This is a genomic window from Psychroserpens mesophilus (assembly GCF_000826645.1).
In the GTDB taxonomy this organism is placed as follows: Bacteria; Bacteroidota; Bacteroidia; order Flavobacteriales; family Flavobacteriaceae; genus Psychroserpens; species Psychroserpens mesophilus.
Map to the genome: position 1 here is coordinate 115,343 of NZ_JXJP01000001.1, position 419,761 is coordinate 535,103.

Annotated in this window: 371 protein-coding genes and 5 tRNA genes (1 of these 376 only partly in view); 237 read left to right on the forward strand and 139 right to left on the reverse strand. The window is 33.5% G+C overall.

Translation table 11 applies throughout. The features are described 5' to 3' along the window. A protein-coding gene (ahcY, locus tag TD18_RS00440) for an adenosylhomocysteinase (protein WP_040247044.1) crosses the window boundary here: on the reverse strand, nucleotides 1–468 show its start. It extends 849 nt beyond the left edge of the window; the window shows 468 of its 1,317 coding nt (coding positions 1–468); its start codon is at nucleotides 466–468; the stop codon falls past the left edge of the window. 128 nt (nucleotides 469–596) lie between these two features. Between ahcY and TD18_RS00445 the strand changes: the two genes are divergently transcribed. The 8 genes from TD18_RS00445 to TD18_RS00480 all read left to right on the forward strand — a co-directional run bounded on the left by TD18_RS00445 (nucleotide 597) and on the right by TD18_RS00480 (nucleotide 7,780). Continuing rightward, nucleotides 597–1,223 (forward strand): 4'-phosphopantetheinyl transferase family protein, encoded by a 627-nt coding sequence (locus TD18_RS00445; RefSeq protein ID WP_040247045.1) that lies wholly within the window; start codon nucleotides 597–599, stop codon nucleotides 1,221–1,223. Next, a complete protein-coding gene (locus TD18_RS00450; RefSeq protein WP_040247047.1) occupies nucleotides 1,224–1,949 on the forward strand; it encodes a geranylgeranylglyceryl/heptaprenylglyceryl phosphate synthase in 726 nt (241 codons plus the stop codon). A 2-nt stretch (nucleotides 1,950–1,951) separates the two neighbouring features. Continuing rightward, nucleotides 1,952–2,212: a thiamine-binding protein gene (locus TD18_RS00455; protein WP_040247050.1), complete on the forward strand. Its 261-nt coding sequence runs from the start codon at nucleotides 1,952–1,954 to the stop codon at nucleotides 2,210–2,212. Continuing rightward, entirely contained in the window at nucleotides 2,196–2,837 is a 642-nt protein-coding gene (gene pnuC, locus TD18_RS00460; protein WP_084205802.1) for a nicotinamide riboside transporter PnuC, read from the forward strand. Before TD18_RS00455 ends, pnuC begins: the two co-directional genes overlap by 17 nt. Continuing rightward, entirely contained in the window at nucleotides 2,789–3,364 is a 576-nt protein-coding gene (locus tag TD18_RS00465) for an AAA family ATPase (RefSeq protein ID WP_040247052.1), read from the forward strand. The genes pnuC and TD18_RS00465 overlap by 49 nt, the downstream gene beginning before the upstream one ends. Continuing rightward, nucleotides 3,361–4,917 carry a DUF4301 family protein gene (locus tag TD18_RS00470; protein ID WP_040247053.1) on the forward strand — a complete coding sequence of 519 codons (1,557 nt, stop codon included), beginning with the start codon at nucleotides 3,361–3,363 and terminating at the stop codon, nucleotides 4,915–4,917. Before TD18_RS00465 ends, TD18_RS00470 begins: the two co-directional genes overlap by 4 nt. A gap of 1 nt (nucleotide 4,918) precedes the next feature. Further along, on the forward strand, nucleotides 4,919–5,326 hold the full coding sequence (arfB, locus tag TD18_RS00475; RefSeq protein ID WP_040247055.1) for an alternative ribosome rescue aminoacyl-tRNA hydrolase ArfB: 408 nt from the start codon (nucleotides 4,919–4,921) through the stop codon (nucleotides 5,324–5,326). A 264-nt stretch (nucleotides 5,327–5,590) separates the two neighbouring features. After that, the gene (locus tag TD18_RS00480; RefSeq protein WP_040247058.1) at nucleotides 5,591–7,780 is read left to right on the forward strand and encodes a TonB-dependent receptor; all 2,190 of its coding nucleotides are present in this window, start codon (nucleotides 5,591–5,593) and stop codon (nucleotides 7,778–7,780) included. 69 nt (nucleotides 7,781–7,849) lie between these two features. On the opposite strand, the gene TD18_RS00485 is transcribed toward TD18_RS00480, so the two are convergent. Continuing rightward, a complete protein-coding gene (locus TD18_RS00485; RefSeq protein WP_040247061.1) occupies nucleotides 7,850–8,278 on the reverse strand; it encodes a Rieske (2Fe-2S) protein in 429 nt (142 codons plus the stop codon). Between the two features lie 170 nt (nucleotides 8,279–8,448). On the opposite strand from TD18_RS00485, the gene greA reads away from it, so the two are divergent. Together greA and TD18_RS00495 are read left to right on the forward strand one after the other, a co-directional pair. After that, the gene (gene greA / locus TD18_RS00490) at nucleotides 8,449–8,925 is read left to right on the forward strand and encodes a transcription elongation factor GreA (RefSeq protein WP_040247062.1); all 477 of its coding nucleotides are present in this window, start codon (nucleotides 8,449–8,451) and stop codon (nucleotides 8,923–8,925) included. 97 nt (nucleotides 8,926–9,022) lie between these two features. Beyond that, the gene (locus TD18_RS00495; RefSeq protein WP_040247063.1) at nucleotides 9,023–9,412 is read left to right on the forward strand and encodes an HIT family protein; all 390 of its coding nucleotides are present in this window, start codon (nucleotides 9,023–9,025) and stop codon (nucleotides 9,410–9,412) included. Nucleotides 9,413–9,473: 61 nt separating this feature from the next. On the opposite strand, the gene TD18_RS00500 is transcribed toward TD18_RS00495, so the two are convergent. Beyond that, the gene (locus TD18_RS00500) at nucleotides 9,474–9,830 is read right to left on the reverse strand and encodes a hypothetical protein (RefSeq protein ID WP_040247065.1); all 357 of its coding nucleotides are present in this window, start codon (nucleotides 9,828–9,830) and stop codon (nucleotides 9,474–9,476) included. Between the two features lie 9 nt (nucleotides 9,831–9,839). Then, the gene (locus TD18_RS00505) at nucleotides 9,840–10,991 is read right to left on the reverse strand and encodes a sensor histidine kinase (RefSeq protein WP_241480620.1); all 1,152 of its coding nucleotides are present in this window, start codon (nucleotides 10,989–10,991) and stop codon (nucleotides 9,840–9,842) included. Between the two features lie 145 nt (nucleotides 10,992–11,136). On the opposite strand from TD18_RS00505, the gene TD18_RS00510 reads away from it, so the two are divergent. The 3 genes from TD18_RS00510 (at nucleotide 11,137) to aat (ending at nucleotide 13,254) form a co-directional block, all read left to right on the forward strand. Beyond that, complete coding sequence (locus TD18_RS00510; protein ID WP_040247070.1) at nucleotides 11,137–12,006, forward strand: flavin reductase family protein; 870 nt, start codon at nucleotides 11,137–11,139, stop codon at nucleotides 12,004–12,006. 37 nt (nucleotides 12,007–12,043) lie between these two features. Then, entirely contained in the window at nucleotides 12,044–12,415 is a 372-nt protein-coding gene (locus TD18_RS00515) for a DUF3127 domain-containing protein (protein WP_040247073.1), read from the forward strand. Between the two features lie 209 nt (nucleotides 12,416–12,624). Then, on the forward strand, nucleotides 12,625–13,254 hold the full coding sequence (gene aat, locus TD18_RS00520) for a leucyl/phenylalanyl-tRNA--protein transferase (protein WP_040247075.1): 630 nt from the start codon (nucleotides 12,625–12,627) through the stop codon (nucleotides 13,252–13,254). Between the two features lie 3 nt (nucleotides 13,255–13,257). Here aat and TD18_RS00525 read toward each other — a convergent pair whose 3' ends face one another. Beyond that, nucleotides 13,258–13,821 carry a DNA-3-methyladenine glycosylase I gene (locus tag TD18_RS00525; protein ID WP_040247077.1) on the reverse strand — a complete coding sequence of 188 codons (564 nt, stop codon included), beginning with the start codon at nucleotides 13,819–13,821 and terminating at the stop codon, nucleotides 13,258–13,260. Nucleotides 13,822–13,961: 140 nt separating this feature from the next. On the opposite strand from TD18_RS00525, the gene TD18_RS00530 reads away from it, so the two are divergent. Next, entirely contained in the window at nucleotides 13,962–14,582 is a 621-nt protein-coding gene (locus TD18_RS00530; protein WP_040247081.1) for a thioredoxin family protein, read from the forward strand. A gap of 73 nt (nucleotides 14,583–14,655) precedes the next feature. On the opposite strand, the gene TD18_RS00535 is transcribed toward TD18_RS00530, so the two are convergent. The 5 genes from TD18_RS00535 to TD18_RS00555 form a co-directional block, all read right to left on the reverse strand. After that, on the reverse strand, nucleotides 14,656–15,411 hold the full coding sequence (locus tag TD18_RS00535; RefSeq protein WP_152611276.1) for a hypothetical protein: 756 nt from the start codon (nucleotides 15,409–15,411) through the stop codon (nucleotides 14,656–14,658). Nucleotides 15,412–15,507: 96 nt separating this feature from the next. Then, a complete protein-coding gene (gene truB, locus TD18_RS00540) occupies nucleotides 15,508–16,197 on the reverse strand; it encodes a tRNA pseudouridine(55) synthase TruB (protein ID WP_040247894.1) in 690 nt (229 codons plus the stop codon). A gap of 4 nt (nucleotides 16,198–16,201) precedes the next feature. Then, nucleotides 16,202–16,993 (reverse strand): undecaprenyl-diphosphate phosphatase, encoded by a 792-nt coding sequence (locus tag TD18_RS00545; protein ID WP_040247084.1) that lies wholly within the window; start codon nucleotides 16,991–16,993, stop codon nucleotides 16,202–16,204. 56 nt (nucleotides 16,994–17,049) lie between these two features. Then, nucleotides 17,050–17,313, reverse strand: a complete 264-nt coding sequence (locus tag TD18_RS00550; RefSeq protein ID WP_040247087.1) for a DUF3098 domain-containing protein — start codon at nucleotides 17,311–17,313, stop codon at nucleotides 17,050–17,052. Between the two features lie 56 nt (nucleotides 17,314–17,369). Then, nucleotides 17,370–18,248, reverse strand: coding sequence for a cell division protein FtsX (locus TD18_RS00555; RefSeq protein ID WP_040247089.1), 879 nt, complete (start codon nucleotides 18,246–18,248; stop codon nucleotides 17,370–17,372). 123 nt (nucleotides 18,249–18,371) lie between these two features. Here TD18_RS00555 and leuS point away from each other — a divergent pair, with 123 nt between their 5' ends. The 8 genes from leuS (at nucleotide 18,372) to TD18_RS00595 (ending at nucleotide 26,708) form a co-directional block, all read left to right on the forward strand. Next, nucleotides 18,372–21,275 (forward strand): leucine--tRNA ligase, encoded by a 2,904-nt coding sequence (gene leuS / locus TD18_RS00560; RefSeq protein ID WP_040247091.1) that lies wholly within the window; start codon nucleotides 18,372–18,374, stop codon nucleotides 21,273–21,275. Nucleotides 21,276–21,278: 3 nt separating this feature from the next. Beyond that, the gene (locus TD18_RS00565) at nucleotides 21,279–21,641 is read left to right on the forward strand and encodes a hypothetical protein (protein WP_040247093.1); all 363 of its coding nucleotides are present in this window, start codon (nucleotides 21,279–21,281) and stop codon (nucleotides 21,639–21,641) included. A gap of 97 nt (nucleotides 21,642–21,738) precedes the next feature. Continuing rightward, complete coding sequence (locus TD18_RS00570; protein ID WP_040247095.1) at nucleotides 21,739–22,302, forward strand: TetR/AcrR family transcriptional regulator; 564 nt, start codon at nucleotides 21,739–21,741, stop codon at nucleotides 22,300–22,302. A gap of 67 nt (nucleotides 22,303–22,369) precedes the next feature. Continuing rightward, the gene (locus tag TD18_RS00575) at nucleotides 22,370–22,927 is read left to right on the forward strand and encodes a carboxymuconolactone decarboxylase family protein (protein WP_040247097.1); all 558 of its coding nucleotides are present in this window, start codon (nucleotides 22,370–22,372) and stop codon (nucleotides 22,925–22,927) included. Nucleotides 22,928–22,931: 4 nt separating this feature from the next. Beyond that, on the forward strand, nucleotides 22,932–23,744 hold the full coding sequence (locus TD18_RS00580) for a DUF6503 family protein (protein ID WP_040247100.1): 813 nt from the start codon (nucleotides 22,932–22,934) through the stop codon (nucleotides 23,742–23,744). Nucleotides 23,745–24,013: 269 nt separating this feature from the next. Further along, nucleotides 24,014–25,114, forward strand: a complete 1,101-nt coding sequence (gene ald / locus TD18_RS00585) for an alanine dehydrogenase (RefSeq protein ID WP_040247102.1) — start codon at nucleotides 24,014–24,016, stop codon at nucleotides 25,112–25,114. 106 nt (nucleotides 25,115–25,220) lie between these two features. Next, on the forward strand, nucleotides 25,221–25,916 hold the full coding sequence (locus TD18_RS00590; RefSeq protein WP_040247897.1) for a zinc metallopeptidase: 696 nt from the start codon (nucleotides 25,221–25,223) through the stop codon (nucleotides 25,914–25,916). Nucleotides 25,917–26,003: 87 nt separating this feature from the next. After that, nucleotides 26,004–26,708 carry a Bax inhibitor-1/YccA family protein gene (locus tag TD18_RS00595; protein WP_040247104.1) on the forward strand — a complete coding sequence of 235 codons (705 nt, stop codon included), beginning with the start codon at nucleotides 26,004–26,006 and terminating at the stop codon, nucleotides 26,706–26,708. Between the two features lie 45 nt (nucleotides 26,709–26,753). On the opposite strand, the gene TD18_RS00600 is transcribed toward TD18_RS00595, so the two are convergent. Genes TD18_RS00600 through TD18_RS16525 form a run of 3 tightly spaced genes read right to left on the reverse strand, consistent with a single transcriptional unit; the run spans nucleotide 26,754 to nucleotide 28,832 of the window. Then, nucleotides 26,754–27,431, reverse strand: a complete 678-nt coding sequence (locus TD18_RS00600; protein WP_040247107.1) for a response regulator transcription factor — start codon at nucleotides 27,429–27,431, stop codon at nucleotides 26,754–26,756. Beyond that, entirely contained in the window at nucleotides 27,421–28,227 is an 807-nt protein-coding gene (locus TD18_RS00605) for a sensor histidine kinase (protein ID WP_040247109.1), read from the reverse strand. Before TD18_RS00605 ends, TD18_RS00600 begins: the two co-directional genes overlap by 11 nt. Then, nucleotides 28,191–28,832, reverse strand: coding sequence for a hypothetical protein (locus TD18_RS16525; protein WP_052460980.1), 642 nt, complete (start codon nucleotides 28,830–28,832; stop codon nucleotides 28,191–28,193). The genes TD18_RS00605 and TD18_RS16525 overlap by 37 nt, the downstream gene beginning before the upstream one ends. 144 nt (nucleotides 28,833–28,976) lie before the next feature. Here TD18_RS16525 and TD18_RS00615 point away from each other — a divergent pair, with 144 nt between their 5' ends. Beyond that, nucleotides 28,977–30,011 (forward strand): T9SS type A sorting domain-containing protein, encoded by a 1,035-nt coding sequence (locus TD18_RS00615; RefSeq protein WP_040247111.1) that lies wholly within the window; start codon nucleotides 28,977–28,979, stop codon nucleotides 30,009–30,011. Between the two features lie 57 nt (nucleotides 30,012–30,068). On the opposite strand, the gene TD18_RS00620 is transcribed toward TD18_RS00615, so the two are convergent. Next, nucleotides 30,069–30,539 carry an Lrp/AsnC ligand binding domain-containing protein gene (locus TD18_RS00620; RefSeq protein ID WP_040247114.1) on the reverse strand — a complete coding sequence of 157 codons (471 nt, stop codon included), beginning with the start codon at nucleotides 30,537–30,539 and terminating at the stop codon, nucleotides 30,069–30,071. A gap of 30 nt (nucleotides 30,540–30,569) precedes the next feature. Further along, nucleotides 30,570–31,934, reverse strand: coding sequence for a saccharopine dehydrogenase family protein (locus TD18_RS00625; protein ID WP_040247116.1), 1,365 nt, complete (start codon nucleotides 31,932–31,934; stop codon nucleotides 30,570–30,572). A gap of 77 nt (nucleotides 31,935–32,011) precedes the next feature. On the opposite strand from TD18_RS00625, the gene TD18_RS00630 reads away from it, so the two are divergent. Further along, nucleotides 32,012–32,407: a DUF423 domain-containing protein gene (locus TD18_RS00630; RefSeq protein ID WP_040247119.1), complete on the forward strand. Its 396-nt coding sequence runs from the start codon at nucleotides 32,012–32,014 to the stop codon at nucleotides 32,405–32,407. Between the two features lie 60 nt (nucleotides 32,408–32,467). Further along, nucleotides 32,468–34,084, forward strand: a complete 1,617-nt coding sequence (gene pckA, locus TD18_RS00635) for a phosphoenolpyruvate carboxykinase (ATP) (protein ID WP_040247123.1) — start codon at nucleotides 32,468–32,470, stop codon at nucleotides 34,082–34,084. A 77-nt stretch (nucleotides 34,085–34,161) separates the two neighbouring features. Here pckA and TD18_RS00640 read toward each other — a convergent pair whose 3' ends face one another. Next, nucleotides 34,162–34,914, reverse strand: coding sequence for a uroporphyrinogen-III synthase (locus tag TD18_RS00640; RefSeq protein WP_040247900.1), 753 nt, complete (start codon nucleotides 34,912–34,914; stop codon nucleotides 34,162–34,164). Between the two features lie 15 nt (nucleotides 34,915–34,929). Beyond that, entirely contained in the window at nucleotides 34,930–35,583 is a 654-nt protein-coding gene (locus TD18_RS00645; RefSeq protein WP_040247126.1) for a DUF4271 domain-containing protein, read from the reverse strand. 163 nt (nucleotides 35,584–35,746) lie between these two features. Here TD18_RS00645 and TD18_RS00650 point away from each other — a divergent pair, with 163 nt between their 5' ends. The 3 genes from TD18_RS00650 to TD18_RS00660 are packed head-to-tail and all read left to right on the forward strand — an operon-like array spanning nucleotide 35,747 to nucleotide 38,293. After that, nucleotides 35,747–36,472, forward strand: coding sequence for a polyprenol monophosphomannose synthase (locus TD18_RS00650; protein ID WP_040247128.1), 726 nt, complete (start codon nucleotides 35,747–35,749; stop codon nucleotides 36,470–36,472). Nucleotides 36,473–36,503: 31 nt separating this feature from the next. Next, nucleotides 36,504–37,850, forward strand: coding sequence for a dihydroorotase (locus TD18_RS00655; protein ID WP_040247131.1), 1,347 nt, complete (start codon nucleotides 36,504–36,506; stop codon nucleotides 37,848–37,850). After that, a complete protein-coding gene (locus TD18_RS00660; protein ID WP_052460981.1) occupies nucleotides 37,847–38,293 on the forward strand; it encodes a DUF4296 domain-containing protein in 447 nt (148 codons plus the stop codon). Before TD18_RS00655 ends, TD18_RS00660 begins: the two co-directional genes overlap by 4 nt. Here TD18_RS00660 and TD18_RS00665 read toward each other — a convergent pair. Further along, nucleotides 38,290–39,312 (reverse strand): NAD-dependent epimerase/dehydratase family protein, encoded by a 1,023-nt coding sequence (locus TD18_RS00665; protein ID WP_040247133.1) that lies wholly within the window; start codon nucleotides 39,310–39,312, stop codon nucleotides 38,290–38,292. The genes TD18_RS00660 and TD18_RS00665 overlap by 4 nt on opposite strands. Before the next feature lie 70 nt (nucleotides 39,313–39,382). Here TD18_RS00665 and tyrS point away from each other — a divergent pair, with 70 nt between their 5' ends. Beyond that, a complete protein-coding gene (tyrS, locus tag TD18_RS00670) occupies nucleotides 39,383–40,675 on the forward strand; it encodes a tyrosine--tRNA ligase (protein WP_040247135.1) in 1,293 nt (430 codons plus the stop codon). A 306-nt stretch (nucleotides 40,676–40,981) separates the two neighbouring features. Here tyrS and TD18_RS00675 read toward each other — a convergent pair whose 3' ends face one another. From TD18_RS00675 to TD18_RS16915, 3 genes are all read right to left on the reverse strand, one after another. After that, nucleotides 40,982–41,962: a LuxE/PaaK family acyltransferase gene (locus tag TD18_RS00675; protein ID WP_040247138.1), complete on the reverse strand. Its 981-nt coding sequence runs from the start codon at nucleotides 41,960–41,962 to the stop codon at nucleotides 40,982–40,984. A gap of 75 nt (nucleotides 41,963–42,037) precedes the next feature. Next, nucleotides 42,038–44,131 carry a T9SS type A sorting domain-containing protein gene (locus tag TD18_RS00680; RefSeq protein ID WP_040247140.1) on the reverse strand — a complete coding sequence of 698 codons (2,094 nt, stop codon included), beginning with the start codon at nucleotides 44,129–44,131 and terminating at the stop codon, nucleotides 42,038–42,040. A gap of 120 nt (nucleotides 44,132–44,251) precedes the next feature. Then, complete coding sequence (locus tag TD18_RS16915; RefSeq protein WP_241480621.1) at nucleotides 44,252–44,587, reverse strand: T9SS type A sorting domain-containing protein; 336 nt, start codon at nucleotides 44,585–44,587, stop codon at nucleotides 44,252–44,254. A gap of 227 nt (nucleotides 44,588–44,814) precedes the next feature. Between TD18_RS16915 and TD18_RS00690 the strand changes: the two genes are divergently transcribed. Then, nucleotides 44,815–45,498 (forward strand): response regulator transcription factor, encoded by a 684-nt coding sequence (locus tag TD18_RS00690; protein ID WP_040247145.1) that lies wholly within the window; start codon nucleotides 44,815–44,817, stop codon nucleotides 45,496–45,498. Continuing rightward, nucleotides 45,498–46,541: a sensor histidine kinase gene (locus tag TD18_RS00695; RefSeq protein ID WP_040247147.1), complete on the forward strand. Its 1,044-nt coding sequence runs from the start codon at nucleotides 45,498–45,500 to the stop codon at nucleotides 46,539–46,541. Before TD18_RS00690 ends, TD18_RS00695 begins: the two co-directional genes overlap by 1 nt. Here TD18_RS00695 and TD18_RS00700 read toward each other — a convergent pair. Beyond that, a complete protein-coding gene (locus TD18_RS00700) occupies nucleotides 46,515–47,582 on the reverse strand; it encodes a glycosyltransferase (protein WP_040247149.1) in 1,068 nt (355 codons plus the stop codon). The genes TD18_RS00695 and TD18_RS00700 overlap by 27 nt on opposite strands. Before the next feature lie 110 nt (nucleotides 47,583–47,692). On the opposite strand from TD18_RS00700, the gene trmB reads away from it, so the two are divergent. Genes trmB through TD18_RS00715 form a run of 3 tightly spaced genes read left to right on the forward strand, consistent with a single transcriptional unit; the run spans nucleotide 47,693 to nucleotide 49,334 of the window. Next, the gene (gene trmB / locus TD18_RS00705; protein WP_040247152.1) at nucleotides 47,693–48,367 is read left to right on the forward strand and encodes a tRNA (guanosine(46)-N7)-methyltransferase TrmB; all 675 of its coding nucleotides are present in this window, start codon (nucleotides 47,693–47,695) and stop codon (nucleotides 48,365–48,367) included. Between the two features lie 3 nt (nucleotides 48,368–48,370). Further along, nucleotides 48,371–49,000, forward strand: a complete 630-nt coding sequence (locus TD18_RS00710; RefSeq protein ID WP_040247154.1) for a LysE family transporter — start codon at nucleotides 48,371–48,373, stop codon at nucleotides 48,998–49,000. Nucleotide 49,001: 1 nt separating this feature from the next. Then, nucleotides 49,002–49,334 carry an MGMT family protein gene (locus TD18_RS00715; protein WP_040247157.1) on the forward strand — a complete coding sequence of 111 codons (333 nt, stop codon included), beginning with the start codon at nucleotides 49,002–49,004 and terminating at the stop codon, nucleotides 49,332–49,334. Between the two features lie 47 nt (nucleotides 49,335–49,381). Here TD18_RS00715 and TD18_RS00720 read toward each other — a convergent pair whose 3' ends face one another. Further along, nucleotides 49,382–51,577, reverse strand: coding sequence for a T9SS type A sorting domain-containing protein (locus TD18_RS00720; protein WP_040247160.1), 2,196 nt, complete (start codon nucleotides 51,575–51,577; stop codon nucleotides 49,382–49,384). 174 nt (nucleotides 51,578–51,751) lie between these two features. Here TD18_RS00720 and TD18_RS00725 point away from each other — a divergent pair, with 174 nt between their 5' ends. The 4 genes from TD18_RS00725 (at nucleotide 51,752) to TD18_RS00740 (ending at nucleotide 54,657) form a co-directional block, all read left to right on the forward strand. Continuing rightward, nucleotides 51,752–52,888, forward strand: coding sequence for an Mrp/NBP35 family ATP-binding protein (locus TD18_RS00725; RefSeq protein ID WP_040247162.1), 1,137 nt, complete (start codon nucleotides 51,752–51,754; stop codon nucleotides 52,886–52,888). A 3-nt stretch (nucleotides 52,889–52,891) separates the two neighbouring features. Beyond that, nucleotides 52,892–53,134: a NifU family protein gene (locus TD18_RS00730; RefSeq protein ID WP_040247164.1), complete on the forward strand. Its 243-nt coding sequence runs from the start codon at nucleotides 52,892–52,894 to the stop codon at nucleotides 53,132–53,134. A gap of 65 nt (nucleotides 53,135–53,199) precedes the next feature. Continuing rightward, nucleotides 53,200–54,252, forward strand: a complete 1,053-nt coding sequence (locus TD18_RS00735; RefSeq protein WP_040247166.1) for an NAD(P)/FAD-dependent oxidoreductase — start codon at nucleotides 53,200–53,202, stop codon at nucleotides 54,250–54,252. A gap of 72 nt (nucleotides 54,253–54,324) precedes the next feature. Continuing rightward, a complete protein-coding gene (locus TD18_RS00740) occupies nucleotides 54,325–54,657 on the forward strand; it encodes a 2Fe-2S iron-sulfur cluster-binding family protein (protein WP_040247169.1) in 333 nt (110 codons plus the stop codon). A gap of 1 nt (nucleotide 54,658) precedes the next feature. On the opposite strand, the gene TD18_RS00745 is transcribed toward TD18_RS00740, so the two are convergent. The 6 genes from TD18_RS00745 to TD18_RS00770 all read right to left on the reverse strand — a co-directional run bounded on the left by TD18_RS00745 (nucleotide 54,659) and on the right by TD18_RS00770 (nucleotide 59,691). Then, complete coding sequence (locus tag TD18_RS00745; protein WP_040247172.1) at nucleotides 54,659–55,555, reverse strand: metallophosphoesterase family protein; 897 nt, start codon at nucleotides 55,553–55,555, stop codon at nucleotides 54,659–54,661. Between the two features lie 49 nt (nucleotides 55,556–55,604). After that, nucleotides 55,605–56,318, reverse strand: a complete 714-nt coding sequence (locus tag TD18_RS00750) for an SGNH/GDSL hydrolase family protein (protein ID WP_040247173.1) — start codon at nucleotides 56,316–56,318, stop codon at nucleotides 55,605–55,607. A 123-nt stretch (nucleotides 56,319–56,441) separates the two neighbouring features. Next, a complete protein-coding gene (locus TD18_RS00755) occupies nucleotides 56,442–57,620 on the reverse strand; it encodes an acyl-CoA dehydrogenase family protein (RefSeq protein ID WP_040247176.1) in 1,179 nt (392 codons plus the stop codon). Nucleotides 57,621–57,729: 109 nt separating this feature from the next. Continuing rightward, nucleotides 57,730–58,443, reverse strand: a complete 714-nt coding sequence (locus TD18_RS00760) for a tRNA1(Val) (adenine(37)-N6)-methyltransferase (RefSeq protein ID WP_040247179.1) — start codon at nucleotides 58,441–58,443, stop codon at nucleotides 57,730–57,732. Nucleotides 58,444–58,496: 53 nt separating this feature from the next. Beyond that, entirely contained in the window at nucleotides 58,497–59,027 is a 531-nt protein-coding gene (gene rimM / locus TD18_RS00765) for a ribosome maturation factor RimM (protein ID WP_040247181.1), read from the reverse strand. 142 nt (nucleotides 59,028–59,169) lie between these two features. Beyond that, nucleotides 59,170–59,691, reverse strand: a complete 522-nt coding sequence (locus TD18_RS00770) for a 30S ribosomal protein S16 (protein WP_040247183.1) — start codon at nucleotides 59,689–59,691, stop codon at nucleotides 59,170–59,172. Between the two features lie 193 nt (nucleotides 59,692–59,884). Here TD18_RS00770 and TD18_RS16530 point away from each other — a divergent pair, with 193 nt between their 5' ends. The 4 genes from TD18_RS16530 to TD18_RS17155 all read left to right on the forward strand — a co-directional run bounded on the left by TD18_RS16530 (nucleotide 59,885) and on the right by TD18_RS17155 (nucleotide 66,776). After that, nucleotides 59,885–61,306: a DUF6252 family protein gene (locus TD18_RS16530; RefSeq protein WP_152611277.1), complete on the forward strand. Its 1,422-nt coding sequence runs from the start codon at nucleotides 59,885–59,887 to the stop codon at nucleotides 61,304–61,306. Nucleotides 61,307–61,496: 190 nt separating this feature from the next. Further along, the gene (locus TD18_RS00780; RefSeq protein ID WP_040247186.1) at nucleotides 61,497–61,946 is read left to right on the forward strand and encodes a ferritin-like domain-containing protein; all 450 of its coding nucleotides are present in this window, start codon (nucleotides 61,497–61,499) and stop codon (nucleotides 61,944–61,946) included. A 217-nt stretch (nucleotides 61,947–62,163) separates the two neighbouring features. Beyond that, nucleotides 62,164–66,549, forward strand: coding sequence for a DNA polymerase III subunit alpha (gene dnaE, locus TD18_RS00785; RefSeq protein ID WP_040247188.1), 4,386 nt, complete (start codon nucleotides 62,164–62,166; stop codon nucleotides 66,547–66,549). Nucleotides 66,550–66,602: 53 nt separating this feature from the next. Further along, nucleotides 66,603–66,776 carry a hypothetical protein gene (locus TD18_RS17155; RefSeq protein ID WP_160289442.1) on the forward strand — a complete coding sequence of 58 codons (174 nt, stop codon included), beginning with the start codon at nucleotides 66,603–66,605 and terminating at the stop codon, nucleotides 66,774–66,776. Here TD18_RS17155 and TD18_RS00790 read toward each other — a convergent pair. Together TD18_RS00790 and TD18_RS00795 are read right to left on the reverse strand one after the other, a co-directional pair. Then, a complete protein-coding gene (locus tag TD18_RS00790; protein ID WP_040247190.1) occupies nucleotides 66,773–67,099 on the reverse strand; it encodes an ArsR/SmtB family transcription factor in 327 nt (108 codons plus the stop codon). The genes TD18_RS17155 and TD18_RS00790 overlap by 4 nt on opposite strands. Next, the gene (locus TD18_RS00795) at nucleotides 67,089–67,520 is read right to left on the reverse strand and encodes an SRPBCC family protein (RefSeq protein WP_040247193.1); all 432 of its coding nucleotides are present in this window, start codon (nucleotides 67,518–67,520) and stop codon (nucleotides 67,089–67,091) included. Before TD18_RS00795 ends, TD18_RS00790 begins: the two co-directional genes overlap by 11 nt. Before the next feature lie 295 nt (nucleotides 67,521–67,815). Here TD18_RS00795 and trxA point away from each other — a divergent pair, with 295 nt between their 5' ends. The 8 genes from trxA (at nucleotide 67,816) to TD18_RS00835 (ending at nucleotide 74,212) form a co-directional block, all read left to right on the forward strand. After that, nucleotides 67,816–68,136, forward strand: coding sequence for a thioredoxin (gene trxA, locus TD18_RS00800; protein ID WP_394330397.1), 321 nt, complete (start codon nucleotides 67,816–67,818; stop codon nucleotides 68,134–68,136). 91 nt (nucleotides 68,137–68,227) lie between these two features. After that, complete coding sequence (locus tag TD18_RS00805) at nucleotides 68,228–68,773, forward strand: ClpP family protease (protein WP_040247198.1); 546 nt, start codon at nucleotides 68,228–68,230, stop codon at nucleotides 68,771–68,773. Nucleotides 68,774–68,777: 4 nt separating this feature from the next. Next, complete coding sequence (locus tag TD18_RS00810; RefSeq protein ID WP_040247201.1) at nucleotides 68,778–69,707, forward strand: DUF58 domain-containing protein; 930 nt, start codon at nucleotides 68,778–68,780, stop codon at nucleotides 69,705–69,707. A gap of 77 nt (nucleotides 69,708–69,784) precedes the next feature. Further along, nucleotides 69,785–69,858 (forward strand) — tRNA-Asp (locus TD18_RS00815). A 233-nt stretch (nucleotides 69,859–70,091) separates the two neighbouring features. Then, a complete protein-coding gene (locus TD18_RS00820; protein ID WP_152611278.1) occupies nucleotides 70,092–70,856 on the forward strand; it encodes a hypothetical protein in 765 nt (254 codons plus the stop codon). A gap of 336 nt (nucleotides 70,857–71,192) precedes the next feature. Next, complete coding sequence (locus TD18_RS00825) at nucleotides 71,193–71,375, forward strand: hypothetical protein (protein WP_040247205.1); 183 nt, start codon at nucleotides 71,193–71,195, stop codon at nucleotides 71,373–71,375. 135 nt (nucleotides 71,376–71,510) lie between these two features. Further along, on the forward strand, nucleotides 71,511–73,544 hold the full coding sequence (locus TD18_RS00830; RefSeq protein WP_052460983.1) for a tetratricopeptide repeat-containing sensor histidine kinase: 2,034 nt from the start codon (nucleotides 71,511–71,513) through the stop codon (nucleotides 73,542–73,544). Beyond that, a complete protein-coding gene (locus TD18_RS00835; protein ID WP_040247208.1) occupies nucleotides 73,544–74,212 on the forward strand; it encodes a response regulator in 669 nt (222 codons plus the stop codon). The genes TD18_RS00830 and TD18_RS00835 overlap by 1 nt, the downstream gene beginning before the upstream one ends. A 247-nt stretch (nucleotides 74,213–74,459) precedes the next feature. Here TD18_RS00835 and TD18_RS00840 read toward each other — a convergent pair whose 3' ends face one another. Next, nucleotides 74,460–74,957: a DUF456 domain-containing protein gene (locus TD18_RS00840; RefSeq protein WP_040247212.1), complete on the reverse strand. Its 498-nt coding sequence runs from the start codon at nucleotides 74,955–74,957 to the stop codon at nucleotides 74,460–74,462. Nucleotides 74,958–75,219: 262 nt separating this feature from the next. Here TD18_RS00840 and TD18_RS00845 point away from each other — a divergent pair, with 262 nt between their 5' ends. Next, nucleotides 75,220–75,696 (forward strand): hypothetical protein, encoded by a 477-nt coding sequence (locus TD18_RS00845; protein ID WP_040247215.1) that lies wholly within the window; start codon nucleotides 75,220–75,222, stop codon nucleotides 75,694–75,696. A gap of 113 nt (nucleotides 75,697–75,809) precedes the next feature. Here TD18_RS00845 and TD18_RS00850 read toward each other — a convergent pair whose 3' ends face one another. The 4 genes from TD18_RS00850 to TD18_RS00865 are packed head-to-tail and all read right to left on the reverse strand — an operon-like array spanning nucleotide 75,810 to nucleotide 79,571. Then, entirely contained in the window at nucleotides 75,810–76,547 is a 738-nt protein-coding gene (locus TD18_RS00850; protein ID WP_040247217.1) for a Bax inhibitor-1/YccA family protein, read from the reverse strand. Further along, a complete protein-coding gene (locus TD18_RS00855; protein WP_040247220.1) occupies nucleotides 76,547–77,419 on the reverse strand; it encodes an outer membrane beta-barrel protein in 873 nt (290 codons plus the stop codon). The genes TD18_RS00850 and TD18_RS00855 overlap by 1 nt, the downstream gene beginning before the upstream one ends. Before the next feature lie 53 nt (nucleotides 77,420–77,472). Then, nucleotides 77,473–78,597 carry a glycosyltransferase family 2 protein gene (locus tag TD18_RS00860; RefSeq protein ID WP_040247223.1) on the reverse strand — a complete coding sequence of 375 codons (1,125 nt, stop codon included), beginning with the start codon at nucleotides 78,595–78,597 and terminating at the stop codon, nucleotides 77,473–77,475. Continuing rightward, a complete protein-coding gene (locus tag TD18_RS00865; RefSeq protein ID WP_040247225.1) occupies nucleotides 78,591–79,571 on the reverse strand; it encodes a lysylphosphatidylglycerol synthase domain-containing protein in 981 nt (326 codons plus the stop codon). The genes TD18_RS00860 and TD18_RS00865 overlap by 7 nt, the downstream gene beginning before the upstream one ends. A gap of 53 nt (nucleotides 79,572–79,624) precedes the next feature. On the opposite strand from TD18_RS00865, the gene TD18_RS00870 reads away from it, so the two are divergent. The 16 genes from TD18_RS00870 (at nucleotide 79,625) to TD18_RS00945 (ending at nucleotide 94,491) form a co-directional block, all read left to right on the forward strand. After that, entirely contained in the window at nucleotides 79,625–80,257 is a 633-nt protein-coding gene (locus TD18_RS00870) for an outer membrane beta-barrel protein (RefSeq protein ID WP_040247228.1), read from the forward strand. A gap of 3 nt (nucleotides 80,258–80,260) precedes the next feature. Then, a complete protein-coding gene (gene ruvC, locus TD18_RS00875) occupies nucleotides 80,261–80,815 on the forward strand; it encodes a crossover junction endodeoxyribonuclease RuvC (RefSeq protein WP_040247231.1) in 555 nt (184 codons plus the stop codon). A gap of 170 nt (nucleotides 80,816–80,985) precedes the next feature. Then, entirely contained in the window at nucleotides 80,986–81,867 is an 882-nt protein-coding gene (locus TD18_RS00880) for a hypothetical protein (RefSeq protein WP_040247233.1), read from the forward strand. A gap of 66 nt (nucleotides 81,868–81,933) precedes the next feature. Further along, nucleotides 81,934–83,118: a radical SAM family heme chaperone HemW gene (gene hemW / locus TD18_RS00885; protein ID WP_040247236.1), complete on the forward strand. Its 1,185-nt coding sequence runs from the start codon at nucleotides 81,934–81,936 to the stop codon at nucleotides 83,116–83,118. Further along, nucleotides 83,118–83,867, forward strand: coding sequence for a cyclase family protein (locus TD18_RS00890; RefSeq protein WP_052460984.1), 750 nt, complete (start codon nucleotides 83,118–83,120; stop codon nucleotides 83,865–83,867). The genes hemW and TD18_RS00890 overlap by 1 nt, the downstream gene beginning before the upstream one ends. 64 nt (nucleotides 83,868–83,931) lie before the next feature. Then, entirely contained in the window at nucleotides 83,932–84,540 is a 609-nt protein-coding gene (locus TD18_RS00895; protein WP_040247909.1) for a DUF4230 domain-containing protein, read from the forward strand. Then, nucleotides 84,537–84,899, forward strand: coding sequence for an MmcQ/YjbR family DNA-binding protein (locus TD18_RS00900; protein WP_040247241.1), 363 nt, complete (start codon nucleotides 84,537–84,539; stop codon nucleotides 84,897–84,899). The genes TD18_RS00895 and TD18_RS00900 overlap by 4 nt, the downstream gene beginning before the upstream one ends. Before the next feature lie 120 nt (nucleotides 84,900–85,019). Then, nucleotides 85,020–85,301, forward strand: a complete 282-nt coding sequence (locus tag TD18_RS00905) for a hypothetical protein (RefSeq protein WP_040247244.1) — start codon at nucleotides 85,020–85,022, stop codon at nucleotides 85,299–85,301. Nucleotides 85,302–85,430: 129 nt separating this feature from the next. Next, nucleotides 85,431–85,844: a response regulator gene (locus TD18_RS00910; RefSeq protein ID WP_040247246.1), complete on the forward strand. Its 414-nt coding sequence runs from the start codon at nucleotides 85,431–85,433 to the stop codon at nucleotides 85,842–85,844. Between the two features lie 7 nt (nucleotides 85,845–85,851). Continuing rightward, nucleotides 85,852–86,391 carry a heme NO-binding domain-containing protein gene (locus tag TD18_RS00915; protein WP_040247248.1) on the forward strand — a complete coding sequence of 180 codons (540 nt, stop codon included), beginning with the start codon at nucleotides 85,852–85,854 and terminating at the stop codon, nucleotides 86,389–86,391. Beyond that, nucleotides 86,391–88,349, forward strand: coding sequence for a PAS domain-containing sensor histidine kinase (locus tag TD18_RS00920; protein ID WP_040247251.1), 1,959 nt, complete (start codon nucleotides 86,391–86,393; stop codon nucleotides 88,347–88,349). Before TD18_RS00915 ends, TD18_RS00920 begins: the two co-directional genes overlap by 1 nt. Before the next feature lie 2 nt (nucleotides 88,350–88,351). After that, nucleotides 88,352–89,491: an FIST signal transduction protein gene (locus TD18_RS00925; protein ID WP_040247253.1), complete on the forward strand. Its 1,140-nt coding sequence runs from the start codon at nucleotides 88,352–88,354 to the stop codon at nucleotides 89,489–89,491. Further along, nucleotides 89,491–90,537 (forward strand): sensor histidine kinase, encoded by a 1,047-nt coding sequence (locus TD18_RS00930; protein ID WP_040247256.1) that lies wholly within the window; start codon nucleotides 89,491–89,493, stop codon nucleotides 90,535–90,537. Before TD18_RS00925 ends, TD18_RS00930 begins: the two co-directional genes overlap by 1 nt. Nucleotides 90,538–90,539: 2 nt before the next feature. Continuing rightward, nucleotides 90,540–90,857, forward strand: a complete 318-nt coding sequence (locus TD18_RS00935) for a hypothetical protein (RefSeq protein WP_040247258.1) — start codon at nucleotides 90,540–90,542, stop codon at nucleotides 90,855–90,857. Between the two features lie 15 nt (nucleotides 90,858–90,872). After that, nucleotides 90,873–91,580 (forward strand): LytR/AlgR family response regulator transcription factor, encoded by a 708-nt coding sequence (locus TD18_RS00940; protein WP_040247261.1) that lies wholly within the window; start codon nucleotides 90,873–90,875, stop codon nucleotides 91,578–91,580. A 307-nt stretch (nucleotides 91,581–91,887) separates the two neighbouring features. Continuing rightward, entirely contained in the window at nucleotides 91,888–94,491 is a 2,604-nt protein-coding gene (locus TD18_RS00945; RefSeq protein WP_040247264.1) for a DUF6923 family protein, read from the forward strand. Between the two features lie 145 nt (nucleotides 94,492–94,636). Here the strand turns inward: TD18_RS00945 and TD18_RS00950 are convergent, their stop codons facing one another. Together TD18_RS00950 and TD18_RS00955 are read right to left on the reverse strand one after the other, a co-directional pair. Next, nucleotides 94,637–95,704, reverse strand: a complete 1,068-nt coding sequence (locus TD18_RS00950; protein WP_040247265.1) for a methyltransferase — start codon at nucleotides 95,702–95,704, stop codon at nucleotides 94,637–94,639. A 101-nt stretch (nucleotides 95,705–95,805) separates the two neighbouring features. Beyond that, complete coding sequence (locus tag TD18_RS00955) at nucleotides 95,806–97,869, reverse strand: tetratricopeptide repeat protein (protein ID WP_040247268.1); 2,064 nt, start codon at nucleotides 97,867–97,869, stop codon at nucleotides 95,806–95,808. A 153-nt stretch (nucleotides 97,870–98,022) separates the two neighbouring features. Between TD18_RS00955 and TD18_RS00960 the strand changes: the two genes are divergently transcribed. The 3 genes from TD18_RS00960 (at nucleotide 98,023) to TD18_RS00970 (ending at nucleotide 100,911) form a co-directional block, all read left to right on the forward strand. Then, nucleotides 98,023–98,301 carry a hypothetical protein gene (locus tag TD18_RS00960; protein ID WP_052460985.1) on the forward strand — a complete coding sequence of 93 codons (279 nt, stop codon included), beginning with the start codon at nucleotides 98,023–98,025 and terminating at the stop codon, nucleotides 98,299–98,301. A 28-nt stretch (nucleotides 98,302–98,329) separates the two neighbouring features. After that, entirely contained in the window at nucleotides 98,330–99,577 is a 1,248-nt protein-coding gene (locus TD18_RS00965; RefSeq protein WP_040247270.1) for an oligosaccharide flippase family protein, read from the forward strand. Nucleotides 99,578–99,705: 128 nt separating this feature from the next. Beyond that, complete coding sequence (locus TD18_RS00970) at nucleotides 99,706–100,911, forward strand: glycosyltransferase (protein ID WP_040247272.1); 1,206 nt, start codon at nucleotides 99,706–99,708, stop codon at nucleotides 100,909–100,911. On the opposite strand, the gene TD18_RS00975 is transcribed toward TD18_RS00970, so the two are convergent. The 3 genes from TD18_RS00975 to TD18_RS00985 are packed head-to-tail and all read right to left on the reverse strand — an operon-like array spanning nucleotide 100,901 to nucleotide 106,718. After that, the gene (locus TD18_RS00975) at nucleotides 100,901–102,418 is read right to left on the reverse strand and encodes a glycoside hydrolase family 2 TIM barrel-domain containing protein (protein WP_040247275.1); all 1,518 of its coding nucleotides are present in this window, start codon (nucleotides 102,416–102,418) and stop codon (nucleotides 100,901–100,903) included. The two genes, TD18_RS00970 and TD18_RS00975, sit on opposite strands and share 11 nt — an antisense overlap. Then, on the reverse strand, nucleotides 102,412–103,629 hold the full coding sequence (locus TD18_RS00980; RefSeq protein WP_040247277.1) for a hypothetical protein: 1,218 nt from the start codon (nucleotides 103,627–103,629) through the stop codon (nucleotides 102,412–102,414). Before TD18_RS00980 ends, TD18_RS00975 begins: the two co-directional genes overlap by 7 nt. Continuing rightward, complete coding sequence (locus tag TD18_RS00985) at nucleotides 103,629–106,718, reverse strand: membrane protein (protein WP_040247280.1); 3,090 nt, start codon at nucleotides 106,716–106,718, stop codon at nucleotides 103,629–103,631. Before TD18_RS00985 ends, TD18_RS00980 begins: the two co-directional genes overlap by 1 nt. A 177-nt stretch (nucleotides 106,719–106,895) precedes the next feature. Between TD18_RS00985 and TD18_RS00990 the strand changes: the two genes are divergently transcribed. The 4 genes from TD18_RS00990 to TD18_RS01005 all read left to right on the forward strand — a co-directional run bounded on the left by TD18_RS00990 (nucleotide 106,896) and on the right by TD18_RS01005 (nucleotide 110,254). Continuing rightward, the gene (locus TD18_RS00990) at nucleotides 106,896–108,080 is read left to right on the forward strand and encodes a response regulator (protein ID WP_040247282.1); all 1,185 of its coding nucleotides are present in this window, start codon (nucleotides 106,896–106,898) and stop codon (nucleotides 108,078–108,080) included. Nucleotides 108,081–108,090: 10 nt separating this feature from the next. Next, on the forward strand, nucleotides 108,091–108,615 hold the full coding sequence (locus tag TD18_RS00995) for a hypothetical protein (RefSeq protein WP_040247283.1): 525 nt from the start codon (nucleotides 108,091–108,093) through the stop codon (nucleotides 108,613–108,615). Further along, nucleotides 108,612–109,583 (forward strand): type I phosphomannose isomerase catalytic subunit, encoded by a 972-nt coding sequence (locus tag TD18_RS01000; RefSeq protein ID WP_040247287.1) that lies wholly within the window; start codon nucleotides 108,612–108,614, stop codon nucleotides 109,581–109,583. Before TD18_RS00995 ends, TD18_RS01000 begins: the two co-directional genes overlap by 4 nt. Nucleotides 109,584–109,675: 92 nt before the next feature. After that, nucleotides 109,676–110,254 (forward strand): PhnA domain-containing protein, encoded by a 579-nt coding sequence (locus tag TD18_RS01005; RefSeq protein WP_040247289.1) that lies wholly within the window; start codon nucleotides 109,676–109,678, stop codon nucleotides 110,252–110,254. Here TD18_RS01005 and TD18_RS17340 read toward each other — a convergent pair. After that, complete coding sequence (locus TD18_RS17340) at nucleotides 110,251–110,388, reverse strand: hypothetical protein (RefSeq protein WP_040247291.1); 138 nt, start codon at nucleotides 110,386–110,388, stop codon at nucleotides 110,251–110,253. The genes TD18_RS01005 and TD18_RS17340 overlap by 4 nt on opposite strands. A gap of 16 nt (nucleotides 110,389–110,404) precedes the next feature. Here TD18_RS17340 and TD18_RS01015 point away from each other — a divergent pair, with 16 nt between their 5' ends. The 3 genes from TD18_RS01015 to TD18_RS01025 all read left to right on the forward strand — a co-directional run bounded on the left by TD18_RS01015 (nucleotide 110,405) and on the right by TD18_RS01025 (nucleotide 112,889). Continuing rightward, entirely contained in the window at nucleotides 110,405–110,671 is a 267-nt protein-coding gene (locus TD18_RS01015) for a DUF1272 domain-containing protein (RefSeq protein WP_040247294.1), read from the forward strand. Between the two features lie 4 nt (nucleotides 110,672–110,675). Beyond that, nucleotides 110,676–112,409, forward strand: coding sequence for a DUF885 domain-containing protein (locus tag TD18_RS01020; protein ID WP_040247297.1), 1,734 nt, complete (start codon nucleotides 110,676–110,678; stop codon nucleotides 112,407–112,409). Between the two features lie 186 nt (nucleotides 112,410–112,595). After that, nucleotides 112,596–112,889, forward strand: a complete 294-nt coding sequence (locus tag TD18_RS01025; RefSeq protein ID WP_040247299.1) for an STAS domain-containing protein — start codon at nucleotides 112,596–112,598, stop codon at nucleotides 112,887–112,889. Nucleotides 112,890–112,897: 8 nt separating this feature from the next. Here the strand turns inward: TD18_RS01025 and TD18_RS01030 are convergent, their stop codons facing one another. Then, nucleotides 112,898–113,998 (reverse strand): DUF4407 domain-containing protein, encoded by a 1,101-nt coding sequence (locus TD18_RS01030; RefSeq protein WP_040247301.1) that lies wholly within the window; start codon nucleotides 113,996–113,998, stop codon nucleotides 112,898–112,900. Nucleotides 113,999–114,155: 157 nt separating this feature from the next. On the opposite strand from TD18_RS01030, the gene TD18_RS01035 reads away from it, so the two are divergent. Continuing rightward, a complete protein-coding gene (locus tag TD18_RS01035) occupies nucleotides 114,156–115,550 on the forward strand; it encodes a M28 family peptidase (RefSeq protein WP_040247304.1) in 1,395 nt (464 codons plus the stop codon). Nucleotides 115,551–115,556: 6 nt separating this feature from the next. Here the strand turns inward: TD18_RS01035 and TD18_RS01040 are convergent, their stop codons facing one another. Then, a complete protein-coding gene (locus TD18_RS01040; protein ID WP_040247306.1) occupies nucleotides 115,557–116,945 on the reverse strand; it encodes a dipeptidase in 1,389 nt (462 codons plus the stop codon). 119 nt (nucleotides 116,946–117,064) lie between these two features. On the opposite strand from TD18_RS01040, the gene TD18_RS01045 reads away from it, so the two are divergent. Then, nucleotides 117,065–117,146, forward strand: a tRNA-Leu gene (locus tag TD18_RS01045). 119 nt (nucleotides 117,147–117,265) lie between these two features. Here the strand turns inward: TD18_RS01045 and TD18_RS01050 are convergent. The 4 genes from TD18_RS01050 to TD18_RS01065 all read right to left on the reverse strand — a co-directional run bounded on the left by TD18_RS01050 (nucleotide 117,266) and on the right by TD18_RS01065 (nucleotide 126,158). Next, nucleotides 117,266–120,148, reverse strand: coding sequence for an alpha-amylase family glycosyl hydrolase (locus tag TD18_RS01050; protein WP_040247308.1), 2,883 nt, complete (start codon nucleotides 120,146–120,148; stop codon nucleotides 117,266–117,268). Between the two features lie 75 nt (nucleotides 120,149–120,223). After that, nucleotides 120,224–121,435 carry a SusE domain-containing protein gene (locus TD18_RS16535; RefSeq protein ID WP_084205804.1) on the reverse strand — a complete coding sequence of 404 codons (1,212 nt, stop codon included), beginning with the start codon at nucleotides 121,433–121,435 and terminating at the stop codon, nucleotides 120,224–120,226. Between the two features lie 11 nt (nucleotides 121,436–121,446). Continuing rightward, entirely contained in the window at nucleotides 121,447–123,045 is a 1,599-nt protein-coding gene (locus TD18_RS01060; RefSeq protein ID WP_040247914.1) for a RagB/SusD family nutrient uptake outer membrane protein, read from the reverse strand. A gap of 11 nt (nucleotides 123,046–123,056) precedes the next feature. After that, on the reverse strand, nucleotides 123,057–126,158 hold the full coding sequence (locus TD18_RS01065) for a SusC/RagA family TonB-linked outer membrane protein (protein ID WP_040247310.1): 3,102 nt from the start codon (nucleotides 126,156–126,158) through the stop codon (nucleotides 123,057–123,059). Between the two features lie 341 nt (nucleotides 126,159–126,499). Between TD18_RS01065 and TD18_RS01070 the strand changes: the two genes are divergently transcribed. The 11 genes from TD18_RS01070 (at nucleotide 126,500) to TD18_RS01120 (ending at nucleotide 146,175) form a co-directional block, all read left to right on the forward strand. Next, on the forward strand, nucleotides 126,500–127,552 hold the full coding sequence (locus TD18_RS01070; RefSeq protein WP_040247314.1) for a LacI family DNA-binding transcriptional regulator: 1,053 nt from the start codon (nucleotides 126,500–126,502) through the stop codon (nucleotides 127,550–127,552). A 129-nt stretch (nucleotides 127,553–127,681) separates the two neighbouring features. Then, complete coding sequence (locus tag TD18_RS01075) at nucleotides 127,682–129,043, forward strand: MFS transporter (protein ID WP_040247316.1); 1,362 nt, start codon at nucleotides 127,682–127,684, stop codon at nucleotides 129,041–129,043. Then, nucleotides 129,036–129,734, forward strand: coding sequence for a beta-phosphoglucomutase (gene pgmB, locus TD18_RS01080; protein ID WP_052461011.1), 699 nt, complete (start codon nucleotides 129,036–129,038; stop codon nucleotides 129,732–129,734). The genes TD18_RS01075 and pgmB overlap by 8 nt, the downstream gene beginning before the upstream one ends. 13 nt (nucleotides 129,735–129,747) lie before the next feature. Further along, nucleotides 129,748–132,054, forward strand: coding sequence for a glycoside hydrolase family 65 protein (locus tag TD18_RS01085; protein WP_040247318.1), 2,307 nt, complete (start codon nucleotides 129,748–129,750; stop codon nucleotides 132,052–132,054). Between the two features lie 87 nt (nucleotides 132,055–132,141). Then, nucleotides 132,142–134,109, forward strand: coding sequence for a glycoside hydrolase family 13 protein (locus tag TD18_RS01090; protein WP_040247320.1), 1,968 nt, complete (start codon nucleotides 132,142–132,144; stop codon nucleotides 134,107–134,109). Between the two features lie 7 nt (nucleotides 134,110–134,116). Then, nucleotides 134,117–137,599 carry a TIM-barrel domain-containing protein gene (locus tag TD18_RS01095; RefSeq protein ID WP_084205805.1) on the forward strand — a complete coding sequence of 1,161 codons (3,483 nt, stop codon included), beginning with the start codon at nucleotides 134,117–134,119 and terminating at the stop codon, nucleotides 137,597–137,599. Between the two features lie 8 nt (nucleotides 137,600–137,607). Then, nucleotides 137,608–139,488: an alpha-amylase family protein gene (locus TD18_RS01100; RefSeq protein ID WP_040247322.1), complete on the forward strand. Its 1,881-nt coding sequence runs from the start codon at nucleotides 137,608–137,610 to the stop codon at nucleotides 139,486–139,488. A 1-nt stretch (nucleotide 139,489) separates the two neighbouring features. Next, complete coding sequence (locus TD18_RS01105; RefSeq protein WP_040247329.1) at nucleotides 139,490–141,163, forward strand: alpha-amylase family glycosyl hydrolase; 1,674 nt, start codon at nucleotides 139,490–139,492, stop codon at nucleotides 141,161–141,163. A gap of 9 nt (nucleotides 141,164–141,172) precedes the next feature. Next, entirely contained in the window at nucleotides 141,173–143,233 is a 2,061-nt protein-coding gene (locus tag TD18_RS01110; protein WP_040247331.1) for a glycoside hydrolase family 97 protein, read from the forward strand. Nucleotides 143,234–143,235: 2 nt separating this feature from the next. Further along, entirely contained in the window at nucleotides 143,236–143,706 is a 471-nt protein-coding gene (locus tag TD18_RS01115; RefSeq protein WP_152611279.1) for a hypothetical protein, read from the forward strand. A gap of 93 nt (nucleotides 143,707–143,799) precedes the next feature. Further along, entirely contained in the window at nucleotides 143,800–146,175 is a 2,376-nt protein-coding gene (locus TD18_RS01120; RefSeq protein WP_040247334.1) for a GAF domain-containing protein, read from the forward strand. On the opposite strand, the gene TD18_RS01125 is transcribed toward TD18_RS01120, so the two are convergent. After that, complete coding sequence (locus tag TD18_RS01125; protein WP_040247336.1) at nucleotides 146,172–147,440, reverse strand: Pycsar system effector family protein; 1,269 nt, start codon at nucleotides 147,438–147,440, stop codon at nucleotides 146,172–146,174. The two genes, TD18_RS01120 and TD18_RS01125, sit on opposite strands and share 4 nt — an antisense overlap. 190 nt (nucleotides 147,441–147,630) lie before the next feature. Between TD18_RS01125 and msrB the strand changes: the two genes are divergently transcribed. The 8 genes from msrB to TD18_RS01165 all read left to right on the forward strand — a co-directional run bounded on the left by msrB (nucleotide 147,631) and on the right by TD18_RS01165 (nucleotide 157,104). Further along, nucleotides 147,631–148,092 (forward strand): peptide-methionine (R)-S-oxide reductase MsrB, encoded by a 462-nt coding sequence (gene msrB, locus TD18_RS01130; RefSeq protein ID WP_040247339.1) that lies wholly within the window; start codon nucleotides 147,631–147,633, stop codon nucleotides 148,090–148,092. Then, entirely contained in the window at nucleotides 148,082–148,621 is a 540-nt protein-coding gene (gene msrA / locus TD18_RS01135; protein WP_040247341.1) for a peptide-methionine (S)-S-oxide reductase MsrA, read from the forward strand. Before msrB ends, msrA begins: the two co-directional genes overlap by 11 nt. Before the next feature lie 13 nt (nucleotides 148,622–148,634). Continuing rightward, on the forward strand, nucleotides 148,635–148,883 hold the full coding sequence (locus TD18_RS01140; RefSeq protein WP_040247343.1) for a glutaredoxin family protein: 249 nt from the start codon (nucleotides 148,635–148,637) through the stop codon (nucleotides 148,881–148,883). Next, entirely contained in the window at nucleotides 148,880–150,442 is a 1,563-nt protein-coding gene (locus TD18_RS01145; protein WP_040247346.1) for a protein adenylyltransferase SelO, read from the forward strand. The genes TD18_RS01140 and TD18_RS01145 overlap by 4 nt, the downstream gene beginning before the upstream one ends. Before the next feature lie 48 nt (nucleotides 150,443–150,490). Next, nucleotides 150,491–150,772: a DUF427 domain-containing protein gene (locus tag TD18_RS01150; RefSeq protein ID WP_040247348.1), complete on the forward strand. Its 282-nt coding sequence runs from the start codon at nucleotides 150,491–150,493 to the stop codon at nucleotides 150,770–150,772. 30 nt (nucleotides 150,773–150,802) lie between these two features. Further along, nucleotides 150,803–152,026 (forward strand): bifunctional alpha/beta hydrolase/OsmC family protein, encoded by a 1,224-nt coding sequence (locus tag TD18_RS01155; RefSeq protein ID WP_040247350.1) that lies wholly within the window; start codon nucleotides 150,803–150,805, stop codon nucleotides 152,024–152,026. Between the two features lie 80 nt (nucleotides 152,027–152,106). Continuing rightward, nucleotides 152,107–155,814 (forward strand): metallophosphoesterase, encoded by a 3,708-nt coding sequence (locus TD18_RS01160; RefSeq protein WP_040247352.1) that lies wholly within the window; start codon nucleotides 152,107–152,109, stop codon nucleotides 155,812–155,814. 6 nt (nucleotides 155,815–155,820) lie between these two features. Continuing rightward, complete coding sequence (locus TD18_RS01165; RefSeq protein WP_040247355.1) at nucleotides 155,821–157,104, forward strand: DUF2254 domain-containing protein; 1,284 nt, start codon at nucleotides 155,821–155,823, stop codon at nucleotides 157,102–157,104. Here the strand turns inward: TD18_RS01165 and TD18_RS01170 are convergent. After that, on the reverse strand, nucleotides 157,097–157,831 hold the full coding sequence (locus TD18_RS01170; RefSeq protein WP_241480622.1) for a hypothetical protein: 735 nt from the start codon (nucleotides 157,829–157,831) through the stop codon (nucleotides 157,097–157,099). The two genes, TD18_RS01165 and TD18_RS01170, sit on opposite strands and share 8 nt — an antisense overlap. A gap of 197 nt (nucleotides 157,832–158,028) precedes the next feature. On the opposite strand from TD18_RS01170, the gene TD18_RS01175 reads away from it, so the two are divergent. The 9 genes from TD18_RS01175 (at nucleotide 158,029) to TD18_RS01215 (ending at nucleotide 167,595) form a co-directional block, all read left to right on the forward strand. Next, on the forward strand, nucleotides 158,029–158,889 hold the full coding sequence (locus tag TD18_RS01175; protein ID WP_040247362.1) for an acyl-CoA thioesterase: 861 nt from the start codon (nucleotides 158,029–158,031) through the stop codon (nucleotides 158,887–158,889). Then, nucleotides 158,889–159,578, forward strand: coding sequence for a glycerophosphodiester phosphodiesterase (locus TD18_RS01180; protein WP_040247365.1), 690 nt, complete (start codon nucleotides 158,889–158,891; stop codon nucleotides 159,576–159,578). Before TD18_RS01175 ends, TD18_RS01180 begins: the two co-directional genes overlap by 1 nt. Next, nucleotides 159,575–160,855 (forward strand): BaiN/RdsA family NAD(P)/FAD-dependent oxidoreductase, encoded by a 1,281-nt coding sequence (locus tag TD18_RS01185; RefSeq protein ID WP_040247368.1) that lies wholly within the window; start codon nucleotides 159,575–159,577, stop codon nucleotides 160,853–160,855. Before TD18_RS01180 ends, TD18_RS01185 begins: the two co-directional genes overlap by 4 nt. Before the next feature lies 1 nt (nucleotide 160,856). Further along, nucleotides 160,857–161,387: a DUF1697 domain-containing protein gene (locus tag TD18_RS01190; RefSeq protein ID WP_040247370.1), complete on the forward strand. Its 531-nt coding sequence runs from the start codon at nucleotides 160,857–160,859 to the stop codon at nucleotides 161,385–161,387. A 78-nt stretch (nucleotides 161,388–161,465) separates the two neighbouring features. Next, the gene (locus TD18_RS01195; RefSeq protein WP_152611280.1) at nucleotides 161,466–163,058 is read left to right on the forward strand and encodes a hypothetical protein; all 1,593 of its coding nucleotides are present in this window, start codon (nucleotides 161,466–161,468) and stop codon (nucleotides 163,056–163,058) included. A gap of 497 nt (nucleotides 163,059–163,555) precedes the next feature. Then, the gene (locus TD18_RS01200) at nucleotides 163,556–164,653 is read left to right on the forward strand and encodes a diphosphomevalonate/mevalonate 3,5-bisphosphate decarboxylase family protein (RefSeq protein WP_040247374.1); all 1,098 of its coding nucleotides are present in this window, start codon (nucleotides 163,556–163,558) and stop codon (nucleotides 164,651–164,653) included. Nucleotides 164,654–164,734: 81 nt separating this feature from the next. Beyond that, nucleotides 164,735–165,664, forward strand: coding sequence for a mevalonate kinase family protein (locus tag TD18_RS01205; RefSeq protein WP_040247377.1), 930 nt, complete (start codon nucleotides 164,735–164,737; stop codon nucleotides 165,662–165,664). Nucleotides 165,665–165,714: 50 nt separating this feature from the next. Further along, nucleotides 165,715–166,617 (forward strand): geranylgeranylglycerol-phosphate geranylgeranyltransferase, encoded by a 903-nt coding sequence (locus tag TD18_RS01210; RefSeq protein ID WP_040247380.1) that lies wholly within the window; start codon nucleotides 165,715–165,717, stop codon nucleotides 166,615–166,617. 84 nt (nucleotides 166,618–166,701) lie between these two features. Beyond that, the gene (locus TD18_RS01215; protein WP_040247383.1) at nucleotides 166,702–167,595 is read left to right on the forward strand and encodes a pseudouridine synthase; all 894 of its coding nucleotides are present in this window, start codon (nucleotides 166,702–166,704) and stop codon (nucleotides 167,593–167,595) included. 4 nt (nucleotides 167,596–167,599) lie between these two features. On the opposite strand, the gene TD18_RS01220 is transcribed toward TD18_RS01215, so the two are convergent. Together TD18_RS01220 and TD18_RS01225 are read right to left on the reverse strand one after the other, a co-directional pair. Next, nucleotides 167,600–168,613: a transglutaminase domain-containing protein gene (locus TD18_RS01220; RefSeq protein ID WP_040247385.1), complete on the reverse strand. Its 1,014-nt coding sequence runs from the start codon at nucleotides 168,611–168,613 to the stop codon at nucleotides 167,600–167,602. 20 nt (nucleotides 168,614–168,633) lie between these two features. Beyond that, nucleotides 168,634–169,065, reverse strand: a complete 432-nt coding sequence (locus TD18_RS01225) for a carboxypeptidase-like regulatory domain-containing protein (RefSeq protein ID WP_040247388.1) — start codon at nucleotides 169,063–169,065, stop codon at nucleotides 168,634–168,636. 512 nt (nucleotides 169,066–169,577) lie between these two features. Between TD18_RS01225 and TD18_RS01230 the strand changes: the two genes are divergently transcribed. From TD18_RS01230 to TD18_RS01260, 7 genes are all read left to right on the forward strand, one after another. Continuing rightward, nucleotides 169,578–170,978: an arginine decarboxylase gene (locus tag TD18_RS01230; protein ID WP_040247390.1), complete on the forward strand. Its 1,401-nt coding sequence runs from the start codon at nucleotides 169,578–169,580 to the stop codon at nucleotides 170,976–170,978. After that, nucleotides 170,968–171,909: an agmatinase gene (gene speB / locus TD18_RS01235; protein WP_040247393.1), complete on the forward strand. Its 942-nt coding sequence runs from the start codon at nucleotides 170,968–170,970 to the stop codon at nucleotides 171,907–171,909. Before TD18_RS01230 ends, speB begins: the two co-directional genes overlap by 11 nt. After that, the gene (locus TD18_RS01240; RefSeq protein ID WP_040247395.1) at nucleotides 171,899–172,873 is read left to right on the forward strand and encodes a deoxyhypusine synthase family protein; all 975 of its coding nucleotides are present in this window, start codon (nucleotides 171,899–171,901) and stop codon (nucleotides 172,871–172,873) included. The genes speB and TD18_RS01240 overlap by 11 nt, the downstream gene beginning before the upstream one ends. Beyond that, nucleotides 172,873–174,402, forward strand: coding sequence for a bifunctional GNAT family N-acetyltransferase/carbon-nitrogen hydrolase family protein (locus TD18_RS01245; RefSeq protein WP_040247398.1), 1,530 nt, complete (start codon nucleotides 172,873–172,875; stop codon nucleotides 174,400–174,402). Before TD18_RS01240 ends, TD18_RS01245 begins: the two co-directional genes overlap by 1 nt. 45 nt (nucleotides 174,403–174,447) lie before the next feature. After that, nucleotides 174,448–174,774, forward strand: coding sequence for a hypothetical protein (locus TD18_RS01250; RefSeq protein ID WP_040247400.1), 327 nt, complete (start codon nucleotides 174,448–174,450; stop codon nucleotides 174,772–174,774). A gap of 73 nt (nucleotides 174,775–174,847) precedes the next feature. Then, nucleotides 174,848–175,261 (forward strand): VOC family protein, encoded by a 414-nt coding sequence (locus tag TD18_RS01255; RefSeq protein WP_040247402.1) that lies wholly within the window; start codon nucleotides 174,848–174,850, stop codon nucleotides 175,259–175,261. A 178-nt stretch (nucleotides 175,262–175,439) separates the two neighbouring features. Further along, the gene (locus TD18_RS01260) at nucleotides 175,440–175,784 is read left to right on the forward strand and encodes a hypothetical protein (protein ID WP_040247405.1); all 345 of its coding nucleotides are present in this window, start codon (nucleotides 175,440–175,442) and stop codon (nucleotides 175,782–175,784) included. A gap of 47 nt (nucleotides 175,785–175,831) precedes the next feature. On the opposite strand, the gene TD18_RS01265 is transcribed toward TD18_RS01260, so the two are convergent. Genes TD18_RS01265 through TD18_RS01285 form a run of 5 tightly spaced genes read right to left on the reverse strand, consistent with a single transcriptional unit; the run spans nucleotide 175,832 to nucleotide 182,442 of the window. Further along, nucleotides 175,832–177,328: a hypothetical protein gene (locus TD18_RS01265; protein ID WP_040247407.1), complete on the reverse strand. Its 1,497-nt coding sequence runs from the start codon at nucleotides 177,326–177,328 to the stop codon at nucleotides 175,832–175,834. A 4-nt stretch (nucleotides 177,329–177,332) separates the two neighbouring features. Beyond that, a complete protein-coding gene (locus tag TD18_RS01270) occupies nucleotides 177,333–178,823 on the reverse strand; it encodes a cellulose synthase family protein (RefSeq protein WP_040247409.1) in 1,491 nt (496 codons plus the stop codon). Next, on the reverse strand, nucleotides 178,820–179,512 hold the full coding sequence (locus TD18_RS01275; RefSeq protein ID WP_040247411.1) for a glycosyltransferase family 2 protein: 693 nt from the start codon (nucleotides 179,510–179,512) through the stop codon (nucleotides 178,820–178,822). The genes TD18_RS01270 and TD18_RS01275 overlap by 4 nt, the downstream gene beginning before the upstream one ends. 33 nt (nucleotides 179,513–179,545) lie before the next feature. Continuing rightward, nucleotides 179,546–181,135, reverse strand: a complete 1,590-nt coding sequence (locus TD18_RS01280) for a 4Fe-4S binding protein (protein ID WP_040247414.1) — start codon at nucleotides 181,133–181,135, stop codon at nucleotides 179,546–179,548. Then, nucleotides 181,132–182,442 (reverse strand): NAD(P)/FAD-dependent oxidoreductase, encoded by a 1,311-nt coding sequence (locus tag TD18_RS01285; protein WP_040247416.1) that lies wholly within the window; start codon nucleotides 182,440–182,442, stop codon nucleotides 181,132–181,134. The genes TD18_RS01280 and TD18_RS01285 overlap by 4 nt, the downstream gene beginning before the upstream one ends. Nucleotides 182,443–182,535: 93 nt before the next feature. Between TD18_RS01285 and TD18_RS01290 the strand changes: the two genes are divergently transcribed. After that, a complete protein-coding gene (locus TD18_RS01290) occupies nucleotides 182,536–183,537 on the forward strand; it encodes a glycoside hydrolase family 113 (RefSeq protein WP_040247417.1) in 1,002 nt (333 codons plus the stop codon). Between the two features lie 8 nt (nucleotides 183,538–183,545). Beyond that, nucleotides 183,546–184,277 carry a metallophosphoesterase family protein gene (locus TD18_RS01295; protein WP_040247420.1) on the forward strand — a complete coding sequence of 244 codons (732 nt, stop codon included), beginning with the start codon at nucleotides 183,546–183,548 and terminating at the stop codon, nucleotides 184,275–184,277. On the opposite strand, the gene TD18_RS01300 is transcribed toward TD18_RS01295, so the two are convergent. From TD18_RS01300 to TD18_RS01340, 9 genes are all read right to left on the reverse strand, one after another. Then, nucleotides 184,274–185,008 carry a TIGR04283 family arsenosugar biosynthesis glycosyltransferase gene (locus TD18_RS01300; protein ID WP_040247422.1) on the reverse strand — a complete coding sequence of 245 codons (735 nt, stop codon included), beginning with the start codon at nucleotides 185,006–185,008 and terminating at the stop codon, nucleotides 184,274–184,276. The two genes, TD18_RS01295 and TD18_RS01300, sit on opposite strands and share 4 nt — an antisense overlap. A 27-nt stretch (nucleotides 185,009–185,035) precedes the next feature. Beyond that, the gene (locus TD18_RS01305; RefSeq protein WP_040247424.1) at nucleotides 185,036–185,812 is read right to left on the reverse strand and encodes a DUF547 domain-containing protein; all 777 of its coding nucleotides are present in this window, start codon (nucleotides 185,810–185,812) and stop codon (nucleotides 185,036–185,038) included. Nucleotides 185,813–185,851: 39 nt separating this feature from the next. Further along, entirely contained in the window at nucleotides 185,852–186,739 is an 888-nt protein-coding gene (locus tag TD18_RS01310; protein ID WP_040247426.1) for a sterol desaturase family protein, read from the reverse strand. A gap of 110 nt (nucleotides 186,740–186,849) precedes the next feature. After that, nucleotides 186,850–187,818: an arsenosugar biosynthesis arsenite methyltransferase ArsM gene (gene arsM / locus TD18_RS01315; RefSeq protein ID WP_040247429.1), complete on the reverse strand. Its 969-nt coding sequence runs from the start codon at nucleotides 187,816–187,818 to the stop codon at nucleotides 186,850–186,852. A gap of 3 nt (nucleotides 187,819–187,821) precedes the next feature. Then, entirely contained in the window at nucleotides 187,822–188,634 is an 813-nt protein-coding gene (locus TD18_RS01320) for a purine-nucleoside phosphorylase (RefSeq protein WP_040247431.1), read from the reverse strand. Continuing rightward, entirely contained in the window at nucleotides 188,627–189,256 is a 630-nt protein-coding gene (locus TD18_RS01325; RefSeq protein ID WP_040247434.1) for a TIGR04282 family arsenosugar biosynthesis glycosyltransferase, read from the reverse strand. The genes TD18_RS01320 and TD18_RS01325 overlap by 8 nt, the downstream gene beginning before the upstream one ends. Next, nucleotides 189,249–189,743, reverse strand: coding sequence for a rhodanese-like domain-containing protein (locus TD18_RS01330; RefSeq protein WP_040247436.1), 495 nt, complete (start codon nucleotides 189,741–189,743; stop codon nucleotides 189,249–189,251). Before TD18_RS01330 ends, TD18_RS01325 begins: the two co-directional genes overlap by 8 nt. A 1-nt stretch (nucleotide 189,744) precedes the next feature. Then, nucleotides 189,745–190,800 (reverse strand): arsenosugar biosynthesis radical SAM (seleno)protein ArsS, encoded by a 1,056-nt coding sequence (gene arsS, locus TD18_RS01335; protein WP_040247438.1) that lies wholly within the window; start codon nucleotides 190,798–190,800, stop codon nucleotides 189,745–189,747. Nucleotides 190,801–190,858: 58 nt separating this feature from the next. Further along, on the reverse strand, nucleotides 190,859–191,194 hold the full coding sequence (locus tag TD18_RS01340; protein ID WP_040247441.1) for an arsenosugar biosynthesis-associated peroxidase-like protein: 336 nt from the start codon (nucleotides 191,192–191,194) through the stop codon (nucleotides 190,859–190,861). 176 nt (nucleotides 191,195–191,370) lie between these two features. On the opposite strand from TD18_RS01340, the gene xdhC reads away from it, so the two are divergent. Both xdhC and TD18_RS01350 read left to right on the forward strand, forming a co-directional pair. Next, nucleotides 191,371–192,147, forward strand: coding sequence for a xanthine dehydrogenase accessory protein XdhC (gene xdhC, locus TD18_RS01345; RefSeq protein WP_052460989.1), 777 nt, complete (start codon nucleotides 191,371–191,373; stop codon nucleotides 192,145–192,147). Continuing rightward, entirely contained in the window at nucleotides 192,137–193,144 is a 1,008-nt protein-coding gene (locus TD18_RS01350) for a hypothetical protein (protein WP_040247444.1), read from the forward strand. Before xdhC ends, TD18_RS01350 begins: the two co-directional genes overlap by 11 nt. Nucleotides 193,145–193,168: 24 nt before the next feature. Here TD18_RS01350 and TD18_RS01355 read toward each other — a convergent pair whose 3' ends face one another. The 4 genes from TD18_RS01355 to TD18_RS01370 all read right to left on the reverse strand — a co-directional run bounded on the left by TD18_RS01355 (nucleotide 193,169) and on the right by TD18_RS01370 (nucleotide 197,867). After that, nucleotides 193,169–193,561: a hypothetical protein gene (locus tag TD18_RS01355; RefSeq protein WP_206540208.1), complete on the reverse strand. Its 393-nt coding sequence runs from the start codon at nucleotides 193,559–193,561 to the stop codon at nucleotides 193,169–193,171. A gap of 102 nt (nucleotides 193,562–193,663) precedes the next feature. Then, nucleotides 193,664–195,961 (reverse strand): xanthine dehydrogenase molybdopterin binding subunit, encoded by a 2,298-nt coding sequence (locus TD18_RS01360; protein WP_241480623.1) that lies wholly within the window; start codon nucleotides 195,959–195,961, stop codon nucleotides 193,664–193,666. 19 nt (nucleotides 195,962–195,980) lie between these two features. Beyond that, nucleotides 195,981–197,393, reverse strand: coding sequence for an FAD binding domain-containing protein (locus TD18_RS01365; RefSeq protein ID WP_040247448.1), 1,413 nt, complete (start codon nucleotides 197,391–197,393; stop codon nucleotides 195,981–195,983). Nucleotides 197,394–197,396: 3 nt separating this feature from the next. After that, nucleotides 197,397–197,867 carry a nucleoside deaminase gene (locus tag TD18_RS01370; RefSeq protein ID WP_040247451.1) on the reverse strand — a complete coding sequence of 157 codons (471 nt, stop codon included), beginning with the start codon at nucleotides 197,865–197,867 and terminating at the stop codon, nucleotides 197,397–197,399. Nucleotides 197,868–197,978: 111 nt separating this feature from the next. Between TD18_RS01370 and TD18_RS01375 the strand changes: the two genes are divergently transcribed. From TD18_RS01375 to TD18_RS01490, 24 genes are all read left to right on the forward strand, one after another. Next, a complete protein-coding gene (locus TD18_RS01375) occupies nucleotides 197,979–198,749 on the forward strand; it encodes a M90 family metallopeptidase (protein WP_040247454.1) in 771 nt (256 codons plus the stop codon). A gap of 216 nt (nucleotides 198,750–198,965) precedes the next feature. Continuing rightward, nucleotides 198,966–200,258: a tyrosine-type recombinase/integrase gene (locus TD18_RS01380; protein WP_052460990.1), complete on the forward strand. Its 1,293-nt coding sequence runs from the start codon at nucleotides 198,966–198,968 to the stop codon at nucleotides 200,256–200,258. A 24-nt stretch (nucleotides 200,259–200,282) separates the two neighbouring features. Beyond that, on the forward strand, nucleotides 200,283–201,065 hold the full coding sequence (locus tag TD18_RS01385; RefSeq protein WP_040247459.1) for a hypothetical protein: 783 nt from the start codon (nucleotides 200,283–200,285) through the stop codon (nucleotides 201,063–201,065). A gap of 78 nt (nucleotides 201,066–201,143) precedes the next feature. Further along, nucleotides 201,144–201,431, forward strand: coding sequence for a helix-turn-helix domain-containing protein (locus tag TD18_RS01390; RefSeq protein ID WP_040247465.1), 288 nt, complete (start codon nucleotides 201,144–201,146; stop codon nucleotides 201,429–201,431). 97 nt (nucleotides 201,432–201,528) lie between these two features. Continuing rightward, nucleotides 201,529–202,095, forward strand: a complete 567-nt coding sequence (locus TD18_RS01395; protein ID WP_152611281.1) for a hypothetical protein — start codon at nucleotides 201,529–201,531, stop codon at nucleotides 202,093–202,095. A 9-nt stretch (nucleotides 202,096–202,104) separates the two neighbouring features. Next, complete coding sequence (locus tag TD18_RS01400; RefSeq protein ID WP_040247471.1) at nucleotides 202,105–202,833, forward strand: P-loop NTPase family protein; 729 nt, start codon at nucleotides 202,105–202,107, stop codon at nucleotides 202,831–202,833. Between the two features lie 59 nt (nucleotides 202,834–202,892). Further along, on the forward strand, nucleotides 202,893–203,330 hold the full coding sequence (locus tag TD18_RS01405) for a hypothetical protein (protein ID WP_040247472.1): 438 nt from the start codon (nucleotides 202,893–202,895) through the stop codon (nucleotides 203,328–203,330). Nucleotides 203,331–203,440: 110 nt separating this feature from the next. Continuing rightward, entirely contained in the window at nucleotides 203,441–205,021 is a 1,581-nt protein-coding gene (locus tag TD18_RS01410) for a hypothetical protein (RefSeq protein ID WP_152611282.1), read from the forward strand. Continuing rightward, nucleotides 205,018–206,703, forward strand: a complete 1,686-nt coding sequence (locus TD18_RS01415; RefSeq protein WP_040247477.1) for a hypothetical protein — start codon at nucleotides 205,018–205,020, stop codon at nucleotides 206,701–206,703. Before TD18_RS01410 ends, TD18_RS01415 begins: the two co-directional genes overlap by 4 nt. A 4-nt stretch (nucleotides 206,704–206,707) precedes the next feature. Then, nucleotides 206,708–207,811 carry a DUF4238 domain-containing protein gene (locus tag TD18_RS01420; protein ID WP_040247478.1) on the forward strand — a complete coding sequence of 368 codons (1,104 nt, stop codon included), beginning with the start codon at nucleotides 206,708–206,710 and terminating at the stop codon, nucleotides 207,809–207,811. A gap of 68 nt (nucleotides 207,812–207,879) precedes the next feature. Then, nucleotides 207,880–208,275 (forward strand): hypothetical protein, encoded by a 396-nt coding sequence (locus TD18_RS01425; RefSeq protein WP_241480624.1) that lies wholly within the window; start codon nucleotides 207,880–207,882, stop codon nucleotides 208,273–208,275. A 122-nt stretch (nucleotides 208,276–208,397) separates the two neighbouring features. Further along, on the forward strand, nucleotides 208,398–212,732 hold the full coding sequence (locus TD18_RS01430) for a CusA/CzcA family heavy metal efflux RND transporter (protein ID WP_040247482.1): 4,335 nt from the start codon (nucleotides 208,398–208,400) through the stop codon (nucleotides 212,730–212,732). Between the two features lie 4 nt (nucleotides 212,733–212,736). After that, nucleotides 212,737–213,942 (forward strand): efflux RND transporter periplasmic adaptor subunit, encoded by a 1,206-nt coding sequence (locus tag TD18_RS01435; protein ID WP_040247484.1) that lies wholly within the window; start codon nucleotides 212,737–212,739, stop codon nucleotides 213,940–213,942. Between the two features lie 2 nt (nucleotides 213,943–213,944). Further along, nucleotides 213,945–214,361, forward strand: a complete 417-nt coding sequence (locus TD18_RS01440; RefSeq protein ID WP_040247487.1) for a Fur family transcriptional regulator — start codon at nucleotides 213,945–213,947, stop codon at nucleotides 214,359–214,361. A 55-nt stretch (nucleotides 214,362–214,416) separates the two neighbouring features. Then, nucleotides 214,417–214,779 carry a DUF3703 domain-containing protein gene (locus tag TD18_RS01445; protein ID WP_040247490.1) on the forward strand — a complete coding sequence of 121 codons (363 nt, stop codon included), beginning with the start codon at nucleotides 214,417–214,419 and terminating at the stop codon, nucleotides 214,777–214,779. Next, nucleotides 214,776–216,731, forward strand: a complete 1,956-nt coding sequence (locus tag TD18_RS01450; protein ID WP_040247492.1) for a heavy metal translocating P-type ATPase — start codon at nucleotides 214,776–214,778, stop codon at nucleotides 216,729–216,731. The genes TD18_RS01445 and TD18_RS01450 overlap by 4 nt, the downstream gene beginning before the upstream one ends. A 244-nt stretch (nucleotides 216,732–216,975) precedes the next feature. Continuing rightward, nucleotides 216,976–217,389 carry an HYC_CC_PP family protein gene (locus TD18_RS01455; protein WP_241480625.1) on the forward strand — a complete coding sequence of 138 codons (414 nt, stop codon included), beginning with the start codon at nucleotides 216,976–216,978 and terminating at the stop codon, nucleotides 217,387–217,389. 111 nt (nucleotides 217,390–217,500) lie between these two features. Further along, nucleotides 217,501–221,241, forward strand: coding sequence for an efflux RND transporter permease subunit (locus TD18_RS01460; protein ID WP_040247494.1), 3,741 nt, complete (start codon nucleotides 217,501–217,503; stop codon nucleotides 221,239–221,241). Further along, complete coding sequence (locus TD18_RS01465; RefSeq protein ID WP_040247497.1) at nucleotides 221,238–222,461, forward strand: TolC family protein; 1,224 nt, start codon at nucleotides 221,238–221,240, stop codon at nucleotides 222,459–222,461. The genes TD18_RS01460 and TD18_RS01465 overlap by 4 nt, the downstream gene beginning before the upstream one ends. Nucleotides 222,462–222,464: 3 nt before the next feature. Continuing rightward, the gene (locus TD18_RS01470; protein WP_040247500.1) at nucleotides 222,465–223,187 is read left to right on the forward strand and encodes an acetolactate decarboxylase; all 723 of its coding nucleotides are present in this window, start codon (nucleotides 222,465–222,467) and stop codon (nucleotides 223,185–223,187) included. Beyond that, entirely contained in the window at nucleotides 223,187–223,918 is a 732-nt protein-coding gene (locus tag TD18_RS01475; RefSeq protein ID WP_040247502.1) for a heavy-metal-associated domain-containing protein, read from the forward strand. Before TD18_RS01470 ends, TD18_RS01475 begins: the two co-directional genes overlap by 1 nt. Before the next feature lie 26 nt (nucleotides 223,919–223,944). After that, complete coding sequence (locus tag TD18_RS01480) at nucleotides 223,945–224,436, forward strand: DUF305 domain-containing protein (RefSeq protein WP_040247505.1); 492 nt, start codon at nucleotides 223,945–223,947, stop codon at nucleotides 224,434–224,436. Then, entirely contained in the window at nucleotides 224,426–226,204 is a 1,779-nt protein-coding gene (locus tag TD18_RS01485; protein WP_040247507.1) for an efflux RND transporter periplasmic adaptor subunit, read from the forward strand. The genes TD18_RS01480 and TD18_RS01485 overlap by 11 nt, the downstream gene beginning before the upstream one ends. A 32-nt stretch (nucleotides 226,205–226,236) precedes the next feature. Then, nucleotides 226,237–226,677 (forward strand): heavy-metal-associated domain-containing protein, encoded by a 441-nt coding sequence (locus TD18_RS01490; protein ID WP_040247510.1) that lies wholly within the window; start codon nucleotides 226,237–226,239, stop codon nucleotides 226,675–226,677. 169 nt (nucleotides 226,678–226,846) lie between these two features. On the opposite strand, the gene TD18_RS01495 is transcribed toward TD18_RS01490, so the two are convergent. Next, nucleotides 226,847–226,922 (reverse strand) — tRNA-Phe (locus tag TD18_RS01495). Between the two features lie 192 nt (nucleotides 226,923–227,114). On the opposite strand from TD18_RS01495, the gene TD18_RS01500 reads away from it, so the two are divergent. From TD18_RS01500 to TD18_RS01530, 6 genes are all read left to right on the forward strand, one after another. Continuing rightward, on the forward strand, nucleotides 227,115–227,843 hold the full coding sequence (locus TD18_RS01500) for a type III pantothenate kinase (protein ID WP_040247512.1): 729 nt from the start codon (nucleotides 227,115–227,117) through the stop codon (nucleotides 227,841–227,843). Beyond that, a complete protein-coding gene (locus TD18_RS01505; protein WP_040247513.1) occupies nucleotides 227,843–229,153 on the forward strand; it encodes an OmpP1/FadL family transporter in 1,311 nt (436 codons plus the stop codon). The genes TD18_RS01500 and TD18_RS01505 overlap by 1 nt, the downstream gene beginning before the upstream one ends. A 15-nt stretch (nucleotides 229,154–229,168) precedes the next feature. Further along, the gene (locus tag TD18_RS01510; protein ID WP_040247516.1) at nucleotides 229,169–230,551 is read left to right on the forward strand and encodes a tetratricopeptide repeat protein; all 1,383 of its coding nucleotides are present in this window, start codon (nucleotides 229,169–229,171) and stop codon (nucleotides 230,549–230,551) included. Next, a complete protein-coding gene (lptC, locus tag TD18_RS01515) occupies nucleotides 230,552–231,121 on the forward strand; it encodes an LPS export ABC transporter periplasmic protein LptC (RefSeq protein ID WP_052460991.1) in 570 nt (189 codons plus the stop codon). It begins immediately after the preceding gene. A gap of 251 nt (nucleotides 231,122–231,372) precedes the next feature. Beyond that, nucleotides 231,373–232,662, forward strand: a complete 1,290-nt coding sequence (locus tag TD18_RS01525) for a hemolysin family protein (RefSeq protein WP_040247522.1) — start codon at nucleotides 231,373–231,375, stop codon at nucleotides 232,660–232,662. A 205-nt stretch (nucleotides 232,663–232,867) separates the two neighbouring features. Further along, entirely contained in the window at nucleotides 232,868–235,021 is a 2,154-nt protein-coding gene (locus TD18_RS01530; RefSeq protein WP_040247525.1) for a SurA N-terminal domain-containing protein, read from the forward strand. Between the two features lie 48 nt (nucleotides 235,022–235,069). Here the strand turns inward: TD18_RS01530 and TD18_RS01535 are convergent, their stop codons facing one another. Beyond that, nucleotides 235,070–236,017 (reverse strand): GYDIA family GHMP kinase, encoded by a 948-nt coding sequence (locus tag TD18_RS01535; protein ID WP_040247527.1) that lies wholly within the window; start codon nucleotides 236,015–236,017, stop codon nucleotides 235,070–235,072. Then, nucleotides 236,017–237,321, reverse strand: a complete 1,305-nt coding sequence (locus TD18_RS01540; RefSeq protein ID WP_040247530.1) for a hydroxymethylglutaryl-CoA reductase, degradative — start codon at nucleotides 237,319–237,321, stop codon at nucleotides 236,017–236,019. Before TD18_RS01540 ends, TD18_RS01535 begins: the two co-directional genes overlap by 1 nt. 198 nt (nucleotides 237,322–237,519) lie before the next feature. Here TD18_RS01540 and TD18_RS01545 point away from each other — a divergent pair, with 198 nt between their 5' ends. The 3 genes from TD18_RS01545 to TD18_RS01555 all read left to right on the forward strand — a co-directional run bounded on the left by TD18_RS01545 (nucleotide 237,520) and on the right by TD18_RS01555 (nucleotide 241,590). Next, nucleotides 237,520–239,088, forward strand: coding sequence for a peptide MFS transporter (locus tag TD18_RS01545; RefSeq protein WP_040247532.1), 1,569 nt, complete (start codon nucleotides 237,520–237,522; stop codon nucleotides 239,086–239,088). 76 nt (nucleotides 239,089–239,164) lie between these two features. Further along, nucleotides 239,165–240,949, forward strand: a complete 1,785-nt coding sequence (locus tag TD18_RS01550) for a peptide MFS transporter (protein WP_040247535.1) — start codon at nucleotides 239,165–239,167, stop codon at nucleotides 240,947–240,949. An 86-nt stretch (nucleotides 240,950–241,035) separates the two neighbouring features. Next, nucleotides 241,036–241,590, forward strand: a complete 555-nt coding sequence (locus TD18_RS01555; RefSeq protein WP_040247537.1) for a thioredoxin family protein — start codon at nucleotides 241,036–241,038, stop codon at nucleotides 241,588–241,590. Between the two features lie 6 nt (nucleotides 241,591–241,596). Here the strand turns inward: TD18_RS01555 and TD18_RS01560 are convergent, their stop codons facing one another. From TD18_RS01560 to surE, 5 genes are all read right to left on the reverse strand, one after another. Further along, nucleotides 241,597–243,630 carry a ComEC/Rec2 family competence protein gene (locus TD18_RS01560; RefSeq protein ID WP_040247540.1) on the reverse strand — a complete coding sequence of 678 codons (2,034 nt, stop codon included), beginning with the start codon at nucleotides 243,628–243,630 and terminating at the stop codon, nucleotides 241,597–241,599. A 41-nt stretch (nucleotides 243,631–243,671) separates the two neighbouring features. After that, nucleotides 243,672–244,193, reverse strand: a complete 522-nt coding sequence (locus tag TD18_RS01565) for a C40 family peptidase (RefSeq protein ID WP_040247543.1) — start codon at nucleotides 244,191–244,193, stop codon at nucleotides 243,672–243,674. Between the two features lie 75 nt (nucleotides 244,194–244,268). Further along, complete coding sequence (lpxB, locus tag TD18_RS01570) at nucleotides 244,269–245,378, reverse strand: lipid-A-disaccharide synthase (protein ID WP_040247545.1); 1,110 nt, start codon at nucleotides 245,376–245,378, stop codon at nucleotides 244,269–244,271. Beyond that, nucleotides 245,379–245,663: a hypothetical protein gene (locus TD18_RS01575; protein ID WP_052460992.1), complete on the reverse strand. Its 285-nt coding sequence runs from the start codon at nucleotides 245,661–245,663 to the stop codon at nucleotides 245,379–245,381. It abuts the gene before it with no gap. After that, entirely contained in the window at nucleotides 245,653–246,429 is a 777-nt protein-coding gene (surE, locus tag TD18_RS01580) for a 5'/3'-nucleotidase SurE (RefSeq protein ID WP_040247549.1), read from the reverse strand. The genes TD18_RS01575 and surE overlap by 11 nt, the downstream gene beginning before the upstream one ends. A gap of 214 nt (nucleotides 246,430–246,643) precedes the next feature. On the opposite strand from surE, the gene TD18_RS01585 reads away from it, so the two are divergent. Both TD18_RS01585 and TD18_RS01590 read left to right on the forward strand, forming a co-directional pair. Continuing rightward, nucleotides 246,644–248,809 carry a carboxy terminal-processing peptidase gene (locus tag TD18_RS01585; protein WP_040247936.1) on the forward strand — a complete coding sequence of 722 codons (2,166 nt, stop codon included), beginning with the start codon at nucleotides 246,644–246,646 and terminating at the stop codon, nucleotides 248,807–248,809. A gap of 1 nt (nucleotide 248,810) precedes the next feature. Then, nucleotides 248,811–249,905, forward strand: coding sequence for an ABC transporter permease (locus TD18_RS01590; RefSeq protein ID WP_040247552.1), 1,095 nt, complete (start codon nucleotides 248,811–248,813; stop codon nucleotides 249,903–249,905). On the opposite strand, the gene TD18_RS01595 is transcribed toward TD18_RS01590, so the two are convergent. From TD18_RS01595 to TD18_RS01605, 3 genes are read right to left on the reverse strand one after another with little or no spacing between them, the layout of a single operon-like run. Then, nucleotides 249,902–250,708: a sulfotransferase family protein gene (locus TD18_RS01595; protein ID WP_040247555.1), complete on the reverse strand. Its 807-nt coding sequence runs from the start codon at nucleotides 250,706–250,708 to the stop codon at nucleotides 249,902–249,904. The genes TD18_RS01590 and TD18_RS01595 overlap by 4 nt on opposite strands. 11 nt (nucleotides 250,709–250,719) lie before the next feature. Then, nucleotides 250,720–251,328 (reverse strand): ribosome biogenesis GTP-binding protein YihA/YsxC, encoded by a 609-nt coding sequence (gene yihA, locus TD18_RS01600; RefSeq protein ID WP_040247557.1) that lies wholly within the window; start codon nucleotides 251,326–251,328, stop codon nucleotides 250,720–250,722. A gap of 30 nt (nucleotides 251,329–251,358) precedes the next feature. Next, the gene (locus tag TD18_RS01605; RefSeq protein WP_040247560.1) at nucleotides 251,359–252,123 is read right to left on the reverse strand and encodes an alpha/beta fold hydrolase; all 765 of its coding nucleotides are present in this window, start codon (nucleotides 252,121–252,123) and stop codon (nucleotides 251,359–251,361) included. A 295-nt stretch (nucleotides 252,124–252,418) separates the two neighbouring features. Between TD18_RS01605 and mraZ the strand changes: the two genes are divergently transcribed. The 15 genes from mraZ to TD18_RS01680 all read left to right on the forward strand — a co-directional run bounded on the left by mraZ (nucleotide 252,419) and on the right by TD18_RS01680 (nucleotide 268,800). Further along, nucleotides 252,419–252,886 carry a division/cell wall cluster transcriptional repressor MraZ gene (mraZ, locus tag TD18_RS01610; protein WP_040247562.1) on the forward strand — a complete coding sequence of 156 codons (468 nt, stop codon included), beginning with the start codon at nucleotides 252,419–252,421 and terminating at the stop codon, nucleotides 252,884–252,886. Continuing rightward, nucleotides 252,873–253,769: a 16S rRNA (cytosine(1402)-N(4))-methyltransferase RsmH gene (gene rsmH / locus TD18_RS01615; protein WP_040247938.1), complete on the forward strand. Its 897-nt coding sequence runs from the start codon at nucleotides 252,873–252,875 to the stop codon at nucleotides 253,767–253,769. The genes mraZ and rsmH overlap by 14 nt, the downstream gene beginning before the upstream one ends. 79 nt (nucleotides 253,770–253,848) lie before the next feature. Beyond that, nucleotides 253,849–254,166, forward strand: a complete 318-nt coding sequence (locus TD18_RS01620; RefSeq protein WP_040247564.1) for an FtsL-like putative cell division protein — start codon at nucleotides 253,849–253,851, stop codon at nucleotides 254,164–254,166. A 58-nt stretch (nucleotides 254,167–254,224) separates the two neighbouring features. Next, the gene (locus TD18_RS01625) at nucleotides 254,225–256,171 is read left to right on the forward strand and encodes a penicillin-binding protein (protein WP_052460993.1); all 1,947 of its coding nucleotides are present in this window, start codon (nucleotides 254,225–254,227) and stop codon (nucleotides 256,169–256,171) included. Beyond that, the gene (locus TD18_RS01630) at nucleotides 256,171–257,634 is read left to right on the forward strand and encodes a UDP-N-acetylmuramoyl-L-alanyl-D-glutamate--2,6-diaminopimelate ligase (protein WP_040247569.1); all 1,464 of its coding nucleotides are present in this window, start codon (nucleotides 256,171–256,173) and stop codon (nucleotides 257,632–257,634) included. The genes TD18_RS01625 and TD18_RS01630 overlap by 1 nt, the downstream gene beginning before the upstream one ends. Before the next feature lie 8 nt (nucleotides 257,635–257,642). Continuing rightward, nucleotides 257,643–258,878 (forward strand): phospho-N-acetylmuramoyl-pentapeptide-transferase, encoded by a 1,236-nt coding sequence (gene mraY, locus TD18_RS01635; RefSeq protein WP_040247570.1) that lies wholly within the window; start codon nucleotides 257,643–257,645, stop codon nucleotides 258,876–258,878. 79 nt (nucleotides 258,879–258,957) lie between these two features. Then, nucleotides 258,958–260,295 carry a UDP-N-acetylmuramoyl-L-alanine--D-glutamate ligase gene (gene murD, locus TD18_RS01640; protein WP_040247573.1) on the forward strand — a complete coding sequence of 446 codons (1,338 nt, stop codon included), beginning with the start codon at nucleotides 258,958–258,960 and terminating at the stop codon, nucleotides 260,293–260,295. 100 nt (nucleotides 260,296–260,395) lie between these two features. Next, nucleotides 260,396–261,589: an FtsW/RodA/SpoVE family cell cycle protein gene (locus TD18_RS01645; protein ID WP_040247577.1), complete on the forward strand. Its 1,194-nt coding sequence runs from the start codon at nucleotides 260,396–260,398 to the stop codon at nucleotides 261,587–261,589. Then, nucleotides 261,589–262,683, forward strand: a complete 1,095-nt coding sequence (gene murG, locus TD18_RS01650; RefSeq protein ID WP_040247579.1) for an undecaprenyldiphospho-muramoylpentapeptide beta-N-acetylglucosaminyltransferase — start codon at nucleotides 261,589–261,591, stop codon at nucleotides 262,681–262,683. The genes TD18_RS01645 and murG overlap by 1 nt, the downstream gene beginning before the upstream one ends. Beyond that, nucleotides 262,684–264,036 (forward strand): UDP-N-acetylmuramate--L-alanine ligase, encoded by a 1,353-nt coding sequence (gene murC, locus TD18_RS01655; protein WP_040247582.1) that lies wholly within the window; start codon nucleotides 262,684–262,686, stop codon nucleotides 264,034–264,036. 244 nt (nucleotides 264,037–264,280) lie between these two features. Further along, nucleotides 264,281–264,745 carry a cell division protein FtsQ/DivIB gene (locus tag TD18_RS17475; protein WP_241480626.1) on the forward strand — a complete coding sequence of 155 codons (465 nt, stop codon included), beginning with the start codon at nucleotides 264,281–264,283 and terminating at the stop codon, nucleotides 264,743–264,745. A gap of 3 nt (nucleotides 264,746–264,748) precedes the next feature. Continuing rightward, nucleotides 264,749–266,083 carry a cell division protein FtsA gene (gene ftsA, locus TD18_RS01665; RefSeq protein ID WP_040247586.1) on the forward strand — a complete coding sequence of 445 codons (1,335 nt, stop codon included), beginning with the start codon at nucleotides 264,749–264,751 and terminating at the stop codon, nucleotides 266,081–266,083. A gap of 67 nt (nucleotides 266,084–266,150) precedes the next feature. Continuing rightward, nucleotides 266,151–268,070 carry a cell division protein FtsZ gene (gene ftsZ, locus TD18_RS01670; protein WP_040247588.1) on the forward strand — a complete coding sequence of 640 codons (1,920 nt, stop codon included), beginning with the start codon at nucleotides 266,151–266,153 and terminating at the stop codon, nucleotides 268,068–268,070. Nucleotides 268,071–268,216: 146 nt separating this feature from the next. Next, nucleotides 268,217–268,663, forward strand: a complete 447-nt coding sequence (locus TD18_RS01675; RefSeq protein ID WP_040247590.1) for a GatB/YqeY domain-containing protein — start codon at nucleotides 268,217–268,219, stop codon at nucleotides 268,661–268,663. A 63-nt stretch (nucleotides 268,664–268,726) separates the two neighbouring features. Further along, a tRNA-Arg gene (locus TD18_RS01680) sits at nucleotides 268,727–268,800 on the forward strand. A gap of 197 nt (nucleotides 268,801–268,997) precedes the next feature. Here TD18_RS01680 and TD18_RS01685 read toward each other — a convergent pair. Continuing rightward, the gene (locus tag TD18_RS01685) at nucleotides 268,998–269,924 is read right to left on the reverse strand and encodes a LysR family transcriptional regulator (RefSeq protein WP_040247593.1); all 927 of its coding nucleotides are present in this window, start codon (nucleotides 269,922–269,924) and stop codon (nucleotides 268,998–269,000) included. Nucleotides 269,925–270,007: 83 nt separating this feature from the next. Here TD18_RS01685 and TD18_RS01690 point away from each other — a divergent pair, with 83 nt between their 5' ends. The 4 genes from TD18_RS01690 to TD18_RS01705 all read left to right on the forward strand — a co-directional run bounded on the left by TD18_RS01690 (nucleotide 270,008) and on the right by TD18_RS01705 (nucleotide 272,585). Beyond that, entirely contained in the window at nucleotides 270,008–270,262 is a 255-nt protein-coding gene (locus TD18_RS01690; protein WP_040247595.1) for a hypothetical protein, read from the forward strand. A 7-nt stretch (nucleotides 270,263–270,269) separates the two neighbouring features. Further along, nucleotides 270,270–271,238, forward strand: a complete 969-nt coding sequence (locus TD18_RS01695; RefSeq protein WP_040247597.1) for a sodium-dependent bicarbonate transport family permease — start codon at nucleotides 270,270–270,272, stop codon at nucleotides 271,236–271,238. 48 nt (nucleotides 271,239–271,286) lie between these two features. Next, on the forward strand, nucleotides 271,287–271,586 hold the full coding sequence (locus TD18_RS01700; protein WP_040247599.1) for a hypothetical protein: 300 nt from the start codon (nucleotides 271,287–271,289) through the stop codon (nucleotides 271,584–271,586). A 108-nt stretch (nucleotides 271,587–271,694) separates the two neighbouring features. Further along, entirely contained in the window at nucleotides 271,695–272,585 is an 891-nt protein-coding gene (locus TD18_RS01705; RefSeq protein ID WP_052460994.1) for a zinc-dependent peptidase, read from the forward strand. A 3-nt stretch (nucleotides 272,586–272,588) separates the two neighbouring features. On the opposite strand, the gene TD18_RS01710 is transcribed toward TD18_RS01705, so the two are convergent. The 10 genes from TD18_RS01710 to TD18_RS01750 form a co-directional block, all read right to left on the reverse strand. Then, the gene (locus tag TD18_RS01710; RefSeq protein WP_040247602.1) at nucleotides 272,589–273,191 is read right to left on the reverse strand and encodes a hypothetical protein; all 603 of its coding nucleotides are present in this window, start codon (nucleotides 273,189–273,191) and stop codon (nucleotides 272,589–272,591) included. A 96-nt stretch (nucleotides 273,192–273,287) separates the two neighbouring features. Next, nucleotides 273,288–274,349 carry a nucleotidyltransferase family protein gene (locus TD18_RS01715; protein ID WP_152611283.1) on the reverse strand — a complete coding sequence of 354 codons (1,062 nt, stop codon included), beginning with the start codon at nucleotides 274,347–274,349 and terminating at the stop codon, nucleotides 273,288–273,290. 36 nt (nucleotides 274,350–274,385) lie between these two features. After that, nucleotides 274,386–275,540 (reverse strand): phosphoenolpyruvate carboxykinase (ATP), encoded by a 1,155-nt coding sequence (locus TD18_RS01720; RefSeq protein ID WP_152611284.1) that lies wholly within the window; start codon nucleotides 275,538–275,540, stop codon nucleotides 274,386–274,388. Between the two features lie 13 nt (nucleotides 275,541–275,553). Further along, nucleotides 275,554–275,715, reverse strand: a complete 162-nt coding sequence (locus TD18_RS17345) for a hypothetical protein (protein ID WP_162835782.1) — start codon at nucleotides 275,713–275,715, stop codon at nucleotides 275,554–275,556. A gap of 76 nt (nucleotides 275,716–275,791) precedes the next feature. Then, a complete protein-coding gene (locus TD18_RS01725; RefSeq protein WP_040247608.1) occupies nucleotides 275,792–282,046 on the reverse strand; it encodes a fibronectin type III domain-containing protein in 6,255 nt (2,084 codons plus the stop codon). A 303-nt stretch (nucleotides 282,047–282,349) separates the two neighbouring features. Further along, entirely contained in the window at nucleotides 282,350–287,491 is a 5,142-nt protein-coding gene (locus tag TD18_RS01730; RefSeq protein WP_040247610.1) for a T9SS type A sorting domain-containing protein, read from the reverse strand. 285 nt (nucleotides 287,492–287,776) lie between these two features. Further along, nucleotides 287,777–290,008 carry a T9SS type A sorting domain-containing protein gene (locus TD18_RS01735; protein WP_040247613.1) on the reverse strand — a complete coding sequence of 744 codons (2,232 nt, stop codon included), beginning with the start codon at nucleotides 290,006–290,008 and terminating at the stop codon, nucleotides 287,777–287,779. A gap of 193 nt (nucleotides 290,009–290,201) precedes the next feature. Beyond that, entirely contained in the window at nucleotides 290,202–290,363 is a 162-nt protein-coding gene (locus TD18_RS17350; protein WP_162835783.1) for a hypothetical protein, read from the reverse strand. Nucleotides 290,364–290,373: 10 nt separating this feature from the next. Continuing rightward, on the reverse strand, nucleotides 290,374–295,167 hold the full coding sequence (locus TD18_RS16540; RefSeq protein ID WP_084205808.1) for a lamin tail domain-containing protein: 4,794 nt from the start codon (nucleotides 295,165–295,167) through the stop codon (nucleotides 290,374–290,376). 302 nt (nucleotides 295,168–295,469) lie between these two features. Then, entirely contained in the window at nucleotides 295,470–297,644 is a 2,175-nt protein-coding gene (locus TD18_RS01750) for a T9SS type A sorting domain-containing protein (RefSeq protein ID WP_084205809.1), read from the reverse strand. Nucleotides 297,645–298,331: 687 nt separating this feature from the next. Between TD18_RS01750 and TD18_RS01760 the strand changes: the two genes are divergently transcribed. From TD18_RS01760 to TD18_RS01880, 25 genes are all read left to right on the forward strand, one after another. After that, the gene (locus TD18_RS01760) at nucleotides 298,332–299,705 is read left to right on the forward strand and encodes a lipopolysaccharide biosynthesis protein (RefSeq protein WP_052460996.1); all 1,374 of its coding nucleotides are present in this window, start codon (nucleotides 298,332–298,334) and stop codon (nucleotides 299,703–299,705) included. Beyond that, entirely contained in the window at nucleotides 299,693–300,430 is a 738-nt protein-coding gene (locus tag TD18_RS01765; RefSeq protein ID WP_040247947.1) for a sulfotransferase family 2 domain-containing protein, read from the forward strand. Before TD18_RS01760 ends, TD18_RS01765 begins: the two co-directional genes overlap by 13 nt. 24 nt (nucleotides 300,431–300,454) lie before the next feature. Continuing rightward, complete coding sequence (locus TD18_RS01770) at nucleotides 300,455–301,705, forward strand: glycosyltransferase family 4 protein (RefSeq protein WP_040247622.1); 1,251 nt, start codon at nucleotides 300,455–300,457, stop codon at nucleotides 301,703–301,705. A gap of 78 nt (nucleotides 301,706–301,783) precedes the next feature. Continuing rightward, entirely contained in the window at nucleotides 301,784–302,302 is a 519-nt protein-coding gene (locus tag TD18_RS01775; RefSeq protein WP_160289443.1) for an acyltransferase, read from the forward strand. Between the two features lie 4 nt (nucleotides 302,303–302,306). After that, the gene (locus tag TD18_RS01780; protein WP_052460997.1) at nucleotides 302,307–303,053 is read left to right on the forward strand and encodes a glycosyltransferase family 2 protein; all 747 of its coding nucleotides are present in this window, start codon (nucleotides 302,307–302,309) and stop codon (nucleotides 303,051–303,053) included. 88 nt (nucleotides 303,054–303,141) lie between these two features. Further along, on the forward strand, nucleotides 303,142–304,695 hold the full coding sequence (locus TD18_RS01785) for an AMP-binding protein (protein ID WP_040247628.1): 1,554 nt from the start codon (nucleotides 303,142–303,144) through the stop codon (nucleotides 304,693–304,695). 304 nt (nucleotides 304,696–304,999) lie between these two features. Beyond that, nucleotides 305,000–305,251 (forward strand): acyl carrier protein, encoded by a 252-nt coding sequence (locus TD18_RS01790; protein ID WP_152611285.1) that lies wholly within the window; start codon nucleotides 305,000–305,002, stop codon nucleotides 305,249–305,251. A gap of 5 nt (nucleotides 305,252–305,256) precedes the next feature. Continuing rightward, nucleotides 305,257–305,742 (forward strand): GNAT family N-acetyltransferase, encoded by a 486-nt coding sequence (locus TD18_RS01795; RefSeq protein ID WP_040247633.1) that lies wholly within the window; start codon nucleotides 305,257–305,259, stop codon nucleotides 305,740–305,742. An 11-nt stretch (nucleotides 305,743–305,753) separates the two neighbouring features. Further along, nucleotides 305,754–306,308, forward strand: a complete 555-nt coding sequence (locus TD18_RS16545) for an acyltransferase (RefSeq protein ID WP_052460998.1) — start codon at nucleotides 305,754–305,756, stop codon at nucleotides 306,306–306,308. Between the two features lie 280 nt (nucleotides 306,309–306,588). Further along, entirely contained in the window at nucleotides 306,589–307,671 is a 1,083-nt protein-coding gene (locus TD18_RS01805; RefSeq protein WP_040247636.1) for a glycosyltransferase family 4 protein, read from the forward strand. A gap of 90 nt (nucleotides 307,672–307,761) precedes the next feature. After that, complete coding sequence (gene asnB / locus TD18_RS01810) at nucleotides 307,762–309,663, forward strand: asparagine synthase (glutamine-hydrolyzing) (protein ID WP_040247955.1); 1,902 nt, start codon at nucleotides 307,762–307,764, stop codon at nucleotides 309,661–309,663. After that, on the forward strand, nucleotides 309,660–310,754 hold the full coding sequence (locus TD18_RS01815; protein WP_040247639.1) for a glycosyltransferase family 4 protein: 1,095 nt from the start codon (nucleotides 309,660–309,662) through the stop codon (nucleotides 310,752–310,754). Before asnB ends, TD18_RS01815 begins: the two co-directional genes overlap by 4 nt. A 14-nt stretch (nucleotides 310,755–310,768) precedes the next feature. Beyond that, complete coding sequence (locus TD18_RS01820; protein ID WP_040247641.1) at nucleotides 310,769–311,653, forward strand: alpha-1,2-fucosyltransferase; 885 nt, start codon at nucleotides 310,769–310,771, stop codon at nucleotides 311,651–311,653. Between the two features lie 32 nt (nucleotides 311,654–311,685). Next, entirely contained in the window at nucleotides 311,686–312,852 is a 1,167-nt protein-coding gene (locus tag TD18_RS01825) for a glycosyltransferase family 4 protein (RefSeq protein ID WP_160289444.1), read from the forward strand. Nucleotides 312,853–312,936: 84 nt separating this feature from the next. Next, nucleotides 312,937–313,395 (forward strand): acyltransferase, encoded by a 459-nt coding sequence (locus TD18_RS01830; RefSeq protein ID WP_084205812.1) that lies wholly within the window; start codon nucleotides 312,937–312,939, stop codon nucleotides 313,393–313,395. Next, entirely contained in the window at nucleotides 313,392–314,627 is a 1,236-nt protein-coding gene (locus TD18_RS01835) for an O-antigen ligase family protein (RefSeq protein ID WP_040247646.1), read from the forward strand. Before TD18_RS01830 ends, TD18_RS01835 begins: the two co-directional genes overlap by 4 nt. Next, nucleotides 314,628–316,766 carry a bi-domain-containing oxidoreductase gene (locus TD18_RS01840; protein WP_040247650.1) on the forward strand — a complete coding sequence of 713 codons (2,139 nt, stop codon included), beginning with the start codon at nucleotides 314,628–314,630 and terminating at the stop codon, nucleotides 316,764–316,766. It abuts the gene before it with no gap. Then, on the forward strand, nucleotides 316,756–317,961 hold the full coding sequence (locus tag TD18_RS01845; RefSeq protein WP_040247652.1) for a hypothetical protein: 1,206 nt from the start codon (nucleotides 316,756–316,758) through the stop codon (nucleotides 317,959–317,961). Before TD18_RS01840 ends, TD18_RS01845 begins: the two co-directional genes overlap by 11 nt. Further along, nucleotides 317,951–318,649, forward strand: a complete 699-nt coding sequence (locus TD18_RS01850) for a WecB/TagA/CpsF family glycosyltransferase (RefSeq protein ID WP_040247655.1) — start codon at nucleotides 317,951–317,953, stop codon at nucleotides 318,647–318,649. The genes TD18_RS01845 and TD18_RS01850 overlap by 11 nt, the downstream gene beginning before the upstream one ends. A gap of 22 nt (nucleotides 318,650–318,671) precedes the next feature. Further along, nucleotides 318,672–320,117 (forward strand): MBOAT family O-acyltransferase, encoded by a 1,446-nt coding sequence (locus TD18_RS01855; protein ID WP_040247657.1) that lies wholly within the window; start codon nucleotides 318,672–318,674, stop codon nucleotides 320,115–320,117. A gap of 93 nt (nucleotides 320,118–320,210) precedes the next feature. After that, a complete protein-coding gene (locus TD18_RS01860) occupies nucleotides 320,211–320,981 on the forward strand; it encodes a hypothetical protein (protein ID WP_152611287.1) in 771 nt (256 codons plus the stop codon). A 110-nt stretch (nucleotides 320,982–321,091) separates the two neighbouring features. Continuing rightward, complete coding sequence (gene wecB, locus TD18_RS01865; RefSeq protein ID WP_040247661.1) at nucleotides 321,092–322,186, forward strand: non-hydrolyzing UDP-N-acetylglucosamine 2-epimerase; 1,095 nt, start codon at nucleotides 321,092–321,094, stop codon at nucleotides 322,184–322,186. A 131-nt stretch (nucleotides 322,187–322,317) separates the two neighbouring features. Continuing rightward, nucleotides 322,318–323,430, forward strand: a complete 1,113-nt coding sequence (locus tag TD18_RS01870; RefSeq protein ID WP_052461001.1) for an MraY family glycosyltransferase — start codon at nucleotides 322,318–322,320, stop codon at nucleotides 323,428–323,430. 74 nt (nucleotides 323,431–323,504) lie between these two features. Then, a complete protein-coding gene (locus TD18_RS01875; protein WP_040247663.1) occupies nucleotides 323,505–324,260 on the forward strand; it encodes a polysaccharide biosynthesis/export family protein in 756 nt (251 codons plus the stop codon). Between the two features lie 2 nt (nucleotides 324,261–324,262). Further along, a complete protein-coding gene (locus TD18_RS01880) occupies nucleotides 324,263–326,599 on the forward strand; it encodes a GumC family protein (protein ID WP_052461002.1) in 2,337 nt (778 codons plus the stop codon). On the opposite strand, the gene rpe is transcribed toward TD18_RS01880, so the two are convergent. The 18 genes from rpe to tamL form a co-directional block, all read right to left on the reverse strand. Then, nucleotides 326,596–327,258, reverse strand: coding sequence for a ribulose-phosphate 3-epimerase (rpe, locus tag TD18_RS01885; RefSeq protein ID WP_040247665.1), 663 nt, complete (start codon nucleotides 327,256–327,258; stop codon nucleotides 326,596–326,598). The genes TD18_RS01880 and rpe overlap by 4 nt on opposite strands. A gap of 134 nt (nucleotides 327,259–327,392) precedes the next feature. Continuing rightward, complete coding sequence (locus tag TD18_RS01890; RefSeq protein ID WP_040247666.1) at nucleotides 327,393–328,256, reverse strand: sigma-70 family RNA polymerase sigma factor; 864 nt, start codon at nucleotides 328,254–328,256, stop codon at nucleotides 327,393–327,395. A gap of 92 nt (nucleotides 328,257–328,348) precedes the next feature. After that, nucleotides 328,349–328,723 carry a hypothetical protein gene (locus TD18_RS01895; protein WP_040247669.1) on the reverse strand — a complete coding sequence of 125 codons (375 nt, stop codon included), beginning with the start codon at nucleotides 328,721–328,723 and terminating at the stop codon, nucleotides 328,349–328,351. 102 nt (nucleotides 328,724–328,825) lie between these two features. After that, nucleotides 328,826–330,265, reverse strand: coding sequence for a glycosyltransferase (locus tag TD18_RS01900; protein ID WP_040247671.1), 1,440 nt, complete (start codon nucleotides 330,263–330,265; stop codon nucleotides 328,826–328,828). 133 nt (nucleotides 330,266–330,398) lie between these two features. Continuing rightward, a complete protein-coding gene (locus tag TD18_RS01905; protein WP_040247673.1) occupies nucleotides 330,399–331,637 on the reverse strand; it encodes a porin family protein in 1,239 nt (412 codons plus the stop codon). Next, nucleotides 331,627–332,187 (reverse strand): RNA polymerase sigma factor, encoded by a 561-nt coding sequence (locus tag TD18_RS01910; protein ID WP_040247675.1) that lies wholly within the window; start codon nucleotides 332,185–332,187, stop codon nucleotides 331,627–331,629. Before TD18_RS01910 ends, TD18_RS01905 begins: the two co-directional genes overlap by 11 nt. A 312-nt stretch (nucleotides 332,188–332,499) precedes the next feature. Further along, nucleotides 332,500–332,934 (reverse strand): hypothetical protein, encoded by a 435-nt coding sequence (locus tag TD18_RS01915; protein ID WP_040247677.1) that lies wholly within the window; start codon nucleotides 332,932–332,934, stop codon nucleotides 332,500–332,502. A 136-nt stretch (nucleotides 332,935–333,070) separates the two neighbouring features. Further along, entirely contained in the window at nucleotides 333,071–335,326 is a 2,256-nt protein-coding gene (locus tag TD18_RS01920; RefSeq protein WP_040247679.1) for a polyribonucleotide nucleotidyltransferase, read from the reverse strand. Between the two features lie 219 nt (nucleotides 335,327–335,545). Beyond that, entirely contained in the window at nucleotides 335,546–335,815 is a 270-nt protein-coding gene (rpsO, locus tag TD18_RS01925) for a 30S ribosomal protein S15 (RefSeq protein ID WP_040247682.1), read from the reverse strand. 111 nt (nucleotides 335,816–335,926) lie between these two features. Next, nucleotides 335,927–339,151 (reverse strand): T9SS type A sorting domain-containing protein, encoded by a 3,225-nt coding sequence (locus tag TD18_RS01930; protein WP_084205813.1) that lies wholly within the window; start codon nucleotides 339,149–339,151, stop codon nucleotides 335,927–335,929. A gap of 82 nt (nucleotides 339,152–339,233) precedes the next feature. After that, nucleotides 339,234–339,839 carry a hypothetical protein gene (locus tag TD18_RS01935; RefSeq protein ID WP_040247687.1) on the reverse strand — a complete coding sequence of 202 codons (606 nt, stop codon included), beginning with the start codon at nucleotides 339,837–339,839 and terminating at the stop codon, nucleotides 339,234–339,236. A gap of 22 nt (nucleotides 339,840–339,861) precedes the next feature. Beyond that, complete coding sequence (locus tag TD18_RS01940) at nucleotides 339,862–340,470, reverse strand: hypothetical protein (RefSeq protein WP_152611288.1); 609 nt, start codon at nucleotides 340,468–340,470, stop codon at nucleotides 339,862–339,864. Nucleotides 340,471–340,494: 24 nt separating this feature from the next. Then, complete coding sequence (locus tag TD18_RS01945; protein WP_040247692.1) at nucleotides 340,495–341,103, reverse strand: hypothetical protein; 609 nt, start codon at nucleotides 341,101–341,103, stop codon at nucleotides 340,495–340,497. A 5-nt stretch (nucleotides 341,104–341,108) separates the two neighbouring features. Then, nucleotides 341,109–341,645 carry a hypothetical protein gene (locus TD18_RS01950; protein WP_040247695.1) on the reverse strand — a complete coding sequence of 179 codons (537 nt, stop codon included), beginning with the start codon at nucleotides 341,643–341,645 and terminating at the stop codon, nucleotides 341,109–341,111. Nucleotides 341,646–341,834: 189 nt separating this feature from the next. Beyond that, nucleotides 341,835–342,869: a T9SS type A sorting domain-containing protein gene (locus TD18_RS01955; RefSeq protein WP_040247698.1), complete on the reverse strand. Its 1,035-nt coding sequence runs from the start codon at nucleotides 342,867–342,869 to the stop codon at nucleotides 341,835–341,837. Nucleotides 342,870–342,956: 87 nt separating this feature from the next. Beyond that, nucleotides 342,957–343,814: an acetyl-CoA carboxylase, carboxyltransferase subunit beta gene (gene accD / locus TD18_RS01960; protein ID WP_040247703.1), complete on the reverse strand. Its 858-nt coding sequence runs from the start codon at nucleotides 343,812–343,814 to the stop codon at nucleotides 342,957–342,959. Between the two features lie 188 nt (nucleotides 343,815–344,002). Then, nucleotides 344,003–345,070 carry a class II fructose-bisphosphate aldolase gene (gene fbaA, locus TD18_RS01965; protein WP_040247706.1) on the reverse strand — a complete coding sequence of 356 codons (1,068 nt, stop codon included), beginning with the start codon at nucleotides 345,068–345,070 and terminating at the stop codon, nucleotides 344,003–344,005. A gap of 120 nt (nucleotides 345,071–345,190) precedes the next feature. Next, complete coding sequence (gene tamL / locus TD18_RS01970; protein WP_084205814.1) at nucleotides 345,191–347,686, reverse strand: translocation and assembly module lipoprotein TamL; 2,496 nt, start codon at nucleotides 347,684–347,686, stop codon at nucleotides 345,191–345,193. A 162-nt stretch (nucleotides 347,687–347,848) separates the two neighbouring features. On the opposite strand from tamL, the gene TD18_RS01975 reads away from it, so the two are divergent. Both TD18_RS01975 and TD18_RS01980 read left to right on the forward strand, forming a co-directional pair. After that, nucleotides 347,849–348,565 carry a TrmH family RNA methyltransferase gene (locus tag TD18_RS01975; protein ID WP_241480628.1) on the forward strand — a complete coding sequence of 239 codons (717 nt, stop codon included), beginning with the start codon at nucleotides 347,849–347,851 and terminating at the stop codon, nucleotides 348,563–348,565. 88 nt (nucleotides 348,566–348,653) lie between these two features. Then, nucleotides 348,654–349,904 carry a type IX secretion system plug protein gene (locus TD18_RS01980; RefSeq protein WP_040247711.1) on the forward strand — a complete coding sequence of 417 codons (1,251 nt, stop codon included), beginning with the start codon at nucleotides 348,654–348,656 and terminating at the stop codon, nucleotides 349,902–349,904. Here the strand turns inward: TD18_RS01980 and TD18_RS01985 are convergent. After that, nucleotides 349,901–350,443: a cysteine dioxygenase gene (locus tag TD18_RS01985; RefSeq protein ID WP_052461003.1), complete on the reverse strand. Its 543-nt coding sequence runs from the start codon at nucleotides 350,441–350,443 to the stop codon at nucleotides 349,901–349,903. The genes TD18_RS01980 and TD18_RS01985 overlap by 4 nt on opposite strands. Before the next feature lie 95 nt (nucleotides 350,444–350,538). Between TD18_RS01985 and TD18_RS01990 the strand changes: the two genes are divergently transcribed. Continuing rightward, entirely contained in the window at nucleotides 350,539–351,900 is a 1,362-nt protein-coding gene (locus tag TD18_RS01990; protein WP_040247714.1) for a pyridoxal phosphate-dependent decarboxylase family protein, read from the forward strand. A gap of 111 nt (nucleotides 351,901–352,011) precedes the next feature. Further along, nucleotides 352,012–352,398 (forward strand): Co2+/Mg2+ efflux protein ApaG, encoded by a 387-nt coding sequence (gene apaG / locus TD18_RS01995; RefSeq protein WP_040247716.1) that lies wholly within the window; start codon nucleotides 352,012–352,014, stop codon nucleotides 352,396–352,398. On the opposite strand, the gene TD18_RS02000 is transcribed toward apaG, so the two are convergent. Next, nucleotides 352,391–353,395: a DUF6695 family protein gene (locus TD18_RS02000; protein WP_040247719.1), complete on the reverse strand. Its 1,005-nt coding sequence runs from the start codon at nucleotides 353,393–353,395 to the stop codon at nucleotides 352,391–352,393. The genes apaG and TD18_RS02000 overlap by 8 nt on opposite strands. 140 nt (nucleotides 353,396–353,535) lie before the next feature. On the opposite strand from TD18_RS02000, the gene pruA reads away from it, so the two are divergent. Together pruA and TD18_RS02010 are read left to right on the forward strand one after the other, a co-directional pair. Then, the gene (gene pruA / locus TD18_RS02005) at nucleotides 353,536–355,164 is read left to right on the forward strand and encodes an L-glutamate gamma-semialdehyde dehydrogenase (protein ID WP_040247722.1); all 1,629 of its coding nucleotides are present in this window, start codon (nucleotides 353,536–353,538) and stop codon (nucleotides 355,162–355,164) included. A gap of 99 nt (nucleotides 355,165–355,263) precedes the next feature. Then, on the forward strand, nucleotides 355,264–357,627 hold the full coding sequence (locus tag TD18_RS02010; RefSeq protein WP_160289445.1) for a T9SS type A sorting domain-containing protein: 2,364 nt from the start codon (nucleotides 355,264–355,266) through the stop codon (nucleotides 357,625–357,627). A gap of 181 nt (nucleotides 357,628–357,808) precedes the next feature. Here TD18_RS02010 and TD18_RS02015 read toward each other — a convergent pair whose 3' ends face one another. Beyond that, nucleotides 357,809–359,101: an Omp28-related outer membrane protein gene (locus tag TD18_RS02015; protein WP_040247728.1), complete on the reverse strand. Its 1,293-nt coding sequence runs from the start codon at nucleotides 359,099–359,101 to the stop codon at nucleotides 357,809–357,811. Between the two features lie 140 nt (nucleotides 359,102–359,241). Between TD18_RS02015 and TD18_RS02020 the strand changes: the two genes are divergently transcribed. Beyond that, complete coding sequence (locus TD18_RS02020) at nucleotides 359,242–359,721, forward strand: TlpA family protein disulfide reductase (protein WP_040247730.1); 480 nt, start codon at nucleotides 359,242–359,244, stop codon at nucleotides 359,719–359,721. Nucleotides 359,722–359,751: 30 nt separating this feature from the next. Then, nucleotides 359,752–361,560: a DUF6029 family protein gene (locus tag TD18_RS02025; protein WP_040247732.1), complete on the forward strand. Its 1,809-nt coding sequence runs from the start codon at nucleotides 359,752–359,754 to the stop codon at nucleotides 361,558–361,560. A gap of 52 nt (nucleotides 361,561–361,612) precedes the next feature. Here the strand turns inward: TD18_RS02025 and rsmG are convergent, their stop codons facing one another. Further along, nucleotides 361,613–362,242 carry a 16S rRNA (guanine(527)-N(7))-methyltransferase RsmG gene (gene rsmG, locus TD18_RS02030; RefSeq protein WP_040247735.1) on the reverse strand — a complete coding sequence of 210 codons (630 nt, stop codon included), beginning with the start codon at nucleotides 362,240–362,242 and terminating at the stop codon, nucleotides 361,613–361,615. Between the two features lie 144 nt (nucleotides 362,243–362,386). On the opposite strand from rsmG, the gene TD18_RS02035 reads away from it, so the two are divergent. Next, nucleotides 362,387–363,481, forward strand: a complete 1,095-nt coding sequence (locus TD18_RS02035) for a fatty acid desaturase family protein (protein WP_040247738.1) — start codon at nucleotides 362,387–362,389, stop codon at nucleotides 363,479–363,481. Nucleotides 363,482–363,514: 33 nt separating this feature from the next. Further along, a complete protein-coding gene (locus TD18_RS02040) occupies nucleotides 363,515–364,699 on the forward strand; it encodes a pyridoxal phosphate-dependent aminotransferase (protein WP_040247740.1) in 1,185 nt (394 codons plus the stop codon). Here TD18_RS02040 and TD18_RS02045 read toward each other — a convergent pair. From TD18_RS02045 to trkA, 5 genes are all read right to left on the reverse strand, one after another. Next, nucleotides 364,696–365,436: an NAD(P)-dependent oxidoreductase gene (locus TD18_RS02045; protein ID WP_040247742.1), complete on the reverse strand. Its 741-nt coding sequence runs from the start codon at nucleotides 365,434–365,436 to the stop codon at nucleotides 364,696–364,698. The genes TD18_RS02040 and TD18_RS02045 overlap by 4 nt on opposite strands. An 8-nt stretch (nucleotides 365,437–365,444) precedes the next feature. Next, nucleotides 365,445–365,714 carry a hypothetical protein gene (locus tag TD18_RS02050; protein WP_040247744.1) on the reverse strand — a complete coding sequence of 90 codons (270 nt, stop codon included), beginning with the start codon at nucleotides 365,712–365,714 and terminating at the stop codon, nucleotides 365,445–365,447. A gap of 172 nt (nucleotides 365,715–365,886) precedes the next feature. Then, on the reverse strand, nucleotides 365,887–366,138 hold the full coding sequence (locus TD18_RS02055) for a hypothetical protein (protein ID WP_040247746.1): 252 nt from the start codon (nucleotides 366,136–366,138) through the stop codon (nucleotides 365,887–365,889). Nucleotides 366,139–366,300: 162 nt separating this feature from the next. Then, a complete protein-coding gene (locus tag TD18_RS02060; protein WP_040247747.1) occupies nucleotides 366,301–367,794 on the reverse strand; it encodes a TrkH family potassium uptake protein in 1,494 nt (497 codons plus the stop codon). Between the two features lie 29 nt (nucleotides 367,795–367,823). Beyond that, a complete protein-coding gene (gene trkA / locus TD18_RS02065) occupies nucleotides 367,824–369,176 on the reverse strand; it encodes a Trk system potassium transporter TrkA (protein ID WP_040247754.1) in 1,353 nt (450 codons plus the stop codon). A 138-nt stretch (nucleotides 369,177–369,314) separates the two neighbouring features. Here trkA and ubiE point away from each other — a divergent pair, with 138 nt between their 5' ends. The 8 genes from ubiE to nqrF all read left to right on the forward strand — a co-directional run bounded on the left by ubiE (nucleotide 369,315) and on the right by nqrF (nucleotide 377,033). Continuing rightward, nucleotides 369,315–370,043 (forward strand): bifunctional demethylmenaquinone methyltransferase/2-methoxy-6-polyprenyl-1,4-benzoquinol methylase UbiE, encoded by a 729-nt coding sequence (gene ubiE / locus TD18_RS02070; protein ID WP_040247970.1) that lies wholly within the window; start codon nucleotides 369,315–369,317, stop codon nucleotides 370,041–370,043. Nucleotides 370,044–370,052: 9 nt separating this feature from the next. Continuing rightward, on the forward strand, nucleotides 370,053–370,766 hold the full coding sequence (gene porT, locus TD18_RS02075) for a type IX secretion/gliding motility protein PorT/SprT (protein ID WP_040247757.1): 714 nt from the start codon (nucleotides 370,053–370,055) through the stop codon (nucleotides 370,764–370,766). 169 nt (nucleotides 370,767–370,935) lie between these two features. Next, complete coding sequence (locus TD18_RS02080; protein WP_040247759.1) at nucleotides 370,936–372,285, forward strand: Na(+)-translocating NADH-quinone reductase subunit A; 1,350 nt, start codon at nucleotides 370,936–370,938, stop codon at nucleotides 372,283–372,285. Beyond that, nucleotides 372,285–373,508, forward strand: a complete 1,224-nt coding sequence (locus TD18_RS02085) for an NADH:ubiquinone reductase (Na(+)-transporting) subunit B (protein WP_040247761.1) — start codon at nucleotides 372,285–372,287, stop codon at nucleotides 373,506–373,508. The genes TD18_RS02080 and TD18_RS02085 overlap by 1 nt, the downstream gene beginning before the upstream one ends. A 2-nt stretch (nucleotides 373,509–373,510) precedes the next feature. Then, nucleotides 373,511–374,311: a Na(+)-translocating NADH-quinone reductase subunit C gene (locus tag TD18_RS02090; protein WP_040247762.1), complete on the forward strand. Its 801-nt coding sequence runs from the start codon at nucleotides 373,511–373,513 to the stop codon at nucleotides 374,309–374,311. 1 nt (nucleotide 374,312) lies between these two features. Then, a complete protein-coding gene (locus TD18_RS02095; protein ID WP_040247764.1) occupies nucleotides 374,313–374,957 on the forward strand; it encodes an NADH:ubiquinone reductase (Na(+)-transporting) subunit D in 645 nt (214 codons plus the stop codon). A gap of 50 nt (nucleotides 374,958–375,007) precedes the next feature. Then, complete coding sequence (gene nqrE, locus TD18_RS02100; RefSeq protein ID WP_040247971.1) at nucleotides 375,008–375,721, forward strand: NADH:ubiquinone reductase (Na(+)-transporting) subunit E; 714 nt, start codon at nucleotides 375,008–375,010, stop codon at nucleotides 375,719–375,721. A gap of 1 nt (nucleotide 375,722) precedes the next feature. Next, complete coding sequence (nqrF, locus tag TD18_RS02105) at nucleotides 375,723–377,033, forward strand: NADH:ubiquinone reductase (Na(+)-transporting) subunit F (RefSeq protein WP_040247766.1); 1,311 nt, start codon at nucleotides 375,723–375,725, stop codon at nucleotides 377,031–377,033. 95 nt (nucleotides 377,034–377,128) lie between these two features. On the opposite strand, the gene TD18_RS02110 is transcribed toward nqrF, so the two are convergent. Beyond that, the gene (locus tag TD18_RS02110; RefSeq protein WP_040247769.1) at nucleotides 377,129–377,506 is read right to left on the reverse strand and encodes a hypothetical protein; all 378 of its coding nucleotides are present in this window, start codon (nucleotides 377,504–377,506) and stop codon (nucleotides 377,129–377,131) included. A gap of 206 nt (nucleotides 377,507–377,712) precedes the next feature. Between TD18_RS02110 and TD18_RS02115 the strand changes: the two genes are divergently transcribed. Next, on the forward strand, nucleotides 377,713–378,582 hold the full coding sequence (locus TD18_RS02115; protein WP_040247771.1) for a DUF4846 domain-containing protein: 870 nt from the start codon (nucleotides 377,713–377,715) through the stop codon (nucleotides 378,580–378,582). A 7-nt stretch (nucleotides 378,583–378,589) separates the two neighbouring features. Here the strand turns inward: TD18_RS02115 and TD18_RS02120 are convergent, their stop codons facing one another. After that, a complete protein-coding gene (locus tag TD18_RS02120; RefSeq protein ID WP_040247774.1) occupies nucleotides 378,590–379,228 on the reverse strand; it encodes a hypothetical protein in 639 nt (212 codons plus the stop codon). A gap of 117 nt (nucleotides 379,229–379,345) precedes the next feature. Between TD18_RS02120 and TD18_RS02125 the strand changes: the two genes are divergently transcribed. From TD18_RS02125 to TD18_RS02135, 3 genes are read left to right on the forward strand one after another with little or no spacing between them, the layout of a single operon-like run. After that, nucleotides 379,346–379,723: a hypothetical protein gene (locus TD18_RS02125; RefSeq protein ID WP_040247776.1), complete on the forward strand. Its 378-nt coding sequence runs from the start codon at nucleotides 379,346–379,348 to the stop codon at nucleotides 379,721–379,723. Continuing rightward, nucleotides 379,724–380,719: an FAD:protein FMN transferase gene (locus TD18_RS02130; RefSeq protein ID WP_040247780.1), complete on the forward strand. Its 996-nt coding sequence runs from the start codon at nucleotides 379,724–379,726 to the stop codon at nucleotides 380,717–380,719. It abuts the gene before it with no gap. A gap of 38 nt (nucleotides 380,720–380,757) precedes the next feature. After that, complete coding sequence (locus TD18_RS02135) at nucleotides 380,758–382,272, forward strand: T9SS type A sorting domain-containing protein (protein ID WP_040247783.1); 1,515 nt, start codon at nucleotides 380,758–380,760, stop codon at nucleotides 382,270–382,272. A 3-nt stretch (nucleotides 382,273–382,275) separates the two neighbouring features. Here TD18_RS02135 and TD18_RS02140 read toward each other — a convergent pair whose 3' ends face one another. Further along, a complete protein-coding gene (locus TD18_RS02140; RefSeq protein WP_040247786.1) occupies nucleotides 382,276–383,040 on the reverse strand; it encodes a class I SAM-dependent methyltransferase in 765 nt (254 codons plus the stop codon). A 1-nt stretch (nucleotide 383,041) separates the two neighbouring features. Next, nucleotides 383,042–383,860, reverse strand: coding sequence for a type I methionyl aminopeptidase (map, locus tag TD18_RS02145; RefSeq protein WP_040247788.1), 819 nt, complete (start codon nucleotides 383,858–383,860; stop codon nucleotides 383,042–383,044). A 124-nt stretch (nucleotides 383,861–383,984) separates the two neighbouring features. On the opposite strand from map, the gene TD18_RS02150 reads away from it, so the two are divergent. Then, a complete protein-coding gene (locus tag TD18_RS02150) occupies nucleotides 383,985–385,250 on the forward strand; it encodes an acetyl-CoA hydrolase/transferase family protein (RefSeq protein WP_040247791.1) in 1,266 nt (421 codons plus the stop codon). 3 nt (nucleotides 385,251–385,253) lie between these two features. On the opposite strand, the gene TD18_RS02155 is transcribed toward TD18_RS02150, so the two are convergent. Both TD18_RS02155 and gpmI read right to left on the reverse strand, forming a co-directional pair. After that, nucleotides 385,254–385,664: a BT0820 family HAD-type phosphatase gene (locus TD18_RS02155; RefSeq protein WP_040247796.1), complete on the reverse strand. Its 411-nt coding sequence runs from the start codon at nucleotides 385,662–385,664 to the stop codon at nucleotides 385,254–385,256. Nucleotides 385,665–385,714: 50 nt separating this feature from the next. Continuing rightward, nucleotides 385,715–387,238, reverse strand: coding sequence for a 2,3-bisphosphoglycerate-independent phosphoglycerate mutase (gene gpmI / locus TD18_RS02160; RefSeq protein WP_040247799.1), 1,524 nt, complete (start codon nucleotides 387,236–387,238; stop codon nucleotides 385,715–385,717). Nucleotides 387,239–387,499: 261 nt separating this feature from the next. Here gpmI and TD18_RS02165 point away from each other — a divergent pair, with 261 nt between their 5' ends. Continuing rightward, entirely contained in the window at nucleotides 387,500–387,886 is a 387-nt protein-coding gene (locus tag TD18_RS02165; RefSeq protein ID WP_040247974.1) for an ankyrin repeat domain-containing protein, read from the forward strand. A gap of 85 nt (nucleotides 387,887–387,971) precedes the next feature. Here TD18_RS02165 and TD18_RS02170 read toward each other — a convergent pair whose 3' ends face one another. After that, complete coding sequence (locus TD18_RS02170; protein WP_040247801.1) at nucleotides 387,972–388,742, reverse strand: M48 family metalloprotease; 771 nt, start codon at nucleotides 388,740–388,742, stop codon at nucleotides 387,972–387,974. Between the two features lie 25 nt (nucleotides 388,743–388,767). Next, nucleotides 388,768–389,502, reverse strand: a complete 735-nt coding sequence (locus TD18_RS02175; RefSeq protein ID WP_040247804.1) for a M15 family metallopeptidase — start codon at nucleotides 389,500–389,502, stop codon at nucleotides 388,768–388,770. A gap of 82 nt (nucleotides 389,503–389,584) precedes the next feature. Here TD18_RS02175 and TD18_RS02180 point away from each other — a divergent pair, with 82 nt between their 5' ends. Together TD18_RS02180 and TD18_RS02185 are read left to right on the forward strand one after the other, a co-directional pair. Then, a complete protein-coding gene (locus TD18_RS02180; RefSeq protein WP_040247805.1) occupies nucleotides 389,585–390,010 on the forward strand; it encodes a GNAT family N-acetyltransferase in 426 nt (141 codons plus the stop codon). Between the two features lie 49 nt (nucleotides 390,011–390,059). Continuing rightward, nucleotides 390,060–390,132, forward strand: a tRNA-Gly gene (locus tag TD18_RS02185). A 33-nt stretch (nucleotides 390,133–390,165) separates the two neighbouring features. Here the strand turns inward: TD18_RS02185 and pepE are convergent. Further along, the gene (gene pepE / locus TD18_RS02190) at nucleotides 390,166–390,873 is read right to left on the reverse strand and encodes a dipeptidase PepE (RefSeq protein WP_040247808.1); all 708 of its coding nucleotides are present in this window, start codon (nucleotides 390,871–390,873) and stop codon (nucleotides 390,166–390,168) included. Between the two features lie 147 nt (nucleotides 390,874–391,020). Between pepE and TD18_RS02195 the strand changes: the two genes are divergently transcribed. The 4 genes from TD18_RS02195 (at nucleotide 391,021) to TD18_RS02210 (ending at nucleotide 393,740) form a co-directional block, all read left to right on the forward strand. Next, entirely contained in the window at nucleotides 391,021–391,833 is an 813-nt protein-coding gene (locus TD18_RS02195; RefSeq protein ID WP_040247812.1) for a carboxypeptidase-like regulatory domain-containing protein, read from the forward strand. Next, a complete protein-coding gene (locus tag TD18_RS02200) occupies nucleotides 391,820–392,590 on the forward strand; it encodes a carboxypeptidase-like regulatory domain-containing protein (protein WP_040247814.1) in 771 nt (256 codons plus the stop codon). Before TD18_RS02195 ends, TD18_RS02200 begins: the two co-directional genes overlap by 14 nt. Next, on the forward strand, nucleotides 392,577–393,377 hold the full coding sequence (locus TD18_RS02205; protein WP_040247816.1) for a carboxypeptidase-like regulatory domain-containing protein: 801 nt from the start codon (nucleotides 392,577–392,579) through the stop codon (nucleotides 393,375–393,377). The genes TD18_RS02200 and TD18_RS02205 overlap by 14 nt, the downstream gene beginning before the upstream one ends. A 72-nt stretch (nucleotides 393,378–393,449) precedes the next feature. Then, nucleotides 393,450–393,740, forward strand: coding sequence for a Sec-independent protein translocase subunit TatA/TatB (locus tag TD18_RS02210; RefSeq protein ID WP_394330396.1), 291 nt, complete (start codon nucleotides 393,450–393,452; stop codon nucleotides 393,738–393,740). 6 nt (nucleotides 393,741–393,746) lie between these two features. Here the strand turns inward: TD18_RS02210 and TD18_RS02215 are convergent, their stop codons facing one another. Then, complete coding sequence (locus TD18_RS02215) at nucleotides 393,747–394,388, reverse strand: O-methyltransferase (RefSeq protein ID WP_040247819.1); 642 nt, start codon at nucleotides 394,386–394,388, stop codon at nucleotides 393,747–393,749. Between the two features lie 116 nt (nucleotides 394,389–394,504). On the opposite strand from TD18_RS02215, the gene TD18_RS02220 reads away from it, so the two are divergent. Together TD18_RS02220 and TD18_RS02225 are read left to right on the forward strand one after the other, a co-directional pair. Then, a complete protein-coding gene (locus TD18_RS02220; RefSeq protein WP_040247821.1) occupies nucleotides 394,505–395,383 on the forward strand; it encodes an alpha/beta hydrolase in 879 nt (292 codons plus the stop codon). Nucleotides 395,384–395,417: 34 nt separating this feature from the next. After that, the gene (locus TD18_RS02225; protein WP_241480629.1) at nucleotides 395,418–396,167 is read left to right on the forward strand and encodes an alpha/beta hydrolase; all 750 of its coding nucleotides are present in this window, start codon (nucleotides 395,418–395,420) and stop codon (nucleotides 396,165–396,167) included. Nucleotides 396,168–396,251: 84 nt separating this feature from the next. Here TD18_RS02225 and TD18_RS02230 read toward each other — a convergent pair whose 3' ends face one another. From TD18_RS02230 to TD18_RS02255, 6 genes are all read right to left on the reverse strand, one after another. Continuing rightward, nucleotides 396,252–398,744, reverse strand: coding sequence for a zinc-dependent metalloprotease (locus TD18_RS02230; RefSeq protein ID WP_040247826.1), 2,493 nt, complete (start codon nucleotides 398,742–398,744; stop codon nucleotides 396,252–396,254). Between the two features lie 146 nt (nucleotides 398,745–398,890). After that, nucleotides 398,891–400,141 (reverse strand): fibronectin type III domain-containing protein, encoded by a 1,251-nt coding sequence (locus tag TD18_RS02235; protein ID WP_084205817.1) that lies wholly within the window; start codon nucleotides 400,139–400,141, stop codon nucleotides 398,891–398,893. A 168-nt stretch (nucleotides 400,142–400,309) separates the two neighbouring features. Continuing rightward, the gene (lysS, locus tag TD18_RS02240; RefSeq protein WP_040247829.1) at nucleotides 400,310–402,001 is read right to left on the reverse strand and encodes a lysine--tRNA ligase; all 1,692 of its coding nucleotides are present in this window, start codon (nucleotides 401,999–402,001) and stop codon (nucleotides 400,310–400,312) included. Between the two features lie 90 nt (nucleotides 402,002–402,091). Continuing rightward, nucleotides 402,092–402,991: a thioredoxin family protein gene (locus TD18_RS02245; RefSeq protein ID WP_040247831.1), complete on the reverse strand. Its 900-nt coding sequence runs from the start codon at nucleotides 402,989–402,991 to the stop codon at nucleotides 402,092–402,094. Between the two features lie 6 nt (nucleotides 402,992–402,997). Beyond that, entirely contained in the window at nucleotides 402,998–403,453 is a 456-nt protein-coding gene (locus TD18_RS02250) for a DUF1573 domain-containing protein (protein ID WP_052461005.1), read from the reverse strand. Between the two features lie 109 nt (nucleotides 403,454–403,562). Continuing rightward, the gene (locus tag TD18_RS02255; protein ID WP_052461006.1) at nucleotides 403,563–404,624 is read right to left on the reverse strand and encodes a helix-turn-helix domain-containing protein; all 1,062 of its coding nucleotides are present in this window, start codon (nucleotides 404,622–404,624) and stop codon (nucleotides 403,563–403,565) included. A gap of 119 nt (nucleotides 404,625–404,743) precedes the next feature. Here TD18_RS02255 and TD18_RS16920 point away from each other — a divergent pair, with 119 nt between their 5' ends. The 3 genes from TD18_RS16920 to lipB are packed head-to-tail and all read left to right on the forward strand — an operon-like array spanning nucleotide 404,744 to nucleotide 406,438. Continuing rightward, a complete protein-coding gene (locus tag TD18_RS16920; protein WP_084205818.1) occupies nucleotides 404,744–404,902 on the forward strand; it encodes a YqaE/Pmp3 family membrane protein in 159 nt (52 codons plus the stop codon). A gap of 44 nt (nucleotides 404,903–404,946) precedes the next feature. Continuing rightward, nucleotides 404,947–405,735 carry a hypothetical protein gene (locus TD18_RS02265; protein WP_040247836.1) on the forward strand — a complete coding sequence of 263 codons (789 nt, stop codon included), beginning with the start codon at nucleotides 404,947–404,949 and terminating at the stop codon, nucleotides 405,733–405,735. A 4-nt stretch (nucleotides 405,736–405,739) separates the two neighbouring features. Beyond that, nucleotides 405,740–406,438 (forward strand): lipoyl(octanoyl) transferase LipB, encoded by a 699-nt coding sequence (gene lipB, locus TD18_RS02270; protein WP_040247839.1) that lies wholly within the window; start codon nucleotides 405,740–405,742, stop codon nucleotides 406,436–406,438. A gap of 1 nt (nucleotide 406,439) precedes the next feature. Here lipB and TD18_RS02275 read toward each other — a convergent pair whose 3' ends face one another. The 4 genes from TD18_RS02275 to TD18_RS02290 all read right to left on the reverse strand — a co-directional run bounded on the left by TD18_RS02275 (nucleotide 406,440) and on the right by TD18_RS02290 (nucleotide 411,114). Continuing rightward, complete coding sequence (locus TD18_RS02275; RefSeq protein WP_040247841.1) at nucleotides 406,440–406,946, reverse strand: lipocalin family protein; 507 nt, start codon at nucleotides 406,944–406,946, stop codon at nucleotides 406,440–406,442. A gap of 9 nt (nucleotides 406,947–406,955) precedes the next feature. After that, nucleotides 406,956–408,005, reverse strand: coding sequence for a nucleoid-associated protein (locus TD18_RS02280; protein WP_040247843.1), 1,050 nt, complete (start codon nucleotides 408,003–408,005; stop codon nucleotides 406,956–406,958). Between the two features lie 97 nt (nucleotides 408,006–408,102). After that, a complete protein-coding gene (locus TD18_RS02285) occupies nucleotides 408,103–410,484 on the reverse strand; it encodes a hypothetical protein (RefSeq protein WP_052461007.1) in 2,382 nt (793 codons plus the stop codon). Nucleotides 410,485–410,511: 27 nt separating this feature from the next. Beyond that, a complete protein-coding gene (locus TD18_RS02290; RefSeq protein ID WP_040247846.1) occupies nucleotides 410,512–411,114 on the reverse strand; it encodes a ribonuclease HII in 603 nt (200 codons plus the stop codon). A gap of 203 nt (nucleotides 411,115–411,317) precedes the next feature. Between TD18_RS02290 and TD18_RS02295 the strand changes: the two genes are divergently transcribed. From TD18_RS02295 to TD18_RS02315, 5 genes are all read left to right on the forward strand, one after another. Beyond that, on the forward strand, nucleotides 411,318–414,380 hold the full coding sequence (locus TD18_RS02295) for a SusC/RagA family TonB-linked outer membrane protein (RefSeq protein ID WP_040247849.1): 3,063 nt from the start codon (nucleotides 411,318–411,320) through the stop codon (nucleotides 414,378–414,380). 14 nt (nucleotides 414,381–414,394) lie between these two features. After that, the gene (locus TD18_RS02300; protein ID WP_040247987.1) at nucleotides 414,395–415,819 is read left to right on the forward strand and encodes a RagB/SusD family nutrient uptake outer membrane protein; all 1,425 of its coding nucleotides are present in this window, start codon (nucleotides 414,395–414,397) and stop codon (nucleotides 415,817–415,819) included. A gap of 16 nt (nucleotides 415,820–415,835) precedes the next feature. Continuing rightward, nucleotides 415,836–416,645: a hypothetical protein gene (locus TD18_RS02305; RefSeq protein ID WP_040247851.1), complete on the forward strand. Its 810-nt coding sequence runs from the start codon at nucleotides 415,836–415,838 to the stop codon at nucleotides 416,643–416,645. A gap of 23 nt (nucleotides 416,646–416,668) precedes the next feature. Then, entirely contained in the window at nucleotides 416,669–417,538 is an 870-nt protein-coding gene (locus TD18_RS02310) for a hypothetical protein (protein WP_040247854.1), read from the forward strand. Nucleotides 417,539–417,753: 215 nt separating this feature from the next. Further along, nucleotides 417,754–419,604 (forward strand): putative porin, encoded by a 1,851-nt coding sequence (locus tag TD18_RS02315; RefSeq protein WP_241480630.1) that lies wholly within the window; start codon nucleotides 417,754–417,756, stop codon nucleotides 419,602–419,604. Nucleotides 419,605–419,761: the final 157 nt, after the last annotated feature.

The following is a 419,761-nucleotide window of genomic DNA, read 5'->3' on the forward strand; positions in this document are numbered from 1 at the left end:
GATGCCTTCCATTAATTCAGGATAACGATCAAAAACCATATTCGTTAAATCGCCACCATCATCTAAAATCATGTTTAAAGGCTTACGATCTTCACCGAAGAATAAGGTTTGTTCGATACACCAGTCAAATTCTTCTTCGTTCATACCTTTCCAAGCATATACAGGAATTCCAGCAGCAGCAATAGCAGCAGCAGCCTGATCTTGAGTAGAGAAAATATTACATGAACTCCAGGTTACTTCTGCACCAAGAGCTAATAACGTTTCAATTAAAACAGCCGTTTGAATCGTCATATGCAAACATCCTGCAATACGAGCGCCTTTTAAAGGTTGAGAATCTTTATACTCTTCACGAAGACTCATTAAACCTGGCATCTCTGCTTCAGCTAATTCAATTTCTTTTCTTCCCCAAGCCGCAAGAGACATATCTTTTACTTTGTAAGGTACGTAAGTTGGTGTTTTTGTATTCATATTTTTTTCTTGTTTTAAAATTGCTCCAGCCTTTGGGTTTATGGCTTAAATAACTAAATTCGCTACATAATAATTACCAAATCCGCCTTAGGCGATGCAAAGATAACTATTAAGTTTTAGATAATTAAATGCCACTTTATAAAACTATACATCCTAATTCACAAACTACTGTTAAAATCTGGAAGATAACAGAGTCTTATGACGATTTGATAAGACCATTAGATTTGAAGACAACTAGTTTGGAGCGTGTTTTAGGAATGAAAAGCGAGTTGCATCAACGAGGATTTCTAAGTGTGAGACATTTACTCAGAGATTTTGGATACACAGATCAGGATTTATACTATGACGATAAAGGTAAACCACACTTAAAAGATGGAAAACATATTTCAATAACACATTCATTTACCTTTTCGGGAGTTATTATTAGCGATCACGAAGTTGGAATTGATATAGAAAAGCAACGAGATAAGATTGCTGTCATAGCTAAGAAGTTTGTGGATTATGAATTTAAATATGTGTCTGAAGCAGATGATGACTACATTAAAAAGCTAACCGTTATTTGGGGGATTAAAGAATCTCTGTATAAATTGTTTGCAACGCCTGGCATGTTATTTAGAGAGCATTTTTTAGTGATTCCGTTCATGTTGGAAGACAATGAAACGGTTGCATGGATTGATTATCAACATAAAAAATACAGATACAATACACATTTTTTAGAATTTGAAGGATTCACCTGTGCTTATGTAACCACCTAAATGAAAGTGATTTACAACAATATCGTACACTCAAATTCTAAAGGAGAGCATCTTCTAGCTGTTTTAATCGATCCAGACAAGATGAAGTGTGAAGATTTATCCGGTTTTATGCAAAAATTAAATCAGTCTATCGCCACGCATGTTTTTGTCGGTGGAAGTACTGTAGATGATGAAGCTACCGAAGCATTAGTCATTGAAATAAAAAAAATGACTCATTTACCCGTGATTTTATTTCCAGGTGATGTATCGCAAATTACAAATAAAGCTGATGCCTTATTGTTTTTATCTCTAATTTCCGGAACCAATCCAGAGTATCTCATTAGCAAACACATAGCGGCTGTTTCAAAATTGAAAAACTCTGATTTAGAAATCATTCCAACAGGATATATATTAATTGAAAATGGTAAACAAACGTCTGTTGAGAAGGTTACTAAAACGAAGCCTTTATCTAGAGACAACATAAACCAAATTGTCGATACTGCAAAAGCAGGCGAACTTCTTGGAATGAAGTTTATATATCTCGAAGCAGGAAGTGGTGCAATGCATCCAATTCCTTTAGAAATTATTCGTTCTGTTAAATACGAGTTGAATATTCCGTTAATTGTTGGAGGTGGTATCAGAACTTTAAAGCAGCTGGAAAACGCTTATAATTCTGGAGCAGATCTCGTTGTTATAGGAACTGCCTTTGAAGACGATGAATCTTTTTTTGAAAAATTAAAAAAATAAGTATGAATATATCAGTAGAATTAACATTGACCCCTTTGCATGACGATTATGAGCCTGCAATTATTCATTTTATTAAACAATTGCGTGCTTCAAATTTGAAAGTCCTAGAAAATCCTTTAAGTACTCAGGTTTATGGCGATTACGATGAGGTCATGGCGTTATTAACTGTTGAAATTAAGGATGTTTTTCAACTTATTGAAAGAGGATTACTTTACATGAAAATTGTAAAATCTGACAGATACGACTATGAACCACATTTTTGAGTTTTTTTTTGAAACCTATCAAAATAGAGCGACTCATTTAATTGTTCTTGAAGCTATAGCTTTCTTTTTTGGAATTGCTAGTGTAATCTATGCTAAGCGAGAGAATATTTTAGTTTATCCAGTCGGACTTGTAGCCACTGTCATTACAGTTTATATTTTTTTACATGATGAACTTATGGGCGACATGATGATGAATTTTTATTATTCTGTGATGAGTCTTTATGGATGGTGGAACTGGTCACGGAAAAAGAATGATAAACCTATTGTGCCAATTTCTAGAACAACCACTAAGGAAAAATGGATAGGTTTCACTATGTTTTTAATAACAATGCTCGTGACTTACATCATTTATAAAAGCTACGGAACCGTAATAGATACGTCTAATTATATTGACATTTTTACATCAGGTCTGTTTTTTACTGCCATGTGGTTTATGGCCAACAAAAAATTAGAAAATTGGACACTATGGATTGTTGCCGATCTCATTACAATTCCACTATACGCTTATAGAGGTTGGGGAATGTTATCTTTGCAATATTTAATATTTACCATTTTAGCAATACAAGGCTATTTAGCATGGAAGAAAAGCTTAGACAAATCTCAGTTGAAAACTCAAACTGTATAAAAGTCGTTTTATATGGTCCTGAATCTACAGGAAAGTCATCTCTTGCTAGAGCATTGGCTTCCTATTATGATACGGTTTATGTTGAAGAGTATTCACGTATCTATGCTAAATCTAAAGCTAAACTTAACCAAAAACTCACTAAAAATGATGTGTTGCCGATTGCTATTGGGCAAATGCATTTGGAAAATGAACAACTTAAAATAGCAAATAAACTTCTAATTTGTGATACAGATTTGCTTGAAACTAAAGTGTATTCTGAGTTTTACTATGATGGATTTTGTCCTGATATCCTAAAAAAATATGCGCTTGAAAACGCGTATGATTTATATTTTTTGACTTATATTGACACACCATGGGAAGCCGATGGAATACGTGATCAACCCAATACTAGATTGCAAATGTTTACTGCTTTTGAGCAAGCATTGATAGATTCAAAAAAAAGATATAGTATTGTAAAAGGTAGTTTTGAACAACGGCTCAACTTATGTATTACCCAAATAAATGAACTTTTAAATATAGTAAATTGATTTTTTCTGAAAAAGATATACAACAGATAGAAAGTAAAGGACTCACGTTAAAAAAAGTAGAACGACAAATAAAACTTTTTGAAAGTGGAATTCCTTTTGCTAATCTTGTTGCTGAAGCTACAATAGACAGTGGAATATTAAGATTATCTAATAATGACATACAAGAGTATATGTCTTATTTTGAATCGAAAAAAGATAATATTTCCATATTGAAATTTGTTCCTGCATCTGGCGCTGCTACCAGAATGTTTAAATTTTTATACAGCTTTCTGGAAGACTATAATCTGGAAAAAGAAAGTATAAACTCTTATATCAATAGGTTTAAAAATAACGATTTATCCCTTTTTTTTATTGGCTTAGACAAATTTCCGTTTTATCATACAGTTATAGCTCACCTTCAAAAGGAATACCCTGAGTTTGATACTCTATCTTTAAATGAGCAACGTTTTAAATTTGTTCAAATGATGCTAGATGGAGATCAGCTTGATTACGGAAATTCCCCAAAAGGGTTAATGCCATTTCATAAATATAAAAATCAAGTTATATCAACAGCCTTCGAAGAGCATTTGTATGAATCAGCATTATATTCTTCAGATAACGAGGCTACAAAACTTCACTTTACAATTTCTGAAAAGCACAATCATAAGTTTGATGAGGAGTTTTCAAGAATCGAGCAAAAAGTAGAAGAAATAACAGGTTCTAAATTTGATATTTCGTTTTCTTATCAAAAGGAATCTACCGATACCATAGCTGTAACACCAAAAAACAAACCTTTCAGAGAAGATGATGGTTCTTTACATTTTAGACCTTCTGGTCATGGTGCATTGATAGAAAATTTGAACGATTTAACTGCAGACATCATTTTTATTAAAAATATAGATAACGTCGTTACCTATAAGTATAAAAATGAGGTAGCAAAATACAAAAAAGTATTAGCCGGAATTTTACTTAAGATTCAGCAACGTGTATTTAATTATCTCAGATTACTAGATAATTCTGATGTTTCACATGAACAAATTATAGAAATTGGTGAGTTTTTAGTAAATACAATGAATGTTAGAATCAGTACTGAATTTGAAAAATATTCACTAAAATATCAAATAGAGTATCTGGCTGAAAAATTAAATCGTCCGATTCGTATTTGTGGCATGGTAAAAAATGAAGGGGAACCTGGAGGTGGACCGTTTTGGATCAAAGATGAAAGTGGAAATATATCACTCCAAATTGTAGAGTCTGCTCAAATTAATAAGAAGAATAAGTATCAAAAGCAGATTTTAAAGAATGCCACCCACTTTAATCCTGTTGATTTGGTTTGTGGCACTAAAAACTACAAAGGCGAAAAGTTTGATTTAAAAAAGTTTGTCGATAAAAAAGCGGCTTTTATCTCGATGAAAACCAAAACAGGAAAAGACCTTAAAGCGCTTGAGCTTCCTGGACTTTGGAATGGAAGCATGGCGAATTGGAATACGATTTTTGTTGAAGTGCCTTTGATTACTTTTAATCCTGTTAAAACGGTTAATGACTTGCTAAAAGCACCACATCAAATCAAATAAGATGTTTGATGAACAAGCCATATTAAGTGAATTAACATTTAAAGCAATTCGAAGTTCTGGTGCAGGCGGACAGCATGTGAATAAAACAGCTTCAAAAGTAGAACTTACCTTTGATTTAGAAGCTTCCGAAGTCTTATCTGAAACTCAAAAAGAATTACTCAAAACCAATTTAGAATCCAGACTAACCAAAGCCTTTGTCTTGATGATGCAATGTGGTGAAAGTAGAAGTCAGCATAAAAACAAATCAATTATCATTAGTCGCTTTTTAGAACTCATCAAAACCAATTTAATTGAAGAGAAAGATCGTATTCCAACAAAAATTCCAAAAGCTGTTGTGAAAAAACGACTGACTAACAAACGAAAAATTTCTGAAAAGAAGTCCAATCGAAAACCTCCTCAAATAGATTAATTAAAAATTTATAGATTATTAATGTGCAATCCATAAATCTATTTTATCTTTGCAGCGTTCTCAAAAAAGGGGTGCCTATTATCGGCTGAGATCATACCCATTGAACCTGAGCAGGTAATGCTGCTAAGGAATTTAGAATTACTGAAGTTAGTTAATGTCATACACAATCATAGTGATGATTCTAATAACTTCAAGGGATTCAATTTATAAATTATTAACCTAGAATAATGACCTCTTTTTATTCGATTATTTTATTTAATCGTAATGAAATCTACTATTCTTAAAAGCACATGTTTTGCTTTATTATTGACAACTTTTTCGGGTATTGCACAAGAAAAAGAACAAGATTCAACCAAAGTTGAACAACTTGATGAGGTTTTGGTAAAAGCCGTTCGCGTAGATGCTAAATCACCTATTACACATTCCAACGTTACCAAAAAAGAAATTGCAAAGCGCAATCTCGGACAAGACATTCCTGTGTTGCTAAACTTCTTGCCTTCAGTCGTTACTACATCTGATGCTGGAGCTGGAATTGGTTACACTGGTATACGTGTTCGTGGTATCAGCTCCCAATCTACTAACATTACAATTAATGGAATTCCTTATAATGATGCCGAATCTCTAGGAACATTCTGGGTAAATTTAGGAGACTTTGCGTCTTCTGTTGAAAGTTTACAGCTACAACGTGGTGTAGGAACTTCAACCAATGGATCAGGAGCCTTTGGAGCAAGTATTAATGTTTTAACTGACGCTGTTTCAAAAGAAGCTAATGGAGAAATTTCTAATTCCTTCGGTAGTTTTAATACAAGAAAACACACCGTAAAGTTTAGTACAGGTTTGTTAAATGATCACGTTGAAATTGCTGGTCGTTTATCAAATATTGCTTCAGATGGTTATATTGATAGAGCTTCAACCGATTTAAAATCGTACTTCCTGCAAGCGTCTTTTATTGACGATAATACACTCATCAAAGCCATTACTTTTGGTGGTAGTGAAGTCACGTATCAGTCTTGGTTTGGTATTGATGGCCAAACCCTCAAGGATAACAGAACATTTAATCCTGCAGGAATTTATACAGATGACAATGGTAATACACAATTTTATGATCGCGAAGTTGACGATTATAAGCAAGACCATTATCAGTTGCATTGGAATCAACGTTATGACAACCAGTGGTCAACTAACATCGGATTGAATTATACCTATGGTCGTGGGTTTTTTGAACAGTTTCGTGAAGATGACGATTTTGAGACTTACGGATTTCAGCCCTTAACGGTTAACGGACAGCCTCAAACCACTACAGATTTGGTAAGGCGTCGGTGGTTAGATAATGATTTTTATGTGTTTAATGCCAGTGCAAATTATAAGAATAACAACTTAGATATGATTTTCGGAACGTCATTCAGTCATTATGATGGAGACCATTTCGGAGAAGTTATTTGGGCAGAATTTGCCAGCCAAAGTGATATTAGAGATCGTTATTATGAAGGGAATGGAAAGAAGAATGATTTTTCAGTATTCACCAAAGCTAGTTTCAGGCTTAATGATAAGATTCAGCTTTATGGCGATTTACAATTGAGAAATGTGAACTATGCAACGTCTGGTATTAATTCTAATCTTACACAATTCCTCGTAGATGAAAATTATACATTTTTCAATCCGAAAGCTGGAATCACTTATGAATTAAACACTAATAACGATTTATACTTTTCGTATGCAAGAGCCAATAGAGAACCAAGTCGTGATGATTTTGAAAATAATGCAGAAATTGAGCCAGAGCAACTTAATGATTTTGAGATAGGTTGGCGACATAAGAAAAACAATTTTAGTTTTAATGCGAATGCTTATTTAATGCTTTATAATGAGCAACTGGTACTTACGGGTAATATTGATGGTGTTGGAAATCCTATTCGTACCAACAGTGGGGAAAGTTATCGTTTAGGTCTCGAGTTAGAAGCTTTGATTCCAGTGTCTTCCAAACTAACTCTGCAACCAAACCTAACGTTGAGCTCAAATAAAAATAAAGAAACAATCATCTCTTTTGATGGCGAATTAGTAAATCTTGGGAAAACTGATATTGCATTTTCTCCTGAACTCATTGCTGCTAACGCCATTGTATATCAGCCTATTAAAAATTTGCAAATATCTTTATTAAGCAAATTTGTTGGCGAGCAATACATGAGCAATACTGAAGCTGACCTATCAAAATTGGATAGTTTTTTTGTCAACGATTTTAATATCGCCTATACCATTGAGACAAAATCTATTTTTGATGCGATCACTTTTACGGGACTAGTAAACAATATATTAAATGAAAAGTATGTGTCTAATGGATACTACTTTACATTTGATGATGATTTTACAAATCCAGGAACAATAGCAACAGTTGAAGGTGCAGGGTTTTATCCGCAAGCGACTACAAACTTTTTATTAGGTGCAACAGTAAAGTTTTAGATTTTTGACTAGTTCATAAAAAAGCTCCTAAATTTTTTAGGAGCTTTTTTATATTTTAAGTGTTGACGGTTAATTGGTAATTGTTAGTTCAGAGCCATTGGCTGTAACACGATATTCCTGTAAAGTACATGGCAATTGTCCGCCTTCAGAAAGACCAGTTAATAAATTATATTGATTTTCATCTTGACAACCACAAGTTACTATAGTGCCATTTGCTGTTAAAAAGGAACAGGTATCTGGTGTGTGATTAGGATCTGCTGCGTCAAAAGCTCTAAAATTTCCACCAACGTTAACCACGTAAATCCCAGCATTCCCCTCATTCGCAATATACACTGAATTTGAGGTAAACTGCAATTGGCTGTATTGAGGTAAATTTAGACTGATGGTTCTGTTAATTCCAACATTGAACAAAAAGTTACAATTATTAATGTTCCCATCATCATCTTTTTTGCAAGTGGTTAAAAGTAAGAGTGATAAAACGAAAAGAAGTTTTTTCATTAGCTTGATTTTTTTTAGTGGCAATTTACAATAATTTAAAGGTTGATATAAATATTTTGTATCTTTGTATAACAAATCTCGTGGAAACGGGATTTTTTTATTCCGAACACTTGTACTAAGCGTAGGCAAAGTATACTTCGGAATCTTTTTTATTAATAAACGAATGAATTATGAGTAAAGTATCTTATTATACTGCGGAAGGATTAAAAAAATTGAGAGATGAGCTCAAACAATTAAAAGATATTGAGCGACCAAAAGCGTCTCAAGCCATTGCTGAAGCAAGAGATAAAGGGGATTTAAGTGAAAATGCGGAATATGACGCAGCAAAGGAGGCTCAAGGGATGCTGGAAATGAAAATTTCTAAACTTGAAGAAACATTAGCAGGTGCACGTGTTATTGATGAGTCTCAAATGGACACTTCAAAAGCTTTAGTCTTATCTAAAGTGAAAATTAAAAACCAGACCAATGGCATGGAAATGACCTACACTTTGGTTGCTGATGGCGAAGCAGATCTAGCTTCTGGTAAAATCTCTGTTAATTCACCTATCGGAAAAGGCTTATTAGGAAAATCTGTAGGTGAAGTTGCAGAAGTTCAGGTCCCAAATGGTGTTATGAAATTTGATGTTTTAGAGATTTCAAGATCATAAATTCCTGCATAGGCAAGAATAGCATTAATATATTATAAAAAGATTCCTTCAAAAGAGGAATCTTTTTATATTTACATACACTCTAAACAAATCGATAATGGCATCTATCTTCACAAAAATTATTTCTGGCGAAATCCCATGTTATAAAGTAGCTGAAACTGAAGATTATTTAGCGTTTTTAGATATCAATCCGAATGCTAAAGGTCATACGCTTTGTATTCCAAAAAAAGAAGTTGATAAACTATTTGATTTAGATGAAGTGTCTTATCACGGACTTTTAGAATTTTCCAGACAGGTTGCCATAGCGATTGAAAAAGCAATTCCTTGTAAACGTGTTGGATTAACAGTTATTGGATTAGAAGTTCCTCATGCTCACGTGCATTTAATTCCTTTAAATTCTATGGAAGATGCTCGGTTTATCAGTAAAATTAAATTAGATAAAGACGCGTTGGAAGATATCGCTTCTAGAATTGCTTCTTTTTTATAAAATGATTAGGGTTATTAATCTAGTCTTTCCAACAGAGAGGAAGGACAAAAATTCAATCTAACTAAAAAGTTAATACTCCTGTAACAAAAAGCAAAACCAGAACAAAAAGGATCAAATCAACAATTACAAAAATCCAGCCTCCTTTTTTTAGTTTTAAAGACTTAGGTTTTGGTCTTAAAGCTCGGTTTTGATACGCAACAACCTGTTCTATATCATCCGTCCAACGCACAGGAAAAATATCTGTCTCACAAGTATTGCAATGCATTTCATAAACCGTGTCTTGAGTAATAGCTTTGTAAAAAAGATTTTCGACAAATCGCTGCTTAAATGTCAATTCTAATCCGTCGTTAGAATAGCATTCCGGACAATTATTATTAAGTTGGACTTCCTTTAATGTAAAGTAATGCTGCGTTTTCATATCTTAAAGTTAAGACAATAATTTTAATGAAATTTGCATCGTTGTACCTTTGCCAATTTCAGAATTTAGCACTTTTAATTTCCCATTGTGATAATCTTCAATAATACGTTTAGCTAGAGACAAACCTAATCCCCAACCACGTTTTTTGCTGGTATAACCAGGTTGAAAAATGGTATTAAAGTTTTGTTTAGAGATTCCTTTACCTGTATCAATCACTTTAATCGTTACATGTTTTCCTTCATTCGTAATCACTAGTTTTAATTGGCCTTTACCTTTCATGGCATCAATGGCATTTTTAACTAAGTTTTCGATGGTCCAGCTGTAGAGTTGTTTATTAAGATCAACCATAATAACATCATCTGGAGCAGAAATTTCAAAATCGATTAATTTAGATGAACGTGCTTTAAGATATTCATAAGAATCGATTGTTTCTTTTACAATATCTGATTTTTCCAGCTTCGGAATAGAACCAATTTTACTGAAACGATCTGTAATAGTTTGCAATCGGGTAATGTCTTTTTCAATTTCAACCAAATAATCAGGATTTACATGTTCTGAGCGTAAAATTTCGGTCCATCCAACGAGCGAGGACAAAGGTGTTCCAATTTGATGCGCTGTTTCCTTAGCCATTCCTGTCCATAACTTATTTTGATCGGCTGTTTTTGAACTTTTATAAAAGAAGTAGGCCACAGCCCCAAAAAGGAAAATTATTAACAAAAGCGCCAGAGGATAATATTTAAGCTTATTGAGCAATGGAGAGTTTCCATAGTAAATTGTACTTACATAAGTTTCTCCGTTTATGATATATGGAACTGGTATAGGAGCATTTTCGTTTTCAAAAGTAACTTTAAGTTTTTTTAAATAATCCTTTGATGTTGCTGCCTTTAGAGTGTCAATATTTCGGTAGCTAATAATCTGGTCATTAGGATCTATCAAAATCATTGGAGTTGTGGTATTGCTCTCAATAATTCTGGAAGTCATTTCTATCTCAGCATCTCCAATTGATTCTATAAAAGTTTTCTGAGCAAAAGACCAGTTTTCCATTTTGGTGCGTTCTTCAGCTTTAAAATGTTGGAAAAACACATAAGTATTCCAGAGAATAAGTGAGATTACAATAAAGGAGGCCACAATGGCAATCCATCGTGTAATGTTTCTATTCATGGTTTGAGCCATCAAGTCTAATTTTGAATTTTAAATATAATGTAAATCTGTTAATAATATTGTCTTAACAAGCAAGCAAATCATTTTCATACCTTTAGCATTATAGTTACATTTGCATTCTTATTAAACAAAACTAAAGATTCAAATGGCATCTTTTGATCCAAAAGGTATATCAACTGCAAAATTACATGGTTATTTATTAAGTGCAGTCGCACCAAGACCAATAGCTTTTGCCAGTACGATGGATGCTGATGGCAAGCCTAATTTGTCGCCATTTAGTTTTTTTAATGTGTTTAGTGCTAATCCTCCAATTTTAATATTTTCTCCAGCACGACGTGTTAGAGATAATACTACAAAACATACTTTAGAAAATGCTAAAGAGACCAAAGAAGTTGTTATCAATGTTGTGAATTATGATATTGTTCAGCAAATGTCTTTAAGTAGTACAGAGTATGAAAAAGGGGTAAATGAATTTGAGAAATCAGGTTTAACCATGTTAGAATCGGAGCTTGTGAAACCTTTTCGAGTTGCTGAATCTCCTATACAGTTTGAATGTAAAGTGAACGAAATTATAGCGCTAGGAACTGAAGGAGGTGCCGGAAATCTCATCATATGTGAAGTCGTGAAATTTCATATTGATGATTCTGTTATGGATGATAACAATGTTATTATTCAAGAGAAACTGGATTTAGTGGCAAGAGCTGGAGGAAGTTATTACAATAGAGCCAAAAAGGGCTTTTTTGAAATTCCAAAGCCATTATCAACATTAGGTATAGGCGTAGATGCTATGCCAAGTGAGGTAAAGAACAGTATGATTTTAACTGGAAATGACCTTGGAATGTTAGGCAATATAGAGGTATTACCATCAAAAAAGGAGGTTGAAGCGTTTATTGATAATGTGAGCGAGCGTTATCCGAATATTCGAGAAATGTCTCATAGACAAAAACATAAAATAGCCAGAAATTATCTAAGCTATGGCGATGTTAATAGTGCATGGAAACTATTATTATCTTAAAAAACAATAAATTAAATTAATTATAAGTATTACAAGAATGGAAGTACAAGGAAAAATCAAGATGATTGGCGAAACACAAACCTTTGGAAGCAACGGTTTTAGAAAGAGAGAATTGGTAGTGACAACAGAGGAACAATATCCACAACATATTTTGATTGAATTTGTTCAAGACAAAACAGATTTGTTAAACAATTATCAGGTTGGTCAAGCTGTAAAAGTAAATATCAACTTAAGAGGTAGAGAATGGGTGAATCCACAAGGAGAAACTAAGTATTTTAACTCTGTACAAGGTTGGAGAATTGAAAATGCAGCTGCAACAGGAGAAAATATGCCTCCTGTAGCGCCTGCTGAAGCCTTTGAGCCAGCTACAAACTTAAATGAAGAAGATCATGATGATCTTCCTTTCTAAAAAGTAATTCCTGCTCAAACAGGAATCTCACTAATCAAACCTCAATGTTTTATGGCATTGAGGTTTTTTATGCTCAAAATTCATATAAGTTCACTTTTCTTTAGAAAGCTTTTTTTATCTTCCCTAAGAAAGTAAGAACCACTTGTATCAGTTCTGGAATTGAAACTAAATATCAGTATAAGTTAAATAACTTATCTAAACTTTTAAGCATGTACTTTTTAAATAAAGACCTAATATTTCCAGATGTGTCAAAAGCCAGTAGCGAAGGCCTCCTGGCTTATGGAGGTGATTTGTCTGTCGATCGTTTAACCTTAGCGTATAAGCTCGGTATATTTCCTTGGTATGATGACGATCATGGACCAATTTTATGGTGGTCTCCAGACCCTCGTTTTGTGCTATTTCCAGACCACTTAAAAATTTCAAAAAGCATGAGGCAGGTCATGCGAAATTCTGATTTTATAATTACAGTTAATAAAGATTTTGAAGGCGTGATTACTAATTGTTCTAACATAAAACGTGACGGACAAAAAGGAACCTGGATTACTAAAGACTTAAAAGAGGCTTACATAAAATTACATCATCTAGGTATAGCAAAATCTGTTGAGGTTTGGCTAAACGAAGAACTTGTTGGAGGTTTGTATGGTATCGATTTAGAGAATGGTGTATTTTGTGGTGAAAGTATGTTTAGCAAAGTTAGTAATGCCAGTAAAGTTGCATTTATATCGTTTATTCAAAACACCAATTATAAGCTTATAGATTGTCAGGTATATACAAATCACCTTGAAAGTTTAGGAGCTGAAGAGATCTCCAGAGAAGAATTTCTGAAGTATTTAGGCTAAACCTTAAACTTCATTATACCTAAAACAGTTCACTTCGTGGTCGTTTACCATTCCAGTGGCTTGCATGTGTGCATAAATCACTGTTGAGCCTACAAATTTAAAACCTCTTTTTTTCAAATCTTTACTTATAGCATCACTTAAAGGTGTGTTTGCAGGCGCTTCTTTATAATTTTTTAAAGTATTTTTTATCGGTTTGCCTTCAACAAAACCCCAAATGTATTTTGAGAATGACCCAAACTCTTTTTGAATGTTAATAAACGCCTGAGCATTTGTTATGGTAGCTTTTACTTTAAGCTTGTTTCTGATGATGCCTTCGTTCTGTAATAAGCTATCAATTTTTTTCTGATTGTAAACGGCAATCTTTCTATAATCAAAATCATCTAACGCCTTTCTGAAGTTTTCTCGTTTTTTTAAAACCGTAATCCAGCTTAATCCAGCTTGAAAAGTTTCCAGAATTAAAAACTCAAACAAGGTGTCATCATCACGAACAGGAACTCCCCATTCTTTATCATGATACGCTTCATATAAATCATCACCAAGACACCAGCCACATTTATGTTTTTCCATAACATTACATTTAAGTTTAAAAATAGTAAGTTTTTAGATAATAGTTCGTCTTATTCATTAATGATAGATATGATTTTATTTTTATGATTTAAGTCATCTTTCATTAATAGGGTTTAAGTTAAATTGCAGAATAAAATACCATGAGAATATTGGAACAGATTTCAGTAAAAGACATGATAAGCGAAAGTTTACAAAAAGGAATTTCTTATGAAAGCTATCGCGATTTGGTGCGTGATTTAGCTGAAAAAGGCTCAACAACTGGTCACGAAAAAACCGAAGCTTTAGCTAATTATACGATGCTTAATGACCGACGAATGAAGCGTTGGGATAAAACGGTTAAAATCTCTGATGAGGTTAAAGACAAAATTTCTGGTTTTAAAGGAAATGTCACTTGGCTTGTGATTACAGAAAGCTGGTGTGGTGATGCAGCTCATGTGATTCCTGTGCTAAACAAAATAGCTGAACTTTCAGATGGAATTGATTTGAAACTCGTGTTGAGAGATGAAAACGAAGCATTAATGGATCAGTTTTTAACAAATGGCGGACGCGCAATTGCCAAGTTAATTATGATCGAAAATACCACTGGTGAAGTATTGAATACATTCGGACCAAGACCTAGTAAAGCAACACAACTGGTTAACGATTATAAGGCAAAGCATGGTGTGTTAACACCTGAGTTTAAAGAAGACTTACAGGTTTGGTATAATAAAGATAAAGGACAAAATATCATTAGTGATATCGTGAAGTTGTTAGGTGTTTAATTTGTTTTGTATAGGTTTCGACTGCGCTCAACCTGACTTTAGAATACACTAATTTGTATAACTCTAATGTTATTTAATTCTTTCCTTTAAAATAATACGTAATAGAGCCTATCTGACTTTTAGTATTCGCATCAGATGAAAAAATGGCATTTTCGGCATACTCTAAAGCATGATCAATTAAGCATTGGTTATCAGAAGACGAAGAGGAATTGATATAGGTGTCAGTTACTAAACCATTGGAATCTACAGTAATATTAACCACAATTTTTCCGGTAACTTCACAGAGATAAACAGGTGGAGGTAGTTTCACTTTACTTCTGTTTTTGAGTGAAAAGGAAACACTACTACTTCGGTTTGATTTTGTATCCTTATCTGTTTTTTTTGAAGAATGCATGGCTAAAATATCTTTAGCTTTATTAAAGGATTGTCGTTCGTTTTCCTTGACAGCATAAGCTTTTGAACTATTATAATTTGAAGTTGAAGTCTGCACATCATCTGGAGTTTCTGAGGATTCTTCTGAAACGTCCTCTTCTGTTTCCGTGGCTTTTTCAAAATCGTTGGTTGCTATCGACTTGAAATTCTTCATCATTTCCTTAAACGCTTCGTCTTCATTAAAGGCTTCATTAGTTGAAGATTTAGCAGCTTCCTCCGCTTTAAGTTGTTCTTCTAAAGCTTGTAATTCTTCTATGGTTTGAGGTTCTATCTCATAATAGCTTTCAGAAATAAATTCATCGGCTAGTTTAATATGAAGACTAAACATAGCCAGTATTACAGTTCCAGAAATTAAAACTGTAATCAATAAGGCTTTATGTTTATCTAAGAAATTCAAATAGGTTAATTTTTAGTTTAGGCTGTATTAGATATACGTTAATGTAAGCAATTTAGATTAAAAGCAGATAAAATTCAACGCTTCTAAGTTATAAGTTTAAGAAAGTTTTGCAATAAAATCTTCAGGAGACATGGCGTCATCAACATGAAAATCGCCAATTTTTGTGCGTCTTAATACTGAAAGATGAGCACCAGAATTAAGTGCTTTTCCAAAATCGTGAGCCAAAGATCTAATATAAGTGCCTTTGCTACAAACCACTCTAAAATTTATGTTTTTACCATCAATGTTTGTGATATCAAATTCTGAAATACTCACCGTTCTGGATTTGATGTCTACCTCTTCACCAGCTCTCGCAAATTCATAGAGACGTTTTCCATCTTTTTTAATGGCTGAAAATACAGGTGGAAATTGCTCAATTGTACCAATAAATTGTTTTGTCGTCGTATGAATTAAGTCTTCTGTGATATGTTCTGTTGGAAATGTTTGATCTATGTCTGTTTCTAAATCGTAGGAAGGCGTTGTGCTTCCTAATACAAAAGTTCCGGTATATTCTTTGTCCTGACCTTGAAATGTATTGATTTGTTTGGTCATTTTACCAGTACAGATAATCAGTAATCCAGTAGCCAGAGGATCGAGCGTTCCAGCATGACCAACTTTAATTTTTTTAATCTTGAAGGCCTGTCTTATTTCCCAGCGAAGCTTATTAACTGCCTGAAACGAGGTCCATGTCAATGGCTTGTCAATAAGTAAAACTTGTCCGTTTTGATAGTCTTCAGCTGTAAGCATATCGTTATGTTGAGGAAATGTAAATTGCAATTATACCAACAATCAAACAGTAAATAGCAAAGTAAATAAGTTTACTTTTTTTTACCAGACTTATCATCCAGGTACAGGCAAATAATCCTGAAACAAATGCGGCAATAAATCCGATGCTGAGCGATGTGAAATTCCCACTATCATAAGTCAATTCTCCTCCAATAATATCTTTAGCTATTTTTCCGAAAATTAACGGAACCACCATTAAAAAGGAAAAACGAGCCGCTTTGGTTTTATCATTTCCGAGTAAAACAGAAGTTGAAATGGTTGCTCCAGAACGTGAAATTCCAGGAAGCATCGCAATGGCTTGAGCAAAACCAATAACAATTGCATTTTTAAATGAAATGCTTTTTGAAGTGTCTTTGGCTTTATCAGCTAAATATAAAAGTAAAGCGGTTAGGATCAACATAAAACCGACTAGTTTAATGTTTCCGCCAAATAATTCTGACAACTCACTTTCATATGTATAACCAATAATGGCTGCAGGTAACATTGATACTGCAATTTTTGATGCAAATTGAAGGTCTTCGTTCCATTGAAATTTCAAAACTCCTTTTACAATACTCCAGATATCTTTTCTAAAGACAACAATGGTACTTAAAGCAGTTGCAAAATGTAAAACAACAGTGAATAATAAACTTTCTTTTGGAATCGAATCATCACCAAGAATGGCTTTACCCAATTCTAAATGACCACTGGATGAGACAGGTAAAAACTCTGTTAATCCTTGAATAATTCCTAATATAATTGAATCGATGATATCCATGAAGCAAAAATATCAAAATAGAGATATGAAATGCTAAAAAGAAAGGAAATTTATAGTTATGATTTAGAATCTTTATTCGGATTCAACAAAATAGCATACACCTGAATTCCGAAGCCAATTAACACCATGGCAGGAGCAAGTCGAATTCGTCTCCAGCTAAATATTGAAGGATCATATATATTAGGATCGTCGCTTCCGCCTCCAGACATTAACATAAAGCCTAAGACAATAAAGCCTAAGCCAATAAGCATAAACTTATAGTTTTTCTTTCCGAATATAAATTCGGTATTAGAGGTCTCTTTACGTTTTTGTTCTCCCATGATTAAAGTATGGTGTAAATATAAAAGAAATTTTAGAGCAAATTCTTAATTAAATATTAATAGTACAACTGATCCGTTTTCAGGTTTAAGAAACGTTGTGTCGCTATAAACGTGCTAATCCATGTAATGAGTACACCTAATAAAAAGATGCCGACAAATAGACTTCCGACTAAAACTGGTTTTTGAAGTAATTCTAATTCTGGGAAAAATTGATCCATATAGTACAGGACAATTCCCATGCCTATCAAAGCGACAATCGCTCCAATCACACCTAATTGCACACTTTTAAATACAAAAGGACGTCTGATAAATGTTTTAGTTGCTCCAACCATTTGCATGGTTTTGATGATAAATCGTTTTGAATATACGGCCAATCGGATTGAGCTGTTAATTAACAGCACAGCTATTATTGTAAATATGGCGCTGAGTAGGAGAACCCAAAATGTGATTTTCTTAACGTTGTTATTCATCAATTCAACAAGGTCATTATCGTAGGTAATATCTTCAATGAATTTTTTATTCGCTAATTCTTCTGTAATACCATCTAAAGTTTCATTGGTTACATAGTCCGCTTTGAGATAAATATCAATAGAGTTTTGTAACGGATTATAACCTACAAAATCCATAAAATCCTCGCCAGTTTCTGCTTTCATAAGTTCAGCAGCTTGCTCTTTTGAGACGTATTCTGTTGATTTGGTGTATTCAGCCATAGCTAAACTTTTTTCCAATTGGTCCACTTCAACCTGTTTCGCTGAATCATTTAAGTAAATGGTTACCACAACTTGTTCTCTAAAATGATCGGCTACCTTTTTAGCATTTAGCACCAATAAGCCTAAACATCCTAGTAAAAACAGGACTAATGCTATACTTATTACAACTGAAAAGTAAGAGGTAATTAATTTTCGTTTTTGATATCTGTCAAAAGATGAACTCATAAGATTAAAGCGTTGATGGTGTAAAAATATAAAAGAAAATGCTTTGTATAATGTTTAGAACGCTTAAACTTTTAATTGTGTTGTAATACCTTTAAATTTGCGGTCTAAATTTGCAGAAAAACCATGAGTTATCATTTTAACGAGATAGAAGCCAGATGGCAAAAATATTGGGCAGACAACCAAACGTTTAAAGCTGAAAATAACAGCGAAAAGCCTAAATATTATGTATTAGATATGTTCCCTTATCCAAGTGGAGCAGGCTTACACGTTGGTCATCCGTTAGGTTATATTGCAAGTGATATTTACGCGCGTTACAAACGTCATAAAGGTTTTAATGTGTTGCATCCTCAAGGCTATGATAGCTTTGGTTTGCCTGCTGAACAATATGCCATTCAAACAGGTCAGCATCCAGCAATTACCACCGAAACCAATATTAAAACCTATCGTCGTCAATTGGATCAAATCGGATTTTCATTTGATTGGAGTAGAGAAGTACGTACCAGTAATCCGGAATATTATAAATGGACACAATGGATTTTTATTCAACTCTTTGAGTCTTGGTATAACAATGATAGTAATAAAGCAGAACATATTGACAGTCTAATTTCAAAGTTTTCTTCGGAAGGCAATTCAACTGTAAATGCAGCATGTGATGACGATGTGGAAACGTTTACTGCTCATGACTGGAATAATTATTCTTCAGAAGCACAACAAGATATTCTTTTAAAATATAGATTAACCTATTTAGCTGAAACTGAAGTGAACTGGTGTCCGGCTTTAGGAACTGTTTTAGCAAATGACGAAATCGTCAATGGAGTTTCAGAACGTGGTGGACATCCAGTAATTCGTAAGAAAATGACGCAATGGAGTATGCGTATTTCTGCCTATGCTGAGCGTTTGCTACAAGGTTTAGATACGATTGATTGGACAGATTCACTTAAAGAAAGTCAGCGCAACTGGATTGGTAAATCGGTTGGTGCGAGTGTGACATTTAATGTAAAAGCGACGCGTGAGATGCTGAACCACGTTCAGCATGACGAAAATCATGATGCTGTCTCGTCGAGCGCAGTCGAGACGTCTCATCCGTACAAGATTGAAGTCTTCACAACAAGACCAGATACCATTTTCGGAGTGTCATTTATGACCTTAGCTCCAGAACACGAACTGGTTTCAAAAATTACTACTGAAGCACAAAAAGCAGACGTTGAAGCTTATATTCAAGCCACTGCAAAACGTAGCGAACGTGAGCGAATGGCAGATGTAAAAACCATTTCAGGAGTGTTTACAGGCGCTTATGCTGAGCATCCATTTACCAAAGAGCCTATTCCAATCTGGATTGGTGATTACGTATTGGCTGGCTACGGAACAGGAGCAGTCATGTCTGTACCTTGTGGTGATCAGCGTGATTACGATTTTGCAAAACATTTTAATATTCCTATTCCTAATATTTTTGAAGGTGTAGATATTTCAGAAGAAGCTTTTTCAGATAAGGAAAACACTGTAATTGCAAACAGTGATTTCCTTAACGGAATGAACTACAAAAAAGCTACAAAACGAGCGATTTACGAATTAGAACAACTCGGTCAAGGCGAAGGAAAAACAAACTACAGACTACGTGATGCTGTATTTTCTAGACAACGCTATTGGGGCGAACCATTTCCTGTGTACTATGTGAATGGAAAACCGCAAATGATTGGACAACAACATTTGCCAATAGTCTTGCCAGAAGTTGAAAAATACTTACCAACTGAAGAAGGCGAACCACCTTTAGGTCGTGCTGATATTTGGGCTTGGGACGCCTTAAAAGGCGAGTTGGCAAAGAATGAGGACATTGATAATGTCAATGTTTTTCCTCTAGAACTCAACACCATGCCAGGTTGGGCAGGAAGCTCTTGGTATTTCTTCAGATATATGGAAGAAGCAGCCAATAGAGGTGACGCTTTTGCAAGTGAAGACGCATTGAATTACTGGGAAAATGTTGATTTATATATTGGCGGAAGCGAACACGCTACAGGTCACTTGTTATATTCACGTTTTTGGGTGAAGTTTATGAAAGACAGAGGTTTTGTCAACGTGGAAGAGCCTTTTAAAAAGCTGATTAACCAAGGGATGATTTTGGGGACGAGTGCTTTTGTTTACAGAGAAGATGGCACAAATAAATATTTATCTAAAGGATTAATTTCTGATAATAGTGTTCAACCAATTCATGTAAAAGTGCAATATGTAAATGCATCAGATGAATTAGATATTGAAGGATTAAAACAAGACGGAGAATTTGGTGAAGATTTTAAAGATGCCGAATTCATATTAGAAGATGGCGTTTACAAAGTAGGTCGCGAAGTCGAAAAAATGTCTAAGTCCAAATACAATGTCGTCAATCCTGATGCGATTTGTGAGCAGTATGGTGCAGACAGCTTACGTTTGTATGAAATGTTTCTTGGACCTTTAGAACAAGCAAAACCATGGAATACTGCTGGTATCACAGGTGTGCATGGCTTCCTCAAAAAACTTTGGAAACTTTATATTGGTGGCAATGGTTTAAATGTCAACGATGCTGAACCTTCAAAAGACAATCTAAAGACGCTTCATAAAACCATTAAGAAAGTCGAAGAGGATATCGAGAGCTTCTCATTTAATACGTCGGTTTCAACCTTTATGATTGCAGTAAATGAGTTAACCGCTCAAAAATGCACGAGTAAAGCTATTCTTGAACCATTACTGGTGTTAATTTCGCCTTATGCACCACATATTGCTGAAGAGTTATGGAGCAGACTTGGGAATGATACGTCAATTTCAACAGCGCCATTTCCGAAGTTTGAAGAAAAACACCTGATTGAGAGTAGCAAAAATTATCCAATATCATTTAACGGAAAAATGCGTTTTACCCTAGAATTGCCATTAGACATGACTAAAGATGAAATTGAAAAAGTTGTCATGGCTCACGAAAAAACTATTGCGCAATTAGAAGGTCGTACACCTAAAAAGGTAATTATTGTTCCTGGTAAAATTGTAAACATTGTAGGATAAGAGATGAATATATTTAAGCTGAATAGAAACGATAAGATTGGCTTATTTTTATTTGCAGCTTTTGTCATTACCACCTCCTTAATTTACCTGTTTGAAGAACGTTTCGATGAAAGAAAATGGAGAAGCGATCCAGCAAGACGTTATCAAATGGTCGATGATGTGATTGAATCTCAAATGCTCATGGATAAATCTCAAGCGGAAGTTATTCAACTCTTAGGCGAACCTAATTCAAGTGCATCAGCCGAAAAAGAAGTGTTCTTATATCGATTAGGAAATCCGCCAACCTTTTTTGAATCAAAGCGAGAACAACTGCTGATTGTTTTTGAAAATGGTAAGGTGTATAAGGTCGCAACAACCCTTGAATGACTCCAAAATTCTAATTTAATGGCTTTTAAGTAATAAAGATCTGTTAAAAAATAGCTCATAACTAAATGATTGTTTAGTTTTGACCTGTTTAATACTTATGGCAAGAAAAAAACAATACAACGAAGCAGAAGTCATTGACAAAGCCATGCATGTATTCTGGCAAAATGGATACAAAGGCACTTCTATGCAAATGCTTGAAGACGAAATGGGCATCAATAAGTTTTCAATTTATTCAAGCTTTGGGAGTAAGAAGGGATTGTTTCTTGAAAGTATAAATTCTTATAAGAAGAAAACGAACCAATTGTTTGAAAAGCTAATTCGTGGTACAAAAGGTTTAGAAGACATCAAGGAGTTTTTCTATGATTCTGTCAATATTTGTTATGAAAAAGGAAATCAGAAAGGCTGTTTAGTAACCAACACCTATTATGAGTTTTCAGATTCTGAAGATGCAACGATTCAAGATAACATGGAAGGGTTTATGACTAACCTTAAGTCCATTTTTATTGAAAAATTAAGAATGGATTCTTCTAAAGATGACGCTACAATCATGAAGCAGGCTAATTTCTTATTACTAGCAAAGCATGGATTGGCTGCTTCGACAAAAGTTAATACTAAAAAGGAAATTGAAGATTATATTGAAATGACATTCAGTAAGCTTTAGATTTTTTTTACATAATAACTAAATAATCGTTTAGAAATAATTAATAACAATAGAGACCATTAAAATTATGACAACTTTAAAAATAAACACCCTTGAAACTGCTCCTGAAGGAAGCAAACAATTAATTGAAACATCAATAAAAAACTTTGGCAGATTGCCAGGATTGCATGGTGTATTAGCTTCTTCACCTCAAACCTTCGAAGCTTACCAAAAACTCCATGAATTATTTAGTAACTCCTCCTTTAATGCTGAAGAACTTACAGTTGTTTGGCAAACAATTAATGTAGAAAATGAATGTCATTATTGTGTTCCGGCTCACACAGGAATTGCTCATATGATGAAAGTAGATTCAGAAATTACCGAAGCACTAAGAAATCAAGAAGCTTTGCCAAATGAAAAACTTCAAGCTTTGCATGACATGACTTTAAAAATTGTTCGAAATCGTGGACACGTTTCTCAAGAGGATTTAAATACATTTTATGAAGCAGGTTATGGTGAACAACAAGTTTTAGAAATCATTTTAGGATTAGCACAAAAAACAATTAGCAACTATACAAATCATATAGCAAATACACCAGTAGATGCAGCATTTGAAAAATTTGTATGGGAACCAGTAAAATTATAACACTATGAACATTAAATCAGTATTAATTTTAGCACTAGGAACTCTGGTTCTGTCGTGTAATGACAAGCCAGAAAAAACTACAATGGAAGTTGTTAAAGACGATATTCACAATAAAGCACATGAGCTTGTAGTTGAAATGACTAAAAAAGTAGGAGATTATCAAACACTATTAAATAAAAAAGATGTTGTTTATACCTATACTTATCAAACTCCTGACGGGAAAGCAGATATATCTACCGAAAAATATATGTTTAATGGCGAACTTTCCTATGGCATGTATCACCAGCACGAACGAACGTTTCCTGAGCTTGAAGGTCCAATTGAACAAGGCTATAACGGAAAGGAATTTTGGCTAAAACATAATGGCAATAAGATACAGGATACTGTTCGCTTAAAAAGAGTGGCATTTAACAGACCAACCAATTTTTATTGGTTTGCGATGTTTCAAAAGCTGATGGATCCAGGTTTATCTTACGAGTATGTTGGTGAACAAGATATTAATGATATTCCTTATGATATTGTAAAAATCACCTTCAATAGCAACAATAATAAGCCTACAGATATTTATCAGCTTTACATCAATAAAAAAACGTCATTAGTTGATCAGTTTTTGTTTACAGTGGCCGATTTTGGAGTTATGGATGAGCCGTATTTAATGACATTGAAGTATGAGCAATTAGAGGACATGCTTATTCCAACACAACGACTATATAAGAAGTCAAATTGGAAAGCAGATGTAAGTGACGAACCATGGATTAAGGTGAATTGGACAAACATTACATTCGATAATGGTCTAACCATAAATGATTTCAATTAGAAACTTGTAATAATTACAATACGAAGTCCCTTTAAATAGCAGACACTCTATTTATGATCTGAGAAGATTTTATATGGAGTGTTTTTGTTTTGTATAACTGAATATTGTGCTTCAAAACTTTGAAAAATTATGCATAAAAATTACAAACTTTGCATTTACAAGGCTTCAATTTGAGAATGTCATAAAAATTTTTAAGAACTTAAATTTCAATCAGTACTGTTAAAATATTCATTGTATTTTTCTTTCGGTAACCACTAAATGACACAACGATGATTATAGGAATTCCTAAGGAAATTAAAAACAATGAAAACAGAGTAGGTATGACACCTGCAGGTGTTTTCGAATTAACGAGAAATAATCATACCGTATTTATTCAGAAGGATGCTGGTTTTGGAAGTGGTTTTTTTGATGAAGATTATCAGGAAGTAGGTGCGATTGTCTTAGATACCATTGAAGACGTTTACGCTAAAAGTGAAATGATTGTCAAAGTGAAAGAACCTATTGAAGAAGAATACCCTTTAATAACGTCTAAGCATGTCATTTTCACATATTTTCATTTTGCTTCAAGTGAAGTTCTCACCAAGGAAATGATAAAAAGTAAGTCCGTTTGTATTGCTTATGAAACGGTTGAAGATGATGACGGTTCCTTACCATTATTAACTCCGATGTCTGAAGTTGCTGGACGAATGGCAATTCAGCAAGGTGCTAAATATTTAGAAAAACCAATTAAAGGAAGAGGTGTTTTACTTGGAGGTGTTCCTGGCGTGCCTCCTGGAAGAGTTTTGGTTTTAGGTGCAGGAATTGTTGGAATTCAAGCTGCTAAAATGGCTGCTGGTTTAGGAGCTCATGTGACTATAATGGATATCAATATGAAGCAATTGCGATATGTGAATGATGTCATGCCAAACCATGTTGTAACCGAATTTTCCAGCGAATACAATATTAGAAAGCGTATTAAAGATCACGATTTAATTATTGGAGGTGTTTTGATAAAAGGCGCCAAAGCACCAAAGCTAATCACTCGTGATATGTTAAAAGAGATGCGACCAGGAACCGTTGTTGTTGATGTTGCTGTAGATCAAGGTGGTTGCATTGAAACAACTAAAGCCACAACTCATGAAGATCCGACTTATATTATTGATGACGTTGTGCATTATTGTGTGGCAAATATGCCAGGAGCTGTTCCTTACACATCAACTTTAGCTCTAACCAATGTGACCTTGCCCTATGTATTGCGACTGGCAAATCTTGGTTGGGAAAAGGCATGCGAACAGGATACATCTTTAGCAAAAGGTTTGAATATTGTTAAAGGTAAAATTGTTTATGAGGAGATTGCCGAAGCCTTTAACTGGAGTATTGATGCCATGTAATATTAATAGTCTCATAAAAAGATACTGACAAAATTTCCTACACTAAAATTGGCTCACTTTTTGTTATATTTAAACTATAAATTTTAATATAAAAATTATGAGTGGAATGATGGGATACTATATACTAATTGGAGCAATAGCTTTAGTTAGCTGGCTAGTAAGTAATCAATTAAAACAAAAATTTGCTAAATATTCCAAAGTACAGTTGCGTAATGGCATGAGCGGACAAGAAATTGCAGAAAAAATGCTAGCAGATAATGGTATTAGCGATGTGGAAGTGATTTCTGTGTCAGGTCAGTTAACTGATCATTACAACCCAAAAAATAAAACAGTAAACTTGAGTGAAGCTGTGTACAATCAAAGAAATGCTGCTGCTGCTGCAGTAGCAGCTCATGAAGTTGGTCATGCAGTTCAACATGCACAAGCCTATAGCGCTTTAGGTATGCGTTCGGCTCTTGTGCCAATAGTTAGTGTAACCTCAGGAATGTCACAATGGTTAGTGATAGGTGGTTTAATTCTCGGAGCTGCTGCTGGTGTTGGTTTAGGCTATTGGGTTGCTGTTGCTGGACTGGTGTTTATGGGTTTTGCAACCTTATTCAGTTTTATAACCTTACCAGTAGAATACGACGCAAGTAACAGAGCTCTAGCATGGTTAAAAGCTAAAAATGTGGTGACTCCTGAAGAATACAAAGGTTCTGAAGACGCTTTAAAATGGGCAGCTAGAACGTATTTGGTAGCTGCAATAGGAGCATTAGCATCTTTATTATATTGGGCACTTCAAGTATTTGGAAGTAGAGATTAATATTAATTATTAAACAAAATAATGAAGTCGGATAATTAAATTATCCGACTTTTTTCTTACATTCCATACTCTAAACAAAACTTACTCATGGAAAATCAAATTCAAGAACGTGTCTTACTCAATGAGGTTTCTGATATAGATCGCGTTGCTTTTTATAAAAAAACCTATGGTCACGTGGCAGGAGGTGTACTCCTTTTTATTGTCTTTGAATATTTATTATTGCAAAGCGAAACAATAGTCGATTTTGCACTATCAATGACTGAAGGTTATCGTTGGTTAATCATGTTAGGAGGCTTTATGCTGGCAACCAATTATGCTGAACGAATGGCAATGAAATCGCCAAATAAACAAACGCAGTATTTGGCTTACGGACTTTACATTCTAGCAGAGGCCTTTATTTTTGTACCACTTATTTATATTGCTGCATTTTATATGGAATCTGGTCCTGAAATTTTAAATCAGGCAGCCATAGTCACTTTGGCCTTATTTACAGGATTATCTGCAGTCGTGTTTTTGACTAAGAAAGATTTTTCGTTCTTAAAAACAGGATTAACGATTGGCTTTTTTATTGCTATCGGATTAATTATCGCTGGAACACTTTTCGGATTTAATCTTGGCTTATGGTTTTCTGTAGCCATGTGTTTATTAGCAGGAGGCTCTATATTATACCAAACCTCTAACCTTGTCAATAAATATACAACAGAAGATTATATACCAGCAGCTCTTGGATTATTTGCATCTTTGATGTTACTATTCTGGTATGTACTAAGTATTTTTATGTCAAGAGATTAAAAAACGAATGATATTATAAATAAGCATCCAAGTCGGGTGCTTTTTTTATAGTTGTTCTTCAAGAATAACTAATTTGTTTTGAATGGCATATACTACTAAGCCAGCGATATTTTTTGATCCTGTTTTAGTAAGAATATTATTGCGATGACCTTCAACAGTTCTTGGGCTGATAAAAAGTTTCTCAGCAATTTCATTTGTATTGAATTGATTGCAAATAAGATTGAGAATTTCTTTTTCTCGCTTTGTAAAATAGGAATTATCAAAATAAGATTTCTTTTGTTCTTCGGATGGATTAAGTAGCCCTTCATGAATAAATTTCATCACTTGCTCGTCGTAATAAAATCCTTTTTTATGAACTTCTCGTATCGTTTTAAGCATGAATTTAGGCGTACTGTTTTTGGCTAAATAGGCTACTGCTCCAATAGAAATCATATTAATAATAAATGGTTTGCTAAAGTAACTTGTAAGTGCTATAACCTTGATATCCTGAAATTCTTTCCTAATCAATTTAGTAACTTCAACTCCATTTATTCCTGGCATTTTTAAATCTGTAATGATGATTTCAGGAATTACTTTTGTATCACGAAGTTGATTCATCAGATCATTGCCATCTTCAGCATCAAAAAGAATTTCGATATCACTTTCTTTACTTAGAATAGATAGTAATCCTTTTCTAAAAAGTAATTCATCGTCTACTAAGGCTAACTGGATTTTAGATTGCATTCATTGATCTGTTAATGGTAAATGTACTGCCCGATTTTTCAGAACTCTCAATATAAAGATTTGCTTTTAAAATAGCGACTCTACTTTCAATATTTTGTAAGCCTATTCCTGATTTCTTGTCTGTGCCATTTACATCGAAACCGATTCCGTTATCTTTGAAAACATAGGAGAAACCTTCATTCTCTTTTTTTACAGTAATATCTAATTGATTTGCCTCTCCATGAGTAAGTGCGTTGTTTATTAATTCTTGTGTAATTCGAAACACATGGAGTTGGTTTTCAGAGTCAAGTTGACTAAGGTCTTCAATAAGATGTTTAATCTGGATGTTTGAGTTGGACGTATATTCTTCAAACAATTCTTCTAAAGTGACTTTAAGTCCGAAATTACTTAAGGTTGGAGGAATTAACTCATGTGCAATTTTTCTTGAACTTTCTAAGGTTTTGGTTGTAATGTCAAGTATATGATGCAAAGCATTTTTATGATTATTAGCGATGGTTTCATCATCAATTAATACATTAGTTGTTAAACTTACAACGTTTAATTTTGAACTAATAGCATCATGCAAATCTTGAGCAATTCGTTTGCGTTCTTCTTCTTGAACATTGATTGTGTTTTGTAGAATTTGCTTCTGATAATCAAGTTTTATATTTATTTTTTCCAGTTCTTTTTGTACAATTTTCCGACGAGAAAAATAGAAGAACAGAATTAGACCCAGAACACAAAGCACCAGAAATAGCAAGCCATAAACAAGAGCGTTGATTACTTGTTCTTGATTGTTTTGAAGTTCTTCCACCATTCTATAAAAATTAAAATTAAATAAGATGCGTACATCACTTTATTGATAAACCAAATATTTTTTCCTGCTTCATACGATACTTCACTTAAATAATCTCCTAATATAAAAATCAATGTGCTTATTGTGAGATATACTAATACACCGATGTTAATGTACATATACTTTGAGGGTTTACTTAAAGAATTGTATAAATGTATCACAGAATATACAATAATTGGTGAGCTTGTTATAAAAACTTCTGTAGTGTTGAATTTAAAATATAATTCAGGTAAAATGGCAAATTGAAAACCCAGAATTGTAATTATAAGCACCAGTAGTATATCAACCAATCGCTTTTGAGGTTTGGTAAATAATGATCTGTAAAACAATGATAAAATGACAAACTGTAAAATAAAATAATAATGCGACAAAAAGAGATTGCGTTCTTTGAATGCTGCCAGTGTAAATACACAGATGTTGATAATTAATGCACAGAAAAGATATAAGCAAAAGAGTTTATAAGTCTTTTTATTTTTGTTCTCTTTTAATCTCAAAATATACACAAATGTATTGATAACGATGAGTGCTATTACCGAATATTCAAAAAAAGAATTAATGATGTTCATAGATTAGAATTTCTTAATAGAAATGGGAAAAAAATTTAAGACAACAAATCAGGTATATGTACGTGATTTTAACTTGACGTAAATATACCTTAAAATAAGAACGTACAGTTTCTGAACTTTGATAGAACTCTTAAATCACGTATTATGAAACAACTTTACATTATTTTATTCTTAATCTCATCATTAGGTTTCGCGCAAACTTCATTAAATGCTGGTGATATATCCATATTTTGGAATCAAACAGATATTCCTGATGATTTTGCATTTGTAACCTATGTGGATCTGGAATCTGGAACAATAATTTATTTTACAGATTGTGGCACTTCAGCTTCAGCTTCAGCTCCTTTTAATAATCCATGTACTGAAGGGGCTTATGCCTACACAGTGCCTGTTGGAGGCCATAGTGCAGGTGATATAATAAAATTTGAGGGTGTTCCTGGAGAACCAGTGACAAACCCTACAAATCTCAATTTTTCGACTTATAACGATACAATTATTACTGGTAATTTGGGTACTTCAACAGGAGGAGATCAAATCATTGTGTTTCAAGATGCCTCAAACCCAGGAGGTTCAGCAATGGCTGCTTCAAATCCTAAATTTTTATTTGTGTCTAATACAGCGTCAACTTTATTTACTGGAACACCAACTGATTCAAATGAAACGAATTTACCACCAGGATTGAGTGATGTAGGTTTGCCAAGAACTGCGTTAGGAGTTGGTGCTGGTCCTGCAGCAGATGAAGAAGTTGATAATTCTGTTTATAATGGAACTTATACTTTTGATAGTTTTTTAGATGCTAAAATAGCATTAACGAATCCTGCTAATTACTATGCCACTAATACTAATCTGCCTGGAGATGCAGTGTATAATGCACTAGTCTCTGCTATTCCTCCAGCGTTGACCATCACTACCTTGTCAGTCAATCCTGTTGGATTCGACAAATCGTTGCGTATTTTTCCAAACCCATCAAATGGTCATATTACTATTAAAAATTCTGGAGTAGCACTAAATGAACTTTTAATAACAGACCTCAATGGTCGTGTGATATTTAATAAAAATTTAAATGGAAACGTTACAGATCAACAGTTAGACTTAAGATCTGTATTACATTCGGGATTGTATTTTATGACCCTGACTTCAGGAAGTGAAATCACCGTTAAGAAGTTATTTATTAAGTAATAATAATGTTATAGTAATTTGAATTAAAAAGCTCCAGAATTACTGGAGCTTTTATTTTTATATTTTTATTTGTCGGTCAATCTGTTGATTCAATGAAATGAAAGTTTCAGTTCGAGAAACACCAGTAATCGATTGGATGTCTCTATTAAGAACCTGCATTAAGTGCTCATTGTCCTTACATAAAATTTTGATAAAAATACTCCAGTTTCCTGTCGTATAATGACATTCAAGAACTTCTGGGATTTTTTGTAATTGTTTTACTGCTTCAGGATTACTTATCGCTTTATCTAAATAAATGCCAATAAATGCCATTGTCGTGTATCCTAAAACTTTAGGATTGATTATAAATTTTGATCCTGAAATTAACTTCGATTTTTCCAGCTTTCGTAAACGCTGGTGAATTGCAGCTCCCGAAATTCCTACCTGACGAGCAATTTCTAAAATAGGAGTCCTAGCATCAGACATTAATGCTCTGAGTATCTTTTTATCAATACCATCAATTTGGATACTTTGGTTTACTGTTTTCATCCCAGCGTGTTGATTTTCAAGAATAAAATATTATAGATTGAGAGGGTTGTAACCTAAATAAGGCACTTCTTTTTCAGAAAATTTAATTCCGAAGCCCTCCAGTTCAGTCAAAATAGGTTCGTATATTTCTTTGAGAATTGGAATTTGAACTCCAGGTGTGGTGATTTTTTCATTCAAAATAGCTAAAGTTGCTATCGCTACAGGTAAACCGACAGTTTTAGACATTGCTGTATAGGTTCTATCCTCACCTTTAACAACCATTGTAGAATCTATTTGATGCATTTTTCCATTGAGTTCATACCCAAATTTATGATACATCACAATCATATCTTTATCATCATCTTGCAGTGTCCAGCTATCCATTAAGATCTTTTGAAGTATTTGTGCAGGTGTCGCTTCTTTAAGGTCAACCATCTTAGTTTTACTAAAAATATCTAACTCTTCAAGCTTATCCCAAACAATATCATCCTGATCAATTTTTAAAGCGTGTCTAAATTTAAGTTCAACAGAATCTGTATGACTATAAGGCAAAAACGCATTTATAAAGTCACGATAACTCATGTTTTCACTATCTTCAATAGTGTAATCATCTGCTGTCATTCCTAATTGGACAAAAATATTCCATGCACGACTAAATCCAACGCGACGCATGGTGCCACGATATAATGTTTTGATATTTTCTAAGCCATACGCATCTTGATATTTTAAAGAATCTCTGTTGGCATACGCTTCAAAGCGTCCATAACCATCTATTTCTAAAAATTCCGTTCGTCTAAATAAACGGTTGTAAGGAATATATTTATAAGTACCTTCTTGTAAGAATTTTGCAGCACTACCTTGACCAGCCAAAACCACATTTCTGGGATTCCAGGTGAATTTATAATTCCATAAATTAGTATCACTTTCAGGCGCTACGAGTCCTCCAGTAAAGGACTCAAATAAAATCATTTTTCCACCTTTTGATCGAATGTCATCAATAACTTTCATGGCACTCATATGGTCAATTCCAGGATCAACGCCTATTTCATTCATAAAGACAAGTCCTTTATTTTTTGCTGCTTTATCTAAGTCTTCCATTTCTTTACTTACGTAAGACGCAGTAACCATGTGTTTTCCGTAGGTAATACAATCTCTAGCTACTTCAATATGGTAACGAGCTGGAAGCATTGAAATTACGATATCGGCATTTTCAATAGCATCATGTCTGGAATGGCTACTAAAGACATCGAGATTGATTGCTTGTCCATTTTCATGATTATTAATAAGTTTTCTGGCATTTTGTATGTTGATATCTCCGACGATAATATGTAAATTTTCTTCAGTAGATTTGTCTAATAAATATTTTATAAGGTACGATGCAGACTTTCCTGCACCTATAACTAAAATCTTTCGCATAATGGTTTTTGTTGAGTAATTTTGTAATGACGAATTTACTAAATACTAAGGGTTATTAAAACCAAAATCACATTTATATGAACAGGACTATTTTTATAACAGCCGCTATTTTGGGTGTGTTGGCAATTATATTAGGAGCATTTGCAGCTCATGGCTTAAAATCACTAGTATCTATAGAGTCTATAAACACCTTTGAAACAGGTGTGCGATATCAAATGTATCATGCTTTTTTTCTATTTATAATTGCTAATTTGAATAATTTAAGTGAACGGGTAAAACGCTTAATTTACTATTTTGTAATTATTGGATTAATTTTCTTTTCAGGGTCTATATATGGTCTTTCTACAAATGCCTTAACGAGTTTTGATTTTAAAAGTATCGGATTTATCACGCCTATTGGAGGCTTATTTTTAATAATAGCTTGGGTGATATTGTTAATAAACTTTTTAAAAATGGGTACTGATAAATCATAAATTAAAGGTGCTACTTTAAAATATTGTTTAATTTTGCAGTCTAAACAACATAAACAAATTATGGTAAACCATACACAAACTACGAAAACGATTGAGTTAGATAATTATGGCATTAAAAATGCTAAAATTAAGTATCAATTATCACCAGATGAACTTCATGATATTACAATTGAAAAAGGGCAAGGTGTTGAAGTTTCAACAGGAGCTCTTGCTGTTAATACGGGAGAATTTACAGGGAGATCTCCGCAAGATAGATTTATAGTAAAAGACGATATTACTAAAGATAAGGTTTGGTGGGGAAATATTAATATTCCTTTTGAGCCAAATGCTTTTGATAAGCTCTATGATAAAGTGGTTACTTATCTTTCTGGACAGGAAGTTTTTGTTAGAGATTGCTACGCTTGCGCTGATCCTAATTACAAATTAAATATTCGCGTTATAAATGAATATCCTTGGAGTAACATGTTTGCATATAATATGTTTTTACGTCCAACGGAAGATGAATTAAAGAATTTTTCACCTGAGTGGACGGTTATTAATGCTCCAGGATTTATGGCTGATGCCAAAATTGATGGTACAAGACAACATAACTTTGCGATTTTAAATTTTACTAAGAAGATTGCATTAGTCGGAGGGACAGGATATACAGGAGAAATTAAGAAAGGAATTTTTTCAGCATTGAATTTTATTTTGCCTGTATTTAAAAATACTTTGCCGATGCATTGTAGTGCTAATGTTGGAAAAGATGGAGATACTGCTATATTTTTTGGTTTATCTGGAACAGGAAAAACAACCTTGTCCACAGATCCAGACAGAAGTTTAATTGGTGATGATGAGCATGGCTGGACTAATGAAAATACTGTGTTTAATTTTGAAGGTGGATGTTATGCAAAAGTGATCAATTTATCACAAGAACAGGAACCAGAAATTTATGACGCCATCAAAAAAGGAGCAATACTTGAGAATGTAATCATTGATGCTAAAGGTGAGGTTGATTTTGCAGATACCACAATAACTCAAAATACACGTGTTAGCTATCCTATTTATCATATTGAAAATATACGAGTACCTTCAATTGGGAAAAACCCAAAAAATATTTTCTTTTTAACAGCTGATGCTTTTGGAGTATTGCCTCCAATTTCAAAGCTAACACCAAGTCAGGCAGCTTATCATTTTATTTCTGGATATACAGCAAAGGTGGCAGGTACAGAAGCTGGTGTTGTAGAACCTGTGCCTAGTTTTTCAGCATGTTTTGGAGCACCTTTTATGCCATTACATCCAACAGAATATGCCGATATGTTAAGTGCAAAAATGAAAGAAGCTGGTGTAAATGTTTGGTTAGTTAATACAGGTTGGACAGGTGGTCCTTATGGCGTTGGAACACGGATGAAATTAAAATATACGCGAGCAATGATTAGCGCTGTTCTTAATGGAGATTTAGGACTTTATAATTATGATGATTATCACATCCATTCTGTTTTTGGAGTTGCTCAACCGAGATCATGTCCTGGAGTACCTAAAGAAGTTTTAAGTCCGAGAACAACATGGAATAATGATGAAGCCTACTACAAAACTGCGTTTAAGTTAGCAAATGCTTTTCGTGAGAACTTTAAAAAGTTTGAAGAGAATGCTAGTGAAGAGATAAGAAGAGGTGGTCCTCAACGCTATTCTTTTTAAGTAGTTATATGTGTTAAATAAAAAAGCGATTTCAAATTGAAATCGCTTTTTTTGTTTTGTAAATGTGATTAGAGATTTTACTTCCCTTTATTCATCTTTTCAATATATTTTTCCAGTGCCATAGTCATAGATGGTGTTTCTGGTGTTGGAGCCGCAATATCCACTCGTAATCCATGAGATTCCACTGCTTTTATAGTCGTGTTACCAAAAACTGCGATACGTGTTTCGTTTTGTTTAAACTCTGGGAAGTTATGAAATAACGATTCAATACCAGACGGACTAAAAAACACTAAAATATCGTAGTAAACATTTGCTAAATCTGATAAGTCGCTAATTACAGTTTTGTAAAATGTTGCTTGTTTCCACTTAACCGCTAATCCATCTAAGATTTCAGGAACCTCAGGCTTTAATTTGTCTGTAGTTGGTAATAAAAAACTTTCGTCTTTATACTTTTTAATTAGAGGTGATAAATCCGCAAAAGTACGTTTGCCAACGTAGATTTTACGCTTTCTGTAAACAACATATTTTTGTAGATAATAGGCCACAGCTTCAGATTGACAAAAATATTTCATGGTATCTGGAACTTTAAATCGCATTTCTTCGGCTACTCTGAAGAAATGATCTACAGAATTTCTACTGGTAAGTATAATGGCAGTATAATTTGAAAGATCGATTTTTTGTTGTCTGATATCTTTAGCTTCTACGCCTTCAACGTGAATAAATGGCCTAAAATCTATTTTAACTTTTTGTTTTTCCTGTAGGTCAAAATAAGGCGAGTTTTCTATTTTAGGCTCTGGTTGAGATACTAAAATCGTTTTCACTTTCGTCATATCCATTAAAGTGTTTTAAGCGTTAAAATCTTTAATTATCTTATATAAAATCAGATAGGGTCCAATTTCAAGAGCGCAAAGATACAAAATAAAATAGAATAAATTATTTAATAATAACTTTTGATGATTTTTAAATGAGCTTATAAATCCGAGAAAATTTACGAGTACTATAAGGCCAATACAAACATAAATTACAGAAGTTGTTGGCGTTAAAGTATATATCAACACACAATTGATTGGCAGTAATAAAAAACCAGTATAATTTTTATACGTTGTTTTTTGAAATAAGTAAGAATCTATAAGTGAATCTATGTCGAAAACGCTTCCTATCAAGCGTTCTAAAAGAACTTTTATCAAAAAAAGTACACCAATGCCAAAGATGAGTTTAAAAAACTGAGTGAGATTAAATTCTGATGGATGAACAAGAGACGCGTAAACAATATACGAGAATATAGATACCGAAATAATTAGATTCAGAAACAGTAACGCATCAAAACCATCAATAAATTTTTGGTCTCTCGCATATATTTTTAAGTATTTAGAATTACTAATAACGGTCACAAAATCCTTAAATCTTGAAGTAAATAAATATTTACACAAGGTAATAAAGGTCAAACCTAAAATTAGAAAAACAGTAAACCAATCGTTAGATATAACTTCTCTAAGCATTTGGTAAAATTATAAAGAAATTTTGATGTTGTATCATTTTATATTTCAATACTTTTTACAGAATTATTAAGATTAACATTGTTTATGATTTTTACTGTATAATTATTCGTTTAAAAACTTACTTTTGTCATAGTTGATAAAAAAACAGGACGAGCATATAGTAATGAGAGATGCAATAGTCATTATACCAACCTATAATGAAATAGAAAACATAGAAGCTATTATCAGAGCGGTATTTTCTAATGAAAAACTGTTTGATATTTTGATTGTTGATGATAACTCTCCAGATTTAACAGGTTTAAAAGTAAAACAATTACAAGGCGAGTTTGAAGACCAACTTTTTTTATTATCACGACAAGAAAAGACAGGGTTAGGTTCGGCATACATTGCAGGATTTAAATGGTGTTTGGAAAAACAATATGATTACATTTTTGAAATGGATGCTGATTTTTCACACAATCCTAACGATCTTGAAAAACTTTACAACGCTTGTGCTATTAACGGAGCAGACATGTCGATAGGATCACGATACATCAACAACAACATCAATGTCGTAAATTGGGATATGAAACGTTTGTTGTTATCTTATTTTGCATCCAAATATGTCAGGTTTATCACGAGAATGAAAATTCACGATACTACGGCCGGATTTGTATGTTACAAACGACGTGTTTTAGAAACTATTGATTTAGATAATATAAAGTTTGTTGGTTATGCGTTTCAAATTGAAATGAAATTTAAAGCTTACCTGAAAAAGTTTAAAATAGTAGAAGTTCCAGTTATTTTTACAGATAGAACAAAAGGAAAATCAAAAATGAGTGGGAGTATAATTTCAGAAGCTATTTTTGGTGTCATTAATATGAAACTAAAAAGCGTATTTAACACATAGTGCGATTATTAAAGGTTGATAATTTACATACATGAAAACGAAAACAACACTTATTAAAAATGCCAGAATTGTAAATGAAGGCAAAATTGTAGAGGGTGACATATTAATTGAAGGTGATATTATTAAGGAAGTTTCTGACTCTATAAGTGCAAAATCTGCGGATGTTGTCATTATTGATGTAGAAGGTAACTATGTATTTCCTGGAGCAATAGATGATCAAGTTCATTTTAGAGAGCCTGGTCTTACACACAAAGCAAACATTGAAACAGAATCTAAAGCAGCTATTGCTGGTGGAATTACATCTTTTATTGAGATGCCTAATACGAACCCGCAAACAACTACAGTTGAAGCTTTAGAACATAAATTTGATATTGCTTCTAAAACATCGTATGCCAATTATTCCTTCATGTTTGGAGGTACAAACGATAATCTAGATGAAATTAAAAAAGTCGATCCTAAAACGGTTGCTGGGTTAAAATTGTTTTTAGGGTCTTCAACAGGTAATATGTTAGTTGACGACCCAAACGTGTTAGAAAAAATCTTCAAAAGCACCAATATGGTGATATCAGTACATTGTGAAGATGAAGCTACCATTCGGAAAAATCTTCAAGAGCATATAGATCAATATGGTGACGATATTCCTATAGGCAAGCACCCAATAATCAGAAGTGAAGACGCTTGTTATATATCGTCTTCAAAAGCCATAGAGCTCGCCAAAAAAACGGGAGCGAGATTACATGTGTTTCATTTGTCAACAGGAAAAGAAACCAGTTTATTTTCAAATAAAATTCCGTTAAAAGATAAAAAAATTACGGCCGAAGTCTGTATTCATCATTTGTGGTTTAGTGATGAAGACTACGATAAAAAAGGAACTTTAATCAAATGGAATCCAGCAGTTAAAACAGTAAAAGACAGAGATCAACTTTGGAAAGCGCTTCTAGACGGAAGAATTGACGTCATTGCAACAGATCATGCACCACATACCTTAGAAGAAAAGAAAAATAAATATACCAAAGCCCCTTCTGGCGGACCTTTAGTTCAGCACGCTTTTGTTGCTATGATTGAAATGTTTCATAGAGGAAAAATTTCTTTAGAAAAGATTGCTGAAAAAATGTGTCACAATCCTTCCATTTTATTTGAAGTAGAAAAGCGAGGGTACATAAAACCTGGTTATTTTGCCGATTTAGTGGTTATTGACATTAATAATCCATGGTCTGTAAATAAAGAGAATATTTTATATAAATGTGGCTGGTCGCCTTTTGAAGGTACTACGTTTAAGTCTAGAATAACACATACGTTTGTAAATGGTGTTTTAGCATACAATAATTTTAAAGTTATTGATGTTAAAGCTGGTAAACGATTAACTTTTAACAGATGATAAAACGGGTAGGTATTCTTCTTTTTATATTTGGGCTTTGCTTCGCTTGCAACAAGATAGAGAAACCTGAAAAGCCAGATGATTTAATTGATAAGAATAAGATGGTCGATATACTTTTTGATGTGTTTGTTTTTAATGCAGCAAAAGGAACAGATAAAAGCATACTGGAAGATAACAATGTAACTCCTAATATTTACATTTATAAAAAATATCAAATAGACAGTCTTCAATTTGTAAAGAGCAACGAATTTTACGCTTATGATATAAAAACTTACGAGGAGATGATTAGTAAGGTAGAAGCTAAAATCACGGCAAAGAAAGAACAATTTCAGAAAACAGTTGATTTAGAAGAAGAACGCAGAAAAAAAAGATTGGATTCTATTAAAAAATTAGGAGATTCTATTAGCCCTTTAAATACTCCGAGAATTTTTAAGAAAGATTAAGATCTTGCCATGTCTTTGAGATAGAATTCACAAACTTTAGTGATAGAGTTATCAATAGCTCTAAACTCGATATCAAGGCTGCTTTTAATTTTTGTATTATCATAAAATGTTTTAGTTCTAACCGATTTGGCAAGTTGTTTTGAAAGTTTTCTTCGCTTACCAAACAATATACTCGTTAGCCAATCTAAACGCCAACCGATTTCTAGAATGAGAGGACTAGCTTCTTTTCTTGCTGGTTTAACGTGTAACTGTTGAGCAACTTTTTTCTGAAATTCATTAAATGTTAGGTTTTCAGAAACTAAGATATAACGTTCATTACTAATATCACTATTCATTAGGCTAAACATACTGTCACAAACATCCCAAACATCAACATACCCAGACGAGCCTGATCCATAGTATTTCATTCCTCTATGCACCATTTTAAACAAATTCCCGCTACTACCTCCTTTCCAAAAACCTGGACCTAAAATTATTCCAGGATTGACTATAACAGCTGGAACGCCTTCTTGTGTGCCTCTCCAGACTTCCATTTCAGCACCATACTTTGTAATGGCATACACACTATTATCTTCTTCTGGATTCCATTCGGTTTGTTCTGTGACCAATTGATCAGGATTTGCTTCTTGACCAATAGCTGCTATAGAACTCACATAACACAATTTTTTAATATTATTTGAAATAGAAAGATTCACTATGTTTGCCGTTCCCTCAATATTTATGGTTCTGAGTTGGTGGTATTTATTAGGTTCAAAACTCACGAACGCTGCACAGTGATAAACGTAATCAATGTCTTTAAAAGCCATTTCTAATGCAGGTACGTCATTTAAATTGGCTTCAATCCATTCAATTTTAGCGTAAAGTGCTTTATGATTTTCACTGTAATAGGAGAATACATGTTTCACGCGTTCTAATGTGTGTGGTCTTCTAAAAATTGCTCTAACCTGCTTATTTTCACTAACAAGTTTGTGCAATAAATGAGAACCTACTAATCCTGTGCCTCCTGTTACTAAAATCATTTTGTAAAATTAGTCTTTTTTCTTTTGAGCTATACATCTATCTTTGCGCAATATTAGTAAAACACTTGTTATGTTAAAGAATTTTGTTGAGGAGTTACAATGGAGAGGTATGATTCATGATACGATGCCTGGTGCTGAAGCGCATTTAATGGAAGCAATGCGTTCTGCATATGTCGGATTTGATCCTACTGCAGACTCTTTGCATATTGGGAATCTGGTTCCAATTATGTTATTAGCCCATTATCAGCGTTGTGGACATAAACCTTTTGCTTTGGTTGGAGGTGCAACAGGAATGATAGGTGATCCTTCAGGAAAATCGAGCGAGCGTAATTTGCTGGATGAAAAAACGTTGCGTCATAATCAGGAAGCTATAAAAAAACAATTGGCTCATTTTTTAGATTTTGAAAGTGATGTGCCAAACTCGGCTGTTTTGGTAAATAACTACGATTGGATGAAAGAATTTTCATTTTTAGAATTTATTCGTGATGTCGGGAAACATATTACGGTCAATTATATGATGGCTAAAGATTCGGTGAAAAATAGAATTTCATCTGAATCTACCGATGGTATGTCCTTTACAGAATTCACCTACCAATTGGTTCAAGGCTATGATTTTTTGCATTTATATAAAACCAGTGATTGTACCATTCAAATGGGAGGAAGTGATCAATGGGGAAATATTACAACAGGAACTGAATTGATTCGTCGAATTGCTCAAGGCAAAGGCTTTGCGATTACATGTCCGTTAATTACGAAAAGCGATGGTTCAAAATTTGGAAAATCTGAAGGTGGAAATGTTTGGCTGGATGCAAACAGAACATCACCCTATAAGTTTTACCAGTACTGGTTGAATTCAAGTGATGAAGATGCTGAAAAATATATTAAAATCTTCACCTTTTTAACTGAAAATGAAATCAAACAAATTATTACAGACCATCAAGAAGCGCCTCATCAACGTGGACTTCAAAAGCGTTTAGCTGAAGAGATCACAACCATGGTACATTCTAAATCTGATTTTGAGAATGCAGAAAAAGCATCCAATATTTTGTTTAGTAAAAGTTTCAAAGCTGATATTAAAACCTTAGATGAAAATACCTTTTTAGATGTGTTTGAAGGCGTGCCTCAAGCTGAAATTTCTAAAGCTGAGTTATCAGAATTAGATATGATTGGAGCATTGGCTGCTCAAACAAATTTCTTGGCATCTAATAGCGAAGCTCGTCGCGCCTTAAAAGAAAATGCTGTCGCTGTAAATAAAGAAAAGGTTGCTGAAGATTACCAGTTATCTGAAGACGATCTGATTAATGATAAGTATATTATTCTCAATAAAGGAAAGAAAAACACTTACATTATTAAAGTATCTTAGTTTAATAGTCGTTGTGGTCGAAATATAAATGTATCGTCATTCTAAACTTGTTTCAGAATCATATTACGCAATTAGAAACCCTCATGATGGGACCCTGAAATAAATTCAGGGTGACGTAATCGCAAACTTAGTTTATTATAGAAAAACGCCTCATCATTTGATGAGGCGTTTCACATTAACCAACCAACTATTTTGAAGCTAATCTTCCTTTTTCATAGAACTCTTTAACTATTCCAAAAATCATAGCTTCAATAATTAAGTCGTGTTTAATATGAGAACCTTTCGTTGATGATTTATAAAAGAATGTTAAAGTACCATTAAATTACAACCTCTGATATCACTGGAGTCAAAACGACCAATAATTTCAAAAGAACCATCTAAAGCTATACGACCCAAATCTTGAGTCGCAATAAACGAACATGAATTAATATTGGCTAGGTCTATTACATTAATACCTCCAGTTTTTTCATGAGATTGAAGCGTGAGTGCATCTTCAGGATCACGAGTGAGAACTCGCATCCAGTTTGAGCATTCAAAATTACCATGACCTTTAGAATAGGCTTGACTCAGCAATTCGGTCATGCCATATTCGCTATGAATGTGTAAAACACCAAAACCTTGTTTTAAGATGGCATGTAATTCGGCTCTAACGAGTTCTTTTCTTCGACCTTTCATGCCACCAGTTTCCATAATAATGGTATTATTAAGCTGAAATTGATACTGTTCTACCAAATCTAATAATGCAAATGAAACACCAATGAGCAGTACTTTTTTGCCTTGTGAATCTAAACTTATAAGCTGTTCTTTTAATTCTGAAACGTTATCTAAATAAAAGCCGCTTTCAGGATGTTTAGATTGTTGAATCATATCATTTACCATATAAATCAAAGATGAGCCTTGACGCTCTAAGTAGCTTGGTAATAAGGCTAGAATAACATAATCTTCAATATTTCCGTAGAATTGCTGAAATCCTTTTCTGAAACTTTCTTTATAAACGTTTAAATCGGTTACATAATGTTTACTGGTAATACTTCCTGTAGTGCCACTACTTGAAAAGATCGCTTCAATAGGATCGTTAGAACTCAGTACCTGATGACTTTTAAAAAACTGAATGGGTAAAAACGGAATATCTTCTATTCGCTTAATATCACTTGGATGTTTGTATAATAAATCACAAAAAGAGCGGTACACAGAATTAGTCTCAAATTGAAATTTAAAAATTTCCAATGCCATTGCATTGAAGTCGTCTTCTGAAGAAATTGAAAAAATATCCTGAGTGTTTATCATCACAACAAAAGTAGGTAAAAAGAAAAAGCGTTGCCAACAGACAACGCTTTTAAATAGCTTATAAAGATTAAGTGATTACTTAATGATTAATTTTTTAGTAACTGAAGCATTATTTTGAGTCACCTTCATGATGTAAACTCCTGAATTAAGAGTTGATACATTTAAACGGTTGTTATTTAATGTTTCATTAAGTATTTGTTTTCCTAATACATCGAAAACAGTTACTGAAATCGCTGCGCTGTTAGCACTTGCAATATTTACATAACCTAATGATGTTGGGTTAGGATATACTTTAAAAGAATCAGCTGTAAACTCATTTACAGATAAAGTCGTTGGTGTTACTTCAGCCCATGAAGTACCAATACGCAATTCATCAAATAATACAAATGGCGTTTCTCCAGTTGAATCTTGTCTAATCGCAAATTGATTTAAACTAGTTTGTGGAGATCCATCTGTATCAGTAGCATTAGCAGCAGGAGCACTTCCACCAAATGTAGCATCACTTGGATTAACCCAAGCGTTCATAACTCCAGAAGTGGTATCATAACTCATGACAACTAAAACAGTAGATCCAGTTGTAAGTATTGTTGGATCAAGAGATCCACCAGAAGGAATTGTATTTCCATTAGAGATCCCAATTTGATATTGACCAGCACCACCTTGCGCAGATGGAGGAAGTACAGGAACATACCATAATCTTGCATCAAAACTTCCTAATAAAGCAAAATAACCTGCAGATGTAGCCAAGCTGTTATCTGTTACATTAATTAAAAAAGAAGCATATAAAGTACCACTAGTAACTGCTGTAAATTCAATTGCTGGATCACTTCCACCTCCATCAAAAGTAATATGGTTTCCAGTTTGGTTTGAACCAGCTAGGTTTGTATAAGTTAATCCACCAGGACCACCAATTAATACTTCATCTGTACTATCTGATATATTTGACCAGTTTGAAGCATCGATAAGTTGAGTACCTGCTGTGTAGTTAAATCCTTCATATAAAGGAAGAGCTAAAGAAGGGTCGCAATCAGGACTGTTTATGTTTCTTGTGAAACTACAGCTACTATTAACTGGGTTTCCATCAAATGATACAGTGAAGTCTGTTCCTTCAGTAATACCTGTAATGGTAATTGTTCCATCTGCAACAGTTGTAGGATTATCACCTCCAACTGTTCCAACACCACCTGTGTCGATTGTATAGTTAGTAGTTGCACCACCAGTATATTCTAAAGTTACATTATAAGTGTCAGTTCCAGGAGTAATTGCATCACATGTAGCAGTAATGGTTCCTACTTGCAAGTCACAAGGAAAAGAGATACTAAAGTCAACCATATCTGTATCTAAAACACCTCCATTTACCAATTCAACTGATACCGAAAACGTATCACCATCAGCAGTAGGAGAAATTGTAAACGGACTTGTAACTCCGTTAGTTGTTACAGGTGCACCACCATTAGTCGTAACTGAGATATTTACAGTTGCTCCAGGCGCATTTGCTACTGTCCACTCTACATCAACAGATGCAGTTCCTGAATCAAGTGCTTGTCCGTTGTTAGGAGAAGTGATATTAATTGTTGGATCTGTATTCATTGTTGGTGAGTATGTTCCTATTGGAAAAACAGAACCACAAGAGGCGTTAGTAGTACAGCCATCGGTTGCATCAGCACCACTGAATGTCCAGCTAGCCAGTTGAAAAGTCATTCCATCAGGTCCAGTTCCATCCACTCTGTAAGCCCATCCATCAAGATATTCCCATGGTGTACCATTACCATCTACGTTGATATCACCAAATGTATCAATGACGTTACCGTTTTGAAATAATTCAACAGCATCATCACCATTAATAGCCATTGATCCGTCAGTGTAGTTAGGAGCAAAACCAAAAAAAGCAGTGAAATTAGGCTCCTCTGTTGATATATAAATAAAATCACCAGCTGTAGCTGACTCAGCAGGTAGCGTGAATTCTTCTCCATCTGTTCCTTGACCATTATTAGCACTACCAATTCCATAAACACTTAAATCTGGTATGTTATTTACAACATAAAGCTCAACACCTTTAGGAGTTCCTCCAGTCAGAGGCCCATCGTATGTGCCTGTAATTATCAGGTCTTGTCCAAAAGACAAACTAGTAACCAATATGGCTACCATTAAAAAGTAAAGTTTTTTCATAATTTATATAATTAGATTGATAATAAAAATTGCGGAACAAATATAACAAGAATTAAGGATTTTCACTAATTAATAAAGTGATAAAGTGCTATTTTACAATATGATAATATAGCTTTCTAATTACCTCACTACCAATTTTCTAGTTGCAGATAATTCATTCTCTTTAATTTTTAGAATGTATAGACCTGGAGCTAATTTAGAGATATTAATGGATTTACCTAATACTGAAGTAGAAATTACCTTGTTGCCTAAAACATCGTATATCTCAATGGTTTTAGGTAAATTATGTTTGGAAGTAATAAAGAGTTTATCTGATGTTGTCGGATTTGGAAATATGGATAATTCTTCAATTTCACCAGACAATGTTTTGTTAGAATCCATCAATTGTGCATTGCCCAAAAGTGGTAAACTTATCAAACAAAATACTAAACAAAGAAAGAAGTAGTTTTTCATCATAAACAAAATTATAGTACTGAAATTATTTATAAATTACCAAATTCTATACCAAAAAAATGTTAAACTGAAGAAATCTTTAAATATGTTTACAAAGTTTCATGTTAAGGTTAACTTAATGTTATTAATGAAATGTAGTCTATAAGGTTTTGTTATTAATCCTATCTTTACATTAGATTTTTAAAATCTAATTAACAATAAACCTTTGACATTAAAGGACTCGTTTAATTATGAAAAAAAGAGATATTAAAATTTTATTGGTTGATGATGAACCAGATATTTTAGAGATTGTTGGTTATAATTTATCTGCCGAAGGCTATCAAGTTATTACTGCTGAAAATGGAGTTGAAGCTGTTACCGTTGCTAAAAAGGAAAAACCCCATTTAATTATTTTAGACGTCATGATGCCAGAAATGGACGGGATTGAAGCTTGTGAACAGATTAGGAAAAATCCAGATTTGAGCGATACCATTATTACATTTTTAACCGCTAGAGGTGAAGATTATTCTCAAATGGCTGGCTTTGATGCTGGTGCAGATGATTACATCACAAAGCCAATAAAGCCGAAAGTTTTAGTTAGCAAAGTTAAAGCTTTACTAAGACGACTTAAAGATGAAGATGTCTCAGATAGCATTCTCAAAGTTGGAAATTTAGTCATTAACAGGGAAGAATATAAAATATCTTTAAAAGGCAACGAAATCATTTTACCACGAAAAGAATTCGAATTGTTATCTTTGTTAGCAACAAAGCCTGGAAAGGTATTTAAGCGTGAAGAAATCCTGGATAAGGTTTGGGGAAATGAAGTTGTTGTTGGCGGACGAACAATTGATGTTCATATTAGAAAACTTCGAGAGAAAATAGGAGATAAAAGCTTTAAAACCGTTAAAGGTGTTGGTTATAAGTTTGTAGATTGATGCAAAACAAAATTAAAAAAACGTATAAGTTTGCTTTTAAAACATCCTTGTACATTACTATTTTTTTAACGCTCTTATCGAGTGTTTTTTTGTATGTTTTACATTCTGTTGATGTCATTTATTTATTAGCATTTGCAACATTTACCTATCTTATTTCCTTCATTGTAATTCAGTATAGAGTTGAACGATTTATCTATAGACGTGTTAAGAAAATTTATGATGATTTGACGCTTTTAGAATCTACTACATTACGAAAGCAGCCTATCACAACAGACATGGCAACACTTACCCAGGAAATTGACAAATTTGCTCGCGATAAAAAACTAGAAATTGAAACGTTAAAAGTCAGAGAAGAATACCGTAAGGAGTTTTTAGGAAATGTTTCCCATGAACTTAAAACACCATTATTTACGGTTCAAGGTTATTTGTTAACCTTACTTGATGGTGCTATTGACGATAAAAGAGTGAGTGAAAAATATTTAAACAGAGCCAGTAAAGGTCTTGAGCGACTCATTTATATTGTTAAAGATTTAGACATGATTACCAAGTTAGAGGTTGGTGATCTGAGACTAAATATTAAGACATTTGATATTGTTGAATTGGTAGAAAGTGTTTTTGATTTATTAGAAATGAAAGCTGCCAAAAAGAAAATCACTTTAACTTTTGATATTGATTATAACGCGCCAATAATGGTTTCTGCAGATAAAGAACGTATCCAGCAAGTCCTTACTAATCTCATTGTAAACTCTATAAAATATGGAAGAGAAAAAGGAACCACAGAGGTGAGTATTGAAAATCTTATTAAAAATAAAGTAATTGTTCGGGTTACTGATAACGGTGAAGGTATTTCAAAAGAAAATTTAACCCGACTTTTTGAACGATTTTTTCGAGTAGATAAAAGTGGATCACGTAAAGAAGGAGGTTCAGGTTTGGGATTGTCTATTGTAAAGCATATTATAGAAGCACACGACGAAAGAATTTATGTTGAAAGCGAATTAGGTGTCGGAAGTGAGTTCTCATTTACTCTTGAAAAGGCTGAATAATTTTTTGTAATTATTCACATAGTCTGTTGGTTTTAAGCCACTAAAATGCTCCACATCATCGAGCATTCCTACTTTAAAGTCAGCTTGTTTACAACTTGGTACTTGTCCAAGCTTTGTGAGTCGGTTCGCAATATATTCCTGTTCAAATTGACCAGGCGTTGGAATGAAAAAGGCTTTCTTTTCAAGTTTTGCTAAATCCATTACCGTTGTATATCCAGATCTACATAAAACAATACGACTTTCATTTACAGCTTTTTCAAGCGTATCTGTAGTCATGAAATTATAACTTGTCATTGTTCCAATTACAGATGCTTTTGATTCACTATCAACAATACCTTTAACAAATAAAAGTTGTCCTTTAAAGCGCTTTAGTTCTTTTAAAAGTAAATCCTCTAAGTATGTTCGTTGAGGTTCTGGTCCAGAGAGTAAAACCAATAGGTCGTATTTTAAAGGACAATTTATTTTTTTGAATCGACTCAACGGTCCAATATATTTAACAGGAATTCCAACAACAGATGTATGGCCAAGTGCACCACTTAAATTATCTTCGCCAATATTATCTGGTACCCAACATTCATCAAAGCGTTTTATTATTTTTTGATGCATTTTAGTGCTCAACCAAGTAGTGTTTCCACTCAAAACTTTGAGTTGATGTGTTACAAAAACAGATGGAATATGTTTGCTGTATACACCCAATCTATTATCTGAAATAATACCGTCAATATCATGCTTCTCAACAATTTCTTTGGTTGCTTTTTTTTCAGCTTTTATCGCTCTGACTAGCTTTGGTGAATTCTGAAGCATTTTTAATTTGAAAAATTGTCCCTTTTTGGCGTACGTTATGTTGTAGGAAGGTAATTCAACGGTTTTGAAATCTGGAAATTCCTTTTGTAAGAGTTTTAAAGCTGCTCCATCACTTGCTAATACAGGTTCGAAATTATGAGTAACCAAGACATGAATTAAAGGTATGCATCTGGTTGCATGACCTAAGCCCCAATTTAAGGGTGCGACTAATATTCGTTTTTTTGGTTGGTTTTGCATGTGCTGAAATAATTTCAGGATTCAGTGCTATTCTATTTTTTAATATGGCTCATAAAAACAAAGATAATACTAATATGTTTCCTTAATTTTGCCAAAATATTAAATTAATTGTGGGAAGTAAGAATAAATTAAGACGTTTTAAAGAAAATGAAACCTTTTCGAATGTTATTCAGCCATCACGTGATGAATTGGTTACAGATAACTTTAAATATAAAGGTCATTGGAAATCTAGCTTTTTCAAAAACACAAATCCTTTGGTATTAGAACTAGGATGTGGTAAAGGCGAGTATTCAGTAGCATTAGCAAAAAAATACCCTGAAAAGAATTTCATTGGTATCGATATTAAAGGTGCCCGATTTTGGAGAGGTGCAAAAACAGCAATTGAAAAAGGTATTCCTAATGTTGGATTTTTAAGAACGCAAATAGAATTGGTTGATTTTGCCTTTGCTAAAAATGAAGTTGATGAAATTTGGATTACATTTCCAGATCCTCAAATAAAATATAAGCGAACCAAACACAGAATGACCAATTCGCAATTTTTAAAACGTTATAAAACCATCTTAAAACCTGAAGGTATTGTAAACTTAAAAACGGATAGTGAATTCATGCATGGTTATACTTTAGGTCTTTTACATGGCGAAGGTCATGAAGTGCTTTATGCCAACCACGATGTGTATAAACAAGAGGGCAGTCCAGAAGAAGTGACAAGCATTCAAACCTTTTACGAATCGCAATATTTACAACATAACAAACCAATTACGTATATTAGGTTTAAAATAAAATAGATTTTGAGCATTACAGTCATTTTTTTTCTGGGTTTAATCATAGCTCTCATTGGAGTTATTCCTCCTGGACTATTAAATATGACTGCAGCAAAGATTAGCTTAAAAGAAGGGTATAGCAGAGGTATTATATTTTCAATTGGTGTCTGTTTTATCGTTTTTTTACAAACCTACATTGCAGCAATGTTTGCGCGTTACCTCAGTAATCATCCTCATACTGTTGAAATCTTGAGACAAGTTGCCTTAGTGATCTTTGTGCTTATAGCCATTTATTTTTTATTCATTGCAAAGTCATCACCTAAGCCAGAAATTGAAACACATGCTAAAAGCAAACAAAGCCGTTTTTTTCAAGGTATATTTTTGTCAGCTATTAATGTATTTCCAATTCCTTATCAAGCTTATATGACCATATCAATTGCAGGATTTGGTTGGTTTGCCTTTGATCCTATGAGTATTTTGACCTATTGTTCAGGTGCAGCAACAGGAACCTTTGTAATGCTCTATGTGTACATTTTCTTTTTTGATAAAATTAAAAGTAAAAAGCTCACTTCTCAAAAAAACATGAATAAAAGTATTGGCTTCATTACAGCTATAGTTGCAGTAGTGACATTTATCAACATTGTAATGGATTTATAAAATGAAGCCTGAAACACTAAACTTCTTTGACAAGGTGTATGATGTTGTTAGGCAAATTCCCTTCGGAAAAGTTACGAGTTATGGAGCCATTGCAAATTATCTTGGTGCCAAGCGAAGTGCCAGAATGGTTGGTTATGCCATGAATGGTTCTCACGGAAAAGATATTCCTGCGCATCGTGTGGTCAATAGAAAAGGTCTGCTAACTGGGAAACATCATTTTGAAGGTACGAATCTCATGCAGCAATTGTTAGAAAATGAAGGTGTCGTCGTTATTGAAAACCAAATTCAGGATTTTGCTTCTGTGTTTTGGGATCCTTCAATAGAGCTACAATAAGTGTTGTCCTTCTGAACTTGTTGCAGAATCTCATCATTATAAAGGATTTAATCCTTGATAATTTTTCTGACAGTTTCACTTTGTGTTGTTTTTATATTCACAAAATAAGTTCCTGCTGAAAAGTCTTCAGTAGAAATCATCATCTCATTTTTATTACCAATGACAGCAATGTCTTGAATATTACGACCAGAAATATCATAAATAGAAATTTGCTCAATGGCTTGTTCAGACTTTAAATAAATAATCCCATTATTTGGGTTAGGATATAGTAGGATGCTAGAATTAGCCAATTCAAAGTCTTCAGTGCTTAAAGTAGCTACAGTAGTTTGCTCAAGATTAGTGATGATTGGAAAGTTGAAATCGAAATATATTTCAGCTTCATTTTCAAACGTATCACTTAAGACCAAAGTGTCAAGTGTTCTAATTTTGAAAACAACATAACCATCATTATTGGCATCATCAAAAGGCAAGTTGATGTTTTCAAAAATGAATTCTACAAAATAATCTGATGCATCATCTTTAATTCTTGCCACAAAATCGTGGCTTGCATTTAGAGCAACTAATGAAGATAAATCATACTTTGTTCTGTCAATATGATCTTTCACAACAATATTTATGGCATTGGCAGTTCCTGTATTTTCAAAGCGAATCATATAATGTACAAAATCACCAACCATTTCAGGTGTGATAAAGGCACCTTCAAGACAAGTTTTGTCATTCGGATCAAAGGAATTCACAACGGTTTGATGTAATTCAAAGCTATTGTCATCTGGAGTTTCATCGGTTTCAGAAGCATTAATACTTGTAATAAATGACAATACATCATCTCCATTCAAAGGGTTAACATCTGTGGGCGCATTCAAGTTCATTGTCAAATTAATTTCTCGACTTTCAAAAGGAGTTAAATCTGCAAAACTATAAGTTAATAAATCAGTGAGCCCAGATTCGTTTGCAGGTGTAGAAGATATAAATTCCATAACCTCGTCTTGAAATCCAAAATTGACACCTCCAGATAACGTGGTTGTCCCTTTATTTTTATAAACAATTTTGTAATCGGTATCAAAACCAGGACGCGCAGCTTCTAAAGGAATTATTGTGATTTCTAAATCATTGAAAGTGCCATTTGGACTGATGCAAAAATCTTGAATAAACGGACTCGCATCCGACGGGAAATCTACTGAAATGCTAGATGGTGAAACTGTAAAATAATCCGGGTTTTCAAGTTGAGGTATTACGGTATGTGAACCATAAACAGATGAAACAGGTATAATATAATATCCTGATGCATTAGAAATAATATTTCCAGAGTTCGGGCCACCAGTAATTGTAAGATTTAAATGAGGAAACATAGGATCGTTGACATCACAGCTATTATTATCTAGGTCTAGAATCGTATTGCCTTCAATTGTATAATATTCATCTCCTGGAGTGAACGAACAGTAAGAGTTAACAACAACATTTGTATAGCCACAATTGTTCACAAGATCTTGAATGCCTTCAACATTAACCTCTTCCATAGCTTCATTAATGTAGGTATAACCATGTATTTCAGATTCATCTGCACAAACATAAATTAGACTGGGATTATTACATATGTTATAGCTTCCAGAATCATAATCGAAACCACTTAACTGAGTCACACCATTTTTGAATGAAATAATTTCAAGAACTGGGTTATCGGCAACAGTATATGAGTGAAAATTATAATAATCTAAATATCCTAACTGTACATATGTTAGATTGGCATTATTCCTAATATTGATATAATGCGCAGAAACTCCATTTAAATCGATTTCAGTGAGACCAGTATAATTAATAGACAGGGAATCGAAGCCTTGACCTAATGCTATTGAAGTTAAATTAGGATTATTGCTGCAATCGAACTCAGAAATATAAGTTGAAGTGCTTACATCTAGGGATGTCAATTGATTGTCATTACAATAAAGCACATCTATTGAAGGATTATTTACCAGATTCAATTCAGTTAATAAGTTGTTTTCACAGATTAGATATTCCAAATTCACAAAGTATTCAATTCCTTCTAATGATGCAATTGATAACCCATTAACAGCCATATATGTGGTTGCTTCTGCTTCAGCAATTGAAATTTCCCCATCCGAATTAGTATCAACGCCAATTGAAATTAAAGCATTCTTAAAATTGGCATCAGGAATATCAATAATTTGAGCATTCGAAGTAAATGAAACTGTTAAGACAAGAAGTAAAGCGTAAAGTAATTTCATAAAGGTTGATTTTCAAGTTATTAAAGTTACGTTTTTTTTTAAAACCAGTATAATGTAATTCACTATTACTATTACTCATTTCAATTAAAAGGGTTTCAAAATCTAAACAATTCACTGTATCTTTGCATTTAGAATAAGTCTGAATAAGATACATTCTAAACAACGAAAAACGCTATGAAATTAAATAAGCAAGATATACTTAAAGCGCTCGAAACGATTTCTGCGCCTGGTGAAGGACAAAATATGGTAGAGAGTGGAGCAGTAACAAATGTCGTCACCTTTGCCGATGAGGTTATTGTCGATATTACCATTACAAACCCAAGTTTACAAGCCAAAAAGAAAACTGAAGTTGACATCATGAAAACCATTCATGATATCGTATATGAAAAGGCTAAAATAACAGTCAATGTAAAAGTGAATGCACCTACCAAGTCGGCTCCTAATGTGATTAAAGGAAAACATATTCCAGGCATTCAAAATATCATTGCAGTCGCCTCAGGAAAAGGTGGTGTCGGTAAATCAACAGTTACGGCAAATCTGGCAGTGACTTTAGCAAAAATGGGTTTTAAAGTTGGTGTTTTAGATGCCGATATTTACGGACCATCAATGCCAATCATGTTTGATGTAGAATTAGAACGACCAATTGCAGTTAATGTTGATGGAAAATCTAAAATGCGACCAGTCGAAAACTATGGTATAAAATTATTATCTATTGGCTTTTTTACAAAACCAGATCAAGCGGTTGTTTGGAGAGGTCCGATGGCAGCAAAAGCATTAAATCAAATGATTTTTGATGCGGCTTGGGGTGAACTCGATTTTTTGTTAATTGATTTACCTCCAGGAACAGGTGATATCCATTTAAGTATTATGCAGTCACTTCCAATTACTGGTGCTGTTGTGGTAAGTACACCTCAAAATGTAGCCTTGGCAGATGCTAAAAAAGGAGTTGCTATGTTTCAGCAAGATAGTATCAACGTTCCTGTTTTAGGAATTATCGAAAATATGGCTTACTTTACACCAGATGAGCTTCCTGAAAATAAATATTATATCTTCGGAAAAGAAGGTGCAAAAAATCTCGCTGAAGACTTAAAAGTTCCATTTTTAGGAGAACTGCCATTGGTTCAAAGTATAAGAGAAGCAGGAGATGTTGGTCGCCCAGCAGCTTTACAAACAGCAACAACTTTAGAGAAAGCATTCGAAAAGTTAACACAAAATGTTGTTGAAGAAGTGGTGCGTCGAAACGATGATTTGCCTCCAACGGAAGCAATTAAAATAACAACTATGGCTGGATGTTCAGCAGTAAAGAAATAATACATGAGTACAGAAGAATTAAGACTGAACGTCGAAAAAGCATTAGATGAAATTCGTCCTTTTTTACAAAGTGATGGAGGTGATATTTCCTTGTTGTCTATAGAAAATGATAAGCTTGTAAAAGTGCAATTACAAGGTGCTTGTGTGGGTTGCAGTGTCAACCAAATGACACTCAAATCTGGTGTGGAAATGACGATTAAAAAATATGCACCTCAAATAGAACACGTAATTAACATTGAAGCCTAAATGTGACTTTTGTCACATAATATGTCTTGGTTTTCAATTAATTTTACTTTCCGAAATTTAGATTCATGATTAAAACAGATATTCTTATTATTGGAGCTGGACCAACGGGCTTGTTTACCGTTTTTGAAGCAGGTTTACTAAAATTGAAATGTCATTTAATTGACGCGCTTCCACAACCAGGAGGCCAATGTTCAGAAATTTACCCTAAGAAGCCCATTTATGATATTCCAGCCTATCCTGAAATTCTAGCTGGTGATCTAACTGATAAATTATTAGAGCAATGCAAGCAATTTGAACCTGGTTTTACCCTTGGTGAACGTGCTGAAACTATTGATAAGCAAGACGATGGGTCGTTTATTGTGACCACAAATAAAGGTACAAAACATCAAGCGCCTGTCGTGGCAATAGCTGGTGGATTAGGTAGTTTTGAACCTCGCAAACCAATTATAGATAACATTGCAGATTACGAAGATAAAGGCATTGAATATATTATTAAAGATCCTGAATTTTATAGGGGAAAGAAAGTAATTATTGCTGGAGGAGGCGATTCTGCTTTAGATTGGAGTATTTTTTTAAGTGATGTTGCAAGTGAGGTGACTTTAATTCACAGACGAAATGAGTTTAGAGGCCATTTAGACTCCGTAGAAAAAGTACAAGAATTAAAGAACGCAGGTAAAATTGAATTGATTACTCCTGCTGAAGTTGTTGGTGTCGATGGACAAGGTAAAATAGAATCCATTGTTGTTAAACATGGTGCAAATACTTTCAAAAAAGCTTGTGATCATTTTGTACCACTTTTTGGATTATCACCAAAATTAGGACCTATTGCAGATTGGGGATTAGAAATTGAAAAGAATGCGATAAAAGTAAATAATGCTTTAGATTACCAAACAAATATTCCTGGTATTTTTGCCATTGGAGATGTGAATACTTACCCTGGAAAATTGAAACTTATTCTCTGTGGTTTTCATGAGGCCACACTAATGTGTCAAGCGGCTTATCAAATTATTAATCCTGGAAAACGTTATGTGTTAAAATATACAACGGTTGCAGGTGTTGATGGATTCGATGGCACTCGAAAAGAAGCGCCTAAACAAGTTGTAAAAGCGATAGATTAACTTAATAGTAGTTATGTTACTTCGAGCACAGTCGAGAAGTCTCATAGTGTATATTAGCTATAGGAATTGAGTATGGAACAAGACATAAACATAAAAATCACAGATAGAGATGGTGTCACTCACGAAGTTCTTGCACCTACAGATATGGCTATGAACCTTATGGAAGTAGTGCGTTCCTACGAATTAGCTCCTGAAGGTACTATAGGAATTTGTGGAGGAATGGCTATGTGTGCATCTTGTCAATGCTATGTCTTAAGTGACACTATATTACCAGAAATGCAAGATGACGAAGAGGCTATGCTCAGCGAAGCATTTTATGTCAAAGATAATTCTCGTTTGGGTTGCCAAATTCAAATTACTCCAGAGATGGAAGGTTTAGAAGTAGAATTAGCTCCTGAAAGTTAATTTAGTCCGTTTTATAAGCTGCTAATTTTCGGGGACCTTCAAGTAAAACTCTAACAATTTTTAAAGTCCCGTCATCTGTCGTGGCGATTTGCCATTTTATGAGAGAAATCTCACCATTTTCAATTTCAATACCAGTAATGCTTCTGGGATGTACACAACTTCCATCGTTAAAAAACGCAATATCTCCAGGTTCTGGAAAACGAGGTCGATGCGTATGACCAACTATAGTAATTAAGTTGTTGTTTTCAATAATCCATTTTTTGGTTCTACGTTCAACTTTTATCAATTCTTTATAATTTTTTGCCGGACTTGTAGGATCTGCAATACCCATAACATTTAATGGTTTCCATAGTACACGAACCATAAACCGACTCCATTTCCAAAACAAATAATTCCACCAGTCAGCCTGATGACCATGAGTTAAAAAGAGTTCTTGATCAGTTTCAGAATGCTTTAAAATAACACCTTCATGATACTGAATGCCACAAAACAAGTCTTCATCATTTCCAGTTTTTGGATCAAAATAAGTAGATAAATGTTTGTCTACATATTTAGGATCACGATACACCATATCATGATTTCCCCAAATCATATGTAATCGATCTTGCTCATGAAATAGTTTCATAAGCATATATACATTTTTATGCGCGTTTAGTATAGATTCAAAAGAAAGATTTTCCCAGAGTTCATCACCATCACCAAGTTCGCAGTAACTAAAACCTTCAGCGTAATAATGCTTTAAAGCATGAAAGTAGATATTTCGATTATTGGCAAAATCATCAGCAAAACTATTATCACCACGATGACAATCACTAAATAACACAAATTTACTGGAATTGTTAAAGTAGACAACCTTAGCATTTTTGTAAGCACGATCTAATCTGTTTTTTGAAGACATGAATAAACTTTCAACTAAAATAAGGAGAAATTAGTCAATGCGATACCAGTTATTCAATTTTTTCAATAGCAATAGGGAGTATGCGTTCGACAAATTTTGTGTAAGCTAATTCAGAAGGATGCAAGTTATCTGATGCTATTAAATCAGTATCCATTAAACCTTGACGAGTAATGTCTGTAATGTATACATAGGTAATATCATTTTCATTGCAATAATTTTCTGCAAAGGTGTTGTAGCTATCAATTTCTGAAGTCGTTATTTCTGGATTGCCATTATTTTGACCAAAAGGCGTAAAGGCATAATCTGGAATAGATACAACGATCAACTTGTTTTTGTCACCATTAGAAGCAGTAATGGCTTCTTCAACCAATTCTGGAAATTCAGTTTCGTACAGCGAAAAAGGCTTACTTTGGTATTGGTTATTTACACCAATTAATAAGGTGACCAGATCGTAGTCATTTTGTAAATTTTCATTAGCAATAGCTGTTTTCAAATTTGTAGTGGTCCAACCCGTTTGTGCTATGATTTTTAATTTGATGGTGTCTTGAACTTTAAATCGTAATTCCAGACTATCTTTCAATTGCTCGGGAAAACGACAGGTGTTGCAAACACTTTGGCCAATCGTATAACTATCTCCTAAACTTAAAACCTTAAAGGTTTTTGGTATATTGACTATAGCATCATTAATATTGTTTTCGTCAGTAGAAGAACAACTAATAAATGCTAATAGGCCTAAAAAGAAACTGAATTTTAGTGTTCGCATAGTTATAAAGGTACAATTTACAAATCATAAAAAATGCTTCCCAAACTTGAAAAGCATTTTCGATAGTATTTATTGTTATTCAGATCGATTGCATCTGAGTGCCATAATAAAATGTCGCTTAGACTATTTGAAAGCGTTTAGACCAGTAACATCTAAACCTGTAATTAATAAATGAATATCGTGTGTACCTTCATAAGTCACGACACTTTCAAGATTCATCATATGTCTCATGATGGAATATTCGCCAGAAATCCCCATACCACCTAGCATTTGTCTGGCATCACGAGCGATTTTTAAAGCCATATCCACATTGTTGCGTTTCGCCATGGATATTTGTGCAGACGTTGCAGTCCCATTTTCACGCATTACACCCAATCTCCAAGCTAATAATTGCGCTTTGGTGATTTCAGTAATCATCTCAGCTAATTTCTTTTGTTGTAATTGAAACTGACCAATAGGTTTTCCAAATTGCATACGTTCTTTACTATAACGTAAAGCAGTATCGTAGCAATCCATAGCAGCTCCAATTGCTCCCCAAGCAATACCAAAACGAGCAGAATCTAAGCACCCAAGTGGAGCACCAAGACCAGATTTGTTTGGTAATAAGTTTTCTTTAGGCACTTTTACATTATCAAAAATAAGTTCGCCGGTAGCGCTGGCACGAAGTGACCATTTGTTGTGTGTTTCTGGAGTTGAGAATCCTTCCATACCACGTTCTACAATCAATCCATGAATGCGTCCATCTTCATTTTTAGCCCAAACCACAGCAATCTGACAAAAAGGTGAATTCGAAATCCACATTTTAGCGCCATTTAAAAGATAATGATCTCCCATGTCTTTAAAGTTGGTAACCATACCTCCAGGATTACTACCATGATCTGGTTCTGTTAAACCGAAAGAACCAATCCATTCACCAGAAGCGAGTTTTGGTAAATACTTTTGACGTTGTGCTTCGTTACCATATTTCCAAATAGGGTACATAACCAATGACGATTGTACAGAAGCTGTACTTCTAACGCCTGAGTCACCACGCTCAATTTCCTGCATGATTAATCCATAAGAAATCTGGTCTAATCCAGCACCTCCATATTCCACTGGAATATATGGACCAAAAGCGCCTATTTCAGCCAATCCTCCAATAATAGATTTAGGGAATTCAGCTTTTTGAGCAGCTTCTTCGATAATAGGTGAAACATCACGTTTCACCCAATCTCTAGCGGCATCACGTACTAATTTATGTTCTTCTGTAAGTAATTCGTCAAGATTGTAATAATCGGGTGCTTCGAATAAATCTGGTTTCATTTGATATTATTTTTTTCTTATAAAGGTCAAAATACTGTTGCCAAAGCTCGAGTCATTTTGCGACTAATTTTATTTGGATAACAAAAATAACGAAATCGTTGTCTTAAAACTACATTTTCAAATAAAAATCCTTAGTCAGTTTAATGTAGTCATCTGTGTAATTGTGTCGATCAGTTTCAATAATTAATTCTGAAATTTCAGTTTCGTTTTCTAACAATGAAAATTCTAAAAGACTGCGTTTGATTTCTGAAGAAGGTGAGCCTTTAACTCTGGTAATTCGTTTTGGAAAAAGACCAACTTTAGAAGCTAATGATATAAATATAGTTTCCTCTGTAAAAGGAATGACGACTGAAAATGTGCCATTAGCAGATAGTAAAGTACCCACACTTTTTAATAGATGTTCAAAAGGCATCGCATCTTGAAAACGAGCTAAATCACGTTGTGAATTTTCAGTTTTATAATTTTCAGCATAAAAAGGCGGATTACAAATAATCAAGTCGTAAGTATCATCAATTTCTTCAGTAAATTCTTCTAAAGAAGCGTGATAGCAGAACAATCGATCGTTCCAAGAAGAGTGTTCAAAATTATCGACACATTGCTCGTATGCCAAGTCGTCAATTTCGATGGCTTCAATAACTTGTGCATGACTTCGTTGTGCTAACATTAAGGATAAAATTCCGGTTCCTGCACCAATGTCTAAAATTGAAAATGGACTAGTTTCAATAGATGTCCAAGCACCTAATAAAACACCATCTGTGCCAATTTTCATAGCACATTGATCTTGATGAACTGTAAATTGTTTGAATTGAAAGGGTTTATCCATATTGTCATCCTGAACTTATTTCAGGATCTCATTATTTATTGGAAATGTATTAACTAATTTTCAAGGTAAAGATCAATCAAACCTTCAGGAGTGTTAACAAAAATAGTTTTGTTTTCCTTATCAACTTTAGAAATAAACTCATCATTCATTGGGATTAAGATTTCAATGCCATCTCTATCGATTTCGAATAACGATTGCGCAGTAGAATCATTTACTGATTTGACTATGCCAACATGACCGAAATTCCTGTCCTCCACTTTAAAGCCAATAATTTCATGGAAATAAAATTTGTCGTCATCTAATTTTGGTAAAAACGCTAGAGGTAAGTATAAATTACTTTTTATAAGTGCATCAGCATCTTCCTCAGTATCGACGTCTTCAAATTTAATACGTAATAATTCAGATTTATGCAATTGAGACGACTCGATAAAAAAAGGGACAAGATTATTACGTACTTCTACAAAAACAGAATCCATGTTTTCATAAAGTTCGGGTTCGTCTGTATCCAATTTGACTAATAACTCACCTTTAAAGCTGTATTTTTTGACAATCTTACCGAGAAAGAAGCATTCTTGTTTATTCATAATAGTTGCTGTTATCACTTGGATCGCAGTTCAAATGTCATCAGAAAGTTAAAATGCTCCTGCTGCGATTTTTATGACATAATGTTACATAAAAAAACTCCGACACATTGTATCGGAGTTTAAAAGTATAAAAAATAAATTTCTATTCTTCTTCGTTTGAAGCAGTAGCATCTTCACCTTCGGCTTGCGCTTCTTCAGTTGCTTCTTCTTCAACTACAGGAGCTGCAGCTGCTATTCTTGCTTCATTAACTGCTTTCTCAGCGGCTAAGGCGTCAGCTTTTGCTTTTGCTTCAGCTTGAGATAAACCAGCTTCTTTGGCTTCTACTTTAGCTGCTTTTTCGTCTAACCAAGCATTGAATTTTGCTTCAGCTTGTTCTTCGGTTAAAGCACCTTTAGCAATACCACCTGCAAGATGATTTTTAAGCAAAGCACCCTTGTAAGATAAAATTGCTCTGGCTGTATCGGTTGGTTGTGCACCATTTTGTAACCATTGTACAGCACCATCAACATTTAATTCTACTGTTGCTGGATTTGTGTTTGGATTGTAAGCACCTAATTTTTCTAAGTATTTACCATCTCTCTTTGATCTCGCATCTGCTGCTACGATCCAGTAATAAGGTTTTCCTTTTTTACCGTGTCTTTGTAATCTAATTTTAACTGACATATGTAATTAATTAGTGAGGTTCGCGACCTCTATTATTAATGAGAGCGCAAAGATAATACAATTATTTAATTTAGAACATTTTATTTGAAATTAAGTAATATTGAAATTTTATTATACTTTTGGAAGTTCTAAAACGTTATATTTACCCAAAAATGCGCCTCATTTTTATTTAGAGGAAGAAAAATTAAAACCAATGAAAAGACTAGCTATACTTCTCATAACAGTATTAACCTTTGCAAGTTGTGGTGATGAAGTTGAATTCAATTCTCCTTCAATACAAGGGAATAAAGACTATGTACTCTGGAAAGCAGAATTTTTTAATGCTGATATAGATACCAATGGATTCTTAACCATTACTGGAGGGAATAATGTTGAAACACTAATCCTAAAGATTCCTTCAGTTGCAGTTGGAAGTTATACATTGGGAGATGTCGATTCAATGGAAGCTCGTTTTATTGGAGCTGACGGAACCGTATATTCCACTAATAATAGACCAGATCAAAGCCTTACGATTTATCCTGAATACGGAGAAATAAATCTAGATGAGATAATGAATAATACGTTTACCGGAACATTTCGCTTTAATGCTTATGATGAAGACGGATTACGTGTGGTTAATTTTAGTGGTACTACAGAAAATGATCCTATTAATGGAGGGATATTTTATAGAGTACCTCTAACGTCAGGTAGTATTCCTTCTGTTGTGATTACTTGTGATGATGCAGAAGAACAAGCTGATTTAGCTCAAGCAGCTTTCGATGCAACAACATCAGTAGATTTAACTTACATAAGTAGTGCTGATTACATGGCTGCTTGTCAGATACTTTCACAAGCTTTAGAAACACAAAGAACGTATTGTGGTGATATTGATGGTGTATTGCAATCTAAAATAGACAGTTTAAACGATTGTGTTTTTCCATGTGACATTGCAGAAGCAAACAAAGCTACGGCTGAGGCTGCTGAAGAAAATGCTACTATCGGAAATTATGTTCAAGCTTGTTTAGATTATCAACTGTATTTACAGGAACAAATAGATTTTTGTGGTGATCCTGACGGAAGCTTACAATTAGAGTTAGATGAATTGAATTGTGCTGATGATGATGGCGATGGTGTACCAAATGCTTTTGAAGATTTTGATGGTGATGGTATGTTTGATGATGATGATACCGATATGGATGGAATACCTAACTACTTAGACGATGATGATGATGGCGATGGTGTTTTAACAATTAATGAGGCTAAGGATGTCGATGGAAACCCAATTGATACTGATGGCGATGGTGATGTTGATTATTTAGATACAGATGACGATGGTGATGGTGTTTTAACTCAAAATGAATCAGGAGATACTGATGGTGATGGCATACCAAATTATATCGATGCAGATGATGATGGCGATTCTATTTTAACTGCTTTTGAGGATCTTAATTCTGATGGTAATCCTAATAATGATGATACTGATATGGATGGAACGCCTAATTATTTAGACGATGATGATGATGGTGATGGTCTGTTAACGATTAATGAAAATCCAGATCCTAACATGGATGGTAATCCATCTGATGCAGTAGATACAGATATGGATACTATTCCAGACTATTTAGATAATATATAAGTATTAATACTCTTTCATATAACCGAAAAGCAGCCTTATGGCTGCTTTTTTGTTAAATACTCATAAGTCTTTGTTAAACATGTTAAATTGTTTGATTTTTCCTACAGTATAAGTTATACTATATGTAGTTGGATGTTAAACAATGCGCATCCTTAAAGAAAGTATTGAAATTTAAAAATGTAATCGACAAATGAAGTATTCAGAAGAAATTTCAAACAAATTAAACGAATTATTAGTAAAAAATTATGATGCCGAGAAAGGGTATTTAAATGCGATTGATAATGTGGAAAGTGATCGATTAAAAATGTTCTTTAAAAGACGAGCATCCGAGCGAAGTGAATTTGCAAAAGAGTTGAGAACCGAAATATTACAGTATGGAGAAATTCCAGAAGATTCAGGAAGTTTTAAAGGAACTATGCATCGAAACTGGATGTCACTGAAATCTACGTTCAGTTCTAACAACGAAGAAGCTATTCTTGAAGAAGCTATTCGAGGTGAGGAAGCAAGCTTAGAAGAATACAATGAACTCATGAAGGAACGTAATTTACCGCCAAGTATAGATAGTTTGCTGGTAAAACATAAAAATTCTATCCAAGCCGCAATAAATACCGAGAAAGTTCATGAAGAATTAGTATCGTAATTTAAGCCAGTTCAATAGTATAAAGTCAGTTCATATGAACTGACTTTTTTTGTTTAAAACTGTTCATAACTTCACTTTAAAAAAGCTAACTTTCTTTGTAATTTTATGGACTTACTTTTGAGTCATATTAACTTAATCTTTTGTCAGTTTGAGCACAGCCGAAACCTAATAATGTTCGTAGCTAAGCTCTACCAGGCAGCATATAATTTTACATTACATGTATTTAATCTTCGATACCGAAACCACAGGATTGCCAAAGCGTTGGGATGCACCAATAACAGATGTGGATAACTGGCCTAGATGCATCCAGATAGCCTGGCAACTCCATGATGATATGGGAAATTGTATCGATCATCAAGATTATCTTGTGCAGCCTGACGGATTTAATATTCCCTATGATGCAGAGAAAATTCATGGTATTTCAACAGAATTAGCGCAGGAACAAGGTTTTCCTCTTAATGAGGTTCTGGAAAAATTCAAAGATGCATTAGGTCAAACTAAATTTGTTGTTGGTCAGAATGTAACCTTCGATCTCAATATTATGGGAGCCGAATTTGTAAGAGCAGACATCGCCAATCAACTTCAGGAGCTTCCGGTTTTAGATACTTGTACAGAGCATACTGCGGAATTATGTCAGATTCCTGGCGGTCGTTATGGAAAATTCAAACTTCCAACCTTAACCGAATTACACCAGTTTTTATTTAATAAACCTTTTGCTGAAGCCCATAATGCAACAGCAGATGTTGAAGCAACAACGCGTTGCTTTTTAGAATTGATTCGTTTAGGTGAGTACACTAAAGAACAATTAGATGTTCAGCCGGATTATTTTAAGAATTTTAATGAGCAGAATCCACAACAAATTCAACTCATTGGATTAAAGCATATCAACCTTAAAAAGGAAAGTGCAAAAATAAATGAACGACTTCAGAAACTTCAAACAAATGACATTTCTGAAGCTGAGATAAGAGAGAATATTTCAGATTTGGCAGATGTAGATTTTGTACATCTTCATAACCATTCTCAATTTTCGGTATTACAATCGACCATTAGTATTACAGATTTAGTAGCTGTTGCGGCAGAACATCAAATGCCTGCTGTAGCTCTTACAGATCATGCTAATATGATGGGTGCATTTCACTTTGTAAAGGCAATCAATAATCATAACAAGTCTGTTAAAGCTAAAAATGAAGAAGCCGAAGAAAGGGGAGAGCCTTCAGATCTAAAAGAAATTAAACCAATTATTGGATGTGAGTTTTTTGTGTGTGAAGACCATACAGATAAAACCAGAAAAGATAATGGTTATCAAATCGTTTTAATTGCTAAGAACAAAAATGGATATCATAACTTGGCTAAGTTATCGTCGCATGCATTTGTGGACGGTTTTTATTACTTACCAAGAATTGATAAAAAACTCATTCAGCAGTACAAAGAAGATTTAATTTGCTTAACTGGAAATCTGTATGGAGAAGTTCCAAGTAAGATTTTAAATGTTGGGGAAAATCAAGCCGAAGAAGCCTTAATCTGGTGGAAACAAGAGTTTGGCGACGATTTGTATGTGGAACTAATGCGACACAATCAGGAAGATGAAAATCGTGTAAATCCTGTCCTTATTAGTCTTGCACAGAAACATGAGGTCAAGATTGTAGCCACTAATAACACCTATTACTGTAAACAGGAAGATGCTAACGCTCATGATATTTTATTATGTGTAAAAGATGGTGAAAAGCAAGCTACTCCTATTGGTCGTGGAAGAGGTTATAGGTATGGTTTGCCTAATCAGGATTATTATTTCAAATCTTCTGAAGAGATGAAAGCGCTCTTTAGAGATATTCCTGAAGCAATTATTAATATTCAAGAAGTCGTTGACAAGGTGGAAGCCTTTCAACTGGCACGTGATGTCTTGTTGCCTGCTTTTGATATTCCTGATGAATTCAAAGACGAAGCTGATCTTGCTGATAGTGGGAAACGAGGCGAAAATGCCTACTTAAGACATTTAACTTACGAAGGTGCCAAAAAGCGCTATGAAACACTAACAGACGAGATTAAAGAGCGACTTGACTTTGAGTTGAGCGTTATTGAAAATACTGGATATCCAGGCTATTTTTTGATTGTAGAAGATTTTATTAGGGAAGCGAGAAATATGGATGTGTCGGTTGGGCCAGGACGTGGATCGGCTGCCGGATCTGTGGTTGCGTATTGTCTTTGGATTACAAATATTGATCCTTTAAAATACGACTTACTTTTTGAGCGTTTTTTAAATCCAGATCGTATTAGTATGCCAGATATTGATATTGATTTTGATGACGAAGGTCGTAGTCGAGTGATGGACTATGTGATTAAAAAATACGGCTCCAACCAGGTCGCTCAGATTATTACCTACGGAACCATGGCTGCCAAGTCTTCTATTAGAGATACAGCCAGAGTATTAGATTTGCCTTTATTTGATGCCGATCGTATTGCAAAGTTGATTCCAACCATGTCTAAGTTGAATAAAATTTTTGGACTTGATGAAAAGGAATTAAGTAAAAAGTTTAGAGCTGAAGATTTAGAAAAAGTCAATCAACTTCTTAACATCGCTGATGGAGATGATTTAGAATCTGAAACGGTGAATTTAGCCAGAATTTTAGAAGGTTCTGTTAGAAATACAGGTATTCATGCCTGTGGTGTGATTATTACACCTGATGATATTACGAAGTTTGTGCCTGTAGCCACTGCTAAGGATTCCGATTTGTACGTCACACAGTTTGATAACTCAGTAGTTGAAGATGCAGGTTTACTGAAAATGGATTTCCTTGGATTAAAAACCTTAACCTTAATTAAGGACACCGTTAAAATCGTTAAAGCGAAGCACAACATCTTACTAGATCCGGATAGTTTTCCATTAGATGATGAAAAAACCTATGAGCTGTTCCAGCGTGGAGAAACAGTTGGCGTATTTCAATATGAATCTCCTGGAATGCAAAAGCATCTAAAAGATTTAAAACCTACAGTATTTGAAGATCTTATTGCAATGAACGCTTTGTATCGACCTGGTCCAATGGAATATATTCCGAGTTTCGTTCGTCGTAAACATGGTGATGAAGACATTGAGTACGATTTGCCAGCAATGGAAGAATACCTCAAAGAAACCTACGGAATTACAGTCTATCAAGAGCAGGTAATGTTACTGTCTCAAAAGTTGGCCAACTTTACCAAAGGTGAAGCTGATGTACTACGTAAAGCCATGGGTAAAAAGCAAATTGCTGTCCTTGATAAAATGAAGCCTAAATTTATTGAGCAGGCTAGTGCTAACGGTCATGATGCTAAAATTCTTGAAAAAGTCTGGAAAGACTGGGAAGCTTTTGCAAGTTATGCCTTTAACAAATCGCACTCAACTTGTTATGCCTGGATTGCATATCAAACCGCGTATTTAAAAGCCCATTATCCAGCAGAATATATGGCAGCTGTGTTGTCTAATAATATGAACGACATCAAACAGGTGACCTTCTTTATGGAAGAGTGTAAGCGTATGCGACTAGATGTACTGGGTCCAGATGTCAACGAATCCTATTATAAGTTTTCAGTAAATCAAGATAACGCCGTTCGCTTCGGAATGGGAGCCATAAAAGGTGTTGGTCATGGCGCAGTGATGACTATTGTGGAAAACAGAAAGAAAGATGGTCATTACAAATCAATTTTCGATCTGGCAAAACGTATCGACCTTCGTGCAGCCAATAAAAAAGCATTTGAAAACTTAGCCTTGGCTGGAGGATTTGACGGATTCGGAGATACACATCGTGCACAATATTTTCATGATGATGGTGACGGAATTACATTTTTAGAGAAAGCTATTAAGTATGGAGCTAAACATCAGGAAAATGAAAATTCGGCACAAGTCAGTTTGTTTGGCGCTACAAGTGATGTACAAATTGCAGAACCTGAAGTGCCGCCATGCGAAGAATGGGGAACTATGGAAAAGCTGGCGCAAGAAAAAGAAGTCGTAGGTGTTTATATTTCAGGACATCCTTTAGATGATTTTAAAGTGGAAATGAGAACATTTTGTAATGGAAATCTGGCACTTTTTAATGAGTTGGAAAACTATGTGAATCGCGAAATCACCTTTGGAGGTGTGGTTACAGATGTTCAGCATCGTGTAAGTAAACAAGGAAAAGGATGGGCTCTATTTATGGTTGAAGACTATACAGATAGTTATGAGTTTAGGATTTTTGGAGAAGAATACCTTAAGTATCGTCACTTTTTAGTGAAAAATAGTTTTGTTTACGTAAAGTGCTTTGTTAGAGAAGGTTGGGTAAATCGTGAGACAGGAAAAAAGAGTGATCCAAGATTGCAATTTAATAGTTTTCAATTGCTTCATGATGTTATGGATACTTATGCTAAAAAGCTATCGGTACAGTTAGAAATTAGTGATTTAAATGAACAACGAATAGAAAAGCTTCAGGATTTATTTAGAATTCATAATGGCAATCATGCCCTTAATTTTGTCATCTATGATAACAAAGAAGAAATTAAACTGAACTTGCCAAGCAGAAAGCAAAAGGTTAAAATATCACAAGAACTACTTCAGGAATTAGAAAATAATGATGTGTACTACAAATTGAATTAATGTAACATTTTAATATTTTGTGCTACATATCTATATCTTAAAACTGTAGCGATATGAAACGTACTAAATTCATTTTATTGTTTATTGGCATAGCAGGTTTAGTCGCTGCTACTTACGGATTGGTTAAAGGTGAGGCTTTTACTGACCACATAATGACTTTGGTCTGTGGAGCAAGTTTGGTTTATGGTTATTTTGAAATGAAAAATCAAGAAACTAAATCTTCTTAAGACGGTTTGTTATCTAAATAACTTCCTAAATTATCTAGCGAATCATTCCAGAATTGCTCATAGAATTTCATCCAGGTGTTAAGTTCTTTTAATGGTTTTGCATTGGCATAACAAAAGCGTTCTCTTCCTTTATTATCTAAACGTATTAAGCCTGCATCTTCTAATGTTTTAATATGTTTGGTAATACCTTGTCTGCTTATGTCAAATTGATTTGAAATTTGAGAAATAGATAAAGCAGAACCAGTAATCACTAGAGCATGGAAAATCTCCCGTCTCGTTGGGTCTGCAATAGCTTTAAATAATTGTGTAATCTTATCCTGCATTTACTATTTTTTTTAGATAGTTTGTTAATTGATTAATACAACCTTCCCAACCACTATTGAAACTCTCAAACATTTCAATTGCTGTATCGCCAGTGTAATTTGAAATTCCTGAATGTTCTAAGTGTAATTTTGTGCCTTCTGGAACAGATTCTAGCTTCCATGTAACTAGAGTTTCTACTTCTGTGTTTGCTACTATCCAAGTGTAAACTAATACGTAAGGATTTGCTTCTTTGATTGTTCCACTAATGGTTGTGCATCCTTTTTCATTTGATTCTGATGAAAATGTATATGGATATCCTTTTTCGGCTTTAAAATTGGCTTTTAGAAACCAAGTTGAAATTTCTTCAGCTATTGAAATGGCATTCCAGACTTTATCTATAGGATGATTAAAAACTTTTTCTTTGGTAATGGCGTCTTTCATGATATCTTTTTTTGATGAGCATACAGTTTTACAATTGCTAAATTACCTATAAATATTTTAATATGCAACTTTAAGGTTGCATATTAAAATGTCTCTTTGCGCAAAGGATGGAACGGTATGTTTGAGCTCCTCGTAGAGAGCGAGTAGTGAGAGCCTGGTTTATGCGCCCAAAACAATGATTATATAAGCATTCAATAACTACATAATTAAAACAAATACTGCCATTGTAAGGTTTGGCAAAATTTTTGACTAATTTTGTGTATTAAAACGAAGTTAAACACAATTAGAACATATAATTATGGCATTAGAAATAACAGATGCAACGTTTGAAGAAACAGTATTAAACAGCGATAAACCAGTAATGGTTGATTTTTGGGCAGCTTGGTGTGGACCATGTAGAATGGTTGGACCAATCATTGATGAAATAAGTACAGAATACGATGGTAAAGCTGTTGTAGGGAAAGTAGATGTTGATGCGAATCAGGAATTTGCTGCTAAGTATGGCGTTCGTAATATCCCAACCGTTTTGGTATTTAAAAACGGAGAGGTTGTTGGTCGTCAAGTAGGAGTTGCTCCTAAAAATGCTTACACAGACGCTATCGATTCTTTATTGTAAGATATAATCTAAAAGAAATGATAAAAGGTTTGCCCATATGGTGAACCTTTTTTTATTTTTAGCTAATATTTAGATTTAAGATAAAACACTTATGAGCAAACCAACAAAAGCACAAGATATAATAGATAGCAAATTATTAGAAGAACGTAAAGTATTTCTTTGGGGAATGGTAGATGACAAGTCGGCCAAACATGTTATCGACCGTTTGATGTATTTAGATGCATTAGAGACTAAAGATATTCATTTGTATATTAACAGCCCTGGAGGTTATGTGACCTCTGGATTTGCAATGTATGATTGTATTAAATCGTTAAACAGTGATGTGTCGACCATTTGTACAGGATTGGCTGCATCTATGGGTTCAATATTGTTATCTGTTGGAACTAAAGGTAAGCGATTTATTCAACCACATGCTCGTGTTATGATTCACCAACCAAGTGGTGGTGCTCGAGGACAAGCGAGTGATATTGAAATTACGGCTCAAGAAATTTTAAAAACCAAAGAATTAAGTGCTAAGATTTTAGCAGATAATTGCGGACAGGATTTTGATAAGGTAATGAAAGATTTTAACCGTGACCATTGGATGGGAGCAGAGGAATCTAAAGCTTATGGAATTGTTGATGGCATCCTAGAATAAGTAAATGAATTTACAAGCAGAACTCAATAAAGCTGGAGGATTTAAAAATTTGGAGCTTCTTGCTAAGCAGGTTGTAGAAGGGTTTATTGCAGGAATGCATAAGAGTCCGTTTCATGGGTTTTCTGCGGAATTTGCCGAACATAAAATCTATAACCAAGGCGAAAGTACTCGTCATATTGATTGGAAATTATATGCCAAAACGGATAAGCTTTATACTAAAAGGTACGATGATGAAACGAATTTACGTTGTCATCTAATTATAGATAATAGTAGTTCGATGCATTATCCTGAAGTCAAAGATTTCAATATCTCTAATCTGAACAAAATTGCGTTTTCAGCCCTAGCATCTGCATCGTTGATGCACATCTTAAAAAAGCAACGTGATGCTGTAGGATTAAGTATTTATAGTGATGCTTATGATTATTATGCACCTGAAAAAGGAAGTGAGCGTCACCATCAGATGCTGTTGAGTCAGTTAAGTCATATGGTCGTTTCAAAACCCATTAACAAACAAACAGAAACATATACCTATTTGCATCAAATAGCTGAAAACATCCATAGACGCTCTTTAATTTTCTTTTTTACTGACATGTTTCAAACCGCTACTGATGATGTAAAACTATTTGAAGCATTACGACATTTAAAGTATAATAAACATGAAGTTGTGTTATTTCATGTCATTGATAAAGCGAAAGAACTCAAGTTTGATTTTGATAATGCACCAAAACGTTTTATAGATGTTGAAACCAATGAGTTCATCAATCTCTATCCCGATACGATTAAAGAAGGCTACGAAACTGCTGTAAAAGACTATTTTAAAGCGATTAAGCTAAAGTGTGGTCAGTATCAAATAAAATATGTTGAAGCCGATATCAATCAGCCTTTTGATAAGATCCTAACGACTTATATGGTAGAGCGACAAAAATTTATTTAAAAAATTGGCAAAAAATCTTATTAAAAGATTTGTGATATTAAAAATGCAATGTATATTTGCCCTCGCAATAAAGCAACGGTCTGGTAGTTCAGCTGGTTAGAATGTCGCCCTGTCACGGCGAAGGTCGCGGGTTCGAGTCCCGTCCAGACCGCTAAAAAATTGCAACACTAAAGCTCTAAGAAATTGGAGCTTTTTTTAAGCGATAAAAGTAGTTGTGTTGTTCTCAGAGAAATCTGAGAGTTGTGAGATACTCAATGTTGTTGAGTTCTTACCGATGAGAAGCTTTCCTTTTTTCTTAATTGAAAATCGGGATGCTTTTTTGTTTGATGACATTTCTTGATGACATATTTTAATAATTTCGATGTGATACTAAACTATGACATCATGAAAGCTTTTAAATACATTCTGTTTTTAGCATTAATTTCAATACTCTTAGCTTGTAGTAAAGAGGATGCTAATGATAATCAGCAAGGACTTCAACAATTTACTTCGAATATTTGTCCGGAAATATCTGGACCTAAAGCAGTGTATTGGGATGGCGCTCATAATTTGGCAACACCTTTGGCTCAAATTCCGACACTTGCTAATCCAGGACAACAATTTATACATCCTCAGTATCCTGCTTTAGGTTTTACAATGCCTCAAGGCTATACAGCTCAAGAAATTACAGATCCTCAAACTGGTGCCATAGGCGTAAATGTATTTAGAAATGACAACAATGTCGTTTGGCGATATATTCCATCTGTTTCTTTTGCAGGACAAGTTCCAATTAATGACATCGTTGCTTTTGAGGTGACCCAAATAAAATCTTTCTATCAGGTTGCAACAACAGAAGTAAAAGTATGTGAAGAGCAAGCCACCTCTTTTGAGTTTGGTTTTGAAACTAATTTCGCATCTCGGTTACTGGCATTTGGTAATGTTAATGCGCAGTTGATTATTCAAACACATTATATGCAGGATTTAAACAGAACGTTTGTGTCGGTTACTTTAGCTTCAGGACCTGCTGCTGAATTTGATGCATTGGTTATGGATACGTTTTTGCCCATACATTGGCAACTTATGGTCATTTCAGATGATGTTAGAGATTCCGATTTAGATGGTACTCCAGATAATCAAGACGCTGCTCCTTTTAATCCGAACATTCAATAGTGTTACTTATGAACAAGTAATGAACAATATTATTAAGAAATTAAGCATTTCGTCGATAAAAATATACATTTCATCTGATTTATTTTTGTTTGAACATAAAATAGTAGTATGTTTACAGTCCTTCATAAGCCCCTAAATCACTTATCAAGGTAATTTTATTAATCCATTTTATTATTTAGATGCACTCGTGCGTTTAAAATTCCCTCAGAAGTTTTAAATTTTTGACAGGTATTCCTGTATTTAAGTTAATAATCCATTCTTCCCTCGACTGGCATTTTTTGATGCTGTTTTATTATTGACAAAATAGAATTTTAACAAACCCTAAATATTAAAATTATGAAGACCCTAAAAATTACATTCCTACTGTTAGCTGTAGTATTATTAACTGTTTCTGGAAAGAGCAGTGATACTGTAGTTGACACAAATGAACCTACATTAAACGAGTATCAAAACTATGATTTAATGGCACATAATAAAGCAAAAATAAAGTTGCCTTCGTCTGGTTTTGACAAAAGCTAAATCATTTTTAAATAATATATTTAAGCTCTTACTTATATAGGTAAGAGCTTTTTTGTTTGTTTTATTGCGAAACTATAATAAAGTATAAAATAAAATATTCTAAATTTGGTAGCAACATTGATAAATCAATCTATTTTGCGACATTTTGTTCTTCTTTTAATTTTATGCACTAGTCTTTCGACAATCTATTCTCAGAATATTACAAAAGATAAGGAATTAGACAGTATTATCAAGTTAAGACAACTTTCTTCAGATCAAACACTTCCATTAGAAAAACGATTATCTTATGCTCAAAGAGCAAGTAACTTATCTCAAAAAATTAATATAGATTCTACGATTTTAATCAGTAATAAAAATCTATCGTTTTTTCATCTCATAATGAATAATCTTGATCTTTATAGAAACATCAATATTGATAATCTTAAACTCGCAAAAAAAGTAAATGATTCTTTAGCAATAGCTAATGTCTATCACAATTTAGGTTATTATCACCATGCAAATCAACAAAATGACAGTGCTTATTATTATTATTCAAACGCATTAGAATTATATGATAAATTAAATCAAGAACGAAACGTATCATCCGTTTTAATAAATGTTGCTAGCATTCAACAAGTAGAAAATGATTTTATTGGTGCAGAAGATAATGCCATTAAAGCAATAGAAGTTTTACAAAAATTGCCTAAATCGGAAAGTGTTTCAGATGATTTGTGGATTCTTTATAATTTATTAGGTATAAATTCATTAAATCTTAAGCTCTATAATAAATCACTCGAATATCATAATGAAGCTTTAAGGATTAGTCGTGATATGAATTCAGGTAAATTCAATGAATTGTATTCTAGTAATAATTTAGCCTACGTTTACAGAGAATTAGGAGATTTAGATAAGGCCATTAGTTTGTATTCTAATCTGATGGAAACGGAAAACCTATTCGTAGATGATCCTTCATTTTATGCATTAATACTTGAAAATATAGCATATACAAGATTTTTAAATGGTGATAAAAACTTGGAAGATATTGAATCCCTATTTAACAGAGCTTATCAAATTAGTGACAGTATTGATGATCCCATTACTAAGGTTGGTGTAACAGTTAGTATGTCTAAGTTTTACAGAGATCTTGGAAGAAGAACAGATGCTCTAAAATATGCTAACGAGACGTATTTGACTTCAAAACATATAGAATCAAATGACATCTTACTGGAGTCTCTAATGATTTTATCTGAATTAAAAGAAGGTGATGAAGGTAAAGCTTATCTTAATGAACACATAAAACTAAGTGATAGTTTACTCAATGTTGAGCGTAATGTTCGTAATAAATTTGCTAGGATAGAATTTGAAACCGATAAAATTGAGGAAGAAAACGAACGTATCTCTCAACAAAGAATGTGGTTAATGATTGTGTCTGCTGTATTACTAGTGACACTTTTTTTATTATATATTATTATTACGCAACGTGCCAGAAACAAAGAGCTTCAGTTTGAAAAAGACCAACAGAAGGCTAATGAAGAAATCTATAACCTCATGTTATCACAACAAGATAAGGTAGATGAAGCCAGAGCAAATGAGAAAAAACGAATTTCTCAAGAAATGCATGATGGCATACTCGGACGTTTATTTGGAACTCGTCTTAGTCTCGATAGTTTAAATTTTTCAGAAGGTAAAGAAGCCATTCAAAATAGGTCTAATTATATCAACGAATTAAAGACTATTGAAGATGACATTCGTAAAATTTCTCATGATCTGAATACCGATTTCGTTGCAGGATCTGGATTTATGGATATTGTTTCAGAATTGATTGAAAAACAAACCAAAGCCTATCAGCTCAAATTTAAATTTGATTATACAGATGATGTGATTTGGGAAAGTGTTTCTAATAAAAATAAAATTAATATTTATCGAATTATTCAAGAGTCACTCCAAAACATTTACAAGCATGCCAATGCTGAAACGGTTAAAATTAGTTTCCATCTAAAAAATGATGTAATTTTATTATCAATCACTGACGATGGAAAAGGGTTTGATGTTAATAAGAGTAAAAAAGGAATAGGAATTAAAAATATCAATGCCAGAGTTAGTGACTTAGAAGGCACTGTAGAATTTGTTTCAGAAATACATAAAGGCACAACGATTAACCTAAAAATACCTTATAAAACCAACTCATAATGCAGCATATTCATATTTTAATGGTTGATGATCATCCGATTATAATTGAAGGGTATCAAAATACTTTAATGGCTACTAAAAAAGACAATCAAACTTTGGTGATTGATACCGCAAATACTTGTGATGCGGCCAATTTATTAATGGAACGAGCTGCTGACGAACGACCTTATGACGTTTGTTTCTTTGACATTAGTCTGCCGCCTTCTTCTGATGGTAAAATTACTTCGGGTGAAGATTTAGCAAAAATTGCAAAAACTATATTGCCTAATGCTAAAATTATTATTCTTACGATGTTTAACGAATCTTATCGCATTCATAGTATCGTAAAAGAAATTAATCCAGATGGTTTTCTAATTAAAAGTGATTTGACTTCAAGTGAATTGGCAGAAGCCTTTCATCATATATTGATTGATCCACCATATTATAGTAGCACAGTAACCAACTTTTTAAATAAATCGGTGATTAATGAAATTTATGTCGATGAAGTCAACCGAAAAATTCTACATCTTTTAGCTCAAGGCATGAAAACCAGAAGTCTTCCGGAGCATATTAATTTGTCTATGAGTGCCATAGAAAAACGAAAAAAGCAACTCAAATTATTATTTTCTATAGAAGACGGAAAAGATGAATCTTTGATTCAAGAGGCTCGAAAAAAAGGATTTCTATAATAAAACTAGATTATTTTACTGTTTTAACATTAAAATAGACGACTTCAAAGCCTTGTCAATACTAGAAACTACGGTTTTTCCACATCAAGTTTACGGTTTTTCCGTAACTAAAAGTGATTATCTAAACTTATATTTGAAATGTCAACAGAATTAATTAATCCCTCTAAGTAATTTGTTGAATTAATAGCAAAGAAAAAAACCTAACAGCTTCATAAGTTGTTAGGTTTTATCTTTTATACGTTTTTAGTTAAAATAAAACCTCCTGATATTCAACAACTTTTACAATAAATAGACCTAAAAACACAAGTGCCACCATAAATTTTATAAAGGTAGATGCTAGAAAACCCAAAAAGGAACCAAAAGCAGCTTTAAGTGCTTTATCAAATTCACTCTTATTTAAAAGCTCACCTATTAAAGCACCAACGAATGGTCCAATTATGATACCTCCTGGAATTGGTGCCAGTAATCCTACAATCAAACCAATTGAGGTTCCAATCATGCCAGCTCTACTGCCTCCAAAGCGTTTTGTTCCAATTGCAGGAATGATATAATCGAGAATCCATATGGTAATGGCTACAAAAAGTGTTAGGCCTAAAAAAGTCCAGTTCATTGGGACAACATCAGTAAGATGAAAAATGAGCAAACCAACCCAACTGGTTAAAGGACCTGGTAAAACGGGTAAAAAACTTCCAATGAGTCCTAAAATCATTAAAAGGGCTGATAGAATGATTAGAAAAATATCCACTTTATTGTATTAAAATTCAATTTATTAGACGATAATAGCGTTGATTTGTTACAAATTTTAAATGATGGTTTAAAGCTTTAAAACAAAACATGACGGTCATCAAGGTCAGTCAAGAATTTATAATTAACAAGTTCTTATGACCTCTCAAAGGATTTCTAAACCTGAGCTTTAATTATTAGAATAAAAAAAAATTATTAGGGAACATGTGTAAACCACCATAATATCTAAAAAAATTGTACTTTTCGCTTTCAGTTCAACCAACATGAAGCGCATTTTTATCTTCTTAGTGTTCATCAACGTGATGTCTTGTGATTACTTCAACAAGAAAAAGGTATATTCTGAAGACTTATTAGAAAATGAATTGGAAATGTTCACATGGAATGAAGTGGATGAGTATCCAACATTTTCATCTTGTGACTCAACGACAGGAAAAGAAAATAAAAAACAGTGTTTTGAAAACACCTTAAGAGATATTTTGAACACTAATTTATCTCAATATCACATCATCGTTTCTGAAGCTATTGAAGATACCGTTCAATTAAAAATTACGATTGATAAAGAAGGTAATTTTTCTATTAATTCGATTGAAAGCGATCCATTGACCAAACAGGAAATTCCTCAGTTAGATAGTTTGTTGCGTCGAAGTTTAGATTCTTTACCCAAAATATTTCCAGCAATAAAAAGGAGTCAGCAAGTCACGACTCAGTTTAGCTTACCTGTGATTATTAAAATTGAATAAAAATTTGTTTTAATATGTTTGTCATTTCAACAGAGCGAAGTATGAGCGACGAGAAATCTCTATTTAAATTATAAAATATTCTTCATTTCACTCTGAATGGCACACAAAGTAAACTAAAATCGAATAGCCAATTTTTGCATCAACCTTAAAATTTCTACATAGAGCCAGATAAGTGTAGCTAGAAGTCCCCATGTGGCTAACCATTCTTTAAATTTTGGCGCTTTATTTTTATAACGCTCAATATAGTCAAAGTCTAAAAGAAGCGCAAAGGAAGCCACCAATGCGGCAATGCAATTAAACACGATTGCAAACCATGATGTTCCCCAAATGTAACTTTTAATCCCAAAGAAATTTAAAATCATTGATATTAGATAAACAATCATAATACTTACCGTTGCCGTAATAATTACACTTCTTAATTTCTTAGTAACAACAATAATTCTAGTTTGATATAAAACAAGCATCACAAAAAATGTAACGATAGTCACACCAATGGCCTGATAAGGCATATCAGGAAAATGTTTATGAGCATATGCTGAAAATCCACCAAGAAAAATACCCTTAGCAATGGTGTAAAGTGGAACTAAAAAAGGCGCCCAATGTTGTCGCACTGAAATCACGACACTTATGATAACTGCTGCTAACATGCCTCCAAGAGTAAACCATTTTACAGGCATGCCATTTTCATTGAGTTTCCATATATAGGCTGTAATAGCTGCAATAACCAGAATACATAACAATGATTTTATAAAAATTCCAGAAACCGTCATTTTTTTGTTGGACTGGTTCTGATTTTCCCAGAAGTATTCTGAAAAGACAGGATTATTGGTTTTGTAGTTAGTTAAGCGCATTACAATTTAAACTTGTAGCCAATAGCGAAGTCGGTTGAAAAATTACCTTGATTATCTAAAAACAATGCAAAGAGTTCATTATATGCTAAAGTGATAAAGCTGTTTTTGCTTAAATTAATATCGGCACCTAAACCAAAAATAAATGGCACATCAAAGGCTGTATCGCTAAATTCCTGAGTGGTAATCATACCATTAGTATTGGTAACAAGAGTGGCTTTTGAAAAGTTAAGGGTTGCAAATTTCATATTGGCATAAAGGCTAAATGTTTCTTTGTTAATCACTCTAAAACGATAACCTAAAGCTACTTCAGTAGTTGAATAGTTGATATTTTCTTGCTCAAGTACATGTTTCAATTGCATAAAAACAGCGTGTCTGGAAATGCGTTCGGCTTCTAAAACTTCTAATTCTGCTCCAAATAAAGGCGTTTTTTCATTATTAGGATTGGTTATAAACGGACTGTTTGTTATTCCACCAAAAAGACCAAGTCTAAATTGAAACTTACTTCGGCTCACATTTGTTTGGTAGTTACTGTCTGCTGAAATATTATAAGTGTCAATAAATTCTTTCAAACTGAATAATGTCAAGTTCAGACGTTTTGTTGATAGCGAATTATTGGTCAATTGGTTAAGTAAGGTTTTGTATTCCTCCTGAAATTTTCGATCTACTTTAGTGTTTTTGAGCTCTGTAATTGTATTATCTTCAGTCCTCACAAAATAACGGTATTCGCCATCGATAATATTCCAAAGTAAATCCAGTTGACCTTCGACTTCAGTTTTTAATTCGATTGTTTCTCCATTTACAGTATAGCTTTCTTGAGCTTGTATAAACGAAACACATAGAACAAAGCATAAAACACAGATTATTTTTTTCATCAGGACATCAGATTATTATTAATGTAAATCTAACAAAAATAAATGAGAAAGTACTATTTCCTGTATGTGCGATCTTTCCATTTATAACCTTTAAATACTGAAATAAATACGACATAAACAGAAAAAATAGGATACAAAAAACTGGAAAAAAAGAATGATGCCAGATACGATTCCTGATTAAAAAATCGGACTGTTTTGAACAGTAATAAAAAATCGATACAAAACTTTATTATGAAGGTATATAACAATGTTTTAATTGAAATGAAATTTGCAAGATATAACAGAGGAGAACATACTAAAAAGCCATTCATTACAAACACCACAATTCCTGTGAGTTTTCCAAAAAGGCTATTGTAGCTTGATGTTTTGCCTGCCCAGCGTACACGTTGTGATACTAAATTTTTAAAGTCATGCTGAGGTATAGTTTTTACAATAGCGCTTTCAGACTTTAAATATTGAATCTTATTTGGGTATTTCTGAATAGCCTTTTGTAATAAGAAAATATCATCACCACTTGAAATATTGGAGTTGCCATCAAAGCCTTCTAATTCAAAAAACAATGTTTTTGTATACGCTAAATTTGCACCATTACATAATATGGGCTTATTAATTCCAAAAGCGCCAATGCTTACACCTTGAAGACTTAAAAAATCGAGTAATTGAAAGCGTTTCAAAAATGAAGTTGTTGTGTGGTAAGTAACAGGAGCAACGATGAATTTTATGTCGTTTTTTTGAATAAAATCATCAAAACTGTCTAACCAATATTTCGGTAATTTACAGTCGGCATCTGTGGTGACCATCCAGTCATATTTAGACTGAGAAATCGCTTTTGTTATGGCATCTTTTTTTGGTGAATTTGAATGGTGTTCATTGTGTAATATGCTGAAATCAATTTTAGATTTGCTTAATTTACTTCTTATAAGTTTAACTGAATCATCTTCAGAATCGTCATCAATAAAAAGAATTTCAAATTTGTGTTTCGGATAATTCAACTCTAAGATAGATGCTAATAAATCTGGTAAGGCTTCAGCTTCATTTCTAAACGGAATGATCATGCTAAAATCAATTTTAGCTTTAACATCTTCAAGAGGAGTTGTTTTTACCTTATCAAAACCATAGGCAAAGCTGCCAATTAAGAGCAGATATAATAATAGGATGACAATAGTGATGATTAGCATTGCAAGGTGTCGTCTTTAGGAAAATTAAAATTAAGTACGTAATAGCTTCCAAATAAACTTGGCAGCACAAAATTAAGAAGCCACATTAAAGTAACAATGCTGAGTGTTGTAAAATCATTGACACCAACAATTGAAAATAAATAGACAGCAACACTGCTTTTGATGATGACGTCAAAAATAAAAACAGAAGGAATTATAGATGCCAAAAGATACATCGATGTGATAACAATCATGGCATTGTAATAGCTAACACTTACGCCAAAAATTGTTAGAAGAACATAAAACTGAAACGAGAACACAAAATATCGCAATACAGATAGAAGCATTCCTAAAACCTTCGATTTAATCGAAATATTTTTGAAAAATTGTAGTAAGCGCTTTACTGAAAATCCTTTGATTTTGAATGACTTCTGTTTGTAAGCAAAAGCAGTAAAAATTAAAATGACGATAATGATCACTACTAAGCGAGAGACTTTAAAATAATCTATGTTTAAGTCGTATTTTGAATTCAAAAGTAATAAGCCAATACCACCAAATACGATGGTTGTGCCCATTTGCATCATGTTACTGAGTAAGTTGAGCAGTACTATTTTTTTGCGTTTGCCAGTCGTATAATAAATGGCTTTGGCACCATATTCACCAATTCGATTAGGTGTAAATAAGGATGCGGTTAATGATCCTAAGCTTTGTTCCAACGCATTTTTGAAGCTAATCTGTTCTACTGTAGCAACTAATGTCTTCCATTTTAAAATTTCTAAAAACCAGTTAAAAAAGGTTAAAAACAATAAAAAAAGCATCATTTTTATTGAAAAAGCTTCATTTTCTCTTAAAAATTGAATAAAAACATGAAAATCAAGCTCTTCATTTTCGGTTAATTTTTTATAAATAAAATAAAAAGCACCAACAACAATACTTAATTTAATAAGTAAAAGAAAGAATTGTTTAGTTTTGTAAGTAAGGCTTCCAAAATGCATAGGAACTTATCTGAACTATTTGTTTCACCTGCAAAATAAACCATTATAATAACATGATGTCGATTTTTAAAACTCTAAAGCACAAATTACTGATAGTCATTGTATTCTTCACAACACTTTCATTTGCTCAAAAAGATACCAATAAGTGGAAAGCGCAAATCGCCCTCGGTGTTAATAGTCCGTCGCAATCTGGTTTTGTGGAAGGATTTGAATCCAAGTCGGTAAATTTTCCAACGGTCAATGCAGGAATTCAGTACATGTTTAAGCGACAGTTAGGTGCAAAATTCGATTTCGGATTTAACCGATTTTCAAATGGTGATAACTCACCTGAATTTAAAATAAATTACTCAAGAATCAATGCGCAGATTGTCTATGATCCTACAGAAGTAATTGGGTTTTTACCACAACGAATAGGCTTAGTAACTCATGCTGGTCCTGGTTATACTTTTGTGAAACCACTTGGGAATTATTCAAATAATAAAGCGTCATTTTTAAATGTAATGGCAGGACTTGAAGTGCATTATGCCTTAAGTGAATACATGTCGCTATATACAGATGTATCATATATACTCGGATTAGGAAAAGATTTTGATCCCATAATAAATGGTTTTGGTTCTTTTAATGGTAATTTGCTAACCATTACTTTCGGAATTACATTCTCCTTAAGCGGATGTCACTATTGTTAATACATGGCTAAAGAAAAAATTATTTTAGGAATTGATCCAGGAACAACAATTATGGGTTTCGGACTCATAAAAGTTGTAGGAAAGACAATGACCTTTCTTCAACTCAATGAATTGGATCTAAAAAAATACAGTGATCATTATCTTAAATTGAAACTCATTTTTGAACGCACCATTGAATTGATCGATACGCATCATCCTGATGAAATTGCCATTGAAGCACCTTTTTTTGGAAAGAATGTGCAAAGTATGCTCAAACTAGGAAGAGCGCAAGGGGTTGCCATGGCAGCAGGTTTGTCTCGTGAAGTTCCTATTACAGAATATTCGCCTAAAAAAATTAAAATGGCCATTACCGGAAGTGGAAATGCCAGTAAGGAACAAGTGGCTAAAATGTTGCAGAGCTTATTAGGATTAAAAACATTACCTAAAAATTTAGATTCTATGGATGGATTGGCTGCTGCTGTTTGTCATTTTTATAACGAAGGTCGAATTGAAATTGGTAAAAGCTATTCAGGTTGGGCAAGTTTTGTGAAACAAAACGAGGATCGTGTGAAAAAGTAGTATGTGGTAAACCGTTAAGTCTTAAAGTTGTGGAGTCGCTGATTTTTAATTTTCTTTTGATGTAGAATCTATTTGGCTCGTTATTTAGAAAAATAACTCTATTAATTCATTTAAAACTAGGAATTAGCTATCATTTTTTTAATCTTCGTCAAAACTCTAAATAAATCAAAATGAAAAAAATTATTAATCTATTATTTATTTCAGCACTTATTTCCTTGTCTGGATGTTCTTCGTCAGACGATGGTAATGAACAACAACAACTATCTACAGAAAATTCTTTTACTGTTACAATTGACGGTACGCTCTATACATTCGATACGTTTTTTGCTACAAAAACCTTCGATAACTATGAAGTACTTGGTTTTAATGGTAATAACGAAAACTTCTTTATACGATTCAATAAAAATGGTGTTTTAGATCGTGCTAATTTTTACATTTTAGATGGAACATTAGACAATAATTTTAATTCGGCATTTTACAATCCAGATTTCAGTCTTTCAAATTTAACGATCGATTTATCTCAAAATGTGGTGAGCGCTAATTTTAGTGGTAATGTATATGAAGATGATTTAGATGTTATAAATAGTGAGGTTAGAGCTGTACAAAGTGGAAGTTTTAATTTAGTATTTGTAGAAAATCAATTAGATCCGTTGTTAAATGAATTTACTGATGCCACAATTAATGGCACTTTATTCGAATCTGTAAAGCATGGTACATCTGGCGGATTTGGAGGAAACACAGTATATGAGCTTTTCGGAATTTCCGATGACACGCTTACGCTTTCTGTTGTTGTTGATGCTAACGCGCTTCAAGAAGGGACTTATAACTTTACAACAGATGCTTCTGTGAACAGAATAAATGTTGAGTACGTTAATCCGTTTGATGAAGTTAATGATTACGAAGATTTAAGCGTTTCTGGAACTTTAGTCATTGATGCCGTAATTGAAGGTTCTACCTTTGATATTATACAAGGTAGTTTTACAGCTACAGCAACTAGTGATGGAGGAGAAGTTTATACCATTGAAAACGGAACATTTAATCTCAGTATCTAGAAATTATTAAAATAAAATTAATATCATTGAAAGACTTCTTATTTTAAGGAGTCTTTTTAGTTCACTATGTCAGGTATTTACATCCACATCCCATTTTGCAAACAAGCTTGTCACTATTGCGATTTTCACTTTTCTACCAGTTTAAAGAAAAGAGATGACATGGTTTATGCCTTGGCTCAAGAATTACAACTTCGTAAAGATGAATTTAAAAATACAACTGTCGAAACCATTTATTTTGGAGGAGGCACACCGAGTTTATTAACCATTAAAGAGCTACAGTTTTTAATAGCAACGATTTACACGAATTATCAAGTAGCTTCAAATCCGGAAATTACACTGGAGGCCAATCCTGATGATTTATTAAAAGCAGGAATCCATAACGATAATGTCCCACTGAGCGCAGTCGAAGTGTCTAATAGGTCAATTTTCAAAGCGTATAAAGCTATTGGCATCAATCGATTATCAATTGGAATCCAATCGTTTTTCGAAAATGACCTCAAACTCATGAATCGTGCACATAATGCTGAAGAAGCAAAAGAATGTTTGTCTGAAGCCATTAAGTATTTCGATAATATTTCAGTGGATTTAATATATGGCATTCCAGGTTTAACACATGAGCGATGGAAGCAAAATATTGAAACAGCCCTGTCATTTAAAATTCCGCACATTTCAAGTTATGCATTAACTGTTGAGCCAAAAACAGCGTTATACAGCTTCATAAAAAAAGGGCTTATCGATAATGTTGATGACGAGCAGGCACATGAACAATTTCACATATTAAAAGACACTTTAGAAGCTTCAGATTTTATCCATTATGAATTATCTAACTTCGGAAAAGAAAACTATTTCAGCAAGAATAATTCAGCCTATTGGCAAAGAAAATCGTATATCGGCATTGGTCCTTCGGCACATTCATTTAATGGGACAGAACGAGGATGGAATATACGTAACAATTCAAAATACATCAATGCCATTCAAAGTAATATACTTCCGATAGAAACAGAAATGCTAACCAAAACCGATCAGTATAATGAATATGTCATGACTGGTTTACGAACCATTTGGGGCGTTTCGTTTGATAAAGTTGAACATGACTTCGGAACAGTTTTTAAAGACTACTTAATTGAACAATCCAAAATTTTTATAAATCAACATTTATTGTATATTGATGATGAGCATTTACGAGTCACTAAAAAAGGACAATTTTTAAGTGATGGTATTGCTTCTCAACTTTTTAAAATTAATTTATAGTGCTTACAACCATTCAATATAATTCTAGAAAACTACAAATAGATTTATCAAAACCTTTGGATATCTCAATTCCGATGCGAGCGTCAAAAAAAAACGTGAATGCATGGTATATTGATGAGCCAAAAATAGAGGCAGTTAAACTAGACGATTGGGTTGGTCGTGTTGCTGAAGGCGCAGATGTAAATTTCAACAACATTCAATTTAATCCGCATGCACATGGAACGCATACCGAATGTGTTGGTCATATCACTGAAGAATTTCATTCGGTTAACAAAAACCTAAAACAGTTTTTTTTCTTAGCCGAAGTGGTGTCGGTTGCTCCAGAGCCAGAAGGTGATGATACTGTCATATCAAAAACACAGTTGCAATTTGCTTTAGGAAATAAAAAACGTGATGCTATTGTGATTCGAACCTTACCCAATATGAAAGATAAATTGACTAAGCACTATTCAAAAACCAATTGGACCTATTTAAAGGAAGATGCTGTTGCTTATTTGGTAAGTAAAGGCATTAAACATTTGTTGATTGATTTGCCAAGTGTTGATAAAGAAGACGATGGAGGCGAATTAAAAGCACATAAAGCATTTTGGAATTTTGATGGGAAACTTCGGAAGGATTGTACGATAACAGAGTTTATCTATGTTCCAAATAAAGTTGATGATGGTGAATATCTGCTGAATTTGCAAATTGCACCTTTTGAAAATGATGCTACGCCAAGTAAACCTGTTTTGTTTAAAGTATTAGAATAAATTAAAAAGAATCTGTCATTTCGAGCTTGTCGAGAAATCTATTATGACAGATATAAATTACAATATGGAAACATTTTTTATCATCATCATAAGTATTTTAGTCACTTTAGCGATTGTGACTTTGGTAAAACAATTTAGAATAAAAAAACGCACCAATTCGCAGTCTGTAATCTTATTAGATAAGATTAAAAAAGTATGTAAGTTTATTACTGTTGAAGGTGATTTTGCTGAGATTTATCATTATGAAGATGTCAAAGAACGCTATCTTAAACTCATCACAAGTCGAAAAAAAGCACTGGTAGTTATTAACGCCAAAGCACATGTTGGATTTGACTTGTCTAAAATTAAGTTAGATTCTGATGTGAAAACCAAAACTGTTACCCTATTTCATTTTCCACAACCAGAAGTGTTATCGATTGAAACTGACCTAAATTATTACGATAAAAAGGATGGTATGTTCAATAAATTTGAAGCATCCGATTTAACCGAATTACATAATGAGGCTAAAAATCATATCATGAACAAAGTCCCAGAAAGCGGTTTATATGAAATAGCAAAAAAAGAAGCCTTAGAATCGGTATTACTTATTGAAAATATAGTTGAAACCATTGGTTGGAAGCTGGATTATTCAGCATTAAAAATTGAAGATAAAAGTAATAAGCTTTTAAAATGAACATCGAAGACTATAGAAATTACTGCATGAATAAAAAAGCAGTAACCGAACATTTCCCTTTTGATAATGATACCTTAGTTTTTAAAGTTTTAGGTAAAATGTTCGCCTTAGTCTCCTTAAAAAAATGGGAAGCAGGCGAGGCTTTTATCAATTTAAAATGCGATCCAGAATACGCACAAGAACTTAGAGCTGAATACGACAGTATCAAACCTGGTTACCACATGCATAAACAACAATGGAACAGCGTTTATGTGCATACAGGAGAACTTCAAACAACACTTATTCTAAAACTTATCGACCATTCATATGATATGGTTGTTAAAGGTATGTCAAAAAAAATGCGCCAGGAATTGGAGTGATTTTCCATTCGTCTACACTTTTATGCATTACAACTACCATAATTTTAATCCTATAGAATATTTAAATTTTCATGAATAGATAGCCATAGTTTTGTCTCAGGATTAATTAAGAGCGTAATCATGAAATCATTAAACCAATTTAAAAACTTATTGACATCATCATTTGAAAAGAAAACACACCTTGCCGAAATTAATACAAAAGAGAAGGATATGGATTCTGAAAACAGTTTTCAAAAACAACTGCTAGATACAAGTTTAAGAAGACTGGAATTTATTAATTATTTTGAAACTGCAATTGATAAAAATAATCAAGATAAATTTTCATTGGGATTTCTGTTAGAGCTAGAGAATATGAAATATACACTTCAATTAAAAGCACTAGATTTAATACATTCTGCATAAACACCAATTACCATTCGTCTACACATAAACGTCATTCGTCTACAGTTAATTCAGGTTAAACGAAATTTAATGTCCATCCTTCATATTTAGCTTATTTTTCTATAATAAATTAGGAAAACATACCCTCTCATGAGTAACCTTTTAAAAATTCTATTAATAGAAGATGATGCCATTGAAGTCATGAAACTCAATAGAGCTATCACATCATTGGAATTAAAACACCAGATTATTGAAGCAAATAATGGTGAAGAGGCTTTAGAAATTTTAAAGAAAAAAGAGATACTTCCAGACATTATTTTGTTAGATTTAAACATGCCTAAAATAAATGGAATTGAATTTTTAGGGATATTAAAAGAAGATGACACTTTAAAATATATACCAACGATTATTTTGACAACATCTAATAATCAAAAAGATTTATTATCATGTTATAAAATTGGTGTTGCTGGTTATGTTTTAAAGCCTTTAAAATACGAAGAATACGTTTCAAAAATCGAAAGCCTATTATCGTATTGGAGTATCAACGAATTAATTAAAGTATAGCACAAGAATGAAAGGAATTGTTTTTACAGAATTTTTAGAGCTCGTAGAAGATAAGTTTGGGTTAGAAATGGTAGATCATATTATTTCAAGTTCAGAATTAGAGTCTGAAGGTATTTACACTTCAGTTGGAACTTACAGTTTTTCAGAAATGTTGCAGTTATTACAACATTTAAGCGCCAGAACAGAGATATCCATTGATAATTTATTACTAGTCTATGCAGAACATTTTTTCAGTGTTATCGAAGATAGTTATCCTGGTCTTTTAGCAACTTATAAGGACCCAATCGAAATGATTTCTTCTATTGAAAATCATATCCATGTTGAAGTGAGAAAAATATATCCTGACGCAGAGTTACCAGCTTTTGAAGTTGTCGAAAAAACCGACAATTCGCTTGTGATGATTTATAAATCTAGTCGAGCAATGCATCATTTTGGTCTAGGACTGATGAATAAAACATTTGAACATTTCAACTCTACCGCAACCATAGATTTAGAAAAGATAAAAGAAGACGGTACAGAAGTTAGGTTTATCATACATAAGAATTAATGAGTCAAGATCAGCTTGACATACTGCAACGTGCTTTGGAGCGCGAAAAAAAGGCGAGGAAGGCTGCCGAAAGAATTCTTGAAGAGAAATCTCGGGAACTGTTTCAAACGTCGCAACAAATCGAACAACTTTTACAAGAAAAATCTTCTCAATTACAAGGAATATTCGAAAACATTGTGGATGCTTATGTCGTGATGGATCTAGATGGAAATATACTTAAATTTAATGAAGCGGCAACTACATTGTTTGGTTATGATTTAGACATAGAATCTGTAAATGTTATGAATCTTATACATAAAGACGATTATCAATACGCAATGTCTTCTTTTCTGGATTTGCAAACAAATGGCCTTTTTAAAAACTATGAAACTAGAGTATGCACAAAATCTGGAGAAGTCAAATGGGTGCATGTTAACGGAAGTCTTGTTTTAGATAATACCAATACACCTATTGCTGCTCAAGGTATTGTTCGTGATATTACAGATCAAAAAACCTCAAAAGAAAAGCTTATTGAATCTGAAAACAGATTAGCAGCACTTGTTTTAAATCTCGATAGTGGTATTGTATTAGAAGATGAAAATCGAAAAATAGTCTTGACCAATAAAAAATTCTGTGAACTTTTTAATCTTAGCGCGCAACCTGAAGATTTAATAGGTATGGATTGCATTGCAGCATCAGAACAAAACAAACTATTATTTAAAAATCCAAAAGCTTTCTTAGAACGAATGAAAGAAATAAATCTGGATAAAAAACCTGTAGTAGGTGATGAGTTAGAAATGCTTGATGGTAAAATATTAGAGCGCGATTATATGCCAATTACTATTGGAGAAAAATCTAAGGGTTTCCTTTGGACTTTTACAGACGTCACCTTAAAAAGGACTTATAGAAAAAGTTTAGAAGCACAAAAACAAAAATATTACAGCATTATTGCTAACATGCACTTAGGTTTGGTTGAAGTTAATAATGAGGATGAAATCCTGATGATTAATCAAAGCTTCTCTGAGATGTCTGGTTATACGCAGGATGAGGTCATTGGTAAAAAAGGAAGTGAATTATTTCCTGTTGAAGGTGGTTCTGAAATTATCTCCCAAGAAAATGAAAATAGGAAACAAGGAAAATCGAATTCTTATGAGATTAAAGTTAAAACCAAACAAGGTGAGATTCGATATTGGTTAATAAGTGGAGCACCAAACTATAACCTGAAAGGAGAAGTTGTTGGGTCTATAGGTATTCATTTAGACATAACAGATTTAAAAACCTTAGAGTTTCAAAAAGAATCATTGCTTTTAGAACTTGAAAAAAGTAACAACGAACTTCAAGAATATGCACACATCGTTTCTCATGATTTAAAATCTCCTTTACGAAGTATAGATGCACTTGTAACCTGGATAAAAGAAGATAATAAGGGCAAACTGGATGATGTTAGTTTGCAAAACTTCACTCATATTGAAGGAACTTTAGAAAAAATGGAATTACTAATTTCAGATATTTTAAATTATTCAAGTATTGGTGCTTTTCAGATTGAAAAAGTTGAAGTTAATACAGACCTATTAGTAAAAGAGATAATCAAAATTATATATGTACCTGAACATATTTCTATTGCTATAAATAAAACATTGCCAACTTTGAAAGGCGACAAAGTTAAACTTCAACAATTGTTTCAAAACCTTATAAGCAACGCAATTAAATTCATAAATAAACCTGAAGGTGAAATTGTTATAGACGTGACATCTAAAGACGGTTTTTATGAATTCTCAATTTCAGATAATGGCATAGGTATTGAAAAACAATTTCATGATAAAATTTTTAAAATTTTTCATGCACTAAATAAAAGTAAAGACTCAACAGGTATTGGTTTATCAATTGTGAAAAAAATTATTGACCAGCACGAAGGAAAAATTTGGTTAGAAAGCGAATTAAATAAGGGGACAACGTTCTTTTTTACATTAAAAAAATAACAATGAAAACAGTACAGTTAGTTAAACAAAAACATAAGAATAACCAGTGGACATACGTTGGTCAAAATCAAAAATTAAAAGAACCGTTAGTTCTCGTATTTGGAAACAGGTATATGTTAGAAGAGGATTCTGTATATGAAGAAATAAGAAAATTGTTTCCAGATGGTCATATCATATTTGGTTCTGCCTGTGCGGAAATTTCATTAAATACAGTAAACGAAGAGAGTATTACGATAACAGCAATAGAATTTGAAAAAAGTAATTTTTTAATTAAAACGAGTAATGTTTTAAATTCAGATTTAGATAGTTTTAAAACGGGAAATGAACTTATTCAACAATTTCCAGAAGAAGGTTTGAAGTATGTATTCGTGGTGTCTGAAGGGAGTTTTATTAATGGAAGTCAGCTTACCAAAGGCATGAATACTTCTACCCAAAATAATTTATTAATTACGGGAGGATTGTGTGGAGATGATGCACGTTTTGAAAAAACTCTAGCTTCGTACAATGAAAACCCAAAGGAGGGAGAAATTGTAGCTATTGGATTTTATGGTGAAACTTTAGAGGTGTCGTTTTCAATTCATGGTGGCTGGACACCTTTTGGCCCAGAACGAATCGTTACAAAATCAAAAGATAATACATTGTATGAGTTAGATGGTCAACCTGCTTTAGATTTATATAAAACCTATTTAGGCGATAAAGCGAGAGATTTACCTGGTACAGCTTTGCTATATCCATTAAATGTGACTTCAACTGAAGAAAAACAATCTATAGTGCGGTCGATTTTGAATATTAATGAAGAAGATAATGCTGTAATACTAGCTGGAGATATTCCTGTTAACTCAAAAGTGCAATTAATGATGACTAATGTCGATAATATTGCTAATGCTTCAGAACAAGCAGCAAGACAAGCATTAGAATTCAGAAAAAACAAACCTGAAATCGCCTTTTTAGTCAGTTGCATTGGTAGAAAATTAGTTTTAGATCAAAGAGTAGAAGAAGAAATAGAAGAAGTGATAGAGGTTTTAGGTAATAATACAGTTACATGCGGTTTTTATTCATACGGAGAAATAGCTCCTTTCCATGGTGAAGTAGCCTGTCAATTACACAACCAGACGATGACCATAACATTAATGAGTGAATAATGAATTCTTTGCTAAAACGACAAATTCGTAAATATTTAAGTGATGAATTAAAGCACAATGAGTCTTTGAAAGATTTTATTAATGCTGTTGATAGTTCATACGACAATTTTGACGAGCAGTCGGCAATGATTCAAAGAGCAATGTCTATTAGTTCAGACGAATTATTTACTGCTAATAGACAATTACAAAAAGAAGCTAGCGAGCAAAAGCAATTAATTGATAAGCTAAAAAACGTTATTAATACACTTAAGTTTTATGACCTTAAGGAAGGCAATGCAATAGAAAATCTGGATTTAAGTGGTTCGAAACTGGTTGATTTTATTGATAATCAAACCAAAGAAATTGTTGAAATAAATAAGCAAAAGGAATCTCTTTTAAATGAATTAGCGCATCAAAACCAAGAACTTAGTGATTATGCGCATATGGTATCACACGATTTAAAATCTCCATTACGAAGCATAGACACTTTGACAGCCTGGTTAAAGGAGGATTATCATGATAAATTAGATGAAAATGGTAAAAACAGTATCAAACTTATAAGAAACAATGTTGAAAAAATGGATACCCTAATTAATGGTATTCTAGAGTACTCTACCATTGGGAAAAATCAGATTGAAATTTATGATGTCCATATTAATACGCTTATAGATAATATTCTTAAGATTATTCAGGTTCCAGAACATATCAAAATTATTAAACAGAACTTACCTATTATAAAAGGCGATAAATACAGACTGCAACAATTGTTTCAGAATTTAATTGATAATGCCATCTCCTACAATGATAAAGAGAAGGGGCTTATTGAAATTGGTGTCCAAGATTCTGGAGATTTTTGGCAGTTTTATGTTAAAGATAATGGCAAAGGAATTCCAGAGGTTTATTTTGAAAAGATTTTTAAAACCTTTGAAAAATTAGAAAGTGGAGATCAATCAACAGGTATTGGATTATCAATAGTAAGAAAAATAGTTGAGCTTTATGGTGGTCAAATTTGGGTAACATCTAAAGTCAATGATGGTACTACCTTTCATTTTACACTCAAAAAATAATTATGGAACAACCTAATTTGTCTTATATACATAGCATGTCCGGTGGTGATAAAGCTTTTGAACAAAAGTTAATCAATATTATTAAAGTAGAATTTCCAGAAGAAAAACAAATCTATTTTGATAACATAACTGCTGAAAACTATAAACTTACTGCTGAGAATGTTCATAAACTTAAACATAAAATTAGTATTTTAGGCCTTGAGAAAAGTTATGAGATTGCAGTAGCGTTCGAAAATAATTTGCTTGAGGGTGAAACAACACTGCGAGACGAATTTGAATCTATTTTAACCATCATGACTAATTATTTACAACAGTTATAATTAGGTATAAAATTTATGAATTGTATTATTATTGATGATGAGGCTACAGCTAGAGCAATCATTGGCCAATTGTGTTCTAATGTAGAAAGTTTAAATGTCTTAGAAGAATTTCCAAATGCAATTCAGGCTATTAAGTATTTAAATCAAAATGAAATTGATTTGATTTTCTTGGATATTCACATGCCAGATTTTACCGGGTTTGATTTCATTGAAACCTTAAAAAATCCACCAAAAATAATACTGACAACCTCTGATGCCAACTTTGCCATTCAAGCTTTTGAGTATGATTGTATTGTAGATTATCTCGTAAAGCCTATAACTCCTGAGCGTTTTCAAAAGGCCATTCAAAAAGCAGAATCTAAGACAAGTGTTTCCGCGTCATCCAATTCAGAAAAAGTTGAAACGACGTCTGGGAATGACTTATATGTAAACATTGACCGTAGACTTATTAAAATTGATATTCCAAGTATTTATTTAGTCGAAGCTAAAGGCGATTATATCCACGTTAAAACTGAGAATCAAAATTATACAGTGCATTCAACCTTGAAAAAGATTGAAGACAAATTACCTAATGATTTATTCTTAAAAGTCCACCGATCATTTATCATTAATGTTGATAAAATCATTGATATTGAAGATAATAGTGTCCTTATCAAAAAAGACGTTATCCCTGTTAGTCGCTCTAATCGACCAGAATTAATGAAACGTCTTAATTTACTTTAAAACCATTCGTCGATACTTAACTGTCAACCAACGAAGTAAATGTTCATCCAAGCGAAAAGAAGCGTTCAGTAAACTCATCGGTATTATATTTGTTTTCAGTAATCATAACAATTTTGTGATTAATAGCAAAAGTTTAGGCAAAGGAGACATCTTTTGCCTTTTCTGTTTTATACAAGGTTGTAAAAAGTTAGAAAAACCATTCATCTACACTTATTTGTCAGCCAACGTTCTAAGCTTTGTGTCAATCGAAAATCAATTAATACACTGCCCTAACAAGATATATTTGCCTCAGAATCTAAAAGATAAGATGATGAGTAAATTTTACACGATAAAAAATCTATTAATTGTATTGGGATATTTTTTGATAAGTTTAATCACAAATGCTCAAGATATTCCATTCAATTGTGATTACAACGCTTACTTATTTCAATTTAATGATGTGTACGCTATAGATTTAGCTTCAGGGAATTCATATCAAGTTGCGGCAGATGTAACAACAGGAAACATTAATGCAGCAGCTTATAATCCTGCTGACGGCTTTATTTGGGGATCTTTAACGTCTCCGGAAAAATCTATTGTTCGTATTGGTAAAAACTTTACAACAACAACGTTTTATATAGAAGAATTACCAACAAGTAACAGATATGTTGGTGACGTTAGTAGTGAAGGGATCTATTATCTTAAAGGCGGTGGGACAACGTATTACAAAATTGATCTTAATCCAGATTCTGAAAACTATATTCAACATCAGGCTACAGAAACTTTATCTCAAAACATAAATGTTCATGATTGGGCATTCAATGCTGTAGACGGCATGATGTATACAGTTGAGAAGAATTCTAACATATTATATCGTATCGATCCTTCAAATGGAAACGTTCAAGCTATCGGCGAAGTGCCAATCTTATCAGGATTAAGCTACACATATGGTGCAGTTTATTTTGATGCAGACGGTCGCTTTTATGTTTCAGCAAATCAAACAGGAACTATATATGTCATTCAAAGTGTTCAGAATTTAACTGTAAACGGAGGAATGAATTCTAATTTGTTCGCTTTCGGACCTTCAAGTTCAAGTAATGATGGAGCTCGTTGTCCAACAGCTCCTGTACTTCAGGAAATTTGCGATAATGGAATTGATGATGATGGTGACGGGCTTATTGATTGTGAAGATCCGTCATGTTCTGGTTTTGGCGATTGTGCAGTGATTGTTCCACCAACTTCAGGAGGAAACGCTGGAGGACTTGAAAGTAATAATAGACTTTCAGAACAAATTAATAAGCGAAACTTTAATCGCGCTAAAACAAGTTTTAAATTTGATATGAGTTCAGCAAGACGAATAGAGAAATCTAATAGTTATGCACAACGCAATGCGAACTCTTCATTTACTCTTGAAGATTTTATTCCTATCGAAACTATTAATGAAGATGAGGTTATTGAGTCAACACCTTCAGATTTATTGAGCATAACGAATGCTACAGATATATACGCCGTAGATTATCTCAAAAACGGCAGTCCGATAGCTTCAATATTGGCTTTAAAAACCGAGAATGGCGTTTACGAGCACACCAAATATATATGTGATAGATTATTAGGAGCAGAATTAATTTCGGTGTCAACTATAGATATTAATGAGCAGTCATTTATTAAATCAATTATAAAAAATGTAGATGGAACTTTTGAATTTGTTTTAAGCTTATCAGCAAAAGTGATTAATAACGATGAAAACTTTGCCATCGAGAGTCACTGGAATTTAGATCAGTACGAACAAGACGTGACATTTTATAACTTTCAGATTTGGTCAAACTCTATGGATGATTTATATCGTTTAGGAGAAGAAGTTCTTAACTTGATTAACATTGAAAAACCAATTTCAGATTATAACAACTCATCAGCACCAACCGTATTTGTTAGAAAAGGAAGATATACAAATGGTGCATTAGATTTACAAATTATTAATACAAATGCAACAGATAATGTAACCTTTGATGCTGGTTTCAGAATAACAGAAACGAGTGAATTTGATAACATGAGTTCTACAATTGATTTGAATTCCAACTACATTACAAACCTTCAAGTAGAAACTGGTAACCTTTTTGATGTCGGATTCAGAATTGGCGATGGCATAGCAACACCAGATGATTTATTTATGTCTGATGGTCCATGGGGAATTGATGATTCGCAAGCGGGTACAACAGTATCGACATATGACGTACTACCAAATGTTTTTAATTTTGAAACCGATGAATTTCCTGTTGAACGTAACGTGCAATTACATGCAAGTACAAATACCTATGTTGCTGCATACAGAGCGTTAACACCTAGGTTTAAGGCCGTAGATTTAACCTTTTTCAATAGTTTGAAATTTCAAGCTGAAGGCACAGGGACTTTAGAAATTACCTTAGTAAAACAAAGTATTTCTAGTTGGGAAAATCAATTTAAAACAACTATTGATTTATCATCTAACTTATTAGATTATGCATTGCCAATATCGAGTTTTACATCTGCAATTGGAGGTGAACTAGTATTAAACGATGTAGTTACAATCGTGTTTACCATGGTGTCTGAATCTGGAATGACAGAAACAAAAATGTTAACGTTAAATGATTTACGTTTTTCAAAGGAAGATGCGTTATCTGTTGTTAGTTCTAAATTGGAACAAAACCAAATGATAGCCTACCCAAATCCAATGACCTCTAAGACAACTATTCAGTTTACTACGAATAAAACGGAAACTGTTCAATTTGTAATATATGATCAATTAGGAAAAGTTGTGTTTCAAACCAATTATAGAACAACACCTGGGACCAATAAAATTCAATTAAACAAACAACTGTTTCGTTCAGGTCTATACATCGCCAAATTAATAAGTCAGCATAACCTTTATAATCCCCTAAAATTGATAGCTAGATAATCCCTATAGCTGATTACTTATTGCATCTTAGACAGGAGATTTGTAACTAAGGTGTTTTAAGGTAAAGGCAAAAGCTTACGCTTTTGCCTTTTTTTGATTTTAATTCATTTCCGAATTAATTATTCTAACATGTTCATATGAAAACTCAAATATGTGTTAGAATCCATAATTCAACTTCTTCTGAAGAGCGCCAATATTGGTTTCGTTTAGTTTTACTTGAAGCTGCTTTTACTGATTTTTTCAAACATTTTTCCAATTGAAATCTATTGCCTTCTGCTAATTCTATTTCAATTGGGTGTTTACTCGTGACATTAGTGATTTGTGCTAAATTTGAGAAGATCAATACTAATTTTCCTTCAGGTAAGAGCCTTTTTTTTGCAGCAATAAAGAAATCTAAGAATAAGGTCTTATTGTAATATATAGCCCTATCAATACTTTCTAAATCATGAGATTTAGGCATCCAAGGTGGATTAAATACAATTAATTCAGTTTGCTTTTCCCATTTACCAAATAGATGAGCAACATCCAGCTCAATTTTTCGAGAGAGCTTTGAAGTTCCCATAAATTCTTTTAATCCAAAAATGGCATTAGGATTAATATCAGTTGCATATACTTTTTGAAAGTTGTGTTGTACCATTTGTAAGGATAATACTCCACAACCAATACCAACTTCTATGGCAGACTTTTTCAGGCCTGTATAGCGTTTGAGCCAATTATCAAATAGTACTAAATGTTCAAAACGGGTAGGAAAATATGTGCCGTAATAAGGATGCATTTTATTGCGTAATACCGGAATCGAAACACCATTTTTATACCATTGCCAAGCACTATTTAATCCTTGAATTTGAGGAAAGGTTAGAAAGAAATGATTGTTTTCAGGATAAAACATTTTCAACCAGCCAATGCTCGGAGACTTCTTAGCACATAGTTTTTGATCAACAATTTCTAATAAAATTAAATTTGAGAGTTTATGATATTCAGCTCGATACGCATTCTGCTCAAGGTAAGATGTGTTTGGTAAGATTCGTTTTAGATACTGGTGTAAATCTTTTAGAAGTCTTATTCCGTCACTATAAAATTCTTTGATGTGTATGGGTTTTCCTTCTGTTAAACCTTTAATTGTAGAGCTCGTTTCAATTCCATGTTTTAAATAATTTAGTTTTTTAAATACGAGAATAGGCTCTGGTTTGTTGACTTGAATTTCAGTAATCATAGATTGGTTTCCTTTTTTGATAAGGTAGGCAATCCCATCTGTTTATTACTGTGATTTACAGATATCTATATATGATTGATAAAGTACGTGTCGTATCGACCTTATTTTCTAAATACTGGTCCGTCAAATAAACGCCATTTAAACCGTAAGCCAAGTTCAGTAAAGGTAAAACCAGAAGCTGTAGCTGAAGCGATATTACTATGTGTTCCATAGAGATTTAACATGCTGCGTTCTGAAAACTTATAACCTAACTTTCCCTGAAATCTGTATGTGGATTGCCTTTCATCATCTTCAATAAATTGTACACCAGTAGCAGCTGTTAATTCATAAAACCATTGTTTTGCTTTAGCTGTGTTTTCATCTTTAATGAGATTTAAAAATATTTCTCCTGCATTAAAACGTTCGGGACTAAAATAAATCGTTGGTACTTGATCCTTAAACGTGATGTATTGATAATTGAATCCAACTTTTAAAGATGGTTTTCGAAGTACGTTGTAATACAGCGATGTGAATAGTAAATTTCTATTGTTGCCATCATTTTGTGAGGTGTACATATATTGTGTAAACCAACCTAAGTTAAAGTTTGTACTCAAATTATAATTTGCATAATAGTTGTTTTGAATGATCTCACGATCTAACAAATCGGCATTAAAACTTTGCACTTCGCTTTTGTAACCAATATCTAAAGTTTGTAATTTAAATGGTTTGATATTAAATGACACATCGGTTAGTAATTGGGTGTAATCATTGTTTTCTGCTTTTGCTGAGGTTAATCCTGTTGTACCATTAAATGTTACATTATTTAGTAATTGATAAGATAGGCCTATTGAGAAATCATTAGAACTCGCACTATTCTTAGTGAATGTATTTGTAGTATTTCTATAATTATAATTACCTAATATTTTCAGTTTAGTCGATAATGGAAATGCGACCATAGTATTAAAATAATAAGCGTTGTTGTCGCCATTATCAAATGTATATGCAGCTCGTGAATCTAAAGTTGGAGAAAAATTAATGTTCAATTGGTTGATGAAATTAACAGCATCTTTTTGATTATCGTAAATGTTTAATGTTTGCTCTGCTGCTGAATACGCATCATCATAAAACCCTAAAGCTTTTAAAACATTGGCTTTTCCAAGGTTTCCATCAAAAGATGTACTATCGTTTACTAAGATTCTATTATAATCTTCAAGGCTCTTTTTAAAATTACTTTTGTAAACATTTAATGTTGCTCTTAAAGCTAATATCCAATTTTCATTTGACTCTTTTTCGATTAACATATTGATTACTTTTTCAGCTTGCTTATACTTTCTATTCCAAATTAAAGCTTGAACATGACGTTCTGTAGTTTGTTGAATTTGCTTCGCTTCGGTTTCAGATGTTAAACTATCATAAGCTTGTTGGCTAATTTGTAATGCCTTGATATCTTTTTCATTTAAATGCGACACCAAAGATAAACCGTTTAATGATTCTAATTGATTGTCATTATTTTCTCCTAATCTTTCATAAGTGGCCTTTGCATCATCTAACTTATTCCAAATCAAATACAGATTAGCAAGGTTTAATAAAGTTTCTTTGTCTTCTCCAAACAACTCTAAGTTTTTGGTTAATAATAATTCGGCTTTATCATAATTTTGTGTTTGCTGATTTTGATAAGCATAACCTAAATAGATATACTTTTTAGAAACCAGTGCATTTGGGTTTTCAGGTAAAACATCTAATGCTTTATTGACATAAGTTAAGGCAGTATCATATTCCTTTAAATTAGATAAGGTATTTGCATAACCTAATAGTGCAGGAAAGCTTTGAGGAGATTCAGTAACTAAATCTGAATAGTAGAATTTGGCAGCTTTAAACTTTGAGTTCCATAATAAGGATTCACCATAATTTAACTTCACTTCAAAATCGTTTGGGTAATCATTTAAAAGATTTGTAAATATTACATTAGCTGCTTCAGCATTACCATTTAACCCAATAGCTCTTCCGTAACATAACCGAGCTGTTTTATGTTCTGGATAGTCAGTTAATATCGTTTCAAAAAAAGTTTCCGCTTGCGCATATTGTCCAGTTTCTAAATAGGTAAATCCTTCTTGCATTTCTTGTGCATTACTCATAAAAAAGAGTAGTAAAAGCATACTTATAATTACTGATTTTAAAGTCTTCATATCTGTTAGATTTGTATAACTGCAAGTTACGGACGAATACCACTTCATTCATCTACAGCAAACTACCATCCGTCGAAATCAAAAGGGTATACAAGGAATATGTTAAGATATTAGCGTCAGATTTAAACACATAATCACTTAAAAATTACCATTATGGCTTTACAAATTTTAGAAGAAAACGGAACATTTCAATTACATGGAAGTTTAACTACAACAAACACCAAATCGTTTATTATACACTTTGAACATATTATCAAATCCATGAAAGATGTGACTGTAAATATTGATAAAGTTGATGTTATTGACCACAACGGAGTAGAAGCGCTTAAAGCTTTGATGCGTTTGGCTTTACATTCTAACCATATCTTTTCGGTTATTGGAAATGGATGTAAAGAGATTTATGATGATTATAAAAGTTCATTTGCTGCTTAAGAAGATAACATTTTAAAACACAATTGCTATGCAAGTTATTTCAATTATTAAAAACAAACAGTTGTCTCCAGAACAGTTATTTATGTTAAGTGTATTGGCTGTAAATGGAGGAAATTATTTGTACAATCTCATTTTAGGACGTGTTTTAGGTCCTGAACAATTTGCAGATGCAGCAGTGTTAATTACCTTTTTATTGGTTTTGTCATTTGTTGCCATGACGTTTCAATTGGTGACGGCAAAATTCTCTGTCGTTTTTGAAAAAAATATTTTCAATACTTTCATTTCCAGAATATATAAAAACGCTACAATTGTTGGTGTTGGTTTAGGTGTTTTAATCATAGTATTTTCAAATCAATTGCAGCAGGTTTTTCATACTTCAAGTACGACCATGTTTGTCATTTTTGGTATTGGTGTTCCACTATATTTTCTAATGAGTGTGAATCGGGGCATTTATCAAGGTCAAAAATCCTTTAAAAAGTTATCGGTTACTTATCAGGCTGAAATGTTAAGCAGATTAGGCATTACATTAGTATTACTGTTTTTGTTTACTGTTCAATCTTCAGTGGTTATAGCTATTGGAATATTAATCTCTTTCGGATTTGGATTAGTGCCATTTGAACTTAAAAATTTACGCTTCAAAACTTCGGTATCACTTGAAAGAGAACAATCAAAGCAAGTTCGAAATTTTTTCATCATTACAGCATTTTATGAACTGACACAAATCATTATAAACAATAGTGATATTCTATTAGTAAAACATTATTTTGAATCGTATGAAGCAGGCTTGTATGCATCTTTAGCTTTAATTGGTCGTATTGTTTATTTTATTGCCTGGATGTTTGTTATGTTATTATTACCAACAGTAGTTCAACTTAAAAAGGAAGGGAAGGCAACAGCTCCAGTCTTATTTAAATATGTTGGGTATATTGTTGTCATTGCATTGACTATTATTTTGGCCTGTGCTTTGTTCCCTGAAACAGCAATCACACTATTATTTGGGGAGCAATATTTAGCAATGGCACCATTACTATGGAAATATGCTTTGGCAACCGGAGTTTTTGCCATCTCAAACATTTTTGCGTATTACTATTTGTCTTTAGATCGGTATGTACCAGTAATTTTATCAGGTCTCTTCGGACTGCTTCAAATGGGATTGGTTATCTTCTTTCATGAGAGTTTAGAACAAGTCGTTCATATGCAAATTGTAGCCATGTTTATGCTATTACTATTTCAAATGATCTATTTCAGTTTTGATTCTAAATCGAAATCTTCATAAAGCTAAATCGCAAGCTTCTTTCCATTCATCTATAGTAAAAAGCATCCTGTCTACACTCGTCAATTTTACTCAGATTTATAGTGCAAATTTGTAGTATCAATTATAAAACACACATAAAAAATACGACCATGAAGTTAGCAATCGTTACAGCATATCCACCAAGTAAAGTCACTTTAAATGAATATGCTTTCCATTTAGTAAAACAGTTTAGACAAAAAGATACCGTTTCTGAAATTATACTCCTAACAGATAAAACTGAAGGCGCGAAAGATTTGGCGTTTACTGAAGATGGATGTAAAATAACAGTGAAAGAGTGTTGGTCATTTAACAGCTACACTAACCTTATCAAGGTCACAAAAGCAATTCATACTTCAAAACCAGATGCAGTGCTGTTTAACTTACAATTCATGAAATTTGGTGATAAAAAAATCGCTGCAGCTTTAGGTTTGATGTTACCGTTAGTTTGTAAATTGAAACGTGTTCCAAACATTGTATTATTACATAATATTTTAGAAGAAGTCGATTTAGGATCTGCTGGATTCACCACTAATAAATTTATGCAAAAAGTTTATGGATTTATAGGAACAAGCTTAACGAAATTAATTCTTCAAGCAGATACCGTTGCAGTAACCATGCATAAATATGTTAGCATTTTAGAAGAAAAATATAAGGCGAAGAATGTCCAGTTAATTCCACATGGAACGTTTGAAATTACTGAAGAACATCCCGATTATACCATACCTGAAGGACCATTACAAGTGATGACTTTTGGAAAGTTTGGAACTTACAAAAAAGTAGAAGCTATGATTGAAGCAGTAGAACTGGTTCGCGCGTCTTCAGGATTAGATTTAGAAGTTGTAATCGCAGGAACAGACAATCCAAATGTGCCAGGATATTTAGCTAAGGCTCAGGAAGATTATAAACATGTGCCTCAAGTTCGATTTACAGGTTATGTTGAAGAAGATGAGGTGCCAACATTGTTTAATGAAAGTGCGGTTGTTGTGTTTCCATATACATCTACAACAGGAAGCTCTGGCGTTTTGCATCAAGCAGGAAGTTACGGAAAAGCCGTTGTGATGCCAGATTTGGGAGATTTAGCGTTGTTGGTTAAAGATGAAGGTTATCAAGGTGAGTTTTTTGAGCCAACTTCAGTGGAAAGTTTAGCAACAGCAATCGAAGCTATTGTAACCAATGAAACTTATAGAATATCTTTAGGAAAAGCAAATTATAAAGCCGCTACTGCATTTCCTATGTCTAAAATTACAGATATGTATTTGAATGCATTTCAAACTATAATAACTAGTAAGGCAAAATTAGAATCGTCTATTGCTTAGTGATATATGTAAAGGATTCTTTTTCATTTCCTTTTTTATCAATAAACCCATAATGCTTTTGAGCATTTTTACGCCAAGGAAGTCTACCAACGACTTCCTTTGGTATTTCAGTAAAGTCGTATAATGTCCAAGACATATATTGCATATTTGTTTTTGCAATGATTTCTTGGGCTTTTTTGTAATAGTTGGCTTGGTCTTCTTCTGAACTCCCAAAAGGTTTCCAAAAGCCACTATAAGATGATATTCCAAATTCTCCCATCACTATAGGTTTGTTTGGGATTTCTCTTTTTAATGCATGGATTGAAGTTTCTAATTGGTTTACATCTTCATAATAATGAAAGCTTATAAAATCAACCTTGTCTTTAAGAATCGTAGCACTTTCTGTATTAGACCAACCTATGGTTACAGGATGAATGTTGTCAATAGATTTAACATGGTTAATCATGTTCTCAAGCCATGAGGTCACATTGTGTTGCCCTCTAGATTCAAAATCTAAATTAGGTTCATTTTTAATATCCCAAGCAAGAAGTGCACTGTGATGTTTTAAAGTAGACACTATGGTTTCAGCATGGCGCATATTAAGTGTCCAGTCCATAACTGAATAATCACCATAAAAATCAAAAAGAGTAATCATGACCTTCAATCCCGAAGCTTCAGCTAAATCTAAGGTGCGTTTTAGTTTTTCTAATTTCTTTGGATTAACATTTGCTTTGCCGAAATCTTCATATTGAACAAAAATCCGAACCATATTTAATCCAGCATTTTTAATGATGTTGAAATCTTTAGAAATAATTGCTTCAGAAAACGAATCGCCAAACATATCCCAAGGAGAATCTTGCGGATAATAATTAATGCCTTGAATGTCAAGATGTTTTGTGTTCAAGGCTAAAGCTACGTTTTCAGTTTCCTGAGTTGTTTCTTTCACCTGATGCCTGATGCGCCAAAATCCATCTTCTAACAAAAGTACAACTTTATAGGTTGAGGTTTCAGTGGTTTCTAACACAAGGGATTCATCTTTAAATACGCGTTTGTACTCCACAACATCATGGTCTGTGATGATAGCTAATTGTCCATCTTCACTAAAAAACTCTAGAGTTGGATGATGCTCTAAGGTTGTAGATTCAATGCTAATGTTTTCAGCAGTATTAGACGCAATAAATTCATACAGATTTTTACGTGCATTATCGGTATAAAAGTCTTTGATGCCTTCAGTTGTGTTGGTTTTATAGGCAATATGTTTTACGTACCATGCATCTAAATAATTGTTTTCAATTGCTTTTAGGTTTTCATTATCCATAAAACGACCTTCATTGGTCAGTGGTGACCAAACAACAGATGGTGAATATTGATCTATTTTCTTCAACTCTGTGTGAAGTATTGTACTTCTATCAGCTCCTGTATTTAGGTAACCCAACAAAGCACTAATTCCTGAAATTACTAAAGCAACAATCATGATATAGGAGGCTATTATTATAACGCGTAGTATATTCTTATTGAGGTTTACCATAGCGTTGTATTTTTAAATGTTTTTTCTAATCCAGCAGTTTGAATAACGATTGTATAATCATCGTTTTTTACAAGATCTGGTTTTAACTTAAATTGAGCATAACCATTTGCAGAGGTTGTTTTTATTGACTCAATAGTCGTGTTGTTTTTATAAATCTGAAGTTTTACAGATAAGCCATCTGGTATCATTTGATCCATAAAACTTTTCAAAGGACCAATAGTGATTACTCTATTATTTTCTGAAAATTGTACTTCAAAATCAGAAATTGCTTGTTTATAGTTTAGGCTTAAAATATTGCTTTGTGCCATTCCAATGACATAAGCTTGAATTTGCCAATGTGAACCATAATCTGGATGAATCATTTTGGCTGTAGCAATACCATTAATCGTGCTCCCGTAAGTTTTTAAGATGTTATTTTTTTCGTTAGATATACTAAAAGTTACAAAAGTGCCATCACTAACAATATTGTTGTCTTTATCTTTTAAAATTGACGTTTCAAATGTTGTAATTTGATTCCCATCGGCATACCCATGAGGCCGTTTTGCAGAAATTGAAAATCCTACCGGAATTGCGGGCATTACATTAATGGTAAATTCTTTTGAATTGATATTTAAACATTCGGAAGACACTAGCATTCGTCCGCTTTCTTTTTTAGAATAAATGTTTTTATAGGCGACTAAATGCTTGGTTTTTATCGTATCACTAATTTCAGTACTTAAAAACTGATGCTTGGTTTTAACGGTTGTGTCTTCTGGTAAAGGGTTGTCTAAAGCGTCGGTTGGTATAACCACCATCATGGTATAATCTGTTCCTCCAGCTTGTATACTTGGCGGACCAATATACGTTTCCATAGAGGCAACTTCTGGTTTGGCTTTAATGGTAAATTGTCCTGAAAGAGAGATGTTACCATGAATCAATTTCCAACTAACTATTCCTTTTTTTTGAGTTATATGTTTCGGAATAGAATAATTTAAAATACCTCCTTCTATATACGGTCGAATTAAAGTTGAACCATAACTATTTGTACAATACAACAAGGGTTCTACGCCTTCAGAATTTGAAAAACGTAATGTGATTTTATGCCCTGCAATAAATTCAGTTTGTACAGTTTGAAGCTCTATTTCTGAAGCCTTATCAGCTTGTTTGATAGCCGCAAAAGATGATAAGGATATCAATACAAGTAAAAATAAATATGCAGGTAGAACTCTCATTAGTTAGGATTGCCAATATAAGAATTAGTTTCTATTTTAATAAAGCTATAATTTGGATGTGAGACTGGTTGCAACTCTGAATTAGCGTGGTTATCTATTCGTTTAGAGATAATCTTCCTCGAAATTTGGTCGTTTGGAAGACCGTTGACATAAATATTATCCATAATATCATTAATGACATTAACCTTGCTTTCATTAAGAATGGCATATTCAAAATCTTGCTTTCGTTGTTGTCTAATGCCTTCTTTTACAAACAGGTGATCTACCCACAGTATGGTTTTATGTTCATCATAATATGTGATTAATAATTGCGGAATTGTAATTTCTTGTAATCCACTATTAAATAATTGTCCGTTAATTTCCTTTTCAGAAATCTCAATATTACTTAGTGTTAAGTTTTTAAATAAATCAGAACCTGAAACATTACCTGCGGCTTGTAAATTGAATTTTGTTGGTTGTTCTTCAAATTCTACAGGAGTAAATTCATCAGGATTAAATGTGTCTGGAATCGAGTCTTTCGTTCTAGACCAAGCAATACCTTCAAAATTAATTTTAAATGCAGTAGTTTCTTTTGGCATTAACTTATGCTTCATATGATACTTAGCATTATAACTAGCGAGTTCTTTATTGACGTCATTATAGAGTGTTCCTTTTAGCACGACATCTGCAGGAACATTATCTATATTTTGTATTTCTCCAACTATGGCATAGTGGTTTTCGTATTTAACTAATTTAGCGGAAAGCACTTCTAAAACAGGCTGTTTTAAAACATCTTCATGATGTGTTTGTTCTGTAGTGATACGTCTACGACCTTGATTATGATAACTGGTTGAATTAGCTGAATATAATTGGTCAGGTGGTAAATCTGTATTGAGTTGATCAGGTTCTAAATACCATTTGCCATTGAGTTTAGACAATATTTTGTAGTCTACTTTATTAATCTTTTCTAACGGTGTAATCCATTTTGTAATTACTTTTACAGTCGCCATGTTATTGGTTTGTGTAGTCACCATAGTTTCAATAGCATCAAGCTTTGCATAACTACTTAGTAAACCATCGGTAACAGAGACTTCAAGCATGTATTGGGAAATGGTCATGTTGCTATTTGGGTTTATCAAATTAAAAGCCGTCTCAAATTCTTTAAAATCTAATGCATCATAGTAGGCTATAATTGCATTTTCAGGATTGTGTTGCGAATCATTCTTGATGTAAAATTGATACATGGCCAAACAGACTAATAATGCAAGGACAAGAGACCAAATATGAGTAACTTTTAAAACTGTAGGCGAGAATTTTGAATAGTCATGTTTAAAGTTTAAAAACGCAGGTGATGCTTTAAATTTCGTTTTTAAAGCATTGATCCATAACATGTGTATGTTAAGAAGGAAGGCCAATAATACTGTTAATAATGGTATCGTACCCCAAAGTATCTTTTGCCATTTTGCAACATCATCTTTGGGTAAAATCGAAGAGACAGGCGGAATGTTTAAGCGTTCCCAAACCATGATTCCATTTTCTAATTGTCTTAAACGTTGCCAGCCGCAGAAATAAAGGATCGGGTCGTAAAATTTGTCATTAGAAAAAATATATTTAAGATTATATTTTTCAGGCCTTGTTAAAAATTGTTGCAAAGATCCAATTCCTGCAACGCCTTTAAATTTTGAATTCTCTAAACGTTCTATAGGTCTAGTTGTTAATTCTGGAAGTCGTCTTGCCGAATGATAATTTCCATCAACTGTCATTGCATTCGTTTGCGCACTTAACCAAGCCATTTGATCTCCAAAGCCTAAAGTTAGAAATCGCCATTGATCATGGTTATCTTGATTTAAGAAATTCACGATTGGGAGCATTTTAATTGTATCAGGTTGTGATGGCCTGAAATAACTAAGGCTCATTGTGAAAATGGTCATAAAAATAAATAAACCAGCAAGTATTCCGCCAATTATTCTATGATACACGGCACCAAATTTAGACTGAATTAAAGTTTTTAAATCACCTTGAACAAAACGATAAGCGAATTCACCCATAATAGGTAAAGCCATAATGGAAGCCCAAAGCGTAAAGCGATCGAGTGTTAAAATATTAAAAGCAGTTTCTCCAAGTATCGTTTTGGGGATGGCAGTTGTTCCTCCAGTTCCTAATATCGTCAATAAGGTGAATGATAATCCGAAAAACAAATAGCGTTTGCTATAATATCTGTAAAATAAATATGGTAATAGGATTAGTAAAATGCCCCAAGGAATGATAAAAAACACTAGTCCAGAAGACGTAATTTCTAAAAAGTTATCACGTGAACCATGCGGAATAGGAACCTGAGTAATAGGATTGTTTTTTGAATTAATCCAATACGGTAGTATACAGCCTATTATGATGATAAGAGATAATAGTCCAAAGCTTATAATACGTTTTAAAAGTTTGAGAAAACTTTGTATAAACACTCTAATGGTAACGGCTTTTATGGTGTCCACACTTTCACGAGATACATCCATAATTACCATGCCTATTAAAGGGAAAATAAAGAAAATCATTCCAAAAATTGGAGTCACATGATGTGATGTAACGGTTACAGCTATGAGGGATAAGGAGGTGGCTAAATACCAGTACTTACCTGTCTTTAGCCACAAATAAATTTCGGGTAAGGCATGCATTAAAACTGAAATACCTACAATACTAGGTAATTGACCAAAAAGATGAAGTGTTTCAACAAATGAAGAAGAAAATACAGCTAACAAGGCTGCGTAACCTGCAGTTGTTCTGTTTCCCGTGATTAATAAAGAGAAGCGATAAACACCTGTAATAAATAAAAGGATACTAATTATTGCAACAGTAAAAAGTCCAAACTTTAAACCACCAATCATAGACAGTAACGCAATAGATTGATGTACTAGTGGAGGATAACTCATCACTGTAAATCCAGTATACCATTTGTAGTTCCAAGGTTCAAACCAACTATTGGCATAATGGTCAGCGAAGAATAAATGAATTAGCGCATCATAAGTTGTTTCCAAAGTGAAAAAGATGGAACTTCCATGAAATGCTAAACCTAAAAGTAGAGCTACAATTAAATATTTATTCGTTGTTTCTTTCATTAGAAATAGTTGTCAATTTTGATAATGTAAAGATATATAATAAAGATAGCCAGTCAGTTATTAGTCATCTACAGAAATCTACCATTCGTCTACATTAACTGTTGTACCAACTAAATAAACAATTTTAAGGCGTCAATCAGAGTACATTTGACCCAACAAACACATCAAAATAGTATTATGAGAGTATTAGCAATAGACGATCAACAATTAGTTTTATTACCATTAGAAAAACGATTAACAGCCCTAGGATACGACGTAAAAATTGAGACTGATGCGCTGAAGAGTTTTGAACTTTTCAACGAATTCAAACCAGACTTGGTAATCGTCGACATTAATATGCCTGGTATCTCTGGCTTAGAAATTGTAAAATATATCAGGCATACAAAAGATTCTGATACACCTATCATGGTTTTATCAGGTAATACTCAAGATCTTATTATTACAAATGGGTTCGATTTGGGTATTGATGACTATATGAAAAAGCCCTTGAGTTTAAATGAAATTTGCGCTCGGGTTAAGCGCCTTATTGGTACTCCAGAATTGCAAGGGAAAACAGAGCGCTGTGATGTGATGATTCAACAAAGATGCGTTGGTGTGGTCATTCCTTGTTATAATGAAGAGGAGCGATTATTAAGTAAAGAATTTACTAATTACATTGATAAAAATTCAGGATATCATTTGTGTTTCGTGAATGATGGTAGCAAAGATCAAACCTTAAAAGTGTTAAAAGATTTACAAAAAGGAAGAGAAGATTTTATTACTGTTTATGATTGTGAGCAAAATGGAGGTAAAGCTGAAGCTGTAAGATTAGGAATGTTGCACATGGCTAAAAAAGAAGATTTAGATTATATCGGGTTTTTAGATGCCGATTTATCAACAGACTTAGCCGATTTCGATGACCTAGTGAAAACAATAGAGCATTCAGAATTCAAAATTGTTAGTGGATCCAGAATCTCTAGAATGGGAGCTAATATAACTAAAGAATCTGCTAGAAAGATTATTAGCTTAAGTATCAATTTTATTATCAGAAAGATTTTATCAATGGACTTTAAAGACACTCAGTGTGGCGCTAAGATTTTCCATAAAGATGTTATCAAAATTGCGTTCAGTGAAAAATTCGTGACACAATGGATTTTTGACGTTGAAATTTTCAAAAGAATGACCATTCATTTTGGTTTGAAAGAAGCAAAATCAATGTTGTGTGAACAACCTTTAAAACGTTGGATTCATGCAGATGGGTCTAAACTTTCAATGAAAGATTCTTTTAAAATTATAGGTCAATTAGGACAAATTGCATGGGTTTATAGAAGAAAAAAAAGCAAAAATAAGATTGCTGTTTCTTCAACAATGAAAGTGGCTTAATAAAATCTACATGTATTTACCAGTAAAAACAGGAATTATACTCGTATTCCATAATTATGAAAAGGAGATGGATATCAATCTGTTTCTAAACTGCTGTAATAATGCGAAAAGCATTCAATTTTGTTTAGTCAATAATGATAGCAAAGATAACACCTATTCTATGCTCAAGGCAGTTAAAGAATCTTGTGAAAATGTTTCAATCGTAAACATTAAAAAATTTAAGTCTGATATCTCTGCAGTGAAAGCTGGCGCAAGATATATGTATAATAATTTCAACTTAAATCATATAGGATTTGTAAATCTTAATTTAATAAATAGACGTTATCAAAGTTTAGATAAAGTAATCTATAAAATTGTTGAACATCAAGATTCTATAATTAAATATGACCAAGCAATTTTAAAAAGTCATCGTATGAAAAGAACATTGTTTCAAAAGCTGTTTTCAGTAATCGATTATTTAAAAAGAATAGAGATTGAAAGAGAAATGCATCAGATTCAATATCAAAATGAAATATTTAAAAAGCTATTAAAATGAAAGTATATCCCATAAAATTTAATCCAATCCTTAAAGAAAAAATTTGGGGAGGAAATAAACTCAGTACAATTTTTGCAAAACAAACCAATAAGCAAGATGTAGGTGAAAGTTGGGAGGTTTCTGATGTGAATGGGAATATTTCTGTAGTAAGCAATGGCATTTATAAAGGCAAAAACCTCAAATCTTTATTAATAGAGCATGAAGCTCTTTTTTTGGGAGCATCCAATTTTGAAAACTTTGGCCATCAATTCCCACTCCTAATAAAATTTTTAGATGCCAATACAGATTTGTCTGTTCAAGTACATCCCGATAATGATATGGCTAAAAAATACCATAACTCTTTTGGTAAAACCGAAATGTGGTATATCATGGACAGTGATGATGATGCCAATATTGTGATGGGATTAAAGAACGAAAATGCCAATCCACAAATCTTAAATCACATCACTTCAGAAAATATTGAAAGTGTATTCAATAGAGAATGTGTAAAAAAAGGTGATAGCTTTTTTATTCCAGCTGGTAAAATTCATGCCATTGGCGCAGGAGTTTTAGCAGCAGAGATTCAACAAACCTCAGATATAACCTATCGTGTTTACGATTGGGATCGCACAGATGATAAAGGTGAAAAAAGGGAGTTACATACAAAGTTAGCAGAAAAAGCAACAAAGCAATTTCACTCTAACGGAAAGTCAAACTATCAACTTCAATCTAATAGAAGTTCGAATATTGTTGACTGTGAGTATTTCACAACAAATATTATTAATGTTGAAAGTGAGTGCGTTAAAGATTATTCAAATTTAGATTCCTTTCTCATTTTTATGTGTGTAGAAGGCCAAGTTAACATCACTGCAGATGGAGAATTCGAAACTTTACAAATGGGAGAGACCATTTTGTTACCAGCAATTACCAATCGGGTGATGTTTAGTTCTGAAAATGCTAAATTGTTAGAAGTTTATGTAAATGCATAGGATTGCAATAGCTTACTAAGTGTATCATATTTTATTTTATAAGCATTACCAATTGACAATTCATATATTTGTATACCTAATTAATAATCAAAATGAGCGTACTACAAACCCTTCAAGAACGAAGTAATAACAACTGCGAATTGTGCAGTGCAAGTAATAATTTATCTCAATATACCATTCCACCTTCTTTAAATGAAAATGTAGCCAACGATGTTCTTATCTGTAATACGTGCAAGGATCAAATAGAAGGCAATACAGACATGGATCCTAACCATTGGAGGTGTTTAAACGATAGCATGTGGAGTGAACATGTTGCTGTTCAAATTATGGCTTGGCGCATGTTGCAACGACTTAGAAGTGAAGGCTGGCCAAAAGACTTATTAGACATGATGTACTTAGATGACGAAGCTTTAGCTTTAGCAAGAGCCACAGGAGAACATGAAGATGACGCTAATAAAATCATTCATAGAGATGTGAATGGTGTAATTTTAGAGTCTGGAGATTCGGTTGTTTTGATAAAAGATTTGAAAGTTAAAGGTTCAAGTATGGTAGCCAAACAAGGCACAGCAGTTAGAAATATTCGATTAGATCATGAAAATTCAGAATATATCGAAGGTAAAGTTGGAGCACAACAAATCGTAATCATTACCAAATACGTAAAGAAACTTTAGTCGTTTTTCTTTTTAAAAAAGCTGAACCCTAAAGGAAGCATAAAGATTAAAAACAAAAATTTTCCAGAAACAATTCCGTAAATTGTGATGCTAGCCAAAATGACATAAAGAATAACTTGGTAAGATGGTTTCATAATACAAAATTAAATAATGTTAGAAATAAGACCAACTTGTGAGCATTGTAATAAGGCCTTGCATTTCAATTCTACAGAGGCCATGATTTGTACTTTTGAATGTACCTTTTGTAAAGATTGCGTCGACGGAGTTTTGCAAGAGGTTTGTCCTAATTGCGGAGGTGGTTTTGAAAAACGACCAATTCGTCCAGAACATTTACTAGAAGAATATCCGGTTTCAACTACTGTTGTTCATAAGCCTGTTGATCTTAAAAAACATCAGGAGCGTTTAACTAAAAATTAAATCCATGTCGTATTCAAAATATATCATTACAATTCTTATTTTCAGTTTGTTTACATGCCAAGAGGAAGAGAAGTCAGTTAGTGCTTCGGAAGCCTTAGAAATAATTATAAATGATTACCAGGATCATGAAACTTATGATAAAAATGAATATCCTTTAGGCGATTTTTCAGAAGAATATTATAAATCTGAAGCTGAGTTTGCTCAGGAAAAGTTAGAAGCACTTTCTGAAATAAAACCAGAAACTTTAAGCGAAACTGAACAAATTTCATTAACACTTTTAAAGTTTGTATTACAAGACCAAATTGATTTTTATGAATTTGAAGAGTTTTTAAATCCGTTACTGTCTGATACAGGATTCCATACCAATTTAACGTATGAAGTTAGACCTTTAACCAATTACTGGCAGGTTAGGGAATATCTTAAGAAGTTAAATGCCATTCCTAAATTTGTAAGTCAAAATTTAGAGCACTTGCGTAAAGGTTTAGAAAAAGGGGTTTCTCAACCAAGGGTTATTTTCAATGGTTACGAATCGACTTATGATACGCATATCGTTGGTAATTTTGAAGAGAGTTATTATTTTTCACCATTTAAAAACCTTCCGAATGATTTAAGTGAAACTCAAAGGGATTCCGTTTTAACTGCTGCAAAAACAGCTATTGAAACTCAGGTGATTCCTCAGTTCAAACGAATTAAAACCTTCTTTGAAACCGAATACTTTCCGAAGACAAGAACGACCTTAGGCGTTTCTGAAACTCCAAATGGAAAAGCCTATTACCAGAATAGAATAAATTATTATACAACGAGTACGCAATACAGTGCTGATGATATTCATCAAATCGGACTCAAAGAAGTGGCACGTATCAAAGCTGAAATGGAAACCATTATCAGTGATTTAAATTTTAAAGGAAGCTTTGAAGATTTCTTTCATTTTTTAAGAACAGATAAGCAATTCTATGCCGAAACTCCAGAGCAACTTTTAATGATAGCTCGTGATATGGCAAAACGAGCAGATGCACAGTTACCACGATTTTTTAAAACATTGCCACGCAAACCTTATGGAGTGGCTCCAGTGCCAGATGCCATTGCACCAAAATATACAACAGGTCGCTATATTGGTACAACCAAAGAAAGCACAGATCCAGGTTACTATTGGTTAAATACCTATGATTTGCCTAGTAGAACCTTATATACCATGCCGTCTTTAACAGTTCATGAAGCAGTTCCTGGCCATCATTTACAAGGAAGTTTAAATAATGAACTAGGTGATAGTATTCCAAGCTTTCGAAAAAACATGTATTTGTCTGCTTATGGTGAAGGTTGGGGATTATATTGTGAGTTTTTAGCTGAAGAAATGGGAATGTACACCACACCTTATGAGCAATTTGGAAAACTAACGTATGAAATGTGGAGAGCCTGCAGATTGGTTGTAGATACTGGAATTCATGCAAAAGGCTGGACACGTGAGCAAGTTGTAAATTATATGGCTTCAAATACGGCTTTATCACTGCATGAAATTAATACTGAAACTGATCGCTATATTTCCTGGCCTGGTCAAGCTTTGTCATATAAAATTGGCGAACTAAAAATAAGAGAGCTTCGTAAAAAAGCTGAAACTACATTAGGTGCGAAGTTTGATATCAGAGAATTTCATGATGTGATTTTAAATCAAGGTACTGTGACACTTGCAATTTTAGAAGATAGAATTAATAACTACATAGCAAAAACGAACAAAGAGTAACGATTTAAGTTGCTGTTGTCGTGTATTTTATCGGATAAAAAATGCTATTTATGAACGAAATCTTACCAATGATACATTTAGTCGAAAAAATAGCATAAGCTATGTTTAATTTTGGATATTTAATTCAGAAATCATTGATTTTAGCGCCAAAATTTACAACAACATTAACCTCAAAATGCTATTATTATGGACTTAGAAATTACAAACTCAAACAACTTCTTTAAAGTAAAAGGGTCTTTAGACAGACATAATATTCACTTGTTTAAAAGTAAATTCAGAAATATTTTTGAAAAAGCGAATGCCATTACAATTAGTATTGAAGATTTAAAAAGTATTGATCGTCACGGTGTTACTGCTATTGCACAATTACACAATGAATCGATAATAAAACAAAAACGTTTATCAATTATTGGTTTGGGTTGTCAAGAAGTGTTTAATCACTTTAAAACGAAAGAACGAGAAACAGTAACTGCAGCTTAAATAAAATACTACAAGGCATTTTTTTGATGTTTAAAAAAAGCATCAGCTTGCAATTGCATTAATTCTCTTGCCTTTTTGCGTTTATAGGCATAAAGCTCATCTTCTTCGGCAATGTCATTATAAATTCTGTTATTTATGGTTTGATCTGTTTTAAGAAGAATTTTACGCTCGTTAACTTTCTGTTCTACCCATGTTTTAACGGCTGTTTCTGCATCTTCTAATTTATAGTCATATTCACCTTTTGGAGATAGTAATTTGGCGAATATTGGAGATGTTTCTATAGCTAGAAATAATAATAAAATGAAGAGTGAAGGTAGCCAAGGCAACTCAGCCAAGGCACTTACACGAGCCATCAAACCATCGAAACCATCAATGATAGGTTGAGAGCTTGTGATCTGAGTCTCATAATTTGTTTTTAATTGTGTAATCTGATTTTCAATGGAAGCAATTTTTGCTTTGTTTTCTGTTTTTAGTTGTTGTAATTCAGCTAAGGCTGCATCGTGTTTTTCTCTTTTTTCTTTATACACAGGACCTTTTCCTAACAGCTGCGTTCCAGCTGTGCCTTCAGCTTCAGAAATATAAGTGTCATACAGCGCGTTAACTTCTGCCTCTTTAGTGCTTATTTGACCCTGTAACGCTTTGACGTCATTTTCTAAAGCTTCAACATTAGGGGTAAATTGTAGCGCAATTTGTTCTTTATTAGCTAACGTTAAATCGTTTTTTTGTTCTAAAAGCACCTGATTAATTTCCTTTTCAAAAATCTTCAACTCTAAGGGCTTTGAAATCACTATGGCAATAATTACAGCTAAAAGTAATCGAGGTGAAGCCTGTATAATTTCATCAATACTATTATTTCGTTTTTTAATTGTTGACACGATAAAACGATCTAAATTAAAAATCAACAGTCCCCAAATAAATCCAAAAGCAATGGCTGCATAAAGCTGATCAAAAACGGTATATAAGGCATAACTACAAGCAATAAATGCCATGACAGCCGTGAAAAATACAGTGGCTCCAATGCCAGCAAATTTGTTTTGTTCTCCTATAGAACAATTGGCTAAGATGTCTGTATCAGAACCAGAACAGATAATGAAGAATTTCTTAAGCATGATTGATTAGATTTTGATTGATTGTCTATTAGAACGCAAAAATGCTTCAGATGTTACACTTTTTTAAAATAAAAGACTTGATCTGGCGAGCTTAGCAGGCGCTTATATTGTTAAAATCCACTATATTTGATAAAAATTAAAAGAAAAATTGCCCACAATGAATACTTTTAGAACTACTATTATATGTCTTTTTTTAAGTGTATTTAATTCTTATGCACAATCCATACAAGATATAATCGATAAGGTTGATTTAGATACATTATCACTTACACTTCAAGAATTTTCAGGTGAAATTTCTACAGTTGTTGATGGCAATACCGTTACTATATTGAACAGGCAACAAGCAAATAATGAGTTGGCAGGTGATTATTTAGTACAAAAATTTGAAGCATTAGATAATATCGTTATCAACGACCAACAATTTGATTCAAACGGAAGAAATATAATTGCAACTCAACTAGGGAAAACCAATCCTAATGATATTTATATCATTTGTGCGCATTATGATACTTTAGCCGATTATTGTGCTGACGATAATGCAACAGGTACAGCAGCAGTCTTGGAAGCGGCTAGAATTTTGTCAACCCAATGTTTAGAAAATACCATTGTATATGCCTTATGGGATGAAGAGGAAATCGGATTAAATGGATCGTCGTTTTATGCTGATCAAGCATTTAGCAATGGAGATAATATATTAGGTGTATTGAATCTGGATATGATGGGTTATGATGGTGATGCTCCAGGAGCACCAGGTGATAATGAGTTTGATATAGACTATAGAAATCTTGCTGATTCGGAAGGGATGAAAGACGATATCATTAATGTATTAAATACATATTCATTTAATTTATCTGTCATTGAGGTTAATCCAGGCACTATTAACAGTGATCATGCTAGTTTTTGGGCAGTTGGTAATTTTCCTGAAGACGCATACTCTGCTGTATTGCTAGGTGAGTCGTGGGAAACGAATGATCAAACACCTTTTTATCATACGTCTGGTGATCGTTTTAGTACTTTAGATTTACCTTATTTTCATGAACTTACTAAACTAACCACGGCTTATATGGCAACTGTAGGAGGTTTAGTTGATGTTGATAATGGTATAAGTCAAACGGTTACCATGTTAACAGCAGATCAAGCTTCAGCAGCTTATCAGTGGATTAATTGTGATACGAATACTCCAATTTCTGGAGCTACCTCGCAATCTTATATGCCAACAGTAACTGGAAATTATGCTGTTGAAATTACTTCTGGTACTTGCATTGAGCGCAGTGAATGTATCCAATTTGACACTTTAGGACAAGATCAATTTTTAACTTCTGAAGTTAGACTATTTCCAAATCCGGTTTCTACAAATCTTACGATTGAAATCGTTAATAATTCAGGAACCATTGCATTAAATTTGTTTGATGTATCAGGGAAGTTGATATTACAAAAAAACGTTTCTAATAATGCGACAGCATTAAATATGAAAAATTTGCCTCAAGGTATTTACTTCCTCAAAGTTTCTTCTTCTGAGAAAACCGGAACATATAAAATTGTGAAAGAGTAGTTGATACTATTTGCTTAATTCAGTAAAATACTTATAAAATAAAGGAATTGTTTCAATACCTTTAAAATAGTTCCACACGCCAAAATGTTCGTTAGGAGAGTGGATGGCATCACTATTTAATCCGAAGCCCATTAAAATAGTTTTACTCTTCAATTCTTGTTCAAAAAGCGATACAATAGGAATACTTCCACCACTACGCTGAGGTATTGGTGTTCTTCCAAACGTATCCTGATATGCTTTTGAAGCTGCTTGATAACCTATACTGTCTATAGGAGTGACATAACCTTGTCCACCATGATGAGGTTTCACTTTAACTCTTACACCTTCAGGAGCAATGCTTTCAAAATGAGTTTTAAAAAGCTCAGTAATCTCTTCCCATTCTTGATGAGGTACCAATCTCATGGAAATTTTAGCATAGGCTTTACTTGCAATTACAGTTTTTGCACCTTCACCTGTGTAGCCTCCCCAAATTCCGTTGACATCAAGAGTTGGTCTTATAGAGTTTCTTTCGTTGGTTGTGTATCCTTTTTCACCATATACAGCATCAATATCTATTGATTTTTTATAAGCTTCTAAAGAGAAAGGCGCTTTTGCCATTTCAGCACGTTCCTCGTCTGAAAGCTCTTCGACTTTATCATAAAAGCCTGGAATTGTAATGTGATTGTTTTCATCATGAAGTGACGCTATCATTTTTGTCAAAATGTTGATAGGGTTTGCAACAGCGCCTCCATATAGACCAGAGTGCAAATCTCTATTTGGACCAGTCACTTCAACTTCAACATAACTTAAACCTCTTAAACCCGTTGTAATCGATGGTACATCTTGAGCAATCATTCCAGTATCGGAAATTAAGATGACGTCATTCTTTAGTTTTTCCTGATTGTTTTTTACAAACTTGGAAAGGTTAACACTTCCAACTTCTTCTTCACCTTCAATCATAAATTTTACATTGCAAGGCAATTGATTTGTTTCGGTCATGAATTCCATAGCCTTTACATGCATGTACATCTGACCTTTATCATCACAAGCACCTCGTGCAAAAATGGCTCCTTCGGGATGTATTTCAGTTTTTTTAATCACAGGTTCGTAAGGTGGTGAATCCCATAAATCTAATGGATCGGCTGGTTGCACATCATAATGCCCATAGACTAAAACTGTCGGAAGATTTTTATCAATCATTTTTTCACCATACACAATAGGAAAACCATCGGTTTGACAAATTTCTGCGTTATCACAACCGGCTTTTAGTAGGCTTTCTTTAATAACATCAGCTGTTTTAAACACATGGTCCTTAAACGATGGATCTGCACTTACTGAAGGGATTTTTAGCAGTTCTATTAATTCATTTAGAAAACGATCTTTATGGTTTTTTATGTACGATTGAATGTGTTGCATTTACTTTTGTTTTAGGATTCATTCAAAAATACAAAATGAAGACGATTTTTTCGTTATTAAAGTTATTTGAATATTGAAACTATTGTTTATATTTGCATCCCAATATTTATTGGAAAGTTGCAGGCGTGGTGGAATTGGTAGACACGCTAGACTTAGGATCTAGTGCCGCGAGGTGTGAGAGTTCGAGTCTCTCCGCCTGTACAATATATAAGCTAACTTTAACGAGTTAGCTTTTTTTATGGACTTATTTTAAATAAAAAAAGCTTTCCATAATAGTTGGAAAGCTTTTTCAGGCTAATTCAAATTGCTATAAAATCAATTTAAAGTTTTAAAATTTTTGAAGTCAGTGTTTGACCATTCTTATTTTCTATTTTAACTAAATAAAGACTTGGCTTCAAATCTGAAATGTCATACGAGTCATTTTTAGTAAACGCACCATGAAATGATTTCACTAATTTGCCTGTGATATCAAAAATTTGTAAGCTTTCTAAAGCTTTATTCGTTTTAAACGTATCGTTTACAGGATTAGGATAAATGCTAAACGCTTCATTAGAAGCAAATGATTCGCTACTTAAAGTAGAAGGCTGATTACCAAATATTCTAAATTGTCCAGCAGGAATACTTATAGTTGAGGCACTGTAAGTTGTATTTCCAGTTTCGTCCATTAAATCATACCAGGTTCCACCAGTTGGAAAACTTGTATTAATAGTTCTTGAAACTACATCAAAATTAGCTAATATAATAACATTTTGTATTTGTCCACTAGGAAGTGAAGTATCAAAAATATCAATTCTAGGAGTTAAACTTCCAGAAGTAATTGCATAATCACCTTCAAATACAGGCTCATTAATTTTTAGATCAATTAGTCTCGCCCAATCATCATAAATTTGTCTTCTGTTGGCATCTCCTAACCAATTCTCTACCCATTGAGGTTGAGGTTTGGTATCTAATTTGCAGTTTCCATCAGTACCACTTTCATCGTTTACAGTACCATTTGGGCATGTGTAAATAGAATTATCCATACCTAAAGGAGCAAAATGCCATAACATTTTTGGACCAGGCACACAAATAGATACAGCGCCTAATGCAGACATTCTGGATAAAGCAGTGTTTAAATCTCTCACATTATGAGAACCGTTTGATTGGTTTCCAAACGTTACATTTTTATACATTAAACGCTCTTCATCATGGCTTTCTGGATAACCCATCACTCTTGGTCCTAGAAACTGAGAACGCGATTTGTGCCCAATACCATTTATGTTATTGTTAGAATTGAATCCCATAGTAAGTTGGTTGTAAGGATCTGTCATTTTTCCCCACATCATGACGCCTTTACCTTCGTTATAACGATAATTTGCCCATTCTTTTTCTTCGTTTTCTGAACCTAAATGCTCAAAAATCACATAATGTGTATCGTCAAGAGACCAAGAATAATCAGCGTATGCTTTTAACACATCTACGCGATCTTGTTGATAGCTGTTAGTACACCCTTCGTTATTTTCACAATTTTGAGTAAATCCTTTTGTTAAGTCCCAACGGAATCCATCAATTTTAAAATCTTCAATCCAATGTTTTACAACACGTCTAGTGTATTCTTGTGTTAAAGCACTTTGATGATTAAAGTCTGAACCTACATTATAACTATGTTTAGGCACTTCATTAAAATAAGGGTTATCACTACTCGGTCCGCCCCAACCATCACCTTCAGGATCATTCATCCACATACGTTGCATAGGATTTCTTCCGAAAGCATGATTTAAAGCCACATCGAGAATAACTGCTATTCCGTTTTGATGACATAAATCAATAAACTCTTTAAACTTATTTTCTGTACCATAATATTTGTCTAATGCCATGTGGAAAGAAGTATTGTAGCCCCAACTTTCATTACCTTCATATTCCATGACTGGCATTAATTGTATAGCATTTACATTCAGATTTTTAAAATAATCTATACGATCAATTAAATCCTGATAATTACGGTCTGCATCAAAATCTCTTACTAACACTTCGTAAACAACTAAATCTTCCTTTTTTGGTTTCTGAAAATTTGTTACCTGCCAGTTGTACGGTGTTTGTCCAGTTTGAAGAACAGTTACTTCTCGTTCTTGACCCGCTGGATATACTGGTAAATTAGGATAACTATTACTTGGAATGAAAGGATCATCAAAAGGTGATAATACTAGAGTTGAAAAGGGATCTGCAGTTTTTACTAATCCAGGAGAATTCGTGATTGGGTTAGTATCAAAAACCCAGTATTGATATGTTTCAATTTGTCCAGGAGTTAAACCTGTTATTTCTAACCAGTACTTTCCAGTACTAGGATCACGTTTCATAACGTCTGAATTGGTAGGCATGTAGTTGTTAAAGCTACCAGCTACTTGAATAAATTCTTTACCTGGTGCTGAAAGCACTAAAGTTGCTTTGGTGGGATCAGCTCCATAATTAATACCGTCAATTACCCCTGAAGGAAGTGCTTGTTCAGTAACAGAGGTCACAACATACACCTCAAAACTCGCTTCTCCAGTATCTGAAGTTCCAGGAGGAGAACCAACAATACGAACCGTACCACTTTCAGTAATATTTGAAATCGTACTGCTACAAGTTGGGAAACCACATGTTCCATTTGCGACAGAAACATTATTGTAGAATACTTCAAAACTTCCCTGTACCGTAGTTGAACCTTGGAAAGCTATTATAGCACTTACAGTTAGATTAGATCCAGAATTCACAACCACTTGCGAACTTGAAGGTTGAGTAATTGTAACATTTACAGTTCCTACTGGAAATATATAATCGCTGCAGCCACTATCTTTTAATTCTTGAGAGCCATCTTCATTTCTAAATACCATTCCAATTTGGGTGGCAGCGCCTGCTTGAGGCTGAGTTAAACCATAATAATCCTGAGGTGTTATGGTAATTGTAAAAATACCACCTCCTTGGTTTATCATTTGGCCAACACCATCATCTTGTCCCCAATTTCCGATAACGTTAAAACCAAAAGCATCTGAATTATCACCAATTCCTGAGTGCATATAAACCTTATTGGGATTAACAAATCCGTTACAGTTTGTTCCAGTAGTATTATTTATATCAACAGTAATGGTAACTGGTTGATCAACTTCAATAGCACCAACACTTAGTGATACTTGTGCGTTTGAATAGAAAGATAGTAATAGTAATAATAGTAAAACTTTTTTCATAGCAAGTATTTTAAAAAAAAGGCTATGTTGTATAAATACCATAGCCTTTTATATTATTATTAAAGATAATATGGTTTAATCTAACGTAATTGTAAGGTTATTGGTGTCAATAGTTATGGTGTATGTTCCAGTTGTACCAACAAAAGCAAAATTAAAATCACCATCTTCAGCATTTACTAACTCACTATCAATAGTGTAACCTGCATCTACATAGTAAGGATAATTTCTACCTGAAGCCCATTCATCAAGGATTGTAAAGAATCTAAAGTTGTTATCTGCTCCACCGTTATTTTGTAAAGCTACGCTTCCAGACCAAACACCATCAGAAGTACATACAAACTGTGCAGGATTTGCCCAGTCCCAGCCAGTGTCAACTAAGCCAGTTCCAACACCATAAAGAACATCAAATTCACAAGTCCCTTCAGCATTAGGTGTTCCTAGTGTTATCTCTAAGTTATTGGTATCAATTGTTAACAAGTAAGTGCCATTAGTTCCAACGAAAGCAAAATTATTATCGCCATCCATAGCATCAACAAGGTTACTATCAATCGTATATCCTTCAGCTACATACCATGGATAATTTCTTCCAGAAGCCCATTCACCACTTTCAGTAAAGAATCTGAAATTATTGTTATCTACTGTATTTTGGAATTCTACATTTCCAGACCAAACACCATCTTGTGTACACATTAATTCAACTGGAGTTCCCCAGTCCCATCCTGCAGCAGGTAATCCAGCACCAACACCATAAAGGATGTCAACTTCACATTCGCCAGTTTCTACAACTATGGATTGTTCTTGAAGTTCAACATTTAATGCTTGAATTTCAGACATGGTTGGTAAACCGTCATCACCTACAACAGCCATCAATCTAAAATATAGTACTCCAATATTAGAAGCCTCTGTTGCAGGATCATTATCTAGGCCTGCTACTTCAGCTAAATCAATCATTTCTCCAACTGTTACAGGAATTTCATTACCTGAAGTATTTCCTATATTATATAAATCATCACCTGCAATGTAGTCACTAAAATCTTCTAATGTAGCAGCTTGTAAGCTATACGTAACATTGGTAGCTACGCCAAAATTGGCATCATCCCATGTAAAGCGCTCAGCTAGGTTTTCACTCACTGTTGAGTTTAAAACATAGTTGGATAAAAAAGTTGTTGTAAATGCTAAGTCTGTTGCTTCTGTAGCTACAAACTCTAAATCGTCATCTTGCTGACAAGCTGTAAAAGATAATACAGCGATACACGTTAATAATATAAATTTTAAATTTTTCATCATGTTATTATTTATTAATATCCTGGGTTTTGTGTTAAATTAGGGTTTGCTTGTATGGCATTTGTTGGAATTGGAAACAATCGGTAATTCGTTGAAATTGAGGTGCCACTAGCTGTTCCACCTTTCCATGGCCATATATAAGAACCACCAGTAAATTTGTTAAATCTGATTAAGTCTGTTCTCCTATGCCCTTCAAGGTTTAATTCTCTTGCTCTTTCATCTAATATAAATTGTTCATCAATATCTGAAGCAGTAATGGTTGAAGCATTTGATCTTTCTCTTACTAAATTCACATATTGAGAAGCAGTATTAAGATCTGTTCCAGCAGCTCCTCTCCAAGCTAATTCTGCATACATAAGATACGCATCTGCTAAACGAAATAAAGGAAAATCTGTACTAGAGAAATCTGTTGGAGACGTATTGGCATTTAAATTAGAATTTCTAAATTTAATTGATGGATATCCATCTTCCCAAGATCTATAATCTGCCATTTCAAAATTATGTAAGTCAACAGGTAAATTTGTAATCGGATCTATACCTTCCCCAATCCAAAATAATTGAGATCTTACATCATTACAATTTCTTAATTCATCAGAATTATTAATACCACCACAGAATAAGCCGTACCATGCTTTGGATGATCTGTGGCCTGTCCAACCTTGTGTTGCTCCAAAATCATTTGGATTCATAGTTTCTGTACTAAGGCTACCATTTACAATATAAGTTGTGTTTCCAAAACTCTGACTTATAGAGGCATCAGCTATTAAAGGAAAAATAATCTCAGGAGAATCATCATTATCAGAAGAGAAATTTAATCTAAAATCATCTGCTAACGAAAATTCACCACCATTAATTATTCTATTAACATAAGTAGCGGCATCATCATATCTAGGTGAATTGGTATAAACTTCAGCGTTAAGATAAAGTTTGCTCAAAAGCATTTGAGCCGCTGCTTTATTAGCTCGACCGTAACTGTTGCTACTTGGTAAAAGAGGTTCAATAGCTAACAATTCAGATTCTACATAATTAAATAATTCTTGTCTTGAAGCTTCAGGAAGAGGAGTTGTTACTCCAAAATCAGCTTCAGTTACTAATGCTCCTTTACCGAAAGAATCAATAAGATAATAGTAAGCTAAAGCTCTAATAAATCTTATTTCAGACGATACAACTTCTTCATTTTCTACATCTACTGCAGATAAAACATTTATTAAGTTATTTGCTTGTGGGATAGTATAATAGATTCTATTATACAAGTATCTAAAAAACTTATTGTCTGAGGTCCAATCAGATGTAGTAGTAAGCTGGTCTAAACCATTATCACCCCAACGATTCTTCATAGCATCAGCAGTAAAGTCTTGAAGATTTATAATTCCCCTAAGAAAAGGAGACTCTCCAGGATCATCGGGTATATCTGAACTACCTGGTCCATCTGGTCCAGAAAGCGCAAAAGAACCATAAAGTCGCGATAAAACACCTTCAATTGCACGAGGATCTTGTTCAAGTAATTCTTCTAAAGATAACTCGACAATTGGTTTTGTGTTTAAGTCATCAGTGCAACCCAACGTCGTTAAGAGCGCCAATGTAATTAAAACATAATTTAAATAATTTTTCATAGTCATTTATTTTAGAAATCTAAGTTAATACCTAAAGTATAAACAGTAGGTCTTGGATAAAAGTTATTATCAAGCCCGTTAAAATTTTCAGGGTCTTGACCTGAGTAATTAGTGATCAAAAATGGGTTTGTCACTGCTCCATATATTTTAAGTCGTGTATCTTTTAAGATTTCATTAAAAGTATGACCTAAAGCTATGTTTTCACAACGTAGAAACGCTGCATCTTCTAAGAAATAATCAGATAATGCTTGCTGATTAATGATATCACTGAACACAGGATTTGCTGCACCTGAATTAAAATCTAAAACGTTATTTAAAGCTTCGTTTTGAGTTTCGATAGCACGATCTGTATATCCAGCAATTAATCTTGCTGAGTTATAAATTTTCCCATCAAACTGACCTCTGAAAGAAGCACTTAAATCCCAGTTTTTATAATTTGCAGAGAAACCAAAACCAAATGTCCAATTAGGTCTTATAGGTTGATAATATCTATCTTCAGAAGTAATTGCATTGTCACCATTTAAATCTACGAAAGCCCCTGGTATTGGGTTTCCATTTGCGTCATAAACTTGTTTGTAAACAAAAGCTGAATATGCTTGCTCACCTAAAGCATGTTGGAAAAGAAATGTTCCAGTACCATCTGGTATAGTCGGTGTTTGATTAATAGCTTCAGCACCATCTAAATTTGTAACTTCAGTTAAATTATACGCAATATTTCCGTTGAATGAAAGATCAAAATTATCTGAATCAATAGCATCAATATTTAAATTTAATTCAAATCCTTTGCTTTCTGTTTCTCCAACGTTTTGAATAACAGCCGTACTTAAACCTTGTCCTGGAGGAACATCAGTTAATGCTAATAGATCAGATGTATATCTTTTATAGATATCAAAACTTCCTGATAATCTACTGCTTTCAAAAAATGCAAAATCAAGACCTAAGTTATAAGTAGTTGTTTTTTCCCAAGTTAAGTCAGGGTTGAATTCTTTTGCAGAGTAAAGATTTACACCAGTTAGATATTGACTATTAGGAGAACCGATTTCAAATAATGGAACAGAAGGGAAAAATCCAATTCCGTTTCCAGTAATATCTTGTTGACCAGTTTCACCCCAACCTAATCTAACCTTTAAAGAGTTGATAAATTTAGAGTTTTCTAAAAACTTTTCTTCATCAATTTGCCAAGCTAATGCAGCAGCTGGGAAATATCCCCAACGATTGTCTTCTGTAAATAATGAAGAGCCATCCGCTCTAAAAGATACCGTTAAAAGATATTTTTCATTGAAATTAACATTTGCACGCCCAAAAAAAGATTGTAAATTTAACGGATTAAAGTATCTGTTATTAGGGTTATTAGGATCAAAGTTTAAAATACGAGTACCTAAGTCTCCTTGGTCTTCATTAGCGTAGATATATTCTTCTTTATTACCATCATTTTTAAAATCTTGATAAGCATAACCACCTTGAACCTCAACGCTTTTTACAAATCCTTCGAAGCTTTTATTGTACACTAAGTAAGCATCCATTGTTGTATTTGTAATGTGCTGTTCTTCTCTGTAATTAACACCTGGATTAAAAATATAACTATTAGTAGCTGCTTCAGATAATCTATAAGTGGCTATTGAATTATCTGAAAAACGTTCTTCAATGTTTGTTCTTGAAGCTTCAATACCTAAATTTAAAACTGCACGTAAATCAGGAAAGAAATGAAGTTTGTAATCAAACTGAATGTTAGCCAATAATCGTTTAACCTCTTCTGGTCTTGTACGTTGCTCTAATAATGCAAGTGGATTAGATGCACCAATTAATGCATTAGGAGTTGTAGATGAAGCGCTACCAATTTGATTGTAAAAACCTCCAAATGGACTATTTGAATCATAAACGGGTTTAGTTGGATCCATATTCAAAGCTCCTCCAAGTGCCCCATTGCCATCTATAGCATTCTTTTCTATATATAGCCCTTTAGCATTTAAGTCTATTTTTAAATGATCATCAAATAACTTAGGTGTTAATTTTAACGAGGCCGTGTATCTTTCGTAATCATCAGTATCCACAACACCTTCAGAATTGTTATATCCAATAGAAGCACGAAATGGTATTTTTTCAAACAAATTAGCTCTTGCACTAAAGTTGTAATCTGAAGATATAGCTGTTCTAAGTATAGCGTCTTGCCAATTTGTATTATATACTTCTCTTAATCCAGATGTAGTATTAATTATCTGAGAAGGTGTTTCAGAAGTAATCACTGATCCAACAGGAACACCTAATTTTTCTGATTCATTTGGATAAAACTGTTGAATAAAACTAGTGTATTGATTACCGTCCATTACGTCAATTCTATTTGATTCAGAAATACTGCTAACCGAAGTATTTGCGGAGAAGTTGAATTTAACATCACCTGAAGTACCTTTTTTAGTAGTAATAATAATTACACCATTTGATGCTCTAGAACCGTAAATTGCTGTTGCAGAAGCGTCTTTGAGTATAGAAAAACTTTCAATGTCATTGGGATTAATTAAGTTCAGAGGGTTGCTAATACCAGCAGTTCCTCCGTTGTCAAGAGGAATACCATCAATAACAATTAGAGGGCTATTGTTTCCTGATAAGGAAGCACCACCTCTGATTCTAATATTTGGAGCCGCGTCAGGAGAACCTCCTGCTGTAGTAATCCTTACGCCAGCAGCCTTACCTTGTAAAAGTTGATCTGCAGAAATTATGGCTCCTTGGTTAAAGTCTTTTTCAGAAACAACGTCAACAGAACCAGTGGCGTCTTCCTTTTTTACAGATCCATATCCAATAATTACAATTTCATCTAATTGCGCAGTATCTTCAACTAACATAATATCTAAGGTTGATTGTCCCGAATATGTGATTTCCTGAGTTACATATCCTAAATATGAGAATACTAAGATATCTCCTTGATTAACCTTGATGCTATAAATACCATCAAAATCAGTTGAAGCTCCAGTGGTTGTCCCCTTTACGAGAATATTAACACCTGGTAAAGGAGATGCATCAGCTTGATCTGTCACTGTTCCTGTTACCATTGTTTGAGCAATTAAGGTTGCAGGTAACAATAGAGCGAGTAATAGCAAGCTATTTAAAAATGTTTTCATACACTATTTTTAAGTTAATTTCAGTTAATTGTTGTTTATATTTTCACTTCTTGGGTTAAAATTATGTAAATTTTAAGTAAATACTCTATAATCAGATTCTATTTACAAAGCGAAAACGTTTTCGTGTTAAAAACTTTTTTTAAATTAACAGAAATCAATAATAAATGACCTATAATTATGGATTTTACAATAAAATAATATCTTTATTGCCATATTAAGAACTATAGGAGCAACCTTTTTTCTTTAAAGTTAAGTAAAAAATCATAAAAAGACAATTCTAAAATTTATACTAAAGTTTGATGTTTTTAACTAACATTGAATTTTGGTTTTATACTCAATAAATGAAAAGAAAAGTAACGCTAAAACAAATTGCCAAAGAATTAGATGTTTCAATATCTACAGTCTCCAAAGCCCTCAGAAACAGTATTGAAATTAGCGAAGATACTAGACAAAAAGTTCAGGCGTTTGCTAAGTTGTATAATTACAGACCTAATAATATCGCCCTAAGTCTCAAAAACAGAAAAACAAAAACTATTGGTATTATCATACCTGAAATTGTGCATCATTTCTTTTCAAAAGTGATTACTGGTATCGAGCTGGTAGCCAATAAAAGAGGCTATAATGTTATTGTCGGACTTTCAAACGAATCCTTTGATAAAGAGGTGATTAATATGCAAATGCTGGCAAACGGGAGTATAGATGGTTTTATTTTATCTATTGCTAAAGAAACCTTACAACAACAAGATTATCATCATTTCACTGAAACTATAAATCAAGGGATGCCTATTGTGATGTTTGATCGTGTAGTAAATGAAATTCCTTGTGATAAAGTTATTGTAGATGATGTCAAAGGGGCCAAAAAAGCAGTAGAAAAGCTTATAGCTAACGATTGTAAAAATATAGCAATCATTACAACTAAAGATTACGTGAGTGTTGGTAAATTAAGAACTCAAGGTTATTTGGAAGCTCTTGAAGATCATAAAATAAATCCTAAGGCGTCATTAATATTAAAAATTGAAGATAAGCTGTTGTCTGACGACCACTTAGATAATTTGGAAAATGAAATTGAGCAATTATTTAAAGCGAACAAATCAATTGATGGTATATTTGCTGTAAATGAACTGTATGCTGTAACAGCCATTAAATTAGCAAGAAAGCTGGGATTAGAAATTCCGAAATCGCTTCAGGTAGTTAGTTTTTCTGATGGTGTGCTCTCAAAGCATTCAACGCCTAGTCTAACAACAATAAGTCAACACGGACAACAGATAGGTGAAAAAGCTGCTGATTTATTGATTAACAGATTGGAACTGGATGAAACAGATGACGAAGAAGAAGAAGTTTACGAAACCGTTGTTATTGAAACCGATTTAATTGAAAGAGAATCGACCAAATAGCACATTTATGTGTAATAATTAAAAACTTTAGTATATTTACACCCTAATCAAAACTTATATTTTCACTTCTACATTTAAGTTTTGATAAGTTTTATCGCTTGTCAATAGTATTAATTTAAACATACTATTATGAAAAAGCGCACGCTAGGTTTCTGGGAAATTTGGAACATGAGTTTCGGTTTCTTGGGAATTCAAATGGGTTTTGCCCTACAAAATGCCAACGCAAGCAGAATTTTACAAATTTTTGGAGCTGATGTTCATGAGTTATCATGGTTTTGGCTTATTGCGCCATTTATGGGACTCATTGTTCAGCCCATAATTGGCCATTACAGCGATAATACTTGGACAAGATTTGGTCGTAGAAAACCGTTCTTTTTATTAGGAGCTGTTTTAGCTTCAATAGGAATGATTTTAATTCCTCAAGCCGATTTTATGATTGCTATCCTTCCAGCTCTTTGGGTTGGAGCTGGAATGCTCATGATAATGGATGCGTCATTTAATATTGCAATGGAACCATTTCGTGCTCTTGTGGCTGATAACCTCTCTGACGAGCAAACTACAAAAGGGTTTAGTATTCAAACAGCTTTAATAGGAATTGGTGCAGTTATTGGATCATGGTTACCTTGGATGTTGGCCAATTGGTTTGGTGTCACTCAGGTATCTGAAGAAGGTACTGTACCTGCTAATTTATTATGGTCGTTTATCATTGGAGCTATTGTTTTAGTAGGTTCAATTTTAGTAACCATTTTTACAACTAAAGAATATTCGCCAGAGGAATTAGCTCAATTTGAAGCAGAAACAAATCCAGATTTACTTAATGAAACTGGTGAAAAGCGAAAAGCCAAACTCACTGATATTTTTGACGATTTTAGAACGATGCCTGAAACAATGAGGCAGTTGAGTTGGGTGCAATTCTTTTCTTGGTTTGCATTATTTGGAATGTGGGTTTTTGCAGTGCCAGCAATCGCACAACATATTTACGGACTACCACCTGAAGATTCCAGTAGTGAAACGTATCAACAAGCGGGTAATTGGGTTGGTATTCTCTTCGGAATCTATAATGGGATTTCTGCAATATTTGCATTTCTATTACCTATTCTAGCTAAAAAAATTAGCAGAAAAAAAACACATGCTTATGCTTTATTTGTTGGTGGTATTGGTTTAATACTAATTTATTTTATGCCTAATGAGAATTGGTTAATTCTTCCAATGGTATGTATTGGTATTGCTTGGGCAAGTATTTTGTCTATGCCTTATGCAATGTTAGCTGGATCTATTTCGGCAAAAAAGATGGGAGTATATATGGGAATTTTTAATTTCTTCATTGTAATTCCCCAAATTATTAACGGAATAATAGGAGGGCCTCTTGTAAAATACGCATACGACAATCACGCAATTTATGCTCTAATTGTGAGTGGAGCTAGTTTTATTATCGCTGGAATATTGTCCTTCAAAATAAATGATAAAAAAGATACAGTTTACAATGCATAAAAAAGGATTCATATTTGACCTCGATGGTGTCATCGTTGATACGGCTAAGTATCACTTTTTAGCTTGGAAAAAATTAGCCAATAGTATAGGTGTTGATTTTTCCGAAACACAAAATGAACAGCTTAAAGGTGTAAGCCGAGTACGTTCATTAGAGAAAATATTACAATGGGGAAATAAAACCCTTTCAGAAGAAGAATTTATAGCGTTAATGGCTCAAAAAAATGAGGATTACTTAAGTTATATCAATAAGATGGATGCTTCAGAAATTCTACCAGATGTATCCAGAGTTTTAGATTTTCTTATTGAAAAACAACAGGCAATAGCTTTAGGGTCTGCGAGTAAAAATGCGACTCCAATTTTAAAAAAAGTTCACCTTTTAGAAAAATTTGAAGCTATTGTTGATGGCAATGATGTGTCAAAAGCAAAACCAAATCCAGAAGTGTTTTTAATAGGCGCTAAACTTTTAGGAATAGCACCAGAGGACTGTATTGTTTTTGAGGATTCAGTTGCTGGAGTTCAAGCAGCTAATACGGCCAATATCATATCTATAGGTATTGGCGAAAAATCAGTGTTACATGAAGCTGATTATATTTTTAAAGATTTTACTGAAATGTCTCAAGAGTTTATAGAGCAAATTATTTCAGGAGAAATACAGAAACAATCAAATAGTGATTTATCAATCAATAACTGATTTATAAAGAATAATGAATAATAATTATATACAACCAGATAGCTGGTCAATTATCGAAGAAGGATTTGACGCAAAACACGTTAAGTCTACAGAAAGCTTAATGAGTCTTGGAAATGGAGCCATGGGACAGCGTGCTAATTTTGAAGAGCACTATTCAGGCGAAACGTTTCAAGGCAGTTATGTCGCAGGTGTTTACTATCCTGATAAAACCAGAGTAGGTTGGTGGAAAAATGGATATCCTGAATATTTTGCTAAGGTATTAAATGCACCAAATTGGATTGGAATTAACGTTACAATTAATGGCGAGGCTTTAGATCTGGCTAAATGTATTAAGGTAGAAAACTTTAGAAGAGAACTCAACATGAAAGAAGGCTGGTTGTCCAGAAGTTTTATGGCAACACTTCATAATTTCATCGAAGTTAAAGTTGAAACGAAGCGTTTTTTAAGTTTAGATATCGACGAAGTTGGAGCAATTGTATACCATGTGACACCTTTAAATAATGATGCTCAAATTGACTTTTCACCTTATTTAGATAACGGAATTACAAATGAAGATTCAAATTGGGACGATAAGTTTTGGGACGTTCTTAGTGTTAATCATGAAGATGAACAGGCATTCATAGTATCTAAAACTATGAAAACACATTTTTATGTCTGCACATCGATGCAAACACAGGTGTCTTTAAACGGAACAATTCTAAAACAAGATAAAATAGTCAATGATGCCATTGATAAAATCGCCTTTACATATCAAAATCAAGTGTCTAAAGGTGATACGATTACACTTACCAAATTTGGAGGCTATACGTCAGACAGAAACCACGATAAAAACGCATTGGTTTCCGAAGCTAAGAAAACATTAAACCAGGTTTCAGAATTAGGTTTTGATACTTTGCTAGAAAAACAAAGGCAAGCTTGGGCGAAAATCTGGGATATGGCAGATATTACTATTGAAGGTGATGTTGCTGCACAGCAAGGAATTCGATTTAATATTTTTCATTTAAACCAAACCTATTTAGGAAAAGATGCCAGATTAAATATTGGTCCGAAAGGATTTACAGGTGAAAAATATGGTGGAAGTACCTATTGGGATACGGAAGCCTATTGCATTCCGTTTTACATGGCTACAAAAGATCAAAATGTCGCCAAAAGTCTATTGGAATATCGATACCATCACCTCGAAAAAGCAATTGAAAATGCTGAAAAATTAGGATTTACAAATGGTGCAGCTTTATTTCCAATGGTAACCATGAATGGAGAAGAATGTCATAATGAATGGGAAATTACATTTGAAGAAATTCATCGTAATGGAGCCATTGCATTCGCTATTTTTAATTACCATCGTTTTACAGGAGATTACAGTTACATACCTCAAAAAGGCTTGGAGGTTTTAATTGGAATTGCAAGATTCTGGCAACAACGTGCCAATTTTTCTGAAGCAAAACAACAGTATGTTATTCTTGGTGTAACTGGTCCTAATGAATATGAGAACAATGTTAATAACAACTGGTACACAAATTATATTGCAAAATGGTGTATTGATTATGCTTTAGAAACTATTGAAAGAGTAGAACGTGAGTATAGTTCTGATTTCACGAGAATTATGCACAAAGCCAAATTGTCTAAATCTGAATTGTCTGAGTGGAAAGCTGTAGCAGACAATATGTATTTTCCATTTGATGAAGAACGAAATGTCTATTTGCAACAAGATGGGTTCTTAGATAAAGAATTAATAACCGTTTCAGATTTACCAAAGCGCGAACGACCAATCAATCAAAAATGGTCTTGGGATCGCATCTTACGTTCACCTTACATTAAGCAAGCCGATATTTTGCAAGGGTTCTACTTCTTTGAAGACCATTTTTCTACTGAAGAATTAGAACGCCATTTTAATTTCTACGAACCTTTTACTGTTCATGAAAGCTCTTTGTCACCTTGTGTTCATAGTATTCAGGCAGCTAAATTAAATCGTATGGATCAGGCTTATGCCTTTTATTTACGAACGTCTCGTTTAGATTTAGATGATTATAATCATGAAGTTGAAGAAGGACTCCACATAACATCCATGGCAGGAACGTGGATGAGCATTGTTGAAGGTTTTGGCGGCATGCGAATTGTAAATGATACCTTATCCTTTGAGCCTAAAATTCCAGAACAATGGGAAGGGTTTTCATTTAAAATCAACTTTAGAAATCAAATCATAAAAGTTAAAGCGCATAAAGGTCAAACTCATTTCGAACTTGAAGGCAATCAAGATTTAGAAATTTTAGTTCACGGAAATAAAGTAATGATAAGTCCGAATAACTTGGTGACCGTATAAATAATTAACACACTTAAAATATTAACCTGCAAGGTTTCACAAACCTTGTAGGTTTTATTACAGTTAAAGTCTAAAACAACAAAAATTATGAAACACATTTTTAAATATCTTTCTGTTTTTGCAATTGTTTTAAGTGTGTCTTGTAAAGAAAATACTTCAGATAGAGAAGCATCGCAGAAACTTCAAACTGAATTTATAAATCAAAGTCAGATTGAACGTATTGAACCTCCAAACTGGTGGATTGGTTTTCAAAATGATGAACTTCAGCTTTTAATTAAGCACGATAATATTGCTAATTATACACCTCATATTTCTTATTCTGGTGTGTCTATAGAAAAAGTTTCCAAAGGAAATAATAGTAACAACTACTTATTTATCGATTTAAAAATTTCTGAACATGCTTCTGCAGAAAAATTCAATATTACATTTAAAAATGACTCAGGAGATGAGTTGATAGAGGTTTACGAATTAAAATCACGTCAAAAACCTTCAGAAGATTATATCGGATTTAATAGTTCAGACGCTATATATCTTATTACTCCAGATCGTTTTGCTAATGCCAATACAAATAACGATTCGCCTTTAGCAATGGAAGGTCAGCCAGAATTATTGGAACGTACCATAGACAGAACCAATGATTATGCTAGACATGGAGGCGATATTCAAGGCATCACACAACATCTGGATTACATTCACGACTTGGGTTTTACAGCTGTATGGCCTCAGCCTTTGCTTACTAATAATATGAAACGAGGTTCGTATCATGGCTATGCTATTACAGATTTATATCAGATTGATCCTCGCTTTGGAACTTTAAAGGAATATCAGAACCTGTCTCTTAAGTTAAAAGATAAAGGCATGAAACTGATCATGGATCAGGTGGCTAATCACTGTGGATTAGAACATTGGTGGATGAAAGATTTGCCGTTTAAAGATTGGGTAAATCTTCAGGAAAACTATGAGAAGAACATCGATAAGTGGAATAATGATGTGACGATTAATTCGAATCACAGACGAACAACAAATCAGGATACCTATGCGTCAAAATATGATAGCGATGGTAATTCTCAAGGTTGGTTTGTAGCTACGATGCCAGATTTAAATCAGCGAAATCCATTTATGGCTAAGTATATTATTCAAAATAGTATTTGGTGGATTGAAACGGCTCAACTCGATGGCATTCGTCAAGACACCTATCCATATCCAGATAAAGATTTTATGAGTGATTGGGCTGGTGCAATAATGATCGAATATCCTAACTTCAGTATTGTTGGAGAAGAATGGAGTTATAATCCTTTACTTATTGGCTATTGGCAGGAAGGTGCTAATAATCGTGATGGTTATAATTCTAACTTGAAGTCATCTATGGATTTTGCCATGCAGAGAAACGTTGTTGAAGCAATGAATGAAGAAGAATCCTGGGATAAAGGTTTGGTGAAAATCTATGAAGGTCTGGCTAACGATTTCCATTATGCGAGTCCGAAAGACATCATGGTATTTCCAGATAATCATGATATGAGTCGCATTTTCACACAATTGAATGGCGATATAACCAATACCAAAATGGCTTTGGCAACCTATGCAACAATGCCTAGAATTTTACAAATGTATTATGGTGCCGAAATCTTAATGAATGATTTTGAAAAGCCTGGTGATCATGGTTTAATTCGTACCGATTTTCCTGGAGGTTGGGAAGGTGATACTAAAAATGCATTTACTGGAAAAGGTTTGTCTGATGATGAAAAAGACATGCAATCGTTTGTAAAAAAAATATTGAATTACCGAAAAAAGAGCAAAGCTATTCACGATGGAAAAACCATTCATTTTGCACCTTTTAATGGTATTTATGTTTTGACCCGCTCTTCAGAAGATGAAACTGTCGTACTCATTTTAAATAAGAATGAAAATCCGATAACTCTTGATCTAGAACGCTATGCTGAAATAGGTCTTGATGGAAAAACCTTAAGAAATGTCATTTCAGATGAAACGATAATTTGGAAAGATACTATCACTTTAAACGCTAAAGGTGTAACACTGTTAACCACAAAGAATTAATTTCTAAATGAAAAAAATCGCATACATTTTAGCCTTACTTATCGGATTTACTGTTTCTGCGCAAGTAACAATTATAGTAGAAAGTCTTCCGACAGAAACACCTGATAATGCTTCAATTTTTATTTCAGGAAGTTTTGAAGGCTGGTCTGGTGGAAAAAAGGAATACCGGCTAGAACATAAGAATGATGCGTATTCAATTACATTACCACAAATGTCTGAAAACATTCAATTTAAATTTACACAAGGCTCTTGGGAGTCGGTTGAATGTAGCAAAAAAGGACAAGCTGTAGATAATCGCACGTATGCTTTCAATCAGCCAAACGATACAATAAATGTAAAAATTGCTGGTTGGACCAACCTTTTTGATTTAGAAAAGGTATCGACAGCAGTTAAAAATGTTTCTGTTTTATCTGAAGATTATCACATGCCTCAACTCAATAGAAAGCGACGTGTCTGGATCTATTTGCCACCAAATTATAAGACATCAAATGAATCCTATCCAGTTGTGTATATGCATGATGGACAGAATCTATTCGATAATAGCACCTCGTTCTCAGGAGAATGGCGTGTAGATGAAACCCTAAATAGATTATATAGCGAAAAAGACTTAAAAGTAATTGTTGTTGGTATTGATAATGGAGGTGATAAACGATTGGATGAATATTCACCTTGGAAGAACGACAAATATGGTGGAGGAGAAGGTGAAGCATACACCAAATTTATTGTAGAGACCTTAAAACCATATATCGATAACAACTATAAAACCCTAAAAGATAAACGAAATACAGCAATTGTAGGGAGCTCAATGGGTGGATTAAGTTCACATTATGCAGGCTTGAAATATTCTGATACGTTCGGTAAAGTTGGTGTTTTTTCACCTGCATTTTGGTTTGCACCAGAAGTGAATGAGTTTACTAAAGCCTATGGAAACATTAAAGACTCTAAATTTTATTTTTTAGCAGGCGGAAGAGAAGGTGGTAATGTGAGTTTTGAAGAAATAAGTCAGACCGTTACTAATATGAATAGCGTGATGACTATTTTAAAGGATCAAGGGTTTACTGCCGAAAATATGACGTCTAAAGTTGTTCCTGAAGGGAAACACAATGAAGAACTTTGGAGAACTAATTTTGAAGAAGCTATATTATGGTTGTTTTCAGAAAACATTAAAGAACGCACTTTTGTTGATGCCACATGGACTAACAATCAGTTAGAGGTTAATGTTTCTGATGGTACCTATAAAATGCAATGGTTTACTCCTGAAATTGTAGAAACGACTTTTATGCCAACGGGAGAAACTTTACGCGGTAAGTCGCATGCCGTTGTGCTTCAATCTCAAAACCCAAAAATCAATTTTTCAGAAGATACAAATCTCATTAGTTTAAAGTCTACTGGTATTGAAGTTATCATTACAAAATCACCTTTTCAAATTTCCTATAGTTATAAAGACAATCCTATCATTTCAGAAAAAGCAGGTTATGTTAAAAACGATAGTTTAGAAACCATACAATTTAATCTTACTAAAGATGAAGTCTTATATGGTGGAGGCGCAAGAGCCTTGGGAATGAATCGTCGTGGCAACCGTTTGCAGCTTTACAATAAAGCACATTATGGTTATGAAACAGAATCTAAATTGATGAACTTCACCTTGCCAATTGTGTTATCCTCTAAGAAGTATATGCTTCATTTTGATAATGCTCCAATCGGATTTCTGGATTTAGATAGTAGAAGCGACAATACTTTAACTTATGAAACCATTTCTGGACGTAAAACTTATCAGGTCATTGCTGGCGATTCCTGGTATGATATTGTAGATAATTATACCGATTTAACCGGAAAACAACCTATGCTGCCTCGTTGGGCTTTGGGTAATTTTTCAAGTCGATTTGGCTACCATTCACAAAAGGAAACTATTGAAACTATTAATGCATTTAGAGAGGAAGACATTCCTGTTGATGCCATTATTTTAGATTTATATTGGTTTGGAAAAGAATTAAAAGGCACCATGGGAAATCTGGTATTTGATAGAGATTCATTTCCTAATCCGAAACAAATGGTGAAGGATTTACATTCAAAAAATGTTGAAACCATTTTAATTACAGAACCATTTATATTAACCACTTCCAACCGATGGCAAGAAGCCGTAGATAATGATATTCTTGCTAAAGATTCTATCGGAAATCCATTCAAATACGATTTCTATTTTGGAAACACAGGTTTGATTGATATTTATAATCCGAAAGGCAAACACTGGTTCAAAAATATTTATAAAGATTTGTCTGAATTAGGTGTCAACGGATTTTGGGGAGATTTAGGAGAGCCAGAAGTGCATCCTTCAGAACTTATTCATGCCACAGGAACAGCTGATGAGGTTCATAATATTTATGGCCATGATTGGGCAAAATTAGTGTATGAAGCAAGTTTAGAAGCGAATCCAAACCAACGACCATTCATTTTGATGAGAGCTGGTTATTCAGGTTCACAACGTTACGGACTCGTACCTTGGTCTGGAGATGTCAATAGAACTTGGGGAGGATTACAATCACAACCCGAAATTGCACTTCAAATGGGTATGCAAGGCGTAAGTTATATGCATAGTGATTTAGGCGGATTTGCAGGTGCAAATTTAGATGATGAACTTTATGTGCGATGGTTACAATATGGTGTGTTTCAGCCCATTTACAGACCACATGCGCAAGAAGATGTGCCAAGCGAACCTGTGTTTAGAAGTGAAAAAGCAAAGGCTTTGGCAAAAGAAGCTATCGAATTACGTTACCGATTATTACCTTATAACTACAATCTCATGTTTGTTAATAATCAAACAGGAGCACCTTTAATGCGACCATTATTTTTTGAAGAAGCAGATAATACTAAATGGTTTGAGTATTCAAAATCTTATTTATGGGGAAAGGATATCTTGGTGTCTCCAGTTTTAAATGCCGAACAAACAGAACAAGACGTGTATTTTCCCGGAGGAAGCAATTGGTTCGATTTTTATTCAACGAACTCTTATCGAGGTGGAAGTGACGCAACTTATAAATTAGAAGAAAACACCATTCCGACTTTTGTGCGTGGAGGTGCATTTATTCCAATGTCAAAAACAGTGCAATCCACTAAGGATTATGATCCTAATAATTTGATTTTACACTACTTTTTTGATACTTCTGTTGAAGAAAGCGAACGTACGTTCTATAATGATGATGGAATGACAGTAAATGCATTTGAAAAAGGACTGTATGAGATTTTAGAATTTGAAGCTGAACAGGAAGGACGATGGTTAGAGTTTGAATTTGAAGCAGAACTTGGAAAACAATTTGAAGCTAAAGACAAAACAGTTTCTTTAGTGCTTCATAATATGGAAGACATGCCAAAACGTATTACAATAGGAAAAGATAGAGTCAATGGCACTTACAATTCCAGAAAGAAAACACTTTCATTGTCTTTTATCTGGAATACTTCCGAAGAAAAAGAAATCAGAATAAAACTTAAATAAAATCCATAATGAAACACTACAATATTATTATATCAACAATCATTATCATGAGTTTCTTTGGATGTAAAAACGAAGAAAAAACTATTCAAGAACCTACTAAGTCTAAAATTGAAATGAAGAAAAAAGAAGTCGTTTATCAAGTTTTTACTCGATTATTTGGAAACACAAATACAACCAATAAACCTTGGGGAACGCTTGAAGAAAATGGTGTTGGGAAATTCAATGATTTTACGGATAAAGCACTAGCTGAAATCAAAGATTTAGGTGTGACTCATATTTGGTACACAGGTGTGCCTCATCACGATGTGATTACAGATTATACTGAATATGGAATTTCAAATGACGATCCAGACATTGTAAAAGGTCGAGCAGGTTCGCCTTATGCTGTTAAAGATTATTACAATGTAAATCCAGATTTAGCTGAAAATGTAGAGAACAGATTACAAGAATTCGAAGCCTTAATTGAGCGTTCTCACAAAGCTGGTTTAAAAGTGATTATTGATATTGTACCAAATCACGTTGCAAGAAATTATCAAAGTTTAACCAATCCTGAAGGTGCTTCAGATTTTGGTGCTGAAGATGATACATCTGTAGTTTATGATGTAAATAATAATTTTTATTACAATCCAGGCGAAGCGTTTAAAGTTCCAGAATGGAAAAATGGCTACCAGCCTTTAGGAGGAGAAAAACATCCGATGGCAGATGGGAAATTCAATGAGAATCCCGCAAAATGGACTGGCAATGGCTCTAGAGCTTCACAACCTGATATGAACGACTGGTACGAAACGGTAAAAGTAAATTATGGTGTAAGTCCTGATGGTAAAAAGGACTTTGAAGAATTACCTGATGGTTTTGAAAATGAGGATTATAAAGCGCATTTCGAATTCTGGAAAGGTAAAACCATTCCAAGTTCTTGGAAAAAATTTAAGGATATCACCTTGTACTGGACAGAAAAAGGAGTTGATGGCTTCCGTTACGATATGGCAGAAATGGTACCTGTGGAGTTTTGGAGTTATATGAATTCGCATATCAAAATGAAAAATCCTGATGCTTTTTTACTGGCTGAGGTATACAATCCTAGTATGTATAGAGATTACATTCAAAAAGGAAAAATGGATTATCTCTATGATAAAGTTCAATTGTATGACACGCTAAAACATGTGATGCAAGGTCACGGAAAAACGGATAACATTCCACCAATACAAGACGATTTAAAAGATATTGAGCATCACATGCTCCACTTCTTAGAAAATCATGACGAACAACGTATTGCGAGTCCGGATTTTGCTGGTAGTGCTGAAAAAGGGAAGCCTGCAATGGTAGTTTCAACAACAGTAAGTAGTTCTCCAACCATGGTCTATTTCGGACAAGAATTTGGTGAGTCAGGAGCTGAAGATTTAGGTTTTGGTGATCCAACGCGAACGTCTATTTTTGATTATGGCTCAGTGCCAAGTTTAGTGCGATGGGTTAATGATAAAAAGTTTGATGGAGGACAATCGACCAAAAAAGAATTAGCACTTAGAGATTTTTATAAACGTCTTCTAAATTTCACAATTAATAGTTCTGCCTTAGCAGGTAACTATCAAGATCTACACGCTTACAATAGAGAACATACAGAATGGTATAACGATAAAGTATTGTCTTTTGTACGTTGGAGTAATGATGAAAAATTAATTATAGTTTCCAATTTCAATACCGAAAACACCTACGGTTTTGAGTTGCAATTACCAGAAGATTTGGTAAAAAAATTGAATCTTGAGAATGGCAATCATGAGGTTAAAGATCAGCTATATCAGAAATATACTTCAACTCTGATGGTTGAAAATGGAAAAGCTAAGGTTCGTATTGATATCAATCCTTTAGAATCGTTTATTTTAAAAATAAAGTAATATGAACAAACTAATAGTATTTGCTATAATCTTATTGACATTGAGTTGTAAAGAACATAAAAAAGAAGCGGAAGTAAAGCTTGTTGAGCCTTCAACAGAACATACACCTTTTATTTGGGAAGCTGCTAATTTATATTTCTTGCTTACAGACCGATTTAATAATGGAGACACCTCTAACGACATAAATTTTGATCGAACAAGAGAAACTGGAATATTAAGAGGTTTTAAAGGAGGCGATATCAAAGGAATTACCCAAAAAGTAAAGGAAGGTTATTTTTCAGATTTAGGAATCAATGCCATTTGGATGACACCAATCGTCGAACAAATCCATGGTGGAACAGACGAAGGTACAGGTGTGTCTTATGGTTTCCATGGCTATTGGGCAAAAGATTGGACGAAAATCGATCCTAATTTTGGAACCAAAGACGATTTACATGAATTGGTTAAAGAAGCGCATGCAAGAGGGATACGTATCGTTTTAGATGCAGTTATTAATCATACAGGACCAGTTACTGAAAAAGATCATGTTTGGCCAGATGAATGGGTACGAACTGATAAACAATGTACCTATGATAATTACGAAAACACAGTGAGTTGTACTTTGGTTGCTAATCTTCCAGATATTAGAACTGAAAGTAATGACAATGTCGATTTGCCTCCTCAACTCGTTGAAAAATGGAAGTCTGAAGGTCGTTATGAACAAGAATTAGAAGAATTAGATGCGTTTTTTGAACGTACAGGTCACCCAAGAGCACCTCGTTTTTATATCATGAAATGGCTTACAGATTACATCAAAGAATTTGGTGTAGATGGTTACAGAGCTGATACGGTTAAACACACTGAAGAGTATGTCTGGCAAGAGTTTAAAACAGAATGTGATTATGCCTTTTCGGAATACAAGAAAAATAATCCAGATAAAATTATAGATAACAATGATTTTTATCTCGTTGGTGAAGTCTATAATTATGGAATAAGTAGTGGTCAGTTTTTCGATTTCGGTGATAACAAAGTAAATTATTTTGATCCTGCTAGTTTTCATAGTTTAATCAATTTTGAATTTAAATGGAATTCAAAAGAACTAGACTATGAGCCTTTGTTTAAAAAATATACTGAGGTTTTACATGGCGATTTAGAAGATTTTGGAACGCTTAATTATTTGAGTTCTCACGATGATGGGAGTCCGTTTGATGCTAATCGAGTTAAACCTTATGAAACGGCTAATAAACTCTTGTTATCTCCTGGAACCTCACAAGTATATTATGGCGATGAATCTGCCAGACAACTCGTTGTAAAAGGAGCCAATGGTGATGCTAATTTACGTTCTTTAATGAACTGGGATTCGATAGCTAAAAATGGAAGAACGAAGGAGGTTTTAAATCATTGGCAGACGCTAGGAAAATTTAGAGAAAGGCATCCTTCTATTGGTGCAGGAATGCATCAAATGATTACGCAACAACCTTATGTGTTTTACAGAAGTTTTTCAAAAGACAATTATAAGGATTTGGTTGTGGTTGGTATGAATCTGGAAAAAGGTAAAAAAACACTCTCTGTTTCAAGAGTTTTTGAAGATGGAGTCTTATTACATGATGCGTATTCTAATCAAGATGTAATGGTTGAAAATGGAAAAGTCAAAATCACATCTCCATACGATATCGTTCTGTTAGAAAAAAAATAACGTGATAGAATGAAAAAATTATTAATAATCATAGCTGCAATTTTAGTCGTGTCTTGCAAAGCTTCCGAAGATAAAAAATCTTTGGAGTTAAGCTCGCCAGATGAAACTATCAATGTTAGTTTTAACCTTTCAGACACTGGAAAACCTTATTATATGGTTAGAAGGCAAGGACAGGTGATTATTGATACGTCTTACTTAGGATTTGAGTTTAAAAACGCTCCTGCATTTGTAGAACATTTTATAATTAAAGATTCTAAAACCAGTACGTTTAATGAAACCTGGCAAATGCCTTGGGGCGAACAATTAGATGTGATTAATGATTATAAAGAGTTACGGATAGAACTTCAGGAAAAAATATCGCCTGAACGTTATTTAACTATAGTTTTCAGAATCTATAATGATGGTATCGGTTTTAGATATGAATTTCCTGAACAAGTAAGATTGAAAGACGTTGAAATTACTGAAGAGCATACGCAATTTAATTTAACCCAAGACTATAAAACCTTTTGGATTCCAGGGGATTGGGAAATTTACGAGCATACTTATAAAACCACAAAGCTTTCAGAAATTGATGCCACAAAATACAGAAATCATCCTAACTTAGCACAAACGTATATTCCAGAAAATGCGGTTAATACACCTGTGACAATGGTTGGAGACGATGGAATTCATTTGAGCTTCCATGAAGCAGCTTTAGTTGATTATTCTGGAATGACTTTAAAAGTAGATACTGAAAAATTAAACTTTGAAAGTCATCTTGTAGGTTCTGAAAATACAGATTATAAGGTTAAAAGAAGTTTACCATTTAACACGCCTTGGCGAACCATACAAATTACAAATAATGCACCAGATTTAATAGAATCTAACTTAATTGTTAATTTGAATGAACCCAATAAATTAGGTAATGTTTCTTGGTTTAAGCCAATGAAATATACTGGTGTTTGGTGGGAAATGCATCTGGGAAAGACCACTTGGGATATGGCTTCAGGAAGGCATGGAGCAACGACAGAAAATGTAAAACGGTATATTGATTTTTCTGCTAAAAATAATATTAAAGGAGTTTTGGTTGAAGGCTGGAATACGGGTTGGGCAGCCGAAGAAGGAGGTTTTGATTTTGTAACGCCTTATCCAGATTATGATTTAGAACATGTTGTCAATTATGCTAATGAAAACGGCGTTGATATTATAATGCACCACGAAACTTATGGAGGAGTTGATCGATATATTAAGCAACAAGATACTGCATATGCTTTAATGCAAAGTCTCGGAATTCATTCTGTTAAATCGGGTTATGTTTTTAAATTATCTCCAGAAGGAGAATATCATCATGGGCAGTTTATGGTTAATCATCATCATAATTCAATTGTCAAAGCGGCAAAATATGAGATAGCTGTTAATCCGCATGAACCAATTAAAGCAACAGGTTTAAGGCGAACTTATCCTAATACGATTTCCAGAGAAGGATTAAGAGGACAAGAGTTTAATGCTTGGGCAGAAGATGGAGGAAATCCACCAGAACATTTACCTATAATTGCGTTTACCAGAATGTTGGCTGGACCCATAGATTATACACCTGGTATTTTCAATATTAAATTTGATGAGTACAAGAAAAATAATCAGGTTAATACAACTTTAGCGCAACAGTTAGCATTGTATGTCGTGATTTACAGTCCGATTCAAATGGCGGCAGATTTGATTGAACACTATGAAGCAAACCCAGAACCTTTGCAATTTATAAAAGATGTTGGTGTTGATTGGGAAACAACAAAAGTGTTACATGGAGAAGTAGGAGACTATGTAACGATTGTTAGAAAAGAAAGAAAAACTGGAAATTGGTTTTTAGGAAGTATTACAGATGAAAATGCGAGAACATTGGATATAAACTTTAACTTTCTTGAGGATGATCAGGATTATCTGGCAACTATTTATAAAGATGGTAAAGATGCACATTGGGATGAAAACCCATTAGATATAAAAATTGAAACACAAACTGTGAATAGTCGCTCCAAATTGACTTTAGAACTTGCCGAAGGTGGTGGTGCCGCAATAAGTATAATTAAAAAGAGATGATTATGAGACGCGTATTGATGATTGCTATTTTAATGAGTTGTATCTGTTCTTTTGCTCAAGTTGGTATTGGTACAACAACACCTCTTAGTACTTTAGATCTTAATGGGAATTTATCTGTTAAGCACGTGCTACTTCCTGTTAATCCTACAGATTTCACAGCACAAGTTATTGATGATGGCGTCTATATTTCTATAAGTCCTGTAGTAAATAATCAGGATTTTCAATTGCCAAGTGCTATAGATTATCCAGGCAGAGTTTATATTATAAGAAATGTACAGGCAACGATAAATGCAGATATCGTTTTATCTCCAGCCGATTTAGCTGCTGGTGTACTTTTTTTTGCTGGTGATAGTAGTACAGGATATGCTGGGCCTGTAGATATGGATTCGGCTATTGGAGGAGGAAATAGAACAAAAACACTTATATTTATTAGTGATGGGTCAAATTGGACCTATGGTATCTTAGGGTTTTAATAGATTTTATTTGTAACATTTTTAGCGTAAGAAAGTCTAGATAATAACGACCAAACTTTTAATTTGTAACTTTGTATGTTCCAAAACGTTATTATGAAAGATCTCAATGACAACCTAGAGTCTCCCTTTAAACTCTTGGTAAGTTTTAATAAACTTCTGCATCAATATGAGGCATTATCTGAAAGCGATGATGAGTTCATTGCAGCTAAAGCCAGACGTGTTTTAAAAACAGCTGACGGGTATCCAGAACTACGTGAAGGTTTTAGCGATATTTCAGTTCTTAAAGAACGTGAAAAGGAAATAGGACTTATTCTTCAAGACTCTTTTAATCCTGTTTTGACTCAAAATGAAATTAAAACAGCCTCTGTCCCTTTTCATAATTTGATTTTTAATTCCTCAGAGCGTTTTAAGAGTATTATTGAAGATGCTGGAAAAGATTTTGAATTGAAAATCAAGAATATGCCTGAAGATGATCGGTATATTTTCGCCTGTACTATAATTTTAGCGTTTTGTTATGAATTCAACATGAATTTTAAACGCCCTTTTTATTACGAAATTCCAAATGCTAACGGCATAATGCAATTTTATAAAATAATGTATAATGCAGATTTTATAGAGATTATTCCAACTGAAAATGCACCCGAAATCACCCAAAATGATGTTGATGAACTTTTAGATAATTTTGATAAGATTGAATTATGGAAGGAAAAGTTTCCTAAAGATAGCTATGTATTTAAGGGGTTTGTAATTTCCAATATATTCAATGTTACAGATATTCAATCTATTTCTAATATCAAATCAGCATTAATTGGTGAAGGGAAAAGACAAAATGAAGGCTTCATGAATGAATTTCATGACATCTTCCGTTCGCTTCTCGGCTTAAAAAATATTAAGGTAGGATTTTCAATTTATAATGAAGAAGAGGATCAATTTGAAAGGGTGTACGGTTCCGGTATGAACAGTTTTCTATTAAATGATCTAGAATTTAATTCTTGTTCAGGTGTGTTGTGCAGTCAATCCTATCAAACCTTGCTTAAAGATAAAAAGTTCTATTCCATTTCAGATGTAGAAAAGTATTATGAATTATCTAAAGGCAAAGCACCACAATATAAAACACTTAAAGATCAAAATATTAAGAGCGCTATTTTGGCGCCAATTGCCAATGATGAAGGTTTAATGGGAATTCTTGAAATTGTTTCAGAAGAGCCAAAAGTACTAAACAGCATTAATGCAAATAAGTTAAACGATGTCATGCCATTTATTGTCACTGCAGTTGAACGTTCTAAAAATGAAGAAAAGAACCTGGTTGAAGCCATTATTCAGAGAGAATGTACTTCAATACATCCAAGTGTGCAATGGCGTTTTGAAAATGAAGCAAGAGCTTTTATTAAAAATCAATTAAATGGCAATGAACCAAGCTTTAATAAAATAGCTTTTGAAAATATTTATCCATTATATGGTCAAATTGATATTAAAGGGTCTTCAGAAGCCAGAAATGCGGCTACTAGCAAAGATTTATCAATCCAGTTAAATACTATAAAATCGATTATAGAAAAAGCAACACAAATTGAAAACCTTCCAATTTATGAGCAATTTTTATTCCAAATAAACACGTTTTTAGAAAATTTAAAACACAATTTTCAGGTCGATAGCGAACAGCAAATTACAGATTTTATAAAACAAGATATAGATCCAGTACTAAATCACTTAATTGCTATCAAGCTTCTAAAAGATGAGGTGCAAAAATATTTTGACAGTATAGATGCCAAAGCTGAAGTTTTGTATCATCACAGAAAAGACTATGATGATACGATTGCCTTAGTAAATAAGGAAATGGCTTCTCTATTAGACAAAAAGCAAATTGAAGCTCAAGCGATGTATCCACATTATTTTGAACGTTTTAAAACTGATGGCGTTGAGCACAACATGTATATAGGAGAGTCTATTACCAAAGAAGAAAGTTTTAATCCTATTTACCTTTATAATTTGAGATTGTGGCAATTACAAGTCATGATTGAAATGGAAAACGCATTTTATTTAATGCAGTCCGAATTTCCTATAGCACTAGATGTGGCTTCAATGATTTTAGTATTTAATCAGCCTTTATCAATTAGTTTTAGAATGGATGAAAAACAATTTGATGTAGATGGTACTTATAATGCCAGATATGAAATTGTAAAAAAGCGTGTGGATAAAGCTTACATTAAAGGCACAAAAGAACGTATCACTCAGAAAGGAAAAATTAGTATCGTTTATTCTCAAAAGCATGATGAAATAGAATATTTGAGATACATTAAATTCCTACAATCTAAAAATTATTTAGATGACGATATTGAAATTGTCGAACTTGAAGATCTTCAAGCCGTAACAGGATTAAAAGCAATTCGAGTTAGCGTTTTATACCACAAAGACAATAACGATAAAGATTTTTATACCTACGATGATTTAATGAAAGCGATTAAATCTTAAACGGAGTACAACTTGTTATAGTCGGTATTCTCTAGGATTAAATGTGCTTCAGATTCTGGATCTAGTACTTCTTGAATATCAATTCCTGGATTATTTTTAACTGCAATCGCAAATGAAATAAGCGACACAATAATGCCTACCATAAACACTGTGTATGTTATCCTTAGTATTCTATATTTTCGCTCAAGTACTTTTCCTAGAAAATATAAATCTTTAGTTAACGCTTTATAAATATACTCTTTATCGTTAACCAATTCTTGAATAGCCCATTCGTATTCCTCAAGTTCCATTTTATGAAAGTTTCCAAAGAAGCTTAAATTTACCTTTTGATTTTTTACATCCTCTTTGGTGAATTGTCCACTTGTCACATTAGGACGAGTGGCAATAATTGACATTACCATAGAAATCACACTAAATAAGGTGAATATAACTGTTGGCCAAGTTAAATAAGGGTTCGTATCTAATTTAGAAATTAAATTCGCCAGTACAACCGAAATAATTATGGCATTTACAGATAATAAAATGTTAGCTTTAGTATCTGCAATGTCACTTAGTTTGATGTGATTTCGTAACGCAACTCTGTAAAATGTTTGAACACCACGTTCAGGACTTTCATTTTTATATTGCACTTTGTATTTGGCTTTCATCTCCTCTTTTTTAAGCTTCTTTTTCTGCTTTTTCTTCGCTTTGAAAAGTTTTGAGAGATTTTTATCCTTTACCGATTGCCAGTTCTTAAGTGCATAATCTGTGTAAAACTGATGTTTTTTAGCTAAAACCTTGATGTTTTCATTTCGCCATTCAGAAGGGGAAAATGTCTTGTCATGTCTTAGCTCAAGCTCTTTTCTTAAAAATTCACTGGCTTCACTAAAGTATTTTTTACCAAAATGTGACGCATCAGCATCACGTATAATTTTTCCAAGTTTGGTTGTTGGTTCTTCTTTAAACTTGGTTTCCATTATGCATTTACATACAGATTCAATAAAATCCTGTTCTACATTTTGTTCTTTTAGAAATTTAGAAGCAATTTCTACACTTCTTTCTTCATGATGTTCTGAACCTTCAATATATCCTGTGTCGTGAAATAAAGCTGCTATTTCAAGTATTTGCGCTTCTTCTTTTGATAAATCAGTATGTTCAATGATTTCACGTGTGCTTTTTAGAACACGCTCTGTATGCTTATAATTATGATATAAAAAGGTTTGATCTAATTCGTTTTTCAATAAATCAAAAACAAATTGTTCAGCATCATTTATCAGGTTAGCCATAAGAAGGTGATTTTTTAGTAAAAATACTAAACTTTAGTTAATGTATAATACGCATTCGTATTTGTCGTAATTTTATAAAATGCTTTCATTGCTATTCAAACTGATGTTACTGTAAGTAAATGAATTCTGTTTCGACAAAATTTTTGTTGAAAGCATACTAGAATTAATAACAAAAGAAAGGACTTATTTTATGCTGACTTGGAAAGACGTTATCAAATTTTCCGTAAACGGAAATCCTACTCCAGATAAACGGGTAGAAAAAACAGAAGCCGAATGGCAAAATCTGTTAACTCCTGAACAATTTAGAATTACAAGACAAAAAGGAACTGAACGACCTCATAGCGGAGCCTTGTGTAGTATTTACGATGAAGGACAATACAACTGTATATGCTGTAATACACCGTTATTCGATTCTACAATCAAATTTAGCTCAGGATCAGGTTGGCCAAGTTTTACACAACCCATCAAAGAAAACGCTATCAAATATGAAAAAGACACTGCTTTTGGAATGGTGCGTGTCGAAGTCATGTGTAATACTTGTGATGCACATTTAGGACACGTATTTCCTGATGGTCCTGAGCCAAGTGGATTGCGATACTGCATTAATTCAGAATCTATGACGCTTGAAAAGGAGGTTAATCATGACCACTAAAAATTTACAAATAGCCACACTTGGAGGTGGTTGTTTCTGGTGTACAGAAGCTGTATTTCAGGAAGTGAAAGGCGTTGATAAAGTAGTATCTGGTTATTCAGGTGGAACAGTTCCTGGTCATCCAACATATCGTGAGATTTGTTCTGGATTAACAGGGCACGCCGAAGTGATTCAAATCACTTTTGATGCTAATGTGATTTCATTTGAAGATATCGTTGTTATTTTTATGACCACTCATGATCCTACAACATTAAATCGTCAAGGAGCAGATCGTGGTACACAATATCGCTCAGTGATTTTTTATCATGATGATAGTCAAAAGGAAATTTCAGAATTGGTTCTTAAAAAAATACAAGCGTATTATGACAATCGGATTGTAACAGAAATTTCACCCTTAGATGTGTTTTATGAAGCCGAAAAAGAACATCAGGATTACTATAGAAACAATCAAGATTCAGGCTATTGTAGTTTTGTAATTAATCCAAAATTATCAAAGCTTAGACAGCTTCATGCCGACAAGCTCAAATAATTAGAGATTTAAAATGAAAGAGGAAATTAAACTTTATGGCACCGAAAGGTGCCATAAAACTCAGTATTATAAAACGTTTTTTGAAGATCGAAATCTAGATTACAGATTTCTCGATGTTGAAGAAAGTTTAGTATTTGCTGAAGAATTACGTAACTTATACACCAGTAAGAAGCTCAATTTCCCTACAATAACAATCGATAGCAAAACCCTAAGAAATCCATCTGAAAACGACCTCTTAACGTGGTTAGAAAAAGACAAATGAAATTAAATCTAAAGCATACGTTTACTAAAGAATTACCTGCAGATTCTGTTCTGGAAAATTACAGACGACAAGTAAAAGAGGCTTGTTATTCTTATGTCACTCCAAAACAAACAAAAGCGCCTGAATTGATACACGTTTCAAACGAAATGGCTCAGACTTTGGGAATCAAAGAAGCAGATTTATCTACTAAATTGTTTACAAATGTAGTTACCGGAAACGAACTTTTGCCAGGTACTAAACCCTATGCCATGTGTTATGGTGGTCATCAGTTTGGTCATTGGGCTGGTCAGCTAGGTGATGGAAGAGCGATTAATGTATTTGAAGTTGAACACGATAATAAACAATGGACAGTTCAACTAAAAGGTGCAGGAGAAACACCTTATTCTAGAAATGCCGATGGTCTGGCTGTGTTGCGATCTTCAATACGCGAATATTTGTGTAGTGAAGCCATGTTCCATCTAGGAATACCTACAACCAGAGCGTTGTCCTTAGCTTTGTCTGGCGATGAGGTATTAAGAGATATGCTTTACGATGGCAATCAGGCTTATGAAAAAGGTGCTATTGTTTCAAGGGTTTCGCCTTCATTTTTAAGATTTGGTAGTTATGAGATTTTTGCAGCAAGACAAGACCATAAAACCTTAAAAACTTTAGTTGATTATACCATTAAACATCATTTTTCATATTTAGGCTTACCTTCAAAGGAAACCTATATTCAATTTTTTGCTGAAGTGTCTCAACGTTCGCTGGAAATGATTTTACATTGGCAACGTGTAGGTTTTGTCCATGGTGTTATGAATACAGATAACATGTCTATTCTGGGTTTAACCATTGATTACGGACCTTATGGCTGGTTGGAAGGCTTTGATTTTAATTGGACGCCAAATACAACAGATAGTCAGCATAAAAGATACAGGTATGGTAATCAGCCTAATATCGGACTTTGGAATTTATACCAACTTGCGAATGCTCTATATCCATTAATTGAAGAAACTCAACCTTTAGAAGACATCTTAGAAACTTATAAAACAGATTTTGAATCAAAATCTTTACAGATGATGAAGTGCAAAATAGGTTTAGAAGCAGTTGACGATAAAGACCATTTGCTGATTCAGGCTTTAGAAGATAATTTGCTGCTAACTGAAACAGATATGACCATTTTCTTTAGAAACTTAAGTAACTTTAAAAAAGGTGATTCGAAAAAAGGATTAGAAATTATAAAAGATGCGTTTTATACACCAAATGAAGTTTCTGATATGATTGCCCAGCAATGGCGAGATTGGTTTGAACGTTACGATTTGAGATTAGAAAAAGAATCGTTATCTGATGAAGAACGACAATTAAAAATGAATGCTGTAAATCCAAAATATGTACTCCGAAATTATATGGCGCAATTAGCCATAGATGATGCAAATAAAGGAGATTACAAATTAATTGATGAGTTGTTTCATGTGCTAAAGAAACCATATGAAGAACAACCAAAATACAACAAATGGTTCGCTAAACGTCCGGATTGGGCTAGGCATAAAGTCGGCTGTTCTATGTTGTCTTGTAGTTCGTAAATAATTTTAAAATCAAACCTTCTGTTAACTTTTAATAAATAGATTACTATGAAAGCCATTTGGAACAATCGAGTTATAGCTGAAAGCGAGAACACAGTAATTATAGAAAACAATCATTATTTTCCACCAGAAAGTATCAATAAAGATTTTTTTAAATCTAGTGATACGCATACGGCATGTGCATGGAAAGGTGAAGCTTCTTACTACTCGACACAAGTTGACGGGAAAGAAAATAAAGACGCAGCATGGTATTATCCTGAAGTCTCTGAGCTAGCAAAATCTATAAAAGGATATGTCGCTTTTTGGAGAGGTGTAGAAGTCGTAAAATGATAAGTAATTCTATTTCTAAACAGTTACATTATGATAAACCATAAACTTCAAATAGTTAATAATAAGGGGATTAAACTTCAAGCATATTTAGAATTACCTGCAAATCAAAAGCCAAACTATTTTGCTGTTTTTGCACATTGTTTTACATGTAGTAGCACCTTAAATGCCGTTAAAAATATTAGTCGATCACTAACAAATCATGGTTTTGGAGTATTGCGATTTGATTTTACTGGTTTAGGAAGAAGTGAAGGAGAATTTGCTGATAGTCATTTTTCAGCAAATGTCGATGATCTTCTAGCTGTCAATAAATTTTTGAATGATCATTATAAAGCACCATCGCTCTTAATTGGGCACTCATTGGGAGGAGCAGCTGTACTCGTGGCAGCTTCTAAATTAGACACTATCAAAGCTGTAGCCACAATTGGTGCTCCTGCAACTATTGATCACGTGAAACATTTATTTTCTCATGATATAGATCGTATTAAAGACAAAGGTAAGGTTCAGGTGAATATAGGAGGTCGACCTTTTCAGATTGATGAAGAATTTGTGTCAGATTTTGATAAAACAGATTTGCCATCTATAGTGAAACATCTTAGAAAACCACTTCTTATTTTGCATTCACCAATTGATACCATTGTAGGAATTAATAACGCAGAGCAACTGTATCATAATGCACATCATCCAAAAAGTTTTGTGTCATTAGATAATGCAGATCACCTATTATCGAAAACTCAGGATAGTCAATATGTTGGTAACGTTATTGCAGCTTGGGCTGATCGTTATTTCGAACCTGTTCAGAACATCATGTTAGATACTGATGGTGAACAATTGGTTGCACATCTTAATTTAAAAGAAAATAATTTTACAACGAACATTCAAACAGCTAAGCACAGTTTTATAGCCGATGAACCAGCATCCATTGGTGGCGACGACTTTGGTCCTTCACCTTACGATTTTCTCAGCGCAGGATTAGCAGCTTGCACAGTTATGACCTTAAAATTATATGCCGAACGGAAACAATGGGATTTGCAGGAAGTTTTTGTGTATATCACCTATTCAAAAAAGCATAGTGATGACCTCATGTTGGATGTAGAAAAACCTTCACGTATTGATTTTTTACTGAAGAAATTAGTATTTGTTGGTGATTTAGATGATGCTCAAAAGCAAAGACTCAAAACGATTGCATCAAAATGCCCTGTTCATAAAACACTACAAACACAAACAATTATCGAAACAGAAATCATAGATATTTAGTTTTAGAATTAAAATCTTTAGCTTTAGAACTAACAATAAATGTTTAGTTTTCGGTTATTGCAATACTTATAAATAAAAATATGAAGAAACCTTACAGGATAATTTTACTACTAATTGCAATTGTATGCTTAAATGCTTGTGCATCTTATAAGTCGCAATACAGAAATGATGATGATAAAATTGCAACACTCCCTAGTAAAGAGGTCGATAAAACATTTTATCTAATTGGTGATGCAGGAAAATCGCCTAAAGATGGTATGTCTAAAGCATTGACTGCATTTAATAATCATATAAAGAACAAAAAAACGAAAGGTGATTATACCCTTTTTTTAGGAGATAATATTTATCCCAACGGACTCCCAAAAGAAGGAGAAAAAGGTAGGGCAGCGGCAGAGAATGCTTTGAACGGACAAATTATGTCTGTAAAAGGATTTGACGGAGAAGTGGTCTTTATTCCTGGGAATCACGATTGGTATGCTAACGGACTTAAGGGTCTTAAACGACAAGAGAAATACATTGAGGATGCCTTAGGGAAGAATACATTTCAACCTGAAAACGGTTGCCCAATTGAAGATATTGATGTTGGTGATTCTATCAAACTTATTATTATAGATACACAGTGGTATCTGGAAAACTGGAACGATAATCCAACCATTAATGATGAATGTGAAATTAAGACCAGAGACCGTTTCTTTGAAGAATTAGAAGGCGAGCTAAAAAAGGCTCAAAATAAAACGATCGTGCTTGCAATGCACCATCCAATGTACACTAATGGTGTGCATGGAGGTTATTATGCTGCTGAAAAACATTTGTATCCTACTCAAAGTAAAATCCCAGTTCCTGTTTTTGCATCTCTCATATCTCAAATTAGAACACAAGGTGGTGTGTCTATTCAAGACAGATATAATGAACGTTATAATGATTTAATGAAACGGCTAGAAACCTTAACATACGATGTTCAAAACCTTATATTTGTTTCTGGTCATGAGCATACACTTCAATATATAGAAAGCGAAAAAGTTAAGCAAATTGTGTCCGGCTCTGGAGCAAAAGAATCTGCAGCTCAATTGAGTAATAACGGACTGTTTTCTTACGGAAAACAAGGTTTTGCTGAATTAACAATTTATAAAGACGGCAGTAGTTGGGTAACAATTTATGGTGAGGAAAACGGACAGGCTAAACGCCTTTTTGTCAAACAAATCTATGAACCCACAAAGGACTATGATGTTTCAAATTTACCGGATAGTTTTCCGCAAGAAATTCAAGCATCTGTTTATACAAAAGAAGAAACCGATAAAACTGGATTTTTCGAATCTGTTTGGGGAGACCACTATCGCGATGTTTATAGCACAAAAATAACAGCCAAAGTTGCAACCTTAGATACGCTTTATGGTGGTCTGGAGGTCGTAAGAGCAGGAGGAGGTCACCAAACAAGATCACTAAGATTGAAAACTAAAGATGGTCGTGAGCTCAATATGAGAGCCCTTAGAAAAAGTGCAACACAATACTTACAAACAGTTTTATTTAAAGACACCTATATTCAAGATGAGTTTGAAAAAACAGCAATTGAAGGCTTGATTCAGGATTTTTATACTGCAGCACATCCCTATGCATTTACCGTTGTTCCAGATTTGTCTGATGCAGCAGAAATATATCATACCAATCCTAAAATATTCTTTATTCCAAAGCATAAGCACCTAGGAAAATATAACAATGACTATGGTGGTGAATTGTACATGATAGAAGAACGACCAGAAGAGAACTATGTTGATGAACGTAATTTTGGTTTTGCAGACGATATAGAAAGCACTCATGACATTATTGAAAAGATTCGTGAAGATGAGAAGTATAAAATTGATGAGAATGCCTACGTAAGAGCACGATTATTTGATATGCTTATTGGAGATTGGGACAGACACCAAGATCAATGGCGATGGGCTCAGTTTGATCAGGAAAATGGTGATAAATGGTTTCGACCAATTCCGAGAGATCGAGATCAGGTATTTTCAAATTTTGATGGCGCTTTGTTGGATGTTATGCGAATCATTTCAGGATCTACAAAACAATTGCAGGTCTATGATGAAGAGCTAAAGGATATCGAGTGGATGAACGCCGCAGGAGTAAAATTAGATCGTGTAATGGTGCAGCAATCTACCAAGGAAAAATGGTTAGAACACGCCCAGTTTCTGCAAGAAAATATCACTGATGAGGTTATAGAAAAAGCCTTTTCGAAAGTCCCAAAAGAAGCTCAGGACGACACCTTAAACGAGATAAAAGAAAAACTCAAAGGACGACGAGGGAACTTGGTAGATATAGCAACTAGATATTATGAATTTTTGAACGAATTAGTGATTTTAACAGGTACCGATAAAGACGATTATATCGAAGTTATAAGACTTGGAGATAACGAAACTCGAGTTAAGATATCAAGAATTATAGATGGTGAAAAAGGTGAGGTCATTGTTGATAAAATATTCAACAAATCGGTCACTAAAGAACTTTGGATTTATGGTTTAGATGATAAAGATGTTTTTGAAGTTACTGGTAAAGCTAATAATCTCATTTTTACTAGATTGATTGGAGGCCAAGAAAATGATACTTACATAATCAAATCTGGAAGACGCGTAAAGGTTTATGATCATGAGAGTAAGCCTAATACTATAAAAGAAAATAAAGGCGGAACGATTAGATTGACTGATGTTTATAAACTCAATTTATTCGATTTTCAAAAACATATTGTTAACACCAGCGTGATTACTCCTGCAATTGCATTTAATCCAGATGATGGCATTTCTCTAGGCCTGCAATTTGTAAAAACTAAAAATGGTTTCCAGAGAAACCCATATTCTCAACAACATCGCTTTAGAGGTGGTTATTTCTTTGCTACAAGTGGCTTTTCACTTATTTATGACGGCGAGTTTGCTAATATCATGAACGATTGGAATTTGCATGTCGGAGGACAATTTACCTCTGAAAATTTCACTAATAACTTTTTTGGCTACGGAAATGAAACAGTAAATAATGATGATGAGTTAGATTTGGATTACAATCGTGTTAAAACCAGTATTTACATGGCAAAAGCTGGTATTTTGAAAAAAGGAAACTTTGGTAGTGATTATGGATTCAGAGCAATTTTTGAAGCTATTGAAATTGACAATACTCCAAACCGATTCATTACTGAACTAGTACCTTCGTCTTTTAATGAATTTTATGAAAGACGTCTTTTTGGAGCTCTTGAAGCTGAATATAAATATGAAAGTTTTGACAATAAATTAAATCCTACACGCGGAATGACATTCCTCATAAATGTTGGTGGTAAAACTGAATTTAAAGACACAAAAAACACTTATGGATATCTCAATTCTGATTTAGGATTTTATAATGCCTTAACCCGAAACCGGAAGCTTGTCTTAAAGACAGATGCCAGAGCTCAAGTGAGAGTTGGAGACGATTTAATTTTTTATCAAGCCGCAAATATTGGTGGTCGAAATGGATTGAGAGGATTTAGAACCGAACGTTTTACAGGGAAAAATTCAGTAGTTGGTAGTGCAGATTTAAGATATAGTTTCAACTCTTTTAAGACGAGGACATTACCATTGCAAATTGGCGTATTTGGCGGATTTGATGTGGGTAGAGTTTGGCTTAAAGGTGATTTTTCTGATAAATGGCATAACGATTACGGAGGAGGACTCTGGATTACAGCTGCTGAAAGTTTATCCGGAACATTCAACCTTTTTAATAGTGTAGAAGGCTTACGTTTTTCATTCGGTTTTGGTCTGAACTTTTAGAATATCATGAAACAATATGTCAGTAATACCATTAAGTACATTCTAAAACTAGAGAGCAAAATTGCATTTTACCCATCTCTGTTAAGTCTTAGCGGACTGCTTTTTGCGCTATTAATGTATTATTTTGAAAGTAAAGGTGTATCGACTTATCTATTAGAACACGCTCCTGTTCTAGTGGTTAATGATACTGAAACCGCAAGGAGTTTATTAACTACTTTCATTGCTGGTTTGATATCAATCATGGTGTTTAGTTTTTCGCTTGTTATGATTTTGCTCAATCAGGCGTCTAGCAATTTCTCTCCGAGAGTGCTTCCAGGATTGATTTCTAATAGAAGACATCAAATTATTCTTGGAATTTACAATTCAACATTATTATACTGTATTTTCACTTTGGTATCTATTGAGCCCAATGGCAATGAATATCAGTTGCCAGGGTTTTCAGTTTTACTCGCAATCGTATTAATGACATTGTGTTTGGGTGCTTTTATTTATTTTATTCATTCAATATCTCAGGAAATCCAGGTCAATAATATCATGGATCGTATATTCAACACTGCCAAGTTGCGGTTAAATAAGCTTATCGATTCTGAAAACACTAATATTAACGAGTTTCCAGATACGTCCAATTGGAAAACCATTCGCTCAAATAATTCTGGGTATTTTCAGGATATCAGTATCAAAGCACTAACCATTATTACGGAAAGAGAGCAGATGAAATTAGAAATATTACCCCTTAAAGGCTCTTATGTGTTAAAAGAATTGCCCATTTTAAAAGTGAATCAGGATTTGGATGATAACGTTTTAAATGAAATTCTGTCATCATTATTGTTTTCAAAAAGCGAATTAATTGAAGACAATTATGTACTAGCTTTTAAACAGATAACTGAAATCGCTGTGAAGGCGATGTCACCTGGAATTAATGATCCAGGAACTGCCTTAAATGCTATTGATTATCTCACTGAATTGTTTGCACTAAGACTACAAAAGAGTAATACAAGTATCATTTGTGACGAGAATTCTTCTCCAATCTTAAAAGTTAGTACAGTCGATTTTAAAGATTTGTTATTTCAGGTGATGGCAGCATTGAGGACCTATTGTAAACATGATATTGTCATTGTACAAAAGCTATTTTTTATGCTGAATTACCTTTATAAAAGTGAGACTATGGCATTGGAGATATATAAGGATGCTATCAAACAAGAACTTGAAAATTTGTATGAGGATGCCTTAGAGAACATTAAAACTGATGCCGATGTAAAAGCAATTAAATTTTTGCATCCAACTATTTAATGTTAAAACGATAAATATATCCTCCGTCATATTTATTTCGTTCATCGGTTATTAAAACCTCATTGTTGCTGATGAGATAAATTCCTTCTTTTTGAGTATCATGTTCAAAAGTGAAATCTTCTAAAGTTCCACTAAAAAAGTCGTCAGCAGAATATTTGGTTAATTTCCAAAGTTTATCATGATTAAGTAACACGACCGTAGTTCCATCATCACTAATATCTGCGGAAGTTACTTTAACATGTTTACCCTTCAGTTTTACTTTCGAAATATAACTCGCGACGTGATGTCCTGGTTTGTTAGGTATTCTAATTAGCTCACAAGTTTTATGATCTTTACTAAAAAGATAAAACATACCATTATGTAAAAAAAACGATTCAAAATCTTCTGAATCCATTTTTTTAGGAAGCGTGAAGTTAATTTGTTCTGCTTCAACAGAGGAGGATGCCTTGTCAGGTTGAAGTACCTTGTAAATAGTAAATTGAGTTCGTTTTTTACTGTTGTTTCCAAAATCGCCAATATAAATGTTACCATCAGCATCAGACGTTAAATCCTCCCAGTCTGTATTTTCTGCATTATTTACGATTATATCTTTTACGATTTGCCCTTTCAGATTTAATCCGTATAAATGATTGTTATTTCCAGCATCTTGAATAACCCATAACACATCTGAATGGCTTGTTTTTTCTATGGCTGAAATTTCATTTAAGCTCGATGATATGTCTGCCAAAGCATCAAGTTTGCCCGTTTTACAAGAAATAAAAAAAAGTCCAAAACAAAGAAATTTTAAATACGCTTTCATAAATCGAAATATAGGAATGCTACCGTAAAACTAAAAGTTAAAAATCTTAAACTAATTATAAAGTTTAAATTAGCAGTCTATTAGAATGTACATTTTTTTAGCTTTGAAAAAATAAGTTTTTCTTTATGAACTCAGCCAGTGATTTATTACAATTAATTCAGTTAACTCAAATTGAAGACACAAAATTCCAAGGATTCAGTATAACAGTAGGCAGTCCGAATGTCTTTGGCGGACAAGTACTAGCTCAGGCTATAAATGCTGCAACCCGAACAATTACAAATGGAAGAATTTTACACTCTTTACATTCATATTTCTTAGAACCCGGTCACTTAGAAATTCCTATAATATATGACGTGAGCATTATTAGAGATGGTGGGAGTTTTTCAGTACGTCGTGTTACAGCCCAACAAAATGAAAAAATTATATTCATTTTATCTGCATCCTTTCACAAGCAGGAAGATGGTTATGAGCATCAGATTGAGATGAAGTCTAATATCAAATTACCTGACGAATTGATGAGTTGGACAGACTTATTAGAAACATATCGCGATGTGCTTCCGAGTAGAATAAAAGGTTTTTTTGAAATTGAGCGTCCAATCGAATTCAAACCTACTCAAATAGCAAATCCTTTAAATAAAAAAGATTTGCCACCTTTTACTGATGTTTGGGTTAAATTAAAAGGCGATGTGTCCAGCTTAAGTAGAAGTGATAAACAACAAATATTAACCTATATTTCAGATTATAATATATTAACTTCAGCAATGAATAGGCATGCGAGTAAAGCCAACTGGAATAATACGCAGACAGCGAGTTTAGATCATTCCATGTGGTTTTTTAGAGATTTTGATTATAACGATTGGTTATTATATTCTATCGAATCTCCAAACACGTCCAATGCCAGAGGTTTTGCAAAAGGAAATTTATTTACCAGAGAAGGTGTTTTAATCGCTTCTGTTGCTCAGGAAGGCTTAATGCGTCCTAAATAATGTCAAAAAAAGTTTTAAAAATAGGCCACAGAGGTGCAAAAACGTATGTCGCCGAAAACACCATTGCTTCCATACAGAAAGCTTTAGAATTAGGAGTAGATGCCATTGAAATAGATGTTCATAAATGCGCTTCGGGAGAGTTGGTGGTCTTTCATGATTTTACTTTGGATCGAATGACTAATGGTTCAGGAGAGGTGGCTAAACACACCTTAAAACAATTAAAACTACTTAAAATCAATGACCAATATGAGATTCCAACTTTAGACGAAGTTCTCGGTGTCGTTGATAAAAATTGCATTCTCAACATTGAACTTAAAGGAAGGAATACAGCTACAGGAACCTGTCAAACAATTGAGACGTATATCAAAGCTAGAGATTGGAACATAAATCAATTTATAATTTCAAGCTTTCAGCACCAAGAATTAGCAACAGTATATAAACTCAACAATCAATTGCATTTAGGTGTGCTTACAAAGGCAAGTGTTGTAGATGCCATCGATTTTGCTGAAACTATAAATGCGTTTGCGATTCATCCTAATGTAGCATTAGTAACAAAAGATAATGTAAGTTTAGCTCAAGAAAAAGGCTTTAAAGTATTAACTTGGACAGTCAATGACCAGCCCACTATTGAACGTATGAAAGCGTATGGTGTTGATGGTATTATTTCTGATAATCCCGATGTAATATGAATACATACGATGTCATTATTGTTGGAGGAGGAGCTGCAGGTTTTTTTGCAGCTATTAATATTGCAGAACAAAACTCTGCTATAAAAGTTGCGATTCTCGAACGTGGTAAAGAAGGACTTCAGAAAGTGAAAATTTCTGGTGGAGGACGTTGCAATGTGACGCATGCTGAATTTATTCCTTCAGAATTAGTATTGAATTATCCAAGAGGTGAAAAAGAATTGTTAGGACCTTTTCATCAGTTTATGACAGGTGATACAATTGATTGGTTTGAAAAGAGAGGCGTCGAATTGAAAATTGAAGAGGACGGGAGAATGTTTCCTGTTTCAAATACGTCTCAGACCATAGTAGATTGTTTTCTAAAAGAAGCTGAAAAGCATAATGTACAAGTGTTGTATAATCATTCTGTTAAATCTATTCGTTTAAGTGAAGATGTCATGTTGAGTGAAGTCGAAGCATCTCACACACAAGAAACATTTCTCTTAGAAACAAATCAAGGTGATTTTTCTTGTAAAAAACTACTCATCGCAACAGGAAGCAATCCTAAAATCTGGAATGTATTAGAAGAATTAGGTCATACGATTTCTCAACCCGTTCCATCATTGTTTACCTTTGATATTAACGATGAACGTATCAAAGATATTCCTGGTGTTGTGGCACAACATGTTGAAGTTGCTGTTGTTGATTCTAACTTGTATAGCGAAGGTCCATTGTTAATTACTCATGTAGGAATGAGCGCACCTGCCATACTGAAGTTATCTGCTTTTGGAGCTATTGAATTAGCCAAACGCGATTATAAATTCGACATAGAAATCAATTTTATTAGACAATCTTTTGAAGATTGTTTAGACCAGCTTAAAGCATTAAAACAAGAAATGGCCAAAAAAACGGTGTATAAATCAACTCAGTTTGATTTACCAAAGCGCTTATGGCATAATTTGGTGTTAGCCTCAAGTATGACTAACGAAACGCGTTGGGCAGATTTAAATAAATCACAATTAGAACAGTTGGCCGCTCAGCTTACAAAAGCTGTATTTAAAGTCACTGGTAAAAGTACGTTTAAAGAAGAATTTGTCACAGCTGGAGGTGTTAATCTTAAAGAAGTTAACTTCAAAACTTTTGAAAGTAAACTTTACAGTAATCTTTTTTTTGCAGGTGAAATTTTGAATATTGATGCCATAACTGGCGGATTTAATTTTCAAAATGCCTGGTCTGGAGCTTATATTGCTGCTAAAGCTATCTCGCAAGAGTTTGCTCTCTTATTAGGAGGTAAGTCTTGACATGAATACATACATCACATTATTAAGAGGAATCAACGTTGGTGGACATAAAAAAGTACCAATGGCTGAACTGCGAGAATTACTTTTGAAATCAGGTTTTGAAAATGTGCGGACTTACATTCAAAGTGGCAATATAATTTTACAATCGTCGATTTCACATACAAAAGAAATTGAGATTAGAATTCAAAAATTAATTTGTGCTCATTTCGGATTTGAAGTTCCAGTGATAGCTAAAACAAGACAAGAATTAGAAGCTCTGTTCAATGCTTGTCCGTTTTCAAAAGAAAAAAAGGAAACAAGTTATTTTATCATGTTGAGTACTATTCCTAAACAAGATCTGGTTGAAGAGGTTTCAGAAAAAACCTTTCAAAATGAAGAATTTGTCATCATCAACGATTGTCTTTACTTTCATTCTTCAATAGGATATGGGAATTCTAAATTTAACATGAATTTTTTTGAGAAGAAACTCAATCTTACAGCTACCTCTAGAAATTATAAAACACTGATGAAACTCTTAGAAATGAGTTTATAGATGAAATTTAGAGTTGAACGAATTATTTGTTTGATTTTCAGTTAGTTGTTTATCTTTATATAAATAAAAATGAAAATCATGAAGACAAATTGTAAATCAGTATTCAAAAAAATAAATATTTTAGTAGTATTTCTATTATTTGGCTGGTCTATTACTGCACAGGTAGGTATAGGAACAACAACTCCAGACGCTCAGGTTGATATAGTTGCACCTGCAGCCACTGGAAATGCTCTTCAAGTTAATCATGACAATACTTCAAATGGTAGTTCTTCCATCTGGTTAAGAAATTTTGGTTTGGGTAGAAGCCTAAATCTGCAATCGCTAAATACCGCTAATAATATTCCAGCACTTCAGATATCACAAATTGGTACAGGTGCCAATGCACGAGGGTTAGATATTCTAATGGACCCAACTAGTTCAGCAATAGGTTTGGCTGTTTTTCAAAATGGTGCTAATGATGGAATTTATGTTAACCCTACTGGAACAGGATATGGTTTATTTAATCAAATTACAGGTTCTGGAGGCGCTATTTATAATCTACTGGAAGGGACATCGACATTAGGAATTTTTCAAGATCTTTCTCAAAATGGAGGTGTAGCTGAGTATATAAACTTAGAAGTTCAAGATGGCACAGGAGTTTATGTTAATGCGACAAATAATCCGGCAGTTCCCACGAGTGGAGGCGATAGTTTTTCTTTGTTATCTGATGTTTATACTAATACACCAACTGGTGCAGGATTAGTGTATGGTGGCATCTTAGCAGGAACTCAATATGGTAATGGAGTAGGCGTCATAGTTAATCACCAAGGATTACAAGGGAGAAATGCAGAATTCAATGTTAATAATCCAGGAAATAACGATCCTGTAATTTTTGCAACATCCCAAGGTGGTGGCTCTGTTATTATAGGTGAAAATCAGAATAATACAATTGTGGGAACAGCTTATGTTGCAGATTTTGCTTACACAGGGACTGATGTTGCTGATCATGTTGGAGTTTTTGGTTTTTCTGTTCCTGCGGCAGGTTGGGGAATTGGTTCTATAGGACAAGGAGGTTGGTACGGAATGTTTTCTGTTGGAGATAGTGGTGCGACAGGAGTAAAAACTTTTACTATTGATCATCCAGAAGATCCAGAGCGTAAAATATTGAAACATTTTTCAATAGAATCTAATGAAGTTTTAAACATGTATAGAGGTACTGAGATTTTTGATGCTAATGGAAAGGCTGTAGTAAATCTTCCTGATTATTACGATAGTATAAATAAAAATCCTTCATATCAATTAACACCAATTGGGGCAGCAATGCCTAATCTTTATATTGAATCAGAAATTAGCAATGGCAAATTTATAATTGCTGGTGGTGAGCCTAATAAAAAAGTGTCTTGGCAAATTACGTCTGAAAGAAATGATCCATATTTAAAACAAAACCCAGAACAAAGAGAAGTCGTTGTAATTAAGGAAGGAGAACGCAACGGGAAATACCTTAATCCAGAACTTTATGGGCAGCCAAAAGAGAAAGGAATGTTCTTCAATGCGAATAATGAAAATCAAAAAGTTAATAAAATTCATAATCCTGTTTTGGATACATTAGATCAGTTAAAAGTAAAACGTGATAAAATGACCAAGCTAGAGCCTTCAGAAGAAGAGGTAGCTGCTAATACTAACGGAAATTAATATAACAACTTTGCAAACGTTCTAATTCGATTAGACCAATGTCGGACTCGAACCATGTTTAATGTTTTAGTCGTATGGAGTCAGATCAATATAATTCAGTTTCAAATAACAAAATTTTATCTCATGTCAAGTTAAAGTAAGGATTCCTATTATAAGCTATTTTGAAATTTTCAAGAGCTTGTAAAGAATTTGCTTTTATTAATAGAACATCACCTTAGCTGTCATAAGTATTTGCTGACTTTGGATTCGTTATTATTAATCTTTAAAATACGTAAAGCTTCCTCAACTCTTTTTGCCCACAACTGACAAAAGAAATGAGTAGTAAATTAATTAATAACATTTTAAGAATTGTTTTCATTCCTAGGATTTCTTAAAAGATAAATAACACTCAATTTTGTTAGCGTTTAATAGCAAGAATTTAGAATCAAAGTTATTCTTCAAATGTTTTACAACACTACATATCAATCTAAACACTTATCTTTGAAAAAAAAATATCATTGGATTTTAAATTAAAGTCAGTTACTAAGCAAATAGAGCGTGGCACCATCTCGTGGTCATCACCAAGTAATATTGCATTAGTAAAATACTGGGGAAAAAAGGACAATCAAATTCCTGAAAACCCATCTATAAGTTTTACCCTAGACCACTGTAAAACTATTACAACGCTTAGTTTTTCAAAAAAAGAAACTCTTGATGATTTTTCCTTCGATGTGTTTTTAGAGGGTGAATTAAAAGAGAGCTTCAAACCGAAAATTGCAACCTTTTTTAAACGCATTGAAGTGTATATGCCGTTTTTAAAAGACTATCATTTCAAAATTGAAACCTCTAATACCTTTCCTCATAGCTCTGGAATTGCATCTTCAGCGTCTGGAATGAGTGCTTTGGCATTATGTCTCGTTAGTATTGAAATGGAATTGTCTGATGTCACTTTAAGCGCAGTCGAAAGATCCTATTACAACAAAAAAGCCTCCTTCTTAGCGCGATTAGGTTCTGGAAGTGCTTGCAGAAGTATTGAAGGTGATCTGATAGTTTGGGGAACACACAAAGATATTGAAGGTAGTTCAGACTTATTCGGAGTAAAGTACCCTTATGAAGTGCATCAGAATTTTAAAAACTATCAAGACACTATTTTATTAGTTGATAAAGGTGAAAAGCAAGTCAGTAGTACTGTTGGACATAATTTAATGCATGATCATCCTTATGCTGAACGTCGCTTTAAACAAGCACACGAAAATTTATCTACGCTAATCGGTATCTTTAAAACTGGCGATGTTGATGCCTTCATTAAAATCGTAGAAAGTGAAGCTTTAACGCTCCATGCCATGATGATGACCAGCATGCCATATTTCATTTTGATGAAACCCAATACATTGGAAATTATCAATAAAATTTGGGCATATCGAAATAAAACCAACTCCAAAGTTTGTTTTACTTTAGACGCAGGAGCAAATGTTCATGTCTTGTATCCTGAAAATGAAAAGGATATTGTGCTCGAATTTATTAAAACTGAATTAGTTGCCTATTGTCAAAACGGACATTATATTTGTGATCAAATCGGTTTTGGTGCGCAACAATTGGTAATTGAAGATCAATAATTTATCATATAGTTAACGGTTGATTGTAAACTAAGTAGCATAATAATCCGTATATTTGTTAAAGCAAATGGCTCGAAATTCATGAAAGGACCACTTTTTTATTCAAAAATTTTACTCTTCGGTGAGTATGGAATCATAAAAGATTCCAAAGGTTTATCTATTCCTTACAATTTCTATAATGGTGCATTGAAGACTGATGAAAATCCGTCTCAGGAAGCGATAAAATCTAATCAAAGTTTAGAACGATTTGTATCTTATCTTAAAGATATTGATGCTGAACTGGTGACTTTTGATATTGAAACCTTAACCAACGATGTTGAGGCAGGCATGTATTTCGATTCTTCTATTCCTCAAGGTTATGGTGTAGGAAGCAGTGGCGCTCTGGTAGCTGCCATTTACGATAAATATGCAAATGATAAAATCACAGTTCTAGAAAACTTAACTCGAGATAAGTTATTAAAACTAAAGGCAATTTTTTCTGAAATGGAATCGTTTTTCCACGGAAAGTCTTCAGGATTAGATCCTTTAAACAGCTATTTAAGTATTCCGATTTTAATCAATTCAAAAGATAATATTGAAGCTACAGGAATTCCAGCGCAACAAACCGAAGGTAAAGGTGCAGTCTTTTTATTAGACTCAGGAATTATCGGTGAAACTGCTCCAATGGTTCGTATTTTCATGGAAAACATGAAACAAGAAGGATTCAGGAGCATGCTTAAAGATCAATTTATTAAACATACAGATGCTTGTGTAGATGATTTCTTGAAAGGAGACGTGAAATCGCTTTTCAAAAACACGAAACAGCTGTCTAAGGTGGTTTTAAACCATTTTAAACCAATGATTCCTCAACAATTTCACGAACTTTGGAAAAAAGGAATTGAAACCAATGAGTATTACTTAAAATTATGTGGCTCTGGTGGTGGTGGTTATATCTTAGGATTTACTGAAGATATTGATACGGCTAGACAATCACTCAAAGACTACAAACTTGAAGTAGTCTACAATTTTTAAATCTTCATTTTGTCACTCTGAGCGCTGTCGAAGAGTCTAAAAAAAGACTTATGTTATCTCGTAAACAGAAACACATTCTACTCAAATTCTTTAGTATGTTTTCTGTAGTTCGCGGTTATAATATTCTCGTAATTGTCCTAGCTCAATATTTGGCATCCATTTACATCCTAGCTCATGATAAGCCTTTAAAAGTGGTTCTATTAGATTTAAACTTGTTAATGCTGGTGTTGGCTTCGGCAGCAACTATTGCTGGAGGTTATATTATTAATAATTTTTACGATTCAGAAAAGGATTTAATCAATCGTCCTAACAAATCTAAATTAGATCGGTTGGTTAGTCAAAATACAAAACTGTCTTTTTACTTTGTGCTCAATTTTTCGGCTGTCATCATGGCAAGTTATGTGTCGTTTAATGCTGTAGTGTTTTTCTCAGTTTATATCTTCGGAATCTGGTTCTACTCACATAAATTAAAAAAACTTCCGTTTATTGGAAACCTGACATCAGCTATTTTAACGATCACGCCATTTTTTGCTATTTTTCTATATTATAAAAACTTTGAATCGGTCATCTTTGTTCATGCCATATTCTTATTCCTAATGATTTCGATGCGAGAACTGACTAAAGATTTAGAAAACATGAAAGGCGATTTATTGTTGGGTTATCAAACAATTCCAGTAGTTTATGGTGAAAAAGCTTCAAAGTTAATGCTGACAATTTTGATCGTATTAACAAGTATTCCAGTGTATTTGCTCTTAAATCAATTTGACGTCGGACATATGTATATCTTCTTTTACTTATCTGTGGTTTTACTCCTTATTTTTTTACTATTACTTTGGAGGTCAAATACTAAAATACATTATCTAATATTACATAATATTTTAAAATTCATCATTTTAGCTGGTGTATTTTCAATTGTTTTAATTAATGTGAATGTGGTTTTAAATCGCATTTAATTCCTAAATAACCATTTTTAAACTACTTCAGAATATTTCGATTCGTAAAGACTAATATACTACCTTTGCGAAAAATTAGTCATTATGAGCAGACATCAAGGAGCAAGCGGGAAAGGGAAACCTTCAGGAAGAGGAACAAGTAAACCTACCAATAAAAAATCAGGTAGAGGACGTGATAATGCTAAAAGCAATAGTCTAGCCAGAGGAAATGCACCTATAAAAAAGAAGCCTTTTGCGGCTAAGCCTTCAAAACCCTCGAAACCATCCAATCCTGATGAAATACGTCTAAATAAATACATTTCAAATTCTGGAATTTGTTCAAGACGTGATGCTGATATGCATATTTCAGTTGGAAGCGTAACTGTAAACGGTAAGGTCGTTACCGAAATGGGTTATAAGGTAAAATTAGATGACGAAGTAAGATTTGATGGCGCTCGAATCAATCCAGAAAAGAAAACCTACGTATTGTTGAATAAGCCTAAAGGTTTTGCAACCACGACAAGTGAAAGCAAAGGAAAAACAGTAATGGATTTGGTAGCGAATGCAACAACTGCACGAATAAAACCAATAGGACGTCTAGGTCGAAACTCTACAGGCTTGTTGTTGTTTACAAACGATGATGACATTGTAAAAAAGTTCACAAATTCTAAAAATGGTGTGGAGCGCTTATTCGAAATTGAACTCGATAAAAATTTAAAGTTTGAAGACTTAAAGAAAATTCAGGAAGGGATTAAAGTTGAAGGAAAATTGGTTCCAGTCGAAGAAATCAGTTATATCGAAGATGCTCCTAAATCTAAAATCGGACTTAAAATTAAGAATACAGGAAATACCATTCTTCATACCATTTTTGATCATTTAAAGTATGATATAGTTCGTGTAGATTGTGTAGCGATTGCTCACCTTACCAAAAAAGATTTACCACGTGGTCACTGGAAACATCTTACAGAACAAGAGCTTAATACGTTGAAGATGTTGTAGAATTTTAATTCTCAACCTTAAACGTATAGCTAACAATCAAATCGTCTCCGATGACAAAATGCGTATCAAAATAACCTGTTTGATCAAACTTATATTCTAATGTTAAAGACAAATTATCCATAACAATAGAAGAAGGTTTGACAGTTGTGGTATTAAAGCCATTATCGCTTATAAATGAAATCTCATTTTTATCAATGGGCTCTAACAATTCATATTTAAAAACTATAGTTTCATTTTTCTTAATCGTATTGTTCAGTTTTGTTGGTGTATGATGAGCAGTTAAATGCTTATACGCTTTGCCATACATAATTGGATTTTCTAAAAAAGATTGAAACGAAGGGATCTCTGTATCTAAAAGCATCCATTTAGATTCTATAGGATAATGCGTCATTGCGAAAAATTCCGGATTCGTAAGAAAGAGTCCGTTGTTGTAATTAAACTTAAATCCGTAATTAAACGGATGCACAATTCCGCTGGCCCAAGTGGGATCACTTAAATACCATTTGCCATTAAGATTAACAGCGTTCCATGAGTGATTAGGTGCATTAAAATTATCAATTGTAGTTGTGCTGGTTCTTCCAAAACCATTTACCATTTTACAATTAATATTGGATAATCTTGAGAGTTCACTTACCAGATAAGCATAACCAGAACAAATGGTTTTTTTCCGTTTTCTAAGTTTGCTGAATAACTTCTTTTTGAAATCCTCATTCCAGGCATCTAACTTAAGACTGTCGTTTTCAAACTTTTCTCTTTTCTTTTTGTTTTTTAAATACAACCTATAATCATTCGCGACATTAGCACACACCCACATATAGATGGCTCTAAATTTTTCAACTTCTGTATCTAGGTTTATGGTTAAATTACGTGCTAACTCAGGTAAGTTTTTAAGGTTTGCCTTTTTGTGAGCCAATGCAATACTGTCTGCTTTTTTGAAATCAATATGTTCAAAATCTGAAAGTTGTGCATGAACCTGAATGGTCATTAAAATGCCTATAAAAAGTCCGAATGTTTTCATAGAAACTAGACTTTAAGGATTTAAAATGAACGTTTCGACTTGTAGGGTTTATCAACTGCAACAGCTCCAACAATGTCTATGGCTTCAGAAACCATTTTAAGATTTAAAAATCTGGTATCCTCTTTAATTTTAATTCTTCGAGTTTCATAACCTAAGTAACTAAAGACCAAAACATCACCAGGTTGTAATGCTTTAGGAAAAATAAAAGTGCCATCTGTGTCAGTAATAGCACCAACGTTACTTCCTTCGAGTGCAATATTTACACCAGTTAATGGTCCGATTTCGTCACTAACCATGCCTTTTACATTGATTTCAGCTTTTGTTGTAGTTTGAGCATACGTCGAATTGAATGCTACAGAAGCAATCATTAAGAGTCCAATCAGTAAATATTGAACCATTCTATTCGATATTAAATCTGCTTTGTGCTGTAGTGGTAATACTTGTGTTTTCATAATATAATAATTTTGTTTCTATCAAATCTAGGTAATGTATGGTTTGATATCAACATACGTCTAGTCATCTAATTGTTCCACTTAGTGAAACCCACTTTTCAATGAGTCTAAGATACACTGAAATTGTAAAAAAATAAGATTTTTAACTTTTTTTCAAAAAAAACATAAAAACGTATGGTGTATTAAAAAATAAATTACTTTTGCTATGCATTTAGCTGAACAAATTGAAACGTGTTTTTATGTTCGGGCTTTTGAAAATTAGGAAGTCATATTCAAAAGCAGCTTATAGATTAAGTCACCGAATTTTAGAGCTAACTTCCGCTTACTACATTTTAATGAGCCAACATTTGTTTGGCTTTATTCCTACGACTCATCCTCAGATTCAAGTTTGATAAGATTTATCAGTTAAAGATTTTGTTACCTTAACAATTATCTCATTTTTTTTTATTAAGTTATCTCAGATTTAACACCAAACAGATCTAGATAATATACTTTTAATTTTAAAACTCATAATGAACACTAAATATATAGATTTAATTAATCAAACTTTTGATTTTCCACAACCTGAATTCAAATTAGAAAATAGAACTCTAGAATTTCATGACATCAATCTTATGGAATTGGTTGAAGAGTATGGAGTCCCATTAAAATTCACCTATTTGCCTCAAATTTCCAATAATATCAATCGTGCAAAACAATGGTTTGCTGATGCGATTGAAAATAACAACTATAAAGGCAAATACAACTATTGCTATTGCACAAAAAGTTCGCATTTTAAACACGTATTAGATGAGGCATTGAAAAATGATATTCACATCGAAACCTCTTCAGCATTTGATATTGATATTGTTGAACGCTTAAAAGCCGAAGGAAAAATTACAGATAAAACCTTTGTAATTAGCAACGGATTTAAACGTGCTCAATATGTGACCAACATTGCTCGACTGATTAATAATGGTCATAAAAATGCCATCCCAATTATTGATAACTATGAAGAAATTGAATTGTTATCTGCTGAAATTAAAGGTAAATATAAAGTTGGAATTAGAATCGCTTCTGAAGAAGAACCGAAATTTGAATTTTACACGTCCAGATTAGGTATTGGATATAAAAACATCGTTCCGTTTTATAAGAATCAAATTCAAAACAATAAAAAGGTTGAGCTGAAAATGCTTCATTTTTTTATCAATACAGGAATTCGTGATAATGCTTATTACTGGAATGAATTATCAAAGTGTTTAAAGGTGTATACAAGCTTAAAGAAGGTTTGTCCTTCACTGGATAGCTTGAATATTGGAGGTGGTTTTCCAATTAAAAACTCATTGGCTTTCGATTTCGATTATGCCTACATGGTTGACGAAATCGTAAATCAAATTAAGTTGGTTTGTGAAGAAGAAGATGTTGAAGTACCAAACATATTTACTGAATTTGGAAGTTTCACAGTTGGAGAAAGTGGTGGAGCCATCTATGAAGTATTATATCAAAAACAGCAAAATGATCGTGAAAAGTGGAACATGATTAATTCCTCTTTCATTACGACTTTACCAGATACCTGGGCAATTAATAAACGTTTTATTATGTTGCCAATTAACCGCTGGAACGACAGCTATGAGCGTGTGCTTTTAGGTGGATTAACCTGTGATAGCGACGATTATTACAACAGTGAACAACACATGAACGCTATTTATCTTCCGAAATACAATAAAGACAAACCCTTATATATTGGTTTCTTTAATACTGGAGCTTATCAGGAAACTATTGGTGGATTTGGAGGTTTACAACATTGCTTAATTCCATCACCAAAACATATTTTAATAAACAAGGATGATCATGGAAACATCACCACAAAATTATTTAGTGAACAACAAAAAAGTGAAGACTTACTTAAAATTTTAGGTTATAATGGACAATAAAACTTACGCAGGAATAGAAGACCAATATTCTAAATTAGACAGTTCTAAAATTGTATTAATTCCAGTGCCATATGATGGTACAAGTACTTGGCAAAAAGGAGCAGATAAAGGACCTGAAGCGTTTTTAAATGCTTCAGAAAATATGGAGCTTTACGACATTGAAACGCAAACAGAAGTTTATAAACAAGGTGTGTTTTTAGCTGAACCTGTTACAGAAAATACATCTCCTGAGCAAATGGTTGATGCGGTTCATCAAGTCGTAAAAACCTATATTAAGAAAAACAAATTTGTAACGACTTTTGGTGGTGAACATTCTATTTCTATTGGAACTATTAGAGCCTTTAATGAGTGTTTTGATAACTTAACCGTATTGCAATTAGATGCTCATGCCGATTTGCGTAAATCTTATCATGGTAGTAAATGTAATCATGCGTGTGCTTTGTATGAAGCAAGTCAATCTACAAATCTAATTCAAGTGGGTATTCGTAGTATGGATATTATCGAAACTACTGTCATGGATGAAGAAAAAACGTATTTTGCTCATGAAATGGCAGAGGACGATAACTGGGTAGATTCTGCAATCGATCAAATGACAGATAATGTATATATTACTATTGATTTAGATGCTTTTGATCCTTCAATTATGCCATCTACAGGAACACCTGAACCAGGAGGTTTATTATGGTATGAAACACTCGACTTTTTACGTCAGGTGTTTGAAGAAAAAAATGTTGTCGGATTTGATATTGTTGAATTATGCCCAAATCCTAAAGAAAAATCATCAGATTTTCTGGCGGCAAAACTGTATTACAAAATGCTAACTTATAAATTTTTAAATGAAGATATCGAAGAAGATTACGATAGTAACTTTAATGATACATCTTCAGGAGTAAACAAATTTTCAAAATATAACGACGACGATGACAACTAAAGGAAGTATATCACAATTTATTGAAAAATATTACCTACACTTTAATGCAGCAGCTTTGGTTGATGCAGCAAAGGGTTATGAAGATCAGTTGAATTCTGGTGCAAAAATGTTAGTGTCCTTAGCTGGAGCTATGAGTACAGCAGAATTGGGTAAGATTTTTGCTGAGATGATTCGTCAAGACAAAGTACAAATAGTCTCATGCACTGGAGCGAATCTTGAAGAGGATATCATGAATTTAGTGGCACATTCTCACTATAAACGTGTACCTAATTACAGAGATTTAACGCCTCAGGATGAATGGGAACTATTAGAAAAAGGCTTAAACAGAGTTACAGATACCTGTATTCCTGAAGAAGAAGCCTTCCGAAGAATTCAAGAGCATATTGTTAAAATATGGAAAGATGCTGAAGCTAAAGGCGAGCGTTATCTGCCTCATGAATATATGTATAAGTTATTACTTTCAGGAGTTTTAGAAGAGCATTATGAAATTGATTTAAAAGATTCATGGATGTATGCAGCTGCTGAAAAAAACCTGCCAATTGTTTGTCCTGGTTGGGAAGATAGCACCATGGGAAATATTTTTGCCAGCTACGTACTTAAAGGCGAATTGAAAGCAAGTACTATGAAATCTGGTATTGAATACATGACATTCTTAGCCGATTGGTACACTGATAATTCTGAAAAAGGTATTGGTTTCTTCCAGATTGGAGGAGGAATTGCAGGTGATTTTCCTATTTGTGTGGTGCCAATGTTATATCAGGATATGGAACGAACTGATACACCTTTCTGGAGTTATTTCTGCCAGATAAGTGATTCTACAACAAGTTACGGCTCTTATTCTGGAGCTGTTCCCAACGAAAAGATCACTTGGGGAAAATTAGATATCAATACTCCAAAATATATTATAGAAAGTGATGCGACCATCGTAGCACCTTTAATCTTTGCTTATCTCCTGGATATGTAATGGAAGAACATAAGATTGAAAATATTGAACTGAAATATTTAACGGTTGATGATTACGAAGAGTTAAAATCAGCAACTCTTGAATCCTATGGCGGTGTTTTAGATTCCTACTGGAAAAAACATCATATAGAACAGTTAACGTCTATTTTTCCTGAAGGTCAGGTTGTTATCAAGATTGATGGCAATATTGCAGGATGCGCTTTGTCTCTGATTGTTGATTACGATAGTATTGATGACAATCACACCTATGCAGATATAATTAAAGGTGATTCGTTTAAAATGCATGATCCTAAAGGAGATGTGCTTTACGGAATAGATGTTTTTATTAAGCCAGAATACAGAGGCTTGCGTTTAGGAAGACGTTTGTATGATTACCGAAAAGAAATCTGTGAGAACTTAAATCTGAAAGGAATTGTGTTTGGAGGAAGAATGCCAAACTACCACAAGCATAAACAATTTACACCTAAAGAATATATTGAAAAAGTAAAGCGTAAGGAGATTCATGATCCTGTTTTAAATTTTCAAATTTCTAACGATTTTCATCCTGTACGAGTTTTAAAAGGTTACCTGGAAGGTGACACCGCTTCAAATGAATATGCCGTTTTAATGGAATGGGATAACATTTATTACACGAAGAAAAGCCGAAAAGCAAGTACAGTGAAAACAATTGTGAGGTTAGGTTTGATCCAATGGCAAATGCGTACGTATAATAGCTTGGATGAATTAATGCAACAGGTTGAATATTTTGTAGATAGTGTGGCTGCTTATCGCTCAGATTTTGCATTGTTCCCAGAGTTTTTCAATGCACCATTAATGGCGAAATACAATCATATGCATGAGCCAGATGCCATTAGAGAATTAGCAAAGTATACCAAGGTTATTGTTGAAAAAATGCAGCAATTGTCTATCTCGTATAACATCAATATTATTACTGGTAGTATGCCAGAACTTATTGGTGATAAATTGTATAATGTTGGCTATTTGTGTCGCAGAGATGGAAGCTCAGAACGTTATGAAAAAATCCATGTCACTCCAGACGAAGCTAAAGTTTGGGGAATGCAACCTGGATACAAATTGAATACGTTCGAAACTGATGCTGGAAAAATAGGAATCTTAATCTGTTATGATTCTGAATTTCCTGAGTTATCCCGACTATTATCAGATGAAGGTATGGACATCCTATTTGTGCCGTTTTTAACCGATACTCAAAACGGATATTCACGAGTAAGACTGTGTGCTCAAGCCAGAGCTATTGAAAATGAATGTTACGTTGCCATCGCGGGAAGTGTAGGAAATTTGCCTAATGTAAACAACATGGATATCCAATATGCTCAATCGGCTGTATTTACACCTTGTGACTTTTCGTTTCCTAGTAATGGTATAAAAGCAGAAGCAACGACTAATACAGAAATGATATTAGTGGCAGATGTAGATTTAAGCCTTTTAAGAGAATTACACTCATTTGGTGCTGTAAAAAATCTCAAGGATAGAAGAAAAGATTTTTATAATGTGATTCGTGTACTAGAATAAATAGTATATTTAGGATGAATTTAAGCTCCATAAGATTATTAAAAAATGAAACAAAAAGACGCAAACCTTAAACGAGTAATTGTTGATTTTAAAAAATTAACTCCAGAAATCCTGGCATTATTAGTAGAAAAATATCCTGATGGATATGATGATGATAACATTATTACGTTCAGAAATGCTAATAACGAAATTGTTGAAGCCGTTGAAGTAACTACAGAAGACACAAAATACTTAGTCAAAGTTAGTACCAAGCTAGAAGTTACTATGGAAAATTACGATGAAGACGATTACGAAGACTTTGATAATGACGATCCTGAAGCGGTTCAAGATCCTGAATTATCTTCAGAAGATGAGGATGACGATTTAGATTAATTTTTGAAATTTGCAACATTTAATTTTGTAAATTACTTTATAGAAATCGACGACTTGTCTTAATCTGATAATTATGGAAACTGTTTTTCACATGTCTCTGCCTTGCTTGAGTGTAAAAGAAACTAAAAACTTTTATACTGATATTGTTGGAGCTACAATTGGTAGGTCTTCTCAAACCTGGATAGATGTTAATTTATTCGGACATCAACTTACATTTATTAAAGCCCAGAAATTTAATTTCAATAGTCCAAACTATGTCTTCGAGGGAAAGATTTTACCGTCATTTCACTTTGGAGTCATCGTTGATGAAACGACCTGGAATTCAACTTACAAAAAGCTAAAGGAAAAGAAATTACAACTTGTAGATCACAGCTTGTTTTTGAAAGACAAAGCTGGAGAACATCAATCGTATTTTATTAAAGATCCTAACGACTATATGTTAGAGTTTAAATGTTTTAAAGACCAAAAGAATATTTTTAGAGCGTAACAAGCTAGCCTTAGATGTGACAATCTCTTAACGTCATAGTCTATTCACCGTTCAGAAACGTATATATACTATTCCACATGTAAATCATCATGATGATTTTACTAAAAGCACTATCGGACTTGAGGTGGCAAAACTCCGAAGAAAACAATGCTTATTTACAACGTTAAATGTTATTAAAATGAAAACAAAAACTGCATTAATTGCTGGCTTTTTAATGGTATGCTTTGTCTCTTTTTCGTCATTCGCTACATTAAATTCAACCGAAGTATTTGAAGGAATTTACGATGGTCAAGAAGATTATGGTTACAATTTTATTGGTATTGATGAGGACGACGAAGAATACACAATGACGTTTCAGGAAGTTGATAAATCCCTTTTAAAGTCGTTCGATTTACAATCAGAAAAACTTGTAGGAACGAAGTTTATGGTGACTTATACCATAACAACTGAAACTTTAAAAGATGATGATGGTTATGAAGACGAAATTGAAACCTATACGATAGTAGCTTTAAAAAAGCTATAGTTTCTCAAAAAATTATAATCAAGCCAACTTTTTAAAGTTGGCTTTTTTTATGAATTGATGAGTGGCTTTTTTCTAAATAATTCCCAAAAAAACACTGTAAAAACCACCACATATTCTATCGTAATAATCCAGAGGTTTTCAGATTTATCTGCACTATTGAGATTAATATAAGCCAAATAACTTAAGATGATTATAAAACTCCAAACTATGGGAAATTTATAGTTTGTAAACACACTTAAAATTAAAAGTGTTGCTATATACCATGGATGTACTGTAGTACTTAAAAATAGATACACAGCAAATGCTAAAAGCATATGTGTAATTAGGGTTTTGATAGTATGTTGTTGTTTTAAGAGAGACAATCCCACTACAAATAAAAACACTACTAAGGCCAAGATTTTTCCAATTATGGCGATTTCATTATATCCTGTAAACCAATACCCTATTTCACGAGCAAGATAATAGACGCTTGCATTAAACTCAAAATTACTAAACCAGAGTCCGACAGTTTCTGCATAGTTTGTTACAAATTCCGAAGAATAAAAAGGTGCAAATAAGATAAGCGTTGTCATGCCAACGATACCATAGAATGCTATTAACTTTTTAATGTCAATTTGGGTTTTTTTGTTGTCATCGAGAGCGGATTCTAGAAGTTCCTTAGATTCGTCGATTGCGTTCGAAATATCATTTTTGTTTTTTATAGTATGTTTTACCTTGGGACTATCGTCATGCTGTACTTGTTTCAGAATCTCACTACTTTTATTCGCTTTGAACCACCAAAATAGCAATGGCAAAAACAACAACGGAATCAATTTTACCGAAATCGACAAAGCAAATACTACAGCAGCTAATTTCCATTTGCCTGAATGCAAGAGACATAAACTCCAAACCAGGAAGAAAATCATAACGCCTTCAAAATGTAAATTTCCGGTGAGTTCAATAATAATAAACGGATTTAGGATGTACCAAAAGATGTTTTTTATAGGAAGGTTAAGTCGTTCAAGAAGGCGCTTTCCGAAGTATAGTGTCCCAAAATCTGCTGCGATGATTAGAAGTCGTAATACAAAAGCTGAACCTAGAATGCTATGTCCAGAACACAGTCCTGCTATTACAAAACACAATTGCTTCATTGGAGGATAATTGGTAAAATGGCTTCCGTTAAGTTGTCCCATTCCAGAGTATAATTCTTCAGCTTGAGCAACCGGAAATTCTTGGTTTTGAACAAAGGATTCAGGCGTAAACAAATACGGATTAAGACCTTCAAGAATCATACGTCCATCCCAAATGAAACGATAAAAATCTTGAGACAAATTCGGAATGGCAAGAATAAAAATTGCCCGAAACAGAAATGCAATACCAGTTAAAAACTTAATGTTATTTTTTGAATATTTCAGAAGCAATCCAAATACAATCCATAACAAACTATACAAGAGGATCAGCTTCGTATATTCAGTTCGAATTAAATCATAAGCAAAAAGCCAATAGAGAAACAAGCCGACAAACGTGAGCAATAAAGGAACCTTATTAAGTTTCCATAATTGCATAATCTTAGACTTTAGAAGATATCGATTTAAAGAAGACGTAACCAAAACCTAAAAACAACATCAAATGGAATGGAAATAACCCAAAGTCGCCACCTTGATCGCCTACAACAAAAGCACTGTACAAGCCAAACGCAAAATAGAGCATTAGCGCACCTTCTAAAATAACGTGAGGTGATAGTTTTTTTCTGAGATATTTGTTGCCTTTCCAAGAATCTTTAATAGTACTGATATTAAATTTGGGCGTACGAACAAACTCACTACGTTTACCAACATGACCTTCTAAAACAGCAATTGAGTTGTGTAAAGAAAAACCCATTGCTATAGAAAAGAACGTAAAAAACATGGCTATGTAGCTGAAGAAGTTTTTAAAACCACTACCATAAATTTGTTTGTACATAAACCAGTAGCAAATAAAAAAGATGACTGTACTCATGACGAAAAAACTCATAAAATAGAAGTAAAAGCGTAAATGAGCATATTCATTTTTAATGTATAACATGGGTATACTCAATACGGCAACGATAAAAACATTTAAAAACATGGTACTATTTAATAAGTGAAGTAAGCCATGAATTTTCGTCTTAAAAGAAATGTTTTTTGATTGAATGACGCGTTTAAGCATTTTTCTAAAATTCTCAGCACCTCCTTTATTCCATCGAAATTGTTGCGAACGCGCAGCACTTATGACTACAGGTAATTCGGCAGGTGTTTCAACGTCTTCAAGATATTTAAACTTCCAGTTTTTAAGTTGTGCTCTATAACTTAAATCTAAATCTTCAGTTAGTGTATCACCTTCCCAATTTCCAGCATCAATGATACATTCTTTTCTCCAGATTCCAGCTGTACCATTAAAATTGATGAAATGACCTTTGCTATTTCGCCCAACTTGTTCTAGTGTAAAATGCGCATCTAAGGCAAAGGCTTGAATTTTAGTCAGTAATGAATAGTTACGGTTAATGTGACTCCAACGGGTTTGAACAACACCAATTTGTTCATCCTTAAAATACGGAATGGTACGTTTAAGCCAGTTAGGTTTTGGTAGAAAATCGGCATCAAAAATGGCAATAAATTCACCTTTAGCAATTTTTAAACCTTCTTTTAAGGCACCAGCTTTAAAACCACTTCGATCTGTTCTGGTAATATGTTTTATATCGAGACCTAGTGCTTTAATTTTTTCTACGTGTTCCCTTGTGGTCTCAATAGTTTCATCTGTGGAGTCATCAAGTACTTGAATTTCCAGTTTATTTTTTGGATAGTCAATAAGGGCAATGTTATCTAACAACCGATCCATAACATACATTTCATTATATACAGGAAGTTGTATGGTTACAAAAGGCACTTCTTCAGATTTAGATAAATCAAAAGTCTCACAATCATCGTTTGCTTTTTTTGAAGACAGGTAATTAAACAGCAGGTTGAGCTGAGCCAGAGCATACAAGAAAATCAGTACAATAGCTATTGTATAAATGACAATAATTGTCGTTTGAAGAATCATTTTTTTAAACTGTATTTAAAAATCCAACCTAAGATTTTTACGCCTGCAAATATAGCACCTTTTATGGTTCCTGAAACTTTTGAGACACCTATTCTATTTCTGTAATTTACAGGAATTTCAATGTAACTTAATTTTTGCTTTAACACTTTTAGCTGCATTTCAACAGTCCATCCATAAGTTTTGTCTTCCATTTGTAAATTCAAAAGTGCATTGTATTTGATAGCTCTAAAAGGACCTAAATCTGTAAATTTTGCTCTGAAAAATAAAGTCATTAGGCTTGTTGCTAGCCAGTTCCCAAAGATTTGAGGAATAGTCATCGATCCATTTTCTCTTAGGTCTTTCACTCTTGCACCAATAACAAAATCGATATCATCGTATAGGATAGGAGCTATTATTTTTGTGAGTTCTTCTGGGTAATCACTGTAATCACCATCTAAAAACACGATAATATCTGGTTTTTCAGTTTGATTTGAAATATAATCCATGCCTTTTAAGCAGGCATAACCATAACCTTTGTTCGATTCTGTCAATACTGTTGCTCCTGCATTTTTTGCATTGATTTCTGTGTCGTCATTTGAATTATTACTCACCACAATAATTTCATTAACAAGGTCTGGAATATCTTTAATGACGAGCGCTATTGAATCTGCTTCATTGTAAGCAGGAATGATGACTTTTATATTTGGCATTTAGTTAGTTTGAAGGTGCAAAAATACAACATCTTATTTCTGATTTACTAAATCCATTAAATCAACATCATTTCCTAATAAGATTTCGTTTGGATTAATACGACCTTTCATGCTGTCGTTCTCTAATTTTAGTACACCTCTAGGGCAAACTGCAGAACAAATTCCGCAGCCAACACAACTGGAACGAACAATATTTTCACCTTTTTGAGCATAAGCGCGAACATCTATTCCCATTTCGCAATAGGTTGAACAATTACCGCACGAAATACATTGTCCGCCATTCGTTGTAATTCTAAACTTGGAAAACAGCCGTTGCTGGAATCCTAAAATGGCTGCCATCGGACAACCAAAGCGACACCAAACTCTGTTTCCGAAGATTGGGTAAAAACCCGTACCAATTACTCCAGAAAATATAGCTCCAATAAGAAAGCCATAGCTTGATCGTAAGGTTTCGGCTTTGAAAAGAAATAATTTAGTTTCCGAACTCAACAAATGAAAACCAACAAGTGCCATAATAATTACGAAATACCCTATCGCTCCATATTTCGCATCTTTACCTAATTCATGACGCTTAAAAATCATAGTTAAGGCAAAGACTAAAGTTAAAATGCCTACAACAGAGAATAAAAACACATCTCGTGTAAGCCAATATTTATTGGCATCATAACCCAAATATGTATAAATCACTGCAGTGGTCATTAAAACGACAAACACTAAAACACTATGAATAACCCAGCGTTCAATTTTCCAGGCACTCTGACGTTTATCACTAAGATGTCTGAACGAATCTCCAGCAGTTTCTGCTAATCCGCCACAACCACAAACCCAAGAGCAATACCAGCGTTTCCCGTACTTAAAAGTTAATATTGGTGTTATCACAAAAATGGATACAATGCCGAAAATAAGCATCGCCATACCTATGGTTCCAGAATTAATAAAGGAATCAATACGATACTGTTCAAAGTTATAATAGTTTAATGGCCAAACATTTTTAAGATCATAGTAAGGCAAATCAGAATTCATTACATACATGAATTCAGGAATTAAAAAGGCGAAAGCCAATTGAAAAAACATGACCGAAATCGTTCTGATTTGCTCATAACGATTATGTCGATACTTTAAAATAAACTTATATCCAAATGCTAAAATAGCAATAGTATAAAGTGTTCCGTAAACAAACCATTGACTTGCAGGTCTTCCGCTTAACAATTGACTTAATGGATCAAATAAGGCAATTAATCCAGTGTTTTCTCCACCATCTGTTGCTGCTCCTAAAAGGCCTTCATAAAAATAAAGGACGATGTAAAATGAGGTCAAGACAATTCCGGTAATCCAACCTAAAGTGCCTCTGGAAGATATAGATTTAAACCAGACACCATCATTTTTAATCCCTTTTGATTTTGAAAGATAAGCATCATTAGCAAATAGAATAGTACCAACTGTAATAAATGATAAAGCTAAAGTAAGAAAGGTTACTGAATTTGGTAATTTAATATTAAATAAAGCCAACACTAAAATGAATAAACCAATTACTCCAAGTCCAACTGATAGTTTTTGCTTTTTTGATAAATCTTGAGCATCTGGTTTAGCTAAAGACATGCTGTAGTTTAATTTGTTGCTCATGATGATACAGTTTGTAGTTGGTTATTGTATGCTCTTAAAATGTCTTTTTCAAAACGTTTATAAAATTCGGGATCAAAATTAGCTTCAGAAAGATGATTCATTACATAATCAACATCTCGTTTTTCTGTGAGCCATCTATCAAACGTCTCATGACGCATACGTATTCCGAAGGTATTAATGCCTAAAAACTCATTGGTGTCTTGGTGAAAAGCAACTGTTATGCATTTGGTGTCATCGTCATGCTTCCAGTGGAAATGTGCTTCATAATCTGGTTTGCCTTTGCTTCCAAAGACCCATCCGTAGGTTTGGTATTCGATATCAAAAAACTTTGCCGAATTAAACCAATGTCCAGGATTATAGGGTATTCGGTTGCCACAAATGGTCTGAGCTAAGGTTTCTCCCATCATTCGTCCTGTGTACCAAACGGCTTCAATTGGTCTTCGGTTTCCAATGGCTTCGTGCTGTTCGGCGCAATCTCCAATAGCATACACATCTGGAATATTTGTTTCCAGATAACGGTTGACTTTAATACCTTTTCCTGTTTCAATTTTTGAAGATTTAACAAAATCTATATTTGGTGAAACACCAGCAGTTAGTCCTACAACATTACAAGGGATTTCTTCACCTGTTTCTTCAATGATAACCGATTTTACATAACCATGTTCATCTGATTTTATTTCTCTTAAATTAGTTGATAAGCGTAAATCGATGTGATGATTTTTTATGTGTCTGTTAATCATTTCACTTTCACCTTCAGGTAAAACGCCATTCCAGAAACTCGATTCACGCACTAAAAATGTAACAGGAATGTTTCTGGAGTTGAGCATTTCTGCAAGTTCAATACCTATAAGTCCACCACCAACAATAACAGCACGATTACAAACGTCTTTGTTTGGCGCATGTACTTCCAAGTGTTCTAAATCTTGTTTGTGGTACATTCCCATAACGCCTTTTAAATCTTGACCTGGCCAACCAAATTTGTTCGGCTTGCTTCCTGTGGCAATTACTAGTTTGTTATAATTTAGATCATCTCCATTTGCCAGTTTTAAGCATTTATTATCAGTATCAATGGCATCAACGTAGGCATTAAGGAGTTCGATTCTATTCTTTTCCCAAAACCAGTTTTCATAAGGTTGGGTATGCTCAAACTTCATGTGTCCCATATAAACATACATGAGCGCTGTTCGAGAAAAGAAATAATCGGTTTCAGCCGAAATGATGGTGATTTTTTTATCTGAAAGTTTTCTGATATGTCTTGCTAAAGTGACACCAGAAATTCCGTTTCCAATGATGATGATGTGATCCATAGGCTTTAGTTAGTTAAATCTTTTGTCGAAGGTTTTGTTAAAACCTTAAACGCTATTGGCAATTTGTTTAAATTTAAAGATTAAATTCTAGGTATGAGAATAATTTTGACTTTCTATGTTTTGTTTTTCACACTAACGTCTTGTGCTGTACAAAAGGAAAAAATTAACGGACTCAGTTTTGTGGCTTCACCTAATGCGATTGATGATAATCATATAAATCCTGTTACAAAAGTTGGCGCTAATTATACAGCTATTATGCCTTTTGGTTTTATGCGAAATTTGGACCATCCTGAAATTATTCATAATACAGATAGGCAATGGTTTGGTGAAACTAAAGCTGGAGCGAAGCAATATATTGATGAATTAAGGAAAAAAAACATTAAAATTATGATTAAGCCTCAAATTTGGGTTTGGCATGGCGAATTTACGGGAGATATTAAAATGTCTTCCGAAGACAACTGGAAAGCACTTGAAAATACCTACACTAAATTTATTTTGGAATATGCAGAATTAGCTCAGGAAACTGAAGCAGAAATTTTTTGTATTGGAACAGAGTTAGAAAACTTCGTTAAGGAACGCCCAGAATATTGGCTTGATTTAATTCAAGAAATAAAAACTGTTTATGGTGGTAAACTCACATATGCAGCCAATTGGGACGAATTTAAACGTACGCCTTTCTGGAGCGATGTTGATTATATTGGAGTGGATGCCTATTTTCCAGTAAGTGATCAAAAAACACCAACACTAGAAGAGTGTAAAGCTGGATGGCAGAGTCATAAAGAAGTTATTAAATCACTTTCTGAAAGACATAATAAACCCGTTTTATTTACAGAATATGGCTATCGTAGTATGGACTATACAGGAAAAGAGCCTTGGGAAAGTGATCATACCATTGAATCTCTAAATTTTGAAGGTCAAGCCAATGCCACTCAAGCACTTTTTGAAGAATTTTGGCATGAAGACTGGTTTGCTGGAGGCTTTGTTTGGAAGTGGTTTCATAATCATGATACATCTGGAGGAGAAAAGGACAATCAGTTTACACCACAAAATAAACCTGTGGAAGCTGTCATTAAATCATTTTATAAATCTGAATAATTTACAATATGAGAACGCTTGCTATTGGTGATATTCATGGTGGATTAAAAGCATTGCAACAGGTGTTGGAAGTTGCTGGAGTTACTCATGAAGATACATTGATTTTTGTAGGAGACTACGTTGACGGTTGGAGCGAATCTGCTCAGGTAATTCAATTTTTATTAGAACTAGCTAAGACTAACAATTGCATTTTTATTAAAGGAAATCATGATGTGTGGTGTGAAGATTGGTTACGAACTGGTCAAGGTGATTCGGTTTGGTTGGCTCATGGTGGAAAGGAAACAGTTGAAAGTTATTCTGAATTTTCCGAAGATGAAAAGAAACAGCATTTGTACTTTTTTGATGATATGAGTTTGTATCATATTGATGATAAAAACCGATTGTTTATTCATGCTGGGTTTACGTCGATGCATGGTGTAGAGAAAGAATATAACTTTCGTAATTTTTATTTTGATCGCACACTTTGGGAAATGGCAATCACTATGGATAAAAGAATTAGAAAAGATTCTGAATTATATCCAAATCGCTTGAAGCATTATTCTGAAATTTATATTGGTCATACACCTACAATCAACTTCTATAAAGATAAACCGATGCATGCCGTCAATGTTTGGAATATAGATACAGGAGCAGCCTTTACTGGGAAACTATCTGCGATTGATATTGATACAAAGGAAATCTTCCAAAGTGATACACTGAAAGATTTATATCCAGATGAACAAGGGAGAAATAAACGTTAACTGATGTGCTTTTTGTAATACAAGTATAAATCATCGGCTGAAGCACCAAACCATTTTTTAACGTAGATACTCCAGAAATGGTATTGTAATTTCCAAACACCATGTTTTTCATATAATCTTGATGACGTTTGAATTTTTTTATTGATGACAATAAATTGTTTGCGTTTATACAATTCATTAATCAGCATATTGTCTTCGTATATGATGTAATCTTCATCGTAACCTCCAATGTCTTTAAAAAGTGCATTGGTAATAAATAAACTTTGATCACCACCTCTGCATGCTCGCCATGAAAATTGGGTGAGCCAGCTTGCTAATCGTAACCACCAATGATTGCTGTCAAATTGCAATCGGAAACAACCTGCTTGATTTCCTTTATTGACTTCATTTATTATAAGTTGATCGTAGTTTTTCGGTGGAAAAGAATCCGCATGCAAGAAATATAGAATATGACCAATAGCTTTTTTTGCACCAAGATTCATTTGTTTAGCTCGTCCTTTTTCGGAAGGTATTAAAGAAACAGTTACATTATCTGAAAGGTCTTTATTTGATCTTGACTGCAATCGACCTGATATAAATTCTGAAACAATATCTTGAGATCCATCAGAGCTTCCTCCATCAACTATTATGATTTCAAAACGGTGTTGTTGAGTTGCCTGTTCTATTAAATGAAAAAGTAAATTTCCAATAGATTTGGCTTCGTTTAATATAGGAATTATGATGCTTATCATATACATCTATACGAGAAAAACGGCACTTTAGTTTTTATCATTTAAATCCCAGTTATACTCTATGTAATCAATTTTTGCTTCTGTTGAAATAGGAGTTTCGGCATATTGATTAATATAATCTATTAATGAACCATTTTCAGTAAAATCGCTTTTATACCATTTGAAAATTTCAGATAGCTTAGGATTATTGACCGATAATTTATTTTTTTCAGAATTATTGATGAATTCTTTAGTGGCTTTTTCCATCAATTCTTGAACATTTTCTGATGTATAGGCTGTGTTTAGAAGTTTCGGACAAGAATATGAGGCGCAATTGATAGCGAAATGAATTTTAGGTTCATTCATTTTTCTCAAAATGCCGTTTTCAATATCTGCTAAAGAATAGTCTTTATTGCCAATTTTAATTCTGTTTTTCATCCATGGATTAGAGATGTCTTTGATGCTTTTTAAAGGATAATTTTCAACAATCAATTTAATCGTATTGGCATTATATACATTGATGAAGTACGCTAATTGTTCATTGATATTCCAATCTTCAGAAGGCACTTTAGACGCTAGATAATCAACATAGTCATTTAGCTTTTTAGATTCAGTTTTAAAACCTTTGTAATCAACGTTACCATGGTCTGCTACATACTTCTGCAATAAGGTGTTCCAGGCAGAATGATCAAGTGTTGTAGTTTCAGTTTGTGTTTTAGAAGTCGTATTTTCTTTTACTTCTTTTATTGGAAGCCCTTTTGCTGAAAAACAGCTATAGGTAGTTAATACAATGAATAAAGTTAATGCATATTTTGAGTAGTTCATATTTCGGTTTTTTGTTTGTATAAATACCTACGAGACTACTCAACTTTTGGTTTTAAGAGGATAGAGCTCCTGAGCAAAAAAATCTTTTGGAAATTTCTCATCTTCTTCAAAACCAAGCTCAATATCTCGACCGTCGTGTGGTACATAATCGGTTTTAAATATATAATCCCAAATACTTAACGTTAGTCCGTAATTAACGCCAAACCTAACATGACTTGGAAGTTTTTTAGCGTGATGCCAGATGTGCATCTTCGGATTATTGAAAATGTATTTTAAAAGGCCATAGTCCCAACCCAAATTGGCATGATTCAAATGACCAATAGCAATTGTGAAAAAGTAAACGATAGCAACATCTTGAGCATCAAAACCGCCAATAATGGCAATTGGAATATAGAGTAACGATTTATAAACCACAGGCTCCATCCAGTGGTAGCGTAAGTGTGCTGCAAATCCCATTTCTTTAACACTATGATGTACTTTGTGGAAATTCCATAACATAGGAATACGATGTAGTAAGCGATGTGTGTTCCATTGTACAAAATCACTAATTATAAAAAAGATGAAAAGTCCGAGCCATCTCGGTAAATCATCAACATCAAATATCTGAAAACTTGAAACGGATAATCCCACTAAACCTAAAACATCATTAAAAAGCGCTGCTACTGTATTAGATAAAGCAATAAAAACAATAAGATTTAACAGGAAGAAATTAAAAAACATATAGAAGGTATCCAACCAAAAATCTTTACGAAATAAAGCTTGATTTTTTCGCCATGGGAATGCAATTTCTAATAACCAGACAACTATAGAAATGATAATTAAACCATAGAAATAGTTATCCCAATTAGTTTGAAGTAAAATTTCATTCTTCAAATAATTCCAATATCCAGAATAGGAATTTTTTATGATGTCGAGATATTTTTCCATAATTTTTTTGTCTTATCAGGTGGGACTACATTGAGGCCTTCCGACTTGCTTCACAAGATGCTTTCATTAAATATATTTTATATCAACCAATGCTCAAGGTGACAAGTTTTCTAACAGCAACCACCACCATCATAATGATACGTAGATTCACTTATAAAGATATCATCTCTTCCTAAGCTAGCCAAAACTCCAGCCGTCTTATCACAAATCGCTAACGGTTGATTTTTGAGTAATACATGACCAGCTTTATCATCAAAATAATCATCTTCACCATAGTAAATTGCAGCTTTTCCTGTAAAAACACAAGGTCCATCACTAGGCATCGGATCTTTAATTGCAGCCACTTCAATAGATTCTATATAAATGAGTTCATTTGTTGGATAGTGCTTAGGATCTAGGATACGATACGGTTTTCTCGCTCTGATTTCTATGGTTCCAAAACCAGCGTCAGTTAATGCTTTAACGTATTCTGTAATAGGTAAACTTCCACTTAAACATAACGCGCGTAAACGATCATCATTTCGCAATTTATCATTCATAGGTTGCTCGCAAGTAGGATCGCTCATGACTAATCTTCCGTGAGGTTTTAGAACGCGATACATTTCAGCAATGGCTTTCTTTAAATCATCAGCTTTGAAAATATTGAATAAGCAGTTTTGTGCTGCTACATCAATGCTGTTGTCTTCAACTGGTAAATGCATAGCATCTCCTTTTTTGAGCTCTACAAATTCAGATTTAAACCAATCGTTTTGAGCTTCAGCTTCGATAAAATTTTTACGAGATGCTTCTAACATTTCATCAACCACATCAACGCCAATCACACCACCTTTTTGCCGATTGAAATAAGAGAATTGCAATAATTCCATGCCACCACCAACACCAACATAAAGCATTTTAGGGTTATTTGTTAAATCTCGAGCATGAACAGTGCTTCCGCAACCGTAATTCATCTCTTGCATGATTCTTGGGATTTTTAAACCAGGTAATTCCCAAATAGGATTTGTAGTACAGCATAAGCCAACATCAGGTGTTAATGCTGCTTCTTTATATAAATCGTTAGTAGCGTTTAAGTAACTCATAGCTTATAATTCTTTTATTAATGCTTTAAAAAGGGTAATCATATTAGGTTCGGCTATTCCTGCTGTTGCAATTATTTCTGCAATATCGACAGGTTTTAAATTATCTGGATCGCACTCGTCTGTTAAAACCGAAATGGCTGCTGCTCTCATATTTAAATGATTCGCAACAATAATTTCTGGTACTGTACTCATACCAACAGCATCAGCACCAATAATTTTCAACATTCTGTATTCAGCTCTGGTTTCTAATTGAGGTCCGACGACACTAGCATAAACACCTTCATGTAATGTGATGTGATGTGCTTTAGCAATGCTTTTAAACGTTTTGTTAATGTCTAAATTGTAAGGCGCACTCATATCTGTAAAACGTTCACCTAAGGTTTCAACACCTTTAAATGCCAAGGGAGAACTGCCTTGTAAATTGATATGGTCATCTATTAGCATTAATTCTCCTTTTTTAAAGTTGCGATTAATGGCACCAGCAGCATTTGAAACTAATAGGGTTTTAATTCCAAGTTTTTCCATGATACGAACTGGAAACGTTACATCTTGTAACGAATAACCTTCATACACATGAAAACGACCTTGCATGACCATTACTTTTTTTCCAGCTAAATCTCCATAAATTAGTTTTCCTTTGTGAAATTCGACCGTGGCTGTTGGGAAATTTGGAATATGGTTATAGCTTACTTCGCTAATGATTTCAATATCATCAGTTAATTTGCCTAAACCAGTCCCTAAAATGATGCCTATTTCTGGATTTTCAAACCCTTTTGCAGCCAAATAATCTGCAGTTTCTGTTATGAATTTAAGCATTGATTTGTTTAATTTTTTGTTGTAATAGTTTGTTATTTTTGTAAAAGTTTGATGCTTCTAAATCTTCAAAAGTATCAATGTCATTTAAAAGTTCTAAGGTACTGACTGAAACTTGATTGGTTTGTAACTCTTGTAACGTTTCTTCTAATAAATTGGATTGACTCCATGGTTTATTATCAAAAATGCTCTCATACATTTTGGACATTCCAACCAGATAGTATCCTCCATCTTCAGCAGGTCCAAAAACCACTTCAGTTTGCTTTAAAGCCTCTAATCCGTTTTGAATATGGGTTGTACTAATATCTGGTAAATCTGATCCAATTAACACAATTCGATCATAACCATCCTCGAAACCTTGCAGAAATGCATTTTTCATGCGTTCACCCAAATCATGTCCTCTTTGAACTGCCTTGTAAGCCTCCTTCCATTTGGTGTCAACTACAGCATCAGAAAAATAAACACGTAATGGTGTTTCGAGTGCTTTAGTGGCATTTTCCGTAACTTTTACAAGCGCTTTGTAAACTTCAAAAGCTGCCTGATTACCAATAGTTTTAGCAAGTCTGGTTTTTACCTTACCCAGTGTTATATTTTTTACGAAAACAATGACAAGCTCTTTATTCATATACTCTTATACCATTTTTTAACCATTTGCTCCAGTCTTTTGAAAACGCATGTATACTATCTGTTTCTTTTTCCTGAGCATTGTAAATTGAGAAATTTTTATTTTTCCATTCAAAAATCCCGCCATACAGATTTTTTACATTTGTGTAGCCTGCTTTTTTCAATTTATTGGCAATCACTTCTGAACGAATTCCTAATGAGCAGTACACAACTATATCTTGATTTTTGTTTGGTAGTTGCTTTACTAATGAATCTAATTCAAAACCTGTATAGCCGACAAAAATAGCATCTTTAAGATGACTAACCTTATATTCGTGAAATTCTCTAGCATCAAGAATTACTGGGTTTATTTTAGGCATTGCCAGTTGTTCTACAGAAATATAAGGCACTTGCTTTGTATTATGCTTTTTAAGCAATTCAGATAAATTTTCTTGTGAAAAGCTAGTCGTAGAAAATAGGCATACTATATATAAAAAAAGTAATCTCATATTAAGTAACTGAACCTTGGCAACTGCTTCCTGCGCCAGCTGTGCATCCGTAGCAATGTTGTGAAATGACTATGTTTCTTCCTTCTAATAATTCTTCATTAAATTCTGAAATGTGTTTTACTTTACTATTCACAGGGAGTTCAAGCATTTGATTAAAATCACAATCAAATAAATAGCCATCCCAGCTTACAGATAAGGTATTTGTACACATTACATTTTTAACGGCTGAAGGATTATAGGCTTCAACCAGTTGATACATATAATCTTCATAATTTTCTGAAGCGATTAAATAATCTAGAAATCGTGATATTGGTAAATTGGTAATCGCAAAAAGGTTGTGAAACTGAATTCTAAAGTCTTCAAGTAAGGCCTTTTTAAAATCTTTTTCCATAGACAGTTGATCTCCTGGTAAAAAAGCGCCAGACGGATTATAAACCAAATCTAATCTTAAAGCGCTACCTGGCATTCCGTAGCCAACAGCATTTAACTCTTGCAAGGCTTTTATTGATTTGTCAAAAACACCATCACCACGTTGTTTATCTGTTTTTCCTCGTGTCCAGTGAGGCATTGAACTCACCACATGAACATTATGTTTTTTGAAAAACTCAGGTAAATCGTAATATTTTTTGTTAGCTCTTATGATAGTTAAGTTAGATCTCACGATAAAATCTTTAATACCTACTTTAGCAGCTTCTTCAACAAACCATCTAAAATCTGGATTCATTTCTGGAGCGCCTCCTGTTAAGTCTAAGGTATGTGCACCAGAATTCTTAATGACTTCCAAACACTGTTTCATAGTATCTCTGGTCATGATTTCCTTGCGATCTGGTCCAGCATCAACATGACAATGATCACAAACCTGGTTGCACATGTATCCAACATTGATTTGTAAGATTTCTAATTTTTTTGACTTTAAAGGAAATTGACTAGTTTCAGAAATTTTACTTTTAAAAGTTGGTAATTCTCCATTTCGAAAAATACCATTTGATAAAATTTCCATCTGTCTATTACTGTTTGCTAAATCGCTATGTCTTTTCTGTAGGGATTTTGTTGCCATTAATGAGTTGTCTTTAAACTATTTACGGAAATGCTTAAATGCAGGTTTTTTATATGTATTATCCGTCAAGTTTATTAATTTTATTCATCATTTGAACACCATGAACCAGTGTTGCCCCACCTTTAATAGCAGCACCAACGTGAATAGCCTCCATCATTTCTTCTTTAGTAATTCCACGCTGTAAACCGTCTTGCGAATAGGCATCAATGCAATAAGGGCATTGTTCGGTGTGTGCCACGGCTAAAGCTATAAGCGATTTTTCACGAGCACTTAAGGCACCTTCTTCAAATACTTTTCCGTAATATTCAAAAAACTTGGTTCCTAAATCTTCACTCCATTCTGTGATTTTTCCAAACTTTTTAAGATCAGCTGGGTCATAATATGTTTTAGACATATAAATAAATTTATGAGTTAACACATCTACGAAAATAATAGATATTAAGTTTTAAGTCGGTATTAATTACAAAACTTAACAGAAAATTTAGCTTTCTGTTTATTTTATTTTATCAGAAGAAGGACGTATGGTTTACATTAAAAAAGTCTTATTTTTAAATTCTGTTTTTATTAATCATGAAGAACTGGATAGCAAAGTTATCAGAATTTAGAAAAAAGCAACAGCCTGTCGCTCTGGTTACTGTTACAAAATGCTTGGGATCAACACCTTGTGTTGTGGGTTCGCGAATGCTAATAACCCAAGACAAACAACTTTTTGGAACCATAGGAGGAGGGAAATTAGAATTTCTTGCCACACAAGAAGCTATGAAAGCGCTTCAAGAAAACAGAATTATCGAATCTAGTTACACTTTAGGTCCTGAGTTTGAGCAATGTTGTGGCGGAAAAGTTGAATTTATGATAGAACCAATGAACCAATCACCAGAATTATTTTTATTTGGAGCAGGACATATTGGATGTGAAATCGCCAAACTATTAGTCGATACACCTTTTAAAGTTAACCTCATTGATTCCCGAAAGGATTGGTTTAATGACTTTGCTTTAGATGAAAGTATAACGTGTTGTGAGGTTAATATTGATGATTTTAAAACGTTTAGAGATGTTGTGAAATGGGGAAAAAACTGTTATGTTTTGGTTTTAACTCATGATCATTCTATCGATTTTGAAATTGTTGCAATGGCGCTTCAAAATGACACTAAGTATTTAGGATTAATTGGAAGTAAAACCAAAAAGGTGCGTTTTAATAATATGCTTATCAAAGACATGAACATTCCTGAAGGTATGAGCAATGTGGTTTGCCCTATCGGATTGCAAATTGGAGGTGATACACCAAAAGAGATTGCAATTAGCGTTGTTGCACAATTATTAGAAGTGCATTACAGAAATGAAGAATAATAAGGCTGTCATCGATAAATTAACCGCACTTTGGGCTTTAAATGAATCTGGTCTGGGTGGTTTTTTACATGTATTTAGCACACCTTTTACAGGAATTATTGTGGGTGGAATTTCTATTTTACTCATTAGTTTAATTGCATATTATGCTGAAAACAAATCGAAAGCCATTTTAAAAGCGCTTCTTGTCGTGTTGATCATTAAAATGGCTGTTAGTCCGTATTCGCCATTTGGTGCTTATGTTGCTGTTAGTTTTCAAGCATTTTTTGGAACATTACTCTTTGCGAATTTTTCCTGGAAAGGAATAACACTTATGGTTTTAGGAATGGTGACATTTTTAGAATCTGCACTTCAGAAATTATTAATACTTACCATTGTTTACGGAACAGGATTTTGGGAAGCTGTAAATATTTATGGCGCTTCAGTACAAAAGAAATTAGATTTTGTTTCTGAAACCTCTACAACCTCAGTTTTGGTCACAACCTATCTTTTGGTTTACGGTATTTGCGGCATTCTAGCCGGATTTTTCATTAAAAGCATGATTAGGATTATATCTCACAAAAAACAAGACGATTTTTATTTAGAACCTGTTGATTTAAGTTCAGAGAAAAGCACTACAAAAAAATCATTTAAAAGTAAGGTCATCTGGATTTGGTTGTTAACTGTAACTTCTATTGTTATAGCCTTTTCTTTTTTTGGAGGTGATTTATTTGGGTGGAAGGAAGGTGTGTATATCATGCTTCGCAGTTTTATGATTTTATTGTTTTGGTATCTCATCATTGGTCCTTTTTTATTAAAATTGGTCAAGAAATATCTTAGTAAAAAGGAGTCGCAATACAAGGAAGACATTTCTAATGCGCTGGATTTATTCCCGTATTTCAGGCAGATTATTTCGTTTACTTGGAAGGAAACACAACACCTCAAAGGTTATACACGTTTTAAACATTTTATGGCAAATAGTATTTCTAATTGTATTTGTTTTAAAGTATCTTCGGAATGATTTACATTCAAATTCAAAGTAGATTTAACTAAAAATAGTTTCGCTTAAAGCATAATAAATAGCCATTATTGCTGAAAAAATTGCGCTTCCAAGAAAACGCCATTTGAGTTTAAATCGATTCTGAATGATATAATTCGCTATAAACGAAATCGGAATATTGACCACAAACGACCACAAGGCGATCTGCATCAAGTTCCAGCCAATAGCTTCCATCTCACCAGAAAATAATTTGATAAATAATAAATGTCTGGCAATCCACAAGGGATTAAAATACATTATGGCTAAACCTGTTTTGGTTAATGTTGCTTTTAAACCTTTTAGATGTTCAGTTTTTTTGACAATCCAGTCAAAGTAATTCGGTATTTCAAAGGCATAAAAAGTTGCACCAACAAACATCATTCCTAGGAAGCGATACACTGAAAATTCATCTAATAAAAGAGATGCTATAGAATCGCCAGCACTATAAATGAGTGCGCCTTTAAAGATGTTTTGTGTTTTGTAGTGTAGTGCGATAAGGCGTTATTTTTCGTAGAGACTCATTAAAACTTTTTCTGGAGTCATAGGTGCATGAAATTTCAAATTATAATTTGGATTAAACGCCTTAATGGCATTCTGAATCGCAAAATAAGCACCAATGCCATACATTAAAGGAGGTTCTCCAACGGCTTTAGATTTTAAGATGGCTAAGTCATGACCTGAAGTTTCTAAAGGAATCACTTCAACCTCTTTTGGTACTGAAAAGATATCAGGAATTTTATAGGTCGATAAAGCATTTGACAGTAATTTACCATCATCGTTATATGCAATTTCTTCCATTGTCATCCAGCCAATTCCTTGTGCTAAGGCACCTTCAACTTGTCCTAAGTCGATGCCTTCACTCATGCTTTTTCCGTAGTCGTGAACAATTTTAACCGAATCAAATTCATAAGTGCCACGCGTACAATCTACAGTGGTTGTGATGATAGCAGTTCCGTAAACATGGTAGGCAAATGGATGACCTTTTTCTTTAGTTTTATCAAAATGAATCTCTGGTGTTGCATAATGTGCATTTTCAGTTAAAGCTACACGTTTTAACATGGTTTTACTGATGAGTTCTGTCCATGATAATTCTGATTTTTTACCATTGACAAAAACAAATTCATTCTTTAATTCAATGTTTTCTTCGGAAACTTTTAAATCTTCTGAAGCCACAGTTTTTAAACGACCAAGTAAAGCGTTACAAGCTTTTAACGTAGCTTTCCCGTTTAAGTCTGCTGTTGAGCTCGCAGCAGAAGGCGATGTATTTGCAACGCGAGTGGTGTTGGTGGACTCAATCTTTATATGTTCAATAGGAATAGAAAACACTTGAGCTGCAATTTGCATCATTTTAGTGTTTACACCTTGTCCCATTTCAACAGCTGCTGTGCTAATGCCCACACTTCCATCGAGATAAATATGAACCAAAGCTCGCGCGTGATTCATTGGTGTATTGGTAAATGAAATACCAAAAGTAATAGGCATTAAAGCAAGTCCTTTTTTAAAGTTGGTGTTCTTCTTATTAAAGTCTTCAACCTCTTGTTCTAAAGCTTTAATGTTATAAGTCGATTTTGCCGATTCCCAAGTGTTTTTGGCTTCAACCTGTTTCGCAATTTGACCATAGGAAAAGCTATCGCTTTCGTCTAGAAGATTTGCTTCCTGAATTTGTCTTGGAGTCACACCAATCTCATGTGCTGCTTTGGCGATGGCAGATTCGATGACAAACATCCCTTGTGGTCCACCAAAACCACGAAACGCAGTGTTAGGTGGCAAATGTGTTTTGCAACTAATGACAGTAGTTTCTACATTCGGAACAAAATAACTGTTCGTTGCATGAAATAAGGTTCGCTCAGCAATAGCAGGCGATAAATCGGCAGCAGCACCAGAATTCTGAAGAAATTCAGCTTCGTAAGCTAAAATTTTCAGGTCTTTTGATAAGCCAATCTTATAGGTACTTTCATAAGGATGGCGTTTGCCAGTCATTCGTAAATCGTCGTGTCGATTCAATATTAATTTTACCGACTGATTTAAATGATAGGTAGCCAAAGCAGCCATGACAGCCCAAGGCGTGGCTTGATCTTCCTTGCCTCCAAATCCGCCACCTAAACGCGTCACATCCACTTCAATTTTATGCATAGCAACACCTAAAACTTGAGCCGTTGTTTTTTGAACAGCTGTTGGTCCTTGCGTTGATGAGGTTATTTTTATGTTTCCGTTTTCAAGAGGTTCGGCATAAGCGCCTTGTGCTTCGATGTATAAATGTTCTTGACCATTTGAAAAGGTCTCTCCTTCAAAAACATACTCGCAAGCTGCAAATCCTTTTTCAGTATTACCTAAACTAAATGAACGAGGTGCATTGATAAAGCTTCCTTTAGCTTTGGCTTGCTTTGCCGTTGTAATAACCGGAAGTTCTTCAATATCAATTTCAATTAAACTTCTGGCTTTTCTTGCGATAAATTCAGATTCAGCCACAATTAATGCAATTGGCATTCCCCAAAAATGAACCTCGTCTTCAGCAAATAGAGGTTCATCTGGAATGATGCCACCAATCTGATTTTTACCAGGCACATCCTTGTGTGTAAAAATACGTTCCACACCTTCCAAAGCTTCCGCTTTAGAATAGTCGATATGTTTTATTTTTCCGTGTGCTTTTGGCGAATCAAAAACGACTGCGTGGAATGTGCCTTGTCTGATATTTACATCATCAACATACAACGATTCACCACGAACATGTGTATAGGAATCTAAATTTTTAATGCTTTGTTTTAATGAGATTGAAACAGCATCTAATTTAGATTTCAAGGTGTTATTTGAATTGTTTTTATGCATGCTGAATAAAATCGTGTAAGGTAAATTGCTTCGGAAATAATTCTGTAAAATGCGCAAAAAATAATTGTCTTCCTAAGAGACGTTTATAAGAGCTAGTGCCACGAACATCACTAATGGGTGAGATTTCACTTTGAAGTATTTCACCAGCTTCAAGTATCGTTTCTGAAGTTAATGATTTTCCAGTTAAAAAATTTGAAGTGTCGTGCAAATACTTTGGAATTGCTGCAACTCCACCAATTGACACATGAGCGTCTTCAATAGTTCCATTTTTGATAGTGATACTTATGGCAGAATTGACACTTGCTATATCTAAATGGGTTCGTTTACAGACTTTTTCGAAATTGAAAAACGACTGATTTGTTGGCAGTTTAAAGCTAATTTGTTTTAAAAGTTCTCCATCTTTTAAATCATAGGTTTTATAGCCTTGATAGAAGTTTTTTAATGAAACTACTCGCTCTTCTTCTCGTTCGTTGGTAATGATAATATCACTATTGAGTGCTAAAAAGAAAATGGTCATATCACCAATTGGTGAAGCATTTGCAAGATTACCACCAAAAGAGGCCATATTTCTAATTTGCTCTGAAGACACTAACTTAAGATGTTTCTTCAGATTGGGAAAGTAGTTGTTGATTTGTGTATGATTCCATAAATCAGACACCGTTGAATTTGTTCCGACTGTACAGACGTCGTTTTCAATTTTAATCCCTTTTAAATAGTCTTTTTCGGCAATTAAATGCACTGAATCACCTACTAAATCATCGGCTTGTTGTACGTATAAATCGGTTCCACCAGCAATATATTTTCCTTTGGGCTGATTTAAGTCTTTGGCTTCAATGTCTTTTAGGCGCTGTGGAATAGATGCGAAATAGTCGGGAACGACATTATTTTCGATCAACCAATTCATGGAATTTTCGATTGTTTTATGCTCTAATTTTTCAACTACTTGATATGCAGCTTTTTCAATAGCTTTATAGCCTGTACATCTGCAAATGTTTCCACTAATAGCGTTTAGTGCAGTATTGTAATTCTTTTCAGAATTCGATAACGCAAAGCCTGTAAGAGCCACAACAAAACCAGGAGTGCAAAATCCACATTGTGTGGCATAATTATCTTTCATTGCTTCCTGAGCAATGGTGAGAGTATTTTTTAGATTAGTGCCTTCAACCGTTACGATGTGTTTTCCATGCGCATTTCCTAAAGGTGAAATACAGGAGGTGATACTTTGGTATTCAATAGTGCCATTTTTCAGACTTCCGACAAGAACTGTACATGCACCACAATCACCTTCACGACATCCAATTTTAGTGCCAGTGAGTCGTTGGTCATATCTCACAAAATCTAATAAGGTCATTCCTGAATGTTCAGGTGTGTTTATCGTTTTTTTATTGAGAATGAAGGATATCATGAATTAATATTCTGTTTTATCTTCTTTTTTAGTCCATTCTTGAAATGGTTGTAAGGCAATTTCTCTAGCTAATTGCTCAAATGGAATGCTTCTTTCGGCATAAGGTAGCGGAATTTCCTTGTATATGAACTCATCGTCAAAGCCAATATTTGCAGCGTCAACCTGATTGCTTCCATAATAAACTTTATCTGGTCTTGCCCAATAAATAGCGCCTAAACACATAGGGCAGGGTTCGCATGACGTATAAATTTCACAGCCATCTAATTGAAACGAGTTTAGGTTTTTACAAGCATCTCTAATCGCTGTTACTTCAGCATGAGCAGTTGGGTCGTTAGTGGATGTAACTTTATTATTCCCTCGTCCAACGATTTTTCCGTCTTTAACAATGACGCAACCAAATGGTCCGCCCTCGTTGTTATTCATTCCTTTTAAAGCCGCATTAACAGCTTCCAACATAAATTTTTCTTTACACATACGTAAGATATATTTTACCGAAAAATACAAATCATTTTAAGAGTTGTGGTAAAATGAACGTAATTATTTTAAAAATGCTTAGCTTGGAAAGGTTTAGATAACGTATCGATTATGAGCATCTATTTTTTAGCATTTATAGGTTTAGTAGTTTTTGTAGGCTATGCTTTTTACAGAACCAGAAAAAAGAAAGCAAAACCATTTCCTGAATCTTGGCATACTATCATGTTACAAGAAGTTGAATTTTATAAGCTTTTAAGTACTGAAGAGCAGTTCCGATTTCAAAAACGCATGATGCAGTTTTTAAATGAAGTCTATATTGATAGTGTTAACTTAGAAATCACAGAACTTGACATAATTTTTATTGCATCAAGCGCAGTAATACCGGTTTTTGCTTTTAAAGATTGGCATTATACCAAATTAAGTGGTGTGATTTTGTATCCTGATAATTTCAATGAAGATTTTGAGTTTTCAGATAAAAGTAAATCTAAACGAATAGCTGGCGTTGTTGGTACAGGTCGATTAGAAGGTAAAATGATTTTATCCAGAAAGGCATTACATCACGGATTTAGTAATGATAATGATGGTAGAAATACTGCGATACATGAGTTTATTCATCTTATTGATAAAATGGATGATAATATTGACGGTATTCCGGAAATTTTGATGAACAACGCATTTACTATTCCATGGTTGAAATTAATTCATGAAGAAATGGAAAACATTCACAGGAATAGATCAAAACTCAGAGCTTATGGAGCAACAAATCAAGCAGAATTTTTTGCTGTTGCTTCAGAATACTTTTTTGAAAGCCCAGAACGACTAAAAAAGGAACATCCTGAATTGTATACATTGCTTTCTAAAAGCTTTAGGGTGAACTTATAAAACCAAAAAACCCGATTCTATAGAATCGGGCTTTTAGTGGTGGTGCCTCCAGTACCACTTTTTGGTTTATAACATGTTATTTCATTTTAATTGATGTTATGTGTAATCCTTATTATTACTGGTTCTGTAGTAGTTTTTGAATAATTTCATTACTTTTGATATAACAATAAATAAAGGGTATGTTGTCCCTTTTGTTGTCCCTTTTAAATTTTATTTATGAGCAAAGCCATTCAGTCCACTTCAGGAACTATTAAATTTAGACTAAAAGATGTTAACTCTAAAACAGAAACTTCTATTATATTGGATTATAGTTTTGGGAGAAACAATCGTCTTAAATTCGCTACAGGATATAAAGTTGCACCGCAAAATTGGGATAAAGCTAATCAAAGAATTAGAGCTATATCAACTATTGAAAATAGAGAAAAAGTAAATAAAGACTTACTAAGGTTTTCATCCGAATTTGTTAATCAAATTTCTAACCTATCAGAAGCTGAGAAACAAAATAGAAAAATTCTCAAAAGTTTGTTAGAAAAAATAATTCGTGAAACTGAAGAGTTAGAAAAACCTATAACATCCTTTTTTGAGTTTGCGGATGATTACATAAAAATAAAAGAGAATCAAGCAAAAAATATTGGTGCTGTTAAATTAAGTCCAATTACAGTAAGGTCATATAAGCAAACTGTAAGTAGATTAAAGGAATTTAATAAGGAACTTAAATATGATTTGGATTTTGAATCTATTGATTTAAAATTTTATTACACCTTAATTCAGTACTTAGAAAAGAAAAATTACTCGATAAATACTATCGGTAAGCATATTAAAAACTTGATAACTATTCTAAACAGAGCATCAGAAGAAGGTGTTAATACTACTTTTAAATATAGGCATAGAGAATTTAAAGCAGTTTCTGAGGAAACGGTTTCGATTTATTTAACGGAATCAGAAATCGATGCATTATTTACTGCTGATTTGTCCAAAACAAAAGATTGGGAGCTTGCTCGAGACATTTTCTTAATTGGTTATTATACTGGTCAAAGAGTGTCGGATTATAATGGAATTACTAAAGAGCAGATTAAGGTTTTTAATGGTAAAGAGGTTTTTGAGTTTAAACAAAAGAAGACTAATAAAAAAGTCTATGTACCAATACATCCAAGAGTAAAAGCTATTTTGAAAGATAGGTATGATGGTGGTCTTCCAAGAAAATATAATGATCCTGATATTAATGAATATATCAAGGAAGCTGGTAGGGTTGCAAAAATTAATGAGCAAATTTCAGTCCAAAGAACAATAGGAGGGAAAAAAGTTAGTAAAGCTGTTCCAAAATATAGCCTAATTGTTTCACATACCGCTCGCAGGTCTTTTTGTACGAATGCATATTTGTCGAAAATGCCAACTATGGATATAATGGCTATTAGTGGGCATTCTACAGAGCGAGAATTCTACAAGTACATTAAAGTGACACCTCAAGAGCGAGCAGTTAAAATTGCTGACAGCGCTTTTTTTCAATAATTAAAACTTAATTTAATTTTACCTATGAATTATAAAGACGTATTTGTAGTAAATAAAATTCACTACAATAAATCTCAAGAAGATGTTGATTTAAATTATCAACTAAATAATTATGATTATTTAGAACCTAAGTTGGTCGATGATTTTTATCTCAAATACTTTGTGTATAAAATTTTATTTGAATTAGATATCTTAGAAATTGATGATTTCTTGAGTTTTCATTTTGAAGAAGCTCAAAATAAAAAACTTTTTACTCAGATTATTAAACATAAGCTATTACAAAAAATAGATTATTTGGTAAATAATGCAAAAGCTTATATGCCGGAAGGAGGAAGTAATGATGAGATTAAATTGGAAGATGGATTTATAGAAACAAAAGGTAAAATCCTTAAGCCGCTTTTTGAAGATTATCTAATATCCCATAAAGTAGCCTGGCAAGAACTGAAAGAAAATATTATTTACAGGAAATCGATAATTGAAGATTTCATGAAAGGTGTTAATCAATTACAAACTCAAAAGGAAGTAGGTGAAAAATTAGTGTGGTCTGGAAAACCTTCACATTTAGCATATTTTATTTCCCAATTAATTGAGGAAGGCTATATTGAGCCACCGAGAAAACGTAACGATGATATAAATTATCAGAAGCTATCAAATAGAATACTAAATTCTTTTGATTTTGCTAATGATATTCCATCTAATGAAACTTTAAAGAAATATGGCAATGTAGATGCTGAAAAGTATATAACATTAAATGAAAGATTTGTTAACCATGGTTTCCACTTACCTAATTTGAAAATTATGGAATAGGTACCAGTACCTTTTAGTACCTTAAAAAATGTTGTTTGGTGGTAGTTTTGTAATAGAAATAAACCCAAATAACATCAAATGAAGTCAACACAAACACACGTTTACCTAATAACTCCTGAGGAGCTTACAGATAATATCTTAATAGGTGTTGACAGTAGGTTAAAGAAGTTTTTTGATACATACCAGCCAACTGTAAAAGACGAGGAAGAGCTTTTGACAGTTGATGAGACAATTAAATTTTTGAAATGCTCTAAACAAGCACTTTGGAACTGGCGCAAGAATGGTATTCTACCCAGTTATAGATTAGGTAACCGTGTTTACTACAAAAAAAGTGATATATATCAAAAACTTAGAAAACAGGATTAATATGGTTGGATATGTACTCATACACAGGGATATAATGGATTGGGAATGGTACCAGTCTCCAAATGTATCACGATTATATTTCCATTTAATATTTAAGGTGAACTTTAAAGATAAAAAGTGGCAAGGACACCTTGTTGAACGTGGTCAACTAATTACTTCAAACAATCACTTGGCAACAGAGTTAAAGTTATCTGTACAAGTTATAAGAACTGCATTGCAAAAGCTTCATGAAGGAGGATACATCAAAATTAAAGCAACAAACAGATTTACGCTCATAACCCTTATCAATTATGATAAATTTCAATCATCTAAAGCTGAAAACAACAAGCCAGTTATCAATCAGGTAACAATCAAAAAACATACAAGTAACAATCAAATAACAACAACTAAAGAAAGTAATAAAGAAAATAAAACGAATAAAAAAACTATTGATGATAGACGTGAAAGATTTAAAAAACAAGTTTTTAAACACTCTCAATATGAAATTAAAGTTTTAGAATCTTTTTATGATTATTGGAGTGAATTAAATTCAGATAAATCTGAAATGCGTTATGAAACCGAGAGGTTTTTTGAAATTAAAAAGCGTTTAAAAAAATGGTTGGCAAATGAAAGAACTAATAAAATTGAGAATAAATCAAAAACTGAATTATTAACCAATAGATAATCTGCTATAATGAGAAGTAATGATTTTAAAAAGGCTGGTCAAATCATAAGTCAAATCAAAAGAAATACTAATAAATCAAATACCGATAATCAAATGAAACCCTTAAATGAATTTACAAAACAGGAATTATGGAAAGCTTTTTTGAAAACATTTAAAGAAATGTATAATAAAGAATTTCATGAGGACAAAAATGTTTTAAATAATCTGAAACCGTTGTTTTTTTATTTTTTGAAAGATGAAAAGTTTTTTGAATGTGAAAATTTAAGAGCAGATATAAGTGCTCCTTCTTTCGAAAAGGGTTTTATGATAATAGGTGGTTATGGTTTAGGAAAGACAGATTATATGAAGGTTTTTCAAAACATCTTTAAAAATTACCCAAATTTGAGATTGAAGATTTATACCTCAAAAGAACTTGTGCATAAATATGAAATATGTCAAACACCATTGGACAAACAAAGTTTCATTAAAGATGCTGAGCGGAAATTAATGTTTATTGATGATATTAGTTCTGAAAGAATCGCAAGTAATTACGGGCATATGGATGTCATCGATGAAGTATTAATAAACCGTTATGACAAAAATCTTATAACATTTGTTTCTTGTAACTACACAACAAATAATAACTGCGCGAAACAAACATTGCAAGATCTCGGATTAAGATATGGAGGTCGTATGTATGATCGTTTCCATGAAATGTTCAACATTATTGAATTTAAAGGATCAAGTTTTAGAAGATGATAAAAGGTTAAATAAAACTTTATTTAACGTATTAAGAGTAAAAAAACACCCAAAAAACTATGAAAACTGACAAAAACTGTAAATATTGTTATCAACTGTTTGAATCAAGAAGGAGTAATCATGTGTATTGCACAACGAGTTGTAAAACAAAAGCAAGTTATAAAAGAAATAACTACAAGTATATATCAGGTCACTACAAGAAACAAGATGTTGAAGTTGAAGAAAGCGGACAATTAATGATACCTGATAACGTGTCATCACAAATACAATCATTAGAGGATAAATTAGCTACTTTACAAGAAAGCTTAAAACCTACTATAAATGCTGCTGAAATAGGTAGTGCAGCAATAGGTTCTGTAACAGCCGATGCAACTATTTATGGATTAAAGAAACTATTTAATCCAAGTTCTTTACATGCAACTAAAGGAGATATTGAGAAATTGAAGAATAGAATTAACGATTTAAGTAATCTTATTACGAATATTAAAAATTTTTAAATGGATTCTATTTTAATTAAAATACATACTTGCTTGCATAATAATTGTCTTGCCAATTAATTAAATCAACTAATTTTGTTATAAATTTAAAAAATTATAACCCTTTTCATTTGCAATTTCTACAAGACTTATTAGACAATAAAGAGCCTTCCAATCGATGGCAAGATTATAGAACCTTTTGTGACAATATTAAAAATGTTGATATAGACCTTTATGTTAAGGCACTACCAGAATTACTTCAAAATTTAAAAAGTAATTATCCTACAAGAAATCTTCAAATAGCCATTACTCGCGAAGCAAAAGAGGATGCTTCATTTGGAAGAGAAATTTATTTAAAAACACTTGAAACGAAAAATCCTGATTCGTATTTTACATTAATGGATATTCTATCTGGATTATATCATTCAGACCAAAAGTTTGCAATGGATGAGATTAAGCGCCTAATTGAAGATGATAACCTAGGCTTAAAAGAAATAGGAATAAAATCTATCGTTAAAATTGACTTGTTAGCGAAAACAACACCAAAAACATTTGTAAGCTGGATTGAAAAACAATTCAATAGTATTATTAATAATAAGACTCTTGAGGAGTTATGGCCATCAGTTTTCTTTACCATTAGAAATAAAAGAAATGAATTAAAAAATGCAGATAAAATTATAGATAAGCTATCAAGTATTAATACTATTGAAATTCAATTAGAGCTCATTTACTTTTTGGATTACAATATAGATTTAGGCAACGAAATACACCTCTTTAAAAAATATCTTCCATTGTTGCTTCACATTGATATAGAACATGCAGGAGCGTATAATCAATTGGCTTATCGATTGGAAAATGTGGCTAAAACCAATTTAGATTTGGTAGTTGGTTTTATTACAGATTGGGTAGGGATAAGTCTAAAAAATGCTAGAAAAATAGAATATTTCAGCCATTTGCTGAATACACTTTGCGATGATTTTTATTCAGATTTCCAAAAGCTATATACAAATTGGTTAAATAAAGACAATCCAAATTTTCATATTGCCATTTTTGAAATGAATAGTGCTAGATATATGAGGGATTTATCAGGATTGACGGTTTCAGAAGTTCTAATAAAGGACTTTTCAGATTACGATATTGAATATATCACGTACAAAATACTTGCCTATGTTTATGATAAAGACACCTCTTTATCTTTGATATATTCCATACTCGAACAAAAAGTAGACAATAAAGAGGTTGTAATTTTCTTAGCTGATTTATTTATTAACCACTTAATTTTTAATTATTATTCAACTATTGAGTTTTTAAATTTAAAAAAGAAGACTGCCAATAGAAAACTTAAAAAAATAATAAAAGATATTGTTGATGAAGGGGAAGATAAATACAAGGCGTATTCAGATCTAGAAAACCTAAAAGAGTTTGCGCCTTCAGAGAGAAGAATGATATATTATAATAAAATACAGAATAGAAAATTTAATAAATCCTATAAAGAGAGTGAATCAGAAAGTTCATCATTTTTAAGTATGATTACGAATATCAATTACAGAACGGGAAAGTCTACATTTTCAAAATACCAAGGCAAATACACCGAAAAGATGACACCAGCACTTATTTCGCATAGTGGCGAAATGCCAAGAGGCGAATTTATAGACCCCATAGGTCAAGCAACAGAACGGTTACTATGGCAAAATTTTAAAAGAAGGCAATGAGATTTTTACTGAGTGAATATATTAATCTTTTAAAAGAAGATAAAGAACTTGATGTGTTGCTGACTGATCTGCTAGTTGGAATGAAATTTACAACTATCTCAAAGCCAATGAAAGGTCGTCAATTTGGTGTAGATATTTCAGCTGTAGGTATTGATCCAGAAGATGGTATTAAGAAGGTGTTTTTGTTCGCTGTAAAACAAGGTAATCTAACAAGAACCACTTGGGATGGAGATGTCAACGCCATACGCTCAACTCTAAACCAAATTAAAGACACGTTTATTCCAACATCACTAACAAATCGTTTAAAAAAACTTCCTAAAAAAATAATAGTTTGTACTAATGGTGTTATAAATCAAAATGTTTTAGTTGATTGGACACAATATATCGACCAGAATACTACAGATGCTGTTGAATATGATTTTTGGGGTACAGGCGAAATAACTGCAATGCTTGACGACTATCTTGTTAGTGAAAAACTATTTCCACAAGAATATCAATCTTTATTAAGAAAATCTTTGGCATTTTTAGATTTACCAGATTATGATTTATCACATTTCTATACGCTGATTCAAAAAATTTTAGACAAGCAACCCAAACAAAAAAGACAAATATTAAAAAAATTAAGACTGGTACGATTATGCCTTAACATTATATATAAATGGTCTCAAGACAATAATAATTTGAAACCTTCAATTTATGCAAGTGAACGATGTTTGTTACTAAGCTGGCACTTTATGCAAGAAGGTAATCATTTGGAGAAAAATTTTGTAAGACAGGAATTTTACAAAATCCATTCTTTAAAAAGAAATATAGGTGTCTATTATTTTAACAAAGTTGCTAAACATTACAAAACAGAGCACAGTATATATAAATACAGCAGAAATAGTCTAGAGTACAGTCTTAATGTTTGGGAAGAAATAGGAATTATAGCAACAATAGGGTTGACGGAAATACAAGAGTTTAGAATCCATTATAGAGAAGGTAATGAAGAGCATGCTCAAACATATTACCAAAGCGCTCTTTCAATTAGTAACGGATTATGTTTGTTTATAAAAAACAATCCACCTTCAAAATATCCAGAATACGATGTACATAGTATTGAAATAGCTTTAGCACTTAACTTAATGAATTTTACAAGAAACTTTAACCCAGCCAAAAAATGGATTTTTGAAATGACTTTAGGTTTTAATAACAGATATAAAATAAATAAGTTTTTCCCATTGTTTAGAAAAAGTTATGATAAGCTGGTGGATATTCATAATGGAGATGAAGAATGTGAAATTCAGTCTTCAATGATAGTTCTTGTATTGGCAGAATACACTTTAGTTTTAAAGGATGAAGACCTATATCAATTTGTCCGCAAGATCCCTACTGAACTTTTTCCAGATTTGAACTTGCAAATATGGTTTCCACTTGAAGAAATGGAAAATAAAATATGTGTTCAGGATTATAGTCGTGGCGAAGGAACACTAAAACATTCTGTAACAATATACGAGAATGTAGAAGAGTACAAAAAAGAAATTGTATCAGAAATGGAACTCTTCGGACCAGAAAAGGACTTTAAAATTTTTAAACATAGTTTCGACATTGTTGCTCACGTTGCAAGTAGGCACTACAAAAGCCAACCTTTTCCTTTAACGTGGCGAGTTTTAATGAAACAAGAAGTCTCAACAAAAGAATAGAATAATGTCAAATCCAATAAAGCAACATTATATACCACGTTCATATTTAAAGAACTTTGCAGTTGAAGGAAGAAAAAGAAATCATTTTGTCGATGTTTATAAAATGGACAATGATATGCTTTTAGAGCAAATAAGCACAAAAGATATTTGTTTTGAAAAAAACATTTATACAATTCCTGCTGAATCAGATGAAGTAAAATACGCCTTGGAAAAACATTATGCTGAAAATGTTGATAGCGAGTTTCCAAAAATATATAAATTACTTGTAGATGAAAAGGTATTGACAGTTAGTCAAGAGCAAAAAATTCAAGTACTATATGTATGTCTATCATTATATTTTCGTACACCAAGAATTTTAAATCTTCAAAAAGGTATGAATAAACAAATCTTTGATAGGGCAGCTTATACAGCAAATGAACATGGTTTGATAAAAATGAATTTATTTGGAGAGAAAATGGAATTTCATATTGATGAAATAGAGGAGGTTAAAAAACAGTACGATGAACGTTCAAGAACTGCCTTCTTAGTTAACCACCTTGAACAATGGGGAAACTTTGTTAAATACAAATACGATTGTACAATAAATGTAATTAAAATAGAAGATTCAAATGCGCCAATAATTACTTGCGATAATCCAGTTTCAATTAGGCATTTTGAAACTAATAAATTTCAAGGTTTATATGATCCCAAAGCAGTTATTACTTTGCCCTTGGATCGTTCACATTATTTAGAGATTCATCCTAATGATTACGCAGATGGACAAACGAGAATTAATCGTCTTACACAAGACAGAGATTATGTCTTTACAACAAATGGGGTAACACAACAGAATGCTGAAAATTTGTTAGTTGCTTATAAAGGTGATATTGATAAACATTTTGAAATTCAAAACCATTATGAAAAGCCAGAAAATGGAGAAGAGTTTTTGAAAAAAGCTAAATACAGAGCAGAACAAGCTCTGATACTATTTGATATTTTAAAGAAAAAAGGATTTGTTTCCAAGGAATTTATTGGTAAGTTAAAAGAGTTATTAGAACACCCTTATTGTAAGGATGACATACAAATGCTGAAGTATAAAAAAGTACTTTCTAAAATGGGTAAGTGGTAGTATAATACTTTTGCAACATCATTTGCAACATCATTGCATTAAATAATTGATATATTTGTATAAATTATATGAAAATCTTTTTTTCCATATCAATGTCTATTTTACTCTTTTTTCAAGGGATAAGTATAGATATGGACTTTTGTGGACCAATTAAAGAAATTTCAAACGTTATTACCCATTATCAAGACCATAAAGTTTATGGTGACTCTTTCCTTGAATATGTGGTTGAAGATTACTTTGGCAGTGATACTCAAAATGAAGAGCATCATCATAACCCAGATAAGGAAAATACACCTGTTCATTCCCATAATCAGTGTTGTCATCCTTTAGTATTAATTATTGCCAACAATAATTTAGCTTTAAACAATCGACTAAAGTTTGAAGAGAAAAAACAATACAATTTACATAAAGTAAACTTCACTTCCAGATATTTGGAATCACTTTTCCAGCCACCAAGGGCGTAATTCAGTTTTTTTAAAGGATAACTATATCCAATTTTGAGCCTATATGGTTCTTTTCATTTCGTGTAATTCAATTTTTATATCAGAATTGTAGCGAAAAGTTTAACTGAATTAAAACATTTTCTATGATTAATAAAATCATTGATTTTTCAATCAATAACAAATTCATTATTGGTTTGCTAACGCTTACCATTATTGGAGCAGGTATTTGGAGTATGACCCAAGTACCCATCGATGCTGTTCCAGATATTACTAACAATCAAGTACAGGTCATTACACAAGCACCAAATTTAGGTACAGAGGACATTGAACAATTTGTAACCTATCCAGTAGAAGTTGCAATGAGCAACCTACCTGATGTAAAGGAAATCCGTTCCATTTCTCGTTTTGGTTTATCTGTGGTTACTATTGTTTTTGACGATGATATGGGAACCTATCTACCACGTCAATTAGTAGCTGAAAAGCTAAACGAAGTTAAAGAACAAATTCCAAGTGGTTTTGGCGAACCTGCTATGGGACCTATCTCTTCTGGTTTAGGAGAAATCTATCAATACACACTTAAAGTAAAACCAGAGTATAAAGACAAATATTCAGTTACTGATTTGCGCACAATGCAAGATTGGATTGTACAACGTCAAATGGCAATGGTAGAAGGTGTAGTTGAGGTAAATGCCATAGGTGGAAAAATTAAACAATACGAAGTTGCTGTTGATCCAAACGAATTAAAAGCTATTGGTTTAACAATTACCGATGTTTTTGAAGCCCTTGAAGCCAACAATCAAAACACAGGTGGTGCTTATATTGAAAAGAACCATCAAGCCAATTTCATTCGTGGAGAAGGTTTGGTACGTAGTTTAGATGATATTAAAAAGATCACGGTTAAAAACTCAAGCAATATTCCAATTACTGTTGGTGACATTGCTACGGTACAGTATGGTGCTGCTATTCGCTATGGTGCATTAACACAAGATGGTGAAGGTGAAGTCGTAGGTGGTTTGGTCATGATGCTTAAAGGCGCTAATTCAAACGATGTTATTGAGAATGTAAAAGTGCGAATGGCTCAAATTGAAAAATCATTGCCAGAAGGTGTCATTATCGAACCTTTGTTAGACCGAAGCAAATTAATAGCAGAAACGACTTCAACGGTTGCTACCAACCTAATTGAAGGTGCATTAATAGTAATATTTGTTCTTATTTTCTTATTAGGCAATTGGCGAGGTGGTTTAATCGTTGCTTCAACAATTCCATTATCACTATTATTTGCATTTATACTAATGAATGTGTTTGATGTTTGGGCAAACCTAATGAGTTTAGGAGCAATAGATTTCGGAATTATCGTAGATGGTGCTGTGATTATTGTAGAAAGTACCGTTTTTCTAATCGCTTCGCAACTCTATAAGAAGAAAAAATTGACATCCAAAGAACGTGATGGTGTTGCAGCAAATGCTTCAAAAAAAATGATGAATGCTGCCTTTTTCGGTCAACTGATTATTTTAATTGTTTTTCTACCCATATTAGCATTAGAAGGCATTGAAGGCAAAATGTTTAAACCAATGGCATTGACCTTTATTTTTGCTATGATTGGCGCAATGGTACTCTGTTTAACCTATGTTCCAATGATGTCTGCATTGGTGTTAAGAGCGCCAAAAAGTGCCAAAAAATCTTATGGAGATAGATTTGTGCTTTGGGTTGAGGACAAGTATCAACCCTTATTGGTAAAAGCATTGAAAAAAGGAAAATGGATTATTGGTATTGCAGTTGTGCTATTCGGAATTACAGTCTTTATGTTCACGAGAATGGGCGGCGAATTTATTCCACAATTAGATGAAGGCGACATTGCATTTCACGCCATTTTAAAACCCGGAAGCTCACTTACAGAAACGATTGAAACGACTACAAAAATTGAACAAATTGTAAAAGCAAAGTTTCCAGAAGTTGAGAAAATTGTAAGTAGAATTGGTGTTGCAGAAATTCCAACAGATCCAATGCCAATGGATTTAGCCGATGTTTTTGTAATTCTAAAGCCAAAAAGCGAATGGACAACCGTTGAAACAAAAGACGAACTCATTGAAAAAATGAAAGAAGCTGTGGAAATAATTCCTGGTGTTAACTATGAATTTACCCAACCTATTGAAATGCGATTTAATGAACTGCTCGAAGGTGTTAGAGAAGACATTGCTATTAAACTTTATGGTGAAGATATAGAGGTGCTATCTCAAAAAGCAGAAGAAATATCTAAAATTATTGCTGGTACAGAAGGTATTGGCGATATGAAAGCGGAAGCTACAACAGGTTTGCCGCAAATGACGATTTCGTATAACAGAAATAAATTGGCACAATATGGACTTCAAATAAATACCTTAAATCAAATTGTACAATCAGCATTTGCAGGAGGAACAGCTGGCGTTATTTTTGAAGGTGAAAAGCGGTTTGATTTGGTGGTTAGGTTAAGTTCTCGTAATCGTAAGGACATAACAGATGTTCAAAATTTGTTTGTCAACTTACCTTCTGGTGTGCAAATTCCGCTTCGCGAAGTAGCTGATATAAGTTACAAAGGTGGTCCAATGCAAATCAGTAGAGACAATACCAATAGAAGAACCTATGTAGGTATTAATGTAAGAGGTCGTGATGTTAAATCATTGGTAGGCGAAATCAAAACTAAATTAGATGAACAATTAGAACTACCTTCTGGTTATTTCATTCGTTATGGTGGTGCTTTTGAAAATTTAGAACGTGCCAGTAACCGTTTACAAACCGTTGTCCCTATTGCCTTGTTACTCATTTTTGTACTGATTTATTTTGCATTAAAATCCTTACCACAAACCTTGATGATTTATATAGCAATCCCAATGGCAACCATTGGAGGTGTTGTAGCGTTATGGTTGCGTGATATGCCTTTTAGTATTTCGGCAGGAGTCGGTTTTATTGTGTTGTTTGGTGTTGCAGTATTAAACGGATTAGTAATGATTAGTGGTTTGAATGAGTTAAAAGAAGAAGGAGTTACCAATCTAAAAGATAGAATTATAGAAGGTACAAAGCGAAGAATTAGACCTATAATGTTAACTGCTTTTACAGATGTTTTAGGCTTTCTGCCTATGGCAATTTCAGCATCGGCTGGTGCAGAAGTTCAGCGACCTTTAGCAACTGTTGTAATTGGTGGTTTGTTAACCTCTACACTATTAACATTATTCGTTTTACCTATATTATATCATTGGGTAGAAAACAAATCATTCAATTTTAGGGCTAACAAAAAGGTAATTACAGTTACTGCTATGGTGGCTTTTATGTTTTTGTTGCCAATAACAGGAAATGCGCAAAAAATAAATGATTCGTTACCAATTATTTCGATGCAAGAAGCTGTAAAATTGGCTAAAGAAAACTATCCATGTTTAAAACAACAACAACTCGAAATTGATAAGCAACTACAATTAAAAGGAACGGCTTTCGATTTTGGTACTACTCAAATTTTTACTGGTGGTGAAGAAATCAATAATGGATCAGGTATTTACACCACTATTGGAGTTGGTCAATCAAATATAGACGTGTTTGGTATAGCACCAAAGCGGAAATTACTGGAGCAACGTATTCAGTTAGCCCAAAAAGCCTATCAGCTTTCAGAATTAGATTTAGAATTGGAAGTAAAGAAAGCGTGGGCAAATGCTTTACAGAGTAAAAGGAATTATAATTTATACAAAGAGTTAGATTCCATCTATACCAACTTTGAAAAAGCAGTAGCACTAAATTATGAAGTCGAAGCCATTTCTAAACTGGAATATTCGGCAGCCAAAAATCAAGCTTTACAGATTCAGAATAAATTTTTGCAATCAAAAAGTGAATATGTTATTGCTTTACAACAATTAAACTTGTGGTTGATATCAGATGATTTTTATACGGTTTCAGATGAAATTGATATAGAGAGCGAAATAAATGTAGAATCCTTTAGTATTGAAGCACACCCTTTATATACTGTTTCTCAACTTCAACTCACAGAGGCAGAAGCAAACTTTAAAGCTGCCAAAGCTGAAAATTTACCAAAGTTCAACCTTCAAGGTGGTTTGCAAAACGTAAACGGAAATTCAGGGTTTTATACCTATCAAGCTGGTATTTCCATACCATTTTTATCTGGTACAACAAAAGCACAAGTTAGAACAGCAAAAATTGATAGACAAATTGCCGAAACTAATATGCAGTTTAAGCAAAAGGAGGTACAATCTAAATTTAATCAAGCTAAAGAGAATTACCAAAAATGGAAAATATCTTGGCTGTTCTATAAGAATGAAGTATTACCACTTATTAAAGAACAAAAAACGGGTGCATTGTTTGCTTATAGAGAAGGAGAGATTGACTACACAGCATTTACACAACTTATAAAAGAAGCTATTCAATCAGAATTGGAAGCACAAACGGCATTAGTGAACTATTTAGAAAGTACATTTCAATTACAATATTTTAATCAATAAGACAATGAAAAACACACGATATATAATTTTAGCACTACTAACAGTTTCATTTTTAGTTGTTGCTTGCGGAAATAAAGAAAGCCATAAAGAGGGTGATGGTCATTCCCATAACGAAGTACAAAAAACTGAAGAAAACGATGGACATAGCGAAGGCGAAGAAGTGATGCTTTCACAACAACAGTTTGAAGCCTTAAAAATGAAAGTTGACACCTTGGCATTACGCAATATGAGTGGTTATGTTGAAGCAAATGGCACTTTGGAAGTTCCACCACAAAGTGAAGCAGCCATAACATCAGTAGTTGGCGCAAATGTAGTTTCCATAAAAGTGATTGAAGGCGATAAGGTGAACAAAGGTCAAGTGGTAGCTTATCTTTCACATCCAAATATTATTCAAATGCAAACCGATTATTTGAATGCTTTTAGCAATAGTAATTTTTTAAAGAAGAACTTTGAGCGTCAGCAAAAATTATATGATGCAGGAGTTGGCTCTGGTGCAAATTACCAAAAAGCTGAAGCAGAATATGAAGCTTCTAAAGCTATGGTCAAGGGATTGGAAGCGCAATTGAGATTATTAAACATTAATTCGTCATCAGTACGAAATGGAACAATTGCTCAAAGTATATCATTACGCAGCCCAATAGATGGTTTTGTTCAAAAAGTTGAAGTAAAAACAGGACAGTATGTTGAACCACAAACCGAGCTCTTTGAAATCGTAAATACCCATCATGTTCACGCAGATTTAATGGTTTTTGAAAAAGATGTTTATAAAGTAAAAAAAGGTCAAAAAGTAACCTTTAATGTCCAATCAATGCAAGATGAAGAATTAATAGCTGAAATATATTCCGTTAGTAAAACATTTGAAGATAATCCTAAAGCAGTACATGTACATGCTGAGATTGAAAACAAAAAAGGGAATCTAATTCCTGGAATGTATATTCAAGGAAAAATTCAAACTGAAAATGCTGAAACTATGGCAATGCCTGAAAGTGCTATAGTAAAAGAAGGTGATCGGTTTTTTGTGTTTTCAGCAGAAAAAGAAAATGAAGATTGGAGTTTTAAACCTTATGAAGTGCATTTAGGAGCAAAAGATGGTAATTGGATATCAGTTCAATTTTCTGAATATATAAAACCAAATACAAAATTTGCTTATAATAATGCCTATTACCTTATCGCAGAAATGAAAAAAGGAGAAGCTGAACACGAACATTAATTATGCAAACAATAGAACAAGTATTAGAGTCAAAAGATATACGTGTTACGGCAATGCGTTTACTTATTTATAAGTTTCTTGCAGAAAAGGAGGTTGCTGTTACGCTGAGTGATATAGAACATGCTTTTGTAAAAGCAGATAGAACTACCTTGTACAGAACTATTAAAACTTTTGAAGAAAAGGATATTGTACATCAAATAGACGATGGGACGGGTATAACAAAATATGCTTTATGTGAAAATGGTTGCAATTGTGAAATTGAAACTGACTTGCATTTACATTTTCATTGTAATAACTGTAACGAAACCATTTGCTTAACAGAACATAAGATTCCCCAAATTAAAGTGCCAGAAGGTTTCGTTTCAGAAAATGTCAATTTGGTGGTCAAGGGTATTTGTGATAAATGTAGTGGACAATAATTGCACTTCCATTGCAAGTATTAGTATTATATTTTTATAATCAAAACAATTGGTATTGAAACTAAATTATAAAATACCAAAACATTTGAAAGATGCTTATAACAAGGAACTTGGTTTTTATGAAGTTGCTTTGGCAAAAGGTGATTTTACAAATGCTTGGTATCATTTAGAAAGAAGCCATATTATTGGTCAATCTTACCCAGTAGAACACACATATTCGCATTGGTTAATGTTAAAGTTTGGATTAATGCGAAAAGACACGAAAGAAGTATTTGGACAAATATTAAGATTAATTGTTGGAGGTTGGAAATCATTTATTAACCGTGTTCCTCTTGGCAATACTGGAGGTTCCAACGTGCCTCCATTAAAACGTATGCCTATACCTAGTGATATTAAAAATTTATTCAATTCAAAATGAAAAAAAAGAAAGTCAATTTAAGAGATTTAAAATCAAGTTCAGATGCAGAACATAGTAACGATGATGGTCACGACCATAGTGGTCAACCCAATAATTTCAAAGCCTATATTCCTGCAATTATAAGTTTTTCAATGCTAATTATTGGTATTGGTTTAGACTATTTTGAAACATTTCCAAATTTTAAAGGTTGGATTCGAATAGTATGGTATACAATCGCATATATTCCCGTAGGATTTCCTGTGATCAAAGAAGGTTGGAGCAGTATTAGAAAAGGAGATTTCTTTACAGAGTTTTTTTTAATGTCCATTGCCACTATTGGAGCATTTGTTATTGGTGAATATCCTGAAGGTGTAGCAGTAATGCTCTTTTATGCTGTAGGTGAATTATTCCAAAACGCAGCAGTAAACAGAGCAAAAAGAAATATAAAAGCTTTGCTTGATGTGCGCCCTAATGAAGCTTTGGTCTATCGTGAAAATGATTATGTATCTGTTAGTCCTGAAACGGTTGAAATTGGTGAAAAAGTGCAAGTTCGAGTTGGTGAAAAGATACCATTAGATGGTATTTTGCTTTCGGAAAAAGGCTCATTTAACACAGCTGCATTAACAGGCGAAAGTAAACCTGATACAATTGTAAAAGGTGAAAAAGTATTTGCAGGTAGTATTAATATGGATGGCGTTATTGAAATCGAAACTACTAAAGAATTTAAAGATAGTTCCATTGCACGTATTCTCGATATGGTGCAGAATGCAACAGCACGAAAATCAAAAACGGAATTGTTCATTCGACAGTTCGCACGAATTTATACACCAATTGTAGTGTTTTTAGCAATTGGTGTTACATTCTTTCCTTACTTTTTTATAGATGATTATGTGTTTAGAGATTGGTTGTATCGTGCCTTGATTTTTCTTGTAATTTCTTGTCCTTGTGCTTTGGTAATATCCATTCCGTTAGGTTATTTCGGAGGATTAGGTGCAGCTTCAAAAAACGGAATTTTATTTAAAGGCGCTTCATTTTTAGATGCAATGACCAAGATAAATACGTTGGTGATGGATAAAACAGGAACGGTTACTAAAGGTGTTTTCAAAATAAAAGAAATCAAAACTATTGGTTGGGATGAAAAAGAGTTTATGAAATACCTGATGGCTATAGAAGAACAATCCACTCATCCAATCGCTAAAGCCATTTTAGAATATAAAGATGAAGGTGCAGATTATGAAGCTTCAGAAGTATCCGAAATCGCAGGAAAGGGTTTAAAAGGCATTGTAAATGGTAAAACGGTTTTAGTTGGTAATAAAGCGTTGATGGCTGCTAATAATATTGATGTTTTAATGGAAACTGAGGCTATTGTAGAGTCAATCGTATTAGTATCTATAGATAACGAATTTGCAGGTTATGTAGTCATTGCGGATGAATTGAAAGATGATGCAAAAGAAACGATTACTGCTTTACATAATGTAGGAGTAAAAAATATAATGATGCTCTCTGGTGATAAAGATTCCATAACTCAAAAAGTGGCTTCCCAGTTAAATATCGAAATTGCTAAAGGAGGTTTGTTACCAGAAGATAAATTAAATGAAGTTGAAATTTTAAAACAAATCCCTGAAAATAAAATTGCTTTTATAGGTGATGGTATTAATGACGCACCAGTTTTAGCTGCAAGTGATGTAGGAATTGCGATGGGTGGTTTGGGAAGTGATGTGGCTATTGAAACAGCAGATGTGATCATTCAGACCGACCAGCCATCAAAAGTGGTTAGAGCTATTAAAATAAGTCGCTCCACTCGTAGAATTGTATGGCAAAACATTGGTTTGGCATTTGGTGTAAAAGTGATTGTTCTAATTTTAGGTGCTGGTGGTTTGGCTACCATGTGGGAAGCGGTTTTTGCAGATGTTGGTGTTGCGTTATTAGCCATTTTAAATGCGGTTCGATTACAGCGAATGAAATGGAATTAAATTAAGTAAAAATGTCACATTATCGAAGTAATAAGAAAAAATTTAGAAAATCAAAAAAGTCAAATAAGCGTATTGTAACTTTAAAAGATAAAGTTGTTGCAGTGTTAGCTTTTGTAGGTTTATTTATAGCTTTATTATTGTTAATGAAATTTGTGCTTTAATTTTATAAAATGGTTTGTATAATGATTTAATTTTTTGTTAAAAAGCAACCTATTATTTGATTTTTCGTAACTTAGCAATCAGTATGAAACAAGTATTCCATAAAATATTGTCTTTAGCAATGGCATTTGCAGTGTTATTCTCTACAATGTCATTTACTGTAAATATGCATTATTGCGGAGATACTTTAGTTGAGACTGCTATTTTCCATAAAGCCAAAGGTTGCGGTATGGAAATGGAAAAACCTTCTACTGAAGGATGTTCTATTACAAAGAAAAATTGCTGTGATGATAAGCAATTAGTGATGGAAGGTCAAGACGAGCTGCAATTGCAAGTTGACAAAATCACGTTTGAGCAACAGCTATTCATTACATCTTTTGTATTTACTTACATTAACCTTTTCGAAGGTTTAGATAATAACGCATCTACTTACGAAGAATACAAACCTCCACTCGTCATAAGGCGTATCTACAAGATTGACGAGACGTATTTAATTTGATTTTTAAACAATAGACTGTGTTATCCTATGGCTGTAATGTCATAAGGATAATTCGCTGTATTCGGTGTTGTCGTAACACTAATTAATGTCTAATTGTTTAATACAAAGTCAATGCTAAACAAAAGCATCAAATTTTTAATAGAAAACAAACTCGTAGCAGTATTGCTGTTATTTCTTTTTGTTGGTTGGGGAACGGTAAATGCACCTTTTAATTGGGATACAGGATTTTTACCAAGTGATCCTGTAGCTGTTGATGCCATACCTGATATTGGAGAAAATCAACAAATTGTATTTACCAAATGGGATGGTCGTTCACCACAAGATATTGAAGACCAAATCACTTATCCACTAACAACATCCTTATTAGGTATTCCAGGCGTAAAAACCATTCGTAGTTCCTCTATGTTTGGCTTTTCAAGTATCTATATCATTTTTGAAGAAGATATTGAGTTCTATTGGAGTCGTAGTCGCATATTAGAAAAACTCAACTCATTACCAAGCGGATTATTGCCAGAAGGTGTCAATCCTGCTTTGGGTCCTGATGCCACAGGATTAGGACAAATATTTTGGTACACACTTGAAGGACGTGATGAAAACGGAAATGTAACTGGTGGTTGGGATTTACAAGAGTTGCGAAGCATACAAGACTATTACGTAAAATATGCCTTATCATCTGCAAGTGGAGTATCAGAAGTCGCTTCCATTGGTGGTTACGTTCAAGAATATCAAGTCGATGTGAATCCTGAATTGATGCGTCAATACAATATTGGGTTGAACCAAGTGGTAAAAGCAGTAAAGGAAAGCAACAAAGACATTGGTGCACAAACATTGGAAATTAACCAAGCCGAATATTTAGTACGTGGTTTAGGCTATGTAAAATCCATTTCTGACATCGAAAATGCAGTTGTTACTTCCGAAGATTATACAGCAATACGAATTAAAGATATTGGAAAAGTCTCATTAGGTCCTGCAACAAGACGAGGCTTATTAGATAAAGAAGGTGCAGAAGTTGTAGGTGCTGTAGTTGTTGCACGATATGGCGCAAACCCAATGGAAGTGATCAATAATGTAAAAGATAAAATCAACGAATTAAGCGCAGGATTACCTTCAAAAGTATTATCTGATGGAAGAACATCACAAGTAACCATTGTACCTTTTTATGACAGAACAGAGTTAATTCAAGAAACATTAGGCACACTCAATGAAGCCTTAACGTTAGAAATACTGATTACCATTTTGGTCATTATCATTATGGTATTTAATCTACGGGCTTCAGTATTAATTTCTGGATTATTACCAGTTGCAGTTCTAATGGTATTTATAGCAATGAAACTCTTTGGTGTCGATGCTAATATTGTAGCCTTATCAGGTATCGCTATTGCTATTGGTACAATGGTCGATGTTGGTGTTATACTTTCAGAAAATATTATAAGGCATTTAGATGAAGATGATGGAACACAATCCATTAATACAGTAGTTTATAATGCGACAGCAGAAGTTTCAGGCGCTATTGTTACCGCAGTAATGACAACAATAATCAGTTTCATTCCTGTATTTACTATGATTGGTGCAGAAGGAAAATTATTTAGACCATTAGCCTTTACAAAAACCTTTGCTTTAACCGCCTCTATTATTGTTGCTTTATTTTTAATACCACCATTTGCAGCATTTTTATTCAGAAAGAAAAGCATTAAAAACACTTTTAAATATGTTTTAAATGGTGTTTTAATAGCTTTAGGAATCATAGCAATAGTCTTTGGGTATTGGTTAGGATTGATTTTGATAGCTTTTGGAATTACAGCACTTCTCAATCTTCAAAGTAAGATAACAGATAAGCAAGCTAATCTTGTCAATATCATTATTTCAGCATCTGCGATAGTATTCCTGTTAGCCGAATATTGGCGACCATTAGGAGTAGATAAAAGTATCTTCTGGAATCTCATTTTTGTAAGTGTTATATGCTTTGGTTTATTAGGTGTTTTTTCGCTATTCATCAAATACTACACCCGTATTTTAAGTTGGTGTTTAGATAATAAATTATTGTTTCTATCTGTACCAACAGCTATTGTAATTGCAGGGTTTTTCATTATGAAGAACACAGGCAAAGAGTTTATGCCATCCTTAAATGAAGGCTCATTTCTGCTAATGCCAACTTCAATGCCTCATTCCGGCGTAGAAGAAAATAAAAGGGTTTTACAGCAATTAGATATGGCAGTAGCCAGTATTCCAGAGATTGAAACGGTAGTTGGTAAAGCAGGAAGAACAGAATCAGCTTTAGACCCAGCACCACTATCAATGTACGAGAATATGATTCAGTATAAATCAGAATATATGCTGAATGCAGATGGGGAAAGACAACGCTACAAAGTAAATGATGATGGTTTGTTTGAATTAAAAGATGGTCGATTAATTCATAACGAAAATATAGCTGTCAGTTCGAGCGCAGTCGAGAACAAAGCGATTATAAAATCAACTTTATTAAATATAGAAAGGTCTCAATTAATTGAAGACAAGGATGGCGAATACTATCGTAATTGGCGACCAGAAATTGAATCACCAGACGATATTTGGAGTGAAATTGTAAGAGTTACCAAATTACCAGGTGTTACGTCAGCACCAAAATTACAACCGATTGAAACCCGATTGGTAATGCTTCAAACAGGAATGCGAGCACCTATGGGAATTAAGGTGAAAGGTCAAGACTTAAAGCAAATTGAAGCGTTTGGCGTCCAATTAGAGAACATTATCAAAGAGGCAAAAGGCGTTAAAGAAGAAGCTGTTTTTGCAGACCGTATTGTTGGTAAACCATATTTGTTGATTGATATTGATAGAGAGAAAATTGCACGCTACGGAATTTCTATACAAGACGTTCAAGACGTATTGAAAGTTGCAGTTGGTGGTATGGTATTAACTCAAACGGTTGAAGGTCGAGAGCGATATGGTGTTCGTGTGCGATACCCAAGAGAATTACGAGCAAACCCAACAGACTTACAACAGATTTATGTGCCAGTTGAAAAAGGCAGTCCTGTTCCATTAAGTGAATTGGCAAATATTCGCTACGAACAAGGACCACAAGTCATAAAAAGTGAAGACACCTTTTTAGTAGGTTATGTCTTGTTTGATAAATTAGATGGTTTTGCAGAAGTAAGCGTTGTTGAAAATGCACAAGCATTGATTCAAGAAAAGATAGAATCTGGTGAGCTAACTGTACCAAAAGGGATCAACTACGCATTCACAGGAACATATGAAAATCAATTACGTGCAGAGAAAACCTTATCTGTTGTTGTTCCTTTAGCATTGGCAATCATCTTTTTAATACTGTATTTCCAATTCCGTTCCGTGGGAACTTCGCTAATGGTGTTTACTGGTATTGCAGTAGCCTTTGCAGGTGGATTTATAATGATATGGCTCTATGGTCAAGATTGGTTTTTAAACTTCAATGTCGCTGGCGAAAATTTGCGAGACTTATTTCAGATGCATCCCATTAATTTAAGTGTAGCGGTTTGGGTTGGGTTTATTGCACTCTTTGGTATTGCAACAGATGATGGTGTAGTAATGGCAACGTATTTAACGCAAACTTTTGATAGAAATACACCAGAGAATAAAAAGGAAATTAGAGCGTCCATAGTAGAAGCAGGAGAAAAACGTATCAGACCTTGTTTAATGACTACAGCTACAACCATTTTAGCATTATTACCAGTATTAACCTCTACAGGACGAGGAAGCGATATTATGATTCCGATGGCAATACCAAGTTTTGGTGGAATGCTCATAGCCTTAATAACCCTATTTGTAGTGCCAGTATTATATAGCTGGAAATCCGAAGTTCAACTTAAAAGAGCATCAAAATGAAACATATAAAAACAGTCTTTTTTCTTTTTTCAATTCTCTTTTGTCTCAAAGGTAACGCCCAACAATTAGAAATTTTAATTAATGAAGCGTTGGAAAACAATCCCGAGATTCAAAAATTCGAGTTACAGTACAAAAGAGTTTCAGAAAAAGTAAACGAAGTCAATACGATTCCTAATACTGAATTTGGTGTAGGTTACTTTGTGAGCGAACCAGAAACGAGAACAGGAGCGCAACGATTTAAAGTATCGGCTAAACAAATGTTACCGTGGTTTGGTACAATTACATCAAGAGAAAATTATGTGAGTTCGTTAGCCGATGCAAAATATGAGGACATTGTAATTGCAAAGCGAAAATTGATGGCTTCTGTATCACAATCCTATTATAATTTATACGCTAACAAAGCGAAACAAAGGGTGCTAACAGAAAATATTAAACTTTTGGAAACCTATGAGACATTAGCACTAACATCTGTTGAGGTTGGTAAAGCATCTGCTGTAGATGTGTTGCGATTACAAATGCGTCAAAATGAAATGCAACAACTAAAAGATGTTTTAAGTCAACAGTTTTTAGCAGAACAAACTAATTTGAATAATCTTTTGAATCGGGAAAATGATGTTGCTGTTACTGTGGTAGATAGTTTAATGATGCCTTCAGAAGACTTTGAAATCATTACTGAAAATTTAGCATTACATCCTGAATTGTTGAAGTATGATAAACTCTATCAGTCCATAGAACAATCAGAATTATTAAACCAAAAAGAAAGTAGTCCTATGATTGGTTTTGGATTAGACTATATCAATGTTTCTGAAAGACCAGATATGAATTTCTCGGATAACGGTAAAGATATTGTAATGCCTATGGTTTCGGTGTCAATCCCAATTTTTAATAAAAAATATAAATCTCAAACCAAGCAAAATGAGTTAGAACAGCAAGAAATAACAGCTCAAAAACAAGAACGATTAAACACTTTGGAAACGCTTTTAAGCAAGGCGATTAATGAACGTATTTCTGCAAGAATAAATTATGCAACGCAAACCAAGAATTTAAAACAAGCTAAAGATGCAGAGGACATCTTAATCAAAAGTTACGAAACAGGAACGATTGATTTTAATGATGTTTTGGATATTCAAGAACTGCAACTAAAGTTTCAAATGAACCAAATAGAATCTATTAAGGGCTACTATGTGCAAAGCACAATTATTAATTATTTAACCAATTAAGCAATGAAAAGATTAACATATATAATCGTATTAGTGTTTTTTACAATTGCCTTTTTGTCTTGTCGAGATAAAGAAAGTAAAACTCTTTCAACAGAAGTAAAACATTCAGGTGCTTTAAGAACAATAATGTCTGGTAATATTCAATCCGTAATCAGTTTAGACACACTTGCAAAAATGAAAAACCTTTACGCTCTTGGTGCTGTGGATAACCTCAAGGGCGAGATTCAAATATTTGATAGTCAGCCAAGCAACAGTTTTGTGGTTGATAGTAGTTTACAGATTAAAGATTCTTACAACCTAAAGGCATCTCTATTAGTATATGCAGAAATTAAAGCGTGGGAATCTTTTGAAATAAAAAATTGTACCACAAAAAGTGATTTAGAAGAACAAATTTTCAAGATTGCTACAGAGTACAATATAGATACAAATAAACCATTTCCTTTTTTGTTAGAGGGCAACGTTAAATCTTTAGATTGGCACGTCATCAATTGGAAAGATGGTGACACTATCCATAATCATAAAAAGCACAAAGAATCAGGTTTAAATGGAACTTTGCAGAATAAAGACGTTGAAATAATCGGATTCTATTCTACAAAACATAAAGCAATTTTCACACATCATACTACCAATATGCATATGCATTTTAAAACGGAGGATGATGCTATTGCTGGTCATATAGATGACTTATTATTAAACAATTCTATAACATTAAAACTACCAAAATAATGACACATACATATAAAATAACAGGAATGACCTGTGGCAGTTGTAAAGCATCTGTAGAAAAAAGTTTAGAAAGCATTGATAATATTACCAATGTTGAAGTTAATCTCGAAAAAGGAGAAGCTGAAGTTACAATGAGTAGCCACGTCGCTACAGAAACTCTTGAAAAAGCCTTACCTGAAAAATATACGCTTTCTGAAAAGGAAGTTAAAAATGTTTTTGCTTCTACAAGTACATCAAGTATTGAAATGGAGCAAGAAAAAAGCAAACTACAACAATTAAAACCCTTACTATTAATCATCTTTTATATAGCAACAGCAAGTGTATTATTACATTATAAAGATTGGAGTTGGAGTGCATTTATGCTCGACTTTATGGGCTTATTCTACATTGTGTTTAGCTTCTTCAAAATGTTAGATTTAAAAGGTTTCCCAGTATCTTTTAGAATGTACGACCCATTAGCAAAAAAAGTTCCTGCTTATGGTTGGATTTATCCATTTATTGAAACTGCCTTGGGTTTAATGTTTTTAATGCGCTTTAAAGTAGAAATTGCTTTAATAATAACACTTGTTGTATTAGGTATTACAACCATTGGTGTAACAAAAACTTTATTAGATAAAAAATCTATTCGATGCGCTTGTTTAGGTACAGCTTTAGAGTTACCAATGACAGAAGCCACGTTTATTGAAAATGCCATTATGATTGTGATGGCAGTATTAATGCTGATAAATTAAATAATAACCACTAAAAATTTGAAAATATGAACGCACAAGAACACAAAAACAACGAAAATGGAATGAGCAATTACACTAAATTCTTTTTAATGTTAGGCTCATCATTTATAGCGATGTATATCACAATGTATTTAAATACCTATGAATTTGACCACGTATGGTTTAGTCTCACACGTTTTTATATGGTTTGTTTGGGTATTGCCACAATGGCTTTGATTATGTTCTTTTTTATGAAAAATATGTACAAGAATAAAAAGAAAAATATGGGTATAGTCATAGGAAGTATTGCGCTATTTGCAATTGCTTTAGGATTAGTACGTGACCAAAAATCAACTGTTGGAGATGTTTTATGGATGAAAGCTATGATACCACATCATTCCATAGCAATATTAACAAGTGAAAGAGCAGATATAAAAGACCCAGAAGTCAAAAAGTTAGCAGAGGATATTATTAAAGCACAAAAGAAGGAGATAGAAGAAATGAAAGCAATGATAAATCGATTACAGAATGAAAAATAATAAAATAGTCATATACGTAGGCTTACTCGCAGTAGGTTTGCTCTTGGGTTGGTTACTTTTTGGTAGTTCATCAAATGAAGAGACAGAACATAATCACAATGAAGTTTCAGAAACCAATCAAATGTGGACCTGTTCAATGCACCCACAAATTATGCAACCAGAATCAGGCGATTGTCCTATTTGTGGAATGGATTTAATTCCTGCCGAAAGTAGTGCAGATGGTTTATTGGCAGACCAATTCAAGTTGACTGAAAATGCGATGGCATTAGCCAATATTCAAACAACTGTTGTAGGCAAAGGAAATATTGATGGCAACACCCTTAAATTATCTGGTAAAATTGCTGAAAATGAAGAAGCTAATGCAGTACAAGTCAGTTATTTTTCAGGTAGAATAGAACGTTTAAATATCAGTTTTACAGGCGAAGAAGTTCGTAAAGGTCAGCTATTAGCCACCATTTATTCGCCAGAATTGTATGCGGCACAACAAGAGTTAATTACAGCATCATCTTTAAAGGAATCGCAACCTGCATTATACAAGGCGGTTCGTAATAAATTGAAGTTGTGGAAACTTTCTGAAAGTCAAATCAATCAGATTGAAGAAACCCAAAAAGTAAAAGAAAACTTTCCAGTTTATGCAACCGTTTCAGGCACAGTTACCGAAAAATTAGTAGAACAAGGCGACTACATTAAACAAGGTCAACCATTGCTTAAAATTGCAAATCTCAATACAGTTTGGGCAAACTTTGATGTCTATGAAAATCAAATCGATTTATTTAAAAAGGGACAAGAAGTTTTAGTGACTACAAACGCTTATGCTAATAAGGAATTTAAAGGGAAAGTAGATTTTATTGAACCAATTTTAAATACCAAAACAAGAACAGTGACCTTGCGTGTAGTGCTTAATAATAAAAATGATGTATTCAAACCAGGAATGTTTGTAACCGCAAATATTGAACGAGTTGCAAGTAGTAATGATGAGGTATTAACAATTCCAGCATCTGCTGTACTTTGGACAGGTGAACGTTCTGTTGTCTATTTAAAAACCAATCCAGACCAAACCGTTTTCGAAATGCGTGAAGTTGTTTTAGGTAATCAAATTGGTAACGAATACGAAGTTTTAGAAGGATTATTTGTTGGAAATGAAATCGTAACTAACGGAACTTTTACGGTTGATGCAGCAGCTCAATTACAAGGTAAAAAATCAATGATGAATAAAGATGGTGGCAAAGTAATGACTGGTCACGAAGGACATTTAGGAATGGATAATAATGCATCAAAAAAAGAAAGTGGCCATACTAATATGAACGAAAGGTTGAAAGTATCAGAGAAATTTCAAGAACAACTAAAAGTTGTTTACAATGACTATATCAATTTAAAAGATGCTTTAGTTAAAGAAGATTCAAAAAATACTTCAGTTAATGCAACAAGTTTATTAAACAATTTAAGTAAAGTGGATATGAAATTATTATCAGACAATAATACTCATACACATTGGATGTCATTAATAAAAGAAATACAATCTTCTGCAACATCTATTTCTAAAATGTCAGATATAAAAAGACAAAGAGACCATTTCAAACATTTATCATCACACTTAATAAATGCTGTACAACTGTTTGGGGTTAATGAAAAAGTGTATGTAGAATTTTGTCCAATGGCAGATAATAACAACGGTGCATATTGGTTGAGCAAAGAAGAAAAAGTAATCAATCCATATTTTGGTGAAGCAATGCTAACTTGTGGAGAAGTAAAACAAGTAATAGAATAATATATCAAGTAATAACAATTAAATTTTAAACAATGAAGAAAGTAATTTTAAGTGTAGTTGCAATAGCAGCATTAGGTTTAACAAGTTGTAAAAACGAAACTAAAAAAGTTGAAGAAACTACAAAAACAGAAGTGTCAAAAGAAATCGCAATGACAGATTTATCTTTTGGAGTAAGAGGAAATTGTGGTATGTGTAAAAGTACCATTGAAAAAGCTGCCAATAGTGTTGAAGGTGTTGCAAGTGCCAATTGGGATGTCGATAAAAAGAAAATTGATGTCTCTTTTGATGATTCAAAAACGGATGCCATGGCAATTCATAAAGCAATAGCAGCTTCAGGTTACGACACCGAAAAAGTTGCAGGAAGTGAAGAAGCCTATAAAGATTTACCAGGTTGTTGTAAATACGACCACGAAATGATGATGAATCAATCTGGAGAAACGAAATCAGAAGACCATTCAGATCACAATCATTAATAAAGCAATTACGAATAGAACTCTAAAATTGAGTTCTATTCGTAGTTTTATTCATTTATTTAGCCTAAAATTAGGTAATGTTTAAAGAGTACTCTGTCCCTTTTGTTGTCCCTTCTAAAAACCAAAAAAACCTTAAATCACTTGAAATCAAATGTTTAAGGCTTTTTAGTGGTGGTGCCTCCAGGAATCGAACCAGGGACACAAGGATTTTCAGTCCTTTGCTCTACCAACTGAGCTAAGGCACCAGTCGTTTAAAACGAGATTGCAAATATATATGCATTTTTAGTATTACCAAAAGGAAACTTTAAAAATTTATCGTCTTTATGAATTAAATTAAAATGCATCAATGAATATTGTGCTTTAATATGTTATTTTTTGGTTAAACAGACTTTGAGTCATTTGTGCATTTTGTATGTTTACGACTTATAGAGTTTACTATGAATTTAATTATAGATGTAGGTAATACGAATGTGAAACTAGCTGTTTTTGAAGACTTTGAGTTGTTTGAAAAACAAGTCGTTAAGCATAAAGACTTTTTAAAAGAAGTAAATCGAATTGTCGATAAATATCCTATTATATCCCAAGGAATCTTGTCTTCAGTAGGTCAATTGAATAATGAAGATGTTCAATATGTGGCTTCAACTATAAGCCTTTTAATTTTAAATTCAGAAATCAAACTCCCTTTTAAAAATTTATATAAAACCCCTAAAACGCTTGGAGTTGATAGAATAGCACTTGTAAGTGCATCAGTTCAACAGTTTTCAAATACTAATGTGCTCATTATTGATGCTGGAACTTGTATTACTTACGATTTTATCAATGCTCAAAATGATTATTTAGGAGGCGCAATTTCTCCAGGAATACGATTGCGATACCAAAGCTTACATAATTTAACTGCAAATCTTCCGTTATTGGATTCTGAACAACCAGAATCCTTAACAGGAAACACAACTGATAGTTCAATTCATTCAGGAGTTGTATTTGGTGTTTTAAAAGAAATAGATGGCGTAATAGATGCGTATAAAGAAAAATATTCGGATTTAACAGTTATTTTAACAGGTGGTGATACCAATTTCTTGTCAAAACAATTAAAAAATGGCATATTTGCGAATTCAAATTTTCTTTTAGAGGGTTTGAATTTTATTTTAGAATATAATACACAATAATGATAAAAAAACTTGTACTAGTTTTAGTTGCTTTTTTCGCGTTACAATTGAATGCTCAAGAAGGTACAGCTTCACCATATTCCTTTTACGGAATAGGATCTTTAAAATTCAAAGGGACAGTCGAAAATAGAAGTATGGGAGGATTGAGTATCTATACCGATAGTATTCATGTTAACCTTAGAAACCCTGCAGCTTATGTAGGTCCGAATTTGAAGGTTTTTAATAATGAAAATCGTCCGGTTAAATTCTCGATAGGAGCAAGCCATAATAGTATCAATTTGAAAGCAGATTCAGGAAGTGATAGGACTAGCGCAACGACTGTTGATTATATGGCTATGTCAATGCCACTTGGTGATAAATTTGGATTTGGTTTAGGTTTAATGCCTTACACTTCTGTCGGTTACAAACTAGAAGATATAAATAATACCAATCAGGTATTGAATAGATATCGAGGAGAAGGTGGATTAAATAAAGCATTTCTTGGTTTAGGTTATAGGATTACAGAAAAGCTGAGTTTAGGAATTGATATGAATTATAATTTTGGTAATATTCAAAACACGGCAATTGAATATCTCTATGACGATGAAGGCAATGAGATTCAGTACAAATCTAGAGAAGAAAACAGATCAGATCTTAGTGGCTTAAATGTAAATATTGGTTTAACCTATAAAACGATGATTAATGAAAAACTTGAATTACAATCTGGACTAACGTATTCACCCCAAAGCGATATATCGTCAAGAAATACAAGAACGTTTTCAACAATTGTCATAAATGAATCTAATGGTCAAGAACTTACCGTGAATTCTATTGATGCCGATTTAGCTTCACTAGGTTTGGATCAAACGGATTTAACCTTGCCGTCAAGGCTGTCTTTTGGAGCGGGAATTGGAGCGCCTAGAAAGTGGTTTTTGGGAGCAGAATATACCTTTCAAAATACAAGTAAGTTTTCAAACCCTATTGTAGCTATTGACAATGCTAATTTTGTAAATGCATCAAATATCTCGATTGGTGGATTTATTGTTCCAGATGCTGATTCTTTTTCTAGCTATTGGAAAAGAGCGACTTACAGGGCAGGTATGCACTTTGAGAATACTGGTTTGGAAATTAATAATGAAACCATAAACGAGTTTGGCATATCTTTTGGAGTTGGACTACCAGTTGGGAAATGGTTTTCAAATGCTAACCTCGGACTAGAATTAGGAAGAAGAGGTACAACAAATCAAAACTTAATACAAGAAAATTTTGTAAACTTCCAGCTAAGCCTTTCATTAAATGATTGGTGGTTTGAAAAAAGAAAATATAACTAACGTAAAATTAATACAATGAAAACGAGAATTATTTTAGTATTTGCTGCTTTGTTCTTAACGGTAAACTTTGGTTTTGCTCAACAAGATGAAGAGTGTATGCTTAACTTAACGCTAATGAACGATTACGTTAAGAGTAAAAAATATGATGAAGCTTATGAGCCATGGATGAAAGTAAGAAATAAATGTCCAAAGTTTAGTTATGCTATTTATGCTTACGGTGAAAAAATTCTGGATCACAAAATTGATAATTCTACAGGTCAGCAAAAACTAGATTATATTAAAGATCTTATGCTTGTATGGGACCAAGGAATGGAATATTTTCCAAGTAAATATGATCTTGGTGAAGTACTTTCAGATAAAGGTTTGTTAATGTATGATAATCAAAAAGAGCTTGGACTTACAGATAAACAAATCTATGATGCTTTTGATAAAGCGTACAAACAAGATTTAAAAAACTTTACTAGTGCAAAAGGATTATATGTGTACTTTACCAAGGTTGTAGATTTATTTAAAGCTGAGCAAGCACCTATCCAAGATGTGTTCAATAAGTATGACGATGTATCTGAGCAATTAGAAACTATCAATAAAAACTTCACCGTAAAGTTGAATAAACTTATTGAAAAAGAAGAATCAGGTCAAACTCTTGAAAAGAAAGAAGGTAAATACAAAACGTTTTATCAAAAATCTTTAGAGGCTAATGATAAAATTTCTGGAAGTTTAGATACCTACCTTGGTCAATTAGCTAATTGTGAGAATCTAATTCCATTGTATCAGAAAGATTTTCCTACATATAAAACTGATGCTGTTTGGTTAAAAAGAGCAGTAAGCAGAATGTATAACAAAGAGTGTACAGATGATCCTTTATATATTGATTTAGTAAAAGCTTATGATGCAACAGCACCTTCAGCAGACACGAAATATTTTGTGGCTACTATTCTATATAAGCAAGGAAACGATAAAGAAGCTGAGAAATATATTAAACAAGCATACGACTTAGAGACAGATACTTTCAAAAAAGGAAAGTTAGCATATCGTATTGCTAATAACTTTAAAAACAAAGGTAGTTATGGTGCTGCAAGAAATTACTACAGAGAAGCTTTAAAACTTAATCCATCAGATGGTAAGCCTCATTTGCAAATTGCTGCCATGTATGCAAAAAGTGCTAACAATTGTGGTGATACCAATTTTAATAAAAGAGCTGTGTTTTGGTATGCTGCACAAGAATCATTAAAAGCAGGAAGAGTAGATCCTAGTTTAAAATCAGCTGCACAACAGGCTGCAAATTCATATAATGCCAATGCACCAACTAAAGCTGAAATTTTCCAAGAAGGGAATGCTGGTACAACAATCAATATTGGTTGCTGGATTGGTGGAAGTGTAACAGTTCCTAATTTATAAATGAAATTTAAGTTTTCACATATAAAAACATCCATAGTCACAACAATTGTTGTGACTATGTTTTTTTCATGTAAGAACAATTTTAAAGATGTCCAACAAATAGGTATACTCCAGAATACACCTATTGGTGAAGCAAAAAATATAGATTTAAGATATACTGAAGCTGAAGATGCTGAAGGTAAAGTCATCGCCAATCTTAAAAGTCCTAAAATGTTAGATTATTCTAATAGAGCATTTTCTTTTTCTGAATTTCCAGAAGGTGTACACCTGTCGCTTTTCGATGAAAATGGAGAAAAAAATATTATTCTGGCAGACTACGCTATTGTATATAACAAAACTGATTTAATCGATTTGCAAGGAAATGTTATTCTTATTACACCTCAAAACGACAGTCTGTTTGCAGATCAATTATATTATGATCAAAAACGCGAGTGGTTATTTACAAATCAACAAGTCCGACTTAAGTCTGCAACTTCAAATAACGGTAGAGGAAATATATTTGATTCTGATACCAAATTTAAAAACTATACCATTTTGGAAGGAAGTGGAGATATGCTTTTAAAAGACTAATAGTTAAAGTAGTTTCACAAAACATCTCTATCTTTGTATTAAATATTTATAATCAAAATGAAGTTACTTCAGTTTTTTCAATACATATACCTGTTTTTTGGTGTGTTGTTTATTTATGACGGATTTGCTAGTTGGAATGACGGAACCAACAGGTCATATATTTCTTTTGTTTTTGCCGCTTTATCTATTTTTATGTTTTTCTTCAGAAAACGATTCAGGAAAAAATTTGACGATAGAAACAAAAAATAAGTATGGACTTAAGCATCTTCATCATTATTGTAATGTTGTTACTATCTGCCTTCTTTTCAGGTATGGAAATCGCTTATGTATCGTCAAACAAAATTCATATTGAAATTGAAAAAAAGCAAGGCGATTTTCTTGCTAAAATTTTAACACGCTTAACAGCTAAGCCTTCAAAATTTATAGCTACAATGCTCATTGGAAACAATATAGCATTAGTTGTTTATGGGTTTTTAATGGGAGATGTTTTGGTGGCTTGGTTTCAGTCGAAATTACCAACAGATCTTCAGATTTTAAATTATCTTTTAACTGATTTGAGTTTGTTGACCCAAACAATTATTTCTACGATCATTATATTAATTACAGCAGAATTTTTACCGAAAGTGTTTTTTCAGATTTATGCCAATTCATTTTTAAAGATATTCGCTTTTCCTGCATATTTATTTTATTTACTATTTTGGTTTTTATCTTCGTTTATCATCTGGATTTCAGATAAAGTTTTGAAAGCATTTTTTAAAACTGATGGTGATAATGTAGAATTAGCCATGACGAAAGTTGAATTGGGTAATTACATTAGTGAACAAATGCAATCGGTTGAAGAACATGATGAGGTTGATAGTGAAATTCAGATATTTCAAAACGCCTTAGAATTTTCAGAAGTAAAAGCTCGAGAAGTAATGGTGCCTCGAACAGAGATTATCGCAGTTGACGTGAAAGAATCAGTGAAAAATATCAGTACAATGTTCATCGATAGTGGGCTCTCAAAAATACTGGTTTATCAGGATTCTATAGACGATATTTTAGGTTATGTGCATTCGTTTGAATTGTTTAAAAAGCCAAAATCCATAAAGTCTATTACCTTACCTGTCGTATTTGTGCCAGCTACCATGTTAGTGAAAGATGTGCTCAATATTTTAACTAAAAAAAGAAAAAGTATCGCTGTAGTTATAGATGAGTATGGAGGAACAGCAGGTATAATGACTGTTGAAGATATTGTTGAAGAACTTTTTGGTGAAATTGAAGATGAACATGATAGTGTGGAATTAATTGAAGAAAAAATTGCTGATAATCACTTTAAGTTTTCTGCTCGACTAGAAGTAGATTATATTAATGAAACCTATAAACTCAATCTTCCTGAGGGTGAGAACTATGAAACCCTTGGAGGTTTGATTGTTGATGAAGCAGAGGAAATTCCTCAGGAAGGAAATGTTGTCGCAATAGGAATGTTCAAATTTAAAATTTTAGAAGTGTCTTCAACTAAAATTGATGTTGTAGAATTGCATATTATAGATGAAGATTGATTGTTTGATAATTGGAAAGTTAAATCACACAAATTTTCACCCTAATAAATAACAGGTTTTATGCTTTTTGACCGATAAAATCAAACAGTTGTCCAAAGACCAGTCCTTAGCTTGCGAATTAAATAATAAAAACATAAATCTACTTTTATTATTTAATAGAAAATGGTATTTTCGCCCACTTATTATTCGATAAAATATACATAAAATGGCAGTTTTAAATAAAATTAGACAACGTTCTTTGTTTTTGATTCTAATCATTGCACTAGCATTGTTCTCTTTTGTACTAACCGACTTGTTTAGAAACAGTGATGCGCTTTTTGGAGGTTCGCAAGATGTAGTTGCTACCGTAAATGGTACAAACATCAATAGAACTGACTTTATGAACAGAGTTGAACAAATGCAAAATCAGATGGGTCCAAATTCTTCTTCTACGCAAGCGATGAATAGAGTTTACGATCAAGAAGTGAGAAAAGCAATTATGGCATCTCAGTTTGAAAACCTTGGTTTAAGTGTGGAGCAAGATCAAATGAAAGATTTGCTTAAACAAAGTTTTTCAAGTTATCCTGAATTTCAAAATGAAGCTGGAGTTTTTGATGAAAATAAACTGACAGAGTTTGTAAATAACCTAAAGGCCCTTAACGGACAAAGTGCTCCATTGAGTACATTTCAAATTAACTACCAACAATGGGTTAGTACAGAAAATAATATAGCCTTAGGAGCTCAGGAGAGAGCATACAATGCTATGGTTAAGTCTGGAGTTAATGCAACTTTAGGTGAGGCTGAAGTTGATTTCATGTTAGAAAATGCAACTAGAGATTTAAGATATGTTCAAATACCTTTTACATCTATAGCAGATAGTTTAGTAGAAGTTTCTAAGTCTGATATTACAAAATATATTAATGAGCATAAAGATAAGTATAAGGTTGAAGCTTCAAGAGATATTAGCTTTGTAGAGTTTAAAGAAGTTGCTAGCGTTGAAGATGAAGAAAATCTTAAAGCGGGATTATTAAAATTATTAGATAATCAAGCTGTCTTTAATGAGACTACAAAAAATACAGATACGATAATTGGTTTTACAAAAACGACAGATGTAGAAAACTTCGTAAATTCTAATTCGGATATTACGTATAATGACGCTTTTGTAACTAAAGCTCAATTGCCTTCAGTTGCTGCAGATACCATTTACAAGACGAAAGTTGGTGGCATTTATGGTCCTTATAAGGATGCAGGATATTTTAAGTTATCGAAAGTAGTCGCTGAAACTCAATTGCCAGACTCAGTTAAAGTAAGACATATTTTAATTCCACATGTCGGAGCTCAAAGTGCTCAGCCAGATGTAACGATGACTATAGATGATGCAAGAGTACTAGCAGATAGCATCAAAACAGTTGTAACAGTTAATCCTAATAAGTTTCCAGCTTTGGTAACAGAATTTTCATCAGATCAAGGAAGTGTTGACAATGGTGGTGAATATGACTTTCACCCAATCACACAAATGGTAAAACCCTTTAGTGATTTTGAATTTCAAAATGAAGTAGGAGATATAGGCGTGGTTCAAACTGTTTTTGGTTTCCATATCATTGAAATATTAGATCAAAAAAACAAGTCAAGAGCGATAAAAGTTGCTACAATAGCACGTAAAATTGAACCTTCAGAAAAAACAATTGATGCAACATTTACTGAAGCTTCAAAATTTGAACTTGCGCTTCAGAAAGAAGATTTCCAAGAAGCTGCAAAAGAACGTAATCTAACGGCCAAGCCAGTTAATGGGATTAAAGTTCTTGATGAGAATATTCCAGGTTTAGGAAGTCAAAGAGCAATTGTTCGTTGGGCTTTTGAAGACGGAACTAAAGTAGGTGACTACAAACGTTTCTCTATTCCTAGTGGTGGTTATGCCGTAGTGCAAATTACTAAATCAACTAAAAAAGGATTGATGGATGCTGAAAGTGCTTCTGCGTCTGTGCTTACTGAAATTCGAAATGATAAAAAAGCTCAAATGATTTTAGATAAAATTACAGCAACTTCGGTTGCGGATATTGCTAAAAATCAAGGAAAGGCTACAAATACTGCGTCTGCAGTAAATATGAAAAATCCAACATTATCTGGAGCAGGTGCAGAGCCTAAAGTTGTAGGTACTGCTTTCGGATTGGAAGAAGGAGAAACATCTAAGCCTATCGTTGGTGTTAAAGGTGTTTATGTAGTTGAAGTTACTAAAATTAACGAAGCGACGCCTTTAGATAATTACCAGGCCATTGCTAATCGTTTGAGTACGGCAAGAACTAACGCAGCACAGACTAAAGTTTACGAAGCTTTAAAAGAAACTGCAGATATTGAAGATAACAGAGCTAGATTTTTCTAGGTCTTAAAATTGATTATAAAAAAAAGCTTCACATTTTGTGGAGCTTTTTTATTTTATAACCATATCGTCGTAGTTTAAAATGGTTTCAAAACCTTTGTCTTTAAAGTATGTGGTTGGATTGGTTTCTGAAGCGACTAAAACAAAATCACCTCCCCAGGCTCCAAGACTTTTAATGCTGCCTTTAAAGTCTTTAAAAAGAACTTCTTTAACAGGTTTTTGACCTATGATTTTTGAAATGAATAGCTCGTGTTGATGCATTAACTTCTGAAAGTTTTCTAACGAATCACAATCAATCATCTCTAATGTAATTCCATTGATGCTTTCAACCTCATGTTTTAAATCTGAAGTATTTACTCTGTATTGAGCTATGCCATCTCTGCTATTTTGCTTCTCATTTAAATGAACAAAATATAAGTTACTTTTAAATGATGGATTAAAATCAACAGTCTTAATTTCTCTTTTTTTGTCACTCTGAGCTTGATTCAGAATCTCATTATTTTTAATCCTATACGTTAAAGGTGCTTTAGCCTGAGCACATGCAATATCATAACCACTGCCTCCAAAAGTCATGTCGAGTAATTGATACGGATTAACATGAGCCCAGTTTGCAATGTTATTAATGAGCGTTGAAGACGTACCTAAGCCCCAATTTTTTGGAAATTCTAATTGTGTGGTAATCTCATAACCCTTATCATGGTTGCTTAAATAATCGGGATTCAAGTTTTTTGCACCATTTAATATTTGAAGTAAACGATTAGAAGTTGGGTAGTCATTCTGAACTTGTTTCAAAATCTCATTATTATTAATTCTGAATACTTCTTCAAACCAAACCGCTTTATTATGGTCAAAGCTCTTCCATAAAAGTTTTGGTTCATCAATAGGTTTAATAGTTAAATCTTGCCCAAATTTAGTTGGAATAGCCAATGACAAAGCGCCATCAAGAACAACATATTCTCCTGTAAGCAGTAGTTTTCCGTGACTGTAATACTTGACCACTAGTTGTTTCTTAAGTTGTTTATTGCATCTACTACAGAACTATGGGTTACTGTATGTGTTTTAAAATGTGATACAAGTTGTTCTTTTTCTTGAGACGTTGCTTCAAATTGATTTAAAATATTCATGAGATGCATTTTCATATGACCTTCTTGAATTCCAGTTGTTGTAAGCGAGCGCAACGCAGCAAAGTTTTGAGCTAATCCTGCAACAGCGACAATTTGCATCAATTCTTTTGCTGAAGGCTTGCCAAGCATTTCTAAGGCTAGCTTTACTAAAGGATGTAAACTTGTCAATCCACCTACAGTGCCAAGCGCTAAAGGAATTTCCATCCAAAATTTGAAGATACCATCTTTCACTTCGGCATGTGTTAAACTACTGTATGTTCCATTTCTAGAAGCATAAGCATGAACTCCAGCTTCGACAGCTCTAAAGTCGTTACCAGTTGCTAAAACTACAGCATCAATACCATTCATAATGCCTTTATTGTGTGTTACTGCTCTGTAAGGTTCAATTTCGGCAATCTTAACAGCTTGAATAAATTTTTCGGCAAAAGCTTCAGCTGAGGTTTTTGAATTTTCAGTTAAATCTTCAACCTTGCAACTTACTTCTGCTCTCACTAAACAATTAGGAACATAATTAGATAGGATACTCATGATTACATCAACATTTCCAGATAAAGAATGATCTGCTTCCGTCTTGAGAGTTGTTGCAAATTGTTCTAAGCAACTATTAATAAAATTTGCTCCCATAGCATCCATGGTCTCAAATGTGGCATGTAATTGATAGTAATCAGCCAGGTCTTTGGTTTTGTCTTTGAGATCAATGTCTAAAATACCACCACCACGGTTTTCCATACTTTTGGTTATGGATTTGGTATCCTTAAAGAATTTAGACTTTGTATTTTTAAAAAAATTAATTAAATCTTCAGTGTTACCATCATAAGTGAAATGAACTTGACCAATTTTTGTGGTTGAAATCACTTCGGCCTTAAATCCACCACGATCTAACCAGAATTTAGCAGCTTTACTGGCTGCTGCTACTACCGAACTTTCTTCAATAGCCATGGGTATGGTGTATGTTTTACCGTTAATTAAAAAATTAGGAGCGACACCAAAAGGAAGATAGTAGTTGGTAATGGTATTTTCTATAAATTCATCATGCAACTGTTGGAGTTTTTTATTGCTATTCCAATATTGCTCTAAAGTGGTTTTGGCACTCTTATTATTTGAAAAATAAGTATTGACAATCCAGTCAATTTTTTCAGATTTGGTCAACTTTGAAAAACCAGTAATCGTTTTCTGCATTTACTTGAATTTAAGGTTACAAAGATACTATTCTTGTATGTAATTTACTTCACTGTAATGATTATTGCAGATTTAACTGTTAATAGTTAGGGTTTTTTGCTTAATTTTTAGTAAACTTGACATATTTTTATCAAAAAATAGCACGATTCTTGATACGTTATTAAGGTCTGTAAAAAAAACTAACTAACACTAATTTTTATGTCAACAACTGCATTGAAGCCACATCAAAAAGAGCTTTTCGGACAACCAATAGGGTTGTATATTTTATTTTTAACAGAAATGTGGGAACGCTTCTCCTATTATGGAATGCGAGCATTGTTGGTGTTGTATATGACAACAGAGACCATTGGAGACGATAGAGGTGCAGGATTAGGATGGACAAGTAAGGAGGCACTAGCTTTATATGGCTGGTATACTATGTTAGTATATGTTATGTCAATTCCTGGTGGTATGATTGCCGATAAATTGATTGGTCAAAAGAAAGCTGTATTGCTTGGAGCCATAGTGCTGTGTCTTGGACATGGTGTCTTAGTACTGACCGATATTTGGGCGTTTTATACAGGCTTAGGACTAGTAATTCTTGGAGTTGGATTGCTGAAACCAAACATTTCTACAATGGTAGGAGGTCTATATAAAGAAGGTGATATACGACGAGACAAGGGATTTAGTATTTTTTATATTGGTATTAACTTAGGATCACTCTTAGCAACAATGATTGTAGGATTGGTTGTTGCAGAATGGGGTTGGCATGCTGGTTTCGGACTTGCAGGTATCGTGATGCTCTTAGGTTTAATTAATTATGTAGCTGGTCAAAAATACTTGACTCAAGTTGGAAATTTCGTGCCTCCAAAAAAGGATGACCCAAACGAAATTTCGTATGGTAAACTTTATGGGAAACTGTTTAAATCACCAACGCAATTACTTTTTACAGTAATATTATTGGCAGCGTCTCTATATGGATGGTATGTTTTAGAATGGGGTTACGGACTCTTATTTGTATTTCTTACTGCGGTCATTTCATTGCTAATGATGATTTATAAAGAATTAGATTCGCAGATTTTTAAAGATCGTTTTATGGTATTATTATTATCATTTATCATGGTAATTGTCTTTTGGGGAGCTTTCGAACAAGCAGGTGGATTAATGAACCTGTACACAGAATCAAAAGTAGATAGAGTACTGTTTGGTTGGGAAATACCAACAGTAATGTTTCAAAGTTTAAATGCAGGATTTATAATCTTATTTGCTACAGTGGTAGCTTCATATTGGGCAAAACGAAAATTAAAAGGTAAAGAAGGGTCTTCTTTATTTAAAATGGCATTGGGTATTATCATAATGGGATTTGGATTCCTGTTTATGGTATTTGCAGCTATGGAATTTGAAAAGTCTGGAACTTCTAGTATGATTTGGCTAGTATTAGCATATTTATTTCACACTATTGGCGAGTTATGTTTGTCTCCTGTAGCGCTTTCATTTATAACGAAATTAACTCCTGTAAAATATGCTTCCTTAATGATGGGTGTTTATTTTGCCGCTACTGGCTTAGGTAGTAAAGTTGCTGGTATTGTTGGAGAAGCTGCTTCAGATTTTGGTGAATACACCATCTTCTTAGGAATATTAATTTTTACAGTGATTGTTGGGTCATTATTTATTTTGATTTTAAAGCCACTGAAACGATTAACTCATGGTGCTGAAGATAATGAACGTATGATGCATAATGATGAAGCAGAAGGTTATGAATTAGCTGATCCAGAAATTAATAATTAATACGCATATATAATATTGAACCCTTGTAAATTTTATTTTACAAGGGTTTGTTTTTTCTAACTAAACACTTTCTTTTATGAATACTGATATTGAAAATCTATTTAAAGACAAAGTTATTGGACATCCAGCCGGACTGTTTGTAATTTTCTTTACTGAAATGTGGGAACGATTTTCTTTCTACGGAATGAAAATTCTTTTAGTCTTATTTTTAACAGCTCCTTTTTTAAGTGATAATCCTGGTTGGGAATGGTCAAGAGAAAATGCTTTAGCTTTAATTGGGACCTATTCTTCTCTACTATATCTAACACCAATTGTAGGTGGTTGGTTAGCAGATAAAATTACGGGTTACAAATGGGCAGTAATTATCGGTTGTTTTATAATGATGCTTGGGCATTTGGCAATGGTTTTTGAAACCACATGGTCTTTATACTTAGGTTTGGCACTTTTAGTAATTGGTACTGGTTTCTTTAAGCCTAATATGACATCTATGATTTCTGAAATGTATAAGGGAAAGGAATCTAAAAAAGATGGTGCTTATACCATTTATTATATGGGAGTGAATGCTGGAGCGTTCTTTGGAATGATGCTTTGTGGTTATTTAGCTGAAAATATTGGCTGGAGTTATGGCTTTGGACTTGCTGGAATTTTTATGTTAGGTGGTCTTATTCAGTTTTGGTTAGCTAAAGATTTATTTGGAAGTATTGGCGAGAAACCGTCTAAAGTTCATGAAGTAGAATTGCCACAAAATATAAATGAGGAGAGTCCGAAAGAACATGATGCTACAGGTGAAACTGAAAAGCTTAACCCATTTACAATGGTAGATAAGATTCTGATTCTTTTGTCTTCAATTGGTGGTGTGTTGTATTTGTTTAATGATCCTATGTCTAAGATAGGTAATGTTAACATGTTAAACTTCAGTATTGGAGGAATGGATGGTTCTAATGTGACTATACTTCTAGCGTTAGTATTGTTTTTATATCTAATTATTACAAGAATAGGTAGGTATTCAAAAATGGTTAGAGATAAGATTATTGCTGTTTCCATTTTTGGAATCTTTACAGTCTTCTTCTTTGCTGCCTTTGAACAATCTTTAGGATCAATGACGTTGTTTGCCAGAGATTATACCGATCGATTGCTTACAGGTTCCTCTGCCACAATATTTAAGGTCATTGATACGATACTTACAATTGTTCCTCTTGCCATAATAACATGGGTGTTATTTTTATTATTCAAAAAGACATTTTCAAAAATTGCAGCTTCAAATATCGTGCTTGCACTAACGTTTGTATTTCTTTGGTTTGTGGTTGGATATAAAATTATGAATGAGTTTAGTAAAGATGCTACTGAAGTCGGAGCATCATGGTTTGGTATCTTAAATTCCTTTTTCATTATTACATTAGCACCTCTGTTTTCAAAATGGTGGGAAAGTAAATACAATCCTAGTGTAGGTATGAAATATGGATTTGGTCTGATGCTTTTAGGACTTGGATTTGGTATATTAGTTTTTGGAACTATGGGCATACCTCAAGGTGCAAAAACAGCTTCAGTTAGTATGATTTTCTTGATTTTAGCTTATTTGTTTCATACTATGGGAGAATTATGTATTTCACCAGTTGGACTCTCGTATTTGAGCAAATTAGTTCCAGGTAGAATGATTGGATTTATGTTTGGAATTTGGTACCTAGCAATTGCAATAGGGCAAAAAGCTGCTGGAAATATGGGAGGAATGATTGATAAAATTTCTGAAGAGTATTCATTGAGTACATTCTTTTTAATATTCACGTTAGTTCCAATTGGTGTGGGTGTGATTTCAATGCTGTTAAATCCTGTCCTCAAAAAACTTATGCATGGTGTCAAATAACGAGTAAATCGTTAAAATAATCGCAAAATGCTCCACCTTTGGAGCATTTTTTGTAAGTTCGGAACGGAAATTGCAACAAATCTCGTATGAAAAAAATATCACTTATATTCGTTTTAGCACTATTAACATCAGTTAGTAGTTTTGCTCAGGTACAAGAAATAAACTGGGTAACTTTTGAAGAGGCTTTAGAACTTCAGAAGAAAAATCCTAAGAAAATTATGATGGACGTATACACAAACTGGTGTGGTCCATGTAAAATGTTGGATAAGAACACCTTCCATAATAAAGATGTAGTAGCGTTTGTAAATAAAAATTACTACGCTGTTAAGTTTGATGCTGAAGGCAATTCAACTGTAAATTATGATGGCAAAACATTCAGTAATCCAAACTATAAGCCTGAATTAAAAAGCAGAAGAAATGGTGTGCATGATTTAACGCGTTATCTAAAAGTTAGTGCATATCCAACGATCGTGTTTTTTGATGTGGATGCTAAAGTGATTTCTCCTATTAGAGGATATCAAAAACCACAACAACTGGAATTATATCTTAAATTGTTTTTAGGAGATGATTATAAGTCCATGACGACTCAGGAAGAATTTAATACATATTACTCAGCTTTTAAGCCTGAGTTTCAGCAATAATCAAAGTTACTTTATTATAAATGCTCCCTTTTCACCGGTTTGATGAAAAGGGAGTTTTTCTTGTTTACATGTTGCTTTCCATCGTTGAATATAAGATTTGTAATTACTGCCATCAGCAATTACGACTTTGGGTTCTAGCGAGTCGATAAGACGTTTTAGATTTATCCTTGGTGAATGTCGCAATAAAATATAGTCGGGTTTAAAACTTACGTTGTAAACACCCAAGCTATCAATAATTAGTAGTGTTTTTTGATGTGTTTTATAAACATTATCTAAAGAATCGTAGCGAACAGCTGTAATAAAATTTCCAACATTATAATCTCTAATCATTTTTTCGTTTTTTACTGCACTGCTATCTAAGTTATGCCAAAGCGTTAATTGGTTGTTGTTCTTTTTCCCAAGGATACTATACCTGCTTTTATGGAAAATAATTAAAGCTTCTGTGTTGTTTCTTTTCTTCGTATAAATCATAACACTTTGTAATATCAATATTGAAAACATAAGTAATATAATTCGCTGATAATTTATTTTCCGTAAGAAGAAAAAGAATGCTAGTATAAGTATGTAAGTAACAAGAACATGCGTCAGATCAAAAGAAATGTCTTTAATTAAGAATGCTTCTTGCTTTGAAACCCAAGATACAACCTCATTCATACTAGTGATAAGCACGCCGTAAATATTTGCTACAGTATTAGGAAGGCTATTTAATAATGCCAAAATAATCACTACAATTCCGAAGCCTAAAATCAGTCCAAGAAAGGGAATAATTGCGAGGTTTGAAATAAAAAACAAACCTGGAAACTGATGAAAGTAAAATAAACTAATTGGTAAAACGCCTAATTGAGCAGCCATTGTTACTGTAAATATCTGCCAGAAATAATCAACAACTTTCCATTTTGGAGACCATAACTTATATAATAAGGGTTGAATTGATACAATGGCAAATACAGCCAGATAACTCATTTGAAATCCTACATCAAACAAGAACATAGGTTTTACTAATAGCAGAATGAAAATTGAAATAGATAATGTGTTGTAAATATTAGTAGGTCGTTTTAAATGCATCGCGATTGCAATAATGCTAAACATAGTAACTGCTCTTGTGACAGATGCTGATAATCCAGCGATTATGGCGAAACTCCATAATAAAATAAGAATGCATAATATCTTGATAAGATTACCTCGTTTTATGTTGTTTAAAGGCTTTAATACAACATTTAGCATCATGAGTATTATACCAACATGAAGTCCAGAAACAGCCAAAATATGAATGGCTCCAGCATTTGCATATTCGGTGTACATGTCCCGATCCATATCTTGTCGTTGACCGAGAATAAGAGCGTTGATGATGGCTTGTTCTTCAGGCTTAAAATTATATTCGTTTAATCGCTCATTAATAGTTTGCCTTAGAGTATCTGCGTAACCATAAACGGATTTCTTCTTTGAATTTATTTTAAATATGAGGTGTTGTTCTGTAAATAATTGATCATAGATGTATTGCTTTTCTAAATATGCTTTGTAGTTGAACTGATTTGGGTTTAACGGATTTTTTATGTCTTGAAATTCAGAATAAACCAATAATACATCATCCACCATAAACAATTTTGTGCTATCGGTTTTATGAATGTTTAGTAATACTTTTCCTCGTAATAATTGATCATTTATAGATACTATGTCTACAATGTATTTATGATGATATTTAGTTGATTTAAAACGTTCCTTTACAATAAAGGTTATTGTATTTGAAGAGGTTTTAATTACATGCTTATTATTGCCATAATGTAGAGGGAAGTTCTTTTGATTGTGTGAAGTATAGGTTAAAATCCCTAAAGCAAACATTGAAATAAAAGTAATCAATCCAAACCAGATGGTTTTTTGAAGTCTTCGATTTGCTAAATGGTTTGCAATCCATAAAACGATTAGTAATCCAATGCTTAGATAAACTGTATTTAGAAAGGAGATTTTTAAATAATGAGCGCTCAAAATACCTGCTGTAAGACAGAAGGTAAGCTTGATGATGACAAAATTGAGAGTTTTCATACTCTCAATATAGTAAATAATCTACAATAGTAGAAAATAATCTATATCACGCGTCTTGCCTGAACATACGCTAAGTACCAGTAGCGTTCTGATAAATTAGACGTAATTACTCCTCTACTAGTCGTTGAATGAATAAACTCAACATAACCAGGTCTACTTTTTGTAACAATGCCAACATGATTCACTTTTCGGCTATTTTTTTTGGTCGCAAAAAACAATAAATCGCCTTCTTGTACGTCTTTGACATCAATCCAGTTCCCTGTGCTTTGTAAGGCTGAAGTTGTTCTTGGTAGATTGATGTTTTCTTTCTGAAAGGCAGTAACAACTAGACCAGAACAATCCATGCCTCGTTTAGTAGTTCCTCCATATTTGTAACGCGTTCCTTCAAAAGTTTGCGCATAATCAATGATGCTTTCTATAGTTTTGGATGGCGCAGAATAGGTGTTGCTTGTTCTTTTTTTGGTAGCTTTTGTCGTTTTTGATGTTTTAGTTTTTATGCCTTTGGAAGAATTACAGCTACCAAAACTGAGGCATATTATAAAAAGAAGAATAACATTTTTCATAGACAACAATTAAAATCTAAAAATAAATAATAGATTTAATAAGAGTAGAATAATAACTTAAGATTTTTAACAATGTTATGTACAACTCTCAAAAATAAGTTTAGCAGCATTTTCACTAGCGCCTTTTCCTCCTAATTTTTTTTCTAAATCGTAATAATCTATGAATAATCGGATACGTTCATTCTCATCAAGAATTTGTATCAGTTCTTTTTTGAGGCGTTGTTTATTTAAATCACCTTGGATTAATTCAGTAACAACCTCTCGGTCCATAATCAGGTTTACCAGAGATATGAATTTTAAGGTTATGATCCGTTTTGCAATTTGATAAGAAATTGCGTTTGCTTTGTAACACACTACCTGAGGAACTTTAAACAATGCAGTCTCTAAGGTTGCTGTTCCAGAGGTTACCAGCGCTGCATGAGATACACTTAGTAAATCATATGTTTTATTAGAAATAAAAGCTACATTATCTTGCTTAATAAAGGGTTTGTAAAAGCTGTAGTCTTGACTTGGAGCACCAGCGATTACAAATTGATAATCCTTAAAATCATTTACCAAGCTTAGCATTACACCTAGCATTTTTGTGATTTCTTGTTTTCTGCTACCAGGTAAAAGTGCAATAATTGGTTTTTTGCTTAGGTAATGATTTTTTCTGAAAGTGTGTTCATCCACTTGTTGCCGATTAGAAATCGCATCAATTAACGGATGACCTACAAAATGCACATCGTAATTATATTTGGCATAAAATTCTTTCTCAAAAGGAAGAATGACATACATGGCGTCAACATCTCTCTTAATTTTCTCCACACGACTGGCTCTGGAAGCCCAAACCTGAGGCGAGATATAGTAATGGGTCTTAAAATTATGTTCTTTAGCCCATTTGGCGATTCTAAGATTAAATCCTGAGTTATCAATAAATATGATGACATCAGGTTGATAATTTTTAATATCATCTTTACAAAAACTGATTAAGCCTAAAATCTTTCGAAGATTGAAAATTACTTCAGCAAAACCCATAAAAGATCGGTCTTTGTAATGTGTCACCAAAGTACCACCAACAGCTTGCATAAGATCGCCACCCCAAAATCTAAATTCAGCATTTACATCTTGTTTTAGTAACGCTTTCATCAAATTAGAGCCATGAAGGTCTCCTGAGGCTTCGCCAGCAATGATGTAGTACTTCATTTAAGTAAATCTAATAATAATGGTTATAAGTGCTACAACAATAGTAGCAATTAGCACACCTTTGGCGCGAGTTTCTTTATTTATATTTAGGAATAAAAAGAACGCACCTAAATTTAAGAGTGCACCAATACTAACCAATTTTGTTAACACATCTTGATTAATAGCAATCTTTAAGGAATTGCCTAATGAGTCACCAGTTCCAAAAAATAAGAGAGATATTGTGAGTCCAATAACACTTGCAATTAGTCCAATGACAATTCCGATAATAAGGTCTTTATTCTTCAAATTTCCATGTATTTAGTTCTTGAATGCTGTGATGAGCTGTTAGGTCAAATTGTATTGGAACAACCGAAACAAAACCATTGGATAAAGCCCACTCATCGGTGTCCTCACCATAATCGAGGTTAACAAATTTTCCGGTTAACCAATAATATTCTCTTCCTTGAGGATTAGTACGTTTATCAAATTCTTCTTCCCAGTTTGCTTTTGCTTGACGACATATTTTAATGCCTTTTATGTGTTTTTTGTCTAGCTTCGGGAAATTGACATTCAATACAGTGCCACTATCCAATCCATTTTCTAAAACGTTTTTAGCGATTGATTTAACGTAGGCTTTGCAAGCCTCAAAATTGGCACTCCATTTATAATCACAAAGCGAAAACCCTATAGCAGGAATGCCTTCAACACCTGCTTCAATCGCAGCACTCATAGTTCCTGAATAAATCACATTTATTGATGAATTCGATCCATGATTAATTCCGGAAACACACAAATCTGGTCGTCGATTCAACAATTGTTTAACTCCAAATTTTACACAGTCTGCAGGAGTTCCTGAACAACTGTATTCTTCTTGAGGACCATTATCTATGGTCACTTTTTCAACATGTAAAGTAGAATCAATTGTAATAGCATGACCCATTCCGCTTTGAGGGCTGTCTGGAGCTACAACTACAACGTCGCCAATTGTGGTCATAACTTCAATTAAAGTGCGAATACCAGGTGCAGTGATCCCATCATCATTAGTTACGAGGATAAGTGGTTTCTTTGACATTTATCTATTTTTTTTACACATACAAAAGTACACAAACACGCTTGAAATTCCTATAAATAAAGGTTTAACAAAAAATTAGTAGCACTTGATTTTATTGGCATGGTTTTTTCTTTTACTTTAGTAGAAATTATAAATTCTATGTCATTACATGTTATGGAATATTTGAGGCCGTAATGCTGTAATGCTACATAAAAGATTTACTATGAAAAATATGATGAAAAGAAATTATAAATTACTGCTTTTAGTATTGCTGCTGGCTTTTGCTTCCTGCAGTTTTACATCTAAAAAGTTTGAAGACCCAAATAAAGACAAACTACTTATTCAATTGGTAACCTATTTACTTGATGAAGGGCATTTTAATCCTCAGGAAATCAATGACAATTTTTCGCAAGAGGTATTTGATGAATATCTCGAACAGCTTGATCCTTTAAAACGCTATTTTTATGCCTCTGACATTAAGGAATTTGAAAAATACAAAACAGATTTAGACGATCAAATTAAGGCTTATGATGTTACATTTTTTAACATTACCTATGATCGCTATTTACAACGATTAGAAGAGTCAAAACAGATTTATAAAGAAGTTTTGGAAAACCCTTTTGATTTTTCAATAGATGAAGAATTTTCTACGAAATATGAGGACCTAACATATGTTAATTCAAAAAAAGAATTGAAGGAACGATGGAGACATCAGCTTAAATTTTCAACTATTGCCAATTATGATGATTTAATCGCTCAGCAAGAACGAGATCTTAAAAGAGCAAAAGATAAAGAGTCAGAAGGTGAAAAAGATGAAAGCGTGAAAGAAAAGTCTTTAGCTGAACTTGAAAAAGAAGCACGTGGAATTACGTTAAAATCTTTAAATGAATTATACGAATACATGGAGGACAGACAAAGAAAAGATCTGCTCTCGGTTTATGTAAACGCTATTGTACGTGAATACGATCCACATACGGCCTATTATGAACCTGAAGATAAAGAGCGTTTCGATGCAGATATCTCTGGTAATTTTGAAGGTATTGGTGCCAGACTTCAAAAAAAGATGGATGTTATAACCATTATGGAAGTCATTGCAGGAGGTCCAGCTTGGAGGCAGAAAGAGCTTGAAGTAGGTGATCAGATCTTAAAAGTAAAGCAGGAAGACGAAGAGGAGGCTCTTAATGTGGTAGGAATGCGTACAAGTGATGCCGTTAAATTTATTAAAGGTCCAAAAGGAACCGACGTAACGCTTACAGTGAAAAAGGTCGATGGAACAATTCAAGATATAACCATCACCAGAGATATTGTAGAAATGGGTGAAACCTACGCGAAATCATCAATGGTGATAAAAGATGGTAAAAAATATGGTATTATTGATTTGCCTCGATTTTATGTTGATTTTGATGACATTAATAATCGTAATGCGGCTTCTGATGTAAAGCTTGAAATTGAAAAATTAAAAGCTGAAGGTATGGAAGGCCTTGTTCTTGATTTGAGAAATAATGGCGGAGGATCTCTGCAGACAGTGGTTGATATGGCAGGATTTTTTATTAAAGAAGGTCCAGTTGTTCAGGTTAAGACTTCTGGAGAGCCAAAAGAAGTACTAATGGATAGGGACAGATCTATAGTTTGGGATGGACCATTAGTGATTTTAGTTAATGAATTTTCGGCGTCAGCTTCAGAAATATTAGCAGCTGCCATGCAGGATTATAAAAGAGCAATTATCATTGGAAGCGATCAAACTTTTGGTAAAGGTACTGTTCAAACCGTGGTTGATCTTAATCGCATGGTTAGAAATAATACTAGTGGTGATATTGGTGCTTTAAAAATGACAATTCAAAAGTTCTATAGAATTAATGGAGGTTCAAACCAATTAGAAGGTGTGAAAAGTGATGTTGTCATTCCTAATCGATATAGTTACATAGATATAGGCGAAAAGAATGAGGAAAATCCTTTGCCATGGAGCCAGATTGAACCAGCGCAATATGATGTTTGGGATAGTTATTTTGATTACGACACGACCATTGCAAAAAGTAAAGAGCGAATGGCTATGAACGAGCAATTGAAGTTAATTGATGAAAATGCTAAATGGGTTAAGAAAATTAGAGATAAAGATTTGTTTTCTCTAAACTATAATGATTACAAAGCTTCCCTTGAAATTAGTGAAAATGAAGCTAAACGTTTTGAGGAGTTATCTAAATATCAAACCAACTTAACTTTTGAACCGTTGTCTCAAGAGTTAAAATTAATGGAGCAAGATTCTGTTTTAAAAGAAAAGCGGGAACGTTGGCACACCAGCTTAAGCAAAGATGTTTATGTTGAAGAAGCTCTCAATGTTTTAAATGATTTAAAAATGACTTACGGAATCAAAACTAAAGTAGCGACGTCTGTAAAAAATTAGTATGAGTAATAATAGTGGCTCATTAACAAAATTGGCGCTTCAAAAGTTTAAAAAAAACTTTTGGGGCGTTTTAAGTTTTTGGGTTATTGTAATCATTGGTCTTGTTTCAGTTTTCGCTTATGGAATAGCTCCAGATGATTCTCAAAATGCAAATCAAATGCATTTGTCAATTCATTCTAAACCTCCAGGTTTTAAAGTCACATTATTAAGTCTGCCTTCAGAATTGAACATTCAGCAAAGTTTTTTTTCTAAGCTATTCTTCGGAAAGTTAAAAACGGATACCGAGATTCCTATTTCTAATTATAATATTGATAACCATACATTAACTTATACTGAATATGCTTCAGATGGTTTAGTAGGTGTAGAAAAATCTTTGGATTTAAGTCGGTTTCCAAATAAAAATTATACAGATTACGTCAAAGAAAAGACCTTCATTTTTGGAACAGATAAGTATGGAAGAGATCTTTTAAGTCGTGTTTTGGTTAGCTCTCGTATTTCTTTCTTTATCGGTTTTATAGCTGTTTTTATTTCTTTAGTCATAGGTATATTCATGGGTAGTATTGCTGGCTATTATGGTGGTAAAATTGATGCTTTTATCATGTGGATTATTAATGTGACATGGTCAATTCCTACATTGTTGTTAGTTATAGCGATAACATTGGCTCTAGGTAAAGGGTTTTGGCAAGTGTTCATTGCTGTGGGCTTAACCATGTGGGTTGAAGTAGCAAGAGTGGTTAGGGGACAAATTATAAGTGCTAAAGAAATGCAATATGTTACTGCTGCAAGAGCATTAGGTTTTAATGATTATAGAATTATAACAAAACATATATTGCCAAATATAATGGCTCCAATCATTGTGATTTCGGCAGCAAATTTTGCGGCTGCAATCCTTATAGAAAGTGGTCTTAGTTTTTTAGGTATAGGTGCACAACCTCCAATGTCCAGTTGGGGAGCAATGATTAAGGATCATTATAATTATATTATTTTAGGAAAACCTTACTTAGCTTTAATTCCAGGATTGTGTATTATGATTTTGGTGATGTCTTTTATGTTAATTGGTAATGCCTTTAGAGACGCTTTAGATGTAAAAAATTAGTTGGACCAATGCGATAAATCTCTGTTAGTTAATGCTTCAATTTTTTTTATGTCATCTGCAATGTTATTCATTATAAAAACTTTCGTTTGAGTGGTAAGTTTTGGTTTTTGGCTTATAAAATCACGATTACAATAATTTTTTAATAACATTACCACTTTTTTTATTTTTTCAAATAAAGTTTTCGGTTGATCATATTTGTGATGTAAAACTCGTCTGTTAAAACTTTTATTAGTGTTTAATGTTTTTTGATTTACCGTAATACCATTTATATTCAAGAAATCAAAAGTGGTATTAAGCACCTGCTGTGGATTAGAAATAAAGTCTTCAAAAAATAGAAGTAATACATTATTACGACCGAAATAATTAATGTAAGGTTCTATTTGCATGGCATATCTAGCGGTGTCAATATAGTGATTGTTAGATGTTAAGGCCGTATTTATGTCTTTAATAGATTCATGGCCTCTGTTGTATGAATGTATGTAATGTGAAACAATTCGGTCTATTGGATGTCTCATCATGTAGATAATTTTCATATTGGGATTGTAATTGAAAATATCGGTATGAATATTCTTATTATAATGAGGAAATTTTGAATAGTTTGTAGAACCTTCGCCATACAACTTGGCAGGTTTATCTGAAAATAAAGCATGGTAATTTGTAAGATTATCCCTCCAATTGTCTTTACAAAAAAACTCTGGTTCTTTTGGATTGCTGAAGCATATGTCAGGATGTTGTGACAATGCATTACTTAAGCTTGTTGTTGCTGATTTTGCCGCTCCAATAAGTAAAAAATCTACAGTCACGTTATTTGGAGTTATCGCAGTGCGTTTATCTGTTGATTTGTATCTTCAATAAATTGAAGGATATCATCACGCCCAATGGTTTTTGAAGAAGAGCTCACAAAATATGGAGGTAATTCTGCCCATGTCTTTAAAAGTTCTTGACAATAATCTTCAACATGACGTTCAATTGCTTTAGGTTTTAACTTGTCTGCTTTGGTAAAAATAATTGAAAACGGAATCTCACTAATACCTAAATATTCCATGAATTCTAAATCAATTTTTTGAGGTTCATGTCTTATATCTACTAAAACAAATGCTGAAACTAATTGTGTTCTTTTTTCGAAGTAATTGGTTATAAATTTCTGAAATTTTTTCTTAGCGGTTTTTGATACTTTAGCATAACCGTAACCAGGTAAGTCAACTAAAAACCAGTTTTTATTAATTAGAAAATGATTGATGAGTTGTGTTTTTCCTGGTCGTCCTGATGTTTTAGCAAGGTTTTTATGATTGGTCAACATATTGATTAATGAAGACTTCCCAACATTACTTCTTCCTATAAAAGCATATTCAGGTAAATAATCTTTCGGACATCTATCTACGTCAGAATTACTTATTACAAATTCAGCAGTTTTAATAAGCATAACATTAGTTTTTCGCGGAAGCGATTGATATTAAAGATTACGTTCCTTAAGCCAAGAATACAATATCTCGTTAAATTGGTCTGGATGTTCCATCATAGCAGCATGACCACACTTGTCAATCCAGAATAAATCAGAATCTGGTAAAAGTTGATTGAATTCTGTAGCTACTTCTGGAGGTGTTACCGTATCATTTTTACCCCAAATAATGCAAACAGGTAATGCCATTTTAGGTAAGTCTTTGGCCATATTATGTCTAATCGCACTCTTAGCAATTGCAAGCGTTTTTATAAGTTTATTTCTGTCATTAACAGTTTCATAAACTTCATCAACAATCTCTTTTGTAGCAACCTCAGGGTCATAAAAAACCTCCTGTGCCTTTTTCTTAATCACCTCATAATCACCACGTTTTGTGTAGCCTCCACCCATTGCGCTTTCATACAAACCAGAGCTTCCTGTAATGATAAGTGCTTTAACTTTTTCTGAATACAATTTCGTGTGATAAAGTCCAATATGCCCTCCCAGAGAATTTCCTAATAAAATAACATTATCAAAGCCTTTGAATTCTATAAAATCATGAAGGTATTTTGCAAAACTTTTGACGTTCGTTTTGAGCAAGGACATTGTGTAGATTGGAAGTTCTGGTATAAGTACTTTGTAGCCTTTTTCACTAAAAAAAGTTGTGACTGCATCAAAATTGCTCAAGCCTCCCATCAGTCCGTGTAAGACAATAATTGGAGTGCCTTCACCAACTTCAATATATCTGAATTCCTTTTCCTTCTTTAAACGATGCGCCATTAATTATAGGTCATTTGATCAAAAACAAATATAGGTATTTCAATTAAAATATTCTTATAATATTTCATCTGAACGTAAATGAATACCAATGAGATATTAACAATGAAGTTTGTACGACTGATTTGGTTGTAGCCTATTGATTCTTAATTTTTTAACTCTTTTCAAGTGCTTTTTGTGTGTTGTGAAAATAGGCTTCATCGAAAATTTATCAACAAAAGTGGAGTAATGTGGTAAAATGTGGGATAATTTTCAATATATTTGAATCTTAATCGTTAGTTGTAGTAAATCAATCATTTTGAACCCATTAATTGGAACTTATGAATGCAAAGTGGATGCCAAAGGAAGGTTAATGCTTCCTGCTGCAATAAAAAAGCAGTTGCTTCCAGTGTTGCAAAATGGATTTGTTTTAAAGCGTGCTGTATTTCAGCCATGTTTAGAACTCTATCCTATGAGTGAATGGGAATTATTGATGCAAAAGGTGAACAAGCTCAATCGTTTTAAGAAGAAAAACAATGACTTCATTCGTCGTTTTACTGCTGGTTTGAAAATGATTGAAGTTGATGCAGCGGGACGATTATTAATCCCAAAAGATTTAGTTGCTTTTTCGGGTATTACTAAAGAAGTGGTTGTGTCATCAGCGATTAATATTGTTGAGATTTGGGATAAGGATAAGTATGAAAAAGCTATTGATGATGCAACAGGAGATTTTGCTGATTTAGCTGAAGAAGTGATGGGACAAGACGATGACGATGGAATATCATAACCCTGTACTACTCAAAGAAACGGTTGATGGCTTAAATATAAAGCCAGACGGAATTTATGTTGATGTGACTTTTGGAGGAGGAGGTCATAGCAAAGAAATTTTAAAACGATTGGGACCTCATGGAAAGTTGTTTGCTTTTGATCAAGATAAAGATGCTCTTTTAAATACAATTGATGATAATCGATTCACGCTTATTAATGAAAACTTTAGATACGTCAGACGTTTTTTACGATTCTATGGAGCTAAAGAAGTTGATGGTGTTTTAGCCGATTTTGGAGTCTCCTCTCATCAGTTTGATGTTGCTGAACGTGGGTTTTCAACCCGTTTTGAAGCGGATTTAGATATGCGAATGAATCAGGATGATGCGATTTCTGCGTATCACGTGGTAAATGAATATGATGAAGAGCAATTAAGGCAAGTCTTATTTCAGTATGGAGAATTGAGACAAGCGCCAGCAATGGCAAAAGTAATTGTTGAAGAAAGAAATCATGGAGAAATTAAAACCAGTGAACAATTAAAGACTGTTTTAAAACGGTTTTTAAATCATAAAAAAGAGAATAAAGTATTAGCTCAAATTTATCAGGCGATACGAATAGAGGTTAATCAGGAGATTGAAGCATTGAAAGAGTTTTTATTACAAACACCTGAGGTTTTAGTTAAAGGTGGGCGATTGAGTCTGATATCATACCATTCACTTGAAGATAGATTGGTTAAGCGTTTTATAAGAAATGGTATGTTTGAAGGAGAGCCTGAACGAGATGTTTTTGGAAACTTTGAAGTTCCTCTTAAGAAAGTAGGGCATTTAATTGTTCCAACTAAAGAAGAAATAGCTAGAAATAATAGGGCTAGAAGCGCAAAGCTTCGTATTGCTGAAAGAATATAGTTTCTGTAAGGTTTCAAAACAGAAGGAATCAATAGATAATCTTCCTTCTTAAGGTGAGATGTACGAAGAGTTTAAGATTATGAAGAAAAATATTTACAGCATTTTAAGAGGTAAATTTTTAGTAAGTGATGACTCTTTTAAAAACTGGAGAATCATCATTTGGATTTCATTCTTAGCTATCATTATGATTGCTAGTTCGCATAGCGCAGACCAAAAAGTGTATGAAATCGCACGACTTAAAAATGAAGTTAAAGAATTACGGTCGGCATTTGTTGATGGTAGATCAAAATTGATGAGGTTAAAAATGGAATCGTCAATCATAAAGAAAGTAGCAGATAAAGGAATCGTTATATCAGAGATTCCACCAAAAAAAATAAAAGTTAAAGCACAAGATTGAAAACGTGGCAACAACCGAAACTAACATATTAAACAGATTGTATTTCATAGCTGGATGTATGTTTGTCTTCGCTTTGGCTGTTGTGTTTAAGTTGTGCACCATTCAGTTTGTTCAAGGGGACGATTACAGAGCACTTGCTGAAGAGCGCACTGTGAAAAATCACGAAATACCAGCCAATAGAGGAAATGTGTATTCGGCTGATGGTAGTTTGCTGGCGACATCTATTCCTAAATATGATATCAGACTTGATGCGATTCAGCCTAAAGACGCCACATTTAACAAGTATATCAAAGCGTTATCAGATTCGTTATCTATATACACTGGTAAGCCTTCAAGCTATCATCAAAACTCGATTACTAAAGCAAGATCTAATAAAAATAGATATTTCTTGTTAGCTCGAAATATCAGTTATTCTGATTATATCCGATTGAGAAATTTTCCATTACTGGAACTTGGAGCAATTAAAGGCGGACTCATAGTCGAGCAAACCACGCGTCGAGAACACCCAATGGGAGGAATCGCTGAACGTATAATTGGTTATGAAAAAATTGATGATGATGGCACTGTTACGAGACCAGGTATCGATGGTGCTTTTGGTGTGAAATACTTGAGAGGAGTTAATGGTTCTCGTTTGAAGCAGAAAATTGGTAACGGACAATGGAAACCTATTGTAGATTATAATCAGGTAGATCCTCAAGATGGCTATGATGTTTATACCACTATCGATGTTAATATTCAGGATATTGCACATCATTCATTATTAGGTCAATTAGAGCTATATGAGGCTGAACATGGTTGCGCTGTTGTAATGGACGTTAAAACAGGTGAAATTAAAGCGATTTCAAATTTAGGACGTAATCAAAATGGAACCTATTACGAGCGACTCAATTATGCTGTAGGTGAAAGTCACGAACCAGGTTCTACATTTAAAGTGATGGCGATGATGGCAGCACTTGAAGATAAGCTGGTTGATACGTCTACCATGGTAAATACTTATCAAGGAACGAAACGCTTCTATGGAAGAACGATTAGCGATTCTCGTGGTTATGGTGAAATCTCTGCAGCTCGTGCATTAGAAGTGTCTTCAAATATTGGGCTGGCAACGATAATAGATGATGCTTATGCTAAACAACCGAAAAAATTTATTAATAGGTTGAAAGGATGGAATCTTCATAAGCCTCTTGGCGTATCCATTATTGGAGAAGGTATTCCTGATATTGCTGAACCGGGAAAAGCGAATTGGAGTAGAAATGCTTTGCCTTCAATGGCTTATGGTTATAATTTAGAAATGACGCCATTACAGACATTGACCTTCTATAATGCTATTGCTAATAATGGAGAAATGGTAAAACCAAGATTCATTAAAGCGGTTAAAGAATTTGATAGAGAGATCGAAGTTTTCAAAAAAGAAGTCATTAATCAGAAAATTTGTTCGGACAAGACCTTAGGTGAAATACGAGAAATTCTAAAAAATATTGTTATCCGAGGAACGGGTTCTAGAATGTATTCTGAGAATTTTTCAATGGCAGGAAAAACTGGAACTGCAAGAACAGATTACAGTAATTATGAAGAATGGCGAAAAGACAGAAAGTATGTGTCTTCTTTTGCAGGTTACTTTCCGGCAGACAATCCTAAATATTCATGCATTGTGGTTATTCATAAACCAAGTACAAAAGTTGGGTATTATGGTGCTGATGTGTCTGGTCCTGTGTTTAAAAGAATTGCACAAAAAATATATACTGAAACCCCTTTAATAGATGAGGTTGAATCTTTAGAGATAGTTCATACTGAAGTTGAAGAATCGTTTGAGTCTTACTATAACATCGCTAATACCTATAAAACCATTATGCCTGATGTGGTTGGCTTACCAGCTATGGATGCATTGGCATTATTAGAAAATATGGGATTAAAAGTAAAGCTTGAAGGTGTTGGAGTCGTGAAAAATCAATCGATAACAAAAGGTGTAAAAATTAAACCAAACCAAATAGTGGTATTAGATATTTAATGGCAGTTTTAAAAGACATATTGTATAAGGTTACCATCAATGCAGTGGTTGGAAGCACTAGTGTTGATGTGAATACTATTCATTTTGATTCTCGAGCAGTTGCTAATGGAGATGTCTTTGTTGCTGTAAAAGGAACAACTGCTGATGGTCATAATTTCATAGAAAAAGCAATACAGCAAGGTGCTATAGCTGTAGTTTGCGAAGCGCTTCCAAAACATATACAAAACGGGATTACGTACATAGAAGTTGAAGACACAAGTAGCGCATTGGCTTATATGGCTTCTAATTATTATGAAAATCCTTCAAGTAATTTGAGACTAGTTGGTGTTACTGGAACTAATGGAAAAACGACAGTGACAACACTATTATATCAGTTGTTTAAAAAAGCGGGATACAAAGTTGGTTTATTGTCTACTGTAAAAATTATGGTTGATAATACCGAATACAAAGCAACGCATACAACTCCAGATTCATTAACTATAAACAAGTATTTGAAATTAATGAATGAAGCTGGCGTTGAGTTTTGTTTTATGGAAGTAAGCTCGCATGGTATTCATCAAAAACGCTCTGAAGGTTTGCAGTTTGAAGGTGGAGTGTTTACCAATTTATCTCATGATCATTTAGATTATCATGAAACCTTTGCTGAATACAGAGATGTAAAAAAATCATTTTTTGATCACTTACCAAAGCAAGCTTTTGCTTTAGTGAATATTGATGATAAAAATGGTCTAGTGATGTTGCAAAATACACAGGCAAAAAAATATACTTATGCCTTAAAAACCTATGCAGATTTCAAAGCGCAAGTTCTTGAAAATGAATTAAGCGGATTGCTATTGAAACTTAATGATAGTGAATTGTGGACAAGGCTTATAGGAACATTCAATGCGTATAATGTCGCTGCTATTTATGGAGCTGCTGAATTGTTAGGTCTTGAAAAAGTAGAAATCCTAAGATTGATTAGTGAGTTAGAAAGTGTAAGTGGTCGTTTTCAATATTTAATATCCGAGGAGAAAATCACTGCAATTGTAGATTATGCTCACACGCCTGATGCGTTGAAAAATGTGCTGGAAACCATTAATAGCATTCGTACAAAAAATGAAGAATTAATAACGGTCGTTGGTTGTGGAGGAGATAGAGATGCTACAAAGCGCCCGAAAATGGGGCATATCGCCTCGGCTCTAAGTAATAAGGTGATTTTTACAAGTGATAATCCAAGAAGTGAAAAACCAGAAGCTATTATTGAAGATATAGAAAAAGGTGTTGAACCTCAAAATTTTAAGAAAGTAGTTTCAATTACAGATAGAAGGCAAGCCATAAAAACAGCTTGTCAAATGGCCAATCCAAACGATATCATTTTAATCGCTGGGAAAGGTCATGAAACCTACCAGGAAATTAAAGGTGAACGATTTGATTTTGATGATTACCAAATCGTTCAGGAATTTTTAAAACAGTTACAGAAATAAATTAACCCATGTTATATTATCTTTTCGAATATTTAGAACAACAGTACCAATTGCCAGGAGCGAGTGTGTTTCAGTTCATCACATTTAGAGCTGCTTTGGCAATAATTTTGTCATTATTGTTCTCTACCATCTTCGGAAAGAAAATCATCACCTTTCTACAAAAACAACAAGTAGGAGAAACGGTGAGAGATTTAGGTTTAGCAGGTCAAGTTGAAAAAGCAGGAACACCAACAATGGGTGGAATCATTATCATCATAGCCACATTGGTTCCCGTGATTTTGCTCTCCAGATTAGATAATATATATGTTATTATGCTTATTGTAACGACCATTTGGATGGGACTTATTGGTTTTATTGATGACTACATTAAAGTCTTCAAAAAAGACAAGGAAGGTCTAAAAGGACGATTCAAGGTTTTAGGGCAAGTTGGTTTAGGGATTTTTGTTGGAGCTGTTATGTATTTCCATCCTGGAGTTACCATTAAGCAAGAAAAAATTAATCCACAGTTTTCTAATGAATTAATTACACAGAATTCTCCTGGAGAGTTTTATGCAGAAGAAAATAGGTCATTAAAAACAACCATTCCATTCGTAAAAGATAATGAATTTGATTATGCAACATTGGTATCTTGGATAGGCGATGGATATAAAAATTATGCATGGTTGGTATTTATTCCAATTGTAATTTTTATTGTAACAGCAGTTTCAAATGGCGCAAATCTTACAGACGGTATCGATGGTTTAGCAGCAGGTAGTTCGGCAATAATCGTATTTGCTCTGGCTATTTTCGCTTTCATCTCTGGTAACATCGTGTTTTCCGATTATCTCAATGTGATGTTTATTCCGAGATTGGGTGAAGTTGTGGTTTTTATTGCAGCATTTGTTGGAGCACTCATAGGATTCTTATGGTATAATACCTATCCAGCACAAGTATTTATGGGAGATACAGGAAGTTTAACCATTGGAGGTGTTATCGCTGTAATTGCGATTGCAGTTCGTAAGGAATTGCTTATTCCATTGCTTTGCGGAATTTTCTTCGCAGAATCTCTATCTGTGATTTTACAAGTAAGTTGGTTTAAGTATACAAAAAAGAAATATGGTGAAGGCAGACGCATATTTAAAATGTCGCCTTTGCATCATCATTATCAGAAGTCAGGATATCACGAAAGTAAAATTGTTACCAGATTTTGGATTGTTGGAATTTTTCTCGCAATCCTATCTATAGTGACACTCAAGTTGAGATAGGTTTTGTCATTCCGTAATTGATACGGAATCCAATAGAAAGTAAATAGATTCTGTATGGTAGTGCAGAATGACAATATAAATGAAGAACGAAAAATTAGTCATACTAGGAGGAGGAGAAAGTGGTGTTGGTACAGCACTTTTAGGAAAAGAGAAAGGCTATGAAGTTTTTGTTTCTGATAAAGGAATAATTAAAGAGAAGTACAAAAAAGTTCTTATACATAATGAGATTGAATTTGAAGATGGTCAGCACACGGAAGCTAAAATTCTAAATGCAGATTTGGTAATGAAGAGTCCTGGAATTCCAGATAAAGTTGCTTTGGTAAAACAAATAAGAGCACAAGGAATTACGGTCGTTTCTGAAATTGAGTTTGCGTCAAATTTTACAGACGCCACGTTGGTTGCTATTACAGGTAGTAATGGTAAAACAACAACTGCTAGTTTAACCTATCATCTGCTAAAACAAGAATTAAATGTTGGATTAGCAGGTAATATAGGTGATAGTTTTGCTAAGCAAATATTGGAGAAAAACCATTCAAACTATGTGCTAGAAGTAAGCAGTTTTCAGTTAGATGATATTATAGAGTTTAAACCAAAAGTTGCAGTATTACTGAATATTACACCAGATCATCTGGATCGATATGATTACGTTTTTGAAAATTATATCGCTTCAAAATTCAGAATTGTTGAAAATCAAACTAAAGAAGATTATTTCATCTACGATGCCGATGATGATGTCATTCAATCTTGGTTAAAACAGCATCCTATTCAATCCACATTATTGCCATTTTCATTAACAAAACACATTGAAAACGGAGCGTATTTAGATAAAGACAATATAAAAATAACAATAGATAACAACCAGATAATTATGCCAACAAAAAATTTAGCATTAGAGGGTAAACACAATATTAAAAATGCAATGGCAGCTTCAACAGTTGCGCACTTATTAAAAATAAGAAAGCAAACGATTCGTGAAAGTTTAGAAAATTTTCAAGGTGTAGAGCATCGATTAGAGCACGTGCTTAAAATTAACAAAGTTCAGTACATCAACGATTCAAAAGCGACTAATGTCAATGCGACATACTATGCTTTAGAGAGTATGGATGCACCAACTGTTTGGATTGTTGGCGGACAAGATAAAGGGAATGATTATCAGGAGCTGTTTCAGTTTGTAAATGAAAAAGTGAAGGCCATCATTTGTTTGGGAGTTGATAATGAAAAGCTGATGAAAAACTTCGGAAATATGGTCGATATTATTGTTGAAACGCAATATATGAGTGAAGCTGTTAAAATCGCTTATAAAATTGCTGAAGCTGGTGAAAACGTGTTGCTATCGCCAGCATGTGCAAGTTTTGATTTGTTTGAAAACTATGAAGATAGAGGTCGTCAATTTAAAGATGCTGTAAGAAATTTATAAATATAAAAATGCCATTCAGAAGAAAGTTCGACTGAAGAATCTAATTTTTAGATTCATCGCTTTACTCTGAATGACATCATGAGAATGATTTAGCAATAAAATGCAAACACTATTTAAAAACATAAAAGGAGATCGGTTAATATGGGCAATTGCTGCATTGTTGGCAATTTTCTCATTCCTTCCTGTGTATAGTGCTGCAAGTAATTTAGCTTATGTTGGTGGTGCAGGAAATACCTTCGGATTTTTCATTAAACATTTTATGCATCTCTTTTTAGGGTTTGCAATTATGTATGGAGTTCATAAAATTCCATATCGCTATTTCAGAGGATTATCAATGGTGATGATTCCAATTGTATTGGTGTTGCTTGTTGTAACAATGCTTCAGGGAACTACTATCGATGGTGCTAATGCGAGTCGTTGGATTCAAATTCCTTTTGTTGGCATGTCTTTTCAAACATCAACACTTGCAGCTGTTGTTTTAATGGTGTATGTGGCAAGATACTTATCAAAAATTCAAGATAGGCAAGTTACATTTACTGAAACCTTATTGCCCCTATGGGCTCCTGTGTTTTTTGTGTTGATACTTATTCTTCCTGCTAATTTTTCAACAACAGCCATTATGTTTTTGATGGTTATGATGTTGGCATTTATTGGAGGTTATCCCATTAAATATTTGGCTGTGGTTATAGGGACAGGAATTGTTGCACTATCACTTTTTATATTGGTTGCTAAGGCTTTTCCAGATGCTATGCCTAATCGAATAGATACATGGATGAGTCGTATTGAAAATTTCACAAATGGAGAAGACACTGAAGCCGATTATCAAATTGAAAAAGCAAAAATAGCAATTGCGTCAGGAGGTATTCAAGGTGTTGGACCTGGGAAAAGTGTTCAAAAGAACTTTTTACCACAATCCTCTTCAGATTTTATTTTCGCTATTATAATTGAAGAATACGGATTAATAGGCGGTTTGTTTTTATTAGTTATGTATTCGTGGTTATTATTCAGAATTGTCATTGTATCCCAAAAATCAGATACCGTTTTCGGAAAATTACTGGTCTTAGGTGTTGGTTTGCCCATCGTATTTCAAGCCTTGATTAACATGGCTGTTGCAGTCGAATTATTTCCGGTGACCGGACAAACATTACCATTAATTAGTAGTGGTGGGACATCAATCTGGATGACTTGTTTGGCTATAGGAATTATATTAAGTGTAAGTGCAAAACGAGAAGAAATAAAAGAACAAGAAATTAATGAAGATAATCCACTTGAAATTTTAAGTGAAACCATTTAATGAGTAACTATAAAATCATATTGTCTGGAGGCGGAACAGGAGGTCATATCTATCCTGCAATTGCGATTGCAAATGAGTTAAAATCTCGTTTTCCAGATGCTGAGTTTTTATTTGTTGGTGCTTCCGATCGCATGGAAATGGAAAAAGTACCTCAAGCTGGTTACGCTATTGAGGGGTTATGGATTTCCGGACTTCAACGAAAGCTGACTCTTAAGAATGTAATGTTTCCATTCAAATTGATAGCGAGTTTATTAAAATCTCGAAAAATCATAAATACGTTTAAGCCTGATGTCGCTATCGGAACAGGAGGTTTTGCAAGCGGTCCGTTATTGAAAGTAGCTTCTTCAAAAGGTATTCCTAGTTTGATTCAAGAGCAAAATTCTTATCCTGGAATTACAAATAAACTTTTGGGTAAAAAGGTAAATACGATTTGTGTGGCTTATGAAGGTTTAGAGAAATATTTTCCGAAAGAGAAAATCAAATTAACTGGAAACCCAATTAGGAAGGATTTACTGGATGTTGAATATAAGCATATTCAAGGAAAAGATGAATTTAAGTTGATTCACAGTAAGCATACACTGCTAATTTTAGGAGGTAGTTTAGGTGCTGGACGAATTAATGAATTGATAGAAAGTAAGCTGGACTATTTTGAATCACTTAATGTACAGTTGATTTGGCAATGTGGTAAGTTGTACTATCAGCATTATAAGAAATATAATCAGTTAGATCATGTTCAAGTGCATGCGTTTTTAAATACTATGGACATGGCGTATGCTGCTTCAGATATCATTATTTCAAGAGCTGGAGCGAGTTCTGTATCTGAACTTTGTGTGGTTGGAAAACCAGTCATTTTTATTCCATCACCAAATGTAGCAGAAGACCATCAAACTAAAAATGCTAAGGCTATTGCAGATAAAAATGCTGCTGTTTTAATAAAGGAAAGTGATTTAGAAGTTCAGTTTGATAATGCCTTTTCGGAATTACTGAATTCTAAAGAAAAAAGAGACGAGTTAAGTACACATATAAAAGCATTGGCATTAGTAAATGCTACAAAAGATATAGCAGACGAAGTAGAAAAATTATTAAAACAATAAATGAATTTGAAACATATAAATAGCGTTTATTTTATAGGTATTGGAGGTATTGGAATGAGTGCCTTAGCACGCTATTTTGTAGCTAAAGGTTTGAAAGTTGGTGGTTACGATAAAACTAAAACTGACATTACTGATGCGCTCGAAGATTTAGGTATTTTAATTCATTTTGAAGATAATTTAGAGGCTATTTCAGATGTGTTCTTAGATAAGGAAAACACGCTTATTGTTTACACACCTGCAATTCCAAAAGATCATACCGAATTAAATTACTTCATGTCAAATGGTTTTGAAGTTTTAAAACGATCAACAGTTTTAGGAGACATTACAAAGCAAACTTTCTGCATGGCTGTTGCTGGCACTCACGGAAAAACCACAACAACAAGTATATTAGGACATTTGCTTAGTGCATGTGATATAAAAGTTACAGCATTTTTAGGAGGTATAAGTGAGAACTATAATTCAAATCTTATCCTTAATGGCACAGACGTAACTGTTGTTGAAGCTGATGAATTTGATCGTTCTTTTTTAACGTTATCACCAGATTATGCTTGTATAACATCTATGGATGCTGATCACTTAGATATTTACGGAGATGCTTCAGCATTAGTGAAATCTTTTGAAGATTTTTCAAAAAAAATGAAACCAAACGGAAAACTATTCGTTAAAAACGGATTGCCAATTAAAGGGATTACCTATGGCATCGAAGACGATTCAGATTATTCTGTTCAAAATATTAAAATAGTAAATGGTAGCTATGTGTTTGATGTTAAAACACCAAATGCACTACTCAAAGATTTTAAATTTAGCCTACCTGGTAGACACAATCTGTCGAATGCTTTAATTGCCTTGGCGATGACTGTAGAATACGGAATCCCTAAACCGCAGCTCGCCAAAGCTTTAGCATCCTATAACGGCGTAAAACGCAGATTTACTTATCAGATTAAAAGTGAAAATTTAGTGTTTATTGATGATTATGCACATCATCCTGAAGAAATAAATGCTGTTCATCATGCAATTAGAGAAATGTATCCAGACAAAAAAGTGCTGGCAATTTTTCAACCCCATTTATTCAGCAGAACAAAAGATTTTGGAGATGAATTTGCTAAGAGTTTATCGCAATTTGATGAAGTGCTCTTATTAGATATATATCCTGCCAGAGAATTACCAATTGAAGGGATTACTTCTGATTGGCTTTTAAATAAAATTGATAACACACACAAGAAAGTAATTCAGAAATCAGAATTAGTTCAATATATAAAAACATCTTCAGCTCCAATTATATTAACCATTGGTGCAGGAGATATTGGAGAGGAAGTGAAACATATAAAAAAAGCACTTAGCATTGCGAGTTAATTACAATTACATAAAGGTCTCTTTTCTAGTACTGTTAGTGGGTTTCTTATTTGCGTTTTCGTCGATTAGAAATTCAACTCGAACAGTAGGCACTCCTTTAATACAATTTGTTGGAAGTGATAACCTATTTGTTACACAAGAGACTGTTAGTAAATTGTTAATACAAAATCAACAGAGTGTTACAAATAAGCCTAAAGATATTATAGATTTGAACGCGTTGGAAACTGCCCTAAACTCCAACCCAATGATTAAGAAAGCACAAGTGTTTATGAGTGTTGATGGCTCAATCACTGCAAGTATTGAACAAAAAAAACCTATAGCAAGAGTTAGTACAAATGCGTCCTATTACATCGACGAGCAAGGGTCTTTTATGCCTTTATCAACAAATTACACTGCGCGTGTACCTTTAGTAACAGGAGCAATTGAAAAAAATGACTTGTCGAATGTATTTACTGTAGCCCAAAAGGTTAAAGTGGATGAGTTTTTAAAAAAACACGTTGTTGAGATTCATCAAAATGAAGATCAATCTATCGATTTGAGATTACGTAATGTGGATTTTAAAGTACACTTAGGAAGTTTAAACCTATTGGATAAAAAAATTAACAATCTCAAGGCGTTTTATTTGAAAGCAATTAAAGATAAAACATTAGACAGTTATAGCGTCGTGAATTTAAAGTTTGATAAGCAAGTTATTTGCACCAAAAAATAAGTAATGGAGAACAATAAAATTTCAGTAGGATTAGACATCGGAACCACAAAAATTGTGGCAATGATTGGTCGTAAGAATGAATATGGAAAGGCAGAAATTTTGGGTATTGGTAAATCCAAAAGCTTAGGTGTGCATAGAGGTGTCGTTAACAATATCACACAGACAATACAATCCATTCAGCAAGCTGTGCAAGAAGCAGAAGCAGAAGCAGGCTTAAAAATTGAAGACGTAACCGTAGGGATTGCTGGTCAGCACATTAGAAGTTTACAGCATAGTGATTATATCACTAGAGCCAATTCTGAATTGGTTATAGATGAAGATGATATAGACAGATTGATTAATCAGGTGCATAAATTGGTCATGTTGCCAGGTGAAGAAATTATTCATGTCTTACCACAAGAATACAAAATTGATGGGCAACCAGAAATCAAAGAACCAATTGGTATGTATGGCGGACGTTTAGAAGCTAATTTTCACGTGGTTGTCGGACAAGTATCATCAATTAGAAATATTGGTCGCTGTGTGAAAAGTTCAGGACTAGAACTGGAAGGCATCACATTAGAACCATTGGCATCTGCAAATGCTGTGTTGAGTCAGGAAGAGAAAGAAGCAGGAGTTGCTTTAATCGATATAGGTGGAGGGACAACAGATTTAGCAGTGTTTAAAGATGGCATTATACGTCACACTGCTGTGATTCCTTTTGGAGGAAACGTGGTTACGGAAGACATTAAGGAAGGCTGTTCAATCATTGAAAAGCAGGCAGAATTACTTAAAGTAAAATTTGGTTCTGCATGGCCTGGAGAAAATAAAGACAACGAGATTGTATCAATTCCTGGTTTACGTGGTCGTGAGCCAAAAGAGATTACGTTGAAAAACTTGTCAAAGATCATTCATGCAAGAGTTGTAGAAATTATTGAACAGGTGTATGTAGAGATCAAGAATTATGGCCACGAAGAACAAAAAAAGAAACTAATTGCAGGTATCGTTTTAACAGGTGGAGGAAGCCAGTTAAAGCATTTAAAGCAATTGGTTGAATACATCACAGGAATGGATACCAGAATAGGTTATCCTAATGAGCATCTAGCAGGAAATAGTGATGACGAAATTGCTAGTCCGTTATATGCAACAGCTGTAGGGCTAGTGATGGATGGCTTAAAACGTCAGGAACGTAAGCGTGTTGAAAAAGAAGTTGAAGAGATGGAACTTGCTATGGAAGAACATTCTGAAGAACCTATTAGTCAAGAAGAAGAACCTGTTCAACCACCTAAAAAAGAACGTAAATCGTTCTTAGATAAACTAACTGAGCGAGTCAAAGATTTTTTAGACAATGCTGAGTAATTAGATTTAAATCTATTGAATAATAAATATATAAAGTACAAAACAACAACCAGTAAAAAGACTATTTATGAGCAACAACATTGAATTAGGCGATATTGCATTCGATTTACCTAAAAACCAATCAAACGTCATCAAAGTGATTGGAGTTGGTGGAGGTGGAAGCAATGCCATTAATCACATGTTTCAACAAGGGATTAAAGGTGTTGACTTCGTGATTTGTAATACAGATGCCCAAGCACTACAAAATAGTGGTGTCCCAAACAAGATCCAATTAGGAGTGAATTTAACTGAAGGGTTAGGAGCAGGAGCAAACCCTGAAGTAGGAGAACAAGCAGCCGTTGAAAGTCTGGAAGATTTAAGACGTATGTTAGGAACAAATACGAAAATGGTATTCATCACAGCCGGAATGGGTGGAGGTACAGGAACTGGAGCTGCACCAATCATCGCTAAACTTTCTAAAGAGATGGATATTTTAACTGTTGGTATTGTAACGATGCCATTTCAGTTTGAAGGAAAAACAAGAAATGAGCAAGCGCAGAAAGGAATTGAAACGCTTCGTTCACATGTAGATTCTTTGGTAGTCATCAATAACAATAAACTTCGTGAGGTTTACGGAAATTTAGGGTTCAAAGCTGGTTTCTCTAAAGCCGATGAAGTGCTTTCAACAGCATCTCGTGGTATTGCTGAAGTCATTACACATCACTACACGCAAAATATTGATTTACGTGATGCAAAAACAGTATTAAGTAATAGCGGAACTGCAATTATGGGATCTTCTACAGCTTCAGGTAAAACCAGAGCTCAGGAAGCCATTATGAAAGCTTTAGATTCGCCATTATTGAATGATAATAAAATTACTGGAGCTAAAAACGTATTGTTGCTCATCGTTTCAGGTTCTCAGGAAATTACTATTGACGAAATAGGAGAAATTAATGACCACATTCAAAATGAAGCAGGTCATGGTGCAAACATTATTATGGGTGTTGGTGAAGATGATTCTTTAGAAGAGTCTATCTCTGTGACAATTATCGCTACTGGTTTCGATATAGATCAACAACACGAGATTTCTAATACAGAGCAAACTAAGGTTGTTCATGCTTTAGAAGACGATAGAAATGACGTACATGTTAAAGAAAGTGATCCGGCAATAATAACGCCAGACATTGTTCTTGAAAAAGAAAATCCTAAGCAAGATGTCGTGATACATACACTTGTAGAAGAAGATGATATAGAAGCGGTTACTGAAGATTTTGAAACAGATTTAATCACGACTACTGATATCATCAGAAATATGAATGTCGTGTATGATGAAGTTTTAGATCATCAAACAATCGATGAGGATTTTATTATTACTCCTGTTCAGGAAGTGAAAGAAGATAGAATTGAAGCTGTTGAAGAAGAGCAGATTACATTAACTTTTGACTTGCCACTATCTTTTGGTCAGGAAGAAGAGGAGACGCCTCAGGTTGATGAAAAAACAGTATTTACATTAGATGAAGAGGTTAAAGATTTAGATGTTACAGACCATATTGAAATTGTTCCAGTAACTGAAGCAAATGAAGAAGGCGAAAAGCGTTATGCTCTAGATGATTTCATGACGTATGAGTCTTCAATTAATGAGACAAGTACGAAAGTTCAGCCAGAAGTAGAAGAAGAAATTGTATTTGAGAAAAAGACAATAGAATCTGAGGTTTATGAAGAAGAGGTAAAAGAAGAAATTGACCCAATGAACAGTCCAATTTCAGATTTGCTTAAAGAAAGAGCTGATGAGCGCAGACGTAAGATGAAAGACTTTAATTACAAGTTCAATACCGCAAAAATTGATGATATTGAAAAAGAACCTGCATATAAAAGACAAGGTGTGAATTTAGAAGAATCTCAGCATTCTTCAGATACCAAGGCTTCCAGAACTTCGGTTACAACTGATGATAACGACGATATTCAATTAAGAAGCAATAATTCATTTTTACACGACAACGTAGATTAATAGCAAATTTAGTTTAGTGTTTCACACTTTGTTAAACCCGAAAAGTTGAAATTAACTTTTCGGGTTTTTTATATCTGAATAATTTCAGTCTTTCTAAAAAACACTTAGATTTTCATTACCTTTGCATTTTAAATACAAGATGAAATATGAGTTTGCAACAACAGATAATGACAGCCATGAAGTCTGCAATGAAAGAAAAAGACCAAACAGCTTTAGCAGCATTAAGAGCTGTTAAGTCTGAACTTTTATTGGCTCAAACTTCAGGTTCGGCAGAAGGCATAACAGAAGACGAAGAAATAAAAATTCTGTCTAAGTTAGTAAAGCAAAGAAAGGATAGTGCATCAATTTATACAGAACAGAATCGTAATGATTTAGCTGAACCAGAATTAGCTCAAGCTGAAATTATTTCTCAGTTTTTGCCAGCCCAGCTTAGTGAGGAAGACATTGAAAAGGTGGTTGTTGATACTATTGAAAAAGTAGGAGCAGAAGGCATGAAAGATATGGGTAAAGTGATGGGAATGGTAAATCAACAATTAGCAGGACAAGCTGACGGAAAAACCATTTCTATGATTGTTAAAGCTAAATTATCTTAATAATTTTAAACATAAATAGGATGTCACCTTGAACGCAGTCGAAAGGTCGCATCGTGTTATAATGGCCTCGTAGTTCAACTGGATAGAATATCAGATTTCGGCTCTGAGGGTTGGAGGTTCGAATCCTCTCGAGGTCACGAATAAATACTAAAAAAAGAAAAATGCCAAGCTCGCTTGAGCATTTTTTTGTTTTTAGTATTTTCAAAGCGGAGCGCATGAGGAATAGCGCATGTCAATGAGCTAATCCTGTATTTTCAAAGCGGAGCGCATGAGGAATAGCGCATGTCAATGAGCTAATCCTGTATTTTCAAAGCGGAGCGTTTATAATGAAGATTTAGTCGTATTTATTAAACCAGTTAAAATGGTTTTTCATAATCTGTGATTTATTATCATTGATATGATCAACTAAATGCTTGGCAATGGTAGAAAGGTTTTTTGATTTTAACCAAATTAAGTTCCAATTGGTAGTCATGGGTAATCCCTTCATTGGTATAATTTGTAAATCACCATTATTAAGTTCGTTCTTAATGCCGATTAAAGGCATTATCGAGTAACCTAAGCCTGCTACAACAGCTTGTTTGAGTGCTTCATTTGATTTTAGTTCCATCTTTTTGTATGTAGAGATATTTTGTGAAGCAATAAAGTACTCCATTTGTTTTCGAGTAGCAGATCCTTCTTCCCTGTAAATAAGTGGTAGTTTTTCAAATTTTGTTTTTGACAATTTTTTATTGATAGATTTAAATTGTTTTCCTCCTACTAGGTATAATTTGTTTTCCATAAGCTCTATACGATCTAACTTCAAATGTTCAGGTATAACGGAAACCATGGCAAAATCGACTCGATTTTCCTCTAGAGATTTTACCACTTCGGACTTATTTGTAACATCCATATTTAATGCAACACCATTATGCTTAGACATAAAGTCTGTAAGAAAATATGGAATTACATATTTTGCTGTAGACACAATTGCAATTTTTAGTTTTCCTGATAATTCACCTCGAAATGAGAGCGCTTTATAATTTATTGCATTTACTTCACTAAGTATTTTTTCCGCTGCTAAAGCTATTTCTTCACCAAATTCGGTAATGTAAATTTTTCGTCCTACAACCTCAAATAGGGGAATTTCAAATTGATCCTGAAATTTTTTTAGTTGTATTGATACCGCTGGTTGAGTCAAAAATAACTCCTCTGAAGCTTTTGTAACACTTTTAAGTTGAGACACTTTGAGGAAAATTTCTAATTGATGTAATGTATAATGCATAAATAATAGTTATGAATATTATAATAAATATAAATAAAAATATATAAAAATTACATCTAATATTTGCATTAAAATTAAAACAAATGAATGATTTAATATTAAACAAACAACGCAATCAAAGCCTCAAAAGAGAAGCGCTTGATAAATCGATTAAGAGAAAACGACTAATTTTGATTAAACCTCTCTTAATGCTAGCTGTTCTCAGTACATTCATTATTCTTTCAATCAAGAATAATAATTTATTCCTTTCTGAATTATTAATTTCTGGAGGAATTCTAATGCTAATTTTTATAGTCTATCTGTTTTCGCAGAAGGAAGCTAATCGTAATAATTTGTAGACGTGTAATGGATTTTCATCTGCTTATTGATAACCTCACAAACCCAGCATTACTATTTTTCTTTTTAGGTGTAATAGCAGTCCAGTTAAAAAGTGATTTAAGTATTCCAGAAAACTCTTCGAAATTTATTTCTTTTTATCTTCTATTGTCTATTGGCTTTAAAGGTGGTCAAGAACTAGCACATAGTGAGTTTAATATGGAAATTTTATGGGCTTTGCTCTTCGGAATTGTTTTGGCCTTGGTGGTTCCTGTGTATACCTATTTTATCCTCAGAAAAAAATTTAGTGTAGAAAATGCAGGAGCAATTGCAGCGGCTTACGGCTCTGTAAGTGCGGTAACATTTGTTACAACTATCTCCTTTTTAGAGCTGGAGCAGATTCCTTTTAGTGGCCACATGGTCGCTGTTATGGCTCTTATGGAAGCACCTTCTATAATGGTTGGTTTACTTTTAATGACGTTTTATAAAAAGAAAAATAAAGAGAATAGTCAGGTACCAATGAAGAAAGTATTACATCATGCTCTCACTAACGGAAGTGTGCTTATAATCATTGGTAGTTTGGTAATTGGCTTGTTGGCAAGTGAGGCTCAAGCTGAAGGGATTAAGCCATTTACCACAGATATCTTTAAAGGTTTTCTTGCCGTTTTTCTATTAGATATGGGAATCGTAAGTGGCAGGAAATTATCTGATTTTGTTAAGAAAGGTTGGTTTGCTTTAGTGTTTGCTATCTTAATTCCAATTATAAATGGGTCTTTGGTTGCAATTATAAGTGGTGTTTTGACTACTAGCAATGGAAATAGACTATTATTTGCTATTCTTGCTGCAAGTGCATCATATATTGCTGTTCCAGCTGCTATGAAGATTGCAGCTCCAAGAGCTAATCCGAGTTTATATATACCAATGGCTTTAGCCATAACTTTTCCATTCAATATTACCCTCGGGATGCCTTTATACCTCTGTATTATAAATTTAACCTAAATAAAATATTACTTCAACTTTATATCACAAATAAAACAATTTAAAATCATGGAAACTTTAGAAGCAATTAAGAAACAACAAAAGATAAATCTAATTGATGGGTGCTACAATGCATCGGAAGCATCTCAGATAATTAATGCTGTATTGAATGTCAAAATTAACTTTCATAAATTGCAAAGATTATCTATTACCGAAGGGAATCATAAGGATAAGTGTGAAATTGACAATGGTCGAATAAACGAATTAATGAACGAACAAGTCCTAGCCAAGGAATTCTTTTCTCAAGCGCGATTAGAAGGAAAAAAGCTAAAAATGCGTAGTACGATTTATATTGAAATAGAAGATTAATCTTGAATGTATAAGTTGCATTGTAGGTTGATATTTTTTAAAACTCAAATGTGTAATTAGGCTTACTAGTTATATTATTTGAGTTTTAAATTTTAGTATATTTAGTACATGCTAAATCCCCTAATATTAATTTTCATCCTACAAAAGAATATAGAAGACTCAATAATTTTTCATTGGGTATTTTTATTACTTACAAGTATTCTAACTTTAGGTGCTATCCTTATAATTGTAAGAGGGTTGTTTAATTTCTTTGAGATGGCTTATGTAGAATATGTCGAGAAAAAGTTGTTTTACAATCATATATATATTTATAAAAACAAACTTCAACCTGGGCAAAAAAGTATCTTAAAACAGAATTTTCGATTCTATGAAAGACTACCATTCAAACAAAAAATTCATTTTGAACATCGTGTATCTAAGCTTTTAAAAGATAAAGAATTTATTGGTAAAGAAATTGATGTTACTGAAGAAATGAAGCTTATTATTGCTGCAACTCAAACTAAGCTAACGTTTGGGCTAAGGGATTATAGAATTAGTACCGTCGAACGGATTATCTTTTATCCAACTGAATTTTATTCTCAAACGAACAAAACCTACCATAAGGGAGAATTTAACCTAGGTTATAAGGCATTGGTGTTTTCTTGGAAGGATATATTGCATGGTTACGAAGTGCACAATGACAATATGAATCTGGCAATACACGAGTTTATACATGCCATTCATTTTTACTATTTAAGTGCCAGAAGGAAAAGTACGAGTGCCGCTATATTTATCGATTCATATGTTGAATTGACAGAAGCATTAGACAAGAATAATGCACTAAAGAAAAAATTGATTGATTCAAAGTACTTAAGAGATTACGCCTATACTAACCAATTCGAGTTTTTAGCAGTAATAATAGAGACCTTTATTGAAACACCACAAGAATTTAAATCCCAGTTTCCAGAGATTTATATAAAAGTAAAAGGAATGCTAAATTTTAATTTTCCTGGATATTGATGCTTAGAGTTTAAAAACTACCTGTAGCATATATTGAAAATGGTTATTATCAAATTGTCTATCTTTTGCATTGACAGCAAATTTTGCAACACCTTGAAGACGTACGCCTATATTGTCTGAAACCCAAAGAGTTCCACCAAAAGCAAGGTTACCTGAAGAGTTAAGCTCATTAACTGAGAAAATACCAAATCCTGCACCAGCATAAAGATCTATCCAATCAGCGTTGAACAGGACATCAGAAAAATAGTACTTAATGTAAGTATTCGTTGAGATGTACGTATAATCTTTTTTTAATACGCCACCATCAATTTCATTTTTAACTTCATACCCATTAATAGTAACATCTTGCTCTATGGCAAAATATTTTGACCACTTGTGTTCTATCGCAATAGCAAATGGGTTTTTAAATTGAAACTCATCTAGGCGAGCAAAAGGTTGTCTTGTTCCTAGACTTCCAACAGCATTTACTCCAACACTAAGTTTCCATGGTGAATCTATAAAATCGCTTTCCGAAGCAGTATCATATCTAGTATTAGAAGTGGTTTGTGATTGACTATCAAAAGTAAATAATGATACTAGAATTAAAAATAAAACTAAATTTCTCATAGTAAAACAATAAGTTAATCCAAATATATGCTTTAAGCACTAATTTACAAAGAAACAGTAAACATATTACATTTAAAAATTAAGGCTTAAGAATTTTTAAGCTTTGTTCAGCCTAGAATTTTTTCCATATGCTTTAATAATATCCTTTCTGTAGTTTTTGTTGTGTATAAAGTGCCATATTCTAGTTGTCAGTAAAGTTTTGAAAAATACAAATTTTGTAATAAAACCATCTATAATTTTCTTCAACCAAGGATGTTTTAATTTTAATAAAAATAAGGTATTTATAAAAGAGTTAGACTTATGATTATTAAAATCACTAAAGAAAATTTTAGCTATTGAAAAGTATTTTCTGAAATATGAGCCCTTATAAATTTCTTCAAAGTTGTAATTGTATTTTCTGTTAAGAATTAATAAGTCATAAATAGATCTCATGCTGATTCTACTAAATAAATGCCCAGAGTCATTAGCTTGAAAATTAAGGATAGAATGGGATAATAGGTGTTTGTCTGAGGGTACAAAAATTTGTTGAACAGTTTCTTTCGTGTTTAAAATGTCTGTGACCTCTAAATAACCTTTATAAGGATTTAACAGTACTTTATTATGGATTTCAACTGCTGCTAAATTGACATCAGATTGAAGTCTGGGTAAATGCTTGTTATTGAAATATTTAGCGCTAATTCCTTGTTTAGTACTTTTGTAATTATGATTTAGCAATAATTGATAGCTTTCATTGATTTGGCTTTCTTGAACTAAAACATCTATATCTCCTAACATGCGTTCTCCAAAATCTTCAAAATGGTTTTTAACTAAGTAAGCAGCACCTTTTAAAAAAACATAGTTTATTTTGTTTTGATTAAATATGGTTGCAATCGATTTAATTTCATTCAACAAGGTGATATTTCGATTTCTGTTAATACCAGTGATTTCTTCTAAGTATAACTCTAATTCTTTAGGGATATACTCCAATAATTGCTTTTCTTTTAATCTGCAGTAGCACGTCGTTAAAACAAGAAAGTCACTAGCAACAAATACAAATTGTTCCCAATCTATAGCATTGGACACCATTTTTTGTTTAAGAGCATCTGTTGAGTTTTCAAAACTCAATATATCAGCAATTATCTGTAAAGTGTATTTATATGATTTTTGATGTGAAGACAATTGTTTTTATTAAGTACTTAAAAGTAAGTAAAAACTTTATGAATCTTCGAATAGATCTTTAAATTTTGAAATAGCAAAGTTATTATTGCTGTAATTTAACTGATAACAGTCAATCTTCTTGAACCAATTGATAAACTTCACAGCATGTGCCTCTTTAGGCGATATCCATGAATCTGGAATCAAGGTTTCAAGAATTTTTTCTGAAGAGACTAAATCAAGACTATCCTTTTTTGAAGTATCATATTTTACATAAACAATTTTGTGACATGGAAAACTCGAGGCCTGACTCTCAAAATTTAAAATAGGAGGTACGTATTTAATATTGACTTTTTTGGGTCCGTTTGTATGAGTTTTTAAATCATCAATACCGTTTAAGTATGGTTTTAAAGCTTCAAAAGCTCCTTTTTTAATAGATGTAGCCGCTGGATAACGATACAATTCGAGGTTGTTTTCATAAAGCGGCGTAAAATCATCACATAATATGTCATAACCATGTGCCATTAACAATACTGAAAGTGTGCTTTTGCCATTTCCAGAGTCTCCAATGATCATTATGGATTCTTTTCCGTTTGAGATGGTTGAAGCATGAAATGTGGCAATCCAATTTTCTATAATGGTATTATGAATAACATTTGTTAATTCCAATGCAAATTTTCCCTGTAGAAAGTGGAAAGATTTAGTTTTAAAGCTACCTATTGCTGTGCCATTTTTAATTAGATGCAAATCATCATTTTGTTTGAAAACTTCAAATACCACATCATGATTAGTACTATTGTTTACTGAATGATGTTCAATTTGAGGATGAATTAAACCTTTTATGACATCTGATTCATAGCGAATAGTTACGATTTTATCATTAAACTTATAAGAATCTTCAATGAAGTTAGATAATGCTTTGTTAGATGAGTCAATACTACTTATTGATTCGTTTTCTATATTGACATCTTCTAAAAAAGTAGAAATATCATTAGCAAGTGAATTTGCTTCATCTCTTTTTAATTGAAAGTCACATGAGATGTTAGTAACAAATGAATCCCGACTTTCGTCAGGATTCAAATATAGTTCTATAAGTTTACTATTAATTTTAGATGTGACTACGTATCTGTTTGATTTCTCAAACCAAAGTAAAACAGTATCTTCATTAATATCATGAATTAACTTTGGAGCCAGATTAGCAGCTTTCAAATCCAAAAAATATATAGATTTAATCGAAAGGGTTTCCTCCTGGATCAGGTGGAGATGAAGCTTGCGCTTGCTTAGGGTTCAAAATAATGAATGTACCAATAGCTGTTAATGCAGCATACTTACTCATTTTCTTAATTGCCTCCTTACGAGTGATTTGATTTTCGGTATTAATTTTTTTCATACTTATTGTTATGATAAAGGCCAAAAATAATAAAATTATTTTAATGTCATTAATTTTTGACCTTTAATTTTTAAAATTAGTCTATTATAACCTTCTTAGTTTTTTCCTGACTGTCATTTTGAACAGTTACAATATATACACCAGAGTTAATGCTTGATACATCAATTCGGTTTTGTAAAAGAGCACTATCAAGTTTTGTACTTAATACCAATCTACCAGCTATATCATAAAGATTTAGCATAGTGTTGTTAGCTAATAGTTGTCCATTTACTACAAGTTCATCTGAAGCTTTTAGCGTATAGATATCTAAATAGTCTAGACCATTCTCTATTGTTGATAATGCGTCTTCCGAAGTTCTAAGGAAGAAGCGTCCAGTTCCAGATAAATCTGAAGCAGGTGTTATCACATAATCAGAATCATTTAACAATGTAGTTGTGTTAGCAACTGTGTCATCTAAGAATACTTGAACATTTGCAGGTAATGTAGACTCTGCAATACTAAATCTAAGTTCCTCACCAGCTACTGCATTTACTCCTAATGGAATAGTAACATCGCTAACGTCAATTGAATTCAAAGTCTGTAATGTTAACTTATCTCCAGTATTATTTTCTACTAATGAAGAGTAGATTGAGAATGCAGGAAGTGTATCACCGTAATGACCAGCGTCATATCCTAAATCGAATCCTAAACTTGCATTCGGATTGAAGAAGAAATCTGTTCCATAGGCATTACCATTTGAAGTCAATTTAAGCTTCATGTAAACTAACTCTGCATTTCTTCCTACGATGTAATCGTCTGATGTACCAACTGTTCTCCAACTTGGATCAAATTGAATATTACCATTGGCAGCAGCACTTACAAAGAAACCTTGACCTGGAGTAACTAATGGATTCAATGCTGCATTAGCTAAGTTTACTAACGTCCAGCCATTTATTGCTGAACCATCATAACCCCAAATACCAGCTGTAGTTGGATCAAATGTAGATAAGTTTGTTTGAACAAAGTTAAATGAATCCATATAAGAAGGGTAAGGGTTACCAACTAAATTCCATTCTTGTTGAACTGGACCACCATTTACAACAGGTGTTGCTATAGCACCATTCTGTGCTGTTCCAGTAAACGTTACTGACCCATTATCAGAAGTTGCAGCTCTGTATCCTACACCAGGATCTAGTGTTGACGACTCAGTACCTGCCCAAGTTACAAATTGACCAAGTGCTTTATCATAAGGACCGAATAGGAATAATGAACCATTATTGAAAATGTTAGGGTTAGCAGAAGCAACAGCACTAAATGCTTGTCCTGTCAAAGGAGCAGACACTAAATCATTACTACCTGTTGTTCCGGAACCATTAACATTAACATGACGCTCATAACTCATTGTACCATTCACAGTACCATCAAGGATTAAACTTGAATACGAAGTTGATGAAGATTCCATTAACATTCCAGCAGCAGTAGTTACTGAAGCTCCTGAAGGAACTGTAACTCCACCACCTGGTCTTACTGTAAATGTATTACAGTCTGTGTCACCTGTCATAACAGCATTACCTGTTGCGACAACAATATCACCAGGAACTGTAGTTCCTGTTGGATCACTTGGAACCCAAGTTCCATCGTAATACACAAACGACTCATCACCTGTACAAGTTATATCCATTTGGAATAATCCAGTATCTCCAGAGTTATAACCTTCAACAGAAATCCAGTATTGAACTCCAGCAACTGCAGTAAATGTAACTTCAGCTAAGTATTCAGGAGCACCAGATTCATCGTAACCAGCAGCAACAAAATTTAAGTTACCAGAAGTTCCTGTGAATATAAGTATTTCAGTATCAAAATCAGACCCAGCATTAATTGTACTTAGTGTCACATCTTGACCAGTTCCTAGGAATCCATACCAAACATTTGGTGAATCTGTATCTGAATTAAATCCAGGAGCATCAGGAGCATCATCTTCATCTAAAGTAGCATTCTCTGTATTTCCACTAACAGAACCATCTGCACAAGTAATTGTAATAGCATTAGCAAAATCATCATTTGCAGGAGGACAACCTGTAGCAAAGTTACCTAATGCAACATTACAATTAGTATCTACTGCAATAATTTCTAAAGTTACAATATCACCTACGTTGTATGTTCCTGTTGTGTTTGTGCCAGCAGTTAATGGGTAGGTATTTGTACCATCACTAATAACGCTTCCTGGATCACCTGCATCAGCTACTTCAACATCTACAGTAAATGTACCAGCACCACAATTATCTACTACTGTTGATCCCGAAACATCTGCAGGAGTACAAAGTGGAGGGTAAGATAAACAAATGTCAAAAACACCTGTACTAAAAGTTTCTGTCCAAATTTGTAAGTAATATGTTGTTGATGGTGATAAACCAGCAATTGTGTTTAAACCTGCTGCTAATCCACTATCACAATAAATTTCGCTTCCTCCACATGCATCATATAATGCTATTTCTAAACTTCCAGGAGTTCCTGAAGTTACTTCAATATTTATAGCAGTTGAAACTGCGTCAGTAGCAACGGTAAACCATACGTCTTGTTCTGTAGTTGCAGGACTTGATAATTCACAACTTCCAATAGTACCACTATTAGTCGCTCCGCCATTATCAAATGATGTCGTTGCACATGAACCAAAAGCACCAATTGGAGCTGCTATAGCTGTAGCACATGTATCATTTGCTGGTGGTGGTGGTTGAGTACCAATACACACTTCAAATGAACTAGTTTGCCCAGTTGTTGACGTCCAAGAATAAACTCTTAAGGTGTATTCTGTACCAATTGTTAAACCAGTAGCAGTACTCGAGTTTGGATCACTACATAATAAGTTTACTAATGAACCACAAGTGCCTTCCCATAGTGAATGGTAAAGATCTGTTGTGCCACCTGTAATATTTATTAAATCTATAGTGTGTTCTGTTGCTGTTGCGGTGAACTTAAACCATACATCATCATCTTCTGTTCCACTACACGTAGCGTCACTTTCTCCAGAAGCTGTAGCACTTTCAATTGTTCCAGCTGTTACTGAACCACAATTGTAATCTGAATTTACTGTAAGTGTAATAGCATCAACACACTCATCATTCACAGGAGGAGCAGGAGGTGTACCAATACATACATCAAAAGTAGTTGTTTGTCCGGCTGTTGCTGTCCAAGTATAAACTCTTAAAGTGTATTGTACTCCTATCGTTAATCCCGTAGCTACACTAGAGTTAGGATCGCTACATAACAAATTCGTTAAAGAACCACAAGTACCTTCCCATAATGAATGGTAAAGATCTGTTGTGCTTCCTGCAGCGTTTAATAAATCTATAGTATGTGAAGTAGATGTTGCAGTAAATGTAAACCAAACATCATCATCTTCAGTTCCAAAACAAACAGTATCACTTTCTCCAGAAGCTGTTGCACCTTCAATGGTAGCAGACGTTGTTGCTGTACAACTATCATCAGCGTTAACTGTTAATGCTATTGCATCAGCACATTCATCATTTTCTGGAGGACAAATGGCTAAGCCGAAATCACCGAGAGAAACTTCACAAGACACATCTATATTGTCTATATCAAGTGTTACGGTTGTTCCAATAGCATAATCTATTGTAGAATACGTTCCAGCTCCAGCAGTAATATCAATAACATTGGTACCATCTGTAATCTGTGTAGCCGTTCCAGAATCAGCAACTACAATATCTATTCTAAACGTATCTGTTCCACCAGGACCACAATCATTAACTATAGTTGTGCTCGTAATTGAAGCTGGACTACAACTAAGACAAGTAACATCATAAGCAATCGCAGTTTGATCAAATTCAGCACATGAATTAGAACCATCTGCATCAAGTACCACAAAAAGATTACCACTAGGTGAAACTACAGTTAATCCTGTTAAGGCTCCTATACCTGTAGCATCACTATCATAGAGTAGTGTACCTGTATTATCTAAACCATCATATATTCTTAAATCATCATAAGTTGTACCAGCGAATGTATTTTGTTCAATAGTACCTGCTGTAAATTCAATAGATAATGAACTTCCATCAGATGAGCTGTATGAATTTTCAATTAAATCATTACTGTCATAACAAAAGCCATCAGAAACTATTCCAGTACCAGCACAATCAACTACAACAGGGCAAGTATCGATAAAGCTTCCTAAATCGATATTACAACTTGTAGTTGCGCCGTGAACTACAGTTAAATTAACAGGAGTTCCTGTAGCGAAAGGTCCTGCAACAGCAGTTGTTCCAGAAAAAGGATATGTAGTTGTTCCATCTGATACACCAGTTGCATCGGCTACATCAGAAAGTACTACTGCTACTTCATATTGTGAAGTACCACAAAGGTTTGTTACTGTAGCAGTATCCAATGTGGCAGGTAAACATTCTATATCAGAAATACATAATTCATACGGACCATCATTAAAAGTTTCGTTCCATAGTTGTAAATAATATGTTGTACTAGGAGCTAAACCATAATACGAGTTTATACCAGTTGCTAATCCTGAATCACAAATAACTTCAGTTCCACCACATGCGTCATAAATAGCTAATTCCACATTTCCAGGAGTACCAGAGGTTACTTCTATATTTATACCTGCAACTGCATTAGTAGTAAACTCATACCACACGTCTTGTTCAGTAGTTGCTGGACTTGATAATTCACAGCTTCCAATAGTTCCACTGTTTGTTGCTAGTGTTGTATCATAAGCTAAAGTTTCACAAGAACCAAAAGCACCAACAAGTGCTGTTAAAGCTCCTGCACACGTATCATTATCTAAAGGACATGCATCTTGAAAAGGACCTTGGTTATAGTCACAAACTGGACTTGTATGAGAAACTGCATATTCAGCCGGAGTTCCTTTAGCATATCCTGAAAAAGTATATGTTAATGTTCCAGGTACAACAAGTTCAAAAGGGAACGTAACGTTATCTGCTAAAGGAGTTGTTCCTACTATAACAAGTGCATCTCCAAGATCGGTAAATGTAATTTCTAAATCATATAAACCATTGCCACAGTCTTCAATAACAGTATTACTTGCAATTACCGACGGTGCACAGGTTAAACATTCAACATTCCAATCCCATTGTGCTGTACAACATGTACTACTAGCGGCACAACTTACTGAGCCATCAGAATCTACAGCAACCGTAATTGTATCACCACTAGAGGAGAATACCAAACCAGATAAATCACCACCATTACCTCCTCTGAACAATTCAGTTGTACCGTCAGAATCAAAAATAACTAAGTCATCACAACAGCTTTCAATGCCACCAGCGTTAAATGTCACTCTTAAAGGAGAACCATCAGTACTTTGGTATATGAAACTGGTTGTGTCGCTATCTCCATAACAATACGTTGTATTAATAGGTGCAGCTGCACAATCAACAGTTGTTGGAGTTGGAGTTGTTGTAAAATTTTGAGGGCCTACCCAAGCACCATAATCTGTACCACCGCAATAAGCTCTTACAAAAACTTCATAATCTGTTAAAGGAAGAAGAGAACCCACTGTATAAGGTGGAGCAGAGTCTGTAGTTGCATTAATTGCTGTACCAGAATCTCCAGGACCTGGATTAGCAACCGCAACTTCTTGAACAATAATTTCCCAATCGGTTTCAGCAGAACCACTAGGTGTCCAGCTTACTGTAACCTCAGTATCAGTAAAACTATCAACAGTTAAACCTGTTACGTTAAGACAAGCAGGTGGAATACCATCAATATAATTAAATTGAACGTTTGGTCTGTTACCATTTGTAGTGGTTGTGTTATTAGCACATGCTGTACCACCATCTACTCTGTAGTGTCGAGAACCACTAGTTTGAGTAGTTGTTCTTACTTGACCATAAGGACTTGTAAAAGGATTTGATCCATCAGAACAAACCTCTACAAGCACGTTATCAACACCATTCCATACAAAATTGGTGTCAAAAGCAATCATATCAAAAACACCTGCAGTAGTTACTGTAGGGTTATAATCGAATGCATTTTTAACAACAGTGGTTGGAGACGCATCATGCGCAGCCGAGTTCGTTGCTGTTGTGTGACCCATTTTAATGGTATAGCCTAACAGTGCACCTCCACCATAATCACCAGCAATAGACCAGCCTAATGCTGTAATTTCGTCATTTGGTGTTAAAGAAGCACTTAGTTCAGCAGCTGTATAAACAGCCTGATATCTAAATGCATTGTAGTAACCGTGAATTGGATCTGCTCCAGTACTTGATGTCGTACTAGTTCCTGTTCCAATTACGATTGATTGCGCATCAGATTGCCAACAAAAGACAAGTAATGCGATGAGAAAGAATGTAACTTTTTTCATAATTTTAGTTTAGTTAATAGCTCAATGTTTGCACGAATGCATAGATAACATAGACAGGTGTAGATAGAATTGGGAGAGGATCTAGCTTAAAATAGGGTTAATTTTATGTTAAATCTGAAAAACAAATATAACAAAACTTAACAATTATCAAACGTTTTGTTAAAAAAAGGTCAGATTTTTTTTAAAAAACTGCTTTTTCTTGAGATTTTGTTTATTTTTTTTTGAATTTTTTTACATATAAAAAAGCGCACTAATTTTTATTTTAGTGCGCTTTTAAAAATTGTTAATTTAAATACTAAGTTTCTATTTAATAATCACTTTTTGTGTTTTTTGTTGACCATTATTTAAAACAGTTACCACATAAACACCTCCACTTAAATTAGACACATCAATACGATTTTCAATAGAGTTGTTATCAAGTTTCGTTGTTAACACTTTTCTACCTTGAATATCAAAAAGATCTAACACAGTATTTTCTTTTAATTGTCCGCTAACTACTAATTCTTTAGAATTGTTTAAAGCGAAAATATTAATAGCAACAAGACTGTTTTCAATAGTTGATAACGCATCTTCAGAAGTTCTCAAGAAGAAACGTCCTGTACCAGATAAATTAGTATTTGGTGTCATCACATAATCAGAATTGTTTAACAATGTAGTTGTGTTAGCAACAACATCATCAAGATATACATTAACAGATGTTGGTAATGTAGTATCAGCAATACTAAATGTCAATTGTTCACCTTGATTAGCGTTTACACCTAAAGGAATAGTTACATCAGATAAATCAGATGTATTTAATGCCTGAAGCGCCATTGAAAGACCAGTGTTATCTTGAACTAAGTGTGAGTAGATTCCAAAATCAGGAGCAGCACTACCCCAAATTTCAGCATCATAACCAAAGTCAAAACCAAGACTAGCATTGTTGTTGAAATAGAAATCAGTTGCGTATGACTTTGTATTTGTGGTTGCGCTAACTTTCAGATAAGTCAATTCAGCATTACGACTAGGTATGAAATCATCAGCAGTTCCAGTAGAGCGCATAGCAGGCGTAAATTCTAAATCGTAAAGTGGTGCATTCGTTGCATCAGCACTTACAAAGAATCCCTGACCAGGAGCCATGACGGTAGAAGCAGTAGTTGTTGCTAAATTGTAAATAGTCCAACCATTTGAAGCATCACCATCATAACCATAGATTGCAGCAGTTCCACCATCAAACAATTGAAGGTTAGTTACTCCACCAACATCATGAAGTAAGAATGTTTGCACATTTAAATAAGAAGGGTAAGGATTTCCAACTAAGTTCCATTTTGCGAACTCTGAACCACTATTAATGATGTCATTAGTAATCGTTCCGTTCTCAGCAGTACCAGTAAACGTTACTACAGAATTATCTGAAGTTGCAGCTCTATAGCCTACACCAGCATCAAGTGTTGTAGTTTCAGTACCAGCCCAAGTAACATAACTACCTGTGACTTTTTCAAACGGTCCAAATAAATATAAAGTTCCATTATTTAGAATATTTGGATTAGCTCCAGCAAACAAGTTAAATGCTTGACCTGTTAAAGGTGCAGACACTAAATCGTTACTACCAGTTGTTCCAGAGCCATTAATATTAATGTGACGCTCATAATTTATAGTACCAGATACCGTTCCATCAAGAATTAAACTTGAATAACTTGTTGAGCTAGACTCCAAAGTTGTACCAGCAACAGTAGTGAGTGTCGCTCCTGTATCAATCGTAAGACCAGCGCCAGCACTTATAGTCATCGAATTGCACGATAAATCACTATTCATTACCAAATCTCCAGATGCAATAATAATATCGTCATCAGAAGACGCAATACCCATTGGGTTATATGGTGCCCAAGTACCACTTGTATACGTAAATGTAGTTGGAACATTATCATAAATTACGACATCATCAAGAAAGAAGTTGTCACCATCATCATTTGTCATAACGAATGCCACATAAACCGTAGAATCAGTATTGTATGCAGATAAATCAACTGCGAATTGTGAATAACCATCTGTTCCAACGATAGGTAAATCAGCTTCTGTATATGTCTGTACTGTTGTAAACGATGCATGATCTGTATCTGTTGTTGATACTCTAATTGTATATACTGATCCGAAAGAACCAGTAAATTGTTGCGCAGCAAAGAATGTCAATTCAGGGTTAGCTGTAACGCTCAGGTCTAAAGCAGGAGTTACTAACCAATCCTCTGCACCAGTTGCGACATTTTCATATCTCACAAATGCTGATGAAGAACCAGTATTTGCTGTAGCAGAAGTTGTCCAATCGTATACTGTACCTTCACCATTTGTTCCTCTAAAGCTTGTCCAACATTGAGGAGGAACTCCGCTTTCAAATCCTTCTTGAAAAGGAAAGGAAGTCACGGCAGAAGCACAAGGATCGTCTAAAGTAGTTTCGCTAGCAGAAGGTATTGTTCCATCGGTTTTAAAATCGATTAAAGCACCAGAGTTTGCGTATGGATAAATTTCAAAGTCGTATAAGGTACTTGCAGTTAAACCAGTAACAGTATACGTTTCAACTCCAGAACCTACTTTTACTTCAAATTCATCATCAGACCAATCTGTTTCATCAGCTGGATCTACAGTGTCACTCGGTGAATAGAATGAAGCAGCACCAGTTTTACCAACAATTAAAAATCCGTCTGCTGCTTGAGCACCATCATTATCGGTCCATGTTAATGTAATTTCAGTATCTGAATCAGCAGTAGCACTAAAAGATGTCACATGATTAGTTGGTTCTCCAGCAGGATTAACCGTTAACACACCTGAGACAAAACTTGAACCATCCCAAGAATCACCACCATCACCATCAGAGATATCATTACCACCATAAACATAAGGACCACCATCTACACTAAAACGACTTACATAGTAGTATGTTCCAGGTGCCAGAGCAGCGCCAATAGCTAATGCATATTCATCATTACTTCCAACCTCGCCCAAGTAAGGTGCAGTAGTCCATGTCCAATCTACAGTTTCAAAATCAGCAACTTCAGCAGCATCAACTGCACTAATACCGATTTCGGCTGTAATATTTGTTCCAGCACCTGGAGCGTTAGTATTTCCTGCTTCAAAAATTTGTGCATATACTGTAGCCGTATTGCCAGCCGTTATTGTTGCAGTTCCTGGAAACTGTAAGTTAACATAGTCAGGTAAGTTTGGAGTACTTGCGTTAATAACAATGTTTCCAGTTGCTGTTGTAGAACTTGTAGTTGCATTAAATGCTGTTGCACCAAATGTTATGTTGAATGCTCCAGAAGCAATATAGTATGTTCCAGCAGGTAGTCCTAATTCTGTTAGAGAACCTAAATTTCCAGTTCCACCATCATCATCATTACCTACTAAATTTCCTACATTATCATAGATACCTATTTCAGTATCTGTTACGCCTGTTGTTGTTTCGTTGTCTACAGTGATTTCGGTGCAACCACCATCATATATCAATTCTACCCAAACTATACCGTCTACACCAGCATCATAAGTACCACTATAAGTATCTGAATCACCACAGCCACTAATGTTGAATGTTGCCACTGTTGTTGGGGCAGGAGGAATGACATCTAACTGTCCAGAAACAAAGCTTGACCCATCCCAGAAATTACCACCATCACCATCAGTGATATCGTTACCACCATAGGCGAAAACACCATTATCAACTCTAAATCTACTTACATAGTAGTAGCTACCAGCAGCTAATGCTGAACCAAATTCAACACTGTATTCATCATCATTACCATATTGAGCATTCCAAGATGCAGGTACCCATGTCCAGTTTGGAGTTTCAAAATCTGCGGTAACTGCAGCGTCAACAGTACTGTATCCTATCCAAGCTTCAACATCAGGATTTGCTCCACCGGCTTCTGTAAAGCCAAGGTCGTATATTCTAGCAAAAGCAGTAAAGGTTCCACCTTCAGAAATTGATCCACTTGCCGGGAATTGTAAATTACAATAATCTACAGTTTCGGTTGAAGGAATAACATTCACATTAAATTTACCAACATGGAAATCGTAATCTTGACTTCCTCCTGTAGCTCCATCAGAAGCCCATATAGCGAATTGAACGTTACCTGTGTAAGCTGTTAAGTCTTCTATATAATCTGTTCCGGCTGCGTCTGGTTCGTTTCCAGCATTCCATGTTGTTAGGTTAGACCAAGTTGATCCACCATCTGTACTAATGAGTAATTGTACTTCATCATCAGAATCCATAGTTCCATCTATAGTTGTAGTTCCAGAGAAGGCGTAATCTGTAACGGCTACATTAACTTCTAATTGGAAAGGGCCACCAGTTGATAAATCAAACGTTGGTGATAACAACCATTCTCTATCTGTATTAGTCTGGTAGATATTCATAGCATTACTAGGTCCATAAGCATATGCTCTGTTTTGTCTCCAATCTGAAGCACCAAAACCTCCTGGACCAGCAGCAACTTCACCACTACCAGCTTCATCCCAACATGAATCAGGAACATTTACTGACATATTAGCGACATAATCTGGAGTAATTGCAGCACAAGGTGTTGTAAAATCTAATGGGCCAACCCATCCTCCAAAATCAGTTCCTGCGGTACATTCTGCTCTAACATATACTTCATAAGCTGTATTTGCAGATAACCCACCTTCAGTATGAGGATTCGTTGTTGTATTAGCTCCAGAATTATCAGCAGCGCCAGGAATGCCCGTGCCATCAGCTTGAACAGCTATTTCCCAAGCAGTTTCACCAGATGCAGAAGCTGTCCAACTAATTGTTGCAGAAGTGGCTGTTGAACTATCAAGATTTAACCCTGATACATCAAGACAACTTGGAGGAAACCAATTAATACAAGTTACACCTCCTAAGACAGTGTCTGTAGAGTAAACATAAGCGCCATTAGCACCTACAACTCTAATTCCTGCAGAGGCCGCATCATTGCCAATATTTCCAGCACCAAAATCTGTGTCTTGGTATAAAAATGTTATTTCATTTGAAGTTTCATACAGTATAATTTCAAAAGTACCCCCAGAAGCTGAATTGCTATAACGTGGTCTGTTATTCCACATGATTACAGCTCTCCTTGTCGGAGCCGTTCCAAGAACTTCCCAACGAATGTCTCCATAATCAGAATCTAAATCATCTGAAAACGCATAAAATCCAGGAGCTGTTGGCGTAGAAGACGTACCAACGTTTCCACTAGTAACTCCAAATAATATACCACCATTATCTCCTACTCTTAAAGCTGAAGAAGATACTCCATCTAAAGTAAAAGAAAAGGGTAAGGTAATGTTTGATTCACCATCATCTCCAATAACCAGAACTGTTCCAGTTGCACTAATATCATCAAAAGATGTGGTGCACGCGTTGTCGAAAGATAATTGTGCTTGTGATTGCCAACTCATAGCCAGCAATGCGAATACAATTAAAGTAAATTTTTTCATAAAATTTTATTATTAATTTAAAAAGATTAATCTATACCATTTATTATAAATAGATGTAGAGACAAGCAGAATTGAGGGCAAAAGACCGATTGGAAAATAGGTTAATTTCCATAAAGCCTAATAACAAATATATAAAAATAACGGTATTAATTACCTTATTGTTAAGAAATTATGTTCTTTGGGTAGCTGTTAGTAATTTTTTGGGTGTATGTGTTACTTTTACATAAAAAAGCGCTCTAATTATTATTAGAGCGCTTTTTAAAAGTATAAGGTTAATAGTAATAATTATTTAATAATCACTTTTTGTGTTTTTTCTTGACCGTTATTTTGAACATTCACCACATATACTCCAGCACTTAGATTAGACACGTCGATACGATTTTCAAGGGTAATATGATCAAGTTTAGTTGCCCATATTTTTCTACCTTGGATATCAAAAAGCTCTAACATGGTATTGTCTTTTAAATGTCCGCTAACCACTAATTCTCTAGAATTGTTTAAAGCGAAAATATTAATAGCATCAAAACTGTTTTCAATAGTTGATAACGCATCTTCAGAAGTTCTCAGGAAGAAACGCCCAGTGCCAGATAAATTTGTAGCTGGTGTAATTATATAATCAGAGTTGTTTAATAATGTTGTTGTATTAGCAACCACATCATCAAGATATACATTTACAGACTCGGGTAAAGTTGAATCTAAAATACTGAAGGTTAATTGTTCTCCTTGACTCGCATTTACTCCTAATGGAATTGTTACTTCACTTAAATCTGAAGAATTTAAAGATTGAATAGCTAATTCTGATCCAGTATTATCTTCAACTAAGTGAGAATAAATAGAAAAACTTGGTGCAACATAACCCCAAACAGAAGTGTCATACCCAGCATCTAATCCAAGTGTTGCATTAGCATTAAAGTAAAAATCAGTTTTAAAATTTGATGTATTTGTACTTAACTGAAGCATTAAATATACTAGTTCTGCGTTTCTTCCTACAATAAAGTCTTCAGTACTACCTGTTCTTCTCATTGTTGTTGTAAACTCAATATTACCAGAGCTTTCAGCTGCTACAAAAAAACCTTGCCCTGGAGTAATTAGCGTAGAAGGAGTAGTGTTTGAAAGATTGTAAATAGTCCAGCCGTTTGAAGCATCTCCATCGTAACCATAAATACCAACACTTGTTTCATCTAATAATGCAGCATTTGCCGTATTGTTTAGGAAATCTTGAACGTTAAGATATGCAGGGTAAGGATTACCAATAAGGTTCCATTCTTCAAATTCAGGACCAGCTATGGAAATAGCTATAGTTGTTGTCGTTAAAGGTGATTCAGGACCAGTAAATGCTAAGGTTGTACCAGCATCTGTTGCCACGCGATAGCCTCTTCCACCATCAATATTAGTTACCGTAGCATCGGTATAATTTTCAAAGTCTCCAGTGGTTTTGTCAAAAGGTGCAAAAGCATAAGTAGTTGGGCCAACATTGCCATCATCTAATAGTGCAGCGGCATTTGCTGGTGTCAAAAATGTTGACCAAGCACCACCACCTCCAACAGGTGCTGAAATTAAGTCATTACCATTCGCATTAGAATTGACAAACCTATTATACGTAATATTACCAAAAGAACCTCCATTAGTTATTAGACTTGGATACTGTGTGCTAGTCGAAGTTAAATTTAAATCTCCAGAAACAAGTAGGAGACCTGAAACCGTTAGGTTACTCGTCGAAGGGACATTTACAGTACTTCCACTTTCGATATTTAAATAAGGTGCAGTAGTATCTCCTGAAACACTCACAGTGCTATTGCCAGCAACTGTATATGTACTATTGAATTCTAAAGAGTTCAAATATAGATTTCGTTGACCGCTTCCACCATCACCATTTGTTCCAGCACTCACATTGTAAAATCGTATATTTTCAATAGTTCCTGGGCTAATTGCAGCTATGGTTCCACTTTCAGAACCTGATAAACCTCCTGATCGCACTGCAGTCCATGAAACATCACTAGCATTTTGTGTAAATGTAAATTTAATTACCGTATTTGCGTCATAAGCATTTCCGTAGAGTCCAGGTGTACCTGTAATATTGTATTGGTCGCCACCAACATTAAAATTGATAATTGTTGCATCTGAAGCATCTCTCAAATCAAAACCTTTGTTTCCATCTCTAAAATTCACACCAACAGACACAGAAAACGAATCGCCTTCCTCTAATGCTTTTGGCATGTCAACTGCAGCACCAGAAACTGCTCCATTACCACTATTTGCAAACATACCAAATGAGTTGCCACTCACATCTAAAGCCGCGGAGAATGACGCAATGAAACGTCCCGAAAATCCACCTTCTGGAAGTGCTGTGTCAAAAGTCCAATCGCTAAAGCCAGTTCCTGCGTTGGTCGTAGTCCAGCTTGCGCCTGGATAATTATTTGCATTGTCTTCACCTAATTCAAAGGTGTCCACACCTAATTGTGCCTGAACACTAGATGACAACAAAGCAGTAATAAGTAGAATGTATAAATTCTTCATAGAATAACAATTTTAATTTAAATGTAATTAGTTGGGTAAATATATAAAAGTAATTATGTACTAAACACACGAAAACGTTTTCGTGTTGATAAATTGATAAAAGATGACTTTTTCAAGCATTATTAAATTGTTAAAACAAAAAAACACACAAATTTACTTGTGTGTTTTTTGATTTAAAATATTCTGATTATAATTAATCAAAAGGGTTTCCTCCCGGATCAGGTGGAGAAGATGCTTGAGCTTGTTTAGGGTTTAATATAATAAATGTACCTAATGCTGTTAGTGCAGCATACTTGCCCATTTTTTTAATGGCATCCTTTCTCGTTATGTTATCTTGATGTGTGTTTATCTTCATTTTGAATATATTATTTAATGATAACTTTTTGTGATTTCTGTTGTTCGTTATTTTGAACATTAGCAACATATACACCAGCACTTAACGATGACATATCAATACGATTTTCAGAAACTGTATTGTCAAGTTTTGTGCTTAATACTAATCGACCTTGAATATCATAAAGATTAAGCATTGTATTGTTCTTTAATTGCCCATTAATAACTAACTCTTTAGATTGGTTTAACATAGAAATTGTTAAGTTGTCAAGAGTATTCTCAATTGTAGATAATGATGTATCATTAGTTCTAAGAAAGAAGCGTCCAGTTCCAGACAATGCTGAGGAAGGAGTAAACACATAATCAGAATTCGTTAATAACGTTGATGTGTTCGCTACTGTGTCATCTAGAAATATCTCTACGGTTGATGGTAATGAATTGACCAAAATTGAAATCGTTATCTGTTCACCCTGATTTGCATTAATTCCTATTGGAATGGTAGTATTATCCAAGTTTGTTGTATTTAGTGCTTGTAATGCAATAGCTTCTCCTTCATTATCTTCAACTAGATGTGAGTAAATTGAAAAAGCAGGAGGTGCGCCAAATAATTCGGCATCAAAACCTAAATCAAATCCAGCACTCGCATTAGGGTTAAAATAAAAATCGGTACTATATGAATTTCCACCTGCGCTAGCATTAAGAGTAAAATAGATTAATCCACCATCACCATTACGACCAACAATAAAATCATCAGTAGTTCCAGTAGATCGCATAGCTGGAGTAAACTCTAAGTCGTAAAGTGGAGCATTTGTAGCATCGGCACTTACAAAGAATCCTTGACCAGGAGCGATAACTGTAGACGGAGTAGTAGTCGCTAGGTTGTATATCGTCCATCCATTAGTTGCACTACCATCGTAACCATAAATAGCAGCAGATCCAGCATCAAACAAGTTTAGATTTGTTACACCACCAACATCATGATTTAAAAACGATTGTACATTTAAATATGAAGGGTAAGGATTACCTACAAGGTTCCATTCTGCAGAGACTGAGCCACCATTGATGATGTCATTTGTAATGGTTCCATTTTCAGCTACACCAGAAAATGTTACTACAGAGTTATCTGAAGTTGCAGCTCTATATCCAACACCAGCATCGAGTGTTGCTGTTTCAGTGCCAGCCCAAGTTACAAATGTACCACCAGTTTTTTCAAATGGTCCAAATAAATATAATGTGCCATTATTAAAAATGTTTGGGTTACCAGCAGCAAGATCGCTAAAAGGCTGACCTGTCAATGGTGCAGAAATTAAATCATTACTTCCTGTAGTACCCAAACCATTAATATTAATATGGCGATCATAAAGAATACTTCCAGCAACTGTTCCATCTAAGATTAAACTAGAATAGCTAGTTGAGCTAGATTGTAATTGCAAAATATCGGTTGGTGTAAGCGTTACTCCAGAAGACACAGTAATGCTTGCGCCAGGTAAAACATCGATTCTGTTACAAGTAGTATTCGAATTAAAAGTTGCATCACCTGATACTATAACAATATCATCACCAGCTGTTGCTACACCGTTTGGATCACTAGGAGACCAAGTGCCATTAAATGTATAAGTCACAGGAGCTACATATGCAGCACCAGGAGTACCACCTGAATAATTTCCTGAAGCTACCCAATTTGCAGCATCTGTATTGTCGAATGTTACATCGATTAATTCTAATGAAGGACCATTACCATCTGCAGCAGTTGGCCAAGGTGATCCGTCATCATAGGTAACAGTATCAATAGAAATATTTGCACCACTAGGATCAAATAAGAGTTCTATGGTTGCAGTACTATTAATTAAATTATTACTATCATTTGTAGTTTCAACAGGAGTAGCGATAGCACTTACATCAGGCGTAAATGGGTTGTCGTTATTATAAGTTCCATCACCATTACTACCTAAAGCGATTGTTAAATAGCTTCCAGCTGTAATAACTGTCCCTCCAAAATCAAAAGTGCTTCCGTCATAACTTAGTCTCCAGTTAGAATCAAGAGTAATATCTGCTCCTGAAGCATTGTAGATTTCAATCCATTCATCATCGGAACCAGATGAATTGTACATGATTTCAGAAATAACGATATCTCCTGGTAATGGTGTACCACCATCATTATCTTGAATGTCTAAATTAAATGTAGTATTAAGACCAACAGTAGCATTGTTACCACCTGCAACGTTTTGAATCTCAAAAGTCATGGTTTCAATTGGTTCAACCAAAGCATCATCTGTAATGGTAACTGTAACCGTTTGATTTGCTGAAGTTCCTGCTGGGAATGTTACGGTTTGAGTCACGTATGAATCAATGTCTGCAGCATCACCTGACGTTAATACGACATCAAATGTAGTATCATTTATTGCATCTTCGAAAGTAATTTCGAAAGTTAAGTCGTAAGTTCCGGCATTTTCAATCACTGAATCAGAAGTGGACGTAAACTGAACAGATGTGTCTGCAGTACCTTCAACAACTAAGAATTCAGAAACGCTGTAACCTTGTCCACCACCATTCTCAGAAAATTCGAAACCAACTTCTAATGTTGTTGCTCCTGAAACATCCAAAGAAAGTACTGAGTAATTTACAGGATCACCATTGCTAGATGCAAAAGCGGTCTCTACTCGTGTTCCACCATCTAATATGTAGAAATATGAAAAATTATTTTCATTAGCACCTACGTTCACACCAGTAGCAGTGATGTCTACAACATTAATTCCTGTAACATCAATGACCTGACTTGTGAAAATACCTTGTCCGCCCCAATCATCACTTAATAACTCACCGGCAATAACTTCCCATGAATTAGAAGAGCTGTCTGTTAATGGTGCAGTATCGTAAGAAACTGTCCATTGGTTTGGAGCAGTTCCAAATGGTCCAGCAGATGCAGGTCCTGCGGCTGGAGGTGAAGCCGATGAGTGCGCTGGAAAGCCATCACCATCATTAGAAAAATCAGCATCATATAAAGTTCCTGGTAAAACAGGTTCGTCATTCGCTAAAATTGTTAGGTCGAATGAACTATTTGCCCCAACAGCTGCAGCATTTCCACCAGCAACGTTTTGAATTTCAAACGTTAAGATTTCATCTGTTTCTTCAAGAGCATCATCTGTGATGGTGATTGTTAAAGTCTGATCTGCAGAAGTGCCCGCAGGAAAAGTAACTGTTTGAGTTGTATATGAATCAATATCGGCAGCATCACCAGATGTTAAAACAACATCAAAAGTCGTTGCATTTGTAGCGTCTTCATTGGCGATAGAAAATACTAAATCGTAAGTCCCAGAATCTTCAGCAACACTTACTGCAGTTCCAACAACGTTTACTTCAGTAGCAAGTGCACCTTCCTGAATGATAATTTCAGTGATGTTCCATTCTTCTGGACCAGAACCTGCAGCTGCATCATAAAAGAAGGCAAGGTATGCTGTACCAGTGATTCCAGAAGCATCTACTGATGTCACTGAATCTGGAGAAGCTCCAAAACCAGTTGATGTATTATTAGGGTCAAATGCTAAAGCAGTCCATGTAGCAGTTGTTGGATCTCCAAAACCAGGGTAATCTGTAGAGTATCGTAATTCAAATTCTTCAAAATCATTAATATCATCTCCAAATTCTTCTGATGTCGTAACTGCAATAGTTTCATTACTCGTTAAATCAAAATCAATACTAAAGTTAGAGATTAACCAGTCAACATCATCAGGATTAGGAAAACCATTCATAGTATAAGCACCAGGAGCACAAGTCCAAGAATTACTACCCACTTCACTAAATGCAACCCATTGCGCAGTTCCACAATCTGAAAAATCTTCAGAATAAGGAAGAACAATTGTTGGAGGAGCATCATTGTTAGTGATGGTTAAATCAAAAGTGCTAGGAATTCCTGCAACAGCACTACTTCCACCAGTTACATTTTGTATTTCGAAAGTTAATGTTTCGTCAGCTTCAAACAAGGCATCATCTGTAATCGTTATGGTAAGCGATTGATCTGCAGCTGAACCTCCTGGGAAGGTAACCGTTCCGGTAACATAATTATCAATATCTGTATTATCACCAACTGTTAACACTACATCAAAACTTGTTGCTGCAGCATCTTCATTTAAAATTGTGAATTCCAAATCAAATGTGCCTACACCTTCTGATACTGATGAAGATGTTCCAATAAAACTAACTTCAGTATCAGTACTTGGACCAGAAGCACCAATCCAACTACCTGGATCGAAATCAGCAGGAGCAGATTGAGCAGCATTTGTGTGATTTGTGCAGCCTCCTACGGTTGAATCAGCCCAAACATTCCATTCGGCTTCATTCCAAGTTGCGTTTCCAGATGTTACTGAAGAAGCTCTCTCAGCTCTACCATCTTCAAACTCATGACAAGTTCCAGAACCATCTTCACCAGGCACTCCAAAAATATCTACGATTGTTGAGGTGTTATCAACTAAAGCAATTTGGTCATCTCCGTTACTATCAACTGGTCCACCTGTACCAAGTTGAATAACTGTTCCACTGAAACTTGCAAATGTTCCTGAAAAGGTAGCACTATTGGCAGCAAAAATAATAAATCCTCCTGCTGGAATAGTACCACTTAAGGCTACATCACTTTGAGGTGTAGCATTATTATTTGTCCATCTTCTGAGGGCCCAAGTGGATAAATCAACAGAAGCGCCTCCTGCATTGTAAAGCTCTACATATCTAGATCCAGCACTATTGTCAGGATCTGCAAGCTCTGTAATGAAAACTTGGCCAAACCCTAAACCTGTCATCATTAGGGCGATTAAAAGTGTGTAAATGTTTTTCATTGTGAATTTAAATAGTTTTAAAAATTATATATTAATAGCAAATGGTAATCACAGATTGCAAATATAAAGCAAAGTTACTTACGTAAAGGTCTTAAAATATTAACAAACGGTTAAATTGAGGTAAATGTTAACAAATTAGTTAATATCTTTTTGACCCTAATTTTATCCAAAAGTCACTTTTGCTAAGCTTGTAAAAAACCGCAAATCTTTTACTATTCTTGTTTTACTGGAGTTATTTATTGAAATATCTGAAATTCAAATACGCTTTCTGTAATAATTCAGATATTCAGAAGAATGATTTTTTAATTGATAATAACTTTTTGAGTTTTTTGTTGTGTATTGTTGTAAATGTTAACAATATAGACCCCTTTTTGTAACGATGTTACATCAATATGATTTTGTAATACAGCGTTATCAAGTTTTACGCGCATAACTAATCTACCTTGAATATCGTGCAGATCTAATTGCGTATGGTTTTCTAACCGACCATTAACAACAATGTCGTTGGAGTTATTTATTGCGTAAATGGTCAATTTGCTTAAGTTGTTTTCAAATGTTGACAAGGCATCTTCAGAAGTTCTGAGGAAGAAACGTCCAGTTCCAGATAAATTAGTATTTGGTGTCATTACATAATCGGAATTATTTAATAATGTGGATGTATTAGCAACAACGTCATCGAGATAGATATTAACAGATTCTGGCAGCGTAGAATTTGCAATGCTAAAGGTTAATTGCTCACCTTGATTTGCATGGATGCCTAACGGAATACTGGTGTCAGCTAAGTCAGATATATTTAATGCCTGAAGTGCTATTGAAAGTCCAGCGTTATCTTCAACCAGGTGCGAATAAATCCCGAATTCAGGAACTACTCCACCCCAGACTTGGGCATCATAACCCAAATCGAATCCCGCACTGGCATTCGTATTAAAGTAAAAATCTGTTGAAAATGATTCGGCAGTAGCGTTTAGATTTAATTTTAAATATGTCAATTGGCTGTTACGACCTGCAATAAAATCGTCTGAAGTTCCCGCTGAACGCATTTCAGGAGTGAACTCTAAATTATAAAGACTTGAATTAGTGGCATCTGCGCTCACAAAAAATCCTTGACCAGGCGCAATAACTGTTGAAGCTGTTATCGTTGCTAGATTGTAAATAGTCCAGCCATTTAGCGCACTTCCGTCATAGCCGTAGATAGCAGCCGTTGGAGCATCAAACAATTGAAAATTAGCCACACCACCTACATCATGAAGAAGGAATTGTTGCACATTTAAATATGCAGGATAAGGATTGCCAATTAAGTTCCATTCTGCATTGTTTGGACCAGAATTCACAATGTCAATACTAACATCATTTAGGTTGTCTAAACCAACAAATGTAAACGTATTGTTATCATTAGATGCTGCTCTGTATCCAACACCTGGTTCTAGTGTTGCTGTTTCTGTATTTGAATACGTGAGGTAGGTTCCAGTTGCTTTATCAAATGGTCCAAATAAATACAATGTGTTTTCAGTATTGCTTAAAATATTAGAGTTAGCTGCCGCAAAAGCATTGAATGGCTGCCCTGTAAATGGTGCAGATATGAGATCGTTGCTTCCCGTTGAGCCTGATCCATTAATATTAACGTGACGCTCGTAAGATAATGTTCCGTTAACTAATCCATTTCGAATTAGACTGGAGTAACTTGTTGAGTTGGATTTTAATTGCAGTCCGTTATTGGCTGTGAGCGTAACATCAGAATTAATGGTTAGGCTTGTTCCAGGATTGACAGTAACTGTGTTGACAGATAAATCTGAAGCTAACGTTAGGTCTCCTGATGCCACAATAATATCATCAATAGCTGTAGCTATTCCAATAGGATTATTTGGTGTCCAGACACCATCAGTATACGTGTAAGTTACAGAAGGTAAAGAGGTTCTTAGGAAAAATCGTCCTGTTCCAGATAAATTAGTTGTAGGTGTGATAACATAATTTGAAGTATTCAATAATGTTGATGTGTTTTCAGTCGTGTCGTCTAGGAAAATATTAATAGAATCTGGTAAAGTAGAATTCGTTAATGCAAACGTTATTTGTTGACCTTGATTTGCATTCACACCAATAGGTATACTTACGCCGAACACGTCATTGGAATTAACTGCTTGAAGGACTAAAGGTAAGCCAGTATTGTCTTCAACGAGTTCAGAAAATATTACAAATTCGGGAAGCGCACCAAAGAACGAAGCATCATAACCTAAATCAAATCCTAGAGTAGCATTAGCATTGAAAAACACGTCAGTACTATAAGAGGCGTTACTGGTATTTGCTCTTAATGTCATATAAACTAATTCTGTGTTTTGCTCAGTAACAACATCATTTGAAGTCTCATCAAAATCAGTATGAATTGCTGAATTATTAGAATCAACATTATGTATTATTTGCTGACTAAAACTCATTCCAGAAAGCAGCAAAAAGACTACGAGAGAGGTGTAAATTTGTTTCATACTTTAATGAAATAAACTGTTTAAAATAAAAACTATAGTTAAGTTGCTGAGAATAAGGGTGGGCAAATATATTAAATAAATTAGTTGCAGTGATTGAAAAGCTTGAAATTAAAGAAATCATGAGAGTTCAACTATTCAATCATCTTTTACACGTTTAATAGAGAATTTTAATCTTTAATCCGTTTTAAAATGTGATAAGAAATTTGAAAAAAGTACTAAAACAATCTTAAAATGGCTTAGATTTTTAAGTAGACTGGTGTCAATTAACCCAATTAATATTTTTAATAGAGAGTACTGAGATTTTAAATTTTAACAAATCAACAATTCTGGGTAGATTTTTCAATAAATAGTTATTAAAAAAACACGATATCTAGTATGTTGCTGATTTTATCTAAATTTCTTTGGGTTTTTTTTTGTTTAACGGAAAATAGCTTATGTTTGAATTCTTAATAAAACAGATAAAAATTGGCTCTATTGCATAAAAATTTAACCATCTAAGTAGTATCTTTTTTAGGACTATATTCACCAAAATAAGCCGATGATAAGCAATAATTTTTTTAAGAAAATAATAGATCTTATGATGTTAATATGCATGGAATTTTTTGTAATTCTTTAGCATATTCGATTAAAAAAAATGCTTAAAAGCTAAACCATTAATTATGTTACTTCCTATCAAGAAATAAATTTATGCTCAATATATCTGGTCTTATTGATAATATAAAAAAGTACTTTGTTAAAGGGCACTCACGAGATAAGTTAATTAAGAAAAATATCCTTTTTTCTTATGTCTATAAAGCTCTTGATATTTGTTTAGGTTTTTTGCTTGTTCCTTTAGTATTAAGCTATTTGAATGAAGAACAATATGGAGTATGGCTATTATTGTTCTCTTTAACAGGATATTTTAGTTTTATGGACGTTGGTTTGAGTCATGGTTTAAGAAATAAATTTGCCGAGGCTAAAGCAAAAGATGAAGTTGAAAAATTACGATATTATGTCAGTACGACGTATGCATTATTAGCAATTATTGGGTCTGTTTTTTTTATTGTTTTTTTTATTGTGAATTCTTTTGTGAATTGGGAAAGGATTTTAAATACTAAAATCATTTTAAATGATGATTTGGCAACACTATCATTATTTGTTTTTGGTGCATTTTCTTTACAATTTGTTTTCAAGATTATTCTTACGATTTTAACTGCAGATCAAAGGCCTTCCATTATAAACTTGCAAGGATTTTTGATAAAATGTTTACAGGTTGCAACGATACTTGTTTTAATAAAATTTACTGAAGGTTCTTTATTGATACTAGGTGCGGCATTTAGTATGATTCCTATTGTTAGTTTAATAGGTTTAACAATTTATTATTTTAATAAAGATTACAAATATATAAGGCCTAAAATGGCTTACATTGATTTTTCTTATCTAAAAGACATTATGAACGTTGGGATTAAGTTTTTCTTTATAACAGTCGCAGCCATAGTTCTTTTTTCAACAGATAATTTAATCATTACGCAGCTCTATGGTCCTGAACAGGTAACACCTTATCAAATTGCTAATAAGTATTTTGGTATGTCTTTAATGTTGTTTGCGATAATTGTACAGCCGCTTTGGTCAGCTGTAACTGATGCCTTTCACAAAGATGATTTTGACTGGATTAAAAATACCATGAAAAAAATGACCAAAATCTGGTTGCTTTTTTCCGCTGGAACATTATTCATGCTTATCATATCTCCATATTTTTTCAAAATTTGGTTAGGTGATAAGGTTCATATTTCTTTGACATTATCTTTTTTCTGGTTTGTTTTTATTGTCATACAATCTTACAATATGATATATACCTATTTTATAAATGGAGTTGGAAAACTTAAGGTTCAATTGTATATTACACTTTTTTCAATTTTATTTAATATACCTGCATCTATTTTTTTAGCGAAAACATTAAATATGGGTGTGTCTGGAGTGATAATGGCGACAACTATATCAATGCTGTTGAGTGCAGTAGTAAAAACAATACAATACAACAAGATCATCAACTTAAGGGCACATGGTGTATGGAACAAATAAAAAAACTATTTTACAGTAGATTCATTTGGAAACTACCCTATAACCTTAGGTATTATTTTTTTAAATTTAAACAGCCTAAGGGATTTAGACAGAAGCAAGCCTTACGTAAGATTGATACTAAAGGTGATCATATGTCATTAAAAGGCTTTGACGATTTAAAATGTATCTTTGTGCATATTCCCAAAGCTGCAGGAGTTTCAGTAAACAAAGCCCTATTTGGAAATTATGGTGGAAGTCACCTTAAACTAAAAGATTATCAATTAATCTTTAATAAAAAAGAGTTCTATAAATACTATAAATTTACCTTTGTTAGGAATCCATGGGATCGATTAGTGTCAACCTATTTTTTTTTAAAAAATGGAGGTTTTCATGAAAATGATAAAGCTTGGTTTGATGATAATTTATCACAATTTGAAGATTTTGAAGATTTTGTTTTAAACTGGTTAAACGATGAAAATAGTTACAAATGGATTCATTTTATTCCGCAATATGAATTTATAACGTTAAATAACAAAGTGCTTGTTGATGATATATTTAAGTTAGAAGATATTAATGAGAGTATAAAAATTATATCTAAAAAACTTAACATACCAATTGAATTGAAGCATGAAAATCAAAATCCAAACAGGGACAGTAAATACCGTGAGTATTACACACCAGAAATGAAAGACATTGTAGGTTTGGTCTATAAAAAAGATATAGAGCTATTCGATTATCAATTTTAAAACACAACGAATTAAAATCAGTACATGAAAATATTATGGCTTTCAAATAATCCATGCTATGCTATTGAAAAGCTTTCACCAAAGACTCAGTCTGGTGGTTGGCTAAAGGCTCTAAATTATCATATAGTTAATCAAGACGATATAGAACTTAGTGTTTGTTTTTACTGGCCGGTTGCTCTGGAGCCTTTTGAATTTCATAATACAATGTACTATCCCATAGTGACTTCGAAACCAAAAAGTTTTTTTAAAAAGATTGGTCATAAAATTTCCGGAGATAATAATCAGAATGCAGAGATTAAAAAAATATATGACATTGTAAATAAAGTAAATCCAGATCTAATTCATGTTCACGGTACCGAATTAAATCTTGGTTTAATTCAATATGAAACCTCAATTCCAGTCGTCATTTCTATTCAGGGAATTTTAAGTCCTTATTATGAAAAATATTTTTCTGGTATTCCGGAAAAATATTTGAAACGAGTCAAGAAGTGGAATTTCATGTCGCTTTTTAAAGCACTTAACAGTGCCTTTAAATTGAATGCAGAAAGAGAACGACACATTCTTAAAGTAGCTCATTATATTATGGGTCGCACAGACTGGGATAAAAGAGTAACACGATTATTAGCTCCAAAAAGCACCTACTTTGTTGGTAATGAAATTCTTCGTAAAGCGTTTTATAATACCAACCATATATGGAATAAATCGAATTTTGATACACCTTTAAAATTAGTGACAACTTGTGGTGATGTAGCTTATAAGGGTTTTGAATTGATAGTTAAAACTGCAAAACTATTACATGATTACGGCATAGAGATAGAGTGGTATGTTATTGGTTTAAATGAACATAATGTAACTACAAAAGCTGTTAAGAGCTGGTTAAAACATGATCTTGACCATGTTGGAATTAAATTACTTGGTGTGATGAATGAAAATGAACTCGTGAAAACATTATTAGAATCAGATATCTATTGTCAGGTGAGCCATATTGAAAATAGTCCGAATAGTTTATGCGAAGCCATGATGTTAGGAATGCCGCTTGTAGCAACCAATGTAGGAGGAACCTCTTCAATGATGAAAAGTAATGTTGAAGGCATACTGGTTCAGGAAGGTGAACCTTATGAACTGGCAGGTGCTATTCTTGAATTGAAAAATGATTTTAAAAAGGCCAAAGCTTATGGTTTGAATGGAAGAAAAAGAGCTTTGGAACGACATAAGCCTTCAAAAGTGGTTGAGGAAGTTATAACAACGTATAACACAATTATTCAAAAATCTTAAATCATGCGTTTTATTTTGAAAAAAATATTGGTTTTAACTAATAAGTTGAATTTTATTTGGAATAAACTTGTTGTGAAAATGGTATTTCTTAGAGAGAATGTTCAAATAAAACATTACAATATCAACGGAATATTATTTATCAAGAATGAAGGTGAGATTTCAATAGGTGATGGTTTTAAAGCAAAATCAGGTCTTTCTTTTACACCAATAGGTGGTGATACTAAATTAAAAATAATTGTAACCAAAAATGCTGTGTTAGACATAGGAAGCAATGTTGGGATGTCTAATAGTACGATTTATTGCACAAATAAAATAAGCATTGGTAACTATGTTCTCATAGGTAATAGTTGTAAAATTTGGGATACAAATTTCCATAGTATTGATCCAGAAGAGCGCTGCTTTAATGGAGATCGAGAAATTCTAAGCGCTCCCGTAATCATAGAAGATAAGGCTTTTGTTGGTGGAGGTGTGACCATTCTGAAAGGCGTTACTATTGGGGAAAATTCTATAATTGCAGCTGGTAGCGTCGTTACAAAGTCTGTTCCACCAAATCAAATTTGGGGAGGAAATCCAGCACAATTTATTCGAAACTTATAATGAAATGAAACAACCATTAATATCTATAATAACTGTAGTATTCAATAGGGAGAAAACCATAGAAAAAGCCTTAAAGAGTGTTATTAATCAAACCTATAATAATATTGAATATATTGTTATTGATGGTGGTTCCACCGACAAAACTGTTGAGATCATTAAAAAGTATTCTGATAGGATTGATTTTTTCGAATCAAAAAAAGATGACGGGATGTATTACGCCCTAAATCGAGGAATTGAAGTTGCTAAAGGCGATCTCATTGGGGTGTGTCATTCAGACGATTGGTTATACAACGATGACGTTATAGAAAAGGTAGCTAAGATGCATTGTGAGCAAAATAGCGATGTGTATTACGGCAGTATGGTCTCTTTTCACAACAATACCTTAAGTGATGAATTGGCTCCTAATGAAGCGTTAGAAAATACTATTAGGAAATTTTATCACCCAGCAACATTTATCAGTAAACATGCCTTTAATACTTTTGGAACATACAATACAAAATATAAAAGTGCATCAGACTACGAACTATTACTTAGGCTTAAAGTGAATGGCTGTAAGTTTCATCAATTGCAATTTCCTGTTTGTGTGATGACTCAAGGTACCGATGATCGGGTAAGTGCCAATTGTTACAGTCATAAAGAGGCTTTTAGTTTTCATAAAACCCATAAAACTGGGAATCATTTTAAATACGTGTATAGTTATTGGTATTGTAGTCTAAATAAGTTTGTTAAGAAAATCATTGGGCGTACATAATACACAAATGTAAGTAGACTTAATAGTCTGTAATGGTGAAGGTAAAAAAAGCTGTACAACATAATTTAAACTAAAGAGAGTAAGAATAATGAATAAAAATATTTTTGGTTTTTTCGATGATTCAAATTCCAGATATGGAAATAAAGTCGCATTGGTTGTCAATAATATCGAATATAAATATAGCGACTTATTATTCAGGGCTGGACTGGTATCTGCGGTTCTAAAGAATTTTGAACAGAATCGTATTGGAGTTTTTGGATTAAGGTCACTTACCTGCTATCAAGGTATTTTAGGTACACTCGCAGTTGGAAAAACCTATGTTCCGTTAAATCCAAAATTTCCAACAGAGCGAAACAAGACAATTATAAACTTAGCAGATTTAGAAATATTCGTGGTTGACTACAAAGGCTTAGAACAAATTGGTAAAATGGCTGACTCTTTGAAAATGAGTACCGTGCTTATATGTCCAAATGTAAAAGAACAAGAGATTCCTGAAACTCTAAAAAACAAGTTCAAGATTTACACCTCCGAAACAATGATAAAAAGCAGCTCTGATTTTCAGGAGGTTGATAACAATCAATCAGCATATATCATGTTCACTTCTGGAAGTACAGGTGTTCCTAAGGGTGTTCCTGTTAGTCACAAAAATGTATCAAGCTATATTAATTACTTAAAAGAACGATATGACATTAACGCCAATGATAGATTTTCACAGTCATTTGATTTAACATTTGATTTAAGTGTTCATGATATGTTTCTTTCATGGTCGGTTGGAGCATCCTTGTATGTAATACCTGAAGTGGCTTTGATGGCTCCTGCAAAATTTATAAAGCAGAATAAGTTATCAGTTTGGTTTTCAGTACCGTCATTAGCACAATTCATGAATAAGTTTAAAATGTTAAAGGAAAACACTTTTCCAAACTTACGTTATAGTCTTTTTTGTGGTGAAGCGTTGCCAAAATCAATTGTCATAGCTTGGCAAAAAGCAGCACCTAACTCAACTTTGGAAAACATTTATGGTCCTACAGAAACGACCATTGGTATATCTCATTACAAAGTACCATTTGATGAAAGTAAAATTTTGGATTATAATGGTTTAGTGTCCATTGGAGATATATTCAGTACTCAAGATTATTGCTTAATTGATGAAGAAGGCAAAATCACAGTTGATTATGGGGAGCTTTGTTTAACAGGAACCCAAGTAACCTCAGGATATTATAATAACATAGAGAAAACAGCAGAATCTTATTTTAAATTTCCAAATGATAATCAACTATGGTACAAAACAGGAGACATTGTAAAATTTGATACTAACAATCTGTTTTATGTGTCAAGAAAGGATTTTCAAGTTAAAATAAGAGGCTATAGAATAGAACTAGATGAAGTCAATCTTGCAATAAGAGATTTTACAAATTGTGACTTAGTTTATACCATACCTTACTCGTCATCAGGTGGAGTTGCAGAAAATCTATATAGCTTTATTGATAATAATTGCACCGTTGAAAAATATCTTATTTTGAAGTATTTAAAAGACAAGTTACCTGAATACATGATTCCAAAAGACATTTTTTATTTAGAAGAGTTTCCATTGAATTCAAATGGTAAAATAGATATAAAAAAATTAGCATTAAAGATTGTTTAAAATGTTAAACGGTCATTTTTACAATTGATGCAGTATAATTTATCGAATTTTGAGATTGTTTAGTTTAAGTTTTTTCATAAAATTGAAAATGTTTTAATATTTTTGGCGAGGTTTTAAAGTAAAGAGGGATCATAAATTGGTACATCAACTAATGTTCCCTGTTAGAGATCTACAACTTTTATACTTGGGTAAAAATACCAAATATTAAATCTAAAATTTTCTTATTAATGTAATTGTATGTTAGTAAAAGTTTTAAAGGAATAAAAAATTGCCGAAAAATATTAATGGAGTAATTGACAAAAAAATGGAGCAAAATAAAAATGAGATTAAAGATTTTATTAAAAATGAAATAAAAAAAAAATCGGAATTAATGCAAATTGAACTTGGAACCATTCAAGATGATTTCAGTCTTACGGGTTCTGGGGTATTTGACTCTATGGATTTTATGACTTTGATTGTTGATGTAGAAAACGCCTTTCACAAAGAGGTTGACTTTTCAGATTCTGATCCTGAGCAATTTACGACGCTTGGTGGATTTGTTGATTGCGTAAAGTGAAAAATATGAAAGCTAATTATGAAGTTTTCGCCATCGAGGCAAATGATCCTAGAATGAGTCAGGTTGAACAACTGTATAAGGACTTATATGATTTGGAGAAGGAATTTGGTGTGAGTATTACCTTAGTTGAAGATGGTGAAAAAATATGGAGAAAATCTATTGAAAAAGTATTAGGAAAATTTGCTCAAATCATTGTGGTTTCACTTGGAGAGGAAATTGTTGGACTATGCTATGGCAACATAAAAATGTTGCCAGCTTATTTTGGTAGTATTAAATCAGGTTATTTAGACGCAATTATCATTAAAGCAGAACACAGAAAAAAAGGATTGGGAGATCAAATGATACAGCAATTGATAGATTGGTGGGTCGCAAATGATGTTGTTGTTTTTGAAGTAGAACGGCAAATAACTAATGAAAATTCTGCTAAAAATTGGGAACGATTTGGTTTTAAAAAAGAACTCATCAGATACAGAAAGCGTGTAGTTATATGAAGTCATAATTTATGATTGAAAGATTTATAAGAGTACGGATATGGAAGTTAAGGGGTTTTGTTTTAAAATGCTATTTAATTTTGCATGGCTGTAAAGTAGGGAAAAACCTAACATGTAAACAGTGGCCAACGTTTAGGGCAATACCAAAAAACAATATTAGTATTGGTAATAATGTGAATATTGGTTATCGCATTACGCTTGAGGTTACACAATCAGGCAAATTAACACTATCCGATTATGTAAGTTTGACCCAGGATGTATTAATAAGTGCAGCAAATGATGTCTTTTTTGGAGAATACGCGGTGTGCGCTGAATTTGTTAGTATTAGGGATGGTGATCATGGAATAAGAAAAGGGATAGTTCCTCATTTTCAAGAAAGTCATACAGATCCTATAAGAATAGAAAGAGGCTGTGGTATTGGTAGAGGAACTGCTATTTTTCGTGGAGTAAAAATTGAGGAAGATGTAATTATTGGAGCAAACTGTATATTAATGAGAAATTTCAGCTCCGTACCTAATGGTATCTATTTTGGTAATCCACCGAAGCTTATAGGAAAAAGGTTTTAGTCAAAATTATAACAACATTTTTGATGTTATAATTTCCAATCTATTTCATTTAGATTTTTCTTATTTAAATTGAAAATCTATAAAGTAATTTTACATTAATAAACTATAATAGGTTTAATTTAAATAGCATTTTTGAAAGTAATTCATTACATCGGAAGACCAGGATTAGGTTGGGTAAAACATTTGATTACAATTTATTTTCGAACAGATAAAAAAAGTTTCAATTATTGTTATCATTGGTGTAGTAAAATTTTCTGCGAATATTGAAGCCAAGAGGTCTATGAATATATTACACTGTATCAGTAGTCCACACATTGGAGGTATTGAACGTCTGGTTATAGAAATGGCCATTGCCCAAAAGGTTGCTGGCATGGAGGTGTCCATTATGCTCGATAGTTTTGAAGGCCAGTATTATGATTATCTCTTATTACAAGATATTCCTCTATTTAAATCAGGCATCAAAGGCGGATTTGATTGGAATCCTAATACTTACAGAACGCTCAAACACACCTTTAACAGATTTGATATCGTGCACTTACATAATTTTTCAGCGCTTCGTTCAAAAGCTGCGAAAGATTCGAATGCAAGAGTGGTTCACACTATGCATGGCCTTTCTAAGGGTATTCGAAAAGAAAATAAAATTAAATATGTCATTAGAGAGTCCCTTAAAAAGCACTTTTTAAATAAAGTAGATGTCTTTATAGCAAATTCTAGACACACCTTAAATCTGGCAAAAGAGCATTATGGTTTAAAAAACATTTCAACTAAAGTTGTTTTAAACGGAATTCGCATAATGGATAAAGACTTAAACCCTAAAAACATAAATAATACTAAATTTACAATTGGGTTGGTGTCCCGATTTACGCATCGAAAGCGTATTGATCGTTTAATTAAAGCATTTAATATATTTTTGGAAAACGGGGGAAATGGACATTGCATATTGGTAGGTGATGGAGCCGCATATGATACAGTGAACACACAAATAAAAAGTTTAGGATTAGAATCCCATATAACTTTGGCTGGTTATTCAAATGATGTAGACAAATATTACAAACAGTTTGATGTTCTGGTACACCCTTCAGATAATGAAGGATTTGGGTTAATAGCTGTAGAAGCTTATTTACATGGCTTACCGGTTTTGGCATTTAAGGATTCGGGCGGCCTAAAAGAAGTGGTTGAACCGTTAGAACCAGAGAATATTGTACATAATGAAATGGAACTCGCCGACCGGTTACTGTTTTATTCGAAACATAAAACAAAACAAGCTGAGAATGCCATTAAAAGAATTAATTATGCAAAAGCTAATTTTAGTATTGAGCGTATGGAACAAGAGTACTATAAAATTTATAAGAACTTGTTATGATTGTAAAGTTACAACATGACATTCCAATAAGGCAGCAATCTTTGGTCTTTGCTACGAGGCTTTAACGACCCAAACAAAAAAACGAAACATATGTGTGGTATTTTAGGATATTGGGGAGCGGACAGCTCTCAAGAGAACATCAAGCTCATGACCGAAAAGCTTAGGCATCGAGGTCCAGATTCCAATGGGACTTGGTCAGACCCTCAAGAGCCGTTGTATCTTGGTCATACGAGATTGTCCATTTTAGACCTTACAGAAAACGGAAATCAGCCTATGGTATCTTCCTGCGGACAGTTCGTCTTGGTCTTTAATGGTGAAATATATAACCATCTGGAAATAAGGAAACAACTCAGCCACAAATGGATTGGTCATTCAGATACTGAAACGCTTTTGGCGGCTATTACACGGTGGGGCATAGAAGTTACCCTTAAGAAGTTAGACGGTATGTTTGCCATAGCGGTTTGGGATCGAAAAACCCAAACACTTTCTTTGGCTCGTGACAGAATGGGTGAGAAACCCTTATATTTTGGAATCAACCAAGGTACTTTCTATTTTGCTTCAGAACTTAAGGTCTTTGAAACACATCCTCATTTTAAACCAACCATCAATCCCAGTGCCATAGATTTGTATTTAAAATACCTTTATATACCGTCGCCCTACAGTATTTATAACGGTGTATTTAAAATGAAACCAGGACATTATGTTCAGATTTCAAATCATGGAAGGGACGTTTCTCCTCAGCAATGTTACTGGGATATCAAATCAGTTGCAATGCAACCCAAAAATGAGCGACCTTTTAAGGAAGCTGTGGACGAGTTGGAGAGCTTATTATCATCGTCTGTTAAAAGACGACTTATGTCCGATGTACCTCTTGGCGTATTTTTATCTGGCGGCATAGACTCCTCAGTTATTGCAGCTCTGGCCCAAAAACAGAACAACCAGCCCATTAACACATTTTCAATAGGATTTAATGAAAAAAAATATAATGAGGCACATTATGCCAAAGATGTAGCTCAATTTTTGGGTACCAATCACCATGAGCATTATTTTTCGGCCAATGATGCACTGGAGGTCATTCCCAAACTGGCCGATATTTGGGACGAACCCTTTTCAGATTCCTCTCAAATTCCCACCTATATGCTAAGTAAAATGACGGCACAGAAAGTTAAAGTGGCTCTTTCAGGTGATGGGGGAGACGAGCTTTTTTACGGCTATACCAAATATCTATTAACCAACCAACTCTGGGATAGTATTCGTTCTATAGGTCCTAAAAAAGCTCAGCTCGCAGTGCCACTGTTAGCGATGGCCGACGGTATTTCTAGACCTCTGAGGACATTGATGCCTAAAAGTTCAAAAGCCTTTATTGCCTTGGAAAGGATTCCCAAGTTAAAACGATTAATACCTATGGTTAAGTCACAATACGATGCTTTTGATGTTTTTAATAGAAACTGGCATTTTGATATCATGCAATCTAATCCAACTTATGCCAATAATTTGGATGCTCTAAATGGTCATGTAAGACTAGATAATTTTAATGACTGGATGCAACTTACCGATTGCTTACATTTTTTATCTGATGATATCTTGACTAAGGTTGATCGAGCCAGCATGCATAATGGTTTGGAATGTCGTGCTCCACTATTGGATCATAAAATTGTTGAATTCGCTTTTGGTCTACCAGTTCATCATAAAATATTAGATGGCACTAATAAGCGAATCCTCAAAGAAGTTCTGTACCGTCATATTCCGGCTTCTTATTTTGACCGCAAAAAGGCTGGGTTCAGGGTTCCAATAGAAGAGTGGCTCAAAGGACCTTTAAAAGCCTGGAGTGGTGATTTGCTGCATAGCCAAGCCTTCAAAAACCAAAACTACCTAGACAGTGATAAGATTATCAAAATGTGGGAGGAACATGTCCATTCTAAAAAACGTTGGCACAACCAATTGTGGAGCATTTTAATTTTTCAACAATGGTTACAAAACCGGACACTATGACAAAATTATTATGGATTGCACCAAGCCTTAATTTTTATAAGGCTCGTTTTTTGAATTTGTTGTCTAAAGAGCTGGACTTGTTTGTTGTTGCCGGTAAATTACACACCAAGGATGGTCATGCACCTCTTGATGAGCAACTACAATTTAAAGTTATAAATGTCAATGCTGTAGAACGTCAGTTTTCCTGGAGTCCTCGGGTTATTTTTAAGACCGTTAAGGCTATAAGAAAAGAATGTCCGGATAAAGTGCTCATGCCAGCCGAGAAAAAACACTTGCCGCTCATCATGGTCTTGGCCTTACTTAAGCCATGGCTAGGTATTGAATTGATAAGCTATAACCACTCCCATTTAAGATCTAACAAAAGTCTAAAGCTAGATTTTTTCTTGAGTCGGTGGGTGTTTTCTTGGTACGATACCTTAGTGTTTTATACCCGGCATTGTTATGATTTTGCAATTAAACACCATTTAGTGAATAAAAATAAAGCCCACTGGGTTAGCAATACTTTAGACGATACAGAAATCAAGAGTCTTTATACGTTTAACTACCCACCTGCTAAGAACATGGGCTTGCTGTTTATTGGAAGGCTTGTAGAAAAGAAGCGCCTTGACATTTTGTTAAATTACTATAAGACGCTTTCACAGCATCTTCCTGATCTCATGCTCCACATCATTGGGGACGGCCCTATGGTCTCGATGGTACAAGAAGAAAGCAAGGCAAATCCAAGAATTATATGTTACGGTTCGCTTACCAACGAAAAAGAACTTTCTGAAATTTTTGCCCAAAGTGCCCTGGTGTTTGTGCCAGGCCATAGCGGACTGTCCATTAACCATGCGTTTTTCTATGGTAGACCTTATGTGACATTTAAAAGCGCAACCCAACCACCAGAATTTAATTATATTGAAGATGATGTAAATGGACTGGTGCTGCAATATGGTCAGGACACCCAAAACCTTGAACGATTAAAAGAACTCTTAGGCCAACCTAAAAAGCTACAAAACTTTTGTGAAGAGGCCTATGCCAAGGGGAAACAGTTATCCATTGAAAACTGGGTCAAAAAAATGGCTACACTATTAACTACTTCAAAATCTTGAAAAACACGATTATTATGGAATATTACTGGCCAAAACTTAGTGAAAAAGGAATAGATACAGGGTTAATTAGAATTGGCTATGCGCATGGTTTAGGGAATTTATTAAATGCCTGGGCAAGATGTTATGTGTATGCCCACAAGAACGGTAACGTTAAAAACATGATTGCACCAACTTGGCCTCAGTTCTCATTCAACCAATGGAGGCATAATGATAAAGATAAACGCTTGTACGCAAATTTATTTACTAATAAGTACTATATAAATGGTTTGCGAAAGCAGTATATTTTGAATACCTATCCTAAATTTGAAGCTAGCGAAACTGATACTACAAAAAAACAGGTTAAAACCTTTGAGATTGATGGCAAATCTGGGTTTAATGCGTTTCTAAACGATCATCAATTAATTTATGATGAGTTAATTAAGATTACCAATCCTAAACATAAAAAGGGTTTAGATTTTGATTTCTCTAATTCGATTTGTATGCACATACGTTTTGGTGATTTTAAACGCTACTCAAGAAGTACAGAACTTTCATTTTTTGTAAATACCTTAACGGAAATAAGACAAAAATTAAATTCAAATTTAAAATGTTATATATTTTCCGATGCCGAGGATGAAGAACTTAGAGATCTTCTGAAAATGGAAAATGTACAGCGTATATCATTTGGTAGTAGTATAGCCGATATCCTAGGATTAAGTAATTCCAAAGTTATTATTGCTTCAAAAGGAAGTACTTTTAACAAATGGGCTAGTTTTCTGGGAAGAATGCCAATCATATTTCCTGAAAGCAATTTTTTAAATCTTTATTACGATACTCCTGAACGCGAACTGACGCTTCAAAAAGATGAAGACATACCAGAATATTTCATAAATGAAATTCGAGAAGCTTTAAATTTTTAGTTTTGTACTATGAAAATAACAATGTTATGACTTTGACCAGTAAAAAAACAAAAATATTATTTATTGGTCCAACACCACCACCTTATTCTGGTCCTGAATTGAGTATGCAACAGTTTTTGGAATCAGAAACCTTGAATGAAGCATTTGATATAAAATTCCTAAAAACAAATTTCAGAAGTGATAATACTAAAAAAGGGAAATTGGATATTTCAATGTTAACCAACTTCTTTATTTTCTTTTCCAAACTATTGAAATTATTAATTGGTAATAAAATTCATTGTGTGTATTATCCTATTACGCCAACACAAATAGGTTGGATTGGTCGGGATGTTTGGACCATCTTATTAAGCAAATTTTTTGGTGCTAAGGTTATTATTCATTTACGAGGAAGTCATTTTAAATTGAATTTTCAACAATTTAATGGTCTGGTGAAAAAACTAATAGGGTTTAGTTTAAGAAAGGTAGATTGCGCGATAGTTCAAGCTAAATATCTTAAAGACCAATTTGCTCCTTACATAGATACTTCAAAAGTTAGTGTGCTTTATCAGGCTATGGATGTGAACCAATATTCTGATCAATTCGATGTGGAAGTTGAGCAAGGAAAGATCCTTGTAATGGGACATATGACTAAAGCCAAAGGCTATACTGATATTTTAAAAATAATTCCTGACCTTTGCCGTGAGTTTCCTTATATAAAGTTTTATTTTGCAGGAAATATTAGAAGAGGAGAAAGAGGTGTGTTTTACAATCAGTATACAGGAGAAAAAATAGACTATGAAGATCCGTTCGAAGCTGAAAATAAGATATTGAATTCGGCTTATAAAGATAACTATAAAAATCTAGGTATTATTAGTGGAGATGATAAAATGAAGCATTTACAGTCTACAGATATTTTTTTAACAGCCTCATATTCTGAAGGCTTTTCGAGGTCTTTACTAGAGGCTATGGCCATTGGTAAACCTGCTGTGTTTACACCTGTGGGAGCTCATCGAGAAGTTTATGAAAATGGGGTGCATGGATTTTCATTTATTCCAGGAGAATTAGAAAACTTAAAGGGCGCACTAAAAAAGCTATTGTCTAATCCAGACAAACGATCAGAAATTGGAGCTGAAAATAGAAGGAATGTAGTTTCAAATTTTTCTATAGAAAAGATTGCTCATGATTTTAAAACCATAATTTTAAAAACTTTAGATTCATGAAACGAGCATGCCAGAGATTTAAAAGCAAAGGGATGATGAATAGCGAACAGCATGTGTCGTTAAAAAAGTAATAGATATAAACACATGAAAATAATCATTCGAAAAATGGTGCATTATTTAGGGAATCTACTTAGGTTTCTTCAAATGTCATTTCTCAGAGCCTCTGGAGCAAAAATTGGTAAAAACACAATGATTAGTCTTGGAGCAAAGATTGATGTGAGACGAGGTAAAGTTACCATAGGAGACCATTGTTTAATAACACATGGTTGTTATATATTATCACATGACGGAGCTGCACATATCATAAATTCAGAAGACAACGGAACAGGATATGTAACGATTGGTGATCATGTGTTTATTGGAGTTAACACCGTTGTAATGCGTAATGTCACCATAGGTAGTCATTCAATTATTGGCGCAGGATCTGTCGTAAATAAAGACATTCCCGAAGGTGTAGTTGCAGCTGGAAATCCAATTAAAATCTTAAAGGAATTAGAAAAGCCCTATAGACCTTTACCAAAGAAACATACAAACGTCTCATGATTCTAATTCCATTTCTTATTTTTTTGGCGATGATCCTTGCCAGAACCCAAAAAGGGATGTTTGCCTGTTTGTTGATCATGGTAGCTACAAAATCGATAATCGATGCTTATTGGGATTATCGTTTTGGTCCACTAACTATAATGTCTATCCAAGGCGCTTTAACTCCTGTGCTATTTTATAAGATTTTTTATTCAAGGAAAATGTTTCCAAGTATTTGGCTATCTACTGCAAAAATTCATTTTGCAGCCTTGACCTTAGGAGTAGTTTGGGCATTAGCTTCAAATCCAGTGCCTTCCGCAGAGATTGTAGCATTGAATTTAAATATATTTTTAGCATTCTTTTTAATTCCATTATTGGTAACAGACAAAGCACGTCTTAAACAATTATTAATAGCGGTTATGATTTGTGGTATTTTCCCAATGGCTGTAAGTCTATTTCAATTACAAACAGGAGTGATTTTTAGAGAAAGAACTACAGTGGGTTTATCCCGTTATGTGGGTTTTTATCACGATGGTTTTCCTGTTCGCTTTTATGGTTTAATGTCAATCTTTGCAGTTTTGGTCTATCAATCAGTGTTTAAAACTAACAACCCTTATTTTAAAGCATTTTTGATTGCTTTGGCAGGAGGAGCTTCGATATCCGTATATTTGGCATTTAGTAAAGCAGCAGTTGGGATTGTTGTGTTATGGGTAATACTTATTTTATTCTTTTCTAAAACTAAATTAAAACAAGCTGTGCCAATTCTTATTGGTTTTAGTATCCTTATGCTAGCTTTTGGAAACGTGGTTTTCGATAATATTGAACAACTCTTTAGTAAGGAAACAGGTTACCAGACAGGAGAAGTAAAAGATGCGCGTTACACTTTGGCTGGTCGTGGTTATATCTGGGAACACTATTGGGACCAATGGCTAAATCACCAAAGTATGTTTTTCCAATGGTTTGGTGATGGTATTAATAGACCAGTCCACAATGAATTTTTTAGGGTTTTAGTTATTAATGGTATCATTGGTTTAGTCTTATTAATTTTTTTTATTTTTCGTATGTTAAAACATATTTTTCAAATTAATAGTCATATTAGAGTTTTTGGGATGATGCTATTTGGAATGTATTTTTTCGACTGTATTGGTTTAGTTCCCGGATCCTATTATTACTATAATATTTTAGTTTGGGGTTTCTTTGGCTTGCTCTTACTAAGACCTCATTTATTTATGAAACAACAACAACACATTTAAATGCAACAATTGACACAAAAATTAGGTTCTGGCGATATGATTATTCAAGATGTACCTTATCCACAACTTGGAAAAGGTATGGTTATCGTTAAGAATCACTATTCTATCATAAGTGCGGGAACAGAAGGTTCTACAGTGGTAGCCGCTCGTAAAAGTTTACTCGGAAAAGCTAAAGAACGGCCTCAGCAGGTAAAACAGGTTATTGATACTTTAAAAAAACAAGGTCCTGTTCAAACGTATAGAGCTGTGATGAAAAAACTGGATGCCTACTCACCATTAGGATACAGTTCAGCAGGTGAAGTTATTGAAGTTGGTGAAGGTGTTACAGAATTTGAAGTCGGAGACAAAGTGGCTTGTGCTGGAGCTGGATATGCTAATCATGCTGAAATTGTTTCAGTACCTGTTAATCTATGTGTTAAACTGGATGTAAACGCAAATCTTAAAGATGCAGCCTATAATACTTTAGGCGCGATTTCGATGCAAGGTGTTCGTCAGGCCGATTTGCGATTGGGCGAATCTTGTGTGATTATCGGACTCGGATTACTTGGTCAATTGGCTGCTTTAATTTTAAAAGCGTCTGGAGTAACTGTTATAGGAATCGATGTTTCCGAAGCTGCCGTTAAACAAGCTGTTGATCATAATGTAGTCGATTTAGGACTTACCCGAAACGCTGCAGGTGCTGAAGAGCAAATACAAAATGCGACGCATGGTTATGGTGCAGATGCTGTAATCATTGCAGCTGCGACGTCTAGTCTGGATCCTATTAATTTTGCAGGTGCAATTGCTCGTAAAAAAGGTAAAGTGGTTGTATTAGGTGCTGTACCTACAGGTTTTGATCGTGATCCGTTCTGGTATCGTAAAGAACTAGAATTGAAAATGGCCTGCTCTTATGGTCCTGGTCGTTATGATTTAAATTACGAAGAAAAAGGAATCGATTATCCGTTACCTTATGTACGCTGGACAGAAAAGCGCAACATGGAAGCCTTTCAAAATTTGATTGCAACCAAGCGTATTGATATTGATTACCTCACAACACACGAATTTGAGTTTGAAAATGCCAAAGAAGCTTTCGATCTTGTGGTATCAAAAGCCGAACCGTTTACAGGTATTGCGCTTAAATATGATCTGGATAAAACAGTTTCAAAATCTAAAATTTCTACGTCTGAAGCCACTCAACTCGGACAAATAAATATTTCTTTTATTGGTGCTGGAAGTTATGCACAGGGAAATTTGCTGCCTAATATACCAGAAAGTAACGACGTTGGTCGTGTTGGTGTTCTAACCAATACAGGCACAACCTCTAAGCGTGTGGCTGAAAAATTTAAATTTCAATTTTGCGCTACAAATGAAGATGACGTTTTAGACGATAAAACAAATACAGTTTTTGTAGCAACACGTCATGATTCTCATGGACCATATGTTTTAAAAAGTTTAGAAGCGAATAAAAATGTATTCGTTGAAAAGCCTTTGTGTCTTTTAGAATCTGAACTGGAATCTATTATCGACTTACAATCAAAAACCAATAAAGCGGTTATGGTTGGCTTTAACAGACGGTTTTCTCCTTTAACTGAAAAAATAAAAAAGGCCGTTGGAAATAATCCAATGACCATGATTTATAGAATTAATGCAGGCGCAATTCCTGGAGATAACTGGATTCAGGATTTAGAAATTGGAGGCGGACGCGTTTTGGGAGAAGTATGTCATTTTATTGACTATTTAACGTATCTCAACGGAAGCCTTCCAACAAAAATATCGGCTACAGCACTTCCTGATGCCAATCAATTAAATGATACCTTGAATATTTTAATTCAATTTGAAAATGGATCGTCTGGTGTTATTGGCTATTATGCTAATGGGTCAAAATCGCTTACTAAAGAATATGTTGAGGTCTTTTCAGCAGGAATGTCAGCAACGCTAAACGACTTTAAAGAATTAAAAATTTACGGTAAGGGCAAGCCTAAGAAACATAAAATACTCAACCAGAATAAAGGTCAGAAAGAAATGGTTAACGCATTTGTCAATGGGTTGCTTACAGATGGGAAAGCACCAATTCCTTTTGAAGACATCGTTGCTGTAACCAAAGCATCTTTTGGAGTTTTAGAATCTGTAAAACGTGGAGGACAGCAAGTTGACATCTAAAATAAATACAAGTTTTTTAAAACTGAAAGCCTATTGTGAATCCGAAAACTTCAAAGGTTGGGATCCTTATGATGGCTTAAACTCTAAAATATTTCAGGCCTTACCATTAAAGCACTGGGATTTAGCTCGATTAGCCTGGATTCAGGGTTTTAAAAGGAGTCCTATAAATTTCAGAAAGCTATTATTAGTTCCGAAAGAACACAATGCTAAAGGCATAGGCCTTTTTCTTTTAGGCTATTGTCGTTTATACAAATTAGCAGAAAGTGGCTGTGAAGATTTTGGAACCAAAGAAGAAATTCTTAAGCAAATAAATGAAATAACAGACTTATTATTAAGTTTAAGAAGTCAAGGGTATTCTGGTTCAGCTTGGGGTTATAATTTCGATTGGCAAGCACGACGTTTATTCTTGTTTCCTAAACATACACCAACTGTTGTAGCTACTTGTTTTTGTGTAGAAGCTTTACTCGAAAGCTATGAAATCACTAAAAATGAAACCGTTTTAAAAGAAACCTTATCTGCTGCAAATTTTGTGTTAAACGACTTGTCAAGAACACCACATGGTAACGGAATTATATTTTCGTACAGCATCAAAGATGGTAATAATACGGTTATTAATGCGTCTCTGCTTGGTGCGAAAATCTTAAGCTATTCGTATAAATACACTAAAAACCAGGAGCATGCAACTATGGCTAAGAAGGCTGTTGTTGCGGCTTGTGAATTGCAGGAAGATGATGGCTCCTGGATTTACGGATTACTTCCTGTACAATCCTGGAAAGATAGTTTTCATACAGGTTTTAATTTAGATGCTATTGAAACCTATCAGCAAAATACTAATGATCTTAGTTTTCAGACGTATATAGAAAAAGGAACAGCGTATTACTTAAAACACTTTTTCGAAGCGAACGGAATGCCAAAGTATTACCATAATAAAACCTATCCTATTGATATACATTGTCCTGCCCAGGTGATTGTGACCTTGTCTAAACTTAATGTGTTTCAAAGTCATGAAGCATTATTGTCAAAAGTTTTAGATTGGACAATTGATAACATGCAACACAAAAAAGGCTATTTTTATTACCAGTTAAAAAAGGGAATGAGTTCAAAAATATCCTATATGAGATGGAGTAATGCGTTTATGTTTAACGCTATGGCACATTTTTTATTAGAAACTAAAACTCAAAAACATGGAAGCTAAGTCGTTGAACGGAGTGATGACCTTTGCTCCAAAGTCTAGAGAAGAGCTTATGCAATATGCATTTGATCATCATAAAATTATGGTGGCTGTTAATGCCGAAAAAATTCTTCATGCAACAGATGATAGTAGAGCCTTAATTAATAGAAACCTCGGATATCCTGATGGCATTGGAGCAGTTTGGGCACTTCAGAAAAAAGGAGCTAAACATGTGGTTAAAATTCCAGGATGTGAACTTTGGTTAGATGTGGTTCAAAATTATTACAAGACCAAAACGTTTTATTTGGTTGGAGGAAAGCAAGAAGTTATTGATGCAACGGTAAAAAAATTACAGACGGAATTTAAAGGCATTAATATATGTAATTACAGAAACGGCTACATTAAAACGCAAGACGAAGAGCAAGCATTAATTGAAGATATTAAAAAACATAAACCAGATGTGGTTTTTGTGGCCATGGGTTCGCCTAAGCAAGAAAATTTGATGGAAAAAATCCAGCAATCGCATCAGGCTGTGTATCAAGGTTTAGGTGGAAGTTATGATGTTTACACAGGTAATGTAAAACGAGCTCCGCAATGGTGGGTAAAAAATAATATGGAATGGACTTACAGATTGATAAGTCAGCCATCAAGAATAAAACGACAAATACACTTGGTAAGATTTTTTGTAAACTTGCACTTAGGTAAATATTAGAAATTAAGAATAGACCGAACAAATGCTATTTAACTCAATTGACTTTGCAATTTTCTTACCGATAGTTTTTGTGCTCTATTGGTTTGTAGTTAATAAGAATTTAAAACTGCAAAACTTATTAATTGTCATAGCAAGTTATGTGTTTTACGGTTGGTGGGATTGGAGATTTTTGTCATTAATACTATTTAGTACTATAATTGATTATTTGGTTGGAAGGAGACTTAAAACTGAAAACAATAAAAAAAATAGATTAATATTATTATGGGTTAGTATCCTAGTAAATCTAGGATTTCTTGGCTTCTTTAAATATTACAACTTCTTTCTCGACAACTTTGTTTCCGCTTTTTCTTTCTTTGGAACTGAAATCAATGCAAATTCATTAAATATTATTTTACCTGTTGGAATTAGTTTTTATACGTTTCAAACCTTGAGTTATACTATTGATGTTTATAAAAGAAGATTAGAGCCAACTAAGGACTTTGTAGCCTTTTCTGCGTTTGTCAGTTTCTTTCCACAATTGGTAGCTGGTCCCATAGAAAGAGCAACACATTTATTACCTCAGTTTTATAAAAAACGACAGTTTGATTATTATAAAGCTGTTGATGGTATGCGTCAGATACTTTGGGGATTATTTAAAAAAGTTGTTATTGCCGATAACTGTGCCGAGTTTGCTAACCAAATTTTTAATAATTCAGCAGATTATTCCGGAAGCACTTTAGTTTTAGGAGCCTTATTTTTTACGTTTCAAATTTATGGTGATTTCTCTGGTTATTCTGATATTGCAATTGGTACATCTCGACTTTTTGGATTTGACCTCATGCAGAATTTTAACTTTCCGTACTTTTCTAGAGATATAGCAGAGTTTTGGAGACGTTGGCATATTTCATTATCTACTTGGTTTAGAGATTACTTATACATACCATTAGGAGGTAGTCGTGGAGGAACTTTAATGAAAGTAAGAAATACATTTATAATTTTTATAGTCAGTGGGTTTTGGCATGGTGCAAATTGGACGTTTGTTGTTTGGGGAACCTTAAATGCAATATATTTTTTACCACTTTTGCTCACTAAGAGTAATAGAAGTAACTTAAATGTCGTTGCACAGGGCAAAATTTTACCTACTCTTAAGGAGTTTGCTTTAATGGGAATAACTTTTGTTTTAACTGTTTTCGCATGGATATTCTTTAGAGCTGAAAATATCAATCATGCATTTCAATATATAGCAGGCATTTTTACACATCCAGAATCATTTTTAGCAATAAGTGTTTATTGGAAATATAAGACAATTCTTGTGCTATTGTCAATTTTTATGTTAATAGAATGGGTTGGACGAGAAGGTCAATTCGCAATAGCTCATTTGGGTGAAAAATGGAAGCCAGCATTTAGATACGCAGCTTATTATCTTATAATCATTGCTATATTCTGGTTTGGTGGAAAGGAACAACAGTTTATTTATTTTCAATTTTAGGTATTTATGAAACGGTTTATAAAAAAAACATTGTTTTTTCCATTTGGTTTGATCATATTATATGGAATAATATACTTTTGTTATAATACCTATTTGAATAATAAATTTAGTAATCAAAATGCAGTTTTTATTTGGGGAGATTCTCAAGCTTATTACGGTATTGATGTAAAAGAATTATCAAATAAATTAGAAAAAAAGGTATATACTTCAGCAATTCCTGGAGCTGGTATTTACGATTTTTTATTATTTACTGAGCAGGTTCCAGAAAATTCTGAAGTTATTGTTTCAGTTTCAAAACTTGTTCAAATCCGGAGAAAAGAAAATGATTTTAATCGTACTGGATTATCTTTCTGGGCATTAAAAAAAATGTATAATGAAGATTATTCAATTAATGAAATTTATTCAATTATTAAGCTAAACATAAAACCTAAACGAAATATTTCTGAAACGTCTGAGTTATTTGCTTATTCAGATTCTATGGAAATTGGCTTACCAATATCTCACTTTGAAGATTATTATCGAGAAGTCCCAACTTTTTTAGAACAAAAGCAAGACCTTTATCTTATTGGGATTAAAAATCTGATTAGGAAAAACTGTAAAGTTTCATTTTTAGAATTACCATACCATTCTAAATTAGTAAATATCGAGAGTAAATCACTTATTAAGAAAGAAACCGATGTGTTTAAATATAAAATAGGCAAATTGTTTAATAATTTTAAAATGGATACGATAAGTTTAAACAATAACAAAAATGTATTTAAAGATTTATCACATTTGAATAGCGTTGGAGCTAAAGATTTGTCAAATAAATTAGGGACCAAGATGTTAGTTGATGAAGGTACGATTTTATACACAGCACAATAAGGCTAATCGGATGTAAACTAAGAACGGACATAGAAAATTATACTTCAATTGGAGAAGTGATGAAAAATAATTGTATTATAGAACTAACATTTAAAAGAAAACAATAAGCAATGCATAATATTACGATAATAGCTGGAGCAAGACCAAATTTCATGAAAATTGCGCCAATTATTCATGCCATACAAAACGCTAAAAACGAAGGATTCAATATAGATTACAGGTTAGTTCATACTGGTCAGCACTATGACACAAACATGTCTGGTAGTTTTTTTGAACAACTTGAAATTCCTGAACCTCACGTTAATTTAGAGTGTAGTGGAGGTTCACAAGCAGAGCAGACGGCAAATATTATGATGAGTTTCGAAAAAGAATTAATTGCCAATCCTGCAGATTTAGTGTTAGTTGTAGGTGATGTAACGTCAACAATGGCTTGTGCTTTAGTCGCTCAAAAATTGCATACTAAAGTCGCACATGTTGAAGGCGGAATTCGTTCAGACGACTGGACCATGCCTGAAGAAATTAACAGGTTGGTTACAGATAGTATCACGAATTACTTTTTTACAACGTCTGAAACGGCTAATGTAAATTTGAAAAAAAGTGGTGTTGCCGAAGATCAGATTTTTTTCGTTGGAAACACGATGATTGATACTTTATTAAAACAGCAACCAAACTTTAAAAAGCCTCAGGTTTGGAATGATTTAAACCTTTCTGATGGTCATTATATTGTGATGACGCTTCACAGACCAGCAAACGTGGATGAAGAGTCACAGCTCAAAGATATGATAGATGAAATCATAGCGCATACACAAGATTTACCTCTGGTTTTTCCTGTGCATCCCAGAACAGCTAAAATATTAGAACGACTTCATATTAACCATCCTCGATTGCATACCGTTGAACCTTTAAGTTATTTGGAATTCAATTATTTGGTAGAAAGAGCCAAAGCTGTTATTACAGATTCTGGAGGAATTACTGAAGAAGCTTCAATACTTCGAGTACCTTGTTTAACGCTTAGAGATAATACCGAACGACCAGAAACAATTACTTTGGGTACTAATGAGTTGGTAGGTACAAATCCAAAACACTTAAAGCCATATTTGGATAAATTGTTTTCTGGAAATTGGAAAAAAGGAAATGATATTCCATTATGGGATGGCCAAACAGCTATAAGGATTATTAAGGTACTAAAAGAAATGTTACCTTAGTATTAGGTGAATAAAAAGTCTTTGTTATTATCTTCCAAAAGATGAAAGATTATATTTGTTAGTTTTTAAATTTGTATCTTGCGAGTGCTATTAATTAAAAATATGATGTATCAATATATCGTATTCTACGTATGATTAAAACATTACTTGAAAATTTTAATCCGGAAAACAGTCCATTTATATGGCTTTTGTGTGCGTTTGTGTTAGCATTTGCTATTGCATATCAAACCTTTCCAACGATTTTATATGTGGCTAAAGAAAAACATCTCATGGATGAGCCTGATAGTAGAAGTATGCACTCTAATATCACGCCCACTTTAGGTGGCATTGGAATCTTTTTCAGTTTAGTAGTGGTGATGACTATTGTTGGAGCAATGCTTAACACTAAAGTGTTGCTATTAGTTATGGGAGGTTTAACCATCCTTTTTTTTCTGGGACTTAAAGATGACTTGACTGTGCTCTCAGCACGTAAAAAGTTTATTGGGCAATTGTTTGCAGCTTTATTATTAATTGTTTTTACGGATACTAGAATCATAGGTTTCTCAAAAATTTTTGACGTAGATATACTCCCATACTGGGTGTCTATAGGTTTTACATTGTTTGTTTATATACTGGTTATTAATGCATACAATCTTATTGATGGTGTTGATGGACTGGCTGGATGTATTGCATTGTTAATCAGCGTAATTTTTTCTATACTTTTTTATAATTCTGGAGCCTTAAGTCTTGCTACCATATCAGTAGCACTTATAGGAGCATTACTGGCATTTTTACGGCTAAATTTTTCCTCTAAGAATAAAATTTTCATGGGAGACACAGGTTCAATGATTGTGGGGTTTTTAATCGCCTTTTTTACAATTAGTTTTATCTCTCAATCGCAAACAAATATTGATTCAGAATATTATAGAGCATCACCTGCTTTGGCATTTGCGATGTTGTTTTTTCCCCTTATCGATACCTTGAGAATTTTTATTATTCGAATAATTATTCTGAAAAAAAGTCCGTTCGAAGCTGATAAAAATCACATTCATCATCGTTTTATTCAGGCTGGATTTTCACATGTTCAAACCACATTTACCATAGTTTTTGTGAATCTGTTAATTGTGATTATTGCCTTTCAAATGCTTCACTTAAATTTAAACACGCAAATAGGCTTGCTTTTAATTTATGGTTCGACATTGTATTGCTTACCTTTCATAATCATTAGAGTTATGAATAAGAATAAAAAAAGTATAAAAGTGTGACATCTCATGATGTAGATTACTTTGTGGTTTGTTTAAATAGGTTATATTTGCGTTCTTAACATATTTATTGAATTATGAAGTTAAATTTTGTCGTATTTTTATGTGTCTTAATGTTGTCTTCTTGTGCATCAAAAAAGGACATATGGTATATACAAGATGCAGGAGAAAATAATACTGCTCAAATTAATTTTCAACAAACAACGATACAGCCTAATGACATTTTAAAAATAGATGTAGAGACCTTAGTGCCAGAGGCAGCACAGCCATATAATAAAGTAACGAATGCTAATCAATTTAGTCTTCTAGCTTTTCAACTGGATGGGTACTTGGTCTCTGAAGAAGGTAATATAATTTTTCCGGTTTTAGGAGAAATAGCGCTCGCCAATCTTACAATGAATGAAGCAGAAGTAAAAATCAAGGATTTATTGGTAGAGGGAGGCCATTTAAAGAATCCTACAGTAAGAGTTCGTGTGGTCAATGCAAAAGTAACAGTTTTGGGAGAAGTAAATCAGCCAGGCACCTATAATTTTTCAGAACAGAACATTACTCTTCTGCAAGCTCTTGGCTATGCAGGAGATTTAACAATAAATGGTAAACGAGATGATGTAATTATTACCAGAGATGTTGATGGTGTGCGTACGATTACCCATATTAATTTGACAAATACAGACTTTATGAATTCAGAGTACTTCTACATCAAACCTAACGATACAATTATTGTCAACCAAAACAAACCAAGGGTAACGAATTCAGGCTATGTTACTGGTCTAACTACTTTGTTGGCAGTTGCTACTGTGGCTTTAAGTTCCATCATTATATTGTCACGATAGTTATGAATACTCCACAAAATACTGGCTTTACCAATTTAGAAGATGATAAGTCGAACTTAAAACAAGAGTTTAGAAAATACCTCAGGTATTGGCCTTGGTTTCTATTGACATTAATTATTACCCTCATAAGTGCTTACATTTATATAAGGTATGCCCCTAGAATATATCAAACTTCGGCTAAAATAAAAGTTTTAGACGAGTCTGACGGATTAGCACTTCCTACAGCAGCGTTTATCTTTAAGCGTTCTAACATTAACTTAGCAAACGAAATAGAGGTTCTTAATTCCTATATTATTTTAGAAGAAGTCGCAAAAGAATTAAAACTGAATACCTCATTTTATGAAGAAGGTACTATACAGACAGCTCAAATAGCAGAATTGCCTTTTTATTTCGAGCAGAGTATGGCAGCTGATAGTATTGTCGGTGTAAGATCTTACATTATTGATGTTAAGAAAAGCAGTTTTGAAATTACACATACAAGAACAGAACAGGTGGTTGTCATACCTAATCATGACAGCTTTGAAGTTGTAAACGATTTACCATTCCAAATAAGATTTGATGATGAAGCGTCTAAAGCAGATGTTATAGGTAAACGTTATATTGTAAACTTTAATCCGTTAAAGGATGCCACATTAAGGTTAAAATCAAGTCTTGAAATAGGACTTGTAGGTGAAGAAAGTGATCTGTTAAACTTGTCAATGAAGGGAGAAAGTAAATTGCTTTCAGAGCGTATTTTAAATACGCTTATAGACGTTTTTAATAAGGATGGTATCAAAGACAGGCAATTGGTGTCTCAACGTACCTTAGATTTTATTGATGACCGTTTTTTTTATCTGGCGAGTGAACTGGATTCAATTGAAGTTGGTCGGAAAGAATTTAAAGAACGGAATAATATAGTAGATCTAACTTTAGATTCGTCGTTAGGTCTTGAAGAGCGATCTCAATCAGACGATGAAGTATTTAAAGTGGAGCGTCAGATTGTAATTGCTGAGATGCTTCAAGAGACCATTAATGGTAAGAACGGAGATGGTTTACTGCCAGCTAATATTGGTCTTGAAAGTGGTGATATAAATTCTATAATTAATGAATACAATTCGGCAATTCTAGAACGTGATAAACTCATTAGAAGTGGAGGAGAGAACAATCCAACTGTGAAATTTACTCAAACACAAATTAACGATGCAAAATCTAATATATCAGAGTCTTTAAGTGCTTATTTACAACAATTAAATGTAATACAAGGCCAATTAAGAAACAGAAATCGAAAGTTTGCAGGCAGAGTATCACAAATACCTGAAAAGGAAAAATTACTGAGAGCTATTGAGCGTCAGCAAATGATTAAAGAAAGTTTATATCTTTATTTACTACAAAAACGAGAAGAAGCGGCTATAAACTTAGCTATTGTAGAGCCTTCTATAAAAGTAGTTGATTATGCTTTATCATCTAGAAGTCCTATAACTCCAAAACCTAATGTAGCTTATGCAGCAGCAATTTTAGGAGGATTGCTTGTGCCTTTTACAATATTGTACTTGTTTTTTATGTTGGATACTAAAATTCACGGTAAAGAAGACATTTTAAAATTCAATAATAAAATTCCAATCATTGCTGAAATCCCTGATATTAATAAAAAGGAAAAAGCTGTTTTTGCTGACCCTAATGATAGAACGGTTTTAGCTGAATCCTTTAGGATTTTAAGTTCTAATGTCAATTACTTGCTTCCTGTTAGTGAAGACGAAAAAGGCAAAGTGATTTATTGTACTTCGACGATCAAAGGAGAAGGAAAAACATTTATTAGTATCAATTTGTCTCTAGCTTTGTCTAGTATGAATAAAAAGGTACTGCTTATAGGAGCCGATTTACGAAATCCTCAAATTCATACACATACAAATTTTGATAAAAACACTGTTGGACTATCAGATTATTTACATGATAAAGATGTAGCTTGGAAGGATACCCTTATCAAAGGATTTGAAAAGCATGAATTTCACGACATCTTACTCTCTGGTAATATTCCTCCAAACCCGACCAGTTTACTTACTAATGGAAGGTTTAAAACTCTTATTGAAGAAGCGAAAGAAATTTATGACTATATTATTGTCGATACAGCTCCAACTGTTTTGGTTACAGATACGATGTTAATTTCTCAATTAGCTGATGTCACAGTGTATATCTCCAGAGCCAATTACACAGAGAAAAAGATTCTTTCATTCTCTGAAGAGTTATTTGAATTAGGTAAGATTAAAAATATGGCTTATGTAATCAACGGCGTTGGTGCTAGCAGATCTTATGGTTATGGATACAATTACGGCTATGGTTATGGTTATGGAAGTAAAGTTTAACTATTAGCTAAAGTTTTTAAGGCTTTTATAGTTTCTTTGTGATTCTCACTTTTAAATACATAGCTTCCAGCAACTAATACGTCTGCACCAGCTTCAATAAGTTGCTTTGCATTTTTATTGGTGACACCACCATCAATCTCAATTTTTGTAGATGCACCTTTTTTGGTAATCAATGCTTTTAGTTCAGTAACTTTTGAATACGTATTTTCAATAAAGCTCTGACCTCCAAATCCAGGGTTAACACTCATTAAGCATACCAAATCAATATCATTGATGATATCTCCTAGTAGAGACACAGGAGTGTGCGGATTTAAAGCGACTCCAGCTTGCATACCTTCAGCTTTGATTGCCTGAAGTGTTCTATGAAGATGTGTACAAGCTTCATAATGCACTGTTAGATTATTGGCTCCAAGTTTAGCAAACGTTGAAATGTATCGATCTGGATCAACAATCATTAAATGTACATCCACAAGCTTTTTTGCATGAGTCGTAATTGCCTGCAAAACTGGCATTCCAAAAGATATATTTGGAACAAATACACCATCCATGATATCAATATGAAACCAATCAGCTTCACTTGAATTTACCATTTCTATATCACGTTGAAGGTTAGCGAAATCGGCTGCTAAAATTGATGGAGCAATAAGTTTTGAAGACATATGTTGTTTTTTGCAAAAATAGGATAAAAAAACAAACCCACGGTAATCAGCCGTGGGTTCTTTCATCAATCAAAAAACGAACAGTTATTTTTAACTGTTTGTTGCTTTTATTAGGTCGTAAAAAGTGTCAATTACTAACCTAAATATGTTTTTAAAATTTTACTTCTAGACGTATGTTTTAGTCGTCTGATAGCTTTTTCTTTAATCTGACGTACACGTTCGCGAGTCAAATCGAATGTTTCTCCGATTTCTTCTAAGGTCATTGGATGTTGATTACCAAGACCAAAATACAAACGAATAACATCAGCTTCACGAGGTGTTAAGGTTTCTAAAGCACGTTCAATTTCAGTGCGTAACGATTCATGTAATAAATCTTTATCAGGATTTGGAGACTCACCACTTCGCAATACATCGTAAAGGTTTGAATCTTCACCTTCAACTAGAGGCGCATCCATAGATACGTGACGACCAGAGTTTTTCATAGACTCCTTTACATCATTAATGGTCATATCTAACTCTTTTGCAATTTCCTCTGCACTTGGTGGACGCTCATGACTTTGCTCTAAAAAGGCAAATGTCTTATTAATTTTATTGATAGATCCAATTTTGTTTAAAGGTAAACGCACAATACGAGATTGTTCAGCCAAGGCCTGAAGTATGGATTGACGTATCCACCAAACGGCATAAGAAATAAATTTGAATCCACGAGTTTCATCAAATCGCTGTGCTGCTTTAATTAGACCTAAATTACCTTCATTAATTAAATCAGGTAATGTTAATCCCTGATTCTGATATTGTTTAGCTACAGAAACCACGAAACGAAGATTTGCTTTAGTTAATTTTTCTAAAGCTACTTGATCACCCGCTTTGATTCGTTGTGCTAATTCTACTTCTTCATCGGCAGTAATTAAATCAACTTTTCCAATTTCTTGTAAATACTTGTCTAACGACGCAGTTTCTCTATTAGTAACCTGCTTCGTAATTTTTAGTTGTCTCATCTATATATCTCCTTTAAATTTGGGTAAATGTATTGTACTATATAGTTATACGTAGTAAGTACAAAAAATGTTACAAGAAAATTAAAATTAATTTAAATTTTGATTAAGCTTTTATTGTTCATATTAATATCATCGAGCATTTCGTTGGTAAATTTATAATGACCTTTTGTGGTGATTAATTTGAAATGATGTGATTTTAATGCTGTTAAAGTGTTTAGAAATAACCATTTAGATTTTAATAATTTAGGTTTTTCACTTTTAAGACTGATATCGAAATAATGCTTTCTTCCATTTTTCATCGCTACGATGTCGGGCGTAATACTTATATCACTTCCCTTTTTTGTAAATGATTTTGGTGTTTCGTAACCTTCAGTGTCAGCTTTAATGTCTTCGAAACCATGCTGTTCCAAATAATCTACTGAGTTTTCTAAAATGTCTTTGTATTTTTCTTTGTCTTCGTGTATCATAGCTAATAATATACGAAAAATAATGAGAAAAACAAATTTTTAACCTGTTCAACCTTTGATGACTACAAAGATGAATTCATCGGAAGATTTAAATCAAATGAATTAAGTTAATGCTTTTGGCGTCAAATCACGAGTAAGCCAACCTCTTTTTCCTGCTGTTGCAATGGCATAAGGTGTAATCCAAAACAATCCGAAGGTGTATAGGATACTATATGTATAAGCCCAAATTGACTCCGAAATTTTATAGTGATATGAATAAAACACTACTGAAAATGAGGATAGGATTAATATACTAGCTAAAGTAGATCCTAAAAACAATAACGGATGAGTGGCAATAAATAATGCCATGACTATTAAAAATGGATAGCTCATTATCATCTCTAAAAACTGACTCATAAATAGCAATCGTATTCCAGATTTATCACCTTTTCTGAAATTTTTAAAAATGTATTTTGTCATTTCAAGATTCTCTCTAACATTGCTTCTTCCCCATCTAATAAACATTTTATATAAACCAGTGTATTCTTCAGGGACATTTGTATAAGCAACAGCATTTCTTTGAAATAATACATGTTTTCCTTGCTTTAAAATCATATTTGTCATCGCTCGATCTTCACCAATATCTGATGGTTTTCCCATAAAGGTTTGGTTAATCCATTCAGGTAAACAATTGTAAACAGCTGTTTTTCGGTATGCGGCTAATGCGCCAGGCGTACACAATACTGAATTCAAATTACTTTCAGCAGACCGTACAAATTCAAAACTCAGCACAAAACTTACATCCAGCATTTTTGGAAAAATCTCTTTTTTATTATTTAAAACTCTAATGTTTCCTGCCACAGCACCACAATCTTCATTTTTCACAAAGGGGCTTACGAGATTTCTGAGTGTGTTTGAAGTTACAATTGAATCACTGTCAACAGTTACAAATATGTCTCCGGTACCTAAGTTGAACCCTCTGTAAAGCGCATGTCGTTTGCCTTGGTTTTCTGGTTGTTGAAGAATAACCAATCGGTCTCCAAGTTGCTCTTTTGCTTTTAGCATCCATTCCCATGTATCATCTTTGCTTCCATCATCTATAGCTAGTAATTCCAGTTTGTGTTTTGGGTAATCGCTGTCTACTAAACTCATTAAGGTATCCCAAACTTGTTTACCTTCATTATATGCTGGAACAATGATAGTACATGTAGGAAGTTCTTCGTTAGTCACTGAGGCTACAGGCTTATATTTGACATATTGATACAGCATAAATAAGAACAGTAATACTTTAAAAACTGTAATACACGTCGCTATGGTAATAAAGGACATTACCCAAACCGATTTTTGATTAGTATTAATGGTGTTCAAATCATTGTGAAAGACACTGAAAAAATAGATGCCAATACTAATCATTAGAAAGGTACTAGCTAAGACTAATATGTTTCTGCGATTTGAAGATTCCTGTAATCTACTGTTTAAGGTATTTATAAGGGATTTAAATTGTGTTTTATGTAATTCTAAATTTGAGTAAATTTTTTGTTGTAGCGTTTGTTTGTTGTCCATCTTATATATTAGCTATTATAGAATTGTTAATACTTGAAGTACGTTAGTAATTTAGCTTTGGACTTTTTTTAATATTTATTTAAGATTTTCAGTTAGATTTTTCTTATTGTAAAGTAATTTTTCTAGCTACGTGTTAAAATTTATATTCAATTCCAGAACTAATTGAAATTAAATAAGGGTTATAGTCTGCGGAAGCAGTGTATGGTGAAAGCTGATATTTCAAAACAGGCTCTATATTTAAATAAAAATTGTTGTAGATCTTAGTGTTAAAATTTACACCTAAATTAAAAGACATAGTCGAAGAATTAAACTCATCCTTATTCTTTGAGTGTATAAGGTTATTGTTTTCATTTAATGATTTTTGATGAGCATCAGTAATTAAAAAGTAACTAAAGCCGCCGATTACAGAAGTTTGAATTTTCTTTTTTGACAAAGTGTAGTTGAATTCTAATGGAATTTCAATATAACTCACTTCTTGTGTTATTGAAACCTTATCAACTTCATAAGTGTGTTGTAAATCTAATTTAGATACTCCAAACCTCAGACTTCCTTTTTCTGAAATATGGTATTTTAAAAGAACACCATAATTTACACTAATATTATCCTTAAAAGTCTCATTAAAACCGTTGTAAGAGATTAATGATATGTTAGGATAAATACTCCATTTGTTCGTTGTTTGAGAATTTGAAACCGAATCTTTTTCAGTTTCATGTTTATTTTCCGCTTTTTGTATAGCTTCTTCAGCTGACTCATTTGTTTTTGATAATTCGGATGTTTTATTGGAAGTGACCTGAGAATCTACTTCAACTATATTAAGTTTAGAATAAGATTGCGACAAGTTCTTAATAGATGTATTTATGTGATTTACTGAGTTAATAGTTTTAGAAGAAGAATTGTTTCCCTGTTTGCTATTTTGATATGTAGATGCTGATTTTTCCTCTTTTCTTAATGAATAAGAATAACTCTTAATGTTTTTTTTCTGGCGCTTTTCTGAGGCATATATTGTATTTTGTTGTGTAATGTCATCATTACTGTATTGATTTTTTTTATCTGTTTTTAGTGTTACAGTAATTGGTGTTTCAGTTATTGATGTTCCAGTTACAGGTGATTCTGTTATTGGTGTTTTTTGATGTTCTTCTTTAATTATGTAATTTGATTTAATTTGAGTAGGTGAGTTATTACGGTTTAGAATCAAAATGACTAGAATTGCACCAATGCTGGCATATCTCAGCCAAATAGGAATTATATATCTATGTTTTTTTTCTTTCTTTAGTTCTTCTTCAATGTTTTTCCAAACAAGGTCATCGGGAGATTCATTTAAGTTCGTTAAATGTTCCTCAAAGGCTCTGCCAATATCTTTTTTAATTTCCATTACTAGTTTTTATTTTATTGTTTGGAGAAGCTTCAAGTGTTCTAATTTTATCTTTCAGAATTAGTTTAGCTCTATGCAAATTTGATTTTGAAGTGCCTTCTGATATTGAAAGCATTTTTGAGATTTCTTTATGCGAAAAATGATCTAACTCATAAAGGTTAAATACAAGTCTATATCTACTTGGTAGTTCCTGAATTAGAATTAATATTTTGTCAAGAGGTATTTCAAATTCTCGAATAGATGTGTCGTTTTCTTGTAGGTTTTCTTCATTTACTATAACATTTATAAAGCTTTCACTTTTATATTTATCAATTGCTTTATTAATTGTTATACGCTTCATCCAACCTTCAAAAGAGCCGATACCTTTGAATTTTTTCATACTCTTAAAAATTGTTATAAATGATTCTTGTAGTGTATCTTGTGCGTCTTCTTTGTTTTTCGAATATTTTAAGCATAATGAATAGAGTGAATTCTTATATAATTTATATAATTCACTTTGTGCATTTATATTGTTTTTCTTACAGAGCTTTATTAATTCGTTTAGGTTCAAATGCTATAATTTACAAATGGTTTGTATTAAAAAAGTCTTGATTTCTTTAACATTATTTAGATTTTTCTTAGCCTGCATTGTTATAATTTGAAAATCTAGATCTTCTACAAAAAATCGGACTTACATATTTATCGTTGAATTCCAATAAATCAATCACAATATTCTTCTAAAACTAAGTCAACACAAATTCTTGTTTGGTACGTGTATGATTAGTTAAGTTGACTAGACCTAAATTATTAAAAGAAAGTGAATTTAAATTACTTCACTGCATTATTTGAATAGGCGAAAATTAACAATTCGTTACACACGTTTTTATATCTGTTCCAATTCTACGAAAAGTTCAGTAAACGCTTCAGAATTACCAGAACTTGCATGAACTTGAATAATTCCATTCCCCGAAAAATCGAAATTAAATTTAACTGTAACTATTGATTTCGCCATAAATCCATCATGTGAGTTTTCAATATTTATAATTTCCATATTGCCAGATTCTATAGTCCAAAAAAATTCTGAATCAGCAGGACTGTCGTTTTTGGAATAGAAAGTTGAAGCAAAAGTTATAATCTCATTTCGCAAGGCAAAATCTGTTCCATTTGCGCATATCGACACCAAAGTGTCTGGTTCAATAGTTAATTCGCAATTAGTTACACTTTTCGGATTTACAGGAATTACTTCTGTATTTTCATCGTTTGTACACGATACTAATAATAGTGACAAACAAATTAAAATTTTAAATGTTAATTTCATAAGATAAAGATTTTTCATTAACGACGTTATTGTCGATCATTTAATTAGTAGTCTACGAAACAATAAAAAGGTTGCGTTTAAAAATAAAAAAAAGCCTCACATTATTATGTGAGGCTTTTTTATATAGTTCGATTAATTAATCGTCTTTCTTATCTTCTCTTGGTTTGCGATCATCACGTCTGTTATCACGTCCACGATTATCACGTCCTCTGTTGTTATCTCGTCCACCAGAACGTTTGTCATCTCTTGGTGGTCTTTCTTTAAAACCTTCAGGTTTTGGTAAAATTGCTTTACGAGATACTTTCTCTTTACGAGTTCTAGAATCGATTCCAAAATACTTTACATCAAAAACATCGCCCATGTTTACAACATCAGAGACATTTTCGGTACGTTCCCAAGCCAATTCACTTACGTGTAATAAGACTTCATTTCCTGGCGCTTCAGTATATTCTACAACTGCGCCAAAATCTAACATTTTAATGACTTTCACTTCGTAAATGCTTCCAACTTCAGGTTTGAATAATAAAGAATCAATCTTCGCTTGTACAGCATCAATACCTTCATTTCCTACACCTAAAATTTCAACAATACCTTCTTCTGTAACAGGGTCTTCATTAATCACAATAGTGGTATTGGTTTCTTTTTGTAATTCTTGAATGACTTTTCCTCCAGGACCAATTAAAGCACCAATAAATTCATTAGGAATTCGTCTAGTAACCATTTTAGGAGCATGACCTTTAACGTCTGCATTTGGAGCAGCAATAGTATCAGTCAATTTCTCTAAGATATGTAAACGTCCATCACGAGCTTGTTTTAAAGCATTTACTAAAATCTCATAGCTTAAACCTTTTACTTTGATATCCATTTGGCAAGCCGTAATACCATCTGCAGTTCCAGTGACTTTAAAATCCATATCACCTAAATGATCTTCATCACCTAAAATATCAGATAATACAGCATATTTGCCAGAATCTCCATCTGAAATTAATCCCATCGCAATACCAGAAACAGGTTTCTTTAGTTGAACACCAGCATCCATAAGTGCCATTGTACCAGAACAAACAGTTGCCATTGAAGACGAACCATTAGATTCTAAAACTTCAGAAACGACACGTACTGTATAAGGACAATCTTCAGGGACCATTCCTTTTAAAGCGCGTTGCGCTAAGTTTCCGTGACCAACTTCTCTACGAGATGTTCCACGAATAGGTCTTGCTTCACCAGTTGAAAAAGGAGGGAAGTTATAGTGTAAATAGAAACGCTCTTCACCTTCAAAAGATGGCATGTCTATTTGGTTTGCTTCTCTAGATGTACCTAATGTTACTGTGGCTAAAGCTTGCGTTTCTCCACGCGTAAATATAGCAGAACCATGAGTTGACGGTAAGTAATCTACTTCACACCAAATTGGTCTTATGTCTGTTGTCTTACGTCCATCTAAACGTAAACCTTCATTTAGTGTTAAGTCTCTAATGGCATTCTTTTCAGCTTTGTAGTAATATTTAGAGATTAATTCACTTAAATCTTCTTGCTCTTCCTCAGAAAAAGATGCTAAAATTTCTTCTTTAATTTCAGAAAATGCAGCACTTCTTTCGTGTTTAGATGATCCAGCTTTTGCGACAGCGTACACTTTATCATAAGCCATATCGTGAATTTTCTTTGCCAAATCTTCATCGGATCTTTCTGGTTCGTATTCACGAACTTCTTTTTTACCAAAAGCTTCAGCTAATTTAACCTGAGCAGCACATTGTACTTTTATGGCTTCGTGAGCAAATTTAATAGCTTCAGTCATTTCTTCTTCAGAAATTTCATCCATCTCACCTTCAACCATCATTACAGAATCTGCTGAAGCACCAATCATCATATCGATGTCAGACTCTAATAGTTGTGAACGTGTTGGATTGATAACAAACTCGCCATTTACGCGACCAACTCTAGCTTCAGAAATTGGACATTCAAATGGAAAATCAGATAATTGAATGGCAGCAGAAGCTGCTAATCCTGCCATGGCATCTGGCATAACATCATCATCATGCGACATTAATTGGATCATCACCTGTGTTTCAGAATGATAATCTTTTGGGAATAACGGACGTAATACACGGTCTACCAGACGCATTGTTAATACTTCGCCATCACTTGGTCTTGCTTCTCTTTTGAAAAAACCTCCAGGATAACGTCCTGCCGCAGCAAATTTTTCTCTGTAATCTACCGTTAATGGTAAAAAATCTACTGGACTTTGTTTGTAATTGGAAACTACTGTACATAACAACATGCATTTTCCAGATTGCACAACAACACTACCATGAGCTTGTTTTGCTAATTTTCCGGTTTCGATAGAAATTTCTCTACCATCACCTAGGTCAATGACCTCTCTAAAAACTTTTGGAATCATAAATTTTTTAATTCTAATTCTAGCACTATTAGTTTGTGCCAGAACAATGTTAAACAATGGTCGTTGTGTTGTTGTAGTTGTTGTTTGGCTTGATAGCCTTGACCAATGAAAAACTTTTTGTCCTAAACTTTCTTTAGGATCTAGCTTCTTATTTACGATTGTTAGACTCTATCGTATGAGTTGTTGTATAAAAAAAAGAGGCACGAAGCCTCTTTAATATTATTTTCTTAATCCTAATTCTTTAACTATGGCACGATATCTTAGGACATCTTTCTTAGTTAAATAATCAAGTAATGCACGACGCTTACCTACTAACTTTACTAATGAACGCTCAGTATTATAATCTTTACGATTGTTTTTTAAGTGCTCAGTTAAGTGGTTAATTCTGTGAGTAAATAATGCAATTTGACCTTCTGCAGTTCCAGTGTCTTTGGCATTTTTGCCATGTTTTTTAAAGATGGCTTCTTTTTCTTTTTGACTTAAATACATGCTAATATTGTTGTAAATGATTTTTATGTACGTTGAAAGTTTCTCTTTCAAGCGGCAAATATAGTAATTTTTAATGATTAACAAATATTAGCGTCTTAATAGTTTTCTATTTTATTGAATGACAACCTGATGACTTTCAACTTCTCCATTATATATAATGAGTAGCGTATAAACTCCTGTAGCTAATCCGTTTACGTTTATTGTTGTTAGAGTAGCTGTAGCACTTGCTTCATATACCATCCATCCTGAACTGTTAAAAAGTTTTAGAACTAAGCTTTCAGAACTTTGTAATAGACCAGCTGGCTGATTTGTTAACTTTACATTTAAATTGGAATCTGCAGGAACTGGAAAGATTACAAAATTATCACTAGTAATATTACCAGAGTTACTGTCATTACAAATATTTGTACAATGTTTAATATCATATTTAATAGTCTTCCATTTAGACCAACCACAATAATTTCTCATTCGTACTTTAAAACGAATTTCTCCATTACATTGAGGTGTTATAATGGCAAATTCATTATTGCTTGTCGTCCACTGAAAATTAGTGGATATTTGTTGCCACTCAACTTCTAGTATTTCATCATTAGAAGGTAACATATTTAGTCGTATTCCTAGGTCGTCACAGCTACTAAATGCTGCAATAGGATCTGTAAGACCTGTTTTTATTTTATCAACTTTTTCAATGGATGCAATCTCAGGTTGACCGATAAAAATGTTTTTGCTGAAGCTTCTTCCGTCCTCTATGACAGCAGAAATATTAGCACTTCCAGTCCCAATCGCTTTTACTTTTATACTGTAGTTTGAATTGTTTATTTCCAAAATTTCTAGGCTATTGGAAACATACCATGTTGGATCTGAAGGCAATTTACACGAACCAAAATAAAATGTTCTCACCTCATTTTCGCAAAAGGCATTGTCGCCTTGTAAGTCATCATTAAATAATGGGTAATATGGTAGCTGTTCATTTCCGGCTAATTCTTCAAATAACCAATTAGCGCTTTTATTGGTGAAACTGGTATGTTGTGTATTTTCATCGTGTCCAAAATAGCTGTCAAAATAGGTGTCGTCTCCACATACTAAGTTGTAATCTAATGGATTTAACCAACTTTGATCAGGGTTTTTGTGAGCAATGGCAGAGAATGAAGGAATAAATGAATGATTTGGTCTGAAATCACGTAACTCAAATCGACTGTCTCCTAAAGCACCCGATAGCCAGTAAGTTAAATTACCCAAAGGATTTTCCCAGAAACTTCCATTAGAACTATTAATGGGATATGTGCTTAATATAGATTTTGCAATATCATTTTGTCCTCCAAACCAACCACCTGGCACAATGTCCATATTGTCCCTAGAGTTAATGTTAGGTGATTTATGAATAATTTCTGTGGAAGGAGCTTTTTTAAATCGTGCTATTTTTTTATACCCAGAACCAAAAGACGGCATGAAATAGCTTTCTAAACTAGCAATATGTACATCAAATGTTATTGATCCAAATAGGAGATCGATATCTACCCTTTGAAATCCTCTGATATTCAAAACATTTTCACTATTGTAGCCAATGGTTTTTCCGGTTAAAGAACCGTTTACTAATGCAATTTTTCTTAGATTTTGTGGATAGCCATGTGAGTTAGGGAGACCGTTATTTTCTTGATTATTATAGTAATTTCTATAATAAAATGAACCATCATCTGAAGGAAATCCTTGAGAAGCAACTTTACCATTCAAGTTGTTTTCATTTATAGTATGTAAATTGGGAACATCTCGATGAAATTCAATTAATTGTTGACGTGCTGCCACACTTCCCAATTGGTTAACATAGAAATTGTTAGCAGCATCATTGCTTCCTAACGTACTAATTAAATGAATTAAAGCCTGATCGCCAAGAGGAATATTTGCGCCCAGATGTGGACTATCAACACTGACCCATAAACCTGTGTTGTGATCCCAGTCTAGGTCATTAGTTTCTGCATATTTTTTTTCCATGTATGCCAAAGCATATCTAGAAATTTGTCCACCCATACTTGGGCCAACAATAGCGATTTCTTCAGTACTATTGACTTCTGCTAACTTTAGTTTTATTTTTTTGATGAGTGCTACCAATGCAAGCGCATTACTTTCAATGTAATAGGCACCTCCATCAATGGTTACCAGCTGATTGTTATCTAAGTTGGTTGTTGTATAGGTTGGCTGATTGACCATGATGACGTCGTATCCTTGCAGCCTTAATTTCTCTAAAATATTTTCTGTTTGAATTCCATTTTGATAATGCATAAGATCTGTCATTGAGCGATGCTTGTCAGGATCAAAAACACCATTTGACAAACTTGCTGCCGCACATTCTGGGTCATCTTCACAATCGCAATCTTGAATTTTGCGTTTATCACCAGGATCAAATCCGTCGATAATAATGACTGGTTTGTACACATTTAAATCAGAATGAAACGATTCATCAGCATAAAAAATTCGATAGTCTATTCTAGGGAATATTCTGGGATCATTGATTTCATAACCTTTGAAGGATTCATCAGCTATTACAAATTCATCTTTGGCTCTTGGGTCACTAGCTGTGCATAGTCCGTTAACATTATTAACAGATGGATTAGCAGGTGTATAATGGAAATAAAAATTACCTTTTGTGGTTAATGTCGAATTGTCGTTGAAAGTTATTTGACATGTAAATTCTTTAGTGCCACTAGAATAATATGGCACAGTTATGTTTTGAGGAATTAAATTTTCATCACTAATAATAGTATTGGTAGTTGTACCAAAATTAATAGTCAATGTCTTAATTCCATTTCCACCATTGGTCAAGTATAAATCTGCATTAAATTTAAATGTGACATTCGTGCCTTTTATAATGGATCTTGTTGGAGCCACTATGGTCGTTTGCATGGAATAAAAAGCGGGCTTATTAGGAATTTGCCCAAACAGTTCTGTGGTTTGATTCAGAACTAAGCCTCCTTCACCTTGGTTTTCATAATTGTAATTAAGAATCTGAAAGGGAGAATTTAGAATAGCAATATTCACCTCATTATCTTGAATTGTATTAGCAATTCTGTTTTCTAATTCCTGAAGGCTTATAAGCCTTGTGTGATTGCTTGCGTTGTGTAATTCATTTAATGCTTGTCTGAAGTATTTATAGTCTGAAGAATTTGAATAGTTTGCTTTGTTAAAGTTATACAGGTTTGCAAACTGTGTAACACGTTCATAAATAATACCAGAAGTTACTGAGGATTGGTTTACATTGACCAGCATGGAGTCTAGCTTGGTTTGTGCGTTCATGCCATAATTTAATAGCATAATTACTGTCAATACATAAAAAAATTTCATAATTTTGAGAGATTTTAGTTAATAAAATGATGTTGATTAAAATTATTTAAAGAGGCAAATGGCAGTTTGCCTCTTTTTTAGTTTATTGAAAATTTGCATCTGGAAGGGTAAAACCATTTATGTCAAATCTTCCTTGAGTTATTTGAATGGTGTCATGTGGTTCTTGGTAGTTTCTAACACTACCACTAAAAGTGCCTGATATTATGCCACTATTTAAATTAAAACTTGTAATTGTTATATTTCCGGAATTTTCATAGGAAAGATAGTTTTGATAGTTCCCAACATCTTTTCGCCAAACCCGACAATGCATGTACGTATGGTTTAAACCGTCTATGCCGTTTTGACCATTTGATTCATTAACTATGTAGCTTGCGATTCCATTATCATGTAGTCCCTGTATATGCATTAAAAGACTTGCTGTTTTTTCGCTATTATAATCGTGAACATCTATTTCATTATAATCATTATCAATTCCTCCTCCCCAAAATATCATTGCATTGTCATTAGTACTAAACGTTCCGTCTCCATCTCTGGGAATAAAAAGGAGTTGATCTATATAGCAACCAAATGTATTGGCTCCGTTTTGAGTAATAGGAGGTAAGGTTCTTTCACTGTTCAAAATGGTGTCGTCGTTACCACAGCTGAGGCACACTGTTGTAATTACTAAGAATAAGATTGAATGTTTCATGAGTTTTATTTTAGAGTTGTTTTTAATTGAAGTCTGTTTCGTCTAGTGTATCCCACTTAAAGTCAAATCGACCATTAGTTATTTGAATGGTGTCGTGAGGTTCTTGGTAATTACGAACACTTCCTGAAAACGTTCCTGAGGCTACACGGCTAGAAAGGCTATAGTTTGTAATGGTAATAGTGCCAGAGTTCTCATAAGACAAATAGTTTTGATAGTTCCCGACATTTTCTCGCCAAACACGACAATGCATATACGTATGGTCTAGTCCGTCAACACTCGTGAATCCATTTGATTCATTTATGATATAATTGTCTGTTCCGTATTGGTGAATACCTTGAAGGTGTAAAAAAACACTAGCAGTATGTTCACTTTTATAGTCGTGTAAATCATATTCTTGGTACTGAAGATTTCCACTTGGATCTCCCCAGACCAAGGCAGCTGGATCACTATTATTAAAAGTTCCATCACCATTTCGAGGTATGAATAAAGTATTATCAATATAACAACCAAATGTATTGGCTCCGTTTTGGGTAATAGGAGGCAAGGTTCTTTCATTGTTCAAAATGGTGTCATCGTTACCACAGTTAAAACAGATTGTAGTTAGTACCAATAGTAAGATCGAATTTTTCATGTGCGTGACATATTAGAGTTATTTTTAATTGAAGTCTGTTTCATCTAGTGTATCCCATTTAAAGTCAAATCGACCATTAGTTATTTGAATGGTGTCGTGAGGTTCTTGGTAATTACGAACACTTCCTGAAAACGTTCCTGAGACTAAACGGCTAGAAAGGCTATAGTTTGTAATGGTAATAGTGCCAGAGTTCTCATAAGACAAATAGTTTTGATAGTTCCCGACATTTTCTCGCCAAACACGACAATGCATATACGTATGGTTCATGCCATCGATTCCTCTTAATCCGTTAGATTCATCTGTAATATAATCACCAATTCCGTTAGCATCAAGCGCTTGGATATGCATTAACAAACTTGCTGTTTTTTCGCTTTTATAATCATGCACATCGAATTCGTAGTATGAAGTTAATTCTGGATATCCTGAAATAAAATAAACGGCTTGATCACTATTATTAAAAGTTCCATCACCATTTCGAGGTATGAATAAAGTATTATCAATATAACAACCAAATGTATTGGCTCCATTTTGGGTAATAGGAGGTAAGGTTCTTTCACTGTTCAAAATGGTGTCATCGTTACCACAGCTGAGGCACACTGCAGTAATTACTAAGAATAAGATTGAATGTTTCATGAGTTTTATTTATTAGATGTGTGTTTAAAATTATATCTGAGTATTGTAGAATACATAAAGGTGTTATTGTTGTGATTGAATTCTGCTTGGAATTGAAACCCAAAAGACAATCTATGTTTTGATAAGAACATTAATCGTGTACCCAAGGGGATATTGAAGTAAGTACTATTAATTGTACCTGATGGAAATTTAGTATAAGAAACACGATGGAGGCCAAAACCACTGTAAACTTCAGTTTGCATCCAGTTAACAAGTTTTGGATGTACTTCAAACAACAGATTTAAGGATGAGAAACGATCGTGATTACTACCTAAAATATTCAAATCTTCTCCTGCGTTAAATTGTAATCGAAAATTTTGTTTATAAATCACAAAACCTAAAGCAAGACCAACATGGATACCACCATTATTGAAGTTGTCTTGCTTTTTATTTGAATTAAAAACACCTAATGGAATCAGTTGAACATCCTTAATTTTAAAATTTTGGCTATTTACAATGAAGGCTGAGATGCAAAAAAGAAATAGAAGTAGAATCTTTTTCATTATTGGAAGGATTAGTTTGTTGTTGTTCAGACTAATATACAATAAAATATAGAAAATATACTATGTATATGTTATTTTTTAATAATAAAGAAACATTCTAAACAATAAAATCATGACTAAGCCAACTATTAAGCATAAAAAAAGCGAGCCAATTGGCTCGCTTTTTTACTCGTAAGACTTTAAAGTTTCTTACTTCTTGATAAATCTTTTAGTTATGAATCCTTTAGAGGTTTCAATATTTAAAATGTATAATCCAGATTGTAAATCAGATACATTAATAGTTTCAAAGTTATCAGTTATGGTTGAAATAGCTCTTCCGTTCATATCGAAAATTTGAGCAGATGTCACTGCACTATCATCAGATAACTTGATATTTAAAATTGAAGAAACAGGATTAGGAAACAATTTCATTTCATTTGGTGACAATGTGTTACTAGCAATACTTAGAGTGCTTCTATCAAGAACTTCATACAGTCTAATGGTTTCATTGATAACGGTTCCAAAAGCGTCTATATCAATAACATTTGTAGAAGTTCTGAATACTAAGTTGCCATCAGTATCATCATAATAGAAGTAAGATGTTTGTGTAACTGTACCGATATTTATGATGCCAAAAGCTAGCAATGTCACATCTAATTCTGTTTTTAATCTCGTAACACTTCCGTTATAAGCTCCCAGACCAAAATCGTTTAGGTTTAAAGTGCCATAGGCATCCACAGTGGTATCAAAGCTTCCAGAAATTGTGCCAGATACTGTTGTTCCATTTGCATCACCTTCAAATGAGCCACCAACGGTGTCTCCTCCATTTGAAAAATTATACGTTAAAGGGAACTGTCCTAAGGTTGCATTATTCGTAAAATTTAAAGTAAAAAGATCTTGAACAACACCAGTTATTGATATTAAATCAGATTGGTTACTAATAAATAATTTACTTTCTGTAGGTGGCATACTATTAGTTGTAACCACCAAAACTTCTGTAGTTCCAGGATAAGCCGTTTGCTCTGCTGATGTAGGGGCAACGTTTGTGTCTGTATTGATTCCTACTGGAGATAAAGAGGTGAAATTCCAAGTTGCATTTGTGCCTGACGCACTTTCATCAAGTGGGTTAGTTGAGTCTATAATGGCATATGCTTTTTGTGAACTATTTACAAAGCTAGAAATGGGTGCCTGTGCAAAAGTAAAGTAAGAGGTCAATAAAAATGTAAAGAGTAGTTTTTGTTTCATGTCTTAATGGTTTGAGTTATTGTTGGTTACGAATTTATGAAATAATTACATAAGGTTAAAAGAAAAGACCTCAATTGAGGTCTTTTTTTAAGCGCGTAAGGGCTGATTTTTTATCAAATCAATGTATAAATTGACTTTTTGCTTCAAATCTTTTCGATGGGTTATAAAGTCTAAGAATCCGTGTTCTAACAAGAACTCAGAAGTTTGAAAGCCTTCAGGTAAATCTTGACCAGTAGTGTCTCTTACAACTCTCGGTCCAGCAAAGCCAATCAGAGCACCTGGTTCACCAATGTTGATGTCACCAAGCATTGCAAATGATGCCGTAGTGCCTCCTGTGGTTGGATCTGTACATAATGAAATGTAAGGAATACCAGCATCTGCGAGTTGGGCTAACTTAACTGATGTTTTAGCCAATTGCATCAACGATAATGCAGCTTCCATCATACGAGCACCTCCAGATTTGGAAATAATCATAAATGGTAATTTCTTCTTAAGTGCATAATCTGCTGCTCTTGCAATTTTTTCACCAACAACACTTCCCATAGATCCTCCAATGAATGAAAAATCCATACAGGCAATAACTAAGTCCTCTCCATTAGATTTTCCAACAGCTGTTCGGACGGCATCTTTGAGATTTGTTTTTTCTTGAGCTGCTTTTAAACGGTCTGGGTATTTTTTAGTGTCTTCAAATTTTAGAGGATCTTTAGAGGATAAATCGGCATCTAATTCTTTGAATTTATTGTCGTCAAATAGAATTTCGAAGTATTCTTTACTTCCAATTCTTACGTGATATCCATCTTCTGGACTCACGTAAAAGTTTTTTTCCAATTCTTTGGTATCAACAATTTTACCCGTGGGAGATTTATACCACAACCCTTTAGGTGTGTCTTTTTTCTGTTCGGTAGTGGTTTGTATCCCTTTATCTTTTCTTTTAAACCAAGCCATAATGCTTTGTGAGTTTTAGATTTATGATTTATGAATAACGATTATTATTTAGCATATCATTCAGTATGAACGCTAAATAGCGTTAAGGATTGAAGCGGCATCCTTTTTTTTGAAAAAAAAGATACAGCGTAAAGCCTGACTACAAAATTAAACCTTTTTTTAGTTTTGTGGTAACGCCCAAAAAAAACTTATAAGGTATTTACATTGTTAAGATCTTCAAATGCTTTTTTAAGACGTTCAACAAATGCATCTTCTCCTTTTCGTAACCAAACTCTCGGGTCGTAATACTTTTTATTAGGGACATCATCACCATCAGGATTGCCAATTTGAGATTTTAAATAGGCTTCTTTTTCACTCATATAATCACGAACACCACTCATAAATGCATATTGCATGTCGGTGTCAATATTCATTTTAATCACACCATAACCGATAGCTTCTCTTATTTCTTCAACAGTTGATCCTGAACCTCCATGAAATACAAAATCGATATGATTGTGAGGTAAGTTGTGCTTTGTTGATAAAAATTCCTGAGAATTCTTTAAGATTTTAGGTGTCAGTTTTACGTTTCCAGGTTTATAAACACCGTGAACATTTCCAAATGCAGCTGCAATGGTAAACTGATCACTGACTTTGCTTAATTCTTCATAAGCGTATGCAACTTCTTCAGGTTGCGTATATAATTTTGAATCGTCAACATCAGTATTATCAACACCATCTTCTTCACCACCTGTAATTCCAAGTTCAATTTCTAAGGTCATTCCCATTTTGCTCATTCGCTCAAGGTATGATTTACAAATTTCAATGTTTTCTTCAATAGGTTCTTCAGATAAATCGATCATATGAGAACTGTAAAGCGACTTTCCAGTCTCTTTAAAATGTTGTTCGCTGGCATCCAATAACCCATCAATCCATGGCAATAATTTTTTAGCGCAATGGTCTGTATGTAAAATTACAGGAACGTCGTAAGCTTCCGCCATTAAATGGATATGTTTTGCACCAGCAATAGAACCAGCAATAGCTGCTTTTTGATTTTCATTACTTAATCCTTTTCCGGCATTAAATTGTGCTCCACCATTTGAGAATTGAATAATTACGGGAGCATTTAATGCTTTTGCTGTTTCTAGAACACCATTAATTGTGTTAGAACCTATAACGTTAACTGCTGGTAAGGCAAACCCTTTTTCTTTCGCTAATTTGAAAATCTCTTGAACTTCTCTTCCAGTAGCAACTCCACCTTTAATATTGTGACTCATTGTTGTGATTTTTTAAGTTGAAAATTAAGTAATCAAAAATACATAATTTTTACATAATATAACTGCTATTTGGTACAATAGATACCTAATATGTCTACGCAAACGTTATTGTTGAAATGTTTAAAAAGGATAGTTGATTCCTATGTTATAGACGGCATTGCCGAAGTTATAATCTTTAAACCAGCGTGCGCCATCAGGTCTCGAAGGATCATATGTTTTAAATCCAATGTCAAGGCGTAATACAAAGAAACTAAAGTCGTACCGTAAACCAAACCCTGAACCTATAGCAACATTTTTTAAGGAGCTAAAACCTTCAAATGTTGCGTCTTCATCTTCGACATCGTCTAAAACATTCCAAATGTTTCCGGCATCAACAAAAATAGCGCCATTAAAGCGTCCAACAAGATTAAAACGCTGTTCTGCACTTAAGGTTATTTTCATATTGGCTTCATTAAATTCATTGGTAGATAATGAACTTCCTGGTCCGAGATTATAAGCAGACCAAGCTCTGATATCGTTTGGGCCACCTGCGAAAAAACTTTCAGCAAAAGGAATGTTATCAGAATTGCCATAAGGGATTGCAATTCCGAAATAGCTACGAATTGCAAAAACATTTTTCTTACCTAAATCCCAGTGTTTAACGTAATCGAATTCTGTTTTGATAAACTGAGAAAACGGAACGCCGAATATTTCATATTTACCGTTGCTATTTTTATTGAGATTAAGTGTTTTTGACAGGCTAGTAAATAAGTTTCCAGCTGTTTCAACTCTAAATCTAAAGATAGAAAAGTCATTATCAAATAGATTTTCTCGTTGATCTTTAATGTAGTTAAAGCTGGATGAAAAAATGAGGTTGTCTTCTGTAAGACGATCTTTACGTTGAGCTATATTGTTAACATCTTGATAGCTATCGTTATCAGAATTTAATGAGGTATTGTTGTTTAATACATCATTTATGAAAGCATTTGCGCCATCTGGTATAGATAAATCGGTATCGCTATTAATGTAGTTGATGTTCTTTGCAATTTGATTTAATCGGTCATATGAATTTTGATAAACGCCAAAGTAGTTATTTATGTTTAAGTTTTTAACAAATTGCACGTTAAACAAATCGATATTATTTGTAACTTTTTTTGAAGGATACCAGTTGTAATTAAATGCGCCAGTTAATGTTTGTTTATCCAAACCAATATTTCGCTGGCTTGTTGCTCCTATACTAATTCTGGTGCTTGGAGACATGTATTTTGGTATGATTTTATCTGTATTGAAAGGCACAAAAAACCTTGGAATACTTAATCTTAAATTTCCACCATATTCGTTAATATCAAAAAATTGATCTTTACTATCTGATGCATCTCTTGAAGCACCAATAGCACCCAATGCTGAAATTTCTAGAGTTTCAGCACCTCTAAAGACGTTTCTGATAATGAGTCCAGTACTTATTGAAAAACCTACCGTTTGAATGTTACTTTGAGTCACATCAAAATCAAATCCCAGGTCGTATTTCTTTTTTGGTGATAAATAAATGTTTGCTGTTAACGTCGTGTCTTGTTCATTTTCTAGATATTCAATATTTGGATAGTTAAATGCTTTTAGTTCACTTAAATAACGATAAGTTCGGGTTCTGTCTAAATCTCTAAATATTTCACCTTTGGTAATGAAAACTGCATCAGTTAAGGCTTTTGGTCTGTACTTTAATTTTTCATAACTATAAAGATTGTAATTATTGTATTGAATTGAATCTGTAATGGTTTTGTCTTTATTTTCATATCTATAGTCACTGTAGATGTTAACATCTTTTATTTTATAGATTTTAAATGGGACACGTGATATCGAATCTTCAGAGCGAATTGCTCTGTTTTCAATTATTAATTCAGTATTTAAAACGTCGCCAGGTAAAATGGTGTCAATATTAAATCTGATATAATCTTGACCAAAATAGAATAAGCCAGAATTTCTCAACTCGGTAGTAAGTCTGCTACGTTCTTTTGTGTAATTCAATTCGTCAAATTGCTGACCTTGTTTGATGAGTGTATTTTGTTTAAACGTTGTTCGATACAAAGAATCTATAATTGGAGAAGCAATATTGGTAGTTATTGAATCAAGAAAATATGGATTCCCTCTATTTACAGTATACGTTACAGTTGCTCTTTGAGTACTGTCTTTTTCAACATCAAAAGATGTTTCTACATTGAACCAACCTTTGCTATAAAAATATTTTTTTAGTCCTGCAGCTGTTTTTTCTGCTTTGGTTTCATTGAATATAACAGGAGGTTCGCCAGTTTTTTTTAACCAAGTATTAAATCCTTTTTTCGAATTGATTAATGCTTCGTACTGCTTTAGTGAAAGTAATTTTTTTTGAAATGTTCTTGGATGTTCCGGATTGCGATATTTGTCATTTAAAATAGAATCTATATTCGGTCGAGCAAGATTATATATATGAAGTCGAAGTGGAATTCCTAACAAACTACCATTAGGTTTTTGGTAGATAAGATTGCTAACCGTTTCAGTTTTGTCTTTTTTATCATCAACTAAAACCGTGTTTTCAACTAATAAATGTTCATTTTTCCCTACACGTTTCATGACATTACACGAGGTTACAAATGACAAGAGCATTAACAAAAACGATATGTAAGAGAGGCTTTTTTTCAACAAAAATTAATTATAGCAAGGATGTCATTCAAATGTACAGTTTTAATGTGCTTTAGCATAACAAAAAATAGACCAAAAAAGTATTACTTTGTAAAATCTAAAACAAGACACAAAAGTAAATACATTTTGAGTATAACAAAAAATGAGATTAAGTTAATTAAATCTTTGGGTCAGAAAAAAGTTAGACAACAAGAGCGGCTTTTTTTAGTTGAAGGCGTAAAAGGTATTCGTGAATTCTTAGATTCTAAATTTGAGTTATATCAATTGTTTGCTACAGATTCCATTTTTGATGTAGAAACAAAACTTATTTCTCCTAAAGATCTCCAAAGAATTAGTGCATTAAAAACTCCAAATACTGCACTGGCTATTTTTAAAATGCCTCAAGAAAAATCCATAATTGATTCGTCATTGATTTTAGCTCTTGATGATGTGAGAGATCCTGGAAATTTAGGAACGATTATTAGATTATGTGATTGGTTTGGTATCGAACAACTTGTTTGTAGTTTAGAAACCGTAGATTGCTTTAATTCAAAAGTAGTGCAAGCTACAATGGGTTCGTTAACTAGAGTTCAGATTGCTTATGTAGATCTTGAAAATTATTTAAAACAATCTAAGCTTGAAGTATATGGTACTTTTATGGATGGCGTAAGTATTTATTCCCAAACATTTCCTGAAAAAGGCATTATTGTCATGGGAAATGAAGCCAACGGAATTTCTTCAAAAATTGAACACTTGGTCAACAGGAAAATAGGAATTCCTCGTTTTGGAAATTTAAAAGCTACGGAAAGTTTAAATGTAGCAACAGCAACGGCAATTGTATTGAGTGCTTTCAAAGGTCACTGATTTCATATCCAATAAACATTAAATTACCGTTAAGACTCTATAAAAAGGCATGAATTTTGTTTATCTTTCACTCGTAAAACTATCTTAAATGAAATTTAATACGCTTTTTTTATTCACTATTTGCTTTCCATTGTTTTTGATTGCTCAAGTAGAAGAAATGAATCCTCCAGATTATATTAAAACCATTACTTTTAAAAGTAGAAACACACCTCAAGGGGAGTTGCCAATTTTAAGATTGAATGAGCCTTTTTATCTTGAATTTGATGCATTAGTAGCTACTGAGCCAGATTTCTATTATACGATAGAACATTACAATTACGATTGGACAAAATCTAACCTTGTAAAAATGGAGTACATGGTCGGTTTTGATGATTATAGAATCGTTGATTATAGAAACTCCTACAATGCATATCAACTCTATTCTCATTATCGTTTACAAATTCCTAATGCACAAACGAGAGCATTAACTAAAACAGGGAATTATATGATTTCAATTTTTAATGACGATAGAGAATTAGTGTTTACTCGAAAATTCATGATATATGAACAAAAAGTTGGTGTTGGTGTTTCTGTTAAAAGATCTAGAGATGTTCGGTATATTGCAGGTAAGCAAAGCGTAGATATCTCCATAAATTCGAATAGTTTAAATCTCAATAATCCACTTCAAACCGTAAATACCTTAATCATACAAAACAACAACTTACGAACAGCAATTAAAGATGTGAAACCACAATATACTCTAGGAAAAGAACTGGTTTACAGATATACAGATGAGACTGCATTTTGGGCAGGAAATGAATTTCGATTTTTTGAAAATAAAGATGTTAGAGCAGCTAATATTGGTGTTCAGTATATTGATTTGAAAGATATTTATCATAATTATTTGTTTGTAAATTCTGAAAGAGCGTCCCAACCTTATACCTTTAATCCTGATATTAATGGTAATTTTTTGGTAACTGCAATCGATGTGGAGGATGTTGATATTGAAGCCGATTATACCATGACACATTTTGCGTTGGCTTATCCAGAACTTAAAGATGGTAGCAAAATTTATATCTATGGTAATTTCAATAATTATGCACTTGAAGAAATCAACAGAATGGTTTTTAATGAGGAAGAGAATTTTTATGAAGCCGTATTTAGACTCAAACAAGGATTTTACAATTATAAATATGTCATTGTTGATTCCAAAGGAAATTTAGACGAAGGTCGTATTAGTGGAAATTTCTGGCAAACTGAAAATAATTATAAAGTACTCGTATATTACAGAGATCTTGGAGCCAGATATGATGAATTGATTGGCTTTGGAGAAGCAAGTTCTGTAGATATTTCTAATTAAAAGGTTTCTTTAGAAGTTGAAATGAGTTCTTTAAATGTGTCATATCTAAGTTGTTTTTCAATAAATTGTTCTGAAGTTTCACAATAGAAATCACACTGCTCAATAGGCTTCGCGTACACATGTAAACTCAAAGATTGTCCTTCAAAACTATTTCTCAGCTTATGAAACCCTAAGTTGTCATTCATAAATGATAATTGATGAGGCACTATTGTTTGTGAAAACTCTTCCTTAAGGCAATTAGAATTATCTAACGAATAGAACACTTCTTCCATTTCGCCTTTAAGCAAATATACCCAACAATCTTCACTACTGTGATTGTGTATTTTAGTTTCTTGTCCTTTATTCCAGCATAATAAAATCAGTTCAAACTGATGGTCTTTAAAAATACAATTCCTAGTATATTTTTCTGAAGACCAACTTTCAAAGTCTTTGAAATCTATTGTATCAAAATTGAAACTATTAAGTATCGTATTGTAATGTGTTTTTGAAGATTCCGACAACAGTTGTATGAGTTCTTGAATATTTTCTGAAGATTTCAATATGCGATCAATAAATTTGAATGGGATTATTATAATATTCCGAAAAAATAAGGATAAATTTACACAAAGCCAAAATTATAGAATCATTAGCACCTATGCAGGACGACTTAAAATTGTTTACAGAACTCGTTGAGTTTTTAATTTCTGAAGAAGCTAATCAACCTGTTGCAATACCTATAGATACCAATAAGCTTTATGACTCTATTGATCTCGAACTTCGAGATGAACCAACCGTTGATGACGCATTTGTTGGTACACTTAAAGACATAATAAAAAGTACGCCTAAAACAGCTTCAAAAGCATTTTTTAACCAACTTTTTGGCGGAAGAATTTCGAGATCAACATTAGGTGATTTACTGGCAGTTATGCTCAATAATAGTATGTACACTTACAAAGTGGCAGGAGTGCATGTTGGAATTGAGAAAACAATTTTACAAAACATTTGTGATCGAATTGGATACGGAAGCCATAGCGATGGCACCATAGCACCTGGTGGTTCGATGTGTAATTATATGGCGATGTTAATGGCTAGAGATGCTTTTGATGCTTCTATTAGAAATGAAGGTGTTTCGGGTAAATTAATTGCTTATACGTCTGATACTTCTCATTATTCCGTAACAAAAAACGCATCATTTGTTGGTATAGGTCGTCATCAAGTTCGATCGGTGAAAACAAATGCAAAAGGGGAAATGCTTGCTGAAGCTTTAGAACTTCAAATCCAAGAAGATATTGCAAAGGGATACCATCCGTTTTTTGTAAACGCTACAGCAGGAACAACGGTTCTGGGCGCTTTTGACGATGTAGAACAACTTAGTAAAGTTTGTAAAATTCATAATTTATGGCTGCATTTGGATGGCGCCTATTGTGGTTCTGTAATTTTTAGTAATCGTTATAAGCATTTAGTTAACGGGATTGAATTCACAAACTCTTTTAGTTTAAATGCTCATAAAATGTTGGGAACACCCTTGGGATGTTCAATCATTGTTACCCAAGATAAAAAACATTTATATCAATCATTTTCTAATGATGCAGAGTATCTATATCAAACCGATGATGATGCATTTAATTTAGGTAAAACGTCACTGCAATGTGGAAGACGTAACGATGCTTTGAAACTATGGACGCTTTGGAAGTCTGTCGGAACTAAGGGACTCGAACATATCGTAGATCATCAATTTTATGTGGCTGAGGTCGCAAGAACTTACATCAAATCTAATTCAGATTATACCTTATATAGTTTTGATGATTCTATATCAGTGTGTTTTAATTATAAAGGAATTTCTGCTAAAACCCTATGCACCAAACTCTATGAGCATTCCAAGTTAATGGTTGGCTACGGAACATTTAGAGGCAATACTTTTGTGAGATTGGTCACTATTAATACTCAAGTTGAAGAAAAAGATATCATTTTGTTCTTTAAAGTATTAGAAGACTTTGTTGATTCTAAAGATTTATAGGTTAAACTATATTTCTATGCGATTTCATGTTAAAATTTTGCATAATTTTAAAAAAACGCTGATATTAACTCAAAATTTAGCTATTTTTACAGCCTTAATTTAAATTCTTAGATGGTTCAACAAGTTACAAGTGGTATAAAAATTTCTGTCGAAACGACATTTGAAGGTACGTTTTATAAAAATTATAAAGTGCACTTCGCTTTTGGATACAAAGTAACTATTGAAAATCAAAGTAAAGATTCTGTACAACTAAATTCCAGATACTGGAAAGTACTAGATGCCCTCAATAATGTTGAAATTATTGAAGGTGAAGGCGTTATCGGCAAAAAACCTGTTTTAAAGCCTGGTGAATCACATACCTATAATTCGGGATGTTTACTGACGTCTCCTTTTGGAGCGATGCAAGGTCATTATAACATGGTAAACTTTACAAATACCAATAAATTTAAGGTGATTATTCCTTCATTCAAATTAAGTGCTCCCTTTGCGCTTAACTAATTCTAAAGTTTTCCTGAAATTCAAATCTGTAGGTTTTATCATTCTGCTTAATGTGGAAAAAGCGGCAGTTAGAATAATGTATAAATTGGTAGTCAGCTGAAATATCAAAGCATTCAGAATTTACCCTGTAAATGCCGTCACAATCAATATGACCGTAAGGTGAAATTCTTCGAAATCTAAATTCTGTTTGTTTATTAAGACCATGAATCTCAAACCAAGCACCAGCTGCTATGCCACTAAGCCATTGCGCATGGTCGCTTTTGGTATCATTATGTTTTGGTTCGAGAGTACCAATGAGACTAGGATTATAATTTTTTAAGCCATCCAAGAATAAAAGTCTATTTTCTTTGCTGACACTAGACTTGAATTCTCTAATGTCACCTGTTTCAGAAACCACGTAAACGTCATTTTCAGTATCTGCAATTACGACATTTCCGATAGTGCTAGGTGTAAATTTTTTTGATTTTATAAGTGCTGATTTAATTGTGGTATCTGTTAGGCTCGCAATGAGACTATCGGTAACGAATCGAGCGCAATTACAAGCTTCCTTTATAAAAGCTGCATATCTTATAAAACCAATGTTCTGTTGAGCAGTTATATATTGCCTCGCTTTTTTATAATTAATGGCATTACATACAGAAGCATATAATTTTCCGTCACCATGGGTTAATTTAGGATGCGTAGCTAAAAATTTTAGAATGTCTTCAATATTCTTAATTTTATCATGGGCTAGGTCTGCAGTGATAGGAAAATGAAGTTCAAAATCTGTTTCACGACCTCTGACTCTTCCGTTAGGTGATGAGGTGATGTATCTGCCGAAATCATGATATTCTAAAATACCAGTAGATTTGTCAATAAGTACTAAAGCGGCATGTCCAGCTCTGACATGCTTTTTGTTTCCCACAAACAAATATTTCAGGAACGGAGAATACCATTCTTCAGCATGAGATACTATGGTTTCTGGATAGGCGAGTGTGAGAATAATTCCGTCGTTCATATAACAATTAAAGCAAGCAACTTACAAAAAATAATGCAGTTTTTTAACTTCCATTTAATACCTGTTAAATCTGATTGTTAGCAAAAAATTGTACCTTTGCAACTTCAAAACAATAACCAATTTTTAAATCAATATTTAAGATGGGAAAAGGATTTTTCAACGTACCAGTAGCTATAAATGAACCTGTAAAATCGTACGCTCCAGGTTCTCCAGAACGTGATGCAGTATTAGAAGCTTACAGCACAATGTGGAATTCACACATTGATGTGCCTTTATACATTAATGGAAAACATATAACGACAGGAGACACTAAAACCATGTCGGCACCGCACGACCATCAGCATGTTGTTGGAACATATCATTTAGCTGAGAAAACTCACGTTGAATCGGCTATTTCTACTGCTTTGGAGGCAAGACATGAATGGGCTAATTTGCCTTGGGAGCAACGTGCAGGCATATTTTTAAAGGCTGCCGAATTAATCGCAGGTCCATACCGAGCGAAAATTAATGCCGCAACAATGATTGCGCAATCAAAAACAGTTCATCAGGCGGAAATTGATGCAGCATGTGAATTGATAGATTTCTTGCGATTTAATGTGCAATTCATGACTGATATTTATCATGAGCAACCAGAAAGCACAAGTGATGCATGGAACCGATTAGAATATCGTCCTTTGGAAGGATTTGTTTATGCAGTTACACCATTCAATTTTACGGCAATTGCTGGAAACCTTCCGGCTTGTATGGCATTGATGGGTAATGTTGTGGTTTGGAAACCTAGTGATAGTCAGATATATTCAGCAAAGGTCATCATGGATGTCTTTGAAGAGGCAGGCGTTCCTCCAGGAGTTATTAACGTCGTTTTTGGGGATCCTGTAATGATAACTGATACTATAATGGATAGTCCTGATTTTTCCGGATTGCATTTTACAGGTTCTACTTTTATTTTTAAAGAATTATGGAAAAAAATCGGAAACAATATTCATAACTATAAAACATATCCAAGAATTGTTGGAGAAACAGGTGGGAAAGATTTTATCATAGCTCATAAAACTGCAAATGCTAAACAGGTTGCAACTGCAATTTCAAGAGGCGCATTTGAATTTCAAGGACAAAAATGTAGTGCAGCTTCACGTGCTTACGTGCCTTCTAACCTATGGGATGAGGTTAAAAATTATGTCATTGAAGATGTGAAGTCTTTTAAAATGGGTTCTCCTGCAGATTTAGAGAACTTTATCACTGCTGTAATACATGAAGGGTCTTTTGATAAATTAGCCAAATATATCGATCAGGCTAAAACCGATAGTGATGCTGAAATTATTGTTGGTGGAAATTACGATAAAAGCAAAGGTTACTTTATTGAACCAACGGTAATTGTTACAACCAACCCGAAATACTCAACCATGTGTACAGAGTTATTTGGTCCTGTAATTACCATATATGTTTATGATGAAAACGCATATTCTGAAACACTAAAATTAGTAGATGAAACAAGTGAATATGCCTTAACTGGAGCTGTTTTAGCAACTGATAGATACGCAATACAAGAAGCGACAAAGGCCTTACAAAATTGTGCTGGAAACTTTTACATTAACGACAAACCCACAGGAGCAGTTGTTGGTCAGCAGCCATTTGGTGGTGCAAGAGCTTCAGGAACTAATGATAAAGCTGGAAGTGCACTTAATTTATTGCGTTGGGTATCTCCACGAATGATTAAGGAAACTTTTGTTACTCCTACAGATTACAGATATCCGTTTTTGGGAGAATAAAATATTACCAAACATCTTAAGTATCAAACCCAAAGCTAATTGTTTTGGGTTTTTTCGTTGAATGATTTTCGTATATTTATGAAAACTAATCAGCCAAAGATGAAAAAATTTTACTTCGCACTTGTATTACTTGTGTCACTTTCCGTTGTTGCTCAAGATAAAAAAGATCCGCTTTTAAACTTTGACACTTCTAAAATGGAAACTACCGTTTTGGTTCATAAATCTCCTGTTGTAAATCTTCAGAATTACAATGAAAAAGCAATAAATGTATTTGCATTTTATCAAGCCTATAAAGCCATGTCGCAAGGAGATTTAGATAAGCGATTATTGCCATTAGAACATTTAAAAATGTTAAGTAAGCAAAGTTATATCACAAAGGCTATTCCTCTAGCTATTTTACATTCGGAATATGAAATGATTACAGATGAAGCCATGCAGAATAATTCGGTTTATAAAGATGCTCAAGGCTATTTAATTAATGATGGTTCTTCTATTTTTGAAAGAAAGTATCTTACAGTTGCCTCGCCTCTACGTGCAAAACATAAAGGACTACAAACGACTTTCAATTTGTCGTCTTCAAACATTTTTAATACTTCTGAAGCTTCTATATTGTCTGTAGAAGTCGATTTCAATGATGGTAATGACTTTAGAACTTTGAGTTTAAATGAAAACATCACAATAACTTATTCTGATGCAGGTCAGAAGTTAATTGGTTTTAAAATCACATTGGATACTGGAGAGGTGCTATATAGAAATTCGACTATTGACATCACCTATTCTAATGAAGATCTATATTCACGATCCAGTCAAGTAGTAACAACAATTACATCAAGCATTACTCCAGATTTATCGCCTTATGGTGTAACAACTTCTTATCCTGGGACTGGTGAGTACGAGCTGTTTTTGAGTGCTGATAATGTTCTCGATAAACCTATATTTTTAGTCGATGGCTTTGATCCTGATGATGGTCGTTCAATTACAGGTATCTATGATTTGTTAAACTTTAATGATGGAAGTGGAACGTCTAATTTAGGAGATCTTGTAAGAGAAGAAGGGTTTGATGTTATTATTTTAAATTTCCCAATATATGTCAGAGCTCAGGACAATGCTGTTGTTGATGGTGGTGCAGATTTTATAGAACGCAACGCGATGTTGCTGGTCGATTTGATAAACTTGATTAATACTGACAAAATTGGAAACGAACAAAACGTTGTTATTGGACCGAGTATGGGAGGCCTCATTTCACGTTATGCACTTAATTATATGGAAAACCAAAACATGAATCACGATACCAGACTTTGGATATCATTTGATGCGCCTCATCATGGCGCAAATGTGCCTATTGGTTTTCAACATCAGTTTAATTTTTTAGCTTTTGGTTTAGATGATTTCTGGATTTTAGGAGATCAAAATGTTGAAGAATTGCAACCTATAATAGATGGCATGTTAAAATCTCCTGCGGCCAGGCAAATGCTAACCGATCAATTTGAATCTCATATTACAAATAGTGATGGTGTGACCTTTAACAGTGCTTTAGCCTTGCCACAGCCGTATTATTTCAAAGATGTATTTGATTATAGATTGAATAATCTAACTGCAACAGGCTATCCTGAACTCATTCGAAACGTATCTATTATAAACGGAAGCGGAATCAATAATCGTTATCAAAATAATGCTAGTCCGTCGAATGCCTTATTACCTGGAAGTCAAATTTTAGATGCCAATATAAATGTCATGACAGGAGCAGATTTAAAAGTTGAAACCTATTTTACGCCTAATGCAGGAACACAAATAGAAATGAGTAAAGTACATCTGGATTTTGCATGGTGGTTTCCTTTAGCTAATGACAGAATTAACAATGCCAGTGCTGCATCGTATAGTTATTCTGATGGAATTGATGCTGCTTCTGGAGGGCTTTTTGATATTCTTGGTTTAACCACAGATTTAGATACTGGAGGTCTTGTTGGAGAGTTTTTAGGTGCTTTGAGTACTGATTATTTTAATTTTATTCCAAGTGTGAGTGCTATGGCTTTGAATACGACCAACAATGAAATTAACTGGTTTGATACACTGGCAGGAGTCACAACAAATGACACGCCTTTTGTTAATTGGTATATGCCAGATGATAATGAACCACATGTTACGCTTACGAATGCTAATGTAGCTTTTGCATTAACTGAAATTATCCAAGAAACTTTATCTAATTCACCACTTAGAAGTGATGATTTTATCAAAATTGAAAAAAATCCAATTGAAAACGAACTCGTTATTATAAATAGCTACACAATTAATGAAGCGTCAATTACTATCGTTGATATTACAGGAAAAGTAGTATTCAATAAAACCATTGATTCACTTTCAGGAAGAACTGTTATACCGTTAGATTTAGATTCAGGATTATATGTACTTGATGTGATTACACAAGATCATTTGAAGTACAGAACGAAACTAGTGTCAAAATAAGTCTTGCACAAACTTAAGGCTTTGTTTGAGTTTTGAGATTCTTCGCTTTGCTTTGGATAATAGTTTGCTTTTCAACTAAATATTGAAATTAAAAAAACCTGAACAATACCATTATTGTTCAGGTTTGATATGTGCTTAGTTATTAGTTAATCTAATGTTTAAGATTAGATTTTAAAACATATTAGTCGAAATCTTTATTCTCTCCTAAATCTGCTTTTTGAACATTTAATACTTTGTTGTCTGGTCCTACAGTAAACGCAACAAGTTCTAAATTAGCTGTGTTTTGAACACTTGCAGGAACAGTTAACGTGTAGTTAGCAGTGTACGTATTTCCTGTAGTTGCCTCTGAATTTGGAATTGTATCGCCAAAAACATCTGTAAAGGTTGTTCTAGCTGTATGGTTATGTACATAATCCATTATTGGATTTCCTTGTTGGAAAAACGGACTTGAAGGGTCTCCGTTGTAAAAATTAACTTGAGGGTACACTAAACCATTTTCTAGTAAATAAACGACAAGTCTGTTAGGAGAACTAGGCTTCAAATCATAATGTACTTTTACTTCAGCAGAAATAGTATTACCTGAAATCGATGAGTTTATTGCTAATCCCATGTTTTGTCTGTTGGCTAAAAGACTAACAGGTTGATTTGTTGATTCGTTCCAGTTAATGGTTCTGTTTACTCTTCCTGAAGGGAATCCTGTTATTCCAAATGTTGTAAGTAATACGTCAACATTTGGGTAAGGCATATCGTTATCATCATGTATTGCAACTGGAATAATATTGTTGTTAGCTGCAACAGCTTGATCTAAAGCGTATGCTAATCTAGGACAATATTGACACCATGTACCAGTATAATCTTCAACCATTACTTTAGTTGTATGTGTTGATTCTACTGCCTTTATTTCAACGGTATTAGACGTTATTGTACTGTTGTCTTGTAATGTAAAAGTTGCAGTAACGTTATAAGTACCTGCACTTGTAAACGTAGCTGGATTATTTAATGTGCCTGACTCGGCGTTGTATTCAACAAGACCTGTTACATTATTACCAAAATTATCGATCACTGTAAATTGTGCACTTCCGCTATCGTACCAAAATTCATTTGCATTTGAAGTGAGTGTTAAAGCTGTTGGTTCTGGCGCTTCGACTACTGTGATGATAATTGAGTTAGATAAACCTGCACTAGTGGCAGTAACTGTAAAATCACCTAAAGCATTAAAGGTGTATGGATTTGTGATTATGGTTTCTTCGATTTTAAGTTGAGAATTTGATGTTACATTATTTCCTAAGTTGTTTGTAACAGTAAAAGTCACAGGTTCTCCGATAAAAACAGATGAAGAATTTGTAGCAGTGGTAATCGTTATGGAAGTTGGAGCAGAAGAACCATCTCCGTCATCTGAACTACTACTACAGGCAAATGCAAAAATCACGAGTGATAATGCCAATAATTGTTTTGCGATACTTTTAATTTTCATTTTGGTATGTGTTTTGTTAATAGTTAATAAAAAACTGAATATCTAGGATATTAAATTTAGAAGTCAGCAATTTATAACATATTTGTTAAAATTTTCTAAAATAAAACACTAATTTTATCAAGTATTATAATAATTAACAAATGAAACACCTTTTTTTTGCACTAATCTGTGCGGTTAGCTTCAGCCTTGTAGCTCAAGAAAATTTACCTGATGCCGAAATAAAAACCTTAGATGGAAATACAACGACACTAAAAAAAATAAGTGAAGAGAATGAGCTTATTGTAGTTTCCTTGTGGGCAACATGGTGTGTGCCATGTAAGAATGAATTAGACGCCATAAATGAAGTTTATGTTGATTGGCAAGATGAAACTGATGTTAAAGTTTTTGCGATTTCTGTAGACGACTCCAGAACTGTGAACCGAGTAAAACCTTTAGTTAATGGAAAGGCTTGGGATTTTACAATACTACTCGATACTAATAATGATTTAAAAAGAGAATTAGGAGCTGCTACCATACCACTGACTTTAATTATAAAGAACGGTGAAATTGTTCATAGACATTCAGGATATACTCCAGGTTCTGAAGAAGAACTTTTTGAAGAAATCAAAAAACACTCTTAAATCTAAAAACCAACCCATCAACATTTTTACATGAAAAGAACTACGGTTTTATTTTTGCTGATATTCCCTATATTAGGTTTTGCACAAGATACAGAAACAGAGACAGAGACTGAAACAGTCGAAGAGAACGAGACAATAGTCAAACAATTTTTAAACAACTTAACTGGTAGCCTTGAATCTAATGCGCAATGGTATGTTAATGATAAAGGTTTGGGAGATTTCGATGATCCTATTCCTGATTTTGCACTTAAAAATAAACATTTAAGAGCTAATAGTTATTTAAGATTAGACTATGGATTTTTAGATAATTTTACGGTTGGTTTGCAGGCAGAAAGCTATGAACCATTACCATTGTTAAGTTATTTTCCTGAGTACAGAGGTACAGATATAACCAATTACTACATCAACTTTAAAAATAAAAAACTGGATATTACAGCAGGTCATTTTTATGAGCAATTTGGTAGTGGATTATTATTAAGAGCTTTTGAAGAACGACAATTAGGTCTTAACAATGCCATAAGAGGTGGACGCATAAAATATATGCCAACCGATTATTTAAATTTAACGGCTTTGTATGGTAATAATAGAATTGGTTTTGAACATTCTGAAGGTGACGTATTTGGTCTAGATGTAAGTATTGATTTAAAAGAAGTATTTAATATTGAAAGTTTGTCCAGATTTAACTTTGGAGCAAGCTACGTTGGTAAAAATGAAGATTTTCTTGCTCCTGTTGATGAATTTGATCCCACGAACGTTTTCGACGATAAAGACTTTCCAGAATTAGTAAACTCTTATGCATTTAGATTTGATGTTGACTTCGGAAAGTTTTTTATTAATTCAGAATATTCGATAAAAGGTGAAGATGTTGTGTTTTCTTCAGCGTCTTTAGGTCAACCAAAGATTATTGAAGGGAAATACTTTGATGGAAGTGCCATTTTATTAACCACAGGTTATACTGTTAAAGGTTTTGGTTTATCTGGTACTTTCAGACGTTTGGAAAACATGTCTTTTTTCTCTGAACGTGATTTACTTAAACCAGGTAATAACCCTTTTGGAATGAGTAGTGTTAATTTTATTCCAGCCTTAACAAAACAACAAGATTATTTATTGTCTAACATTTATCTGTATCAAGCGCAATCTGCTCTTTTTATTCAAAATTATGGTGGACAAGCAGGAGAAATAGGAGGTCAGTTTGATATGTATTATACGTTCAAAAGAGGTTCAGCTCTTGGAGGTAAATATGGTACGAAATTAACAGCAAATATGTCTTACTGGTCACTTCTGGATGCTACTTTTGATCAGGCAAATTCATCCTATACAAGTGAGTTTTTAAAATTTGGAGAAAAATTGTATAAAGATATTAATATCGAAATTAAGAAGAAGTGGTCTAAAGACTGGAGTAGTGTATTTTTCTACCAAAATACAGCAATCAATAAAAACTTAGCCATTGAAGGTTCCTATATACCAGATGATGAACAAATAAATTCCAATATTTTCGTGGTAGAAACGACCAGGAAATTTAGCAAAGGACGCTCAATACGACTTGAAGCACAGCATTTATCCGCTAAAGAAGGTTTTAAAAATTGGGCTGGTGGTACTTTGGAGTATGTTGTAAATAATCATCTTGCTTTTTATGCGTCAGACATCTATAATTATGGAAATGATATTGAAGAAGAACAAATACATTATTATAATTTCGGTGGAAGCTATACAAAAGGAGCGACCAGAGTAGCACTTAATTATGGAAGACAACGTGGTGGATTATTTTGTGTTGGTGGTGTATGTAGAATTGTACCAGAAAACACAGGTTTATCTTTAAACCTTTCAACGTCTTTCTAAGAGATAAGTTTTTAAAAAAAAAGTAAAGCTCTGTTGATCAACAGAGCTTTTTTTATCCCTTATACTTTAAAGGTAAGTGAACCACTTTTTTCGTTTCAAAAAAATCTTCTTCAAAATAATCACTTAAATTATAAATTGTAGCAGTTTTGTAAGTTGCTAACTCTTCAGTTAAGTCGCCTCCTTTTAAATATAGTATGCCATTTTTAAGGTGATGTTTTTGCTCTTTAGCTATTTTTCCTTTCACCCAATGTACAAACGTTGGCATGACAGCAACAGCTCTGCTTACAATAAAATCAAATTGCTCATCAATATTTTCAACGCGATCATGCGACGTTTTTACGTTTGTTAAACCTAAACCTTCAACAACTTCATTGACAACTTTTAGTTTTTTTGCAATGCTATCTACTAAATGGAATTGAGTTTCAGGAAATAAAATCGCCAGAGGAATACCTGGAAAACCTCCACCAGTACCAACATCTAATACATTTGTGTTTGGTAGAAATGAAATTATTTTGGCAATTCCAAGTGAATGTAAGACGTGGCGTAAATATAATTCGTCAATATCTTTTCGAGATACTACATTTATCTTTAAGTTCCAGTCTTTGTATAAATTTTCTAACAGCTCAAACTGATGTAATTGCGAGTCTGTTAAATCAGGAAAATATTGTTTTATGAGTTGCATCGTTTGGAATTTTCAACAAAAGTATGCATTTTTATGTGTATATTTTTACCATTTTATTAGCATTACGGCAGATTTTATTATTTATATTTGCTACTTCATACGAAGGCTACTTAATTTTCGTTAGTACTAAAAAAGACCATAACTATGACAAAGCAAACGCTATCTTTTTCAAGAACAGATTCTGCTAAATTTTTCAGAACACTAAACAAGCGCGTAAATAACTATTTCAAAGAAAATAATATTAAAAAGACAGGAAACTGGAAGCTTTATACAAAGGCCATTATCATGTTTACATTATTACTCGGGCCACTTGTACTCTTATTAACAATCGATTTGCCTGTTTGGTTGCAAATTATTAGTATGATGGTTATTGGTATTGGGATGGCAGGAGTAGGAATGAATGTGATGCACGATGCAAATCATGGTTCTTTTTCGAGTAAAAAATGGGTTAATAAATTGATGGGAAGTAGTATTCACATTTTAGCTGGTAACGATTACAACTGGAAGGTGCAACATAATGTTTTACATCATACATACACAAATATTCAAGGTCATGATGAAGATATTGATGCAGGAAGAATAATTCGTTTTTCTAAGCACTCTAAATGGTTGAAAATTCATCAATATCAAAAGTACTATGCCTTTTTCCTATATGGATTGTTAACCGTTAACTGGGCAATTACAACAGATTTTAAACAAACTTACATTTACTTAAAACGTAAGTTGTCTTATGGCGATTTTCCTAATCCTGCGACACAATGGACAAAGCTGATCATTGGCAAAATATTGTATTACTCTATTTGGGTAGTTTTGCCAATTGCTTTAGGATATGCTTGGTGGCAAGTGTTAATCGGATTTCTAATTATGCATTATACTGCTGGAATTATTTTAAGTGTGATTTTTCAACTAGCCCACGTTATGCCAAATACTGAAATGCCTTTGCCAGATGAGAATGGTAATATGAAAAACACATGGGCGATTCACCAATTGTTTACGACGTCAAATTTTTCTCCTAAAAGCTGGATTGTTGAGTTTTATACAGGAGGATTAAATAGACAAGTAGAACATCATTTGTTTTCAAATATAAGTCACGTACATTACAAAAATATAGCTAAAATTGTAAGAGAAACGGCTCATGAGTTTAGCTTACCTTACAATGAATACAATTCTATTTGGACAGCCATTTCAGAGCATTATCAGCAATTAAAAGAATTAGGTAGAAAACCTAGTATGGCTTAATGTAACTTACCGTTTAAAACTAACATATCACACATGAGCCTACTTTCAGAAAGAGTCTTAAATATGTCAACTTCTGCAACCCTTGCTATGGCAGCAAAAGCAAGAGAGTTGAAAGAGCAAGGAAAAGATATTATTGGCTTAAGTCTTGGAGAACCAGATTTTAATACACCTGATTTTATCAAAGAAGCTGCAAAACAAGCTATTGATGACAATTACAATACATATACTCCTGTTGATGGTTATGTGGAATTAAAGCAAGCTATAATTACAAAATTTAAAAGGGATAATCAACTGGATTATACCTTACCGCAAATTGTGGTTTCAACTGGAGCAAAACAAGCGCTGGCTAATATTGCTGCAGTTATTTTAAATAAAGGAGATGAGGTTATTTTACCTTGTCCGTATTGGGTAAGTTATAGTGATATTGTAAAATTAAACGAAGGTGTTCCTGTTGAGGTTACAACTTCAATTGAAAACGATTTTAAACTTACACCTGAACAGTTAGAAGCTGCAATTACACCAAAGACTAAAATGATCTGGTATAGTTCGCCATGTAATCCTAGTGGATCTGTTTACAGTAAAAAAGAACTTAGAGCATTAGCAGACGTCTTGCAAAAGTATCCAAACATTATTGTTGTGTCTGATGAAATATATGAGCATATCAATTTTGTAGGTGAACATGCAAGCATGGCTCAATTTGATGATATGTACGACAGAACAGTTACAGTAAATGGTGTTTCTAAAGCATTTGCAATGACTGGTTGGCGAATTGGATACATTGGTGCACCAACCGAAATAGCTCGTGCATGTAATAAGATGCAAGGTCAAATTACAAGTGGAGCCAATTGTATAGCACAGCGTGCTGTTATTACGGCTTTGAACGAACCACCTTCTCGAGTACAATATATGATTGATGAATTTAAAGTAAGACGAGAGCTTATTTTAGGATTGCTTAATGATATTGAGGGTTTTAAAACTAATGAACCTGAAGGTGCTTTTTATGTATTTCCAGATGTGACTTATTACTTCGGAAAGACCATTAAAGGAATAACAATCAACAATGCAACAGACTTGTCTTTGTTTTTATTAGAACATGCTAATGTTGCAACGGTTACAGGTGAAGCTTTTGGAAATCCTAATTGTATTAGAATTTCTTACGCTGCGTCTCAAGAGCAGATTATTGAAGCTATCAAACGCATTAAGGAAGTTTTGAGTTAATCTTCTTTACTGTATATTACAGGCATTTGTCCTTTCCATTTTGACCATTCTTTATCTGAATTGATTAAGTTAACCATAAAGTGAGCTACATTTATTCTACTTACTTTACCTGCGTTAAATATGGCGCTTCTTATTGGTGATGGATAAATTTCATAGTCACTAACCTCTTCTTTGTTTATTAAACCATCAGGTCTTACAGCAATCCATTCTATGTTTTTATGATGTTGTCCAACTTTAATTCTCAGAAAATCGGCAGCTTTTTCATTGTCAACATGAGGAGGTAAAAGGCATCTCAACAAAAAGATAACAGCTCGTTGTGCAAATGAAATAGGCTCATTTAAATCACGATTTCTGTTTCCACTCGTATTCATCAAAATAAATTTCACCTTTTTATCAGAATCATTTTTAATGGCACACTGGGTAAGCCTAGAAACGGTCTCTGTAACTAACTTCCTAGGATGTCCGTAAATCCCTTTAAAAGTTAAAGTATGACCTAAGCATGATACAATACCATCACAATTTTTAACCAAGTCTTGTAGTTGGGTATTAGTTAAATTTAAAATACTAGCTTCAGTAATGGTGATGTTTTTATTAGTTTTCCAATACTCGGGTATTCTGTTTTTAGATCTTATCACAATTTTGATAGTGTGATTATGATTCAGAAGTTCTTCAACAACATGTTTACCCGTAGCTCCACTTGCACCAACAACAAGAATTGTTTTGACATCGTATGACATTTGTTTTATTATTTCAATTGATAAATCCAGTACAACAACACTAACAGTACTATAGTAGTAATGAGTAATTTTTTTATTAGTAGTTTTCGGTTTTCCCTTTTAACTTTTCTTCTTACTCTTCTAAGTACATGAGGTTGTAATTTAGGTAATACATAAGGTTTGTAACCTTTAGTGTTACTTGATCCTCCATTCATTTTAGTGAATGGTACACGTTTACCATTTTTTAATAGTTTTCTGTTATTATTTATGGTAGCATTCATTGATGAGATTGAGCCCATGATATCTTTTTTGCTCTGAAATACTTCAGAAGTCAAACGTTCTAACTAAAGTAAATAATGTGCTTCGATATACGTGAATCACGAATCGAAAAGTCATTAATTCCGAATGTAAAAGATAGTTTTGAGTAAGTGCTCAATCGTATCAGTTAAAAGAGCTGATTTTGAGGCAGTATTAGAAAATTACTGCTAAGACGATTACAAAAACAGACACTTTTAAAAGAGTTTCAATACTTGAAGTAAATTGATATTGTCTGCTTTTTATACGTTGCTTAATACCAAAGATTGAATTTGAATTGTGGTTGTTTAAATTGCATTTAACAACTTTTTTATAGTTTGAATTTAATATACCTTCTGGTGTTTCAAATTCTGTTTTTAAGCTACGTATGGGTAACGGTTCTAATTCTTGTGTGATTACTAATTCCATGATGGTTGATTTTTATGATTATACAAATAAGACGTACAATTGAAATAAATGTTACAACGAGATATCTTCTAAATCATTAAAAATCAAGGGTAAAATTTCCGAACTACCTATATTTACTAGTAAATTTTAAAAGTGTTAAAAATTGAAAAAAATAGTTCTAATTTATCTGTTTCTCCAGAAAAAAGGTGTCAATAATATTAAAACAGTGAAGAGTTCTAAACGACCAATAAGCATTAAAAAAGCCGACCACCATTTTCCAAGAGCTGGTAATGCAGCATAGTTATTTACTGGTCCGAAATTACCAAGAGCAGGTCCAACATTTCCTAAACTCGAAGCTGAAAGACCGATAGAAGATTCAAAATCAATCTGAAACATAGAAAACACCAAGGCACCAACTATGAATGAAATCATGTAAAGGATGAAAAACCCTAAAATGTTAAATACAATATTCCCCGTAACACTTTTTTTATTGTAACGAACAGGTAATACGGCATTTGGATGTAAAGCTCTTTTGAATTCAAGGAACCCGTTTTTTATCATAATCATATGTCTCACAACTTTAACACCACCTGAGGTACTTCCTGCAGAACCACCTAAAAACATTAAGCCGAAGAAGAATACCACCAGAAAAGGTGTCCATAATGTGTAATCGGCAGTTACAAAACCTGTTGTTGTAATAATGGCTATCACTTGAAACAACGCATGACGGATAGAAGCCTCAGCTTTCCCATAGATCATTGGATGATCAATTGATGAAATCGAAAAATCAGCTCTAAAATAAATGATAAGCGCTGCAATTATTGTAAATAATGCGATAAACTTAAAATAAAGTTTAAACTCTTCATCTCGAATAGCCTTTTGAACTTTGCCTTTAAACGCAAAATAGCTCAAAATAAAATTGGTTCCAGCCAAAAACATAAATACAATAATGATGTATTGAATAACTGGTTGTCCGTTCCAAAAGGCAACACTCGCATTTTTAGTAGAAAAACCACCAGTAGATAAGGTGCAAAGCGAGTGGTTTATGGCATCAAAAAAAGACATGCCTGCGACTTGAAGTAAAATTGTTTCAGCAGCAGTATAACCAAAATAGATAAGCCACAAACGCTTCGCAGTATCTGTAATTCTAGGGTGTAATTTATCGGCATTAGGACCAGGAGCTTCAGCAGCAAAAAGTTGCATACCACCAATACCTAGTAACGGTAAAATAGCAATAGCTAAAACAATTATTCCCATTCCACCAATCCAGTGTGTCAGACTTCTCCAGAATAAAACACCTTCAGGGAGAGCTTCGATATCATTTAATATGGATGCTCCTGTGGTGGTGTAACCAGACATGGTTTCAAAAAAAGCATTTGTAAAACTGGGAATAGATTCAGTCAATAAATAGGGTAGTGTACCAGTTAATGCCATGACTATCCATCCAAATGACACTACCAGATAACCTTCACGTTTATTTAATTCTTTTTTGTGATTTTTTGTAGCGACCATCAAAATGCCTCCAGCAATAACAACTAAAATCCCAGATAATAAAATTTTAGCTGTTGCGCCATCTTTGTATATGAAACTCATGAGAGCAGCCAAAAGCATAAAGCCTCCATTGAACAATAATAACAGTCCGAAAAAATGGAAAATGATTTTGAAATTAAGTTTCATTAGTCTGTTTCTAGGAGCTTAGTATTAGTCTAAAAGAAAAAAGATTCAACTTTTGATATGGATCTTGGTAAGCAACATACAACAACTTTATCGCCTTCCTGAATTTGAAAGCTTCCAAGAGGGATGATTCCTGTTTCGTTTCTTATAATGCCTCCAATAATTGCAGATCTGGGAAAATCTAAATCTTTAATAGATTTTTTTGTGATTTTAGAATTTGGAGAATTGACTTCAAACTCTAATAATTCCGCATTCATATTGCTAAGTTTTGTCATGGCCAAAACTTCACCTTTTCTAATATATCTAAAAATATTGTTAGCGGCTAAAAGTTTTTTGTTAATAAGCGTATCGATGCCAATGGATTGCGAAAGCTGGTAGTAATCCATATTTTCTACAAGTGCAATGGTTTTTCTAACACCTTTAGATTTAGCCACCAAACAAGACATAATATTCGTTTCGGAATTACCAGTAACAGAAATAAAAGCATCCATATCACCAATGTTTTCCTCTTCTAAAAGTTCAACGTTTCTACCGTCACCATTAATGACCAATGCATTAGGTAAATCATCAGCAAGTTCAAAAGCAATATCCTTATCTTTTTCAATGATTTTTACATTAAACTTGCTTTCACAAAGATCTTTAGTAGTTTTAAATCCAATCTTGCTTCCACCCAGAATCATTACATTTTTCACTTCAGATTTCACGCGTCCTGAAAGTTCAAAAAGTTCGTCGTCACCACCTTTTGAAGTCATAAAAACAACTTTATCTCCCTCTTTAAACTGAGTGTCGCCTCTAGGGATAATTGTGTATTGGGTTCCAAAACGTTGAATTGCAATTGGAATAAAATGAAGTTCAGGAAAAACCTGAGCAGCTTCCTTAACCGTTTTACCAACAAATGATGCTGTTCTTGAGAGGCGTAAACTTAACATCGTTAATGCGCCTTCTTCAAATTCATAAGTGTCATTAAATCCGTATTGATTTAGAAGTAATTCTATCTCGCTGGCTGCAAGAGCTTCTGGTGAGATAAGCTCATCGATTCCAAATTTTGTAAACCCAACATCATCTTTATTATCAATAAACTCCGAGTTCGATATTCTGGCAATAGTTCGCTTAGCACCCAGTTGTTTGGCTAACACACATGCTGTAATATTGGTTGTTTCAGACGAGGTTACAGCTATGAAAAGTTCAGAAGTATTGATTCTGGCTTCTTTTAAGATTGCTATAGATGTCACATCACCTTTGATTGTACGGATATCCAAATGGTCATTTGCATAAGACAAATTTTCTTTGTCAATATCAATTAGTGTAATCTCTTGAGATTCGTAAGACAATAGTTTTGCCAAGTGAAATCCGACTTCTCCTGCTCCAGCAATTATTATTTTCATTAAATAAATTGTATTGAAAAAACATACAAATATACTACAATAATATCTCAATTAATGTAAATGAGGCTTGATAATAATTCATAGCGTAAATTCTTAATTACTACAAGATAGTTATCTATATTTGCAAAAAAATTGAAGGTGTCAAAAGTAAAACCGTATAAAGATAGTGAGCTAAATAAAAAGCAACAGGTCACTCAAATGTTTGACAATATTTCAAAGGAATATGACGGATTAAACCGTGTTATTTCTTTTGGTATAGACATTAAATGGAGAAATAAAGTTGTTGATATTGTTGCTAAAACGAATCCGGAAAATATTTTAGATATTGCAACTGGAACAGGGGATTTGGCAATAAGTTTAGCTAAAACAACTGCAAAAGAAATTGTTGGATTGGATATAAGCGACGGCATGCTTGAAGTTGGACGAAAGAAAATCAATACTAAAAATTTAGATGATAAAATTAGTATGGTAATTGGTGATTCTGAAAATTTACCTTTTGAAGATGATTCCTTTGATGCCATAACAGTAGCCTTTGGAGTTAGAAATTTTGAAACACTTGAAAAAGGATTGGCCGAAATTTATCGCGTGTTAAAACCTGAAGGCATTTTTGTAATTCTGGAAACTTCAATGCCAACAAAAACACCATATAAACAAGGTTATAACTTTTATACTAAATATATTTTGCCTACTATTGGAAAAGTCTTTTCAAAAGATCAATCGGCTTATTCGTATTTATGTGAATCGGCTTCGGTTTTTCCTTTTGGAGAGGCCTTAAACAATATTTTACGTAAAACTGGGTTTATTAACGTTGTAGATCAACCACAGACCTTTGGTGTTGCAACTATTTACAGTGCATCCAAAGCATAATGTAAATTTATGAAGAGAGTTTTTATAATCTTAGCCTTGTTTATTGTATCGCAAACTGCGTCTGCACAATTATTCAGTAGGGAAAAAATTAAAAATAACGAGAACTTTGATAAAGCACGTTTGTCATGGGGATTTTTTCTTGGGTTAAATAGTTATGACTATCAGTTCAACTATGAGGAAGATTTAAAAGATATTCTTGTTGAAACTAATGTAGGCTTCAGTGTTGGGTTAGTTTCTAATTTGCGTATTACAGAATACTTAGATCTGAGATTTGAACCTGGACTTTTTATTACACAACGAAATTTGATGTATGATCCAAGTTATTTTAATGGTATTGAGTTTAATAATTCGGATTTACTGAGAGAGGTTAAATCTACTTACGTGCATTTTCCGTTGTTATTGAAAGTTTCTACCAAACGACTTAACAACTTTAAGCCATTTATTCTTGCTGGTATTTCAACGTCTTTAAACTTGTCGAGTAATGAGGAAAATCCAGATGATAATAGTGCTGGTCAGTTTAGAACCAAAAAAAATGTTCTGTTTTATGAGCTTGGTTTCGGTATTGATTTTTATAACCAATGGTTTAAATTCTCGCCTTCAATACGTGGTGTGTTTGCTTTAAATGATGAACTTGTGAGAGATGTAGATCCTGACAGTCCGTGGACGAGTAATATAACGACCATGAAAACGCGAGGGATATTCTTGAATTTTACGTTTCAATAGACGACTTTATTTTTGAAGTCTACCTTACGCTTTCACCTTCTTTTTATTAGAAATAGTAATTTATTTAGAACGAATAAAAATAACAAACTTCGTTAATATGCTATTTTTTTACTCAATTAATTCGTACTTTTGCACCGATTTTTAGACAACTAATTTCAATAAAAAGCGTATGTCAAAAGACATTAAGATTAAAAAAGGTCTAGATATAAAACTTGTAGGCGAAGCTGAAAAATCAGTAGAACAAGCCATTATAAGTAATTTCTGCACGATAAGACCTGAGGACTTTCACGGCGTCATTCCAAAACTTGTAGCAAAAGAAGGTGCAAGCTTAAAAGCTGGCGAAGTTATCTTTTATGATAAATCGAATGAAGCCGTACAATTTGTATCTCCAGTTTCAGGAACTGTGATTGAAGTATTAAGAGGTCCTAAGCGACGTATTGATGCTGTTAAAATTCAAGCAGATAAAGAACAGTCTTATAAGGATTATGGTAAGTTCAATATGAACTCAGATGCCGAAACAACCAAAGCTCATTTATTGGCTTCAGGGTGTTGGCCTTTTATCAAGCAAAGACCTTATGATGTTATTGCTAACCCAGAGAAATCACCAAAAGCGATTTTTATTTCTGGCTATGCCACAGCACCTCTAGCTGCCGATTTAGATTTTGTATTACAAGGTAAAGAAGCTCAGTTACAAGCCGCTATTTCTGCTTTGGCAAAATTAACTGAAGGTCAGGTTCATGTTTCTGTTGGGTCTAATAATTCGCCACTGGCAAATATGAGTGATGCGACTATTCATAAAGTATCTGGTCCGCATCCTGCAGGAAATGTTGGAACGCACATCAATAAAATTGATCCGGTAAATAAAGGAGAAGTTGTTTGGACTGTTAGCGCACAAGACCTTGTGATCATCGGAGAATTATTGCTTACAGGAAAATTTAATGCTGAGCGTATTGTTGCTTTAGCAGGATCATCTGTTAAGAAACCAAGATATTTCAAAACGAAAATAGGAAGTGAAGTTGCTACCATGGTTTATGATAATGGTGTTGATAAAGATGGTAACGATCGTATCATCTCTGGAAACGTATTGTCAGGTAAGCAATTAAAACCAGATGGGAGTTTAGGATATTACGACAATTTGATTTCTGTAATTCCTGAAGGTGATGATTATGAATTTTTTGGTTGGAATAAACCAGTTTTTAATAAGATTTCTACGTCAAGAGCCTTAACGTTTTCTTGGTTAAATCCTAAGAAAAAATACGATTTAAATACCAATACTAACGGAGAGCATCGTGCGTTTGTAACTACGGGAACTTATGAGCAGGTATTTCCTTTAGATATTTACCCAATGCAAATTTTAAAAGCTTGTATGTATGAAGATTTAGATGAAATGGAAGCTTTAGGAATGTACGAAGTTGCTCCTGAAGATTTTGCTTTGACTGAATTTGTTTGTGTGTCTAAACAACCACATCAGGATATTATTAGAAAAGGTTTAGACTTAATGCTTAAAGAAATAGGATAATGGGTTTAAAAAGTAATTTACATAATTTAAAAGAAAAGTATAAAGGAAAGAAAATGGCGCCTGCATTTAATGCACTCCATACCTTTTTATACTTACCAAATGAGACTACTCACAACGGAACTCATATTAAGGTAGCTGATGATTTAAAGCGTACGATGAATACAGTCATCATGGCTTTAGTTCCTTGCTTGATCTTCGGTATGTTTAATGCTGGTTATCAACATTACTTGGCTCTTGGAGAGATTGAAGCTTCTAGCGGGTTTTTAGGATCTACGTTCTGGACATGGGATAACCTTGTTGTTGGATTGTGGCAGGTATTACCACTGGTGATTGTATCGTATGGTGTTGGACTTGCTGTAGAGTTTTTATTTGCAGTAATCAAAGGGCATGAGGTAGAAGAAGGTTACCTTGTAACTGGTATGTTAGTACCATTAATTGTGCCTGTTGATATTCCTTTATGGATGTTAGCTGTTGCAGTTGTGTTTGGTGTTGTGATTGGTAAAGAAGTATTTGGTGGTACAGGAATGAATATTCTAAATCCAGCATTAACGATTAGAGCTTTCTTATTCTTCGCTTATCCAACATGGATGTCAGGTGATAAAGTTTGGGTTCATGGTGCAGTTGAACGTGATCAAATGATTGCAGCTGGTGAAAACCTCGATGCTATTTCTGGAGAAACAATTTTAGGAGCTTATGCGCAGAATAATTCTGTAGCCTATGACTACTGGGATATGTTCTGGGGAATCATTCCTGGTTCAGTTGGTGAGACTTCGAAATTTTTAATCATAATTGGTGCTCTTTTCCTAATTTTTACTAAAATCGGAAGCTGGAGAATTATCGTATCAACATTAATAGGTGCTTTAGTTATGGGACTTATATTCAATGGTGTTGTAGATATGGGATGGATTGGAGATTCAAGTAAGTTCTATGGTTTAATGAGTGTGCCGTTCTGGCAACATTTAATTATCGGTAGTATTCTGTTTGGAGCTGTTTACATGGCTACAGATCCTGTAACTGCTTCACAAACAAATAAAGGAAAATGGATTTATGGTTTCTTGATCGGTTTCATTTCCATTATGATTCGTGTATTTAACCCAGCTTACCCAGAAGGTGTATTCTTGGCGATATTATTAATGAACGTTTTTGCACCAACTATAGATCATTATGTTGTACAAGGAAATGTAAAACGTCGTATGAAACGTCTAAAAGTTAAAACAGCCTAACGATGGAAAAGAGAACAGATAAAAATTCGTACACTGTAATATTTGCCATAATAATGGTATTAGTTGTAGGTTCATTATTAGCTTACTTAGCTGCTTCATTAAAGCCTACGATTACAGAAAACCAACGTTTAGAGAAACAACAAAACATTCTCTATGCAATGGGTGTAAATAATAATGATGAGAGTAGTGCTGTTTTTGTATCTACTGAAGAAGCACCAAAATTGTTTTCAGATAAAGTGTCTGAGCAAATAGTTCTTGAGGTTAAAGATGGTAAGATGATAAGTCAGATGACCAGGCAAGAATATATGGATGCTAATAATGGTCAAGAACCTTATTTAATTGATGTCAAAAAACAGAAATCAAACGCGAAAGATGGCAAAGCAAGAAAATTGCCTTTGTTTGTAGGAAAAAATAAAGAAGGAAAAACGGTTTATGTAGCTCCGATTTATGGCAAAGGACTTTGGGATGCTATTTGGGGATATGTTGCTATAGATGAGAACATGGTTGTACAAGGCGCTTATTTTGATCATAAGGGCGAAACACCTGGCTTGGGAGCAAATATTAAGCAACGCTATTTTATGGACGATTTCTATGGTGAGCATTTGTTAACTGAATCTGGTGCATTTAAAGGTATCACAGTTGCCAAAGGAAATGCTGATCCTAAAAATGAAGATAAAATGGATAACGAGGTTGATGCTATTGCAGGTGCTACGATTACAGGTGATGGTGTTTCAGCTATGATAAAAAGTGACTTGAAATTATACAAGCCTTATTTTGATAACTTAAAAAAACAAGCTAACTAATATGGGACTACTTTCAAAAAAAGACGCAGCTTTAATAAAAGATCCTTTAGCAGATAATAATCCAATTACAATTCAGGTATTAGGTATTTGTTCTGCTTTAGCAATTACTGCCGAATTAGAAGCATCAATTGTTATGTCAATATCTGTATTATTTGTATTAGGTGTTGGTAACGTGGTGATCTCATTAATGCGAAATATCATTCCATCAAAAATCAGAATTATCGTGCAACTTATTGTTGTAGCAACGTTAGTTATTATTGTTGATTTAGTACTGAAAGCCTTTGCTTATGAATTGAGTAAAACACTTTCTGTATTCGTCGGATTGATCATTACAAACTGTATCATTATGGGACGTTTTGAAGCTTTTGCTTTAGGTAACGGACCATGGCGATCATTTTTAGATGGTATTGGTAATGCATTAGGATATGCTGTGATATTGATTATTGTAGGTTTCTTTAGAGAACTTTTAGGTTCTGGAACTTTACTTGGTATTCCTGTTTTAGGAGATCCTATTGAAAAGACAGGATTATATGCTTTTGGTTATGAGAATAACGGATTTATGTTATTATCACCAATGGCGTTAATCGTGGTTGGAATCATTATTTGGGTACAACGTACAAGAAATAAAGCATTAGTAGAAGATTAAACAGATAAGTCATCCTGAACATGTTTCAGGATCACATCAAAATAAAAAATATGGAACACATAGAATTATTTTTTAAATCGATATTTATAGACAACATGGTATTTGCTACATTCTTAGGAATGTGTTCTTATCTGGCTGTATCTAAAAAGGTATCAACAGCAGTTGGTCTTGGAGCTGCAGTAATTTTCGTATTGGCAATAACAGTGCCTTTAAACTGGTTATTGGATCAGTACGTACTTCAGCCTGGAGCTTTATCTTGGTTAGGAGCAGAATATGCAGATTATGATTTAAGTTTCTTATCATTTATCATGTTCATTGCAACTATTGCAACCATGGTGCAACTGGTAGAAATTGTAGTTGAAAAATTTTCTCCATCACTATATAATTCTCTTGGTATTTTCTTACCATTAATTGCAGTAAACTGTGCCATTTTAGGTGGCTCTTTATTTATGCAATCTAGAGAAATAGCAACCTTAGGATTGGCTACTACGTATGGTATTGGATCTGGTATTGGATGGTTCTTGGCAATATTAGCTATTGCAGCTATTCGCGAGAAAATTAGATATTCTAATGTGCCACCTGCTTTAAGAGGATTAGGTATAACATTTATCATTACAGGACTTATGGCTATTGGTTTTATGAGTTTTGGAGGAATGTTAACTGGTGGAGACGAAGAAGCAAAAGAAGAAACAACAGTTGCAGCACAAGTTGTACCAACTGAAATGAATACAGAATTAGCTAACAACACTAAAATAGAAGAGTAGTATGATTTTAGCAGCAGGAACCTTAGGAACCGTTTTAGCAACAGTAGCAGCATTTTTACTAGTAACATTAATTCTAGTATCTCTGTTATTATTTGTAAAACAAAAATTATCACCATCTGGTCCAGTAAAAATATTGATCAATGGAGAACGAGAAATTGAAGTCGCTTCTGGAAATACGTTATTAACAACTCTTGGAGCTGAAAAAATATTCCTACCATCGGCATGTGGTGGTGGTGGAACTTGTATCCAATGTGAATGTCATGTGCTTTCTGGTGGTGGTGAAGCTTTACCGACAGAAACACCTCATTTCAGCAGAAAAGAATTACAAGAAGGTGCGCGTTTATCTTGTCAGGTTAAGGTGAAACAGGATATGGAAATTACAATTCCTGAAGAAGTCTTCGGAATTAAAAAATGGGAAGCTACCGTTGTACGTAATTATAACGTAGCATCATTCATTAAAGAATTTGTTGTTGAGATTCCTGAAGATATGGGCTATAAAGCTGGTGGGTATATTCAAATTGAAATTCCACCTTGTGAAGTTAAGTTCTCAGATATGGATATCACGGCGCATCCTGAAGAGCACGAAACTCCTGATAAGTTTCAGGCTGAATGGGATAAGTTTGGTCTTTGGCCATTAGTCATGAAAAATGACGAAACTGTTGAAAGAGCTTACTCAATGGCTTCTTATCCAGCAGAAGGTCGTGAGATCATGTTAAATGTTCGTATTGCAACTCCGCCTTGGGATCGTGCTAAAAATGCATGGATGGATGTTAATCCAGGTATTGCATCATCATACATTTTCAACCAAAAGCCAGGTGATAAAGTTGTAATTTCTGGTCCTTATGGAGAATTCTTTATTAATGAGTCAGATAGCGAAATGTTATACGTTGGTGGTGGAGCAGGTATGGCACCAATGCGTTCACATTTATATCAATTGTTTAGAACCATCAAAACGGGTCGAAAAGTAACCTATTGGTATGGTGGACGTTCGAAAAGAGAATTATTTTATATTGAACACTTTAGAAAATTAGAAAGAGATTTTCCAAACTTCAAATTTTACATGGCACTTTCTGAACCTATGGAAGAAGATAATTGGAAAGTTAAAAAAGATATTCACGATGAAGAAGGAGATGGTTTTGTTGGGTTCATACATAACTGTGTAATTGATAATTACTTAAACCACCATGAAGCTCCTGAAGATATTGAATTGTATTTCTGTGGACCTCCATTAATGAACCAAGCCGTTCAGAAAATGGGTGAAGATTTTGGTATTCCAGATGAGCATATCAGATTTGATGATTTCGGAGGATAATATTCAAAATTCAATATAATGTCATTCTGAATTTATTTCAGAATCTCATCTAAAACAAAAAACCAACTCCATGGAGTTGGTTTTTTTATTTGAATTTAATCATCAAAGGGTTTACTGATTTGGGTAGATTGTTGTTTGGGAAGTTCTGTTTTCTGCTGTTTTTTCATTTTGGCTTCCTGCCGATTTTGATACCTAATTTGATAATAAGCTATAAAACCTAAAATAGATAGCGCTAAAATTAAATTAAGTCTGAAAATAACTTTTCTATTCGTTTTATTTGCTATCAAAAGCGACAGTATAAGTCCGATAACCGAACCGACAACAGCATAACCCAGAACAATTGCACCACCAGCCAGACCTTGATTTTTTCCAGCACCAACAATGTCTGCTATGGAGATGCCTATAAAGAAGAAGGTAATTATTGCAAGTATATAAAGTAAAAAGCTATATAGTTTTAATAATTTATGAGCCATAATTAAAAGCTTATCATTTTAGTAATAGCTTCATGTTGTTAGGTTTAATATTCAATTTAAAGATACTAAAAAAATTAAGTTTTATTGATGTAAATGGTTTTAAAAGAGAGGTTTGTGGTTTTGTGAGTATTCAGATATGATTAATTTAAAACAATACTTTTTTGTGTTTCAAATACGAAAACTCAAAAATCTGACGTTCTAAAACTATGAGTAAGGTTTTTTCAACAGTAATTATTATATGCATTCTGGCTGCTTATACAGTTCAGTCTAGATCTCTTGAAAAGATTACTGATACTGTTGTAACGAAATTAGATGCTACACCAAATCTGATTAATAAGGATAGCCTAACCATCTTTACCAGAGTAAATGTGCCAGAAGGTTACCAACGTGTTCCTTATCCAAAAGAAAGCTTTCAGGAATATTTGAGAAACTATAGCTTAAAACCTTTTGGAAGTAAGATTATAAACTATGACGAATCCCATTATTTCTGGCAAGGTGGACATATTGGTATTTTAGAAATTCCAGTGCCTGAAAATGGCTTACAGCAATGTGCTGATGCACTTATTAGAATACGAAGTGAATACCTTTGGGATCACAATAGAAAAGCCGAGATTGGTTTTAATTTTACTTCAGGGCATTATTGTTTATGGACTAACTATGCTGAAGGTTACAGACCTAAGATTAATGGAAATAAAGTTAATTTCTATAAAACTGCCAAAACCAATCATTCTAAAGAGAATTTTTATAATTATCTCAATTTAATTTATATGTATTCTGGCACCTTATCTCTTTTTAATGAACTTGAATCTGTTGAGGAATCAGACTTGCAAATAGGAGATATGCTCATTAAAGGAGGTTCTCCAGGTCATATTGTTATGATTTGCGATGAGATTATCAATGATAAAGGCGACAAGCTGTATCTTTTGTTTCAAGGGAATACACCAGCGCAAAGTGTACATTTGGTTAAAAACCTGGAAGATTCAAATATATCGCCTTGGTATCAACTTAAAGAAAATCAAATTATTCAGGTTTCTAATTATACCTTTGGAAATTCAAAATTCGTAAGATTCAAATAGCTACGTTTTACTGTACTAAATGTTCTGCAAGTTCGTCTGAATCTCTAAAAATTCGTCCAGTATTATTTGCGATAAAGATTCCGTCTTGTCCGAAATTATTTAGCATAAACAATGCATTTTGAATGTTAGCTATCCCATCTTCAGTAATGTTCCCAGAAAAAGCGTATAGAATTCGAGCTTCGTTGCCGTTTCCATTGACTTCAGTAACTTTGAAAAATACAGTAAATGAATTGCCACTACCAGTTATATACGAGTTTTCAAGGAAGTTTTCTACTGATTGTGTGTTGTGCACATCGCCACTTTGATTTAGCTCTTCTCCAACAAAGTTAACGGTTAGCGAATTGTTGTTTTGTTCACCAAACATTAAGTTTATTCGAAAAAATGTTGTGCCAATTGGGAAATCATTTGACACATTAGTAGCTTCTAAAACTCTCGGACTAATTTGATATGAACCTTCTATATTTGGTGGATTAATTCCTTCGTGAATAATGAATCCTTGATTTTCAATAGCCTCAATAATTTCGGGGTTTGCCCAGTTTTTAAGATCTGCTAATGTTCCTTCTTGAATGACAGTAGTACTGTCATCATCTGAAGAACAATTAAATAAAGCAAATGTTAATACGAGTAAAATGAAATACTTTTTCATATGTTTTAGATTTTATGGTTAATTAATTGTACATCGTTATGACCTTAAAATGTCATCGTTGAGTATTCGACAAATAATTCTTATGATGGTTATAGGGCAAGTTCGTATCTTTGCCATATGAGTAAAGCACTAACAAAACAAGAACTCCATAATCTTGCCATGAACCATGTTGGAAAAGATTTAGAACAGCGTGGTTTTGAATTTGTCGCCATTAATAGCAAGCTGAAAAAGCATCCACAATTTGTATGTATTGATAAAAATAGTCAGTACTTTTTCGTCATTGTGAAAGCAGTGATCCTTCCTGAAAACCCTAATAATTATGATGTGGTTTGGATGGAAACGTTTAAAAAACATGCCTTCGATAAAGATGCTAAAGTTTTGTATGCTGGTGTTGGTCTAGGAAACCCTAAAGGCCAAGATTTGCCTGTTTATCTAAATGAAGAATACCTAATAGAATATAATGGTATTCAGGTTATTGAACCAAATCTAAATTAAATGAAGCCAATTAAATTTTTAATTTTACTATTGCTGATGTTCTCTTGTAAAGAGGAGTCCAAACAAGTTCAATTATCCTTAGAAAACACCAAAATTTCTGGACCCGTTTTTGGGACTTCATTTTCTGTGATATATAATTCTGAAAAAGATTACTCGAAGCAGTTTGACAGTTTGTTCGCAGTCGTTAATCAATCTTTGTCGACTTACATTCCAGATTCAGATATTTCAAAGTTGAATCGCAATGAGCCTGTTAATATAGATAAGCATTTTGAATCCGTATTTTCGGCCTCGAAAAAAATTTATAAAACTACTGAAGGTGCTTTTGATCCAACCATTGGTGATGTAGTAAATGCATGGAGTTTTGGAGCTGATAAAAATAAATTTCTAACCGATAGTACCACCATCGACAGCCTCATGCGTTTTGTAGGTTTTGATAAGGTGAAGATGATAGATCATAAAATAAAAAAACACCCACAAACTTATCTCGAGTTCAATGCCATTGCAAAAGGCTATGGTGTTGATGTGATTGCAGATTTTCTTGAAGATAAAAATATCAGTAATTATCTTGTTGAAATAGGAGGAGAGATTCGTGCTAACGGAATCAATATCGAAAAAGAATCGCCTTGGCGAGTCGGATTGGATGAACCTCGTTTTGATGGCGAGCAATCGGTTTTAAAAGCTATTACGCTTTCAAATGTAGGAATGGCAACTTCAGGAACCTATAGAAAATTTAAAACAGACGAACAGGGCAATCGCTATGCTCACATAATAGACACGAAAACAGGTTATCCAAGTAAAACGAATATTTTAAGTGTGTCTGTTATTGCTGAAGATTGTATGACTGCTGATGCTTATGCTACAGCGTTTCAAGCGATGGGAATCGAAAAAGTCACTGAGTTTTTAAAATCACATCCAGAATTAAAAGTATTCATGGTTTTTGAGAACGAAAACCAAGAGTTTGAAACAATTAACTTAAATCATTTTCCAAAAGAATAGTATTCATAATTTTGTATATTTAGCATAAATGTCTAAATATGAATAAATTACTACCATTGTTATTCGCTTTCCCATTTCTGTGTTTTAGCCAATGTCCACCTACTGGAGGCACGTTTACATCACAAGCCCAAATAGATGCTTTAGCTATAGATTATCCTAACTGTACAGAAGTTGGTTACTTTTTTATTTCTGGTGATGATATAACAGATTTAAGTGGGCTGAGCCAGATAGAATCATGTACGTATTTTTCAATTAGTGGTAATCTTGTTTTACAAAATACTATTGGTTTAAACCCTAATTTATTCATACGTTATGTTGAAGGTACTGGGACTTCATTTGATATTAATAACAATGCGTCATTATTGACTATTGATGGTTTAGAAAATTTTGTTTGTGGATCTGGTTTTGAAAGTTCTTTTAGTATTAGTGATAATCCTATGTTAACTAGTGTTGAAGGTGCTCCAAACTCCTTTAGTCCTTTAACATGGTTTTATATTGATAACAATGATTCGCTAATTAATTTGAATGGTTTAGAAAATTATGGTGCAGGAGAATTTACATCGATTTCAGATAATGATAGTCTTATTGATTTAACTGGTCTTCACGAAATTAATGGAGAAATTATAAGTATATCAGATAATGATAACCTTCAAACTCTAAATGGTACTATGTTCAGTGGTTTTGAAGATTATCTATATATAGAGAATAATCTTAGCCTAACTGATATCAGTGGTATATGGGCTGGAGATTGGTTGGTTTATGATCTAGTAATTAGAAATAATCCAAATTTATCAATGTGTAGTTCAGAAAATGTCTGCAATTTTTTTACGAGTAATATTGAAGAATATGAAATGTTACGTGGAACTTTTGAAAACAACGCTCCAGGATGTAATAGTGTTTTTGAAGCAGAATATGGTTGTGGTGTTAATTCAAATGATAATTGTGGATATACACCTTATTTATTGACTATAGGAGAAACCATAACAGCTAATAATGAATTTGCGACGACATCTTCGCAAACACCTAGTTGCAATGACATTGCGAATCGCAAGGATGTTTGGTTTGTATTTGACTCAGAAGATAATACGATTATTGATGTTTTTGTTCAAGCAGGCTTTTATTTACAACTTTGGGAAGGAGACTATTGTGGCGATATAACGCAAGTAGACAATGCTTGTGGTACGCAACTTATTGATATTTCAGTTACTATGGAAACACGATATTACATCCAAGTCTGGAATGATGATACTGTAGATAGAGGAGGTTCAAGCTGGTTTGATCTTACAGTTCAAGATGCAAGCTTATCAACTCAAGAGTTTCAACTGGCAGAGGTTAAATTATTTCCTAATCCAGTAAACGATGTTTTACATATGCAATCAAATTCAATAATGGAAAATGTTGAAATTTTTAATCTTTTAGGACAGAGAATTAAAGCGTTTACTTTTGAACCAAATAACAATACAATCGATATGTCTGCCTTAACTGATGGCATTTATCTGGTACAATTAAGCGTGAATGGGAACGAACTGACCTATAAAGTGATTAAAGATTAGCTTTTATTTGTAAACCACAGGAATAATTTCACCTTTAGCTAAGCAATACTTAATAACATTTTCTTCGGAAAGTTGAGTTGTATAATCAACTTCCTCAACTTGAAATCCGATGCTTCGGAGTTTATCAAAATAATCACGACCATAGACACGAACATGATCGTATTGACCAAAGATTTTTGCGCGCTCATCTTTATTTGTTATAGAATCATCTTCAAAGGTTTTTTCTCTAGATAAATCTTGCGGAATTTGAAAAATACCATAACCTCCAGGCTTCATCACACGATGCAATTCTTGCATAGCTTTCGTGTCATCTGGAATGTGTTCTAACACATGATTACATAAAATTACATCGTAGCTTTCATCATCAAACGGAAGGTTACAAATGTCTGCTTTTACATCAGCAATAGGTGATTCTAAATCAGTCGTAGTATACTCAATATTGTTTAAGTTTCTGAAGCGTTTCAGAAAGCATTGTTCAGGTGCAAAATGTAGGACTTTCTTCTCTGCTGAAAAAAAATCGGTTTCATTTTTTAGATACAACCAAAGCAATCTATGACGTTCTAACGAGAGTGTTGAAGGAGACAAGACATTGTTACGCTGATTACCGTAACCATAAGGTAGAAAGCTTCTGAAAGATTTGCCGTCAATAGGATCTGTAAATTGATTTCCTCTTAAAAAAAAGGCGAGTATCGGACGAGCAATATAGCTTAACCTAATTAGAATAGGTCTCGGAATGGTGTTTAATATAAGTTTAAAAAGGCGCTTCATTTTAGAGCACTAAGGCTTCTTTTCTAAACTCATCTTCTTCATTTGAAACAATTCCTAAAGCTTCATGAACATAAGCAAATGTTGATAAAATTTCAGGTTTACCATCAACTATAGCAATATCATGTTCAAAATGAACACTTGGTTTCCCGTCTTGGGTGACAATTGTCCAGCCATCTTTAAGTTGTTTGACGCGATGCGTTCCTCCATTTATCATAGGTTCGATCGCAACAACCATACCTTCAATAAATTTCTTTCCACGACCTCTACGACCATAATTTGGCATTTCTGGGTCTTCATGCATTTTTCGACCAATTCCATGACCAACAAGTTCTCTTACAACACCGTAGCCATGAGCTTCACAATAGTTTTGAATAGCATAACCAACATCTCCAACACGATTTCCAACTTTCAATTCGCGTATACCAACATATAAAGACTCTTTGGTCACCTCAATCAATTTTTTTGTTTCAGCAGCTACCTCTCCAATTTCGAATGTATACGCATGGTCTCCATAAAAGCCATTCATCAGTGCACCACAATCTACAGATACAATATCTCCATTTTTTAAAGGTATATCTGTAGGTAAACCATGGACCACAGCTTCATTTACACTGCAGAGCAAGGTTGACGGACAATCATACAATCCTAAAAAGCCAGGCACAGCACCTTGAGCTCTTATAAAATCCTCAGCAAGTGTATCTAATTGATTGGTGGTAATGCCTTCTTTAATTTCTTTAGCTAGCATTCCTAGTGTTTTGGAAACCACTAACGCGCTTTGGCGCATTAATTCTATTTCTTCTTTTGTTTTTACTATAATCATCTTTCAAAAATATGTGCAAAGATACTCAAAATTAAAATTTAAAATTTTAACATAAATATGATATTTGACAGTTTTTAAATGCCTTTTCTATAGTAATTTTGTACCATCATAAAATCAAAATCATATGTATAAAGCAGTCAGTGCTGAAGAAGCTCTTAAAGTAGTAAAATCAAACGATAAAATATATATTCAAGCAGCTGCTGCTGCACCATCTTTGCTTATAAAGGCACTTGCCGACAGACACGATGAATTGAGAAATGTAACAATTTGTCAGTTACATACCGAAGGAGAAGCACCTTATGCTAATCCTGAATATGCAAAAAGCTTCCATGTCAATTCTTTTTTTATTGGACGAAATGTACGTCATACCTTAAAAGCAGGAAATGGCTCATATACGCCAGTTTTCTTGAGTGAAGTACCATTATTATTTAAACGTAATATTGTTGATGTTAAAGTGGCATTAATTCACGTGTCAGTTCCAGATCAACATGGGTATTGTTCTCTTGGTGTTTCTGTTGAAGCAACACTGGCTGCTATTGACAATGCTGATCATGTCATTGCTCAAGTAAACAAACAAATGCCTAGAACTTTTGGTGACGGGATTATTCATGTTACTGAAATTGATGCATTTGTAGAGTGTGATATTCCTTTACCTTCACATCCTGTTACAGAACCAACTGCCATTGAAACTAAAATTGGAGACTATGTGGCTAATTTAATTGAAGACCGAAGTACGCTGCAAATGGGAATAGGAAATATTCCAAATGCTGTATTGTCTAGATTGCATAACCATAAAGATTTAGGTTTACATACTGAAATGTTTTCAGATGGTGTTATTGATCTAATTTTGAAAGATGTCATCAATGGGAATTACAAAGGCGTTAATCCTGGAAGAGCTTTAGCTACTTTTTTAATGGGTTCAAAACGATTATATGATTATGTTGATAATAACCCATTTGTTGAAATGCGATCTTCAGATTATGTTAATGACGTATCTGTAATCAAACAAAATCCTAGAATGGTCGCTATTAATTCTGCTATCGAAGTTGATGTTACTGGTCAGGTTTGTGCTGATTCTATTGGTTCAAAAATGTATTCAGGAGTAGGAGGGCAAATGGATTTTATTAGAGGAGCCTCTTTGAGTGAGGGTGGTAAAGCAATTATTGCATTGCCATCAGTAACTAAAAAAGGAATAAGTAGAATAGTGCCAGCCTTGAAAACAGGAGCAGGAGTTGTAACTACCAGAGCACATATTCACTATGTTGTGACCGAGTATGGTGTTGCTAATTTATATGGAAAAACGATTCAGGAACGTGTAAAATCCTTGGTTGACATAGCGCATCCTGATCACAGAGAAGACATTGATAGAGCTTATTTTGAAATGATGTAATTTTTATTTGAAAAGACCTAAAAATCCTTTTTTACGTTTTGGTTCTTTGATGTCGAGAGTTTGATTGGTTATTAATTGATAAACTTCTCCCCAACCTAGAACACCACCAATATTTCTGTCGTCTATGTATATATCAGCATAAATTTTTCGACTAACCTTATTATCATATTGTTCTTCAGGAAAACTCTGATTTACAGCATAAAATGTAATGCCGTTTTCTTTACAAAATTCAACAGCATCATCAAGTTTAGAACCACTTCTATATGTCCATAGTATCAAACGGTGGCCATCATGTTGTAAACGCTTCATAGTTTCAAAAGCAAAGATTCGGGGTTTTCCTATTTTAGGATAGGCATCTTCAACTATAGTTCCGTCAAAGTCTATTGCAATAACTAGTTTGTCTAAAAAATTCATAGGTTAGTCCTTATACGTGGCAAAAATACAATAAATATCCTTTTTTCGAATTAAAGTGTTACTAATGATTTTTGTGTCATGGCATCAGGTTGTTCAATATCCATGAGCTTAAGAATTGTTGGTGCAATATCACCTAAAATGCCGTCTTTAACTGTGGTATGGTCATTATTTATTAAGATAATAGGAACCGGATTAGTAGTGTGAGCTGTATTAGGCGTTCCATCTGGATTAATCATGGTTTCACAATTGCCATGATCAGCAATTAGTATTGTCGTATAGTCCTTTTCAAGAGCCGTTTGAACAACATCTTTTACACAAATATCTACAGCTTCACAAGCTTTGATAGCGGCATCCATAACTCCTGTATGGCCAACCATATCTCCATTCGCAAAGTTTAAGCATACAAAATCAACTTCCCCTTTTTGAAGTTCGGGAACCAATGCATCACGAAGTTCAAAAGCACTCATCTCAGGTTTTAGATCATATGTAGCTACTTTAGGAGAGTTTCTTAGAATACGTGTTTCGCCTTCAAAAGGTTCCTCGCGTCCTCCAGAAAAGAAAAAGGTGACATGAGGATATTTTTCAGTTTCAGCAATTCTAATTTGTGTTTTATGATGTTTTGCCAATACTTCTCCAAGCGTTTCAGATAGGTTATCTTTATTATAAACTACGTTGATACCTTTATAAGAATCATCATAATTCGTCAAAGTGACATAATACAAATCGAGTTTGTGCATATTTTGCTCATGAAAATCATTTTGCGAAAGCGCTTCCGTAAGTTCTCGACCTCTATCAGTTCTAAAATTAAAGAAGATCACAACATCACCAGATTGTATTTTTCCGACTGGATTGTTGTTCTCATCAACCATGATAATGGGCTTGATAAATTCATCGGTAATATTGTCATCATAACTATTTTGGATGCTGTCTGTTGCATTGTTCGAATGTTCACCAATACCATGAACGATTGCATCGTAAGCTAATTTTATGCGTTCCCAACGTTTATCTCTATCCATGGCGTAATAACGACCTGTAATAGAAGCAAGTTTTGTATTAGTAGTTTTAATATGATTTTCTAAGGAAGTGATAAATCCAAATCCAGATTTTGGATCCACGTCACGACCATCGGTAAATGCATGAATATAGGATTGTTCAACACCTGAATTATGTGCTGCATCAACCAATCCAAATAAATGATTAATATGAGAGTGCACTCCACCATCACTAACCAGTCCTAAAAAATGGACAGGCTTCTTGTTTGTTTTCGCATAGTTGAAGGCCTCTATTAAAACTTTCTCGTCTTTTAATGTGTTATTTTTTACAGCTAAGTTAATTTTAACCAAATCCTGATAGACTATTCTACCAGCACCGAGATTCATATGTCCAACCTCACTATTCCCCATCTGTCCTTCAGGTAGGCCTACGTGAAGTCCATCTGTTCTTAATGAAGCATTAGAATATGTTTTGTACAATGAATCGATAAATGGTGTGTACGCATTGTCTATGGCCGAAACTTTTGGGTCAGGAGATTTTCCCCAACCATCAAGAATCATCAAAATAACTTTTTTGTTCATGTTGTGATATTTAAGTTCAAAGATAAAAGTTTATCAACCTAATTGATAATAATGAACTAAGAAAATATAGGAAATTAATAATGCATTAAGCTTTGATTCAAAAGAGGTTATATGTTTTTTAAAACTTGTGAGGCTCTTAACATATTTGTTTACAAAGAGTTAAAAAAATGTTATTTATGTTTTTTTAGTGTAACACTTATAAAAATTAGTCGTCTATTTATTATAATCAAAAAACAATCAATTAATTTAAAATCTTTCATCATGAAAAAATCAGTAGTTATCGTTGCAATCGCAATGGCATTTTCAGTAACCGCTTTAAATGCAAAAAATGTAATTAGTAATACGTCAACTTATGAAGTTGTTGCTAAAAAATCGAATGTAAGTCCTTTCTGTCTGTCTATTGTAAAAGGCGACATTGAAACCGTTCAGAAATTAATCGATTTAGGCATAAATGTGAATAAAACTTCTCAAGGGTTGACGCCTGCAATGTATGCCGCAAAGTATAATCGTTTAGATATTTTGAAGCTTTTAGTTGAAAATGGTGCTAAATTAAACATTAAAAGTGATAAAGGTATGACTGCAGAAAAGTATGCAGAAGCATCTAATGCACAAGATGCCCTATCATATCTAAGAAATTTAGAGTCGTAAAAAATGTTTAGGTCATTAAAAAATGACAATTATTTTAGTTAGTTAGTTAGTTAGTTAGTTAGTTAGTTCATAAAGACGCTTTATCTCAAAGCGTCTTTTTGTATTTAGCAATAGACTCTTTTATTTTTTCTATTCTGTTTTCTGGATCTGGATGTGTGCTTTGAAATTCTGGAACGCGATTAGGACCTGCAGCAGCTTTTAAAATTTCCATGACATCAATCATTTCTTCCGCTTGATAACCTGCCTTCATCATAAATCTTACGCCTAAATCATCGCTTTCTAACTCATCATCTCGTCCGTTAGTTAATAATGTGTTTTGTCCGATACCACTTACTAAACCTCCAATATCGCCTCCAACAGAACCTGCTGTAGCCAGTCCTTGCCAATATTCACTTTCAGCAATACGCTCAGCACTATGTCTTCCTAAAACGTGTCCGATTTCATGACCTAAAACACCTGCAAGCTGGTCTTCATTTTCTAATTTTGAAAACAGAGCATAGGTAATAAAAATTTGTCCGCCAGGCAACGCAAAAGCATTGATTGCATTAGGATCAGCTAATAAATGAAATTCATACTCATAAGGCGTTGCACTAGCAATACTGCTATTTACCAATTTATTTCCCACATCATCAACCAACGCTTGGTATTGGGTGTTTGGATGCAAACCTCCGTGTTGTTGTGCCATTCCTGGAGCGCTTGCAAGTCCGATTTGTATTTCTTTATCTGGCGTCATCGATATCGTCTGCATACGCCCTGTATATGGATTTTCTTCACGCTGACTACATCTTTTTACAACAAAAAAAAGAGCAATAGCGACACCTATAAGTAATCTGATTTTAAAATTTTTACCTCTCATGATTTCATTAGTTTGTGTTATAAATTTACAAAAGTTCCGGATTTATATCCAAAATATTATTGTTTAAATACTTGGAAATAAATTCTTCAGAAAAATAGGGACTACCCTTTAAATTTTCATTGGTTATAATCTCGTTGATTTTCAAATTTAAATATTGTGATAGATATAAACTTGAAAGTGGTTTATAGCTGTAATGCCAGGGCTCATATTTAAAACCTTTGCGTTGGGATGCATTTGTATATACAAGATAAAACCCGAAAGTATGTGCGTGTTCATCCATCCATTGTTTAAGATTTCTGTAGCAGCCATTCTCTTCAAAATGTTTTGGTTGTAATACAGATGAAGGCTGAGTTACATGAGCATCAATAATATCGAGATCTGTTCCCCAATGATGTCTGGAAGTTCCTGGTATGGTAGAATATTCTATAATTTTGTTGATGCTTTCTTGCGGACTTAAGCCGTTATTAATATTTCTATTGTATTTGCGTTCCCAAATTCTGTTTTGATGTTCATATCCTCTATAACTAGACACAACTTGAATACGAATGTCACTTTTAAGTGCTTCATATTTTAATCGTTCGAAGGCCTCATGAGCTTCTTTTCGCAATTTGTAGCCATTACCATAAAGTTCAGGTTGACCCTTACCGATTAATTCTTTATAACTAAGTCGATTGGTATTAGTTTCAAATGCAAATTGAGGCACTATTGCGAATGCCATTCCTGAAGTTAAAACCGATGTAATAAAATGTCTTCGTTTCAATGTATTTTGGATAAAGTTACAAGTGAATTTACTAATTCATTTTTAGTTAAAAATAGTTATATTCACTTTAAAATTAATTAACATGTCATTTCAGTTTCAAATTTTAGAGCCTTCAAATATACATGACATCATACCATTGATACAGCAATTAACGAGCCATAATTGTTCTGAAATGGTACTAAAAGAACGTTTTTCAGACATGGTTACTGAAAATTATGAATGTGCTGTAATTTATAACCAAGACAAATTAATTGGAGTGTCAGGTCTCTGGTATTGCACGCGACATTATACAGGAAAAAGTGTAGAACTAGATCATGTTTATATTGTTGAAGACTACAGAAGTCAAGGTTTGGGCAAACAGTTTTTAGAATGGATTTACAATCATGTGAAGGCTAGAGGTGTTGTTACTGCTGAATTGAATACCTATGTTCATAATTATCCATCCCATAAATTTTACTACAATGAAGGGTTTGAAATTTTAGGCTATCATTTTTTGAAAAAGCTATAGATTTATTTTTGAAATGAACATTGAGTTTATTTATATTTGCGCTCGGAATGCGAGAGTAGCTCAGTTGGTAGAGCGTCAGCCTTCCAAGCTGAATGTCGCCGGTTCGAACCCGGTCTCTCGCTCAAGAAGCTTCATCTAAAACGGTGAGGCTTTTTTTATCGTAATGTATTTAACTCTGTTTCGGGTTCAACCTCATAAGGTGTTTTGTTTTGCTCAAAAATACGAGCAGTGAGTTGTCCTTTTAAAACAATAGAATCACCTTGAACTGATAACCAACTTCCTTCGCGAATGCCAACCACAGGCGGAGTATTAAACGCATGAAATTCTTTGATGCGAGTTTCTCTGGTTTCGCCTTTATGAGTGCTTTTTGGATCTGGATCAAGATAATGTGGATTGATATTAAAAGGCACTAAACCAAGGGTTTTAAAACTTGGCGGATACACAATTGGCATATCGTTGGTGGTGTTTATAGTGAGTCCGCAAATATTACTTCCAGCACTAGTTCCCAGATAAGGTGTTCCAGAATTAACCGCTTCTTTAATAGATGCTAATAAGTCATTTTTATAAAGCTGATTCACCAAAACAAAAGTATTTCCACCACCAGTAAAAATAGCATGAGCTTGCGCTATGGCAGCTTTAGGATTTTCAAATTCGTGAATACCTTTAGCAACCTTTCCAATTTGACTGAATGCTTTATTGACATTCGACGTGTATTCATCATGACTAATTCCGCCAGGTCTTGCATAAGGAATAAAAAGTATTTCCGAAGTGCCTTTAAAAAAAACAGAGAGTTCTTCTAATAAATATTCTAGAGGACCGCTACCATGAATGGTCGATGTACTTGCTATAATGATATTTTTCATTGAAAAAAATTAAAACTATTAAGCCATATTTCAGACTTCAAGTTATTTATTGTAAATTTAAGTAAACCTTTAATTTAACAAAAGTTTACAAGGCTTAATGTTGAAATTAAATCCAGACAATTTATTTTTATAGTAAATAACTAACCTATGAAAAAGCTCATACCAATACTACTATTTTGCCTAAGTTTTTATGCGACATCACAAGAGGTCAAACGCGTGGTTGTTGAAGGAACAATAATCGTTGAAGGTAATGATATTGAAGGCATAACCGTTTACAATACATCATCAAATAAAGGTACTGTGACTGATGAAAATGGTAAATTCTCAATCGCTGTTGCTTTGAATGATTTTATTGAAGTTAGAGCGTTACAGTATCAAAATTTTGATTTCAAAGTTAGTGAGGCTATTTTAAAATCAAAGCGTATTCGTGTTATTCTTATTGAAGAAATTAACAAACTTGACGAGGTATTAGTCATGACGAAAAGCCTTTCAGGAGATTTAGATACCGATATTACCAGTGTAAAAACATTCAACCCAAAATTAGATGCGCTTTACTTCGGAATAAAGAAAAGTGATGAATATGAATTTACTGATGATAACAGGACCGAAATAAATAATATAGCCTTGCACTCTCAATCACAAACTATGGTGAATGGTTTAAATATTCGTAATGTCGTAGATCAAATATTATTACCATTATTCAGATCTAAAGTAAAAGACAAAGAATCGGTTGGGATTTCAGAAGTACCAGTGAGTGCGATAAAATACTATTTTGGATCTTCGTTTTTAGTAGATAATTTCGGAATTCCTGAGCATCGCGTTGAAGAATTTATTAGATATGTTGAGGATGATGAAAAATTTGATTTCACCTTGCTTAATTACGGAAAAGAGTTAGAATTCCTTGAAGTTCTCAGTCAGAAGAGTAAAACATTCTTAGAGAAAAAGAATGCTACCGATTAAAAAAGCTATTATTTTAATTTTATGTATATCCAAATTTGGATTTTTATGTTCTCAATCAACTGAAATACGTGGTAAAGTAACGGCTAGTTCAGATATTGATCGAATTCACATTATTAACAAAACAGCAAATAGATTTACCATTACAAATGATGATGGTGAGTTTGAAATTTCTGCTTCAATAAACGATACCATTTTAATTTCTGCCATTCAGTATAAGCCTTTAGAAATTTTAGTCACGCCATTTATGATGCAATCTAAATTCATTTCGGCACATCTAACAGATAAAATAACAGAATTAGATGAGGTTGTTATTGGTAAAATACTAACAGGAGATTTATTATCTGATATTGAAAATAGTGACAAAAAGCGAGATCTTAATTTTTACGATTTAGGCATTCCAGGTTATACAGGAAAACTAAAAACACAATCTGAAAGACGATTGCATGAAGCAACTACAGGAAGTGGATTAGTGCCTTTAAATCCTATACTAAACTGGCTTTCCGGACGAACAAAAGAATTGAAAGGACAAATAGCAATGGAGAACATTGACAATGCCATGGATAAAACCAAATCTAATTTGTCTGAATTATTATTCAATACTAAAGTTCTTGAGGAATCAAAGCGAGTGGAATTCTTTTATTTTGTTAGCGATGATCCAAATTTTTTGCCATTAAGTAAATTAAATAATGATTTGAAAATGCTGGAGTTTTTACAAAAGAAACTGGAAGAATTTAAAATGCAAATTGAAGACGATTAAGTACATACTGCTATGGTTTGTTGCTAGTCTTAGTGCTTTTGTCGGAATGGCTCAGTCCATCGATTTAAAAGGGCAAGTAAAAGCGAGCTCTGAGATTGAAGGAATTCATGTTTTAAATATTTCTGCTGAAGAATATACCATAACCAACCAACAAGGAGCTTTCGAAATTCCTGTAAAAATTAGCGATACTATTTTGGTATCAAGCGTGCAGTACATTCCAAAAACAATTGTGATCACTGAAGACATTATAAGTTCAAAATTTATAAACGTTAAACTCGAAGATCGAATCAATGAATTAGATGAAGTCGTTGTTGGGAAAGTACTCACAGGCGATTTATTATCTGATATTAAAAATAGCGATGCTAAACCAGATATTAATTTTTATGATGTAGGAATTCCGGGTTATACGGGAAAACCTAAAACCCAAAAAGAGCGACGCGTAATAGAAGCCGATGGCGGAAAGTTTGTGTATTACTATGGCTTAATAGCGACCATTAATATCCATAAAATATTGAATCGAATCTCAGGACGAACAAAAAAACTCAAACACATCGTCAGGTTAGAAGAACAGGATGCTTGTATGAATAAAGCTATTGCTGAATTATCTGATGAACTTTTTGGTCATATAGAATTAGATGAAGCGTTGAAAAGGGAGTTTTTCTATTATGCTTCAGAAGATCCTGGATTTTTAGATGTTTGTAATTTGAATAGCGATATAAAACTCTTTGAATTTTTAATTGATAAACTTTTAGCCTTTAATATTCAAGTTGAAAGTGGAAAGGACTAAAATAGAAAGTAGTATAAAAATAATTTAGCTATCAATCTCCAACCAATCCAAACATCTTAGTATATTTGCATTGTGAATACATTAGCAATATATTTATTTATAGGAACCACAGAAATCATGTTCATACTATTTATAGCTGTGATGGTCTTTGGTGCAGATAAAATACCTGAAGTTGCAAGAGGTTTAGGTAAAGGAATGCGTAGTCTAAGAGACGCATCAAATGATATTAAATCTGAAATTAAAAAATCATCTACTGAAGGTAATAAGATAGAAACTAATGTCACTCAAAGCATTAAAGAAGAAATCACTAAGGTCAAAGATGAAATTGAAGATTTCTCAGGATCTATAAAAAGAGAGCAATAGACTTAATTATTTTTTCCGACTCACAGTCAATCCGTCACGAATAGGTAACATGACTGTTTCAATACGAGAATCTTCCTTTAAAAGTGTATTGAAATCCAAAACGGCCTTTGTAGACATATCTTTGTCATCCAACGGTTCTATTACTTTTCCATGCCACAGCACATTATCAGAAAGAATAATACCACCAGGATTCATTTTATCGATAATCAAGTGGAAATAATTGGAATAATTAGGTTTGTCAGCGTCAATAAAAACCAAATCATAAGTATGTTCTAGTAACGGAATAAGTTCTAATGCGCTTCCCAAATGTTGATTGATTTGCTTTCCATATGCCGATTGATCAAAGTATTTGCGTTGAAAATCCACTAATTCTTCATTTACATCAATGGTGTCTATGTGGCCATCATTTTGTAAACCTTCAGCTAAACACAATGTAGCATAACCCGTAAATGTACCTAATTCTAAAATTGTTTTAGGCGATTTTAATTTCGATATCATACTTAGCACTCGACCTTGATATGGTCCACTTAACATGATAGGTTGCAAAATTTTCTGATAGGTTTCTCTAGTGAGTTGCTGTAGCAATTCAGGTTCTTCCTGAGAATGTGCTACGACATAATCATCTAATTTTTCTGGTAAAAAATACATGTTGTTTTAATTGATTTACAAAGTAAGCGATTTTAACTAACATAAACTTAGCTGTAAGCTTTCAAAATAAGATTCTGAATTAATTTCCTATCTTGTATCTACTTAAAACCCTCAGCATGCCATATTGGTTGTCAATAGTTATTACAGTATTAGCTATTTATTTAGCTATTAGTATTGCACTGTACTATCTGCAAGACTATATGCTCTTTAAGCCTGAAAAATTGCCTAAAGATTTTCAGTTTGATTATGAAAACCAAAGCACCAAAGAGTATAATTTAGAAACTAGAGATGGCGCAGTTATTAATGGGTTACGATTTTTTCCGAAAGGTGAAAGTAAAGGTGTGGTGTTATACCTTAAAGGGAATTCGAAAAGTATAAAGGGTTGGGGAAAATTTGCTGTAGATTTTACAAGACATGGTTATGATGTTTTGATGGTAGATTATCGAGGCTTTGGAAAAAGCACTGGCAGACGTTCTCAAAAGGCAATTAAACGTGATTTACAGCTGATATATAATAAACTTAAGGAATTAACAACCGAGAATCATATCATTCTCTACGGAAGATCTTTGGGTTCAGGATTTGCCGCAAAGTTGGCATCTATGAATCATCCTAAGATGCTTATTTTAGATGCTCCTTATTATAGTTTAACTAAGGTTACTGCGCGCTATGCACCATTTATGCCTTTGTCACTTCTGATGAAATATCCTTTGCCAACTTACAAATGGCTAAAATATGTGCAATGTCCAATACATATCATCCATGGAACACATGATAAATTAATTCCTTATAAAACAAGTGTGAAATTGTCTTTAGTGAATCCTAATCTTACAAAATTGCATACTGTTATTGGTGGTGGACATAAAAACTTAAATAATTTTGAGTCTTATCATAGTATGTTAGACGATATTATCAATAAAGCACCAAAAACAATAGATTTAAAAACCACAAGTATTAATGTCATTCACTCCTCAAAACCGACTAAAAAGAAGGCTTAGCCGAGTTCTTAAAATTTTAGTAGTACTCTATATTATGATTGGAGCCTCACTTTATTTTTTACAAGAAAAGATTTTGTTTTTGCCTTCAACTTTGGCTCAGGATTATCAATATGATTTCAGATATCCTTTTGAAGAGTTGTTTTTTGAAACTGCTGAAAATGTATCCATTAATGCCATTCATTTTAAGTCGGAAAACCCTAAAGGTGTGATATTATATTTTCACGGAAATGCAGGTGATTTGAGTCGCTGGGGAATTATTGGAGAGCATTTTGTATCTCTAAATTATGATGTGCTTATTATGGATTACAGAACCTATGGAAAAAGTACAGGAACCTTAAGTGAACAAGGGTTTTATGATGATGCAGACTTTTGTTACAACTATCTATTGAAGTTCTACTCTGAAGACGATATTGTGTTATATGGCCGCTCTTTAGGTACAGGAATTGCTACATATTTAGCCTCAAAACATCAGCCAAGACAACTCATTTTAGAAACACCTTATTACAGTATTTTAGATGTGGCAAAACATCGCTTTCCAATATTTCCAGTGTCTGCATTGCTGAAGTATAAGTTTCCTTCAAATGAATTTATTACTAAGGTAAATTGCCCAATTACCATGTTTCACGGCACAGATGATAATGTAATCCCTTATAGTTCTGCTCAAAAGTTAAAAGCAGTGTCTCCAAAATTACTTACTCATTTCATTACCATTGATGGAGGAGAGCACAACAATCTCATTAGTTTCGAGAATTATAAAGATGGAATTATCTCAATTTTAGAATAAAAAAAGCTCCAGATGTCTCTGAAGCTTTTTGGTATCTCATCTTGTCTAAAGTTCTAAACGTTCTAAGACGTTTTACAATCTATGTTATCCGTTCGGATTTAAAATAGCATCAATTCGTTCTAAGGCATCAGCAATATGAATTCTACTCATAGCATCTGCTCCACGAGCTGAACGTAATTGGCTTTGTAATGTTTTTAATTCGGCTCTCACAACAGCTCTTATATCAGATTGACTGGTGTTTACAGCAGTAGCTTTGATATAAGGACTAGGTGAACGTCCACTTTGGTTTTCAGCAGTCATTAGATAGGCTAGCCTGTCAATATGAGCACGTTGTAAATTACGTCTGTAGGTATCAATACGTTTACCTGTGCGTAATTCACTCCAAATACCTTGACGCAAATCTTTCATCATATCGGTAAGCGCATAAGCTTGGTTTCCATTAAACGTTTCTGCTTCAGTTAAACGTTGCATTTTACCTAAGCTCATAATATTATTTAAAGTTCTTACCTGTAACCCACGAACGCGTTCTACAGAACCTGAATATTCTATACGATCAAAAATAGTCTTATCAATTAACCAGTCAGGCGTATCAAATAAATTTTCTTGAATAAATTTCATTGCGCGTTGTTGGTGCTCTTTTGGAACTGGAGTGTAAACAGCACCTGGCTGGTCAGCAGCTTTGTAATGTTCGTACACACCACCAATGTTATTAGAAACGTGTCCCATATAACGTCTGAACTGTGACAATACATGGCCATACATTTCTTGTAAATCATCATAATCTTCTCCAGCTTCAGTCGTCCAATCAATTAAATTAGGAACGATACGCTTTAAGTTTTTAATACCGTAGTCACTAGCTAGCATAGCATCATCTCCTAAATCTTCAGTTTGAGAACTAGGATCGTGAACATCACCTACTTGTTGATGGCCAAAGCGATACATTGGATCACCTGCATGTTCTAAAATCCACTGATTTAAAATCGGTTTTTCTTCTTCCGCAGATTTATCTAAAATTGGTCTGTAACCCCAAGAAATGGCATATTTATCATAAACACCAATATCTGGCATTAAAGCTACGCCTTCATCACCAGGTTGAGCAATATAATTGAAACGTGCATAATCCATAATTGAAGGTGCAGTTCCAAATTCTTGAGTGAAGGCCGCATCACGTAATTTTTCAACCGGATAAGCTACACTACTTCCCATGTTATGAGGTAAACCTAATGTATGTCCAACTTCATGAGCAGATACAAAACGTATTAGACGTCCCATAACATCATCTTTAAATTGCGGACTTTGAGCATCAGGATTTATGGCAGCAGTTTGTACGAAAAACCAACCACGTAATAAGGTCATTACATTATGATACCAGTTGATATCACTCTCTAGAATTTCACCAGTTCTTGGATCACTAACGTGAGGACCATTTGCATTTGGAATTGGTGACGCCAAATAGCGTACTACAGAATAACGTACATCTTCAGGACTCCACTCTGGGTCTTCTTCAGCAGTTGGAGGATCCTTTGCAATAATAGCATCTTTAAAACCAGCAGCTTCAAAAGCAACTTGCCAGTCTTCAATACCTTGTTTTAGGTATTTTCGCCATTTTACAGGAGTCGCTCTGTCTATGTAATACACAATTTGTTTCTTTGGAACTACAAGTTCTCCACGTTTAAATTTCTCAATATCTTCATCTCTTACCTCAAGTCTCCAACGGTCTAAATATTCTACTGACTTACTTTTTTGTTCATCTAAGCCATAATCTGTTTGGCTACTTGTAAACCAACCTACACGTTCATCAAAATAACGACGTTTCATTGGGTTTTCAGGAAGTAAAATCATTGAATTATTAATTTCAATAGAAATACTTCCAGTGCTGTAATTAGAAGGAGGAGCACCAGCAGCATATGTTTTTACGTGCCTTGCTTCAATATTTTTTGGATAACTCTTAATGCTTTCAATGAATGATTTGTCACTTTCCAATCGTGTCACTTTATAAGGTTTTCTTCTATAATCTGGTAACCCCAAAGATTTTACATCTTTTTCAAATAAAGGTGTCACATCTACAACTGTACTCGTTGAGTCTTTACCAATAGCTTTAATAGGAAATGTAAAAAGGACAGGTTCAAAATTCGAATTCTCTACGGCTTCTCTTACAGGAAGTGAATCTGCTGCAAATACATTATAGGAAACCACGCGCAGGATCACTTTTTTGCCTTTTTTCTGCCAGCGTAATACTTGTTCATTTTGCTTTCCACCACCAAAGCCTAAGCCACTGGCAGTTTTAGCAATACGAGTTACCATAAGCATTTCGCGATCAAAAAGTGAATCTGGAATTTCGTAAAAGAAGTTTTCATCAATAGTGTGAACAGTAAATAAGCCTTCATCACTCTTAGCGTCTTTTGTAATGATCTTATTATAGGGTTGAATGTCGTCTTTACCAGGCTTTTTTGCTGGTTTACTGGCAGCTGTAGTAGCACCTTTTTTAGATTTACTCGCTTCTTTTGTAGAGGAGCATGATACAATCAAAAAAACCGATACTACAAAAAGTAGTTTATAGGAGAGTTGTTTCAAAATAGTTGAATTTTAAATTAGTACGTGAAAATAAGAAATCTTGATTAAGTTAGCTTCAGTAGAATTACTTTTAATACTTTTTTAACGAAATAAAAATGCCACTCAAAGAGTGGCATAAATGTTTTAAAATTAAATTAATTCTTAATGATTTACTCTAATGAGTTTATGTATTCTACCAACAAACTAACACCTTCATCGTGAAGTATTGTAGTTCCAATTAGTGGCATTCCATATTCAGGAATTGTATTTTGAATTCTGGCTAGAATACTGTTTCTTCTTTCAGAAATATTAGATTCTACATAGTCTGTTTCGTAAGACAGCCTCAATATAGATTGTGTATCACAAAAACCACCTTCAATATGACAATGCGCACAATTAATATCTAAATAAGCTCTAGCTCTTCTGGTTAATCCTAAACTTGTATCTTCCCAATCTGGTAATACACTTACAGTTGCAGGATCTGTCAATCCGTCAAGCATTTCGTTATCAATTAGAGCTTGTAGTTGATTTGATCCATTAACATTGAAGTTCATCGTTCTTAATTTCGGACCAATTGGAGTTGTTTGCGAGTTGTTACTATGACAAGTAAAACAGTCTGTGCTCGATGGTATTTCGTAATTAACACTTTGCGATTCTCCAGCAGTATTTATCCAAGTCACTGGAACAACTGCTCCATCAGTATCTAATACAGCATCGGTTTGAGATTCATTCCATTTGTAATTTCCAAGTTCCCAAGACCCATTTATTTTGATTAGTAATCTGGTTTCAATAATTTTTTTTCCTTGAGATAAATCTGTGTCATCGTTATTGTAATAAAACGTTTTTGCCATTACAGTATTATCTGGAAATAAAGGAAACCCATCACCATTATACATCATTTTTTCACCTTCTGGTAATGCAATTAAGCGCTGTTTAGTTGCATAATCGGTAAATAATTTTGTATTTAAATCGTAATTGAAAGCCAAAGGAGAGGGTTGTAAATCGCCTAAGTTTCCAGAGAATAAATTTAATTCGGATAGATTAGGTTTGAATTCTGGAACAACTGGTAACGTTGCAGTTGTAAAACTGTAAACATTTGTGTACATGCTTAGGTTGTCGGTATTACACACGACTTGTACATAAACATCGTAAGTTGTTTCAGGTAATAAGTTTTGTAAATCTACGGTTGTATCACTCTCAATAAGTGTTGTTCCTGAACCTATTGCAAATCCGGAAATACCATATTCTACAAAATAAGATCCTGCATTATTTGGGTCATTCCAAGCAATAGTTGCTGAGGTTGTTGTGATGTTTGTTGCAGAAATATTTGTTGCTTTATCGCAAGCAGCAATAAGATCGTCGTCATTGTTGCAAGAGCATAGAATAATGGCAAATGTAAACAGGAAACTAAGTTTTTTCATAATTTGGGTAAATTTTACTGATCAATAGCTGATTGCGAATGTAGTAAAAAAGTTTTTTACTCAAATATTAAATCGTTATGAAGTTACTTTTAACCTTTGAAATAAAGCAATTTAGATTGGATAAAAATTAAAATTAGGTTGACTTAAATAAAAATCAATGTCTATTTTTTAAAGTATTTCTACAAATAAGCCGTCATCATTCTTAACCACTTTTGCAACTTTTTTACTTGTTAAGCCTTTAATGGTTTTGTCCCATTTTTTGTTGCTCAAGCCAGATTGTGTTTTTAAGTCGTTTAAATCGATTGGAGAATTAGATTTTAACAGTTGAAATACTCCTTTTTCATCTTCGGTCATTTCAACCTGTTTGCGTTCTGGTCGCATTTGAGGGAAAAATAACACTTCTTGAATGGACTGATTATTTGTTAAAAACATGATGAGTCTATCCATTCCAATTCCCATTCCAGATGTTGGAGGCATCCCATATTCTAGAGCACGTAGGAAATCATAATCAATAAATTCAGTTGCTTCATCATCACCTTTTGCTGCCAGTTTTAACTGGTGTTCAAAACGTTCACGTTGATCAATCGGGTCGTTCAGCTCAGAGTAGGCATTTGCGATTTCTTTTCCGCAGACCATCAACTCAAAACGTTCAGTTAATTCTGGATTGTCTCGATGTTCTTTACACAATGGACTCATTTCTTTAGGATAGTCTGTGATGAAGGTTGGTTGAATGTAATTACCTTCACATTTCTCACCAAAAATTTCATCAATCAGTTTTCCTTTACCCATGGTTTCGTCAATGTCAATTCCCATGTCTTTGGCAGCTTGACGAATTTCAGCTTCAGATTTTCCAGTGATATCAAAACCTGTAAAATGCTTTATAGAATCTGCCATTGTTACACGAGCGTAAGGTGCTTTAAAGTCAATTTTATGCTCTCCAAAAGTTGCTTCAGTAGTGCCATTTACAGCCATGGCACAATATTCTAAAAGGCGCTCACAGAAATCCATCATCCAGTTATAATCTTTGTATGACACATAGATTTCCATAGCTGTAAATTCAGGGTTATGTGTTCTGTCCATACCTTCATTTCTGAAGTTTTTAGAAAACTCATATACACCATCGAAACCACCAACAATCAGACGTTTTAGATACAATTCGTTTGCAATTCGCATGTACAACGGAATATCCAAACTGTTATGATGTGTAATAAATGGTCGTGCTGCCGCTCCTCCTGGAATCGGTTGTAAGATTGGTGTTTCAACTTCAAAATAACCAGCTTTATTAAAGAAGTCACGCATGGCATTAAAAAGCTTCGTACGCTTTACAAACACGTCTTTTACATGTGGATTCACGACTAAATCAGCATAACGTTGTCTGTATCGTTGTTCAGCATCAGTGAAAGCATCGTGTACTTTTCCTTCGCTATCAACTCTTGGTTGAGGTAGTGGTTTAAGCGCTTTACTTAAAAGTGTAAAGTCTTTAACCATGACTGTTTTTTCACCAACTTTGGTCGTAAACAATTCACCCTCAACACCTATAAAATCGCCAATGTCTAATAGTTTTTTATAAACATCATTGTATTTGCTTTTGTCGTCTCCAGAACAGATTTCGTCTCTATTAAAATACACTTGAATTCTACCAGCACTATCCTGTAATTCAGCAAAACTTGCATTCCCTTGAATACGACGAGACATTAATCGGCCAGCAATAATAACCTTTTTTCCTTCCTCAAAGGTGTCTTTAACTTGTTTTGATGTATGATTTACAGGGAATAAATCTGCAGGATAAGGATTAATACCTAAGGCTTTTATTTTGGCGAGTTTTTCGCGTCTTACTATTTCGTGTTCTGAAAGCTGCATGCTAAATGTATTTTTGAGGTGCAAAATTACATTTTTTACAAGAATTAACGTAAAAAACCATTAGGTTTTATATTCCTAATGGTCATTTTGTTATAGAGATGATTTATCCTGTTTTAAATCTTTTAAACTATCCATTAAATCTTGGTTTTCAGGAAATTGTTTAATAGCTTCTTCAATGACTTTGATAGCCTCTTTTGTTTGTCCGTTAGCATCTAACACAATAGACAAGCTTTCGTAAGTTCTTACGCTGTCTGGAAACAACTTGGCGTTCATTTTACAAACTTCTATGGCTTCATTTAGTCTGTTCGTTGTATATAACGTACGTGCATAGGTGTTTAATTCAGACATGCTGGATGTTTTTTCTTTAAAGCTTTTGATTAATTTTTTGCTCTGTTTTTTCAATCCATTTAATCCGTATTCTTTTAAGATGTTATCAACTTTCACAACAATTTCATAATTAGACTGATAGTTGTTATTAGTGATAATATTCAGAATATCCTTTTCTAATGTTTCAACAGGATGTTCTACAATGCGATTGACCTCTTTCCTGTTTTTATAAAAAATGAAGGTTGGAACACGATGAATGTTCAATCCTGCTTCATAGTGATTTGGGCTTTGTTTATACATGTCAGATTTTCGACTGAGTGCTATAACAGTAAGTTGATCTTCAGGAAAATTGCAGGCTTCCAAAATTTTATAAAAGCGAGGCACTTCTTTTTTGCTATCGCCACACCAAGTTCCCATAAACATGGTGATTTGATAGTCTTTAAGTCTAGAACGTATGGCTTCAATACTGGCTTGGTCTAGTTCATAATCTTCATAGTTTTTTGAAAACCATTCATTATAATTCTCTGAAGTTAAACCGTTTTTATCGATTTTTCCCAGTAAAAATGGTGTTTCCTCATCTATGATGATTTCTTTATTGAGGTCTTGTGCAGAAGTAAGAATTGAAGATAACACTGCCGCAAAAATTAAGATATAGTTTTTCATGACGTTTTAATTTACAGATGCTTTTGGTTTAGCAATAACGTTTCCTTTAATTCGCAACTTTTTTTGTCTTTCATCTGCATTAGAAATGATTGTTATTGTCTTTGAAAAGGAGCCAACTCTATTTGTTGCATATTTGATATCAATTGTAGCCGTTTCGCCAGGCAAAATAGCTTGTTTAGGATAGGTTGGTACTGTGCAACCACATGTCGTTTTTACATTAGAAATCACAATAGGAGCGCGTCCTCTGTTGGTGAATTTAAAAGTGCGTATGCCATTGTCATTTTGAGCGATGGTTCCATAATCGATGACTTCTTCATCAAAATGGAAGACACCAATGTCATGACTGGATTCTAGTTCTTGTGCAAAATTAATGCAACTAAATAGCAGCATGCAAACCATGCTAATTAGTGTGATAATGTGATTTTTTTGGTTTCGGTTTGAAATTCTAACTTGATGTTTCATGTCTGTTCGTTTTTTGATTAATACGAATACAAACATCATAGTTTGAAATAAGAAAAGTGACTTATTAAGGGTTGGAAATGAGTACTAGTCCCTAGGTTGAATTTTGTAACTATCTGTTAAACAGTGATTTTAATTCGTCTCTAGAATTCACATTTAGTTTTTTATACACATTGTTAACGTGTGTTTTAACAGTACTTACACTCACAAAAAGCGTTTCAGCAATGTCTTTATTTGTTTTTTCATCAAGTAAAAGCTCTAAAACTTTTTGCTCTTGTTTGGTTAATTGATCTTTAGCTTCAGTATGTTGTTTTCGTTTTCTTTTTTTAGCTGAAAATACAAACCATAAGTTTAATAATACAGATGCAAAAAGTAAACCAATAACCAAGTTTGTCCAGTTGAAACCTGATTCATTTTCAGTTGTAGGAGATAGGATGTATTTATCTGAATTTAATTCTGCTTTATATTGGTTTGCGTATGACGAATTAGGATAGTCATGTTCCAAACGCTGTAATAATTTATCGTAATAAGTATTCGTTTTTAAATCTTCAAGATAATACTCATGAAAAGCGTTGCTTCTGTCTGATAAAAAGGAATAAATATAGAGTTCTGCAAGTGGTTCATTGAGTTCCTGACCAAAATCTTGTAAAGTTTTAAACCATTTTTTATTGTTTAAAGTTCGATTAGCTTTACTTCTAAATTCGGTGTAAGCAAATTTCATTTCTTCCTTAAGGGAATCTATTTTTATAAAAGATGCTGTTTTTGGATTGTTTGAAATGATGTCGCAAAACATTTGCGCTTCAAATGATAACGGAAATGTTATGCTATCCGTGTTTTTAGCAATAAAGAGGATATCTCTACTATCAGCACAATGACCATCAAAATGATTGCTCGCCTGATTATAAGACTCACAATTATCAACGTGCAATTTATAGATCTTTTGTTGGGATTCTAATTGATTCCCTTTAAACTGAAAATAGCCAGAAGTATCAGCTTCGGCCTTAGAAATAATCTGTTCGTCGTTTATGCCATTAAGCGTTCGATAGTCTTCAATTACAGATAAATACACATCGCTTTGCCAACGTTCATTGTCAATGTAACCATCAAATTGATGTTGTGCATGAATATGGTTTCCGAAGAAAAAAAAGAAAGCTAATGTAACTAAATATCTCACAGCACTAAACTACTATAAATTCTTTTAATAGAAAATGGGCGTGAATATAATTACTACATGTAACAAATTAAAAAAGAAGACGTCAGATAGTTACATCATCAATCATCAAAATCAAAATTATGAGTTTCTGGAGAGTACTTCTCGCTATTATTTGTCCGCCATTATCTGTTATTGGAAAAGGATGCGGATCTGTTTTTATTGTTTTTCTGTTATGGCTCTGTGGCTGGGTTCCAGGTGTCATCGCTGCTTTAATAATCCTGAACAATCCTGAACGATAAAAAGCGTATCTTTGTATCGTATTTAAAACGATAAACCTTAAGATATGAAACGCTTAATTCTCTTACTTTTTAGTCTGTCAATTTTTACCAGTTGCAATTTTACCGAAGAAATCACTTTTAATGACGATGGTTCGGGAGAATTTATCATGAGTTACGATATGAGCGAAGTGATGAAAACGCTTGAAGAAGAAATGGGAGGAAGTAAGGATAAAGAAGAAAAAGTGAAAGTAAAGTTAGATAGTGTGTTCTATTTTAAAGACATGTTTGTTGAAAAAGCTGATAGTATAGCAACCTTATCTGTTGAAGAACAAAAGGAATTAAAGGCATTGGAAACAGTGGTTGTAAAGATGTATATGGATGAAGAAAAAGGTGATTTTGATTTTGGATTTGGATCTACATTTAAAAGTTTAGAAGAACTTCCTGAAGTTTTAGAAAAAATAGAAAAGGCCAAGGAATTGAATAAAGAAAACAGTGCTGAATATTCAAAAATGGATGAAACTGCAGTGGCAAAAGCATCAAAAAATATGTTTGAATACATAGACTTTTCTTATGATGGTAAAACCTTTTCCAGATCTTTAAAAGAAGATTACAAACAGTCATCAGAAGATTTAGAAGCCTTAGATAAAGAAATATCAGAAATGGGTGAAGCTAAAGATATGTTTGAAGCAATGAGTTATACTTTAGTGTATCATTTCCCAAAAGCGGTTAAATCAGTCAGCAATAAAAAGGCCACCATTAGTGATGATGGTAAAACGGTCAAATTAAAAATGAATTTTATAGACATGTTAAAGTCGCCAGAAACGATGACTTTAGATGTTGTTTTAGAACGTTAGAGCATTGAATAAAACCATAGAATTACAAGATTTAGGTACCAAAGATTTTAAAGAGACTTGGGATTATCAAGAGCAACTTTTCAAAGGTATTTTAGATACTAAAATCAGGAATAGAAGAGAAAATCTAAGTTTACCAACAGATAATTACTTTCTATTTGTAGAGCATCCTCACGTCTATACTTTGGGTAAAAGTGGCGATATGTCAAATTTGCTATTGTCTGAAACACAACTCACCCAAAAAGGAGCGACGTTTTATAAAATAAATAGAGGAGGAGATATTACCTATCATGGTCCAGGACAAATTGTTGGTTATCCTATTTTAGATTTGGATAATTTCTTTACAGACATTCATAAGTATCTCAGATTTCTTGAAGAAATGATTATTCTCACCTTAGCAGAATATGGTTTAAAAACCGAACGTAGTCCTGGAGAAACTGGTGTATGGTTGGATGTTGGAACACCTTTTGCGCGAAAAATATGTGCCATGGGAGTTCGTGCCAGTCGTTGGGTAACTATGCATGGTTTTGCATTAAATGTCAATGCTGATTTAGGATATTTTGACAATATTATTCCCTGTGGTATAAAAGGAAAAGCAGTTACTTCGCTTAATGTTGAATTAGGTTTAGAAAAAGTAGATGAAGCTGAAGTGAAAGAAAAGCTTTTAAACCATTTTAAAGCCTTATTCGAAGCTGATTTTTGTTAGATTACCAATGAAATGCTCTGTCTTTAATAGCAATATTTTCTGAAACAAAAATGTCTACAAGTTTTGTTTCTTTTGAAGAAAACTGTTTATGCTTGAACTCTAAAATCATGAGCGTGTCATTTAAATTAAGAATTTTAAAGAATTTATAATCATTATCTAAATTCATTAACTCTTTTAGCTTTTCTCCTTTGAGCTTTATGTAAGGATAGTTGTCTTTGCTATGGTATATGGACCAATTTGCAGTTAACGTACCTCCACAGTCTTCATGCTCACCATTATTATCGTACATGATTCCGTGGTCAAGGTAAGTTGCTCTGTAAGATAAAAAACAATCTCCCATATTCATTCTAGTTTTATTGTTATAACGTCTTGCAAGTTTCCATGTTTTTGTTGAATCGCCAGCAATGATTTTGGTGTAATTTTCTGGCAATTGAAAGGGTGGTTTTTTGTCACTATTGCACGACACAATAATTATAACAGTTATTACTAGTAAGATGGATTGTTTCATGATTTTTGTTTAACCCTCTTCATTAAAGAACACTTTATAAAAATGCATTTTTTTCTCTGCATCATAACCACGTTCTAAATATTCGGCTGAGGCATCTGGAGCATCGACATCGAGTTTGATTTGAATATTGGTGTCTAATTTGATTTCAGTCTTTATTTTTTGTTTCTGTTTTTTCAGAACGATTTCAGATACGTCAAATTGATTTCGAATCAAAATATTATGATCGCTTTCATAGACTTTTTTATAGTCTTCAAATAATTGAATCGTGTCTTCCTTTTCAAAAACATCTTCTTTAAATGATTCGATATTTACGATTTCATTTTCTTTAAAAAAGTCGACCGTTTTAGCCAAAAAACTACTTTGTTCTTGTCCACCAAATTGAGGTTGCATCACATCCTTAGAAAACTCGCGACACATTTCAATGTAATTTTTGGTATGCTCATTAGAGTCGTCAGGGTATTTGACATTTAAAAAGCTTTTAATCCAGTATTGTGCATCGTAATTATTATGATCAACACTAAGCACTATTTTTCCTTCACTATCAGCAGCATTTAAAATTAAACAACCCTTGTCAACTTTCTTTGTAGCAATGCCTTTTTGAGTGATAATATCATAGCTACCATGTTCCAGATAAGTTTGAAAAAAATGCGATTTGTTTTCAACTTTAAAAATACCAATTGCATCTGTTTGATAATCTTCATATTGCAAATCGTGAAACATGCAAATAATGACATCTCCCGTTTTAATTTGTGCCGAATTTGATTGCTCAAATAGATGCATCACAATGTGCTTTGATGTTTCAATAAAATCTGAGTCATCACTTAATAATTTTGAGGCATAACTATTGATTTCATTGAGTTCAATATTAGAATGATGACTAAAACGATACGTCTCTGACAAGTTTGAAAAAGGACGTAATAAGTAAGGAAGGATGAGTTCGTAACTCATTTCGTCAAATTCAAGTTCTTTCTCAGAAAACGCATTTTTTGTGCTGTTAAATTTATTTCCAACTTTATGGAGTATGCATTTTGAAATTGAGGCTTTTGTACGTTTTATCATATTGAAAATGGTATCGCTTTAACCGTTGCGTAAGATTGATTTCTTTTTAATTTATTTCGTAGACAATGATGGAGTTGTCGTCACCTTTGACAACAACTTATATCGATTTATCATTATCGATATCATCCATCTCTATTGACGAATTTCCATAGACAGGAAAGTTATTTATTGGTTTAGCCTGACTGTCAAAAACATAAACTTTTTTAGCTTGTAAATCTGTGACAGTTACATATATTTTGTCAGAGATATAAAAGATTTTAGGCGCTGTATAATCTCCAAAATCTAAATTGATGGTTTTAGTTTTTATCGTCAGTTTATTATCAGATAAAGTTACCAACGTTTTACTTGTTGTTGCTATAGAATGTTTCTCACTAAGATTAAGATTCTTATGGTTTACACTTCCTTTTTGATTGATCTCAAGAAGTTCGCCTCTTGAATTACTAGTTGTAAAATTGTTGTTGTACAAGTAGATTTCATTTCCAGAAAAATCTATCGATTCTTTCACATTAACTCTTTGTTTTCCAACGCGGTCTAAAACTTCTAAAGTATTGCCGTCTGCAAAAACAATATAGTCTTTCCTTGAAATTCTAAAATGTTTAGGTTGTGTGTTAATATTGTTAATAGCAGATTTGTATTTAAATCCATTAACCATTTTGCCTCTTTGGTCGTACATTAAAACGTTCTTACCTTGAGTAAGCATGAGTCTGTAATTTCTCTTATTATCATAATCAAATACAGAAAGTGGCTGGGTGATTTTTTTATTAAATGTCAAAGGAAAAGGCGATACGTCTTTACCATTTCTATCTAAAACATATAACTTATTTTGAGTTGCAAATGCTAGTTGCAATCGTCCGTTTTTATACATGTCAATCTGTTCGATTTTTCCAAGTATTTTTCCATCAAGTTGTTTTTTCCAAAATAGCTTACCTTGGTTTGAAAATAGGTAGAGGTTATTGTTAATATCTTGTACAATAAGATCCTTTTGATTGTTGGTATGATTATTAATTAGTTGTGGGCTAACTAACATATCTGCGTCGAGAGTGATGTTTACATCTTCAGTGACTGTGTTGTTTCTGGCTCTAGACTTATTTGTTTTAAAAATAGCGTTAACATGCGCAAAATTAGTATCATAAATATATTGTATAGCAGAGGTTTTGTAATCACTAATTTTTAGGTTTTTGTCGTCATTAAAATTAGAATTCAAAATCGTATTTAAATCTGTGTTATTCGCATAAATGAATAGCGAAGATTCGTCGCTAAGATGTTTCATCATATCATCAAAGTGACTTGTTTCAGAAAGTGTTGTATTATTTTGAAAGTTTGCAATTATCGTTTCTAAGAATTCTAAATCTTCAGTTAAAATGAAAAAATCTTCAAGATTAGCGTAATACGAAATTGTAGTTTTAGGAATTAAAGGTGAAAATAATTCGGTAATTTGAGTTGTATAATCCCAGTTATAAATCGATACAGATCTAAAGGTGGAACTGATGTTTTGTGACAAGTTTTCCAGAGTTGTACTAGCATCAATTGACTGAAGAATAATTGCTCTTTTGTCATCTTTTTCAACAAAACCAACTTCGACTATGGTTTCGAAGGGTTGTAATTCTTTTGCTGAGTCATCTAAGGCTTTGAATTTTGATAATTGGTTTACAAATAATTTTATATCACTGAATGTAAAGCTTAAAAAATAGTCACTGTCTGAAGGAATTACACTAGCAGTTTTATTTTCTTGTGGAATGTTGTGTTTGAATATATTAATTAAACTTTTAGTAGAGTCTGAAGCTTTTGTGATTCCGTTTAAAAAAATGTCGTTTTGCGAAATGTCACCATCGATAAGCAGGTAATTTGAGATTTGAGATGCATTTAATTTTTGGCTTTTAAACTGTAATGGATTAAATGCCGTATGTCTGAGATCAATTAAAACGGAAACAGATTTGTTTTCATTAGAAATTTTTAATAGTTGTTCTGCTTCAGAAGCTATAGCTTTTTTGTTAAAAGACGCTTCTACAAGTTTTAAGCGATTTGAAATAAATAATATGCTATCGATTACTGATGAATAATAAGTTGAGCTATTTATGTTCAGCCTTGTGATGGATTTATGTTTTGAGGTAAATGTTTCCGAAATTAAATTAGGGATAGAATCTAATTCTAAAACGGAAGCATTAAATTTTGTAATGATGCTAATTTCTAGACTGTCATTGCTATCTTGAGATAATGCAATGTAGCATTTGCCTTTTGGTTTAAGGTAAGAGATGAGCTCGAGTTTTTTATTGAAATCTTGTATCTGAGGATAATTTAGAAGCTCCTGAGTTAAAGTATTGGTATTAACTGCGCTTTTTAGACTTTCTAAAGAATTAGTTGATATTACGGCAGATGAATTTTCTGGAATATAATCAAAAATGTCTGATGCTTTTTTTTTATCACTTCCACAACTTAAAGTTAAAATGCACAAGACGATTAGCAGCCAAATATTTTTCATTGATAAGGTTTTTGCAAATATAAAAAGTTACAGTTCTAATTTTAATTGTTCTGGCAATAATCTAAAAGATTTTCTATGGTATTTAGTGATGCCGTATTTTTGAATTGCAAGGCGGTGTTCTTTTGTAGGATAGCCTTTGTTTTTAATCCAGTTATACATGGGGTACTCTTGATGAATTTCAGCCATATAAGCATCTCGATACGTTTTGGCGAGAACTGAAGCAGCTGCTATCGAAAGAAATTTGCTATCGCCTTTAACAATGGTTTGGTGAGCAGTAGCCTGATAAGGTTTGAATTTGTTGCCATCGACGATTATGAAATTTGGCTGTGGATTTAGTTTTTCGATGGCTTGATGCATTGCCAAAATTGAAGCATTTAAAATATTGATCTTATCAATTTCAGTTTGGAACACATGAGATACAGCAAAAGCAATACTTTTTTCCTCGATTATGGATTTTAATGCTATTCTTTTTTTTTCTGAAAGTAATTTGGAATCATTCAGTATGTCATTAGTAAATTCTTGAGATAAAATAACAGCTGAAGCCGTAACTGGTCCAGCTAAACAGCCTCTTCCAGCTTCATCCGTTCCACATTCGAAATCTAATTTTGAAAAGTTAGCTAAAAGGTTCAATAATGTTAAAGTTTAGACAAAGTTAAAATTTTAACGCAACCATTTGTAAACTATTGCATCTTAATGTTGGTAAAAGCATCGATTGTGCAATTATTTAATGAACATTTTAATTGTTAGGTTGTTAACATTTTTTTGGCAAAAATACTTGTTTATTTAATATATTATTAAGATGTTTGCGCTAGACTAACTCAAATAATTGTTTTATGAAATTAAAGTTAACATGGTTAATGACGCTTTTTATGGCGTTTGTGATGCAATTTTCTTTTGCACAAGAGAAAACAATCACGGGAACAGTTACATCAGCAGCGGATGGTTTACCATTACCTGGTGTGAATGTAATTGTACAAGGGACTTCAAGGGGAGTTCAAACAGATTTTGATGGTAATTATACCATTAAAGCGAGTACTGGAGAAACATTAGTTTTTTCATTTTTAGGTATGAAAGAAGCGACTGCTCAGGTTGCTGCTAGTAATACAATTAATATGGTAATGAGCGAGGATGTAGAAACCCTTGAAGAAATTGTTGTAGTAGGTTTCAGTTCTAAATCAAGAGATGAGCTTACTTCTGCAGTATCAAATGTTACCAGTGAAGATTTACAAAAAATCGCACCATCTGTAAGTATAGATAACATGCTTCAAGGTGTTGCAGCAGGTGTTCAGGTAACTGCTCAAAACGGTAAGCCTGGTCAAACAGCGTTTATTAGAGTACGTGGTATTGGTTCAATCAATGCTGGTAATCAACCACTATATATTGTGGATGGAGCTCAAGTAAATGAAAATGACGTTAACGCTATTAATCCAAACGATGTTGAATCTGTAAGTGTCTTAAAAGATGCTGCATCAACGTCAATCTATGGTGCTCGTGGTGGTAATGGTGTTGTTCTTATTACAACAAAACGTGGTAAGAAAGGAAAAGATGCTGTTATTAAAATTAGCTCAAGATTAGGTCGTAGTAGAAAAGTTAGAGATAACTTTACTATGATGAATTCAGCTCAAAAACTTCAATACGAAAGAGAGTTGGGTGTTGGAACAGGTGCTTCAATTGGTTCAAATGCTGAGCTTAATGCTTTATTAGCATTAGATCATGATTGGCAAGAAGATTTATTGCAAGATGGTTTACAACAGTCATTTTCTTTTTCTGTTTCAGGTGGTGAAGAGCGTATGCGTTACTTCTTCTCTTTAGGATATGATGATGATACAGGTATTGTTAGAGATATTGATGGTTACAACAGATCTTCGGGTCGTTTAAACGTTGATTATGATGCAAAACCATGGTTAACAGTAGGTACTAGTTTGTCTTTCTCAAGTATAGAGCAAGGTGATCCAAGAGATAGAAACAATGCTCAAAACCCGTTTAGAGCAATGTATGATTACAATCCGTATGAGCCTTTCTTCAGAAGAGATGCTAATGGTGATGTTATTTTTGATGCTAACAATAACCCTGTGTTGAACCCAACTTCAGCTGGTTACCCTGTATCAAGTGAGCTTAGAGAAAACTTGAATACTAGATACAACAATAGATTCTTAGGAAATATGTATTTAGATATGAAATTACATGAAAATGTAAAGTTCTTAACGCAAGTATCTGGTATTTATGACCAATTTAGAAGAGAGAGATTTTTAACTCCAGGTTCAACATTAGATTTAATTGTTAATTCAAATGTTGCTACAGGAGATAAAACTGATAGTGGTTCTTTTGACTTTACTTGGACTTGGTTAAACAAGGCTACATATTCAAACACATTTGGAGAAAAGCACAACTTAGAAGTTACTGCATTAACAGAATTTGTAAGAAGAAACTATAGAGATTATTTAGCTTCTGGAACAGGTTTTGTAATTGGAGGTCCATCTGTTTTAGATGTATCTGCTGCGCCTGATACTGTGGGTGGAACACGATTTGAAAATTCTTTATTCTCAATTGCTGGTAACGTTGATTACAACTACGATAACAGATATATCTTAACTGCTACAGTTAGACGTGATGGTTCTTCAAGATTTGGAGCGAATACGAAATATGGTACATTCTATAGTGGTTCTCTTGCTTGGAATATTAATAACGAAGCATTCTTTAAGAGTAATACAATTAACACGTTAAAGTTAAGAGCATCTTATGGTACTTCTGGTAATGATCAAATTGGTAATTACCAATCTATTACTGCGTACGGTTATGCTGCTTATAACGGTTTAAATACTCTTGAGCCAAGTAACTTTGGTGATCCAAATTTAGGATGGGAGCAAAATACAAATTACGGTGTTGGTGTTGAATTCGGATTGTTTAACAACAGATTGAGAGGTTTAGTAGATTACTATAACAGAACAACATCTGATTTATTATTAAACGAACAATTACCATTCTCAGTAGGTGGACCAACAGTTACAGGAAACTTAGGTGAAATGGTAAATAAAGGTTGGGAATTTGAATTAGCTGGAGATGTAATCAGAACTGAAGATTTCAGATGGACGCTTAATGCTAACTTAAACCTTTATGACAATGAAGTTACTAAATTAGTAAACGTAGATGATCCTAATACAGCAGATAATGAAAGTGATTTATTTACAACTGCAAACTTCTTCTCTGTGTTAAGAGTTGGAGAAGAAGTGAATACTTTCTTCTTAACGCGTTATGCTGGAGTTAATCCTGCTAACGGTGAGGCTTTATACTTAGATACAGACGGTAATGTAACAAACGTTGCTGCAGGTAATGAAGTTGCTTTATCTGGGAAATCTCCTTTCGCAGATATGGATGGTAGCTTTGGTACAAGCGTACAATATAAAGGTTGGGATTTAAATGCTAACTTCTATTGGAAAGTTGGAAACTACATCTATAACATTCCAGAATCTAACATGTTAGCTGATGGTGATGGTATTGAAAGCCAAAACCAAAGATTAGATGCATTTAACTACTGGAGAAACCCAGGAGATACGAATGTATTGCCAAGACCTTCTTCAGCTGGATTTGCTGCTGATGCAGCTCAAACATCAGATAGATTCTTGCAAAAAGGTGATTATATCAGATTACGTTCGTTACAATTAGGATATACTTTACCAAAGCGTTTCACAGATGCAATGGCTTTAGATAACGTAAGAATTTATGCTGCAGGAACAAACTTATGGACATATGCTCCTGAATTTAAAGGTGATCCTGAAGTAGGTATTGGTTCAGGAGAAACTCAAACTGCTGCTACCGGAACAATTCCTGGTGAGTTTGCTTTATATAGTTATCCTACAACAGCTACAATTGCTGTTGGATTTGATATTCAATTTTAAAAAATATGAAAAAGATGAAAAAATACACAATAGTTTTAAGCACGATATTCGCCATGGCTTTCATGAGCTCGTGTGATCAAGATAATTTAAATCTAAACCCATTTGATTCTGTGGGTGTAGATGTAGCTCTAAATACACAGGGCGATTTTGATATCGCTGTAAATGGGCTTTACAGTATGATGATTGATGAGCAATACTATGGAGCTGACTTTCTGTCCTTTCCAGATGTATTGGCAGATAACCTTATTATCAATTTAGATGCAAGACAAACTCAAAGATCTACATTTGAGTGGAGATACAATCCAAATGATACTAGAGGAAATTTCATGGCTGACGCCTATGATGTTGTACAACAAGCTAACTTTATCTTAGAAAACATAGATAAGTTACCTGCTGGAGCACAAAGAAATAATACTGAAGCTCAAGCATTGGCTGCTAGAGCCTTGGCTCATTTCAATCTTAATAATGTGTTCGGTAAAATACCAACGCAAGATGCTGGTGCAAATGCATCTTTAGGAATTTCACTTAACTTTGCTTCTGACATTCGTCAAACTTTAGCAAGAAATACAGTAGAAGCAGTTTATAATTCTGTAATTAATGATTTAGAAGAAGCGGCTGATAAGATTTCTCCAGACAATGGTATTGAACGTTTCAATCCAGATGCTATTAATGGATTATTATCAAGAGTTTACCTTTACAATGGAGAGTGGCAAAATGCTGTTGATGCTGCAAACGCAGTATCTACTTCAGTTGCAGATTTTGGTAATTTTACTGGAATTTGGGATGATTCAAGTGATGATGGAGTCTTGTTTAAGTTAATCAACAGAGATGCCGATACGGATATTTCAACAGCGGTACCTTACAATCAGGAATTAACTGCTGGAATCTTTTCAGAATATGTTGTTGATTTTGGTTTCTTCGGTCAGTATAGTGATCAAGATGTAAGAAAAGGAGCTTTTATACAAACATCACCATTTGAAGGAGATACTTATAACCACGTAGTAATTCATAATAACAGTTCTATAAATATGGGTTCTGGAGTTGTTGATATCAAGGTTATTAGAGCAGCTGAGGTGCAATTGAATAAAGCAGAAGCTTTAGCTAATATGAACATGGATGGTTTGGCATTAGCTGCTTTAGATTTAGTAAGAGAGCAAAGATATGTTGTTAATCCAGGAGGAGGAGAAACAGGTCAAGCACTTAAAGATGCTATTCAATTAGAAAGACGTTTAGAATTGGCTTTCCAAGGTCATAGATTCTTTGATATCAAGCGTCAAGGTGATGCAATTACCAGAACTAATGCAGGGCAATTTGCAGATGGTACTGGAACGCCACCATTATTCTTAACATTGCCAGCAGGTGATTGTAAGTTCGAATTAGCGATACCAGTTACAGAAATTAATGTAAACCCAGCTTCTTCGCAAAATCCTTGCTATTAATTAAAAAAAAATAATTATGAAAAAATCAATTTTATTATTAACAGCAGTTGTATTATCATTGTTTATGTTCTCATGTGATGAGGAAAATGAAAACATACATATATATGACTCAGGTACAGTAACGTACTTTACAAATACTGCAGGCAATTTCTTTGTAACTGCTGATAACCCAACTACGACTATTGAAGTAGTATCCTCTTCAACTTCAAGTGCTGCAAGAACATTTACGGTGTCTATTGATACTGATGCTACTACTGCAGTGCAAGGTGTTGAGTATGTGTTAGATTCTAATACAGTTACAATTCCAGCTGGTTCATATTTCGGAACTGTTGAAATTGGAGGATTATTTGATGGAGCTTTAGAAGAAGGATCTACACTTGTTTTAAATTTAAGTGGAGGTTCAACTGCAGGTTTTGACACACAATATACTTTAAACATTTTTAAATTATGTGAATCAGATTTAGCAGGTATGTATGAAGTAACAACAACTTACGGATTCCATGACTTTTTACCAGATTTCAACCCTCACACACAAATGATGGAGTGGGTTGAATTAGGTGAAGGTGCTTATTTTATACAAGATTTCTCTGGAGGTTTGTATGATGGTGGTCCTTACACTGATGCTTACGGAACTGGTCCTGCTAGTATGGATGTTGTAGTCAATGATATTTGTGGTAATATTTCTTGGATTGACCAAGCAGATCCATGGGGAGATATTTTACCTAATGGTGTTAATTCTGTTGATCCTAATACAGGTGTTATTACTACATCATGGACATGCACTGGATATGGTGAAAATGGAGTTTCTGTTTACGTACCACAATAATTTTAATTTAAATAATAATAATTATGAAATATATATTAAATTTTAAACTGTTATTCATCGCAGCATTACTGGTATTTGTATCATGTGATAGTAAAGATGATGACACAAGTTTCCTAGATGACAGAGCAGCTGTTTCTTATTTTGCACCTGCAAGTTCAGGAACGTTATTAGTTGAAGAAGGAGCTTCAAGATTTTATGACGTAAAAGTTGGTGTATCTGAAGCAAAACCGTTTTCTAGAACATATACGATTATGACTGATCCTACTTCAGAAGCTGTTGAAGGTGTAGACTATACGTTAGCTACTACTAATTTTGAGATTCCTGCTAATGCTATTGTTGGATCTTTTCGTCTAGCATCTGGAGATTATGAGTCTTCAACTTTAAGTGGTAAAACTGTTAAGTTCACCCTAGTTGAAGTTGAGCAATCACAAGTTTTAGAAAACAGAAGTAGTTTTACACTTACTGTAATTAGATTCTGTCCAATACCAGCAGATTATATGGTTGGGGATTATCAAATTCAAGATTTAGTTGGTACAGTTGGTCCAGGTAATGGAACGTCAAATTTTGCTCCAGGTGTTGTTACAATATCTGCTGACGCTAGTGATCCTACACTTAGAACATTTGCATCTCCAGTACTTCCTGCTTTTAATTCAGAAGTTGAGACTGTTAACTTATTCTTATCATGTGGTAATTTTGGTATGAGTGATGTTGATCCAGGTTTATCATGTAACGCTGGTGGAGCTCCACCACTTTATATATTTAGTGCAGATCCAGATAATGTTCCAACATACGATTTAAGTGATGATTCATCATTTACAATTACATATACAGAAGATCCTAATGGTTCTTGTGGTGGACCTTATCCAGCATCTTATCTATTAACTAAGTTATAGGATAACAAGTTTTAATAATAATAAAAACGTCTAAGGAAACTTAGACGTTTTTTTAGTTAGATATAAATTATATAATATTTAAGATTTAAATATTAGTTTTAAAAGTATATTTGGTTATTATGAGAATATTATTTTTCTATATTATTTTTTTTATTTGTTTAAGTTCTCATTCCCAAAATAAGGATAAAAGACTTCAAGTTCAAAATGCATCAATTTTGGACACTTCACAGTTGTCTAGCTCTAAATCTAGAAATGGAGACATTTATAAGGAAAAAGCGACAATTAATCAATATTTGATAATTTCACACCAAAGAGATACTACTCATGTCGATACAACATTATCAATATATAAAGACTATAAATTTAATTATTTAAGAAAAGATAATTTTAATTTAATAGCATTTTCAAATATTGGTCAAACGTATAATTCTTTAAGTAAAGAATTTGGAAACAATGCAATTTTACCATTGTTTGGTGCAAGAGCTAGACATTTCAATTATATGGAAGTTGATGACATTCATTATTATTATGTTCCTACACCATTTACAGAGCTTTTTTTTAAAACAGCATTTCAACAAGGTCAGGTTTTAGATGCTTTCTTCTCTGTTAACACTTCTCCGCAGTTCAATTTTTCTATCGCTTATAAAGGTCTGAGATCTCTAGGGAATTATCAGCATATTTTAACTAGTACTGGAAATTTTAGATTAACTACTAATTATCATACTAAAAATAACAGATATAGTTTGATGGCTCATATCGTTACTCAAGATTTACTAAATCAAGAAAATGGTGGTATTAAAGATGAGGATATTGAAAATTTTCAATTTGGGGATGAAGATTTTATTGATAGAGCAGTATTTGATCCTCAATTTGAAAACGCCGAGAATATTTTGAGAGGTAAACGGTTTTATTTAGATCATAAATATGATATAATTAAACCTAGTGATTCAACCGCCAATGGTGTAACTGTAGGTCAAACTATTAATTTTGAGGATAAATATTATGAGTTTTATCAATCAACTATTAATGATTTCTTCGGCGATGCATTTGTGGGTACAATTTTAGATAGAACAACTCTTGAAAATTTTTATAATCGCTTTTATTTTGATTACAATAATAGTGTATTGGGTAATTTTCAATTCAATTTTGATTATAACAATTATAATTATGGTTATGACAGTGTTACTGTTTTAAATGATATTACATTGCCTAATAGAATAAAAGGTAATACAATAGCGTTAGGTGCCAAATTTAGCAAGAAATTTGGTAAATTAAATATAGCTGGTGAGATACTGGCAAATATCACTGGTGATTTTGATGGTACCATGTTAATCGCTGATGCGACGTATATTATTAATGACGATTTTACAGTTAATACTTCTTTGAAACTAAATTCATCAGCACCTAATTACAATTATTTGTTATATAAAAGTGATTACATTAATTATAATTGGGATAATATCAATTCTTTTGAGAATATAAATACAAGACATTTTGTTTTTGATCTAAAATCTTCTAGTCTAGTAAATATAACTTTAGATTACACAAATATTGATAATTATACAGCTTTTATTAATACTGTAGATGGAATTAAACCATTTCAAAGCTCAGAACAAATTAGTTATTTGAAAATAAAGTTGGGTAAAGAGATTAAGTATGGAAGTTTTGCTTTGGATAATACTATATTGTATCAAAATGTTCTGAGTGGAGATGGAATATTAAATGTTCCAGAATTTATCTCTAGGAATACATTATACTATTCCAATCATTTTTTCAAAAAGGCTTTATTTCTTCAAACAGGAGTAACATTGAATTACTTTACTGCATATAACATGGATGCCTATGACCCCTTGCTGGCAGAATTCTATATTCAAAATGATACTGAAATAGGAAATTTTCCAAGATTAGATTTTTTTATTAATGCAAAAATAAGACAAACAAGAATATTTTTAAAAGCTGAGCATTTAAATGCAGCTTTTACAGGCTACAATTATTTTTCAGCGCCAAATTATCCTTACAGAGATTTTGCTATTCGCTTCGGACTTGTTTGGGATTTCTTTTTATAAGATAATTTAAACTCTTTCATTATAGAGCTTATTCTTTGCTTTAATTATTACTATCTAATATAAAATAATTATCAAGTGAATATATATTTAATATGATAGACATATAATGTACTCACTTTTAAGGAGTAACGTTTTTTTTAAAAATACTTTAAAAAAG

Excerpts from the sequence above, each read along its gene's own strand:
- TD18_RS00720 (WP_040247160.1), bottom strand. The coding sequence starts at position 51,577 with ATGAAATTACTTTACGCTTTACTTCTTGTCTTAACAGTTTCATTTACT.
- aat (WP_040247075.1), top strand. The coding sequence starts at position 12,625 with ATGTACTTTTTAAATAAAGACCTAATATTTCCAGATGTGTCAAAAGCC.
- TD18_RS01605 (WP_040247560.1), bottom strand. The coding sequence starts at position 252,123 with ATGGCGCATCGTTTAAAGAAGGAAAAGGAATTCAGATATATTGAAGTT.
- TD18_RS01015 (WP_040247294.1), top strand. The coding sequence starts at position 110,405 with ATGTTAGAAATAAGACCAACTTGTGAGCATTGTAATAAGGCCTTGCAT.
- TD18_RS00465 (WP_040247052.1), top strand. The coding sequence starts at position 2,789 with ATGGAAGAAAAGCTTAGACAAATCTCAGTTGAAAACTCAAACTGTATA.
- TD18_RS01705 (WP_052460994.1), top strand. The coding sequence starts at position 271,695 with ATGCTAAATCCCCTAATATTAATTTTCATCCTACAAAAGAATATAGAA.
- TD18_RS02235 (WP_084205817.1), bottom strand. The coding sequence starts at position 400,141 with ATGAAAAAACTTAGTTTCCTGTTTACATTTGCCATTATTCTATGCTCT.
- TD18_RS01455 (WP_241480625.1), top strand. The coding sequence starts at position 216,976 with ATGAAACAAGTATTCCATAAAATATTGTCTTTAGCAATGGCATTTGCA.
- TD18_RS01590 (WP_040247552.1), top strand. The coding sequence starts at position 248,811 with ATGAGTAATAATAGTGGCTCATTAACAAAATTGGCGCTTCAAAAGTTT.
- TD18_RS01990 (WP_040247714.1), top strand. The coding sequence starts at position 350,539 with ATGCAGGACGACTTAAAATTGTTTACAGAACTCGTTGAGTTTTTAATT.
- wecB (WP_040247661.1), top strand. The coding sequence starts at position 321,092 with ATGCATAATATTACGATAATAGCTGGAGCAAGACCAAATTTCATGAAA.
- TD18_RS01760 (WP_052460996.1), top strand. The coding sequence starts at position 298,332 with ATGCTCAATATATCTGGTCTTATTGATAATATAAAAAAGTACTTTGTT.
- TD18_RS01150 (WP_040247348.1), top strand. The coding sequence starts at position 150,491 with ATGAAAGCCATTTGGAACAATCGAGTTATAGCTGAAAGCGAGAACACA.
- TD18_RS01795 (WP_040247633.1), top strand. The coding sequence starts at position 305,257 with ATGAAAGCTAATTATGAAGTTTTCGCCATCGAGGCAAATGATCCTAGA.
- TD18_RS00715 (WP_040247157.1), top strand. The coding sequence starts at position 49,002 with ATGAAGCCTGAAACACTAAACTTCTTTGACAAGGTGTATGATGTTGTT.
- TD18_RS02300 (WP_040247987.1), top strand. The coding sequence starts at position 414,395 with ATGAAAAAATACACAATAGTTTTAAGCACGATATTCGCCATGGCTTTC.
- hemW (WP_040247236.1), top strand. The coding sequence starts at position 81,934 with ATGTCAGGTATTTACATCCACATCCCATTTTGCAAACAAGCTTGTCAC.
- TD18_RS01180 (WP_040247365.1), top strand. The coding sequence starts at position 158,889 with ATGTCAAAAAAAGTTTTAAAAATAGGCCACAGAGGTGCAAAAACGTAT.
- TD18_RS01695 (WP_040247597.1), top strand. The coding sequence starts at position 270,270 with ATGGATTTTCATCTGCTTATTGATAACCTCACAAACCCAGCATTACTA.
- TD18_RS00505 (WP_241480620.1), bottom strand. The coding sequence starts at position 10,991 with ATGAATAGAAACATTACACGATGGATTGCCATTGTGGCCTCCTTTATT.
- TD18_RS01110 (WP_040247331.1), top strand. The coding sequence starts at position 141,173 with ATGAAAAAATTATTAATAATCATAGCTGCAATTTTAGTCGTGTCTTGC.
- TD18_RS00615 (WP_040247111.1), top strand. The coding sequence starts at position 28,977 with ATGAAACAACTTTACATTATTTTATTCTTAATCTCATCATTAGGTTTC.
- TD18_RS01750 (WP_084205809.1), bottom strand. The coding sequence starts at position 297,644 with ATGAAACAAATTTACACCTCTCTCGTAGTCTTTTTGCTGCTTTCTGGA.
- TD18_RS16540 (WP_084205808.1), bottom strand. The coding sequence starts at position 295,167 with ATGAAAAACATTTACACACTTTTAATCGCCCTAATGATGACAGGTTTA.
- TD18_RS01140 (WP_040247343.1), top strand. The coding sequence starts at position 148,635 with ATGAAAGAGGAAATTAAACTTTATGGCACCGAAAGGTGCCATAAAACT.
- TD18_RS01725 (WP_040247608.1), bottom strand. The coding sequence starts at position 282,046 with ATGAAAAAAGTTACATTCTTTCTCATCGCATTACTTGTCTTTTGTTGG.
- TD18_RS00530 (WP_040247081.1), top strand. The coding sequence starts at position 13,962 with ATGAGAATATTGGAACAGATTTCAGTAAAAGACATGATAAGCGAAAGT.
- TD18_RS01420 (WP_040247478.1), top strand. The coding sequence starts at position 206,708 with ATGTCAAATCCAATAAAGCAACATTATATACCACGTTCATATTTAAAG.
- TD18_RS01320 (WP_040247431.1), bottom strand. The coding sequence starts at position 188,634 with ATGCTTAAATTCATAACAGAAACTGCAGATTATTTGGCTGCAAAAGGG.
- TD18_RS01690 (WP_040247595.1), top strand. The coding sequence starts at position 270,008 with ATGAATGATTTAATATTAAACAAACAACGCAATCAAAGCCTCAAAAGA.
- TD18_RS01805 (WP_040247636.1), top strand. The coding sequence starts at position 306,589 with ATGAATATATTACACTGTATCAGTAGTCCACACATTGGAGGTATTGAA.
- TD18_RS02125 (WP_040247776.1), top strand. The coding sequence starts at position 379,346 with ATGAGTAAAGCACTAACAAAACAAGAACTCCATAATCTTGCCATGAAC.
- speB (WP_040247393.1), top strand. The coding sequence starts at position 170,968 with ATGGACAATAAAACTTACGCAGGAATAGAAGACCAATATTCTAAATTA.
- arfB (WP_040247055.1), top strand. The coding sequence starts at position 4,919 with ATGTTTGATGAACAAGCCATATTAAGTGAATTAACATTTAAAGCAATT.
- TD18_RS02250 (WP_052461005.1), bottom strand. The coding sequence starts at position 403,453 with ATGAAACATCAAGTTAGAATTTCAAACCGAAACCAAAAAAATCACATT.
- arsS (WP_040247438.1), bottom strand. The coding sequence starts at position 190,800 with ATGGCAACAAAATCCCTACAGAAAAGACATAGCGATTTAGCAAACAGT.
- TD18_RS01005 (WP_040247289.1), top strand. The coding sequence starts at position 109,676 with ATGAGCGTACTACAAACCCTTCAAGAACGAAGTAATAACAACTGCGAA.
- TD18_RS17345 (WP_162835782.1), bottom strand. The coding sequence starts at position 275,715 with ATGAAAAAAATTAATACCGAAAATCAAATCACTCGTAAGGAGGCAATT.
- TD18_RS01165 (WP_040247355.1), top strand. The coding sequence starts at position 155,821 with ATGAAACAATATGTCAGTAATACCATTAAGTACATTCTAAAACTAGAG.
- TD18_RS01735 (WP_040247613.1), bottom strand. The coding sequence starts at position 290,008 with ATGAAGAATTTATACATTCTACTTATTACTGCTTTGTTGTCATCTAGT.
- TD18_RS02085 (WP_040247761.1), top strand. The coding sequence starts at position 372,285 with ATGGGTTTAAAAAGTAATTTACATAATTTAAAAGAAAAGTATAAAGGA.
- leuS (WP_040247091.1), top strand. The coding sequence starts at position 18,372 with ATGAGTTATCATTTTAACGAGATAGAAGCCAGATGGCAAAAATATTGG.
- TD18_RS01155 (WP_040247350.1), top strand. The coding sequence starts at position 150,803 with ATGATAAACCATAAACTTCAAATAGTTAATAATAAGGGGATTAAACTT.
- TD18_RS01400 (WP_040247471.1), top strand. The coding sequence starts at position 202,105 with ATGAGAAGTAATGATTTTAAAAAGGCTGGTCAAATCATAAGTCAAATC.
- TD18_RS00485 (WP_040247061.1), bottom strand. The coding sequence starts at position 8,278 with ATGAAAAAACTTCTTTTCGTTTTATCACTCTTACTTTTAACCACTTGC.
- TD18_RS00495 (WP_040247063.1), top strand. The coding sequence starts at position 9,023 with ATGGCATCTATCTTCACAAAAATTATTTCTGGCGAAATCCCATGTTAT.
- TD18_RS00550 (WP_040247087.1), bottom strand. The coding sequence starts at position 17,313 with ATGGGAGAACAAAAACGTAAAGAGACCTCTAATACCGAATTTATATTC.
- TD18_RS01685 (WP_040247593.1), bottom strand. The coding sequence starts at position 269,924 with ATGCATTATACATTACATCAATTAGAAATTTTCCTCAAAGTGTCTCAA.
- TD18_RS01675 (WP_040247590.1), top strand. The coding sequence starts at position 268,217 with ATGAGTTTGCAACAACAGATAATGACAGCCATGAAGTCTGCAATGAAA.
- TD18_RS00855 (WP_040247220.1), bottom strand. The coding sequence starts at position 77,419 with ATGAAAAAAATAATCTGTGTTTTATGCTTTGTTCTATGTGTTTCGTTT.
- TD18_RS01840 (WP_040247650.1), top strand. The coding sequence starts at position 314,628 with ATGCAACAATTGACACAAAAATTAGGTTCTGGCGATATGATTATTCAA.
- TD18_RS16525 (WP_052460980.1), bottom strand. The coding sequence starts at position 28,832 with ATGAACATCATTAATTCTTTTTTTGAATATTCGGTAATAGCACTCATC.
- TD18_RS01230 (WP_040247390.1), top strand. The coding sequence starts at position 169,578 with ATGAACACTAAATATATAGATTTAATTAATCAAACTTTTGATTTTCCA.
- TD18_RS02155 (WP_040247796.1), bottom strand. The coding sequence starts at position 385,664 with ATGAATTTTTTAGACAAACTAGTTATTGCAATAGACTTTGACGGAACT.
- TD18_RS01900 (WP_040247671.1), bottom strand. The coding sequence starts at position 330,265 with ATGGACAACAAACAAACGCTACAACAAAAAATTTACTCAAATTTAGAA.
- TD18_RS00730 (WP_040247164.1), top strand. The coding sequence starts at position 52,892 with ATGAGTACAGAAGAATTAAGACTGAACGTCGAAAAAGCATTAGATGAA.
- yihA (WP_040247557.1), bottom strand. The coding sequence starts at position 251,328 with ATGCTTATTAAAACTGCTGAATTTGTAATAAGTAATTCTGACGTAGAT.
- TD18_RS01030 (WP_040247301.1), bottom strand. The coding sequence starts at position 113,998 with ATGCTTAAGAAATTCTTCATTATCTGTTCTGGTTCTGATACAGACATC.
- TD18_RS01560 (WP_040247540.1), bottom strand. The coding sequence starts at position 243,630 with ATGAAAACTCTCAATTTTGTCATCATCAAGCTTACCTTCTGTCTTACA.
- TD18_RS01185 (WP_040247368.1), top strand. The coding sequence starts at position 159,575 with ATGAATACATACGATGTCATTATTGTTGGAGGAGGAGCTGCAGGTTTT.
- TD18_RS02090 (WP_040247762.1), top strand. The coding sequence starts at position 373,511 with ATGGAAAAGAGAACAGATAAAAATTCGTACACTGTAATATTTGCCATA.
- xdhC (WP_052460989.1), top strand. The coding sequence starts at position 191,371 with ATGAAGAACTGGATAGCAAAGTTATCAGAATTTAGAAAAAAGCAACAG.
- TD18_RS02080 (WP_040247759.1), top strand. The coding sequence starts at position 370,936 with ATGTCAAAAGACATTAAGATTAAAAAAGGTCTAGATATAAAACTTGTA.
- TD18_RS01620 (WP_040247564.1), top strand. The coding sequence starts at position 253,849 with ATGAAGAAAAATATTTACAGCATTTTAAGAGGTAAATTTTTAGTAAGT.
- TD18_RS01300 (WP_040247422.1), bottom strand. The coding sequence starts at position 185,008 with ATGATAAGCATCATAATTCCTATATTAAACGAAGCCAAATCTATTGGA.
- TD18_RS01545 (WP_040247532.1), top strand. The coding sequence starts at position 237,520 with ATGTCAACAACTGCATTGAAGCCACATCAAAAAGAGCTTTTCGGACAA.
- TD18_RS00500 (WP_040247065.1), bottom strand. The coding sequence starts at position 9,830 with ATGAAAACGCAGCATTACTTTACATTAAAGGAAGTCCAACTTAATAAT.
- TD18_RS01465 (WP_040247497.1), top strand. The coding sequence starts at position 221,238 with ATGAAACATATAAAAACAGTCTTTTTTCTTTTTTCAATTCTCTTTTGT.
- TD18_RS00930 (WP_040247256.1), top strand. The coding sequence starts at position 89,491 with ATGAATTCTTTGCTAAAACGACAAATTCGTAAATATTTAAGTGATGAA.
- TD18_RS02050 (WP_040247744.1), bottom strand. The coding sequence starts at position 365,714 with ATGGGCTCAATCTCATCAATGAATGCTACCATAAATAATAACAGAAAA.
- TD18_RS00985 (WP_040247280.1), bottom strand. The coding sequence starts at position 106,718 with ATGAAAGAAACAACGAATAAATATTTAATTGTAGCTCTACTTTTAGGT.
- TD18_RS01035 (WP_040247304.1), top strand. The coding sequence starts at position 114,156 with ATGAATACTTTTAGAACTACTATTATATGTCTTTTTTTAAGTGTATTT.
- TD18_RS02040 (WP_040247740.1), top strand. The coding sequence starts at position 363,515 with ATGAGCCTACTTTCAGAAAGAGTCTTAAATATGTCAACTTCTGCAACC.
- TD18_RS01790 (WP_152611285.1), top strand. The coding sequence starts at position 305,000 with ATGGAGCAAAATAAAAATGAGATTAAAGATTTTATTAAAAATGAAATA.
- TD18_RS00980 (WP_040247277.1), bottom strand. The coding sequence starts at position 103,629 with ATGAGAGTTCTACCTGCATATTTATTTTTACTTGTATTGATATCCTTA.
- TD18_RS01270 (WP_040247409.1), bottom strand. The coding sequence starts at position 178,823 with ATGATTCTTCAAACGACAATTATTGTCATTTATACAATAGCTATTGTA.
- TD18_RS01915 (WP_040247677.1), bottom strand. The coding sequence starts at position 332,934 with ATGAAATTAACATTTAAAATTTTAATTTGTTTGTCACTATTATTAGTA.
- accD (WP_040247703.1), bottom strand. The coding sequence starts at position 343,814 with ATGGCTTGGTTTAAAAGAAAAGATAAAGGGATACAAACCACTACCGAA.
- TD18_RS01450 (WP_040247492.1), top strand. The coding sequence starts at position 214,776 with ATGAAAAAAAAGAAAGTCAATTTAAGAGATTTAAAATCAAGTTCAGAT.
- TD18_RS01440 (WP_040247487.1), top strand. The coding sequence starts at position 213,945 with ATGCAAACAATAGAACAAGTATTAGAGTCAAAAGATATACGTGTTACG.
- TD18_RS00565 (WP_040247093.1), top strand. The coding sequence starts at position 21,279 with ATGAATATATTTAAGCTGAATAGAAACGATAAGATTGGCTTATTTTTA.
- msrA (WP_040247341.1), top strand. The coding sequence starts at position 148,082 with ATGACCACTAAAAATTTACAAATAGCCACACTTGGAGGTGGTTGTTTC.
- TD18_RS00480 (WP_040247058.1), top strand. The coding sequence starts at position 5,591 with ATGAAATCTACTATTCTTAAAAGCACATGTTTTGCTTTATTATTGACA.
- TD18_RS02280 (WP_040247843.1), bottom strand. The coding sequence starts at position 408,005 with ATGATAAAACGTACAAAAGCCTCAATTTCAAAATGCATACTCCATAAA.
- TD18_RS00655 (WP_040247131.1), top strand. The coding sequence starts at position 36,504 with ATGAAAACGAAAACAACACTTATTAAAAATGCCAGAATTGTAAATGAA.
- TD18_RS01060 (WP_040247914.1), bottom strand. The coding sequence starts at position 123,045 with ATGAAAAATTATTTAAATTATGTTTTAATTACATTGGCGCTCTTAACG.
- TD18_RS01275 (WP_040247411.1), bottom strand. The coding sequence starts at position 179,512 with ATGCCAAATATAAAAGTCATCATTCCTGCTTACAATGAAGCAGATTCA.
- TD18_RS02220 (WP_040247821.1), top strand. The coding sequence starts at position 394,505 with ATGCCATATTGGTTGTCAATAGTTATTACAGTATTAGCTATTTATTTA.
- TD18_RS00700 (WP_040247149.1), bottom strand. The coding sequence starts at position 47,582 with ATGCAAAACCAACCAAAAAAACGAATATTAGTCGCACCCTTAAATTGG.
- TD18_RS01815 (WP_040247639.1), top strand. The coding sequence starts at position 309,660 with ATGACAAAATTATTATGGATTGCACCAAGCCTTAATTTTTATAAGGCT.
- TD18_RS01295 (WP_040247420.1), top strand. The coding sequence starts at position 183,546 with ATGAGAACGCTTGCTATTGGTGATATTCATGGTGGATTAAAAGCATTG.
- TD18_RS02150 (WP_040247791.1), top strand. The coding sequence starts at position 383,985 with ATGTATAAAGCAGTCAGTGCTGAAGAAGCTCTTAAAGTAGTAAAATCA.
- TD18_RS01245 (WP_040247398.1), top strand. The coding sequence starts at position 172,873 with ATGGAAGAACATAAGATTGAAAATATTGAACTGAAATATTTAACGGTT.
- ald (WP_040247102.1), top strand. The coding sequence starts at position 24,014 with ATGATTATAGGAATTCCTAAGGAAATTAAAAACAATGAAAACAGAGTA.
- TD18_RS01565 (WP_040247543.1), bottom strand. The coding sequence starts at position 244,193 with ATGAAAAATGTTATTCTTCTTTTTATAATATGCCTCAGTTTTGGTAGC.
- TD18_RS01255 (WP_040247402.1), top strand. The coding sequence starts at position 174,848 with ATGGAAACTGTTTTTCACATGTCTCTGCCTTGCTTGAGTGTAAAAGAA.
- TD18_RS01920 (WP_040247679.1), bottom strand. The coding sequence starts at position 335,326 with ATGATTCCAAAAGTTTTTAGAGAGGTCATTGACCTAGGTGATGGTAGA.
- TD18_RS01730 (WP_040247610.1), bottom strand. The coding sequence starts at position 287,491 with ATGAAAAAATTTACTTTAATTGTATTCGCATTGCTGGCTATGAGTTGG.
- msrB (WP_040247339.1), top strand. The coding sequence starts at position 147,631 with ATGCTGACTTGGAAAGACGTTATCAAATTTTCCGTAAACGGAAATCCT.
- TD18_RS01480 (WP_040247505.1), top strand. The coding sequence starts at position 223,945 with ATGAACGCACAAGAACACAAAAACAACGAAAATGGAATGAGCAATTAC.
- TD18_RS00680 (WP_040247140.1), bottom strand. The coding sequence starts at position 44,131 with ATGAAAAAACTTTACTTTTTAATGGTAGCCATATTGGTTACTAGTTTG.
- TD18_RS01195 (WP_152611280.1), top strand. The coding sequence starts at position 161,466 with ATGAAGACAAATTGTAAATCAGTATTCAAAAAAATAAATATTTTAGTA.
- TD18_RS02245 (WP_040247831.1), bottom strand. The coding sequence starts at position 402,991 with ATGAAAAACTATATCTTAATTTTTGCGGCAGTGTTATCTTCAATTCTT.
- TD18_RS00970 (WP_040247272.1), top strand. The coding sequence starts at position 99,706 with ATGAAGTTAGCAATCGTTACAGCATATCCACCAAGTAAAGTCACTTTA.
- TD18_RS01145 (WP_040247346.1), top strand. The coding sequence starts at position 148,880 with ATGAAATTAAATCTAAAGCATACGTTTACTAAAGAATTACCTGCAGAT.
- TD18_RS01370 (WP_040247451.1), bottom strand. The coding sequence starts at position 197,867 with ATGTGTAAAGAAAAATTTATGTTGGAAGCTGTTAATGCGGCTTTAAAA.
- TD18_RS00510 (WP_040247070.1), top strand. The coding sequence starts at position 11,137 with ATGGCATCTTTTGATCCAAAAGGTATATCAACTGCAAAATTACATGGT.
- rsmG (WP_040247735.1), bottom strand. The coding sequence starts at position 362,242 with ATGCAACTCATAAAACAATATTTTCCTGATTTAACAGACTCGCAATTA.
- TD18_RS02115 (WP_040247771.1), top strand. The coding sequence starts at position 377,713 with ATGAGTAAGGTTTTTTCAACAGTAATTATTATATGCATTCTGGCTGCT.
- TD18_RS01625 (WP_052460993.1), top strand. The coding sequence starts at position 254,225 with ATGTTTGTCTTCGCTTTGGCTGTTGTGTTTAAGTTGTGCACCATTCAG.
- TD18_RS01890 (WP_040247666.1), bottom strand. The coding sequence starts at position 328,256 with ATGAGACAACTAAAAATTACGAAGCAGGTTACTAATAGAGAAACTGCG.
- TD18_RS01225 (WP_040247388.1), bottom strand. The coding sequence starts at position 169,065 with ATGAAAACACAAGTATTACCACTACAGCACAAAGCAGATTTAATATCG.
- TD18_RS00780 (WP_040247186.1), top strand. The coding sequence starts at position 61,497 with ATGAAGTATTCAGAAGAAATTTCAAACAAATTAAACGAATTATTAGTA.
- TD18_RS01115 (WP_152611279.1), top strand. The coding sequence starts at position 143,236 with ATGAGACGCGTATTGATGATTGCTATTTTAATGAGTTGTATCTGTTCT.
- TD18_RS01120 (WP_040247334.1), top strand. The coding sequence starts at position 143,800 with ATGAAAGATCTCAATGACAACCTAGAGTCTCCCTTTAAACTCTTGGTA.
- TD18_RS00690 (WP_040247145.1), top strand. The coding sequence starts at position 44,815 with ATGAAAAAAAGAGATATTAAAATTTTATTGGTTGATGATGAACCAGAT.
- mraY (WP_040247570.1), top strand. The coding sequence starts at position 257,643 with ATGTTATATTATCTTTTCGAATATTTAGAACAACAGTACCAATTGCCA.
- TD18_RS00650 (WP_040247128.1), top strand. The coding sequence starts at position 35,747 with ATGAGAGATGCAATAGTCATTATACCAACCTATAATGAAATAGAAAAC.
- TD18_RS02130 (WP_040247780.1), top strand. The coding sequence starts at position 379,724 with ATGAAGCCAATTAAATTTTTAATTTTACTATTGCTGATGTTCTCTTGT.
- pepE (WP_040247808.1), bottom strand. The coding sequence starts at position 390,873 with ATGAAAAATATCATTATAGCAAGTACATCGACCATTCATGGTAGCGGT.
- TD18_RS00755 (WP_040247176.1), bottom strand. The coding sequence starts at position 57,620 with ATGAAACCAGATTTATTCGAAGCACCCGATTATTACAATCTTGACGAA.
- lptC (WP_052460991.1), top strand. The coding sequence starts at position 230,552 with ATGAAATTTAAGTTTTCACATATAAAAACATCCATAGTCACAACAATT.
- apaG (WP_040247716.1), top strand. The coding sequence starts at position 352,012 with ATGGTTCAACAAGTTACAAGTGGTATAAAAATTTCTGTCGAAACGACA.
- TD18_RS01385 (WP_040247459.1), top strand. The coding sequence starts at position 200,283 with ATGAATTATAAAGACGTATTTGTAGTAAATAAAATTCACTACAATAAA.
- porT (WP_040247757.1), top strand. The coding sequence starts at position 370,053 with ATGAAGAGAGTTTTTATAATCTTAGCCTTGTTTATTGTATCGCAAACT.
- TD18_RS00750 (WP_040247173.1), bottom strand. The coding sequence starts at position 56,318 with ATGCGAACACTAAAATTCAGTTTCTTTTTAGGCCTATTAGCATTTATT.
- TD18_RS01210 (WP_040247380.1), top strand. The coding sequence starts at position 165,715 with ATGTTATCTCGTAAACAGAAACACATTCTACTCAAATTCTTTAGTATG.
- pruA (WP_040247722.1), top strand. The coding sequence starts at position 353,536 with ATGGGAAAAGGATTTTTCAACGTACCAGTAGCTATAAATGAACCTGTA.
- TD18_RS01220 (WP_040247385.1), bottom strand. The coding sequence starts at position 168,613 with ATGAAAACATTCGGACTTTTTATAGGCATTTTAATGACCATTCAGGTT.
- TD18_RS02200 (WP_040247814.1), top strand. The coding sequence starts at position 391,820 with ATGCTACCGATTAAAAAAGCTATTATTTTAATTTTATGTATATCCAAA.
- TD18_RS02310 (WP_040247854.1), top strand. The coding sequence starts at position 416,669 with ATGAAATATATATTAAATTTTAAACTGTTATTCATCGCAGCATTACTG.
- TD18_RS01880 (WP_052461002.1), top strand. The coding sequence starts at position 324,263 with ATGAATACTCCACAAAATACTGGCTTTACCAATTTAGAAGATGATAAG.
- nqrF (WP_040247766.1), top strand. The coding sequence starts at position 375,723 with ATGATTTTAGCAGCAGGAACCTTAGGAACCGTTTTAGCAACAGTAGCA.
- TD18_RS16915 (WP_241480621.1), bottom strand. The coding sequence starts at position 44,587 with ATGATGAAAAACTACTTCTTTCTTTGTTTAGTATTTTGTTTGATAAGT.
- pgmB (WP_052461011.1), top strand. The coding sequence starts at position 129,036 with ATGCATAAAAAAGGATTCATATTTGACCTCGATGGTGTCATCGTTGAT.
- TD18_RS01855 (WP_040247657.1), top strand. The coding sequence starts at position 318,672 with ATGCTATTTAACTCAATTGACTTTGCAATTTTCTTACCGATAGTTTTT.
- TD18_RS01950 (WP_040247695.1), bottom strand. The coding sequence starts at position 341,645 with ATGAAAAAGATTCTACTTCTATTTCTTTTTTGCATCTCAGCCTTCATT.
- TD18_RS17350 (WP_162835783.1), bottom strand. The coding sequence starts at position 290,363 with ATGAAGATAAACACACATCAAGATAACATAACGAGAAAGGATGCCATT.
- TD18_RS00600 (WP_040247107.1), bottom strand. The coding sequence starts at position 27,431 with ATGCAATCTAAAATCCAGTTAGCCTTAGTAGACGATGAATTACTTTTT.
- murG (WP_040247579.1), top strand. The coding sequence starts at position 261,589 with ATGAGTAACTATAAAATCATATTGTCTGGAGGCGGAACAGGAGGTCAT.
- TD18_RS02285 (WP_052461007.1), bottom strand. The coding sequence starts at position 410,484 with ATGAAAAATATTTGGCTGCTAATCGTCTTGTGCATTTTAACTTTAAGT.
- TD18_RS00630 (WP_040247119.1), top strand. The coding sequence starts at position 32,012 with ATGAACAGGACTATTTTTATAACAGCCGCTATTTTGGGTGTGTTGGCA.
- TD18_RS00940 (WP_040247261.1), top strand. The coding sequence starts at position 90,873 with ATGAATTGTATTATTATTGATGATGAGGCTACAGCTAGAGCAATCATT.
- rpsO (WP_040247682.1), bottom strand. The coding sequence starts at position 335,815 with ATGTATTTAAGTCAAAAAGAAAAAGAAGCCATCTTTAAAAAACATGGC.
- TD18_RS00925 (WP_040247253.1), top strand. The coding sequence starts at position 88,352 with ATGAAAACAGTACAGTTAGTTAAACAAAAACATAAGAATAACCAGTGG.
- TD18_RS00575 (WP_040247097.1), top strand. The coding sequence starts at position 22,370 with ATGACAACTTTAAAAATAAACACCCTTGAAACTGCTCCTGAAGGAAGC.
- TD18_RS01100 (WP_040247322.1), top strand. The coding sequence starts at position 137,608 with ATGAAACACTACAATATTATTATATCAACAATCATTATCATGAGTTTC.
- TD18_RS01265 (WP_040247407.1), bottom strand. The coding sequence starts at position 177,328 with ATGCAATTATGGAAACTTAATAAGGTTCCTTTATTGCTCACGTTTGTC.
- TD18_RS01285 (WP_040247416.1), bottom strand. The coding sequence starts at position 182,442 with ATGGATCACATCATCATCATTGGAAACGGAATTTCTGGTGTCACTTTA.
- TD18_RS01000 (WP_040247287.1), top strand. The coding sequence starts at position 108,612 with ATGAAAGTATATCCCATAAAATTTAATCCAATCCTTAAAGAAAAAATT.
- TD18_RS00665 (WP_040247133.1), bottom strand. The coding sequence starts at position 39,312 with ATGATTTTAGTAACAGGAGGCACAGGATTAGTAGGTTCTCATTTATTG.
- TD18_RS01340 (WP_040247441.1), bottom strand. The coding sequence starts at position 191,194 with ATGTCTAAAACATATTATGACCCAGCTGATCTTAAAAAGTTTGGAAAA.
- TD18_RS00620 (WP_040247114.1), bottom strand. The coding sequence starts at position 30,539 with ATGAAAACAGTAAACCAAAGTATCCAAATTGATGGTATTGATAAAAAG.
- TD18_RS01470 (WP_040247500.1), top strand. The coding sequence starts at position 222,465 with ATGAAAAGATTAACATATATAATCGTATTAGTGTTTTTTACAATTGCC.
- TD18_RS00900 (WP_040247241.1), top strand. The coding sequence starts at position 84,537 with ATGAACATCGAAGACTATAGAAATTACTGCATGAATAAAAAAGCAGTA.
- TD18_RS00960 (WP_052460985.1), top strand. The coding sequence starts at position 98,023 with ATGGCTTTACAAATTTTAGAAGAAAACGGAACATTTCAATTACATGGA.
- TD18_RS16530 (WP_152611277.1), top strand. The coding sequence starts at position 59,885 with ATGAAAAGACTAGCTATACTTCTCATAACAGTATTAACCTTTGCAAGT.
- TD18_RS01645 (WP_040247577.1), top strand. The coding sequence starts at position 260,396 with ATGCAAACACTATTTAAAAACATAAAAGGAGATCGGTTAATATGGGCA.
- TD18_RS01105 (WP_040247329.1), top strand. The coding sequence starts at position 139,490 with ATGAACAAACTAATAGTATTTGCTATAATCTTATTGACATTGAGTTGT.
- TD18_RS01505 (WP_040247513.1), top strand. The coding sequence starts at position 227,843 with ATGATAAAAAAACTTGTACTAGTTTTAGTTGCTTTTTTCGCGTTACAA.
- TD18_RS01500 (WP_040247512.1), top strand. The coding sequence starts at position 227,115 with ATGAATTTAATTATAGATGTAGGTAATACGAATGTGAAACTAGCTGTT.
- TD18_RS00995 (WP_040247283.1), top strand. The coding sequence starts at position 108,091 with ATGTATTTACCAGTAAAAACAGGAATTATACTCGTATTCCATAATTAT.
- tyrS (WP_040247135.1), top strand. The coding sequence starts at position 39,383 with ATGTTAAAGAATTTTGTTGAGGAGTTACAATGGAGAGGTATGATTCAT.
- pckA (WP_040247123.1), top strand. The coding sequence starts at position 32,468 with ATGGTAAACCATACACAAACTACGAAAACGATTGAGTTAGATAATTAT.
- arsM (WP_040247429.1), bottom strand. The coding sequence starts at position 187,818 with ATGAGTTACTTAAACGCTACTAACGATTTATATAAAGAAGCAGCATTA.
- TD18_RS02120 (WP_040247774.1), bottom strand. The coding sequence starts at position 379,228 with ATGAAAAAGTATTTCATTTTACTCGTATTAACATTTGCTTTATTTAAT.
- TD18_RS00870 (WP_040247228.1), top strand. The coding sequence starts at position 79,625 with ATGATGTCGATTTTTAAAACTCTAAAGCACAAATTACTGATAGTCATT.
- TD18_RS02275 (WP_040247841.1), bottom strand. The coding sequence starts at position 406,946 with ATGAAACAATCCATCTTACTAGTAATAACTGTTATAATTATTGTGTCG.
- TD18_RS00450 (WP_040247047.1), top strand. The coding sequence starts at position 1,224 with ATGAAAGTGATTTACAACAATATCGTACACTCAAATTCTAAAGGAGAG.
- TD18_RS16920 (WP_084205818.1), top strand. The coding sequence starts at position 404,744 with ATGAGTTTCTGGAGAGTACTTCTCGCTATTATTTGTCCGCCATTATCT.
- TD18_RS01830 (WP_084205812.1), top strand. The coding sequence starts at position 312,937 with ATGAAAATAATCATTCGAAAAATGGTGCATTATTTAGGGAATCTACTT.
- TD18_RS01040 (WP_040247306.1), bottom strand. The coding sequence starts at position 116,945 with ATGCAACACATTCAATCGTACATAAAAAACCATAAAGATCGTTTTCTA.
- TD18_RS01125 (WP_040247336.1), bottom strand. The coding sequence starts at position 147,440 with ATGGCTAACCTGATAAATGATGCTGAACAATTTGTTTTTGATTTATTG.
- TD18_RS00675 (WP_040247138.1), bottom strand. The coding sequence starts at position 41,962 with ATGATAAACACTCAGGATATTTTTTCAATTTCTTCAGAAGACGACTTC.
- TD18_RS00570 (WP_040247095.1), top strand. The coding sequence starts at position 21,739 with ATGGCAAGAAAAAAACAATACAACGAAGCAGAAGTCATTGACAAAGCC.
- TD18_RS02010 (WP_160289445.1), top strand. The coding sequence starts at position 355,264 with ATGAAAAAATTTTACTTCGCACTTGTATTACTTGTGTCACTTTCCGTT.
- rpe (WP_040247665.1), bottom strand. The coding sequence starts at position 327,258 with ATGTCTTCAAAACTTATTGCTCCATCAATTTTAGCAGCCGATTTCGCT.
- TD18_RS01955 (WP_040247698.1), bottom strand. The coding sequence starts at position 342,869 with ATGAAACAAAAACTACTCTTTACATTTTTATTGACCTCTTACTTTACT.
- TD18_RS01350 (WP_040247444.1), top strand. The coding sequence starts at position 192,137 with ATGAAGAATAATAAGGCTGTCATCGATAAATTAACCGCACTTTGGGCT.
- TD18_RS01405 (WP_040247472.1), top strand. The coding sequence starts at position 202,893 with ATGAAAACTGACAAAAACTGTAAATATTGTTATCAACTGTTTGAATCA.
- TD18_RS01365 (WP_040247448.1), bottom strand. The coding sequence starts at position 197,393 with ATGATATCCTTCATTCTCAATAAAAAAACGATAAACACACCTGAACAT.
- TD18_RS00990 (WP_040247282.1), top strand. The coding sequence starts at position 106,896 with ATGAGAGTATTAGCAATAGACGATCAACAATTAGTTTTATTACCATTA.
- TD18_RS01780 (WP_052460997.1), top strand. The coding sequence starts at position 302,307 with ATGAAACAACCATTAATATCTATAATAACTGTAGTATTCAATAGGGAG.
- TD18_RS00660 (WP_052460981.1), top strand. The coding sequence starts at position 37,847 with ATGATAAAACGGGTAGGTATTCTTCTTTTTATATTTGGGCTTTGCTTC.
- TD18_RS00625 (WP_040247116.1), bottom strand. The coding sequence starts at position 31,934 with ATGCGAAAGATTTTAGTTATAGGTGCAGGAAAGTCTGCATCGTACCTT.
- TD18_RS16535 (WP_084205804.1), bottom strand. The coding sequence starts at position 121,435 with ATGATGAAAAATTTAAAATTTATATTATTAACGTGTATCGCTGTATTA.
- TD18_RS02015 (WP_040247728.1), bottom strand. The coding sequence starts at position 359,101 with ATGAAAATTAAAAGTATCGCAAAACAATTATTGGCATTATCACTCGTG.
- dnaE (WP_040247188.1), top strand. The coding sequence starts at position 62,164 with ATGTATTTAATCTTCGATACCGAAACCACAGGATTGCCAAAGCGTTGG.
- TD18_RS01930 (WP_084205813.1), bottom strand. The coding sequence starts at position 339,151 with ATGAAATTTTTTTATGTATTGACAGTAATTATGCTATTAAATTATGGC.
- surE (WP_040247549.1), bottom strand. The coding sequence starts at position 246,429 with ATGTCAAAGAAACCACTTATCCTCGTAACTAATGATGATGGGATCACT.
- TD18_RS01380 (WP_052460990.1), top strand. The coding sequence starts at position 198,966 with ATGAGCAAAGCCATTCAGTCCACTTCAGGAACTATTAAATTTAGACTA.
- TD18_RS01555 (WP_040247537.1), top strand. The coding sequence starts at position 241,036 with ATGAAAAAAATATCACTTATATTCGTTTTAGCACTATTAACATCAGTT.
- TD18_RS00770 (WP_040247183.1), bottom strand. The coding sequence starts at position 59,691 with ATGTCAGTTAAAATTAGATTACAAAGACACGGTAAAAAAGGAAAACCT.
- TD18_RS02095 (WP_040247764.1), top strand. The coding sequence starts at position 374,313 with ATGGGACTACTTTCAAAAAAAGACGCAGCTTTAATAAAAGATCCTTTA.
- TD18_RS00640 (WP_040247900.1), bottom strand. The coding sequence starts at position 34,914 with ATGACGAAAGTGAAAACGATTTTAGTATCTCAACCAGAGCCTAAAATA.
- TD18_RS02215 (WP_040247819.1), bottom strand. The coding sequence starts at position 394,388 with ATGTATTTTTTACCAGAAAAATTAGATGATTATGTCGTAGCACATTCT.
- TD18_RS00915 (WP_040247248.1), top strand. The coding sequence starts at position 85,852 with ATGAAAGGAATTGTTTTTACAGAATTTTTAGAGCTCGTAGAAGATAAG.
- TD18_RS02265 (WP_040247836.1), top strand. The coding sequence starts at position 404,947 with ATGAAACGCTTAATTCTCTTACTTTTTAGTCTGTCAATTTTTACCAGT.
- TD18_RS01425 (WP_241480624.1), top strand. The coding sequence starts at position 207,880 with ATGAAAATCTTTTTTTCCATATCAATGTCTATTTTACTCTTTTTTCAA.
- TD18_RS00810 (WP_040247201.1), top strand. The coding sequence starts at position 68,778 with ATGAATTTACAAGCAGAACTCAATAAAGCTGGAGGATTTAAAAATTTG.
- TD18_RS17475 (WP_241480626.1), top strand. The coding sequence starts at position 264,281 with ATGATTAAGAAAGCACAAGTGTTTATGAGTGTTGATGGCTCAATCACT.
- TD18_RS00515 (WP_040247073.1), top strand. The coding sequence starts at position 12,044 with ATGGAAGTACAAGGAAAAATCAAGATGATTGGCGAAACACAAACCTTT.
- lysS (WP_040247829.1), bottom strand. The coding sequence starts at position 402,001 with ATGCAGCTTTCAGAACACGAAATAGTAAGACGCGAAAAACTCGCCAAA.
- TD18_RS01325 (WP_040247434.1), bottom strand. The coding sequence starts at position 189,256 with ATGAATAAAGAGCTTGTCATTGTTTTCGTAAAAAATATAACACTGGGT.
- TD18_RS01175 (WP_040247362.1), top strand. The coding sequence starts at position 158,029 with ATGAACTCAGCCAGTGATTTATTACAATTAATTCAGTTAACTCAAATT.
- TD18_RS00735 (WP_040247166.1), top strand. The coding sequence starts at position 53,200 with ATGATTAAAACAGATATTCTTATTATTGGAGCTGGACCAACGGGCTTG.
- TD18_RS01585 (WP_040247936.1), top strand. The coding sequence starts at position 246,644 with ATGAAAAGAAATTATAAATTACTGCTTTTAGTATTGCTGCTGGCTTTT.
- TD18_RS01020 (WP_040247297.1), top strand. The coding sequence starts at position 110,676 with ATGTCGTATTCAAAATATATCATTACAATTCTTATTTTCAGTTTGTTT.
- TD18_RS17340 (WP_040247291.1), bottom strand. The coding sequence starts at position 110,388 with ATGAAACCATCTTACCAAGTTATTCTTTATGTCATTTTGGCTAGCATC.
- TD18_RS01945 (WP_040247692.1), bottom strand. The coding sequence starts at position 341,103 with ATGAAACATTCAATCTTATTCTTAGTAATTACTGCAGTGTGCCTCAGC.
- nqrE (WP_040247971.1), top strand. The coding sequence starts at position 375,008 with ATGGAACACATAGAATTATTTTTTAAATCGATATTTATAGACAACATG.
- TD18_RS00820 (WP_152611278.1), top strand. The coding sequence starts at position 70,092 with ATGAAAGCTTTTAAATACATTCTGTTTTTAGCATTAATTTCAATACTC.
- TD18_RS00910 (WP_040247246.1), top strand. The coding sequence starts at position 85,431 with ATGAGTAACCTTTTAAAAATTCTATTAATAGAAGATGATGCCATTGAA.
- TD18_RS01095 (WP_084205805.1), top strand. The coding sequence starts at position 134,117 with ATGAAAAAAATCGCATACATTTTAGCCTTACTTATCGGATTTACTGTT.
- TD18_RS02195 (WP_040247812.1), top strand. The coding sequence starts at position 391,021 with ATGAAAAAGCTCATACCAATACTACTATTTTGCCTAAGTTTTTATGCG.
- asnB (WP_040247955.1), top strand. The coding sequence starts at position 307,762 with ATGTGTGGTATTTTAGGATATTGGGGAGCGGACAGCTCTCAAGAGAAC.
- TD18_RS01025 (WP_040247299.1), top strand. The coding sequence starts at position 112,596 with ATGGACTTAGAAATTACAAACTCAAACAACTTCTTTAAAGTAAAAGGG.
- TD18_RS01190 (WP_040247370.1), top strand. The coding sequence starts at position 160,857 with ATGAATACATACATCACATTATTAAGAGGAATCAACGTTGGTGGACAT.
- TD18_RS01980 (WP_040247711.1), top strand. The coding sequence starts at position 348,654 with ATGAAATTTAATACGCTTTTTTTATTCACTATTTGCTTTCCATTGTTT.
- truB (WP_040247894.1), bottom strand. The coding sequence starts at position 16,197 with ATGCTTACAGCTGAAGACTATCAAAACGGACAAGTTTTACTTATTGAC.
- TD18_RS01475 (WP_040247502.1), top strand. The coding sequence starts at position 223,187 with ATGACACATACATATAAAATAACAGGAATGACCTGTGGCAGTTGTAAA.
- TD18_RS02140 (WP_040247786.1), bottom strand. The coding sequence starts at position 383,040 with ATGAAGCGCCTTTTTAAACTTATATTAAACACCATTCCGAGACCTATT.
- TD18_RS00525 (WP_040247077.1), bottom strand. The coding sequence starts at position 13,821 with ATGGAAAAACATAAATGTGGCTGGTGTCTTGGTGATGATTTATATGAA.
- TD18_RS01875 (WP_040247663.1), top strand. The coding sequence starts at position 323,505 with ATGAAGTTAAATTTTGTCGTATTTTTATGTGTCTTAATGTTGTCTTCT.
- TD18_RS00590 (WP_040247897.1), top strand. The coding sequence starts at position 25,221 with ATGATGGGATACTATATACTAATTGGAGCAATAGCTTTAGTTAGCTGG.
- TD18_RS01870 (WP_052461001.1), top strand. The coding sequence starts at position 322,318 with ATGATTAAAACATTACTTGAAAATTTTAATCCGGAAAACAGTCCATTT.
- TD18_RS01290 (WP_040247417.1), top strand. The coding sequence starts at position 182,536 with ATGAGAATAATTTTGACTTTCTATGTTTTGTTTTTCACACTAACGTCT.
- TD18_RS00945 (WP_040247264.1), top strand. The coding sequence starts at position 91,888 with ATGATGAGTAAATTTTACACGATAAAAAATCTATTAATTGTATTGGGA.
- TD18_RS01215 (WP_040247383.1), top strand. The coding sequence starts at position 166,702 with ATGAGCAGACATCAAGGAGCAAGCGGGAAAGGGAAACCTTCAGGAAGA.
- TD18_RS01050 (WP_040247308.1), bottom strand. The coding sequence starts at position 120,148 with ATGAAAAAAGTTTTACTATTATTACTATTACTATCTTTCTATTCAAAC.
- TD18_RS01330 (WP_040247436.1), bottom strand. The coding sequence starts at position 189,743 with ATGAGATTACTTTTTTTATATATAGTATGCCTATTTTCTACGACTAGC.
- trkA (WP_040247754.1), bottom strand. The coding sequence starts at position 369,176 with ATGAAAATAATAATTGCTGGAGCAGGAGAAGTCGGATTTCACTTGGCA.
- TD18_RS01415 (WP_040247477.1), top strand. The coding sequence starts at position 205,018 with ATGAGATTTTTACTGAGTGAATATATTAATCTTTTAAAAGAAGATAAA.
- TD18_RS00740 (WP_040247169.1), top strand. The coding sequence starts at position 54,325 with ATGGAACAAGACATAAACATAAAAATCACAGATAGAGATGGTGTCACT.
- TD18_RS00580 (WP_040247100.1), top strand. The coding sequence starts at position 22,932 with ATGAACATTAAATCAGTATTAATTTTAGCACTAGGAACTCTGGTTCTG.
- TD18_RS00795 (WP_040247193.1), bottom strand. The coding sequence starts at position 67,520 with ATGAAAGACGCCATTACCAAAGAAAAAGTTTTTAATCATCCTATAGAT.
- TD18_RS00965 (WP_040247270.1), top strand. The coding sequence starts at position 98,330 with ATGCAAGTTATTTCAATTATTAAAAACAAACAGTTGTCTCCAGAACAG.
- TD18_RS01205 (WP_040247377.1), top strand. The coding sequence starts at position 164,735 with ATGAAAGGACCACTTTTTTATTCAAAAATTTTACTCTTCGGTGAGTAT.
- TD18_RS01510 (WP_040247516.1), top strand. The coding sequence starts at position 229,169 with ATGAAAACGAGAATTATTTTAGTATTTGCTGCTTTGTTCTTAACGGTA.
- TD18_RS00725 (WP_040247162.1), top strand. The coding sequence starts at position 51,752 with ATGAAATTAAATAAGCAAGATATACTTAAAGCGCTCGAAACGATTTCT.
- TD18_RS02225 (WP_241480629.1), top strand. The coding sequence starts at position 395,418 with ATGATTGGAGCCTCACTTTATTTTTTACAAGAAAAGATTTTGTTTTTG.
- TD18_RS00920 (WP_040247251.1), top strand. The coding sequence starts at position 86,391 with ATGAGTCAAGATCAGCTTGACATACTGCAACGTGCTTTGGAGCGCGAA.
- TD18_RS00850 (WP_040247217.1), bottom strand. The coding sequence starts at position 76,547 with ATGCGCTTAACTAACTACAAAACCAATAATCCTGTCTTTTCAGAATAC.
- TD18_RS01435 (WP_040247484.1), top strand. The coding sequence starts at position 212,737 with ATGAAAAACACACGATATATAATTTTAGCACTACTAACAGTTTCATTT.
- TD18_RS01550 (WP_040247535.1), top strand. The coding sequence starts at position 239,165 with ATGAATACTGATATTGAAAATCTATTTAAAGACAAAGTTATTGGACAT.
- TD18_RS02035 (WP_040247738.1), top strand. The coding sequence starts at position 362,387 with ATGACAAAGCAAACGCTATCTTTTTCAAGAACAGATTCTGCTAAATTT.
- TD18_RS01490 (WP_040247510.1), top strand. The coding sequence starts at position 226,237 with ATGAAGAAAGTAATTTTAAGTGTAGTTGCAATAGCAGCATTAGGTTTA.
- TD18_RS01090 (WP_040247320.1), top strand. The coding sequence starts at position 132,142 with ATGAAACACATTTTTAAATATCTTTCTGTTTTTGCAATTGTTTTAAGT.
- TD18_RS01850 (WP_040247655.1), top strand. The coding sequence starts at position 317,951 with ATGGAAGCTAAGTCGTTGAACGGAGTGATGACCTTTGCTCCAAAGTCT.
- TD18_RS02045 (WP_040247742.1), bottom strand. The coding sequence starts at position 365,436 with ATGTCATACGATGTCAAAACAATTCTTGTTGTTGGTGCAAGTGGAGCT.
- TD18_RS01530 (WP_040247525.1), top strand. The coding sequence starts at position 232,868 with ATGGCAGTTTTAAATAAAATTAGACAACGTTCTTTGTTTTTGATTCTA.
- TD18_RS01305 (WP_040247424.1), bottom strand. The coding sequence starts at position 185,812 with ATGAACTACTCAAAATATGCATTAACTTTATTCATTGTATTAACTACC.
- gpmI (WP_040247799.1), bottom strand. The coding sequence starts at position 387,238 with ATGAACAAAAAAGTTATTTTGATGATTCTTGATGGTTGGGGAAAATCT.
- TD18_RS01835 (WP_040247646.1), top strand. The coding sequence starts at position 313,392 with ATGATTCTAATTCCATTTCTTATTTTTTTGGCGATGATCCTTGCCAGA.
- map (WP_040247788.1), bottom strand. The coding sequence starts at position 383,860 with ATGATTATAGTAAAAACAAAAGAAGAAATAGAATTAATGCGCCAAAGC.
- TD18_RS01260 (WP_040247405.1), top strand. The coding sequence starts at position 175,440 with ATGAAAACAAAAACTGCATTAATTGCTGGCTTTTTAATGGTATGCTTT.
- murC (WP_040247582.1), top strand. The coding sequence starts at position 262,684 with ATGAATTTGAAACATATAAATAGCGTTTATTTTATAGGTATTGGAGGT.
- TD18_RS16545 (WP_052460998.1), top strand. The coding sequence starts at position 305,754 with ATGATTGAAAGATTTATAAGAGTACGGATATGGAAGTTAAGGGGTTTT.
- tamL (WP_084205814.1), bottom strand. The coding sequence starts at position 347,686 with ATGCTCTTGTCATTTGTAACCTCGTGTAATGTCATGAAACGTGTAGGG.
- ftsA (WP_040247586.1), top strand. The coding sequence starts at position 264,749 with ATGGAGAACAATAAAATTTCAGTAGGATTAGACATCGGAACCACAAAA.
- TD18_RS00845 (WP_040247215.1), top strand. The coding sequence starts at position 75,220 with ATGAAGCGCATTTTTATCTTCTTAGTGTTCATCAACGTGATGTCTTGT.
- TD18_RS00950 (WP_040247265.1), bottom strand. The coding sequence starts at position 95,704 with ATGATTACTGAAATTCAAGTCAACAAACCAGAGCCTATTCTCGTATTT.
- TD18_RS00905 (WP_040247244.1), top strand. The coding sequence starts at position 85,020 with ATGAAATCATTAAACCAATTTAAAAACTTATTGACATCATCATTTGAA.
- TD18_RS02170 (WP_040247801.1), bottom strand. The coding sequence starts at position 388,742 with ATGAGAGGTAAAAATTTTAAAATCAGATTACTTATAGGTGTCGCTATT.
- rimM (WP_040247181.1), bottom strand. The coding sequence starts at position 59,027 with ATGAATAAACAAGAATGCTTCTTTCTCGGTAAGATTGTCAAAAAATAC.
- ftsZ (WP_040247588.1), top strand. The coding sequence starts at position 266,151 with ATGAGCAACAACATTGAATTAGGCGATATTGCATTCGATTTACCTAAA.
- TD18_RS02165 (WP_040247974.1), top strand. The coding sequence starts at position 387,500 with ATGAAAAAATCAGTAGTTATCGTTGCAATCGCAATGGCATTTTCAGTA.
- TD18_RS01775 (WP_160289443.1), top strand. The coding sequence starts at position 301,784 with ATGGTATTTCTTAGAGAGAATGTTCAAATAAAACATTACAATATCAAC.
- TD18_RS17155 (WP_160289442.1), top strand. The coding sequence starts at position 66,603 with ATGAAACGTACTAAATTCATTTTATTGTTTATTGGCATAGCAGGTTTA.
- TD18_RS02025 (WP_040247732.1), top strand. The coding sequence starts at position 359,752 with ATGAAAAGAACTACGGTTTTATTTTTGCTGATATTCCCTATATTAGGT.
- TD18_RS02020 (WP_040247730.1), top strand. The coding sequence starts at position 359,242 with ATGAAACACCTTTTTTTTGCACTAATCTGTGCGGTTAGCTTCAGCCTT.
- TD18_RS01430 (WP_040247482.1), top strand. The coding sequence starts at position 208,398 with ATGATTAATAAAATCATTGATTTTTCAATCAATAACAAATTCATTATT.
- TD18_RS02060 (WP_040247747.1), bottom strand. The coding sequence starts at position 367,794 with ATGAAACTTAATTTCAAAATCATTTTCCATTTTTTCGGACTGTTATTA.
- TD18_RS01895 (WP_040247669.1), bottom strand. The coding sequence starts at position 328,723 with ATGATACACGAAGACAAAGAAAAATACAAAGACATTTTAGAAAACTCA.
- TD18_RS01075 (WP_040247316.1), top strand. The coding sequence starts at position 127,682 with ATGAAAAAGCGCACGCTAGGTTTCTGGGAAATTTGGAACATGAGTTTC.
- TD18_RS01710 (WP_040247602.1), bottom strand. The coding sequence starts at position 273,191 with ATGAGAAATTTAGTTTTATTTTTAATTCTAGTATCATTATTTACTTTT.
- TD18_RS00645 (WP_040247126.1), bottom strand. The coding sequence starts at position 35,583 with ATGCTTAGAGAAGTTATATCTAACGATTGGTTTACTGTTTTTCTAATT.
- TD18_RS01935 (WP_040247687.1), bottom strand. The coding sequence starts at position 339,839 with ATGAAACATTCAATCTTATTCTTAGTAATTACAACAGTGTGCCTCAGC.
- TD18_RS01375 (WP_040247454.1), top strand. The coding sequence starts at position 197,979 with ATGAGCATCTATTTTTTAGCATTTATAGGTTTAGTAGTTTTTGTAGGC.
- TD18_RS00835 (WP_040247208.1), top strand. The coding sequence starts at position 73,544 with ATGCAGCATATTCATATTTTAATGGTTGATGATCATCCGATTATAATT.
- TD18_RS01485 (WP_040247507.1), top strand. The coding sequence starts at position 224,426 with ATGAAAAATAATAAAATAGTCATATACGTAGGCTTACTCGCAGTAGGT.
- pnuC (WP_084205802.1), top strand. The coding sequence starts at position 2,196 with ATGAACCACATTTTTGAGTTTTTTTTTGAAACCTATCAAAATAGAGCG.
- TD18_RS01085 (WP_040247318.1), top strand. The coding sequence starts at position 129,748 with ATGAATAATAATTATATACAACCAGATAGCTGGTCAATTATCGAAGAA.
- TD18_RS02000 (WP_040247719.1), bottom strand. The coding sequence starts at position 353,395 with ATGAACGACGGAATTATTCTCACACTCGCCTATCCAGAAACCATAGTA.
- TD18_RS01765 (WP_040247947.1), top strand. The coding sequence starts at position 299,693 with ATGGAACAAATAAAAAAACTATTTTACAGTAGATTCATTTGGAAACTA.
- TD18_RS02135 (WP_040247783.1), top strand. The coding sequence starts at position 380,758 with ATGAATAAATTACTACCATTGTTATTCGCTTTCCCATTTCTGTGTTTT.
- TD18_RS00445 (WP_040247045.1), top strand. The coding sequence starts at position 597 with ATGCCACTTTATAAAACTATACATCCTAATTCACAAACTACTGTTAAA.
- ruvC (WP_040247231.1), top strand. The coding sequence starts at position 80,261 with ATGGCTAAAGAAAAAATTATTTTAGGAATTGATCCAGGAACAACAATT.
- TD18_RS01310 (WP_040247426.1), bottom strand. The coding sequence starts at position 186,739 with ATGGAAAAATATCTCGACATCATAAAAAATTCCTATTCTGGATATTGG.
- fbaA (WP_040247706.1), bottom strand. The coding sequence starts at position 345,070 with ATGAGTCACAATATTAAAGGTGGAGTTGCTACTGGAAGAGAAGTTCAA.
- TD18_RS00880 (WP_040247233.1), top strand. The coding sequence starts at position 80,986 with ATGAAAAAAATTATTAATCTATTATTTATTTCAGCACTTATTTCCTTG.
- TD18_RS01820 (WP_040247641.1), top strand. The coding sequence starts at position 310,769 with ATGGAATATTACTGGCCAAAACTTAGTGAAAAAGGAATAGATACAGGG.
- TD18_RS02295 (WP_040247849.1), top strand. The coding sequence starts at position 411,318 with ATGAAATTAAAGTTAACATGGTTAATGACGCTTTTTATGGCGTTTGTG.
- TD18_RS00935 (WP_040247258.1), top strand. The coding sequence starts at position 90,540 with ATGGAACAACCTAATTTGTCTTATATACATAGCATGTCCGGTGGTGAT.
- TD18_RS01905 (WP_040247673.1), bottom strand. The coding sequence starts at position 331,637 with ATGGAAATTAAAAAAGATATTGGCAGAGCCTTTGAGGAACATTTAACG.
- murD (WP_040247573.1), top strand. The coding sequence starts at position 258,958 with ATGAAGAACGAAAAATTAGTCATACTAGGAGGAGGAGAAAGTGGTGTT.
- TD18_RS00455 (WP_040247050.1), top strand. The coding sequence starts at position 1,952 with ATGAATATATCAGTAGAATTAACATTGACCCCTTTGCATGACGATTAT.
- TD18_RS02305 (WP_040247851.1), top strand. The coding sequence starts at position 415,836 with ATGAAAAAATCAATTTTATTATTAACAGCAGTTGTATTATCATTGTTT.
- TD18_RS01460 (WP_040247494.1), top strand. The coding sequence starts at position 217,501 with ATGCTAAACAAAAGCATCAAATTTTTAATAGAAAACAAACTCGTAGCA.
- TD18_RS00955 (WP_040247268.1), bottom strand. The coding sequence starts at position 97,869 with ATGAAGACTTTAAAATCAGTAATTATAAGTATGCTTTTACTACTCTTT.
- TD18_RS00555 (WP_040247089.1), bottom strand. The coding sequence starts at position 18,248 with ATGAGTTCATCTTTTGACAGATATCAAAAACGAAAATTAATTACCTCT.
- rsmH (WP_040247938.1), top strand. The coding sequence starts at position 252,873 with ATGGAATATCATAACCCTGTACTACTCAAAGAAACGGTTGATGGCTTA.
- TD18_RS01250 (WP_040247400.1), top strand. The coding sequence starts at position 174,448 with ATGAAACAAAAAGACGCAAACCTTAAACGAGTAATTGTTGATTTTAAA.
- TD18_RS02110 (WP_040247769.1), bottom strand. The coding sequence starts at position 377,506 with ATGGCTCATAAATTATTAAAACTATATAGCTTTTTACTTTATATACTT.
- TD18_RS01940 (WP_152611288.1), bottom strand. The coding sequence starts at position 340,470 with ATGAAAAATTCGATCTTACTATTGGTACTAACTACAATCTGTTTTAAC.
- TD18_RS00975 (WP_040247275.1), bottom strand. The coding sequence starts at position 102,418 with ATGGTAAACCTCAATAAGAATATACTACGCGTTATAATAATAGCCTCC.
- TD18_RS02055 (WP_040247746.1), bottom strand. The coding sequence starts at position 366,138 with ATGGAATTAGTAATCACACAAGAATTAGAACCGTTACCCATACGTAGC.
- TD18_RS01700 (WP_040247599.1), top strand. The coding sequence starts at position 271,287 with ATGGAAACTTTAGAAGCAATTAAGAAACAACAAAAGATAAATCTAATT.
- TD18_RS01070 (WP_040247314.1), top strand. The coding sequence starts at position 126,500 with ATGAAAAGAAAAGTAACGCTAAAACAAATTGCCAAAGAATTAGATGTT.
- TD18_RS00865 (WP_040247225.1), bottom strand. The coding sequence starts at position 79,571 with ATGCATTTTGGAAGCCTTACTTACAAAACTAAACAATTCTTTCTTTTA.
- TD18_RS00605 (WP_040247109.1), bottom strand. The coding sequence starts at position 28,227 with ATGGTGGAAGAACTTCAAAACAATCAAGAACAAGTAATCAACGCTCTT.
- TD18_RS00760 (WP_040247179.1), bottom strand. The coding sequence starts at position 58,443 with ATGGATAAACCCTTTCAATTCAAACAATTTACAGTTCATCAAGATCAA.
- TD18_RS01065 (WP_040247310.1), bottom strand. The coding sequence starts at position 126,158 with ATGAAAACATTTTTAAATAGCTTGCTATTACTCGCTCTATTGTTACCT.
- TD18_RS00545 (WP_040247084.1), bottom strand. The coding sequence starts at position 16,993 with ATGGATATCATCGATTCAATTATATTAGGAATTATTCAAGGATTAACA.
- TD18_RS01240 (WP_040247395.1), top strand. The coding sequence starts at position 171,899 with ATGACAACTAAAGGAAGTATATCACAATTTATTGAAAAATATTACCTA.
- TD18_RS01390 (WP_040247465.1), top strand. The coding sequence starts at position 201,144 with ATGAAGTCAACACAAACACACGTTTACCTAATAACTCCTGAGGAGCTT.
- TD18_RS01540 (WP_040247530.1), bottom strand. The coding sequence starts at position 237,321 with ATGCAGAAAACGATTACTGGTTTTTCAAAGTTGACCAAATCTGAAAAA.
- TD18_RS01630 (WP_040247569.1), top strand. The coding sequence starts at position 256,171 with ATGGCAGTTTTAAAAGACATATTGTATAAGGTTACCATCAATGCAGTG.
- TD18_RS00595 (WP_040247104.1), top strand. The coding sequence starts at position 26,004 with ATGGAAAATCAAATTCAAGAACGTGTCTTACTCAATGAGGTTTCTGAT.
- TD18_RS00790 (WP_040247190.1), bottom strand. The coding sequence starts at position 67,099 with ATGCAGGATAAGATTACACAATTATTTAAAGCTATTGCAGACCCAACG.
- TD18_RS01280 (WP_040247414.1), bottom strand. The coding sequence starts at position 181,135 with ATGAGCAACAAATTAAACTACAGCATGTCTTTAGCTAAACCAGATGCT.
- TD18_RS01785 (WP_040247628.1), top strand. The coding sequence starts at position 303,142 with ATGAATAAAAATATTTTTGGTTTTTTCGATGATTCAAATTCCAGATAT.
- TD18_RS00745 (WP_040247172.1), bottom strand. The coding sequence starts at position 55,555 with ATGTCTTCAAAAAACAGATTAGATCGTGCTTACAAAAATGCTAAGGTT.
- TD18_RS00860 (WP_040247223.1), bottom strand. The coding sequence starts at position 78,597 with ATGCTAATCATCACTATTGTCATCCTATTATTATATCTGCTCTTAATT.
- TD18_RS01525 (WP_040247522.1), top strand. The coding sequence starts at position 231,373 with ATGGACTTAAGCATCTTCATCATTATTGTAATGTTGTTACTATCTGCC.
- TD18_RS01770 (WP_040247622.1), top strand. The coding sequence starts at position 300,455 with ATGAAAATATTATGGCTTTCAAATAATCCATGCTATGCTATTGAAAAG.
- TD18_RS01160 (WP_040247352.1), top strand. The coding sequence starts at position 152,107 with ATGAAGAAACCTTACAGGATAATTTTACTACTAATTGCAATTGTATGC.
- greA (WP_040247062.1), top strand. The coding sequence starts at position 8,449 with ATGAGTAAAGTATCTTATTATACTGCGGAAGGATTAAAAAAATTGAGA.
- TD18_RS00825 (WP_040247205.1), top strand. The coding sequence starts at position 71,193 with ATGAAGACCCTAAAAATTACATTCCTACTGTTAGCTGTAGTATTATTA.
- lpxB (WP_040247545.1), bottom strand. The coding sequence starts at position 245,378 with ATGAAGTACTACATCATTGCTGGCGAAGCCTCAGGAGACCTTCATGGC.
- TD18_RS00895 (WP_040247909.1), top strand. The coding sequence starts at position 83,932 with ATGGAAACATTTTTTATCATCATCATAAGTATTTTAGTCACTTTAGCG.
- TD18_RS00805 (WP_040247198.1), top strand. The coding sequence starts at position 68,228 with ATGAGCAAACCAACAAAAGCACAAGATATAATAGATAGCAAATTATTA.
- TD18_RS02180 (WP_040247805.1), top strand. The coding sequence starts at position 389,585 with ATGTCATTTCAGTTTCAAATTTTAGAGCCTTCAAATATACATGACATC.
- TD18_RS00695 (WP_040247147.1), top strand. The coding sequence starts at position 45,498 with ATGCAAAACAAAATTAAAAAAACGTATAAGTTTGCTTTTAAAACATCC.